This window comes from Streptomyces flavofungini (assembly GCF_030388665.1).
In the GTDB taxonomy this organism is placed as follows: Bacteria; Actinomycetota; Actinomycetes; order Streptomycetales; family Streptomycetaceae; genus Streptomyces; species Streptomyces flavofungini_A.
The window spans coordinates 5,863,527-6,324,899 of record NZ_CP128846.1; the positions used below are offsets into that span (position 1 = coordinate 5,863,527).

Here is a 461,373-nt window from a genome sequence, read left to right on the forward strand (position 1 = left end):
CCGTCGACTGCGTCAAGACGGCCGACGCGATCCACGACAGCGTCGAGGAGATGCAGGAGGCCGCCCAGGACGCCGCGCTGAACCCCAGCAAGGCCGATGAGGCGCTCGACGACGTCGAGGACAGCCTCGGCGACATCCGCGACAAGTCCGACGACGCCGACGTGGACAAGGCCCTCGACCACCTGGAGAAGGCCGTCGACAACATCCGCGACGCCTCCAAGGACGGCGGCGACAAGTCGCCCGACCTCAGCCCGGCCGTCGACGCGGCCAAGGAGCTGACGAAGGTCTGCACCGACTGACCGAGGCCGACGGCGCGCCCCTTTCCTGAAGACACGGCGAGCGGCGCGCCGAGAGGCTCCGCGCGTGTCACGCCGACGGGACGGGGCGGCCCGCCACGCGCCGGTCACGGGGTCGCGATACTGGTCCCATGACCCGCCTCATCCTCGCCACCCGCAACGCCGGCAAGCTCACCGAACTCACGGCGATCCTCGCCGCCGCCGGGCTCGACCACGAGCTGGTCGGCGCCGACGCCTACCCGGACGTCCCCGACGTCAAGGAGACCGGCGTCACCTTCGCCGAGAACGCGCTCCTGAAGGCGCACGCCCTGGCCGATGCCACCGGCCTGCCCGCCGTCGCCGACGACTCGGGCCTGTGCGTCGACGTGCTCGGCGGCGCCCCGGGCATCTTCTCCGCGCGCTGGGCGGGCCGCCACGGCGACGACCGCGCCAACCTGGACCTGCTGCTCGCCCAGCTCGGCGACATCGACGACCCGCACCGCGGCGCCCACTTCGCGTGCGCGGCCGCCCTCGCGCTGCCGGACGGCAGGGAGCGGGTGGTGGAGGGGCAGCTGCTCGGCACCCTGCGGCACACCCCGGCGGGCACCGGCGGCTTCGGCTACGACCCGGTGCTCCAGCCGGAGGGCGAGACGCGCACCTGCGCCGAGCTGACGGCGGACGAGAAGAACGCGATCAGCCACCGCGGCAAGGCGTTCCGCGCGCTCGTGCCGGCGGTGCGCGAACTGCTCGGTTGACCCGGACAGAACTCGGCTGACCCGGACAGAACCTGTCCTGGACTCGGCCGGACCCGGACCGGACACGGCGAAGGGCGCCTCCTCGGAGGCGCCCTTCGTGTCGCGTGCGGCCGGAGGGACTCGAACCCTCACGGGTGTTACCCCACTGGGACCTAAACCCAGCGTGACTGCCAGTTCCACCACGGCCGCGTGCCGCGACCATCGTAATCGCCGCCCCCTGGCGACGGCCGGGGGAGTCAGAACTTCGGCGCCGTGGCCTGCGCCTCGACCAGTTCGGCGGCCTCCTCCTTGCTCTCCACCGACGGCGGCGAGCCGCTGAGGGGCCGCTGCGCGGTCTCCTTCATGCAGGCCACCGCGACGATGCCGACGACGGCGGCGGCCATCGCGTAGTACGCGGGCATCATGTCCGTACCCGTGACGCTGATCAGCGCGGTGATCACCAGCGGCGCGGTGCCGCCGAACAGCGAGGCGGACAGGTTGTAGCCCACCGACAGGGAGCCGTAGCGCACGGGGGTGGGGAACAGCGCGGGGAGCGTCGCCGACATCGTGCCGAGCAGGCACACCAGGGACAGGCCGAGCATCAGCATGCCCGCCGAGACGGCGACCAGGGCGCCCTGCTTGATCAGCAGGAAGGCCGGGACCGACAGGACGAGGAAGCCCACCATGCCCGTCATCAGGAGCGGCTTGCGGCCGTAGCGGTCCGACAGGACGCCGATCCGGTTGATCACCAGCATCAGGACCACCATCGTGGCGATGAGGATCAGCAGCCCGTGCGTGTCGTCGTAGCCCATCTCGTCGGTCAGGTACGTCGGCATGTACGACAGGAGCATGTAGTCGGTGATGTTGTACGCGCCGACCAGGGCGATGCAGAGGATCAGCGTCGGCCAGTACTGGCGGAAGATCTTCGCGAGGTCGCCCTTGGCGGAGGTCTCGACGGTGGAGGCCGCCTCGGTCGCCGAGTGGTACGTCCGGTCCTCCAGCTTCTGGAACGCCGGAGTCTCGTCAAGACGCAGTCGCAGATACAGGCCGACCAGGCCGAGCGGGCCCGCGACCAGGAACGGGATCCGCCAGCCCCACGCCTCCATGGCGCCGTCGTCCAGGGTCGTGGTCAGGATGGTGACCAGGCCCGCCGCGCCCACGTACCCGGCGAGGGTGCCGAACTCCAGGAAGCTGCCGAAGTAGCCGCGCCGCTTGTCCGGCGCGTACTCGGCGATGAACGTGGAGGCGCCGCCGTACTCGCCGCCCGTGGAGAAGCCCTGCACCAGGCGGAAGACGATCAGGAGGACCGGGGCCCAGAAGCCGATGGCGGCGTAGCTCGGGATCAGGCCGATGGCGAAGGTGCCGACCGCCATCAGGATCATCGTCAGGGCGAGCACCTTCTTGCGGCCGATCTTGTCGCCCATCGGGCCGAACACCATGCCGCCGAGGGGCCGCACCAGGAACGACACCGCGAAGGTGGCGAACGACGAGATCAGCTGGGCGGTGTCGTTCCCGGACGGGAAGAAGACATGCCCGATGGTGACGGCCAGATAGCTGTAGATGCCGAAGTCGAACCACTCCATCGCGTTGCCCAGCGAGGCCGCCTTCACCGCGCGGCGCACGGCCGCCTCATCGGTGACCGTGATGTCGGTGCGCCGCAGGGGCGGGTTCCGGCGCCGTCTGATGGCCCGGAACAGGGTGCGGTGACGTTTCAGCGCCGCCGGGTCGGTGCCGGGCAGGACATCGGCCTCGGGGTCGGCCGGGTGCTGGCTGGCCGCCATGAAGTTGATCCTTTCGCTGACGGTGGTCCACGGGGTCACTTGCTCGCACTCCGCGATCGCAAACGAAAGCCCCCCGTGAGGGGGGCTTTGTCACATGCGGGGGCGGCGGGTGGACCGGCGCGGGAAAGGGGAGGTCAGACGCCCAGATCCCGGATGATCTTGGCCACGTGGCCGGTCGCCTTCACGTTGTAGAAGGCGTGCTCGACCTTGCCCGCCTCGTCCACGACGACCGTGGAGCGGATCACGCCGGTCACCGTCTTGCCGTACAGCTTCTTCTCGCCGAAGGCCCCGTACGCCTCCAGGGTCTCCTTGGACGGGTCGCCGACCAGCGTGACCTTCAGGTTCTCCTTCTCGCGGAACTTGGCGAGCTTCTCCGGCTTGTCGGGAGAGACGCCGATGACGTCGTAGCCCGCGGCCGCCAGCACGTCCAGGTTGTCGGTGAAGTCGCAGGCCTGCTTGGTGCAGCCGGGGGTCAGGGCGGCGGGGTAGAAGTACACGATGACCTTGCGGCCCTTGTGGTCCGCGAGGGAGACGTCCTTGCCGTCGGCGTCGGGCAGGGTGAAGGCGGGGGCGGTGTCCCCGGGCTGAAGTCGCTCGCTCATTTCCGGTCTCCTCGCAACTGCGCGCGCGGGCGCGCACGCATCAGGGTGTCGTGACGGAGTCGAGCGTAATAGGGGTGCCATGGGGTGCGACGGGGGCGAAGCTGACAGACTGTGGAACGACCAGTACCCAGTACACGGAACACACCCACGGAGGCAGCGCGGTGTCGGATGCGGATGCCAGGACCCCTGCGCAGATCGAGGCGGACATCAAGCGCCGGCGCGACCAGCTCGCCGAGACACTCGACGAGATCGGGGTGCGGGTCCACCCGAAGACGATCGTCGGGGACGCCAAGGCCAAGATCTCTTCGAGCGTCGACCAGTCCCTCGGTCGGGCCTACGTCAGCGCGAATCGCCTCGTCTCCGAGGTGAAGGCCCAGTTCGTCGCGGAGGACGGGGCGCCCCGCGTGGAGCGGATCGTGCCGGTGGCCCTGGTCGTGGTGGGCCTGGTGGGACTCCTCGCGGCGGGCTCCAAGCGCCGCAAGGGCTGACCCGGAGGCGTACAGGACGTGCGGGGGCAGGTAGGTTCGGGGCGTGAGCGCCAAGACATCTGAACCACGCACCCACGACGACAAGCTGCCGATCCGGATGCTGCACGACCGCGTGCTCGTGCGTCAGGACACCGCGGAGGGCGAGCGCCGCTCCGGCGGCGGCATCCTGATTCCCGCGACCGCGGCCGTCGGCAAGCGCCTGGCCTGGGCCGAGGTCGTCGCCGTGGGGCAGAACGTGCGCACGGTGGAGCCGGGCGACCGGGTCCTGTTCGACCCCGAGGACCGCGCCGAGGTCGAGGTGCGGGGCGTGGCGTACGTCCTGATGCGTGAGCGCGATCTGCACGCCGTGGCCGCGGACCGCTTCGAGGGTTCCGAGGACTCCACCGGGCTCTACCTGTAGCACCGGGAAGGGGCTGGTGACCATCGTCACCAGCCCCTTTTGTATGGCCTTTGCTACCTTGGAAGGACCCCGACGAGACGCGCCGTACCGGGATCCGCAAAGACGACGCACCCCTGAAGTCCCACTTTTCGGAGGTGCCGTCATGGCCTGGGTCCTGCTCGTCGTCGCCGGTCTGCTCGAGGTCGGCTGGTCGATCGGCATGAAGTTCACCGAGGGTTTCACCCGCCTGTGGCCGAGCGTGTTCACCGGCGCGGGCATCGTCGCCAGCATGCTGCTGCTGTCCCACGCCGCCAGGACCCTGCCCATCGGCACGGCCTACGGCGTGTGGGTGGGCATCGGGGCCGCCGGAGCCGCGGTCGTCGGCATGGTCGCGCTCGGCGAGCCCGCCACCGCCGCCCGGATCTTCTTCGTCTGCCTGCTGCTCGTCGCTGTCGTCGGCCTGAAGGCCACGAGCGGCCACTGAGGCCAGGACGCGGTGGCGGCCCGCCGGGACGAGCCGCCCGGCGGGCCCGCCCGCGTCAGTCGTCCCCGCGGCCGCGCGGCCCCGTGGCCGTCCCCTGAGTGAGCCCGCCCAGGGCGCCCTGCTGGCCGCCCTGGGCCGCGCCGCCGTCCGCGGCACCGCCGTCGGCGCCGCCTCCGGTCGGTCCCTGGGTCTGCCCCTGCGTCTGGCCCTGGTCCTGGCCCTGGCTCTGGCCGCCCTGGTCCTGGCCCCCGGTCGGGCCCTGGCTCTGGCCGCCCTGGTCCTGACCGCCGGTGGGCCCCTGGTTCTGGCCCTGGTTCTGCCCCTGGTTCTGGCCGCCCTGGTCGCCGCCGGTCGCGCCGCCGTCGGCAGCGCCGCCCGTGTCCTCTTCGCCGCCGGTGGCGCCGCCCGTGTTCTCGTCCGGGTCCGGCTCCTCGGCGCCCTCCGACGGATCGGGCTGCACCGGCACGTCCGCGCCCTCCTCCAGCTCCAGGTCGAACTCCTTCACCGGCTTGCCCTCAAGGGCCTCCTTGGTGAACTGGGCCCAGATCCGCGCCGGATAGCCGCCGCCGTTGATGCGCCGCTCGCCGAGCGCGCCGTACAGCGGCGTCTGCACGGCCGTCTTCGGGTCCTGGCCCATCACGGCCACGACCGTCGCCAGGTCCGGCGTGTAGCCCGCGAACCAGGCCGCCTTGTCCTCCTCGGCCGTACCCGTCTTGCCCGCCGCCGGGCGGCCCGCGGCGAGCGCCGCCGTGCCCGTGCCGGAGTCGACGACGCTGCGCAGGATCGACGTGGTGGTGTCCGCGGCCTCGCGGCTCACCGCCGTCTTCTCGCCCCGCTCCGGCAGCGCGACGTCCGCGCCGTCCTTGGTGATCTTCTCGACGAGCGTGTACGAGCCGTGCTGGCCGTGGTTCGCGAGCGTCGCGTACGCCTCCGTCATGTCGAGCACCGACGCCGTGGACGGGCCGAGCGCGATGGACGGGGACGCCGTGAGGTCGGGGGTCTTCTCCGGCACGCCGAGCGCGACCGCGGTGTCCTTGACCCGGTCGGAGCCCACGTCGACGGCCATCTGCGCGTACACCGAGTTCACGGACTTGTCCGTGGCCTCGCGCACGGTGATGTCGCCGTACTGGCCGTCGTCCTCGTTGGCGGGCGCGTACTGGCCGCCGTCCCAGCCCTGCACCGGACGCCGGTTGTTGCCGTCGTAGATCGTGTTCGGCGTGATCGGGGTGCCGGACTGCGTGGTCGAGCCGTTCTGCACGGCCGAGGTGAACACGAACGGCTTGAAGGTCGAGCCGACCTGGTAGTCCCGCCGGGTGGCGTTGTTGACGAACTGCTTGGTGTAGTCGATGCCGCCGTACATCGCGACGACCTTGCCGGTCTTCGGGTCCACGGACGCGCCGCCCACCCGCACGTTCCGGTCGATCTTGCGGGCCTTCTTGTCGAGCTTCGACATCACCTGGTCGTCGACGGCCTTCACGAACGCGTCCTGCCGGGGCTTCTGCAGGGTCGTCGTGATGCGGTAGCCGCCCCGGTGCAGGGCGTCCTCCTCGATGACCTTGTTCTCGATGAGGTAGTCCTCGACGGCCTTGACCACATAGCCGCGCTGCCCGGACAGGTCCTGGTTGCCCCTGGCCTGCTCCGGCTCCGGGAACTTCTGCTTCTTGCGGTCGGCGGAGGGCAGCCAGCCCTCCTTGACCATGCCGTTCAGGACGTAGTTCCAGCGGCCCACCGCGTTGGCCTTGTTCTCCGGGTGCGCCGCCACGTCGTAGGCGTTCGGGGCGTTCACGAGCGTCGCGAGGTACGCGCCCTGGCCGACGGTCAGGTCCTCGACGTCCTTGCCGTAGTACGCCTGGGCGGCGGCCTGCACGCCGTAGGCGTTGCGGCCGAAGTAGCTGGTGTTCAGATAGCCCTGCAGGATGTCGTCCTTGCTCACCTCGCGGTCCAGCTTGATCGAGATGAAGAACTCCTTCACCTTGCGGGTGACCGTCTGCTCCTGGCCCAGGTAGTAGTTCTTCACGTACTGCTGGGTGATCGTCGAGCCGGACTGCTTGCCCTTGCCGGTGACGGTGTTCCAGGCGGCGCGGAGCATCGCCTTCGGGTCGACGGCGGACTCGCCGTAGAAGTCCCGGTCCTCCGCCGCGAGCACGGCGTGCTGCACATGCTTGGGGACCTTGGACAGCGGGACGTTCTCGCGGTTCATGCCCCTGCTGTCGTCGCGGGCCAGCTCGGTGCCGTCGGCGTACAGGTAGACGTTGGCCTGCTTGGTGGCCGTGGCGTTCGCGGGCGGGATGTCGATCAGCAGATAGCCCGCGGTGAAGCCGCCCACGCACAGCAGGACCACGAAGATGAACCCGGCGAGCACCATCCGCCAGGTCGGGAAGAGGCGCCGCCAGCCCTTGCGCTTGGGGCGCTTCTTCTTGCCCGCCTTGGCTGCCTTGCCGGTGCCGCCGTCACCGGGCGCGTCGGCGGCGGCCACGGAAGCGGCGGCGCCCTCGGCCCCGGCCGCTCCCTGCTCGGGCTCGCGCGGGGCCCAGCCCTGGTGCTGCTGCCCCTGGCTCTTGCCAGGACCCTGCCCCGCTCCCTGAGGGCCGGCGGGCACGGGCCGCAGCTGCTGGGTGGAGGGGTCGGGGGCGCCCTGAGGCGAGCCCTTGGGTGCGCCCTTGGGCGCGGAGCCCTGGGGACGGCCGAGCGGGCGGAGCTGCTGCGTGGAGGGGCCGCCGTCGGGAACGCTGGGTGTGCCAGGGGCGCCCTTCGGCGGTGTCGGTCCCTCGGCGGGCCCGTCCTTCCGGGCAGCGGGTTCGCTCGGCCGGGCGGTGGGCTCCTCCTGCCCCTCGCCCGGCTGCCGCTGTGGCTCGTCGCTGCTCATGTCTCGCGGAACTCCCGGTTCGCGTCGTACATCTCGTACGCCTCATACATCCTGTACGCCTCGTACGACCCATTGCACACTGTCGCCGCATGCCTTTCCGGCCAGGCACGCTCCGCGGAGCGAAAATGCCTGGCACGGTCGGCCCCGACCGCACTACGCTCCTGCGCTTTGGCCCGGGCACGGGCCCGGGCGCGGTGGCCTGGAGCGGTACGAGGCTCTCTGAAAGGGATGTGCGTGAGATCAGGACGGTTCCGCCTGTACGCGGCCGTCGCCGCCGGCAGCTTCCGGCGATTCGCCACGTACCGGATCGCGACCATGGCCGGTGTGTTCACCAACACGGTCTTCGGAGTGATCCTGACCTACACCTATATTGCCCTGTGGGACGAGAAGCCTGGACTTGGAGGATACGACCAGGCGCAGGCTCTCACGTACGTGTGGCTCGGGCAGGCGCTCCTGACGACCGTCGCGGTGATGGGCGGCGGCTTCGAGGACGAGCTGATGCGGCGCATCCGCACGGGCGACATCGCCATCGACCTGTACCGCCCGGCCGACCTCCAGACGTGGTGGCTCGCCGGGGACCTGGGCCGGGCGCTGTTCCAGTTGCTCGCGCGCGGTGTGGCGCCGATGCTGTTCGGCGCGGTCATCTTTCAACTCGCTCTTCCGGGGGACGTGTTGACGTGGCTGGCCACGGCGCTCGCCGTGCTGCTCGGGGTGGTCGTCAGCTTCGCGCTGCGCTTCCTGGTGGCGCTCAGCGCCTTCTGGCTCCTCGACGGCACCGGAGTCGCCCAGATCGCGTGGCTCGCGAGCACCTTCTTCTCCGGGATGCTGCTGCCCCTGAACGTCTTCCCCGGCGCCCTCGGTGAGGTCGCCCGCGCGCTGCCCTGGTCGGCGCTGATCCAGGTGCCCGCCGACGTGCTGCTCGGCGAGCGCTCGGGCGCGGAGCTGGCGGCGGCGTACGCCTTCCAGGCCGGGTGGGCGGCCGTGCTGCTCGCGGCGGGGCGGCTGCTGCAGGCCGTGGCGACACGGCGGGTGGTGGTGCAGGGTGGCTGAGGGGGCCTGGCAGGGGCGGACGCGGGGGCCGGAGGGGGAGCAGGAGCTGGAGGCGAAGCAGGGACAGGGGCAGGGGCAGGGACAGGGGCAAGGGCAGGGACAGGGACAGGAGCGGGAGCAGGAGCAGGAGTGGGGCGGGCGGCCGTCCGGACTGCGGGCGGGCAGCGCCGACGGGCCGCTGGAGCGGGCCCGGGACGGGCTGCGCGCCTACCGGATGATCACCGCGATGTGGATCCGCTCCACCCTCGCCTACCGCGCGTCCTTCGCCATGACGGCCCTCGGCAACCTCACGGCGACCGCCCTCGACTTCGTCGCGATCCTGCTGATGTTCTCCCAGGTCGACGTGCTCGGCGGCTACCGGCTCCCCGAGGTCGCCTTCCTCTACGGCGCGGCCTCCAGCGCCTTCGGCCTCGCCGACCTCGCCATCGGCTCCATGGACCGGCTCGGCCGACGGGTGCGCGACGGCACCCTCGACACCCTCCTGGTGCGGCCCGCTCCGGTGCTCGCTCAGGTCGCGGCGGACCAGTTCGCGCTGCGCAGGCTGGGGCGGGTGGTGCAGGGGCTCTTGATCCTCGGGTACGCCTGCGCCGCCCTCGACATTGCCTGGACGCCCCTGAAGGTGCTGCTCGTCCCGCTGATGCTGGTCAGCGGCGCGGGGATCTTCATGGCCGTGTTCGTGGCGGGCGCGGCCTTCCAGTTCGTCGCGCAGGACGCCTCGGAGGTGCAGAACGCCTTCACCTACGGCGGCAACACGCTCCTGCAGTACCCGCCGTCCGTCTTCGGCAAGGACCTGGTGCGCGGCGCCACCTTCCTGGTGCCCATCGCCTTCGTGAACTGGCTGCCCGGCCTGTACGTGCTCGGCCGCCCCTATCCGCTCGGCCTGCCCTCGTGGGCCGCCTTCACGCCGCCCCTGGTGGCCGCGGGGTGCTGCGCGCTCGCGGGCCTCGCGTGGCGCGCGGGACTCCGTTCGTACCGCAGCACAGGGAGCTGATACGTCATGGACACGGTCCTGGACCCCGGCCCGGACGCCGACTTCATCGCGCTCGACGGGATCGAGAAGATCTTCGACGTACGCCGGAGGACCGGCTTCCTGCGCCGCGAGCGGCACCAGGTGCGGGCCGTCGACGGCATCACCTTCCGGGTGCCGCGCGGTGAGATGGTCGGCTACATCGGGCCCAACGGCGCGGGCAAGTCCACCACCATCAAGATGCTGACCGGCATCCTCACGCCCAGCGGCGGCCGGCTGCGGGTCGCGGGCATCGACCCGGCCCGTGAGCGCACCCGGCTCGCCCGCCGCATCGGGGTGGTCTTCGGCCAGCGCACCACCCTGTGGTGGGACCTGCCGCTCATCGACTCGTACCGCCTGATGCACCGCATGTACCGCATCCCCGACCGGCGCTACGCCGAGAACCTGGACCGGTGCGTGGAACTCCTCGACCTGGGCGACCTGTTGGACGTGCCGGTGCGTCAGCTCTCCCTCGGCCAGCGGATGCGCGGTGACATCGCGGCGGCGCTCCTGCACGACCCCGAGGTGCTCTACCTCGACGAGCCGACGATCGGCCTCGACGTCGTCAGCAAGGCGAAGGTCCGCGGCTTCCTGCGCGACCTGAACGCCGAGTCCGGCACGACCGTGCTCCTGACCACCCACGACCTCACCGACATCGAGCAGCTGTGCAAGCGCGTCATGGTCATCGACCACGGGCGGCTGATGTACGACGGGCCGCTGGCCGGGCTGCACGAGGTGGGCGCGAGCGAACGCACCCTCGTGGTCGACCTGGAACACGAACTTCCGCCCCTGGAGGTCGAGTCGGCCCGGGTCGTGAAGGTCGACGGGCCCCGGCAGTGGCTGGCGTTCCCGGCCGCCGCGTCCGCCGCGCCGCTGGTCGCCGCGGTCGCGGAGCGCTATCCCCTCGTCGACCTGTCCGTGCGCGAGCCCGACATCGAGGCCGTCATTGCCAAGATGTACGCGGACCGGGGGACCTCGTAGGCTGCGGGTGCCGCGTACTTCCAGGGACGCCCCCGGGCCCGCGGCAGGAGAAGCAGGTCGGCCGGATTCACCGGCACGGACATCACGAGGTGAACCTCAGCATGACGGACGCCGAGCCCACGCCGCCGAAGAAGCTGCCCGAAGCCGCCGGGCGGGACTCCGCGCAGCCGCCCGCCGCCGAGGTCAGCCCTGCCGAGGTCAGCCCCGCCGAGGTCAGCCCCGCCGAGGTCAGCCCCACCGAGCTGCGGGCCTCCGACGCCGACCGCGAGAAGGTCGCCGACGCGCTGCGCGAGGCGCTGGCCGAGGGGCGCCTCGACATGGAGGAGTTCGGCGAACGCCTCGACGCGGCCTACCGCGCCCGCACCTACGGCGAACTCGCTCCCCTCACCCGGGACCTGCCGTCCGCCGTCACCCCCGGACCCAAGGTGTCCATGGTCAAGCGCTCCGGCGGCGCGGACAGCGACGAGATCGACTGGGACGAGCGGATCGTCGGGGGCGAGCCCTCGTCCAGCGGGGGCTTCGCGATCTGGGGCGGGTTCAACCGCAAGGGCGGCTGGACGATCGGGCGGCTCTTCACGTCCTTCGTGATGTGGGGCGGCGGCGAGATCGACCTGCGCGAGGCGCGGTTCGCCGAGCGGGACGTCGTCATCCGGTGCTTCGCCCTCATGGGCGGCATCCAGGTCACCGTGCCGCCCGAGCTGAACGTCACCGTCAAGGGCTTCGGGATCATGGGCGGCTTCGGGGACGACGCCACGGGGCCCGGCACGCCGGGCTCGCCGCGCGTCGTCGTCACCGGGTTCGCCCTCATGGGCGGGGTCGCCGTCGAACGCAAGCTCCGCAAGCAGGTGCGGGCTCGCCTCAAGGCGGAGCGGCGGGAGCTGCAGGCGCGGAGGCGGGAGGAACGGCATGCGCTGCATGAGCGCCGCAGGGAGGAACGCCGGCGGGACTGACCCTCGCGGGGCGCCCCAGTCCCACCCCTTCTCCGATCCCGGGGCTGCGCCCCGGACCCCGTTATCGGCGCTCCGCGCCTCGTCCTCAAACGCCGGACGGGCTGAAACTTCCCCGGGGCGGGCCGGAGAGGTACCGCAGGGCTGATGGTGCCGGGCTGTTGCTCAGCAGGGTGCGGGTTTGGGCGGGTGGGTGAGAGAGCCCGTCGTGGGGGTCCCCCCTGCTCCTTAAGAGCTTGGGGGAGATTGAGGACGAGGCGCGGAGCGCCGATGCGGGGGCGGGCCGGCCCACCCGCACGGTGACCCGGCGCGCGCCCCGGCGGGCTAGAGCTCCGCGTCCGACGAGCCCTTCAGGTCGGCCGGGTCGAAGGCCTGGCCCATCCGCCGGAACCCCTCGTCGCTGGGGTGCAGATTGTCCCCGGAGTCGTACCGGTCGAGCAGGGCCCGGGGATCGTAGGGATCGCGCAGCGCCTTGTCGAAGTCGACGACCGCGTCGAAGACCTTGCCGGAGCGGATCTCCTTGTTGACGGCCTGCCGCACGCCCTCAAGGGCGGGCGTGTACCCGCGGTGCCCGCCGAAGGGCATCAGCGTCGCCCCCACGACCCGCAGCCCGCGGGTATGCGCCTGCCGGGTCAGCTCCCGCAGCCCGTCGGTGATGCGCCGAGGGTCGGTTTCCTGCGGATTGCGCAGGATGTCGTTGATGCCGAGGGCGATGACGACGGCCTTGACGCCGGTGCGGCCGAGGACGTCGCGCCCGAAGCGGGCGAGCCCGCTCGGGTTGGCGCCGGGCCCGCCCCGCGCGCCGGGCCTCCCGTCGGACAGGACACGGTTGCCGCTGATGCCCTGGTTCACGACGCTGTAGCGCGGCGCCCCGGACTCCTGGCGCAGCCGGTCGGCGAGGACGTCGGTCCAGCGGCGGTTGGCGCCCATGGTGGAGGTGATGCCGTCGGTGATGGAGTCACCGATGACGACGACGGTGCCGTCGGCCTCGCTGCTGAGCACGTCGACGGCGGAGAGGTAGCGCCAGTACGGGCTCTGCTCGTGGTACGCCGACCCGCTCGGGTCCTCGGTGTGGTCACCGTCGGCGACGTACGAGATCTGACGCGCGTGCGGGTGGTACGTCACCGGACCGGACGTGGTCGGCGAGAACGTCGTGACGAGCAGGTCCGAGTCGTGCGGCACCCGCAGCCTGACGGCGTCGCTGACGATCTGCTGTCCGGGCTGGATCACCACGGAGGTGTCGCCGCGGAAGGTGAGCCGCCGCAGCGTGCCCGCGGCCGCGGTCGGGTTGTTCGAGGCGGTGGCCACGGCGACGGAGGCGTGCGTGACGGTGAGCGGCTGGGTGCCGTACAGGTTCGTGAGGGTGATGCGGGCGCTCTCGCCGCCGACGCTGGTGTGGACGACGTTGCGTACGGAACGCCCCGCCATACCACGCGCCTCGGTGCCGGGTTCGGCGCCCGCGGGAGAGGCGGACCAGGTGCCGACCCAGGTGCCCGCCGACGCCGGGGCCGCGGAGTTGCGCGGCCCCCGCGGAGAGGCGCTGAGCTGGTCCAACGCGTCGTCGTCGGCGCCGGTGACGCCGATGTATATGGCCGCTGAGACGACCACGACGACCGCGAGCACGGCGGCCAGCAGTGCATAACCGTGACGCTTGGTCATGCGGGCTGTTTCTCCTCGGGCAGGGGGAGCCCGAGGCTCCGGTGTGAACACCCCATGATGCGTCATGGGTCGCGAGGGGGCCGACACTGCCCCCCTCCGCTCACTCAGACGCCGGGAACTTGTGGTTCGTTCCAGGAGTCGGACTGGAAGGGACAATGCGAACGGGTACGAAGACGGCGTACGACACTCGAAGACGGGCGTACGACACTCGAAGGCGGCGTACGACAGGCGTGCGCGTCCCCAGGGACGCGCAGGACGCAGGAACAGCGACGCGAAAACGGGGCTCCAGGAATGCAAGGTACGAACACGGAGGAAGCGGCCGAGGCGGGCAGGGAGCAGCATGCCCGTGACGGCCGCTCCCCAAGCACGGGTGGCGGACCCGCGGCGGGACCGGGCGGGTCCGGCGGCCTCGGCGGACCCGGCGCCTTCAGCGAGGCCGACGCGGAGAAGCAGCGCGGCGTGCGCCGGATGAAGCTGACCGCGACGGGCCTGCTGCTGTTCGTCGCGGTCGTGTACGTGCTCGCGAAGTGGGCGCAGAACACGGGCGCCGGGACCTGGGCCGGATATGTCGCGGCGGCCGCCGAGGCGGGCATGGTCGGCGCGCTCGCCGACTGGTTCGCGGTGACGGCCCTGTTCCGGCACCCCCTCGGCATCCCCATCCCGCACACGGCGATCATCCCGAAGAAGAAGGACCAGCTCGGCGTCTCCCTCGGGGACTTCGTCGGCGAGAACTTCCTCTCCCGCACGGTCGTGCGCCAGCGCCTGCGCTCCGTCGGCATCGGCAGCCGCCTCGGCGCCTGGCTCGCCGAGCCGGAGCACGCCGACCGCGTCACCGCCGAGCTGGCCACCGCGCTGCGCGGCGCCCTCACCGTCCTGCGCGACTCGGACGTGCAGGCCGTCGTCGGCGAGGCCATCACGCGCCGCGCCGACGCCCAGGAGGTCGCGCCCGGCATCGGCAAGATGCTGGAGAAGGTCGTCACGGACGGCGGCCACAAGCGGGTCGTGGACCTGGTGTGCGTGCGCGCCCACGACTGGCTGGTGGAGCACGCCGACTCGGTGATGGACGCCGTCGAGGGCGGCGCCCCCGGCTGGACCCCGCGCTTCGTCGACAAGAAGGTCGGCGAGCGGGTCTACAAGGAACTCCTGCGCTTCGTCACCGAGATGCGCGACATGCCAGGACACCCGGCCCGCGGCGCCCTCGACCGCTTCCTCACCGACTTCGCCGCCGACCTCCAGTCCGACACCGACACCCGCGCCCGCGTCGAGCACCTCAAGCGCGAGGTCCTCGCCCGCGGGGAGGTCCAGGACCTGATCGCCTCCGCCTGGTCCGCGGTCCGCCGGATGATCGTGGCCGCCGCCGAGGACGAGCGCAGCGAACTGCGCCTGCGCGTCCGCGCCTCCCTGCTCTCCCTCGGCCGGCGCATGGCCACCGACGCCCGCCTCCAGGAGAAGGTCGACGGCTGGGTCGAGGGCGCGGCGGTGTACGTCGTGACGACGTACCGCGACGAGATCACCTCCCTCATCACCGACACCGTCGCGAGCTGGGACGCCGAGCACACCTCGAAGAAGATCGAGGCCCACATCGGCCGCGACCTGCAGTTCATCAGGATCAACGGCACGGTGGTGGGGTCGTTGGCGGGGCTCTTGATCTATACGGTCTCGCGGGCACTGGGCGGCTGAGGCGGTCCGGCCCGGGGGCCAGGGCCGGGGTCAGGGCCGGGGGTCAGGGCCGGACCGCCCGGGGGCTCGCCAGCGACAGCAGCGCCGCCGTCGCGCACAGTGCCGCCGTCCCCACCCACACCAGGTCGTACGACCCGAACGCGTCCCTGGCCGCCCCGCCGAGGAACGCGACGGTGCCCGCGCCCACCTGGTGCGCGGAGTTGACCCAGCCGAACACGACGGCCGCGTCGGGGCCGAAGTGCGCGCGGCACAGCGCGATCGTCGGCGGCACCGTCGCCACGTCGAGGAGCCCGAAGACGACCACGAAGGCGACGAGCGGCGGCTGGACGGTCGCGGTGAGCAGCAGCGGCAGCGCGAGCAGGGCGAGGCCGCGCACGGCGAAGTACGCCGCGAGCAGCCGCCGCGCGTCCCGGCGGTCGGTGAGCCAGCCGGAGACCACCGTGCCCGCCACGTTGAAGATCCCGATCAGCGCGAGCAGCGAGGCGGCGGCCGTCATCGGCATGCCGTGGTCGTGCGCGGCGGGCGCGAAGTGCGTCCACATCACGCCGTTCGTCGACGCCCCGCAGATCGCGAAGGTCCCGGCGAGCAGCCAGAAGGGGCCGGTGCGGGCCGAGCGGAGCAGGACGCCCGTGGCGCGCCGTGCCGCTCCCCGGACCGGCGCGGGCCTCGGCACGAAATCGGCCGCCCCGTAAGGGCACCGCCCCACGTCCGCCGGATGGTCCCGCAGCGTCAGCCACACCAGCGGCGCCGCCACCACGGCCGCACCCGCGAGTGCGAGAGCCGCCGCCCGCCACCCGTACCGCCCCACCACCTCCGAGAGCACCGGCAGGAACACGAACTGCCCCACGACGCTCGCCGCCGTGAGCAGCCCCGTGACGAGCCCGCGCCGCGCCACGAACCACCGCTCGGTGACGGTCGCCGCGAACGCCATAGCCGTGGCGCCGGTGCCGAGCCCCACCAGCACGCCCCAGTAGAGCGCGAATTGCCAGGCCGCCGTCATCGCCGTGGCGGTGAGCACGGCTCCGGCGCCGACGAGGCCGAGGGCGCCCGTCGTCACGTACCGCATCCCGAACCGGTCCATCAGCGCGGCCGCGAACGGCGCGGTGGCCCCGTACACGACCATGTTCACCGCGCCGCCCACCTCGATCGCACCGCGTGACCAGCCGAGTTCGGCGTGCAGCGGCCCGACGAGCAGGCCCGCGAGGGTGGTGAAGGCGCCTGCCGTGACGATGGCGAGGGCCGCGGTGGCGGCGACGGTCCAGGGGGTGAGGGGGAGGCGGGGCCTGCTCGGGACGGCGGGCGGCTTGCTCAGGGGTTTACGTGGTGTTCGTGGTGTTCGTGGCGCACGCGACGCACGCGACGCACCTGGTGACGTACTCGGCGACCTGCTCATGAACCGAGCGTCCGTCCGGCGGGGTGATCGCGACGAGTGGCCAGATGGCCAGGATGTGCAAGGATCTGGCCGTGGCGGCATCAGGGACCACGGAACCCCGTACGGCGGCGCGAGCAGGGCGTCGCACCGTCGCCGTCCTCGTCCGGGACGGCGTCCTGCCCATGGAACTCGGCCTGGTCCACCAGCTGTTCGGCAGCGCGCGCGACGCTGCGGGCGCCCCCCTCTACACGCCCCTGACCTGCGCCCTGCGCCCCGGCATGGTCGACACGGACGCCGACTTCCCCATCCGCGCGCCGCACGGCCCCGAGGCCCTGGCGGGCGCGGACACGGTGATCGTGCCCGCCTCGCACCGCGAGGACGAGTCGCTGCGCCCCGGGGAGCTGCCGGGCCGCCTGGCCGATGCCCTGGCCCTGGCCTCCTCCGCTCGCCGCGTCGCGTCGATCTGCACGGGCGCGTTCGTCCTGGCCGCCGCGGGCCTCCTGGACGGCCGCAGGGCGACGACGCACTGGCTGTCGACGGACCTCTTCGCGCGCGCGTTCCCCGCCGTCACGGTCGACCCGGATGTCCTGTACGTGGACGAGGGCGCCGTGCTGACGTCGGCGGGGGAGGCGGCCGGGGTGGACCTGTGCCTGCACCTGATCCGGCAGGACCACGGGGCGGCGGTGGCGGCGGCCGTGGCGCGCCGCACAGTGGTGCCGCCACACCGGGAGGGGGGCCAGGCCCAGTACATCCAACGCCCGGTCACGGAGCCCGAATCGACGTCGACGGGCGCGGCGCGGGCCTGGGCCCTGACCCGTCTCGCCGAGCCCCTGTCCCTCGCCGAACTGGCCGCCCGTGCCTCGATGAGCGTCCGCACCTTCAGCCGCCGCTTCCGCGACGAGACGGGCCTCACCCCGGTCCAGTGGCTCACCCAGCGCCGCGTGGACCACGCCCGCCAACTCCTGGAGGAGACCGACCACACGGTCGACCGCATCGCGGCGGAGTGCGGCTTCGGGACGGGGGCGTCGCTGCGGGCGCACTTCCAGGCGGGGGTGGGGGTGTCGCCGGGGGCTTATCGGGCGACGTTCAGGGGGCGGAAGTAGGGGCGGGGGGGCAGGTGGGGCCCGTGGGCCGGGGCCGGCGCACGGCTGCGGCTCGTGGGCCGGGGCCCGGCTGCGGCCCTGGACCGAGGGCGGGGCATGGCATGCGGCCCGAGGTCGGGCGGACAGTTGAGTACCCGTACTCAGGCGCCCCCGCCCCCGCGGGCGCGATCGTCGTACACATGAACGCACTGAGCCCCCTCAGCGGCCGCCCCGCCGCCGAACGCCTGGCGACGCGCCTGCTCGGCGCGGGCCTGGCGGCCGCCGCGTACCTCCTCTTCCTGCCCTGGGACCTGCGCAACCGCGCCGAGACGCCCGGCGCGATCAACGAGACCTCGCCGGTGTCGGACGCGGACATCGCGTTCCTGGTGGCGACGGTCCTCGCCCTGGCGGCCTACTTCGGCCTCCGCGACCGCCTGCGCTGGACTCTCCCCGTGGTCGCCGCCCCACCCGCCGCCCTCCTCTTCACGTCCTTCGCCACGCACGAGCCCCCGGACGCGTCGATCTGGCCGGTGGCGTGGGCGGTCTTCGTGATGGCCGGGTGCGCGGTGGTGCTCGCGGTGGCGGGGTTCGCGCGGCAGTTCAGGGCGGAGCCGGCGTCTGCGCGGGGTGCGCGGGGCGCGCGGGGCGCGCGGGGCTGGTCGCGGTCGGCGTAGGCCCGCGTGGGGTGGCCGTCGGGTGGGCGTGCGGGCGGGTGCGCGCCGCACCCGCCGCCGGACTCATCCGCGGCGGTCGACGACCACCCAGGACGCGAGCGCCACGCTCCCCGCGACCCCGAAGACGGCAGGCCAGGCGCCGACCTTCTTCGCCAGCGGATGCGACCCGGCGAACCCGGCGACGTACGCGGCGCTGAGCGCGGCGGCAGCCTTCCCGCCGGCCTGCCGCCGCCACTGCTGCGCGGCGGCGGCCCCGGCCACGGCGAGGACGGCTCCGCCGAGAGGACGCTTCTTGGTGAACCGGGCTACGGCGTACCCGCCGACGAGGCCGGTGGCGGCCACTGCTGCCGCTGGAATCTTCGCCATGAGTTGGTTCGCCTCTCGGTGATGCGCCCTCGATGCTCCTTGGCCCGAGGTTAAGGCAGGGGGCGTGATGCGCCAGGCACCGGGATCAGAGCTTTGGCTCCACCGGTTACGGCTGTGTGGTTCTCCCCTGGATGAGGGCGCCGACCGCGGCCCCTCGTGGCTCACCCTCGACGGGCAGCCGTGGCCAGCGCAGACCTGTGGAACATGACGAAGTCCCGGACTCACGGCCTGTCGAGCTGATGAACGTGTCGCTTCAGCCCGTGAGCCCTGTGAACGGCCACCCGGAACAGAGCTTCTGGCGTACGTTGTTCGACACACGTACCTACGGAGGAGTTCGATGCCCGCGGCAACCCCTTTCAGTTCTTTAGAAGTTTGTGCGGGAGCCGGCGGCCTCGCGCTCGGCCTGGAGTCGGCAGGGTTCTCCCCCGTGGCGTTGGTGGATACCGACGAAACGGCTTTGACGACACTGTTCGGGAATCGTCCCTCGTGGTCTCTGATCGAGGAGGACTTGAGGAGTTTCGATCCACAGGACCACCCGGAAGCCTTCGACGTGGACCTGCTCTCGGCGGGAACCCCGAGAGTGAAGTCGATCGCGACGATCAATCGGCCGGGTGATCAGGCCGAGCGGGAGCTGGTGACTGCCGCCCTCTATCTCGTGGGCACGGTCAAGCCGCGCGCTGTTCTCTTCGAGAACGTGCCCGGTCTCGTTGACGGCGATGAATTCGGCGACGTGCGGGCAGAGATTGAGGCAGAGCTCACCCATCACGGATACCGCCTCTTCAAGAGCGTGCTGAATGCGATGGATTTCGGAGTTGCGCAGGATCGCAAACACGGGTTCTTCGTCGCCTTGAGGGAATCGGATGCCGCCGGCTTCAGATGGCCGACGCCGCTCCCCGGACCTGCACCCGTGGTCGGTGATGTATTGCATGCGTCCATGGCCGCTGCGGGCTGGCCCCACGCGGACGCCTGGGCCGCCCACGCGCGCCGCGTCGCGCCCACCCTCGTAGGCGGATCCGACCGGCGGGGCGGACCGGACCTCGGGCCCGAGCGGGCGAAGGCGATCTGGGAGCGCATGGGTATCAACGGCGGAACCGTTGCGGACGACGTACCCGGACCGTCGGACGGCTGGGCTTTGGGTGGTGAGCGCCGCGGGCTGCCCGCGCTCACTGTGGCGCAGGCGGCCCTGCTCCAGGGCTTTCCTCCCACCTGGCAGATCGCAGGCCGGAAGACCCGGAAGTACAGGCAGGTCGGACAGGCTGTGCCGCCGCCTCTTGCATCGGCGCTCGGCCGACAGATCGCCGCTGCGCTCACTGGCTCCTCAGGTGACTCGTCGCCTGCACCGTGAGCCGTCTAGGATCTCGGCATGAACGCTGCCCCCCACATCACTCCTGTCAACATCGTTGACCTGTTCGCGGGCTGCGGCGGCCTTACGCAGGGGTTCCACGAGTTCCGGCCGGGGGCAGTCGAGCATCCAGTCTTCCGTACGGTTGCCGCGGTCGAGCACGATGTCGCTGCGGCCTCGACCTACGCCTTGAACTTTGCTGACGAAGCAGGAGGGTCAGGGCACATTCACGCCGGTGATATTGAGGACTGGGAGCCGGACGCACACGCGGGGCAGGCTGAGGTGATTCTCGGCGGTCCCCCCTGCCAGGGCTTTTCCGGATTGGGCAAGGAAGACAAGAACGACCCGCGGAACAAGCTCTGGCGAGAGTATGCACGAGTAGTGAACGCAATCAAGCCGAAGATGTTCATCGTTGAGAACGTCGATCGGTTTCTGCGTTCGCCCGAGTTCGCACTCCTGCATGCCGCCACGGAGAAGCCGGACGGGATGTTGCGGGACTACGAGCTGGTTCAGCAATCGGTTCTGAACTCTGCTGACTTCGGTGTTCCGCAAGCCCGGCGGCGCGTTATCGTTGTCGCCGTTCGGCGAGATCTCAAGCACTTGCAGAATCTTGAGTACCCCCGGCAGACCCACGCCAAGAACGGTGGCGACTTCCTCCCCGGCGCGGGTCAGGAGAAGTGGATGGCTGTGGGGCCGGCTGTCTTCTCCCGTACGCCGGACGAGACACGCACGACCGAGCTTCCCGAGAGGGAGTGTGCACCCCTGGGAGTCACGCTGCCCGGCGTGTTCGCGACCACTGATCTGCACTTCGGCCGTAACCCCACGGAGCTTTCCCGGCAGCGGTACAGGGCGATCCCTGAGGGCGGCAACCGGCACGACCTCCCTCCGGAGCTCTCGACCGCCAAATGGATTGCTCACAAGAATGGTTCGCACGATGTCATGGGGCGCATGTACTGGGATCGCCCATCCGTGACCATCAGGACCGAATTCTACAAGCCGGAGAAAGGGCGCTACCTGCACCCGCGTGCGCATCGTCCCATCACTCACTATGAAGCGGCCCTGATCCAGGGGTTCCCCGCTGACTTCAAGTGGAGTGGGAGCAAGATTCAGATCGGCAGGCAGATCGGCAACGCGGTACCTGTCGGTCTGTCCCGGGCGCTGGCCGGGATGGTGTACGGCGCACTCAGGGACTGACGGCTTTCCCCTCGTCTTCGTCGTCTTTTGCTCGTTTGCCGCGTACCGGCGCAGTCTCGAAGAGGCTGCGGAAGCAGTCGGTCAAGCGTTCCACCGAACGATGGGGCACACTTCCGTCCACCGGGCCTTGCGGCAACTGATCCCGGCTGTAGGTCGGATCCGTTGCGACGGCTCTGATCCAGTCCTGCAAAGCTTCGTAGTCCCTCGGTTCGTCCGGGCCGATGGCCTCGTACACCAGGGTGCCTGCTGCCGCGTTGGCTGCGATCACCAAGCCGTTCACATCGCGACCTGTTCTGATGAGATTCCTCTCCAGAAGTTCGACGATGGCTTGAGCGGTTGGCCGATGATTGATCAAATCTAGGCGAATCGCAGTATTGAGAATATCTTGGTTCGAGCAGGCCTTGGCTACGGGCCTGTAGTCTTCGCCATCGCGGAACAGTTCGGCCGCCCACCACAGTCGGGAAAAGCACTGAACGTCCCAACGTCCACTGAATCGAGCCGCCTGGCCGACTGTAATTCGACCTCCTCTTTCCCTTCCCCAGCGCCACCTAACAAAGTCCGGTGCCAGGCACAGGGCGATGAAGTTCCACAGTCCGGAGTCCGTCGCCTCTGCGCGAGTGAGTCGGAGCGTGTAATGAAGTCGCGGGGCCAGCCAGGAGTCCGAGGTCGCAGGCCGCGCCCCATCAAAGCGTTCCATCGTGTCTTCGAGGAGGTGCCGAAATTCTGAGGCATCCCAACGGGGAGTGTCGTCAATGGGGCTGTCGGCGTTCTTCATCAGAAGGGTTTGGGGCAGCGAAGCACCGTCATTCACCACGCTTGGTGTCAACACTTTGGTCGCCACGGAGTCGGAGATTCGCCCCAATATTTCGGGAAGCTCAGGCTTCCTTGCTGAGGTCACACGATCTCCTTCTTGTTCGCCATCCTTCGCAAGTCACGCAGGACAGTTGAAATCTTCCTGGGCTTCCGTGACTGCACACCTGAAGCGTGAATCAGCCTACGCTGCAGATCGCTGCCGTTCTCGCCTTCCCTGCGCGCCTCGATCAGTTCAGCCAAAGCCTGGTCGGGGGGGAGGTTCGGGTACAGGTCCGGGAGCATCCTGCGCAGGACGTCCTCGTGCCAACCTCCGGGCCATTGGGCTTCAGTGCCTTCCATCTGACATGCGTACACAGAGGCGTTGAAGAGCGCGCTCCATGCTTCCGCCGCCACTTGGGAGGAGAGAATCTCCCGCACGAGCTTCTGCTCGGTCCCGGTGGCCTGTTCCAGTACTCCCCTCAAGCCGTCCACCGCGGAGTTGAGGTAGAGGATGGGTTCCCCGGCCTCGGTGTCGAGAAGCCATGGGTCGTCCCGGTACTCCTTGAGGTGGTCGTGCTCCGTGAAGTCGATCCAGCGCATTCGCAGCGATCGTTCCGGCGTCGGTCGTTTCGCCTCGAAGTTGATGTCCCAGGGTTGTTGCGACTCCCCGATCAGGCGACCCTCGATCCCATCCACCGTTGCCACGATGCGTGCGTCGAGCCGGCTTCGTCCGATGTGTTCCTCACGGCGGAGTTCCGCTACTCCGATCCACCTCCCCGGTCCGTCGGGTGAGAGGGAGAAGGCGTGGTAGACATTGCCTTTGCGATTCTTCACCACGACGATGCAGGACAGGTCATGCCACGGCCCCGTGGCGAGTTCGTCCTTCTCGGCCGTCACTGAGACCCTGAGACGGAGTTCGGACCAGCGCTCATTGGTCTCCTTCAGGTCATGGAGGGCCACGACCTGGTCCTGGTCGTTGATCCTGTCCATGATCCCGATCGCTCGGTTGTCGATGAAGACTTGGTGAACCTGCAGACGGACGTCTCCGCTGAGAACTCTGTAAGGGAAAGCCGTCTTCACCCCTGCTCCTCCTTGGCCCGCCGTATCTCGACCATCACCTGGGCCATGTTCGCCGACACCGGGTGACTGGCGACGGCTGTGATGCCCCGGAACCTTCCGCGGGTCGCGCCCTCACGGAAGACCAGGTTGCCGCGAGGGGTCAATGAGCAACTGTCCACGGGAATCACCTCACTCCAATCAACGCTGACCGGGCCCGTCGAGCGTGCAACGAATCTTGGCACGGGCGTCAGTACCCAGGGCTCATCCTGTTTGGGCAGCTGCACCGTCACCTCGACGTCCCATGCGCCGGCGCCGTCCACCTCACCGGAGATGGCCTTGACCGTCGGAAAGCCCTGAGCGCGACCCTCCTTGGGGGGATCCAACCGCAGCAGCTCACGAAGCACCGCCGGCCCTTCGTCCTGGTCCGTCTGTTCCTCCGCGCCACGGAGCAATTCCCGGACCTTCTGTTCCGCAGCCCTCTTGAAGTCCACGATCCTCTGCCGGGCCCCCCGCTCGTACGTCGCAGTGAGGTCCTCCGTGCCCACCCAGTCGTTGTGGTCCGGCGGCTCGGCGGTACGCAGCATCTGCTCTGCCGCTTCCGCGTCAGGCGTACTCTTCATCGTCGCCGAGCCGGCCAACAGCACTGCCTGGAAGGGGCGGTGGCCCAGCGGAAGGTCACCGACACGCTTGCTCCTCACGACCATTCGCGTCGCACGCATGAAGGCGATCTGATCGGGTCCTGCATCCTCGTCACCGGCCGGAGTAAGGAGGAGTACGGCCTCGTGCACCCCGGGATCGCCGGTGGCCGGATCGTTCTTCCGGCGACGCAGCTCAAGCGGCACGGAAGCCTCCAACACCTGAGTACGGTCAGTCAGTTCGGTGACCGTCTCGCCGTCGAGAAAGGCTTGGACCGCCCTGGACCGGGCGGGTTCGTGCTTGTGCGGGTCGATGAAATTCTCGGGCCGCACGGCTATGCCATTGCGGAACGCGGACACCGCGACCCGCAGCTTTGCTCCCTCACGTCTGCCGCCCACCATGGAAGCCCAGAAGTTGCGGGACAGGCTCTGTACCAGCCGGTCGTGCAACTCCTCGATGTCTTCGGACTCGCCCGAGCCGTCGTAGGCACCGACCACGAGGAACGACGTGCCGGGAGAGGAATCGACCCTCTCGAGATGCAGACGCTCGGCCATCTCCTTGGTGCCCCACCAGGAGCGGGCGGTGTTCTGCCGTTCGTGGTCCGGCACGCCGAACCAGCCGGGCCCCGCGTACTCCTTGCCGTCCAGAGAGTGCCAGGGAAGCTCCAGACGTCCCGCCATGCGACGCTCGCTGCGTCCGCCTTCGGGCTCCGAGAGCGTGCTGTTCACCAGGACCAGCCCGAACCGACTGGCCGCCCACAACGCCGCTTTGCCCAGCCCGTACGAGCCGCCCTGGGTGCCCGCCTTTCCGCTGTCCAGCGTGCGCCTGACCACGCGTGAGAAGCGGCCGTCGGCGTACTCCGGACCGGTAAGGCCCGTCGCGTTGTGGTCGTCGACCCTGAGCAGGACGAGCCGCTGCGTCCTCTCCAACTCCTGGAGACCGTCCCGGAGGACGCGGCCGACCTTCTGCTGGGCATCCGCTGCTGACGAGATGTGCTTCTCGATCGAGGCCCACCCCAGGGCGTCCATGAAATCCTGTAGGTGATGCCCAGTCAGCTCATGCAGCACGTAGCGTGCGACGACCGGGGCCTCTCCGGGCAGTTGCTCGTCCAATGAGTTCTGCGTGGCTTCTCTTGCGAGGACATCGAGGCTCGCCGAGAACGCGAAGTTGGCGGCGTTGCCCCCCTCGCGACCGCCGTCGTCCGGTGCCAACCGGAAGATCCACTCCAACTCGTTCGGTGCGGAGGCGGGGATGCGCCGGCTCACCGCGTCCTCGATCTCGACACCGAGTGCTGTGGCGATTGCCGCGATCTTCTCGTAACGGGGAACGGACCGGCCGTTGACCCATCCGTTGACGGCCGCCCCCGTGACGCCTGTCAGTTCGGCAAGTTGCTTCTGCGTCATGCCCCTGGACGCCAACAGCCTGGCCAGCCAGGTCCCGAACTCCTCGGTCACATCCGTTCCCTTTCGCGCTCGATCAGTTAATCGATCATGCTCAGATAAAGTTTCCTAAATCCGAGTGGGGTGAAAGTGGACATATCGACCACTTCGGTTGTCCTTCTCGGTCAATCCCTGCCTTCATCATAGGGTGCCCACTCTTTCGAGTGACGGAGTCGCACAGGATGTCGTAGGGTAACTGCTCCAAGTGGGAGCGGAGTTGTCCGGGCTCGGCGGCCGCTCGACGTAAGCCTCTGCAGGGGCAAAACGGACTATCTGTCACTAATCATCGCTTTTCTCTGTGTCCTAGAGAGGACTTCCTACGTGTCCAGCGAGCGCATCGAGTACGTCTTCGAGGTCCCCAAGGAGAGTTCCGTCTCGGTACAGGTGCTCCACAGTCCGGACGGGCACCTCGTCAGGATCGAGCCGCAGGGGGTGGAAGGGGGGTACCTCTTCGGCCGCCACGATGTCGATCAGCCTTCGGGTGGCGGGGAGGGGGGTGTGGTGCCGGAGGGGGGTGCTCCTTCGCGGGAGGGTGTCGAAGCCGAAGGTGATTGACTGTCAAGTGCCTTTGAGGCGCTGTGAGGAACGAGCTGAAGGGGGCGCGTGTCGCCCGCCGCCTCGCGCCGGTCGGCTTCGACGGTGGCAAGAGCCCCTCAGGGCGCATTGATCGATTTGATCAGAACCGCTCGGCCGCGGTGGCTGTGCGTCGCAGCGGGTGCGGCGGAGTGGACGGCTGCCACGTCCCTGCTCGGGGCTGGAGCTGCAGAGTGGCCGAGCGTGTCGATGCGGGCCGCCACTTGTGTGGCTGGCGTGTCGGCGCACGTCAGCCACGCCTGAGTCGGCGTCACCTGGCCGCATTGGCGCCTTGGTTCCATGCTGGGGGGCAGTGGCAGCGGTGACTTGATGTCTTCGGCCGTGAACTTGCGGGCGGGATTCTGTCCGGCTGTGGCTACGGATGAGAAACTCTGTCGTGTCGCGCGCGGACGACCGCTGCGGCGACGTCCTCCGGTCGCTCGTGTTCCCAGAAGCGCAGCACAATCCAGCCTTCCGCCTCCAGATGTCGTGACGTGTCACGGTCACGAGTCATGTTCTTGTCGAGCTTGGTGCGCCACCATTCGGCGTTCGCCTTGGGGTTCGTGGCGTGGTCAGGACAGCCGTGCCAGAAGCAGCCGTCCATGAACACCGCGATCTTGGCCTTGCCGAAGGCGATGTCGATCGTGCGCCGAGGTATTCCGGGCACCGGCACGTTGACCCGGTAACGGAGCCCGGCTGCGTGCAGGAGGCGCCGGACGGCGATCTCGGGGGCTGTGTCGCGAGAGCCCTGAAGGCTCATGCGCGCCGAGACAGAGGGCGAGGACGGGGCTGCGTCGGGCACGGGAGCATTGTGCCGGCGGCGCGGCTTGGGGTGGGGGCGGTCGTGCCGGACGATGGAGTCACCCGCCCCCGTGACACTCCCCATAAGCCCTCCCCGACCCACACCAACACCCAGCCCCCGCCTCCGGCGGCCACCCTGCCGCCCGCCCCCGCGCAGCCAGCGTCGTCGCGTACTGCGGGAGCAGGGACGGGTCGTCCGCGGAGGCGCCCTCCGAGGCGGCGAAGGCCTCGTACGACGGGACCGTCCCGGTCACGATGCCCAGGTTGGCGGTGCCCGAGGCGGAGAGTTCGCGGAGGGAGGACTCTATGGTCGACAAGTGGGCCTCGTGGGACGGGTATTCCGTGGCGAGGGTCGGGTACGCCGTGAGGAGTTCGGTGAGTTCCGTGGCCGGCCAGTGCAGGACCGCCACCGGGAAGGGGCGGGACAGGGCCTCGCGGTAGGAGCCCAACTCCGACTGGAGGCGGGTGATTTCGGCTCGCAGGTCCTCGGGGTTCTCCGAGCCGAGGGCCCAGACCCGCTTCGGGTCGTGGAGCTCGTCCAGCGGCACCGGCGCCCGGCCCGACGCCGCCGCGCGCGAGCGGTGCACCCGGTCCGCCAGGCCGTCCCACGCGTCGTGCTCCGCGCCGAGCAGGCGGCGTACCCGGTGGCGGCCGAAGAGGAGGGGGTGGGTCGGGTAGGGGGGCTCGGCGGGGGCGGCCGTGTCCGGGGCCGCGGGCAGCAGACGCGTCAGTGCCTGCGTGAACGTCTCGTGCGCCTGGTCCAGCTCGTCGTGCGCCTCCAGCGCCTCCGCCACGATCACCCACGGCGCCGCGTCCGCCGGCGCCGTGCCGCGGACGCCGTCGATGATGGCCCTCGCCTCCGCCTCGTGGCCGTACTCCCAGAGGTTCGCCGCCTTCAGCGCGCGGATCAGGGTCGGGTTCTCCGGCGGGTGCGCCGCCGACGGCGAGAGCAGGTTGTCGTAGAGCGTCGTCGCGCGGTCGCGGGCGTCGGCCAGCTCCAGGTGGGCCGCGGCCTGCAGCAGCAGGTGTTCCGCGTCCTCCGGGTAGAGGCCCGCGGTGCGCTCCAGGCGCTCCGCTTCGGCGATGTGGTCGACGTGGTCGGCAGGCGTGTCGGGGCGCATGGGTGACACCGTACTGCCGTTCCCGGGGTGGGGTGTATGGGGTGCGGCGCGGTGGCGACATCGCGGGTCCGGTCGCGCGTGGGTCTGGTCTGTTGGCGGCGCTGCCCCTATCTTGCGGCTGCCCGGTCAGGAGGGAGGTGCGCCCGTGGTGCGTCCGGCCAGGACCCGCGTGCCGGTGGTGCGTCCGGCCAGGACCCGCGTGCTGGTGGTGCGTCCGGCCAGGACCCGCGTGTCCGTGGTCGTCCACGGGCAGGGCTCCGCCCGCCGCCACCCCCTCGCCCGCCTCCTCTGGTACGCCGCCGAAGCCACCCTCACCCTCGGCCTCGTCCTGCTCCTCCTCGTCGTCCACCAGCTCTGGTGGACCAACCGCCAGGCCCGCGCCGCCGCCGAGAGCAAAGTCGATTCCCTGGAGCGGGGGTGGGGAGCGGGGGTGGGGCAAGGGGAAGGGCAAGGGGGAGGGGAGGGCGGTGGTCCAGGGGGGTCCCGCGAGCTCGGGGGCGGTGGCGTCGGCGATCGCGGGGATCAGGGCGCACCCGGCGGTGACCCCGGCGCGCCCCCGGCCAGGAACGGCCCCGCCCGAGGCGCCCCCGCCGGACCCGCCCCCGACCGCGCCTACGCCGTCCTCCGCATCCCCCGCCTGGGCCTCCGCGTCCCCGTCGCCGCGGGCGTCAGCAAGGGCGGTGTGCTCAACAAGGGCTACGTCGGCCACTACCCCCGCACCGCCCAGCCGGGCCGCCCCGGGAACTTCGCGCTCGCCGGGCACCGGAACACCCACGGCGAGCCCTTCCGGCACCTCGACCGGCTGCGCCCCGGTGACCGGATGACCGTCGGGACGCGGGACGCCGTCTTCACGTACACCGTCGACAAGACCCTCGACCGGACGAGCCCGCGCGACGGCGGGGTCATCGCGCCCGTGCCGCGCAGCGCGGTCCGGCCGGGGCAGGGGTACGACCGGGCCGGGTACTACGTCACGCTCACCACCTGCACCCCGGTGTACACCTCCAAGTACCGGCTCGTGGTGTGGGGGAAGCTGACGGCCGTGCGACCCCGCTGAGCGGCCGACGGACCCCGGGCCGGCGCCCCGCCCGGCCGCCCCCGCCCGGGCCGGGCGGCCCGATTAAGCTGCTGCCCCGTGATCAAGCGCCGCCCCCACCTCCTGTGGCTCCTCGTGCCCTTCGTGCTGTACGTGGGGGCGTTGCCCTTCGTCAATCGCGTACGGCCCCTCGTGCTCGGCCTGCCGTTCCTGTTCGCGTGGCTGCTCGCGGCCACCCTCGTCACGCCGGTCGCCGTCTGGCTCGCCTACCGCGGGGACAAGAACATGCGGCGGAGGGCCTCGTGAACGGGGACGCCGCCACCGCCACCGCCATCTTCGGCGCCTTCATGGTCGCCACCGTCGCCCTCGGGCTGCTCGCCGTGCGGGGACGGAAGTCGGGCGCCGGTGAGCGCTCCCCGAAGGGCGCGCTCGCCGAGTGGTCCGTGGGCGGGCGCTCCCTCGGGACCGTGCTCATCTGGGTGCTCATGGCGGGGGAGGGCTACACCAGCTTCAGCTATCTGGGCGCCGCGGGCTGGGGGTACAACTACGGCGCGCCCGTCCTCTACGTCGTCGCCTACATGTCCTGCGGGTACGCGGTGGGGTACGTCGTGGGGCCGATGCTCTGGGCGTACGCGCGCCGCCACGGGCTCGTCGGCATCACCGACATGGTGGCGCACCGCTACGGGAAGCCCTGGCTCGGTGCCGCCGTCGCCGTCATGGTGACGGTCTTCCTGCTGCCGTACATCCAGTTGCAGATCACGGGCATGGGCGTCGTCGTCTCGACGATCTCGTACGGCGCCATCAGCCTCAACTGGGCCTACTTCATCGGGTTCGCCGTCACCACGGGATTCGTGGTCGTGAGCGGGCTGCGCGGCAGCGCGTGGGTGTCGGTGCTCAAGGACGTGCTCGTCATCGGCACGCTCGCGTTCCTGGTCGTGTACGTGCCGCTGCACTACTTCGACGGGTACGGGGACTTCCTCGACCGGGTCGTGCGGGAGAAGGGGGAGTGGCTGACGCTGCCCGGAAGCGGGAACAGCCCGTACGGACAGGCGTGGTTCGCCACGACCACCTTCCTGAACGCCCTCACCGTCGTCATCTTCCCCACCACCGTCGCGGGCTACCTGGGCGCCCGCAGCGCCGACGGCCTGCGCCGCAACGCCGTGCTGCTGCCCGCGTACAACGTCCTCCTCTTCGTGCCGATGCTGCTCGGCATGGCCGCCCTGTTCGTGGTGCCGGGGCTCACCGGGGCCGGGTCGAACCTGGCGCTCTTCAAGCTGGTCGTGGACTCGCTGCCCGCGTGGGTGGTGGGGCTCGTCGGGGTCGCGGCGGCGCTCTCGTCCATCGTGCCGATGGCCGTGTTCATGCTGGTCATCGGGACGATGTGGGGGCGCAGCGTGCTGTCCCTGCTGCCCTTCCTGCGGGCGCCCGCGCGGCAGAAGCGCGCCTCGCAGACCGTGGTCGTGGTCGCGGGCGCGCTCGCCCTCGTCATGACGTACACGGCACCCAACACCCTCGTACGGCTCTCGCTCATCTCGTACGAGGGGATGGCGCAGCTCCTGCCGATGCTGCTGCTCGGCCTGGTCTGGCGGCGGCTGACGCTGGTGGGGGCCGTGAGCGGGCTCGTCGTGGGGGTGGCGATCGTGTGCGGGCTCGTCTTCACCGAGCACGACCCGGTGTTCGGCGTGAACGCGGGGATCGTCGCGCTCGCGGCGAACCTGGCGGTGGCGCTGGCCGTGTCGTACGCCGGTCCTGTCGACCAGGACAGCCGGCCGGACGGGGAGGTGCTCGCCCGGGACCCGATCGAGGGCGAAGGCGGAGGGGACGGCAGAAGGGGCGGGGGCGGGGACGGGGGCGGGGGCGGCGGGCCTGTGGGCTCCTTCAGTTCGTCCGGACCGATCCTGTATAAAAAGCAGGAGTACAGGTGAGCGAATCGCGAAGCGGACGACGAGGGGAGGTGGCGACGTGGTCAAGGATCTGACCAGGCGCGTGGCCGACAAGTGGCTCGCCGCGCTGCGCCCCGCCGCCCTGTTCCTCTTCCTCATCGTCGAGACCGTCCTCGCCGACACCGGCAGCCTCTCCGCCGCCGTCGCGCTCGCCGCGACCGCCGCCGCGGGCTCCGCGCTCGCCCTGTGCTCGCTGCTCGCCGCACGCTGCGCGCCCGCCGTGCCGCGCACCAGGGTGCGCACCGCCATCCGCGACCGGGAGCAACGCACCGCGTTCCTGCCGCAGCGCGACCCCGACGCCCGTGGCCGCACCCGGCCGCGAGCGCCCGGCCGTGCCCTCCTGACGGCCGCGTAGGGGACTTCCGGGCGCTCCCCGGAAGCGTACGAGCCGGACTTTCACGAGTCCGGCTTCCTGACCCCGCGCGGGTCGTCATGCCGACGCACACACGCCTCCACCTGAGGCGATCCGGCACGACGAGACCCCCGGAGGGCTCACCCCCATGTCTTTCTTCGCCGATCTGGTCGCCGACCTGGCCGACCTGTTCGCCCCGCTGTTCCACGGCTCGGCGATGGCCGCCGCCATCGTCGCCGTCACCATCTGCGTACGCCTGCTCGTCCACCCCCTGTCCCGGGCCGCCGCCCGCGGCCAGAAGGCGCGCGCCAAGCTCTCGCCGCAGATCGCCGCGCTGCGCCAGAAGCACGGCAAGAACCCGGAGAAGTTCCAGAAGGCGGTCATGGAGCTGCACCGCAAGGAGCAGGTGTCGCCGCTGGCCGGATGCCTGCCCGGCCTCTTCCAGCTCCCCGCGTTCTTCCTGCTCTACCACCTGTTCTCCAGCTCGGACATCGGCGGCGAGGCCAACGAACTCCTCGACCACAAGCTGTTCGCGGCCCCGCTCGGCGGCCGCTTCGCGGACGCCCTCGGCGACGGCGGCCTCTTCGGCGCCTCCGGCCTGCTCTACCTCGCGCTCTTCGCCCTCGTCGCCGCCGTCGCGACCTTCAACTACCGCCGTACGAAGCGACAGCTCGCCGCGAACCCGCCGGCCGCGCCCGGCGGCGAGCAGGCGCCCGGCGCCGGTGCCATGGCCGCCATGACCAAGTTCATGCCGCTGATGTCCTTCATGACCCTGTTCACCGTGGCCGTGGTGCCCCTCGCGGCGGCCCTGTACGTCGTGACCAGCACGACGTGGAGCGCCGTCGAGCGGGCCGTGCTGTACCGGGACATGCCGACCGGGGCCGGTGCGATGGGGGCCGCCGCTGTGATGTGAGCGCCCCCGCGCACGGGAAGTGACGGTCCAGTACGTGAACGGGGTCTTGCGGAGCGGACAATCAGCTTGGAGGATCGACCAACCTCCGATGCCGCATCCATCGGCCGGGCCCAGCGCGACCAGAGGGAGTCAGACCATGAAGCTGCTGCGAGTCGGTACGGCGGGCGCCGAGCGCCCGGCGCTGCTCGACGCCGGAGGCACCCTGCGCGACCTGTCCGGCACGGTCGCCGACATCGACGGCGCGCTGCTCGCCGACGACGCCGCGCTCGCCCGCGTCCGCGCCGCCGCCGACGCGGGCACCCTGCCCGCCCTCGACCCGGCCGGACTGCGGATCGGGCCGCCGCTCGCCCGCATCGGCAAGGTCGTGTGCATCGGCCTGAACTACCACGACCACGCGGCCGAGACCGGCGCCGAGCCGCCCGCCGAGCCCGTGGTGTTCTTCAAGGCCGCGGACACCGTCGTCGGCCCCGACGACACCGTGCTCGTACCGCGCGGCTCGGTGAAGACCGACTGGGAGGTCGAGCTGGCCGTCGTCATCGGGCGCACCGCGCGCTATCTGGAGTCGCACGAGGAGGCCCTCGCGCACGTCGCCGGGTACGCGGTCGCGCACGACGTGTCCGAACGCGAGTTCCAGATCGAGCGCGGCGGCACCTGGGACAAGGGAAAGAACTGCGAGACCTTCAACCCGCTCGGCCCCTGGCTCGTCACCGCCGACGAGGTGGCGGACCCGCAGGACCTCGGCCTTCGCCTGTGGGTCAACGGCGAGCTGAAGCAGGACGGGACGACGGCCCAGCAGATCTTCCCGGTCGCGGAAGTGGTGCGTTACGTCAGCCAGTTCATGACGCTCTACCCGGGCGACGTGATCAACACCGGTACGCCGGCCGGGGTCGCCCTCGGCCGGCCCGAACCGAAGCCGTATCTGCGGGCCGGTGACGTGGTCGAACTGGAGATCGACGGACTGGGGCGGCAGCGGCAGGAGCTGAAGGGGGCCTGACGTCCGGTCGGGTGGCCCGTGGGTGCCGGTGGCGTCCGCCGGACGTAGGCCAATGGGGGAAGCGGCGAGCGTGTCTCCCCTTACTTTTGTCTTAATTACGCATATTTCCGAGTATGCGAAGAAAACGTTCTGCTTATGTGGCGGCGGCAGTCACCGTCGCGGCCGCCGCCATGGTCGGCGGCCTCGCCGGACTCGGGGTCGCCGACCCCCTGCCCGGCGGCCTCGGCCCCTGCAAGGGCTCGGCCTGCCCGGAGGAGTACCCGGAGGTGAACAACGGCCCGATCGCGGGCCGGGACGAGAACATCAACGTCTTCGTCGGCGAGAACATGCTGGTGCGCGAGGCGGCCGCCGAGGCCGAGGGCAAGGTCGTCGTCCTCGGCGAGTTCGACCAGAACAAGCGCGCCGGAGCCTCGCAGGTCTACAACGTCGGCGTCGCCGGTGTGGGCTCCCGGGTGCCGCCCCCCAACGGCTCGGACTTCCTGACGGTCGGCGGTGACCTGAGGGTCGCCACGGGCCAGCGGCTGCTCGCCGAGGAGGGCAGCGTCTCCGGAGTGGTGCGGTACGGCGGGGCCGTCCTCAGCGGCCAGGTCATCCCCAGACCGGTGTACGACGCCAACGCGGCCGACAAGTACGCGATGCTGCCCGGCCAGCTGACGGAGGCCAGCCAGTGCTACGCGTACGAGAACGGCTCGCCCCGCGAGACCACCGGCACGGCGGTCAACAACGGCAGCGAGACCGTCTTCACCGGTGACGGCACGTCCGAGATCCAGGTCTTCAACGTCGACTTCGACATGGTCAGCCGCACCGGCGGCGACCAGGGCATCTCGTTCCGGAACATCCCGGACGGCGCCACCGTGCTCGTCAACCTCTTCGGCGACGCCCGCACGGTGCGCACCTACAGCGGCCTGCTGTCCGGCGTCAGCCGCGAGAAGCTGCTGTGGAACGTGCCGGACGCCTCGTCGGTGCGGTTCGGGGGCAGCGGGCAGTTCCAGGGGAGCGTGCTCGTGGGGCAGTCCGGCAGCTCCACGACGGTGACGCTGCCCGGCATGAACGGACGCTTCTTCACGGTGGGTTCGCTGACCCACACCTCGCTGGCCGGGGGCGGCCAGGAGATCCACGCGTACCCGTTCACGGGCGACCTGCCGTCGTGCAAGGCACCGTCGCCTTCGCCGTCGGACAGTGACGGCCCGAGTCCGTCGCCTTCGCCGTCGGACAGTGACGGTCCGTCCCCGTCGCCTTCGCCGTCGGACAGTGACGGCCCGTCCCCGTCCCCGTCGCCGTCGGACAGTGACGGTCCGAGTCCGTCGCCTTCGCCGTCGGACAGCGATGGCCCGAGTCCGTCCCCGTCGCCGTCGGACAGCGATGGTCCGAGTCCGTCGCCTTCGCCGTCGGACAGTGACGGCCCGTCCCCGTCTCCCTCGGACAGTGACGGTCCGAGCCCGTCTCCCTCGGACAGCGACGGTCCCAGCCCGTCGCCGTCGGACAGTGACGGTCCCAGCCCGTCCCCGTCCGACTCGCCCACGCATCCGCACCCGCAGCCCAGCCCCAGCAAGAGCGACGAGATGGCCCACACCGGCACCTCGTCCGGTGAGCTGGCGCTCGTGGGCGCGATCGCCGCGGCCCTCGTCGGCACCGGTGTCGGGTTCGTGGTGATGATGCGCCGCCGCGCCGAGGACCAGGTGGACTGACCCCGAGCGCTCGTCGGTCCGGGCGGACCGTCCCGCGTCTTGAGCGCGCGGGGCGGTCCGCCCGGCCGTTGGGCGGACGGGCCGTCAGGAAGCGGGCGGGCCGTCAGGAAGCGGTGAAGCGCTCCAGGGCCGCCACCACGAGCGCGTGATCCGCGACCTGGGGCAGGCCCGAGACGACCACCGTGCCGATGACGCCCGCGCCCTCGACCGCGATGGGGAAGGCGCCGCCGTGCGCCGCGTACCGGTCGGGGTCGAGGCGCGAGGACTCCTCGAACGTCGTGCCCTTGGCGCGGAACCTGCTGCCCACCAGGTACGAGGAGCAGCCGTACCGCTCGACGACGCGGCGCTTGCGGTCGATCCACGCGTCGTTGTCGGGCGTCGACCCCGGCAGCGCGGCGTGGAACAGCTGCTGGCCGCCGCGCCGGATGTCGATGGCGACGGGCGCCTCGCGCTCGCGCGCCATCTCCACGAGCAGGGAGCCGAGCGCCCAGGCGTCGTCGTACGTGAAGTGGCGGAGCGTCAGGCGGCGCTCCTGCTCCTCCAGTTCGGCGACGGTGGGGGCGGCGGGGGCCGCCGGTGTCGTGGGCCGCGTCGTCACAGCGTCACCGCCACGCCCTCGCGGGCCGAGCGGCGCGCGGCCTCAAGGACGTCGAGCGTCGCGGCGGCCTCCCGCGCGGTGACCGGGTTGGCGCCCTCGCCGCGCAGCGCGGCGGCCACGGCGGCGTAGTACGCGGGGTAGTCGCCCGGCAGCGTGGGCTCGGGGCGGCCGCCGCCGGTCAGCGGGGACTCGCCCGAGCCGACCTTGCCCCACAGGGCCTCCGGCTCCACGCCCCACGGGTCCGCGTCCGTGGGCCGCCTGCCGTCGCGGAGCGCGGCCTCCTGCGGGTCCAGGCCGTACTTCACATAGCCGGCCGCCGAGCCGAGCACCCGGAAGCGCGGGCCGAGCTGGGCCGTCGTCGCGCTCACGTACAGGTGCGAGCGGACGCCGCCCGCGTGCGTCACGGCGATGAACGTGTCGTCGTCGGCCTGCGCGCCGGGCCGGCGCACGTCCGCCTCCGCGTACACCGCCGCCGCCGGGCCGAACAGGACCAGGGCCTGGTCGACCACATGGCTCCCCAGGTCGTACAGGAGGCCGCCGATCTCCTCGGGGTCGCCGGACTCGCGCCAGCCGCCCTTGGGCTGCGGGCGCCAGCGCTCGAAGCGGGACTCGAAGCGCTGGACGTCGCCGAGGGTGCCGTCGGCGAGCAGCTTGCGCAGCGTACGGAAGTCGTTGTCCCAGCGGCGGTTCTGGAACACCGAGAGCAGCAGGCCGCGCTCGTCGGCGAGGGCCGCCAGGTCGCGGGCCTCGGCCGCGGTGCCCGCGAGGGGCTTGTCCACGACCACCGGCAGGCCCGCCTTGAGCGCGGCGGTCGCGAGCGGTACGTGCGTCTTGTTCGGTGACGCCACGACGATCAGGTCAAGGTCGTCCGCCCGGTCCCACAGCTCGTCGGCGTCGGCCGCGCAGCGCAGGTCCGCGCCGAACTCGGCGCGCGCCTGCTGCTGCCGCTCGGCGTTCGACGTGACGACCGTGTCCAGGGTCAGGCCCTCGGTCGCGGCGATCAGGGGGGCGTGGAAGACGGAGCCCGCGAGGCCGTAGCCGATCAGGCCGACGCGGAGGTCGTTCGTGCCTTGAGTCATGCGTCCCACTTTGGCAACGGTGTTGCCGAAGTGCAAGCGCGGGCGACAATGGGGGCGTGGACAGCGAGAAGAGGCCGGGGGTCGCCGGCGGGGCCGGCGTGAATCTGCGGGCGTTGCGGGGGCACAACGCGGCGCTCGTGCTCGATCTGCTGCGGCGGGCCGGGGGCGAGGGAGTGGGGCGGCTCGAACTGGCGTCGCTGACCGGGCTCACCCCGCAGGCCGTCAGCAAGATCATCGCGCGGCTGCGGGAGGAGGGCCTGGTGGCCGACGCGGGCCGCCGGGCCTCCACCGGCGGCAAGCCCCAGACCCTGCTGCGGCTCGTCCCCGGCGCGGGGTACGCCGTGGGCCTGCACCTGGACCGCGACGCGCTGCTCGCCGTCCTCGTCGACCTGACCGGGGTCGTCGTCGCCGAGCGGCGGGTCCCGCTGGACTTCGGCGCCGGCTGCGAGGTCGTCGTGGCGGCCGCGGCGGCCGAGGTCGAGGTGCTGCTCGGCGGGGGGCCGGGCGGCGCGGGGGCGCCCGCGACGGCATCCGGCGTGCTCGGCGTCGGTGTCGCCCTGCCGGGGCCGCTCGACCACTCCGCCGGGGTGCTGCAGCGCGTCACCGGGTTCCCGGAGTGGGACGGGTATCCGCTGCGCGACGCGCTGGCCGGGCGGCTCGGCCTCGCGGTCGAGGTGGACAAGGACACCAACGCCGCCGCGCTCGGGCTCGCGCTCGGCGGGGCCGCCGAGTCGTTCGCGTATCTGCACCTGGGCACCGGACTCGGGGCCGGACTCGTCCTCGGCGGCGGGCTGCACCGGGGGGCGCGGACCGGGGCCGGTGAGTTCGGGCACCAGGTGGTGCAGCTGGACGGGCCGCCCTGCGAGTGCGGTGACCGCGGATGCGTCGAGGCGCTGTGCCTGGCCGCCGTCGCACGCGGGGACCTGGACGAGGCGGCGCGTGTGCTCGGCACCGCCGCGGGCAACCTGGTCGCGCTGCTCGACATCGACCTCGTGCTGCTCGGCGGGCGGACCGTCGGCGCCGCCGAGGAGTTGTTCGTACGCGGTGTCGGCGCCGTCGTCGCCGAGCGGGCCCGGCGCGAGGGTGCCCGGGAGCCCGCCGGGGTGCGGGTCGCGCCCGGCGGTGACCGGGGCGTCGCGGAAGGCGCCGCGCAACTCGTGCTCGCCCCGCTCTTCGGCCGGGCCGGTGCCGCCTTTCCCGCCAATCGGACTTGACGAAGAATCGGCTGTTAGGGGGGAATCGGCCAGCCGAACGGGTCGCCGACGGCGGTGGGGCGGGTGCGGGGTCGCGCGCGCGTGGCAGGGTCTGGGCCGCGACCCGTTGCCGTCCGGCCGCTCTCCGGGCAGCTCAACGGACGCTATTCCGCCGTCAGTTCGGCCGTCCCCCGGCGCTCCCCGCGCCCCGGCCGCCAGCAAGGGCTCCCCATGCGACTTCGCAGTTCTCTCGCGGCAGGCGTCGCCGTCGCCGCCGTCACCCTCGTGCCCGCCGGGGCCGAGGTGGCGGCGGCCGCCGGTGATCCGGCGGGCGAGGGCGGCCCCGGCGCACTGCGGCCCAGCTGCGCGAAGGGGGTCGGGGGCGCATTCCCGATCGGCACCCGCATCAGCGGCGGCCCCGCCACGTACGAGCGCGGCGGCGGCTTCCGTGACTGGTCCCTGGAGCTGACCAACACCACGGACGAGACCTGCGGAAACGTCCATCCCGTCATCGTGTTCGCCGACGGGGGCAGGTCTCTGAAGCCGCGTCAGATCCAGTTGGAGTTCGACGACGGGGTGCGGCGGCGTCCGGTGCGGTTCGAACGGACGGACCGGGACGAGACGATCGGCGTCCTCGGCGGCGCCGGACCCGACGCGGGCCCCGGCCTCACCCTCGCCCCCGGCGACACCCGCACCGTCGGCCTCCGGCTCGCCTTCACGTCGGACGCCGCGCTCGGCGGCGTCGTGGCGAGCGCCGCCGTGGTGCGGCGCCGCGACGACGACGGGGACTGGGTGGGCGCCTCCAACGACTACGCGTTCGACATCGTCGGGGCGGGCGGTCCGGCCGCCGCGTCCCCCGGCGAACTCGCAAGGACCGGCCCGGGACACCTGCCCGGGCTCGGGGTCACCGCCGCCGCCTTCCTCCTCGGCGGCGTGGCCCTTGTGGTGGGATCTCGGCGCCTTCGGGCCAGAGGGAGCTGACACAGCCGTCCCACCGCCTCCGAGAAGGCCGTGCCCGTCGCCGCCCCAGCCGAAGCACCACCCGGCGGCACGGGCCCGGCCTTCTCCGTGTCCCGGCCCCCTCCACGCCCCCGCCCGCCCGCACGCCCACGACGTGCGAACATCGGCCCGTGGACAAGCCCAACGCCGCCCCGCCCGACCACCTGCGCGACCAGGCTCCCGGAGCCCCGATCCGCTCGGGCATCCCCGAGCACGGCCGCATCCCGAAGTACTACGCCGTCAAGGCCCGCATCGCGGAGCTGATCGACGAACTCGGCGACGGGCGGACCCTGCCCACGGAGCGGGACCTCGCCGAGCGGTACGAGGTCGCGCGCGAGACGGTCCGCCAGGCCCTGCGCGAACTGCTCCTGGAGGGCCGCCTGCGCCGCCAGGGCCGGGGCACCGTCGTCGCCGGGCCCAAGCTGGAACAGCCCCTGTCGCTCGCCAGCTACACCGAGGGCGTCCGCCGCCAGGGCCGCACCCCCGGACGTACCCTCATCTCGCTCGACCGCTTCCCCTGCCCGGCCGCGCTCGCCGCCGACATAGGGGTCCCGGTCGGCGAGCCCGTGTGGCACATGGAGCGGGTGCTGCTCGCGGACGAGGAACGGGTGGGCCTGGAGTCCACGTACGTGTCGGTGGCGCGGGTGCCGCGTCTGGACCTGGACTTCGAACCCGACTCGTCGTTCTACGCCTACCTGCGCGAACGCCTCGGCATCCGCTTCGGCGACGCGGACGAGCGCATCGAGACGGTGCTCGCGACGCCCCGCGAGGCCCTGCTCATCGGGACGCCGCCCGCGCTGCCCATGCTCCTGATTCACCGCGTCTCGCGCGACACCGAGGGACAGCCCCTGGAGCGCGTGCGCACTCTCTACCGGGGCGACCGCTTCTCCTTCACGGCGCGTCTGGCCGGCGAGGGCTGACCCCTCTCCTGCAAACCGGTCGCCCTCCTCGTCCCGCTTCCCGCGCGCCCGTCGACGCCTCACGATTACGGAATGGTAACGGGTCTGGTCCAAGCTTGATGGGCCGTTCACCGTCCCGTCGCCGACCGGCCCCCGCCGGGTCACCCGTCGACAGGAGCGTTGCCGTCGTGAGAGTCATCGTCGTAGGAGCCGGCGTGGTGGGAACCATGCACGCCTGGCACGCAGTGGAGCGCGGCCACGAGGTCGTACAGATCGAGCGCGAGAGCGAGGCCCGCGGGGCGTCGCTCCGCAACTTCGGGCAGATATGGGTGAGCGGCCGCGCGGGCGGCGAGGAGCTCGACACCGCCCTGCGCGCCCGCGAGCTGTGGGAGGAGATCGGCGCCCGCGTCCCGGGCCTCGGCTTCCGCGCCATCGGCTCGCTGACCCTCGTACGCAACGAGCGCGAGCGCGCTGTCGCCGAGGCCGCCCTCGCCCGCCCCGACGCGGCCGCCCGCGGCTACGAGCTGCTCGGCGCCGACGAGGCCCGCGCCCTCAACCCGGCCCTGCGCGGCGAGTTCACCGCCGCCCTGTGGTGCGAGCGGGACGCCGCCGTCGAGCCGCGCACCGCCCAGCTGCACCTGCGCGAAGAACTCCTGAAGTCGCCCCGGTACACCTTCCTGCCCGGCCGCGAGGTCCGCGAGGTCGTGGGTGCGGGCGCCGTCCGCGACGACCACGGCGACACGCACCGCGGCGACGTCGTGCTGCTGTGCACCGGCGCCTGGCTCGGCGGACTCGTGCGCGAGCTCGCGCCGGAGCTGCCGGTGCGCCGCGTCCGCCTCCAGATGATGCAGACCGCCCCGCTCGGCGAGCCGCTCACCACGTCCGTCGCCGACGCCGACAGCTTCCGCTACTACCCGGCGTACCGGTCGCCCGAGCTGGACGCCCTCAACGCCGGGCAGGCCCAGACGCCGACCGCCGCCGCCCACAAGATGCAGCTGCTCATGGTGCAGCGCGCCGACGGCGGCCTGACCATCGGCGACACCCACGAGTACGAACACCCCTTCGCCTTCGACACCCTCGAAGACCCCTACGACCACCTCACCGAGGTCGTCGAGGGCTTCCTGGGGCGCCCGCTGCCGAGGATCGGGCGGCGCTGGGCGGGGGTGTACGCGCAGTGCGTCGACACCGGCCGGGTCGTGCACCGCGAACAGGTGCGCGACGGCGTCGTGCTGGTCACCGGGCCCGGCGGGCGCGGCATGACCTGCTCGCCCGCCATCGCCGAGAAGACCGCCGACGAACTGGGATGGTGAGGAAGTTGACCGACGTCAAGGGACCGGGCGACCGCGTACGACTCGTGGTCCTCGACATGGCAGGCACCACCGTCGCCGACGGGGGCCTCGTCGAGCAGGCCTTCGCCGCCGCCGCGCGCGAACTCGGCGTCGAGGAGGGCTCCGCCGACCACGCCGCGAAACTGGAGTACGTCCGCGCCACCATGGGCGAGTCGAAGATCTCCGTCTTCCGGCACCTGTTCGGCGACGAGGCGCTCGCGCGGCGGGCGAACGCGGCCTTCGAGGAGGCGTACGGGCAGTTGGTCGACGGCGGGCGCGTCGCCCCGGTCCCCGGGGCCCGCGAGGCCGTCGAGGAGCTGAAGGCCGACGGCCTGACCGTCGTCCTGAGCACCGGCTTCGCCCGCGTCACCCAGGACGCCATCCTGGCCGCCCTCGGCTGGCGCGACCTCGTCGACCTCACCCTGTGCCCCGCCGACGCGGGCGGCCGCGGCCGCCCCCACCCCGACATGGTGCTCGCCGCGTTCCTGCGCACCGGCGCCGCCGACGACGTCCGCGAGGTCGCCGTCGCCGGGGACACCGCGTACGACATGCGCAGCGGGACGCGGTCCGGGGCAGGCGTCGTCGCCGGAGTGCTCACCGGCGCCCATGACGCGGCCGCGCTCACCGGTGCCGGGGCCACCCACGTCCTCGGCTCCGTCGCCGAACTGCCCGCGCTGCTCCGGAGCCTCGGCCGATGAGCAACGGCATACGCTTCGACTCCGTGTCGGTCGCGTACGGCGGCAACGTCGTGCTCGACGGCCTCGATCTCACCGTCGGGCCCGGTGAGGTCATGGCGCTCCTCGGGCCCTCCGGATCCGGGAAGACCACCGCGCTGCGGGCCGTCGCCGGGTTCGTGCGGCCCGTCTGCGGGCGGGTGTTCATCGGCGACCGCGACGTCACCGCGCTGCCGCCGCACCGGCGCGGCATCGGCATGGTCGTCCAGCAGTACGCCCTGTTCCCGCACCTGCGGGTCGAGGACAACGTGGCCTTCGGCCTCAAGGCGCAGAAGGTTTCCCGGGCCGAGATTCCCGGGCGGGTCGCCGACGCCCTCGAACTGACCGGCATGGCCGCGTACGCCAAGCGGTTTCCGCGCGAGCTGTCCGGCGGACAGCAGCAGCGCGTCGCCATCGCGCGGGCGCTCGCCATCCGGCCGGGGGTGCTGCTGCTCGACGAGCCGCTGTCCGCGCTCGACGCGCGGCTGCGCTCCGGGATGCTGGCCGAACTCGCCAGACTGCACCGGGAGTTGCCCGACGTATCCATCCTGTACGTCACCCATGACCAGGTCGAGGCGCTCACTCTCGCCGATCGGATCGCCGTCATGGACCGGGCCCGGTTGCAGGACTGCGGGACTCCGCAGGAGCTCTACCGTCGGCCGCGGAACGAGTTCACGGCTTCGTTCGTGGGCAACGCGAATCTCCTGCCGGTTTCCGTGGGGGTGGGGTCGGTCTCCCTGGGCGGGGCCGAGTTGAAGGTGGACACCGGGGAGGTGGCCGCCGGGGTTTCCGCGACCTTGTGCGTGCGGCCGCATCTGGTCGGGCTCGGGCCGGGGCCCAACTCCCTCGACGGGAAGGTCACCGAGGTGCAGTGGCGTGGGGCCACGCATCGGGTGTACGTCGATGTGGCGGGGCACTCCGTGAAGGCCGACGTCCGGGAGCTCCGGGAGCCGCCCGCGCTGGGCGGCGACGTCACGTTGCACTTCGCGCCGGAGGACGCGGTGCTGCTGGCCGCGGGGGTGACCGATGGCTAGGCCTGCCGTGCGTGTGCTTGAACGTGACCCGGCACCGAGGGCTGTGCCCAATCATCCCGCCCTGCGGGACGATTGCCCACAGCGGCGGACACGGCAAGTGCCGCGCCTTGTCTGGGCGTTGCCCCCGGTCGCCCTGCTCGGGCTCGTCTTCCTCTACCCCCTCGCCCTCGTCGTACAGCAGTCCGTGCGGCCCGACACCGGGGGGACCTCGCTGGAGCCGTACGCCGATGTGTTCGCCTCCGAGTCGTTCCGGGAGGCGCTCGGGACCACGGTGTGGCTGGCCGTGGGGGCCACCGTCGGGTGTCTGGTGCTGGGGTTCGCGCTCGCGTCGGTGATCGCGTTCGTGCCGTTCCCCGGTGGGAAGGCCGTCGCGAAGTTCATCGACGTGTTCCTGTCGTTCCCGTCGTTCCTGATCACGCTCGCGCTGCTGTTCATCTACGGCACCAAGGGCATGGCCAACGGGTTGTGGACGGACGCGACGGGGGCCGCGGGGGACGGGCCCTTCCAGTTCCTGACCACGCCGTGGGGCGTGCTCCTCGCCGAGATCACCTACTTCACGCCGTTCGTGATGCGGCCGCTGCTCGCCGCGTTCTCGGCGATCGACACGGCCCAGCTGGAGGTGGCCTCCTCGCTGGGGGCGCGGCCGCTCAGGGTCGTGCGGCAGGTCATCCTGCCCGAGGCGCTGCCCGCGCTCGCCGCCGGCGGGAGCCTCGTCCTGGTGATGTGTCTGAACGAGTTCGGCATCGTGCTGTTCACCGGGGCCAAGGACGTCACGACGCTGCCGATGCTCGTGTACAGCAAGGCGATGCTGGAGTCCGACTACCCGGCGGCCTGCGTCGTCGCCGTCGTCAACATCGCGATCTCCGTGGGCCTCTACGGCCTGTACCGGGTGGTGAGCCGTCGTGCTGGTGCATAGCCGCAAGGGCGAGTGGGCGGCCTGGGTCCTCTTCTTCGTGCTGTTCCTGCCGTTGTTCGCGCTGCCGCTCCTCGTGATCGTCGCGGCGTCGTTCGCCGGGCACTGGTCGGGGGCGTTCCCGTCCGGCCTCACCGGCGAACACTACGCGGCCGCCACCCGCGGCGAATCCCTCCAGGCCCTCACCACCAGCCTGCTCACCGCCCTCGGCGCCAGCGTCGTCGCGCTCGCCGCGGGCACCTGGGCCGCGCTCGCCGCCGCCGCGCTGAAGGGGCGCGGGGAGGGCACGACCCGGTTGGCCCGGCTGTGCGGGCGGACCCTCGACACCCTGTTCATGCTGCCCGTCGCCGTGCCCTCGGTGGTCGTGGGCCTCGCGGTCCTCGTCGCCTTCAGCAAGCCGCCGATGATCCTCAACGGCACGTCCACGATCGTCGTCCTCGCGCACGCCGTTCTTGTCACGGCGTTCGCCCACCAGTCGGTCGCGGCCGCCCTCGTGCGTCTCGACCCGGCGTACGAGCAGGCCGCGGCGTCCCTGGGCGCCCGGCCCGCGTACGTCCTGTGGCGGGTGAAGCTGCCCCTGCTGCTGCCGTCCCTGACCGCCGCCGCCGGGCTCTGCTTCGCCCTGTCCATGGGCGAGCTGAGCGCCACGATGATGCTCTACCCGCCGGACTGGACCCCGCTGCCCGTGCGGATCTACGCCGCCACCGACCGCGGCGCCACCTTCACCGGCGCCGCCCTGGCCGTGGTCCTCATGACGGCGACGCTGCTCGTCCTGTTCGCCGTGTCGAGGATCCGCACCAAGGCCTCCTACCGCTGACCTCCCCGCCCCCCCCGCTTCCGTGTCCCGTAGCGACCCGTCAGGAGTACGACACGTCATGTCCCAGAACCCTCGCGTCCCCGTCCCCGTCCGCGCGCTCGCCGCCCTCTCCGGCTGCCTCGTCCTCGCCGGCACCCTCACCGCCTGCGGCGGGAACTCCGCCGCGTCCGACGCCAAGGTCGTCACCGTCTACAGCGCCGACGGCCTCAAGGGCGAGAACGGCGACGGCTGGTACGACAAGGTCTTCAAGGACTTCGAGAAGAAGACCGGCATCAAGGTCAAGTACGTCGAGGGCGGCTCCGGCGAGATGGTGCAGCGCGCCGTCCGCGAGAAGTCCAACACCCAGGCCGACGTCATCGTCACGCTCCCGCCGTTCATCCAGCAGGCGGACGAGAAGGGCCTGCTCCAGACGTACGAGCCGAAGGGGTCCGAGCACGTCGACGGCGCGAACAAGTCGCCCGACGGCAAGTGGACCTCCGTCGTGAACAACTACTTCGGGTTCATCCACAACAAGAAGGAACTGGGCGGTGCCAAGGCGCCCAGGACCTGGGACGAGCTGACGGACTCCGCGTACAAGAACAAGCTCCAGTACTCCACGCCCGGCGTCGCGGGCGACGGGACCGCCGTCCTCATCAAGGCGATGCACGACTTCGGCGGCAAGGAGCCCGCCATGAAGTACCTGGAGAAGCTCCAGTCCAACAACGTCGGCCCGTCCGCCTCCACCGGCAAGCTCGCCCCCAAGGTCGACAAGGGCGAACTGCTCGTCGCCAACGGCGATGTGCAGATGAACTACGCGCAGTCCAAGGACATGCCGAACCTCGGCATCTGGTTCCCGGCGAAGAAGGGCAAGAAGCCCACGACCTTCGCGCTGCCCTACGCCGCCGGGCTCGTGAACAAGGCGCCGCACAGCGCCAACGCCAAGAAGTTCCTCGACCACCTGCTCGGCCGCACGGCGCAGGCGCAGGTCAGCGAGATCGGCGGCGGCTTCGCCGCGCGCAAGGACATCAAGGCCACCGACGCCAACGCCATCGCCCTCGACAAGCTCATGGACGGCGTCGAGGTCTTCGAGCCGGACTGGGACGACATCTCCGAGAACCTCAAGTCGTACGTGGAGGACTGGAAGTCGGCCACCGGCAGCTGAGCGCCCGCGCTGTCGCTTCTCGACGGCAACGAGTCCGGACCAACGCCCCTGCACGGCCGGGGGCGCTGGCATGCCCACCCCCGCCCGCACGCCACCCACTTCCCCGGAGGAACCGTGTCCCACGGTCCGTCCCGCCGCTCGCCCCTCGTCTCCGCCGGGCTCCGGCTGGTCCGCGTTCCTCACCGGCACCACCGCGCGAGCCGCCGCCACTCTCACGTATACGACGCTCCACCGCCACGAGGCGCCGCAGCAGGGGCAGGTGCTCGTCGTCCTACGACGGCGGGCCGCCGGTCGTCGTGAAGACGTACGCCGCCGACACCCCCTCCGTCGTCGAGTCGCTCCGGCTCCAGGTACCGGCGGGCGCGCGGAGCGCGCAGGTCCGCTTCCGCTGCACCGGAGGCAACAACTGGTTCTGGGTGATCGACGGGGTGAAGATCAGCGCATCGTGATTAGGCTGGGGGCGTCGGCACACTGTCGTCCCGGCGCCCCCAGCAGCATCAGTTCGCGCAGACCGCAGGAGTGCACCCCATGGCAGAGCGCAAGCCCATCGAATCGTGGCTCACCGACATGGACGGCGTGCTCATCCACGAAGGCGTCCCGATCCCCGGCGCCGACGCGTTCATCAAGAAGCTGCGCGACTCGGGCAAGCCGTTCCTGGTCCTCACCAACAACTCCATCTACACCGCCCGCGACCTCCAGGCCCGCCTCAACCGCATGGGCCTCGACGTCCCCGTGGGCAACATCTGGACCTCCGCGCTCGCCACCGCCAAGTTCCTCGACGACCAGCGGCCCGGCGGCACCGCGTACGTCATCGGCGAGGCCGGACTCACCACCGCCCTGCACGACATCGGGTACGTCCTCACCGACCACGCCCCCGACTACGTCGTCCTCGGCGAGACCCGCACCTACAGCTTCGAGGCCATGACCAAGGCCGTCCGGCTCATCAACGGCGGCGCCCGCTTCATCTGCACCAACCCGGACGAGACCGGTCCCTCCACGGAGGGGCCGCTGCCCGCCACCGGTGCCGTCGCCGCCCTCATCACCAAGGCGACCGGCAAGCAGCCGTACTTCGCGGGCAAGCCGAATCCGCTGATGATGCGGACGGGCCTGAACGCGATCGGGGCGCATTCGGAGACGAGCGCGATGATCGGGGACCGCATGGACACGGATGTCCTCGCCGGACTGGAAGCCGGAATGGAGACCTTCCTGGTCCTCACCGGGCTCACGACCCGCGCCGACATCGACCGGCACCCGTTCCGCCCGTCGAACGTGGTCGACTCCATCGCCGACCTCGTCGACCGCGTCTGACCGAGCCCCGTCAGGGGGGCTCCTTTCGGCGCGGACCGGGCAAAGCGCCCCGTCAGGGGCGCGGGGAACTGCGCGACCAGCCACGTCAGAGCCGCAGACGCGGCTGCCGAGCACTGAGCAGACGCGTCTGCGGCTTCTCCCGCGCTGAGCGCGCAGTTCCCCGCGCCCCTGACGGGGCGCACCACCTCGCCCCCGCGCCGCCCCCTGCCCGGACGGGCGTGTCGGGGATGCGCGGGCCCCCGGAGGGCGGGAACCTGCTGGTACAGGAGGTTCACGATGGGTATATGTTCGCTCGCCGTGCGTGGCGTCGGCGCCGCCGTCCTCATCGCCGTAGGGGCGCCCCCGCCAGCGACCGCCCATGACCAGGACGAGGTGAAAGCCCAGGTCACCCCGGCGATCGCCGCCCTGGGCGCCCGGGTGGACGTGCGGGTGAAGGGGTGCGACGGCACCACGGGCGCGGCGGGCTCCGGGGCGTTCACCCGGGACGCCCAGCTGACCGGCCGGGACGGCAAGGGGAACACACTGTCCGGGACGACCCGCATCCGCCAGGGCGTCTCCGGTACGTACGAGATCACCGTCACCTGTGACGGACACCCGCACCAGGGCGTCGGCACGGTCCAGGTCAAGGGCGCGGGGGCGGGTACGGGGCAGGCCCCGACCGCCCCGGTCCGCGCCGGCGGCGGCGGCGCCGCCCCCCTGACCTCGGCCGCCGCCGAGGCCGACGAGGCGGGACCCGGCACCCGGCACGCGGTCGTCGGCCTGGTCCTCGCGGGTGTGGCGGCGATCGCCGTGGCGCTGCGCAGCGTCCGTCGCCGCCGCCCGGAGTGACGCCGTGACGGGCCCGGATCCGGACGCAGGCCCGCACCCGCCCGGGACGAGCCGTCTCGTCATGGGCGTGGCCTGGGCGTTCCTGCTCGTCGGCCTGTGGCTGTGGGGCAACGAGATCACCGATGTGCGCGGCGGCCTCTCCGACCCGACGACGGGCGACGTCGCCGCCGTCGGCCGCCCCGCCGGGGTCGACCTGCCGCCCGCGCACGAGCCGCTCGCCGCGGCCCGCCCGCAGCGCGTCGACGTACCGGGCCTCGGCGTCCGCGCCCCCGTCGTCGCGCGCGGTCTGGACGCGGAGGGCGCCATCGATCCGCCGCCGTTCGCGCAGCCGGGTGTCGTGGGCTGGTACGGGGGCGGGGTGCGGCCCGGCGCGCGCGGCACCTCCCTGTTCGTCGGGCACGTCGACACTGAGTCCAAGCCCGCCGTGTTCTACCACCTCAGCGCCTTGCGCCCCGGCGAGAAGGTGCGCGTGACCAGGGACGACGGTTCGGTCGCCGAGTTCACGGTGGACGACGTGCAGGTCCTCGGCCGCGACGACTTCAGCGCGCGCACGGCCTACGGCCCCCGTGAGGAGGGTCGGGCCGAACTGCGCCTGATCACCTGCGGCGGCACCTTCGACCGCGCGAGCCGCACCTACTCGGCCAACGTGGTCGTGTCCGCCTACCTCACCGGGGCCAAGGGGGCATAGCCGCCGGCCCGCCGGAGCCGCGCGGCCGTGGCCGCTGACCCGCGGGAGCCGCGCGGCCCCAGCCCTAACTCGCCGGCGCCGCCGAGCCGTAGCCCGACGCATCGGCCGTGACCGGCTCCTTCGTCCGCAGGGCGCGCAGCCCGAGGCCGCCGAACACGACCGCGAACACCGCCCACATCAGCACGTGCGACGCCAGGGACAGCATCCTGAAGTCCCACAGCAGGGTCGCGCTGACCGGGACCGGGTCGGGGTTGTCGGGCAGCGCCCACAGGAGCGCGAGGACCGCCACCGCCGTCACGGCAGCCGCGCACTGCCGCACCGGTACGGGGCGCGTGGCGAGGCGCACGTACACCTGCCACACCAGGAACATGCCGAGCACGCCGAGGGCGACCGCGCCGAGCCACATCTCCTGCCGGTCGCCCACGGTGCCCGCGTCCCCGACCCCGGGCGGGGCCGCCGGATAGCGCAGCGCGGGGAACAGCGAGACGGCGCAGAACGCGGCCGCGCAGAACGCGAGGGCGCGCGGCCACGGGTTGCCGCGCGGATCACGCCGGTGCACGAGCGCGTACGCGACGGCGAACAGCACGCCGATCGCGATGCCCGCCACGACCAGGGCGATCACCAGGCCCGCGTGCTGGGTGGAGCGCGAGAACAGCTCCTCGTGGTGCTGGACGGCGCCACCCGCGGGCTCGTGCTCGTGCGAGCGGGCCTCCTCGGCGCGGATCGCCTTGTCCATCAGGGGTTCGGCGAGCAGCAGCGAGAACAGCCCGGCGACCAGGCCGCCGAGCGCTCCGGCGACCATCCCGCGACCGAGCAGCGGCAGCACGGGGGAGCGCCCGGACTCGCGGGACGCGGATGTATCAGTGGTTTCGGGCGACTTGGGGGGTTCGCCGGTGGGGTCGGGGGAAGTGCGGGGAGCGGTGGGAGAGTTCGGGGACTTCGGGGACGTCGGCATGGTGCGCGCGGCCCCGATCAGTGGCAGGGAGCACCGAAGAGGTGCCGGCCGTCGTGAGCGAACTCGTGCAGGTAGTCGCCGGTCGCCGAGATCAGCGAGCCGTTGTCCATGAAGACGGCGTAGAGAGCGATCAGCGCGACGATCGCGGCGGCCGCCGCGATGAGCCAGTCACGGGTCTCGATCGTCGCGGACTGTATCGCCGCGGTGTCGGTGTGTGCCGGGCCGTGGGCAGGCGTAGCAGTGGACATAGGTGCTCTCCTTATGGGGTTTCCACGCCCCATGACAGGAGGACGACGGGTCAGTTCCTGACTTCCGCGCGCGGGTGAGCGGTGACTCGCGCGGGGTAACAGTGGCGGGACCGTCCCGGAGTCGCACCGGGTTCCTGGCAACCGTCGCCTCGATGTATGGACTTGTCGCCCGGAGAGTCCCAGGTGGTCATGGACACTGTCAACCAGCCCGCGCGCCCCTGACATGGGGGCTTGTGCGCACGGCGCGCACCCCGGCGCGCGGTGGGCGCGGGCACAACCCGGCCCGGCCAACGACCCGCTCCCCCCGGAGTCGTCGACCGGGCTGGTCCTCGACCGCGCGCGCTCGAGCTGCGGGAGGAACCCGGCGTCGGCACGGGAGGCCTTGGTTGGTCCCAACGGTTCTGATGGGTCCAGGCGGTGCGAAAAGGCAACTCCGACCGGGGGCTTGGGCCGTTAGGACTGACTCTAGAGCGGAAGGCGGCCCCGGCCTAGAGGGCTTTTGGCGCCAAGTGCTCGGCGAGTTCTGGCGGCTTACGAGCCCTCTCCGCGCAACGTCGCGTCGTCCAGGGCGCCTTCGATCACCATTCCCGCGACGACGTCCAGCACCAGGCGCTCCCGGCGCGCGTGCCGCCGCAGCGCCTCGAAGGCCACGTCCAGACCGGTCCGCCAGCGCTCGGCCAGGATCCCCTTGGCCTGCTCGATGCGGATCCTGCTGGTCAGGGCGACCTGTAGCTGCTGGGAGAGGTCGCGGTACGTGGCGTACGCGCGGTGGTTGCGCAACCCGACCCCGGCGGCGTCGGCGAGCGCCTGCGCGAGCACCAACGCGCTGTCCTCTTCGCCCTCTTGCGGACGGCCGTCGGGCCGGTTCCCGTTCGGCGACCGGGCGGCGAAGACGTTGAGCGCGCCGAGCACCCGCTCGCGGGCCCGCAGCGGCACCGCGAACGTGGCCTCCACGCCCCGCGCGCGGGCCCGCTTCGTGAAGTCCGGCCAGCGGGCGAGCGCGTCGGCGGAGGCGAGCAGGACGGGCGGCACGGGGGTGCCGGTGCCGTACGACTCCAGGCAGGGGCCCTCTGCCGCCTGGGCTTCGAGGAGGTCCCTGGCCAGCTCACCGCCCTTGTCGCTGACGGCGAGGCCGACGGCGCCGCCGCCGTCGGCGTACACCACGCCCACGGCCAGGGCTCCGAGGAGTTCGGCGCAGTGCTGGCTGACGCGGCGCAGGTGGCGCTCCACGTCGAAGTCGTCGGCGGCGGTGTCGGCGGCTTCGATGAGGATCTGTGCCAGCCTGCGCGCTGGGGTGCGGTCCAGCATGAGTCTCCTTCGGGCCCGCCCCCCACGGCCCCTCGCCTACCCAGCTTCGGCGGGCTGTAACAGGTCACCAACAGGTGTGTCGCCGGGCCTGCCGGGCCTCGTGGGCCGCACCCGGTTATGTCAGGATTGAGCACCGGACAGTGCACCCGAGGGGGAGTGGATGTACCGCAAAAACACAGGTCGCGCGCGGGGCTACGCGGCCAGGGGGGTGTCCGTGACGGTGGCGCTCGCGGGGGCCGCGCTGCTGCTTTCCGGGTGTTCGTCGGACGGTGACGGCAAGGAGGAGGAGGGCTCCGGCAACGGCGTCAGCCAACAGCCCAAGGGCAAGGACCCGTTCTGGGTCAACCCCGAGGGGAACGCCGCCAAGCAGGTCGCCGCGTACGAGAAGGACGGCAAGAAGGACGAGGCCGAGCAGATCCGCAAGATCGCCGAGCAGCCCGTCGGCGAGTGGATCGGCCCGGAGAAGCCCGAGGAGGAGGTCCGCGGGTACACGGAGGCCGCCGAGAAGGCCGACCGGGACGCCCTCCTCGTCCTCTACAACATCCCGCACCGCGACTGCGGCCAGTTCTCCAAGGGCGGCGCCGCCGACGGCAACGCCTACCGCGCCTGGATCGACGCCGTGGCCAAGGGCATCGGCGAGCGGCACGCCACGGTCGTCCTGGAGCCGGACGCGGTCCTGCACATGGTCGACAGGTGCACGCCCGAGCAGTTCCACGAGGAGCGCTACGACCTCCTCAAGGGCGCCGTCGCCAAGCTCAAGTCCCTGAAGAACACGAAGGTCTACCTCGACGCGGGCAACGCGGGGTGGTCTCAGCCCGACTCGCTGTACGAGCCCTTGAAGCGCTCCGGCGTCGAGCTGGCCGACGGGTTCTCCGTGAACGTCTCCAACTTCCAGACCACGGAGGCCAGCAAGGCCTACGGCAAGACGCTGTCCTCCAAGGTCGGCGGCAAGCCGTTCATCATCGACACGAGCCGCAATGGGCGCGGGCCCTATACGGGCAAGGGCAAGGACCCTTGGTGCAACCCGCCCGGGCGGGCCCTGGGCGAGGCTCCCACCGTCGACACCGGCGATGACCTCGTCGACGCGTATGTGTGGGTCAAGCGGCCCGGTGAGTCCGACGGGACGTGTCGCGGTGGCCCGCAGGCCGGCCAGTGGTTCCCCGAGTACGCGCTCGCGCTGGCGAAGGCCAGTGAGCAGGGCGCCCCGTAAGGGCGCGGGGAACTGCGCGACCAGCCACAGCGAAAGCCGCAGTCGCGTCTGCCGAGTGACCTGGCAGACGCGACTGCGGCTTTTCTCGCGCTGAGCGCGCAGTTACCCGCGCTTACGGGGCTCGCCTCACGGGACGTGTACCCACTGGGCCTTGCTGGGCGTGCCCTCCTCGTTCGTCACGAAGAGCATGTACCAGCCGGACTCGACCAGGCTGCGGTTCTTCGGGACGGTGACCGTGATCCCCTTCGCGGTCTTCTTCATGTCGAGGGCGATGGACGTCTGGTCGATGTCCGTCACATGGGTCGTGGCGCTGGGCCGGATCAGCCGGGCCTTCTTGATCGACGAGGCGTCGGACGTCGGGAACGTCCCGGACCCGCCGCGCGCGATCTTCTTCGGGCCCGCGCCCAGGGCGGGCCGGGACCCGTGGTACAGGTACGGCGGCGTGTAGATCTCCACGCGCTGCTCGAAGACGCCCGGCTTCGTGTTGCCCTTGTCGGAGTACAGGGAGTCCGAGCCGAAGAACATCACGCGGCCGTCGGGCAGCAGGATCGAGCCCGAGTGGTAGTTGCGGCCCACGAGCGGGTCGGCGACCTTGTCGAAGGTGTTGGACCTCGGGTCGTAGATCCGGGCCTGCTTGATGTTGGAGGCACTGCGGCCGCGGTAGTCCTCGGAGCCGCCGGAGACGAGGACGGAGTCGTCGGGGAGCACGGACGCCTGCGGGTAGCGGGTGCCCTTCTCCAGCTCCGGGCCGTCCCGGAAGCGCGGGGCGTCCTCCCGCAGGTCCACGATCCGGGTCTTCGACGAGGCCTCCTTGGACTCGCCGACGCCACCGCCGCCGACCACCATGTACCGCTGGTCCTGCGCGGGCGGCAGCTCCACCGTGTTGGAGGTCTCCAGGAGGTCCGGGTCGCTCATGCCGGGGATCTTCTTGAACTTGTTCGTCTTCAGGTCCCAGATGCCCGGGTCACGGCCGACGTCGTCGGGGCCGTAACCGGCGTTGGAGCCGGAGTAGAAGAGCTTGCCGTCGGCCATCTGGAAGATCGCCGGATAGGTCGGGAACTGCCGGACGCCCTTGGTGTACGTCCACTTCTTGGTCTTCGGGTCGTACACCTCGTTCTTGCCCGGTACCAGCTGGCCGATCTCGTCGAGGCCGGAGAGGGAGAGCACCTTGCCGTCGGTGAGCGTGGTCAGCGTGGGATACCAGCGGGCCTCGTTCATCGGGTCGACCTTGATGTACTTCTCGGCGATCGGGTCGAACTCGAAGGTGTCCTTAATGCCCTGGAAGTCCTTCTTGTCCAGGGCGAGTTTCTGCGCGATGCCGTACGTGTTGCGGGTGTCGGCGCCGCTGAGGCCCTGCACGCGGTAGTTGTCCTGGGTGCCGGTCTCGTACTTCGCGCCGCTCTGCTGCGCCTCGACGTAGATCCGGCCGAGGCCGGGGTCGTTGCGCAGGAACTTGCCGGTCTGCTTGTCGAAGACCTTCTTCGCGCGCTCGACGACGACCGGGTCCTTCGACACGAACGTCTTGCCGTTCTTCTTGCCGGTGAACTTGGTGCCCGCGGGCAGCGTGATCGGCTTGTCCGGGTTCTCGTTGTGCACGATCATCAGGCCGCCGGCCTTGGTGACGTCGCCCTTGAGCTTCTCGTAGCGCTTGGTGCCGCCCGCGATCAGCAGCTTGCCGTCGGCGAGCTGGGTGTGGCCGGTGCAGAACAGGTCGACGGGCGTCGGGATCTTCTTGATGGTGTTCTTGACCGGGTCCCAGAGACGGGTGTCGAACTTCTTGTCGTCGAAGTTCTTCTGGTTGTTGCCGGACCCGGCCACCATCAGGATCTTGCCGGTGTGCAGGAGCGACGCGTGGATCGTGTTCTGCCGGTACTCCTCCGGGAAGTCGATCACCTTCCAGTGGCCGTTGTCGGCCTTGTACTCCGGCTGGTTGATCTTGTAGTTGTGGTACTTCTCGGAGCCCACGCGCCACAGCCAGGGGCCGTTCATTCCGGCCAGGGCCAGTACCACCGCCGTACCTATCGCGATCCGGCGGGCGCGGCGGCGGCTGGACGGGTCTTTCATTGTTCGTGGCTCCCGAGGGCGATCTGCTTGGTCTCGTCATTCGAGGCCCAACTGGGCTTCTGCTGCGGCCCGTGCGGTGCGGGGCGCGCGTGCGGTGGCGCGGAGTGCGGCGCGTACTGCTGGTGCGGGTACGGCTGCTGGTTCTGACCGGAGTACGCGGCCTGCTGCGGGAAGGGCTGCGGGGCGGGCACGGTCGGGGCGGCGTGCCGGGGCTCGGCCCGGCCCGCGGCGGGAGCGGCGGACTTCTTCTTCTCCTGGCGCATGCCGTGCCGCCAGGCGAAGATCGGCGCGGCCGTGATGAGCAGCGCGAACGTGGCCCAGATGATCATCGCGGGATGCGCGTGGTCGTACACGTACGCCGCCGCTATGGACCCGGCGAAGACCAGGATGAAGAACAAGTGGATGCGGAACGTGCCGAACAGCGTGTCCGGGCTCGCCGAGTCGCCCTTGGGCGTGACGACGAACTTGGACTTGCGGCGCAGCGCGGCGTCCATCAGGGAGCGCGCGTAGATCGGCGCTGACAGCGCCGACATCACCATGCCCGCGACACCGCCGGAGCCCTCGGGCTCGTGCGGGGAGACGTTGTGGCGGCGGTTCCAGACGTACAGGCCGATCTGCAGCGCCGACGCGTTGCCGTACAGCATCAGCCAGATGGTCGGGTCGATGTTCACGCCGGAGGCGCCGAGGCCGAGGAACAGGGCGCAGCTGAGGGCCGCGAGGATCCAGTTCAGCGCGGACATCGGGTAGAAGATGACCATCATCGTGTAGTTGAAGAACCGTCCCGGCGGGAGCGTGAACGGTGCCTTCCAGAACTGCTTGAGGATGGTCTCGTAGGTGCCGCGCGACCAGCGGAGCTGCTGGGTGAAGAAGTCCGTCCAGGCGTTGGGGCCCTCGCCGACGGCGAGCACGTCCGGGGTGTAGACCGACTTCCACTTCTTGCCCGTCGCCGGGTTCTTGTGGCGGTGGATCTCGAAGCCCGTCGCCATGTCCTCGGTGATCGAGTCGTACAGACCGCCGATCTGCTTCAGGGCGCTGATGCGCACCGCGTTGGACGTGCCGACGAACATCGGGGAGCCGTAGGCGTTGCCCGCGCGCTGGATCAGGGCGTGAAAGAGGAACTGCTGGGACTCGGCTGCCTTGGTGACGAACGTGTCGTAGTTGCCGTACACCTGCGGGCCGATGACGAAGCCGACGTCCGGGTCGCGGAAGAAGCCGAGCATCCGCTCCAGGTAGTTGGGCATCGGGACGTGGTCGGTGTCCACGGAGGCGAAGTAGTCGTAGTCGTCGCCGTGCGCGTCCAGCCAGGCGTTGTAGTTGCCGTGCTTGGTCTTGGCGCGGTGCGGGCCCTTGGCCTGGTTCCACTTGGCGATGCCCTTGCGGGAGAAGTGGTGCACGCCGAGGCGCGCGCAGACCGCCTTCACCTCCGGGTCGTCGCCCTCGTCGAGCAGCCAGATGTGCAGGAGCCCCCGGTGGCGCAATTTCACCGCCGCTTCCAGGGTCTTCGTCACCATTTCGATCGGCTCCTTGCCGGGCACGAACGAGGTGAGGAAGGCCACGCGGGTGCCGTTCTCGGGCACCACGGGGATCGGGTCGCGGGCGACGAGGGTGGCGTGCGCATTCGACAAGACGTTCATGCAGCGGAAGAACTCGATCAGGCCGATCGAGACGAGCATGACAACGTCGAGCACGGGCAGCCAGTCGTGCGCGACGTAGTCGCGCTCCGTCCAGTGCTCGGGCTGCAGCAGCCAGGCGAGCAGGACGAGGGAGAGCAGCGGGGCCGCGCCGAGCATCAGCGCGGCGCGCAGGCGGTGCGGCTCCTGGGACAGCAGCGAGCGGTACTGGACCTTGTACGGCTTCGCCGGGTCCGGCTGGGTGAGGGGCCCGGCGAGTCGGCTGTAGTGCTCGTAGTCGTACCGTGGCAGCGATTTCTTGATGCGTCTGAAGCCGCCCGTGCGGTTCGAGAGGACCCGCAGCTGGGTCGTCTGGGACGGGTCGTTGCTGCCCTGCCCCGTCGGCGTCGACGTCATCAGTCATCCCCCCGCACGCGATCGCCCGCGTGTTCGTCGGTCCTGTGTCCGCCCGGTCCCCCTCGACCTTCGCGGACGCATCAGTGGCAGGCCACCTTCCCGTAGGACAGCGAAAGGCGACCTTCCGGTTGCATGATGCCCCCCTCGGCATCCGTTCATGAACGCGGGGACCCCCGTCCAGGCGTTCACGCGGGTTCTCTCAGCGCCGGCGTGCGAGCCCCCCAACTGCCCTGTACCGCACGCCTCATGAGAGCCGGGCCGTGCCCGAGCCTCCCGTCAGGGTTCTACGCGCCTAATCATGATCGCAAGAGCGAAACAAGCAGTTTACCGGTCATAACTGGGAAGAGGGAGGGCTGTTGAGGCAGGTGCGCTCAGCCGGGAGCGAATGTTACCGAAGTGTTCCCGTATCGCCCGCTCGGCGCGGAGCACGTCCGAGGAGCGCACCGCGTCCAGGATCTCCCGGTGCTGCCGGCAGGTGACCTTCGGGTCCTGGGGAATGTCCACCAAATCCGTACGAACCCGGTGGAAAGCGTCCCAGAACGCTTCCATGACCTCGCTGAGCAGGCGGTTTCCCAGGCACCTGTAGAGCGCGGCGTGGAAGGCGCGGTCGGTCTCGGCGCGCACGGTGCCGTCGGGGCCCGCGGCCTCGGCGTCCATGCGGTCCACGAGGGCGTCGAGCTCGGCGAGGTCGGCGGCGGGTATGGAACCGGCCAGGCGCGCGATCAGGCCGGCCTCCACTGCCTCGCGCAGTTCGAGGAGCTGGAGCAGGCTGTCCTCGCCCCGGTAGTGGCCCGCGACCGTGCGGAAGGTCAGGCCCTCGATCATCGGGGCCATCGACATCGGTCCGACGTAGGTGCCGAAGCCGTGCCGGATCTCGACGATGCCCATCGCCTGGAGCGCCTTCAGGGCCTCGCGCACCGAGTTCCTGCTGGCGCCGAGCCGCTCCATGAGCTCGGGCTCGGTCGGCAGCACCGCCCCCGAGGGCAGCCGCTGGTCGATGATGAGCTTCTTGATCCGCTCCTGGAGGTCGCGTGGCATGGCGCAACCGTAGCGGTCGGGCCCGCCGGGACCCAGGGGCGTGCGGGGGCGCCGGCGGCACGGCCCCGTGGTGTGAGCAGCACGAAGGGCTCCCGCCGGGCTGGAAGGGTTGCGTCAGCTCCGGCCGACCTGAGGGGGTGTGGGTGGCGGAGCCCCCGCCAGGGACTCGAACCCCGGACCCGCTGATGCTGCGTTTCCCGGGGGATGACCCCGGACCCCCAGCCGGTTTCGCTGGTCGCTGCCGGGCCTGGTCCAACAGCGAAGGCCCCCCGTGTGCACGGAGGGCCTTGCTTGTCTGTGCGCCGCCAGGGACTCGAACCCCGGACCCGCTGATTAAGAGTCAGCTGCTCTAACCAACTGAGCTAGCGGCGCCTGCTGACCTGGACAACTCTACCGGACGGTGAGGGGTGCTTCTGACCACCCCGGGAGTGGGGCCCGGCCTTCAGCGGGGGACGGCGGGGTGTTCCTGGGGGGTGGCGGGAGCGGGCGCTGCATCATTCGGACCGTCAACATGCGCCATGCCCGGACAGTTGAGAAGCTGACGCATGTGCAGACGCGCGGAGAGACTTTCCCGGGCCCGTTCCCCGATCTCGTCGGGAATGCGCCGGAGTGTGAGGGGAATCGCATGGAGGCTGCTCCCGTATTCGAGGAATTCGAGCCCGCGAACGACTGCGACTGCCCGGGCTGTGTGCACTGGCGGCGTTCCGGAGCACACGCCCTGCCGCCCCGGCTCGGCGGCCACCCGGCCGCTCACGGCGCCCGCCGCGCCCTCGTCCTCGCGGCCGCGGCCGGCTCCGTCCTCGGCTCCGCCCACACCCTGCCCGCGGTGGCGTCCGAGCAGCTGGGAGGGGTGGGGGAGCGCCCCGCGCAGCCGGGCGAGCCGCATCGCGCGGCCCCGGCGGGAGCCCTCGCGGGCCTGCCCGGAGCGGACGGCCCCGACACCCCCCAGCGCGGCCCGAGCGCCCTGCACGGAGCGCCCGGCAAGAGCGCCGCGGCCCGCACGACCAGCCGCGCCGAGATCATCACCCGGGCCAAGCGGTGGGTCGCCGCGAAGGTGCCGTACAGCATGCAGAGGTTCTCGGCCGACGGTTACCGGCAGGACTGCTCGGGCTTTGTCTCGATGGCCTGGAATCTCGGCGGAAACGAATGGACGGGCAGCCTCGGACGTTATGCGACCCGTATCTCCAAGGAAGAACTGAAGCCCGGCGACATTCTCCTCTTCCACAATCCGGCGAACCCGGAGAGAGGTTCGCACGTGACCATTTTCGGCGGCTGGACCGACTACACCCGCGGCCATTACCTCGCCTACGAACAGGCCCGCCCGCACGCCCGCAGGCAGGCCACCCCGTACGCGTACTGGAACAACGGCGACCGCTATCTGGCGTATCGCTACAACGGGCTGCGGCCGACCGGCCAGGCGGGCTCGGGGCCGGGGTCGGCGCGGTTCCCGGGGGCCGGGCGGTTCGGGCCCGGCGCCGACAACGACCACGTCACGCGGCTCGGCGAGATGCTGGTGGCCCGTGGTGGCGCCCGCTTCTACCGCACCGGGCCCGGGCCGCGCTGGAGCGAGGCCGACCGGGCGGCGACCCGGGCCTTCCAGCGGGCACAGGGCTGGACCGGCGCCGACGCGGACGGCCTTCCGGGGCCGACGACGTGGGCGTACCTGGTGGACGGGAAGGGCAAGGACATTCCTGCCCGCAAGGGCGCTCCCGGTGCCCCCGGCGCCCCGGCCGCGCCCGCCTTCCCGGGCAAGGCGTACTTCCGGCCGGGGCAGAACAACGACCACGTGACCCGGCTCGGCAGACAGCTCGTGCGCGCGGGGTTCGGGAGGTACTACGCGCACGGGCCCGGGCCGCGCTGGGGCGAGGCGGACCGGCGCGCGGTCGAGGCGTTCCAGCGGGCGCAGGGGTGGCGGGGCGGCGCGGCCGACGGGATGCCGGGGCCGGAGACGTGGCGGCGGCTCTTCGCGTGAGGCGCACGCGCGGTACGGACTCGGACGGAGGCACGGGACTCATGACGGAGGCACGGATGAGACGGAGGCACGGATGAGTACGACGACGCAGCGGCCGCCGGAATCCGGTGAGGGGCCCGGACCGGCAGGACGCTCGCCGCGCCTGATCCACAGCGAGGCCACCACGGAGATCCCCGTCCACCTGCTCTTCCGCGACGACCCCCAGGACATGGCGGCGGCGTCCGGCACGACGGGCGTACCGCTCGGTCCCGCGGTGGTGCGGCGCGGGGCCGTGCTCTCCGGTGGGACGCGGGGCGCGGGGCGGGCTGGTGGGGCCGGGCGCGCGGGTGGCGCGGGCGATGCCGGGCAGCAGGGGCAGCCGGGACGTGCGGGGAGCGCAGGCCGTGCGGGGCAGGCGGCGCGGACGGGGCAAGGGGGGCGGGCGGCGGTGGCGCCGGTGCCGCCCGCGCCCTGCGTGCCGCAGTTCGACGCCGGGCTCGCCGAGCGCCGGGGCCGGGTGCTGCCCGGGGCGGTCGGCGTGTTCGGCGGGGGCGTCGGCGCGGCCGGGTGCGCGCTCGCGCTGTGGTGGGCGGGGGTGCTGCCGGAGCCGGTGGTGGACCTGGTGGCACCGGCCGGTGACCTCCGGGGCGGTGGCGCGGCCGGGATCTCCGTCGGGCAGTGGGCCGCGCTCGCCGGGTCGGGGGCGCTGGCGCTCTTCGGGTTCGGCGGGCTCGCGCGGGGGCGGGTCGGCGGGGCGTGGGTGCTCTCGCTGTTCGGCAGGTACCGGGGGAGCGTGCGGCGCACCGGGCTGCTGTGGGTGAACCCGCTGCTGTTGCGCCGCCGCGTCGACGTACGGCTGCGGCACTGGCGCAGCGAGCCGATGGCGGCCGTGGACCGCTCCGGGGTCGCGCTGCGCGTGGTGGTGCTCGTGGTGTGGCGGGTCAAGGACACCGCACGGGCCACGCTCGCTGTCGCCGACCACCAGGAGTACCTGCGGGAGTGCGTGGAGGCGACCACCGCGCGGGTGCTCTCGAAGCTGCCCGCCGACGCCTTCCACGACGACGCGCCGACCCTGCGGGACGCGGAGGCGGTCGGCGAGGCCCTGACGGCGGCGCTCGCCGCGCAGGCGGAGCCGGTGGGCGTGGAGATCTTCTCGGTGCAGCCGACGCGCATCGAGTACGCGCCCGAGGTCGCCGCCGCCATGCACCGCCACCGGATCGCCGCACTCGACGCCCGGCACCGCGACAGTCTGCTCACGTCGGTGGTGGACTCCGTGGAGGACACGGTGACCCGGCTGACCACGCGGGGCCTGGTCGAGCTCGACGACTACGAGCGCAGGGCGCTGGTGAAGGACCTGACGGTGGCGTTCTGCACGGGGCGCGGCGACAGCGCCTGACGGGGCCGGGGGCGCCTGCCCGACTTCGGGTACGCCTGTCCGGGTCCGGGAGCGCCCTTCTCGGCTCCGGGCACGCCCGTCCGGATCCGCGGGCGCCCTCCTGGCTCCGGGCACGCCCGACCAGGGGCCCCGGCCCCCCCGCGGGCACGATCGCCGTATCGTCCCCGCCCATGAACTCCACGACGAGCCTGACGACCCTCGCGGCGGACGCCTGGAAGCTGACCGAGCGCGGACCGCGCGTCGTGCTCGGCCTCGCCGGGCCGCCCGGCGCCGGGAAGTCCACGCTGGCCCGCGCGCTGGTCGCGGAGATCGGCGCGGGCGCCGCCTATCTGCCCCTCGACGGCTTCCACCTGTCGAACGTCCAGCTGGAGCGCCTCGGCCTGACCTCCCGCAAGGGCTCGGAGCCGAGCTTCGACGCGCGCGGGTACGTCGCCCTGCTCCGCCGGGTCCTCGACGACACCGCCGCCGACGTCTACGTACCCGATTACGACCGCACCCTGCACGAGCCCGTCGCCGCCCGGCACCGGGTCGCGCCCGCAGCCCGGCTCGTCGTCACCGAGGGCAACTACCTGGCCTGCGACCTGCCGGACTGGCGGGCGGCGCGGGAGCTGATGGGGGCGTGCTGGTACGTCGACGCCCCTGCGGACGTGCGCCAGGAGCGTCTGGTGGAGCGGCAGTTGACGGGCGGGCGGGAGCCGGGCGCGGCGCGCGCGTGGGTGGCGGAGAACGACGTTCCGAACGGTGAACTCGTGGCTGCCTCGCGCGGTCGGTGCGACCGGATCCTCTCCACGATTGGTATGGACATGTTCAACTACTCGCAATAATCTGAGGCTTGGTCTAGACCGCAGAACACATCGCGGAACACGCGGTTCCGCACGGCACGCACCACCAGCAGTACGCACGAACCGCACGTCACGCACCACATGCAGGTCCTGCACTTCCCCAACAACGCCCCCAGAGGTACGCAGCAGTCTCGGGAACCGACGGTGCCTCGACGGGCGACGCACGACCGTTAGCGCGCGCACGGCTCATGGAACACCCCCACGTTCTTCAGGAGCGGCAGCATGCGAAAGAAGATTTCCGCGGCCATGCTCGGGATGGCGACGGTGGGAGCGTTCGTGCTCTCGACCGGCGGCGCCAGCAGCCATGGCTACACCGACCTGCCAGCAAGCCGTCAGATCAACTGCGCGAAGGGCGTAGTGACCGGCTGTGGCGCCATCCAGTACGAGCCGCAGAGCGTCGAGGGCCCCAAGGGCTTCCCGGCGGCCGGTCCCGCCGACGGGAAGATATGCTCCGCCGGCATCGCGGGCTTCAGCTCGCTGGACAAGGCGACCAAGCCCGGCGGCGGCGCCTGGCCCACCACGAAGGTATCGGCCGGTCAGAACTACAGCTTCCGCTGGCAGTTCACGGCCCGGCACCGCACCACCGACTTCAAGTACTACATCACCAAGCAGGGCTGGAACGAGGGCCAGCCGGTGACGCGGGCGGCGCTCGACACCCAGCCGTTCCTCAACGTCCCCTACGGCGGTCAGCAGCCGCCCGCGACCCTGTCGCACAGCGGCACGATCCCCGGCGGCCGCAGCGGCCACCACGTGATCGTGGCCGTGTGGACCGTCCACGACACGGGGAACGCGTTCTACGCCTGCTCGGACGTCCAGTTCTGACCTGACCTGACCTTCCTCCGGGCAGAACTGCCGCCCCCCACGGGTGAGTTCTGTGCACGCCGTCCGCGGACGGACGCGACGGCGTGCACAGGACGGCTCCGTCCTGCCGCGCCCCTCCACTTCTGACGGTGCGTCAATTATGGTGCGCCGCCATGACGTCCGAACCCGAAACGGTCGCGGAACTCGTCCTCGCCCGCTGGGGCGACCACCGCCCCGGGCTCCGCTTCGAGGACCGGGAGCTCAGCCACCACCAGGTGGCCGCGGCCGCGGCGGCGCGGGCCGCGCTGCTGCGGGACCTCCTGGACGGGTGCGCGGCCCGGCACGTCGGCGTCCTGCTCGACAACACCCCCGAGTACCCGCTGTGGCTGAGCGCCGCCGCGCTCGCCGGCGCGGCCGTCGCCGGGATCAACCCGACCCGGCGCGGCGCCGAACTCGCCCGCGACATCCTGCACACCGACTGCCGACTGCTCGTGACCGAGCGGGCCCACCTGCCCCTGCTCACCGGACTCGACCTGCCCGGCGTACGCGTCCTGGTCACGGACACACCCGACTACGACGCACTCCTCGCGCCCTACCGCGGCGCCGCACCCGAGCCCTCCCCGGACGCCACCCCCGCCGCCCGACTGCTCCTCTACTTCACCTCCGGGTCGACCGGCGCCCCGAAGGCGGCCGTGTGCAGCCAGCGGCGCCTCGCGGCCGCAGGGCACTCCCTCGTCCGGCACTTCGGCGTGCGGCCCGACGACGTCCACTACGTCTGCATGCCCATGTTCCACGGCAACGCCGTCATCGCCGACTGGGCGCCCGCGCTCGCCGCGGGCGCCGGGGTCGCGCTGCGGCGGCGCTTCTCCGCGTCCGGGTTCCTGCCGGACGTACGGCGGTTCGGCGCCACCTACTTCACCTACGTGGGCCGTGCCGTGCAGTACCTCCTCGCCACCCCCGCTCGCCCCGACGACCGCGACCACTCACTGCGCCTCGGCTTCGGCACCGAGGCCGGGGCGGTGGACGCGCGGCGCTTCGAGGAGCGGTTCGGGGCACGGCTCGTCGAGGGCTACGGGTCGTCGGAGGGCGGGGCCGCGATCCAGCGCTCGCCCGGCACCCCCGACGGGGCCATCGGGCGGGCCGCGCCCGGCGACGACCTCGCCGTCCTCGACCCCGGCACCGGCGAGGAGTGCGCGGCGGCCGAGTTCGGGCCCGGCGGTCGGCTGCTCAACGGGGACGCGGCGATCGGTGAGTTGGTCAACCGGGGGCGCAGTGCCTTCGAGGGCTACTGGCGCAACGCCGAGGCCGACGCGGAGCGGGTCCGGGAGAAGGGCTGGTACTGGACCGGGGACCTCTTCTACCGCGACGCGGCCGGGTACCTCTACTTCGCCGGGCGCGCGGACGACCGGCTGCGGGTCGACAGCGAGAACCTGGCGGCCGCGGTGATCGAGGCGATCCTCGCCCGGTGGGAGCCGGTGGTGGCCGTCGCCGTGTACGCCGTGCCGGACCCCGTCGCCGGAGACCAGGTCATGGCCGCGCTCGCCCTGCGGGAAGGGGTGTCCTTCGATCCGCTCGCCTTCTCCGAGTTCCTGCTGGCGCAAGGGGATCTGGGGACGAAGATGGCGCCTCGTTTCGTGCGGGTGCTGTCACGGTTGCCCGTGACCGCCACGCACAAGGTGGCGCGGGCGGCTTTGCGCGGGGAGGGGTTCCGTCGCGCGGGGCCGGGGGAGTTGTGGTGGCGGCCCCGGGGGAGCGGGGCCTATCGGGAGTTCACGGTGGGGGATGCGGAAGGGGTGGTGGGGGAGTTTCGGGAGAGGGGGAGGGAGGGGTTGTTGGGTGAGGGGTGAGGGGGGGAGGGGGGAAGGGGGGATACGGCGGGGCACCGGTACCGTGCGGCCATGCGACGGGAGAGTGTGTGGGCCGACCTGAGGAACGCCCGACAGTACCCGCGGTCCACCGCGCCCTGGCGGGCGGCCGCCTACGTGACCGGCGGCGCCCTCCTCGGCGCCCCCTTGCTGGTGGCACTCGCGACGACCCTGGCCACAGGCCTCGTCCTGAGCGTGGCCCTCGTGGGCCTCCCCCTCCTCGCCGCCCTGGCCTTCGTGGGCCTCCCCGTCGCCGCCCTGGAACGCCGCAGGCTCCGCCTCGTCGACCCGGCGCTCGCGCCGAGCCCGCACCGCGCCCCGGACGCCCCCGGCCTCACCGCCTGGATCCGGCTGCGCGCCCGCGAACAAGCCACGTGGCGCGAGCTCGCGTACGCCGCCCTGATGGCGTTCGTCCTGTGGCCCCTCGACCTCCTGGTCGCCGCCTGCGCCCTCGCCCTGCCGCTCCTCCTCGCCGGAGCCCCCGCCCACCTCGCCCTCACCGGAGGGCCCGCCGACGGCGGCGTACGACCCGCCAAGCTCTGGCTGGTCGAGAGCTACCCGGCGGCCTGCGGCACCGCCGCCCTCGGCCTCGTCCTGCTCGTCGTCCTGCTGTACCCCCTCGGCGCGTACGCCGCCGCCCGCGCCGCCCTCGCCCGGCTCCTGCTCGCCCCGCGCGAGGCGGAGACCCGGGCCCGGCTCGCCGAGGTGACCCGCTCCCGGGCCCGTCTCGTCACCGCCTTCGAGGCCGAACGCCGCCGCGTCGAGCGGGACCTGCACGACGGCGCGCAGCAGCGCCTGGTCGCCCTCAGCATGACCCTCGGCCTCGCCCGCCTCGACGCCGAGCCGGACAGCCCGCTCGCCGCCCGCCTCGCCACCGCCCACAGCGAGGCCGACGCCGTCCTCGCCGAACTGCGCGAACTCATCCGCGGCATCCACCCGCAGGTCCTCGCCGACTACGGCCTGTCCGCCGCGATCGAGGACGCCGCCGATCGCTCACCCGTCCCCGTGGACGTGGACACGGGCGCAGGCACCGACACCGGCACCCGGCTGCCCCGGCTCCCCGAACCCGTCGAGTCCGCCGCCTACTTCGCCGTCCGCGAAGCCCTCACCAACGTCGCCAAGCACAGCGGCGCCACCCGCGCCTCCGTCCAAGCCCGTCACGCCCGCGGCGCCCTGCGCCTGACCGTGCGCGACGACGGCACCGGCGGCGCCGACCCCGCCCTGGGCTCCGGCCTCACCGGGCTCGCCGACCGCCTCGCCGTCCTCGATGGCACACTGACGGTCACCAGCCCGCCCGGTGGCCCCACCGTCCTGACCCTGGAGATCCCGTGCACCCCGCGCCCACCGAGCGCCCCCGTACCCACCGAGTAGTCCTCGCCGAGGACAGCGTGCTGCTGCGCGAGGGCCTGGTGGGCGTGCTCGGCCGGTTCGGGCACGAGGTGGTCGCCGCGGTCGGCGACGCGGACGCGCTGCGGGCGGCCGTGGCCACGTACGAACCGGACGTCGTCGTCACCGACGTGCGGATGCCGCCGGGCTTCCAGGACGAGGGGCTGCGCGCCGCGATCGACCTGCGCGCCGGGCGTCCCGGCCTGCCGGTGCTCGTCCTCAGCCAGTACGTCCAGCGGTCGTACGCCGCCGAGTTGCTGGACACCGGGGACGGCGGCGGCGTCGGCTACCTCCTCAAGGACCGGGTGGGGCAGGTCGAGCAGTTCGTCGACGCGTTCACGCGGGTCGCCGCGGGCGGCACCGTCGTGGACCCCGAGGTCGTACGCCAGTTGCTGCGGCGCAGACGCGATCCGCTGGAGCGGCTCACCCCGCGCGAGCGCGAGGTGCTCGGCCTCGTCGCCGAGGGCCGCTCCAACGCGGCCATCGCCGCCGAACTCGTCGTCACGGAGGCGGCGGTGGGCAAGCACGTCGGCAACATCCTCGCCAAGCTCGACCTGCCCGTCACCGACGCCACCCACCGCCGGGTGCTCGCCGTCCTCGCCTACCTGCGGGCGTGACGGCCCCGGCCGACCCGGCCCTTTTGACGTGTACGTCTCGACTACGCTGCCCGTCATGAGCGTCCCCGACCGAGCGCCCTCCGGCCAACTGCCCGCCGACGAGACGCCCCTCGACGGAACGCCCCTCGACGACGTGTCCGACGGCGTGACGTCCGGCGGCGGCGCGGCGCCGGAACGCCTCGGGCTCACCCCGCGCCAGGCCCGGAGGCTGCGCATCGCCGCGGCCTCGCTGCTCATGGCCACCGCGGCCGTGCTGCTCGCCGTCCGGCTCGCGAGCCGGTCGTCCGTGCTCGTCGTGGGCGTGTACGGGCTGCTGCTCATCCTCTGCGGCCTCGTCATCGAGCTCAGCAGGCGCGGCCGGACCAGGCTCGGCAGCTATCTGCTGGCCACCGGCCTGGTCGCGGCCCTGCTCATGGACGTGGTGGTGCTGTCCTAGGGCCCGCCCCAGCGGGCTTCCCGCGTCACCCGGTACGCCGCGACCGCCACGTCCGCCGGCGCGACCGGGTACGCCCACCCCCGGAACGTCACCTGTCGCGGGGGCGGGAGGGGGCGGTGGGGCGCCGCTCAGCACCGCCGGAACACGTGGCCCTTCTCCCCGGCGGGGAGCACGTCCCGGTCCCGCAGGGTGATCGAGAGATCCTTGCCCCAGCGGCGGCACGCGGCGTCGTACCCCTTCGTCTCGTACTCGATGTCGAAGACCCTCCCGTCGTACGCGGACGAGAACGGCTCGCACTCGTCGTACTGCCCGCACTCCTCGACCACCGCGAAGTCGAACCCGATGCCCTTGCCGAGGAGTTCGGCGGTGTTCTTCTGCGCGATGGCGAGCCCCCGGTCGTGCGCCCGGCGGACGAGGAGCCGGGCGAACGCCGTCGCGTCGGCCGGGTCGAGCCGGTCGTCGGAGCGGGCGTAGGAGTCGAGGTTGTCCGGCTCGACCGCGTCGAAGCCGGAGCGCGCGCAGCCGTCGATCCACTCGCCGACGATGCCGAGCAGCCGCTCCCGCTTGGCGGCGGTGGAGATGTCGAGCAGCGGTTCGTCCCAGTCCTCGTCGATCACCGGGTCGCCGTCGTCGTCGCGCAGGATCAGGTCGGGGTGCTCCTCGTCCCACCAGGCGGCGGCCTTCTTGCCGGGCTGGGCCTGGAAGGCGTTGACGTAGCAGATGTTGTAGCGGCCGGGGGCGGGGTTCGCGGAGCGGTCGCGGGAGACGGCGCGGACGCCGTCCGGGGGTGTGTAGGGGCCGCCCAGTTGGTAGTCGAAGGGGGCGTCGGCCCGGGGCGGGCGGGGGGTCTTCCCGGTGGTGCCCGTGGAGCGGTCGGCGGGCCGGTCCGTGTCGCGGTCGGTGTTCCTGTCGGTGGTGGAGCAGCCGGTGAGCAGCGCGAGGGCGGCGGTCAGGGCGAGGGCCAGGTGGGTGGGGCGGGGCGTGCGGGGCATCTGGCCGTCCTGTATTCCGTGCGGGTCGTCCGGGCGTGAGGTGTGCTCTCAGCTGGTGAGGTGCGCTTCAAGTGTGCGCCTGATGATGCTGCTTGGGGAATTTCCGCTGGTCAGGCTCGTCACAGGGAATCGTCGAGGCCGACCGCACGCCCGTGCGCGACCGCCGGGAACGCGGTGTGTCGTGTACAAGCGCAGATCCCCTCCGTCTGCCCCCGTCTGCCCGCGTCTGCCCCCGTCTGCCTCCGCCTGCGAGGAAGGGGTCTGCTGTGAACGGCCGGTCCGTCGCTCCGTCCTATGGGCAGATACTCCAGCGCGACGAACTCCCACAGAGCGCGCGTGCACGACGACGGTGTGGCCAGCGTCCTGTTCCGGGCCACGCACCAGTCGTACGAGATCTGCTTCGCCGTGATGCTGCGGCATCCGCGGGCGCGGCGGGAGTTGACGCGGGTCCACCGCGCCAGGCCGCGAGGGGCCGCCCGGGGCTCAGCTCGCGCGCAGGGCGTCCTCGATGATCCCCAGCGGCGGCTCGTCCGTCAGATAGAAGTGCCCGCCGGTGAGGGTGTGCAGCGCGAACGGGCCCCGGGTCTGCTCCCGCCAGGCGGCGGCCTCCGCGGGGCTCACCCGGGTGTCCGCCTCGCCGCGGAGCACCGTGACGGGGCAGTCGAGGAGCGCTTCGGGGCTGCCCGCGTACCCCGCGACCATCCGGAAGTCCGCGCCCACGTAGGGCATCACGAGCTCCAGGAACACCGGGTTCTCCAGGAGCTCCGCGTCCGTGCCGCCCAGCTGGGCGAGGGTGCGCAGGACCGCCGCGTCGTCCACCTCGGCGGCGCGCTGCGGGGTGCCGGTCGCCGTGTGCGGGGCGCGGGCCGCCGACGCGAAGAAGTGGCTCACCTCCGCGCCGTCGGCCTGCCAGATCCTGGCCACCTCGTACGCCACGAACGCGCCCATGCTGTGCCCGAAGAACGCCGTGGGCCGCCCGTCGGGCAGCGGGCGCAGCTCCTCGGCGAGGTCGCGGGCCATGGCCTTCAGATCCGTGGCGGGCGGTTCGGCGATGCGGTCGGCACGGCCCGGATAGCAGACCGTGTGGACCTCCACGTCCGTGAGCGCCTTGCCCCACGAGCGGTAGAAGTACGGCGAGCCCCCGGCGTGCGGGAAGCACACCAGGCGGCCCGCCGCGAAGGGCCGCGCCTCGACTGCTTGCGTCCACACCATTGCCGTCCCCCAGTCAGCCGGTCGTCCACCGGCGTGCGAGGGCACACCGGACGGCCTCCATGATTCCATCGCGCGCTGACGGCCACCTGACCGCGGAACGTGAGCTGCGGCACCCCGGCCCGCCCCGGATCCGGGCACCCGCCCGCCCGACTACATGGCGCCCGCCTACGTCCACCAGCTCGACCGGCTGCCCCGCACCGCCCACGGCACGGCCCTCGGCACCCTCCTGGACACCGCGGCCCCCGACTGTCGCACCAAGCTGACCGCGGTGGCCCAGCGCTGCCAGGAACTGGCGGGGAACGTGACGGTGTCCCGGACGCTGAGCTTCGACTGAGGCGTGCGGCGGATCGGACGACGTGTATGGCGCGACAGCGAAGGCCCCCCGTGTGCACGGAGGGCCTTGCTTGTCTGTGCGCCGCCAGGGACTCGAACCCCGGACCCGCTGATTAAGAGTCAGCTGCTCTAACCAACTGAGCTAGCGGCGCCTGCTGACTCGAAAATAATACCTGGTCCCGAGGGGTGCTCAGGACCACCGTGGACCACCGGGGGCGGACGGGGGCGTGACCCGGACAGGACCTGTCCTGGACTCGGCCGAAGTGGCCTAGCTGTATCGATCACGGGCGTTGTTGACGCGGGGCGGACTCATCGACCGCTCCAGCCGGCCCCGTACAACACCGCATCGCACCACGGCCGCCGCATCGCACTCGGCGGCTACCCACCCATCACCCGCGTCAGCGACCCTCCGGGGCGATACACCTAGATCGCGAGGGACAGCAGGACCGGGGCGGCCTTGCGGTTCAGGGTTTCCGCGGCTTCGCGGAGGCGGTGGGCGTGCTCGACGGGCAGGGAGAGGGCGAGGGAGCCGACCGTGGCGCCCGCGGTGATGGGGACGGCGGCGCACACCGTGCCGACCGCGTACTCCTGGAGGTCGAGGACGGGGACCGTGGCGGCCTGGGCGTCGAGGTTGTTGAGCAGGACGCGCTCGCTGGTGATGGTGCGCGAGGTCAGGCGGGCCATCTTGTGCCGGGACAGGTGGTCCCTGCGGGCGTCCAGGTCGAGCTGGCCGAGCAGGCTCTTGCCGACGGCGCTGGCGTGCGCGGAGACCCGGAAGTCCACCCACTCGTTGACCTTCGGCGTGCGCGGGCCGTCGGCGAAGTCGGTGACCCGGATCTCGCCGTCCACGTACCGGCTGACGTAGACCGCGGCGCCGATGGAGTCGCGCAGGCCGCCGAGGGTGTGCCGGAGCTTGTCGTGCAGCGCGAGGCTGCGGTCGTGGGCGGAGCCGAGGCGGGTGAGCGAGACGCCCGTGACGTACGCCCCGTCGGTGATCTGCTCGACGTATCCCTCGCGGCGCAGCATGCGCAGGAGGGCGGCGAGCTGCGCGGCGGGCACGGTGGTGCGCCGGGCCAGCTCGTCCTCGGTGACACCGGTGCCCCGGCGCGCGACGATCTCGAGCACCCGCAGGGCGTTCTGCACCAACTGGTGGGCCGTCGTCGACTCGCGCTGCACCGCCACGGCTTCTCCCTGATCCCTGAGCCTGAGATGGAACGGTTCCGGACAGCTGGACACTGTCCACGATAACTGCCAAATACCCCATGGGGAGAGGGTGTTGGCCACAAGAGTGGCGCGTTTCCGGCTCGCTGAGCAGGAACGCGCCACCCTGGCATATGCCAAGTGAATACACCGGCGCCATGGCCTCACGCGTTGCGCGCCGTGCTCACGGCGCCGGCCGGTGTGCCGCCGGTGCGTCGGCCGTGCTCAGAGGACCGCCGACAGGAATCCCCGCGTCCGCTCGTGCTCGGGCTCGGTGAAGATCTTCTCCGGCGGCCCGGACTCGATCACCCGGCCCGCGTCGAACATCAGGACCTGGTCGGAGATGTCCCGGGCGAAGTTCATCTCGTGGGTCACGCACAGCATCGTGATGTCGGTGGTGTGCGCGATGTCGCGCAGGACGTCGAGGACGCCCGCCACCAGCTCCGGGTCGAGCGCGGACGTCACCTCGTCCAGGAGGAGCACCTGCGGCCGCATCGCGAGGGCGCGGGCGATCGCGACGCGCTGCTGCTGGCCGCCGGAGAGCTGCGTGGGGTAGGCGTCGCAGCGGTCGCCGAGGCCGACCATGTCGAGCAGGTCGCGGGCCCGCTGCTCCGCCTCGTCCTTGGACAGGCCGAGCACGGTGACGGGCGCCTCGGTGATGTTGCGGAGCACCTTCATGTTCGGGAACAGGTTGAACTGCTGGAAGACCATGCCGATGTTCTTGCGGACCTCGCGCACGTGCTTCTCGCCGGCCGGAACGAGCTTGCCGTTCTTCTCCTCGTGCGTCAGGTACTCCCCGCCGACCTTGATCGTGCCCTCGTCCGGCTTGAGCAGGGTCATCAGGAGGCGCAGGATCGTCGTCTTGCCGGAGCCGGACGGGCCGATCAGCGTGACGTGCTTGCCGGAGGCGACGGAGAAGTCCAGCTCGTCCAGGACCGTGTGGGACCCGAAGCGCTTGACGACCTTGTCGAAGCGGATCAGCTCGCTGCCGTCCACCGCCGGGTTCGGCTGGTCTTTGGTGAGGTTGGTGTCAGCGGACAAGACGGCGCTCCAGGGCTCGCAGGAGGAGGGAGGACGGGTAGGCGATGAGGATGAAGGCGACACCGACGACGGTCAGTGCCTCGGTGTACTGGAAGGTCTGCGCGGCCTCGAGGCGCGAGCGCTGCAGGAGCTCCAGGACGCCGATGCTGGCGAGCAGCGGGGTGTCCTTGAGCATCGCGATGACGTAGTTGCCGAGCGCGGGGATCACGCGCCGGATCGCCTGCGGCAGGATCACCGCGGTCCAGGTGCGCGTGTACGACAGGCTGAGCGCCTTGGCCGCCTCCCACTGGCCGACGGGCACGGCCTCGATGCCCGCGCGGTAGACCTGCGCGGTGTACGTCGAGTAGTGCAGGCCGATCGCGATGGTGCCGGTGGTCATCGCGGAGTACTGGATGTCCCACTCCGGCAGCACGAAGTACAGGAAGAAGAGCTGCACCAGGAGCGGGGTGTTGCGGATGAACTCGGTGACGATCCCGACCGGCCAGCGGATGAACCGCGTCGGCGCCCGGAACGCGAGCGCCCAGACGAGACCGACCCCGAAGGAGATCAGCGAGCCGAGGGCGAGCACCTGGAGGGTGACGAGCAGCCCGTCCCAGAAGTGCGGCATGAAATCGGAGACGGCGCCCCAGTCCCACTTGTCCGTACCGTCGTTCATGAGGCGCCCCCGTTCTGCTTCACCGTGCTGGTCAGCTCGCCCGTCGACTGGCGAAGGCCCAGCCTGCGCATGATGCCGACGCCCGGCTCGGGCCGCTGCCCGATCCCGGCCTTGGCCCGGCGCTCCAGGACCCGCATCCCGCGGGTCAGCAGGAACGCGAGCACGAAGTAGATGACGAGCGTGATCGAGTAGATCTCCGCGCTCTCGGTGGTGGCGAGCCGCACCAGATAGGCGGCGAAGGACACGTCACCGATGCCGAGCAGCGACACCAGGGCGGTGCCCTTGAGCAGCTCGATCAGCAGGTTGGAGAACGGCGGGATCATCTCCGGCACGGCCTGCGGCAGCAGGATGAGCCGCATCCGCTGCCACGGCGTGAAGCTCAGCGCGACCCCCGCCTCGCGCTGCGCGGGCGCCACCGCGTTCAGGGCGCCCCGGACGACCTCGGCGCCGTAGGCACCGTACGAGAGCCCGAGGGCGAGCACCGCCGCCCACATCGGGACCAGCGCCCAGCCCGCGAGCTGCGGCAGGACGAAGAAGATCCAGAACATCAGCACGAGCGCCGAGGTGCCGCGGAAGACCTCGGTGTAGAACCCGGCGAAGAAGCGCACCACCCGCAGATGGTGCGTGCGCGCGATGCCGACGGCGAAGGCCACGACCGTCGCGAGCGCCGCGCTGTAGAGCGTGAGCTGGATGGTGATCCAGATGCCCGGGAGGACCCAGTGTTCCCACAGTCCCGCTGTCATTTGCACAGCTCCTCTGCGGTCAGCTCGGTCATCTCGTCCTTGGTGAAGCCGAACCGCTTGAGCACCCGGAAGAGCTCGCCGCTCTTCTTCATCTTGTGGATCTCCACGTTGAAGGCGTCGCGGAGCTCGGTGTCGGTGGGGCGGAAGGTGAAGCCGCCGCCGTCGACGTGCTTCTTGCCGTCGACGATGGGGGCGAACGGCTCGGTGGCCTCGGCCTTGCGGCTCTTCTTCACGACGCCGCGCGTGGTCAGCGCGGTGCCGCCGAAGACGTCGATGCGTCCGGCCTCGACGGCGTTGAGCCCCGCCACCGGGTCCTGGAGGATCACGATGTCGCTCTCCTTGTACCCGGCGTCGACGGCGTACGCGATCTCGGCGTAGCCCGTCCCGGTCCCGAACTTGGCCTTCTTCTTCACGACGTCGGCGTACGTGTGCAGCCCCTTCGGGTTGCCCTTGCGCACGATGAAGGAGTCCAGCATCTGGTACTCGGGATCGGAGAAGATCACCTGCTGGCAGCGCTCTTTGTTGATGTACATCCCCGCCGAGACGACATCGAACTGCTGCGTCTTGAGCCCCGGGATCAGCGAGCTGAAGTCGGTGGCGACGGGCTGCACACTGTCCACGCCGAGCCGCTTGAAGATGATCTTCGCAAGCTCCACCGCCTCACCGGTGAAGTCGCCCTCGTCGTCGATGTAGCCGTACGGGGCCTCGCCCGCGATGCCGAGCCGCACCGTGCCCTGCGACTTCAGACGGGCCAGCGTGTCGCCCGTCGGCACCCGGCTGCACGCCGTCGCGCCGAGCGCGCCCGCGCCCAGGACGGCGGCGGAGGCGAGCACGGATCTGCGGCGCACGCCGGACGCGCGCTCTGTCTTGTTTGGGTTCCTCGATGGTGGAGCCATGGCCGCGCGGCTACCCGAGTCGACACGAGGTATGCCGTTGAATTTCGGCCCCTGATGCGATCGTTGTCCACTTGACGCGGGCGCCGACCCGGGGTGGACCATGGCCCCATGGCAGACCGATACATCGAAGTCTCCCTCGCCAAGCGGGGAGTTCAGGCCACGGCGAAGCTCCTCGACGACCGGGCCCCGGTGACCTGCGCGGCGGTCTGGGACGCGCTCCCTCTGGGCGGGGAAGTGTTCCATGCGAAGTACGCCCGGAACGAGATCTATGCCCTGTTCCCGGCCTTCGCCCCCGAGGAGCCGCCCCTGGAGAACCCCACCATCACCCCCATCCCCGGCGACCTGTGCTATTTCACCTTCACCGGTACGGAACTGGGCACCAAGTCCTACGGCTACGAACAGGACCACCGCGGCACGATCGTCGACCTGGCCCTCTTCTACGAGCGCAACAACCTCCTGATCAACGGCGACGTGGGCTGGGTCCCCGGAATCGTCTGGGGCCAGATCGTCGAGGGCCTGGAGGAGATGGCGGAGGCGTGCAACGACCTGTGGAGGTCGGGGGCGCTGGGGGAGAGCCTGAACTTCCGGAGGAAGTCCTAGCCCGTCCGGCGCCGGGGTCCAGGGGCGCACCGCCCCTGGTCACGGGAAGGGGCGGGGCCGGGGAACGCTCCGCGCGGCGCCCCCGCCGTACAACGCCTGAGCAGCCCGAAGGACCACCGCGTCCGCGTGCCGCGAGGCGACGATCTGCACCCCCACGGGCAACCCGTCCCCATCCACCCCGCAGGGCACCGTCGCGGCAGGCTGCTGCGTCAGGTTGAACGGATACGTGAACGGAGTCCACCCCGTCCACCGCCGGAGCCCCGACCTCCCCGGCACCTCGGCCCCCGCCTCGAACGCGGTGACCGGCAACGCGGGCGTCACCAGCAGGTCGTACGTCTCGTGGAAGAGCCCCATCCGCCGTCCCAGAGCCATCCGCACGTCCACGGCCGCCAGATAGTCGAGCGCGCTGAACCGGGCCCCCTGCGCGCAGATCTTCCGAAGCCCGGGGTCGAGCAACTCCCGCCGCTCGGGCGCCAGATGCTGCACCACGCGCGCGGCCCCGCTGAACCACAGCGTGTGGAAGGCCTCGACGGGGTCGGCGAAGTCGGGATCGGCCTCCTCGACGTACGCGCCGAGCGAGGCCAGCGTCTGCACCGCGTCCCGCACGCCCGCCGCGACCGGCGCCCGCACCGCGACCTGCCCGCCGAGCGTGGGCGAGTAGGCGACCCGAAGCCCCCGCACCCCGCTGTCGAGCCCGTCCCTGAAGCTCCCCGGCACCGGCCCGAGCTGCGACCAGTCCCGCGCGTCCGGAGCGGAGATCACGTCCAGCATCAGCGCCGCGTCCGCCGCGTCCCGCGTCATCGGCCCGACGTGCGCGAGCGTGCCGAACGCCGACGCCGGATACAGCGGCACCCTGCCGTACGTCGGCTTGAACCCGAAGATCCCGCAGAAGGCCGCCGGGATGCGCACCGAGCCGCCGCCGTCCGTGCCGAGCGACAGCGGACCCGCGCCGAGCGCCACGGCGGCCGCGCTGCCGCCGCTGGAGCCGCCCGCGGTGCGCGAGGGGTCGTACGGGTTGCGGGTGACGCCGTGCCGGGGGCTGTCCGTGACGCCCTTCCAGCCGAACTCCGGCGTCGTCGTCTTGCCCACGAACACGGCGCCGTGCTCGCGCAGCCGCGCCACCGACGGCGCGTCCTCGTCCCAACGGCCCGCCTCCGAGACCGTCTTGGAGCCGCGGAAGGTCGGCGCGCCGCGCTGCAGCAGGATGTCCTTCACCGTCACCGGCACCCCGTCGACGAGCCCGGCGGGCTCACCGCGCCGCCAGCGCTCCGCGCTCTCCTCGGCCCCCGCGAGCGCCCCTTCCGGGTCCAGGCGTACGAACGCGTTGACGACCGGCTGGATCTCCTCGGCCCTGCGCAGCACCGCACGGGTGACATCCACGGGGCTGAATTCGCCCTTGCGGTAGCCATCGACGAGTTGTACGGCGGTGAGGTCCGTGAGCTCGGTCATGCGTGCTCCTCAGGGAGACGGGGGCGGGGCGGGCGCCGACGACGGTCGGGTACCGACGACGGCCGGGCGCCGACGACGGCCGGGCGTCGGTCCGGTGCCCGGCGCGGATGCCGGACGATCAGTGCCCAGGGACATACCCACGTTTCTTGTCGACCACGTTCGGCAGCGGCCGACCCGCCACCCACTGGCCGAACAACGTCACGAACTGCGCGCCGAGTTCGTCCCGCCAGCCCACCGTGTCACCGCTCATGTGGGGCGAGACGATCAGGCCCGGGGCGGTCCACAGCGGGCTGTCCGCGGGCAGCGGCTCCCGCTCGAAGACATCGAGGGCGGCACCCGAGATCCACCGCTTCGACAGCGCCGCGGCGAGGTCGTCCTCGACGACGAGCTGGCCCCGGCCCACGTTGATGAAGTGCGCGGAGGGCTGCATGACGCCGAAGCGGCGCTCGTCGAACATGCCCCGGGTGTCGTCCGTCAGGGGCGCCGCGCACACCACCCAGTCGGCGCGAGCCAGCAGCCGGTCGAGGTCCTCCGGACCGTGCACGCCGGCGCGCGGGGTCCGCCCGACGAGCGCCGAAGTGATGCCGAGCGCCTTCAGGGTGCGGGCGATGGCACGGCCGATCGGGCCCGAACCCACCACGCACGCGCGCGTGCCCGCGATCCGCCGGCTCTCGCGGTGCAGCCAGGTCCGCTCCCGCTGGAGGTCGAGGGTGCGCGGCAGGTCCTTGGCCATGGCGAGGACGAGGGCGGCCACGTACTCGGCGATCGGCTCGTCGAAGACACCCCGCGCGTTGGTCACCACCGCGTCGGACGCGGCGAGTTCGGGGCACATCAGATGGTCGACGCCCGCGCTCGCGGTGTGCACCCAGGCGGGCCGCGGCCCCTTGCCGGGCCAGGCGCGCCGCACCGCGTGCGAGAGGAAGTCCCACACCAGGAGCACATCGGCTTGAGCGAGCCGGTCCGCGAGCGTGTCCTCGTCGGCGTGCAGCACCCGGGCGCGCCCGGTCAGGGAGCCGAGGCGGGGCGGGGGCGCGGGGGCGGGGGCGTCGAGCACCAGGACGGTGGGGGTGGTGGGGACGGTGCGGGCGGTGGGGGCAGGGGCGTGGGTGGATGCGGAGGTGGTGGCGGGGGGCGCGAGGGGTTCGGCGGGCCCTGCCGCCCGCGCCCCGGTGCTCCGGGGCGCGCCCTCACCGGGTGCCGTGCTTCCGGAAGCCCCGCCCTCGAAGCCTCCGTTTCCGGCACGCGCGGCGCTTTCGGAGCCACCGCTTTCGGACATGGCAGAGAAACCGTTTCGCAACGAGAGCCCGCTTCCCTGGGAGTGCGTCAGGACGACACCGCAGTGCCCCGGCGGCCGACGTTCTCGGCCGTCTGAGATGTGCGGATTGACCACGCTGGCACCCCAACCTACCTTCGTCAACAGAAGCAGTTCAGCTCCGGCACCACAGGGACGAGCACGCTGCGTGCCTCCTCCCTCGCGCACGGTGTGCTCGCCGCACACGCACCCCCGTCCCGACGTCCCGGCGCGTCGAGCGCCGCCAAGCTCCACTTCCGGCCCCCGGCCGGCCCTGTCCCTGCACGCACGATTCTTAGGGCCTGCTCATGGACGTCACTTCCTTTTCCACCCTCGGCGGACCACACCCTCAGCGCGGTGTCGGTGTCGTCGCACCCTTCGACTTCGCCCTGGACCGGGAGCTGTGGCGCTGGGTCCCGGACGAGGTCTCCCTGCATCTGACGCGCACGCCGTACGTGCCCGTCGAAGTCAGCCTCGACCTGGCCCGCCTGGTCAGCGAGCACGAGACCCTCGCCGAGGCGGTGCGCGCGCTCACCGCCGCCGAACCCGAAGTCCTCGCGTACGCCTGCACCTCGGGCAGTTTCGTCGGCGGCATCGCGGGCGAGCGGGCGATGTGCGAGGCCATGACGCGGGAGGGCTCGGTCGCCTCGGTGACGACGTCCGGCGCCCTCCTCGACGCGCTCGACGAGCTGGACGCGCGGCGGATCGCCCTGGTCACGCCCTACACCTGGTCGGTGACCCAGTCCCTGGAGGAGTATCTGGCCGAGGCGGGCGTCTCGGTCGTGGGCCGCGCCTATCTGGGCCTCACCCGGCACATCTGGAAGGTGCCCTACCGCGACGTGGCCGACATGGCGCGGCAGGCGGCGTCAGGACCCGTCGACGCGCTGTTCATCAGCTGTACGAACCTGCCCACGTACGACGTCATCCCGCAGCTGGAAGCGGAGCTGCGGGTGCCGGTGATCTCGGCGAACCAGGTCACGATGTGGTCGTCCCTGCGCAGGCTGGGTACACGAGCCGTGGGGCCCTACCAGGCGCTGATCAACGCGGGCGCGCGGCCGGGCACCGCGGACTTCGGTGCCCTCGACGCGCTCGCCCAGCCACCGGTGTCACCCGCGGTGCCGCCGGCCGCGGCGCCCTCGGACGGACTGCCCGACCCGCCCGGAGGCCCGGCAGGGCCCGCGGAACCCACCGGGCCCGCAGGACCGACCGCCGAAGGAGGCTGGACTTGACCGCACTCGGATTCCTCTATCCCGGACACTCGGCCGAGGACGACTACCCCCGCATGGAACAGCTCCTCGACTCCGACATCCGCCTGCACGTCGTGCACACGGACATCGGCGAGGACGCGCACCGCGTGGACGCGCTCCTGGAGATGGGCGCGGCGGCGCGGCTCACCGCCGGGGTCGAGGAACTGCGCCTGACCGGCGCGGAGGCCGTCGTCTGGGCCTGCACCAGCGGAAGCTTCGTCTTCGGCTGGGAGGGGGCGCACGACCAGGTCCGCACGCTCGCCCGCAGTGCCGGGATGCCCGCCTCCTCCACCTCCTTCGCCTTCGCCCACGCGGTGCGTGAGCTGGGCGTCGAGCGGGTCGCCGTCGCCGCCACCTATCCCGAGGACGTGGCCCTCCACTTCTCCGCCTTCCTCAAGGCGGCGGGCGCGGAGGTCGTGGGTGTGCGGGGCAGCGGGATCATCACCGCCGCGGAGGTCGGCACCTGGGGCCGGGACGAGGTCCTCGCCCTCGCCCGCGCGGGCGATCACCCCGACGCGGAGGCCGTCCTCCTCCCCGACACCGCCCTCCACACGGCCGCCCACATCCAGGCCCTCGAATCCGACCTGGGCAAACCCGTCCTCACCGCCAACCAGGCAACCCTCTGGGAAGCCCTCCGCCTCACCTCCCGCCGAGTGAACGCCCCGCGCCTGGGCGCCCTGTTCACGAAGGAACCCATCGCCCAGGCCCGCGACGACTAGCCCCGCCGGGGGCGCTCCGCCCCCGGACCCCCCTCCTCAATCCCCGGAGGGGCTCTCTCCCACCCACCCGCCCCCTCTGCCCACAGCCCCCCAACAGCCCGGGCACCACCTCAGCCCGCCCGGGCACCACCTCAGCCTGCCCGGCACCACCTCAGCCCGCCCCGGCAAGACCTCAACCCGCCCCGGCACCACCCCAGCCCGCCCCGGCAACATCTCAGCCCGTCCGGCGTTTGAGGACGAGGCGCGGAGCGCCGATCCGGCGGCACCCCGTCTGACCCGAAGGGAGCACCGACCCATTTCCAGCCCGTCCGGCGCTTGAGGACGAGGCCGCAGGCCGATCGGCGTGGGCTGCCCGACCCGGAGGGGACGTCGGGGATGGCTGGGGTCCAGGGGGCGCAGCGCCCCGGTTTCGGAGAAGGGGCGGGACTGGGGCGCCCCGCGGGAATAAGCGGAGCCACCCTCCCGTTCGACCCTGCGTACCGCGAAGACGCGAGGCGAAGACGGCGAGAACCAGGAGGCCCCGGTGACGGTGGAGCAGAGCGGCGGCGGCGACGACGAGGGAATCCGAGCCCCGAGGCACGGCGACGCGCCGACCCCCCTGTCCGTACTGGACCTGGTGACCGTGGGCGCGGGCCGCACCGCGACCGACGCCCTGCACACCAGCGTCGCCCTGGCCAAGCTGGCCGAGTCCCGCGGCTACCACCGCCACTGGGTGGCCGAGCACCACTCGATGCCGGGAGTGGCCTCCTCCTCCCCGGCGGTGATCCTCGCCCACCTGGCAGCCCACACGACCCGCATCCGCCTCGGCTCGGGCGGCGTCATGCTGCCCAACCACGCCCCCCTGGTCATCGCGGAACAGTTCGGCACCCTGGAAGCACTGGCCCCGGGCCGCGTCGACCTGGGCCTCGGCCGCGCCCCGGGCACGGACGGCGCCACCGCCGCGGCCCTGCGCCGCACGGACCTCCACCAAGTTCCCGGCCACGCTCGGACAGGGGGGACCCCCACGAACGAGGGCGCCGACGACTTCCCCCAGCAACTCGCGGAGCTGACCCGCTTCCTCGACGACGACTTCCCCGACGGCCACCCCTACGCCCGCATCCACGCGGTCCCCGGACCCGTCCAGGCCACGTCCCCCGGCGGCGTGCAGTCCCCGCACCGCCCGCCCATCTGGCTGCTCGGCTCGTCCGGCTTCAGCGCCCGCCTCGCGGGCATGCTCGGCCTGCCCTTCGCCTTCGCGCACCACTTCTCCGCGCGGAACACGATCCCGGCCCTCGACCTGTACCGGGACTCGTTCCGCCCGTCCGCCGTCCTCGACGCCCCGTACGCCCTGATCGGCGTCTCGGCGCTCGCGACGGACGACGAGAAGGAGGCCCGCCGCCAGGTGATGGCCGCCGCCCTGAACATGATCCGGCTCCGCACCGGCCGCCCCGGCCTGGTGCCGACGCCGGAGGAGGCCGAGGCGCACCGGTTCACGGACATGGAGCGGGACTTCATCACGAGCTGGAACTCCGACGTCGTCCACGGCACCGCCGACCAGGTCCGCGCGGGCCTCGACGACCTCGCCAAGCGCACCGGCGCCGACGAGCTGATGCTCACGGCCAACGCGCACAGCGGCGACGTACGCCTGCGCAGCTACGAACTCATCGCGGACGCCTACGGATTGCCGAACTCCGCCTGAGAGCACGGCCGTACCCCCCGCCCCCCGTGTCCCACCCGCTTCCCTAACCTGTCGCCATGGACATGGACACCCGACTGCTGCGCAGCTTCACCGCCGTCGCCCAGGAGGGCGACCTCAGGCGTGCCGCCGACCGGCTCCTCCTCCCGGTGGCGACGCTGACCCGGCAGCTCAGGCGCCTGGAGACGCAGTTGGGGACGGAGCTGTTCACGCGGTCGCGCGCCGGGATGGCCCTGACGGACGCGGGTGCGGCACTCGCGGCCGCCGCGCCCGCGGTGCTTGACGCCTGGGACGCGGCGCTGCGTTCCACGCGGGGCGCGGCGGCGCGCGCGGACCGGGTCCTGCGCGTGGGCTTCGTGACCGACGGGGCGCAGGGGCTCGCGCGGCACGGCATCGCCGAGTTCGCGCGCCGCAGACCCGGCTGGCGGGTGCGCCTGACGCAGGCCGCCGCCGACGACCCGACGGCGGGCCTGGCCGCGGGCACCGTCGACGCGGCGCTGCTGCGCCTGCCGTTCCCCGGCCAGGAGGCCCTGGACGTAGAGGTGTTGCTCACCGAGCCGCGCCGCGTCGCGCTCCCCGCCGGGCACCGCCTGGCCGTGCGCGAGGACGTCGACTTCGCCGAACTCCTCGACGAGCCCTTCGTCGCCGCCCCGCCGGAGTCCGGCTGGTGGCGCGACCACTGGCTGGCGACGGACGAACGCGAGGGCCGCCCGGCGAAGATCGGCGCCGTGGCCCGCACGTTCGAGGAGTGGCTGACCGCCATAGCGGACGGCGAGGGCGTGTCCCTCGCCTCGGCGGCCACGGCCCGCGCCTGCCGACGCCCCGGCGTGGTCTACCGCGCGGTGCGCGGCATCCGCCCGGCCCAGGTCGGCGTGGCCCACGCCCGGGGCACTCAAGTCCCGCAGGTGGTGCGGGACTTCGTACAGTCATGCGTCACCGCGCGCGACGCGCGGGACCCCGAGGTGTGACCGCGGGCGTCACGCGTCCTGCGCGACCACCTGTCGCTTGCCGCGCGACCCGAGCAGTACGGAGATACGATCCGCCGCCACCGGCCGTGAGTACAGCCACCCCTGCCCGGTGTCGCACCCGATCCGGCGCAGCCGCTCCGCCTGCCCGGACGTCTCCACGCACTCCGCGGTGACGGTGAGCCCGAGGCGGTGGGCGAGTTGCACCAGGGCCTCGACGATCACCTCGTCGGCGGGGTTGATGTGCGCGGACGCCGTGCCGTACTCGCCCTCGTCGTACTGGAAGCCGCGCACGAAGGAGCCGTCCAGCTTCAGGACGGACACCGGGAGGCGGCTGAGGTAGGCGAGGTTGGAGTAGCCGGTGCCGAAGTCGTCGATGGCGATGCGGACGCCCATGTCGCTGAGCGCCTGCAGGGCTTGCAGGGGCCGGCCCGCGGAGCCCATGACGGCGGACTCGGTCAGCTCCAGTTGCAGCAGCCCCGGCGCGAGGCCGGTCTCCGCCAGGATCTCGGCCACGTCCGCCACCAGGTCGGAGTCCCACACCTGGCGCACGGCGACGTTGACGCTCACGAACAGCGGCTCCCTGCCGGGGTTCTCGAGCTGCCACCGCCGGGCCTGCCGACACGCGGTCCGCAGCACCCAGCGCCCGAGCTGCACGATCGAGCCGTCTTCTTCAGCAAGTCCGATGAACCGATTCGGCGTGAGCAAACCGAACTGCGGATGATTCCACCGTACGAGTGCTTCGACACCGCGCACGTCACCGCCCTCCAGACACACCAACGGCTGGTAGTCCAGGACGAATTCGTCGCGCTCGACGGCGGGGCGCAGCGAACTGGCGAGCGCCTGCCGGGTCATGCGGTGGGCGTTGCGCTCGGGGTCGAACAGGGTCCAGCGGGCCTTGCCGTCGGCCTTCGCCCAGTACAGCGTGGTGTCGGCGGCCTGCATCAGACCGGTGGTCGTGGTGCCCGCGGCGCGTCGCTCGACGACGCCGATGGAGGCCGAGACCGAGAGCCGCTGCCCGGACAGGTCGAAGGGTTCCTGGAGCGTTCTGAGGACTGTCTCGGCGAGTTCGGTGAGCTGGTCGGTGCCGGTGGAGTCCTCCACGAGCAGCGCGAACTCGTCCCCGCCGAGCCGGGCGACCAGCGGCGCCGACGCCCTGCCGTATCCGGCGCGGTCGGCGAGGGCGGTGAGCCGCTCGGCGACGGCGGCGAGGAGCCGGTCGCCGACGCGGTGGCCGAGCGTGTCGTTGACCGCCTTGAACCCGTCGAGGTCCAGATAGCAGAGCCCGATCCGGCCGGTGCTCGTGTCGTCGTACGCCCCCGCTTCGAGGGCCGTGGCCAGGCGCTCGAAGAACAGCGCGCGGTTGGGCAGCCGGGTCACCGGGTCGTGCATCTGCAGATGCCGCAGCCGGGCCTGCAGGTCGCGGCGCGCGCTGATGTCGGCGGCGGCGAGCAGGACGCTGCCCGCGCCGCGCCGCTCGGGCCCGCCGGGCAGCGGGGACGCGGTGATCTGGGTCCACAGCGAGTGCCCGTCGGGGTGTTTGAGTCGGCGGGTGCAGCGGAGCTTGGCCTGCCGGCCGCGGAGCACCTCGCGGTACGCGTGCCAGGTGCGGGCGTCGGAGGCGAGATCCACCAGGTCGGCGGCGATCCGCCCGGTGAGGTCGGCGGCATCGGCGCCGAGCAGTTCGGCCAGCGCTTCGTTGGCGCTGACGACCAGGCCCTCGCGGTCCACGACGGCGAGGGCCAGGGGGGCCGCCGCGAAGGCGGCGCGGTAGTCGGCGGCGTACTGGGCGAGGGGGCCGGTCGGGCCCGTTTGGTGACGCTCTGTGACGGCAGGCCGGGCACGGCCGGGGTCTGCGACCGCTGTGGCGGTCGGCCCTTGTGAGGTTCCGTTCACCGCTTGCTCCCGCAGTGCAATTGATGTCGAGCAGGTCGATGGGCCCCGAATCCTGGCGGGTCTGGGGAGGCGGTCGGCCGTTTGGGGGGCGGCCGACGGGGCCGTGAAAGTCTGCCGATCATAGAGGCAGGCCGACGGCCCGTTCCAGCCGTAGCACGCCCCGCGAGGGCCATCGAGGCGACCGACAGATCGTTTCTGCTCGGCCCTGTGCAGGCTTCTTCGCTGCTCGACCGCTTGTGACAGCCCGTGAGCGGTCGGAGTGTCGCAACCTGGCCGATCCTCACTCGACCGGGTCAGACAAACAGGGCGAACTTGGGAAAACCCCCACAGGGTGGGTGAGGTGTCTCGCATTCCGCACCCGGAGGTCGACGTGGGGCGTCAGCTCCCCCCTTGGATGCTCACCCGTGGAGGGGAGAGGCCGCGGCTGCGCACCGTGGGCGTCCTCTTCACCTGCCTGACCGCTCTCGCCGCCACCTCGCTGGTCGCGGGGCCCGCGATCGCCCATGGCGAGGCGGGTCCGTGTGCCCTGCGGCGCACGCCCGCGCACCACTCGGAAGGCCTCGACACCTGGAACGGCGCCTATCCGCGCCCGTCCCGCGCCCTCGACGCCGTCATGGTCTTCCTCTCCTTCCCGGACTCCCCGCCGCTGACGACGCCGCAGGAGCTGGCGGCCGACTACTTCCCGGCCACGAGTGACTTCTTCGACCAAGCCTCCTACGGGAGGTTCCGGCTGCGCGCCCACCCGCAACACGAATGGGTGGAAATGCCGGAAGATTCCACGATGTACGCCATAGAGCGGGACTGGGATCCGCAGCACCGCGCGTCCTACCTCCGGGACGCGGTGGCCGTCGCCGACGCGCGCGTGGACTTCTCCGCGTACGACATCGTGTACTTCGTCGCCGACCCGGACGCGCCCGGGGTCAACTCGGACGCCACGAAGGTCGTCAACTTCGACCGTCCGATGCGGGCCGATGGCACCAGCATCCGCCGCATCGTCACCGTCTTCGAACGCCATCCGCCCGACCGCAATGTCCTCGCCCACGAGACCGGTCACGTCTTCGACCTCCCCGACCTCTACCACCGGCCCACCGACGGCAAGGGCGACTGGGACACCCACGTCGGCGACTGGGACGTCATGGGCAGCCAGTTCGGCCTCGCCCCTGAGCTGTTCGGCTGGCACAAGTGGAAGCTCGGCTGGCTGGGGCCCCGCCAGGTGGTCTGCGTCGACGGCGGCCCGCGGCGCCTCACTCTCGACCCGCTCGCCGCCCAGCCCGTTCCCGGCGGGGGCGGCGCCACCAAGCTGGCCGTCGTCCGCACGGGCCGGGGCAGCGCCGTCGCCATCGAGGCGCGTGGTGCCGTGGGCAACGACCGGAGTACGTGCCGTGAGGGCGTCCTCGTCTATCGCGTCCGCAACGAGACGGCGTCGGGCCGGGGCCCCGTCGAGGTCATCGACGCCCATCCGGACTCGGAGGCCTGCGACACCGAATCCGTCTACCCGCCTCTCGCGGACGCGCCGGTGCGGGTCGGCGAGGCCTTCACGGTGCCCGGGGAACGCATCCGCATCGAGGTCGAGAACCGCACCCCGTCCGGCGCCTGGACCGTCACGATCAGTCCCACGTGATCCTTCCGGGGGGCGTGCGGAGACGCCCAGGGCGCGATGGGGTGCGCGGGGGAGCCCCAGGGTGCCCCGGGGGGGCTCCGAGGGGGCACTCCATTGTTCCGTCCCCCCGGCCGACCTGAAGGGGGGTGTGGGTGGCGAAGCCCCCACACCGCGCGGCGAAGCCGCGCAAAAAAACGACAGCGCCTGATGTCCACGCTTTCTGTGGACATCAGACGCTGTCGATGTCGTGCGCCGCCAGGGACTCGAACCCCGGACCCGCTGATTAAGAGTCAGCTGCTCTAACCAACTGAGCTAGCGGCGCCTGCTGACGTCGTAGACCTTAGCATCCTGATCGCCGCCAGGAAAAATCGATATACGCACTGCGGAGCTGGTGGCGGCGCGGGCCGCGCGGACGCACGCCCAGAGCAGCACGTCGGGTCCGGGGAGCCAGGGCTGGCGGGTGTCGGGGGCGACCAGCCAGCGGGATCCGCGCCGGTCGTCGGGGTCTGTGCCGTGGCCGGCGGTGAGCGGGGGCACGGTCACCGCGTCGCCCGTGCCGTGGCAGAGCAGGGCGGGGACGGCGGGGCCCCATTCCTCCCACTCCAGGAGCGAGGGGAGGCGGCGGGCCGTTCCTGGAGCCGCGAAGAGCAGCATCCGGCCGCGGTAGGTGGCCACCGGGCCCGAGCCGGGGCCGTCGTGCCATAACCGGTCGACCATGCGCCGCCCGAAGACGGCGGGCACGCTGACCACGTCGAAGACGGTGCCGCAGGACAGGACCGCGGGGGTGGTGGGGCGGGCGCGCCAGTCCGCGAGCGCTCTGTGCGGATACGTTTCGGCGGAGGTGAGCCAGGTGGCGCCCGCGGGGGTGACGTCGCAGGCGTTGGTGGGGGTGGCGGGGGTGCTGCGGGCGCCGGGTGCAGCGGGCGCAGTGGGGGTGTGGGGGGTGCGGGGGGTGAGGGTGAGGGAGGAGCTGCTCATGTCGATACATCTACCGGGTGTGAGCGGGTCCTCTCGCTGAGTTGCGGGAAACCGGGACAGTGGCCGGGGGTGTGAGGTACCTTGCCCCACCGGCATATGCCAAGGGATCTTGTGGGTCAGTGGGGGCCGGGTTCCGTTGTCGGATCCGATGAGTCCGACGACTCTGGCGTTTCTGTTGGCCCTGCCGCTTCCGTCGGGCCCGCCGCGCCCGACGCCTCGGGGTCGCCTCGCAGGAGTTCGCGGCCGAACTCGATCATCTTCTTCGCGTAGTCCTCGGTCCACTCGGCGCGTTCCGCGATGTCGGCCGGGGTGAGGCGGTCGAAGCGCCGCGGGTCGGCCAGTTGGGCGGCGGCCAGGGCCTGGAACTCGACGGAGCGGTCGGTCGCGGCGCGGAAGGCCAGGGTCAACTCGGTGGACCTGGCGAGGAGTTCGCGCGGGTCCTCGATGGACTCCAGGTCGAAGAAGTGCTCGGGGTCGGAGGTGGCTTCCGCGGGCTCGAAGAGGAGCGGTGCGGGGCGCATGCGCTGGCTGGACCGGGGCCGCGAGGGCTCCGCCATGTCGTTTTCCTCTCGTCGTACGCCACGTGGCCGCATCCATTGTCCCCCGCCCCGCAAGAGGCCCGCGCGGAGTCGTGTCCCGCGCGGGTGCTGGCGGTGCCCCTCTGCTCGGGTTCCGGCACGGCCCCTCCGGTCCGGAGGTGGGGTTTCCCCTTCGGCCGGCCGTCCGGTGGGGGTGGTGTGGTCAGGGCCAGGGGACCCGGTGGGACGTCAGGCGCGAGAGGATTGCGTGGTTGGCTTCCCAGCCGTCGGGGAACTTGACCGTGACGCCCAGTTGGACGGGCTCCGTGGAGGGATGGTCGTCCAGGAGGGTGTCGACTCCCGCGCGGCACACCACGATGCACGCGTGCCGGTGCCGGGACGTGAGGACGCACAGCCGTCCCGTCTCCAGGTGGAAGGCCGTGGCGTCCGGCCGCCCGGACAGGGGGTGGAGGACCACGGTCACGTCGAACTCCCGGCCCTGGAGGCGATTGGCCGTGTCCACGGTCACGTTCGTGACCCCGAGGGCGGAGAGCGCGCCGCGTACGGCTGCTGCCTGGTCCCGGTGCGCCGTCCCGACGGCGATCCGGTCGGCCGTGAGGGGGACGGGATCGGGCGCCCGCTCGGACGTGGCCGCCCCGCCCCGGTCGAGCAGCCGCCGCACCACGAGAGCGACGGCCCGGACGGCCTCGGGGTCCGTACGCGGCGTGTTGCGGGCGGGCAGTTCGAGGAGACCCCACCCGGAGTGGGCCGCTTCGTCGATGACCCGGTCGGGACCCGAACCGTCGGAGGGGACGGCGAAGCCGAGCGCCCGGTCGGCGTGGGAGGTGCCGCTGCGGAAGGGCGTGTAGGGATAGAACGCGTCGGAGACCAGCGGCGCGGCCGACGCGGGCAGCCGCCACGACACGGGCAGCCGGTGCTGCGGCAGCCCGGGGTTGTGGGCGAGGAGCGTGGTCACCGCGGACGCCGACGGATCGTACGCGAGCCCCGCCCACTGCTCGGCCTCGGCGATGGCGAAGGGGTCCAACTGCCCCGGGTCGCCCACGAACAGGGCCCGCTCGAAGAGCCCGGCGACAGCGAGGAGCGCGTCGGACCGCATCTGGTACGCCTCGTCGACGATGGCGTGCCGCCAGGGCTCGACGTCCTTGACGTGCCCCCACTTCGCGGCGGTGGACACGACGACGTCGAGCCCCGCGAGGTCGCCGGCCTTCGCGGACTTGCGTACGTTCGCGAGGGCGTCGAGCGCCTTGTCGTACGGGTCGGGGTCGCTGCTGTGCAGTCGGCCGACGGGCAGTTCGGGGTTCTTCTCGGCGAGGCGCAGGACGAGGTCGTCGACCTGGGCGTTGGTCTGGGCGACGACCATCAGGGGGCGCCCCGCCGCGGCCAGTTCGAGGGCGGCGCGGACCACGAGGGTCGACTTCCCGGCGCCGGGAGGGGAGTCGACGACGACTCCGCGGTGCGCGCCGTCGAGCGTGTCGCGCAGGATCGCGTCGGTGGCCCGGGCGGCTTCCGCCCCGGGGTCGAAGGGGGCTGTGCTCGCTTCGAGGGGTGCCGGGCTCACAGGATGTCCTCCGCTGTCACGGGGTCGGGCCGTTCACCGACGGGGGGCGCCGCCCGCGGGGGACCGCCGTGCGTCCACGGGGTGTCCTCCGGGTCCGGGAGGCGCGGCCCGCCCCGCTGCTCGTGCTCGAAGAGCGTCCAGCACAGGCGGTCGCCCACCTCCGGGACGGAGCCCGGCTCGGGCTCCTTGCCCCGGCCCATCTTGTCCAGGAGGCGCAGGACGAGCCCGCCGTCGGGGGCGTGGGCGACGAACTGGAAGGACTGGGGCTTGCCCGCGAGCGAGCGGTAGGCCTTGACGCCCTCGTCGAGCTGGGGGCGGTCGGCGGTGTCGACGGTGACGAGGGGGCGGGGGCGGGGCGAGCGGCCTTCGCCGTACGCCATGACGACGTCGGTCACCTCCCCGGCGAAGGCCTCGCCCGCGAGCCGCCGCCCGGCCATGACCAGCGGGTCGTCCAGGGCCTCCTGGGCGTCGAGGCGGGCCTGCTCGCGCTCGCGGGTGGCGAGCTTGTTCGCGGCGGTGACCGCGTCGTCGACGCGGGGCTGCGGCGGCTCACCGGCGGCGACGCGGTCGCGGTGCCCGGTGAACGACCAGCGGTCCCCGCGCCACCGGTCGAGGGCGCTCGGCGCCTCGGGCAGGGTGCACAGGATGTCCAGGCCGCGCCACACCGCGTCCCAGGTGGGCCGGGTGCGGCTGGCCACGAGGGCGTCGATCTCGCGCTCGGCGGCGCCGAGCGAGGCGAGCAGCGCGTCCGCCTCGACGCCGTCCGCGGCCGCGGCCAGGGCGGTGCGGGCCCGGTCGTGGCGCTCGATGGCCGGGGCGAGGAGCTGGTTGTCGAACGCCGGGTCCGTGGCGGGGCCCGCGGGCGGACACAGCAACTGCCCGTCGGCGTCCCTGGCCAGCTCCGCGCGGAGCGCCGCTGCCGCGCCGGACGTCCCCTCGGGCGCCTCGATCCACGCGAGCAGCGCGCCCAGGTGCTGCTCCTCCAGGGAGGACTGGCCGGTGGCCCAGTGCCGGGACAGCAGGTCGGTCATGGCGAGGAGCAGCGACGAGCCGGGCACGCGGGAGCGCTCGCCGTAGTGCGTGAGCCAGCGCCCGAGCAGCGGCACGCGCGGGGGCGCGGGATACGGCGCGTCCGGATCCTGCTCGGCCGTGCGCCGGAACCGCATGGAGCGGCCGAGCAGCCGTACGAACTCGATGCCCGCGCGGCTCGGCACGATCAGCTGCGGGGCGTCCGCGCACAGCTCGGCCTCGACCTTGACGCGCTTGCCGGTCTCCGGGTCGGTCTCGGTGCGCTCGGCGGCCTCGACGTCGTCCGCGTACGACTCGACGTACGGCAGCAGGATCTCGGCGAGCCGGGACAGGAACGCGAAGCGCAGGTCGCGGTCGCGGGGCTGGGCCACCGTGAGCAGGCGGGGGGCCGTGCGCTCGGTGCCGATCAGGGCGCCGAGCGGGGCGCCCGTCTCACCGGCGGTGGTGAGCGGCACGAAGACCAAGGGGCGCTGGGAGAGGTGCCGGTGGCGGACGGTGGCCCGCGGCTGGGCGCGTCCCGTGGTCGCGGCGTCGAGCCGGGCCAGGTTGTCGATCAGGGACAACGCGCACCTCCGGCGAGCGCCTCGGCGCGCAGCGCGCCCGCGCGGCGCAGCGCCGCCACCGCCGGGTCGTCGGCGTCGCCCGCCTCGCCCCGGGCCGCGGCCAGGGCCTCGTCGATGGTGGCGAGCGTGCCGAGGTCGGCGCGCAGGGAGCGGCCGAGCGAGGCCGGTTCGCCCGCCGCGCGGGCCCGGTCGCGGCAGTGGAAGGCCAGCTCGCAGGCGGCCAGGCACTCGGGGGCGTACGTCGCGGGGACCGCGTCGACCGCGGCGGCGAGCTCGGCGGCGGGCCGCGTCACGTCGAACGTCGTGCCGGGCGGGAGCGTGGCCGCGATGTCCTCGACGCGGGTCAGGCGGGACAGCTGGCGGCGGGTGACGGCGAGCTGCTTGCGGACGTCCACGGGGGACGCGGTCGGCAGGTTCGAGAAGTCCTTGGGGCAGACGAGGAGCGCGCGGTGGCGCACCTCGGGCGCGGGGTCGAGGCGGTGCGCGACCCGCTCCAGGGCGAGGACGTACACCGCGGCCTGCCGGGCCGCCGCGCCCACCTTCGCGGCGTCCGCCGACCCGTCGATCATGGGGAAGGACTTGATCTCGACGACCGTCCAGGTCCCGTCCGGCGCGACGACCACGGCGTCCGGCTCCAGGAAGGCGGGCGTGCCCGCGACGTCGAGGGCCAGCATCGGGTGGTCGAGCAGCGCCCAGGTGCCGGTGGCCGAGGCCTCCTCCAGGGCGAGCTCCGTGCGGGCCGCGCGGCCCTCGGGCCCGGCCGCCGTGAGGTCCGGCACACTCGCCGCCCCGGGCTCCGGCTCAGGTCCGCCGCCCAGGCACGCGTGCGTGAGGCGCAGCAGCTCCGTGCCGCCGTCGGCCTTCACACGGGCCTCGAAGGCGTGCCCCCGCATGAACGCGAACTGCGACTGCCCGAAGCCCGAGGGCGAGCCCAGCGCCTCGGCGAGCGCCGCCTTGGGCACGCCCGCGCCGTCCAGCAGCGCGCGCCGCCCGCAGCCCGGGTTCGCCGCGAGCGCCGCCAGGGCGCGGGCGTCCAGGGGCTGCGGCGGTACGTCAGGTCCGCGCAGCTCCGCGAGCCGGTGTCTGAGCGCTGTCCCCGGTGTCCGAGGCGCGGCCCGCGGGCCTGGCGCCCTTGTTCCCGCAGGGCTTGCCGCCCGGCTTGGCGGCGGGCTTGCCGCCCGGATCGGTCCCGAGCTTGCGCTGATGGGGAATTCGCTCACCCGCCGAAGTCTGGCATCCGGCACTGACAATCGAGGAGTCAGTGGCGGCCGGGGCGGGGGTGGCGTCAGCGGGGCCCTCGGCGCGCCTCGCGGCGAGGGCGGTCGTGACGATCGGCCGCAGCCGGGCCCTGACCCGGGCCGCGGCGCCCTGCACCGGCCGGACGAGCAGCAGGCCGATGCCCATCACGACGGCGCCCGCGACCGCGTCGAGGAAGTAGTGGTTGGCGGTGCCCATGACGACGACGGTGGTGAGCAGCGGGTAGGCGATGGCGAGGGTCTTCATCAGGGGCGTGCGGCCGTACCGCCAGAGCACCACACCGCACCACAGCGACCAGCCGACGTGCAGGCTGGGCATCGCCGCGTACTGGTTGGTCATGCCGCCGAGTCCGCGCGGGGCGCTGGCCTGGCCGCCCCACCAGCCCCAGTCGCTGTACTGCGCCATCGTGTCGACGAAGCCGTGCTTGGCGTCGAGGAGGCGCGGCGGGCAGGTCGGCATCAGGGTGAAGCCGACCAGGCCGATGAGCGTGGAGACCATCAGCCAGGTGCGGGCGGCCGCGTAGTGCACGGCCCTGCTGCGGAACAGCCAGACCAGCACCAGTGGCGTGACCAGGTAGTGCAGCGAGGCGTACCAGAAGTCCGCAGGAACGCCGATGGAGGTGTGGGCCGTGAAGAGCCGGTTGAGCGGATGCTCCAGGTTCAGGTTCAGGGCCTTCTCGACGCGGAGGAGGTCGAGGCCGTGGTCCACGGCCGTCGTGACGTCCCCGCGCGCGAGCAGCCGCCCGGCGGAGTAGGCCCCGTACACCAGGAGGATCAGCGGTAGCTCCGTCCACCAGCGCGGGCGGATCGGGGACGTCAGGCTCTCCGATATGCCGCGGCTGCCGGCGCCCTTTGCCTCGGTCTGCGGCATCCGGTGGGTCCCCCATCTCATTCGCGCTGTTCCCGCTCTGTTCTCGCGGCGTACGGCCGCTGGGTCACTTTACGGCGTACGCGAAGGCCGATGAGTCAACCCCCTGTGCCTCAAAGACGCAGAGATCGCCGCCCGGGTTGCGCCTTCCCGGTGTGAGTGATGATGGAAGGAACGGACAGGTCGCTGTCCCTTTTTGTCCTTGCATGTCCTTGTAGAAAGGCTCCTCATGGCACCGCGCATCCTGCTGGCCCGGCACGGACAGACCGAGTGGTCGCTGTCCGGAAAGCACACCGGCAGGACGGACATCCCGCTCCTCGAAGAGGGCAGGCGGGGCGCGAAGCTCCTGGGCCAGCGGCTGCACCGGGCGCCCTACGACGGCCTCCCCGGCGTCGAGGTGCGCACCAGCCCGCTCTCCCGCGCGCGGGAGACGTGCGAGCTCGCCGGGTTCGGCGACCGGGCCGCCGAGTGGGACGCCCTGATGGAGTTCGACTACGGGGCGTACGACGGACTGACCCCCGCCGACATCCAGGCCCTGCGCCCCGGGTGGTTCATCTGGCGGGACGGGGTTCCGGACGGCGAGACGCTGGCGCAGGTGTCCGCGCGCGCGGACGAGGTCGTCGCCTGGGCCCGCGAGGCCGACCGGGACGTCCTCGTCTTCGCCCACGGCCACATCCTGCGGGCCATCGGCGCCCGCTGGCTCGGCTACGACATCGACTTCGCGTCCCGCATCCGCCTCAACCCGACGTCCCTGTCGGTCCTGGGCTGGGCCTACGGAGAGCCCGCCCTGGAGTCCTGGAACGAGACGGGCCACCTCGCCGGATAACCGTCACCCCCGCGCGCGGGCCCGTCGGGCGAGCGTCACCCCCGCGCGCGTGCCGCGTGCTGTTCCAGGAAGCCCGTCACCTCGTCGGCACGCCGGTGCGGCAGCAGCAGCCGGGCGGTGGTCGCGAGCATGCACGCGATCCGCGACGACTGGACCTCGTCCAGAAGGGCGAGGACCCGCAGGCCCGCCGCCGCGGCCTCGTCCGGGCGGCCCGCGCGGGCCAAGTCGTCGGCGAGCTCCGCCGTGTACAGCGCGATGTTCCGCGTGAACTCGGGCGTCTGCTCCGCCGCCACGTCCGCCGCGCGCTGCGCGTGCCGGGCCGCGCGCTCCCACTGGCCGAGCGCCGACCAGCACTGCGCCTCCAGGCCCGCGAGCTCCGCGGCGCCGTAGAAGGTCATCCACTCCGGGTCGCCCTCGGCGGGGCCGCGGTCGAACAGGGCGTGCGCGCGGGTGAGCGCTTGGCGGCAGCCCGCGCGGTCGCCGAGCCCGGCCCAGCCGCCCGCCTCGCGCAGCGCGAGCAGGGACAGGAACCGGGGCGAGTCCAGGTGCCGGGCGGCCCGCGCCGCGGCCTGCGCCGCCCGCACCGCCTCCCGGGGCCTGCCCGCGTCCCTGGCCAGGAAAGCCGTGTTGCAGAACGCGTGCGCCTCCAGGGCGGGATCCCCGGCCATCCGTGCCGTCGCGAGCGCCTCCGCGTAGTGCGAGCGGGCGTCGTCGAAGCGGCCGGAGTCGTGCGCGAGCCAGCCGACGGAGATCGCGAGCTCGCCCGCGCCCGCGTAGAGCCGGGCGGCCACCGCCTGCCCGGCCTGCCGGGTGGTGCCCGCGTCGAGCAGGGCGTAGGCGGTGCGCAGCGGGGCGGCCGCCCGCCGGTAGAGGCCGTCGGCGCCGTGCCGGTCGTCGAGCAGGCGGATCTCGCGGACGGCCTCCTCGACGGCGTGCACCTCGTGCTTGTCCGCCGGGCGGTACCGGCGCGACTCGTGGGCGCGCGCCTCGGCGGCGCCGCCCAGCGGGAGCCCGGCGGCCCCCAGGGAGGCGACGGCCACGGTGGCCGTGCCGCTGGTCATGAATGCGCGACGCCGCACGTCGCTCTCCTCGGTGCTGAAGGTGTTGTCGCTGTCACTGGCGCGCGGGTACCTCGGGTCGTGGCCGTCATGCGCGCGGTCGGTGGCCGCCCCGCGCGCGTCGCCCGCGGCCCGTGCCCCCCGGCCCCGGACGGCCGCGCGTGGCGCGAAGCCCAGGTCCGTCAGCGTCCGGCCGGGGAACATGTGCAGGAACACCCGTTCGTACGCGTAGTTGGGGCAGCGGATCTCGCCCGCCTCCACGCGGCCGACGTACCGCGCGTCACAGCTGACCCGCTCGCCGATCTCGCGCGCGGCCCGTCGCACCGCGGCCGCGAACTCGCCCGGGGAGCGCTGCCCGCGCAGCTGCCGGAACGCGACATTCGGACGCGGAGGCGGAGTTGACGATGCCGATGACGACGACACCATGCCGGATCCTCTCGCTGGCGACCGGGCGGCCCCCGGGAGCCGTGCTGGACCGTGGGGGCCGTGCTGGACCGTGGCACGCCGTTTCCGCACGTTCGGTCCGGTGCGCCGGCCGGAGCCGACCGTGCCGACCGGTGCGGACTTGTTCCGGCGGAGCATGCAACGTACCCGCTGTGAACCGGTCACCACGCGGAGTTTGGCTACAAACCGGATATCTCACCCGTGATCTGCCATGAACTGCCATCCTTTGCGGCGGCGTGGCGCCGTAGCTGTTGACGCCCCGGCGCGTTGAACCATGCGGAGAGGGAGCGACGCCGCTTCCGCCCTGGCGAGGAGGTTCCCTTGTTGGAGTTCGGCATGGAGAACAGCGAATCCGGGGGCGCGCTGACGACGGCCCGGCATCGGCCGAGCCAGGACCGCAGCGCGGGACCCGGCCGCGACGGCCTCGACGGTTACGAGGACCCGGACGGTCACGAGGAGTGCGACCTCGTGACCGTACCCGCGCGGCAAGGGCTCGAGGCCGTCGACATTCTGCGCCGGGGGGGCGGTGAGGAGGCCGTGGGGCCCGTGCTGCACGACGGTGGGTGCGACACCCTCGGGTTCCTCGTGCCGCCCGGCACGGCGGACGGGTGGGATCTGCCCGGCAGCGCCTGTACCCAGACCTTCGGGCGGGGTGTCGCCGTGGCCCGGGACCCCGATCCGGTGCCCGCGCCGCCCGTCGCCGGGACGGGGTGGCTCCTGCCGCCCGGGGAGACGGACCCCGTGACCGACCCCGCTGTGCTGCGGGCCGCGCTGGGGGAGGCCGCCCGCATGATCGAGGCCGCGGACAACTGCCGGTGAGGGGGTAGCGGGGGCTGCGCCCCTCGCCCCGCCCCTCGCCGCTTCGCGGCTCGTCCTCGCGCCGGACGGGCCGATATCGGGCGGGTGTTCGGTACAGCGTTGATAATGGGTGTGTGGCACGGAATCGGCGGGGACGGTCGGCGCGGGAAGCACTCGTCGAGGAGGTGGACGGAGGGCTTGCCGAGCTGATACCCGACCGGGAGCGGCCCCGCGGGTGGACGCTGCTCGTCGACGGCGCGCCGCAGTCGCACGTCGACCTGGACGACCCCGCCCACCTCGGGTTCGAGTACCAGCGCCGGATCGGTCACATCGTCGACCTCGTCGCGCCGCCCGGGCGGCCCGTGCACGTGCTGCACCTCGGCGGTGGTGCCCTCACCCTCGCCCGGTACGTCGCCGCGACCCGGCCCCGCTCCACCCAGCAGGTCGTCGAACGCGACACCGCCCTCGTCCAACTCGTCCGCCGCGCCCTGCCCCTCGACCCCGGCGCCCGCATCCGCATACGCGGCACCGACGCGCGCGAAGGGCTCGCCAAGACCCCCGACGGCTGGGCCGACCTCGTCATAGCCGATGTGTTCAGCGGCGCCCGCACCCCCGCCCACCTCACCACCGCGGAATTCCTCGGCGACGTCCGCAGGGCCCTGAAGCCCACCGGCTGGTACGCCGCCAACCTCGCCGACGGCCCGCCGCTCGCCTATCTGCGCGGCCAACTCGCCACCGCCGCCACCGTCTTCCCCGAACTCGCCCTCGTCGCCGATCCGGCGGTCCTGCGCGGCAAACGCTTCGGCAACGCCGTGCTCCTCGGCGCCGGACACCCCCTGCCCATCGCCGAACTCACCCGGCGCAGCGCCGGGGACCCGCACCCGGCCCGGGTCGAACACGGGCCCGCGCTCGGCGCGTTCAGCGGCGGCGCCGCAGCCGTCACCGACGCCAGCGCGGTGGCCTCGCCCGCGCCGCCGCCGTCGGTGTTCCGCTGACGGCCGTACCTCAGTACGTGGTGACGTCGACCCTCGGCGCGTGGTCGTGCCACGTGCAGAACACCGAGACGCGGTCCGCTCCCGAGGTGTACTCCACGCGGATCCACGTAGGGGCCTTCCACACCTGCATCGACCAGCCCGCCGCCGGTGCCGCCGACACCAGCGTCGCGGAGGCCTCGCCCAGGTCGAAGACGACGCGCCCGCCCTCGGTGTGGTAGCCCTTGACGCTGCTCGACCGGGACGGCGACGGGTGCGGTCCCGGGCGTTCCGGGGCCGGGCGCCGCGGGGTCTTCGCGGGCTTCGGGGTCTTCGTCGGGCGGGGGCGCTCGGACCCGGACGGCTTGCCGGACTCCTTCGGCTTCGAGGGGCCCGCGGTCGGCTCCGGGCGGTGCGTGGACGACGACTGCGGCAGCGCCGACCGGTCGCCGGACATCAGGGGCAGCGCGCGCGGCGGATCGTACGCCGTGCCCGCCATCACCGTGCGCACACCCCACCACGACAACGTGACCGCCGCGCCCGTGGCGAGCGACCACGCGATGGTGTGTACGAGACCTCTGCGCATCGCGGGCCATAGTGCACCACCCGCCGCGCCCAGGACCAGGAGTCGAGGCTTCCGCTCGGCTCCGGCACACACCCCGGCACCGGACATCGGCCCCAAGTCCGGGCCAAAAGTCCCGCCCGGCACCCGTGTCCCCCGAATGGCGTACGGTGCCGCCCATGGCAAGTGTGCTCGTCGTCGAGGACGACCAGTTCGTACGCTCGGCCCTCATCCGGCACCTCACCGACGCCTCCCACACGGTACGGAGCGTCGGCACCGCCCTGGAGGCGCTGCGCGAGGTCGCCCATTTCCGGTTCGACCTGGTCATCCTGGACCTCGGGCTGCCCGACCTCGACGGGGCCGAGGCGCTGAAGATGCTGCGCGGCATCACCGACGTACCCGTGATCATCGCGACCGCGCGCGACGACGAGGCGGAGATCGTGCGGCTCCTCAACGACGGCGCCGACGACTACCTGACCAAGCCGTTCTCCGTCGAGCACCTGTCCGCGCGCATGACCGCCGTGCTCCGGCGCTCGCGCGGCTCCGGATCGGGCAACGGCGACGCGTCGCCCCGGCCCGTGCTCCAGGTCGGCGGCCTCACCGTCGACCCGCTGCGCCGCCAGGCCCAGTTGGACGGCGCCCGGCTCGACCTGACCCGGCGCGAGTTCGACCTGCTCGCCTTCCTCGCCGGGCGGCCCGGCGTCGTCGTACCGCGCAAGGAACTGCTAGCCGAGGTCTGGCAGCAGAGCTACGGCGACGACCAGACCATCGACGTCCATCTGTCCTGGCTGCGCAGGAAACTGGGCGAGACCGCCGCCAACCCCCGCTATCTGCACACCTTGCGGGGCGTCGGCGTGAAGCTGGAGCCACCGCAGTGACCCGCGCCCGGCGGGCGGGAGCCGCGCCGTGAGGTGGGCGCTCGTGCGGGTGTGCCTGGCCGTCACCACGATGGTCGTGGCCGCGTTCGCCATCCCGCTGGGCCTCGTCATCCAGGAGATGGCCCGCGACCGCGCCTTCTCGGCCGCCGAACGGCACGCCGCCGGCATGGGCCCGACCCTCTCCATCACCACCGACCGCGCCCAGCTCACCCGGGCCGTCGCCACCTCCGAGGCGGGCGGCGACGGGCGGATGGCCGTGTACGTGCCGGCCGTCGGCGAGCAGCCGGCGCTGCGGATCGGTGACCGTCGCGCCGCCGCCCGCGACGTGGCCGCGACCCGGGCGGAGGGGCGGGCGCGGACCGCGGGCGTGCCCGGCGGCTTCGCGCTGCTGCAGCCCTTCGGGCTGAGCTCCGGCGAGATCGCCGTCGTCGAGATCTTCGTGCCGGAGAGCGAGGTCAGCAACGGCGTGACCACGGCGTGGCTGGTGCTCGCGGGCGTCGGCGTGGCGCTCGTCATCGGGTCCGTCGCGGTCGCCGACCGCCTCGGCGTGCGCATGGTCCAGCCCGCCCGGCGGCTCGTGGGCGCCGCGCACGACCTCGGCGAGGGCAAGCTCGGCGCGCGGGTTCCGGAGGACGGGCCGACCGAACTGCGGCTCGCCGCCGTCGCGTTCAACTCCATGGCCGACCAGGTCGTCCAGCTCCTCGCCAACGAGCGGGAACTCGCGGCCGACCTGTCGCACCGGCTGCGTACCCCGCTGACGGTCCTGCGCCTGAACGCCGCCTCGCTCGGCGACGGCGCCGCCGCCGAACAGACCCGGACCGCCGTCGAACGCCTCGAACGCGAGGTCGACACCATCATCCGTACGGCACGGGACGCGAAGCCGCAGACGGCGGCCGGTGTGCACACCGGGCCCGGCGCCGGGTGCGACGCCGCCGAGGTGATCCGCGAACGGATGGAGTTCTGGTCGGCGCTCGCCGAGGACGAGGGGCGCGAGGCGCGGGTCGCCGGGGTGGAGCAGCCGGTGTGGATCCCGGTGGCACGGGCGGACCTGGTCGCCGCGGTGGACGCCCTCCTCGGCAACGTTTTCCGGCACACGCGGGAGGGCGCAGCCTTCGCCGTGGACGTGCACAGCGGCGAGGACGCGGTGATCGTGCTCGTCTCCGACGCCGGGGGCGGGATCGCCGACCCCGGGGCCGCACTCGCCCGCGGCACCTCCGGGGCCGCGACCGGCACGACGGGGTCCACCGGCCTCGGCCTCGACATCGTCCGCCGCCTCGCGGAGTCCACCGGCGGCGATGTGCGCATCGGCCGCTCGGTCCTCGGGGGTACGGAGGTGCGCCTCTGGATCCAGCGGGACCCGCGGCGGCCCGCGGCCGGGGGGCGGGGGCGGCGGGGGGCCGTGCGGCGGCGCAGGCGGGTGCGGGCGGAGCAGGGGGCGAAGTCCCGCGCGGACTAACCTTTCCCGACCCCGATCCCACTCTTAAGCCAACCCTAAGATCGTCAACTGGAGCCCGCTAAGCCCCTTTTGTCGTCTGCGGCCGGGCTAACGTGCGAGCGGTCCCACCCCCGCACCCCCCGAAGAGGCAGGCTCCATGAGCACCCACCGTCGCAGGATCACAGGCAGGCAGAAGGCCGTGGGCGCCGTCGTCACGGCGGCCGTCGTCGGTGGCGGTGCCTTCCTGCTGTCCGGCACGGCCCAGGCGGCCTCCGTCGGCGCCGCGTACACGAAGACCAGCGACTGGTCGGGCGGATACACCGCGCAGTACGTCGTCAAGAACAGCTCCGACCGGGCCAAGGCCGACTGGACCCTGGAGTTCGAGCTGCCCGCGGGCACGAAGCTCAGCTCGCTGTGGAACGCCGAGCACAAGGTCGAGGGGCGCCGGGTCACCGTCACCCCGCCCAAGTGGGACAAGGAGCTGGCCCCCGGCGAGTCGGTGACGGTCGGGTTCGTCGTGTCCGGCGCCGCCGACCCGGTCACGTGCCTGATCGACGGCGCCAAGTGCGCGACCGACGACGACGCGGCCCCCGAGCCCTCCGGCCGCCCCACCGAGAAGCCCACCCAGGACCCGACCGGCGAGCCGACGGGCAAGCCCACCGGCAAGCCGACCCAGAAGCCCACCCCGACCTCCACCCCGACCCCCACCAGGATTCCCGGCGCTCCCGGCGAGGGCACCGGCAGCAAGGGCGCCGCCAAGTTCGCCCCCTTCGTCGACACCTCCCTCGCCCCGGCCTACGACCTCGTGGGCACCGCCGCGAAGACCGGCGTGAAGGAGTTCAACCTGGCCTTCGTCACCTCCGGCGGCGGCTGCGAACCCCTGTGGGGCGGCAGCACCGCGCTCGGCGACGACAAGGTGGCCGCCCAGATCGGCGACCTGCGCGCCAAGGGCGGTGACGTCCGGGTGTCCTTCGGCGGCGCGGCGGGCTCCGAACTGGGTCTGCGCTGCGACAGCGCGGGCGCCCTCGCCAAGGCGTACGGCAAGGTCATCGACGCGTACAAGCTGACCAAGGTCGACTTCGACATCGAGGGCGCGGCCCTGCCGGACACCGCCGCCAACTCCCGCCGCGCTCAGGCCGTCGCCGCCCTCCAGAAGGACCACCCGGGGCTCGACGTCTCCTTCACGCTGCCGGTGATGCCCGAAGGCCTGACCCAGCCGGGCGTCGACCTGCTCGCCGACGCGAAGAAGAACGGCGTGAGGATCTCCGCCGTGAACATCATGGCCATGGACTACGGGCCGGCCTACAGCGACGACATGGGGACCTACGCCACCCAGGCGGCGACCGCGACCCAGGCGCAGATCAAGGGCGTACTCGGCCTGTCGGACGCGCAGGCCTGGAAGACCGTCGCGGTCACTCCCATGATCGGCGTCAACGACGTCACCACGGAGATCTTCAAGGTCGACGACGCCACCCAGCTGGTGAAGTTCGCCAAGGACAAGGGGATCGGCTGGCTGTCGATGTGGTCGTCGACGCGCGACAAGGCCTGCCCGGGCGGCTCCGGCGGCGTCCAGCCGACGTGCTCGTCGATCGAGCAGGACCCGCTGGCGTTCACGAAGGCGTTCGCCGCGTACCAGTAGCCGATCCCACGGCCGCTTCCCCCCGGTAGCCACCGCATCCCCCCAGTAGCCACTGCATCCCCCCACACGCGCCCCGGCCGGCACCTTCCCCCACCCGGCCGGGGCGCACCTCTCTCACTCCTCGGCCGCGCGCAGCTCCCCGCTCGCCGCCAACTTCCCGTACCAGTGGGCGCTCGACTTCGGCGTCCGCGCCTGGGTCTCGTAGTCGACGTACACCGCCCCGAACCGCTTGCTGTAGCCGTACGCCCACTCGAAGTTGTCCATCAGCGACCAGAGGAAGTAGCCGCGTACGTCGGCGCCCGCGAGGATCGCCTCGTGCACGGCGGCGAGGTGGCCGTGCAGATAGCGGATTCGGTCGGGGTCGTGGACCCGGCCGCCCGCGCCCGGCTTGTCGTCGTAGGCCGCGCCGTTCTCCGTCACGAAAAGGGGAACCCCGGGGGCCTGAGCGGTGTACTCAAGGAGAAGGTCCTTCAGGCCGGTGGGGTCCACCGGCCAGTCCATGGCGGTGAGTTCACCGGGCGCCCGGTGGAAGGAGACGCAGTCGGCGCCCGGCCAGGGGGAGTGGTCGGCGGCGCCGTGCCCGTCGAGGCGGGGTCCGGGCGCGGGCGGGGCGGCCGACACGACAGCGGGGGAGTAGTAGTTGATGCCGAGGAAGTCCAGCGGCTGCCGGGCGGTGGCCAGGTCGCGGTCGCGCACGAAGGACCAGTCCGTGATCCGCGCGGTGTCGGCGAGCAGATCGTCGTCGTACGTCCCGCGGAGCATCGGCCCGGTGAAGACGCGGTTGGCGAGCGCGTCGATGCGGCGCCGCGCGTCGAGATCCGCGGCGGACGGGGTCAGCGGGCGCACGGCGCTCGGGTTGAGGCAGACGCCGACCCGGGCGCGGGTCGGCAGCGCCGCGCGCAGCGCCCGGACGCCCAGGCCGTGGGCGAGGTTGAGGTGATGCGCCGCGCGCAGGGCGGCCGCGGGGTCGGTGCGGCCGGGCGCGTGCACGCCCGATCCATAGCCGAGGAACGCGCTGCACCATGGCTCGTTGAGGGTCGCCCACAGCTCCACGCGGTCGCCGAGCGCCCCGGCGACGAGGCCCGCGTACTCCTCGAAGCGGTAGGCCGTGTCCCGCTCCGGCCAGCCGCCGCCCGCCGGGGAGCCGCTGGGGAAGGCCGACTCCAGGTCCTGGGGCAGGTCCCAGTGGTAGAGCGTCACCATCGGCGTGATGCCGTGCGCGAGCAGCTCGTCGACGAGGGCGCGGTAGAAGTCGAGACCGCGCTGCACCGCGGGCCCGCGCCCGGTGGGCTGCACCCGGGGCCACGACACGGAGAAGCGGTACGCACCGATCCCGAGGTCGGCCATCAGCCGCACGTCCTCGCGCCACCGGTGGAAGTGGTCGCAGGCCACGTCCCCGGTGTCAGCGCCGAGCACCTTCCCCGGCGTATGGCTGAAGGTGTCCCAGATCGACGGCGTCCTGCCGTCCTCCCGCACCGCCCCCTCGATCTGGTACGCGGCGGTGGCGGCGCCCCACAGAAAGGAGGGCGGAAACCGCAGGCCGTCGCGGGACTCGGCGGGGGACGTCGCGTCGGACTTCACATCGGGCATGGAAGCGCTCCCATGGGTCGTACGGAAAGGACGAGAGGGGGTGGGGCACACGGGACGTGGCGGTCAGCCCTTGACGGCGCCCTGCATGATGCCGCCCACGATCTGCTTGCCGAACAGGACGAAGGCGATGAGCAGCGGCAGCGTGCCGAGCAGCGCGCCCGCCATGATCACGGACTGGTCGGGGATCTGGCCGCGGCCGAGTCCGGCGAGGGCCACCTGCACGGTCGGTTCGCCGCCCTGCGTCAGCGCGATGATGGGCCAGAAGAAGTCGTTCCAGGCCATGACGAAGGTCAGCATGCCGAGGACGGCCATCGCGGGCCGGGCCGCGGGGAACACCACGTGCCAGATCAGCCGCAGACTGCTGGCGCCGTCGACGCGGGCGGCCTCGATCACCTCGGTGGGCAGCGCCTCGATGAGGTACTGCCGCATGAAGAACACCCCGAAGGCGCTCACCAGCGTCGGCAGGATCACCGACTGCAGCTGATCGGTCCAGCCGAACTCCGCCACCATCATGAACAGCGGTACGACACTGAGCTGCGGCGGCACCATCATCGTGCCGACCACGAGCAGCAGGAGCAGCCCCCGGAAGCGGAACCGCAGCTTGGCGAAGGCGAAGCCCGCGAGGGTGGAGAAGAGCACGGTGCCCACGGTGATGGTGCCCGCCACCACCAGGGTGTTGAGCAGGGCCGTGCCCATGTTGGCGTCGGTCCAGGCGATCTCCAGGTTCTTGAAGAGGTTCCCGCCGAACCAGAAGGGCGGGGGCGTCTCGGCGAGCCGCGTGTTGTTGCGGGACGCGGCGATGGCGGTCCACACCAGGGGGAAGAGGGAGCCGATGGTGAACAGGATCAGTACGGCGTAGGCCAGCTTGCCGCCGTGCAGTTGGCGTCCGGCGCCGCGTTTCTTGAGGCTTGCCACGTCATCCCCTCACGCGCTTCTGCGGATCCAGCGGCTGATCGCCCAGTTGAGCAGGCCGATCAGGACGAGAATGAGGAACATGGTCCAGGCGATCGCCGAGGACCGGCCCAGGTGCTGGTTGAACCAGCCCTGTTCGTACAGATAGAGACCCAGCGTCTGGAACTGGTGGTCGGAGCCGCCGGTGGGGCTCGCGCCCTGGCTGAACAGGAGCGGCTCGCCGAAGAGCTGGGTCGCCCCGATCGTCGAGACCACGCAGGTGAACAGGATCGTCGGCCGCAGCGAGGGAATCGTGACGTGCCGGAACTGCTGCCAGCGGCTCGCGCCGTCCAGCGCCGCCGACTCGTACAGATCGTTGGGGATGGCCTGCATCGCGGCGAGGTAGATCAGCGCGTTGTAGCCCGTCCACCGCCAGATGACGATCGAGGAGACGGCGATCTGGGCGGTCCAGTCGCCGTTCTGCCAGTCCACGGCGTCGACCCCGACGAGGCCGAGCGCCCAGTTGATCATGCCGTGGTCGGTGCGGCTGAACATGAGCACGAAGACGAGCGTCGCCGCGGCCACGGAGGTGGCGTAGGGGGTGAGGATCGCGACGCGGAAGAACATCGAGCCGCGCAGCCGGTAGTGCAGGAGGTGGGCGAGGCCGAGCGCCATCAACAGCTGCGGCACGGTCGAGATGAGGCCGATGGTGAAGGTGTTGCGCAGCGCGTTCCAGAAGAATTCGTCCTCCAGGAGCCGCGAGAAGTTGCGCAGCCCCACCCACTCCATGTCCGTGGGCGTCCCCAGCTCGACGCGGTGCAGCGAGGCCCACCCCGTGTAGAGCAGCGGGAAGAGCCCGAAGGCGATGAAGAAGAGGAAGAAGGGCGCGATGAGGGCGTAGGGACTCCACTTCATGTCCCAGCGGTAGCGGCGGCTGCGCCGGGCGCGGCGGCGTTCGGCCGCCGGGTCGGCGAGCGGCGCCCCGGCCCGTGCGCGGGGCGCCGCGCCCTCCTCCCCCGTGGAGGGCGCGGCGGTACGGGTGTCGCTCGGGATGTCGGTCACCGGATGATCACTGGTCCAGTGCGTTGTCGATCGTCTTCATCGCCTTGTCCCAGGCCTTGTCGGGAGACGTGCCCTTCTGGTCGACGCCGAGCATCCCGGTGTCGGCCAGGTACTGGGAGATGATCCCGTCCTTGGGGCCGATGGGCTGGACCGGTACGCCCTCGGCGGCCTTGGCGAAGATCTGTCCGACCGGGGCGTCGCCGAAGTAGGGGTTCTTGGCGTCCTTCACCTCGGGCAGGTCGTAGGCGGCCTCGGCGCTCGGGAAGCTGGCCCGCTTGTCGAACAGCTTGGCCTGCTGCTTCGGGGCGGTCAGCCAGGCGACGAGCTTGGCGGCCTCCTCCTTGTTCTTGCCGGCCTCGGGCACGGTCAGGAAGGAGCCGCCCCAGTTGCTGGGCTTCGGCGCGGCGGCGACGTCCCACTGGTCCTCGCCCTTGTCGCCCGCCTTGTCCTTGATGTAGCCGAGCATCCAGGGCGGGCAGGTCACGGTGGCGAAGGACGCGTTGGAGAAGGCCTGGTCCCAACTGGGCTGGAACTGCTGGAGCTTGGCGGTGAGCCCGGACTCGGCGAACTCGGCCGCGAGGTCCCAGCCCGCCTTGACGCCCGCGCTGTCCTTGTAGATCAGCTCGCCTTCGGCGTCGTAGAACTTCTCCTTGCCGGAGCCGTGCACGGCGGCCATCACACCGGTGGCGCCGTCGACGAAGGCGGTGCCCTCGGGCGCCTTCTCCTTGAACCGCTTGCCCGCCTCCAGGTACTTGTTCCAGTCGCCCGCCCACAGCTTGCCGACCGCTTCGCGGTCCGTCGGCAGCCCGGCCTTCTTGAACAGGTCCTTGCGGTAGCAGATGCCGGTCGGCCCGATGTCGGTGCCGAGGGCGATGGTCTTGCCGTCGTCGGTGGTGCCCTGCTGCCACTTCCAGTCGAGGTAGGCGCCCTTGTCCACGCCCTGGGTCTTGCCGAGGTCCATCAGCTTGCCGGAGTGGGTGCCGGTCAGCTCGGCGATGTTGCCGACCTCGACGGCCTGGATGTCGGAGAGGCCGCTGCCGCTGCTGAGGTGGGTGAGCAGGGCGGGCCAGTAGTTCTCGTTGCGCTGTACGGAGTTCTGCTTGATGTCGATGTCCGGGTTGAGCTTCTCGTACTCCTCGTACAGCCCGGCCTCCTGCAGGCCGAAGGCGCCGAACACCCCGACGGTCAGGGTCGTCCTGCCCTTGCCGCCCCCGCCGTCCCCGCCGCCCCCCGAGGAGCCGCCCGGCTCGTCGGAGTCCTCCGCGCAGCCGGCGAGCAGTCCGGCGGCGAGAGCGGTGGCGGCCGCGAGGACCACGGCCGTGCGGGACGTTCGAGTCCTGTAGCGCATTGCGTCCTCCTGGTCCCAGACGTACCGACAGCCGGTCAACTCTCGTATGAAATGGGCGAGTTGGTGGGGAATGGCGCGTACGGGACGTGCGGGTCATGTAAGAGCCGAGTAGGGTGGGAGCGCTCCCATGTGTGATGCCTTGAAGGGTCGCGGCTCGCCCGGGGGGTGTCAAGGCACCGGACGTCGGGAGTTGCGGGCCGTCGGCGCCGTCGCTGGTGGTCGTGGCCCTGCTGTTAGATTCGCGTCGTGGGGAGGCACTGATGGGGAGTGGTCAGCCCAGGGGGCGCGGCGGGGCTCGGCCCACGCTGGAGGAGGTCGCCGCGCGGGCGGGGGTCGGGCGCGGCACGGTGTCCCGGGTGATCAACGGTTCGCCCCGGGTGAGCGAGCAGACGCGCGCGGCCGTCGAGGAGGCGGTGGCGGAGCTCGGCTATGTCCCGAACACGGCGGCCCGGGCGCTCGCCGCGAACCGCACGGACTCGATCGCCGTGGTCGTCCCGGAGCCGGAGTCCCGGTTCTTCGCCGAGCCGTACTTCTCGGACATCATCCACGGCGTGGGCAGCGCGCTCGCGGAGACGGACATGCAGCTCCTGCTGACCTTCGCGGGCGGCGACCGGGAGCGCCGCAGCCTCGCCCAGTACCTGTCCGCGCACCGCGTGGACGGCGTCCTCCTCGTCTCCGTCCACGCCGACGACCCGCTGCCCGACCTGCTGCAGCAGCTCGGCATCCCGGCCGTGATCAGCGGCCGCCGCTCGGCCGATGAGCCCCTCGCCTCGGTGGACTCCGACAACTTCGCGGGCGCCCGCGCGGCCGTCGGCCACCTCCTCGACCGGGGCCGGCGCACGATAGCCACGATCACGGGGCGCCTGGACGTGTACGGCGCCCAGCGCCGCCTCGACGGCTACCGCGACGCCCTCACCGAGGCGGGCCACGCCGTCGAGGAGGCCCTGATAGCCCGCGGCGACTTCACCGAGGACGGCGGTCGCCGCGCCATGACCGAGCTCCTGGCCCGCCGCCCCGACCTGGACGCGGTCTTCGCCGGTTCGGACGTCATGGCCGCGGGCGCCCGCCAGATCCTCCGCGAGGCCGGCCGCCGCATACCGGACGACGTGGCCCTGGTCGGCTTCGACGACTCCGCCATCGCCCGCCACATGGACCCGCCCCTGACCAGCGTCCGCCAGCCCATCACGGAGATGGGCCGCACCATGACGGACGTCCTCCTCGCAGAGATCGCCGACACCCGCCCGGCAGCGGCCCGCCACCTCACCCGCCAGCAGATCGTGCTGCCTACGGAGCTGGTGTGCAGGGCGTCGTCGTGAGGGCCCTCCGGCGCCGTGCGCGGGCGGGCTCGGGCGGCACGGCCTGGCGTGCACCTTTCACGTTGCGGAGAGATGCTTGAGGTATTAGCCCCGCGCGCCACCTGGGGGCGTCATGCCAGCTCAGCGACCTCCTGCCGGACCACCGCCGAGTGGGTGGGGGCGGCGGCCGCCGAGTGGGCCGCCGAGTGGGCCACTGAGCGGGCCGTCCCGAGGGCAGCGTCCTCCGCCGCACGGGAAGCGGCTCGGGCGGGTGATTCTGTACGTGGCCTTGATCGCTGTCGTCCTGGTGGCGATCGTGGTGGCGCTGGTGCTCGCCGGTGGCGGTGGCGAGGAGAAGCCGCCTGACCAGGGCCCTGCCCAGGAGCAGACCGCCCCGTCGGAGCCGGATGCGCGTGCCGACGCGCGGCTCACCAAGTGCTCGGTGGATCCGAGCACCCGCTGGCCCACCGCTGAGTTGCGTATTACCAACCACAGCTCGAAGACGTCCGACTACTCGGTCGAGGTGGAGTTCGTCGGTGCCGACGGCGTGCGTATCGCCGAGGGGGTCGCTGTCACGAGCAATTTGGCGCCGGACCGGGCGGCGAACGAGTCCGCGGTCGGGATTCGGCAGACGTCGGGAAAGGTCGTCTGCCGGATCACGGATGTGACGCGGTTTGCGTCGCCCTAGGCCGTGCCGAGCGCGAGCGGGAAACGCATCGGCCCCCGACTCGTTTTCACGAATCAGGGGCCGATCCTTCAGGGTGAGTGACGGGACTTGAACCCGCGGCCACCTGGACCACAACCAGGTGCTCTACCAACTGAGCTACACCCACCACGGGCCGGTCTTTGTCGTTCTTCCGACCGGCCGAGAAAAAGTGTACAGGGTCCGAAGGGGTGCTCGCGCACGCCTTTCACGGACCCCGTACACGGGGTGCCTGGGAGGGCTAATCCGCAGGCAGGACGTGCTTCGCGGCGATCGACTTGGCGGTGTCCGAGTCGGGCCCGGGCTGCGGGACGAAGATCGCCTCGCGGTAGTAGCGCAGCTCCGCGATGGACTCGCGGATGTCGGCGAGGGCGCGGTGGTTGCCGTTCTTGTCCGGGCTGTTGAAGTACGCCCGCGGGTACCAGCGCCGGGCCAGCTCCTTGATGGAGGAGACGTCCACGATGCGGTAGTGCAGGAAGTCCTCGAGGGTCGGCATGTCCCGCAGCAGGAAGCCGCGGTCCGTGCCGACCGAGTTGCCGCACAGCGGGGCCTTGCGGGGCTCCTTCACGTGCTGCCGGATGTAGGCGAGGACCTGCTCCTCGGCGTCGGCCAGCGTGGTGCCGCCGGCCAGCACGTCGAGGAGTCCCGAGGTGGTGTGCATCTGCCGCACCACCTCGGGCATGGTCTCCAGGGCCGCGTCCGGCGGGCGGATCACGATGTCCACACCTTCGCCGAGCACGTTCAGTTCCGAGTCGGTGACCAGCGCGGCCACCTCGATAAGTGCGTCATCCGTCAGCGAGAGCCCGGTCATCTCGCAGTCGATCCACACCATGCGATCGTTCATGCGCCCAACCCTACGGCGCGCTCCTCTGACCGGGCAGGGGAGCGCGACCCGGCGCGTACGCGTCGGAGTGGAGCTTGCCCGAATCCATCGGCAGGGACGCCGTGGCCCCGAGCGAGCTCGCGGCGGCCGTGCGCCGGGTCTGGGACGGGACGGGGCCCGGTGTCAGCCCCGGGGACCCGCCCGGACCTGGCCCCGGCCCGTCCGTGGCGACCACCGAGGAGCCGGCGGAGACGGCGGCCGCGGCCGTGGGCGCGGCCGACGGTGCCGACGCCCCTGCCGCCGCTGACTCCAGGGACCGCTCGTTCTGCGGCCGCCGCGCCCGGTACGCCGCGCGGTACGCTGCGGGCGAGGAGCCGAGCTGGCGCCGGAAGTGGCCGCGCAGGGCGACGGGCGAGCGGAACCCGCAGCGCCCGGCGACCTCGTCCACGGAGTAGTCGGAGGTCTCCAGGAGCCGCTGTGCCTGCAGCACCCGCTGAGTGATCAGCCACTGCAGGGGAGCGCTCCCGGTCAGCGAGCGGAACCGCCGGTCGAAGGTGCGCCTGCTCATGTAGGCGCGGGCGGCCAGCGTCTCCACGTCGAACTGCTCGTGAAGGTGTTCGAGCGCCCAGGCGACGACCTCGGCGAGCGGGTCGGCGCCGATCTCCTCCGGCAGCGACCGGTCCAGATAGCGTTCCTGGCCGCCGGCCCGGCGCGGTGGCACGACCAGCCTGCGGGCGAGCGCGCCCGCCGCCTCATTGCCGTGATCCGTGCGCACGATGTGCAGACAGAGATCAATTCCGGCCGCGGTGCCGGCCGACGTCAGCACATCGCCGTCGTCGACGAACAGCTCGCGCGGATCGACGTGCACGGACGGATAGCGCTTGGCCAGCGTCGGCGCGTACATCCAGTGCGTCGTCGCCGGTCGGCCGTCCAGTAAACCGGCCGCGGCCAGGACGAACGCGCCGGTGCACAGTCCTACGATGCGCGCGCCCTCCTCGTGCGCGCGGCGCAGCGCGTCGAGTGCCTCCAACGGGGGCGGCGATGTGATCGAGCGCCAGGCCGGCACCACGACGGTGCCCGCCCGCGAGATCGCCTCCAGCCCGTGGGGCGCGGTCAGTTCGAGTCCGCCGGTGGTCCGCAGCGGCCCCTCTTCACCGGCGCACACGAGCAGCCGGTACCGGGGTACTCCCGCGTCCTGCCGGTCAATGCCGAACACGGAGAGAGGTATGGAACTCTCGAAAATGGGACCACCGCTGAAGAGCAGCACCGCGACGATCTCCCGACGTCGCCGCCCGGAGAGCTTCCGCGCCGCGGCTTCCTGCACGGCAGTGGAGTCGTGGCTCATGGTGCTAAGCCCCCCTTGGTCGTCGCGGCTCCCTGTTCTTGACGTGCTTTCTGGGCCTGTCGCTCCTGCACGTTTCCCCTCGGTCCTCCACCAGTCCCCCGCCGTACTACAGTCAAGATCGAATCTACTGCGTCACGTGACGCCGCTGTGACCAGTTCAGCACCCGGCGCATTGTCGACATGGCAACTTGGCGTGAAGCATTCGATCACGAAGCGTCGCACTCACGGGCCGCGCAGGGAAGTGCGCCTTGTGCCAGTGGCCGGTCAACGTAGGGTGCAGAGGCCTTCCGCGCTCCTTTCACCCCTGGTGAGACGTGGGTTGACCCCCCGTTCCGCCAGGGAATGCCGACGGCCGGGAAGTTGGCTGAAAACGTTCGGAGGAGTGCGTGGGAATCAGTCAGTCCACCGGCGCATCGGCACCCGGACGGCGGCCGCCCCGATGCGCCCCCGGCGCCTGCCGCTGACGCCGTCCGCGCGCGGCCGCGCCCCGCTGCGCACGGGCTCGCGCCGCCCCGCGCTCGGACTGCTGCAGAAGCACCCGGCACACCCCGGTCACGGCGGCGAGCCCCAGGGCCGCCCCGCCCGCGCCGGCCAGCGAGGTCCCGTACCCGACCAGGACCACCGGAACCAGGACGCAGGAGAAGGCCGCCCAGCGCACCACGTCGCTCGCCGACTCCTGCGGGGCGGGCACCGGAGCCCGCGCGGGGCGGGGTGCGGGGACCGAGGGGGCCCGGCGCTCGCGCGCCCCCTCGGATGCACGGCGGCGGGTGGTGGCTGCGGTGACCGGGGCGGCGGTGGACGGTCCTGGCACGGCGTGCTCCCTGCGGCAGTGGTTTCGCACGGTGTGGCGGTGGCGGCGGATGTCTCCGAAAGAGTGGTTTCACGGGTTCAACGCGCGGCCGACCGGCCGGTCACTGGCCTGAAGGGGCCGCGCGCGCGAACCGGGCGCAAACCGCCTGTACGGGGCAGCCGCCATTGCCATCCGAGCCGGGCTCATGCATGCTCCGGTGAACGCCGTGAGGCCTCAGGGAGGCCTTGTGCGGGCCTTGTGCCGGCCCGCGGCGGCGCCCCGGGGCCGGCACCGGGCGGGTCCCGGCGGGGGCCTGGACGAGGCTCGTCGAGAGCTGGGCAGGAGAGGAGTGCGGCCGTACCCTTGGGGGTAAGGGGTTGGGAAGGTGATTCCCGGACACACGTCCGGTGAAGTGCACGGTCACGGTGCCCGACCTGCGGTGACCCGCACACATCCGAACCCGCCCGTACCTGCTTCTACCTGCTTCGTACCTGTTTCTCTCTGCTCGTACCGCCCTGTTCCCTACCGCGCACCCAGATCGCGCATCCGAAAAAAGCCGACCCTCCCACAGAGGACTCCTTCGCCGAGACACCGATGGCCGGTCACGAATTCTCCGAACCCGCGAACCGCAAGCGGCAGGTCGCCGATCCGAGCGCGACCCCCCAAGCGGCGGAAGAACCACGTCACTCCTGCGATCCCGCCTTCCGGCACGGTGTCGTCGTCGGCTTCGACGGCTCGACATCCAGCGAGCGGGCCCTCGCCTACGCGATCGGGATGGCACATCGATCCGGCTCCGGCCTGATCATCGTCCACGTCGCCAACCGGCTGCCCACCACGGTCTGGGCGGGCTGTGAGCCACCGGTCTTCGTCGACGTCCCGGACCACCGCACCGAAGTCCTCGGGCTCGAACTGGCCTGCGCCGAGTATCTGTCGGAAGTGCCCTGGATCCTGGTCGAGCGCGGCGGCGACATCTGCCACGAACTCGAAGAGGTCGGCAGGGAGTACTCCGCGGACGCCATCGTCGTCGGCTCGACACATGGGATCGTGGGGCGCATCTTCGGCTCGGTCGCGGGCCGGCTCGCGCGCCGTGCGCAACGGCCCGTCGTCGTCATCCCCTAGCTTCGCAACTCCCTTTCGTCCCAGGCGGGATGAGTGGTGCGGGGGGAGTCGGACGCTCTTCGGCGGCGCATAAATCTACTCGCGCGTAGAGGTGGTTTGTTCCCTTGTGAAGGGTACATACCGCTTGGTGGGGCAGAACCACGGCCCAGTGCCCGTGCGGCGGCGTCCGACGGTTCCACGTCGGCGCGCGCGGCGTATGCCCTGCAGGTCGGGGGTGACGGCCACCGGCAGCAGGCGCGGGCCGGGGGAATGGGCGACCCCGGTCCCTCGAGGAACGGTCCCCTGTGCGCTTGGTGGCACACACAGGGGACCGTTCATGGGCGCGGACTACTCCACGGTGACCGACTTCGCCAGGTTGCGCGGCTTGTCGATGTCCCGGCCGAGGGCCAGCGCCGTGTGGTACGCGAGCAGCTGGAGCGGGATGCCCATCAGGATCGGGTCGAGCTCGTCCTCGTTCTTCGGGACGACGATCGTGTGGTCGGCCTTCTCCTGCTCCCGGTGGGCGACCGCGAGGATCTTGCCGCTGCGGGCCTTGATCTCCTCCAGGGCCGCGCGGTTCTTCTCCAGGAGGTCGTCGTCGGGGACGATCGCGACGGTCGGCAGGGCGGGCTCGATCAGGGCGAGCGGGCCGTGCTTCAGCTCGGACGCGGGGTAGGCCTCCGCGTGGATGTAGGAGACCTCCTTGAGCTTCAGGGAGGCCTCGCGGGCCACCGGGTAGCCCCGCACCCGGCCGATGAACAGCATCGACTTGGCCTCGGCGAACTCCTGCGCGAGCTTCTTGATCTCGTCCTCGCGCTCCAGCATCTGCTCGATCTGCGCGGGCAGTTGGCGCAGGCCCGCGATGATCCGCTTGCCGTCGGAGACCGACAGGTCACGGATGCGGCCCAAGTGCAGGGCGAGCAGCGCGAAGGCGACGGTGGTGTTGGTGAAGCACTTCGTCGAGACGACGCAGACCTCCGGGCCCGCGTGCACGTACACGCCCGCGTCCGCCTCACGCGCGATCGCGGAGCCGACGACGTTGACGATGCCGAAGACCCGGGCGCCCTTGCGCTTCAGCTCCTGCACGGCCGCGAGCACGTCGTAGGTCTCGCCGGACTGGGAGACGGCGACGTACAGGGTGTCGGGGTCCACGACCGCGTTGCGGTAGCGGAACTCGGAGGCGGGCTCGGCGTCCGCGGGGATGCGGGCCAGCTCCTCGATCATCTGGGCGCCGATCATGCCCGCGTGGTACGAGGTGCCGCAGCCGAGGATCTTGACGCGGCGCACCTTGCGGGCGTCGTGCGCGTCCAGGTTCAGGCCGCCGAGGTGCACGGTGGAGAAGCGGTCGTCGATGCGGCCGCGCAGGACGCGGTCCACGGCGTCGGCCTGCTCGAAGATCTCCTTGTGCATGTACGTGTCGTGGCCGCCCATGTCGTACGACTCGGCCTCCCACTCCACGGTGGTCGGCTCGGCCGAGGTGCGCGAGCCCTCGGTGGTGTACGTGCGGTAGTCGTCGGCCTTGATGGTGGCCATCTCGCCGTCGTCGAGGGTGACGACCTGGCGGGTGTGCGAGACGAGGGCGGCGACGTCGGAGGCGACGAACATCTCCTTCTCGCCGATGCCGAGGACGACGGGCGAGCCGTTGCGGGCGACCACGATGCGGTCGTTGAAGTCGGAGTGCAGGACGGCGATGCCGTACGTGCCCTCGATGTGCCGCAGCGCCTCGCGGACCCGGTCCTCCAGCTTCTCGGCCTCGGAGCGGGCGATGAGGTGGGTGATCACCTCGGTGTCGGTCTCGGAGCGGAACTCGACGCCGTCGGCGATCAGCTTGGCGCGCAGCTCGGAGGCGTTGTCGATGATGCCGTTGTGGACGACGGCGACCTTGTTCTCGCCGTCCAGGTGGGGGTGGGCGTTCTCGTCGGAGGGAGCGCCGTGGGTGGCCCAGCGGGTGTGGGCGATGCCGGTGGTGCCGGTGAAGCGCTTGGGGACGCGGGCCTCCAGGTCGCGGACGCGGCCCTTGGCCTTGACCATCTTCAGGCCGGTGGCCTTCGGGCTGGTGATCACGACGCCCGCGGAGTCGTATCCGCGGTACTCCAGGCGCTGCAGGCCCTCCAGGAGGAGCGGGGCGACGTCACGCTTGCCGATATATCCGACGATTCCGCACATAAGGGTCCCTCGGGTTGGGGTGGACAGGGGTCAGCCGTAGACGATGCGGCGCAGCTGCCTGAGCGAGAGCTCGGGCGGCGCGACCGCGCGATAACGCAGGTCCGCCGCGATCCGCTCGAAGATCTCCGTGTTCACCAGGCCCTGACCCTGGAGCTCACGGTGGCGGCGGCGGACGAACGCCTCGGTCGTCTCGTCGAAGTACGCGAGCACGTCCTGGATCACCCGCAGCGCCTCGCCGCGGTGCAGCTGGGTGGAGCGCGTCAGGTGATCGACAAGTTCTTCGTGCACTCGATGATCCTGGGGTACGAGGGGAGCTTTCGCAAGAATCCTGCCCGATATCGGGCAGGAACGGCTTGGTCCGTACTTATGCAGGACCCTGGGCCCTGCGCACGCGCCCTCCTGCCCCTACTGCACGCCCCCGCGCGGGCCCTGCGCGCGCCCGGGTGCGCCCCTTTCACATCCGCTTCAGCACCGCCTGCTTGGCCGCCGTGAACTCCTCGTCCGTCAGGACCCCGCTCCGGTGCAGCTCGCCCAGCTCCCGCAGGCGCCGCAGGAGCGCGTCATGGCCGTCCTCGGCCGGGGCGGCGGGCAGGGCGGGCGCCGCGTCGGCGGGCGCGGCCTCCTGGGTGAGCGCCGCCTTCGTGGCGGCCGGGTGCGGCAGGCGGGCCTGTACGGCCGCCGCGACGAGCGCCATCAGCGGGTCCTTCTTGAAGCCCCACAGCTCCACCGAGTTCGGGTCGTACTTCGGCGGGGCCTTGGTGGGCGAGTTCTTCACCGTGAACCGCAGATAGCCGTTCTCCAGGCCTATGGCGGGCTGCCACTCCACGGCGGCCACGTCGGCGAGAGCGATCGAGCGGGTGCCGGATGCCGCCTTGGCCTCCTCCGTCTTCCAGTTCCACTCCAGGCGGATGTTCTCCCCGTCGAAGCTCACCGTCGCGTCGCCCGCGGCCACCTGCAGCGGCACCGAGGGGCCCGGCAGCAGATAGCTCTCGCAGCCCTTGGCGGGGACCTGCTCCAGGAGCAGCGCGTTGCGCACCTCGTCGACCACGTACTCCGCGACGCCGTACCGGTCCGACTCCACGGTCAGCTGGTACGGATCGGAGGCGTCGGCGAGCTTGCCGCCCGTCGCCTGGAGCAGCGGGTCCGCGCCGTCGCGCAGGCGCAGCCGCAACCGGCCGTTCTTCTTGCCCTGTTCGAAGGCGATGCCCGCCAAGGCCGCCACGGGCAGGGTGAGTTCACCGAGGGTCTTGCGCAGCAACGAGACGGCTTTGTCGCGGCCGGGCACGAGCCGCAGCGTCTCTCCGTCGAAGGTCCAGGTCCCGTCGCGCTGGATGATTTCCGCCATGAGCCGATTCTCGCACCGCAGGCCAGGGCGGGTGGTCTACACCTTGACCCGGTCTGGGGTGCGCGGTACGCATGGTGACGGTTCGACTGCGTCACATCCGCGTTGCCCGGCGAAGGGACCCGCTTGTGAGACAGCACCACAGAACTGCCTGCGTCATCGCCTCGCTCCTGCTGATCGCCGCCGCCGGCACGTCCTCGTCGGCGGCCGCCCCCACCAAGGCCCCGGACCGCGCCGGGCCCACGCCGCTCGGCCAGATCGTGCCCGCGCCGATGAAGGTCGAGCCGGGCGGCGCCGGGTTCGAGATCACCGCCAAGACCCTCATCCGCGTCGGCGGCGATCCCGACGAGCGCCGCATCGCCGAGTACTTGGCGGGCATCCTGCGCCCCTCGACCGGATACCGGCTCCCCGTCACCGACCGCGAGGGCGAGGGCGGCATCCGGCTGCGCATCAGCGCCGAGCCGGAGAACAAGGTCCTCGGCGGTACGGGCTACCGCGTGATCTCCACGCGCGGCTCCCTCACCATCACCTCCTGGTCGGCCACCGGTCTGCGCCACGGCGTGCAGACCGTGCGGCAGCAGCTGCCCGCCGCCGTCGAGAAGAAGACCCCGCAGCGCGGCCCGTGGCGCATCGCGGGCGGCACCATCAAGGACATGCCGCGCTACGCCTACCGCGGCGCGATGCTGGACGTGTCCCGGCACTTCTTCCCCGTCGAGCACGTCAAGCGCTACATCGACCAGCTGGCGCTCTACAAGATGAACAAGCTGCACCTGCACCTGAGCGACGACCAGGGCTGGCGCATCGCGATCGACTCCTGGCCGCGCCTGGCCACCTACGGCGGCTCCACGCAGGTCGGCGGCGGGCCCGGCGGCTACTACACCAAGGACCAGTACAAGGACATCGTCGCCTACGCGTCGTCCCGCGGCCTCCAGGTGATCCCGGAGATCGACATGCCGGGCCACACCAACGCGGCCCTCGCCTCGTACGCCGAACTGAACTGCAACGGCGTCGCGCCCCCGCTCTACACGGGCACGAACGTCGGCTTCAGCTCGCTGTGCGTCAACAAGGACGTGACGTACGAGTTCGTGGACGACGTCGTGCGGGAGCTGGCCGCCCTCACGCCCGGCGGGAGCGTCCACATCGGTGGTGACGAGGCGCACTCCACCAGCGACGAGGACTTCGTGACGTTCATGGGCAAGGTCCAGCCCGTCGTCGCCAAGTACGGCAAGACCGTGATGGGCTGGCACCAGCTGGCCGGGGCGAATCCGGCCAAGGACGCCGTCGTCCAGTACTGGGGCTACGACCGCACCGGCCAGGCCGAGCGCGACCAGGTCGTGAACGCGGCGAAGAAGGGCACCAAGCTGGTGCTCTCCCCGGCCGACCGCGCCTACCTCGACATGAAGTACGACAAGGACACCCCGCTCGGCCTGACCTGGGCGGGCTATGTCGAGGTGCAGCGGGCCTACGACTGGGATCCGGGCACGTATCTGCAAGGGGCCCCGGCCGACGCGGTCCTCGGCGTCGAGGCACCGCTGTGGACGGAGACCCTGTCCACGCCCGCGCACCTGGACTACATGGCGTTCCCGCGGCTTCCCGGGATCGCCGAACTCGGCTGGTCGCCCGCGGCCACGCACGACTGGGGCGCGTACAAGGGCCGGCTCGCGGGGCAGGCGCCGCGCTGGGACGCGCTCGGCATCAACTACTACAAGTCGCCGCAGGTTCCCTGGCCCGCCGAGCGGTAGCCACGGCACGAACGGCTGAGCGGGGCTCCGCGGGACCGTCCGCGGAGCCCCGCCCGGTCCAGGCGGCCCGGTCTAGGCGATCGGGTTCTTGAGGGTCCCCACCAGCTGCAGGGCGCCCGCCGGGTCGGCGAGGTCCAGCATCTGCTCGTTGTCGCGCAGCTGGAGCCGGTTCAGGCAGGACAGCGCGAACTCGGGCGCGAACATGTCGTACTGCCGGAACTTGTCGGCCAGTTCGGGCACGGAGTGCTGGTAGTCGCGGACGCACTCGGCGACCGTGCGCCAGAAGACGTCCTCGTCGACGCGGCCCTCGGTGACGAGGGTCGCGGACAGGAAGCGGAAGAAGCAGTCGAAGACGTCCGTGAGGATCGACAGGAGCTTGCGGTCCTCGGGCACCTCCACGCGGATCCGCTCGACCTCGGGCGGAAGCACGGCCGTCGGGTCCATCACGGCGATCTCCTCGGCGATGTCCTTGAACAGGACCCGGTCGACGACACCGTCCTTCAACACCATGATCACGTTCTCGCCGTGCGGCATGAACACCAGGTCGTAGGCGTAGAAGCAGTGCAGCAGCGGCGTCAGGTAGGCGCGCAGATAGCGGCGCAGCCACTCGGCCGGCGCCAGGCCCGAGCGCTCCATCAGGGCACCCGCGAAGGACGCGCCGTCGCGGTCGGTGTGCAGGAGCGAGGCCATGGTGGCGAGCCGCTCGCCCGCGCCCAGGGCGGGCACCGGGCTCTCGCGCCACAGCGCGGCGAGCATCTTGCGGTACGGCGAGTGGCGGTCGGTCGCCGCCTCGTACTCCAGGTGCCGGTAGCCGACGGCGGCGCGCTCGCGGATGATGCCGAGGCCGGTGGCTTTGAGGACCTGGTCGGAGCGGACGAGGCCGTACAGCCAGTCGTTGATCGCCGGGGTCGCCTTCATGTACGCGGCCGAGAGTCCGCGCATGAAGCCCATGTTGAGGACGGACAGGGCCGTCTTCACATAGTGCTTGGTCGGGGCGGAGGCGTTGAAGAACGTCCGGATCGACTGCTGGGCCAGATACTCGTCGTCGCCCTCGCCCAGGCACACCAGGCGCCGGTCGGCGACCTCGGCGGCGAAGGTCACGGAGAGCTTGTTCCACCACTGCCAGGGGTGGGCCGGGATGAGGAGGTAGTCGGCCGGGTCGAGGTCCTGGGCGCGCAGCACCGCGTCGAACCGGTCCAGGGTCTGCCGGCCCAGCTCGGCCCGCAGGAACGACTCGTACTCCAGGCCCTCGCCCGCGGTGAACGCGGCCCGGTCGCGCCGCGCCGCCAGCCAGATCAGCCGGACGGGGCTCGCGGTCTCGGGAGCGTACGAGAGGTACTCGTGCACGCCGAAGCCGAGCCGTCCGTTGTTGGCGACGAAGCAGGGGTGGCCCTCGGTCATGCCGGTCTCGATCTCCTGGAAGCCGGAGGCGGCGAGCTCGGCGGCCGAGAGGTGCGGCTTGCTGAGTTTGAAGCAGGTGCCGGAGAGGGTGGAGGAGATCTCCTCCAGGTACACCGGCAGGACCTTGTCGCTCAGGCCGAGGGCTCCGCGCAGCTCGGTGAAGAACTCCAGGGCGTTCAGGGGGAGTTCGACGCCGTCGCGGTGGCGGGTGAGGGAGGCCGCGTCGACGGCCCAGTGGTCGAGGGCGAAGACGCGGGCGGCGAAGCGGTAGCGGGTCAGGCCGTCGTCGCTGCGTACGACGTAGCGGCCCGCGCCCAGGTCGTCCGGGACCAGCAGCCGCTCGTGCGCGAACTCGGCAAGAGCTTTGCGGATGAGGAGGCGGTTGGCCTCGGCCCAGCGCTCGGGGTTCAGATGGGCCACGGCCTCGGCCTGGGGGGAGAGGCGCGCGAGGGGTGCGGCGGGCGTCAGGGTCATGTCCGTGCTCCAGAGACTGCGGTGGGGCGTGCTGCTACGGCGTGGCGCACCACGGCCGCCTCGTAACTCTCGCGGGTGCAGAAGCTGAGCAGGGCCCGCTTCTCCGGCTTGTCGATCTCGCGCTCCGGTACGAAGCCGACCTCCTCGTTGAGGCGGTGCACGGCCGTGTTCGTGACGTCGGGTTCGACGACGACGCGGTGGGTGCGCGGGTCGGCGAACAGGTGCTCCATCACCGTGGCGATGACGGCGCGGGTGAAGCCGTGCACCGGCCGGTCGGTGGGGGCGACCAGGAAGTGCATGCCGACGTCGCCGGGCTCGGGCTCGTACAGGCCGACCAGCTCGACGTGGCGGGGGTCGTAGCGCTCCATCAGGAACGCGGGCTCCCCGTCGTGCAGGCCGACGAACGCGTCGTGGTGCTCGGAGGCGGCGATGGCCATGTACTCGCGCTCGATGTCGTGCAGCTTCGCGCCCTGGAGCAGCCAGAAGGCCGCCTTGGGGTGGGTGACCCAGGCGTGTACCAGCTCGGCGTCCGAAATGGGGCCTCCCCTGCTCGAACGGAGTTGAGAGCTTGGGGAAGGGTCGAGGGGGCGCAGGGTGAGGGTGCCGACACCGCGGTCCAGGCTCGGCCTGCGTCTCATGCCGCTCGTGCCGCTCGTCCTGCCCGTCCCTTTCATCCAGCTCATACGGCGAACTCCTGGAAGGCGATGGACTTCTCGACCGGGTAGACCTCGCGGCCGAGCAGCTCACGGATGATGTACGCGTTGCGGTACGGGCCCATGCCGAGGTCGGGGCTGGTCATGGAGTGGGTGTGGACGGCGGCGTTCTGCAGGAAGACGCCCCGGCCGCTGGTGTCCACGGAGTAGTTGCGGGCCACGTCGAAGCGGCCGCGGCCGTCGAATCGCAGGTGCGCGCGCAGCGGCTCCAGGAAGGCGGGGACGGCGTACCGGTAGCCGGTGGCGAGGATCAGGCCCTCCGTCGTCATCTCGAAGTCCTTGCCCTGCTCCTCCTGGCGCAGGCCGAGCGTGTAGACGCCGTTGGTGTACCGGGCCTTCCGCAAGCTCGCGTTGGTGAGCAGCCGGGTGGGCACGGGCCCGTCCAGGTTCTTCTGGTAGAGCAGGTCGAAGATGGCGTCGATCAGCTCCCCGTCGATGCCCTTGAACAGGTTCTTCTGCTCGCTCTCCAGGCGGTAGCGGGTGTCCTCGGGCAGCGAGTGGAAGTAGTCGACGTACTCCGGAGAGGTCATCTCCAGGGTCAGTTTCGTGTACTCCAGGGGGAAGAAGCGCGGCGAGCGGGTCACCCAGTTGAGGCGGTAGCCGTGGGTGTCCATGTCGGCGAGCAGGTCGTAGTAGATCTCCGCGGCGCTCTGGCCGCTGCCGACGATGGTGAGGGAGTTCTTCTTCTGCAGCTCCTCCTTGTGCTCCAGGTAGCGGGAGTTGTGCAGGAAGTCGCCGCCGAGGCCCTCGCAGGCCGCCGGGATGTGGGGCGGGGTGCCGGTGCCGAGGACGAGGTGGCGGGCGCGCAGGGTGTCGCCGGAGTCCGTCGTCACCTCGTACACGCCGTCCGCGTGCGTCACCCGGGTCACGGTCGTGCCGAAGCGGACGGAGGAGAGTTTCCCGGCGGCCCAGCGGCAGTAGTCGTTGTACTCGCGGCGCAGCGGATAGAAGTTCTCGCGGATGTAGAAGGAGTACAGGCGGCCCGACTCCTTCAGGTAGTTCAGGAAGGAGTACGGGGACGTGGGGTCGGCGAGCGTCACCAGGTCCGACATGAACGGCGTCTGCAGGTGGGCGCCGTCCAGGAACATGCCCGCGTGCCACTCGAAGTCCGGCTTGGACTCCAGGAACAGGCCGTTCAGGTCGTCGAGGGGCTCGGTGAGACAGGCCAGGCCGAGGTTGAAGGGCCCGAGGCCGATGCCGATGAAGTCGTGCGTCGGCTGCGCTGCGCGGGGGTCAGCTGGCGCGGTCAAGGTTCTCTCCCAGGTACTGCTCGGCGTGGCCGGCTATCAGATCGAGGACGGCGGCGATGTCGGCGGCCGTGGTCTCGGGGTTGAGCAGGGTGAACTTCAGGTACTGGCGGTCGCCCACCTCGGTGCCCGCGACCACGGCGGCGCCGGAGGCGAACAGGGCCTTGCGGGCGTACAGGTTGGCGCGGTCGATGGCGGCCGGGTCGCAGATCGCCTCCGGGATGTAGCGGAAGACGAGGGTGGACAGGCTCGGCTGGACGACGACGTCGAAGCGCGGGTCGGCGGCGAGCAGGTCGAAGCCCTCGGCGGCCAGGTCGCAGACCTCGTCGAAGAGGTCACCGATGGCGTCGGCGCCCATCACGCGCAGCGTCATCCACAGTTTCAGCGCGTCGAAGCGGCGGGTCGTCTGCAGGGACTTGTCGACCTGGTTGGGGATGCGTTCCTGGACCGCGCGCCGCGGGTTCAGGTACTCGGCGTGGTACGTGGCGTGCCGCAGCGTCGCCGCGTCCCGGACGAGCAGCGCCGACGAACTGACGGGCTGGAAGAACGACTTGTGGTAGTCGACCGTGACGGAGTCGGCGCGCTCGATGCCGTCGAGCAGGTCGCGGCGGGTGCGCGAGGCGAGCAGGCCGCAGCCGTAGGCGGCGTCGACGTGCAGCCACGTCCCGTAGCGCGCGCAGAGGTCGGCGATCTGCGGCAGCGGGTCGATGGAGCCGAAGTCGGTGGTGCCCGCGGTCGCGACGACGGCCATGGGGACGAGGCCCTCGCGGTCGAGACGGGCCAGCTCGCGGGCGAGCGCCACGGTCTGCATGCGCTTGTCGCGGTCGGTGGGGATCGCGATGACGGCGTCCTGGCCGAGGCCCAGCAGTTTCGCGGCCTTCTGGACGCTGAAGTGGCCGACCTCGGAGGCGAGGACGCGCAGCCGGGCGGGGGAGTCCGTCTTGGCCTCCTCGCGGGCGAGCAGCAGGGCCTGCAGGTTGGACTGGGTGCCGCCGGAGGTGAACACGCCGTCGGCGGCGGGTCCGAGGCCGACGCGCTCGGCGGTCCAGTCGATCAGGCGGCGCTCGATGAGGGTGCCGCCCGCGGACTGGTCCCAGGTGTCCAGGGAGGAGTTCACGGCGGTCAGGACGGCCTCGCCGAGCACGGCCGGGATGACGACCGGGCAGTTGAGGTGGGCCAGGTAGCGGGGGTGGTGGAAGTAGACGGCGTCGCGCAGGTACAGCTCGTCCAGCTCGTCGAGGGCGGCGCCGGTGTCGTGCAGCGGGGTGTCGAGGTCGACGGCCTCGACGCGGGGGGAGAGGGCGTCCGCGCAGACGCCGGTGAACGGACGGGAGGTGGTGGCGATTCTGGCCGCCACCCGCTCGACTCCTTCCGTCACGGAGGTGCGGTATCGCTCCGTGGTGGTGTCATTGAGCAGGTGCGAGCGCATGAACTGTCCTCCAGGTGAGGGGACTTGGTCGCGCCCCCGGGACAGGGCACAGCAGGGAGGGCCGAGGGCGCGACATGGAACTTAGGTTAGCCTAACCTAAGTTTATCGCGACAGGGGTCTGGGCCCCCTTCTGTCCCACAGGTCACCCGGAAACTCACGAGCCATCCACAAACCCACAGGTCACAAACGCACGGCTCGAACAACACAGCGCCGCCCGGCTGCGAAGAGCAGCCGGGCGGCGCTGGGGATATTTGAGCCTGTCCGGCGATTGAGGACGAGCCGGGCCGCAGGCCGCGATTCAGCGGCGCGCCAAGGCCGACGTGCACCGCCCCGACGGTCAGGAGACCTTCTTCGCCTTCTCGATGGCCTCCGCCAGGTCCTGAAGGATCGGCGCGCACTTGGCGTACGAGAAGATCGGCTCCGTCACGCGCGGGATGACCTGCCCGGCCTTGACGGCGGGCAGCTTGCCCCAGGTCGGCTTCTGCTTCGCGAGGTCCGCGGGCTGCAAGGCCGACGTGCGGTTGTCCATCATGATCACGTCGGCCTCGTACTGGTCGACGTTCTCCCAGGACAGGTTCTCGAACCAGCCCCCGCTCTCCTTCTTGGCCTTCTCCGGCGGCTCGACGATGTTCACGCCGAGCGCCTTGAAGTACTCCAGGTCGGCGGAGAGGTCGGAGCCGGAGACGTAGAAGATCTCCGCGCTCGCCGAGCCGACCAGGACCTTGATCTCCGGGCGGGACTTCGCGGCCTTGCGCAGCCGCTCCGCCGCGGCCTCGAAGCGCTTCTTCGCCGTGACGACCTTGTCGGACTTCACGTCAGCGCCGAGCGACTCGGCGAGGTCGAGGATGCGCTCCAGGGGCTTGGTCATCTGCCGGTCGTAGACGGAGATCCCGACGCTCGGGGCGAGCTTCAGGATCTTGTCCTTGGACTGCTCGGGGACGTACCAGAGGGTGCCCTTGTCGTCGAACATCGTGGAGATCAGGACGTCCGGCTGGAGGCCCACGTACTTCTCGATGTTGAACTGGTCCCAGGCGTTGCCGAGGACGGTCACCTTGCTGATGTCCATGTCGCCGGCCTGGACGTCCGCCTTGCCGTCCTTGGTCTTCGTCGGGCCGAAAACCCCCTTGACCTCGATGCCGTAGTCGTACAGCGCCGCCGCGACGCCGGTGAACGCCACGATGTTCGCGGGCGTCGAGTCGGTCTCGGCGGTCTTGCCGCGGTCGTCCTTGAAGGACCAGGGGCCGCCGTCCTTCGTGCCGCTGCCCGAGCCGCCGCTCTTGTCCTTCTTCTCGTCACCGCAGGCGGCGAGGACGGCGGTGAGCCCGAGGGCGCCGCCCGCGGCGAGGATGCCGCGGCGCGAGGGCGTGCGGAGGCTGTGGGACATGAGGTCTCTGCTTTCGTACGGGGCACTGGCCGGAAGTGGTGCTTAGGTTAACCTAACCTTGCTTCCGGTCCAGTGGGCCCCCGCTCCGGCCGGTGACCCCGCCTCGGTCGGCGGCCTCCCGCACCCTCAGCGGGGGAGGCCCGGCTCCCGGGTGGCCTCCCGCACCCTCAGCGGGATAGGCCCGGATCCCGGGTGGCCCCCCGCACCCTCAGCCGGTGAGGCCCAGCTCCCGGGCGATCAGCATGCGCTGCACCTCGCTCGTGCCCTCGCCGATCTCCAGGATCTTGGAGTCCCGCCACATCCGCGCCACCGGGTACTCGTTCATGAAGCCGTACCCGCCGTGGATCTGCGTGGCCTCGCGCGCGTTGTCGACGGCGACCGTCGAGGAGTACAGCTTCGCGAGCGCCGCCTCCTTCTTGAACGACTCGCCGGAGACGAGCCGCGAGGCCGCGTCGCGCCAGGCGAGGCGGGCCGTGTGCGCCTTCATCTCCATGTCGGCGATCTTGAACTGGATGGCCTGGTTGCTGCCGATCGGCCGCCCGAACGCGTGCCGCTCCTTGGCGTACTTCACCGACTCGTCCACACAGCCCTGCGCGAGCCCCGTGCCGAGCGCCGCGATCGCGATCCGGCCCTCGTCCAGGATCCGCAGGAACTGCGCGTACCCGCGCCCGATCTCACCGAGCAGGTTCGCCTTCGGCACCCGCACGTCGGCGAACGACAGCTCCCGGGTGTCCGAGGCGTTCCAGCCGACCTTCGAGTACGGCGCCGCGACCGTGAAGCCCGGCGTGCCGGACGGCACGATGATCGAGGAGATCAGCGGCTTGCCCGCGTCCGTGCGCCCCGTGACGGCCGTGACCGTGACCAGGCCCGTGATGTCGGTCCCGGAGTTGGTGATGAAGCACTTCGTGCCGTTGATGACCCACTCGTCGGTCGCCTCGTCCAGGCGCGCCGTCGTGCGCGTACCGCCCGCGTCGGAGCCGCCGTCCGGCTCGGTCAGGCCGAAGGCGCCCAGGATCTCGCCGGAGCACAGGCGCGGCAGCCACTCCCGCTTCTGCTCCTCGGTGCCGAACAGGTGCAGCGGCATCGCGCCGAGCGAGACGCCCGCCTCCAGCGTGATCGCCACGGACGAGTCGACGCGCGCCAGCTCCTCCAGGGCGATGCCGAGCGCCAGGTAGTCGCCGCCCATGCCGCCGTACTCCTCGGGGAAGGGCAGTCCGAACAGCCCCATGCGGCCCATCTCGCGCACGATCTCGTACGGGAACTCGTGCCGCTCGTAGAGGTCGCCGATCTTCGGGGCGACCACGTCGTGGGCGAACGCCTCGACGGTGCGCCGGAGTTCCTCGTGTTCGGGGGAGAGGTGGTGGTCCATCGTTCTCACTGCTCCTGGTGGGAGAGGGCACGCACGGTGCGGGACGGGCTCGGTCGGCCCAGCTGGCCGGCCATCCACACGCTGGTGGCGGTGAGACGGCCGAGGTCGACCCCGGTCTCGATGCCGAGGCCGTGAAGCATCCACACGAGGTCTTCGGTGGCGAGGTTTCCGGTGGCGCTCTTGGCGAACGGGCAGCCGCCGAGGCCGCCCGCGGAGGCGTCCACGGTGGTCACTCCGTGCTGCAGGGCCGCCAGGGTGTTGGCGAGCGCCTGGCCGTAGGTGTCGTGGAAGTGCACGCCGACGCGGTCCGTGGGCACGCCCTGTTCGTTGAGCGTGGCGAGCAGTTCCTGTACGTGTCCCGGGGTGGCCACGCCGATGGTGTCGCCGAGGCTCAGCTCGTCGCAGCCCATGTCGAGCAGCGCCTTGCAGACCCTGACGACCTGCGCGATCGGGACGGCGCCCTCCCAGGGGTCGCCGAAGCACATCGACAGATAGCCGCGCACGTGCACCCGGTCGTGCGCGCTCTCCGCCTCCTTCGCCCGCGCCACCACGGGCTCGAACATGGCGAGCGCCTCGTCCACCGTGCGGTTCAGGTTGGCCTTGGCGAAGGACTCGGTGGCGCTCGCGAACACGGCCACGCGGCGGGCGCCGAGCGCGAGGGCGCGGTCCAGGCCGCGGGCGTTCGGGACCAGGACGGGCAGGTGCACGCCCTTGGTCCGCGCGAGGTCGTCGAGGAGCGGGAACAGGTCCTCCGCGTCGGCCAGTTGGGGCACCCACTTGGGGTGCACGAAGCTGGTCGCCTCGATGGTGGTGAGGCCCGCGTCGGCGAGACGGTGGACGAACTCCGCCTTCACCTCGGTGGGCACGGTCGCCTTCTCGTTCTGCAGGCCGTCGCGCGCGCCCACCTCGTGGATGCGGACGCGGGGCGGCAGGTCCTCGGCCGGGACGACCATCGGCAGGGCGCCGGGTGCTCGTGCGGTCATGACGCGTCCTCCTCCGCGGGGGCCACCACGGCCAGGACCTGGTCCATGGCGACCGTGGTGCCCGGGGTGACGTCCAGTTCGGTGACGGTGCCGGCGTGCGGCGCGGAGATGACGTGCTCCATCTTCATGGCCTCCACCACCAGCAGGCTCTGGCCCGCCGTCACCTCGTCGCCCGGGGCCACCTTGACGACCGTCACGGTGCCGGGCATCGGGGCCGTGAGCGCGTCCACGCCCGCGTGGGCGGCGCCGCTGAGCGCGGCCTCCACGGGGTCGTGGTCCCGCACGTCCCAGGCGTCGCCGTCACGGCCGAGCCAGGTGCCGGTGCGGTGGAAGGTGTGGGTGCGGCCGTCGAGGTGGAGGGTGACGGTGGTCGGCCCTGCCGGGGGCTCCCCGAGCCCACCCCTTCCCGAAACCGGGGGCAGGCCCCCGGGCCCCTGGGCCGTCTCCCCCGAGGGGAGCTGGATCTCGGTGCCCTCGGCACCGGGGCGGGTGCGGACGACGACCGGTTCGTGCCCCGGCACGCGCAGGTGGTGCACCGTCCACGCGGCTTCGCCGCCGAGCCGCCACCCGCTGGGTACGGAGAAAGGGTCCTGCCATTCGTTCGCGGTCGTGCCCACCCGGCCCGCGGGGCGGGACGGTTGAGCCCACCCGGCCCGCACCAACGCCGCCGCCCCGTACACCTCCACCGGAACGTCCGCGTCGACCAGGCCCTCGGCCTCCCGCTCCACGAGCCCCGTGTCCAGCTCCCCGGCCACCACCGCCGGGTGCGCCAACAGCCGCCGCAGGAACCCCGCGTTCGTCGGCACCCCCAGGGTCACCGTCTCCGCGAGCGCGGCCCGCAACTTCCGCAGGGCCGTCGCCCGGTCGGGCCCGTACGCGATGACCTTCGACAGCATCGGGTCGTACAGGCTCCCGACCTCCGTGCCCTCGCTGAGCCCGGAGTCGGTGCGCACCCCGTCGCCGGACGGCTCGTGCAGGGCGAGGACGGTCCCGCCGGACGGCAGGAAGCCCCGCGCGCCCTTCTTGAAGGACACCGTCTCGGCGCAGACGCGGGCCTCGACCGCGTGACCGGTCAGCGTGATGTCGTCCTGCGCGAAGGCGAGGCGCTCGCCGGAGGCGACCCGCAGCTGCCACTCGACCAGGTCGAGGCCGGTGATCAGCTCCGTGACGGGGTGCTCGACCTGGAGACGGGTGTTCATCTCCATGAAGTAGTACGAGGCGGGGTCGTCACCGGGGACGATGAACTCGACGGTGCCCGCGCCGACGTACCCGCAGGAGCGCGCGGCCTCCACGGCGGCGGCGCCCATCGCGGCGCGCGTCGCCTCGTCGAGCAGGACGCTGGGCGCCTCCTCGATGATCTTCTGGTGGCGCCGCTGCAGGGAGCACTCGCGCTCGCCGAGGTGGACGACGTTGCCGTGCGCGTCGGCGAGCACCTGGATCTCGATGTGCCGGGGCCGGTCCACCCACCGCTCCACGAGGAGGGTGTCGTCGCCGAAGGAGGAGCGGGCCTCGCGCCGGGCGGCGGCGATCTCGTCGCCGAGGAGGGCGGCGTCCCGGACCAGGCGCATGCCCTTGCCGCCGCCGCCCGCGGAGGGCTTCAGGAGCACGGGGGTGCCGATCTCGCGGGCGGCGTCGACGAGTTGGGCGTCGGTGAGGCCGCTGCCCGAGGAGCCGGGGACGACGGGGACGCCGGCCTCGCGCACGGTCTCCTTGGCGCGGATCTTGTCGCCCATCAGGTCGATCGCGGCGGCGGGCGGTCCGATGAACGCGAGGCCGGCGTCCGCGCAGGCCGCCGCGAAGGCGGCGTTCTCGGCCAGGAAGCCGTAGCCGGGGTGGACGGCCTGGGCGCCGGACGCGGCGGCGGCAGCCAGGAGCCGCTCGGCCGACAGATAGCTCTCGGCGGCCGGGGCGGGCCCGAGCCGCACCGCCGTGTCGGCCTCGCGGACGTGCCGGGCGTCGGCGTCGGCGTCGGAGAAGACGGCCACCGAACGGACGCCGAGCGCCCGCAGCGTACGGATGACGCGGACGGCGATCTCGCCCCGGTTGGCCACAAGGACTGTGTCGAACATGCTCATGGGGTCTGGTCCCTCACATCCGGAAGACGCCGAAGCCGCGTTCGCCCAAGGGCGCCCCGGCACACGCGGTCAGAGCCAGGCCGAGCACCTGGCGGGTCTCCAACGGGTCGATGACCCCGTCGTCCCACAGCCGTGCCGTGGCGTAATAGGCGTTGCCCTGCTGTTCGTACTGCGCGCGGACCGGGGCCTTGAAGGCGTCCTCGTCCTCGGCCGACCACTGTTCGCCGCGTCCTTCGAGCTGGTCGCGCTTGACGGTGGCGAGGACGGACGCCGCCTGCTCGCCGCCCATCACGGAGATCTTGGCGTTGGGCCACATCCACAGGAAGCGCGGCGAATAGGCCCGGCCGCACATCGAGTAGTTGCCCGCTCCGTAGCTGCCGCCAACCACCACCGTCAGCTTCGGGACCCGGGTGCAGGCCACGGCCGTGACCATCTTCGCGCCGTGCTTGGCGATGCCCCCGGCCTCGTAGTCACGGCCGACCATGAAGCCGGAGATGTTCTGCAGGAAGACCAGCGGGATGCCGCGCTGGTCGCACAGCTCGATGAAGTGGGCGCCCTTCTGGGCGGACTCGGAGAACAGGATGCCGTTGTTCGCGACGATGCCGACGGGGTGGCCGTGGATGTGCGCGAAGCCCGTCACCAGGGTCTGGCCGTACTCGGACTTGAACTCGGCGAAGCGCGAGCCGTCCACGACGCGGGCGATGACCTCGCGGACGTCGTAGGGGGTGCGGGAGTCCGTCGGCACCGCGCCGTACAGACCGAGCGGGTCGACCTTCGGCTCCTCGACCGGGCGGACCTCCCAGGGGAGGGCCCCGCGCGCGGGGAGCGTGGAGACGATCGTGCGGACGATGCGCAGGGCGTGCGGGTCGTCCTCGGCGAGGTGGTCGGTGACGCCCGACACCCGGGAGTGGACCTCGCCGCCGCCCAGCTCCTCGGCCGTGACGACCTCGCCGGTGGCGGCCTTCACCAGGGGCGGGCCGCCGAGGAAGATCGTGCCCTGGTTGCGGACGATCACGGCCTCGTCGCTCATCGCGGGGACGTACGCGCCGCCCGCCGTGCAGGAGCCGAGGACCGCCGCGATCTGCGGGATGCCCGCGCCGGACATCCGCGCCTGGTTGTAGAAGATCCGCCCGAAGTGCTCGCGGTCGGGGAACACCTCGTCCTGCATCGGCAGGAAGGCGCCGCCCGAGTCGACCAGGTAGAGGCAGGGGAGGCGGTTCTCCAGGGCGACCTCCTGCGCCCGCAGGTGCTTCTTGACCGTCATCGGGTAGTACGTCCCGCCCTTGACGGTCGCGTCGTTGGCGACGATCACGCAGTCGCGCCCGCTGACCCGGCCGACGCCCGCGATGACACCGGCGGCCGGGGCGGCGCCGTCGTACATGCCGTCGGCCGCGAGCGGGGCCAGTTCGAGGAACGGCGAGCCGGGGTCGAGGAGGGCGTCCACGCGGTCGCGCGGCAGCAGCTTGCCGCGTGCCACGTGCCGCTGCCGGGCGCGCTCGCCGCCGCCGAGCCGGGCCGCCGCGAGTTTGCCGCGCAGCTCCTCGGCCAGGGCGCGGTGCGCCGCCTCGTTCGACCGCCAGGCTTCCGAGGCGGGGTCCGCCGCGCTCGCGAGGACTGGTGCCTGTTGCATCCGCTGTGCTCCCACTGTTAGTGAGCGTTAACGTATGGCGCCAAGGTTAACGACCGCTAACCGTGCTGTCTAGAATTGCTTCCATGGCCACCAGGACCGACGCCCCCACCCGCCGTGAGCAGATCCTCAAGGAAGCCGCCAGGCTCTTCGCCGAGCGCGGCTTCCACGGCGTCGGCGTGGACGAGATAGGGGCCGCCGTCGGGATCAGCGGGCCCGGCCTCTACCGCCACTTCGCGGGCAAGGACGCGATGCTGGCCGAGCTGCTCGTGGGGATCAGTGAGCAGTTGCTGCGGGGCGGTGAGCGCCGGGCCGCGGAGGCCGCGGGGTCGCCCGGCGCCGTGCTCGACTCGCTCATCGAGGGCCACATCGACTTCGCCCTCGACGACCGCCCGTTGATCACTCTCCACGACCGGGAGCTGGACCGCCTGCGGGACAGCGACCGCAAGCTGGTGCGCTCGCTCCAGCGGCGGTACGTGGAGCTGTGGGTGACCGCGGTGCGGGAGGTGTACCCGGGTCTCGCCGAGGCGGAGGCGCGGGCGTCCGTGCACGCGGTGTTCGGCCTCCTCAACTCGACCCCGCACCTGGGCCGCCCGGGGTCGCTGCCGGACCGGGAGGGGACGGCGGGGCTGTTGCGCCGGTTGGCGCACGGGGCGCTGGCGGCGGCGGTGGCGGAGCGCTGAGCGACGGCGGTCACTGAATTCGCCCTGGACGGTCACCGCGACCCGCGGGTAACCTCACCCTGAGCAAGCGCTTAGTAAACTGCGCCGTCGCCAGAGGGAGCCAAGCCGTGCGCCGTACTGTCTTCAACGAGGACCACGAGGCATTCCGGGAGACCGTCCGGGCCTTCATCGAGGCCGAGGTCGTGCCCGTGTACGACGAGTGGTTCGCGGCGGGCCAGGCGCCGAGGGACTTCTACTACAAGCTCGCCGACCTCGGCGTCTTCGGCATCCGCGTCCCCGAGGAGTTCGGCGGCGCGGGCATCGACTCGCACAAGTTCGAAGCCGTCATGTACGAGGAGACGGCCCGCGCGGGCGTCTCCTTCGGCGGCTCCGGCGTGCACGTCCTGCTCGGTCTGCCCTACATCGAGATGCTCGCCACCGACGAGCAGAAGAAGCGCTTCCTGCCCAAGTTCGTCTCCGGCGAGGAGATGTGGGCGCTCGCCATGACCGAGCCCGGCACCGGCTCCGACGTCGCGGGCATGAAGACCACCGCGAAGCTCTCCGAGGACGGCACGCACTACGTCCTCAACGGCGCCAAGACCTTCATCACCGGCGGCGTGCACGCCGACCGCGTCATCGTCTGCGCCCGCACCTCCGCCCCTCGTGAGGACGACCGCCGCTTCGGCATCTCCCTCTTCGCCGTCGACACCAAGTCCGAGGGCTACTCGGTGGGCCGCAAGCTCGACAAGCTCGGCCTGAAGGTCTCCGACACCGCCGAGCTGGCCTTCGTCGACGTCAAGGTCCCGGTCGAGGACCTGCTCGGCGAGGAGAACAAGGGCTTCGGCTACCTCGGCCACAACCTCGCCTCCGAGCGCTGGGGCATCGCCTTCGGCGCCTACGCGCAGGCCAAGGCCGCCGTGCGGTTCGCCAAGGAGTACGTCCAGGAGCGTGCCGTCTTCGGCAAGTCCGTCGCCTCCTTCCAGAACACCAAGTTCGAACTGGCCGCCTGCCAGGCCGAGGTGGACGCGGCCGAGGCCGTCGCCGACCGCGCCCTGGAGGCCCTGGACGCGGGCGAGCTGACCCCCGCCGAGGCCGCGAGCGCCAAGCTGTTCTGCACCGAGGTCGCCCACCGCGTCATCGACCGCTGCCTCCAGCTCCACGGCGGCTACGGCTTCATGAACGAGTACCCGATCGCCCGCCTGTACGCGGACAACCGCGTCAACCGCATCTACGGCGGCACCAGCGAGGTCATGAAGATGATCATCGCGAAGTCGATGGGCCTGTAACTCGCCGATGAGCGAGGAACTCGAAAGACTGCTCGGCCTCCTCGACCTGGAACGGGTCGAGGAGGACATCTTCCGCGGCGTCAGCCGGACGTCGCTCGTGCCGCGCGTCTTCGGCGGCCAGGTCGCCGCGCAGGCCCTGGTCGCCGCCGGGCGCACCGTCCCCGGCGAGCGTTCCCCGGACTCTCGGCTTCGCGCGAGCGGGGGAGGCCGCAACGCGCACTCCCTGCACGCCTATTTCCTGCGCCCCGGCGACCCCGGCGCGTCCATCGTCTACACCGTCGACCGCATCCGCGACGGGCGCTCCTTCACCACGCGCCGCGTCGTCGCCGTGCAGCACGGCCAGCCGATCTTCCACCTCTCGGCCTCGTTCCAGGAGTACGAGGAGGGGCTCGACCACCAGGACGGGATGCCGCCCGCGCCCGACCCCGAGACGCTGCCCACGGCCGCCGAGTCGCTGCCCGGGTACGAGGACGTCCTCGGGCCCGACGTCGTGCGGCGGCTCCTCGAAGCGCGGGCCGCCGTCGACCTGCGCTACGTGGACGAACCGCCGTTCGCCAGCGTGGGCGCGCCCCGGCAGGCGCGGTCCCAGGTGTGGTTCCGCACCAACGGCAAGCTCGGCGCGGAGCCCGCGGGCTCGCTCCTGCACCTGTGCCTCGCCACGTACGTCTCCGACATGACGCTCCTCGACTCCGTGCTGCTCGCCCACGGGCGCGGCGGCTGGGCCGTCGGGGACGTCGTCGGCGCGTCCCTCGACCACGCCATGTGGTTCCACCGGCCCTTCCGGGCGGACGAGTGGCTCCTCTACGACCAGGAGTCTCCGTCGTCCGGCGGCGGGCGCGGCCTCGGGCAGGGGCGGATCTGGACGAGGGACGGGAAGCTGGCGGTGACCGTGATCCAGGAGGGCGTGGTCCGGGTACCCCGGGGCTAGGGCGTTTCCGGCCGCCCCGCTCTCCCGATTCCGGCCCACTGCCCCAACGTGGGCGAAACCGCAGCCGAAAGCACCTTCACCGTCCTCGTCGCCGCCCTCGCGGGCCTCGGCATCGCCGTCGCCAAAGCCGTCGCGGGAGTCGTGCTCGCCCGGGCGGACTCCTCGGCGGCCCGCTCACCGGCTCCGGCGCGTGGGACGGCGTCGCGTCGCTGTGCATCGGCGTGCTGCTCGTGTACGTGGCCCGGGTGCTCGGGCACGCCACCGCGGAGCTGTTGATCGGGCGGCCGTTGCCCGCGCCCGGCCGGGCGGTGGTGCGGGCCGAACTCCTCGCGGATCCGCACGTGGTGTCCGTCCTGGAGCCGACCACGCTGCTCCAGGGGCTAGAGAGGCTCTGGTCGCCGCGAAGGCGAACGTCCGGGACGGGTCCACGGCCGCCGACATCGAGGTGGCCCGCGACCGGATGGCGCGGCGGATCAAGGACCGCTTCCCCGCGGTGAGCCGGGTGTACTTGGACCCGACGCCGGGGCGCCGTCGTTGAACGTGGGACGGTCTTACGCGGCCAGCCCGGCCGCGTCCAGGAGGTAGGCCGTCATCGGGTCGTAGAACCGCGGGCTCGTCACGTGGTCGTCCAGCGGCACCGTGACCTGGACGGTGCCCTCGGCCTCGCCGATGAACAGGGCGGGGTCGTTGCAGTCCGCGTACCCGACGGAGTCGATCCCGCGCTGGCCCGCGCGGCCCGCCCAGCCGTGGTCGGCGACCACGAGGTCCGGCAGCGGCCGCTCCTCGCGAAGGAGCCCGTCCAGGATCGCGTTCATCGGCTCCGGCGAGTGCGTGTGCCACAGCGTCGCGCCGCGCTCCAGGACGGCGACGTCCGCGAACTGGAAGACGAAGCCCTCGTCGGCGGTGAGCCCCTCCGGGATGACGACGATCTCGCAGCCCGCGGCGCGCAGCGCGGCCGCCGTCGCGCGGTGCACGTCGAGCAGACCGCCGGGGTGACCGGTCGCGAACAGCACGCGCTCCTTGGCGGACGCGGCCTTGCGCAGCCGTCCCGCCATCCGCTCCAGGGCGTCGACGGTCAGCTCCGGGTCGATCGTGTCCTGACCCTGGCGGTACTCGGGGTCGTCGTTCACGCCGCAGCGCTCGGCCATCACCGCGAGCACGTCCTGCTCGTCGCTCCAGCGGTCGCCCAGTTCCAGGCCCAGCCAGTAGTGGCGGTCGCCGTTCGCGAGCTTGCGGTAGTGGGAGAGGTTGTTGTCGCGGGGCGTCGCGACATCGCCCGCGATGCGGGTGCGGACGAGATGATCGACGAGCGCGGCGCGGCTGGGTATCGGCATGCGTCCCATTGTGCCGTCGTCAACGACCCCGGCGCGGGCCGTCCCGCAGGCCGGACCTGTGCGGCGACTCACGTCCGAGGCGGCGAGGACCCGGGCGGTGCGGCGGAGGGAGACGTTCCGTCCGTGCGCCCCAACGCGAACCACAGCTCCATGCGGACGTCCGGGTCGTCCAGGTCCGCGTCGAGCAGCGTCGCGCAGCGGGTGACGCGCTGGCGGACGGTGTTGCGGTGCACGGCGAGGGCGGCGGCCGTGCGGTCCCAGCTGCCGTGCAGGGACAGCCAGGTGCGCAGCGTCTCGGCCAGCGGGCCGTGGTCGCCGAGCGGGGCGAGCAGGGTCCGCGCGTGCGCGTCGGCCTCTTCGGGCGCGACGAGTCCGGCGAGGCCGGTCTCGCGGTGCCGCACCAACGGCACCCGGGTCGCCTCGGCCCGGCGCAGGGCCCGCGCGGCCTGCGCGTCGGCGGCGGGCAGCGCCCCGGCCCCGGCGGGCGCGGACACCCCGAGCGTCCAGCCGGTCTGCGGAGCGGGCTCCCGGTCGGCGGGCAGGAGGAGGCGTACGGGGCGGGCGGGGCTGTCGTCCCGGGCGCCGCTGCGGGGCTGTTTGCGGCCGTCGGCCGTCGTGCCGCTGTGGTGGGTCTGCTTGTGGCCGTCGGTCGTCGTGCCGCCGTCGTGGGGCTCCTCCTGGCCCTCGGTCGCCGTTCCGCCACGACCGCCCCGGCCGCCGCCGTCGCCCGCCCCGCCCCCGCCGGCCCCCCTCCCGTCGTCCGCGAGCACGCTGCCGAGGGCCGCCGCCAGGGACGCCGGGGTGGCCGGTGTCCGCTCGTGGTCGCCGCCGCGCACGCGGGCGTGGACGACGGTCCACCGCTCCGCGCCGAGCAGCGGCGCCACGTCCTCGGGGGCCGCGCCGACCAGCAGCCGGACCAGCGCCGCCGACCGGGCCGACTCGGCCGCGCCCTGGTGCGGGGCGGTCAGGAGCGACAGGAGCACGGCGGCGACCCCGGCCAGCGTGTGGTCGCCCGGCTCCCGCTGCCGCGTGGCGACCCCGAGGGCGAGGCCGTGCGCCCCGGCGAGGGCGTACGCGGCGAGGTGGATCCCGGCGACCGTGTCGGTGGCGGAGGCGGGCGCGGGGCGCGGGGCGCGCTGGGACTGTTCCAGCGCCGCGCCCGAGCCCGTGCCGCCCGAGCCCGTGCCCCCGCCCGGGTTCACCACCCCCACCAGCCGTCCCAGGGCCGCCCCCGCCTCCGGCTCCGGTGGTGTGCCCGCGCTCTGCGTGGGGGTGCCGTCGGCCCCGTACAGCGCCGCGTACCCGCCGAGGCGTGCCGCGAGTTGGCGGAGCAGGGCCGGGACCGGGTCCGGGCGGGACGCCGCTGCCGCCAGGCCCTGCTGGGCCTGGGTGACACGGCGGAGTTCGGCGTGCCTGGCCTCGGCCATGAGCTGCCACACCGCGCGGGCGATGCCGCTGAAGGTCGTGCGCGGGGGGACCTCCAGGAGCGGGAGGCCGTGGCGTTCGCAGGCGTCGACCAGGGCCCGCGGCACCGTGTCGTGCACCGGAGCCACCCCGAAGCCGAGCGCGGCCCCGCCCGCGGCCACGATGCGCTCCGCGTAGGCGTCGAGGTGGTCCGTCGCGCCGTCGGCGTCCGCCGCCGGGACGTGCACCCCGGCTGTGAGCAGCAGCTCGCCGCCCAGCAGGTACGGGTAGGGGTCGGCCATCTCCGAGGTGTGCACCCAGTGCACGACGGCGCCGGTGCGCGCCGCGTCCGGGCCCGCGATCTGGCGCAGACCCAGCTCCTCGTGGGCGAGCAGGGCGGTCAGGGGCACGGGCGGGGTGGGTGGTGCGGCCGCGAGGGTGTCCGGGGCGTCGGCCATGGATGGTTCCTCCATAAACGGCTCGGAGAGTGTAGGAAACGTACACTTCAGCGTCGCTTTCCGGCCACCTAGGGTCGTGCCGACCGAGGCCTCGGGTACGGGCGGATGTCCCCGCGGCCGGTCACCGCGGCGTCAGCGCCGCACTCCACCCGCACGACACGCCACCGACCGAGCGCGCAAGGAGGCCCCATGGCCGTCGACTACACAGTGATCGTCGTCTACCTCGCCGGGATGCTGGCCATGGGCTGGTGGGGCATGCGCCGCGCCAAGTCCAAAGCCGAGTTCCTCGTGGCGGGGCGGCGCCTCGGGCCGTGGATGTACTCCGGCACGATGGCCGCGATCGTCCTCGGTGGCGCCTCCACCATCGGCGGCGTCGGCCTCGGCTACACCCACGGCCTGTCCGGCGCGTGGATGGTGTTCACCATCGGCCTCGGCCTGCTCGCGCTGTCGATCTTCTTCTCGGCCCGCATCGCCCGGCTGCGCGTCTACACCGTCTCCGAGATGCTCGACCTGCGCTACGGCGGCCGCGCGGGCGTCCTCTCCGGCGTCGTCATGTGGGCGTACACGCTGATGCTCGCGGTCACCTCGACCATCGCGTACGCCACCATCTTCGACGTCCTCTTCGACATGAACCGCACGCTCGCCATCGTCATCGGCGGCTCCATCGTCGTCGCGTACTCCACCCTCGGCGGCATGTGGTCCATCACGCTGACCGACATGGTGCAGTTCGTCGTCAAGACGGTGGGTGTCCTGCTGCTGCTCCTGCCCATCGCCGTCGTCAAGGCCGGCGGCTTCGGGGAGATGCGCGACAAGCTGCCCGACGCGTACTTCGCGCCGCTCGGCGTCGGCGCCGAGACGATCTTCACGTACGTCCTGATCTACACGTTCGGCATGCTCATCGGGCAGGACATCTGGCAGCGCGTCTTCACCGCGCGCAGCGACAAGGTCGCCCGGTACGGGGGGACCGTCGCCGGGACGTACTGCCTCGTGTACGCCCTCGCCGGGGCCGTCATCGGGACCGCCGCGAAGGTCATGTACCCGAAGCTGCCCAGCGCCGACGCTGCCTTCGCCACCATCGTCAAGGACGAACTGCCCATGGGTGTACGGGGGTTGGTGCTCGCCGCCGCCCTCGCCGCCGTCATGTCCACCTCGTCCGGGGCGCTCATCGCCTGCGCGACCGTCGCCAACAACGACATCTGGGCGCGGGTGCGGGGCGTGGTGCGCGCGGACGCCGGTGCGGGGGAGCCGCACGACGAGGTGAAGGGCAACCGGCTCTTCATCCTCGTCATGGGCGTCGCCGTCATCTGCGTCTCCATCGCCCTCAACGACGTCGTCCAGGCGCTCACCGTCGCCTACAACCTGCTGGTGGGCGGGCTGCTCGTGCCCATCCTCGGCGGGTTGCTGTGGCGGCGCGGGACCGGGGCGGGGGCGCTGGCCGCCGTCGTCGCCGGCGGGGTCTCGGTCATCGGCCTCATGTGGCACTACGGCATCCTCGCCAACGAGCCCATCTACTACGGGCTGCTCACCTCGCTCGTCGTGTACGTGGGCGTGTCCCTTGCCACGCCGCCGACGGATCCGGTCGTGCTTGCGGCTTGGCGTGAGCGGGTCGCTGGGCGCGGGGCCGAACCGGTGGCGGCGGAGGCGTCGGTGACCGCATGAGAAGTCCCCGAACCACCCCTTCCCAGAAACCGGGGGCTGCCGCCCCCTGGACCCCCGCTGATCGGCGCTTCGCGCCTCGTCCTCAATCGCCGGACGGGCTAGAACATGTGCGGCTGAGTTCTTAGCCCCTCCGGCGATTGAGGAGCGGGGTCTGGGGCGGAGCCCCGGTCTCGGGAAAGGGGCGGGACTGGGGCGCACCCGCGAGGACCACGACCGCGCGACACTTGACCACGTACAACCAGCCATACCAGGAGGAACCCGACCATGAGCAGCAGCGTGACGAACGAACCCCGTGGCCCTGTCGACTCCTCGCGCGTCCCGCGCTACGCGGGCCCCGCGACGTTCGCCAGGCTGCCCCGCCTCGACGAGGTCGGCACGACGGACATCGCGGTCGTCGGCGTCCCCTTCGACACGGGCGTGTCGTACCGCCCGGGCGCCCGCTTCGGCGGGAACGCGATCCGGGAGGCGTCCCGCCTCCTGCGGCCCTACAACCCGGCCCAGGACGCGTCCCCCTTCGCGCTCGCCCAGGTCGCCGACGCGGGCGACATCGCGGCGAACCCGTTCAACATCAACGAGGCCGTGGAGACGATCGAGGCGGCCGCCGACGACCTCCTCGCGACCGGCGCGCGCATGATGACGCTCGGCGGCGACCACACCATCGCGCTGCCGCTGCTGCGGTCCATGGCGAAGAAGCACGGCCCGGTCGCGCTCCTTCACTTCGACGCGCACCTGGACACGTGGGACACGTACTTCGGCGCGGAGTACACGCACGGCACCCCGTTCCGCCGGGCCGTGGAGGAGGGCATCCTCGACACCTCGGCGCTCAGCCACGTCGGCACCCGCGGCCCGCTGTACGGCCGCAAGGACCTCACCGACGACGAGAAGATGGGCTTCGGCATCGTCACCTCGTCGGACATCTACCGCCGCGGCGCCGACGAGGTCGCCGACCAGCTGCGCCAGCGCATCGGCGACCGGCCGCTGTACATCTCCATCGACATCGACTGCCTGGACCCGGCGCACGCCCCGGGCACGGGCACACCGGAGGCCGGCGGCATGACCTCCCGCGAGCTCCTGGAGATCCTGCGCGGCCTGTCCTCCTGCAACCTCGTCTCCGCCGACGTCGTGGAGGTCGCGCCCGCCTACGACCACGCCGAGATCACGGCCGTGGCCGCCTCCCACACCGCGTACGAGCTGACGACGATCATGTCCCGGCAGATCGCCGGTGCCCGCGACGCCGCCATGATCCAGGAGATCGCCGCCCAGGGCACCGTGGAGGCCGCCCGGTGACCCACGACCACGACCTGGTCCTGCGCCCCACCGAGGCGCAGACCCGGGCCGCGCTGAACGCTCCCCCCGGCCGCAACGGCGGTGACCTCGTCGTCGAGACCCTCCAGGGCCTCGGCGCCACCACCGTCTTCGGCCTGCCGGGGCAGCACGCGCTCGGCATGTTCGACGCGCTGCGCCGCTCCTCCCTGCGGTACGTGGGGCTGCGGGTGGAGAACAACACCGGCTTCGCCGCCGACGCGTACGGCCGGATCACCGGCGAGGCCGCCCCGCTGCTCCTGTCGACCGGGCCCGGCGCGCTCACCTCGCTGGCCGCGCTCCAGGAGGCCGCCGCCGGGTCGTCGCCGGTGCTCGCCATCGGCAGCCAGATCCCGGTCGCCGGGCTCGGCGGCGGACGCCACGGCTATCTGCACGAACTGCGGGACCAGCAGGCCTCGTTCCGGGACGTGGTGAAGTCCGTGCACACCGTGCGGACCGCCTCGCAGATCCCCTCCGCCGTCGCCGCCGCCTGGCAGTCCGCGCTCACCGCGCCGCACGGTCCCGTGTGGGTGGAGATCCCCCAGGACGTGCTCCTCGCCGAGACCACGGTGCCGGTCGTCACGGCCGTCGACGCCACCCCGCACGAGCTCGTGCCCCGGCCCGAGCTCACCGCCGTGGCCGCCGACCTGCTCACCCGCGCCGAGCGGCCCGCGATCATCGCGGGCGGCGGTGTCGTGCGCGCCGACGCCTCCGGCAAGCTGCGCGCGCTCGCGGAGCGGCTGAACGCGCCCGTCGTCACGACCTTCGGCGGCAAGGGCGCCTTCCCCTGGGAGCACCCCCTCTCGCTCCAGTCGTGGCTGGAGGACCGGCACACCACCGACTTCCTGGAGGACGCCGACGTGCTCCTCGTCGTCGGCTCGGGTCTCGGTGAACTCTCCTCCAACTACCACACGTTCAAGCCCCGCGGCCGGGTCGTCCAGATCGAGGCCGACCTCGGCAAGCTGGAGTCCAACCACCCGGCGCTCGGCATCCACGCGGACGCCAGGATCGCCCTGTCGGCGCTCCTGGAGACCGTCGGGGAGCGGCCCGACCCGGCCGCCCCCGAGCGGGTGCGGCGCGTCCTCGCCGCCGTCCGGGAGCGGATCGACAGCCAGGAGCTGACCCTGGAGCAGGACGTCCTCGCCGCCGTGCGGGCCGCCCTGCCCGACGGGTCCCCGTCCTTCTGGGACATGACGATCCTGGCCTACTGGGCCTGGTCCGCCTTCGACGCGCGGCAGCCGGGCACCATGCACTCCGCGCAGGGCGCGGGCGGCCTCGGCTACGGCTTCCCCGCCGCGCTCGGCGCCGCCGCGGCCGACCCGACCCGGCCCGTCCTCGCGGTCTCCGGCGACGGCGGCGCGATGTACTCGATCGCGGAGCTGGCCTCGGCCAGGCAGCACGGCCTCGACGTGACCTGGCTGATCGTCGACGACGGCGGCTACGGCATCCTGCGCGAGTACATGGCGGACGCCTTCGGCGAGGCGACCGGCACGGAGCTGGCCCGGCCGGACTTCGTGGCGCTCGCCGAGTCCTTCGGGGTACCGGGCGTGCGGACCTCGCCGGAGCGGCTGCGGGACGACCTGGCGAAGGCGCTTGCCGAGCCGGGGCCGAGCGTGGTCGTGCTGCCGGCGGTGCTGCGGATGTTCGCGCCCACGCACCTGGACGCGAACTGATCACCCGTGGCGGCCGTCGGGAGGTGACACGCGGCGCAAGCGGGTCGTCCACATCTTCACCGAGCGGAAGGTGACCGAACCCTTGAACATCGACATCCTCAAGGAGGAGGGCATGCCGGCCAACTCGTTCTGGAGGTCGAGGCGCACGCCACAACCGAAAGGACCGTGACTCGGTCCGCACACCTGTGGACATGGCGTGCGCGCTCAATCAGTGCCGAGAGCGTGTTGTGCGGGGACGTGGGCGGCGACGGCGGTGTAGGCGACTTCGGCCCTGCGGGCCGGTGACGTGTCGGCCGGTGCATGGGCCAGGAAGTCGCGGGTGGTGCCGGTGAAGTGGATGCGCCCGTCGGTGAGTACGGTGACGTGCTGGGCCTCTTCGGCGAGGTCGCCGACGTCGTGTGTGGACATCAGCACGCGCACGTCGTCGGTCGCCAGGTCCCGGATGAGGTCACGGAAGACGCGGCGCTGGGTGGGGTCCAGTCCGGCGGTGGGCTCGTCCAGGAGCAGGACCGTGGCGTCGTGGACGAGGGCGGAGGCGACACCGACGCGGCGCAGCTGGCCGCCGGAGAGGTGCTTCGTCTTGATGTCCGCGCGGTCGGCGAGTTCGACCCGGGTGAGGGCCTGGAGGGCGGCGGTCCAGGCGTCGGTGCGGTTCATGCCTTTGAGCCAGCCGGTGTAGGCGACCTGTTCGCGGGCGGTGAGGCCGGTCATGGCGGTGATGGCCTGCGGCATCCAGGCCACGCGCTGCCGGTACTCCCGGGTGTGGGAGCCGAGGCGACCCAGGCGCACATGGCCCGTCGTGGGGAGGGTGACTCCGGCGGCCAGCTTGAGCAGGGTCGACTTTCCGGCGCCGTTGGGGCCGAGGAGGACGGTGAAGCCGTCCGGGACGGTGTAAGTCAGCTGGCTGAGCACAGGCGGCTTCCTGCGCGCGTAGGCGAAGGTGCACGCTTCGAGCTGGATCGGCATGTCCGGGGGATTCCTTACGGGCGGGGCCGGTGGCGGGCGTGCGCGACCAGGCCGGCGGTGAAGGCGACGAGTGCGGCGGTGAAGGCCGGCAGGTCCGAGGGAGACCGGGGCAGAACTGTCCATGGGTAGGGACGGTGGAACTGGTCGAAGCCGACGAAGACGACGGTGAAGATCCACCCGACCGGGACCGCAACCGCGCCTTGGGGGGCGACGGTGTGGACCAGGAGCATCAGGCCGGTCAGGAACAGCGTGTTGCGGCCGGTCGACCATGCGTCGTCACTGCCGGACGACTGGCCGACTGCACAGCCCACCGCCACAGCGAAGGCGCCTGCGGCGACGATCAGTACGGTGTCGTAGCGGGACACCGGCCGCCATGCGACCGCTTCTCCTTCCTCAAGGCGGGAGCTGAGACACAGCAGGAGGCCGGAGGTCACCAGCACAGGGGCGAGCAGCATGAGCAAGAAGTCGTTGGACCCGCCGACCAGCAGCGAGGGGAACTCCACCGCGACGCCGTGGAACCCCGCGACCACAAGAGCGAAGGCGACCAGGCACGGCACGAGCACGGACCAGATGCGGCGAGCCTTGAACCACCACGTCACGACCGGGTGTCCTTGCCCGCGTTCTGGCACGCCTTGACCAGTTCCCGCTCGTACCAGGCGGCTTGCCCGGCCGGGGTCAGCGTGCGCGCTTTGGAGACACGGCGCTTCATCACGGCCATCACCTCCTCCGGATTCTGGAACTGCTGCAATTCCTGGCGTTGCCAGGCCAGATAGCGCCGTTCGGCGCCGATGGCCGTGGCGGCCCACAGGACAGCCGAGCGGGAGTTGACCTCATCGGTGCGGGAGCAAGGGAACCGGACGGATTTCAGCGCGACATGGAAACGTACCGTCTCGGGGCGTGCCGCCTTCGACAGGGGAAGCCACCACTCCCTGTCATCGGATCGTGTACCGGAACGCCCCGCAGCCAACGTGTCGTTGATGGCAGGCGGCGTGGCCACCGCTACGCCTGCGTCCTTCAAGACACCCAGGGTGTGCGTGACTTCGCTGCGCAGAGCGGCCACGTCGGCGTGGGCGGCCTGCGGCACGCAGACACGGGGGCGGCTGCCGACGCAGTCCAGGGGGGCGTTGTTCGTCGACAGCGGGCTGACCGCTCCCCAGGAGTGCACATGGGCAACACAGACCGCCATGACCGCGAGCGTCGTTCCGCCCGCGGTCACGCGCAGCGCGATGCGTGCCCACCGGGACCGAAGCGTCGTCCAGGCCAGGACGCAGAAGGCCGCGACGGCCCCGGCGAACAGCAGGTGCGGCCAGATGCTCGTGAAGGGGACTAGTTCGCCGAACAAGAGCCCTCCGGGGTATTGCCCCGAGATGTGCCGCGGCCACATCCGCTCGCCGTCGGAGGCGGACCAGCCAACCAGGTAGAGCACCGCCGCACCCAGAAGAGGGGCGGAGATCGCCCGGTGCACCCACAGCCCGATGGTGAAGCCGATCGTGGTGTGCGCACAGACCAGGAACCAGCCCATGCCCAGCAGGGGCAGGGAGTTCAGCGTGGGCCATATCCGTGCTTCGGCCAGGGCCATGACGACGGGTAGGAGCAGCATCATCCAGCCGACCAGCACTCCGGGCAGCAGGGTCTCGGCCGCCACACGGTACCGGGACCGGGCCGGTGCCAGCAGCCACACCTGGTCCTTCTTCAGCCGCCCCGCTTCCCAGGCCCCCAGCGCGGCGGCGACGGCGTAGGCGAACCAGAAGTAGGGGTCCAGTGCCGTGGCCATGAGAGCCGGTGCCCACTTCGGGCCGTCGAGGAGTTCGGTGTAGCCGGGGTCCTCATGCAGGGACTTGAAGAAGTACAGCAGGACGATGGCCAGGCATACAGGCGACAGCCACAGGGCGCCGCTGGTGCGCAGACGTGCGAGAGGTTTCACGAAACCGGCTCCGGAGGGCGGATGGGGCCATGCCACCCTTAGCCAGGGGTGGCATGGCGGTCATGGTGCGGGGTCAGCCGGCGTCGGCCTTCGAGGTGTCCACGTACAGCTTCTTCACGTTCAGCTTGATCTGCAGGCTGCCGCTGTGGCCGCCGATCTCAGCGATCTGGAAGTTCAGCGCCTCGGCCGGGGCCGCTGACGGATCGTCGACCGGAAGCGACTCCGCGCCCTCGTCAGGCGTGGCAGGAGCGGCGTCATCGGGCGAGTCCTCCACCGCGGCGGGCGCCGAGGGCGTGGTGTCGTCCTCGGGCAGTTCCTCGGCCGCCACCGCCTGAACGCTCCCCATCAGGGATGCGGCAACTACCGCCGCGAGAACACCACAGCGGGTCTTGCTTGCTTGCGTGCCTGCGCACAAATCCTCCCCACTCACAGAAAACTGGTCGCCCGCCAAGAAGGATGTGCGACAGCTGAGAGTGGGGCGCGCGCATCCCCGTAACCAGTTGTCCCGTGCGCATCATGAGGCCTGGGGTGGCGTGTGCCCTCCCCGTCATGCCCGCGTCCCCCTCGGCGAGATGCGTCCGACGGGCGGTCTGAGGGATTGCGTGGTGCGCGCGCTTTTCGCCACTGTCCAAAGCCTCGCTCCGCCGACTCGGTTCACATGTGCCACTGGTGTGAACCTTTGGACGTGGGCGCAACGGTAACCATGCATGATCGACCAGGAGCAACCTCCTTCACCCACATGGCCAAGAAGTGCTCGAACCCCGGAAGCCCTCACCTCCGAGCTGGTCTTGTGAAGGGTACGTGGCTATGTGTATACAACTCGGCGAAATGGAAGGGGACTTGAGTATTCCCTCACGAAGAGGAATGGCTGATTCTGTGCGGTCCGACTTTGTCGCACTCGCCGAGTCCTTCGGGTGCCCGGCGTTCGGAGCTCGTCGGAGCGGCTGCGGGACGACTTGGCGAAGGCCTTGGTCGAGCCCGGTCCTTCGGTGGTCGCGCTCTTTGCCGTCCTGCGGATGCTCGCCCGGCACACGTCGACGCGAGCTGATCACGGGAGGCTCAGGGGCCGAGCGTCCCGTCCTTGACAGCCGAGACGAATGCCGTCCAACTGGCCGCCGGGAAGACCGGAGCGGGGCCGTGCGGGTTCTTGGAGTCGCGGACGGGGACGCCGGTGGGGTGGTCGTCCTGGACTTCGATGCAGCTACCGGCTTCGCTTCCGCTGTACGACGACTTGCGCCAACCGCTCCGTACGCCGGCGTGGGGAAGTATGTGCTCAGTCATGGTGGCCGTAGTCCTTCGCTGTTGCCGTCAGTAGAGTCAGTGACTCCTTCAGTGGCAGTGCGTCGCTCAGTGCAAGATCGTAGCGACTCTGCAACTCGTGGACCACGGAAGGGGAGTCGTGCAGCCTTCCCATGCGGAGGCCCTCGCTGTACGCCAAAGGTGGTTGGTCCTCGAACCACATGAGCGTGAGCATGCTCTCCAGCAGTGGATGAAATCCCTGAGACAACGGCATCACGTGCGCACGGATGCGTCCGGACTCGGCAAGGCGGACGATGTGCATGATCTGCTCCCCCATGGTCGTGTCATCGCCGATGGGGCGCCGCAGCGACCTCGTCCAGCAGTGCCCAGACGATGGGTGTCACCGGATCTTCGAGGATCTTCCCGCGCTCAAGACGTCCGGCGAGTCGCCTGCCGAGTTCTTCTTCGCTCACAGGCGGAAACGCCTCACTCAAGACCGCACTCGCATACCGGTCTGTTTGGAGGATTCCAGGGATGAACGACAAGGCGAACTCCCTGATCTCCACCGCCTGCTGTTCGAGCGGCCGTACCTCCTCGAAGTAGTCAGCGACCATGACCTCCCCTTTGGGGAGGAAGGTGCTCAGCACGTCCTTCGTGCCGAGTGCCCGGTCAAGGCGTCCCGCGTCCTCCGGGGACGGAACGCGCCGCCCCGCCTCGATGTGCGCGATGTGCGTACGCGTCATGATCGCCGCTTCGGCCAACTGCTCCTGCGTCATCCCGGCCGCCGTGCGCTGCGCCTTCAGCCAGTCTCCGTAGGTCGTCCCCATGGCCAACTCCCCTGCGGCAGAAGTCGGATGGCCCGCTCTCCTCGTTGAGCGCAGCCCTCATGGTTGCACTGTGTGCGTCATTCATCACGCAACGAATGTGCGTTCTTCATGCAACCTCCGTTCGCACTGGTGAGTCATGTGAGGCGAGTGCGCTGGGGCGCACATGTACGACTTTCGAGGGGGAACCTCCATGACTCACCGCATATCCCGGCGTGCCCGCGTGCTCAGCGCGGGGGCGGCCGCCGCCGTCCTCGTGCCGGTTGCCGGAGTGGCCGCCGCCACCCCGGCCGCCGCCGCGACGGCCCAGGTCAAGTGCACCTCGTCGGCGCAGCCCGCGCTCGCGAAGAAGCTGACGAAGGACATCACGGCCGCCCTGAAGAACCGCAAGGGCACCATCGCCGTCGGCTTCCACGACAAGGCCACGAAGACCACCTGCACCCTGCGCGGGTCCACGGCCTTCGACTCCGCCAGCGTCGTCAAGGTGACCGTCCTCGCGACCCTCCTGTGGGACGCGAAGAAGACGAACCGGTATCTGACGGACCGGGAGGCCAGGCTGGCCACCGCCATGATCACCAAGTCGGACAACGACGCCACCAGCGCGCTGTGGCGCCAGCTCGGCGTGACCAAGGTCAAGAAGTTCCTCAAGGCCGCCAAGATGACCAGGACCGTGCCCGGCTCCGGCGGCTACTGGGGTCTCACCCGCATCAACGTCACCGACGAGCAGAAGCTGCTCGCCCTGGTCACCGGCAAGAACAACGTCCTCAGCGACAACGCTCGCGCGTACATCCTGAAGCTGATGGGCAAGGTCGTCCGCGACCAGCGCTGGGGCACCCCGGCGGGGGCGCCGTCCGGCACCTCCATCGCCGTCAAGAACGGCTGGCTGCCGCGGGCCACGCACGGCTGGCGCGTACACTCCATCGGCGCCTTCAAGGGCCGTGGCCACGACTACACGATCTCTGTCCTCACCCACGGCAACAGCAGCATGAACTACGGCGTGGACACCATCCAGAAGGTCTCCAAGGCCATCCACAAGGACCTGACCCCCCTCACCCAGGCCCCCACCCGCTTCGCCCCGACGGACACCCCCAAGGAAGCGATGGTCCCGGCCCCGCAGTAGCCCTGGAACGCCGGGCGGGCGATTTCAGCCCGTCCGGCGTTTGAGGACGAGGCGCGGAGCGCCGAAAAGGCAGGGGGAACGGGGGCGCAGCCCCCAGCTGTTTTGTTGCGGCGGGATGAAATCGGTAGACCTCCGCGTTGGGCCTCTCGGCAGGTCAGGTCGACGGGAGGCGGACAGTGGCGAAGCAGCCGGGGACACCGGGGCAGCCGGAGAGCCCAGCGCAGGGGTGGGCCAAGCGGCTGTGGGGGTATGCCTGGCGGCACCCCCTGGACGTCGTGCTCGCGCTCGGCTCCTCGCTCGGCGGCATGGCCGTCATGGCCCTCGTACCGCTGTTCACCAAGATCGTCATCGATGACGTGATCGGCGACCACAGCCGGTCCATGGGCCCGTGGGCCGCCGCGCTGATCGGCGCCGCCGTCCTCGTCTACGTGTTCACCTACATCCGGCGCTACTACGGCGGCCGCCTCGCCCTCGACGTACAGCACGACCTGCGGACCGAGATGTACGACACGGTCACGCGGCTCGACGGGCGGCGGCAGGACGAGCTGTCCACGGGGCAGGTCGTCGGCCGCGCGACCAGCGACCTCCAGCTCATCCAGGGCCTGCTCTTCATGTTGCCGATGACCATCGGGAACGTCCTGCTGTTCGTGATGTCGCTGGTGATCATGGCGTGGCTGTCCCTGCCGCTGACCCTGGTCGCCCTCGCCGTCGCCCCCGCCCTGCTCTGGATCGCCCGCCGCAGCCGCGCCAAGCTGCACCCCGCCACCTGGTACGCGCAGGCCCAGGCCGCCGCCGTCGCGGGCGTCGTCGACGGGGCCGTCGGCGGTGTCCGCGTGGTGAAGGGCTTCGGGCAGGAGGAGCAGGAGACGGGGAAGCTCAGGGAGGTCGGGCGGCGCCTGTTCGCGGGCCGCCTGCGCACCATCCGGCTGAACTCCCGCTACACCCCGGCCCTGCAGTCCGTGCCCATGCTCGGGCAGGTCGCGATGCTGGCGCTCGGCGGCTGGCTCGCCGTCGAGGGCGAGATCACGCTCGGCACGTTCGTGGCGTTCTCCACCTACCTCGCCCAGCTCGTCGGCCCGGTCCGCATGCTCGCGATGGTCCTGACCGTCGCCCAGCAGGCCCGCGCGGGCGTCGAGCGCGTCCTTGAGCTGATCGACACCGAGCCGACCATGACGGACGGCACGAAGGAGCTGCCCGCGAACGCCCCGGCGACCGTGGAGTTCGACGACGTGTCGTTCGCGTACGAGGACGGCCGCCCGGTCCTCGACGGCCTGAGCTTCGCGATACGCCCCGGCGAGACCCTCGCCGTCGTCGGCTCCTCCGGCAGCGGCAAGTCGACCGTGTCCCTGCTCCTGCCCCGCTTCTACGACGTCTCGCGCGGCGCCGTCCTCATCGGCGGCCACGACGTGCGCGAGCTGACGCACGACTCGCTGCGCGCCGCCATCGGCCTGGTCCCCGAGGACTCCTTCCTCTTCTCCGACACCGTCCGCGCCAACATCGCCTACGGCCACCCCGGCGCCACCGACGAGGAGGTCGAGGCCGCCGCCCGCGCCGCCCAGGCCGACCGCTTCATCGCCGAGCTGCCCGAGGGCTACGACACCAAGGTCGGCGAGCACGGCCTGACCCTCTCCGGCGGCCAGCGCCAGCGCGTCGCCCTGGCCCGCGCCATCCTCACCGACCCCCGCCTGCTCGTCCTCGACGACGCCACCTCGGCGGTGGACGCCCGCGTCGAGCACGAGATCCACGAGGCATTGAAGGCGGTCATGCGGGGCCGCACGACCCTCCTCATCGCGCACCGCCGCTCCACCCTCAACCTCGCCGACCGCATCGCGGTCCTCGACGGCGGCCGCCTCGCCGACATCGGCACCCACGAGGAGCTGGAGCGCCGCTCGCCGCTGTACCGGCGCCTGCTCACCGACCCCGACGAGCTGGGCGGCGTCTCGCCGGGACACATCGCCGCCGCGGCGCCCGCCGAGGCCGTCGAGGACACCTCCGTGCGGGCGGAGCTCGACGCCGAGTTCGACGCCGAGCGGGGCATCACCCCGCGCCTGTGGACCGGCGACCGCGAGCCCCGCGACACCGACGCCGGGGCGCTCGCCGGGACGCCCGCGACCCCCGAACTCCTCGCCCAGGTCGACGCCCTGCCGCCCGCGAACGACACCCCGGCGATCGACGAGGCGCGGGCCGTCGCCGCCGAGGAGTCGTACGGACTGCGCAGGCTCCTGCGCGGCTTCGGCGCGCCGCTCGCCCTGAGCCTGCTGCTCGTCGCCGTCGACGCCGGGGTGGGCCTGCTCCTGCCCGTGCTGATCCGGCACGGCATCGACGAGGGCGTCACCCAGCTCGCCCTCGGCGCCGTGTGGACCGCGTCCGCGCTCGCGCTCGTCGCCGTCGTCGTGCAGTGGGCGGCGCAGACCGGCGAGATCCGGATGACGGGCCGCACCGGCGAGCGGGTCCTGTACGCGCTGCGCCTGAAGATCTTCGCGCAGCTCCAGCGGCTCGGCCTCGACTACTACGAGCGGGAGCTGACCGGGCGCATCATGACCCGGATGACCACGGACGTGGACGCGCTCTCCACGTTCCTGCAGACGGGCCTGGTCACCGCGTTCGTCTCGGTCGTCACCTTCTTCGGGATCATGGTCGCGCTCCTCGTCATCGACGTACAGCTCGCCCTGGTCGTCTTCGCGACGCTGCCGCTCCTGGTCGTCGGCACGTTCTTCTTCCGCCGCGCCAGCGTCAAGGCGTACGAGCTGGCACGCGAGCGGGTCTCGGTCGTCAACGCCGACCTCCAGGAGATGGTGTCGGGGCTGCGGATCGTGCAGGCCTTCCGGCGCGAGCGCGCCGGCAGCGAGTCGTTCGCCGCGCGCAGCGCCGAGTACCGCGCGGCCCGCATCCGCGGCCAGTGGCTGATCTCGGTGTACTTCCCCTTCGTGCAGCTCCTGTCGTCCGTGGCCGTCGTCGCGGTCCTGATCGTGGGCGCGCACCGGGTCGACGCGGGCACGCTCACCACCGGCGCCCTGGTCGCCTACCTCCTCTACATCGACCTGTTCTTCGCGCCCGTGCAGCAGCTGTCCCAGGTCTTCGACGGCTACCAGCAGGCCACGGTCTCCCTCGGCCGCATCCAGGAACTGCTCCAGGAACCCTCCTCCACCGAGTCCGCCGACGAGCCCCTCGACGTGCTCTCCCTGCGCGGCGAGATCGCGTTCGAGGACGTCGACTTCGGCTACGGCTCGGCCGACGAGCCGGAGGCCGCGCTCAGCGGGATCCGGCTGCGCATCCCGGCCGGGCAGACCGTCGCCTTCGTCGGCGAGACCGGCGCGGGCAAGTCCACGCTGGTCAAGCTGGTCGCGCGGTTCTACGACCCGACGTCGGGCCGGGTCACGGTCGACGGCACCGACCTGCGCTCCCTGGACCTCACCTCGTACCGGCACCGGCTCGGCGTCGTGCCGCAGGAGGCCTATCTGTTCGCGGGCACGATCCGCGACGCCATCGCCTACGGCCGCCCCGACGCCACCGACGCGCGGGTCGAGGCGGCGGCGCGGGCCGTCGGCGCGCACGACATGATCGCCACGCTCGACGGCGGCTATCTGCACGAGGTCTTCGAACGCGGCCGCAACCTCTCGGCAGGACAGCGCCAGCTGATCGCGCTGGCCCGCGCCGAACTCGTCGACCCCGACATCCTGCTCCTCGACGAGGCCACCGCCGCCCTCGACCTCGCGACCGAGGCCCAGGTCAACCAGGCCACCGACCGGATCGCGGGCAGGAGAACGACCCTGGTCGTGGCCCACCGCCTGACCACGGCCGCCCGCGCGGACCGCGTGATCGTGATGGACCACGGCCGGGTCGCCGAGGACGGCACGCACGACGAGCTGCTCGCGCGGGACGGCCGGTACGCGCAGCTGTGGCGGACGTTCCTGGGGGAGCCGGTGGGCGCCTGATCGGCCCGTTCCCCCGCGGTCCGGGGGCGACAAAAGTGATAGATCAGGTTCCGCAACCATCCGCCGCGGGTTCGGCGTCCGTACGTCAGTACGCTGATACGGGGGTGTCAGGAGGGGCAGACGTGAAGAGTGGTCGGATACGGCGGAGCCTGGCCACAGGTGCCGCCGCGCTCGTGGCCGCCGTCCTGGTGATGCTCGTGGGACCGGGCGCGGGCACGGCCGCGGCCGCGGGGCCCTGCCCCGGACACAAGGCCCGCACCCTGACCTTCAGCACCGGCAAGGTCGTGCTCTACAAGAAGCGCGGCTACGTCTGCGCCGTGACCTACGCCAGGAACCCCGGCGCCCGCCAGAAGATGTCGATCAGCGTGCAGGCCCGCGGCAGCCGCCCCGTGCGGGACACCGGCCGCTTCACCCGCCTCGCGGGCCCCGTGAAGGTGCACGCCGGACACCGCTGCGTCTGGGTCAAGGGCTCGGTGGGCCGGGCCAAGGTCAGCTCGGGCTGGATCCTCTGCTGACCCCGGGGCGGCGCCTCCGGGCCGCGCCCGAGATGTCCGCTCACCGGACACCCTCGTTCTCTCAGTGAATTTCCCTGAGTCCTGAATGTCCTCAATGTGCCCTGGTGTGCGGCGAGTTGCTCGGTTAGGTTCCGGTCATTCGCTGCGCCGACAGGGGAGGATGCATGCGCAAGACCCTCAGATGGGTGCTCTCGCTCGTGGTGCTCATAGGCACCGTGGGCTTCACCGGCGTCACGGCCACGGCGGCCACCGACGCCGGACAGGGCGCGCCCGCCGCCCGGAAGGACATCAAGGACCGGCTCCTCGCCATCAAGGGGATGAGCCTGATCGAGGAGAAGCCGTACGACGGCTACCGCTTCTTCGTCCTCAACTACACCCAGCCGGTCGACCACCGGCGCCCCTCCAAGGGCACGTTCCAGCAGCGCATCACCGTGCTGCACAAGGACACCGCCCGGCCCACCGTCTTCTCGACCTCGGGCTACGGACTCAACACCAACCCGAGCCGCGCGGAACCCACCCGCGTGATCGACGGCAACCAGGTCTCCATGGAGTACCGCTTCTTCACGCCGTCCCGCCCCGCGCCCGCCGACTGGTCCAAGCTGAACATCTGGCAGGCCGCCACCGACCAGCACCGCATCTTCAAGGCCCTCAAGCCGATCTACGGCAAGAAGTGGCTGTCCACGGGCGCCTCCAAGGGCGGCATGACCGCCACCTACTTCGAGCGCTTCTACCCGCGTGACATGGACGGCGTCGTCGCCTACGTCGCCCCGAACGACGTCAACAACCGCGAGGACTCCGCGTACGACCGCTTCTTCGACACCGTCGGCACCAAGGAGTGCCGCTCGAAGATCGAGGCCGTGCAGCACGAGTCGCTGGTGCGGCGCGCGCCCATGAAGAAGCTGTACGCCGACTTCGCCGCCGCCAACAACCACACCTTCAAGACCATCGGCGGCATCGACAAGGCCTTCGAGGCCGTCGTGCTCGACGTCAACTGGGGCTTCTGGCAGTACCAGCAGTCGGCCACCGCCTGCGCCGACGTGCCCGTCGCCAAGACCGCGAGCGACGCCACGCTGTTCGGCTGGATCGACGAGGTCGGCGGCTGGGCCTCCTACACCGACCAGGGCCTGGAGTACTACACGCCGTACTACTACCAGGCCGGTACGCAGCTCGGTTCGCCCGACATCAAGCAGCCCTGGCTCAAGGGCCTCAGCCGCTACGGGTACCAGCCGCCGCGGAACTTCGTGCCCCGCGAGATCCCGATGAAGTTCCAGAAGAACGCCATGAAGGACATCGACCGCTGGGTGCGGCACCACTCGCACCGCATGCTGTTCGTGTACGGCGAGAACGACCCGTGGGGCGCCGAGCCGTTCAAGCCCGCGCGCGGGGCCAAGCACGACTCGTACGTCATGACCGCGCCCGGCGCCAACCACGGTGCCAACGTGGCCGGGCTCGCCGCCGCGGACAAGGCCAAGGCCACCGAGCGGATCCTCGCCTGGGCCGGGGTGCCCGCCGCGCAGGCCGCCGAGGCGAAGCCGCTCGCTCCGTACGACACGAAGCTCGACCGTCGGGACCGTGACCGGCAGCAGACGCTGAGGCCGTAGGCCTCGCGGGGGCGCCCCGGTCCCACCCCTCCCCCCGAAACCGGGGGCTGCCGCCCCCGGACCCCCGCTGTCGGCGCTTCGCGCCTCGTCCTCAAGCGCCGGACGGGCTGGATACAGCCCCTCCGGCGCTTGAGGAGCGGGGTCCGGGGCGGAGCCTCGGTTTCGGGAAGGGGCGGGACCGGGGAAAGCCCCGCAGGGCCTACACCCGCACCGCACACCCCACCGGCCGCCCCCCACCCAGAGCCACGTACAACTGCGTGCCCACGGGACACAGGTCCCGCGAGCGGACGGCCGCGGCCACGCGGTACTCGGGCGCCCGCCGCCCCGACCCGTCACAGGCGGTCTCCCGCACCCGCCCCCGCCCGTCCCCGTACACACAGTCCCCGACGACGGTCCGAGGCCCACCCCCGGCCCCGGGATCCCCGGGGTGCGGGAACTCCAGATTGCGCATGCAGGCATAGCCCTGAGGCACCGCCCCGTCGCCGTCCTCGTCGACGGACGGACGGTTCGCGCTGATGTGGAGGACGAAGTCGGTGCGCCCGGGGCAGAGGGGCCCGTCGGAGGCGCGCCCGCCGTGCCGGGCGATGACGCGCGCGGCGGCCCGCTCACTGCCGCAGGGCACCTCGGTGAAGGACTTCAGGCCACGGGAACTGCACTCGTCGGCGCCGAGGAAGACGGCGCCGTACCCGGACCCGGCGGACCCGGCGGGCGAGTTGTCACCGGGCGGCCGGGCGCTGGACCGCTCGGTGCCGGGGGACTTCTGACAGCCGGCCAGGGCGAGGGCGAGGGCGAGGGCGAGCGCGGCGGCGAGCAGCGCCCCGCCGCGCGCCGCCGCCGCTCCTGACACCCGCATGGCCGGAACCCCCCGACACGTCCACCATGTGCACCCAGCGTGACCCCGCGCGGCGGGCGCACGCCAGACGCGCGGGGGGCTTTGCGCACGTTGGCCCCGGTGCCGGGGGCGGGCTGCGTACGCCCGCTACGTCTGCGGGCCGGGGGCGGCGTAGGGCTCGTACGAGAGGCCGTAGCCGATGGGGTACAGCACCTGCCCGGGCTCGTCCGGCCTGGGCACCGGCACGGGCAGGCGGCCGGCGGGATGGACACGGCCCGCGATGACGCGGGCGGCGGCGCGCAGTTCGACGTCCGTCCAGGAGTAGGCGGCGAGCGCGGCCCGGACGCCGGGCAGCCGGGTCAGGTCGTGCGGGGTGCGGACGGAGACGGTGATGACGGGGGGTCCCTCGGGGGCGGCTGCGAGGGCGGTCACGAGGGCGTGCTGGCGGTCGCCGTCCGTGACGTCGTACGTCGTGACGATCACGGCGTCGTGGCCGGAAGCCGCCTCGGCGAGCGCCTTGTCGACGGCCTCGGGGGAGGGTTCGGTGCCGGTGCTCAACGACGTGGCGGTGAAGCCGAGTTCGGTGAGGGCGGCGGCGAGGACCGTGGTGGGCGGACCGGTGGTGCCCGAGGGGGAGACCGGGTCGGCGCCGAGGACCAGGAGGCGGCCGCGGGTGGCGGGGGACAGCGGGAGCAGGCCGTCCTCGTTGCGCAGCAGCGTCGTCGTGCGCTCGGCGATGCGGTCGGCGGCGGCGAGATGGGCGGCGCTGCCGACGGTGGCGTCCACGTCGTCCAGGGTCGTGTACGCCTGCTCGAACAGGCCCAGTTTCCGCTTGAGGCGCAGGATGCGCAGGACCGACTCGTCGATGCGGGCCTCGGTCAGCTCGCCGTCGCGGACGGCCTGGAGGACGGCGTTCCAGGCGAGTTCGGGCTGCGGCGGGTGCAGCAGCTGGTCGACGCCCGCCTTGAGGGCGAGGACGGCGACGCGGTCGTCGCCGTACTTGGTGCGCACCCCCTGCATGGAGAGCGAGTCGGTCACGATCACGCCCTGGTGGCCGAGTCGCTCGCGCAGGATGCCGGTGACGATGGGGTACGAGAGGGTCGCCGGGTCCAGGGCCGGGTCGAGGGCGGGGACCACGATGTGGGCGGTCATCACGACGTCGACGCCGATGGCGAGCGCGGCCCGGAACGGCGGGGCGTCCAGCTCCTCCCACTGCTCGCGGGTGTGGTGGATGTGCGGCAGCGCGGAGTGGCTGTCGGTCTCGGTGTCGCCGTGGCCGGGGAAGTGCTTCACGGCCGGGGCGACGCCCGCCTGCCGGTAGCCCTCGATCTGCGCGGTCACGGCCGCGGCCACGGCGTCCGGGCCCGCGCCGAAGGACCGTACGCCGATGACGGGGTTGGCCGGGTTCACGTTGACGTCGGCGGACGGCGCGTAGTTCTGCAGGATGCCGAGCGCGCGCAGCTCGGCGCCCGCGATCCGGGCGGCCTCGCGGATGTCGTCGGCCGTGCCGCCCGCGCCGAGCGCCATCGCGCCGGGAAGGAGCGTCGCGGGCGCGCCGATGCGGGCGACGACGCCGTGCTCCTGGTCCACGGAGAGCAGCAGCGGGATGCCCGGTGAGGTGGCGTGCGCCGCCCGCTGCACGTCGTTGGAGAGTGTGGCGAGCTGCCGCGGGTCGCGGGTGTTGTGGGCCCAGCCGAAGTAGATGAGCCCGCCCGGGCGGTACTTGGCGACGGCTTCGGCGGCGGTGCCGACGCCGAGCTCCCGCTCGTTCAGCTCGATGTCGGCCTGGTCCGGGGCGCTCGCGTGGTGCCCGTACACATGCAGGACGAAGAGCTGTCCGACCTTCTCTTCGAGCGTCATGCGGGAGAGCAGGGCGCGCGCGTGGGCTTCGTGGTCGTCGGGGATGTCCGGGCTGCTGGGGGTGGAGCGGGAGTCGTGAGGCACCCGCCACGGATATCCCGTGGGGTTCGGCGGGTCAAGGGCGGTGCCGTCGCGGGAGCGGGGGAGGGGCCGCCACCGGTGCAAGGGAGGGGGCGCACCGGTGGCGGCGCGCTGCCGGCCACGGGCGGCGGAGAGGGTGGTCAGCGTTCGCAGCCAGCAGCGATGCCGACACCGCCTCGCGGAGACTCTCCGACAGCGTGCCCATTGGACGACGGGGCGCGCGTCAGGGTTCCCCAACTGCCTCCGATCGCCCGAAGTTGGTGCGGCTGGGGGTGCGGTGTCACCCGGTGCCGTCGGGCCGTCCCTCGGCGGCGGGCACCCACTGCTCCCGCAACACCCGTACCGCCTCCTCGATCGCCGGGCGCCGGGCCGCCCCCGTCCGCCACACCGCGTACAGCCTGCGCGTCGGAAGCGGGTCGAGCCGCACCGCCGTGACGCCCGCCGGGAGCGGGCCGCGGCCGAGGCGCGGGATCAGCGCGATGCCCAGACCGGCCGCGACGAGCGCGATCAAGGTGGGGTTCTCCTCGGCGCGGTGCACGATGTCCGGCTCGCAGCCCGCCGCCCGCATCGTCCGCACCAGCCAGTCGTGACACACCCGCCCCGGCGGCTGCGAGATCCACCGCTCGCCCCGCAGCTCCTCGCGCCGCACCGCGCTCCGCCCGGCGAGGCGGTGCCCCTCCGGCACCAGGAGGTCGCACAAGTCGTCGCCGATCACGGCCTGTTCGACGCCCGGCGGCGCGGGCAGCGGCGCGATGTCCCAGTCGTGCGCGATCGCCAGGTCCGCCGCGCCCTTCGCGACGAGGTCCACCGACAGGTGCGGCTCGGTCTCCGAGAGGCGGGCGTCGAGCGCCGGATGGCGGCGCGCGAGCTCGGCGAGCACCCCGGGCAGCAGGCCGCGCGCCGCCGACGCGAACGCGAGGACCGTCAGGCGTCCGGCCGGTACGCCCCTGCGCTCCTCCAGGTCCGTCTCCGCGCGCTCGACGATCGCAAGGAGCTCCTGTGCCGCGTCGGCGAGCCGCACCGCCTCCTCGGTCAGGGCCACGCCACGCCCCCGCCGCTCCAGGAGCGTCGTACGGGTCTCCCGCTCCAGCTTGGCGATCTGCTGGGACACGGCGGACGCCGTGTAGCCGAGCGCTTCGGCGGCGGCGCCGACGGTGCCGTGGACGGACACGGCGTGCAGCGCGCGCAGGCGGGCGAGATCCAGCACGGCGGTCACCTCGTCTCTCTGCGTCTCTCTGCGGTTCTCTGCGTTTCACCGCGTCTCTCTGCGTCGCTGGGTGTCTCTGGGCGTCCGTGCACGGCACTGGGTGCCTCCGTGCGGACGGGGCCGCCGCACGGGACGCCGGGGCACCACTCCTAAGCAACGCTTCAGACAATCATGAAGAAATTCGCGCTGGTGCTGAACACTCGGGTCGCGTGATCCTCGACGCATGCGCCCCGCTCACATCCTCCTCGCCGTCCTGGTCGCCGCCGTCTGGGGCGTGAACTTCGTCGTCATCGAGATAGGCCTCGGCCACTTCCCGCCCCTGCTCTTCTCCGCCCTGCGCTTCCTCGTCGCGGCGCTGCCCGCCGTGTTCTTCGTCGGCCGCCCCAAGGTCGCCTGGAAGTGGCTGGTGGGCGTGGGCCTCGTGCTCGGCGTGGCCAAGTTCGGGCTGCTGTTCATCGGCATGGACGCGGGGATGCCGGCCGGGCTCTCCTCGCTCGTCCTCCAGATCCAGGCCGTGTTCACCGCCCTCATCGCCTTCGCCGTCCTCGGCGAACGCCCCGCCGGGGTCCGGGTGGTGGGCATGGCGGTGGCCCTCGCGGGCATCGCCGTCGCGGCCGTCCACGAGGGCGCGTCCGGGCCGCTCACGGCCTTCGGCCTGACCGTCGCCGCGGCGGCCTGCTGGGGCGTCTCGAACGTCCTCACCCGCAAGGCCGCGCCGCCCGACGCCCTGAACTTCATGGTGTGGGTGAGCACCGTCCCGGTCCTGCCGCTGCTCGGCCTCTCGCTGCTCTTCGAGGGCCCCTCGCGCGACCTCGACGCGCTGCGCTCCCTCGACTGGCAGGGCGTGGGGATCATCGTGTACGTCGCGTGGATCACGACCGTGTTCGGCTTCGGCGTCTGGGGGTACCTGCTGCGCCGCCACCCGGCGTCGACGGTCGCCCCGTTCTCGCTGCTCGTACCGGTCTTCGGGATGTCGTCGGCCGCCCTGTTCCTCGACGAGTCGGTGGGCGCGCTCCAGTGGTGCGCGGCGGCGCTCCTCGTGGGCGGGGTCGCCCTCGCCTCGCTGTCGCCCCGGCGCCGCACGCCGACCCCGCTGTCGCCCCGGCGCCGCACGCCCACCTCACCGACAGCCCCGGCGACGTACGCTGACGAAGTGATCCCGGAACCCTCGTCCCGCGCATGACCCCGCGCCCCGCGCGGCCCCTGCCCAAGGCCCTGCGCCCCGTCGACCTGGCCCGGATGGCCGGGGTCTCCACCCAGCTCGTACGCGACTACGCCGACGCGGGCATCCTGCCCCCCACCCCCCGAACCCCCTCCGGCTACCGCCGCTTCGCCCCCGTCCACGGCCGCGCCCTGCTCACCTACCGCGCCCTGGCGAAGGGCTTCGGCCCCGAGACGGCCCGGGCGGTGATGCGGGCGGTGCACGCGGACGACCTGCCGCTCGCGCTGGCCCTGCTGGACGCGGCCCACGCGGAACTGCACGCGAGCAGGGAGGCGCTGCGGGCCACGGGGGCGGCGCTGGAGGCGGTGGCGCGGGAGGGGGCGCTTGGCGGGGGTGCGCCTGCCGGGGCCGGTGCGTCTGCCGGGGCCGGTACGCCTGCCGGGGCCGGTACGCCTGCCGGGTCCGGTACGCCTGCCGGGTCCGGCCCCCGCTCCGGGACCGCCGTGCCCGCGTCGTCGCCGTCCCGCCGCGTGGACCTGACCGTCGGCGAGGTCGCCGCCCGCGTCGGGGTGCGGACGTCGGCGCTGCGGGTCTGGGAGTCGGCGGGGCTGCTCGCGCCCGCGCGGGAGCGGGGCACGGGGTACCGCCGCTACGACGCCGCGGACGTCCGCGACGCCCGCATGATCACCATGCTGCGCCAGGCCGGTTACGCCCTGCCCGCGATCCGCCCCGTCCTGGACGGGCTGCGCGAGACGGGCGGCAGCGAGGCGCTGCGCGCGGCCCTGGCCCGCCGCGAGGAGGAGCTGACACGCAGGTCACGGGCGATGCTGGCGGGGGCGGCACTGCTGGACGGGTATGTGGACGGGGGCCAGGGAGAGGGCGAAGAGACCTGAGCCGACCCGCGCCGACGGGCGCGGGTGCCTCCCTCAGGCCGACTCCGTCAGGAGCCGGGCCAGCAACTCCCGCCCCGGCCCCAGCAGTTCGGCCAGCGGCGCCGCGCCCTCGTACCACCGCTTCTCGTACTCCCAGCACAGCCAGCCGTCCCAGCCCTTGCGGGTGAGGAGTTCCACGCACTCGGCGAGGGGCAGGACGCCCGCGCCGAGGGGGAGCGGGGTGGTGTCGTCGGTGCTCGCGATGTCCTTGACCTGGACGTAGCCGAGGAACGGGGACAGCGTGGCGTAGGTGTCGGCGACCTGTTCGCCGCCGAGCCAGGTGTGCATCAGGTCCCACAGGGCGCCGGCGTTCCGGTGGCCGACGGTGCCGAGGACGCGGGCGGCGGCGGCGCCGGTGCGGTGGGAGTCGTGGGTCTCCAGGAGGATGCGGACCCCGGCGTCGGCGGCGTGCTCGGCGGCGGTGCCGAGCCGTCGCGCGGCTCTCGCGTCGGCCTCGTCCAGCTGCTCCTGGGGCGGCTCGGCGCCGTCGGCCGGGGGGCCGTCGGGGAAGCCGCCGGGGAACACGCGGACATAGGGCGCGCCGAGGTCGCGGGCGAGGGCGAGCAGCGCCTGGATCTCGTCCAGGACGGGCTCGTCGTCACCGGGCGCCGCGACGCGCGCGTACCCGGCGAGGCCGAGGACGTCGACGCCCGCGTCCTTGAACGCGGCGGCCACGTCGGCCCGTTCGGTGAGGCCGAGGCCCGGGTGGACGGGTTCCTCGGGGTGCGCGCGCAGCTCGACGCCGTGATAGCCGTGGGTGACGGCGAGGCGCAGTACGTCCGGGACGGGCAGGCCGGGTACGCCGAGCGTGGAGAAGGCGAGTCTCATGGCCGGACTTCTTTCCCGAGGAGGGCTACGGAAACGCCCCCCGGCAGGGGCGAGACGGCGAGGGCCGGGGCGCCGAGGGCCCCGTAAGGGGCGCGGGGACGTGGCGAGGGGCGCGACACCGAGGGCCCCGTAAGGGGCGCGGGGAGCTGCGCGACAAGCCACAGCGAACCCGCACCCGCGCGAAGGGCGTGACCGGGCAGCCGCGACGGCGACGACCCGCACCCCGTCCGGGGGCGCCCACCCCGTCCGGGTGCGCCCACCCCGGCCAGGGGCACCCCCCACCGACCCCCACCGCTAAAGGGCCCCGCTCTGAACCTGCAACCGCCAGTCCTGCCCCACCAGATCCGCCCCGAACGACCGGTGCGGCTTCTCCGCGACGAGGACGAACCCGTGCCGCTGATAGATGGGCCGGGCCGAGCTGAGGACGTCGTTGGTCCACAGCACCAGCTCCCGGTAGCCGACGCTCCGGGCGAACTCCACGACCGCGCCGACCAGCCGGTCCCCGATGCCGAGCCCCCGCGCCTCCGGCTCGACGAGCAGCAGCCGCAGCCGCGCCGTGCCCGGCGCCTCGTCGCGTACGCACATCACGCACCCGACGGGACGCCCGTCCAGCTCGGCGATCCACACCCGTTCCAGGTACGGGTCGTGGTCCTCGGCGAAGTCGGCGACGATGCGGGCGACCAGGCCTTCGTAGTCGGCGTTCCACCCGTACTCGGCCGCGTACAGCGCGCCGTTGCGCTGCACGATCCAGCCGAGCTCGCCCGCGCCGGGCTCGCGCAGGAGCACGTCGTCGGCGCGGGGCGGGCGGCGGGTGCTCTCGGACAGGATGGCGCGGACGGTGGCCATGGCGTCGGTGAGCCGCTCCCGCTCGGCGGCCGGGACCGTCGCGAGCAGCGAGCCGACCGCCTCCCGCGACCGCTCGTCGAGCAGCTCGGCGGCGGTGCGCCCGCGCGGGGTGAGCGTGACGCGCCGCCGCCGCGGATCCCGCTCCGAGGGCGCCCGCTCGACGAGCCCGTCCTCCTCGAACTTGGCCAGGATGCGGCTCAAGTACCCTGCGTCGAGGGAGAGTTCACCGCGCAGGTCGGCGACGTCGGTGCGCGGTGAGTGGGCCAGTTCGTACAGCACCCGGGACTCGGTGAGGGTGTAGGGCGCGTACAGGTGGCGGCTGTAGTCGAGCGCGCCGATGAGATTGGTGTAGAAGCGGTTGAAGGAGCGGATCTCTTGAACGCTCATACGTCGCCACCTCGCCCGACCGGGAAGACCGGTGCCCCGGATGCTTGACTCAGTCAGAGATGCTCCCCGAGCATACGACGGGAACCGGCCAGGAGCCATGCCTCGACGTCACTTGTCCGCGCCCGCGCCTCCTGGCAGCGGCACGGAGACGACGTCGTACGTGGTGTCGGGGGTGGGCGGGGTGGTAAAGCGGGCGTTGACGAGATAGAGCCGGTCGCCGAAGCGCGCGGCGGTCGCGGGGATGTCGAAGCGGGGGTCGGTGAGGCGGTGGCGCAGGGCGGCGGTGCGGGCGTCGGCGCCGAGACGGAACCCGGTGACGAGGTTGAACCGGTTCTGCACCACGAACAACGTGCGCCCGACCCGCACCAGACCGTCACCGTTCGGCACGCCGTCCGCGCCCTTCAGGCGGATCTCGTCGGCGTGACCGGTGCGCGGGTCGACCCGGTAGAGGCGGCCGACGGGCTGGCTGTTGACGATGATCAGCGCGCGGCCGTCGGGCGTGGACGTGATGCCGTTGGCGTTGAAGACTCCGGGCTCCTGCTGCCAGTCCCCGCCGAGCCGCACCCGCCGGACGTCCCCCTGGCCCCCGCGCCCGAGCGGCACGCCGTACAGCACCCGGTCACTGGAATCCGTGAACCAGGCACGATCCGCGTCAAGGTGCACGTCATTGATGAAGTGGCCGGTTTCCGCCGCCAGTTGATACGTGGCCACGATCGCGCCGGTGCGCAGATCGAGCACGCGCGCGCTACCGCTGGCGCCCCCGGCGACGTACAGCAGCCCGTCCCGCCCGACCTTCATCCCGACGGCGGGCACCCCGGGCACGCCCGGGTGCAGCAACTCCCCTCGCCCGGTGCGCAGATCGGCCCGGTACACGGCCCCGGTGCCGAGCGAGCCCAGATAGGCGTACGGCGCTCTCCCGATGGCGATGCCCTCGGGGCGGAACCCGTTGGGCAGCGGGAAGGTGGCGGGCCAGCCGCCGCCCCCGGACGCGGCGCGCGCGGAGGCGGTGCCCGTACCCGCGGCGAGGGCGGCCGCGGAGGCGACCGCGCCGACGAGCACGGCGCGACGGCGCGGACCGGACTGCTCGGCCCCACGGGTCGAAGGGGTCTGTGGGATCTGTGGGCTCATGGCTCAACTCTCCGTATCAACTGCAAGGAAGGAGACGAACTCCCCTTCAGCTTCGGTGAGCAGAGCCCACTTGGGTACCCGGAGTTCCCGCCGGTATCGCGGGTTCACCGGGCGAACGGAATCAGGCGCCGGACGGCTTGATCTCCCCCGCGAACACGATGACCTGGTCGATGAGGCTCCGCCGCAGATGCACCACATCCGTACCCGCGAGCCGCGGCCCCCCGTCCGGCGTGGTGAACACCCACTGATACCGGGCCCACTCGTCCGGCATGTCCACCGCGGAACACCGCACCATGGTCCCGGCCCCCGCCGGATGCCGCCGAAGATCCAGCACGAACCGCTCGACCTCCTCGATCCCCTCCCGCCGCCCGAGCGGCCCCCAGAAGACCACGTCCGAAGTCAGGGCCTGCGAGAGCAGAGTCGTCACCCGACTGTCGTCCGGAGCGTTGAAGGCGGAGATGAACATGTCGATCGCGGACTGCGCGGCCTCTTCCTGCATGCATCAGTAGTACCAGCATTCGTCGGCGAACTCGCCCCCACCGCCGCGTTCCCCGGCCTGGTTGAAGCCTGGTGGGCCGGGAGTCCCGACAACTCAGCAGGCTGGCTCAGCCCATCGTTTTCCTCAGTCGTGCGCGCAACACGCATCGTCTCGGATCTCCGTGGCGTGCCTCGCCGCTCGGGCGATGGCGCCCCGGACGACGCCAACGCGTAAACGATCAGTAAGTGAGAACCACCTGGCTGTGCTGCTTGTTGATGACGTGACCTGTGGGAAGGCTGGTGTCTGGTGCCGTGATGGGGTGCAGGCTCAGGTGCGGAATTGTGGTGCGGTCGGCTCCCCAGGCGGTGACCTGGGCAGTGAGCCGGTGGGCGAGTTCGGGGCCGTTGGGGCCGTAGCTGGCCGCGCCGAGGCGGGACGGCCGCTCGGCGTCCTGGTCATCACGTTCGGTGCGGTAGCGCACGAACCAGCAGCCCGGCTCGTCGAGTTCACGCAGCAGAGCGGGCAAGCGCCGGGTGAGGATCTGGTCCATGGCGTGCGGGTGGATGAACAGCTTGGCCTGGATCCAAAGCTGCTGTGTGTCGCCGGGGTTGGGCAGCATCTGGTTGGTCACGACGGGGGCGGAGGTGAGATCGGGGTGGGGTTGGGGTGGCCGCGTGGAGGTGAGGGGCACGGTGAACTCGTGGGCGTGGCCGATCCAGTTCAGTGCGGCATCGGTCGCTGCTTCCGCCAGTTCGGCGTTCGGGTGCCGCTGGCGGTGGCGGTGCAGTAGTCGCGCGAGCAGCGCCGCGCGCAGGTCCAGGCGCAAGGTGCGGTCGTCGTCACGCAGGTCGACCACTGGCGGGCACTTCCAGGCCCGCATCCATTCCGCCAGGGCCTCGCGCCATTCCGGCCGGTAGGGGCCGGGGGGAAGGCCCGACCGCTATGTCCACCGGGCGCATATCTGCCACGCCCACTCGCGGTGCGATGGCGGCGGCGACCTTGCTCGACGCCGCTTCTGCGGGCGGGACTGTCAGGGCGGCCGGGGCCAACACAGAGAACGGGTCGAGTTCGGCCAGCCTGGGAACAGCCATGAATACCGTCTTGCTGTCGCTCAACTCCCCGTACCCGTACGGGGAGTTGAGCCTTGTCCGGTGCGGCTTTCGTCCTCGGCCCCGCGTCAGGCGGATAGCGTCGCCAGCCGGCCCGCCGCTTGGGAAGACCCCTTGAAGTTCGGGATCCGGCCGTGGGCGGAGCCGTCGTGCACCGCCCCCGCGGAGTCGAGCAGGTCCCAGACCCGCTCGCGTATCAGTTGCTTGTCCCGATCCACAGTCGTGGGCATGGCGCTGCTTCCCTTCACGCCGTTTCCATCAGGGCCGGTAAGTGGTCCTGTGCTTCCTGGACCGCCGGTTCATCCCGCCAGTTACGCAATTCTCGGGCGGTGCGGACGACGTTCTGGCCTGGAACCCCGAAAGGGCTCGACCCCTATGCCGAACGACTCAAGCGCATCGCTGCCTCAGTCGTGCGCGCCGCCCGCTTGATCCCGGATCTCCGTGTTGACGGTCACGACGGGGGCGCAGAAGCAGTAGGTGCCGGTGGTGGGGGACTTGTGATAAACGTGGTTCCGGATGAACTGCTGCGTGTCGTCGGCGTCGCCCTCGCAGTGGCGGCGGTACGCCTCATTCTTCGGACCCTGCTCGGCGATGGCCATGTCGACGGCCTTGATGGACCGTTTGCTGGCGGCGAGAACGGCGTCCTTGTCTGCCTCGCCGGGTTTCAGCCAATCGAAGGTGTATGCGAGGTCCGTCGGCAGCGCGGCTTCCGGCCGCCCGTATGCGGTCGTCACGGCAGCGCAAGGGTCGCACGATGGCGCTTTACGATCGGCTCGCGGTGAGGCGAAGCGTCCGTGGAGCGAACCAAACTGGCCATTGAGGGGAGAGGTGGGGCTAAACCTGGGTTGACCGGTACGAAAGCGCTCCGGTTTGATCATTCGCACCCGCTACTGACCAAGGCGGGTGTGGAAGCGGCCGCATCCGTCCAAAGATCACGGCCGCTCCACCCGTGTGAAACACACATCGGGAGAATACGTGAGACGCAACATCCTGCGCGCGAGCGCTGCCACTGCTATGGCTGCGGTCGCCTTCGGTATCGCCGCCCCGGCGGCTTCGGCCGTCGAGCACCAGCGCGCCGAGTCCCGCGTCGCCGCCACGGCGCCGGCAGGGCCCGTCCTGACCGCCGCAGAGGCCCGCACCCTGCTGGCCGCGCCCGAGTTCCGTGCCGAACTCACCCCGGCCGCCCTGGCCAGCCTCACGGCCGTAGCCGAGGGCACCGCCGCCGAAAAGCAGCAGCGGGCGGCCCAGGCAAGCGCAGCCGGGGCGCTGTGAAAACTGATCAAGAGGGCCGGCCCGGGGACCGTCAAGGCGGCGAAGAAGGCCGCCAAGAAGTACAACAAGTTCCGGGACTGGGTGAACGACCTCAAGTGGTGGAACCCGATCAAGCTCGCCTGGAAGGCTGCGGGTGCTGAGCTTCAGTACCGGATGTGGAAGTACATCCACGACCAGGTCGGCTGACACGCGCGAATAGCGGGGCCGGACGCGCACACTCGTGTCCGGCCCCCACGGCCACCTCCTGCAAGGACCCCACCATGACTTCCTCCTCGCCCCCTCCCCCTGGCGAGACGGCCGGACCGTCGCCCGGGAACCGCACTGAGACCGTCTTCAGCGCCTTCCTCTTCGTCGCCTTCGCCGGTTTCCTGTGTCTCTTCGTCGCCGACGCTCGGCACAACGACGCTCTTGCCGACATCGGCCGGGTCCTCCACTGGGCATCCGGAGTCGGCATCCTCGCCACCATCGCCCTCACACGCACCGCGCTGCGCTCCTGGAGGTCCGGCTTCGACTGGATATTCGCCGCCGTGTGGATTGCCCTCACAGTCCTCACGTGGGTCAACGGCGACCTGTAGCCCCAGGGCCGACGCTGTCGGCCCAGCCGCTGGCAGACCAAGCCGGACCTGCCGCAGTACGAGTATGAGAAGGCGACAGTTCCCCATGCCCGAGGCGCCCCGCAGCGAGCCGCATCCCTTTCCTCGGCCGACGCGACAGGACCGGACACCGGTGCCACCAGTTCCTGCGCACAGGCCAGGGCTGGTGCGTGCCCCCTCCGGCTCCCTCTACCACGAACAGGGCAGGACTCCCCGCGTCGGCAAGCGCACCTGGTGGACGGAATTCCTGCTGGTCCCGGGCCTGATCGTGGCAGCCCTGCTGGCCACAACGGGAATCGAAATCGCCATCGCGTCCGTGGCGGAGGCCAATCCTCCAGCAGCGGACAGCGATGACATCTTCACCAACCCGCTGGCCAACGTGACGGCACTGCTGATCGGACTCGCTGCCTGCATCCCCGCCGTCTGGTTCGGCGTGCGCTGGGCCAGCCACCGTCTGCCCGGCACCCTCTCCTCTGTCACCGGCGGACTGCGCTGGGGCTGGCTGAGCCGCTGCTCCGCCGTGGCCTTCGCCCTGATGGCCGTGCAACTGGGGCTGCTCCTTGCCTGGACGTGGGACACCGACACCGGGGCCACTCTGGAACGGGACTTCCCCGGCTGGCCCGCCCTCTTGCTGAGCCTGGCCGTCCTGTGCGCGGTCGTTCCCTTCCAGGCCGCCGCCGAGGAGTACGTGTTTCGGGGCTGGGTGGTCCAACTGATCGGCCAGCTCATGCGTTCCCGATGGCCCGGCATCGTGCTCGCCTCACTGCTGTTCGCGCTGGCCCACGGCCTGGGCGAACGCTCCGGCTTCGCCCTGCTGTTCTACTCCGCGCTGTGGTGGGGATGGCTGGTGATCCGCACCGGCGGCCTGGAAGCGGTCATCGCGCTCCACACCGCCAACAACGTGCTGAGCCTCGTGCTGGCAGCCGCCTTCGGTGAACTCGCTGACAGCAGCACCGCAGCCGACGCCCCCTGGCAAGCCCTAGCACTCGAACTCGTCTTCGCCCCGCTGTACTGCCTGATCGCCGCACGCCTCTCCGACCGTCACGGAATGGCCCGCCAGACCCCATGACACCCGCGCGCCCGGCGACACCGCTCGTGCCGTCTGGGGCTTCGACTTGACCGAGATCACCCTCGTCTTGGAGCTTCGACGCCGTCTGGGAGACGGCCGAACCCGTGGAGGGCGCCTGATGGCACGGACCGAGTACGACGACGACCCCGACGCCCCCGAACCCAACAGCCTCGTCGTGGCTGCCTCCGCCGTCGTGGTCGACGGCCAGGGGCGGGTGCTGCTGCAGCGGCGCTCGGACAGTGGGCTGTGGGCCCTGCCGGGAGGCGGCATGGAGATGACCGACAGCCTGCCCGGCGCGGCCGTCCGCGAGGTCAAGGAGGAGACCGGTCTCGACGTGGAGATCACTGGTCTGGTCGGCACGTACACCGACCCGAAGCACGTCTCGCGTACAGCGACGGCGAGGTGCGCCGCCAGTTCAACGTCTGCTTCCGGGCCAGGCTCGTCGGCGGGACGCTGCGTGTCTCCGACGAGTCGCTGGAGGTGCGCTGGGTCGCCGCTGCGGACCTCGGGTCCCTGGACATGCACCACACGCAGCGGCTCAGGCTGCTGCACGCGCTGGAGGAGCGCCGGGCACCTCATCTCGGGTGAGGCGCCCTGCGCTTTCGCTGTTTGAGACTTTTTCCCCTTTGGGCCTTGCTGGCCAGGCATGATCCGGGAAAAGTCCCCAGAGCAACTTCAATGAAATGCTGGAACCCACGAGTGGGCGACGGCAGCGGCCTCGCCCCGACCGTGCTCCTGGGAGGCCCTCGTGAAGTTTCTGCTCGAAGTTGAAGTCGATGTCGACGACGCCGCGTCGGCGGAGGACGCCACCCGGGAGCTGGGGCGCATCCTCCGCTACTGGGCGGGGAGCCTGAAGTACTACGCCCTGGAGCCCGGGGTCGGTGAGGCCGTGCTCGACTCGGGGCACCGGGAGGTCGGGCGGTGGACGATCGTGGGGAGTTGAGGGGCCGTCCCGCCCTGCCCGTGCCCCGGGGTGGGGGTGTCAGGTCCGGCGGGGCGCGCCCGTGGAGCCGCGCACCATCAGTTCGCCGTGCACCGTCGCGATGCCGCCGGGCGGCTCCTCCTCGCGGCCCATGGCGATGCGGCCGGCCCGCGCCCCCGCCTCGTACAGCGGAAGGCGGACCGTCGTCAGAGCGGGCACCGCGTCGATGCTGAAGGGGAGGTCGTCGAAGCCCGCCACCGAGACGTCCCCCGGGATGGAGAGGCCGCGGTCGCGCAGGGCGGCGCAGGCGCCCAGGGCCACCGTGTCGTTGGCGGCGACGACGGCCGTCAACTCGGGTGCGCGGCGCAGGAGTTCGAGGGTGGCGTCGTAGCCGGAGCGGCGGTCGTAGGGGCCGTGCAGGGTCAGGCGGGGGTCGTCGGGGACGCCCGCCGCGGCGAGGGCCTCCTGGTGGCCCTCCAGGCGGTGCCGGGTCGTGGTGCGCTCCGTGGGGCCCGCGATGTAGCCGATGCGGCGGTGGCCGAGGCCGATGAGGTGGTCGGTGAGGCGCCGCCCGCCGCCCCGGTTGTCGAAGGTCAGGGCCACCGCGTCCGGGGCCTCCTCGGCGGGCGGCCGCCCGCACAGCACCACCTGTGAGCCCGCCTCGCCGAGCCGCCGCAGCTTGCCGCCGATCGCCGCCGCGTGCGGGGCGCTCTCGATGGCGCCGCCCGTCACCACGACGGCCGCGGCCCGCTGGCGCTGGAGCAGGGTCAGGTACGTCAGCTCGCGCTCGGGGGAGCCGCCGGTGTTGCAGACCACCGCCATGCGCTCGCCTCCGGCCCGCCCGCCCGGTCCTGTGATCTCCGACTGCACCGCGCTCGCCATGATCCCGAAGAACGGGTCGGCGATGTCGTTGACCAGGATGCCCACCAGGTCCGACGTCGCGGCGGCCAGTGAGCTCGCGGGGCCGTTGAGCACGTAGTCCAGGTCGTCCACCGCGCGCAGCACGCGCTCCCGCGTCGCCGCGGCGACGGGGTAGTTGCCGTTCAGTACGCGGGACACGGTGGCGGGGGACACCTGGGCGCGAGCCGCCACGTCCGCCAGGGTCACGGTCATCTGTTGGCCTCCGGTCTTGTACGAACCTTGTCCGGCAGGCTAGCTTCTCCCCAATAGAAAGCGCTTGCTACGCAGGGAGTGCCGTACGGGACGCAAGAACCCCGCCGTCCTCACTGCCCTCACTGTCATCACTCCCATCAACGCCACCACTGCCTCCAGCCCCGCCCCTCGGCTCACCGCCCCCGCCCACCGGCCGCGCGCCCAGCGCCCCGCGCCTACGGAGGAATCCACGTGACACGCGAGACGGTCCGCATCGCCATGAACGGCGTGACGGGACGCATGGGTCACCGCCAGCACCTGGTCCGCTCGATCCTCGCCCTGCGCGAGCAGGGCGGCCTCGACCTGGGCGACGGCACCCGGCTGTGGCCGGAGCCGGTCCTCGTGGGCCGCAGGGAGCACGCGCTGCGCGAGCTCGCCGAGCGGCACGGCCTCACCCACTGGTCGACCGACCTGGACGCCGTCCTCGCCGACCCCGCGGTCGACATCTACTTCGACGCGCAGGTCACCTCGGCCCGCGAGGAGGCGATCCTGAAGGCGCTCGCCGCGGGCAAGCACGTCTACACCGAGAAGCCCTCCGCCACGTCCTTCGCCGCCGCCCTCGACCTCGCCCGGCGCGCCCGGGACGCGGGCGTCAAGCACGGCGTCGTTCAGGACAAGCTCTTCCTGCCGGGCCTGCGCAAGCTGAAGCGTCTGGTGGACGGCGGCTTCTTCGGGCAGATCCTGTCCGTGCGCGGCGAGTTCGGCTACTGGGTCTTCGAGGGCGACTGGCAGGAGGCGCAGCGCCCGTCGTGGAACTACCGCAGCGAGGACGGCGGCGGCATCGTCGTCGACATGTTCCCGCACTGGGAGTACGTCCTGCACGAGCTGTTCGGCCGGGTGCGCTCCGTGCAGGCGCTCGCCGTCACCCATGTGCCGCAGCGCTGGGACGAGCGCGGCAAGCCGTACGACGCGACGGCGGACGACGCCGCGTACGGCGTCTTCGAGCTGGACGGGGGCGCCGTCGCGCAGATCAACTCGTCCTGGACGGTGCGGGTGCACCGCGACGAGCTGGTGGAGTTCCAGGTCGACGGCACCGAGGGCTCGGCCGTCGCGGGCCTGCGCGGCTGCCGCTTCCAGCACCGCGCGGCCACGCCCAAGCCGGTGTGGAACCCCGACCTGCCCGCCGCGCACTCCTTCCGCGACCAGTGGCAGGAGGTCCCCGACAACGAGGAGTTCGACAACGGCTTCAAGGCCCAGTGGGAGCTGTTCCTGCGGCACGTGTACGCCGACGCGCCCTACCGCTGGGACCTGTTCGCGGGCGCGCGGGGCGTGCAGCTGGCGGAGCTGGGGCTGCGGTCGTCGGCGGAGGGGCGCCGGATCGACGTACCGGAGGTGGTCCTGTGAACCCGGCGAGCGTACCCCCCGAGCCCCCCTCGCCCGCCGAGCCGTCCCCGGCCCCCGCGCCCTCCCCGGCCCCCCTGCGCTCCCGCGTCGTCTACGCCGCCGCCCACGTCGTCGCCGACCCGCGCGCCGACGTGTCCCCCGACCACCCCGCAGCCGTCGACTGGGACGCCACCCTCGCCTTCCGCCGCCACCTGTGGGCGCACGGCCTCGGTGTCGCCGAGGCCATGGACACCGCGCAGCGCGGCATGGGCCTGGACTGGGCGGGCGCGGCCGAGCTGATCCGGCGGTCGGCGGCGGAGGCCGCGGCGGTCGGCGGCCGGATCGCGTGCGGCGTCGGCACGGACCAGCTGACCTCGCCCACGGCGACCCTCACCGACGTACGGCACGCGTACGAGGAGCAGCTGGCGCTGGTGGAGGGGGTGGGCGCGCGGGCGATCCTGATGGCGTCGCGGGCCCTGGCGGCGACGGCCGAAGGACCGGACGACTACCTGGCGACGTACGACGGACTGCTCCGCCAGGCCACCGCCCCGGTGATCCTGCACTGGCTCGGCCCGATGTTCGACCCGGCACTCGCGGGCTACTGGGGCTCGGCCGACCTGGACGCGGCCACGGACACGTTCCTGGAGGTGATCGCCGCGCACCCCGGCAAGGTGGACGGCGTGAAGATCTCGCTCCTGGACGCGGACCGCGAGGTCGCCCTGCGCCGCCGCCTCCCGGCCGGGGTGCGCTGCTACACGGGCGACGACTTCCACTACCCCGACCTGATCGCGGGCGACGACCAGGGCCACAGCGACGCCCTCCTCGGCGTCTTCGACCCGCTGGCCCCCCTCGCGGCCCGAGCGGTACGCGCCCTCGACGCCGACGACCCCAAGGCCTTCCACGAACTCCTCGACCCCACCGTCGAGCTGGCCCGCCACCTCTTCGCGCCGCCCACCCGCTTCTACAAGACGGGCGTGGTCCTCCTCGCCTGGCTCGCCGGACACCAGAACCACTTCACGATGGTCGGTGGCTGGCAGTCGGCCCGCTCCCTGCCGCACCTCACCCGCGCCCACGAACTCGCCGCGACCCTCTCCCTCTTCCCCGACCCGGACCTGGCCGCGCACCGCATGCGCACGCTCCAGGAGATCCACGGAGTCACCCCATGACACCACCCCCGCCCCGCGCCCCGGCCGACTTCAGCATCAACCAGATGACGGTCAAGCAGCTCTCCCTGCCCGAACTCGTCACCGCCTGCGCCGACTTGGGCGTACGGAGCGTCGGTCTGTGGCGCGAGCCGGTCCAGGAGTACGGGGTGGAGGCGGCCGCGAAGCTGGTGCGGGGCGCCGGACTGACCGTCACCACCCTCTGCCGGGGCGGCTTCTTCACCGCCCACGACCCCGCCGAACGGGCCCGCGCCCTCGCCGACAACCGCGCCGCCATCGACGAGGCCGCGACCCTCGGCACCGACACCCTGGTCCTCGTCTCCGGCGGCCTCCCCGCCGGCGACCGGGACCGCGACCTGCCCGCCGCCCGCGAACGCGTCGCCGACGCCCTCGCCGAGCTCGCCCCGCACGCCGCCACCCGCGGCGTCCGCCTCGCCGTCGAACCCCTCCACCCCATGTACGCCGCCGACCGCTGCGTCGTCTCCACCCTCACCCAGGCCCTCGACCTGGCCGAACGCTTCCCCGCCGACCAGGTCGGCGTCTGCGCCGACACGTACCACATCTGGTGGGACGACCAGGCCCCCACCGCCCTCACCCGCGCCGCCGCCACCGGCCGCCTGCACGCCCTCCAACTCGCCGACTGGACCACGCCCCTGCCCCACGGCGTCCTCACCGGCCGCGGCCAACTCGGCGACGGCACCATCGACTTCCCCCACTGGCGCCACCTCGCCGAGACCTCCGGCTACACCGGCCCGATCGAGGTCGAACTCTTCAACGACGCCCTGTGGGCGGCGGACGGCAGGGAGGTGCTGGGGGAGACGGTGCGGAGGTATCTGGAGCACGCCTGCTGACGGCCGGGGCGGGCGGGTCCCGGCGGGGTGCTACTTCCTCCCGCCGCCCAGGATGTTCCCCAGCAGGTCCCCCAGATCGAACCCGTCGCCCCGGCCCCCGGCCGGGCCCGCGCCCGGCGCCGCGCCGGGGGGAGTCGGTGCCGACGCCCCGGGCGACCTGGTCTTCTGCGCACGCTTCGTGAGCACCGCGAGGACCACCGGGATCAGGAGTTCCACCGCGCGCGTCACCGTCGCCACGGGGAGGCCGGTCTTCTTCGCCACCGCGTTCGCGACGGGGCGGCTCAGCTTGCCGAGCATGCCCGCCATGACGCCGCCGCCGAGCAGGCCGCCGAGGCCGCCGCCCAGGGTGGCCACGCCCTGGAGCGGGGCCTCCTCCGTGAAGGCCTGGCGCACCTCGGCCGCCTCCGCCGGGTCGGCCGCCCGGGCCTTGTCCTGGAGGGTGCCCGAGAGCGTCGAGACCGTCTGGCCCACGACTGCCTGCGCGCCGGCCGGGTCCGTGCCGAGCACGTCGGCGATCTCCTGGAGCCTGTCGTCGCCCAGCTCGGCCAGCACGTCCTGCTCGAATGAGGTGTCGTCGCCCATGGGTGAAACGCTACGTCCGTGGGGGTTTGTCGGCACGCCGAAATCTTCCGGGGGAACTTGCCGAAGCCGTGCAACCCTTCCGCCACCATGCGTGTCGTACTGGGTGTCAGAAGCTCTGGAGGGGGGATCTGGGGGGATCCGGGGAGCATCTGACAAGGGGAGGGAAACCGAGGGGGCCCAGTCGACGGACAGGGCCCCCTCGAAACGTTCCCGGGGCGGTCTCCGCCTCCCAGGCGGTCAGCTCCGGCTCAGGCGGCCAGTCGCCTCCCAGGTGGTCAGCCCCGGCTCAGGCGGCCAGCCGCCCCCCCGGCGGTCAGCCCCGGATCAGAAGAAGACCCCGCACGTCAGCAGCGCGTTCGCGTACGGACTCGCCTCCCCGGTCCGCACCACGAGCCGCGCCCCCGCCGACCGCTCCTTCAGCTCCTGATGCGGGACCAGCCCGAGCGCCGCCCCCGGAAACCGCCGCTCCAACAACGCCGCCGTCCCCGGATTCGCCTCCCGCACCTCCCGCGCCGCCACCGCGCCCTCCACCACGAGCTCCGCGAGCAGCCCGTCCAGGACCTGCGCGAACGACGGCACCCCGGCGACGAACGCCAGATCCACCACCCGCGGCCCCGCCGGAACCGGCATCCCCGCGTCGCACACCAGGACCAGATCGCCGTGCCCCAGCTCGGCCAGCGCGCCCGACAGATGGCGGTTGAGTACCCCGGCCTTCCTCACAGCGCGGCCACCTCGGCACCCGACGGATACGACACCTGAGCACCCGCCCGCGTCACCGCGAGCGCCCCCACCCTCGCCGCGTACCGCGCCGCCGCCTCCAGGCCCTCACCCGCGCCGAGCCGCCACGCGAGCGCCGCCGTGAACGCGTCCCCGGCCCCCGTCGTGTCCACGGCCTCCACCTTCACCGAAGGCACCCGCGCCACCCCGTCAGGGCCCGCCACCAGCGCGCCCGCACCGCCGAGGGTCACCACCACCGACCTCGGGCCGAGCGCGAGGAGCCCCTTCGCCCACTCCTCGGGCGAATCCGGCACGTCCGCCCCGGCGCCCCCGAGGATCACCCGCGCCTCGTGCTCGTTCACGACCAGGGGATCGCAGGCCGCGAGGACCTCGTCCGGCAGCGGCGCGGGCGGCGACGGATTCAGGACCAGGCGCGTGCCCCCGGGCAGCACGCGCACCACCTCCGCGACCGTGTCCAGAGGGATCTCCAACTGCACCGACACCACCCGGGCCGCCTGCAAGAGGCTCCCGGCCGCGCGCACGTCCTCCGGTGTCAGACGCGAGTTGGCGCCCGGCGCCACCACGATGCTGTTGTCGCCCGACGGATCCACCGTGATCAGCGCGACCCCGGTCGGCGCGCCGCCCACCAGGACCCCCACCGTGTCCACGCCCGCCGACCGCTGCGAGTCGAGGAGCAGCCGGCCGTACGCGTCGTCGCCGACCCGGGCGAGCAGCGCCGTCCGCGCCCTGAGACGGGCCGCCGCCACCGCCTGGTTCGCGCCCTTGCCGCCCGGATGGACGGCCAGGTCCGAGCCGAGGACCGTCTCACCGGCGCCCGGCCGCCGCTCGACTGCCGTCACCAGGTCGGCGTTCGCCGAGCCCACGACCAGCAGGTCGTAGTCATGCATCGTGGTTCTGCCTTTCCCGAGTTCCCCGTGCTGTGTCGACACACCCGTACGCGCACGGCATCCGTACGCGTACGAGGCCTCACTTGAACCGTGCCACGTTCTTCTCCGTGACCACCTTCACCGGCACCTTCACCACGGCGGCGGGCTCGTTGTCGTCCTTGTCGTCCGCCGCGCGGATCGCGTTGCGCACCGCGATCCGGCCCAGCTCCGCGGGCTGCTGCGCCACCGACGCGTACAACGTCCCCGCCTCCACCGCCTTCAGGCCGTCGGGCGTGCCGTCGAAGCCGACCACCGACACCGACCTGCCCGCCTTGTCGCCGAGCGCCTTCACCGCGCCGAGCGCCATCTCGTCGTTCTCCGCGAAGACGCCGTCGACACCCGGATTGCCCTGCAGCAGGTTCGTCATCACGTCCAGGCCCTTGGTGCGGTCGAAGTCCGCGGGCTGCTTGGCCACGACCTTGATGCCGGGGAACTCCTTGATGCCCTCGGCGAAGCCCTGCCCGCGCTCCCGGCTCGCGGAGGTGCCCGCGGTGCCCTGGAGGACGACGACCTCGCCCTTGCCGCCGAGCTTGTCGGCGAGGGCCTTCGCGGCCTGCCTGCCGCCCGCGACGTTGTCGGAGGCCACGAGGGTGGCGACGTCCGCCTTGTTCACGCCGCGGTCGGCGGCGACGACGGGGATGTCCGCCTTGTTCGCGGCCCGGACGGCCGGGCCCACGGCGTCGGAGTCGACCGGGTTGACGATGACGGCCTTCATGCTCTCGCTGGTGAAGTTCTGGAGCTGGTTGGCCTGTTGGGACGCGTCGTTCTGGGCGTCCGTGACGGTCAGGTCGACGCCCGCCTTCTCGGCCTCCGCCTGCGCGCCCTCCTTCATCTGGACGAAGAAGGGGTTGTTGAGGGTGGACAGGGACAGGCCGATCTTCGTCGACGTACCGGACGAGCCGGAGTTGAAGAGGGACACCGCGGCGATCACGGCGGCCGCGACCACGGCCGCGAGCGTGTACTTCAGGGCCTGGGGGCCCTTGCGGCCGGATCCGGACGAGGTGCTGCCGACGGCGCCGCCGCCGCCCGCGCCCGCCCCGGCCTTCCTGCGCAGCGTGTCCAGGAGCACCGCCAGCGCGATCACGACACCGATGACGACCTGCTGCCAGAACGCCGACACGGAAAGGAGGTTGAGGCCGTTGCGCAGCACCGCGAGGATCAGCGCGCCGATGAGCGTCCCCGACGCCTTGCCGACACCGCCCGCGAGGCTCGCGCCGCCGATGACGACCGCGGCGATCGCGTCCAGCTCGTAGCCCTGCGCGGCCTGCGGCTGCGCGGACACCAGGCGGGAGGCGAGCACGATGCCCGCGACGGCCGCGAACAGGCCGGACAGGGCGTAGATGATGATCTTCTGGCGCTTGACGCGGAGACCCGAGAGGCGCGCCGCCTCCTCGTTGCCGCCGATCGCGTACATCGAGCGGCCGATGTACGTACGCGTCAGGATCAGGGCCGTGATCAGCCCCATCGCCACCATCACGAGCACCGGCACCGGCAGCCAGCCGCCGAGGGTGTCACCGACCTTGGAGACCGACTCCGGGAACGCGATGGGGGAGCCCTGCGAGATCACCAGGGACAGGCCGCGGCCGATCGACAGCATCGCGAGCGTCGCGATGAAGGGCGGCAGCTTCCCGTACGAGACGAGCACGCCGTTGACCAGACCGCACGCGATGCCCGTGGCGACCGCGAGGAGCACCGCGATCCAGACGGGCACCCCCTCCTTCGTCGCCGACCAGGCGAGGACCGTCGCCGAGAGCGCCGCCACCGAGCCGACCGACAGGTCGATGCCCGCCGCGACGATGACGAAGGTGACACCGAACGCGAGGATCGCCGTCACGGCCGCCTGCACGCCGACGTTGAGGAGGTTCTGCGTGGTCAGGAAGTCGCCGGAGAGCAGCGACATCGCGACCACCAGGACCACGAGGGCGCTGAGCGCGCCGTTGTCGAGCAGGACGCGGCGCAGGTCGAGGCCGCCGCCCGCGCCGCCGGTGCCCGTCTTGTCGGGGCGGGTGTCAGTGGTTGCCACGGGAGTCCTCCTTCGCGTCCCCCGCAGGGGTGTTGTCGTGCTGCGTGTGCTGCTCGTCCTGCTCGTGCCGTCCGTGGGACGCGCCGACGGCCAGCGCCATCACCGCGTCCTGCGTCGCCTCGTCCGCGTCGAGTTCGCCCGCGATCCGGCCCTGCGCCATGACCAGGACCCGGTCGCTCATCCCGAGGACCTCCGGCAGGTCGCTGGAGATCATCAGGACGGCGTGCCCGGCGGCCGTGAGTTCGTTGATGAGCTGGTAGATCTCGACCTTCGCGCCGACGTCGATGCCGCGCGTCGGCTCGTCGAGGATGAGGACCCTGGCCTCGGCGAGCAGCCACTTGCCGATGACGACCTTCTGCTGGTTGCCGCCGGAGAGGGTGCGCACGTGCTGGTGGAGCCCCGCCATCCGTACGCCCAGCTGTCCCGCGATCCGCTCGGCTGCGGCGCGCTGCGCGCCCCGGTCGACGAGGCCCGCACGGGTCGCCGCCCGCAGCGTCACCAGGCCCAGGTTCTCCTCCACGGACGCGTCGAGGACCAGCCCCTGGCCCTTGCGGTCCTCCGGTACGAGCCCGACCCCGGCGGTCATCGCCGCGTACACGTCGTGCCGGGGCAGCGCACGGCCACCGACCTCCACCGTGCCCGCGTCGTAGGGATCCGCGCCGAACACGGCCCGCGCGACCTCCGTGCGCCCCGCGCCGACCAGACCCGCCACGCCGACGACCTCACCGGCGCGCACCTCGAAACCGACGTCGTGGAAGACCCCGCCGCGCGTGAGCCCGCGGACACGCAGCAACGGCGCTTCCCCGTCCGCCTGTTGGGGCGCATCGCTCCGCTCGCGCGGATACTGCTGCTCGATGGACCGGCCCACCATGAGGCGTACGAGTTCGTCCTCCGGCGTCGACGCGGGCACCTGGCCCACGCTGCGGCCGTCCCGCAGCACGCTCACGCGGTCGCCGAGCGCGGCGATCTCCTCCAGGTGGTGGGTGATGAAGACGACGCCGACGCCGTCGGCGCGCAGCCCGCGCACGATGGCGAAGAGCTTCTCCACCTCCTCGGAGGTGAGCACGGCCGTCGGCTCGTCCATGACGAGCACGCGCGCGTGCAGGCTGAGCGCCTTGGCGATCTCCACCATCTGGAGCCGGGCGATGCCCAGTTCACGGCAGCGGGCGCGCGGCGAGACGTCCACGCCCACGCGCGCCAGGAGCTCGGCCGCGTCCGCCTCCATCTTCTTGCGGTCGATCAGGCCGAAGCGGCGCGGCTGGCGGCCCAGGAAGATGTTCTCGGCGACCGTCAGGTCCGGGACGAGGTTGAACTCCTGGTAGATGGTGGCGATCCCGAGCCGCTCGGCGTCCTGCGCGCCGTGGATGCGGACCTCCTCGCCGCCGACGAGGATCCGGCCCGCGTCGGGCTGGTTGGCGCCCGAGAACATCTTGATGAGCGTGCTCTTGCCCGCCCCGTTCTCACCGAGGAGTACGTGCACCTCCCCGCCGCGCAGGTCGAAGTCCACGCCGTCGAGGGCGACGACGCCGGGGAAGGCCTTGCGGATGCCCTCGACGCGCAGCAGTTCCGGTGCGTCCTGCACGGCGTCGCGCACCGGTGCGGGGCCAGTCATGCGTCACTCCTTCGAGTCGTGCCGGTTCCTGTCCTTGAAGTGGTGCCGGTCCTTGAGGTCGTGCCGGTCTCCGGGGCCGGGCCGGCCCCGGGGTCCTCGCCGCACGAACGGCGGACGACCAGGCGGGCCGGCAGCGTCACGGACTCCGGCGTCCGGCCCTCGATCAGGTCGGTGAGCGCCCGCACGGCGGCCCGGCCCAACTCGTCCGTGGGCTGGGCGATCGCCGTGATCGGCGGATCGGTGTGCACGAACCAGGGGATGTCGTCGAACGCGGCGAGCGCGATGTCGTGCGGCACCCGCAGGCCCCGCGCGCGGATCGCGTCGAGCGCGCCGAGCGCCATCAAGTTGTCGGCGGCGAAGACGACTTCGGGCGGCTCGGGCAGCGCGAGGAAACGCTCGGTGGCGCGCCGCCCGCTCGCGGCCTGGAAGTCGCCCTGGCCGATGTAGGCGTCCGGCAGTTCGAGGCCGTACTCGGCGAGCGCGTCCCGGAAGGCCGTCACGCGCTCGCTGCCGGTGGTCGTGGCCGCGGGACCGGCGATGATGGCGAGCCTGCGGTGGCCGAGCCGGTGCAGATGCGCGACCAGGTCCCGCACGGCGGAGCCGCCGTCGGCCCGCACCACGGGCACGTCGAGGCCGGGGATCCAGCGGTCCACGAAGACCATCGGCGTGCCCGCCCGCGCGGCGTCCAGGACGAGCGGGGAGCCGCCGTCGGCGGGGGAGACGAGGAGGCCGTCGATGCGGCGGTCCAGGAGCGTGCGGACGTGGTGGTCCTGGAGCTCGGGCCGCTCGTCGGCGTTGCCGAAGATGATGCTGTAGCCGAGCGCCCTGGCCTCCTCCTCGACGGAGCGTGCCAGCGCGGTGAAGTAGGGGTTCAGGACGTCGCTGATGACCAGGCCGAGCGTGCGCGTCTGGTCCGTCCTCAGGGACCGGGCCAGCGCGTTGGGCCGGTAGCCGAGCGCGTCCACCGCGGCGAGCACGCGCTCCCGGGCGGCCGGACTCACGGACGCGTGCGCGTTCAGGACGCGCGAGACCGTGGCCACGGAGACGCCCGCGCGGGCCGCGACGTCCTTGATGCCGACGCTTGCCACTGCCGATGCCACCTCCTCGTGGAATCGATTACACGAGGGATTGGAATCGATTACAGGGCGGCTGGCAAGGGGGGTGGGCTGGCTGAAACTCGATCGTGATTTTCGCTGGCGGGGGCGCCTTGACCAGGGGGCGCCCGTGGGGCCGACGTCCGCCCCGTCAGGGGGCGCGGGGAACTGCGCGTTCAGCGCGCGAAAAGCCGCAGACGCGTCTGCCGGGATCTCGGCAGACGCGTCCGCGGCTTTTGTTGTGGCTGGGCGCGCAGTTCCCCGCGCCCCTGACGGGGCGCAGGCATCCCGCCGGGGCGGCGGGGGCCAGGTGTACGTGCCCCTGGGGGGCTGTCAGTGGGTGGGGGTAGCTTCGGGGCATGTCCAGTGCTGCACAGCGAGGCCCCGCCGGGGTCCCCGCGCCACGCATGGCCGTCGTCGAGGGTGTTCTGGAGCGGGTGACGTACGCCAACGAGGAGAACGGCTACACGGTCGCGCGCGTGGACACCGGGCGCGGCGGCGGCGATCTGCTGACCGTCGTCGGCGCGCTGCTCGGCGCGCAGGTCGGCGAGTCGCTGCGGATGGAGGGGCGTTGGGGCTCCCACCCGCAGTACGGCAAGCAGTTCACCGTCGAGAACTACACGACGGTCCTGCCGGCCACGATCCAGGGCATCCGGCGCTATCTCGGCTCCGGCCTCATCAAGGGCATCGGCCCGGTGATGGCCGACCGCATCACCACGCACTTCGGCGTGGACACCCTCGACGTCATCGAGACCGAGCCGAAGCGCCTCATCGAGGTCCCGGGCCTCGGCCCCAAGCGCACGAAGAAGATCGCCGCCGCGTGGGAGGAGCAGAAGGCCATCAAGGAAGTGATGGTCTTCCTCCAGGGCGTCGGCGTCTCCACGTCCATCGCCGTGCGGATCTACAAGAAGTACGAGGACGCCTCCATCTCGGTGGTCCGGAACCAGCCGTACCGCCTGGCCGCCGACGTGTGGGGCATCGGCTTCCTCACCGCCGACCGCATCGCGCAGTCCGTCGGCATCCCGCACGACAGCCCGGAGCGCGTCAAGGCCGGTCTCCAGTACGCCCTTTCGCAATCCACCGACCAGGGCAACTGCTTCCTGCCCGAGGAGCGCCTGATCGCCGACGCGGTCAAGCTCCTCCAGGTCGACACGGGCCTCGTCATCGACTGCCTGGCCGAGCTGGCGGCGGACCCGGAGGGAGTGGTCCGCGAGACCGTTCCGGGACCGGACGGCGGCGACGACGTCACGGCCGTCTATCTGATCCCCTTCCACCGCGCCGAGCTGTCCCTCGCGGGCCAGGTCCTGCGGCTCCTGCGCGCGCCGGAGGACCGGATGCCGGGCTTCGCGGACGTCGCCTGGGACAAGGCGCTCGGCTGGCTCAGGGGGCGCACGGGAGCCGACCTGGCCCCCGAGCAGGAGGAGGCCGTCAAGCTCGCCCTGACCAGCAAGGTCGCCGTCCTCACCGGCGGGCCCGGCTGCGGCAAGTCCTTCACGGTCCGCTCGATCGTGGAGCTGGCCCGCGCCAAGAGGGCGAAGGTCCTGCTCGCCGCGCCCACGGGCCGCGCCGCCAAGCGCCTCGCCGAACTGACCGGCGCCGAGGCCTCCACCGTCCACCGCCTCCTGGAGCTGAAGCCGGGCGGTGACGCCGCGTACGACAAGGACCGGCCCCTGGACGCCGACCTGGTGGTCGTCGACGAGGCCTCCATGCTCGACCTGCTCCTGGCCAACAAGCTGGTGAAGGCCGTCCCGCCGGGCGCCCACCTGCTCTTCGTGGGCGATGTGGACCAGTTGCCCAGCGTCGGCGCGGGCGAGGTCCTGCGGGACCTGCTCAGCGAGGACGGGCCCGTGCCCGCGGTCCGCCTCACCCGGGTCTTCCGCCAGGCGCAGCAGTCCGGCGTCGTCACCAACGCCCACCGCATCAACGCCGGGCAGTCGCCCCTCACCCAGGGCCTGGACGACTTCTTCCTCTTCGTCGAGGACGACACCGAAGAGGCCGGGCGGCTCACCGTCGACGTGGCCGCCCGCAGGCTGCCCGCGAAGTTCGGCCTCGACCCGCGCCGGGACGTGCAGGTCCTCGCCCCCATGCACCGCGGCCCGGCGGGCGCGGGCCACCTGAACGGCCTGCTCCAGCAGGCCATCACCCCCGCCCGCCCGGATCTGCCGGAGAAGCGCTTCGGCGGCCGCGTCTTCCGCGTCGGCGACAAGGTCACCCAGATCCGCAACAACTACGAGAAGGGCGCCAACGGCGTCTTCAACGGCACGGTGGGCGTGGTCACCGCCCTGGACGCCGACGAGCAGCGCCTGACGGTCCGCACGGACGAGGACGAGGAGGTCGGGTACGACTTCGACGAACTCGACGAACTCGCCCACGCCTACGCGGTGACGATCCACCGCTCCCAGGGAAGTGAGTACCCAGCGGTGGTGATCCCGGTCACCACCGGCGCCTGGATGATGCTCCAGCGGAATCTGCTCTACACGGCCGTGACCCGTGCCAGGAAGCTGGTCGTCCTGGTCGGTTCGCGCAAGGCTCTGGGGCAGGCGGTCCGCACGGTCTCCGCGGGCCGCAGATGGACGGCGCTGGACCATCGGCTGGCGGTTCGACGCGGCGGCTGAGGGTAGGCGTCAACGCGTCGCCGACCTTTGATCGATCAAACGAGTCGGAAACGTCACACAGCACTTTCGGAACTGGGGCGAAGGGGGCAGGATGAGCAGGTTGGCGGCACTGAGTGCCGCCAATAGGCCCAATGGTCGACCCCGAGTGCACTCTCCAGGGCCAAATGGGGGATGGTAGAGACAGTCAGGGCACCTCGAAGAAGAGGCACAACGTCGGTGAGGGATGACGTGAGCGAGAACGCTAACAAGGCTGTAGTACTGCGGTACGGCGATGGCGAGTACACCTACCCGGTGATCGAGTCCACTGTCGGTGACAAGGGCTTCGATATCGGCAAGCTCCGCGCCCAGACCGGTCTGGTGACCCTGGACAGCGGTTATGGCAACACGGCCGCCTATAAATCCGCCATCACCTACCTCGACGGCGAGCAGGGCATCCTGCGCTACCGCGGCTACCCGATCGAGCAGCTCGCGGAGCGCTCCACCTTCACCGAGGTGGCGTACCTGCTGATCAACGGTGAGCTGCCGAAGGTCGACGAGCTCGCCACCTTCAAGAACGAGATCACCCAGCACACCCTGCTGCACGAGGACGTCAAGCGGTTCTACGACGGCTTCCCGCGCGACGCGCACCCGATGGCGATGCTGTCCTCCGTGGTCAGCGCCCTGTCCACGTTCTACCAGGACAGCCACAACCCGTTCGACGAGAAGCAGCGGCACCTCTCGACGATCCGCCTGCTCGCCAAGCTTCCGACGATCGCGGCGTACGCGTACAAGAAGTCGGTCGGCCACCCGGTCGTCTACCCGCGCAACGACCTCGGCTACGTCGAGAACTTCCTGCGCATGACGTTCTCGGTGCCCGCCGCCGAGTACGACCTGGACCCGGTCGTCGTCTCCGCGCTCGACAAGCTCCTGATCCTGCACGCGGACCACGAGCAGAACTGCTCGACGTCCACGGTCCGTCTGGTGGGCTCCTCGCAGGCGAACATGTTCGCCTCGATCTCCGCCGGCATCTCGGCCCTGTGGGGGCCGCTGCACGGCGGTGCCAACCAGTCCGTCCTGGAGATGCTGGAAGGCATCCAGGCGACCGGCGGCGACGTCGACACCTTCATCCGCAAGGTGAAGAACAAGGAAGACGGCGTGAAGCTCATGGGCTTCGGGCACCGCGTCTACAAGAACTTCGACCCCCGGGCGAAGATCATCAAGGCGGCGGCGCACGACGTCCTCTCGGCGCTCGGCAAGTCCGACGAGCTCCTGGACATCGCCCTCAAGCTGGAGGAGCACGCGCTGGCCGACGACTACTTCGTCGAGCGCAAGCTCTACCCCAACGTGGACTTCTACACCGGCCTGATCTACCGCGCCATGGGCTTCCCGACCGAGATGTTCACGGTCCTCTTCGCCCTCGGCCGCCTGCCGGGCTGGATCGCCCAGTGGCACGAAATGATCAAGGAGCCCGGCTCGCGCATCGGGCGTCCCCGCCAGATCTACACCGGCGAGGTCATCCGCGACTTCGTCCCGGTGGAGTCCCGCTAGCCTGCGGCCGCGACTGACCTGAGCCCCGCCTGCGCGGCGGGGTGGTGCGCCCCGTAAGGGGCGCGGGGAACTGCGCGCTCAGCGCGCGAAAAGCCGCAGTCGCGTCTGCCGGGATCTCGGCAGACGCGACTGCGGCTTTGTTGTGGCTGCTCGCGCAGTTCCCCGCGCCCCTTACGGGGCGAACGTCGGCCTGGCGGGCGCCCACTGGTCAAGGCGCCCCGGCCTATGAAAAGCACCCCGCCGTCGATCCCCCCACGGGTCGACGGTCGGGGTGCTTTCCTGTGCCCCGGTGCGGATTCCCCCCACGGGATCCGGCCGGGAGTCTGTGGTGCGGTCTGCCGGGACGCGTACGGGATCGGGAGGGCCGCTCAAAGCTCCCCGGTGCACGTGCCCCGGCCAACGCTCCCCCGAACTCGCCAGGAGCTGGGGGTACCCCCTTGGGACATCCCCCAAGATGTCCCGCGACGCCCGATGGATCCCCCAAGATCCCTCTGGTGTCGCCCTCTTAGACTCGCGAGCCCTCCTGATGGTTACGTTGCGATCGCTGTGATCTACGTCTCTTGCATATGCCATCGAGTGCACGCAAGAGGGCCCATATGCGGATATCTCGCCTGAGGTGAGAGTCCCGCGAAGACAGTGTGAAGGATCGCGAGGCTATGTGAAAGACCGCAAGCGGAGGCTGTTGGTGACGACGAACACGGAGGAGAACGCCATGGCCGCTCCGGCGATCATCGGATTGAGCAGTCCGGCCGCCGCGAGGGGCAGCGCGGCGACGTTGTAGCCGAAGGCCCAGCAGAGGTTGCCCTTGATGGTGGCGAGGGTCCTGCGGGCGAGCCGGATCGCGTCGGCGGCCACCCGCAGGTCGCCCCGGACGAGGGTGAGATCGCCCGCCTCGATGGCCGCGTCGGTGCCCGTGCCCATGGCGAGCCCCAGGTCGGCCGTCGCCAGGGCCGCCGCGTCGTTCACGCCGTCGCCGACCATGGCCACGACCCGCCCCTCGTCCTGGAGGCGGCGCACCACGTCGGCCTTGTCCTCGGGCAGCACCTCGGCGTGCACGGCGTCCGGGGCGATGCCGACGGCCGCCGCGACCGACTCGGCCACGCTCCGGTTGTCGCCGGTCAGGAGCACCGGTTCCAGTCCCAGCTCCCGCAGTCGGCGTACGGCCTCCGCGCTGGAGTCCTTGACCGTGTCGGCGACCGCGAGCAGCCCGCAGGCCACCCCGTCCAGGGCGACGAGGACGGCGGTGCGGCCCTCGGCCTCGGCCCGCTCCCGGGCGGCGGCGAGCCCCGCCAGGCCGGTGACGCCCGCGTCGGCGAGCAGCCGTTCGCGCCCGGCGAGCACCTCGCGCCCGTCCACCGTGCCGCGCACCCCGGCCCCGGGGACGTTCTCGAAGCGCGTCGGCACCGGCAGGGCGCCCGCGTCGAGGCCGAGCCGCTGGGCGGCGCCCGCGGCCACAGCCCGAGCCACGGGGTGCTCGGAGGCGTGCTCCAGGGCGCCCGCGAGCCGCAGCAGCTCCTTCTCGTCGGTCGACTCGGCCGCGTACACGTCCTGAAGGGCCATGCGGCCCGTCGTCACCGTGCCGGTCTTGTCGAGGACGACCGTGTCGACGCGACGGGTGGACTCCAGGACCTCGGGGCCCTTGATGAGGATGCCGAGCTGGGCGCCGCGGCCGGTGCCCACCAGCAGGGCGGTGGGCGTGGCGAGGCCGAGCGCGCAGGGGCAGGCGATGATCAGCACGGCGACGGCGGCCGTGAACGCGGCGGCCGCGCCCACGCCGTTGCCCAGCCAGAAGCCGAGCGTGGCCACAGCCAGTGCGATGACGACGGGCACGAAGACCGCGGCGACCCGGTCGGCGAGCCGCTGCACCTCCGCCTTGCCGCTCTGCGCGTCCTCGACGAGCCGCGCCATGCGGGCCAGTTGGGTGTCGGCGCCGACGCGTGTCGCCGTGACGACCAGGCGCCCGCCCGCGTTCACGGTCGCGCCGGTCACCGCGTCCCCGACCGTGACATCGGCGGGCACGGACTCGCCGGTCAGCATCGACACGTCGACGGCGGACGCGCCCTCGACGACGGTGCCGTCGGTGGCGACGGTCTCCCCGGGCCGGACGACGAAGCGGTCCCCGACGGCGAGCCGCCCCACCGGGACCCGTGTCTCGGCGCCGTCGGGGCCGAGCACGGACACGTCCTTGGCGCCGAGTTCGAGCAGGGCCCGCAGCGCCGCGCCCGCCTTCCGCTTGGAGCGGGCCTCCAGATAGCGGCCGAGCAGGATGAACGTGACGACGCCCGCGGCCACTTCGAGGTAGAGCGCCGACGAGCTGTCGCCGCGCGCGATGGTGAACTCGAAGCCGTGCCGCATGCCCGGCTCGCCCGCCGTGCCGAGGAACAGCGCCCACACCGACCAGCCGAACGCGGCGAGCGTGCCGAGCGACACCAGCGTGTCCATGGTCGCCGCGCCGTGCCGGGCGTTGGTGAGCGCCGCCTTGTGGAAGGGCAGCCCGCCCCACACGACGACGGGCGCGGCAAGCGTCAGGGACAGCCACTGCCAGTACTCGAACTGGAGCGAGGGCACCATCGCGAGCACCACGACGGGCAGCGCGAGGGCGGCGGACACGAGCAGGCGCTGCAGGAGCCGGTCGGCCTCGGTGAGGTCGGTGCTGACGGGCCGGTCGGCGGCGTCGTCGCCCGGCCCGGCGTCCGGCGGGGGCGGGACGATCTCGCGCGCCGAATAGCCGAGCTTCTCGACGGTGGCGACGAGTTGGCCGACCTCCACCCCGTCCGCGTAGGCGACCTTCGCCTTCTCGGTGGCGAGGTTGACCGACGCGGTCACGCCCTCGATCCGGTTCAGCTTCTTCTCGATGCGGGCCGAGCAGGAGGCGCAGGTCATTCCGCCGATGGCGAGTTCGACCTCGGTGGTGTTCATGGCGGCTCTTTCGGGGGAAAGGCGCCGGGCCCCGCGGCCGTGGGTGGCGTGCCGCGGGGCCCGGAGGAGGGGTGGTGCGGCGGTCAGGCCTTGCCGACGAGCTCGTAGCCGGCCTCGTCGACGGCGGCGCGGACCGCCTCGTCCTCCAGCGCGGCGGCGGAGACCACGGTCACCTTTCCGCTGGCGGCGTCGGCCTTGACCGACTGCACGCCCGCCAGCTCGCCGATCTCCTCGGCCACGGCGCCCTCGCAGTGGCCGCACGTCATGCCCTTCACGTCGAACACCGTGGTGACGGAGCCGGTCTGCGAGGTCGGGGCGTTGGCGGTCATGTCGTTCTCCTCGATGAAGGGGTGTGGACGTGTCGGACGTCTGCGCACGTGTGGGGTCCCGCTGGTTCCAGGGAACCCCTGACGTGCTTCACACTATACCCCTAGGGGGTACTCATCCAAGAGGGGTGCCGGTCCTGTCTCAGCTGTCCTTGCGGGTGCGGTTGCCGGGCCGGGACGCGACCCAGGCGCGGATGGTGTCGGCGTACCAGTAGGGCTTGCCGCCCTCGACGTGGTCCGGCTCGGGCAGTAGGCCGTGCTTGCGGTAGGAGCGCACGGTGTCGGGCTGGACCCGGATGTGCGCTGCGATGTCCTTGTACGACCAGAGCCTTCGGTCGGTCATGGGTGGCTCCTCCCTGCGCGCGCCCAGGGCGGCCGGTACGGCCGACGGGGGAGCTGGGCGCGGCACTGGCGATCACTCAGCCTGTGCCCCGTGAACGACGCAGAGTGACCGCGTGGGGGCGTCTGTCGACTGGCTGTGACGCAAGACCCGCGTACATGCGACATGTGTGACAGGAAAGGGGTGTTTATGACGGAAGCGTCGCAGGCGAAGGGCGTGGGCGCGGGGCGTGTACGGGGCGCGTGATTACGCGTCGTGGTATCGGCGTGCGTGGGCTGGGCGGGTGTGCTGGGTGCGTGGGCGGGGCGTGTGGGCGGCGCGCGTGGGGGCGTGCGTGGGCTGGGTGCGTGAGCCGGTGTCCGTGGGTCGAGGGGTGTGGGCCCGTGGCCGTGGCCCGGTGGTCCGGCCCCGGCGGGCTGAGTGCCGCCGGCCCTCAGCGGCGGCGGCCCGCCTTCGCGAACACCGCCCGCTGCCCCGGCGCGCCCGGCGCGAGCACCAGGCTCGTCTGCTCGCCCGCGAGCCGCTCGGCCGACGGCGGCCCGCTGCGCGCCGGGAGCGGAGCGGCCCCGGCGAGCGCGAACCGGCGCGGGGTGCAGCCCGTCATCGCCTTGAACTCGCCGCTGAGGTGCGCCTGGTCGTAGAAGCCGCAGAGCGCCGCCGTCTCCGCCTGGCTGCGGCCCGCGGCAAGCAGCCGGCGGGCGTGCTGGAGGCGCAGGATCCGGGCCGCCGCCTTCGGGCCCACGCCGATCTGCTCGCGGAACCGGTTCTCCAACTGCCGTACGCTCCAGCCGACCTCCTCCGCGATCCGGGCCACGGACGCCCGGCCGCCGCTGCGCACCAGCTCGTCCCAGGCCCGCACGATCCGCGCGGAGCACGGCGGCCCGTCCTTCGACCAGTGCGTGAGGACGTCGTCGAGGAGGCCGAAGCGGTCGCTCCAGCGGGGCAGCGCGCCGAGCGCCGCCGCCAGCTCCCCGACCCCGCCCCCGCCGCCCCGGCCGGGACGCACGCCCAGCACGTCCGGGTCCAGGGTGCGCTCGGCCAGCTCGTGCTGCTCCGTGGCCAGGAGCGTGAACGCGGCCCACGGCGTGAGCAGCACCTCGACGCCCGCGAGCCGCCCGTCGTGCTCGCCGAGCACCGGCCGCGTACTGAGCCCGGAGACCACCGAGACCAGGGACACCGGCGGGCGCGGGGAGCCCGCGAGGCCCCGGATGCGCAGCTGGTCGCCGAAGCCGAGCAGCAACGTGACGGCGCCGATGGGGACTTCGAGCCGCCGCCGGGGCGCGCCGAGGGCGAGCCGGAAGCCGCGGTAGCTGATGACGCCCGGCCGCAGGCGGGGGTGCGGCCGGGCCAGGGCGACCTCCCAGAGGCCGTCGGGGCCGTGCAGGGAACGCACCGCGGTGCGCGTGCGTGCGTCGTACCGGCGGCCCGCGTCCATCCGGCCTCCCGCTCGTCCTCGGCCCGGCCTCGCCCCTCGTGCGACAAGGGTGCCGTACGAGGGTGCCGCGCAGGAGCCCCGGCGCGGCACCGGATGCCCCCTGGGGAGGCGGAACCTCGGCGTCAGGCGCCGCAGGAGCGCAGGAAGGACCGCGTCCGGCGGGCGATCGGCAGCGGCTTGTCCGGCTCGCACGGATACATGTCCTGCTCGACGATGGCGAACAGGTCGACGTCCAGCTTCCGGGCGGCATCCAGGACGGGGCCGAGCGCGGGCACCCCGGCCGGGGGCTCGCACATCACGCCGCGCGCCACGGCGGGCCCGAACGGCATGTCCTGCGCGCGCACTTCGGCGAGCACGGCCGGGTCGACCTGCTTCAGGTGCAGATAGCCGATGCGCTCGCCGTACGTCTCGATGAGCTTGACGCTGTCGCCGCCGCAGTAGGCGTAGTGCCCGGTGTCGAGGCACAGCGACACCAGGTCGGAGTCCGTGCCGTCCAGGAAGCGGACGACGTTCTCCTCGGTGTCGATGTGGGTGTCGGCGTGCGGGTGGACGACGATCGTGAGGCCGTAGCGCTCGCGCACCTCGCGGCCCAGGCGCTCGGTCTGGGTGGTCAGCTGCCGCCACTGCTCCGGGGTGAGCGTGGCGTCCTCCAGGACCTCGCCGGTCTTGTCGTCCCGCCAGAAGGACGGGATGACGACGAGATGGCGCGCGCCCATGGCCCGGGTCAGCTCCGCGATGGCGGAGACGTGGTCCCAGGTCCGGTCCCAGACGTCCGGGCCGTGGTGCAGGCCCGTGAAGACCGTCCCCGCGGACACCTTGAGACCGCGGCGCTCCGTCTCGGCGGTCAGCCGCGCCGGGTCGGTCGGCAGATAGCCGTACGGGCCCAGCTCGATCCACTCGTAACCGGAGTCGGCGACCTCGTCCAGGAAGCGCGTCCAGGGCACCTGCTGGGGATCCTCGGGGAACCACACGCCCCACGAGTCGGGGGCCGAGCCGACGCGGATGCGGGACAAAGCCGACGATGGGGTCAAGGAGGTCGTGGTCGCCATGGGCGTCAGCCTCCACGGCGGCCGAGAAGAGTGTCAAGGAGTAGTCCGAATGTAAGGACAAAATGTTGACAGGGTTCCTGGGACGGGATTAGACCTGGGGGAGGCGACAGGCTGCCTCCAGGAAGGGATGTGCAGGGTGAGCGATCCGAACACCGATCCGTACGACCCGTACGACGTCATCACCATGGGCCGGATCGGGGTGGACCTCTACCCCCTGCAGACCGGGGTGCCGCTCTCGGAGGTCTCGACCTTCGGGAAGTTCCTCGGCGGCTCGGCCACGAACGTGGCGGTCGCGGCGGCGCGGCTCGGGCGGCGTGTGGGCGTTGTCACGCGGACGGGACAGGACCCCTTCGGCACGTATCTGCGGCAGCAGTTGCGGGAGTTCGGGGTCGACGACCGGTGGGTCGGCGAGGTCCCCGGCCTGCCCACGCCCGTGACGTTCTGCGAGATCTTCCCGCCCGACGACTTCCCGCTGTACTTCTACCGGCAGCCGAAGGCGCCCGACCTGGAGCTCGCGGCGGCCGACCTCGACCTCGACGCGATCGCCGAGGCCCGCATCTTCTGGATGACCGGGACCGGGCTGTGCGCCGAGCCCAGCCGGACGGCGACCATCGCCGCGCTCGGTGCCCGCTCCGGCGGCATCACCGTCTTCGACCTCGACTGGCGGCCGATGTTCTGGACCGATCCGGACGAGGCGCGGCCGCACTACGCCGCCGCGCTGCGCCACGCCAGTGTCGCCGTCGGCAACCTGGACGAGGTCGAGATCGCCACCGGGGTGCGGGAGCCACGGGCCGCCGCGGGGGCCCTGCTCGCGGCCGGGGTCGAGCTCGCCGTCGTCAAGCAGGGACCCGAGGGGGTGCTCGCCATGAACCGCGAGGGGGCCGTCGCCGAGGTGCCGCCGCTGCCCGTGACCGTTCTCAACGGGCTCGGGGCGGGCGACGCGTTCGGCGGGGCGCTGTGTCATGGGCTGCTCGCCGGGTGGGAGTTGGAGCGGGTGATCCGGTACGCCAACGCGGCGGGGGCGATCGTCGCCTCCCGGCTGGAGTGCTCGTCCGCCATGCCGTACGCCGACGAGGTCGAAGCCGCGCTAGAGGCGGGGGCCGTCACGTGACCGCTGTCGACGTCGCTCGGCTCGTGCGGACCCGGGTGCGGGAGCCCGAGGCCATCGCCGAGGCCGCTGCCCGGCGCAAGCGCCGGGAGTTGGTCGGGGACTCCGGGCGGCTCATGATCATCGCGGCCGACCACCCCGCCCGGGGCGCCCTCGGCGTCGGGAAGGACCCGATGGCGATGGCCGACCGCGCCGACCTCCTGGAACGGCTGTGCCTCGCGCTGTCGCGCCCCGGCGTGGACGGCGTGCTCGCCACCGCCGACATCCTCGACGACCTGCTGCTGCTCGGGGCCCTGGAGGGCAAGGTCGTCATGGGCTCCATGAACCGGGGCGGCCTCGCGGGCGCCGCGTTCGAGCTGGACGACCGGTTCACCGGCTACCGCCCCCAGGACCTGCGGCGCCTCGGCTTCGACGCGGGCAAGCTGCTCCTGCGCGTCGACTACGCCGACCCCGGCTCCCTCACCACCCTGGAGGCCACCGCCCGCGCCGTGGACGCCATGGCCGCGCGCCGCCTGCCCGTGTTCGTCGAGCCGTTCCTGTGCCGCAGGTCCGACGACGGCGTGCTGCGCAACGACCTGAGCGCGGCGGCCGTCACCCGGTCCATCGCCATCGCCGCCGGACTCGGCGGCACCTCGGCGTACACCTGGCTGAAGGTCCCCGTCACCGAGAACCCCGACGACATGGCCCGCGTCATGGAGACCTCGACGCTGCCCGCCGTGCTGCTCGGCGGCGACATCGCGGGCGACGCGGACGCCGCGTACGAGAAGTGGCGCGGCGCCCTGCGCCTGCCCACGGTGCAGGGCCTGGTCGCGGGCCGGACGCTGCTCTACCCGGCGGACGGCGATGTCGCGGGCGCCGTCGACACCGCGGTCGGCCTGCTGTAGCCGTGAGGTACGCAATCAGGAGGAGCCCCGCATGACGTACGTACCAAAAGGAAGTGCGGCCGACGGGACGTACGCCGTCGCCATCGACCCGAAAACCGCAGCGTGGACGTATGCCGGGCTGCGTGTCGTCGAGATCCCGGCCGGTGGATCGCACTCCTTCGCCACCGGTGAGAGTGAATGGATCGTGCTCCCGCTGACCGGCGGCTGTACGGTGCACGCGGAGGGCGAGATCATCGAACTCCTGGGCCGCGAGAGCGTGTTCAGCGGAGTCACCGACTTCGCTTACGTTCCCCGTGACGCCCACATCCAGATCGCCTCCGGCGTGGGAGGCCGCTTCGCCCTGGCAGGAGCGAAGTGCGAGCGCCGACTCCCCGCCCGCTACGGCCCCGCGCCGGAGGTCCCCGTCGAAGCGCGCGGCAGCGGAAGCTGCGCGCGCCAGGTCCGCAACTTCGCGTCCGCGGACGCCTTCGACTGCGACCGGCTCATCGCCGTGGAGGTGATCACGCCGGGCGGCAACTGGTCCTCGTACCCGCCGCACAAGCACGACGAGCACCGGCCCGGCGTCGAGTCGGTCCTCGAGGAGATCTACTACTTCGAGATCGAGGGTGAGCACGGCTTCGGCTACCAGCGGGTCTCTCCCTCGCGGGAGGGCGGCACGGACACGCTCGCCGAGGTGCGCTCCGGCGACGCGGTGCTCGTGCCCGACGGCTGGCACGGGCCGTCCATCGCCCAGCCGGGGCACACCATGTACTACCTGAACGTCATGGCGGGACCGGGCGACGAACGGGAGTGGAAGATCTGCTTCCACCCCGACCACACGGAGGGTTACCGATGAGCGGTACGCAGGGGGGCACGCGCGGCGCGCCCGGCACGATCCGGCTCACGACGGCCCAGGCCCTGGTGCGCTTCCTGGCCCGGCAGTTCACCGAGCGGGACGGCGAGCGGCGCCGCCTCATCGGCGCGACCTGGGGCATCTTCGGACACGGAAACGTGGCGGGACTCGGCCAGGCGCTCGTGGAGTACGGCGAGCAGATGCCGTTCCACCAGGGCCGCAACGAACAGTCCATGGTGCACGCCGCCGTGGGGTACGCCCGCCAGTGCGGGCGGCTCTCCACCCACGCCGTGACGACGTCCATCGGGCCCGGCGCCACCAACCTCGTCACCGGCGCCGCCCTCGCCACCATCAACCACCTGCCGGTCCTGCTGCTGCCCGGCGACACCTTCGCGACCCGCCCCGCCGACCCGGTCCTCCAGCAGCTCGAAGTGCCCTACGCGGGCGACGTGTCCGTGAACGACTGCCTGCGGCCCGTCTCGAAGTACTTCGACCGGATCACCCGCCCCGATGCCCTGATCCCGGCCGCGCTCCAGGCGATGCGCGTGCTCACCGACCCCGTCGACACCGGCGCGGTGACCCTCGCGCTGCCGCAGGACGTGCAGGCGGAGGCCTTCGACTGGCCGGAGGAGTTCTTCGTCGAGCGGGTGTGGTCCGTGCGCCGCCAGGCCCCCGACCCCGTCGAACTCGCCGCCGCCGCCGGCCTGGTGCGGGGCAGCGACCGGCCGCTGATCGTCGCGGGCGGCGGCGTCCACCACAGCGCCGCCGAGCGGGCCCTCGCCGACCTCGCCGACGCCACCGGCATCCCCGTCGCCTCGACCCAGGCCGGCAAGGGCTCCCTGCGCCACGACCACCCCGCCGACGTGGGCGGCATCGGCCACACGGGCACCGCGACCGCCGACGAACTGGCCCGCACCGCCGACCTCGTGATCGGCGTCGGCACCCGCTACACCGACTTCACCACCGCGTCCGGCACCCTCTTCGCCGCGCCCGGCGTGCGCTTCCTCAACATCAATGTGGCCGCGTTCGACGCGCACAAGATGGCGGGCGCCACCGTCGTCGCCGACGCGCGCGCCGCCCTCGAAGGGCTGCGGGACATGCTGTCGGGCCACCACGTCGACGCCGCGTACAGGAGGGAGTACTCGGACGACAAGGAGCGCTGGGAGCACCGCGTCGATGCCGCCTTCGAGGCGGACGAGCCCGATGTGCGGCCCACCCAGGCGCAGGTGCTCGGCCTGCTCGACGAGTTGGTCACCGACGCCGACGTGCTCATCAACGCGGCCGGTTCGCTCCCCGGCGACCTGCACAAGCTGTGGCGGGCGCGCTCGCCGCGGCAGTACCACGTGGAGTACGGCTACTCCTGCATGGGCTACGAGATCCCGGCCGCGATCGGGGTGTCCCTGGCCTCGCCCGAGCGGCCCGTGTGGGCGCTCGTCGGCGACGGGACGTATCTGATGATGCCCACCGAGATCGTCACCGCCGTCCAGGAGAACGTCCCGATCAAGGTCGTGATCCTGCAGAACCACGGGTACGCCTCCATCGGGGGCCTCTCGGAGTCCGTGGGCGGCGAGCGCTTCGGCACCGCCTACCGCCACCGGGCGTCCGACGGCACCTTCACGGGCGCACCGCTGCCGGTGGACCTGGCCGCCAACGCGGCCTCGCTCGGGCTGCCGGTGCGGCGCGCGAAGACCGTGCGCGACCTGCGTGAGGCCCTGCGCGAAGCACGCGAAGCGGACGGCCCCACATGTGTCTACGTGGAGACGGAAACGGCAGACACAGTGTCGGGCCCGCCCCCCGCACAGGCGTGGTGGGATGTGCCCGTGGCCGAGACCGCGGCCCGCCCGTCGGCGGTCAAGGCACGCGAGGAGTACGACCGGCACGTCTCAGCCCGTCGCCGCCAGCTGTGAAGGGATTTCTTGGCATGAGCAGCATGACGAAGACCGTCGACCACTGGATCGGTGGCAAGATCGTCGAGGGTGCGTCCGGTACGTACGGCCCCGTCACCGACCCGGCGACCGGTGCCGTGACGACCCGCGTGGCCTTCGCGTCCGTGGACGAGGTGGACGCGGCCGTGGCCGCCGCGAAGGCCGCGTACGCGACCTGGGGCCAGTCCTCGCTCGCCCAGCGCACCTCGGTCCTGTTCAAGTTCCGCGCGCTGCTCGACGCGCACCGCGACGAGATCGCCGAGCTGATCACCGCCGAGCACGGCAAGGTGCACTCCGACGCCCTCGGCGAGGTCGCCCGCGGCCTGGAGGTCGTCGACCTGGCGTGCGGCATCAACGTGCAGCTCAAGGGCGAGCTGTCCACGCAGGTCGCGAGCCGCGTGGACGTCTCCTCGATCCGCCAGCCGCTCGGTGTCGTCGCGGGCATCACGCCCTTCAACTTCCCGGCCATGGTGCCGATGTGGATGTTCCCGATCGCCATCGCGTGCGGCAACACCTTCGTGCTCAAGCCCAGCGAGAAGGACCCGTCGGCGTCGATGCGCGTCGCGGAGCTGCTCGCCGAGGCGGGCCTGCCGGACGGCGTGTTCAACGTCGTGCACGGCGACAAGGTGGCCGTGGACCGCCTCCTGGAGCACCCGGACGTCGCGGCCGTGTCCTTCGTGGGCTCGACCCCGATCGCCCGCTACATCCACACCACCGCCTCCGCCAACGGCAAGCGCGTGCAGGCACTCGGCGGCGCCAAGAACCACATGCTGGTCCTGCCGGACGCCGACCTGGACGCGGCCGCCGACGCCGCCGTGTCGGCCGCGTACGGCTCGGCGGGCGAGCGCTGCATGGCGATCTCCGCGGTCGTGGCCGTCGGTTCGGTCGGCGACGAGCTGGTCGCGAAGATCAAGGAGCGCGCCGAGAAGATCAAGATCGGCCCCGGCAACGACCCGTCCTCGGAGATGGGCCCGCTCATCACGGCCGCGCACCGCGACAAGGTGGCGTCGTACGTGACGGGCGCGGCGGCCCAGGGCAGCGAGGTCGTCCTGGACGGCACCGGTTACACCGTCGAGGGCCACCCCGAATGCGCTGACGGCCACTGGATCGGCCTCTCGCTGCTCGACCGGGTGCCGGTGACGGCGGACGCCTACAAGGACGAGATCTTCGGCCCGGTGCTGTGCGTGCTGCGCGTGGAGACGTACGAGGAGGGGCTCGCCCTCATCAACGCCTCGCCGTTCGGCAACGGCACCGCGATCTTCACCCGGGACGGCGGCGCGGCGCGCCGCTTCCAGCTGGAGGTCGAGGCGGGCATGGTCGGTGTGAACGTGCCGATCCCGGTGCCGGTGGGCTACCACTCCTTCGGCGGCTGGAAGGACTCGCTCTTCGGCGACCACCACATCTACGGCAACGACGGCACGCACTTCTACACCCGCGGCAAGGTCGTCACGACCCGCTGGCCGGACCCGTCGGACGCCCCGGCGGGGGTCGACCTGGGCTTCCCGCGCAACCACTGAGCGCCTGAGCGCACCGAGCGAGACCGTCCGCACTGCGGACGGTCTCGTTTATTTTTCGGTGTGCGGCTGCGGTTCCCGTACTGATCGCTTAAATCGGGCGAGGAAGGTGAAGTTCATATTTGACCTTGCTATCTAAGGTTTGGTGGTGGAGTGGCTGGCTAGTGTCACCTACTTGTCGCCAACGTCTGCGATTCGATGGCGAGTTGATGAGCTCCCGAACTGCGGATTCCGTAGGTAATCGGCCATTGACGTTCTCCTTACGCCGGGGTTTCCATGACGGCTCCGCCTCCCCTCTTTGGTACGAGCCGATCGGAAACGCCGTATGACCGAAACGCTTCACACGCCGCCGCCCGGGTCCGACGTCCTCGGGCCGGTCACCGCGCCCGCGCGGGAACCGGACCAGGCGCCGCGCGAGCTGAAGCGTTCCATCGGCGTCGTCGGCGGCACCCTGCTCACGCTGTCCTGCGTCACGCCCGCCTCCACGCTCTTCGTGGTCGTGCCCGACCTGTTCTCCACGCTCGGCACCGCCACCGCCCTCACCATCGCCATCGGCGCGCTGCTGTGCGTGGGCGTCGCGTTCTGCTACTCGGAGCTGGGCACCCTCATCCCCAGCGCGGGCGGCGAGTACGCGATGGTGTCGACCATGGCCGGCCGGCTCGCGGGCTGGCTCGTCTTCGTCCTCTCCCTGCTCGTCGTGATGATCGTGCCGCCCGTCATCGCCATGGGCACCGCCGACTACCTCGCGCCCGTCGTCCACCTCGACCCGTCGTATGCGGGCGCCGCCGTGATGCTCCTCGCCACCCTCGCCGGCCTGCTCGACCTGCGCGCCAACGCGTGGATCACCGGGATCTTCCTCGTCCTCGAAGTGATCGCCGCGGGCGTGGTGGCCGTACTCGGGTTCGCGCACTCCGAGCGGGGCGCGGGCAGCCTCGTCGACCTCAGCGTGGCCGCGGGGTCCGGCTCCGGCGACGGCACGAAGACCGTCACCGCCATGCTGATCGTCTCCGGGCTCGCCATCGCCCTCTTCGTCACCCAGGGCTTCTCCACGGCCGTGTACCTCTCCGAGGAGATGGAGAACCCGCGCAAGAACGTCGCCCGCACCGTGCTGCTCACCCTCGCCATCTCGGCGGTCGTGCTCCTCGTGCCGGTCGCCGCGATCACCATGGGCGCGCCCGACCTCGCCGCGCTCACCAGCGGCGACATCGGCGGCATGGTCACCGCCTGGTCCAGCTCCGGCGTCGGCACCTTCATCAGCCTGTGCGTGGCCCTCGCCATCATCAACGCGGGCATCGTGATGGTCATCCAGAACTCGCGGGTCCTGTTCGCCTCCGCCCGGGACCAGGCGTGGCCCGCGCCGGTGAACAAGGTCCTCTCGCGGCTCGGCGGGCGCTTCGGCTCGCCCTGGGTCGCCACGCTCCTGGTGGGCGTGCCGGGCGCCGCGCTGTGCTTCGTGAACCTCGACACCCTCTACGGCGTGACCGGCGTGTCCGTGACGGGCATGTACCTGTTGGTCGCCGTGGCGGCGCTGCTCGCCCGGCGCGGTACGCGCCGGCACGCGCCCGCCTGGCGGATGCCGCTGTGGCCCGCCGTGCCGGTGGTGCTCGTCGCGGTGCTCGCGTACGTGCTGAGCCGGCAGGAGGCGACGTACCTGCTGTGGACCGGCGGGATCGTGGGCGCGGCGACGCTGTACTGGCTGTTCTACCTGCGGCCGCGCAGGGACAGCCGGTGGCTGGTGACGATTCCGCAGGACGCGCGGGAGTAGGTCGGGCCGGGTCCGCTGACGCCGGGCGCGCTACGGCTGGGGCGTGCTGCCGGTCCGGGCGTCGAGGCGGGCCTGGAGGCCGTCGAGGATCGTCTCGACGCCGAAGGCGATCTTCGCGGTGCTCGGTGCGGCCCTGGGGGCGGCGTCCTCGGGGGCGGTGTCCGGCTCCGGCGCGTCCGGGGTCTCCGTGACGCGCGCCCGCGCCCCCGCCTCGATGCGGGCGCGCAGCCGGGGGAACTCCATCGCGACGCCGTTCGCCCACTCGACGACCTCCTTGACCCCCTGCTCCACGTCGCCGCCCTCGCGGCGGATCCGCGCCCGCATGGTGGCCGCTGCCGCGTCCTCCAGGGCCGTGCCGGTCACGAACGTCAGGAGCGTGGTCACGGCCCCGTCGAGCTCCTCGCCGGTCAGTCCGGCGGCTTCGAAGATCCGGTAGCAGTGGTCCTGGCGGCGTGCCGTCTCCGGGCCGTAGATCACGTGGGAGCCGCTGGCCGGCATCAGCCACTGGTGCCGGGTGAGCATCGCGTACCACTCGTGCGCGAAGGCGGTGGCCGCCGCCCGCCAGCCGATCGCGTCCGGGTCGGGCAGGCCCACCTCGCCCCACACGTGGTCGCCCGCCAGCGCGATGAGCTTGTCCTTGCTGCCGACGTGCCAGTACATCGCCGTGGCGGCCGAGCCCAGGTGGCGGCCCAGGCGCCGCATGCTCAGACCGTCGACGCCCTCCGCGTCGAGCAGCTCGATCGCGGCCTTGACGATCTGGTCACGGGTCAACGTCTCGCGTGGCATGCGGCCAGGATAGCCGACCACTTGCACAGTGTTCAGGAAGCTCGGAGAAGTTCTTGCACGGCGTGCAAGTCGTCTTTTACAGTGTTCGAGCGCGGGGCTTGAACGCCGTGCAAGTTCGACTTGAACGCCGTACGAGTCTGGAGTGATCGGGCATGACCAGGAGCAGGAACATCCCGCGGGACGCCATGAGCGCGTCGGCGATCGAAGCCTCAGGGCTCGCCAAGTCCTACGGCGACAAGGTGGTGCTCGACGGGGTCGACCTAGACGTCCCCCGGGGCACGGTCTTCTCGCTGCTCGGACCGAACGGCGCGGGCAAGACCACCACCGTGCAGATCCTGTCGACGCTGATCACCGCGGACGCGGGCCGGGCACGCGTGGCGGGCCACGACGTCGCCGCCGACCCCGACGCCGTACGCCGCGCGATCGGCGTCACCGGTCAGTACGCGGCGGTGGACGCGCTCCTCACCGCCGAGGAGAACATGCTGATGATGGCCGACCTGCTGCACCTGCCCCGGAGCGAGGGCAGGCGGCGCGCGGCCGAACTGCTCGGCCGCTTCGGCCTCGCGGACGCCGCGAAGCAACTGCCCGGCACTTTCTCCGGAGGCATGCGGCGCAAGCTCGACCTCGCGATGACACTGGTCGGCGACCCGAGCGTCATCTTCCTCGACGAGCCGACGACGGGCCTCGACCCGCGCAGCCGCCGCACCATGTGGGACAGCGTCCGCGAACTCGTGGCGGACGGCACCACCATCTTCCTCACCACGCAGTACCTGGAGGAGGCCGATCAGCTCGCCGACCGCGTCGCCGTCCTCGACGGCGGCCGGATCGTCGCCCAGGGCACGCCGGACGAGCTGAAGAGGCGCATCCCCGGCGGCCACATCCGCCTGGCGTTCGCCGACGCGGCGAGCATGGACGCCACCGCCGACCGCCTCGCCCTGGACACCGTCGTCCGCGACGCGGAGGCGCTGACCCTCCAGATCCCCAGTGACGGCGGCATCCCCGCCGTGCGCGCCGTGCTCGACGTCCTCGATGCCACGGGCGTCCCCGCCGAGCACCTGACCGTGCACACGCCCGCCCTCGACGACGTGTTCCTGATGCTGACGGGCGACACGTCCACCGACTCCCCGAAGGAGAGCGCCCGATGAGCGCCACCTCGTACACCCCGGCCACCCCCGGCTCGCACGCGCTGCGCGACTCCCTGACGATGCTGCGCCGCAACCTCAAGCGCGCCCGACGCTATCCGTCCATGACGCTCTCGGTCGTCGCCATGCCGATCCTGATGCTGCTCCTGTTCGTGTACGTCTTCGGCGGCGCGATCGGCGACGGCATGGGGCTGCCGGGCGGCGGCGCGGGCGGCCGTGGTGAGTACACCAACTACGTCACCCCGGGGATCGTCCTCATGGCGGTGACCGCGGGGGCGATCTCGACGGCCGTGTCGGTGTGCGGCGACATGACCGAAGGCATCGTCAACCGCTTCCGCACGATGGCGATCTCCCGCAGTTCCGTCCTGACCGGGCACGTCGTCGGCAACGTCGTCCAGACCCTGGTCAGCCTGACGCTGGTGATCGGTGTGGCGCTCGCCGTGGGGTTCCGGCCGAACGCAGGACCGGTGGAGTGGGCCGCCGCCCTCGGCATCCTGGTGCTGCTCGCCTTCGCGCTGAGCTGGGTGTCGGCCGCCATGGGCCTGGGCGCCAGGACCGTCGAGGCGGCGAGCAACGCACCCGCGCCGCTGACCTTCCTGCCCTTCCTCGGCTCCGCCGTGGTCACCCCCGAGTCGATGCCGACGGGCCTGCGCTGGTTCGCCGAGTACCAGCCCTTCACGCCGATCAACGAGACGCTGCGCGGGCTGCTGCTCGGCACGGAGATCGGCGCCAGCGGCGCCCAGGCCCTGGCCTGGATCGCGGGCCTGACCCTGGTCGGCTTCCTCTGGGCCCGCGCGGTCTTCGGCCGGGCGGTCAAGCACTGAGAGCTCCCCGCCCCCGCCCGGCCGCGCGCCCTCACCCCCGGCGCAGCCGCCGCTCCACCGCGTCCCAGTCATCGGGGTCGACCACCGCGGAAGGACCGGCGGTCAGGAGGCCCTGGTCCTTGAAGCCGCTGGACGTGGACACGCACACCACGGGGCCGTCCTCCCGGGCGCCGAGCCGCCGGAGCCCGGCGAGGCCCGCGGCGGCCGACAGCTCCGCCCAGATCCCGTTCCGTGCCAGCTCCGCGCGGGCCGCGGCCATCTCCTCGTCCGTGACGAGCAGGGCGGCCCCGTCGCTCTCGCGCAGGGCGACGACGCCGCGATACCCGCCGACGGGGCAGGCGATGGCGTACGCGGCGGTGGGCCCGAGCGGGACGTGCGCCGCGGGCACCCCGTCCCGCACGGCCGCGGCGAGCGGCCCTCCGGCGGCGGGCTCGCACCCGTAGAGCCGGGGCACCCGCTCCGCGTGCCCGAGCCGCACCAGCTCGGCGAACCCCTTCCAGATGCCGAACAGCATCTCTCCGTAGCCGGTGGGCACGAACACCGCGCGCGGGACGACGCCGAGGTCGGTGAAGATCTCGTAGGCGAGGGTCTTGTAGCCCTCGGGCCCGAAGCCGTGCCCGGTGTGCGCGGCGGGCGTGAGGTTGCTGACGGGGTGGTAGCCGGTCCGCTCGACGATCCGGCGCAGCAGCGGCCACCGCGCCTCCGTGGGCACCGGCAGGACGGCGGCCCCGTACCCGCGCAGGAAGGCGTCGACGGCGGGCGGCACCTCCGCCGAGGTCACGACGGCGCACCGCAGCCCGGCCCGCGCCGCGTACGCCGCCGCCGACGCGCCGTGGTTGCCGGACGAGGCGACGACGACGCCCGGCGCGCCCGCGCCGACGGCCGCGCTCACCGTGACCCGGTTCAGCCGGTCCTTGTGGCTCCAGGTCGGATTGCGGGACTCGTCCTTGACCCACACGCCGTCCCCGAGCGGGACGAGGGGCGTGCCGCCCTCGGCGAGGCCCGGCGCGTGCAGCGGGGGCAGCAGCTCCGCCCAGCGCTCGTGGCCGCGCGGCCGGTCCGCCGCCGTGGCCAGGTAGTCGGCGGGCACCTTGTCGTAGGCGTAGTCGACCTCTACGGGGTACGCGACGGACTCCGTGCTCGTGACCGGGCAGCCCTCGGTGAGCGGCGGCCACAGCGGGTACCGGACGTCGGGGTCGCCGAGCGAGCGCTGGCCGAGGGCGAGGGAATCCGCGGGGGCGGCGGGCGTCCCGGAGGGCACGGGCGGAGGTGTCATGGGTCAACAGGGTAGGCGCCCCTGACAGTTGGACGGCAGGGGCCGCGCCCTACCGCGTCGGCGGTACGCCGGTGCCCCGCCGTACTTCCCGGGGAGGCGCCCGGGTTCCGACCAGCGGGGGCATTGGTTGTCGGCGGGCCCCCGTACGGTTGACGCCATGGATCTACGACGGCCCAAGGCCGGAGCCTGGAAGGCCGCGCTGCGCGGGCCGCGGCGGCTGTTCGCCGCCGCGGCCGCCGTGGTGCTGCTCGCCGGAGCGGGAACGTGGACTGCGCTGGCGTCGGACGAGGAACCGGGCGTGCGGCGCTCGGACCGGATGCTCGCCATGGGCAGGGCGGCCGACGGCCAGGAGGTGCGGATCGACACGTCGTACTTCACGGCGGGCGACCCCGGCACCAAGCGGCCCGCCGTCCTGATCGGGCACGGCTTCGGCGGCAGCAAGAGCGACGTGCGCGACCAGGCCGAGAAGCTGGCCCGCGAGGGCTACGCGGTCCTGACGTGGTCCGCGCGCGGCTTCGGCAGGTCCACCGGACGGATCGGCCTGAACGACCCCGAGGGCGAGGTCGCCGACGTCTCCCGCCTCATCGACTGGCTGGCCAAGCGCCCCGAGGTGCGCCTCGACAAGGCGGGCGACCCGCGCGTCGGTGTCACCGGCGCGTCGTACGGCGGCGCGGCCGCCCTGCTCGCCGCCGGACACGACCAGCGGGTCGACGCCATCGCCCCGGTCATCACGTACTGGAACCTGGCGGACGCGCTGTTCCCCCGCGGCGTCTTCAAGAAGCTCTGGGCCGGGATGTTCCTCAGCGCGGGCGGCGGCTGCGACCGGTTCGAGAAGCGGCTGTGCGAGATGTACGACCGCGTGGCGGTGGCCGGGAAGCCGGACGCGAAGGCCCGTGAGCTGCTGTCCGAGCGCAGCCCCTCCGCCGTCGGCGATCGCATCAAGGTGCCCGCCCTGATCGTGCAGGGCCAGACCGACTCGCTGTTCACCCTCGACCAGTCCGACGCCATGGCCCGGGCGATCCGCGGCAACCACGCCCCCGTGTCGGTCGACTGGATCGCGGGCGGGCACGACGGCGGCGACATGGAGACCGACCGGGTCGCGTCCCGCGTCGGGACCTGGTTCGACCGCTATCTCAAGGACGACAAGAGCGTCGACACCGGGCCCGCCTTCCGCGTCACGCGCACCGGAGGCATCGACTCCACCGACGGCGCGGCCACCCTGCGCGGCGCGAGCGGCGACCGCTACCCGGGCCTGGCGAGCGGCGTGCGCGAAGTGCCCCTCGCCGGACGCCCGCAGACCTTCGACAACCCCGCGGGCGCCTCGCCGCCCGCCGTGTCCTCCCTGCCCGGCATCGGCTCGGCGGCCGGTGGCGGCGGCAGGGGCGGCGGTCTCGCCCAGCTCTCCTCGCTCGGCATCGGCGTCTCCCTCGACTTCCCCGGCCAGTACGCGGCCTTCGAGTCGAAGCCGGTCTCCGGCGACCTGCGCGTCACCGGCACCCCCACCGTGCGGGCGCACGTGAAGTCCGACAGCGAGGACACGGTCCTGTTCGGGAAGGTGTACGACGTCGGGCCCGGCGGCGACCAGCGCGTCCTGCCCGCCCAACTCGTCGCCCCCGTGCGCGTGGAGGGCGCCGTGGACGGCGTGGACGTCGACCTGACGCTGCCCGCCGTCGACCACGAGCTGAAGAAGGGCCACCGGCTGCGCCTCGTGCTCGCCTCGACCGACCTCGGCTACGCCTCACCGGCCCGCCCGGCCGCGTACACGGTGTCGTTGAAGAGCGGCCTGAAGGTCCCGACCGCCCCCGGCGTGGAGACCGCCGCCGCGCCGCTGCCCGCCTGGGTGTGGTGGCTGCCGATCACCGGCGCCGCGCTCGCGGTGGCCCTGCTCGTCCTCGGCCGCAGGCGCACCACGGCGCCCGCGCCCGACCCGGCGCTCGCCGAAGTCCCCCTGCAGATCACGGACCTGAGCAAGCGGTACGCGAAGTCCACCGACCGGTACGCGGTCAAGGACCTCTCCTTCCGCGTCGAGAAGGGCCAGGTCCTCGGCCTCCTCGGGCCGAACGGCGCGGGCAAGACGACGACCCTGCGCATGCTCATGGGCCTCATCCGCCCCGACGCGGGCGAGATCCGCGTCTTCGGCCGCGCGATCCGGCCCGGCGCGCCCGTCCTGTCCCGGGTCGGCGCGTTCGTCGAGGGCGCCGGCTTCCTGCCGCACCTCTCGGGCCGGGAGAACCTGGAGCTGTACTGGGCGGCCACCGGCCGCCCCGCCGCCGACGCCCACCTCGACGAGGCCCTGGAGATCGCCGGGCTCGGCGACGCCCTGGCCCGCGCCGTGCGTACGTACTCCCAGGGCATGCGCCAGCGCCTCGCCATCGCCCAGGCCATGCTCGGCCTGCCGGACCTGCTCATCCTCGACGAGCCGACCAACGGCCTCGACCCGCCCCAGATCCGCGAGATGCGCGAGGTGATGATCCGGTACGCCGAGGGCGGGCGCACCGTCATCGTCTCCAGCCACCTCCTCGCCGAGGTCGAGCAGTCCTGCACGCACCTGGTCGTCATGGACCGCGGCCGCCTCGTCCAGGCGGGCCCCGTCGACGAGATCGTCGGCTCCGGGGACACCCTCCTGGTCGGCCTCGCCGCCGACATCGCGGACCCGCTGGTGGAGAAGGTGGCGTCGCTGCCGGGCGTGGCGTCGGCGACGCGTGCCGAGGGCGGGCTCCTGGTCCGCCTCGAAGGACCGGGCACCGGGGACGGCTCCCCGGCGTCCCGGCTGCTCGTCGAACTCGTCCGCCTCGAAGTCCCCGTCGAGTCCGTCGGACCGCACCGTCGCCTGGAGGACGCGTTCCTGACCCTGATCGGAGGCACCGCATGACGGCGACCGAGAGCACCCCGGACGCGCCGGACGCGGGCGTGGTGACCGCGCTCGACCCGGCGGCCGCCGCCCCCGGGGACGGCCCCGCCGAGCGCGCCACCGCGCCCGGGTACCGCGCCGGGCGCACCCTGCCCCTGCGCGTCGAGGCGATCCGCCAGCTCAAGCGGCGGCGCACCCTGGTGATGGGCGGCATCCTCGCCCTGCTGCCGTTCGTGCTGTGGATCGCCTTCACCGTCGCCGGATCACCGGGCGGCCGGAACGACCAGGTCACCCTCATGGACACGGCCACGGCGTCCGGCGTGAACTTCGCCGCGACCTGCCTGTTCGTGTCCGCCGGGTTCCTGCTCGTGATCCCCGTGGCGCTGTTCTGCGGGGACACCGTCGCCTCCGAGGCGGGCTGGTCGAGCCTGCGCTATCTGCTCGCGGCGCCCGTGCCGCGCGCCCGGCTGCTGTGGTCCAAGCTCGCCGTGGCGCTCGGCCTGAGCGCCGCCGCGATGCTGCTGCTCCCGGTGGTCGCGCTCGCGGTCGGCGCGGCGGCGTACGGCTGGGGGCCGCTGGAGATCCCGACCGGCGGCACGCTCGACGCGGGCACGGCCGTCCAGCGCCTCGCGATCGTCGTGGCGTACGTCTTCGTGTCCCAACTGGTCACGGCGGGCCTCGCCTTCTGGCTCTCGACCAAGACCGACGCCCCGCTCGGCGCGGTCGGCGGCGCCGTCGGCCTCACCATCGCCGGGAACGTCCTGGACGCCGTGACGGCCCTCGGCAGCTGGCGCGACTTCCTGCCCGCGCACTGGCAGTTCGCCTGGGCGGACGTGTTCCAGCCGACACCGGAGTGGGGCGGCATGATCCAGGGCTCGGCGATCTCGGTGACGTACGCCCTGGTGCTGTTCGCGCTCGCGTTCCGGGGGTTCTCGCGGAAGGACGTGGTGTCGTAGGGGGGGGCAGCCGGGCCACGGTGGCGGAGCCCCGACTTCCGCTCACCGTGGCCGACTTGAGACCCTTCCGCAACGTACGGGACCGATCGTCCTCGGCCCCCCGGCCGTCACAGGCATGAACGCCGACGAGACGAACCGGGGGGCCGACCCGTGCGACACACCCTGTCCACCCGCAACGCCGACCGCACCCGATCCAGCACCCGCGCCCGCGACCACATCCGAGCCCGCACCCGGGCCCGCGACCGCGCCCGCGCCCGCCCGCGTGACCGCCGCACCGCCCTCGCCGCCGCCCTCCTCGCGGGCGGCCTGCTCCTCGCGGGCTGCAGCGGCGGCGGGGACGACAACGGCGACAAGCGCGCGTCGGGCAAGGAACGCGGGTCGAACGCCCTCCCCGCGCCCGCCCCGCCGCCCGACGGGGCGCAGGACTCGCGGCAGCGGGAGAACAGCTCGCACCGCGACATCGCCCCGAGCCCCGGCCACGGCCCCTCTGACATGCGCTCCACCTTCGCCCTGGACGTGGACACCGCCTCGTACGGCTTCGCCCGCCGCACCCTGGACCGGGGCCGCCTCCCCGACCCGGCGACGGTGCGCCCCGAGGAGTTCGTGAACAGCTTCCGGCAGGACTACCCGAAGCCCGCGGGCGACGGCTTCTCCGTGAGCGTGGACGGCGCCCGCACCGGCGCCGACGGCTGGTCCCTGATGCGCGTCGGCCTCGCGACGCGCCCGGACGACGAGGAGCGCCGACGCCCGCCCGCCGCGCTCACCTTCGTGATCGACATCTCCGGCTCCATGGCCGAGCCGGGCCGCCTCGACCTGGTCAGGAAGTCCCTCGGCGTGATGACCGACCGGCTGCGCGACGACGACTCGGTCGCCCTCGTGACCTTCAGCGACCGCGCCGAGACCGTGCTGCCCCTGACCCGTCTCGGCGACAGCCGCGACGAGGTGCACGCCGCCGTCGACGCACTGCGCCCCACCGCCTCCACGAACGTCGAGGCGGGCATCACCACCGGCTACGACACCGCCTCACGCGGCCTGCGCGAGGGCGCCACCAACCGCGTCGTGCTGCTCTCCGACGCCCTCGCCAACACCGGTGACACCAGCGCCGACGGCATCCTGCGGCGCGTCGAGGACGCCCGCCGCGCCCACGGCATCACGCTGTTCGGCGTCGGCGTCGGCAGCGACTACGGGGACGCCCTGATGGAACGGCTCGCCGACCGAGGCGACGGCCACACCACGTACGTGGCGGACGAGGACGACGCCCGCGAGGTGTTCTGCGAGCGGCTGCCCGCGAACATCGACCTGCGCGCCCGCGACGCCAAGTCCCAGGTGTCCTTCGACCCGGAGACGGTCGAGCGGTTCCGGCTCATCGGGTACGACAACCGGCGTGTCGCCGACGACGACTTCCGCGACGACCGCGTGGACGGTGGTGAGGTCGGGCCCGGGCACACGGTGACGGCCCTGTACGCGGTGCGCACCCGGCCCGGCGCGAGCGGCCCCGTGGCGACCGCCCGCGTCCGCTGGCTCGACCCCGAGAGCCGCGCCCCGCGCGAGGCGTCGGCGGACCTGCGCACCGGCGACCTGGACGGCACGCTGGACAAGGCGGAGCCGGGCCTCCAAGTGGCCGCCACCGCCGCGTACTTCGCCGACGGGCTGCGGGCGTACGACCGCGCCGCCGACGCCGAACCGCCCGGGGAGGGCGGCCCGGACGGCTACGGCGGACAGGGCGGTCAGGGCGGCCAGGGCGGTCAGGTCGGTCAGGGCGGTCAGGGCGAGGACCACAGCACGGCCCCGCTGCCGGGCGCCCCGGCGCCGGACCGCCTGGAGGAGTGGGCGCGCGGCCTCGCACACACGACGGGCGACAAGGACGTGAGCGAGCTGGCGGAGAGCATCAGCGAGGCGAACGACCTGCGGGGCAGCGCCCGGTAGGGGGCGCGGGGAACTGTGCGGGGCAGCGCCCCGTAGGGGCGCGGGGAACTGCGCGACCAGCCACGACAAAGCCGCAGACGGGTCTGCCGGATCACCGAGCAGACGCGTCCGCGGCTTTCCCCTCCCCCGCCCCGGCAGCCCCCACGCGGCGGAGCCGCACGCCGAAACAACCCCCGCGCCCCCTAGGGGGCGCGGGTACCGCACAACTCCCGCTCCGCCCGCACCGGGTCGTTCGGGAAGCGGAAGGACGTCCGCTCCAGGGCGCCGGCGGCGTTGCGCAGGAAACGACCCGGTGTGAGGGGGGCGCGCGTGGCGGCGCGCAGTTCGGCGAGCGGCCCGCAGGCGAGCGCGCGCCGGGCGGCGGCCACCCGCGCCGGGTCGAGCCCGGACGGCAGGTCGGCGGTGCCGCGGTCGGCGACGACCCACTCGTCGGGCAGCCACTTGTCGTGACCCACGCGCGCGTGGGCGATGCGCTGGGAGTGGGCGGCCAGGGGATAGGCGAGGCCGATGGGGTCGAGGGCGGCGCCGTCGAGGGGGACGACGGTGCCGTTGAGGCCGAGGGTGGCGTAGAAGCCGGTCACGGCGGGGGTGGCGGCGGCCACGCGGGTGCGGGAGATGAACAGGGCGCCCGCGTCGCCCCGCCCGGCCGCGCGCACCTCGCGCGCGTACGCGGCGTTCTCGCGGTAGCCGCCGAACGTGTGGTGCACGGGGTGGGCGGCGGCGTTCTGCCGGACGTACACGCCGCGTTCGTCCGCGATGCCACCGGGGCCGATCCGCCCCTCGTATCCGATCCGCAGCGCCGCCGCGCACACCACGGCCCACACGCAGACCCCCGCGGCGGCCAGTGCCCACGCGCGCGTGGCGGGCACCAGGAACACCGGCAGGACCAGCAGGAACAGCCCCGGCAGGAACATCCGCGCGTGCATGAAGTCGCCGCCGACCTTGATGACGTACGCCCAGCAGAGCGCCCCGGCGATGACGGGCGCGAGGGCGGGAGTGAGCGCCGGGGCGAGGGGCACGCGCGCTCCGGCGCCCCCAGGCAGCCGGGTGCGCCCCGACGGCAGCACGGCCGCGACCACGAACAGGGCGGGCACCCACAGCAGATAGGGCCCGGCGAAGTCACCGAGGTAGCCCAGACCGCGCCCCCACAGGCTCTGCGAGGCCTCCTTGGTGACGCCGGGCAGCGGCACCAGATGCCCGTAGTACCCGATCCGGAAGATCTCGTACGCGACGGGCAGCGCCCCCGCGACACCCGCACCGGCGAGAGCGGCGCGCCGGGAGGGGCGCGCGCTCAGCCACTGCGCGCCCAGGAACACGGCGGAGACCAGCGCCAGATCGGGGCGTACGAGCGGGCCGAGCCCGAGGACGAAGGCGGTGGCGAGGGAACGGGGCCGCGCGACGAGCAGCAGCCAGGCACCGCCGAGCCAGCAGGTGGCGAGCCCCGTCTCCAGGCCGGAGGTGGCGAAGTCCCAGACGGGCGGCAGGGCGAGCGGCACCAGGACGCCGAGGGGGAGCAGCGCCCGGCCGCCCCGCGCACCGTCACCCGGGCCGCCCGCACCGTCACCCGGGCCGCCCCGCCCGTCCCCGTCGTGCAGCCGGACCGCCCCCCACGCGGCGAGCGCGAACCCGGCCGCCGTGAGCAGCAGCCCGCCGTACACGGCGGCGGTGGCGATGTCCGCGCCCGGCAGCCCCGCGAGCACGAGCAGCCACTGCCACAGCGTCCCCGTGGACGACTCGGCGCGCTCGCCCGGGTTGAACACGGGCCCGTGCCCGGCGAGGATCTGCCGGACCGTGCGGACGTAGATGTGCCCGTCGTCGGACATCCAGCGCCGCTGGTAGCCGGCGACGAGGATCACCAGGGCGGGCGCCAGACAGAGCGCGGCCCGCAGATACGGCCGGGCGGCGGCGAGTTGGCCGCCCGGCCGCGCGGTGGCCGTCCCGGTCAGGGCGATGAGGGCGCCCAGCGTGCCGCGGCTGCGGACTGGGGTGCGTGTAGAGGTCATGCAGCGTACTTCGGCGCAGGTCAGCCGGGTCTTGAGGCGCGGGGGCCGGTGCGGCGGCCGCTCGTCGGGGTGGGTGCGTCCTTGGGGGCGGCGTCCGGAGTTCTTCTGCGCGAACCATTGAATTTCCCTTACGCGTCGGTAAGTTGACTCTTGAGTAAGCGCGGGGATCCGCCACACAGGCGTCACGTCGCGCCCCCCCACCGCACCCCGCCCCCCACCGCACCCCGCACCCCGCACCCCCGTCCCTTCGGGGCACCTCGCACCTCGCACAGCCCTCACCCCCCGCACCGCCGCACCGCCGCACCGCACCGCCGCACCCGCGCCGAGCGAACGAACGGGAGCCGTCATGGGCGTACGCAAGGACCTGAAACAGGCGCGCCGCCGCACGGACCTGGCGGATCGCGCCAAGGTCGAGACCGTCAGGGACGAACACGGTGTCGTACGGGAGGCCCGCACCCCCGCCCTCGCGGCGGCGGCCACCCGGGGCAGCGCCGCCGACATCCCCTTCACCAACGCCGCCGAGGCCCCCGACGCCGTCGTCCTGCGCCGCAAGGAGGCGGGCCGGTGGCGCCCCGTCACGGCCGCGGCCTTCGCCCGCGAGGTCACCGCGGCCGCGAAGGGCCTGATCGCGTCAGGCCTCGAACCGGGCGGCCGGGTCGCCCTGATGTCCCGTACGCGCTACGAGTGGGCGGTACTCGACTTCGCGATCTGGGCGGCCGGCGGCCAGACCGTGCCTGTCTACCCGACGTCGTCCGCCGATCAGATCGAGTGGATCGTGCGCGACTCCGGTGCCACTCTCCTCATCGCCGAGACCGCTGAGAACGCGGAGACGGCGCGCCGCGCGGTCGCGGGACACCCCGTGCCCCCGGCCGTGTCGGTCCTCGACGACGGCGCGGTGCTCGAACTGGCCGAGCGCGGCCACGCGGTGGCCGACGAGGAGGTCACCGCCCGCCGCTCGGCCCTGACACCCGACTCCGTAGCGACCCTCTGCTACACCTCCGGTACCACCGGCAGACCCAAGGGCTGCGTCCTCACGCACGGCAATCTGCACGCCGAGGCCGCCAACACCGTCGAACTCATGCACCCGGTCTTCAAGGAGGTCACGGGCCAGACCGCGTCGACTCTCCTCTTCCTGCCGCTCGCCCACATCCTGGGCCGCTCCCTCCAGATCGCCTGCATGCTCGCGCGCATCGAACTGGGCCACTTCCCGAGCGTCAAACCGGACGAGCTCCGCCCCGAACTGCGCGCCTTCAGGCCGACGTTCGTCGTCGGCGTCCCGTACCTCTTCGAGCGGATCCACGACACCGGGCGCGCGATCGCCGAACGGATGGGCCGCGGCGCCTCGTTCGAGCGCGCGGACCGCGTCGCGGTGCGCTTCGCCGAGGCCTACCTGGCGAAGTTCCAGGGCCGGGGCCGCGGCCCGTCCCCGGGCCTCTACCTCGGCTGGGCGCTGTACGAACTCCTCGTCTACCGCCGCGTCCGCAAAGAGGTCGGCGGCCGCCTCCGCTACGCGATCAGCGGCGGCTCCCCGCTCGACAAGCGCCTCAACCTCTTCTTCTACGCCGCCGGAATCCTCATCTACGAGGGGTACGGCCTGACGGAGACCACCGCGGCCGCGACCATCGTGCCGCCGCTCGGCCCCCGCCCGGGCACCGTCGGCACGCCCGTGCCCGGCACGGCGATCCGCATCGCGGACGACGGCGAGGTCCTCATCAAGGGCGGCATCGTCTTCGACGCGTACTGGAACAACAAGGAAGCCACCGACGCCGTCCTCGCTGACGACTGGCTGGCGACCGGCGACCTCGGGTCCCTCGACGACGACGGCTATCTCACCATCACCGGCCGCAAGAAGGACCTCATCGTCACCTCCGGAGGCAAGAACGTCTCACCCGCCGTCCTGGAGGACCGCCTGCGCGGCCGCCCCCTGGTCGGCCAGTGCCTCGTCGTCGGCGACAACCGCCCCTACGTGGCCGCGCTCATCACCCTCGACCCGGAAGCCGTCGCCCACTGGCTCTCCGTGCGCAAGCGCCCCAAGGACACGCCCCTGTCCGAACTGTGCCACGACCCACACCTTCTCGCGGACCTGCAGAAGGCGGTGGACTACACCAACGAGGCGGTCTCACGCGCGGAGTCCATCCGCCGCTTCGTGGTCGCCGAGGGCGAGTTCACCGAGGCGAACGGCCTGCTCACACCGTCCCTGAAGCTCAAACGATCGGCGGTGGCCGCGGCGTACGCGAAGGAGATCGAGAGGCTGTACGACTAGCCGGCGGCCTGGTCCGCCGCCTGGCCCGCTGCCTGGTCCGCCGCCTGGTCCGCTGTCTCGCCCGCCGCCTGGCCCGACGGCCGGCCGTGGTAGCGCGCCGCCGCCTCCGACTCCTGGGCGAGGTGGCGGAGCGCCAGCAGGGCCGGTTCGAGGAGGTAGGCCTGGAATCAGGTCCGGTAGGCCTGGAAACAGATCCGCACCGCACCGGGGGCCCTCGCCGCGGCGCCTGAGGGAAAGAGCGACAACGGCACAGAGCAGCCCCTGACGCGCCCCGGCCTTACCTCACGGGTAATTGCCGCACTCCACCCGCCGAACGAGTCTGGAACCGCCCTGAACAGGGCGGAAAACCGAGCGGGAGGAACCGAAAGATGACATCGGCGAACTACTCCGGACCCCTCACGACGACCGGCGCGGCGCGGTCGGGCGACGGCGCGGCGCGGTCGAGCCACGGCGCGGCGCGGTCGAGCCACGGCGCGGCGCAGGGGGGCCGCGACGACTCCCTGGCCCGTCTGACCCTGAAACTGGACGCGGCCGTCACGGGCCCCAACGGCCTCGCCTACCTGGCCCTGGCCCAGTTCCTCGACTCCTTCCTCGGCCTCGACGCGGCACTCCTCTACCCCGTGGGTGCCTTCCTCCTGCTCTACGCGGCAGCCGTCCAGTTCACGGCAACCCGCCCCCGAGTGGCCCGCCCCGCCCTCGCGGCCATCATCACCGCGAACCTCCTCTGGACCGTCCTCAGCCTCACCCTCGCCGCCACGGACGCCCTGTCGGCCACGACGGCGGGGACGGTGTGGGTCGTCCTGCAGGGGCTGGTGGTGGCGGGATTCGCGGGGGTGCAGTGGGTGGCTCTGGGGAGGCTGCGGCACACCGGCTCGGGGAGCGCGGGCTGAGTACGGACTGAGCCCGTACTCAAACACCGGCTTTACCAGCGGAAACTGCGGCAAGTCGATCGCGGCGCTGGTGCACGGAAGCCACCGCGGCCACTGCCTCACTGCCTGTACTCGCTACACCCTGATGTTCGGCGAACAGGCCGCCCCGGACTGCACTGGGAGGCACGCCGGGTCTGTGTGCCGCAGGCCGTCCGCGCCGACGTGGCGGCTCTGCGCGGGGAAGTCATCCGCACTCTCGGCGTGCTGCGGGACACGGGTGTGGCGGTGCGCACCCCGTGGACGGTCCACGACACGCTGGCCTCCGGGCGTTCGGGCACACGGTCGAACGACACGGAGTGGTGGCTGCCGCTTGCGAAGTCCACGCGCCCCGAGGCGGTCCGTCTCGGCGTCGCGCTGAAGTCCGTTCGCTTCCCGTGCTCGCGTACCGATGAAGTCAGTTCCCGGTCAGCGGGTTTGTGGGCGGCCACGGTCGCCGCTGCCGACAGACGGTATCTGGCGTGGCAGCGGCAGGAGGAGCAGCAGCTCGACAACCCCGGAGAGGTGATGGCCGCGATGAAGCGCAGGGTCGCCGCGGCCCGCGAACTTCCCAAGGAGCGGCAAGCGGCTCGGTACGCGAGCGAGTTGGTCAGGGCGTGCGCGGACACCGACCAGCACACCCCGTCATGAACTGGTGGTTCGAGGCCCGGCGGGTCTGGCCCGTGCTGGTGCCGTGCCTGGCGGCCCCTGCCGTTCTCGTCGCCGGATTGCACGGTGTCGTGGTGGAGTTCCCCTCACCCCTGACCGGCGGGTCCAACGACTTCCTGGTCGTGCTGCTCGCCCCGCTGCTCGAAGAAGCCCTCCAAGGAATCCCTCCGAGGAAGCCCTCCGAGGAAGCCCTCGTCAGGAAGTCCTCTGCAGGAAGTCCTCGCCAGCAAAGACGTTCCGTCATGCCGATCCAGCTCGAAGCCTGCACGTTCGCCTACGGCCGCAGGAAGCCACCGGTCCTCGGCCGGCTGACCCACACCGTCCCTGACGGCTTCACGGTCCTTCTCGGCCCCACCGGCGCCGGGCAGCCGACTCTGCTCAAGCTGGCCGCCGGGGTGACCCGCCCCTCGGCGGGCCGGGTGCGCTTGGGCGGCCGAGGATCCCACACGCGGGATACCGGCAGCGGGTCGCCTGGATGCCGCAGGCCATCACTGCCATGACCGGCCTCACCGCCCGCGAACAAGTCGCCTGCACGGGCTGGCTCAAGGGCATGAGACGCACCGACGCCTGGACCGCCGCCCACCCCGCCATGTCCGGCCAGGCCGTGTGGCGCACTTCACGGGAGGGTGGGGGAGGGGAGGAGCCGGGAGCGAGGCCGGAAACGCGCGGGAGCGGTGGACGAATCCGCCGCCCACATGCTGTGTGGCGCCCCCGGCAGGACTCGAACCTGCGGCCAAGTGCTTAGAAGGCACCTGCTCTATCCACTGAGCTACGGGGGCCGGGTGGTGGCCGGTGGCCTGGAGCCCGGTGTGGGGTGGTCCGTGGCCTTGCCGGGGGCCGTGGACCATGGACCGGGGACAAGGATAGGGCTCCTGGTGGCTTGTCCCTGGTGCTTCACCTCCGCCACGCGATGTGGAGGTTCGGTGAAGCGGTCCTGATAATCGCAGGCAGGTGCGAATCTCGCATCGCTTTTGGCGTCTGGCGCCCCGGGTGTTGTGCACTCGTTATGCCTGCGCCCCAGCCGTCCCTTCCGTCGCGGGTGTCCGATCGGCGCGCAGGGGTGCCCATATGCTTCAGAAAGGCGCCAAAATTGGGCATTCTTCGCATGTGGTGACCTTGGACGTACGGCCTCAACTGCTTGACGCACTCTCCGCCCTGCGTGAGCGTGTCGCCGCCGCACGCTTTCCGCTCCCCCTCGCGGGGGCGCCACGCGCGCGGGCCAACCGGGACGAGCTCCTCGCACAGCTCGACGACTATCTGGTGCCCCGGCTACGCGCCCCCGAAGCGCCCTTGCTGGCCGTTGTGGGCGGCTCCACCGGCGCGGGCAAGTCCACCCTCGTGAACTCTCTGGTGGGCCGTCAGGTCAGCGAGGCAGGCGTCCTGCGGCCCACGACCCGCACGCCCGTCCTGGTGTGCCACCCCGAGGACCAGCACTGGTTCGCCGGAATGCGCGTCCTGCCGCACCTCACGCGCGCGTGGGCACCCCGGCGGGGCGGCACGGGTGAGGACAGGGCGAGAGGGGTGGGTGAGGTGAGTGGAGCTGGTGGGACGGCCAAGGCCGCCGCCGGGGCGCGGCGGGAGAGCCGGGGGAGCCTCGCGGCGGGCGGCGAGAGCGAGCGTGTCCTGCGCGTCGAGACCGCCGACACCCTGCCCTGCGGCCTCGCCCTCCTCGACGCCCCCGACATCGACTCCCTCGTCGCCGACAACCGCGTCCTCGCCGCCGAGCTGATCTGCGCGGCCGACGTGTGGGTCATGGTCACCACCGCCTCCCGGTACGCCGACGCCGTGCCCTGGCACCTGCTGCGTACCGCCAAGGAACAGGACGCCACCCTCGTCACCGTCCTCGACCGCGTCCCCCACCAGGTCGTCGGCGAGGTGTCACGCCAGTACGGCGCCCTCCTCGCCAAGGCCGGCCTCGGCGACGTGCCCCGCTTCACCGTCCCCGAACTGCCCGAGTCCGCGGGCGGCGGCGGACTCCTCCCCGCCACCGCCGTGGAGCCCCTGCGCACCTGGCTCGCCCACCGCGCGCAGGAACCCGCCTCCCGTAGACAAGCCATCGAACGCACCGCCTACGGAGTCCTCGGTTCGCTGAACTCCCGCATGCCGGAGCTCGCCGGTGCCGTCGCCGCCCAGTACGCCGCCGCCCTGCGCCTCACGTCCGCCGTCGACGAGGCCTACGAGAGCGAGCACGCGCGCGTACGCGCCCGCCTCCAGGCCGGTGCCGCACTCGCCGGTGACGCCCTGAAGCGCTGGCGCGCCTACCCGCTCGACTGCGGCCCCGGAGAGCTCCTGGACGCCATCGCGGAAAGCCTCGAAGCGCTCCTGCTGTGCGCGGTCACCGCAGCCGACGAACACATCGACGACGCGTGGCGGCGCGAGCCCGCCGCCCAGGCCCCCGCACTCGCCCGCAGCGGCGGCCGGTACGAAAGGGCCCCCTACGAAGACGGCGACAGCCCCGAACACCGCATCGGCATGGCCGTACGGCGCTGGCGGCGCGAACTCGAGGAGTACGCCGAGGAAGAGGTCCGCGCCCTCGACCGCGCCGACAAGAGCGCCCTGCCCGACGCCGACGTCGTCGCCGCGCTGCTCGCCACCGCCCTGCTCGGCGGCCGCCGGGCACGCACCGCCGGAGAGACCCTGGCCGAACGCATCGGCGCACACGGGGCGCTGCGGCTGCGCGACCGCGGCGGCCGGCTGCTCACCGACTACCTGGACAAGGTCCTCGGCGCGGAGCGCGAGCGACGCCTCGCCCCCCTCGACGCCCTCGACGTCAACCCGGAGCCCCAGGCCGAACTCATCGCCGCGCTGTCCGTACTGCAGAAGGAGAGGTGACCGCGGTGACCGCCGTCACGGGCCACACCGAACACACCGAGCACCCCGGCGATCTGGAACGCGCGGAGAGCGCAGGCAGTGCAGGCAGCACCGACAGCACCGACAGCACCGACAGCACCGACAGCACCGACAGCGCAGACGGTGCGGATGCCGCGGCAAGCCGCGTCGAGAGCGCCCCGGGCGCGGAGCCTTCCGATCGCGCCGCGTCGGGCGACGAGAACGGCCACCACGCGCGCGAGGCCGTCGGCGTCTGGGACGACGGGCTCATCGCGCGGCGCGTGGTGCCCGGCGTGTCCCCGGGGAAGGGGGACGCCAGGACCGTGGCCGAGGCGCTCGCCGGACCGGTGCCCTCCGGTTCCCCCTCGGCGGCGTCTACGGGGAGGCCGTCCTCGTACACGGACTCCACCGCGTACGACCCCTGCGCCCCGTACGAGAAGAGCGCCCCCGCGCAGGACACGACCGTCGTCTACGAAGGACCCCTGCGAGGGCGTCTCGACGCGCTGCGCGAGCTGATCGGGCTTTCCCGTACGCGACTCGACAGCGAGACGCTCGCCGAGGCCGGGCGCGTGCTCGACGAGGCCGCGGCGCGGCGGCGGCTGTCGGACCGGCACACCGTCGTCGCCCTCGCGGGCGCCACGGGCAGCGGCAAGTCGACCCTCTTCAACGCCCTGGCGGGCGTGATGATCTCGGAGACGGGCGTACGCAGACCGACCACCGCCGCGCCCATCGGATGCAGCTGGACGGACGGCGCCGCCGGGCTGCTCGACCGCCTGGGCATCCCGGGGAGGCTGCGCCGCCGGCCGCTCCAGGGGGCCGACGCACAGGCACTCCAGGGGCTCGTCCTCGTCGACCTGCCCGACCACGACTCGGCCGCAGGGGACCACCGCGAACACGTCGACCGGATCCTCGGACTCGTCGACGCGGTCATCTGGGTCGTCGACCCCGAGAAGTACGCGGACGCGATGCTGCACGAGCGCTATCTCCGGCCGCTCGCCGGACACGCGGAGGTCATGTTCGTCGTGCTCAACCAGGTGGACCGGCTCCCCGGAGACGCCGCCGACCAGGTGCTCGACGATCTGCGGCGGCTCCTCGACGAGGACGGCATCGCACTCGGCGAGCACGGCGAACCGGGCGCCACGGTGCTCGCGCTCTCCGCCCTCACCGGGGAGGGCGTCGGCGACCTGCGGGAAGCGCTCGGCCAGTTCACCCGTGAACGGGGGGCCGCGGCGCGGCGCATCGAGGCGGACCTGGACGCGGCGGCCGCGCACCTGCGGCCGGTGTACGCGGCCGGGGTGGGGTCGGCGTCGGCGCGGGGCGCGATCGGGCTCAGCGAGGAAGCGCGTGAGGAGTTCTCCGAACGGCTCGGGGAGGCCGTCGGCGCGGCCGCGGCCGGCCAGGCCGCCGAGCGGGCCTGGCGCAGACACGCGGGCCGGGCCTGCTCCTCGCCCTGGCTGCGGCTGTGGCGCTGGTACGAGGCGCAGCGCTTCCCGCACAGCACGGGCAGGCACGTCGTGGCGCCGCCCGCGGACGAGGAGGCGACGGCACGCGCGCGCGTGGAGCACGCCGTGCGCACCGTCGCCGACGAGGCGGCCACCGGGCTGCCCACGCCCTGGGGGCAGGCCGTGCGGGAGGCGGCCGCACGCGGCGCCCAGGGTCTGCCCGAGGCGCTCGACGAGCTAGCGCTGCGGGCGGCGCTGCCGGACGGACGGCCGCCGCGGCCCGGCTGGTGGCCCGTGGCGGTCCTCGCGCAGGCGGCCATGACGCTGCTTCAAGTCGTCGGCGGGCTGTGGCTGGTGGGGCAGATCGTCGGGGTCGCGGAGCCCAACCTGGGCGTGCCGGTGCTCCTGATGGCCCTGGGGATCGTCGGCGGACCCTGCGTGGAGTGGGCCAGCGGGATGGCGGCGCGCGGCCCTGCCAGGCGGTACGGCTTCGAGGCCGAGCGGCGGCTGCGGGAGGCGGCCGCGGGGTGCGGGCGGGCGCGGGTGCTCGATCCGGTGGCGGCCGAGCTGCTGCGGTACCGGGAGGTGCGGGAGCAGTACGTGCGGGTGGCTCAGCGGGGGTGAGGGGGAGGGGGAGGCGGAGGGGCGGACGGGGCGGGCGGGGCGAGGTGCGGGGCGAGGCCGGGGGCGGGTCGGGCCCGGGTGTGTTCGGCTCGGGTGTGTTCGGCCCCGACCCGGGGCGGGACCTGGGCCGAGGCCGGGCCCGGGCCGGGGTGGGCAAGCGGAAGGGCTCCGTCGGGTGACGGAGTTGTCCACAACCGGCCGGTAGAACACAGGGCTCAGCGGGCTCGGCCCGGCCGGTGCAATCTGAGATCGCGGCAGCCCGCCGATCACCGACGCCGGAGTGCGAAGGGGAGAAGGAGGCGAGCGGCCGCGGACTCAGACGTGGGCGTGCGGGACGGGCCCGCACGTGTGTGGACGCAAGGGAGGGGTCGGCATGAACGACACGGTGGTGACGGTGGTGGGGAACGTGGCGACGACGCCGGTGTTCAGGGAGCTGCCGTCCGGACCGGTGACACGCTTTCGGATCGCGGTCACGGCACGGCACTTCGACCGCTCGCGCAACGCGTGGGCGGACGGGCACACCAACTTCTTCACGGTGTGGGCCTGGCGGGCGCTCGGCGTCAATGTGCAGGGCTCGCTCGCGATCGGCGAACCGGTCATCGTGCAGGGCAGGTTGAGGGTGCGGGACGAGGAGCGGGGCGGGCAGCACTTCCGGTCGGTGGACATCGACGCCCAGTCCATCGGGCACGACCTCGCCCGGGGAACGTCCGCGTTCCGGCGCACGCGCAGGACGATGGACTCCGCCGCGGGGGAGCGAAGTACCGTGCGCGGGACGGGGGATGAGCCGGAGTTCGAGTTCCCCACCGAGCCCGGGGACCGGGACCGGGCGCACGCCAAGGCCCAGCAGGAGGCACGGGCGCGGATGGGGCCGGGCGCGGAGCCACGGGCCAAGTCGCAGACGGATCCGCAAGGTGGGCCGGGCGGTGGGCCGGAGGTCGCGGCGGAAGGCGCCCAGGGCGTCGAGTTGGAGCGGGACCCGGCCCCCGTCGGCTGACCCGCGTCGCGCGGCCGGACAGCAGCCGACCCGCTAACCGGAACCATGGATTTGTCGATATGCCCAGCTCAGAAGGGCGTTGTCGATAACAATTCCGATTCGGATCGGTTGCCTGACGGCGCTACTGGGAACGGCGATGCGTCGCTTCCTTAGGATGCCGGGCGTGGCTCCGTGAGGCGGTTGAGGCCTGAGCGGGGCGGTCGGCAGGTGAGTCTGCTCGGTTGAATCTGCTGGCGGGGCCAGTCCCCCCATGTGAATTGGGTCCCGCTCGGAGGGGATTTCTGTGTTTTCTGCGTTGTCAGGCCGGCGGGCACTCAAGGCGTTCGCGATATCGCCCCGGCGTCGCCGCGGCGCGGCCCGCATCGCCGCCGCGACGGTGGCGTCCGGCCTCGTCGTGGCCGGTGCGACGGCCACCGCGACCGCGGCCGCCGCGGTCGAGGCCCCGCAGCACCGGGGCGGGGCGAGCGCGACCCTCGGCGGCCTCAAGACGTACGGCCAGGCGGTCGTCCGTGAGGGCGGCGAGAGCCAGAGAATCCCCGCGGGCCTCTTCGAGATGTCCGTGGACAACGGCGGCACGCTGCAGACGTACTGCATCGACCTGTACAACCCCACGCAGAAGGACGCGAAGTACCAGGAGACCCCCTGGAGCGGCACGTCCCTGAACGGCAACCCGCACGCGGGCAAGATCCGCTGGATCCTCCAGCACTCCTACCCCCGCGTGAACAACCTCGCCCAGCTCGCCCGGCAGTCGGGCGCGGGCACGCTCACCGAGAAGTCGGCCGCGGCGGGCACGCAGGTGGCGATCTGGCGGTACTCGGAGAGCCTGGGCAAGGGGAAGTCCCCGCGTGCGTCGAGCGCGCCCGGTGAGCCGAGCGGGTCGGGCGGGTCCGGCGGGTCGAGCAGGGCAGACGGTTCGGGGGCGGCGAGCAAGTCGAGTGGGCCCGGCGCGGCGGGCGAAGCGGCGAAGCCCCGCACCATCAAGGTCGAGGCCGTCGACCCCCGGGCGGAGAAGCTCGCGGACTATCTGGAGCGCAGCGCGCGCACCAGCCCCGAGCCGAAGGCGTCACTGACCCTGGAGCCCGCGGCCGTCTCCGGGAACGCCGGAAAGCGCCTCGGCCCGGTGACCGTGCGGACCGACGCGGAGAGCGTGACCGTCACGCCGCCCGCGGACTCGGCGAGCGGGGTGAAGGTCGTCGGCAAGGACGGCAAGCAGGTCAAGACGGCCCGCGACGGCAGCCGGCTGTTCTTCGACGTGCCGAAGGGCGCGCCGGACGGCACGGCCGCGCTGGAGGTGCAGGCGGCGACGACGGTGCCGGTCGGAAGGGCCTTCACCTCCGACACCCGCAGCCAGACGCAGATACTCGCGGGCTCCAGCGAGTCCACGGTCTCCGCCGCGGCGACGGCGCACTGGGCGGAGAAGGGCGCGATACCCGCGCTGTCCGCGGAGAAGAACTGCGCCAAGAACGGCGTCGACATCACGGCGAGCAACAAGGGGGACGCGGCGTTCACCTTCAGCCTGATGCGGTTCAAGCACACCATCAAGGCCGGTGAGCGCCGGACGGTGACGATACCGCTCCAGGAGGACCAGCCCTACGACTTCACGATCATGGGGCCTGGCGGGTTCGAGAAGCGGTTCAAGGGAGTGCTCGACTGCCGGACCGAGGGCAGCGCGGTCACCGTCGACGGCAAGGCGCAGCCCGCGTCGAACCCGAGCCCGGCGTCGGCGGGCGGCACGAGCGGCGGCGGCGACCTCGCCGAGACCGGCGGGTCGAACGCGACACCGCTGATAGCCGCCATCGCGGTCGTCCTGGTCGTCGTCGGCGGCGGCGCGGTCTTCCTCCTGCGCAGGAAGAAGGACCCGGCGGAGCCCGCGAAGGCGGCGCCGTCCGAGGAGTGAGGCAGCCGTAGACACGGTCGGTGACGGATCGACTACGCAGGTGGGGCGCGGAAGGGCCAGGTCACGGGGGCCTCGTGATACTGGTTTCTTCCGGGGGGTGGCTGTACGGCAAGATGGGGTGTATCTGCCCACACACTGATTGCCGGACGGTTTCTCTTGGCTGAGTACATCTACACCATGCGCAAGACGCGCAAGGCGCACGGCGACAAGGTGATCCTCGATGACGTCACCTTGAACTTCCTGCCCGGCGCGAAGATCGGTGTCGTGGGTCCGAACGGTGCCGGTAAGTCCACGGTGCTCAAGATCATGGCGGGGCTCGAGCAGCCGTCGAACGGTGACGCGTTCCTGTCGCCCGGCTACACGGTCGGGATGCTCCTGCAGGAGCCGCCGCTCGACGAGTCCAAGACGGTCCTGGAGAACGTCCAGGACGGCGCCGCCGAGGTCATGGGCAAGCTCAAGCGGTTCAACGAGGTCGCCGAGCTGATGGCGACCGACTACTCGGACGCGCTGATGGAGGAGATGGGCAAGCTCCAGGAGGACCTGGACCACGCAGGCGCGTGGGACCTGGACACCCAGCTGGAGCAGGCCATGGACGCCCTCGGCTGCCCGCCCGGCGACTGGCCGGTCACCAACCTCTCCGGTGGTGAGCGCCGCCGCGTCGCGCTGTGCAAGCTGCTGCTCGAGGCGCCCGACCTGCTGCTGCTCGACGAGCCCACCAACCACCTGGACGCCGAGTCCGTGCAGTGGCTGGAGCAGCACCTCGCGAAGTACCCCGGCACCGTCGTCGCCGTCACCCACGACCGGTACTTCCTCGACAACGTCGCCGAGTGGATCCTCGAGCTGGACCGCGGCCGCGCGCACCCCTACGAGGGCAACTACTCGACGTACCTCGACAAGAAGGCCACCCGCCTCAAGGTCGAGGGCCAGAAGGACGCCAAGCGTGCGAAGCGTCTGAAGGAAGAGCTCGAGTGGGTGCGGTCGAACGCCAAGGGGCGCCAGGCCAAGTCCAAGGCGCGCCTTTCGCGTTACGAGGAGATGGCCGCCGAGGCCGACAAGATGCGGAAGCTGGACTTCGAGGAGATCCAGATCCCGCCGGGCCCGCGCCTGGGCAACATCGTCGTCGAGGTGGAGAACCTCTCGAAGGCCTTCGGCGACAAGGTCCTGATCGACGACCTGAGCTTCACGCTGCCGCGCAACGGCATCGTCGGCATCATCGGCCCGAACGGCGCCGGCAAGACCACGCTGTTCAAGATGATCCAGGGCCTGGAGACGCCGGACTCGGGCAACATCAAGGTCGGCGACACCGTCAAGATCTCCTACGTCGACCAGGGCCGCGCCAACATCGACCCGAAGAAGACGCTGTGGGCGGTCGTCTCGGACGAGCTGGACTACATCAACGTGGGCCAGGTCGAGATGCCCTCGCGGGCGTACGTGTCCGCGTTCGGTTTCAAGGGCCCGGACCAGCAGAAGCCCGCGGGCGTGCTCTCCGGCGGTGAGCGCAACCGGCTGAACCTGGCGCTGACCCTCAAGCAGGGCGGCAACCTGCTGCTCCTCGACGAGCCCACCAACGACCTCGACGTCGAGACGCTGTCGTCCCTGGAGAACGCGCTCCTTGAGTTCCCGGGCTGCGCCGTGGTCGTCTCCCACGACCGGTGGTTCCTGGACCGGGTCGCCACGCACATCCTCGCCTACGAGGGCGAGTCCAAGTGGTTCTGGTTCGAGGGCAACTTCGAGTCGTACGAGAAGAACAAGATCGAGCGGCTCGGTCCGGACGCGGCCCGTCCGCACCGCGCCACGTACAAGAAGCTCACGCGGGGCTGACATGGCGCGCCACATCTACAGCTGCCCGCTGCGGTGGTCGGACATGGATGCCTTCGGGCACGTCAACAACGCCGTCTTCCTGCGGTACTTGGAAGAGGCGCGGATCGACTTCATGTTCCGGCTCTCGTCCGACGACGGCGGTCCTTCGTTCTCGGGCGGCTCCGTGGTGGCGCGCCACGAGATCGACTATCTGCGGCCGTTGGTGCACCGGCACGAGCCGGTCACCATCGAGTCGTGGGTCACGAAGATCGGGGCCGCGTCGCTGACGATCTCGTACGAGATAAAGGAGCCCGAGGAGGGCGGGCAGGTGTACGTGCGGGCGTCGACGATCGTCGTCCCGTTCGACCTGCGGGCCCAGCGGCCGCGGCGGATCACCGCCGAGGAGCGGGCCGTCCTCGAGGAGTACCGCCCCGAGGACACGGCGAGCGCGGCGGGCGGCCGGCGCGCGGGCGGTGCGGGGGCGCTTGTCGCATGACCGTGCGACTGGACTTCGCCGACGCCGGGGAGGCGGTGGATCTCACCGCCTTCCTGGCGCGGCTCGTCCACTACGACAAGGCCGCCGCGGTGCGGCTGCAGGCCGCCGGGGACACCCTGGCGGTGTTCGGACGGCCGCCGTCGTTCGAGGTGCTCGCCATTCGTACGGCGCGCCTCGCGAAGCCGTACGAGCACGGGCTCGACACCGCGCTCGACGTGACCGTCTCCGCGGGGGAGTTCCTGGAGTCCGTGGCGGAGGCGGGCGAGGTCGTGGAGACCGCCGGTACGGCTGTGGTGCCGGACGCGGTCACCGGGCCGCCGTGGGCCGGGGTGCTGCCGCCTCGCGGGGGGTGGCGGCAGGAGCCCGGGTTGCCTTCGGCGGAGGACGTGCGGGCGCTCGTGCGCGACGCCGTCGCCGAATTCCGGGGACGGGTGGAGGAGTTGGCGCCCGAGCGGCGGGTCCGGGCCGAGCTGGACCTCGTGGGGCGGGAGATCTGGTCCCGGGCGGTGCCGGGGACCGAGTTGCCCGTGCGGGCCGCGCACGCGGCGCAGTCGCTCGGGTTCTTGCGGGGCGACGCGGTCGACTTGCTGTCGGCGGGGCCGTGGCTGCGGTTGCGGACGCCCTATGGGTCTGTTGCCGTGCGCCGGGCCGGCGTTGGGGCGCTCAGCGTTACGCCGACCTGACAGGCGCCGTTGGACGGGGCTGTGCCCGCCCTTCCCCGAGCTCTCGACTCCGCTGGAGCGGCGCAGACCCCTGTCGCCCTGCGGAACGATGGCCCACAGCGGTGGTGGAGTGGTTGCCCACAGCGGCTCAGGCCGCTGTGGGCGTTTTCGTCAGCCGGGGGTGTTGACCATGGAGGCCGCCGCGTACGTCAGGTAGTTCCAGAGGGTGCGGTCGTGCTCCTCGGAGAGGCCGAGGGCGTCGACGGCTGCGCGCATGTGCTTGAGCCAGGCGTCGTGGGCTTCCCTGTTGACCGTGAACGGGGCGTGGCGCATGCGCAGGCGGGGGTGGCCGCGGTTGTCGCTGTAGGTGCGGGGGCCGCCCCAGTACTGCATCAGGAACAGGGCGAGGCGCTCCTCGGCCGGGCCCAGGTCCTCCTCCGGGTACATCGGCCGGAGCAGCGGGTCCTGTGCGACTCCTTGGTAGAAGTGGTGCACCAGGCGCCTGAAGGTCTCCTCGCCGCCGACCTGTTCGTAGAAGGTCTGCTCCTGAAGCGTGCCGCGCGGGATCTCATTCACCCTTCCATGGTCTCAGACGCGAGGGACGAGGACGGAAGGCTTAGGACCACTCGCATCGAGCGGCCCGGGGCAGCACAGTGGGGGTATGGGTGCGCACGCTCCACTTCCTGACGAACCCGGGCCCGACCCCGTGCGGGCGGCCGAGGCGCGGGCCGGGCTGGTGCGGGAGATCGAGGTCGGCGGGGCCTGGGACGACGACCCCGCCTGGCGGGAGGCGTTCCAGGCGGTGCCGCGGCACCTGTTCGTGCCGTACTACTACGTGAGCACGGGCGGCGGCTACGAACGGATGTGGGGCGAGGACCCCGACCCGGTGCGGCGGGGGCGATGGCTGCGCGGGGCGTACGCGGACGCGCCGCTCGCCACCCGGGTACGGGACGGGGAACTGGTCTCGTCCAGCAGCCAGCCCTCGCTGATGGCCAAGATGCTCGTCGAGCTGCAGGTCGGGGACGGGGCGCGGCACGACGTCCTGGAGATCGGGGCCGGTACGGGCTACAACGCGGCGCTGCTCGCGCACCGACTCGGGGACGAGCACGTCACGACCGTCGACCTCGACCCGGAGATCACCGAGTCGGCGCGGCGGCATCTGGCGGCCGCCGGGTACCGGCCGGTCGTCGTGACCGGCGACGGCGCCGCGGGCTGTCCGCGCCGGGCGCCCTTCGACCGGATCATCGCCACGTGCACGCTCAGCTCGGTGCCGCGGGCCTGGCTCGCGCAGTGCCGACCCGGCGCGCGGATCCTCGCACCGCTCGCGACCGGCCTGATCGCGCTGCGGGTCGCGGACGCCGAGCACGCCGAGGGGCGGTTCCTGCACACCCCGGCGTACTTCGTGCCGCTGCGCGGCGGGAGCGCGCCGCAGCGGCCCGAGCAGCACATCGGCGGGCTGCCGCGCCGGGCCCTGCAGAGCGAGCTGTTCCGGTTCCTGCTCGAACTCACCGCGGGCAGCCTCGACCCGCACGAGGCGCTCGCGCTGTGGCAGCGGGAGCGGCGGCCCGTGCGGGAGCGGTTCGGGGTGACGGTCAGCGGGCCGTACGCGTGGGCGTGGCTCGACGACCCGGAAGGGCCGTACGCCTGGCCGCTGTGACGGCGGCGGGCGTACGGCCCTTCGGTGGTGCGGGTGGTGCGGGTGATCCCGGCGGCCGGGGTCAGTCCCGGCGGACGGTGATCGTCGTCCAGGCGCCGACATGCACCTGGTCGCCGTCCTGGAGCGGGATCGGGACGAAGGGCTGGATGGGCTCCTCGCCGTTGTTGACCGTGGTGCCGTTGGTCGAGTTCTGGTCGACGACCGCCCAGCCGCCGTCCGGCTGCTGGACCAGGACCGCGTGCTGGTGCGATACGCCCGGGTCCTCCGGCGGCACCGACAGGTCGATGTCGGGGGTGTCGCCGGTGGAGTGGCGGCGGCGGCCGATCGTGATCTGGTTGCCGACCAGCGGACGCTGCTGCTCCGGGGAGTACGCGGGCAGGTTCAGGCCCGCGGCCTCGGGGCCGCTGCGCTGCATCATCGCCATGAAGTAGTCACGGTCGGGGCCGATGGTCGCGGTCCAGGACCCGGGGCCGGTCGGCTGGGGCGGACCGGCCTGGCCCGGGTAGCCCTGCGGGGGCTGCTGGGCCGGGGCGCCGGGGCCGCCCGGAGCTCCGGGACCGCCCGGGCCGCCGGGGTGCCCCTGGCCGGGCGCCGAGGTCGAGGGCGGGGAGAGGACCCAGTCGTCTCCGCCGCCGCCGAAGGAGGGCGCGCCGGGGCCGCCCGGTCCGCCGGGTCCACCAGGACCGCCCTGGCCGGGCGGGGGCGGCGGGCCCTGCGGGGTGCCCGTCTCCTGGGGGAACGCGGGCGGGGCGGGGGGACCCTGCCGCTGGAACGCCTGCGGGGCGCCCGGTCCGTCCGGTCCGTCCGGTCCGCCCGGTCCGTCTGGTCCAGGCCCGGTGCCCGGGCCGCCGGGAGCGCCGCCGTTGCCGCCGCCGTTGCCGAACGGCGGGATCGGCTCGGCGGGACGGTTCACCTGCGAGGGCCGCGAGCCCTGGTAGCCGAACGGGTCCTGGCCGGGGCCGGGGGACTGCTGGCCGGTCGGGGAGGTGGTGCCGGGGCCGTTGGGACCACCGGGGCCGCCCGGGCCGCCGGGAGCACTGGGAGCACCGGGACCGCCGCCCGGGCCACCGGGGCCCGGCGGGGGCGGGGGAGGACCCTGCTGGAACTGCTGGGAAGCGTTGGGGGCGCCAGGAGCACCCGGGCCACCGGGACCGCCGGGACCGCTCGGGCCAGGCCCACCGGGGCCGTCGTACCCACCAGGGCCACCAGGGCCACCAGGGCCACCGGGACCGCTCGGGCCGTTGGGACCACCGGGCCGGCTGGGACCCTGATGCGGGTAGCCGTACCCACCGGGCCCGTTGGGGCCACCGGCACCCGGACCGCCGGGCTGACCAGGGCCACCGGGCTGACCGGGACCGCCGGGACCACTGGGCCCACCAGACTGGCCAGGCCCCTGAGGCGGGTACCCGTACCCACCAGGACCGGAACCGGGACCACCGGCACCGGGCCCGCCGGGCTGACCGGGACCACCAGGGCCGCCGGGCCCACCAGACTGACCGGGCCCCTGAGGCGGGTACCCGTACCCACCAGGACCGGAACCAGGGCCACCGGCACCGGGCCCACGCCCACCAAAGCCAGGACCACCAGGTCCACCGGCACCGGGCCCACCAGGCTGACCAGGACCACCCGGCCCAGGCATCCCCGGAGCACCGGGCCCACCGGGCCCGTCCGGACCACCGGGCCTACCAGGCCCACCGGGCCCGCCCGGACCACCGGGCCGCCCCGTCCCGCTATGGGGCAGCGGCGGATTGGGCGCGGCAGGCGTGTACGACGTCGCCGTACCCGTCAGGAAGTTCCACCGGCACTCCTCGCAGAAGGGCGCGTTGGCCTCGCGGGGCGTGCGGCACTGCGGGCAGAGCTCGGGCTCGGGGCCGAGGTCCGGCACCGCGGAAAGGTGCGCACGGCCGGGCTGGCCGGGGCCGCCCGGGCCGCCGGGCTGACCGGGGCCGCCGGGCTGGCCGGGACCCTGCGGCTGCTGGCCGTAGCCCGCGGCCGGGGGCGGTGGCGGAGGCGGCGGTGGTACGGCACCGGCCATGCGGTGACCGCAGACCTCGCACCAGTCGTCGGAACCCGACTGGTGTCCGTTCGGGCAGGTCGGCATGTCGGCGCTTCCCCCTCTCCTTCTCCGGCCCGTGGGCCGCGTGCACTGGCGTTCTTCCGGTACTGACAGGGCGTACGCGGGGCGTACCCGGCGTACGGGACGCCGTGGGACGCCCCGCTACTTCTTCACGCGGACCGTCTTCGTCGAGCGCGTCTCGAGTGTCATCTCGTCCGCCTCGGCGACCCGCGCCTTCAATCGAACAGTACCTGTCGCGGCGTCGACCACGTCCACCACCTTGGAAAGGAGCTTGGCGGTGTCCGCGTTGCCGGACGCGCTCGCGAGCTGAACGGCCCGGCCCAGTTTGGCCGTTGCTCCGTCGTAATCGCCCGATTTGCGGGCGTCGAGGCCCTGCTGGATGACCTGAGCCAGTTCCGCCTGGCCCGTGTAGTGCGCGACCTGCGGATTGATGGACGTGGACGCCGCCATGTCGTCCGTCCAGACGGCCCGCACGAGGCCCTGGGACAGGGTCTGCACGGTGCCGTCGGCCGCCGGGACGACGAGCGAGACGCGGGCCGCGAGCATCTCCTGGCCCAGCTCGGCGCCGGGAACCCGTACACAGATGTGGTAGTCGCGGGACTCGTCGCCCCAGGAGCCGGTGGGGTAGTCACCCGCACGGGGTCCCGCCTCGGTGCGGCGGTCGGTCAACTCCTCGACCGTGGGTGCCACTTGCTTCACGAACATGATCTCCACGCCCATGGGCGTCCACAGGCGCAGGCTGACGTCGGCGACCTCCTTGCCCATCGCCGACTCCATCATCTGCGTGAAGTCGGCGGCGAGGCCCGCGGGGTCGGCCACGATGTCGGCGGTGCCGAGCAGCGCCGAGGCGATTCCTGTGACCTCTTTCACTTCCCAGTCGGTGCCGACGCCGCGCGCGTCGCAGGTGTACCGGCCCGCGCAGGCGTCGAGGGAGGCGCGCAGGTCCTCCGCCGACTCGTGTTCGTTGCGGCCGTCGGTGAGCAGGATGCCGTGTCTGATGGAGACGTCGGCGGAGGCGAGGAGGCGGTCGGCGAGGCGCAGCCAGGTGCCGATGGCGGTGCCGCCGCCCGCGCTGAGCTTGCGCAGGGCCTCCTTGGCCTGGGTGCGGGTCTGCGGGCCCGCGACGGCGAGGCGGCCGCCGCCGGGGTAGACCTCCGTGGCGACGTGGGTGCCGCCGATGACCGCGAAGTGCACGCCGTCGCGCAGGGCGTCGATCGCGGCGGCGGTGGCGTCGCGGGCGCCGCGCATCTTCGTCGGTGGGTAGTCCATGGAGCCCGAACAGTCGACCATGATCGCGACCGCCGCGTCGGGGCCGTCCCCCACCGCGTACAGATGGGGCGCGCCGACCGCGGAGCCGATGGTTCCGCCGCCCGTCGAGGTGACCGTGGCGATCGCGCTGACTTCGCGGCCGCCCTCGGGCAGGTACTCGTTCTGGTAGACGTCGACGGTGAACTGCGGGACGTTCGACTTGGAGAAATTGGCCATGGTTGGTGCTCCCCCCTAGGACTTCATTCCACAGAGCTCGGATCTGCTGCCCGCCGCGGTGCCCGCGCGTGCGGGTGGTGCCGGTGCGCGCGTGGGGCGAAGGCCACCGGGACAGCCGATCGGCCGCGTGGCGCGGCTCCCGCCCGCGCTAGGCCGATCCTGCCCCCTGCGGAGGGGCGGGGAACGGCAGGACCGCCACTGTTACGTTGTCGTGGCCCCCGCCGTCGAGCGCGTGGCCGACGAGGACCTGGGCGCTGTGCAACGGCCTTCGGGCGGCGTCGAGGGGGACGGCGCGGGCCATCTCCTCGGCTGCCTCCGCGTAGTTCCACAGGCCGTCCGTGCACACCACCACTACACCCGGGCGGTCCGGCTTGAAGGAAGCGGTGTGCGGCTCCAGTTCGTACGCGTCGGCGCCGAGCCAGCCCGTGATGGCGTGCGCGCGCTCGTCCGCGTACGCCTCGGCCTCGTTCATCAGGCCCGCGGCGACCATCTGGGCGGCCCAGGAGTCGTCCTCGGTGAGGCGGGCGGCGGGGCCCGAGCGGTCGACCGGCACCCAGTAGACCCGGCTGTCGCCGACCCAGCCGATGACGAGCAGGCCGCCCGCGACGACGGCGCCGACGAGGGTGCAGGCGGGCGCGTTCTGGTGCGGGCTGTGCTCGCGGGCGCCGGTGGGTTCGTCGGCGAGGGCGTTCACGGCCTCGGCGGCGGCGAGGATCGCCTCGTGCATGGCCTGCTGCGGGTGGGCGCCGCGCGGCAGGGCGGCCCGGAGGGTGGCGTCGGCGGCGCGGGAGGCGGCCATGGAGGCCTCGTCGGGGCGGGTCGCCGAGGAGACGCCGTCGCAGACGACGGCGATGACGGCGGGCGAGCCGTCGGGCAGCGCCGCCGCGGAGATCGCGAACGCGTCCTCGTTGCGGTGGTGGCGCAGGCCCCGGTCGCTGACGGCGGCGACCGCGTCGAGCTCCTGCTCCATGTGGTCGCGCTCGCGCGGCTGGGCGTGCCCGCAGTTCTCGCAGTAGCCGTCGGGGGCGACGTGCCCGGAGCGGCAGGCGACACACAGTTTGGTTCCTGCGGACGGGGTGGGGGCGACGGGTGCCGGGGCCTGGGGCGCCGGAGGGGCGGAAGGGGCCTGGGGCGCCGGAGAAGCCGACTGGTCGGGCGTGGGCGTGCCGGTGCGCGGGTCGGCGGCCGGGGCGGCGCCGGGCGTGGGGGCCGCGAGGGGGTAGCCGTCGGGCTCGGCGGCCGTGGCGGCCGGTCGGCCGGGGGCCCCGGGCCCGGTGGCCGAGGAGGCGCCAGGAACGCCCGCACCGCCGGAGTCCCCGAGCTCGGCGCCGGAGGAGTCCGTGCCGGGCAGGTCGGAGGAGCGGTGCGTCGGGACCGGGGTGTCGGAGCTGTCGACCTCAGGGGCCACGGGCCATTGGCCGGAGCCGGGAGCACGTCCCGCGGCCGCCGTGTCGGAGGCGCCGGGAGCCGGGCCGGAACCGGAGCCCGGCGCGCCCTGAGGCGCGGAGCCCGGCAGCGGCGGCAGGCCGTTGATCGCGAGCGTGGGCCGGTCCTCCGGCGGCGCCGGGACCGCCGAGAGGTCGTAGCCGCACGCGCCGCAGAACAAGTCGCCCGTATCCAGGGGCTCCTCGCAGCTCGGACACGTGGACAAGGCCGCCGGTTGGTGCATTTGCGCCATCTTCACACCCACGTCCGGGGGCGGAAACGGTTGGCCCGCTCCACCAGTTCGATCCTTTCCTCGCCACCCTGTGCGAGCCGGGCCAGGGTTCGGTACGAACGTTCCAGACCGAACCGGAGGCCCCGCTCGTCCAACTCGCTGCCGAGCAGTACGGTTCCCGCACGCCCGTCGCTCGCGGTCGCCGAGGGCCCTGAGGGCGCCGGGGCGGTACCGGAGTGGTGGCTACCGGAGAGTACCCAGTCGAGCGCCGTGCCGAGGACTTCCGTCGAGAGGCGCTCTCTGCGCACCGCGTCGAGGCCGAAGCCCGCGAGTGCCTCGACCTGCCCGGCGGCGGCCGTCAGGTCGTCCAGGAACCGGGCTCCGGGCCCGGCCGCCGTGTCGAACGTCATACGCCGCCGCAGCCGCGCCCGCACCGCGGCGACGCGGGCCGCCGTGTAGTGGATGGACGACTCCGGCACGGACTCCAGCGTACGCACCGCGCCGCTCCGGTCGCCCGTGGCGAGCTGCACCCGGGCGAGCCCGAAGGCGGCGCTGACGTAGCTCGGGTCGGTCGCCCACACCAGGCGGTAGTACTCGGCGGCGTTGTCGAGCTGGCCGAGCACCTCCGCGCAGACGCCGAGGGCGAGCTTGGGCGCGGGCTCGCCCGGGAACGCGTCGTACACCGCGTCGAAGGAGAGCGCGGCGATCTCGTGGTCGCCGTTGGTGAGCGAGGCGACCCCGCGGTACCAGATCACCCGCCAGTCGTCCGGGTGGTCGATCTCCAGGGACTCCAGGGCCTTGCCGGCGGCGACGGAGTCGCCCAGGGTGAGCAGCGCCCGCAGCTCGCGCAGCCGCAGCTCGGTGGAGGTCGCCGGGGCGGCCCCGAGCGCGGCGATCAGCTCGGCGCCCGACGAGTCCACGAGCCCGGCGAGGAAACCGGCGTTGGCGTCGCCGGGGTCGACCCGGGGCACGGGCAGGGCGAGCGACGTCGCGGGGGCGTCAAGGGCACGCACCAGCGAGGCGGACGCGGTGCCTTCCCCGGTGCCCGCACCTGCGCTCGCGTTCGCCCCGGCGCCACCATCGCCGGCCTCCCCGAACGCCTCCAGCCCCAGCGCGCCGGCGACCCCACCCCCGAGGCTCCCGTCGTCCCCGGCGCCACCGGAGGCCCGCCCCGCAGGCCCCCGGGCCCCGAGCACCGACACCTCCCCGGCCGGCTCCGCGAACAACTCCGTGTCCGTGACCTTCACTTCGGGCCCGAACAGCGTGGAGAGCGCGGGCCGGGGCCGCCCGCTCTGCACCGCCACGACCTCCCGCAGCACGCCGGTCAGCTGCTCGGCCATCTCCTGGGCGGAGCCGAAGCGGCGCGCCGGGTCGGGGTCGGTGGCCCGCACGAGCAGCCGGTAGAACGACTCGTACGTCCGGAAGACCTCGATGTTGTCCGGGTCGGGCAGCGAGTCCACGAAGACGTTCGTGTAGCCCTGGAAGTCGAAGGTGAGCACGGCCAGCGTGCGCGCGACCGTGTACAGGTCGGACGCCACCGAGGGGCCGACCTCCGCGACCTCCGGGGCCTGGTAGCCCACGGTGCCGTAGATCGCCGACTCGTCGTCGTCCATGCGGCGGACCGCGCCCATGTCGATGAGCTTGAGCTGGTCCTCGGTCTGGATGGCGTTGTCGACCTTGAAGTCGCAGTACAGCAGGTTGCGGCTGTGCAGGTGGCCGAGCGCCTCCAGGGCCTCGATGCCGTACGCGCAGGCCTGCTCCACCGGCAGCGGATCGCGCTTGCCGGTGGGCGTGCGGCGGCTGTTGGCGATCTCCTTGAGGGACTTGCCGCCGACGTACTCCATGACGATGTAGCCGTCCATGGAGCCGGTGCGCTGGTCCAGGTGCTCGACGAAGTTGTAGATCCGCACGATGTTGGCGTGCTCGATCTCGGCGAGGAAGCGGCGCTCGGAGATCGCCGCGGCCATCGCGTCCTGGTCACCGGTGTCGAGCAGGCCCTTGAGGACCACCCAGCGGTCGGACACCGCGCGGTCCACGGCGAGATACACCCAGCCGAGGCCGCCGTGCGCGAGACACCCCACGACCTCGTACTGGCCGTGCACGATGTCGCCCTCGTTCAGCTTCGGCACGAACGAGTACGGGTGGCCGCACTTGGTGCAGAAGCCCTCCGTGCGCCCGGGGCGCTCCCCGCGGGCGCGGCCCACCGGCGCGCCGCAGTCGGAACGCGAGCAGAACCGCTTCCTCTCGGGCACCTCGGGGTTCTGCTGCACCGCGCCGCGCGGGTCGGGGCGCGGCACCTGCGGCACCGAGACCAGGCCGACGCCGAGCCTGCTGCGGGCGGAGGACGCCGTCGACGAGCCGGAGCTGCGCACCGACACCGACCGCGCCGACGTACCGCTCGACGTGGCGCGCGAGAGCCGGCCCGAGACCGAGCGGCGCGAGGAGGACGACCGGGAGGAGCGCGTGCTGCCGCGGGTGCCGCGCGAGCCGACGCTGGAGGAGGCCCGCGAGCCCCGCCCGCTGCGCCCGCCGACCGTGATGCCTGTGGCCGGGGAGCCCACCATGCCGCTCGCCGACACGACCGGGGCGAGGCCGCATGTGTCGCAGTACAGCTCGCCGCCGCCCACGTCCTCGTACGAACCCGTGCACTTGGGCCGCTGGCACGGCTGCTGCCCGCCGTTCTCCTCGCTCATGCTTCCCCCCTCCGATCGGTGGGCCCGCTCTGGTGCGGGACCCTCGGCGCCAGCGCGTCGGCCGCCGCCTGCTGATAGCGCAGCACCGCCTGCTCGGCCACGCGCAGGTCGCAGGGCGCGCTCCAGAGCATGCGGCGCGCCGCGTCGTACCGCTCGATGAGGACCGGGTCCTCCGCGAGGCCGTGCCGGGCGACCTTCGCCTTGTACGCGTCGAGGCGGCCGCGCAGCTCCGCGCGGACCGCGAGCGGCGCGGTGACGGCCGTCAACGACTCGCGGGCGCGCAGCAGTTCGTCCTCGGCCTTCTCCTCCAGGGACTCCAGGAGCGGCGAGAGGCGGTGCCACTGGGCGTTCCTGCGGTAGTCCGCGGCCATCGCCAGCTGCTCCTGGAGCGCCGTGGGCGGCCCGGACACCGCGGGCACCTCGGACGCGGCGATCTTCGCCAGCACCTCCCCGCGCGCGGAGCGGGCCTCGGCCAGGGTGCGGTCCGCGCGGGAGAGCACGTCGCGCAGCTTGCCGAGGCGGGCCTCGGCGTCCTGGCGGACCGTGAGCACGGCGTCGATCTCGCGGCGCACGTCCTCCAGGGCGCGGGCCGCGTGGTCGTAGCGGTCGGTGTGCGGGCGGCCACCGCCGGGGGCCGAACTGCCGCGCGTGGGCTGCCAGAAGGCGAGCGGGTCGGACACCACCTGCTCGCGCAGCGCCGTGAGCTCCTGGGTGATGCGCTCCAGGTCGTCGCCCGAGGGGTGCTCGCCGGGGCGGACGCCCACGGAGTGCGCGAGCTGACGGGTGCGCTGGAGTTCGGCGGCGAGCAGGTCGATGCGGGCGGGCAGCGCGGACCAGACGGCGTCGGCGGCGACGACCACGTCCAAGGAGTGCGCGTACAGGTCGTTCATGCGCGCGACCAGCTCTTCGAGGGTGAACTGCTCGGTGAGCTTCGCGGGCCCCGTGATCGACGGCGCGGCGCCGGAGGCGGAGCCGCCCGCGACGGTGACGCTCCGGCCGCGCAGCAGCCGGGTCAGTTCGAGCAGGTCGTCGCGGTTGGGCCAGCGCCTGCGCTCGCGCACCTCGCGGGCGGTGTTCAGGGCGCCCGCGTACGCGTCGAAGTACGTCCAGAGCAGCGTGATCCGGGCTTCCGTGCCGAGCCAGCGTTCGTGCGTGGTGCCGGTGAGCCGCGCGCCTTCGAGGAGGCGGCGGCCCGCGTGGTCCTGGAGGGCGAGGAGCGACGTCTCGATCGCCTCGTGCTCGGCGTCGAGCCGCACCAGCGCACGGTCCACCTCGTCCCGGTCCATGACGGGTCCGGGGGGTCCCGCGACGCTCATCGATCACTCTCCGCTCTGCGTGTCGCGTGTGCTTCGGATCCTGCGCGTTCAGTCCTTGTACTTCGGCTTCGGCGGCCCCGCCGAGTCGCCGAGGTCGTCGGCGAGCCACTTGTCGTACGAGGCGCGCCAGCCGTCCTTGTCCTTGCGGAAGTCGTCCAGTACGTCGTTCACGCGCCGCACCAGGTCGTCCGCGTCCTTCTTCATCGCCACGCCGTAGTACTCGGTGGTGAACGGCTCGGCCCCCTTCAGCTCCACCGTCGGGTCCTGCGCGGCCTGGCCCGCGGCGAGCGCGCTGTCGGTGACCACCGCGTCCACCTCGCCGAGCTGGAGCCTTACCAGGCAGTCGAGTTGGTTCGGCACCGTGGTCCTGATGTCGGCACCGAAGCTGTTCTCCTTGAGCGCCGTCTCCGCCGTGGAGCCCGCGGCGGAGCAGACCTTCTTGCCCTTCAGCGTGTCGTTGTAGCCCGTGATGTCGGAGGTCTTCGGGGCGAGGACCTGCTGGCCGGTCTCGAAGTACGCCGTGGAGAAGGCGACGTCCTTGATGCGGTCGCAGTTGATGGTCATCGTGCGCACGATCATGTCGACCTGGCCGCTCTGGATCGCGGGGACGCGCTGGTTGGTGGGGATCGCGCGGAACACCACGGCGTCGCGGTCGCCGAGCAGCCGCTCCGCGATCTCGTGCGCCAGGTCGATGTCGAAGCCCTCCAGTTTGCCGACGCCCTTGTTGGGGTCGCGATAGCCCCAGCGGTAGCTGTTCTGGTCGACGCCGACGACGAGCTTCTTGACCTTGCGCTGCTTGATCTTCTCCAGCGTCGGCCCGTCCTTGGTGTCGGGCCGCAGGCTGCGCTCGGGCGCTTCGCACTCGTCGGCGCGCGCGGGCGCGGCCTGCGTCAGCCGGTCCGCGTCGGCCGAACCGCCGCCGCTGCCCGCGCCGTTGCCGCCGCGCAGCTGCGGCAGTGCGAGGACCAGGGCGATCGCGAGCAGACAGGCGAGGGCCATCGAGGCGACCCCGCCCCAGCCGCGCAGGACCGCGAGGCCGCGGCGCGGGCGCCGTGCGTACCGGGTCGCCGCGGCCACGTGCTGTTCCTTCTCGCCAGGTCGCGTACGCATCGTCCGCGCGCCCCCCATCACCGGTACTCCGAAAGCCTGCGGCCGATGCCGAGCACGGCGGCCGCCGCGCCGACGACCGCGAGCACGGCCGCGCCGATCGGCAGGCCCGTCATGGCGCCCTTGCCGTCCTCGGCGGCCTGCTTGAACTCCCGCTGCTCGTGCGCGAGTGCCGCGTCGAGGGCCGCGTCCACATTGTCGAAGGACTCGCCGGTCGGCTCGTCGCTCCTGGTGCCGATGACCTTGTCGAGCGCGCCCTCGTAGTCACCCGAGTCGTCGCTCGCGCGGGCCGACTTGTGGCGTTCCTTCCACTCGGCCACGTTCGCCGCGGCGGCCGCCACGGGACGCTTGCCCGACTCGTCGTCGGCCAGCTCGGCAGCCTTGCCGAGCAGTCCCTTCTCGCCCGCCTTCGCGCCCGCGAGGCGCGCCATCTGCCGCTGGTAGGCCACGTCGAACTTGTCCTTCGTGGCGTCGTCCACGGTGACGGTCTCGGCGCCCCGGCTGACCAGGGTCAGGTTCTCGTTGCCCCGGGCCTTCAGGGAGCTGATGCGGGCGTCGTTGAGGACGTTCAGGGACTTCACGCCGCGGTCGTAGGACTCGTTCAGGCCGGAGCGGGCGAAGGTGTGCCCGCCGAGCAGCCACAGCAGCGCCACGGACGCGGCGACCGTGGCCGCCAGCAGGCCCGTGTTGAACACCCTGTTCGTCCGCCGGTAGTTGCGGTGCTGGGCCCAGCCGAGGGCGGCCAGGGTCACCACCCCGAGGGCGATCGCGGGCCAGGGGTACGGCTTCGCGTCGGCGTAGTCGTCGGTCAGGCGCTCGTTCTCCGCCTTGTAGAGCTTCTCGGCGGCCGGGAGCATCCGGGTCTGCATCGTGTCGTTCGCGTACCGCAGATAGGCGCCGCCGAGCGGCAGGCCCTGGCGGTTGTTGGCGCGGGCCCGCTCGATCAGGGCCGTGTACTGGGGGAGGAGCTTGTTCAACCGGCTCACCGACGCCGCCGACGAGGAGTCGGAGCCCGCGTTCGACGCGGCCGTCGCGAGCTTCTCGCCGGCCCGGTCGATGTCCCGCTGATACCGCTCGCGGACCTTCGCGGGCTCCTGGCCGCCCGCCAGGAAGCCGCTGGACGCGGCCGTGTTGGCGTCCGCGAGGGAGCGGTAGATCGCGGCGGCGTCGTTGCTCAGCGGCTGGCTGCGGTTCAGGACGCGGTCCGCCGCGTCCGCCCGGGAGGTCGTCTGCCAGGCCGTGACCGCGCCGAACGCCAGGACCAGGGCCGCGAGGACCGCGCCGATGGCGCGCAGCCTGCCCGGCTCCGTCGTCGCCGCCGCGCGCAGGCGGTCCACTCCTTCCGCCCACGCCGTGCTTCTTCCTGGCGCGGGCGCCTGGTGCGGTGGGCTCGCTGTCTGCTGCTTCGGCAGTGGTGGACTCGTGGGTGCGGGCGCGTGCGGTGGTGCCTGTGGTGGGTGTGTCACCTGACCTCGACCTCCCCCTTGGTCGTCGGACTGCCCTTCCTTCCGGGCCTTGGTGGCTGCGGAAGCAGTGCACGGCCGCAAGTATCGCCGCAGGGGGCGACATCCGCACAGGGCTTGACTCGATCTTGTGCGGATTGGTGGGCCACCGGGTGCCTTTGAACACGCGTCGGGGGCGTGTTCGGTTCCCGTACGGGCGCTGGCCGGGGGCCTTGGGGGGGCTTGGAGGGCTTGGGAGCTGTTCTCGCCGGTGTCCCCTTCGGGTGGGACAGCCTCCGCCGATCGGCGCTTCGCGCCTCGTCCTCAAGCGCCGGACGGGCTGATACTGCCTGGGCCAGGCCGGAATGCCCCCTCCGGCCAGCCCGGAATGCCCCCTCCGGTCGGGCTGAGATGTCCTCCGGCAGGTAGCTCGCTCCGCCCCCCGGCCGGAGGACGTCTCAGCCCGGCCGGGGAGCGGAGCGCGGGCTACCCGTCGGAGCTGTAGTGCGCCCGTGCCCGTGCGTGCGCCCCCGCTGGTGCGCCCAGTTCGTCCAGGCCCAGGAGGATCGCGCCCAGGACCGGGCTCTCCGTCACCACGCGGGGGGTCGCCTTGGGGGCGCGTTCGGCGAGGAGGGTGCGGATGGTGTCGTCGAGGCGGGGGTGGCGGGCCGCCAGGACGCTGCCGCCGAGGAGGACGGGGGCCGCCTCGTCGAGGAGGTCGAGGCGGGTGAGGGCCACGGTGGACATCGCCACGACCTCCTCGGCCATGCGGTCGACCAGGGAGCAGGCGATCCGGTCGCCGGTGGCCGCCGTGGCGAACAGGACGGGGGTCAGCTCGTGCTGGCGGGCGGGCTTGATGTGGCCGAGGTGCAGGGCCTCGATGAGGGCGTACATGGACGGCAGGCCGAAGTGCGCGGGCAGGGCGGTCATGAGGGCCGTGGGGCCGCCCCTGCCGTCCTCCGCGCGGGCCGCGTGCCACAGCGCCTCCTGGGCGAGGTGGCCGCCGCCGCCCCAGTCGCCGGAGATCTTGCCGATCGCGGGGAAGCGGGCCGTGCGGCCGTCCGGCAGCATGCCCACGCAGTTGATGCCCGCCCCGCACACCACCGCGACCCCGCGCGGCTCGGCGTCCTCGACCAGGCCCGCCCTGAGGATCGCGAAGGTGTCGTTGCGGACGTCCACGCTGGTGCTCCAGCCGCGCCGCCGCAGCGCGGCCGCCAACTCCCGTTCCTCCACCGGGAGATCGGCGTTGGCCAGACACGCGGAGACGTGCCCGACCGAGGTGGGACCGGCCGCGCCGAGGGCGGCGGTGACCGCCTCGGCGAGGGTGTCCACGGCGGTCTCCACGCCGACCAGCGGGGGCTGGAAGCCGCCCCCGCGGGCCGCGCCGACGACCTCGCCGGCCGCCGTGACCACCGCGACGTCGGTCTTGCTGTTGCCCGCGTCGATGGCGAGCAGGGACGCGGACGCCGAAGGGTCCGCGCCGTGCGGTCTGCTCAGGCCCACGCCAGGTGCTCCCGGTTGTGTGCGAGGAGGTCGTCCGTGAGCTTCTCCGCGTACTCGTACTGACCCACCAGCGGGTGGGCGAGCAGCGCCTTGAAGACGCGGTCGCGGCCGCCGTGCAGGGCGGCGTGCAGCGCCAGGTCCTCGTAGGCGGTGACGTTCGCGATCAGGCCGGAGAAGAGCGGGTCGAGGGTCGGGACGGGCAGGGGCTTCGCGCCGGATCCGTCCACGGACGCCTGGACCTCGATGACCGCGTCGTCGGGGAGGAAGGGCAGGGTGCCGTTGTTGTGGGTGTTGACCACCTGGTACGGGCTGCCGCTACCGCTGAGGAGAGAGGCGGCGAGGTCGACCGCCGCCTCCGAGTAGAAGGCGCCGCCGCGCTTGGCCAGCAGCTCCGGCTTCTCGTCGAGCGCCGGGTCGCCGTACATCTTCAGCAACTGCTCCTCCATCGCGGCCACTTCGGCGGCGCGCGAGGGCTTGGTGCGCAGCTCCCGTACGACCGCGTCGTGCTGGTAGTAGTAGCGCAGGTAGTACGACGGGACGACGCCGAGGCGGTCGACGAGGGACTGCGGCATGTGCAGGTCCTCGGCGACGGCCTCGCCGTGCTCGGCGAGCAGCTTCGGCAGCACGTTCTCGCCGCCGGGGCCGCCGAGGCGCACGCCCAGCTCCCAGGTGAGGTGGTTGAGGCCGACGTGGTCCAGGTGCACCTGGCCGGGGTCGACGCCCAGGTGCGCGGCGAACTTCCGCTGGAAGCCGATGGCGACGTTGCACAGGCCGACGGCCTTGTGCCCGGCCTGGAGCAGGGCGCGGGTGACGATGCCGACGGGGTTGGTGAAGTCGATGATCCACGCGTTCGGGTTGGTGCGGCGGACGCGTTCGGCGATGTCGAGGACGACGGGGACCGTGCGCAGCGCCTTGGCGAGGCCGCCCGCGCCGGTGGTCTCCTGGCCGACGCAGCCGCAGTCGAGGGGCCACGTCTCGTCCTGCTGCCGGGCCGCCTGGCCGCCGACGCGCAGCTGGAGCAGGACCGCGTCGGCGTCGGCGACGCCCGCGTCCACGTCGGACGTGGTGACGATGCGGCCCGGGTGGTCCTGCTTGGCGAAGATGCGGCGGGCGAGGCCGCCGACCAGCTCCAGGCGGTCGGCCGCCGGGTCGACGAGGACGAGCTCCTCGATCGGCAGGGTGTCCCTCAGCCGCGCGAATCCGTCGATGAGTTCGGGTGTGTAGGTCGAGCCTCCGCCGACCACTGCGAGCTTCATGTGCTGAATCAGCCCTTTACTCCGGTGAGGGTGACGCCTTCGACGAAGGCTTTCTGTGCGAAGAAGAAGATGACGATGACCGGAGCCATGACCAGGAGGGTTGCCGCCATGGTCATGTTCCAGTTCACCATGTGGGCGCTCTTGAAGGATTCGAGGCCGTAGCTGAGGGTCCAGGAGCCCGGGTCCTGCGCGGCGTAGATCTGCGGGCCGAAGTAGTCGTTCCAGCAGTAGAAGAACTGGAACAGGGCGATGGCCGCGATGCCGGGCTTGGCCATCGGCACGATGATCCTCAGCAGGGTCCTGACCTCGCCGCAGCCGTCGACGCGCGCCGACTCGATGTACTCCTTGGGAATCGTCAGGAGGAACTGGCGGAGCAGGAAGATCGAGTACGCGTCACCGAACGCCATCGGGATGATCAGCGGCCACAGCGTGCCCGACAGGTGGAACTGCTGGGCCCACACCAGGTACATCGGGATCACGATGACCTGCGGCGGCAGCATCATCGTCGAGATGACCAGGAGCATCGCGGTGCGGCGGCCGCGGAAGCGGAACTTGGCGAGGGCGTACGCCACGGGGATCGCCGAGCAGACCGTGAAGAGGGTGCCGAGCCCCGCGTACATCAGGGAGTTGCGCCACCAGGTGAGGAAGCCGTCCGTCTCGAAGACGGCCTTGTAGTTCTCCCAGTGCCAGGAGGACGGCCACAGGTCGCCGCTCATCGCCTGCGAGTCGCTCATCACGGACGTCAGGAAGACGAACACGAAGGGCAGGATGAAGAGCAGGGCCACGGCGATGGCGACGCTGTGCACGGCGATCCAGTGCAGGACGCGCTTGCGGCGGGCGCGGGCGGCCTCGGGGCCGCGCGAGCGCACGGGGGTGTCGGTGGCCTTCGGAGCGGGCGCGCTGAGTGTCGTGGAAGTCATCGGTGATCAGTCCTCCGCCGAGAGCAGGCCGGAGCGCTTGCGCATCAGCAGCATCGTCACGGCCATGGCGATGGCGAAGAGCACGAGCGAGAGCACGCACGCCGCACCGGTGTTGAAGTTCTGGAAGCCCATCTGGTACACGAGCTGGGGGACCGTGAGGGTCGAGTGGTCGGGATAGCCGGGCTGGACCACCGAGCCGGGTCCGATGTTGACGCCGGAGGCGACCTTTCCGGCGACCAGGGCCTGGGTGTAGTACTGCATGGTCTGGACGACCCCGGTGACCACCGCGAACATCACGATCGGTGTGATGCTCGGCCAGGTCACGTACCGGAACTTCGCCCAGGGGCCCGCGCCGTCCAGCTCGGCCGCCTCGTACTGCTCCTTGGGGACGTCGAGCAGTGCCGCCATGAAGATCACCATCAGGTCGCCGATGCCCCACAGGGAGAGCATCACGAGCGACGGTTTGGCCCAGTTCGGGTCGTTGAACCAGGTCGGCGCGGAGATGCCGACCTTGGAGAGGATCTCGTTGACCGGGCCCGAGCCGGGGTTGAGGAGGAAGACGAAGGCGACCGTGGCCGCCACCGGCGGGGCCAGGTAGGGGATGTAGAAGGCGGTACGGAAGAAGCCGACGCCGCTCTTCAGCTTCGTCACGAGCAGCCCCAGCGAGAGCCCGAAGACCACCCGCAGCGCCACCATCACCACGACCAGCCACAGCGTGTTCCACAGCGCGGGGCCGAACAGCGGCATCTGTTCGAACACGTACCGCCAGTTCTTCAGGCCCACGAACGTGGGCTCCTTGATCTGGTTGTAGTGCATGAACGAGAAGTAGACGGTGGCGATCAGCGGATACAGGAAGAAGACGCTGAAGCCGATCAGCCAGGGGGAGAGGAAGCCGAGCACGCGCAGTCTGTGGCGCGCCGGGGGTGAGAGTGTGGCCATGGCGGGGCCCTCCTCAGTTCTCTGACTGGAGGTTGTCGGCGTCGATCTGGTCGTCGAGTTTCTTCAGGCCCTCGCGCAGGTTCTTCTCGTGCCCGGCCTCGACGGAGTACCCGAAGTCCCCGAACGAGACGATGTAGGCGCCGCCGTTGGTGGACGGGGGCATGGCCTGGCTGTACTTGCTCTGCAGGATCCGGAAGAAGGTGCGGAACTTCGGATCGGCGTCCAGCTTCGGGGACTTGAGGGCCGCGAAGGTCGAAGGGACGTTGTGGATGGCGTTGGCGAAGTTCACGACCTGGTCGGTGTCGGCGGTCAGGAACCGCACCAGCTCCCACGCCGCGTTCTGGTGCCTGCTGCTGTGCGCGATGCCTGCGACGGTGCCGGTGATGAAGCCCCGGCCGTACGCCTCCGCCTGGTCGTCCGGCACCGGCAGCGGCGCCACGCCCCAGTCGAACTTCGCCTTCGCGTCCTTCAGCATCAGCCCGCGCCACTCGCCGTCCAGGAGCATGGCGACCTTCTGGGTGAGGAAGGCGTTCTGGCTGGACATCTCGTCGCCGAAGGTCGAGCGGAACTTCTCCAGGTCCTTGAACCCGCCCTGGGCGTCGAGCAGTTCGTTCGTCGTCTTGAAGTAGTCGTAGGAGGCGGGTTCCTTCGCGAGCCGGGACTTGCCGTCGGCGTCGAAGTACCGCGGGCCCCACTGCGCGAAGAGGCGGTCGGCGGTGCCCTGGTAGAGCCGGAAGTTGGGCATGTAGCCGACCCGCTCGTACGAGTCCTTGCCGCTGCGCACGGTCAGCTTCTTCGCCGCCGCCTTCAGCTCCGACATGGTGCGCGGCGGGCGGGCGATGCCCGCCTCCTTGAAGGCGTCCTTGTTGTAGTACATGCCGTACGCGTCCGCGAGGAGCGGGAGCGCGCACTGGGTGCCCTCGTAACTCGTGTAGTCGAGGAGGGTCTTGGGGAACGTCTTCTTCTTGTCGAGTCCGGTCTTCTTCATGAAGGGGTCGAGGTCGACCCACATGCCGGAGTCGCAGTACTGGCCGACGTTGTTGGTGGTGAAGGAGACCACCACGTCGGGGGATTCGCCGCCGCCCGCCCTGAGGGCCTGGTTGATGGTGGAGTCGGGGACGTTGCCGGTCGCCTTGACGTCGATGTTCGGGTGCAGCTTCTCGAATCGCTCGATGCTCTTGTTGATCGCCTCGACCTCGCCGGGCGCCGACCAGCCGTGCCAGAACTTCAGCGTCACGGGCTTGGTCGGATCGTCGTCGGCGCTGCCGGTGCTCGGGTTGGCACATCCGGCCAAGAGCAGTCCGGCCGCGGTCAGGGCGGCGGGCACGCGGGTGCGTATGCGCCATCGCGGCATGGCGGACGTCCTTTGTGAGAGGCGGTGTCGGGGAAGGGAAGGGACGGGACGGGACGGGAGGCGAAGGGGAGGGGAGGCGAAGGGGAGGGGCGAAGGGGAGCGAGCCAGAGGGTGACGAAGGAGGTGACGGAGGGGGCGTGCCGTGGCTCAGGCGGTGTGCCGGGGCTCAGGCGGTGTCGAAGAGCGTGTCGCGGGCCTGGGTGAGGGCGGTGCGCAGGGCGCCGGTGAGGATCGGGTCGCCGTCCAGCTCGCTGATCCGCAGGAGCGGGCGCGGCAGGGCGAGGCCGGTCATCTCCTCCTCGACGCGCAGGAGCAGCTCCTCGCCGCCCGACTTGGCCACCTGGCCGGACAGGACGACGAGTTCGGGGTCGACCACCGCGACGACCGCGGCGAGACCGGTGGCGATGTGCCCGGCGAGCTCGTCGCGCATTACGGGGTCGGCGAGCGCCTCGTCGAGCGGCCTGCCGCCCGCGCGCTCGCGGACCACGGCGCCGGAGACGAGGCTCTCGAAGCCGCCCCGGTACGCGTCGGGCGTCGCCTCCGGGCCGCCGCGCAGCAGCGGGGCGCCCGGCACCGGCATGTAGCCGATCTCGCCCGCGCCGCCGGTCGCGCCGCGCAGCAGCACGCCGCCGAGCACGATCGCCGCGCCCACGCCCTCGTCCAGCCAGGCGAGCACGAAGTTGTCGTTGTCCTGCGCCGCGCCCTCGTACTGCTCGGCGATGGCGGCGAGGTTCACGTCGTTCTCGATGGTCACCGGGGTGCCGAGGACCTCGGCGAGCTCGGCGCGCAGGGTGCGCGAGTGCCAGCCGGGCAGGTGCGGGGCGTAGCGCAGCCGGCCGTCGTGCGGGTCGATGGCGCCGGGGGTGCCGATGACGGTGGCGCGCAGGTCGTGGTGGCCGAGCCCGGCCTTGGCGAGGGCGCCGTCCACGGCCTCCACGACCAGCTGGGCGGTGCGGTGGCGGATGTCCTCGGCTACGGCTGCGGCCTCGATGCGCTGCCTGCCCACCTCGCGCCCGGTGACGTCGGCGACCAGGGCGGTGATGCCGGTGGGGTCGGCGGACAGGGCGGCGACGTGGCCGACGGCCGGGTCGATCTCGTACAGGACGGCGTTGGGGCCCGGGCGGCCGCTCTGGCGGCCGGTGGTGCGCACCAGGCCCGCGCTCTCCAGACGGCTCAGGAGCTGGGAGGTGGTGGGCTTGGACAGGCCCGTCAGCTCGCCGATGCGGGTGCGGGTGAGGGGGCCGTGGGCGGCGAGCAGGTCGAGCGCGGCGCGGTCGTTCATGGCGCGGAGCACGCGGGGCGTGCCCGGCACGCCGGGAGAACCATTGGATGGGGTGGTTCCAGCCATCGCTGACGACACCTGCCCTTCGGCGACCCGCCTCCCCGAGTTCACTGTTAGGAAGGCTTCCTATTTGATGCGAGGAACGTAAAGGCCCGTGAAGGGGTCGTCAAGACCGAGCGCCCCCGAGGCAACCAACTCGTTACCTACGGGGGCGCGGTCGTGCGCGGGGTGGTGAGGGGTGGTGAGGGGTGGTGAGGGGTGGTGAGGGGTGGTTACTTCGACAGATTCGGCGGCGGGGCGATGGGCGACGCCGCCAGGGACTGCGGGGACGTCGACGACGCGTACGCGGACGGGGCCGCCATGCCCGCCGTCGGGTCCGGGGCCTGGGCCACGCCGCCGTCCGGGAGCATCGGCAGGCCGCCCACCAGGCGGATGTCCTCCGCGTCGAAGGCCCGCTTGATGCGCCAGCGCAGCTCCCGCTCCACGCCGAGCGACTTGCCCGGCATGGTCTTGGCGGAGACCCGCACCACCATCTGGTCGAGCAGCACGCTGTCCAGGCCGAGCACCTCGACCGGGCCCCACAGCTGCTCGTTCCACGGCTCTTCCTTGCCGAGCCGTTCGCCGACCTCGCCGAGCACCCGCTTGATCTTGTCCAGGTCCTCGTCCGGGCGCACCGTCACATCGACACCGGCCGTCGACCAGCCCTGGGAGAGGTTGCCGATGCGCTTGACCTCGCCGTTGCGGACGTACCAGATCTCGCCGTCGTCGCCGCGCAGCTTGGTCACGCGCAGGCCCACCTCGATGACCTCGCCGGAGGCCACCCCGGCGTCGATGGAGTCACCGACCCCGTACTGGTCCTCCAGGATCATGAAGACGCCGGACAGGAAGTCCGTGACCAGGTTGCGGGCGCCGAAGCCGATCGCGACACCGGCGACACCCGCGGACGCGAGCAGCGGCGCCAGATTGATCTGGAACGTGCCGAGGATCATCAGCGCGGCCGTGCCGAGGATCAGGAACGACGCCACCGACCGCAGCACGGACCCGATGGCCTGCGAACGCTGCCGCCGCCGCTCCACATTGACGAGCAGCCCGCCGAGCGCGGTGCCGTCCACGGCCTGCGCCGTGCGGTTCATCCGCTCTATCAGCTTGGTGATGGAGCGCCGCACGATCACGCGCAGCACCATCGCGATCACGACGATCAGCAGGATGCGCAGACCGATGGCGAGCCAGGTCGACCAGTTCTCCTCCACCCAGCTGGCGGCGTTCGTCGCGCTCTCCTGGGCGTCGTCGAGCGTCACCGGCTTGCGCGTCGGCGTCGGTGTCGGGTCCGGGTCCGTTCCGGCGGCCGAAAGGACGGACAGGAACACGGCTGGTACCTCCAGGCATAGCGGCCTGCCCAGGAGATGCGCCGGGCAGACTCACCACACTAACGGGGCATTGTGTGGGGATCGTTGTCATGTTCGAAGGAGAGGCGGTGCTCACCAGCGCCGAAACGTGCCGCCACCGGAACTGTGGTCGAAAACACTTCAGGGCCGTTACCGGCACATGCTGGCGCTACGACCAGGCATGAGGGGAGACTGGCTACAGATCGTCCCGGCGCGAGCCACGCGCCGCCGGCGTACAAGGAGGCATCCGTGCCGCATGTCCTGGTCCTCAACGCGTCGTACGAGCCGCTCGGCGTCGTACCGCTCCGCCGCGCGCTCGTCCTCGTCCTCGAGAACAAGGCACTCTGTCTCGAGGAGTCCGGCGCCTTCATGCACAGCGCGACCCGCACCATCCCCGCACCCAGCGTGGTCCGGCTCAAGCGCTTCGTGCGGGTCCCCTACAGGGGGCCCGTTCCACTGACCCGCCGTGCCCTGTTCGCCCGCGACGGCGGCCGGTGCATGTACTGCGGTGGCGTCGCAACCAGCGTCGACCACGTCATTCCGCGCAGCCGGGGCGGCCAGCACGCCTGGGACAACGTGGTGGCCTCGTGCCGCCGCTGCAATCACGTCAAAGCCGACCGGCACCTGTTGGAGCTCGGCTGGCGCCTGCGGCACAAGCCCGCACCGCCCACGGGCCTCGCCTGGCGCATCATCGGCACCGGACATAGGGATCCGCGCTGGCTGCCGTACTTGCAGCCGTTCGGCGCGGACGACGCGATGGCCCGGATCGACGGCATTTCCGCCTAGGAATCGATCCGGGCCTTGTCGTACGTACGTGGTGCAGAGGGCCTTTCGTACGCGGTGCGGTGGACCTCCGTGCGCGGTGCGGGGGGCCTCAGTCCTCCGCCACCGCGTAGGCCGCGACCGACCACAGCGAGTAGCCGAAGCGGGTCGCCCGGCGCTCGCCGGACACCCGCACGAAGCGGGTGTCCGGGGCGTCCATGCGCACGGACTCGCGGCCGCCCGCGCCGTCGCGCACGACGGCGGCGGTCCGCCAGGTCCTGCCGTCGGCCGACGTCTGGATCCGGTACGCGGCGGCGTACGCGTCCTGCCAGCGCAGCACCACCTGTCCCAGGCGCACCGGCTCGGCCAGCTCGGCCTGCCACCACGCGTCGTCCTCGGCGGGCGATGACCAGCGGGTCGTGGCGTCGCCGTCGGTCGCGGCCGACGCGGGGAAGTCCGCCGTCTCGTCGCCCGAGGACGTGGCCCGCGCGCCGCGCGCGAGATCGGGCCCGCCGGAGCGCGGGAACGCCCGCACCGACACGGTCCGCGTCTCGCCCGCGAACGTGACGGACACCTCGTACGTCCCGGCCGGCGTGCCCCTGGGCACGGTCACGTCGAGCGGCACCCCGACCCGCGTGCCGCGCGGCAGCGTCACCGCCCGCGGGGCCCGCACCTCCACACCCCCCGGCGCCCGCACCGTCACCGCGCCGCGCACGTCACCGGGCCGCCCGGACAGCAGCTCCGCCGTGACCCGGCGCGGCCCGCCGCCGATCTCCAGGTCCGCCCCCGCCGGGGCCCGCCCGAAGCGCGCGACGGCCGTGTCCGCGAACCACGGCACGAGATGCCGCACCGCGCCGTGGTCGAGGACGACGCGGAGGGCGTCGGCGCGCAGCCCTTCCGGCAGCACCGGGCCGCCCGCGCGCGGGGCCCCGGGGCGCGTCAGCTCCGTGCAGCCCGACGCGAACAGGGACGTGAGGCGGCGCCAGCCCGCGCCGGGGACGTGGGCCTCCAGGGTGCCGCGGGTGCCGGGGTCGGCCAGGACCGTCACCCCGGCGAGCGGCCGGGCTCCCCGCCAGCGGGCGCCAGGGCCCGACCCGACGTGCTCCCCGGCGAGACCCGCCCACGCCTCGTACGCCTCCCGGGCACGCTCCACGAACGGACCGAGAACGCCCTCCCCGACCGTGACCCGGCCGCCTTCCTCTCCGCTCTCCTCCGCTCGCCGATCAGCACGTTGCGCGTGCAGGGCGCGCGCGGCACGCCACGCGCCCTCGCCGTCCCCGTGCGCCGCCGCGGTCAGCATGCGCACGGCCGTCCCGCCCGCCTCCCCGTAGCGTGCCAACCGCTCCGTCCACGGCCGCACTTCCGCCGCGAGGTCGCCGACGTCCGCCACCTCGCTCGCGGCCAGCCGCCCGGGCGTCTCCCGCATCACCCGGAAGGCGTCGCCCAGAGCGCGCGCGGCGGCGTCGAGGCGGCCCCGGTCGGCCGTCGTGCGCGCGTGCGCGAACTCCCGCAGCAGCGGCCGGAGATACGCCGACTCCCGCGCGCCGAGGACGGACGACGCCTCGTTCCCGGCGAGCGCCGCCAGCGCGGCACGCGCCTTCGGATCACCGCCCGCCAGATCGTCGATCGCGGCGTTCCAGGACTTCCGGGGACGGTAACCCCGGGGATTCCAGGCGAAGTCGGCGACCGTGAACAGCGGGATCCGGGACGCCGTCGGCTGCGCCATCGCATTGCCGAGCAGTGCGGCCGACCCCTGCGCCACGGCGGGCTCACGGCCCCGGTAGGGGCCGAGGAAGACACGGTCCTGCGCGAAGTCGTTCACGGGGTAGTTGTCCGCCGTGACCAGCGGATGCTCCCCGAACGCCCGCCGCGCGCCCGCCAGTTCGCGGCCCGTGATGGTGCGCGGTACGACGCCGACTCCCGTCCACGTCACCTCGACGGAGTCGTGGAGCGCCTCGGACAGGGCCGCGCGGTAGTCCGTGGCGCCGTCCTGGAAGTACTCGGTGGGCATGAGGGACAACGGCGGCGCGCCCGGGTGGCGTGCCGCGAGGCGCCGCGCCACGGCGGTGGCGACCCGCGCCTGCGCCCGGGCCGCCGCGCGCGGCCCCGAGCCGAACGCGTCCGCGTCCCGCTCGCAGTGCCACTCGCTGTAACTCACGTCCTGGAACTGCAGTTGGAACGCCCGCACGCCCAGCGCCCACATCGCCTCGACCTTCCGCGTCAGGGCCCGCACGTCGGCGTCCGACGCCAGACACATCGCCTGGCCGGGGGCCACGGCCCAGGCGAGCGTCACGTGGTTGCGGGCCGCCCGCGCGGCGAGCGCGCGGAACTCGGCCCGCCGCGCCGCCGGGTACGGCTCGCGCCAGCGGGCCTGGCGGAACGGGTCGTCGCCCGGCGCGTACAGATAGCGGTTCTGTTTCGTGCGGCCCATGAAGTCGAGGTGCGCCAGGCGTTGGCGGTGCGTCCACGGGGTGCCGTAGAAGCCCTCGGTCACGCCGCGTACCGCCGTCGTCGGCCAGTCGCGGATGCGGACACCCGGGATCGTGCGGGTGCGCGGGTCGGTGAGCCCGCGCAGGGTCTGGACGGCGTGGAACAGGCCGTCCTCGCCCACGCCGTCCAGCGCCACCGCGTCCCGTCCTTCGACGCGGCCGACGGCGAGGCGGTAGCCGCCCGGGGGGAGGTCGGCGCGGGGCCGCGCGCCGAGCGCGCGCAGCGCCTTTCCGGCGCCTGCGCCTCCTGCGTGCACCACGAGGTGGGGGGTCGGGGGGGAGGGGACTGCCCTCGGGGACCTCGGTGATGCGGCGGGTGCCGGTCGTCCGGAGGAGGGCGCGCAGCGCCTCCGTGGCGTGCGGGTCGGTGGTCTCGCCCGGTGCTCCCGTGACGAGGACCACGTCGTCGCCGACCGTGGCCGTGTTCCCCCGGCCTGTGGCCTCCTGGGTCTGCGGCCTCGGCCAGACCTCGGGCACAGGGGGTGACCGGTGGTCGTCCGGAGCCGTCGTCGGGGGCGCGGGGGTCGCCGCGGCGTGGGGTGCGGGGGCGAAGGCGCCTGCCAGGGCCGCCAGGGCGAGGGTGGCTGCGCCTCTTCCGCGTCGCCGGTGCACGTGCCTCTCCCTTGCCGCTCGGCAGTGGTCCGGCGGGGGTCGCCTCGCCGCTTTCGTCACTGTGGCCACTCGCGTGATCACACAGGGTGCGGGAAGCCCATCACCGGGGTGGGGAGGGTGTCAATGCGGGGCGTCAACGCCGGGGCCCTGCGGGGGCGTTCCCCGATCCCGCCCCTTCCCGGAACCAGAGGCGCCGCGCCCCCTGGACCCCAGCCCTCGCCGATGCCCCTGCGGGTGGGACGGTCCGGCCCCGATCGGCCTTGCGGCCTCGCCCTCGAACGCCGGGCAGGCTGGGAACTTCGCCGGAGGCGCGGAGCCCCGATTCGGTGGAGGCCCGTCCCGCCCGAAGGTGCCGGGTGTGACCAGCGCCACGTTCCCGGACCGTATACGGATGCCCCTCACGGCAGTGGGTAGGGCTTCGGAACCGGCATCCGCGACCAAGGGAGCACCATTCCATGCCCGCCTCCGCGAACCTCCTCCTCTCCGCCCTGTCCAAACAGGTCTCGCACCCCGACTCCGGCCTCGACGGCTCCTGCTCCTGCGGCTGCCTGGAGCCGCCCCTGACCAGCGAGCCCCCGCTGGCCGACGCCGCCCCCCTGACCAGCGAGCCGCCCCTGACGGACGCCGCCCCGCTGACGAGCGAGCCCACCTCGACGGGCACGGCCGCGGGCCTGGACCCCATGGGCGTATAGATGACCCTTGCCCGGCTGGCCGCCCTGCACGGCGTGGCCACCTCCTACACACCGTCCCCGGACCGCACGGTCCAGGCCTCGGAGGCCGCGGTCGTCGCGGCCCTCGCCGCGCTCGACGTCGACGCGAGCACGCCGGAGGCGGTACGGGACGCGGTGGCAGCGCGCGAACGGGAGTTACGGGAGAGGCTGTTACCGCCCACGGTGGTGCTGTGGACGGACGAACGGCCCGAAGCCGAGGACGCGGCCCGTCGGCGTGATCCGGCAGTCGAGGACGCGGCCCACCCGCGTGCGGGCGACGCCAACGCCACCCCTGGAGAGCCCCCGCGCCCCCCGCGCCCTCCGCACCTCCCAGAAGCCCTCTCCTCCCTCCCCCCAGGCACCCGCCTCGTCGTGGAGACGGAGCCGGACGGCGACCTCATCGAGCTCGACGGCCCACCCGCGGCCCCCGCCGAACCTGTCGCCCTCACCACCCCCACGGCCCCCACACCCCTCACGGCCCCCACACCCCCCGCAGCACCCGAAACTCGCACAGCCGCCTCAGCCGCCTCAGCCGCCTCAGCCGCCTCAGCCACCTCAGCCACCCCCACCCCCCGCCTCCCCCCAGGCATCCACCGCCTCACCGCCACCACCCCCGACGGCCGAACCGCCGAGGCCCACCTCATCGTCGCCCCGCGTCACGCCCCCGCGCCGTCGGCCCGCACCTATGGCTTCCTCGTGCAGCTGTACTCGCTGCTGAGCCGGCACTCGTGGGGCATGGGGGACCTGGGGGACCTCGCGGAGCTCGCGGCGTGGGCGGGGCGGGCGCTGGGGGCGGGGTTCGTACAGGTGAATCCGTTGCACGCGGCCGTGCCGAGGGCGCCGGGCGGTGCCGGGGACCCCTCGCCGTACCGCCCCTCCTCCCGTCGCTTCCCGGACCCCGTGCACCTGCGGGTCGAGCACGTACCGGAGTTCGTCCATCTGCGGGGCGAGGCGCGCGAGAGGGCGGGCGTCTTCGCGGAGCGGGGGGAGGAGCTGCGCAGGGCGGTGGTGAGCGAGGGCGCCCTGATCGACCGGGACGCCGTGTGGGAACTCAAGGCGGCCGCGCTCGAGTTGATCCGGGACGTGCCGCTGGGGCCTGGCCGGTGCGCCGCCTACAGCGACTTCCTCGCCGAGCAGGGCGAGGACCTGGAGGACCACGCGACCTGGTGCGCGCTCGCCGAGCGGCACGGGCCGAACTGGCGCGCCTGGCCGGAGCCGCTGCGGGACCCGTCCTCGCCCGAGACCGCCCGCGCCCGCACCGAGTTGATGGACCGCGTCGACTTCCACGAACGCCTCGCCTGGCTCACGCACGAGCAGCTCGCCGCCGCGCAGCGGGCCGCACGCGACGCCGGGATGGCCGTCGGCCTCGTCCACGACCTGGCCGTCGGCGTGCATCCGGACGGCGCCGACGCCTGGGCCCGGCAGCGGTACTTCGCCGCGGGCATGTCGGTGGGCGCGCCCCCGGACGCCTTCAACGCGCGCGGCCAGGACTGGGGCCTGCCGCCGTGGCGCCCGGACCGGCTCGCCGAGTCCGGCTACGCCCCGTTCCGCGCCCTGCTGCGCGCGACGCTGCGGCACGCGGGCGCCGTCCGCGTCGACCACGTCATGGGCCTCTTCCGGCTCTGGTGGGTACCGGACGGAGGGACCCCCGCCGACGGGACGTACGTGCGGTACGACGCCGAGGCCATGCTCGCCGTCCTCGTCCTGGAGGCGCACCGCGCGGGCGCCCTCGTCATCGGCGAGGACCTCGGCACGGTGGAGCCGGGCGTGCGTGAGGCGCTGCGCGCGCACGGGGTACTCGGCACGTCCGTGCTGTGGTTCGAGCGGGACTGGGACGGCACCGGCCAGCCGCTCCCGCCCGCAGACTGGCGCGCCGACTGCCTGGCCACCGCCACCACCCACGACCTGCCGTCCACGGCCGCCCGCGTCACCGGCGCGCACGTGCGCCTGCGGCACGACCTGGGCCTGCTCACCCGGCCGCTGGCCGCCGAGCGCGCCGAGGCCGCCGCCGACGTCCGCGACTGGCTCGGCCTGCTGGCCCGGCTCGGCCTGCTGCCGGGCGGCGCCGGGAACGAGGAGGACGAGGTCCGCGCCGTGCACCGGTTCCTGCTCGCGACCCCCGCCCGCATGGTCGGCGTCTGGCTGCCCGACACCGTCGGCGACCGCCGCCCGCAGAACCTGCCCGGCACCTGGGACCAGTACCCGAACTGGCGCCTGCCGATCGCCGACGCCGCGGGCCGCCCCGTCACCCTGGAGGACCTGGCCGCCGCACCCCGCCTGCACGCTCTCGTCGAGGTGTTCCGCGCGCTCCGGGCGCCGTGACCGCGCCCGCGCGCGCACCGGGCGGGGCGCCCGTACGGCACCCCGGGCGCGCGGGCCGCGCGGCGGTTCGCTACGTTGGCACCGTGGACAAGAAGAACGCCCTGCGCGCCGGTGCACTGACGGCCGGTACGACGCTGATGATGCTGCTCATGTCGTCCCCCGCGCTCGCGCTCAACCGCGACGACGGCGACGACCCGGGCCCGGGCCTGAGCGTGATGGAGACGCTCGGCCTCTATGTCGCCGCGCCGATCGTGCTGTTCCTGGTGATCGCCGGTCTGGTGATGGTCGGCGACAAGTCCCGCAAGCAGCAGAAGCAGAGCTGACGACGCGGGTGGGCCCCACGGCTGTTCCGGCAGCCGTCCGGCTTCCCCTTTCTGCGCCGAGGGCGCCCTCGGCCCCGTACACGGACGCCTGTTGACGTCTTCGTACGAGGCCCGAGGGCGCCCTTGGTGTTTCACGCGCTCCCGGAGCCCGCGGACCTCCGGTGGTGTCACGCACTCCCGGAGGCGCCCGCCGTCATGAGCCGTCGCCGGGCTGCGAGCCCGCGAGCAGCTTGCGCAGCAGGGCCGAGAGCTGCGCCGTCTCCGCCTCGTCGAGCCCGGCGGCCCTGAGCGCCGCGCGCTGCACCTCGACGCCCGCCACCACGGCCCGGTCGACCAGTTCCCTGCCCTCCTCGGTCAGCGTCACCCGGAGCCCCCGCCGGTCGTGCGGGTCGGGGGAGCGGCGCAGCAGCCCGGCCCGCTCCAGCTTGTCCAGACGCCCCGTCATGCCGCCCGTCGTCAGCATCAGCGCCGAGGAGAGCTGGCGCGGCGAGAGCGTGTACGGCTCGCCGTGCCGGCGCAGCGTCGCGAGCACGTCGAACTCGCCGCGCGTGGTGCCGAGGCGGCGGTACGCCTTCTCGATGCGGTCGCCCATGGCCTGCGTGGTGCGGTAGACGCGGCCGAAGACCTCCATGGGCGTGGTCTCCAGATCCGGCCGGACGACGGCCCACTGCTCGATGATCGCGTCGACGCCGTCGGGCGCGACGGCGGCCGCCGCGTCGTCGGAGGGCGCCGCGTTCTGGGAGGACCTCACGTTGCTCGCGTTCATGGGGGAAGTATCCACGAGACATGGAAGCTTGCAAGTAAGTAGGTTGACGGTAAGTGGCTTACGGCTAAGCTACTTATGGCTCAGCTTCCTCCGTGAGTCGTTGCGCCCCCTTGAGCCCCGAGTACGTGGGAGACGTCCGCCATGAAGCGCGCCGCCGCCATCCTCCTCACCGCCTACGCCCCCTTCGTCTGGGGCTCCACCTACGCCGTCACCACCGAGTTCCTGCCCGCGGACCGTCCCCTGTTCACGGCCTTGACGCGTGCCCTGCCCGCCGGGCTGCTGCTGCTCCTGCTCGCCAGACGCCTGCCCAAGGGGGAGTGGTGGTGGAAGTCGGCGGTCCTCGGCGCGCTCAACATCGGCGCCTTCTTCCCGCTGCTCTTCCTGTCCGCCTACCGCCTGCCCGGCGGCATGGCCGCGGTCGTCGGCTCCGTCGGCCCGCTCTTCGTCGCCGGACTCGCGGCCCTGCTCCTCGCCGACCGGCCGACCCCGCGCACCCTGCTCACCGGGGCCGCCGCGGCCCTCGGCGTCAGCCTGGTGGTCCTGAAGGCCACCGGGGCCCTGGACGCGGTCGGGCTGCTCGCCGCCGTGGGGTCGACGGCCTCGATGTCGACGGGCACGGTGCTCACCAAGCGCTGGGGGCGCCCGGACGGCGTCGGTCCGCTCGCGCTCACGGCCTGGCAGCTGACGGTCGGCGGTCTGCTCATCGCCCCCGTCGCGTTCCTGGTCGAGGGCGCGCCGCCCGCGCTCGACGGGCGGAACATCGCGGGCTACCTCTACCTCTCGCTCGCCGGTACGGCCGTCGCGTACTGGCTGTGGTTCCGCGGCATCGGCCGCCTCAGCGCCACCCAGGCCGGCCTTCTCGGCCCGCTCTCGCCGCTGACCGCGGCGGTCATCGGCTGGGCGGCGCTCGGCCAGTCGCTGACGGCGGTGCAGGTGGCGGGGATGGCGATCGCGTTCGGGGCGACGGTGTTCGGCCAGCTGCGCCCGAAGCCGCGACCGCAGGTGCTCACCACCGAATCGTTCAGCTCAGCTTCAAAGATCGGTCGAAAAGATTCGATGGACCTGAGCGGTCCCGGACTGCGACGGTAGCTCGGCCGACCCCGGGAGCGGGGCCGCGCGAGCGCCCCGTACCGGGGAGAGAGGCAGGGAGATACCAGTGGCGAGCGTCCTGGACCTGGACCGGAGCGACGGCGGCGGCGACACGAGCGTGCGGGCGCGGGGCGCGGGCGGCGGGCGTGGCGCCGCCGCGGGACTCGGCGTCGGACTCGCCCTCGCGGCGCTCGCCACCGTCGTCTGGTCGGGAAGCTTCGTCACCTCCCGCGCCCTCGCCGACAGCGTCCCGCCGATCCAGCACGCGTTCTGGCGCTGGGTCATCGCCATCGCGGCCGTCGCGCCGTTCGCGGTCCGCCAGACCTGGCGCCAACGGGCCCTGCTCCGCCGCCACTTCCGCTTCCTGCTCGCCGCGTCCCTGCTGGGCGTCACCGTCTACAACACCCTCGTCAACCAGGCCGGAGTGACCACCACCGCGGGCAACATGGGCATGATCATGGCCGCCTCGCCGGTCCTGATGGCGGTGTACGAACGCCTCGGCGGGGCCCGGCTCGGCGCCCGGCGCGTCACGGGCATGCTCGTCGCCTGCGTCGGCGTGCTGCTCCTGGTCAGCGGCGGCTCCCTCGCCATGGACCTGGCGGCGGGCGACCTGTGGGTGATCGGCGGCGCCGTCGCCTTCGGCTCGTACAGCGCGCTGCTTCGCCGCAGGCCCGCCGAGATCTCCCAACTGCCCTTCCTCTTCAGCACCTTCGTCCTGGGCGCGCTGATGCTGCTGCCCGTGTTCCTCGTCAGCCTCGCCGTGCAGGGCGGCTTCGAACCGACGGCCGCGACGGTCTCCCCGCTCCTGTACGTGGGCGTCGTCTCCTCCGCGGTCGCCTTCCTCGCCTGGAACAAGGCGATCTCCGCCATCGGCGCGGCCCGCGCGGGCGTCGTCTACTACCTCCAGCCGGTCTGCGTGGCCCTGCTGTCCTTCGCCGTGCTCGGCGAGGGCATGGGATGGCTCCAGGTGCTGTGCATGGGTCTGATCCTCGGCGGCGTGGTGCTCGGGTCGGCGGGCGGGAGGTAGCGGCCGGTGCGCGGGTACGTTGACGCCATGACCGAGTGGGACGTCAAGAAGCTGCAGATCCTGCGCACGCTGGCCGAGCGCGGGACCGTCACCGCGACCGCGCGGGCCCTCCTGATGACCCCGTCCGCCGTGTCGCAGCAGCTCTCCAACCTCGCCAAGCAGGTCGGCGTGCCGCTCCTGGAGGCCCACGGCCGCCGGGTGCGGCTCACCGGCGCCGCCCGGCTCCTGCTCGTCCACGCCGACGCCGTCCTCGCCCAACTGGAGCGGGCCGACGCGGAGTTGGCCGCGTACGCCGAGGGGGAGGCCGGGGAGGTGCGGGTCGGGGCCTTCTCCACCGCCGTGCCCGCGCTCGTGGTGCCCGCCGTACGGGCCCTGCGGGTCGCCCACCCGGGGATCTCGGTGCGGGTGCGGGAGGCCGAGGCGGGCGCGGCCTACGAACTCCTCGCCGCCGGGGACGTCGACCTCGCCCTGTCCCTCGCCGCGCAGGCCCCGCGGGGGCGGGACGGACGCTTCACCCGCGTCACCCTCCTCGCCGACCCCCTCGACGTCGCCCTCGCCCTCGACCACCCGTACGCCCGCGCGGACGCCCTGCGCCTCGCCGACCTCGCCGACGAGCCGTGGATCTTCGGCGGCTCCGGGCCCTGGTCGGAGATCACGCGGGCCGCGTGCGAGGCCGCCGGGTTCGTGCCCGAGCAGGCGCACAGCGCGGCGGGCTGGGAGGCGATCCTCGCGATGGTGGAGGCGGGGATGGGGGTGGCTCTGGTGCCGCGGATGGCCGGGGCGGGGGCCTCCGGCCGGGGCGGGGTGGCGATGCGGGAGCCGGCGGACCGCCCGCACCGTCATGTGGTCGCCGCGGTACGCCGCGGGGCGGAGGCGTCCCTGACGGTGGGCCATGTCCTGGCGGCGCTGCGTGAGGCTGCCTCGCCCTGACGCCGGACGGGCTCGGCCGCAGCGGCGGCCACGGGGTGGGTGGGCCGCCGCCCGGTGCGGTCGCATCCGTGGGGCGCAACAGGCGGGCGGGTGGGTGAAAAAGTGGGTGAAAAAGGTGGGTGAAAAAGACGGGGCCCGGTGCCGGGGGCGGGCGCGACCAGCCCGCCCCCGGCGTCCGTGAACCGCCCGGCCAGGGCTACGCGTCGGCGGCCTGCGCGCGCAGCGCCCGTTCGACGCCCGCACGGGACTCCGTGATCAGCCGGTGCAGCGCCGCCGTGGGCTCCGCGGAGGCGATCCACGCGTCCGTCGCGTCCAGCGTCTCCTGGGACACCTGGACGGCCGGGTACAGGCCGACCACGACCTGCTGGGCCATCTCGTGGGAGCGGGACTCCCAGACGGTCTTCACGGCGTCGAAGTACTTCTGGGTGTAGGGCGCGAGCAACTCCCGCTGCTCGGTCTGGACGAAGCCGGAGATCACCGCCTCCTGCACGGCGTTGGGCAGCTTGTCGGACTCGACGACGGACGCCCACGCCTCGGCCTTGGCGGCGGCGGTCGGCCGCGCGGCCCGCGCAGCGGCGGCGTGCCGCTCACCCGCGGCGGTCTTGTCGCGCTCGAACTCCGCGGCGATCCCCGCCTCGTCGAGCCGCCCGGTCGCGGCGAGCCGCGCCACGAACGCCCACCGCAGCTCGGTGTCGACGGCCAGGCCCTCGATGGACTCCGAGCCGTCGAGCAGGCCCTCCAGGAGCGCCAGGTCGGACTCCGTGCGGGCGGTCGCCGCGAACGCGCGCGCCCACGCCAGCTGGTGGTCCCCGCCGGGCTCGGCCGCCCGCAGGTGCTCCAGGGTCGCCTCGGTCCACCGCGTGAGCGCGGCCTCGCGGCCCGCCGGGGCGGCGTACAGGTCGAGCGCCAGCTTCACCTGCCGGTGCAGCGACTGCACGACGCCGATGTCGGACTCCTTGCCGATGCCGGACAGGACGAGGGAGAGGTAGTCGCGCGTCGGCAGCTCCGCGTCGCGCGTCATGTCCCACGCCGAGGCCCAGCACAGCGCCCGCGGCAGCGAGGCCTCGAAGTCGCCCAGGTGCTCGGTGACGAAGGCCAGGGAGTCGGCGTCGAGCCGGACCTTGGCGTACGACAGGTCGTCGTCGTTGAGCAGGATCACGTCCGGCCGGGCCCGGCCCACCAGGGCCTCCACCGCCGTCAGCTCGCCGTCCACGTCCAGCTCGACGCGGTCGGTGCGCACCAGCTTGCCGGAGCCGCCCGCCGAGTCGTCCAGGTCGTACAGGCCGATCGCGATGCGGTGCGGGCGCAGCGTCGGCTCGCCCTTGGCGCCCTCGGGCAGCGCCGGGGCCTCCTGCTTGATGGCGAAGGAGGTGATGTTCCCGGCGGAGTCGACGTCCACGACGGGGCGCAGCACGTTGATGCCGGCCGTCTCCAGCCACTTCTTCGACCAGGTCTTCAGGTCGCGCCCGCTGGTCTCCTCCAGGGCGCCGAGCAGGTCGCTCAGGCGCGTGTTGCCGAACGCGTGCTGCTTGAAGTACGCCTGCACGCCGCTGAAGAACTCGTCCATGCCGACGTAGGCGACGAGCTGCTTGAGCACGCTCGCGCCCTTGGCGTACGTGATGCCGTCGAAGTTGACGAGCACGTCGTCCAGGTCACGGATGTCCGCCATGATCGGGTGCGTGGACGGCAGCTGGTCCTGCCGGTACGCCCAGGTCTTCATGGAGTTCGCGAACGTGGTCCAGGAGTGCGGCCATTTCGACCCGGGCGCGTACGCCTGGCAGGCCGCCTCGGCGAACGTCGCGAACGACTCGTTCAGCCACAGGTCGTTCCACCACTCCATGGTCACGAGGTCGCCGAACCACATGTGCGCCAGCTCGTGCAGGATCGTCGCGGCCCGCACCTCGTACGCCGCGTCCGTCACCTTGGAGCGGAACACGTACTGGTCGCGGATCGTCACCGCGCCCGCGTTCTCCATCGCGCCCGCGTTGAACTCCGGCACGAACAACTGGTCGTACTTGGCGAAGGGGTAGGCGTAGTCGAACTTCTCCTGGAACCAGTCGAAGCCCTGCCGGGTGACGTCGAAGATCGCGTCCGCGTCCAGGAACTCGGCGAGCGAGGGGCGGCAGTAGATGCCGAGCGGGACCGACTGCCCGTCCTTCTCGTACACGCTGTGCACCGAGTGGTACGGACCGGCGATGAGCGCCGTGACGTACGTGGACAGGCGGGGCGTCGGCGCGAACGTCCAGACGTCGTCCTTGGGCTCCGGCGTCGGCGAGTTCGAGATGACACTCCAGCCGGAGGGTGCCTTCACGGTGAACTGGAAGGTGGCCTTCAGGTCGGGCTGCTCGAAGGAGGCGAACACGCGGCGCGCGTCCGGGACCTCGAACTGGGTGTACAGGTAGGCCTGCTGGTCGACCGGGTCGACGAAGCGGTGCAGGCCCTCGCCGGTGTTGGTGTATTCGCAGTCCGCGACGACCTTCAGCTCGTTCGCGCCCTGCGGCAGGTGCCGCAGCGCGATGCGGGAGTCCCGGAAGACCGCGCCGATCTCGAGCGCGTGCCCGTTCAGGACGACCTCGTGGACGGCCGGGGCGATCAGATCGATGAAGGTCTCGGCGTTCGCCTCGGAGCAGTCGAAACGCACCGTGGTCACCGACCGGTACGTCCCGCCCTCCTGCGCTCCGGAGAGGTCGAGATCGATCTCGTACGAGTCAACGGTGAGCAGCTTCGCGCGCTGCTGCGCCTCTTCGCGGGTCAGATTGGTGCCGGGCACGCGGTCATCTCCTCGGTACGACTTGCGAACTTTCTGCGATGTTTCCCGCCATCCTTCCATGTGCGGTCGCCGCCCGCTCCGGGCCATTGTTCTCAGGTCGCGCGGCCGTTAGCATCCGCGCGTCGGCTCAGGTCAAGGAGCGGCCCGAAGCGGGCTGAAGCGGGCCGAAGCGGGCTCGGACAGTCGGGAGCAGATGCGTATGGCAAGGGGTGCACGCGGTGCGCAAGGGCCGCGCGGGCCGCGGCGGTCACGGAGCAGGGCACGGTTACGCGGCGCGCCCGCTCTCACCCTGCTCCTGCTGGCCGCCACCGCGGGCTGCGGCTCGTCCGGCGGCTCGGGCGACTCCGGCGGCGCCGACGGCAAGGGCCCGGAGAAGGGGCGGATCACCGTCGGCACCATGCCGGTCGCCGACACCGCGCCCCTGGAGATGGCCCAGCGCAAGGGCTTCTTCAAGGCGGAGGGGCTGACCGTGCGCACCTCCACGCTCAGCGGCGGCGCCGAGTCCGTCAGCCGGCTGCGCGCGGGCGCCCTCGACATCTCCTTCGGCAACTACGTCTCGTACTTCCTCGCGCACGCCAACAGGGCCATCGACGTCCGCATCGTCTCCGACGCCTTCCAGTCCGCGCCCCGCACGCACGCGGTCCTGGTCCCCAAGGACTCGCCGGTCAAGTCCCTGAAGGACCTCCAGGACAAGAAGATCGGCGTCAACACCAAGCGGAACATCAGCGCCCTGCTCGTCAAGAAGGCCGGCAAGGCGGAGGGCGCCGCCTTCGACGACGACAAGAACTTCGCCGAGGTCGACATGCCGAACATGGAGACCGCCCTGAAGTCCGGCAGCGTCGACGCCGTGCAGGCCGTCGAGCCGTTCGTCTCCGCGATCGAGCGGTCCGGCTCCGGCCGGGTCGTCGCCGACCTCGGCAAGCCGCCGACCGGGGGCTTCCCCATCGCCGGGTACGCGACCACGGCGTCCTTCGCCGAGGACAACCCGAAGACGGTCGCCGCCTTCCAGCGGGCCATGGCCCGCGCCCAGCGCCAGGCCGCCAACCGTTCGGCCGTCGTCGACACGCTCCCGGAGTACACGAAGATCACCGCCGACCAGGCCGCCCAGCTGAACCTCGGCGGCTACCCCGCGGCACTCGACCCGGCCCGCCTCGGCCGGGTGGTCACCCTGATGAGGGAATTCGGCTACCTGAAGCGGGACCTCGACGTGGCACCGCTGCTCGTGCGCGCGGGGCCATGAGGGTGGCGACGGGGTGAGGCGGGCGATGCGATGAAGGGGGACGCGCGCTCCGGACCGGGCCTCGGCCCGGGATTCGGGGCGCGCGCTCGCATACGAGCCGGTGCGCGCTCCGGGGGCCTTGTCGAGCGCAGGTCGGTGCGGGTCCTGCTGGGGGCGCTCGGCCTCTGCGGCGCCTTCCTGGTCGTCGAACTCGTCGCCCGCAGCGGGGTGTTCGACGACCAGGCCCTGCCGCCCGCCTCCGCCGTCCTCGCCCGCGCCGCCGAGATGGCCGTCGACGACGGCTTCCTCGACGACCTCCGCACCACCGTCTCCGCCTGGCTCGGCGGCCTCGCCCTCGCCGTCGCCCTCGCCGTGCCCGCCGGGCTCCTGCTCGGCTCGCTGCCCCGGCTGCGCGCCGCCGCCCTCGCCGTCGTCGAGCTGGCCCGCCCCATCCCCTCCGTCGCCCTCATCCCCCTCGCGATCCTCGTCTTCGTCGAGCCCGACCGGGTGGAGCGGTCCCTCGTCTGCTACGCCGCGCTGTGGCCCGTCCTCCTCAACACCCTGTACGGGCTCCGCGACGTCGACCCCGTGGCCAAGGAGACCCTGCGGTCCTTCGGGTTCGGGCCGCTCGCCGTGATGTGGCGGGTGTCGCTGCCGAGCGCGGGGCCCTTCGTCGTCACGGGGGTGCGGATCGCGGCGTCCGTGGGCCTGATCGTGGCCGTCAGCGCGGAGTTGCGGGCGGGCGGGGACGGCGGGCTCGGCGTCTACCTGCTCGACTCGCAGTCCGGGGGCGGGCGGCCCGATCTGATGGTGGCGGGGGCGTGTTGGGCGGGGGTGCTGGGGGTCGCGGCCAACGCGGGGCTTGTGGGGGTGGGCAGGCTGTTGTTTCCCCACAGTGTTCGATCCGCGCGCTCCGGGCGCGGGCGTCCCTTCCCGGGGACGGGCGGCTCCGCCACCCGTCCCCCCAGGGGTGCGCCGCGCGCTCGTCCTCACACGCCGGACGGGCTCAACAGGTCCGGAGCGGGGCGATGAGCGGGGGCGGGGAGCGGCCGCGGGCGGAGGGCGCGGTGGACCCGGTGGACCCGGTGGACCCGGTGGACCCGGTGGACCCGGTGGACGCTGTCGGCGGGCGGGTCCGGCGGGCCGTCGTCGGAGTGCTCGCCCGCGGCTGGCTGCTCGTCCTCCTCGTCGTCCTCTGGGAGTCGGCCGCCCGGCGGGCCGAGGATCTGTATTTTCCGCCGCCCACGCGGATCGTCGGGACCATGCGGGAGCTGTGGTGGTCGGGGCCGCCGTCCCGGCTGTGGCTGAGTGACCTCGCGGTCGACGACTTCGTGCCGAGCCTGAGTCATCTGCTGCTCGGCTGGGCCGTCGCGGGTGCCGTCGGGGTCGCCGTGGGGGTCGGGATCGGGCTCTCCCGGGTGGCCTTCCACGTGCTCGATCCGGTGCTGCAGTTCGGGCGTGCCGTGCCGCCGCCCACGCTCATCCCGTTCTTCATGGTCGCCTTCGGGCTCGGCACGTCCATGCAACTGGCGGCCATCGTCTTCGGCGTCGTCTGGCCGGTGCTGCTCAACACCGCCGACGGCGTGCGCTCCGTGGAGCCGCTCCAGCTCGACACCGCCCGCGTGCTCGGGCTCGGCCGCCTCGCACGGCTCCGGTACGTCGTCCTGCCGGGGGCCGCGCCGAAGATCTTCGCGGGGCTGCGGGTGGCGCTCGGGTTCGCGCTGATCCTCATGGTCGTCGCCGAGCTGATGGGGTCGGGCGAGGGCATCGGGTCCCGGCTCAACGCCGCCGAGCGGGAGTTCAGGCCGGACCGGCTGTGGGCGGGGATCGTGCTGCTGGGTGCCGTCGGCTGCGTACTGAACGGACTGTTCCTGCTCGTCGAGCGAAAAGTCCTGGCCTGGCACCGGGGAGCGCGGCGGGCGGACACCTAGACCACCCGGCCCCACGGGGCGGCGGACCGGCCGCGATCCACGGGGCGCACGGGGAACGCGAGGGCCCTACGGACCCTCACCTCACTTAGACCGCAAGGCAGTTGGCAGCAGGGGTACAGGGGGAACAGGGGATGCTGGAGATCGCTGGGCTCAGTCATCGCTACGCCGACGGGCACCGAGCCGTCGAAGAGGTCGAACTGCACGTCGCGCGCGGCGAGTTGGTGAGCATCGTCGGGCCGTCCGGCTGCGGCAAGTCCACGCTCCTCCGGTGCGTGGCGGGACTGCAGCGGCCGAGCGAGGGCCGCGTCGCCGTCGACGGCCGGGACGTCGACGGCGTACCCGACGACATCGCCGTCGTCTTCCAGGACTACACCCGCTCGCTCTTCCCGTGGCTGACCGTCCGCGACAACGTCGCCCTGCCGCTGCGCCGCCGCGGCCTCGCCCGCGCCGAGCGCCGCGCCCGCGCGGAGGAAGCCCTCGCACAGGTCGGCCTCCACGGCACCGCGGGCAGATACCCGTGGCAGCTCTCCGGCGGCATGCAGCAGCGCGTCGCCATCGCCCGCGCGCTCGCCTACCGGCCCGCGCTGCTCCTGATGGACGAGCCGTTCGGCTCCGTGGACGCGCAGACCAGGGAGGACCTGGAGGACCTGCTGCTCGCGGTGCGCGGGGGCGGGGGCGGAGGATCGGGCGGGGGGACGGGCGGCGATCACGACGGCGACGGCATGACGATTCTGCTGGTCACCCACGACATCGACGAGAGCGTGTACGTCGGTGACCGCGTCGTCGTCCTCACCGGCGCCCCCGGCCGCGTCCACAGCGAACTGCGCGTCGAACTGCCCGCGCCCCGCGACCAGATCGGCACCCGCGGCCTGCCGGAGTTCGTGAAGCTGCGCGCCGAGGTCGGGCGGGCGGTGCGGCGGCCGTGAGCGCCATGAACGCCGCGAACGCCGATGTGCTCGTCGCGGGCGCGGGCATCGGTGGGCTCACGGCGGCCCTGAGCCTGCACGCGGCGGGCATCGGCGTGCGGGTCGTCGACCCCGTGCCGGTGCTGCGGCCCGTCGGCGTCGGCATCAACCTGCTGCCGCACGCCGTCCGCGAACTCACCGAGCTCGGCCTCGGCGAGCAGCTCGCCGCGACCGGCGTGGCGACCGCCGAGATGGTCCACTACGACCGGCACGGCAACCGCATCTGGGGCGAGCCGCGCGGGCACGCCCTCGGCTACCACTGGCCGCAGTACTCCATCCACCGCGGCGCCCTCCAGATGATCCTGCTCGACGCCGTGCGCGAACGCCTCGGCGAGCGGGCCGTCGTCACCGGAACCTCGTTCGTGCGGTGCGCCGAGACGGAGGGGCAGCTCCTTCGGGTCATCCTGCGGGACATGGCGCGCGGGCGTGAGCACGCCGTGCGGGTGCGGGCGCTGGTCGGGGCCGACGGGCTCTACTCGACCGTGCGCGCGCGGCTGCACCCCGGGGAGGGGCCGCCGCTGTGGAACGGCATCCGGATGTGGCGCGGCGTCACCGAGTGGGAGCCCGTGCTCGGCGGGCGCACCGTCGCCATCGCGGGCAGCAACGCGCACGCCAAGCTCGTCGTCTACCCCATCTCCGGCGAGGCCGAGCGGCGGGGGCGGGCGCTGCTCAACTGGGTCGCGGAGGTGCGCTTCCCCGTCGAGCACGGGGCCATCTCCGGGGCCGCCGACTGGAACCGCAGCGGGCGGCTCTCCGACGTCCTGCCGTACTTCGCCGGGTGGCGGATCGGGGATCTGGACGTGCCCGCGCTGTTCGCCGCGACCCGGCGCATCCTGGAGTACCCGATGGTCGACCGGGAGCCGCTGCCCCGCTGGGGGCGCGGGCCCGTCACCCTCCTCGGCGACGCCGCCCACCCGATGTACCCCGTCGGCTCCAACGGCGGCTCCCAGGCCGTCCTCGACGCCCGGGTCCTCGCGCGCAGCCTCGCCGTCAACGACCCCGACCGGGTCGCCGGGCTGCGGGCGTACGAGGAGGTGCGGCGGGAGGCCACGGCCGCGCTCGTCCTCGCCAACCGGCGCATGCCCGCCGACCGGCTCCTCCAGGTCGTCGCCGAGCGCGCGCCCGACGGGTTCGACCGGGTCGAGGACGTGCTCACCTCGGAGGAGCTGGCCGAGCTGGACGCGGCGTATCGGTGGACGACGGGCACGGATGTGGCGGAGCTGAACGGAAGGGGGAGCTGGGGGGTGGGGTAGGGCGCCCCAGGGGGCTCCGCCGGGCTCCCCTTTGCGGCCGTAGCCGGGCCACGCGTGGTGGGTGCGCTGGACTTCGTGGAGCAGCTGGAAGCCCTCGGGTGAGCGAGCGTGTTCCTTTGCGCTGAGCGCGCTCAGCCCTCGGTGGTGCGGAGGTGGTGGAGGAGGCGGGCGAGGGAGGCCGGGGTGGTGGTGAGTTGTATGGAGGGGTCGTCGCTTTCGCGGAGGTGGATGGTGCCGGGGGATGTGGCCACCTCGACGCAGTGATCGCCGTCGCTGCCGTCGGAGAAGGTGGACTTCTGCCAGTGCGTTACCTGAGCCATGCGGGGTGCCTCACAGTTCCTTCGTCATCCGGTGAATCAAGTCCCGTGACTGCGCGGGGGAGAGTGACGCTTCCTTCACCTTATGGAGCAGGGTGCGAAGCCGTTGCAGTTGAGCCTCCGCGTCGATGGGCCCCTTGTTGATGGGCGCATCCCTCCGCCGCGCATCCCCGACTCCTCACATCCCCATGGGGGTTCACCCATGCCCAACGACGCTGCCCAGCCCTGGGAGTACGTCGTCCACATCCCGCACGACCCGCGCGCGGTCACCGTGTGTCGCCACACGCTCCGAGTGGTGCTCACCCTGCATGGCCTGGCCCGTGTCACGGACATCGCCGAACTCCTGGCGACGGAGCTGGTCGCCAACGCCGTACGCCACACGAAGGGCCCCGTCGCCTTCCGCCTCCTCTGGGCCGACGGGGTGCTGCGGATCGGGACATGGGACGCGGACCCCACCCCGCCCGCACCCCCGCTGCGTCCGGCCCTGGACCTGGAGGAGCAGGGGCGCGGGCTCGACCTCGTCCGGGCGTGCGCGGACACCTGGGGCTGGCACCCGCTGCCCGGGTGCGGCGACGCCGGGAAATACGTCTGGTGCGAACTCGGTGCCGCCTAGCTCGTTGTGCACCCCGACAGAAAGGAGAACCGATGGTCGGCTCGTCACATGAGGCGCAACACCGGATCTTCCAGAAGGACACGGAGCTCATGCTCCGCAACTTCCAGCGCCTCTTCCACGTCCCGTTCCCCGAGGCGCGGGACATCGCGGTCCTGAACGCGGACCTCACGGAGATCGAACCCATCGAGCGCCGGGTGGACACCCTGTTACGGGTCGACACCGATGATGGGAGCTACCTGCTGGTCCTGGAAGCGCAGGGTAAGAAGGACGAGGCCAAGCGCAGCAGTTGGCCGTACTACCTCTCGTACTTGCACGCGAAGTACCGCTGCGAGCCGGTGCTGATCGTCATGACGCAGAGCAAGTCCACCGCCGACTGGGCGGCGCGGCGCATCACGCTCGGCGTTCCGGGCCGCCCCTCGCTCATTGTCCAGCCCTTCGTCCTCGGTCCGGAGAACGTACCGGTGGTCTCGGACGAGAAGGAGGCCGCGAGGGATGTCTCCCTCGCCGTCTTCTCGGCGATTACGCATGGTAGGGGGCGGGGTGCCGCTGCGATACTGAAACCGCTGGCGTCCGTCCTGGAGACAGTCGAACCCGAGAGCGCGGCGATGTTCGCGCAGCTCGTCGAGGCAGGCCTGGTCGATCCCCAGGCGAAGGAGATCTGGAGGGACTTGATGGCACCGGTGAACTACTTCTTCCGCCACTCCGTGGCCGAGAAGGTGCGTGAGGAAGGCCGCGAGGAAGGCCGCGAGGAAGGCCGCGAGGAAGGCCGGGCGGAGAGTGCCCGAGCCATGGTGTTGCGCATGCTGCGCTGGCGCGACATCGAGGTGCCGGAGTCGGTGCGGGAACGCGTACTGGCCTGTACAGACCTTGAGCAGCTGAACGTGTGGGCCGAGCGTGCGATGCACGTGTCCGACGCGGAGAGTCTGTTCCAGGGCGACAAGGGCTGAGCCCTCGGTCTCGGGACGGGTGGGGTTGGTGGGGTCCACGTCCGGAATCCGCCAGCCCGGGGTGGGGTGGGCAGGTCAAGGTGGGGCCATGAGTACAGCCTTCGCCCCGCGTGCCCTCGGCCCCGACACCCTCGCGCGGCTCCGCGTCACGGAACGCGGGCACCTCCGCCGCTGAGGGGTTACCCGGGTGCGCGGTGGAGGACTTCGGTCACCCGCAGGCCGACAAGATCCAGATGGAGAAGGGCATTCTCCTCAAGCACGGCGCCGGGCGCATCGTGCTGGCCGGGTGCGGTAGCCGGGACGGACTGCTGGAGGTCTGGGTCCGCGGCAAAGGCAAGGTCTGCTTGCGTGTCACCGGCAACAGCGGCTACCTGAGCCTGGAGATTCCCGCGGTCTCCGGCATCAAGGGCAACGACTACGGCACCGACGTGACGATGACCGTGGGCGACGAGGAGAAGAACGTCTCCGACGCCGCCGACGCAGGACGGGCCGTCACCGTGCGCACCACCGCCAGCGGCGCCATGACCCAACTCGCCGATATCCACCAAGGGCCCCGAACGTGACCGGCGTCCTCGAAGCCGGTGACAACTTCGGCGCGCAGGTTCCGGCTGCCAACGCCGCCCCCGGCGCGGTGTCCTCCGCCAACAACACCCTGGTGGTCATCGGTATCCCCGGCGAGGGTATTGGTACCGCCGCTGACGCCGGCTCCGTGGAGGTCTTCTCCCTGCTCGGCGCCCCCGGTGACGGCGCCGTCGTGGTCGAACCGGGCAAGGTCGGTCTCCCCGGGACCTCCGGCGCGAAGCAGAAGCCGGGTGCCAGCATGTACGCAGCGGGTGCGCACCTGTACCTGGGCCGACCCGGCGGCCCCGCACCGTACGGCTCCGTGCACACCGTGCCGTGGGGCAACATCGCCGATGCCGCCAACGGTTCCGTGGCCACGTACGAACCCGGCAAGGGCGGGCTGCCCGCAGCCGGCGCCACCTTCGGTGCTGTCATCCGCTAGCGCAGAGGCGCAGTCGCGTCAGTGGTTCACCGGCGCGTGACGGATCTGGTCCCGGAGCGTCTTCCGCGACGCTCCGAGACGAGAGGGCGAGGCGCCGTACCGGGCGCAGGACCTCGACGCTCTCGTGCGGCAAGGCCGCGAGGCGCCGACCGCACGTAATCCGTGCATGTGGCACGTAGGTAGAGTGTGCTTGGTCTAGACCTTCTCTCTCTGGTCTTGACACTCTCACGCAAGACGGACAGCGCGCCCCTCTGACCAGGGTGGCCGCGCGGGGGAAATGAGTAATGAAGATCGCGTTTCTGATCAACAACGCCTACGGCATCGGCGGCACGATCCGCTCGACGGCGAACCTCTCGCGGGCGTTCGCGGCCCGGCACGACGTCGAGGTGGTCAGCGTCCACCAGGTGAAGGACGCACCCGAGTTGCCCTTCGACGAGCGGGTGGGACTGTCCTCGCTCATCGATATGCGCGAGGACAGCTCCACCTACGAAGGCGACCACCCGCTGACCCGCCAGCCGTGCACGATGTTCCCCGACACAGGCGCCGCGGCGAACTCCGCACGGCTGCCCTACTCGGCACTTCAGGACGAACGTATCGGCCGGTGGCTGAGCGAGACGAACGCCGACGTGGTGATCGCCACGCGCCCCGACCTCAACGGCTACCTCGCCCGTGACGGTCAGGCGCGCCATCTGCGCATCGGCCAGGAACACTTGAGCCTGGACGCTCACAATCCCACCTTGCGCGGGCACCAGAACAAGGCGGTCGCCGGACTGGACGCGTTCGTGACCGTGTCCGAGGCTGACGCCGTGCAGTACCGCCGAGCCCTGCCGAACGTGGCGGCCCGGATCCTGTGCATCCCCAACAGTGTGCCCGCGCCCGCCGTCGAGCCCTCCGACCACCACTCCCAGATCATCATCGCCGCGGGCCGCCTCGCCACCGTCAAGCGGTACGACCGGCTGATCGACGCCTTCGCGAAGCTGGCCGACGCCCATCCCGCCTGGACATTGCGCCTCTACGGGCGCGGCCCCGAGCGGCCGAACCTGCGCCGCCAGATCGACGAACTCGGCCTGTACGACCGCATATCCCTCATGGGGCCGGTCTCTCCCATCGAGACCGAATGGGCCAAGGGCGCCATCGCCGCCGTCTCCTCCGACATGGAGTCCTTCGGCATGACCATCGTCGAGGCCATGCACTGCGGTGTCCCCGTCGTTTCCACCGACTGCCCCCACGGCCCCGCGGAGATCATCGACGAGACCAACGGCATGCTGGTGCCCCTGGAAGCCGGGGTGGACGGATACGCCGCGGCCCTTGACCGCCTCATGGCCGACGCGCAACTCCGCGCCCGGCTGGGCGCCACCGCCCGCGAGCGCGCCCGCGCCTACACGCCGTCGGTCATCGCCCGCCGCTACGAGGCCCTCTTCGAGGAACTGTCCGCCCCGCGCAACCGCCGCCGCCCCGCAGGCGCCCGAGGCGCGCTGTGGACCCGACTGCGATCCGCACTGCCGACAAGACTCACCCCGCGGGCCGACCCGTCCCCCGCGCCGGCACCGCGCCCCGCCACCCCGGAGCCCATCGCCCGCCCGGTCGCCTTCGCCCAGGCCACCGCCGACGGCGGCATCAGCATCCGCCTCGACGCGGCGTCCCTGCCACCCGGCCCTCTCGACTTCCTGGCCCGCCTGCGCCGCGACCCCAAGAAGCGGCACATCCGTGTCCCTCTACCCCCCGTGGCCACCACACCGGACCCGGACGACCCCCGCATCACCCTCGACCCGACCGAGCACACACTGGCCGAGGGCCGCTGGGACTGCTATGTCGTCCCTCAGCACACCGCCGACGACAAGGCACGCCTCCTCTGCGCCTTGGCGGAACAGGTCCACAGCGTCGGCCGGGCACCGAACCTCGCCGACGGCAACGTATCCGCGTGGCTCCCCTACACCACCACCGACGGATACCTCGCACTGCGCACCTGGCAGCGCCCCGCACACGCCGAAGTCACAGCCATCGCCATCGGCGACCACCACGCCACCGTCACCGCCCAGCTCTACGCGACCGATGCCCCCCGCATTCCACACACCGCCACGATCGTCGCCGTCTCACGCCAGGGAGAGCCGTACGACTTCACGCTCCCCCTCACCCAACCAGCCACCGCGCCAGGGCACTTCACCTTCACGCTGCCCTACTCCCGTGCGCTGTCCCTGCGATGCAGTGCGCACGACATATGGGACCTGCGCCTCCGCCTGGAGCACACCAGCGCTCCCATCCCTCTCGGCCGCATCGGCGGCGACATCGTCGACCGCAAGAAGACCGACGCCGTCCCGGCCGTGGACCTGAGACATGAGGCACGCGGCGAGACACGCGCCAAGCCTTTCTTCACCGTCACCAACGACTTGGCGTTGAGCCTGCGAGACACGGAAGATCAAGCCCAGAGGACCGCAACGTGACCTCCACGACGCAGAGCAAGCCCACCGCCGACTGGGCGGCGCGGCGCAGCACGCTCGGACTTCCGAGCCGATTCTCGCTCATGGCGCGGTCCTTCGTCCTCGGCCCGGAGAGCGCACCGGCGAAGCGCGGACGAGAAGGAGGTGGCGCGGGATGTCTCCGTCGCGGTGTTCTCGACGATTGCGTCTGGTGAGGGCCGGGGCGGGGCGCCCCGCCCCTCAGCGCAGTGGCGTTCGCCCCTGGACGCAGCAGGGAAGTCCACGTCCGGAAACCGCCAGCCGGAACCCCCGCGCCCGCGTGAACCTGGCCCCATGAGCACCGCATTCACTCCACGAGCCATCACCCCCGACGCCCTCAAACAGCTCCGCGACACCGACGACGCGGGCCGCCCCTGCGTACCGTTCACCGACCCGGAGGGCGGCGACCCGCTGCGCTGCTGTCTGCGCCCCGCCCGCGCGGGCGAACGCATCGCCCTGGTCTCGTACGCCCCCCTGCGCCGCTGGGCGGCCGAGACCGGCGCCGAGCCGGGGGCGTACGACGAGCAGGGCCCCGTCTTCATCCACGCGGACCCGTGCGAAGGCCCGGAACTGGCGGCAACGCGCACGGAGTACCCGTACGCCAGAGCGGGCGCCCTGCGCGCGTTCCGCCGTTACGACGCGGGCGGCACCATCGTCGGCGGCCGACTCCTGGAGGTCCCCGAGGACACCACGGCGGGCTTCGACGAGGCCCTCACCGAGGCGTTCGCCGACCCGCGGGTCGCCCTCGTGCACGTCCGCGCCGTGGAGTACGGCTGCTTCCACTTCGAGGTCCGCCGCCCGACGGCCTGAGCCACAGGCAGCCGGACGGTCAGGCGGCCGGCGCCTCGTCGACCGCCCCCGCCTCGGCCACCGCCCGCGCGAACGCCCGCACCCGCGCCGTCTCCCCGTCCCGGTGCCACACCAGGCCGAGCACCGAGTCCGGCACCCCCTCCACCGGCACGAACACCACGTCCCGCCGCCCGTGGTACTCCGCCGTCGGACGGCAGAGCAGCATCGCGCCCCGGTCGGCCGCCACCAGCGTCAGCCCCTCCTGGAGCGTGCGCACGGCGGGCGCGGGCACGGCGGAGGGGGCCTGCGCCTCGCGCCAGTACGCGGGCGCGGGCGCCGCCGCCGAGATCAGCGGGACGTCCGCGAGCTCGGCCGCGGCGAGGGACGTACGGGACGCGAACGGATGCCGTACCGACACCGCCACCGTCTGCTGCTGGCGCGAGAACAGCGGACCGAGCACCAGCTCGGGCTCCGCCACCGGAAGCAGCACGATCGCCGCGTCCACGTCCCCCTGCCGCACCGCCCCGAACGGGTCCGCGAACGGCACCTCCACGATCTCCGTCACACACCCCGGATGCCGCTTCTGGAACGTCGTGATCGCCTCCATCAGACGCGCGTCCGCCGTCCCCTGGAACCCGAGCCTGATCCGGCCCGCCACGCCCCGCGCCGACTCCCGCGCCCGCCCCACCACATCCGCCAACTCCGCGTACGCGGGCCGCAGTTCCGCGTGGAACCGCTCGCCGAGCGGGGTCAGCCGCACCCGTCGGCTAGTACGCTCCACGAGGCGCGCGCCGATGCGCTGTTCCAGCGCGGCGAGCAGCTGGCTGACCCGGCTCTGCGAGATGTAGAGCCGCTCACCCGCGCGACCGAAATGCAGTTCCTCGGCCAGTGCGAGGAAACACTCCAGCTCCCGGACCTCGAGCCCACTCATACGCGTTCGCCCCGTCCCTCGATCGATGAGCCTCGCTCATTCAAGGATGAGAGGTTCGACGTTGTTCCCGGTGTCCGCTCGGGCGTTGGCTTGAGCCCATGAAAACCGTGACCGAAACCGCGCCGGCCCCCACCCGACGGCGGTCCCTGCCGCTGTCCGTCGTCGCCGTCGCGGCCGCCACCTTCTCCGTCGTCACCACGGAAATGCTGCCCGTGGGACTGCTCACCTCCCTGTCCGGCGGGCTGCACGTCAGCGACGGCACCGCCGGGCTCACCGTCACCCTGCCCGGCCTCGTCGCGGCCCTCGCCGCGCTCCTGCTCCCTGTCGCCGTCCGGCGCGCGGACCGCCGCGCCGTGCTGTGCGGCCTGATGCTGCTGCTCGGCGCCGTGAACCTGCTGTCCGCGCTCGCGCCGTCCTTCGCGGTGCTCCTCGGCGCCCGCATCGTCGTCGGCCTGTGCATCGGCGGCGTCTGGGCCGTCGCCGCCTCCCTCGCGGTCCGCCTGGTGCGGACCGAGTCCGTCGGGCGGGCCACCGCCGTGATCTTCAGCGGCATAGCCGTGGCGTCGGTGCTCGGCGTGCCCGCGGGCACGTTCCTCGGCGAACTCGCCGGCTGGCGCTGGGCGTTCGCGGCCGTCGCCGTGCTCGGCGTCGGCGTCGCCGTGCTGCTCGCCGCCGTCCTGCCCCCGCTCCCGCCCACCGAGCCGGTGCGGCTCGGCGTCTTCCCCGAGCTGCTGCGCGTGCCCCGGCTGCGGGTCGGCCTGATCGCCGTGGCGCTGCTCGTCGTCGGCCACTTCACCGCGTACACCTATGTGCGCCCCGTCCTGGAGCGGGTGCCCGACCTCGGCGCGGGCCTCGTCAGCGGGCTGCTCCTCGTCTACGGCGTCGCCGGGATCGCCGGCAACTTCCTCGGCGGCTCCCTCGCCGCCCGTGACCCGCGCCGCGCGCTCCTGCTGATCTCGGCGGCGCTCGGCGGCGTGATGCTCCTGCTGGTCCCGGCCGGGGGTTCGCTCGCCGTCTCGGTGCTGCTCCTGATCGCGTGGGGCCTGTCCTACGGCGGCGTGTCCGTGTCCTCGCAGAACTGGGTGATGGCGGCCGCGCCGGGCGCGAAGGAGGCGGCGTCCGCGCTGTTCGCGGGGGTGTTCAACGTGGCCATCGCGGTGGGCGCGCTGGCCGGGGGCCGGGTCGCCGACGGGATCGGCGTGACCGAGGTCCTGCTGGTCGGCGGCGGGCTCGCGGTGGTGGCGCTGGGGGTGGTGGCGGTGGCCCGGAGCGGCGAGGAGTGACGCGATAGCGAGGAGTCACGTCGCAGCGGGCGTGGCGCGACGACACCGCGCCCGTACGGACCTGGTCGGGGTCCGTACGGGCGCGGTGGTGTCCCGGGCCTGAGATCGTCAGGTCACGGGGCCAGGCAACCCGTGGCGGGGACCTCGGCGGGCACGCCGGGGCTGGCGACGTCGACGAGGCCGGTGACCTCCTGGACGGCGCAGTCGACGGTGGCTACGGGGTCCGGTACGGCGCTCGCCGGGGCGGCGAGCGCTCCGGCGAGGGCGAGGGTTCCGACGGCCATGGCGGCCACGGCGGTGATACGGCGCATGAACTTCCCTTGTGTGGTGCGGTTTGGTGCACCGGGGTACTGCCCGGACCCGCCCGGGCGGCATGCGCCGTTTCACTCATCCGTGGGCGATGAAACGATCCCCCGTGACCAGCGGGTTTCCCCGCAGTGGCCGTAACCGCGGCCGTGGCCGCGACGGAGGGCCGGGCCTCAGGAGCCCGACAGCTCCGCCGCCACCAGCTCCGCGATCTGCACCGCGTTCAGCGCGGCGCCCTTGCGGAGGTTGTCGTCGGAGATGAAGAACGCGAGGCCGTTCTCCACGGTCTCGTCGCCGCGGATGCGGCCCACGAAGGACTCGTCGCGGCCCGCCGCGACCAGCGGGGTCGGCACGTCGGTGAGGACGACGCCCTCCGCGGCGGCCAGGATCTCGGTGGCGCGCTCGGGGGACAGCGGCCGCGCGAAGCGGGCGTTGACCTGGAGGGAGTGGCCGGTGAAGACGGGCACGCGGACACACGTGCCGGAGACCTTGAGCTCCGGGATCTCCAGGATCTTGCGGGACTCGTGGCGGAGCTTCTGCTCCTCGTCGGTCTCGTTCAGACCGTCGTCGACGATCGAGCCCGCCATCGGGAGGACGTTGTACGCGATCGGCGCGACGTACTTGTCGGGCTCGGGGAACTCGGCCCGGTCGCCGCCGTGGGTCAGCTTCGGCGCGTCGTCGCCGACCTTCTTGACCTGCTGGAACAGCTCGTCGACGCCCGCGAGCCCGGAGCCGGACACGGCCTGGTAGGTGGCGACGACCAGCGAGGTCAGCTCCGCCTCCCGGTGCAGCGGCTTCAGGACCGGCATCGCGGCCATCGTCGTGCAGTTCGGGTTTGCGATGATGCCCTTGGGGCGGTCCGCGATGGCGTGCGGGTTCACCTCGGAGACGACCAGCGGCACCTCGGGGTCGCGGCGCCAGGCCGAGGAGTTGTCGATCACGACGGCGCCCTGCGAGGCGACCTTCTCGGCGAGCGCCTTGGACGTGGCGCCGCCCGCGGAGAACAGGACGATGTCCAGGCCCGTGTAGTCGGCCGTCGAGGCGTCCTCGACCGTCACCCCGTCCAGGACCGAGCCCGCCGAGCGGGCCGAGGCGAACAGGCGCAGCTCGTCGAGCGGGAACTTGCGCTCGGCGAGGATCTTGCGCATGACCGTGCCGACCTGACCGGTGGCTCCGACGATTCCGACCTTCACAGGGGTCCCTCCGTAGTTACGTGCCTGGCGTGCGGCAGTCTCCTGCCCGGGCGTGCGGACGTCCGGCCAGGGGCGCTGCCGCCGCCGCTCCATGATGCGTCTGTCCACGGCCGCTTTGTCCAATCCATTGTCCGAGGTGCGGGACGCCACATTCATGCGAACGTTTCGGCCCGCCGCGGCGTCCTAGGGGAAACGCGGGAACGCGCGGGAGGACGGGGAGGGCCATTGCTGCGCAGAATCACGCGCCGCGGACCACGCGGACCACGCGGTCAGGGGGGACCGGGGGGTCAGGAAGGACCTGAGGCCGCCGACCCGCTCGACCCGGCCCAGGAGGACCGGGTGCGGGCCGTCCTGTCCCTGGGCGGGGTGCCGCACGGGGAGCTGCAGGACGGCGTGCAGCAGGTCAGGCTGCGGCTCCTGGAGCGGGCCGCGAAGGGGGAGGGGGCGCCGCGGGACGTGTCCGCGTGGGCCGCGGTGGTCGCGTCGAACTGGGCGATGGACTTCCACCGCGCCCGCCGCCGCCAGGAGCGGCTCGGCGAACGGCTCGCCGCGCTGCGTCCCGCGGAGGCCGGTGCGGACGGCGCCGAGTCGCGGGTCCTCGCGCTGGCCGTGGCGCAGGGGCTCGACGCGCTGCCGGACAGCCAGCGCCAGGTCGTCGTGCTGCGCTTCTACGCCGACCTGCCGGTCCGGGACATCGCCGCCGAGCTGGGCATCCCGGAGGGCACGGTCAAGAGCAGGCTGCACGCGGCCGTACGGATGCTGCGGACGCGGCTGCACGAAGGAGAGGTGGTGTGACCGTGGCGCACGAGGAGAGTTACGACGCCGTCGACGCGCTGACGCTGGCGGTCACGGACACACCGGTGCCCGAGGGCGTGCGCGCCGACGAGCGGTTCATGGCCGAGCACGCGGCGGCGGTCGCCGATGTCGCGGTGCTGCGCGAACAGTTGCGGATCGTGGGGGAGACCCTGGCCCGGGGGCCGGGGACGCCGGGGACGCCGGGGACGCCGGGGGAGACGCTGGCGCGGGGGCCGGGGGAGACGCGAGCCCGTCCGGCCGCCCTCCCGTCGTCCGGCCCGCCCCCGGCCGCCCCCTTCCGCGAGCCCGGCGCCGCCCGCCGCCGCGCCGTGCTCGCCCTGGCCGCCGCGCTCGCCGCCGGAATGCTCGGCGGCCTCGTCTGGCTCGGGGCGAACGCCGGGACGGGGGACGGCGACATGGCCGGCGGCGACGGCGCGAAGCACGCGGCGCCGCACCTCTCCGAGGGGCCGGAGTCGGCCCCGGACGCCTCGAAGGCCCCGGACGAGGCTCAGGACGACTCGCACGGCAGCGGGGACAGCCGGTCGCGCGAGGGCTACGTCGCCTGCGCGCGGCTCATCGTCGAGGGCACCGTGCGCCGCGTCGACGCGCTGCCCGGCGGCACCCAGGACCGGATCACGCTCGACGTGTCCCGCTACCACAAGCCCGCCGAGGGCGAGCCGAGGATCACCTTCGTGATGGACGTGGACGTGGAGCCGCGGCTGCGGGCGGGTGACCGCGTGCTGATCGGGATCCCCAAGGGCGAGGCCATGCCCGACCTCTGGACGACGGGCGAGCGCATCGCCGAGGACCGGGCGTGGATCGAGAAGGCGCTGCCCGGAGCGCGCGGCACGAAGTGCTGAGCGACACGTTCCGGTGACGGAGCGGGCTGCCGGGGCGGAGGCCGGGGGGAGGAGGGAGGGCGGAAAGCCGTATTCCGGGTGGCCGTATCTGGAGTACTGAGTTCCGGTGACAACTGCGTGAAGGCGCGGTTGCGAACCCGGCGAATCCCCTGAACTGCGGTTTCGCCGGGCTAACGTCCTTCCACCGCTCGCCGTTGATCACCGCGGCACGCGGGCCGCGTACCCGACCAGTACCGCTCGCGTGCCCGACCACGGAGGTCACCGGCGCCGAATCGACCACGCAAGGAAGGACCTCCGTGCGCGCACCCCGCAGCCGGACCACGGCCGCTCTCGTCTCCGCGGCCGTCGCCGCCCCCCTCCTGCTCGCCGCCGCCCCGGCGGGAGCCCAGGACGCGCCCCGCGCCGCCGGGCACCACTCGACGCAGTCCGCGCAGGCGAAGAAGCTCGCCAAGAAGCTGGTGAAGAAGTCCACCGGCAAGGGCGCCTACCGCCACCTGGAGAAGTTCCAGGAGATAGCCGACGCCAACGGCGGCAACCGCGCCGCGGGCACCAAGGGCCACAAGGCGTCCACGAAGTACGTCCACGACCGCCTGAAGAAGGCCGGGTACAAGGTCTCGTACCAGGACTTCACGTTCTACGAGTCGAAGACGCTGCGCGAGAGCGCCGCGGTGCTCACGCCCGACGCGCGCAAGCTCGACGCCCTGGCGTTCGACTTCAGCAAGTCCACGCCCGAGGGCGGCATCCAGGCCCCCCTCGCCGCCGCCCGCGTCGACGACACCCCCGGCTGCGAGGCCGACGACTACACGTCCGACACCTTCACCGGCAAGATCGCTCTGGTGAAGCGCGGCACCTGCACCTTCGCCGAGAAGGAGGCCGCCGCGGCCAAGGCGGGCGCCATCGGCCTCGTCCTGTACAACCACTCCGGCGACCAGCCCGTGAAGGGCAACCTGGAGGTCCCGGCGAACGCGCACATCCCGGCCGTCGGCATCACCAAGGCCGAGGGCGAGAAGCTGGCCGCCGACCTCGCCAAGGGCGAGGTCAAGGTCTCCGTGGACGTCGCCACCCAGGCCGTACCGCACAAGACCCGCAACGTCATCGCCGAGACCCGCGGCGGCCGCGCCGACCGCGTCGTCGGCCTCGGCGCGCACCTGGACTCCGTGCACGAGGGCCCCGGCATCAACGACAACGGCTCCGGCTCGGCCGGTCTCATCGAGGTCGCCGAGAAGCTCGCCAAGGAGACCAAGGGCGGCAAGAAGCTGACCAACAAGGTCCGCTTCGCCTGGTGGTCGGCCGAGGAGCTGGGCCTGCTCGGCTCGGACCACTACGTCAAGTCGCTGTCGGCGAAGCAGAAGAAGAACATCAAGCTGTACCTGAACTTCGACATGATCGCCTCGCCGAACGGGGCGGAGCTCGTCTACGACGGCGACGACTCCGACAAGGTCGGCGAGGGCGCGGGCCCGGCCGGATCCGCCCAGATCGAGAAGCTGATCAACGACTTCCTCGACAAGAAGAAGGTCCCGCACTGGGGCACCGACTTCGACGGCCGCTCCGACTACGGGGCGTTCATCGCGAACGGCATCCCGGCCGGCGGCACCTTCACCGGCGCCGAGGGCCTCAAGACCGAGGAGCAGGCGGCGAAGGCGGGCGGCAAGGCCGGCCAGCCGTACGACCCGAACTACCACGGCGCGGGCGACACGCTGAAGAACATCGACCGCAAGATCTTCGCGACGAACATCGACGTCATCGCGCACGCGGTGGGCACCTACGCCCACGACCTCAGCTCCCTGAAGAAGTGAACCCGGCTTCTTGAAGGCCTGAGCGCGGGCCGGAACGACCGAACGGGGGCGGGCACCGAGTGCCCGCCCCCGTCCTCATGCCCTGACAGCGCGCCGGCGCCGTCAGGGCATCGGTGTCACGGCGTGACCTTCTCCACCGTCACGCTGCCCGTGCCGGCCACGGTCCCGCGCGCGTTCAGGAGGTTGACCTCGCCGAACAGGACGCGGCCCGCGGCGGCGGGCCCGCTCGCGACGACCTCCGCGGAGACGTCCGCGGACGCCCCGTGCGCGAGCTTGACCGTCTTCGACTCGTCGACCTTGATCTGGCCGAGCGAGTCGGAGAAGAACACGTCGCGGTAGTCGTACGCGGTCGACCCGGACGGGATCGAGTAGCCCACGACCTCGATGGTGTACTTGCCCGCGGCGGGCTTGGGCAGGCTCACCGACTCCTCGGAGTCGCCGTCCGCCGAACTGCCCACGGGCACGCCGTCCTTGAGGACCGTCAGGTCCAGGTCGGCGGCGGCGTCGGCGGTGGCGCCGATCGCCACGTCGAGCCGCTCGGTGCCCGCGGGCACGTCGACCGTCGTGGTCTGCTTCTCACCCTGCTTGATGGTGGGACGCGCGGTCGCGGCCGAGCCCAGCGTGCCGCCCTTCAGCTTGCCGTCGACGGCGGCGTAGTTGTTCGTCGCCTTCCAGGTGACGGGCGCGGCCTGGCCGGACTTGGCCTCCGCGAGCTTCTGCGGCGCCGGCGCGAAGGACACGCCGAGCGCGGCGACCTGAAGCTTGTACGGGTTGTCGAGCAGCGGCGACGTACGGCGCGACTCGACCTCGATCTCCCAGACGCCCGGCGTCGGGTTCGCGTACGAACGCAGGTCGGGGCGGCAGGTGTTGTCCGGGTTCGGGAAGTTCGGGTAGCAGACGAGCGAGGACGTCGACTCGGCCGGGACGCCGTACGGGTGGACGGAGATGAACCGCGTCTGGCTCTTGTCCTTCAGACCGCCGAGCGCGACCTCCAGGGTCTTCGCGCCCTTCGGCACCGTCACGAAGAGGGACTTGGTGCCGTTGCGCTGCACCGAACTGGTCGACGAGGTGGTGAAGGACGGCTTGGCGAGGTCCTTGGCCACGACGACCGTCGTCATGATCTGGTGGTCGATGCCGCGGGTGCGCTTGTCGTTCACGGTGAGCACGGCGCTGGAGACGCCGTAGGACTTCGGCTTGGCCTGCACCTTCACCGTCACGGCCGTGTTCAGGGGCAGCAGCACGTCGTCGTCGCCGACCAGGCGGAAGGTCTTGCCGTGGTTGCCCGCGAAGGCGAGCTTGTGCATGACCGGACGGGCCGGGCCCGTGGTCCGCTTGATGGTGACCTTGTAGGTCTTCTTCTGGCCCTTCTTCAGGCCGCCCTCACGGTCGTACAGGCCGGTGCCGGGCTTCTTCAGCTCCTGCTCCAGGGCCGTGTCGACGGGCGCCTTGACCGTGTACTGGTGGGCCTTGGCGCCGCCCTTGATGGCGCGCCAGGCGTCCACGACGTCGATCAGGCCGGTGCCCTGCGCGTAGGCCTGCACGCCCGGGATGCGGTGGGCGGTCGAGGTGAGCGCGGTGCGCAGCTTCGCCGGGGTGAGGTCGACGCGCTGCTGCTTGGCGGCGCTGAGCAGGAGCGCGGAGGCGCCCGCGGCCTGCGGCGACGACATCGACGTGCCGTTCAGCATCGAGTAGCCGGCCGGGAGCTGGTAGCCCGCCTCGGCGACCGGGGAGCCCGGCAGCCAGGTCTGCGTGGTGTTGATGGCCGAGCCCGGTGCGGTCACCAGGGGCTGGAAGCCGCCGTCCTCACGCGGGCCGCGCGAGGAGAAGTTGAACATGTCGTACTTCTTCTTCACCGCGGAGCCGTAGTTGGCGGCCCAGGTCTCCTTGGAGACCGAGGCGCCCACGGAGACGACGTGGTCGGCGAGGGAGGGGTCACCGATGGTGTTGGCGCCGGGGCCGGAGTTGCCCGCGGAGATCACCAGCTGCACGCCGTAGGTGTCGATGAGGCGCTTGTACAGCTCGGCGCGCGCGTTGTTGCCGTCGTTGAGCGCGGGCAGGCCGCCGATCGACATGTTGACGATGTCGACGCCGCGCTTCGTCACGAGGTCGATCATGCCCTCGGTGAGCGCGACGTTGGTGCAGCCGCCGGTCCAGGTGCAGGCGCGCGAGGACACCAGCTTGGCGCCGGGGGCGGCGCCGTTCATCCTGCCGCCGAACAGCTTGTTGGCGGCCGTGATGCCCGCGACGTGCGTGCCGTGCTCGGACTCGATGAGGCCGATGTTCACGAAGTCGGCCTTCTTGCCGACCCAGTCGCCGCCGTACGGGTCCGTCGGCACGTCCTTGCGGATCTCCACGACGAACGGCACGCGCTCGGCGACGTCGGTCGCCGGGTCGTCCTTGCCGAAGTAGCCGACCTGGTGGTTCTTGCCGTAGGGCTTCATCGGCTTGTCGTCCGAGAAGTCCTTGTTGTCGTTCAGGTCGACGCGGACGGTCCCGGCGGCCGGGTCGTACAGGACGCCCCAGGTGTCGGTGGTGTCGCCGTCCCGGTTGAGGTCGCCCTTGGCGTCGCCGCCGGTCGTGGCGGCTTCGCGGAAGCGGCTGATCTGGTACGAGCCCGCGGGGGCCTTCCAGGAGTCGCCGTCGAACGTGAACGTGGGCCCGGACACCGGATTCGTCATCCGGCGCCAGGTCGCGTCCGCGTCCACGATCGGGTCGGTCGCCGTCACCCAGTCGGTGATCTTGCGCTCGCCGGTGGTGGTCTTCTGCAGCGCCGGGTGGCCGAGGTCGACGCCCGAGTCGAGGATGCCGATGGTGATGCCGCGGCCGTCCGCCTTCGGGTTCTTCTTCACGAAGTCGACGGCGCCCGTCTCGAAGGACGGGTTGTACGGGTTCTTGGCGGGCGTTTTCTTGTCCGGCGCCGGGTAGGCGGCCCGGCCCGCTGCGGACTTGGCGCCCTTGGGGCTCTGCGGCTTCGGGTCGTCGAGCTCGATCTCGTGCCGCAGGTCGATGGCGTGCACGGAGCTGAGCTTCGCCGCGGCCTTGATCGCGGCGTCGGCGCGCGCGGTCGGGACGGTGGCGCGGACGTAGCCGAGCTTGTCGTAGGTGCGGCCGACGGAGCCGCCCTTGACGGCGTCCAGCTCCTTGGCGGCCTGCTCGGTCGCGCCGGGCGCGGTGGCGACCATCATCGTGACGGTCTTCTCGCCCTCCGCCTTGGCGTCGGCGAGCAGTTCGGCGTCCTGGGCGCCGAGCTTCGCGGCGGCGTCCTTGGGCGCGGGGGCGGCCGGGACGGGGGAGGGGCCGTCGGCGGCGAAGGCGAGCGGGAGCGGGGCCGCCGCGCAGAGAGCGGCGGCCACGCCTATCGCGGTGGCGAGGCGGGCGGTCCGTCTGGCGCGGTCGCCGCGTCTCGCGCCCTGGGGCGCGTGGTGTGGATCGAGGGTCATCAGCATCCCTGTACGTGAAGATCGGCTGGTCGAGCCGATGCAGCTATGGCGTCTCCCCAGCTCGAACGAAGTCGCGAGCTCGGAGAGGGTCCGGAATACGGGGCCGGATGACCGCTCAGCCTTACGTAAGGGGTGCCTGTTTGGGGAGAGTTGCCCGGGGCCGGAATGGCCCGGTGGCGTACTTCCGCCATACGCCATCGGGAACAAGGTGCACCATAACGGGACTTGACGCCCCGCGCCGCGCCCGGCTGCCCCGTGACTAGCTGTCCCGCGACCGCGCGTAGTGACGGGACGCCTTCGCGCGGTTGCCGCACACGGCCATCGAGCACCAGCGCCGGGTGCCGTTCCGCGAGGTGTCGAAGAAGTGCAGGACGCACGCCTCGTGGGCGCAGCCGCGGATCCGGTCGGGGGCCGTGGTGAGCAGCTCCAGGTAGTTGCGCGCGGCCAGCCACGCCGGCCCCCACGAGGGATCCGCGAACTCGGCCTCCTCGCCCGGCCCCTCCGGCGTCAGCGTCGCCCGGACCCTGCCGTGCGCGAGGACCGCGTCGACGCGGGCCACGGCGTCCGGGGCGCCGCCCGGCTTCCCCGGCAGGTCGACGAGCCCGGCGAGGGCGTCGCGGGCCCGCAGCAGCCGCTCCAGGGTGCGCCCGTCGGCGGTGAACCGCCCGTCGAGTCCGTTCGCCCCGAGCCAGACGGCGAGCCCTTCGCTGTCCGTGAGCAGGTCGGCGCGCACTCCGTCCTGGACCCAGCGGGTGTTGAGGAGGTCCAGGGAGAGGGGTTCGCCGGTGAGGGGGCGGGGGTCGGGCGGGGTGGTGGCGGGCATGGGGGCTCCCTTCAGCGCTAACCAGTCAAGAGTAAGTGACCGGTTGACCTCTCTGATCTATAACCTCTAACCTGAATTTAGAAGGTTAGCCCCCACGGGTGGGCCACCCCTGTCGAAAGGCGGCACGATGCCTCCGCACGCCCCGCGCACGGGCCACATCGGCCTGAGCGTCACCGACCTCGACCGCTCCCTCGCCTTCTACCGCGATGTGATCGGCCTCGAAGTGATCACCGAAGGCAAGGAGGAGGGCCGCCGATTCGCCTTCCTCGGCCACGCAGGGGCGATCGCCTTCACGCTCTGGCAGCAGGCGCAAGCCCCCTTCGAGCGCGGCCCCGCGGGCCTGCACCACCTCGCCTTCGAGGTCGACACGATCGACCGGGTCCGGGCGTGCGAGGCGGAGCTGCGGGCGTACGGAGTGGAGTTCGCCTACGACGGCGTCGTGCCGCACGGCGAGGGCGCCGGATCCGGCGGGATCTTCTTCCACGACCCGGACGGCATCCGCCTGGAGATCTACGCTCCGACCGGCGCCGAGTCCGCGCAGGCGCCCGTGGCGGCGGCGCCGACCTGCGGCTTCTTCTAGACCGACCCGCTAGACCGACCCGCGGCTTCTTCGAGGAGGACGGCCCTGTGGACACCACGTACACCCCGCCCGATCCCTACCACCCGGGCTCGCGCGCCGTGCAGGACCGCGTCGGCGTCCGCGAACTCGCCGACCACGTCGGCAGATCCATCGGCCCCGGCATCCGTCCGGTGGCCGCCGCGTTCCTCGAACTCCAGCCGATGCTGGTGATCGGCGCGGCGGATCCGGTGACCGGGCGGGTGTGGGCGTCGCTGCTCACCGGCGAGCCCGGATTCCTGCGGGCCACGGGGCCGCGTCAGCTGTCGGTGGCGGGCGGCCCCGTGCCGGGGGACCCGCTCGCCGCCGCCCTGGCGGTGCCCGCCACCCCCGTCGGCACCCTCGCCCTCGACCCGCGCACCCGGCGCCGGATGCGGCTCAACGGCCGGTCCCGGCCGACCCCGCGCGGCCTGGCCGTCGAGGCCGACCAGGTCTTCTCGAACTGCCCCAAGTACCTGGTGCAGCGCAGCCTCCTGGGCGCCGCCCGCCCTCCCGCGACCCGCCCCCGCACCACCCGGGGCACCGCGCTCACCCCCGCGCAGCAGGACGCGGTCGCGGCCGCCGACACCTTCTTCCTCGCCACCGTCCACGAGCGCGGCGCCGACGCGAGCCACCGGGGCGGCAACCCCGGCTTCGTGCGCGTCCTCTCCGCCCACGAGCTGGAATGGCCCGACTACCCGGGCAACGCGATGTTCCTGACGCTCGGCAACCTCGCCCGGGACCCCCGCGCGGGCCTGCTCTTCCTGAACTGGACGACGGGCACCGCGCTCCACCTCACGGGCACCGCCCGCACCCACTACGCCCCCGACGGCCCCCGCACCGTCCGCCTCACCCTCACCGAAACCCACGAGACCACCGCCGCCTCCCCGTGGACCTGGTCCGCCCCTGTTCCCTCACCCGCCAACCCACCACTCCGGTAACAGGACGTGCCTAACCCCTGAACGCGGTCTAACGTCGGCCCGTGCACAAGGAACTGCGGGTGGCGGCCTACGCCGTATGCGTACGCGACGGGTCCGTGCTGCTCGCCCGCTGGATCGCGGGCGACGGCAGCAAACGCTGGACGCTGCCCGGGGGCGGCATGGACCACGGCGAGGATCCGTACGACACGGTGATCAGAGAGGCCGACGAGGAGACCGGCTACACCGTCGAACCCGTCGCGCTCCTCGGCGTGGACTCGCTGCGCCGCCGCTACCCGAGACGCCTCGGCGCGGTGGCGGACTTCCACGGCGTGCGCATCGTGTACGAGGCCCGGATCACCGGCGGCGCCCTCCGCCACGAGACGTCGGGCTCGACGGACCTGGCGGCGTGGCACCCACTCGACGCCGTCGCCGCGCTGGACCGCGTGAGCCTGGTCGACGTCGGCCTCACGCTCTGGCGGGACCGCCCGGTTGCCGGGCACGTGTCGTAGCGCCACGGACCCCACTTCCTTCCGCGGTGGCGCTCCGTGCCCCGGTGCCGCCGTCGCGGGGGTGGTGAGTGCAGGCGCAGCGGCGAACGAGCGGAATCCCGCCGCCGTGCGGCAGTGACGCGCCCTTGGTCCGGCGGCACTCGCGAGGGAGGTCCCTGTAGCCCGGACGCCGGGCGAGCGCGCATGCAGCGGACATGGTCGATACCGGCCTGGACGCAAGCTGCATGCGCTCCTGTGGGAACCCTCCTTGCGATCGCTGATCCGCCCGCCATCCGTGCTGGTCGCCCGGCTCGACCGCCTCACGGGCATGCTCGGTACGGACACGGTCGAGCTGGGCGTCGTCCCCTTCACCGCGTCCGTGAAGATCGTGCCCGCCCATGCTCCGGGGCCTTGCTGCCCGCCCCCTTCCCCGGCAGGTGAACGCAGAGCAACCACCACCCCACCCCCCAACGAGCACCGCGTGCACACGCAAAGTGGGCCCAGATCCACTTACGGTGATCGGCGCCACCCGTTGTGGCGACGTTAACGCGCAGGCCACCCCCGCTGCCAACGATCCAGTACGAGCGGGAAGTCCGCGGGCGAAGCACCGCCCGGACCCCCGCGACCACTGCCGACGCGTTCGCACTCGGGGAGACCGCGCCATGTCGCGCATACGCTCTGTCGCCACCACGGCCGCCACCGCCACCACGTCCGTCGTCTCCACAGTGAACCGCCGCGCGTTCCTCGCGGCGACCGGCGCCGTCTCCCTGTCCGCGGGCGTCGGATACGCCCTGGGCCCGGGAGCGGGCTCGGGCAAGGCCGCCCCCGCGGCGGCGGCCGCACCGGTCCCGATGTCCCGCAGGGCCCCCTCCGCCCCGCTGGCCCCGTACCGCTCGGGCACCACCCTGGCCACGGTGTCCGCGCCCCGGGGCACCTCCGGGTACCGCCGCCTCGGCGACGGCCCGGCCTGGGACCGCGTGGTCCGCTCGGACCTGGCCCCGGCCGAGCCGGGCCGGGAGTCCCGCCGCACCCCGCTTGCCGCGTTCGTCCAGTTCACCGACCTGCACCTGGTGGACGTACAGCACCCGCTGCGCTACGAGTACCTGCGCGCCCGGACCGCCAGCGCCTGGCGCCCGCAGGAGTCGCTGTCCGTCGCCGGGGCCGTCTCGCTGGTCGAGCAGGTCAACGGCCTGCGCGGGGCGCCCGCGACCGGCGCGCCGCTGCACTTCGTGATGACGACGGGCGACAACACGGACAACAACTCCCGCAACGAGCTCGACTGGTTCCTGAAGGTGATGAGCGGGGGCCGCGTCACCCCGAACTCCGGCGACCCGCGCCGCTACGAGGGCGTACAGGACAGCGGCCTCAAGCTCTACTGGCACCCGGACACCGCCCTGCGCGACGCCGACAAGGGCGCCGGCTTCCCCCGCCTGCACGGCTTCCTGGACGCCGCGATCCGCGAGGTCAACAGCCCGGGCCTGAACCTGCCGTGGTACTCCACGGTCGGCAACCACGACGGCCTGCCCGGCGGCTGCTACGCCCCCGGCGACGCGTACTTCACCGAGTTCGCCGTCGGCGGCAAGAAGCTGATGTCCCTCGACGAGGCGCGCGGCGCGGCCCTGTGGAAGAACGTCAGGAAGGGCAACGACCCCAAGGGCGCCGTCTTCAAGGAAGTCATGAAGTCCGAGGCCCGACGCATGCGTTCGGTCACCCCGGACGAGGCCCGCGCCCCCTTCACCCCCGCCGAGTACGTCAAGGCCCACCTGGACCCCGCGCACGCGGGCCGCGGCCCCGTCGGCCACGGCTACACCCAGCGGAACCTGGCGGAGCGCACCCAGTACTACACCTTCCGCATCACCGACGACGTCCTCGGCATCAGCCTGGACACCACCGACCCCGGCGGTCACTACGAGGGCTCCCTCGGCACCACCCAACTGCGATGGCTGGAGCGGCAGCTGAAGGAGGTGGAGAAGAGCGGCGACGCCTCGTACGTCATCGTCTTCAGCCACCACACCAGCAAGTCCATGCGGAACCTGCGCACCGACCCGGGCCGCCCGCGCGAGTCCCGGCACGGCGGTGACGAGGTCGCGGCGCTGCTCGGGCGGCACCGCTCGGTCCTCGCCTGGGTGAACGGCCACAGCCACAAGAACGCCATCACCCCGCACCACTCGGAGCACGGCTCGTTCTGGGAGGTGTCGACGGCCTCGCACATCGACTTCCCGCAGCTCGCCCGGGTGATCGAGCTGGTCGACAACCACGACGGGACGCTCTCGCTGTTCACCACCCTCATCGAGTCCGCCGCCCCGCACCGCACCGACTTCGCCGACCTCTCGCAGACGGGCCTCGCCGCCCTGTACCGGGAGCTCGCGTTCAACGCCCCCGGCGCCAGGCCCACGCTCGGCGGCGACCCCGGCGACCGCAACACGGAACTCGTCCTGCGCAAGGGCTGACCCCCGCGGGCGCCGGGCCCGCGCCTTCTCGGTCCGAAGACCGCGCCTTCGGCGGCACGCGCCACGCCCCCGCTGCGCTACGGTCTCCGCCTGGAGAAGGGACGACGCATGCCAGTACGCGAGCGGCTGTTGGGGCTGGCCGCGGTGATGACGGCTGCGGGCGTCCTCGCGGCCCCCGCCGCGTCCGCCGCACCCGTCGGGTCCCCGCGGCCCGGCGCGGACCACGGCCACCGCGCCACCCAGCGCGCCATGGACCGCGCCGTCGAGGCGGGCGTCCCGGGCGTCACCGGCCAGGCCGTCGACCCGCACGGGACGTGGACCGGCACCGCGGGCCTCGGCGACCTGCGCACGCGGGCCCCGCGCGGCGCGCAGGACCACTTCCGCGTCGGCAGCATCACGAAGACGTTCACCGCCGTGGTGCTGCTCCAGCTCGCGGCGGAGGGCGGGGTCGACCTCGACGACACCGTGGGGGAGTGGCTGCCGGGCCTGGTCGAGGGCAACGGCCACGACGGCGACGCAATCACCGTGCGCCGACTCCTCAACCACACGAGCGGAATCCACGACTACGTCGCCGACCCCCGCTTCCGGCGTCTCCGCTTCACCCCGGAGTTCATGAAGCACCGCTTCGAGACCCGGTCCGCCGAGGCCTGGGTACGGATGGCGATGAGCCACCGGCCGCAGTTCCGCCCCGGCACGGGCTGGGGCTACTCCAACACCAACTACCTGCTCGCCGGAATGATCGTCGAGCGGGCGACGGGCCGCCCCTACGGCGAGGAGATCCGCGCCCGCGTCATCGACCCCCTCGGCCTGCGCCACACCGTCGTACCCGGCACCAGGACGACCCTGCCCCGGCCCAGCTCCCGGGCGTACTCCAAGCTGTCCGTCGAGTCGCGCGCACCGTCCACGACGTACGACGTGACCGAGCTGAACCCGTCCGAGGCGGGCGCCGCGGGCGAGATGATCTCCAGCTCGGCGGACCTCAACCGCTTCTACCGTGCGCTCCTCGGCGGCCGGCTCCTGCCGGACGAGCAGCTCGCCCAGATGAAGGAGACGGTCCCGGCCAAGGAGCTCGGCCCCGACGTCGGCTACGGCCTGGGCCTGATGCGCGTGCGCCTTCCGTGCGGGACGGCCGTGTGGGGGCACGGCGGCGGCATCCAGGGCTCGCAGTCCGAGGCGATGGCCACCGGCGACGGGCGCCGTGCGCTCGCGGTCAACTTCAACGGCGACTGGACGGGCGGCCTGAGGCCGATCGTCGCGGCGGAGTTCTGTCGCCGGTAGGCGGCGGAGTTCCACGCCGGGCACGTGTACGGGGGCGATCCCCCGCACGTCGAATCGCGCGTCACGCAGGGGCGTCGGGCACGCGTACGGGGGCGAAACCCCGCCGTCCAGGATTCCGCCCCCGCACTCCCCTCCTGCGGGCACGCCGTGGCGCGCTCTGCCGGGCCCTATCTGGGCAGCACCACGACATAGGCCGCAGGATCCCGGTCGGCCGCCGCCATCAGCGCCGTGCGCACGACCGTGGCCTGCTGCTCCGCCGTGTCCCGCAGCTTCTTCGGGGTGACGTGGACGACGGTGATGCCGAGGCGCTCCAAGTGCTCGCGCTTTTGCGCGTACTCGGACCACTCCCCGGCCTCCCGGCTCCGGTCCGCCTGGCCGAGGCCGTCCTCGCCCTGGCGGGGCGCCCGGGTGTCCAGCTCCACGGCGACGGAGTGCTCGGGCCAGTAGGCGTCGACACCGCCCAGATGGGGGCCGCCCGGCAGTCGCAGGTCGACGTTCCACAGCGGCTCGGGCAGGGCGAAGTCCCGTACCAGCGCGTACAGGCGGTCCTCCGCGATGGCCCGGCCCTCGGCGAGGAGCGAGTCCACCGCGTCCACCACGTGCGGTCGGGTGAGCAGCCGCGCGTTGTTCAACTCCCGTACCACCGCCGCCGGTTCGCAGTGCCCGCCGCGCACCGCCTCGGTGAGCAGGCGCCGCACCGCGCCCGCCTCGGCGAGCTGCGCCACGGCGTCGGCGAGCGCGCGCGGCACGGGGGCGACGGGAAGTCCGGTGATCTGCTGGGGAGTCGGCAGGCTGTTGCTGCGGACCAGGCGGGCGCAGCCGGTGGAGCGCAGGCGCCGGGTGCGGGGCACGAGGACGTCGATGCGGTCCAGGGAGAGCAGCGGCGGCGCGGAGGAGAAGCGGTGCAGGGCGAGCGCGGCGAGGCCGGTGATCATCGCGTCCGCGTACGCGGCGTGCGGCTCGCCCGCGCCGGGCTGCGCGGGCACGGACCTGGCCTCCTTGGCCGGCGGGCGGCCGCAGTACAGGAGCACGCCGTGCAGCCGCTCCTCGCTGGTGGGCGGTCCGGGGTGGAGCAGGAAGACGCCGGGCAGGAACTGCTGCCAGGGGCCGCCGGGGCGGCAGTGCGCGCTGGTGTCGGCGCCGGAGACGCCGTGCTCGCGCAGTTGCGCGCTGCTCATGACGCGGCGCTGGACGGCGGTGAGGTGGCGCAGGGGGCGGGGGGAGAGCGGGGTGTTGTGGTTCATGACGGGGCCTTTCCCGTGCCCGGAGGGCCCGCTAACCGCTGTTACAGTCCCGTCGACAAAACCGGACAACCCCGTCCTAAAGTACGGGCGTTCGAGAGCCGAAAAGGCCTGGTTCGAGGTGGGCGCCGGTGAATCGGGGGTGTCCTGGGCGGGGTGAGGCCCTCTTGTGGGCGGCGGACACCGTTGTCATACTCGGCGCGATGTTTGGCATGGACGCGACGTAATCCGGGCGAACCCCGAGGCGCGCCCGCGCCAGGCACCGGTAACTCCCGATGACCGCCCCCCACTTGAGCGGTCCATCCCCCCATGGAGGTACTGCGTGAACACCCAACGAGCGAGCAGGCGACGCCTGACCATCACCGGAGTCGGGGTCGCCGCGCTGGTCGCCGGCACCCTGACGATGGCGAACACCAGCGCCGCGGCGCCCGCCCCCACCCCGGACACCCTGACCGCGACCGCGGCGGGCAAGCTCGCGAACTCCCTCTCCGCCGACCTGAAGGGCGACCTGGCGGGCACCCACTACGACGCCGCCGCCAAGAAGCTCGTCGCCGGCGTGCTCGACGGCGCGGCCGCCGACAAGGCCCGCGCGGCCGGCGCCGAGGCCCGGATCGTCAAGAACTCCCGGGCCGAGCTGAACTCCGTGCAGCAGACCCTGGGCGAGCGCGCCGTCCCCGGCACGTCCCGCGCCGTCGACCCGGTCGCCAACAAGGTCGTCGTCACCGCCGACAGCACGGTCAAGGGCGCGGCCCTGGCCAAGCTCCGCGCGGACGTCGCCGCCCAGGACGGCAAGGCCGTGCTCAAGCGCACCGCGGGCACGTTCCAGCCCCTCATCCGCGGTGGCGACGCCATCTACAGCTCCAGCGGTCGCTGCTCGCTCGGCTTCAACGTGGTGAAGGACGGCCAGCCGTACTTCCTCACCGCCGGGCACTGCGCCGCGCTCGCCGGCACCACCTGGTCGCAGACCCAGGGCGGCTCGGCCATCGGCACCGTCGAGGACTACGGCTTCCCCGGCCGTGACGACGCCATCGTCAAGTACACCGCCAACACGGCGCACCCGAGCGAGGTCAACCTCTACAACGGCAGCGCCCAGCAGATCACCGGCGCCCGCACGGCCGTCGTCGGCGAGCAGGTGCAGCGCAGCGGCAGCACGACCAGGCTGCACGGCGGCACGGTCCGGGCCCTGAACGTCTCCGTCACCTACCCGCAGGGCACCGTCAACGGCCTCATCCAGACCAACGTCTGCGCGGAGCCCGGCGACAGCGGCGGCGCCATGTTCGCCGGCACCAGCGCCCTCGGTCTGACCTCGGGCGGCAGCGGCAACTGCTCCAGCGGCGGTCAGACGTTCTTCGCCCCGGTCACCGACGCGCTCTCCCGCTACGGCGCGCAGATCGGCTGACGCACCCGCCCCGCGGGGCCAGGGCCCGGCCCGCGCGGGGACCTGACGCACAGCGCGACCTTCCCGGGGTGCCGGGGCACGCGACACACGTGCCCCGGCACTTTCCGTCGGACCCCCTAGCCCGCCGACGGGGCGAAGCCTTGGCCCACCGGCCGGGCGGCGCCTTGGCCCGCCGGTTGGGCGATGCCTTGGCCCACCGGCCGGGGTGCCGGTCGGATCAGCCCGTCGCCACGGCCCCGTCGCACGCCTGGGCCCGCAGCGAGCGCGCCAGGTCGTCCGTGGCCTCCAGGACCAGACGGCGCAGCGCGGGCGGCGCCTGCTCGTGTCCGGTGAGCCACGCGTCCGCCGCGTCCAGCGTCTCCTGACGGTCCTGGAAGTGCGGGAACAGGCCCCGCACCACGTCCATGCCGATCTGGATGGACCGCTCGGCCCACACGCGCTCGATCACCTCGAAGTACTTCGGGGCGTACGCGGCGGTCAGCTCGCGCTGCGAGGGCTGCTGGAAGCCCGCGATGGTGGCCTCCACCAGGGCGTTGGACAGCGCGTCCGACTCGACCACGGCGGCCCACGCCTGTGCCTTCACGGCCGCCGAGGGCCGCGCGGCCAGACAGCGGACCTGGTGCCGCTTGCCGGACGCCGTGTCGTCGCGGGCCAGCTCGTCCGCGATCGCCTGCTCGTCCGCCGCGCCGCTCGCCGCGAGCGCACCGAGGAACGCCCAGCGCAGCTCCTGGTCCACATCGAGCCCGTCGATCTTGCCCGTGCCGTCCAACAGGCCCTGGAGCAGCTGCAGATCGGCCGCGGACGACGCCACCGACGCGAAGAACCGCGCCCATGTCAGCTGGTGCTGGCTGCCCGGCGCGGCCACCCGCAGCTCCCGCAGGGCGCCCTCGGCGAGCGCCCGGCCGCCCTCCTCGCGCCAGTCGGGCGCGCAGTAGTGCGTGCGGGCGGTGTTGGCCCAGGCGTGCAGCATCTGCAGGACGCCGATGTCCGACTCCTGCCCGGCGAAGCGGAGCACAAGACCGATGAAGTCCCGCGCGGGCATGAGCCCGTCCCGCGTGAGGCTCCACAGCGCCGACCAGCACAGCGCGCGGGCCAGCGGGTCGGTGATGTCCCCGAGGTGGCCGCGGAGCGTGGCCAGCGACGTCTCGTCGAAGCGGATCTTGCAGTACGTCAGGTCGTCGTCGTTGACCAGGACCAGCTCCGGCGCCTCGGCACCGGCCAGCTCGGCGACCGTGGTCCGCGGGCCCTCGACGTCCACCTCCGCGCGGGCGTACCGCACGAGTTCGCCGGCCTCGCGGCGGTACAGGCCGACGGCCACGCGGTGCGGGCGCAGCTCCGGGTGCGACTCCGCGGCCTCCTGGACCACGGCGAGCTCCGTGATGCGACCCTGTGCGCTCAAGGTGACCTGCGGGGTCAGGGAGTTGACGCCCGCCGTCTGCAGCCACGCCCGCGACCAGGCCGTCATGTCCCGGCCGCTGGTCTCCTCCAGGACGGAGAGCAGGTCGCCGAGGCGGGTGTTGCCGTACGCGTGCCGCTTGAAGTAGCGGCGGGCGCCCTCCAGGAAGGCGTCACGCCCGGCGTAGGCCACGAGCTGCTTGAGCACCGAGGCGCCCTTGGCGTACGTGATCCCGTCGAAGTTGAGCTTGGCGTCCTCCAGGTCGCGGATGTCGGCCGTGACGGGGTGGGTGGAGGGGAGCTGGTCCGCGCGGTACGCCCAGGCCTTGCGGTTGTTGGCGAAGGTGATCCAGCCGCTGGTGAAGCGCGTCGCCTCGACCATGGAGAAGGAGCCCATGAAGTCGGCGAAGGACTCCTTGAGCCACAGGTCGTCCCACCACCGCATGGTGACGAGGTCGCCGAACCACATGTGCGCCATCTCGTGCAGGATGACGTTGGCCCGGCGCTCGTAGGACGCCTGGGTCACCTTGCCGCGGAAGATGAACTCTTCGCGGAACGTGACACAGCCCGGGTTCTCCATCGCCCCGAGGTTGTACTCGGGGACGAAGGCCTGGTCGTACTTCCCGAAGGGGTACGGGTAGTCGAAGTGGTCGTGGAAGAAGTCCAGGCCCTGCTTGGTGACGAGGAAGACGTCGTCCGCGTCGAAGTGCTTGGCGAGGCCCTTGCGGCACATCGCGCCGAGCGGGATCTCCAGGCGCGTGCCGTCGTCGAGGACGCGCTCGTAGGAGTCGGTCACGTAGTGGTACGGGCCCGCGACGATCGCGGTGATGTACGTCGAGATCGGCTTGGTCTCGGCGAACTGCCAGACGCCGTCGACCTGCTCTCCCGCTCCGTTGCTCCACACCGTCCAGCCCTCGGGCGCCTGCGCGGAGAAGCGGAACGGGGCCTTCAGGTCGGGCTGTTCGAAGTTGGCGAAGACGCGGCGGGAGTCCGCGGGCTCGTACTGCGTGTAGAGATAGACCTCGCCGTCCTCGGGGTCGACGAAGCGGTGCATGCCCTCGCCGGTGCGGCTGTAGGCGCACTGGGCGTCCACCACCAGCTCGTTCTCCTCGCGCAGGTCCTCGAGCGCGATGCGGGAGCCGTCGAAGACCTCCGAGGGGTCCAGGTCCTTGCCGTTGAGGGACACGGCCGTCACGCTCGGGGCGATCAGGTCCGCGAAGCTCGCGGCACCCGGCTCGGCGCACCGGAAGCGCAGCGTCGTCACCGACCGGAACGTGCGCGGCGCCCCTGCGTCGCCGTTGCTGTCGCCCACCGCCGAGCGCAGGTCGAGGAAGACCTCGTACCCCTCGACGGACAACAGCGCGGCCCTCTCCTGGGCCTCGTCGCGGGACAGATTCTCACCGGGCACGGGCTGCACTCCCTTGTGGCTCGCGTATGGCTCGCATGACTCGTCCGAACGTCTCCGATCCTCGCATGCGCCCAGTTCGGCGGACATCGGGGAATGCCCTGGCGCAGCCCTGATGTTCCCCGGCCAGACCCCCGAACGGATTCCTTAGGGAGAGACATGGCTGTGAACGCTGGGAACGTTGCGAGCGGCAGGACCCCGGTCGACTTCTGGTTCGACCCGTCGTGCCCCTGGGCCTGGATGACCTCGCGCTGGGTCCTCGAAGTGGAGAAGGTCCGCGACATCGAGGTCCGCTGGCATCTGATGAGCCTCGGCGTCCTCAACGAGGACAAGCTGGACGAGCTGCCCGAGGAGTACCGCGACTTCCTGACGCATCACGCCTGGGGCCCGGTCCGCGTCGTCATCGCGGCCCAGGAGGAGCACGGCGCCGACGTCCTCGGCGACCTCTACACCGCCCTCGGCACCCACATCCACAACCAGGGCGAGGGCCCCACCAGAGAGGCCGTCGCGGGCGCCCTGAAGGACGTGGACCTGCCCGATTCGCTCCTCGACCACTGGGACTCCACCCCCTACGAGGCCGCCCTGCGCGCCTCCCACAAGGAGGGCATCGACAAGGTCGGCCAGGAGGTCGGCACCCCCGTCATCGCCGTCCCCGGCACCGACGGCGAGCAGGTCGCCTTCTTCGGCCCGGTCGTCACCCCCGCCCCCAAGGGCGAGGCGGCGGCCCGCCTCTGGGACGGCACGCTCCTGGTGGCGTCCACGCCGGGCTTCTACGAGATCAAGCGCACGAGGACGCAAGGCCCGATCTTCGACTGATCCTCAGCTGGGTTTCGGGAGCCGGATCGCATCGGGAAAGGGCTTCTTGTTCGATCCCGTGCGCAGGTTGCGGCAGTCCGGCGCGAGGCACACGAGGAACTCGTTCACGCTCGCGCGCCCCAGCCGGTGCTTGAGCCAGGCCCGCTCGGCGTCGCTCAGCTTCCGGTGCGGTTCGTACGCGTCACATGTCCAGCAGTACTCGGGCTTCGACATGGACCTACTGTGGGCCGGAACCCGGCGTACCGAAAGGCCCCTCGCGAGTCACGTCCTCGCGAGGGGCCTTTCGTCCATCCGCCTGCCCGCATGAAGGTTGAGAAGACGATCACGAGGCAGGACGTGTCACCGGGCGCGGGGCCCGGAGTGGGTCAGGGGGCCAGCAGCAGGCTGTTGACGCGCTGCTTGGCGGCCTCGTAGCGCTTGGCCACGTCCTGCCAGTTCACGACCTGCCACATGGCCTCGATGAAGTCCACCTTCTGGTTCTTGTACTGCAGGTAGAAGGCGTGCTCCCAGGCGTCGAAGACCAGGATCGGGGTCGAGCCCTGGCCGACGTTGCCCTGGTGGTCGTAGATCTGCTCGACGATCAGGCGGTTGCTGAGCGGCTCGTAGGCGAGCACGCCCCAGCCCGAACCCTGGGTCGTCGCGGAGGCCTTCGTCAGCTGGGCCTTGAACTTGGCGAAGGAGCCGAAGGACTCGGTGATGGCGTCCGCGAGCTCGCCCACGCCGTCCGCGGCCGTGGGCTCACCGCCGCCGCCGTCCTTCGGGCTGTTCATGTTGTGCCAGTAGATGCTGTGCAGGATGTGCCCGGAGAGGTGGAAGGCCAGGTTCTTCTCCAGGCCGTTGATGGCGCCCCACGACTCCTTGTCGCGGGCCTCCGCCAGCTGCTCCAGGGTGTCGTTCGCGCCCTTCACGTACGCGGCGTGGTGCTTGTCGTGGTGCAGCTCGATGATCTGCGGGTTGATCACCGGCTCCAGCGCCGCGTAGTCGTACGGAAGTTCAGGAAGCGTGTAAATGGCCATGAGAGAGCCCTCCGACGTGCTCTGCGTGCTTGCCGCGCCGTGTCGCGCGGCGCCGCCTCGCACCTCTTTATTGCGACCTATGTGCAAGTGCAGGCTAGCAGCAGGAGTGCCGAGAAGTTGATCAGCCCTTCGTCCTAGGCCGGGGGACCCACCGGTCCGCGCCACGGACGGCCGAAGGCCCCGCTCCACCGGGGGAGCGGGGCCTTCGGGCGCGGCGGGGCCTCAGGGGCGCGGCGCGTCGGTGCCGCGGCTCTCCATCGCCTTCTGGCGGGCGTAGCCGATCACCATGAGGATCAGGGTCAGTCCGCCCGAGTAGAAGAGCTGGGTACGGGTCTCGGACTCGCGGGCCATCAGGACGAACACCGTCGCCATGCCGGCGAGCGCCACATAGGTGAGCCACGGGAAGAGCCACATCTTCACGACCAGCTTCTCCGGCGCCTCGCGCTCCAGCTTCTTGCGCAGCCTCAGCTGTGCGGTCGCGATGAAGAACCACACCACGAGGATGATCGCGCCGATGGTGTTGAGGAGCCACTGGAAGATGTCATCGGGCCGCCAGTAGCTGAGCAGGACGCACAGGAAGCCGAAGGCCGAGGAGGTCAGGACGGCGATGCGGGGCACGCCGCCGTAGAGCTGACCGAGGGCCTTGGGGCCCTGGCCGCGCTCCACCAGGGAGTTGGCCATGCGGGACGCGCCGTAGATGTTGGCGTTCATCGCGGAGAGCAGGGCGATGAGGACGACGACGTTCATGATCTGTCCGGCGCCGTCGATGCCGAGGTGGTCGAGCGTGGCGACGTAGGGGCCCTTCGCCGCGACCTCCTCCTTCGTCCACGGCAGCAGCGTCACGACGACGGCCATCGAGCCGATGTAGAAGAGGGCGATCCGCCACATCGCCGTGCGGACGGCCTTGGCCACGCCCTGCACGGGGTGCTCGGACTCGGCCGCCGCGATGGTGACGGTCTCCAGGCCTCCGTACGCGAACACGGAGGCGAGCAGTCCGACGATCAGGCCGTCCACGCCGTTGGGCATGAACCCGCCGTGTCCGGTGAGGTTGGTCATGCCGGGCGCCTCGGTGTCGGGGAGCCAGCCGAGGATGGCGAGCACGCCGATGCCGAGGAAGAGGACGATCGCGCCGACCTTCAGGGCGGCGAACCAGAACTCGAACTCGCCGAAGTTCTTCACGGCCGCGAGGTTGGTGGCGCAGAACATCAGCATGAACAGGGCGACCCAGGCCCACTCGGGGACCCCCGGCACCCAGCCGTGCACGATCTTCGCGGCGCCGATGCCCTCCAGGCCGACCGCCACGCACAGCAGGAACCAGAACGACCAGCCCGCGGTGAACCCGGCCCACGGGCCCATCGCCCGCTCGGCGTGCACGGAGAAGGAGCCGGACGCCGGGTTGGCCGCGGCCATCTCGCCCAGCATGCGCATGACGAGCATGACCAGGGCGCCGGATATCGCGTACGCCAGGATGATCGAGGGCCCGGCCGCGGCGATGGCGGTGCCGGAGCCCACGAAGAGCCCGGCGCCGATCACGCCGCCGAGGGCGATCATCGACAGATGGCGCTGCTTGAGTCCGTGACCGAGCGGCGAGTCGGCTTTGGGTGGTGCGTCCTGCAAGGACGTCCGAGACATGGGCGTGCCCTGTTCAGTAGCAGAGACGGGGAGTGGGCGAGCGAAGTGGGCCACAGTCTGAGCGTGCGTACCGCTCACAGGGAACAGGTGACCGGTATACGGACACGACGCTCACACATGGTGAAGATTTGTTCACATAATGAACACATAAGTGTCATGAGTGTGGGCGCTGCCGCCACTCCCGCACCCACGCCACCGCGATCACCAGAGCCGTCGCGCCCGCCGACCACAGGAGCTGCGGCCGCGCCCCGTCGTCCCGGAGCATCAGCAGGATCACCACGGCCATCGCCGCGAGCGCGGCCCAGGTCAGCCAGGGGAAGAACCACATGCGCAGGGTCAGGCGCTCGGGAGCCTCGCGTTCGATCCGCCGCCGCAGCCGCAACTGCGAGAGCGCGATCAGCGCCCAGACGAAGAGGAGCGCCGCGCCGACCGAGTTGAGCATGTAGAGGAAGACGGACTCGGGCCACTTCAGATTCAGCAGGACCGACACGAAGCCGAAGGTCACCGAGGCCAGCACGGCCCGGCGCGGCACCCCGCCGCCCGACACCCGAAGGAGCGCCCTCGGTGCCTCACCGCGCTCGGCCAGCGAGAAGATCATGCGCGAGGAGCCGTACAGATTGGCGTTCAGGGACGACAGGAGCGCCACGAACACCACGATGTTCATGAGGGTCCCGGCCGACGGGACGCCGATGGAGTCCAGGACCGTGACATACGGGCTGAAACCCGCCCGCTGCGCCGTCCACGGCAGCACGGTCACGATGACCAGCATCGAGCCGACATAGAAGAAGAGGATGCGGTACACCGCGCTGCGCACCGCGCGCGCCACCGAACGCACCGGGTCGTCGGACTCCGCCGCCGCGATCGTCACGATCTCCAGACCGCCGAAGGCGAACAGCACCACGACCACCCCGGAGACCACCCCGTCCCAGCCGTGCGGCAGGAAGCCGCCGGCGCCGGTCAGATGCGTGAGGCCCACCGGGTCGGTGTCGGGAAGCACCCCGAGGATCGCGAGCAGTCCGAGCACCAGGAACGCGCCGATCGCGAAGACCTTCAGGGCGGCGAACCAGAACTCGAACTCGCCGAAGTTCTTCACGGCCGCGAGGTTGGCGCCGGTGAAGAACACCATGAAGACGAGCACCCACGCCCACTGCGGGACTCCCGGCACCCATCCGTTGGCGATCCGGGCCGCCCCCGTCGCCTCCACCGCGAGCACCACGACGAGCAGGAACCAGTACAGCCACCCGACCGAGAACCCGGCCCACCGCCCGAGCGCGCGCTCCGCGTGCACGGAGAACGCGCCGGACGCCGGCATCGCGGCGGACATCTCGCCGAGCATCCGCATCACGCACATCGCGAGCGCGCCCGCGATCAGATAGGAGAGGACGATCCCCGGCCCCGCGACCTCGATCCCGGCTCCCGACCCCACGAAGAGACCGGCGCCGATCACGCCGCCGAGGCCGAGCATGGTGAGGTGGCGCTGCTTGAGGCCGCCGCCGAGGGGTTCGGGCCCCGCGTCCGTGGCGGCGGGCGCGTCGACCGCCGTCGCTCCCCTGGGGGGCACCGCCGACGGGGACGGCAAGGAGTCGTGCTTCACGTGTCGTCGGCTCTCGTGCTCAGGGAGTCCAGCAGGGATCTGGATTGGTGGGAATCCACAGTGTCGCCGCTGGGCGTCCCGGGAGGCAACCGGGGCCCTTGCGGCACTGACCTCAGTGACGAGCGTCACGCTGAACCAGGTGTGCCCCGGCGCCTTTGTGCGAAGCCCACCAACGCCGGGCCGCTGCCTTTGTCACCGGCACCCCCTGATGAGCGGCCCCCGCCGGGGATAGGGTCACAGCGTCCGCCGCTCGCCCGCCCCTGGCCCTTGAGAATCACGGAGTCCCGATGAGCACTGCCGCCCTATCCCGTCCGGGTCAGGTCCTGGCTGACCTGATCCCCGCCACCCGCCTGCGCGACGTGACCCTGGTCCTCGGCGGCGCCGCCCTCACCGGCATCGCGGCCCAGATCGCCGTCCCGGTCCCCGGCTCCCCGGTCCCGGTCACGGGCCAGACCTTCGCGGCCCTGCTCGTCGGCACCTCGCTCGGCGCCTACCGCGGCGCGGCCTCGCTCGCGGTGTACGCGCTCGTCGGCATGGCGGGCATGCCCTGGTTCGCACAGGGCAAGGCGGGCATCGGCATGCCGAGCCTCGGCTATGTCTTCGGCATGCTCCTCGCCGCGATGGTCGTGGGCGCCCTCGCCCGCCGCGGCGCCGACCGGAGCGTGGCGCGCATGGCGGGGACGATGGTCCTCGGCTCCGCGATCATCTACGCCGTCGGCGTGCCGTACCTGGCCGCTTCGACCGGCATGTCGCTCACCGAGGCGGTCGCGGCCGGACTGACGCCGTTCCTGATCGGCGACGCGCTCAAGGCGGCGCTCGCGATGGGCGCGGTGCCGCTGGCGTGGAAGTTCCTCGACGACAAGCGCTGACGCACCGCAGCCGCGGCCGCGTCGGCATCAGCCGGCACATCAGCCGGCATCAGTCGGCATCAACGGACGCTGTAGTTCCGCCTGAAGAGGTTCGCCGGGTCGTACGTGGCCTTCAGCCCGGCGAGCCTCTTCTGTGTCTCGGCGTCGTAGAGCCCCTCGGGCCGGTCGCCACCGGCGAAGGTGAAGTTCAGGGACCGCCCGATGACGTGGGGCGCCACCTCGCCGAACGCGCCCGCGTACAGCTCCCGCAGGCTCGCGCGGTCGGCCCCGTCCGTGTCCTCGGTGCCCCCGGCGCCGTTCACGGGCGAGAGGATCCGCAGCAACCAGCGCGCGTCCCGGTGCGGCACGGCGTTCGCGGCGGGCCGGGCCAGGGCGCCGCCCAGGTGGTTGAGCTGCACGACGTACATGCGGTCCGCGGCGGGACCGGTGAGCGCGAGGATCCGCTCCAGGCCGTCGGTGTCCAGGCCGTCCAGCATGCGGCTCTCCCCGTAGTAGGCGTGCGGGAAGTCGGGGTCGCTGTGGATGGTGTGGCTCTCGGTGTACGGCAGTTCGCGCAGGGAGTCCTCGTGCGCGGGCCCGAGCGCGCGCAGGGGCGCCACGAGCCGTTCGCCCTCCGCCGCGCTGCCGGTGTACGCGACGCGCACCGTCAGCAGATAGCGGCCCCGCAGCGCCTCCGGGAGCATCGGCAGATCCGGGTAGACCAGCGCCGCGAGGGACGAGGTGACCTCGTCCGGGACCGTCTCCGTCCAGGCCGTGTAGGCGCGCAGGACCACCGCCGGGTCGACCTCGCGCCCGTCGAAGGCCAGCGCGCCCCCGTACAGCCGAGCCACCGGCACCAGACCGATCTCCAGGGCCGTCACCACGCCGAGGTTCGCACCGCCGCCGAGCAGCCCCCAGAACAGCTCGGCATCGCCCTCCGCCGTCACGTGCCGCACCGCGCTGTCGGCCGTGACCACGTCCAGGGACCGCACGTGGTCGGCCGCGTACCCGAACTCCCGCGCCAGGACGCCGAGCCCGCCGCCCAGCGTGTACGACACGGCGCCCACGGACGGCGCCGAACCGTTCAGGGGCGCCAGGCCGTGCTCCGCCGCGGCCGCGACGACCTGCCCCCAGCGGACCCCCGCCCCGACCCGCACGGTGCGCGCCACGGGGTCCACGACGACCTCGTCCAGGCGCCGGGTGCTGATCAGGACGCCGCCCACCGACGCGTCCGGCAGGCCGTGCCCGGTCGCCTGCACCCCGACCGGCAGGCCCGCTTCGGCGGCGTACGTCACGGCGGCGACGACGTCATCGGTGCTCGTGGCCGCGACGACGACGTCGGGGCGCTGGGCGTATCCGGTCTGGAACCCGGCGAGTTCGTCGTCGTACCCGGCGTCGCCGGGGCGGAGGACGATTCGCCGGTCGCTGAGGGTGCTGAGGGCACTGAGGGCGCTGACGTCCACGGGTCTCTCCCTGTTCGATCTCTGCTGTCGAGGACACCCTGGACGAAAAACTTGACAGCTTCCGTCAAGTTTTCCGGCGGCAGGATCGGACAGCGAGAAGCGGGGCGCCCGCCGGGGGGGCGGCGGCAGTGACTGCCGCGCCCGGCGGACGCCCCGCTCAGGGGGTCGGGCTGGGTACCGGGCCTGTCAGGCCTCGGTGAGTTCCTCGTCCGAGCGGGGCCGCACCTTCTCGCGCACCAGGGAGAAGCCCAGCACGAGGGCCGCCACGAGCAGCGAGAGCACCATCTGCTTGCGCCCGGCGTCGTCGTACAGCATGTAGACGATCACGAACGAGATCATGCCGATGGTGACCCAGGTCAGATACGGGAACAGCCACATCTTCACGACGAGCTTCTCCGGCTGCTCGCGCAGGATGATGCCGCGCATCTTCAGCTGCGTGAAGCAGATGACGAGCCAGACGAACAGGGCGACGGCACCGGAGGAGTTCAGCAGGAAGTCGAAGACGGTGTCCGGCCACTGGTAGTTGAACCAGACGGCGGCGAAGCCGAAGACGACCGAGCCGAGGATGGCGGCGCGCGGCACGCCGTTGGAGTCGGTGCGCGCGAAGGCCTTCGGCGCGTCCCCGCGCTGGCCGAGCGAGAACGCCATGCGGGAGGCCGTGTAGAGGCCGGAGTTGAGGCAGGAGAGCACCGCGGTGAGCACGATCACGTTCATCACCTGACCGGCGTGCGGGATGCCGATCGAGTTCAGCGCGGCGACGTACGAACCGTCCTTCTCGATGGACTTGTCGTTCCAGGGCAGCAGCGTCACGACCACGAAGATCGAACCGAGGTAGAAGACGCCGATGCGCCAGATGACGCTGTTCGTGGCCTTGGTGACGGCGCGCTGCGGGTCCTCCGACTCACCGGCGGCGAGCGTGACGATCTCCGAGCCCATGAAGGAGAAGACCACCATCAGGACACCCGTGAGGATGGCGCCCGCGCCGTTGGGCATGAAGCCGCCCGCGTCCGTCAGATGCGCGAAGCCGTCACCCGGGTTGTCCGACCCCGGCAGCACGCCGAAGACGGCGAGCAGACCGATCAGCACGAACGCGCCGATCGCGACGACCTTGATGCCGGCGAACCAGAACTCGAACTCGCCGTAGGAGCCGACCGAGACCAGGTTCGTGGCGGTGAGCACCACCATCACGATGAGCGCCCAGCCCCACTGCGGGATCGCGGGTATCCACCCCTCCAGGATCACCGCGCCGGCGGTCGCCTCCACCGCGAGCACGACGACCCAGAAGAACCAGTACAGCCAGCCGATGGAGAAGCCCGCCCAGCGGCCGAGCGCCTGATCGGCGTACGCGGAGAAGGAGCCGGAGGTCGGCCGGGCCGCGGCCATCTCACCGAGCATCCGCATCACGAGCACGACCATCGCGCCGACGAGGGCGTACGACACGAGGATCGCCGGGCCCGCGGCCTTGATGCCGGAGGCGGAACCGACGAACAGGCCCGCGCCGATCACACCACCGATGGCGATCATGGACAGATGGCGGTTCTTGAGTCCGGCCTGGAGGCCGTTGCCACCCCCGTTTCCACCGCCCGGCTGCGAATTGCTGGGTCCTTCGTCGGTGCTGTCTTCCTTCGCAAGGGACGGTAGCGAGGTCATAGGCAGATCCTTTGGTTCGCGGGGACAAGCTCCCGCATTAAAAGCGCAGGGTCGTACGGGACGAAAGACCCGTCTCCGGATCGTTGTATTCCGCGGAATCCTGAGTGAACGAGCGCTTACGCTCGATGACCGGACAGGGGCATTGGCCTGCACCAATCGGTGGTCGGGCGGGGTGACAGGCCGCCCCGCGGCGGCTGTCCGCGGCCGTGCGTGCCAGACTTCGCCCATGCGCGTGTACCTCGGCTCGGATCATGCCGGCTACGAACTCAAGAACCACCTCGTCGAATGGCTCAAGGCCGCAGGGCACGAGCCCGTCGACTGCGGACCCCACATCTACGACGCTCAGGACGACTACCCGCCGTTCTGCCTGCGTGCGGCCGAGCGGACCGCCGCGGACCCCGATTCCCTCGGCATCGTCATCGGCGGCTCCGGGAACGGCGAGCAGATCGCGGCGAACAAGGTCAAGGGGGTGCGGGCGGCTCTCGCCTGGAGCGAGCAGACCGCCGCGCTCGGGCGTGAGCACAACGACGCCAACGTCATCTCCATCGGTGGGCGGATGCACACCCAGGACGAGGCCACGAAGTTCGTCGAGATCTTCCTCGCCACGCCGTACTCCGGTGAGTCCCGTCATACCCGCCGCATCGAGATGCTCTCCCGCTACGAGACGACCGGCGAGCTCCCGGCCATCCCGGCCCACCACCCCCAGGGCTGAGGCGGATCCCTGCGGGACCCCGGTCCCGCCCCTTCCCGAAACCGGGCGCCGCGCCCCCGGACCCCCGCTGATCGGCGCTCCGCGCCTCGTCCGCCAACGCCGGACGGGCTGTGGACAGCCCCTCCGGCGTTCGAGAAGCGGGGTCCGGGGCGGAGCCGCAGTTTCGGGTAAGTGGCGGAACTGGGGAGCCCCGGCAGGGCCCACCCCCCATCTCCCCCCGCCTCCCGCAATAAGGAGAACCCGTGCCGGAAGGGCACACGATCCACCGGCTCGCGGCCGATCACCGGGACCGGTTCCAGGGCCGGAAGACGACCGCCAGCAGCCCGCAGGGCAAGTTCTCCGACGCGGCGGCCCTGGTGACGGGCAGGACACTGGAGACGGCGGAGGCCCACGGCAAGCACCTCTTCCTCGGCTTTCCCGACGCCACCTGGATCCACATCCACCTGGGCCTCTTCGGCAAGGTCACCTTCGGCGGAGCCCCCGCGCCCCCACCCACGGACACCGTCCGCCTCCGCCTGACGAACGGCGCCGCGTACATGGACCTGCGCGGCCCGACGACGTGCGCCCTGATCACGGACGAGGAGAAGCAGGCGATACACGCCCGCCTGGGCCCGGACCCGCTGCGCCCGCAGGGCGAGGGGAACGACCCGGAGACGGCCTGGCGCCGCGTCTCCCGCAGCCGCACCACGATCGCCGCGCTCCTCCTCGACCAGAAGGTCGTCGCGGGCGTGGGCAACGTCTACCGCGCCGAGGTCCTGTTCCGCCACGGCATCGACCCGTACACACCGGGCAAGGACCTCACGCACGCCCAATGGACCGCGATCTGGGCGGACTTGGTGGACCTGATGCGCGAGGGCGTCCGGCACAATCGCATCGACACGGTCCGGCCCGAGCACACGCCGGAGGCGATGGGCCGCCCGCCGCGCGTGGATGACCACGGCGGCGAGGTGTACGTGTACCGCAGGGCCCGCCAGGCCTGCCACATCTGTGGCGGCGAGATCCGCACCGCCGATCTCGCCGCCCGCAACCTCTTCTGGTGCCCGACCTGCCAGCCGCAGAAGCACCGCCCGTAGAGGGCCTCGCCTTCTGGCGGGACGCCGAGAACCGCTGGCTGGTCCTGGTCGGCAACGTCCTCTTCGGCGCCAGCGGCCTCGGCTGGTTCTTCGCCCTGTACCTGGCGACCCGCAAGCCCAAGGAGCCCCGTGGGACGCGGGCGGGCGACCCGGGGGCCGCCCGAAACCCGGAGCCCGTCTAGAAGCCGTGGGGCAGCCACGGGGCGACGGGTGAGCCGAAGGCCAGGCCCGCCTCCGCCGCCGCGCCCTCGCGCAGCTCGCGGACACGGCCCGCCCCGGTGAGCTGGGTGAGCGGGACGCCGCCCAGGTAGAGCGCGCCCAACTCCCGTGCGGTGAGGGCGAGGTCGGCGGGGACGCCGTCGTCGACGCGCTCGCAGGAGGCGCGCTTGGAGTCGCCCGTGAGGCGCCAACGGCCCTGGTTCCAGGGGCAGAAGGAGTCCTCGACGTCGAGGACGACGTCCACCGGAGTCTGGTACGTACGGGCTTCGAGGGCGGCGCCGACGTCCACCAGGCGCACGTACAGCGACTCCCGGGTCCGCAGGTCGCAGCGGCGCACATTGGTGACGAGCTGCGCCACCGGGTCGTCCACCGGGCGGTTCAGGGCCAGGACCGTCGACGTCAGGTCGATGTCGAAGAGGAAGCGCCACAGCGCGGCGTACGCAGCCGGGTCCAGCGCCTCCACGTCCTGCACCTTGACCGTGCCTTTGGGGCCCTGGGCGTCCCACTCGGGCTTGACCGCGTAGAGCGCGAACCCGACGACCTCGCCGTCGCGCTCGGCGAGCACGCACTGCTGCGGCGACGCGCCGTTGCGGTCGGCCGGCGGGTCCAGGGTGACCAGGCGCTCCCAGCCGGGCCGCCGCGCCATCATGCCGGGGCGTCCTGGCACCCGCCGCGCGTACACCGCCTCACAGGCGGGCAGCGCCTTCGCGGGCGTCTCGTAGCGCAGGCGTACGTCGTCGGCGCCCGGCGGGACGGTCAGGCCCACCCGGGTCGTGTCGATCTCCATGCGGTGGTGGAACGAAGCGGCCCCGTACCCGAACCGGCCGTAGATCTCCGGCTCCGACGCGGTCAGGACCGCCACCGCCTCGCCGCGCTCCCGCACGTCGTCCAGCTGGCGCCGCATCATCGCCGTGAGCAGACCGCGCCGCCGGTGCGTGGCGGCCACGCTCACCATCGTCACGCCCGCCGTGTCCACCACGGCGCCGCCCGGCACGGACATGCGGAAGCTGAACGCGCCCGCCGTGCCCACGCAGGTCTCGCCGTCCCAGGCGCCGAACGAGCGCTCGCACTCGGTGAGGTCCCGCCACAGCTCGCGCTCCTCGGGCGCCTCGGCCACGCCCCCGAAGGCCACGTCCAGCGTTTTGTACCACTGCTCCCAGTCGCCCTGGCTCAACTCCCGCAAGTCTGCTGTCATATGCCATGCCTACCAGGGCTCCAAGGGCGCGGCGAATTGTTTTCCGCGTACCGGAACGCGCGTGTGGACGCTGGGCGTGGAGATACGGGCGAGGTGCCCCTGAAGGGGGACAAGAGGTACCTCCCGTGCGAAGCGCCTGGCCCGGTGGATAGGGTCCACGAGCAATGGCGGTACGACGAGAAGGGCGCGAGCGACGCGAGCAGCGTGCGCGGCGCGCCGAAGCCGAGACGTTCCCGGCCCGCATGAAGAAGCGGCTGCACCGGGCGCGCATAGGGCTGCGCAAATCCGGTGTCGACTATTTCCGGGGCGACGGCTCCGACTGGGTGGCGCTCGCCGCACTCCTCTTGACCGTCCCTGTCATCACCGCGTGCACGATCGTCAACCCGGTGTGGTTCGCGCCCGCCGCGCTCGTGCTGCCCATCGTCGCCGGCGGGCTGCTCCTGCGCCCCTCCAGCCTCCTCGGCCTGTACGCCGCCTCCGCGGCCGCCCTCATCGTGGAGTCCGTGCAGCTCGGCCCCTACACGGAAGGGCCCGCCCGGGTCACCCCCGGCACCGTCCTCACCGTCGCCGCCTGCGGTTTCTTCGGGCTCCTCATCGCCCAGTTCCGCAGCCGCGTCGGCGTGCCCTGGCGGGGCGGCGGCACCATGCTCTTCGACCTGCGCGAGCGGATCCGGGTGCAGAGCAAGCTCCCCAAGCTGCCGCGCGGCTGGCACCGGGAGATGGCCCTGCGGCCCGCCGGGGGCCAGTCCTTCTCCGGCGACTTCGTCGTCGCCGCCCGCACCAACGGGGGGCGCACCCTCGAAGTCGTCCTCACCGACGTCTCCGGCAAGGGCATGGACGCCGGGTCGCGGGCGCTGCTCCTGTCCGGCGCCTTCGGCGGCCTCCTCGGGTCGCTGCCGCCGCACGCCTTCCTGCCCGCCGCCAACGGGTACCTGCTCCGGCAGGACTGGGACGAGGGCTTCGCCACCTCCATCCACCTCGTCCTCGACCTGGAGACCGGCGACTACGAACTCCTCTCCGCCGGGCATCTGCCCGCCCTCCAGCTCAGCGCCGGGACCGGCCGCTGGGAGGAGAAGTCCGGCGAGGGCCCCCTCCTCGGCGTCTACGACGGCGCCCAGTTCGACCCCGTCAAGGGGTCCCTGCGCCCCGGCGACGTCCTCATGCTCTTCACCGACGGCATCGTCGAAGCCGCCGACCGCGACATCGCCGAAGGCATCGACCGCCTCACCGGCGAGGCCGACCGCTACGTCCCCGGCGGCTTCCACGGCGCCGCGTGGCACCTCATCGAGGCGGTCGCCAAGGACGTCAACGACGATCGGGCGCTGCTGCTGATCTGCCGCGACGCGTGAGCTGGCCGGGGGCCTCGGGCAGGTCCCCGGTGCGGGCGGGCCGGGGGCGCCCCCGAATCGGCGCTCCGCGCCTCGTCCTCAAGCGCCGGACGGGCTCTCTCCCACCCGCCCGCCCCGACTCGTCGTTCGACCGGGCAGTCGGCACTGCCTGCCTGGCCGGTCGGCCTGCCGGGTCGGCGCTTTGCGCCTCGTCCTCAAGCGCCGGACGGGCTTTCCCCCACCCGCCCGCCCCGACTCGTCGTTCGACCGGGCAGTCGGCACTGCCTGCCTGGCCGGTCGGCCTGCCGGGTCGGCGCTTCGCGCCTCGTCCTCAAGCGCCGGACGGGCTCTCTCCCACCCGCCCGCCCCCACCAGTCGTTCGACCGGAGTCGTCGGCACCGTCCTGCCTGCCTGCCTTCCTGCCCGTCTGCTCGGCCCGTCTGCCCAGCGCGCCTGCCCGGGGCGCTCGGGGCGCGCCTTTCAGTCCGCCTCGGCGAAGTTCTCAGCCCGTCCGGCGATTGAGGACGAGGCGCGGAGCGCCGATACGGGGTCCGGGGCGGAGCCCCGGTTTCGGGAAGGGGCGGGACTGGGGAAAGCCCCGCAGGGCCCCCACCAGCCACGACACCCCAAGGTGGGGGAAACCCCACCCCGCATTCGCCGGGCCACCTCATGGTCGCGGACACCCCGCACTCCGTACGTTCGATGCATCGACCACGCAGGAACGACGGAAGGCCACACGCCATGGGGCTGCGCAAGAAGAAGCGGCAGCAGCGAGACGAGTCCGCCACGGACCAGCACGCGGGCACGACCGCGACGGCGTCCGACTGGGCCGTGGAGCTGCGCGCCGTGCGCCGCCAGTACGGCCGCGGCTCCGGCGCCGTGCACGCCCTGCGGGGCATAGACCTGGCCCTGCCGCGGGGCAGCTTCACCGCGGTGATGGGCCCCTCCGGCTCGGGCAAGTCCACGTTCCTGCAGTGCGCGGCGGGCCTGGACCGCCCGACGGACGGCAGCGTCCGCCTCGGCGGCACGGAGATCACGGGGATGAGCGAGAACAAGCTGACGGCCCTGCGCCGCACCCGCCTGGGCTTCGTGTTCCAGGCGTTCAACCTGCTCCCGTCGCTCACGGTCGAGCAGAACGTCCTGCTCCCGATGCGCCTCGCGGGCCACCGCCCGGACCGCCGCAAGGCCGCCGAGATGCTGTCCCGGGTGGGCCTGGGCGACAAGGGCGGGCGCCGCCCCGGCCAGCTCTCCGGCGGCCAGCAGCAGCGCGTGGCCATCGCCCGCGCCCTGGTGACCGCGCCGGACGTGATCTTCGCGGACGAGCCGACCGGCGCCCTGGACACGACCACGGCGGGCGAGATCCTGAACCTGCTGCGCTCGGCCGTGAACGGCATGGGCGCCACGGTCGTCATGGTCACGCACGACCCGGCCGCGGCGGCGCACGCCGACCGCACCCTGTTCCTCGCCGACGGCGCCATCGTCGACCACCTGCAGGGCGCGTCGGCCGCCCTGATCGCCGACCGGATGACGACGCTGACGAGGGCCGCGGCCCCCGCGTACGCGGGAGCGGCGGCATGAGCTTCGTACCCAACGGACTGGCCCGCGCGGCCGTCCGCTTCAAGCCCGCCGCCTTCGTGGGGACGTTCGTCGCCCTCGCGATGGCCGCCTTCATCGTGTCCGCGTGCGGCATCCTCCTGGAGACCGGCCTGCGCGCCTCCGTACCACCGGTGCGCTACTCCGGCGCCCCCGTGGTGGCCGCCGCCGACCAGAAGTCCCACTACGAGGCCGGCAGCGGCGACGACCGCAGCGACAACGGCGCGCCGGTCCCCGACCGCGCCCGCCTCGCCGACTCCCTGGTGGCGAAGGCGGCCTCGGCGCCCGGCGCGCGTACCGCCGTCGCCGACGTCACCTTCCCCGTCAAGCAGGGCAAGGACGCACTGACCGCGCACGGCTGGGGCTCCACCGCCTTCACCGGCGAGAAGCTGACGGCGGGCCGCGCGCCCGGCGCCGGGGACGTGGTGCTCGCGGGCACCGGGGCCCGCGTCGGCGAGCGCGTCACGCTCACCACGGCGGACGGTCCGCGGGACTTCCGGGTCTCCGGCGTCTCGGGCGGCAAGGCCCCCACGGCGTGGTTCGCGGACTCCGAGGCGGTCCGGTTCTCCGGGCACCCCGGCCGCGTCGACGCCATCGCCGTGCTGCCCAAGGACGGCGTCACCGACGACGTGCTCAAGTCCCAGGTCGCCAAGGCCCTCGGCGACAAGGCCGAGGTGCACACCGGCGACGGCCGCGGCGGCGCCGAGGACCCGGGCCTCACCGAGGCCGAGGAGCTCCTCACCGGCCTCGGCGGCTCCTTCGGCGGCATCGCCGCGATGGTCGCCGTGTTCACCGCCGCCGGCACCGTCGCCCTCTCCGTGGGGCAGCGGGCCCGTGAGTTCGCGCTGCTGCGCGCCATCGGGACGACGCCGCGCCAGATCCGCCGCACCGTCGCCACGGAGACGCTCCTGGTGGCCCCGCTCGCGGGCGCCCTGGGCTGCCTGCCGGGCATCGCCCTGGCGAACTGGTGGTTCGGGCAGCTGAAGGACAAGGGCGCGGTCCCGGAGGCCGTCGACCTGTCCGTGTCGTTCATCCCGTTCGCCGCCGCCGTCGGCACGGCCGTCGTCACCGCCCTGTTCGCCGGGATGATGGCCGCGCGCCGCCCGGCCCGCATCAAGCCGGGCCAGGCCCTGAGCGAGGCCTCCGTGGAGCGGCTGCGGCCCGGCTGGATCCGTACGCCCCTCGGTGCCGCCGCGGCCGTCGGCGGTGTGGTCCTCGCGGGCGTCGCCGCCAACACCAGCGGCGACGACGCGGCGAACGCGGCCCTCGGCGTCGTCATGCTCTTCATGCTCGCCGTGGCGCTGCTCGGGCCGCTGGTGGCGCGGGCCTGCGCGGGCCTGTTCGGCCTGCCGATGCGCGGCGCGGGCGCCCCCGCGGCGCTCGCCGCGGCCAACTCCCGCAGCAACGCCCGCCGGATGGCGTCCGCGATCACGCCCATCGTGCTCGCGATGGCGTTCGCCTCCACGCTCGTCTTCATGCACACCTCCGAGAACAAGGTGGCTCAGAACCAGCAGCGCGACGGCATCACGGCGGACCACATCGTGGCGTCGAGGACGGGCTTCGACGCGACGGCGGTACGCGAGGCCACCGGGCCCGGCAGCGGCTCGGCCGTCGGCCTCCTGAAGACCTCCGTGCTGCTGCCCATGGGCTCGGGCGGCGACCGCTACCTGCAGTCGGCGAGCACGCAGGCCGTCACCGGCACGGCCGCGGACCTAGCCAAGGTGCAGGACCTGGGCGTCGAGTCCGGCCGGATCGACCTCGGCAAGGGGAAGGTCGCCCTGGACGCGAACCTCGCCCGCAACGCCCACCTGAAGGTCGGCGACCGCGTCGAACTGCGGCTGCCCGACGGCACGAAGGCCCGGCCCGAGGTCTCCGCGACGTACGAGCGCGGGCTCGGCCTGTCCCAAGTGACCCTGGGCGGCGCCGAGATGAAGCGGCACGTCACGTCGGCGTTCGACACGGAGATCTGGGCGAAGGGCTCCTCCGCCGCGGCGCTGAAGCACCTGGCGTCCCAGGGCACGGTCCTCGACCGCGACGACTACACCACCGCCCAGTCCAAGGACCGCGCGGTGCAGGCCTGGGCGAACACCACCATGGCGGCCGTCCTCGGCGGCTTCGCGGCCGTCGCCGCCGCCAACACCCTGGTGATGACGGTCCTGGACCGGCGGCGCGAGCTGGGCACGCTGCGCCTGATCGGCTCCACCCGGCGCCAGGTCCTGCGGATGGTGCGCTGGGAGGCGCTGCTCGTGACCTGCGCGGGCGTCGTCATCGGCACCGCCATCGCGCTGGCCACGCTGGTCCCGATGGTGAGGGGCCTCACCGGCGAGAGTCCCTACATCCCGCCGCTGCTCTACGCGGCCTTCGCGGGGTCGGCCGTGGTGCTCGGCCTGGTGGCCACGACGGTGCCCGCGCGGGCGGCGCTGGGGTCGTCGGCCTGACGCGCGCGGGGGTCGCGTCGTGCGGCTCGCTAGGGTCATCGGCATGACGCTGATGACCCTAGCTGAGGTGGAGGCGGTGGCCCGGCGGGCGCACGCCGGGCGGACGGACAAGGCGGGGCGGCCCTACGCCGAGCATCTGGCGGCGGTCGCCGAGGGGACGCGGGCGCGGGGCGGCTCACCGGAGCAGATCGCGGCGGCGTGGCTGCACGACGCGATCGAGGACGACGCGCTGACGCCGGACTGGCTGGCGGCGGCTGCCCTCGCCCCGGCCACGAAGGCCATCGTCCTCGCCCTCAGCAAGCGGCCCGGCGAGGCCCCGGAGGCGTACGCCGCCCGGATCCGCGCGACCCCCGGCGCTGTCCTCGTCAAGGAGGCCGACCTGGCCCACAACGCGGATCCGGGCCGCCTCGCCGTACTGGACGAGACGACCCGGACCCGCCTGGCGGCGAAGTACGCGCACATGCGCGCGCTGCTGTCAGAGGCCTGACCGCGCGGAGGGGCTCAGCGCGACGCACCCCGCTCGCGGGCCAGCGCGGCCGCGTCGCGACGGAAGGCCCACTCCATCTTGGGCTCCATGGCGAAGCGGAACACGCGCCGCACCGGTGGCGTGCACAGGAGCGTGACCACGGCGGCCGCGATCACCGTCACGATCACCTCACCGGCGGGCTCGTACAGCCAGGGGTTGGCGTCGAACCAGTCCCAGAACCGGGATCCCTTGGCGAGGAAGCCGTGCAGCAGATAGCCGTACAGCGTGCCGGCGCCGAGGACCGTGAACCACATCCTCCGGCGCGGCACCCAGGCGAAGAAGCACGCCGTGAGCAGCACCGAGCAGCCGAACAGGGCGAGCGTCATGACCACGCCGACCCACCACGGGACGCCGAGTTCCTGGGCGCTGTCGCGCCGGTAGAACCACACGGACGTCATCTTCGGGGCGGCCCAGTAGGCGAGCGCCACCGCGCACGCGAAGATCGGCACCGACAGGACGCGCACCTCGCGGCGGCGCACCAGCTGGAAGTGCTCGGGCTTGATGAACAGGCCGAGCACGAAGAACGGCATGAACTGCAGGACGCGCTGGAGATCCAGGTCGTCGCCGATGTCGGGCGAGACCACGGCGAGCACGGCGATGGCCAGGGCGAGCGGCACCGGCCAGCGCACGACCTTCCACAGCGGAGTGGTCAGCCGCCACACGAACAGGGCGATCAGGAACCACGTCAGGTACCAGGGGTCGAGCAGGCTGATCGGCTGCGTCGGATCGTCGTCGGCCCACCGCTTGAAGAAGGTGTACGCCACCTCGAAGATCACGTACGGCACGGCGACACCGGTCACGAGCCGCTTGAGCCGGTCGGGGCGCATGTCGAAGCTGCGCGAGAAGTAGCCGGAGATCAGGATGAACGCCGGCATGTGGAAGGTGTAGACGGTCATGTACAGCGCTTCGGCGGTGCGGCTGTGATCCGTCAGCGGCTCCCACGCGTGCGCCATCGCGACGAGCACGATCGCCAGGTACTTGGCGTTGTCGAAGAACGCGTCGCGCTGTTTGGCGGGCTCGGCCGCGCCGTCGGCGGGGCGGGCGGCGGTGGGTACCGCGGGCGCGGGGGAGGGGTGGGGGCTCTGGTGCGCGCGGGCCGTGGGGGGAACGGTCGGGGCGGAGTGGCGGCCGGTCTGGCGGGGGGTGGTGGCCGTGGCCGCGGCAGACTGGGGGACGCGGGGGCTCGGCATTCCGGGGACCGGCTCCTGCCCGGCGGACTGCAGGGGAGGCAGTGGCGCCCGGTGCCGCCCGTGTGGCTGAGCGGAGTTCGTCACAGGCCCTCCCACCAGGAGCTCGGTGAGACGATCCGGGACCGCACTGCGCCTGCGGGGGTCATGGCAGCGTGGAACATCTGAGGCACCCTAGCGTCGCCCCGGTGTTCCCGTAAAACCCTCAACTCATTCATCCCGTTCATCGCTCCGTGTTCCTGCCGTGTTCCCGTCGCGCCTTCTGTCTCGATTCCGGCGGTGCGTCAGCCGGTTGTTCATCAACACCGTTCATCCCATCCATCGGAACGCCGTCCGGGCGCCATCTGGACTTTCGTTATTCCGTGGCGCGGATACCCCCGTTACGGGATGGCTAACTGTCCGATAGGTCAGCATTCGCACCGCTTGAATCGTGCATAACGCCCACGGGCGACTCTGGTGAAATGTCCGGTTGATCGGTGCGTGGCGGGTTATGGCACCTCGCTCGATGTGCTCTCGGCAACAATTCGAATTCCTGTGAACCGCTTGTGCGTACGCGGCCGGGCGCGCGGCGCCGGAAGGCCCCGCGCCGATGTCCCCGCGTTCACCGGCCATGGAAACGATCAAGTCTAAATTCGCCGTCCGGTGGACCCGTCGAATTCCCGTACGCATGTCCCCGGTTGGCGCCCGCCGCGAGCGCCCGGGGGCACTCCCGGCTCGCGCGTCACACCCGCACCACAGGTCAAGGCTTGGCCGACGATATGTCACCGGCCGCATAGCGGCGTGCTGTTGGTGGCACGATGGTTCTGGCGGGGGAGTACGGGGTCGTACCCCCTCGGGCGGGAGAGCGACCGACCTAGGGTGTGATCTGTGTGGCCATTTCGCTGTCAGTGGTGCTGCTGTTGGCGATCGTCCTTGTCATGATGGTGCGTCAGGGAAACATCAAGGTGTGGCCCGCCATCGTCGCGGCGCTCTTCGGCTTCGTGCTCGCCTCGACGGGAATGGCCGACGACATCCAGGAACTCCTCGACTCGCTGGCCGAGACCATCGGGGACATACAGTTCTGACGGTGCGCGGCGGCGGACGGGGGTCCTGATCGGATGGCGCTACGGGAAACCGATCCACGACGGATCGGCGGCTGTCCGATCGAGGACCGACTGGGCTCCGGCGGAATGGGGGTCGTCTACCTCGCCCGCTCCGCCTCCGGCCGCCGCCTCGCGGTCAAGGTCGTCCATGGGCAGTACGCCGACGACCCCGAGTTCCGCGCCCGCTTCCGCCGCGAGGTGGCGGCCGCCCGGCAGGTCAGCGGCGCGTTCACGGCTCCCGTCGTGGACGCCGACGCCGACGCCGCGAGCCCCTGGATGGCCACGCTCTACATCCCCGGCGAGGACCTGGGCACCCACGTCCGCCGCGCGGGCCCGCTGCCCCCGGACCGCCTCCTGGAACTCGCCGCCGGGCTCACCGAGGCCCTGCGCGACATCCACCGCGTAGGCGTCGTCCACCGCGACCTCAAGCCGGCCAACGTCATGCTGGCCGAGGACGGCCCCCGCGTCATCGACTTCGGCGTCTCCCGCGCCGCCGAGGCCCTCGCGGGCGACGCCCTCACCCAGACCGGCCGCGTCATGGGCACCCCGCCGTACATGTCGCCGGAACAGCTCACGTCCCCCCGCGACGTGGGCCCCGCCTCCGACATCTTCTCCCTCGGCTCCGTCCTCACCTACGCGGCGACGGGGCGGGGACCTTTCGACGCGGTGTCGCCCTACGAGACGGCGACGGGGGTCGTCGAGTCGACCCCCGAACTCGACCGCGTCCCCGTCGAGTTGCGCCCCTTCGTCACCCAGTGCCTGGCCAAGCACCCGAAGGAACGCCCCACACCGGACGAGCTGTTGGCGTTGCTGCGGGGGGAGCCGGTTCCGCCCCGACCGCCGCAGACACCGGAAGCGGCCCTCGCGACCCGCCCCCGAAAGCGCCGAAGACTCCTGCTCGCGGCATCGGTGGGCGGTCTGTTGCTCGCGGTGCTCGGGGCCTGGACGGGCATCCGCCTGCTCGACGGGGATACGCCGTCCAGCGACCTTCCGCCCGGGTGGCAGTCCTGGCAGGCCAGGGTCAAGCTGGCGCCGGAGAGCACGGCCTCCGCGTCCTTCACGCGCTGCGTCGCCGCACGCGGAGGGCTGGTGTGCGCGGGTGACGACGTCCAGGCCGCGCGCTTCTCGCTGACCACCGGGAAGGTGGGGTGGAAGCAGCCCGTCAACGGCACGGAACCGGAAGGAATGTGGAGCGGCCTCGGCAACATCATCGGCACGTCGGCCGACCGCCGACAGGTGTACGTCTACCGGAGCCACGAGACCAAGAAGTCCGCGGACACCGTCGTCGCCCGGTACGAGATCCAGGCCCGCGACGTGCGCACCGGCAAGCTGCGGTGGAAGCACACCACCACGCACGGCGAGAGCGCCCTGGCCCCGGATCCGGCTCCTGACATCGGGGGCGCGGTGGCCACGAAGCACGGCATCCTCACGCTCACCGGTGCCGAGAACAGCGCCTACGCCCTCCTCGTCCCCGGCCGCGACAAGCCTGTCTGGCAGCGCAAGCTGCCCGCTGACCAGGGCTGCAACGTGCGCGCGGTCGGCGGGCGGGGCTATCTGGTCTGCGTGCCCCCGGGGCCGGACGGCGCCGCCGTCACGACCCGCGTCTCACTCGTCGATCCGCGCGACGGCAGGCCGCTGTGGACCGCCGAGGCCCGCGGCGAGCTGTACTTCGTCGGCCGGGCGGGCGACGGCCTCGTGTTCGTCCGCGAACCCCAGGGGAAGAAGCGGCAGCACCACTCCGTCGTCGTGGTCGAGCCGTCCTCCCGCCGTGCCCACACCGTGCGCCTGTCCCACCCCCAGGGCGCGGACACGCGCCTCCACCTCGCGGGCGGCACGCTCTACTTCGTCTCCGACAACGGCAGCGTCGGCGCCTTCGACCCGGGCACGGGCCGCAGGCTGTGGAGCCGCACGTCCTCCGTGGACTTCCCCGGCCCGCCCCTGGCCGCCGGCTCCCGCCTCTACATCGCCTCCCCGACCGGTCGGCTCGCGGCCCTGGACCGCTCCAGCGGCGAGGAGATCTGGGCCCGCTCCGGCCGCCGCCTGCCCCCGGGAGAGTTCGACCACGACCCCAAGGGGGGCGGGGCGCCCCTGACCCTCGTGGGCGACGCCCTCTACGTCCCCTACGGCGTCCGCTCCGTCTACAGCGTCGACGTACGAAACCCCTGACCGAAGCGCCCCGGCGCACGAAAAAGCCTCCGGCCCGGACACAGGAGAGAACCTGCGCACCGGGCCGGAGGCCACAGAGCGGGCGACGGGAATCGAACCCGCGTAGCTAGTTTGGAAGACTAGGGCTCTACCATTGAGCTACGCCCGCACAGCTCGCGCAGCGACCCCTCGCAGGTCAGCGTGCGCGGCACAGGCAGCATCGTAGCGGGTCCCGGCGGTGCGCCGCACACCCCCATTCACTCCCGTTCACGCGGGCGCCGCACTGCCTGCGGGCATGTACCCTACGTGTCGCACCGACGGGGTGTGGCGCAGCTTGGTAGCGCGTCCGCTTTGGGAGCGGAAGGCCGTGGGTTCAAATCCCGCCACCCCGACCAGCTGGTTCCCCCGCGCCCGGTGGCCTGTTGCCCGGCGGGGACCGGACTCCGCACGGCCCCGGCGGTCCGTTGCCCAAGATCGCATTGTGGGTCGGCTCCCGCATGCCGTTACTATGCAAGCTGCGTGCCCGTGTGTCTCTCAACCGGGCAGAATCCAAGAAGTCAGCCCACAAGGAGACCGAACCGTGAAGAGCGCCGTGGAGACCCTGAACCCGACCCGGGTTCGGCTCACTGTCGAGGTGCCCTTCGAGGAGCTCAAGGACAGCCTCGACGCGGCGTACAAGAAGATCAACCAGCAGGTCACGGTGAAGGGCTTCCGTAAGGGCAAGATCCCGGCCCGCGTCATCGACCAGCGGTTCGGCCGCGGTGCGGTGCTGGAGGAGGCCGTCAACGACGCCCTCCCGAAGTTCTACACCGAGGCGGTCAACGAGGCCGAGCTCAACGTCCTGGGCCAGCCCGAGGTGGACATCACCGAGCTGAAGGACAACGAGACCCTCAACTTCACCGCCGAGGTCGACATCCGTCCGGCCATCGAGATCCCGGACTACTCCGGCATCGAGGTCGAGGTCGACGCCGTCGAGATCTCCGACGAGGACGTCGACAAGGCCGTCGAGGAGCTGCGTGAGCGCTTCGCCTCCACGTCCCCGGTCGAGCGTGCCGCCGAGGACGGCGACGTTGTGACGATCGACCTGGAGGCCAAGGTCGAGGGCAAGGTCCTGGAGGACGGCGTCGCGTCCGGCGTCTCCTACACCATCGGCTCCGGCGAGCTGCTCGAAGGCATCGACGACGCCGTGAAGGGCCTGGAGGCCGGGGCTGAGGCCACCTTCACCTCCGAGCTCAAGGGCGGCTCGGCCGCCGGCAAGGAGTCCGAGGTCACCGTCAAGGTCACCCAGGTCGCCAAGCGTGAACTGCCGGAGCTGGACGACGACTTCGCGCAGCTGGCGTCGGAGTTCGACACCCTCGACGAGCTGAAGGCCGACAGCCGCAAGCGCCTGGAGACGGCCCGCCAGTTCGACCAGGCCACCCAGGCCCAGGAGCGCGTCCTGGAGAAGCTCCTCGAGCTGGTCGAGGTGCCCGTCCCCGAGAAGCTGCTCGAGGACGAGATCCGCACCCGCAAGCACAACCTGGAGCACCACCAGCTCGGTCAGATGGGCCTCGACCTCGCCAAGTACCTGGAGATCCAGGGCAAGACCGAGGAAGAGTTCGACGCCGAGACCCGTGAGCAGGCGGTCAAGGGCATCAAGACGCAGTTCGTCCTCGACGAGCTCGTCAACAAGGAGAAGCTGAACGTGAACCAGGAGGAGCTCACCGAGCACCTCATGCGTCGCGCGCAGTCCTCCGGCATGAGCCCCGACCAGTTCGCCCAGGCCGTCGTCGAGGGCGGCCAGGTGCCGATGCTCGTCGGCGAGGTCGCCCGCGGCAAGGCCCTCGCGGTCGTGGTCGAGGCCGCGACGGTCAAGGACACCAACGGCGAGGTCGTCGACCTCGACGACGAGGACGACGCCGTCGAGGGTGAGCAGGCGGACGCCGCCGAGGCCGACGCCGCCGCCGAGTCGGCCAAGGCCGACGCGGAGAAGTCGGAAGCCTGATCTTCCACTGCCGTACCGCTGGGCCCCCGGGACACTCGTCCCGGGGGCCCAGCGGCCTTTCCGGGGCGGGGGCGCCCCGTAGGGGCGCGGGGAACTGCGCGACCAGCCCCAGCGGGCCCGCGGCCGCCGACGGCGCCGTATGGGGCAGACGCGTCTGCCGGACCGCGCCGTCGGCCCCTGCGGGACGGCGGGGGTTGCTCGCGCAGTTCCCCGCGCCCCTGACGGGGCACGTCCACCGCACCCCGAGGGGGCCCGCGCCCCCTCCGGGGGCGCAACCTGCGCTCACAGCGAACAGTCGCCCATGCGGGATTCCCCGAAGGGACCTGCGCGTTAGGGTCCATGAATACGGGGGCAGTGGAGTCCTTGCCCCCGGGACGAAGATGCGAGACGGCCGGAGCCGTCAGAGACGAGCAGGTGGATACGTGACGAATCTGATGCCTTACGCAGCCGGTGAGCCGTCCATCGGTGGTGGCCTCGGCGACCATGTGTACAACCGGCTGCTCGGCGAGCGCATCGTCTTCCTCGGCCAGCAGGTCGACGACGACATCGCGAACAAGATCACGGCGCAGATGCTCCTCCTCGCGGCCGACCCGTCGAAGGACATCTACCTCTACATCAACAGCCCCGGCGGCTCGGTGACCGCCGGCATGGCGATCTACGACACCATGCAGTACATCCCGAACGACGTGGTGACCATCGGCATGGGCATGGCCGCCTCCATGGGCCAGTTCCTGCTCACCGGCGGCACCGCGGGCAAGCGCTTCGCCCTGCCGCACACGGACATCCTGATGCACCAGGGCTCCGCCGGCATCGGCGGCACCGCCTCGGACGTCAAGATCCAGGCCGAGTACCTGCTGCGCACCAAGCAGCGCATGGCCGAGATCACCGCCCGCCACTCCGGCCAGACGGTCGAGACGATCATCCGCGACGGTGACCGCGACCGCTGGTTCACCACCGAGGAGGCCAAGGAGTACGGCCTCATCGACGAGATCATCAGCGCCGCTTCGGGTGTTCCGGGCGGCGGCGGCACGGGGGCCTGACCAGGCACCCCCGGGCCCCCGGCAGCGGCCTCCGCGAAGCGGTGGCCGCCGGGAGCGGCCCCAGCCGACCAAGCCCACGCTCACACCAGGACGGAACGCCTCAGATGAACACCTTCCCCGTCAGCGGCCAGGCCGCGGGTCTGCACACCGGCCCGCAGGTGGACAACCGCTATGTGATCCCGCGCTTCGTCGAGCGCACCTCGCAGGGCGTGCGCGAGTACGACCCGTACGCGAAGCTCTTCGAAGAGCGCGTGATCTTCCTCGGCGTCCAGATCGACGACGCCTCCGCCAACGACGTCATGGCGCAGCTCCTGTGCCTGGAGTCGATGGACCCCGACCGGGACATCTCGGTCTACATCAACAGCCCCGGCGGCTCCTTCACGGCGCTCACCGCGATCTACGACACGATGCAGTTCGTGAAGCCCGACATCCAGACGGTCTGCATGGGCCAGGCGTCCTCCGCGGCCGCCGTGCTCCTCGCCGCCGGCACGCCGGGCAAGCGCATGGCCCTGCCGAACGCCCGCGTGCTCATCCACCAGCCGTCCGGCGGCACCGGCCGCGAGCAGCTCTCCGACCTGGAGATCGCGGCCAACGAGATCCTCCGGATGCGTTCGCAGCTCGAGGAGATGCTGGCCAAGCACTCCACGACGCCGATCGAGAAGATCCGCGACGACATCGAGCGCGACAAGATCCTCACCGCCGAGGACGCCCTCGCGTACGGTCTGATCGACCAGATCATCTCCACCCGGAAGATGAACAACTCCTCGGTTCTCTAGAGCCCCGTCCGAGCCCCGGGCGAGCCCACCTGCCGGCCTCGCCCGGGGCGTCGCAGCACCATCCGCCCACCCCTCGACGCGGCCCATGCGGAAGCGAACCGCGCCAAGGGGGGCCCGAACGGGGGGCCAGGCAAGGTACCGTCGGATACAAGGCACCAGGAGCCGCTGGACCAACGGCGTCTCCCAGGCGAAGGGGAAGCACACCGTGGCACGCATCGGTGACGGCGGCGATCTGCTCAAGTGCTCGTTCTGCGGAAAGAGTCAGAAGCAGGTCAAGAAGCTCATCGCAGGCCCCGGCGTGTACATCTGCGATGAGTGCATCGATCTCTGTAACGAGATCATCGAGGAAGAACTCGCCGAGACGAGCGAGGTCCGCTGGGAGGAACTGCCCAAGCCCCGCGAGATCTACGAGTTCCTCGAGGGGTACGTGGTCGGTCAGGAGCCCGCCAAGAAGGCGCTCTCCGTCGCCGTCTACAACCACTACAAGCGCGTCCAGGCCGGGGAGAACGGCGGCGCGCAGGGCCGCGAGGACGCCATCGAGCTCGCGAAGTCCAACATCCTGCTGCTCGGCCCCACCGGCTCCGGCAAGACGCTGCTCGCGCAGACGCTCGCCCGCATGCTGAACGTCCCCTTCGCCATCGCGGACGCGACGGCGCTCACGGAGGCGGGCTATGTCGGCGAGGACGTCGAGAACATCCTCCTGAAGCTCATCCAGGCCGCCGACTACGACGTCAAGAAGGCCGAGACGGGCATCATCTACATCGACGAGATCGACAAGGTCGCCCGGAAGAGCGAAAACCCGTCGATCACGCGCGACGTATCGGGTGAAGGCGTCCAGCAGGCCCTGCTGAAGATCCTGGAGGGCACGACGGCCTCCGTCCCGCCGCAGGGCGGCCGCAAGCACCCGCACCAGGAGTTCATCCAGATCGACACGACGAACGTGCTGTTCATCGTGGGCGGTGCGTTCGCGGGCCTGGAGAAGATCATCGAGTCGCGGGCGGGCGCCAAGGGCATCGGCTTCGGCGCGACCATCCGCTCCAAGCGGGAGCTTGAGGAGAAGGACCAGTTCGAGGACATCATGCCGGAGGACCTGGTGAAGTTCGGGATGATCCCCGAGTTCATCGGCCGCCTCCCGGTCATCACGTCCGTGCACAACCTGGACCGTGAAGCGCTTCTCCAGATCCTGGTCGAGCCGCGCAACGCCCTCGTCAAGCAGTACCAGCGCCTCTTCGAACTCGACGGCGTGGAGCTGGACTTCGAGCGCGAGGCCCTGGAGGCCATCGCCGACCAGGCCATCCTGCGCCAGACCGGCGCGCGCGGCCTGCGCGCCATCATGGAGGAGGTCCTCCAGTCGGTGATGTACGAGGTGCCGTCCCGCAAGGATGTCGCCCGCGTCGTCATCACGGCGGACGTCGTCCACTCGAACGTGAACCCGACGCTGGTGCCGCGCGATGCGCGGGGCTCCGGGGCGGGCGAGCAGAAGTCCGCGTAAGCGCACGCGGCACCACCTGAACCACCAAGGGCGCCCGGCGAGTTGACCTCGCCGGGCGCCCTCGTGCTTGCCCTGGATCAGAGCTTGACGCGCGTGTCCTTGCGGAGCTTCGCGGTCTTCTCCGCGGCGTCCTCCAGGTCGGCGGTCTTGCCCGCCATGGCGTTCGCCACGTCCACGGTCACGGTGAAGCCGATCGTGCTCTTGTCGCCCCAGATGCAGACGGCCGCGGACACCTCCTTGGGCGCCGAGGCGTCGCTCGACCCGCTGGTGTCGGCCTTCATCTCCTGGCACTTCATGATCGCGCCGTCGAGGTCGGACGGGTTGTACGACTTCGGGTCGCCGACGACCTTCGCCTTCGACGTGCCGCTGCCCTGTTCCTTCTTGGCATTGGCGAACATCTTGTCCACGACGCTCTCGGGGTCGTCGATCTCGCCGTACACACCGCCGAAGTTCATGGACTTGAGCGCCAGCGGGTTATTCGTGTCCCCGGACTGGTAGTCCGCCCCGACGTCCTTGGCGTTCTTGACCCCGGCCTTCTCGGCCTTGTCGGTGTTGATGCCGCCGAAGCCGCCGCCGGAGCCCGCCTTCTTCTTGAACGCGCCGTCGATGACGGTCTCGGGCGTGGTCAGCTTGTGCGGGCCGTCGTCCTTGACTGTGCCGGAGCTGCCGTTGTCGCTGCCGCCGAGGACGAAGTAGGCGCCGACGCCGATGGCCGCGACGACCGCGACCGCGCCGATGATCAGGCCCGTCTTCTTGCCGCCGCCACCGCCCGGCGGGGGCGGCGGGACCTGGCCGTACGGGGCCTGCGGCTGCTGCCCGTAGGGTCCGGGCTGCTGCGGCTGGCCGTAGGGCGGCTGCTGGGGCGGGACGCCCTGCGGGGCCTGCTGGGGGTAGCCGTAGCCGGGCTGCTGGGGCTGCTGCTGCGGGTAGCCGTAGCCAGGGCCCTGGGGCGGCTGCTGGCCGTAGGGTCCGGGCTGCTGCGGCTGGCCGCCGCCGTAGGGACCGGGCTGCTGTCCGCCGTACGGACCCGGCTGGTTGTGGCTCATGTGTGGGGTTCCCCCTTCGTGATGCGGTGCTGCGCGCACCATCGTGACGGAAGCGGGCCCCGGCCGTGGAGGCCGGGGCCCTGGCCGGTGCGCGAAGCGCGCCTCGGCGTCAGCGCTTGACGCGGACTTCCTTGCGGAACTTGGCCGTCTTCTCCGCGGCCTCGTCCAGGTCGGCTGCCTTGCCGCCCATGGCGCTCGCCACGTCCGCGGTGACCACGACGCCGATCGTGCTGTTGTCGCCCCAGATGCAGGTCGCCATCGACATCTCCTTGGGCGCCCCGGTGCTGCCGGTCGACGCGCCCGATCCCATGGCGTACTTCATCTCCTGGCACTTCATCATCGCGCCGTCGAGGTCGGACGGGTTGTACGACTTCGGGTCGCCGATGATCGTGACCTTGCGGCCGGTGGTGCCGCTGTCGCTCTTCTCGGACTTCTCCTTCGCCGAGGAGAACATCTTGTCGACGACCGCCTCGGGGTCCTCGATGTCTCCGTAGACGCCGTTCAGCTGGAGGATCTTCTGCCCCAGGGGGTTCTCCCGGGTGCCCGCCATGTACTGGGCCTTGACCTCGGTGGGGTTCTTCACCCCGTACTCCTCGGCCTTGGCGATCTCGCTGGACGACATGTCGCTGGCGGAGTCGCTGTTCGGCTTCTTGTTGTAGTCCGAGAGGACCGTCTCGGGCGTGGTCAGCTTGTGCGGGCCGTCGTCCTTGACCGTGCCGGAGCCGCTAGCGCTGCCGCCGAAGACGAAGTAGGCGCCGACGCCGATGGCCGCGACGACCGCGACGGCGCCGATGATCAGGCCCGTCTTCTTGCCGCCGCCACCGCCGGGCGGGGGCGGGACCTGGCCGTACGGGGCCTGCGGCTGCTGCCCGTACGGGCCGGGCTGCTGCGGCTGGCCGTACGGGGCGCCCGGCGGCTGCTGCGGGTAGCCGTACCCGGGCGGCTGCTGCGGCGGGACGCCCTGGGGCGCCTGCTGGGGGTAGCCGTAGCCGGGCTGCGGGGCCTGCGGCGGCTGGCCGTAGGGGCCAGGCTGCTGAGGCTGGCCGCCGTACGGCCCGGGCTGCTGCGGCTGCTGCCCGCCGTACGGGCCCGGCTGGTTGTAGCTCATTACTGGGGTTCCCCTCGAACGCCTGAGCGCGACTACGTTTTCCCGCGCGCTTATGTGTTCCCAACATCCTCACCGACGCGAGGACCCCCGTGGGCCCCGGAGAGTCAACCGTTACTGAAGATTCTGGTTTCGGGACCAGTCTGTGACACCCCTAAACTGGGCGCGTGACCGAGAACGCTCAGCAGCAGCCCCCAGCGACCGTCCCCGAACTCCCGACGCAGTACGCGCCGTCCGAGGTAGAGGGGACGCTGTACGAGCGCTGGGTGGAGCGCGGTTACTTCGACGCGGACGCCAGCAGCGACAAGCCGCCGTACACCATCGTCATCCCGCCGCCGAACGTGACCGGCAGCCTGCACCTGGGCCACGCCTTCGAGCACACCCTCATCGACGCCCTCACCCGCCGCAAGCGCATGCAGGGCTACGAGGTCCTGTGGCAGCCGGGCATGGACCACGCGGGCATCGCCACCCAGAACGTCGTCGAGCGCGAGCTCGGCAAGGAGGGCAAGTCCCGCCACGACCTCGGCCGCGAGGCCTTCGTCGAGCGCGTCTGGCAGTGGAAGGGCGAGTCCGGCGGCCAGATCAGCGGGCAGATGCGCCGCCTCGGCGACGGCGTCGCCTGGTCCCGCGAGCGCTTCACCATGGACGAGGGCCTGTCCAAGGCCGTCCAGACGATCTTCAAGCGGCTCTACGACGACGAGCTGATCTACCGCGCCGAGCGCATCATCAACTGGTGCCCCCGCTGTCTGACGGCGATCTCCGACATCGAGGTCGAGTACCAGGACGACGACGGCGAGCTCGTCTCGATGACGTACGGCGAGGGCGACGAGACCATCGTCGTCGCCACCACCCGCGCCGAGACCATGCTCGGTGACACCGCCGTCGCCGTGCACCCCGACGACGAGCGGTACAAGCACCTCGTCGGCAAGCTCATCAAGCTCCCGCTCACCGACCGCTCCATCCCCGTCGTCGCGGACGAGCACGTCGACCCCGAGTTCGGCACCGGCGCCGTCAAGGTGACGCCCGCCCACGACCCGAACGACTTCGAGATCGGCCAGCGCCACTCGCTGCCCAACATCGCGGTCATGGACGAGCACGCCGTCATCACCGTCCCCGGCCCCTTCCAGGGCCTGGACCGCCTTGAGGCCCGCTCCGCCATCGTCGGCGCGCTGCGCGCCGAGGGCCGCATCGTCGCCGAGAAGCGGCCCTACTCCCACTCCGTCGGACACTGCTCGCGCTGCAAGACCACCGTCGAGCCGCGCCTGTCCATGCAGTGGTGGGTCAAGGTCGGCCCGCTCGCCAAGGCCGCCGGTGACGCGGTCCGCGACGGCCAGGTCAAGATCCACCCGCAGGAGATGGAGAAGCGCTACTTCGACTGGGTCGACAACCTCCACGACTGGTGCATCTCGCGCCAGCTCTGGTGGGGCCACCGCATCCCCGTCTGGTACGGCCCGAACGGCGAGATCGTCTGCGTCGGCCCCGACGAGGAGCCGCCCACCGGCGAGGGCTGGACGCAGGACACCGACGTCCTCGACACCTGGTTCTCCTCCGGCCTGTGGCCGTTCTCCACGCTCGGCTGGCCCGAGAAGACCGACAGCCTCGCGAAGTTCTACCCGAACTCCGTCCTGGTCACCGGCTACGACATCCTCTTCTTCTGGGTCGCCCGGATGATGATGTTCGGCCTGTACGCGATGGACGGCACCCCGCCGTTCCACACCATCGCCCTGCACGGCATGGTCCGCGACCAGTTCGGCAAGAAGATGTCGAAGTCCTTCGGCAACGCGGTCAACCCGCTGGACTGGATGGACAAGTACGGCTCCGACGCGCTCCGCTTCACCCTCGCCCGCGGCGCCAACCCGGGCGTGGACGTGCCGATCGGCGAGGACTGGGTGCAGGGCTCCCGGAACTTCGCCAACAAGATCTGGAACGCCACCCGCTTCGCCCTCATGAACGGCGCCACCGTCGAGGGCCCGCTGCCGGACGCCGCCGAGATGTCGGCCACCGACCGCTGGATCCTCTCCCGCCTGAACACGGTGGTCGCCGAGGTCGACGGCCTGTACGAGGACTACCAGTTCGCGAAGCTCTCCGACGCCCTGTTCCACTTCGCGTGGGACGAGGTCTTCGACTGGTACGTGGAGCTGTCCAAGACCACGTTCATGGCGGGCGGCCCGGCCGCCGAGGTCAGCAAGCGCGTCCTCGGCGAGGTCCTCGACGTCACGCTGCGCCTGCTGCACCCGGTCGTGCCGTTCGTGACGGAGACCCTGTGGACGACGCTCACCGGCGGTGAGTCCGTGGTCGTCGCCGACTGGCCCAAGGACAGTGGCTTCCGGGACGAGGCCGCCGAGAAGGAGATCCTCTCCCTCCAGGACCTGGTCACCGAGGTCCGCAGGTTCCGCGCCGACCAGGGCCTCCAGCCCGGCCAGAAGGTCCCGGCCCGCCTCACCCTGGACGGAACGCCGTTCGCCCCGCACGAGGCCGCGGTCCGTCAGCTGCTTCGCCTCCAGCCCGAGGGCGAGTCCTTCGCGGCGACGGCGACGCTGCCGGTGGCGGGCGCGAGCGTCGCCCTCGACCTGTCCGGCACGATCGACGTGGCGGCGGAGCGCAAGCGCCTCGCCAAGGACCTGGCGGCCGCCGAGAAGGAGAAGGCGCAGGCCACGGCCAAGCTCGGCAACGAGGCGTTCCTCGCCAAGGCGCCCGACAACGTCGTGGACAAGATCCGCGGCCGCCTCGCCAAGGCCGAGGAGGACATCGCGCGCCTCCAGACGCAGCTGGACAACCTCCCGGCCGCGTAAGGCACCTCAGACAGGAACGAGGGCGCCCGGAACCGAACGGTTCCGGGCGCCCTCGTGTCCGTACACCGGCCGGTCAGGCCTCCGTCGCCACCGGCCCCGTCCCCACGACCTCCGCGTTGCGCCGCGTCTTCGCCCAGCCGTTGCGGCCCCGCAGCAGGCGCAGGAACCCGCGCGCCGACACGATGAACACGTGGTACGCGTACAGCCACAGGGCGAGCCCCCACAGCAGCCCTGTGAGGCGGGAGCGGTCCGGGGCGAAGTCCCTGCGGTAGAGCGGGCCCCAGGCCACGAACGGCAGCACCGACAGAGCGCACAGGATCAGGATCAGCGGCCAGTTGCCGAGGAACGCGTCCCGCATCGAGCCGCCGGCGACGACGGCGGCGAGCAGGATCACGCTCAGGACGAGCGTCGCCACGTGCGCCAGGGGCTGCATGAACGTGTACAGGGTCTCCAGGACACCGCGGCCCGAGTAGTGCCGGGAGCCCACGATGCGGGGCGCGTAACGCACGCACTGCAGGTTGCCCTGGGCCCAGCGGGTGCGCTGGGTGAGGAAGCGCCGGGCGCGCGGCAGGCCCTCCTGCGAGACGTGGGTGTCGGCGATGTGGGCGACGCGGTAGCCGCCGAGGATCATGTGCAGGCCCAGCTCGTAGTCCTCCAGGAGCGCGTCGCGCTGCCACGGGCGGCGCTCGGCGGCGGCGATCCGGTCGAGCGCGGTGAGCCGCGTGAACTGGCCGTTGCCGCCGAGACCGACGGAACCGGTGCGGCCGCGCAGGAGCTGCATGCCCGCGTTGGACACCGCGAACTCCATGTCCTGCATCCGCACGAGCAGCCGCGCGACGGCGTTGGCGACCCGCCCGCGCTCGGGCAGCGGACGCCGCTCGGTGACATTGCGCATCCGCACGCTGACCTGCACCCCGCCCATCTCCGGGTCACCGAAGCCGGTGCCGCCGCTGACCCGCGCGAGCGCGTCGGGCGCGAGGCGGCCGTCGGCGTCGACGACGCACACGACGGCGCGGGAGCGGTCGGCCCCCGCGGGCAGGAAGTCGTTCAGGGCCGCGTACGCCGAGTTCAGGGCCGCGCCCTTGCCGATACGGGCGTCGGGGCGGCGGCGCGAGACCAGGTGGACGTGGTCGTCACCGTCGGCGAGCGCGGTCACGACGGCCGCCGTGGTGTCGTCGCTGTCGTCGTCGACCACCCACACGTGCGCGGCCGGGAAGTCGGCGCGCAGCTGGGTGACGGTCGCGCCGATCACGGTCTCCTCGTCCCGGCACGGCACGAAGAAGTGCCAGTCGAAGGCCGCGGGGTCGCCGTCCGGGGTGGGCTCGCGACGCGTGTAGGCGTGCCGGGCACCGGCCCAGTAGAGCAGGAAGCAGGCGAGGAGGAAGAAGGGCAGGGCGTAGAGGAGGTGGTGGGGGGTGAGCACGGGGTCCTCGGGGGGTTTGTGTGTGTGGGGGGTGTACGGCGAGGGGGATCCTTGAGCCCGTCCGGCGGACATCTGAGCCCGTCCGGCGAGCGGGGGACATGTGAGCCCGTCCGGCGATTGAGGACGAGGCCCGGAGGGCCGAAAGGCAGGGGGAGAGGGGGAGCAGCCCCCATAGGGAGGGGTCAGGCGGCGAAGGAGAGCTGCTCGGGCCGCCGCCCCGAGGCGACCGCGCCCAGGAGGGCCACGATGCGCTGGGAGGCGAGCCCGTCCCCGAACGGCGAGGGCGCGGCCGTCAGCCGCCGCAGTCCCGCCTCGCCCTCGGCGAGACGCCGCCGGACGGCCCGGCCGATCGCCCGCCCGGGGCCGACCAGCTCGGCGAAGCCGGAGTCCATGGCCTCGGGCCGCTCCGTGGAACGGCGCACGACGACGAGCGGCCGTCCGAGGACGGTGGTCTCCTCCTGCACGCCCCCCGAGTCGGAGACGAGCACCGCGGCGTGCCGGGCGAGCGCGAGGAACTCCCCGTACCCGAGCGGCGGAAGGACCGTGAGCGAGGCCAGCAGGTGCCCGAGCCCGGCGGCTTCGAGGCGCGCCTTGGTGCGGGGGTGGACGGCGAAGAGCACCGGCAGGTCGGCGGCGAGGGCCGCCAGTTCGCTGAGGATGGCGCGCAGGGCGGCCGGGTCGTCGGTGTTCTCCGGGCGGTGCACGGTGGCGAGGAGGTAGCGGTCGGCGGTGACGCCGTGCGTGGCGAGCAGCGCGGCGCGCTCCGCCTCGGCGGGCAGGTGCTCCTGTACGGCCTCGACGACGGTGTTGCCCGTGACGGCGACGCGTCCGGCCGGGACGCCCTCGGCGCGCAGCAGGTCCCGGTTGTCCTCGGTCGCCGCGCACAGGACGTCCGCGAGCTGGTCGATGACGACGCGGTTGTGCTCCTCGGGCATCGCGCGGTCGTGGCTGCGCAGGCCCGCCTCGACGTGCACCAGGGGAATGCCGCGCGAGTTCGCCGCGAGCGCCCCGGCCAGGGAGGCGTTGGTGTCGCCCTGCACCACCACGGCCAGCGGGGGCTCGGCCGCGAACAGGCCGTCGAGCTGGGTCAGGGCGGCGGAGATCTGGACGGCGCGGGGCTGGCCGCCGACGCCGTCGAGGAGGGTCGGCTCGGGCAGGCCCAGCTCGGTCAGGAAGCGGCCCGAGAGGTCGGCGTCGTAGTGCTGGCCGGTGTGGATCAGGTGCGCGGCGGGGCCGAGGAGGCGGACCAGGTGGGCGAGCTTGACGAGTTCGGGGCGGGTGCCGAGGACGATGGCCACGGAGCGGTGGGGCAGCGGGGGCGTGGGGATCCGGGTCACCGGGGCGGCGGGCGTCACGGGGTGGGCTCCTGGCGGGTGGGGGGGGTGTGGACTTCAGGAGCGTGGGGGGTGTGGGTTGCCGGGGCAGGGGGTCTTCGGTTGCTGCTCGGTTGCGAGCCTTCGGCCGAGGCTGGTTCGGGGCGAAGGCCCTGGCCCATGGGCCCCGAGCGGCTGGGACTTATGGCCCTCCGACCCCTCATGGGCTGCGCCCCTTACCCCGCTACCCCGCTACCCCGCCTGTCGGCCCTTCGGGCCTCGTCCTCAATCGCCGGACGGGCTCGCATCCCGGTACCGGTAGCCCATGCCCCTGACCGACTCCAAGGGGTCCTCGCCGTCCCCGACGGCGAGTTTCCTGCGCAGGCGCAGCACCGCGAACTTCACGCGTTCGCGGCCCGTCGCGTCGGGGTCGTCCCAGACGAGGTCGAGGAGCTGCTCGGTGGTGACCACGCGGCCGCGGTTGCGGACGAGGACTTCGAGGAGGCGGTACTCGATGGCGCTCAGGCGGGTCTCGTGGCCCTGCCAGACGGCCGAACGGCGTTCGGGGACCAGACGGAGGCCCGCTTCGACGTAGTCGCCGCGCCACTGCTCGGGGTTGCTGCGGCGCAGGAGCGCCTCGACGCGGGCCAGGAGCTCCAGGTGGTCGAAGGGCTTGCACAGGTAGTCGTCGGCGCCGGAGCGCAGGCCGCGGACGCGTTCGGCGGGGCTGGTGCGGCCGGACAGGATGAGGACGGGCAGGTCGGTGAGGTCGCGGGTGCGGTCGAGGACCTCCCAGCCGTCGAGGCCCGGCAGGACCAGGTCGAGGACCATCAGGGCGGGTCGTCGGGCGAAGAGGAGCCGCAGCGCCGCCTGGCCGTCGTCGGCGGCCACGACCTCGTATCCGGCGCGGGTGAAGAGGACCCGCAGCGCGAGCCCGAGGTCGGGGTCGTCCTCGACGAGCAGCAGGCAGGTCATGCCGGGCCGCTCCCGGGCGGCCCGGCGGCGGGCAGCCGCACCTCGACGCTGGTGCCGTGGCCCTCGGCGCTGTGCAGGGTGACGCTGCCCGCGTGCTGCCGCACCGCGTCGCGCACGACGCTGAGGCCGAGCCCGGTGCCGGGGTAGGGGCCGCGGCGGGCGTTGGGGGCCCGCACGAACTCGGTGAAGACCTCCTCGTGGAACTCCTTGGGGATGCCGATGCCGTCGTCGCGCACGGTGAACTCCCAGCCGGGGGAGCCGGGAGGGCCGGCAGAGCCGGGGGAGCCGTTCTCGTACGGGCGCGCCGTGACCGTGACGCCGCCGCCCGCCGGGGTGAACTTCACGGCGTTGTCGAGCAGCGCGGCGAGCGCCCGCTCCAGCTGGTCGGCGTCGGCGACGAGTGGCGGGCGGGCGGCGGGCAGGTCGAGGCTGACGAAGACGCCGCCCCGGGTGGCCAGGGGAGTGGTGTCGGCGACGAGCCGGGCCAGGAGGGGGCCGGGGTCGAGCGGGGCGTAGGCGGGCGGGGCGGCGCCGGCGGCCTGGGCGTAGCGGTGCAGGAGGCCGTCGGCCATGTCGTGCATGCGCTGGGCGCCGCGCCGGATGGTGTCGACGTATTCGCGCTGGGCGGCGGTGAGGGGGCCCGCGGCCGGGTCGGCGAGGAGTTCGCAGAAGGTGAGCACGGTGGCCAGCGGGGTGCGCAGCTCGTGGGAGGTGCGGGCGGCGAACTCGGCGCGGTCGCGGGCCAGTTCGCCGAGGGTGTCGATGTGCCGGTGCAGGTCGTCCTCGTACCGGAGCTGGTCGGTGATGTCCTCGACCAGCCACAGGACGCCGAGGCGGGTGTCGCCCGCGTCGATCGGCTGGCGGCTGCGGCGCAGGGTGCGGCCGTCGACCAGGCGCAGCTCCGCCTTGCGCACGAACTGGCTGCGCAGCGAGCCCGCCGACGCGAGGTCCACGTCCGGGAGGAGCCGCGTCATCGCCTCGGCGATGGGCTCGGCCGACGCACCCGTCGACAGGTCGACGCCCTCGATGCCGCACACCGTCGCGAACTGCGGATTGGCCGCGACCACCCGGCCGTCCTCGCCGACGAGCAGCGCGCCGAGCGGGATGGCGCGCAGCACCGCGTCGCTGTACGGGGCGTGCAGGCCCCGCGGCTCAGCCGTCATACGGCGGGCTCGGCCACCGCCGGCCCCGCCGGTGCCGTGCCCGGTCCCGGTGCGAGGCCCAGGCGCTCCAGCTCGGCGTTCGCGAGCGCGTCGAGCACGCGCGGGTCGGCGCCGCGCCAGCCCTCGGCGAGGCTGCCGGGGGTGGCGTCGGGCAGGCCGGGGGTGCCGGCGAGGGCGGCGGCGGTCGCGGCGACCTCGTCGAGGGGGCGGAGCAGGGAGCGCAGGGCGAGGAGTTCGCGGCCGTCGTCGGACTCGGCGAGTTCCCGGGCGGCGGCGGCCTGCCGGACCCAGCGCAGGCGGCGCGGCAGCCAGCGGGCGAGGACGAGGCCGACCGGCACCAGGAGCAGGGCGACCGCGCTCACCACGAGCCCGGCGCGCATCGTCACCGGGTCGACGTCGTCCACGACGCCCACCACGGAGCGCAGCGCGGCGCCGACGTCGTCGCCGACGAGGGGCAGGCGCGCGGCGGGCGAGCCGGAGGAGGCGACGCCGGAGTCCGGCCCCGGGCGGGTGAGGAGGACGGCGAGGCGGTACGCGACGACCGCGGCGGCGGTCCAGGCCGCGGTCCACAGCAGGACCGCGGCGTCACCGGCGAGCTGACGGGTCCGTCGACCCGGATTCTGGGCATACCACATGGTCCGATTGGAACTCCGGTCCTCCCGGGGGCGCGTCAGCCGCGCCGTGGGTACACCCGATTCGCCGGGTGCCCCCGGGCCCGGGCCCCATTCGGCGGCCCCGCGGCCGTGGTGCGGGGCGCAGCCCAGGTCATCGCTCCGGCTCATCGCTCCGGGGCACCGCCCGGCGGACATCAAGGCCAAAAGTCCGATGTGTCGCGGACGAGAGTCCAGGGATGATGGGAGGGCCATGTACGACCTGCCCGCCGCCGAGGCGCTACGCAAGGCGGCGGCCGCGGCCCGTCGCCTCGCTCAGCGGTGCGCACGCGAACCGCGGGCCCTGGACGTGCTCACCGCTCTGGCCTGCCTCGCCCTGATGGCCCTCGACGTCCCGGGGCTCGCGGCCGGCGACAACTCCCTCAACGGCGTCATGGCCGCCCTCGTCCTCACGGCGGGCGCGTCGTCGCTGCTCGTGCGGCGGGTCGCGCCGTGGGTGCCGTTCGTCGTCGCGCTGGTGCTGCTCGGCTGGCTGCACGAGCTGACGCTCGCGCAGTTCGCGCTGTACTCGCTGGGGCGCTACCGGGGGCGGCTCGCCGGGGCGGTGGGGGTCGCCGGATACGTCTCGTTCGCGTACGTGATGTTCACCCTGCCCGGCTGGCCGGTGCACCGCGGGGAGACCCTCAGCGAGTTCCTGAGCCTGGTCGTGCCGATCGGGGTGCTCGCGGCGGGTGTCGGGGTCGCGGCCAACCGGCAGGACCTGGTGCGGGAGCTTCAGGCCCAGCGGGCCGCGACGCAGGCCCTCGAAGCCGTCCAGCAGGAGCGGCTGCGGATCGCGCGGGACGTGCACGACTTCGTCGGACGCGAGCTGACGCTGCTGAGCGTGCGCTCGCAGGTCCTCGCCCGGCGTGCCGGGTCGACGCCGTACGCGACCGGGTTCGACGAGCTGTCGCAGACCGCGCGGTCGGCGCACCGGATGCTCAACGAGATCATCGTCCAGCGCGGGGTGGACGGAACGCCTACTCCCGGCCTGGAGGCCTTGCCCGAACTGGCCGCCGCGAGCGGGCGGGCGGGCAGTCCCGTGGAGCTGCTCGTCGACGGCGCCGCCTACCGGCTCTCGCCGCTGCGCCAGGCCGCGGTGCACCGGGTGGTGCAGGAGTGCCTCACGAACGCGGCGAAGCACGCGCCGGGGGAGGTCGTCGAGGTCCGGGTGCGGGTGGCCGGGGGGCGGCTTCGGGTGACAGTGCGCAACGCCTTGCCGGTGGGGGCGGTGGGGGCGGTGGGGGCGGCCGGGTCCGCGCCGGGTCCGGCGGGAGCCGGGTTCGCGGGTGCCGGGCGCTCGGGTGTCGGGCTCTCGGGCGCCGGGGCCGCGAGGGTCGCGCCTGTGTCGGCCGGGATCGGGACGGCCGGGATGGCGGAGCGGGTCCACGCGGTGGGCGGTACCTTCACGGCGGGCCCCCATGCGGGCGCGTACGTCGTGGAGGCCGACCTCCCCACCGGCGACCTCACCTGACCCCGTCCGGGGCGGGCCCCATCGCGCTCCGCGCTCGTCCTCGAACGCCGGACGGGCCGGGGACTCGCGCTCGGCGTCGGCGAGCGCGCAGCGATCGGCGGCCACCCCGGCCCACGGGGCACCCCCGTCCCCCACCCGGCCGGACGGCCTACGCCGCGGACAGCATCCGCTCCAGCCCGTCGAAGTCCTCCACGCACTTCCCGCAGCCGAGCGCCACGCTGTCCAGCGGGTCGTCGGCGACGAAGACGGGGATGCCGGTGGCGGAGGCGAGGCGGAGGTCCAGGCCGGGCAGGAGCGCACCGCCGCCGGTGAGGACGATGCCGTGCTCCATGACGTCGCCGGACAGCTCGGGCGGGCACTCCTCCAGGGTGGTGCGCACCGCGGCGATGATGGCCTCGACGGGCTCGTCGAGCGCGGCCCGCACCTCCCGCACGGTCAGCTCCACCGTCTTGGGCAGCCCCCCGACCTTCTCCCGCCCCCGCACGGTGAACGTCCGCTGCTCGAAGTCCTCCTCGCCGGGCACGGGCCACGCCGACCCGATGGCGACCTTGACGTCCTCGGCGGTCCGCTCGCCGACGAGGAGCGAGTGCTCCCGGCGTACGTAGTCCGTGATGGCCGTGTCGAGCCGGTCCCCGCCGACCCGCAGGGACTGCGCCGTCACGATCCCGCCGAGGGAGATGACGGCCACCTCGGACGTGCCCCCGCCGATGTCCACGATCATCGACCCGCGCGGCTCGGCCACCGGGAGCCCCGCCCCGATCGCCGCCGCCATCGGCTCCTCGACGAGGTGGACGGCCCGCGCCCCGGCCCGCTGCGAGGCGTGCACGATGGCGCGCCGCTCGACCTGCGTGACGCCGCTGGGGACACAGATCACCATGCGCGTACGCGGCCTGCGCCCGGGCACGGCCTTGCGCACGAAGTGCCGGATCATCTCCTCGGCGGCCTCGAAGTCGCTGATCACGCCGTCCTTGAGGGGCCGGATCGCGGTGATGGAGCCCGGGGTGCGCCCGATGGTCTCCTTGGCCTCCGTCCCGACGGCCAGCGCGTGGCGCGCGCCCGCCTTGACGGCGACCACGGACGGCTCGTTGAGCACGATGCCCTGACCGCGTACGTAGAGAAGGGTGTTGGCGGTGCCGAGGTCGATGCCTATGTCCATGATCGCCAAGTTTGCCCGGCGGAAACGGGGCGCGGAGGGGCCAAGGTCCCGAATCGGACGGGTCCAAGGTCCTGAGGGGCCCGCAGGGCCTCGCGGACCCCGCGACGGGCCGGTCCCCAGGGCCGCTGTCAGCACTCCTCCGTAGACTGGCGTACGTGAGCGACCTCCCTCCGAACGACAGCCAGCGCGACGACGACGAGCGCGGACCCGCCGACGAGATCCACGAGCTCGGCGAGAACGACAAGATCGGCACGGCCGGTGACACCGGCGCGGCCGACGGGCTCGACGAGTTCGACCGACTCGTCGGGGCCGAGACCGAGCGCGATCCCGACCTCGCCGTCATCGAAGCGGGCAGCCGCACCCTGCGCGCCCAGTCGGGCCCGCCCGAGGCCGACGTCCCGTCGCGCCCGGCCGACCCGGAGGTCGACCGCGCGCTGCGCGTGGTCGAGGCGGAGCTCGCCGACCGCTGGGGCGAGACCAAGCTGGAGCCGTCGGTCACCCGCATCGCGTCCCTGATGGACGTCCTGGGCGAGCCCCAGCGGGCGTACCCCTCGATCCACATCACGGGGACGAACGGCAAGACGTCCACGGCCCGCATGGTCGAGGCCCTCCTCGGCGCCTTCGAGCTGCGCACCGGCAGGTACACCTCCCCGCACGTTCAGTCGATCACCGAGCGCATCAGCCTGGACGGCGCCCCCATCAGCGCCGAGCGCTTCATCGAGGCGTACGAGGACATCAAGCCGTACGTGGAGATGGTCGACGCCAAGGAGGAGTTCCGGCTCTCCTTCTTCGAGGTCATGACCGGCATGGCGTACGCCGCCTTCGCGGACGCCCCCGTGGACGTCGCCGTCGTCGAGGTCGGCATGGGGGGCACCTGGGACGCGACGAACGTCATCGACGCCTCCGTCGCCGTCGTCACGCCCATAGACCTGGACCACACCGACCGCCTCGGCACCACCACCGCCGAGATCGCCGCCGAGAAGTCCGGCATCATCAAGCCGGACGCCACGGTCATCCTGGCCCAGCAGCCCGTCGAGGCCGCCCAGGTGCTCCTGAAGAAGGCCGTCGAGGTGGACGCGACGGTCGCCCGCGCGGGCCTGGAGTTCGGCGTCGCCGCCCGCCAGATCGCCGTCGGCGGCCAGCTGCTCACCCTGCGCGGCCTCGGCGGGGAGTACGAAGAGGTGTTCCTGCCCCTGCACGGCGAGCACCAGGCGCACAACGCCGCGGTCGCCCTCGCCGCCGTGGAGGCGTTCTTCGGCATCGGCGCCCAGCACGCCCGCCCGCTGGACATCGAGACCGTCCGCAAGGCCTTCGCCACGGTCTCCTCGCCCGGCCGCCTCGAAGTCGTCCGGCGCTCGCCCACCGTCGTCCTGGACGCCGCGCACAACCCCGCGGGCGCCCGCGCCGCGGCCGGGGCCATCGGCGAGGTCTTCGACTTCAGCCGCCTCGTCGGCGTGGTCGGCGTCAGCGACGGCAAGAACGCCCGCGGCATCCTGGAGGCCTTCGAGCCGATCTTCGCCGAGGTCGTCATCACGCAGAACTCCAGCCACCGCGCCCAGGACGTCGACGAGCTCGCCGCGCTTGCCGTCGAGGTCTTCGGCGAGGACCGCGTGCAGGTCGAGCCGCGCCTCCCGGACGCCCTGGAGGCCGCGATCACCCTGGCCGAGGAGGAGGGGGAGTTCGCCGGCGGCGGCGTCCTCGTCACCGGCTCCGTCATCACCGTCGGCGAGGCCCGACTGCTCCTGGGGAGGGGCTGACCGCTGTGCGTACGCTCTGTTCGTCGACGCTGATCGGCGAGTTCTTCGTCATCGGCTTCGCCGGTCTCGTCGCCATGAAGGACCCGGACCTGGAGATGAGTACGGTCTGGACGGTCTGCGGCATCGCCATGGCGCTGTCCGTCCTGCTGTGCGGCATGGTCACCCGGCCCGGTGGTGTCCAGCTCGGCTGGGCGCTGCAGATCGCGCTGATCGCCAGCGGCGTCGTGGTCCCGATGATGTTCTTCATGGGCGCGATGTTCGCCGCCCTGTGGTGGGCGTCGGTGCACTTCGGCCGGAAGATCGACGAGGCCAAGGCGCGGTTCGCCGCGGCGGCCGAGCAGGGCGAGGTCGCCGGGGGCTGACCGGGCCCCGGCGCCCCCCTGATCGCGCTGCGCGCTCGTCCTCAATCTCCCCCAAGCTCTCAAGGAGCAGGGGGACCCCACGACGGGCTTTTCCCACCCCTCGCGCACCCGATGGCCACCCTCTGTAGCCGCCCCGGTATCGTGCGGGCCATCCCACGTGACGTCATGAACACCTCTTGGAGCCGCACACCATGAGCGAGCGCACTCTCGTCCTCCTCAAGCCCGACGCCGTCCGCCGAGGACTGGTGGGCGAGATCATCGGCCGCATCGAGCGCAAGGCGGGCTGGACCATCACCGCGCTCGAACTGCGCTCGCTCGACCAGGCGACGCTGGAGCAGCACTACGGCGAGCACCAGGGCAAGCCGTTCTACGAGCCGCTGGTGGCCTTCATGTCCTCCGGCCCCGTCGTCGCCCTCGTGGTCGAGGGCGAGCGGGTCATCGAGGGCGTGCGCGCCCTCGCCGGGCCGACCGACCCGATCGCCGCCGCGCCCGGCTCCATCCGCGGCGACTTCGGCGTGATCGTGCGCGAGAACCTGATCCACGCCTCCGACTCCGCGGAGTCCGCCGAGCGCGAGCTGAAGATCTTCTTCCCGGCCGCCGTCTGAGCGGTGGCCGAAGGCGCCGCGCGAGCGGCCGCCGAGGCGTCAGGAATCCCGCCGTACTCCATCAGGATTCCTTGACGCGCGTCCGTGGACACACGGTCGGCAAAGAAGCCCGTGAGGGGCCTCGCACAAGGCCGGGACGGCCGGAGGGATCCGGCCGTCCCTTGGCATATGCGGCCCGATTGGGGGAACCCGTGCCCCTGATGGCACGTCTCCAGAAGCGGGGCGGCTCATCATCTGCTGACAATGGCGCAGACCCTCGCGCCGTGTCCGTGCGGGCGAGACTACGATGGAAGCCTCCACGCCACTCAGCACCCACCTCGCCTACCTAACAAGCCATCACACGCTCCACTAGGGAAGGCCAGACGCATCCTCATGGGGAACAACATGTCGTTCATCGGCCGTGACATGGCTGTCGACCTCGGGACCGCCAACACGCTGGTGTACGTCAGGGGTCGGGGGATCGTGCTCAACGAACCGTCCGTCGTCGCGATCAACACCAACACCGGCGGCATCCTCGCGGTCGGCGCCGAAGCGAAGAAGATGATCGGGCGCACGCCCGGCAACATCGTCGCCGTGCGCCCGCTGAAGGACGGCGTCATCGCCGACTTCGAGATCACCGAGCGGATGCTGCGCTACTTCATCCTGAAGATCCACAAGCGTCGCTATCTGGCCCGCCCGCGCGTCGTGGTCTGCGTGCCCTCCGGCATCACCGGCGTCGAGCGCCGCGCGGTCATCGAGGCCTCCTCGCAGGCCGGTGCCCGTCAGGTGCACATCATCGAGGAGCCCATGGCCGCCGCGATCGGCTCGGGCCTGCCGGTCCACGAGGCCACCGGCAACATGGTGGTGGACATCGGCGGCGGCACCACCGAGGTCGCCGTCATCAGCCTCGGCGGAATCGTCACGGCACAGTCCATCCGGGTGGCCGGGGACGAGCTGGACAACGCGATCATCCAGCACATCAAGAAGGAGTACTCCCTCCTCCTCGGCGAGCGCACCGCCGAGCAGATCAAGATCACCATCGGCTCCGCGTACGACATGGACGCCGACGAGCACACCGAGATCCGCGGCCGCGACCTGGTCTCCGGTCTGCCCAAGACCGTCGTGATCTCCGCCGCCGAGGTCCGCAAGGCCATCGAGGAGCCCGTCAACGCCATCGTCGACGCGGTCAAGACGACCCTCGACAAGTGCCCGCCCGAGCTCTCCGGCGACGTCATGGACCGCGGCATCGTCCTGACCGGCGGCGGCGCCCTGCTCCGCGGCCTGGACGAGCGCCTGCGCCGCGAGACCGGCATGCCGATCCACATCGCCGAGGACCCGCTGGACAGCGTGGCGCTCGGCTCCGGCAAGTGCGTCGAGGAGTTCGAGGCCCTCCAGCAGGTGCTGGACGCCCAGCCGCGCAGATGATGTGACACGACGATGTCCGCCGTACGAGTGCCTGCCATCTCGTGCGGCGGATCGTTGATATAGACGCAACACTGAGAGAACCCACAATTCCGCGAGCACTCGCCTGCTCGCGGTTTCATAGATTTCTGTTCAGTGGATCTCCATGTCTGTTCGGGAGATCTCCGACGATTCCGACTTGAGGAAGGCACGGCCGCCGCACGTGAGGGACACACGAGAGAGCCGGCTGCTCCTGGTGCTGCTGATCGCCATCGCGTTCGCTCTGATCACGGTGGACATCCGCGGCGGCGAGGACTCGCCGGTCGACGGTGCCCGCCAGGCCGCCGCCACGGTTTTCGGCCCGGTCGAGGACGGCATGTCGTCCGCCGTCGACCCGATCGGCAACGCCATCGGCGCGGTCCGCGACTCCGGCGACCGGCACGACCGCATCGCCGAACTGGAGCGCCAGAACGCCGCGTTGAAAGCCAAACTCGGCAGCGACGACCGCAACCGCAGCCGCGTCGCCCAGCTCGACTCGATGCTGAAGAAGGCCGGCGCCGGACAGTACGGCATCAAGGGCGCGGAGGTCATCGGCATAGGAGCGGCCCAGGGCTTCTCCTGGACGGTCACCATCGACGCCGGCGCGAACGACGGCCTGAAGCGCGACATGACGGTGCTCAACGGCGACGGCCTGGTCGGCCGCGTCACCACCGTCGGCCCCTCCACCGCCACCGTACTGCTCGCCAACGACCCCGACTTCACCGTCGGCACCCGCATGGAGAAGACCGACGAGCTCGGCTTCGCCTCCGGCCAGGGCGACCGCCCGCTGCGCGTCCAACTGCTCAACGGCAAGGCCAAGGTCAAGAAGGGCGACCGCCTGGTGACCTTCGGCTCCCAGGCCGACAAGCCGTTCGTGCCGGGCGTCCCCGTCGGCGAGGTCGTCCGCGTCGACCCCTCCGGCGGCGACCTCACCCGCAACGTCTTCGTCCGCCCCTACGTCGGCTTCACCAAGCTCGACGTCGTCGGCGTCGTCGTCGAGGCCCCCCGCGAGGACCCCCGCGACACGGTCCTGCCGCCCAAGCCCGCCAAGCCGAAACCCGCGCCCACGGTCACGGTCACGGCCACGCCGCCCGGGCAGCCCCCGGCCGACGGCGCAGCCAACGGCAACGAGCAGTAGGAGCACTGACACCCCATGCGCTTCAACCGGATCCTGCTCTCCAGCACCCTCGTCGTCGTCGCCCTCGTCATCCAGGTCAGCGTCCTCGCCCGGCTCCAGCTGCCCGGCGCCGTCCCCGACCTGGTGCTGCTCACCGTCCTCGCCCTGGCCCTCGTCTACGGCCACACCGGCGGCGCCCTCATCGGCTTCGGCGCGGGCCTGCTCACCGACCTCGCCCCGCCCGCCGACCACGCCGCCGGGCGCTACGCCCTGGTCCTGTGCGTCATCGGCTACCTGGCCGGCCTGGCCAAGCCCGAGACCGGCCGGCTGCGCTCGGCCAGCGGCCCGCTCGTCGTCGTGGTCAGCGCCGCCGTCGGCTCCACGCTCCTGTACGCGGGCGTCGGCGCCCTCGTCGGCGACGACGCGGCCCGCCACGTGGGCCTCGGCGGCCTGCTCTTCACGGCCGCCCTGTACGACCTGCTGCTCGCGCCGTTCACCATCCCGCTGATCATCGCCCTCGCCCGGCGTGCCGAGAACGACCCGCTCGGGGAGACCGGCGCCAACGCCAAGGCCGCCGACGTCTCCTCCGGCTGGCTCTCCTCCGGCACCGGCCTGAGCATCGGCAGCCAGCGCGGCAGCGGACTGCGCATGAAGGCGGCCAAGGCCCGGGTGGCCCGCGCCGGACGCATCAAGGGGGTCAAGCGCCTGTGAGCGCAAGCACACCGACGTACGGAAGGGACGGAAGGGACGGAAGGGGAGGGGCGCGGCAGTGACCAACATTCCGGAGACCGGACGCACCCCGCGCGTCCAGGTCCGCCTCGTGATCATCCAGATCCTCGTCGTCTCGCTGCTCCTCACCCTCGGCGGCCGCCTGTGGTACCTCCAGGTCCGCAACGGCGCCGAGTACGCCGAGGAGGCCTCGGGCAACCACGTCCAGCAGGTCGTCCAGCCCGCCGTGCGCGGCGCGATCCTCGACGCCCGCGGCGTGCCCATCGCCGACAACCAGACCCGGCTCGTCGTCTCCGCGTCCCGCACGGACCTGATGAAGATGAAGGACGACGGCAAGGCCGTCCTCGACAAGCTCGCCGGGGTCCTCGACATGACCCCCAAGGACGTCGCCGACAAGGTCCGCCTCTGCGACTCCAAGACGCCCCAGCCCTGCTGGAACGGCTCGCCCTACCAGCCCATCCCGATCACCGACGAGGCCACGCCCAAGCAGGCCCTGCAGATCCGGGAGCGCTCCGAGGACTTCCCCGGCATCACCGCCGAGCCCACCGCCGTGCGCCGCTACCCCGCGCCCGGCAAGTCCAACACCGCGCAGGTCCTCGGCTACCTCTCGCCCGTCACCGACGACGAGATCAACAAGGCCAAGGACTCCGACTCGCCCTACCTGCGCTCCGACCAGGTCGGCCGCTCCGGCCTCGAGCGCACCTACGACAAGCAGCTGCGCGGCAAGGCCGGTGTCACCCGCTACGAGGTCGACAACCTCGGCCGGGTGATAGGGAAGGCCGACTCCGACCGGGCCAAGCCCGGCTCGAACGTCGTCACCAGCATCGACGCCCGTGTCCAGGCCGTGTCCGAGTACTGGCTGAACGACGCGATGAAGAAGGCCCGCGACGAGTTCGACGACAACACGGGCGAGAACTACAAGGCCGACGCGGGCGCCGTCGTCGTCATGGAGAACAAGACCGGCCGCATCGTCTCCATGGCCTCCAACCCCACCTACGACCCGAACGCCTGGGTCGGCGGCATCTCCGGCAAGGACTACGCCCGCCTGACCGGGAAGAAGTCCAACTACCCGCTGCTCAACCGCGCCATCCAGGGCCAGGCAGCCCCCGGCTCGATCTTCAAGGTCATCCCGACCACCGCCGCCGTCAACGCGGGCTACGAGTTCAACGGCCGCTACCCGTGCCCCAGCTCGTACTCGATCGGCGGCCAGGTCTTCAAGAACTTCGAGTCCCAGGGCCACGGCTCCATCACCCTCGGCCAGGCCCTGGAGGTGTCCTGCGACACCGTCTACTACAAGCTGGCGCACGACGAGTGGCGCAAGGACGGCGGCAACAAGCCGAAGAAGGACGCCAAGGACTGGTTCTACAAGACCGCCCACCAGTTCGGCCTCGGCAAGGAGACCGGTGTCGACCTGCCCAACGAGGTCAGCGGCCGCGTCCCCGACCGGCAGTGGAAGAAGGACTACTGGGGCGCCAACAAGGACGCCTGGTGCAAGCAGGGCAAGAAGGGCGGCGAGTACGCCGAGCGCATCGCCTACGAGAACTGTCTCGAAGGCATGAAGATGCGCGCGGGTGACTCCGTCAACTACTCCATCGGCCAGGGCGACACCCTCGTCACGCCGATCCAGATGGCCACCATCTATGCGGCCATCGCCAACGGCGGCACCCTCTACAACCCCACCGTCGGCAAGGCGATCATCAGCGGCGACGGCAAGCACGTCGAGGAGATCAAGCCCAAGGCCCACGGCAAGCTCCCCATGGACGCGGCGCTGCGCAAGGACATAGACGGTGCCCTCGCGGACGTCGCGACCAAGGGCACCGCCGCCTGGCGCTTCGGCGGCTGGCCCCAGGACAAGATCCCGATGCACGCCAAGACGGGTACGGCCGAGGTCTACGGCAAGCAGACGACGTCGTGGTTCGCGACGTACACCAAGGACTACTCGATCGTGATGACGATCTCCCAGGGCGGTACGGGCTCCGGTGCCTCCGGGCCCGCCGTCCGCAAGATCTACGACGCGATCTACGGCCTGGACGAGGAGGGCAACCAGGACCTGAAGAAGGCCCTGCTGCCCGAGCCCCAGAAGTCCCTGCCCAAGATCGAGGCCGACGGCTCCATCGACGCCCCGAAGATCAAGCCGTACAAGCCCGGGAAGCCGAAGCCGCCGAACGAGCAGACCCAACTGGCCGGGCCCCCGGCCGCCGGGAGGCGTGACTAGTCCGTGACCGGCACCGGTGGTTTCTCCGTCTCGGGCTACGGCCCCGAGCGCTCCACGCTCTCCCGCCTGTTCGCCCGCGACTCGATACTGCGCAGGCTCGACTGGGTGATGCTGCTCGCCGCCCTCGCGCTCTCCGTGATCGGCTCCGCGCTCGTCTACTCGGCGACCCGCAACCGCACGGAACTCGTCGGCGACGACCCGTACGCCTTCCTGATCAAGCACGTCGTGAACATCGGCATCGGGCTTGCCCTGATGACCGCCACGGTCTGGCTCGGCCACCGCAACCTGCGCACGGCCGTGCCGATCCTCTACGGCGTCTCGGTCTTCATGGTGCTGCTCGTGCTCACCCCGCTCGGCGCGACCATCAACGGCGCGCACGCCTGGATCGTGATCGCCGGGTTCTCGCTGCAGCCCTCCGAGTTCGTCAAGATCACCATCATCCTGGGCATGGCGATGCTCCTCGCGGCCCGCGTCGACGCGGGCGACAAGGACCGCCCCGACCACCGCACGGTGGTCCAGGCGCTCGGCCTCGCCACCGTCCCGATACTGATCGTCCTGCTGATGCCGGACCTCGGCTCGGTCATGGTCATGGTGATGATCGTGCTCGGCGTGCTGCTCGCCTCCGGCGCCTCCAACCGCTGGGTCTTCGGCCTGCTCGGCGCCGGCGCGCTCGGCGGCGTCGCCATATGGCAGCTCGGCGTCCTCGACGACTACCAGATCGCCCGATTCGCGGCCTTCGCCAACCCCGCCCTCGACCCGGCGGGCGTCGGCTACAACACCAACCAGGCCCGCATCGCGATCGGCTCCGGCGGCCTCACCGGCACCGGCCTCACCAAGGGCTCCCAGACCACCGGCCAGTTCGTCCCCGAACAGCAGACGGACTTCGTCTTCACGGTCGCCGGTGAGGAACTGGGCTTCGTCGGCGCGGGCGCCATCCTGCTGCTGCTCGGCGTCGTCCTCTGGCGCGCCTGCCGCATCGCCCGCGAGACGACCGAGCTGTACGGCACGGTCGTCGCCGCCGGGATCATCGCCTGGTTCGCCTTCCAGGCCTTCGAGAACATCGGCATGACGCTCGGCATCATGCCGGTCGCGGGCCTGCCCCTGCCGTTCGTGTCGTACGGAGGCACATCCATGTTCGCGGTCTGGCTGGCCGTGGGCCTCCTCCAGTCGATCAAGGTGGAAAGACCGCTGTCGGCGTAGCGGCCGGGGTCTGCCCAAGTCGGCCGATCGCGTCTAGATTCGGTTCATGGCGGACACGAAGCGCGAACGCGAGATCGAGCGGAAGTACGACGCCGACGCCGCCGGCGACCTCCCCGACCTCAGGGGGGTCGCCGGGGTGGCCGACGTCATCGACAAAGGCGTCGCCGACCTGGACGCGGTGTACTACGACACCGCCGACCAGCGCCTCGCCACGGCCTCCATCACGCTGCGCCGCCGCACCGGCGGAAACGACGCGGGCTGGCACCTGAAACTGCCCGTGCCCGAGATCGAGGGCGCCCGCGACGAGCTGCACGCCCCCCTGTCCGACGGCGTGCCGCGCGCCCTGATCGGCCTGGTCCGCTCCCGCGTCCGCGACGCCGACCTCACCCCCGTCGTCCGCCTCCGCTCCGCCCGCGACCTGCGCCACCTGGTCGACGCCGACGGCACCCTCCTCGCCGAGGTCAGCGTCGACGGCGTCCGCGCCGACCGCCTCGACGGCGCCACGGCCACCGCCTCCTGGACGGAGATCGAGGTCGAACTGGCCCCGAACGGCGACCCCCGCCTCCTGGACAAGGTGGAGAAGAGACTCCGCAAGGCGGGGGTGCGGAGGTCGACATCCAAGTCGAAGCTGGCACGGGCCCTGGCCGACACGGGGACCCCGCCGGAAGCAGCCGCCGTGCCCGAGCTGAGGCCCGACACCGCGGGCGCCCAAGTCCTCGCGTACCTCCGCGAGCAGCGCGACGCCCTGCTGGAGCTGGACCCCGCGGTCCGCCAGGACCTCCCCGACTCCGTCCACCAGATGCGGGTGGCGACCCGCCGCACCCGCAGCGCCTTCAAGACGTACGCAAAGATCCTCGACCGCACGGTCACGGACCCGATCGGCGAGGAGCTGAAGTGGCTGGCCGCCGAGCTGGGTGTGGACCGCGACCGCGAGGTCCTCACCGAACGCCTGACGGCCGCCCTGACGGACGTCCCGCGCACGCTCCTGCTCGGCCCGGTCCGCGGCAGGCTGCGCCGGTGGGCGGTGGCGGGCCGCGCGGGCTCGCGCCGCAAGACGGTCGCCGTCCTGGACAGCAAGCGCTACCTCGCGCTGCTCGACAGCCTGGACGCCCTCCTGGCCGACCCTCCGCTCCGCAAGGCCGCGGGCGCCGCCGTGGCCGAGGCCCTGCCGAAGGCGGTCCTGAAGGACTACGACCGCCTCGCGACCCGGGTCGGCCACGCGCTCGCCCTGGACCCCGGCACCGACCGGGACCTGGCGATGCACGAGGCCCGCAAGGCCGCGAAGCGCGCCCGGTACGCGGGCGAGGCGGCGACCCCGGCCCTCGGCAAGCCCGCGGCCCGCTTCGCCAAGCGGATGAAGGCCGTGCAGAAGGTGCTCGGCGACCACCAGGACTCGGTCGTGGCCCGTGGGACCCTGCGTGACCTGGCGATCCAGGCGCACGCGGCGGGGGAGAGCGCGTTCGTGTGGGGCCTGCTGTACGGCCGTGAGGAGGCGGTCGCGGCGACCCGGGAGCGGGAGCTGGTGGGCGTGTGGGAGCGCGCGTCGCGGCCGAAGGCACGGGCGGCGCTCGGCGGCTAGGGGGTCGGCCGATCGAGGTACGGGGTGGGGCCCGGGTCACGTTAGGCTTGAGGGTCACCCCTGTCAGCTCACGAAGGTCCAGCGATGTCTGTCGAGTCGGTTTTCCCGCAGCTCGAAGCCCTGCTCCCGCATGTGCAGAAGCCGATCCAGTACGTGGGCGGTGAGCTCAACTCCACGGTCAAGGAGTGGGACGCCTGCGACGTCCGCTGGGCGCTCATGTACCCGGACGCGTACGAGGTCGGTCTGCCCAATCAGGGCGTCATGATCCTTTACGAGGTCCTGAACGAGCGGGACGGCGTCCTCGCCGAGCGCACGTACAGCGTCTGGCCGGACCTCGAGGAGCTGATGCGCGAGCACAAGGTCCCGCAGTTCACCGTGGACTCGCACCGGCCCGTGGGCGCCTTCGACGTGTTCGGCCTGTCCTTCTCCACGGAGCTCGGCTACACGAACATGCTGACCGCCCTCGACCTCGCGGGCATCCCGCTGGAGTCCAAGGACCGCGGCATCGACGACCCGATCGTGCTCGCGGGCGGCCACGCCGCCTTCAACCCCGAGCCGATCGCCGAGTTCATCGACGCGGCGGTCATCGGTGACGGCGAGCAGGCCGTGCTCGACATGACGGAGATCATCCGCGCCTGGAAGGCCGAGGGCCGCCCCGGTGGCCGCGAGGAGGTCCTGTTCCGCCTCGCGAGGACCGGCGGCGTGTACATCCCGGCGTTCTACGACGTGGAGTACCTGCCGGACGGCCGCATCGGCCGCGTCGTACCGAACAGGTCCGGTGTCCCGTGGCGCGTGTCCAAGCACACGGTCATGGACCTCGACGAGTGGCCCTACCCGAAGCAGCCGCTGGTGCCGCTCGCCGAGACGGTGCACGAGCGCATGTCGGTGGAGATCTTCCGCGGCTGCACGCGCGGCTGCCGCTTCTGCCAGGCGGGCATGATCACCCGCCCGGTGCGCGAGCGCTCCATCACGGGCATCGGCGAGATGGTCGAGAAGGGGCTGAAGGCGACCGGCTTCGAGGAGGTCGGCCTGCTGTCGCTGTCCTCCGCGGACCACACGGAGATCGCGGACGTCGCCAAGGGCCTCGCCGACCGGTACGAGGAGGACAAGATCGGCCTGTCCCTCCCCTCCACCCGCGTGGACGCCTTCAACGTCGACCTGGCCAACGAGCTGACCCGCAACGGCCGCCGCTCCGGCCTCACCTTCGCCCCCGAGGGCGGCAGCGAGCGCATGCGCAAGGTCATCAACAAGATGGTCAGCGAAGAGGACCTGATCCGCACCGTCGCCACCGCCTACGGCAACGGCTGGCGCCAGGTGAAGCTGTACTTCATGTGCGGTCTGCCCACCGAGACCGACGAGGACGTCCTGCAGATCGCCGACATGGCGATGAACGTCATCCAGAAGGGCCGCGAGGTCTCCGGCTCCAACGACATCCGCTGCACGGTCTCCATCGGCGGCTTCGTGCCCAAGCCGCACACGCCCTTCCAGTGGGCCCCGCAGCTCTCCGCCGCGGAGACCGACGCCCGCCTGGAGAAGCTCCGCGACAAGATCCGCGGCGACAAGAAGTACGGCCGCTCCATCGGCTTCCGGTACCACGACGGCAAGCCCGGCATCGTCGAGGGCCTGCTCTCCCGCGGCGACCGCCGCCTCGGCGCCGTGATCCGCGCCGTCTACGAGGACGGCGGCCGCTTCGACGGCTGGCGCGAGCACTTCAGCTACGAACGCTGGATGCGGTGTGCCGACAAGACGCTGCCCGAGGTCGGTCTCGACGTCGACTGGTACACCACCCGTGAGCGCACCTACGAAGAGGTGCTGCCCTGGGACCACCTGGACTCCGGCCTCGACAAGGACTGGCTCTGGGAGGACTGGCAGGACGCGCTCGACGAGACCGAGGTCGACGACTGCCGCTGGACCCCGTGCTTCGACTGCGGGGTGTGCCCCGCCATGCAGACGGAGATCCAAGTGGGGCCGACGGGCAAGAAGTTGCTGCCGCTGTCGGTGAAGACGCCCGCCACGAAGTGAGACCCCCCGGCGCCGTGGGCGCGGCGCGGGATGCTGGCTAAAGTCATCTCATAACCGCTGGTTGGAGGGCCGATCGGCGGTTGTGGGAGAGGTCGGCGTCCTGGGGAGGGCCTGCACGCATGAGTCGTCGCTCGAGTGGTCTTGTCGGTGTCTGGGCCGAGGTCCAGCGGCAGCAGCAACGCCAGCTGGAGGCCGAGGCCCGCAGCCGCCGGGAGCAGGAGCGGCGGGCCCGTGCCGAACAGCGCCGGATGGAGCGGGACTACCGCGAGTACCGCCAGGCGGAGGCCCGCCGCCGGACCCAGGAACTCGACGCGCGCGTGGCGGCCCTGCAGGGGCTGTTAGCGGCCGGCTGCCGCGCCCCCGCCTTCCGGGCGGCGGCCCTGACGCGGGCCGAGGACGTGCAGCCGTTCTCGGCCGGACAGCTCGGGGTGCCGGTGGCCATGCCGGACCCGAACCTCTATCAGGCGCACGGCGGTTGGACGCCGGGCCGCCGCGCCCAGGCGCAGGCGCAGGCGCGTGCCCGCTTCGAGTACGACTGGAACGCGGCGCAGGCCGCCGAGACCCGGCGGCAGCAGCAACTGGCGGACCTGCGGCGCCAGTACGACGCCTGGGTGACCGGCCACCTCGCGGAGGTGCGCCGCCACAACGCGGGCATCGCCGAGGTCGTCGCGGGCGTCAGGAGCGGCGACGCGGAGGCCGTCGTCGAGTACTTCACCGCCGCCCTGTACGCCTCGACGGCCTGGCCCGAGGGCTTCCCGCGGCAGGTCGCCGCGGCCTACGACCCGGCGTCGCGCCAGCTGGTGCTCGACTGGGAACTCCCGGGCCACGACGTCGTTCCCGAGGCGAAGTCGGTGCGCTACGTGGTCAGCGCCGACGAGGACAAGGAAGCGGCGCGCCCGGTGACCCAGCGCCGGGCGCTCTACCGCGGCGTCGTCGCCCAGTGCGTGCTCCTCGTCCTGCACGACCTGTTCGCGGCGGACGAGCACGGCGCCCTCGCATCCGTGGCGCTGAACGGGTTCGTCGACGACCACGATCCGGCGACGGGAGTACGGACGCACATCGTCCTGGCCTCGGTCATGGCCGAGCGCGCCACCTTCGCCGACCTCCGCCTGGAGCAGGTGGACCCGGTCAGCTGTCTGACCGAGGGCCTCAGGGGCCAGTTGGCGGCGCGGCCCGACCAGCTCTCGCCGGTGCGGCCCGTGCGCAGACCGGACGACGTGGGCCAGCACATCGCGAGCCACGGCGGCGCGGGCGAGGAGCCGGATCTGCGGGAGATGGACCCGATCGTGTTCGAGTCCCTGGTCGCCGAGCTGTTCCGGGCCATGGGCATGCAGGCGGTGATGACGCAGCGCTCGAACGACGGCGGCGTGGACGTCGACGCCCTCGACCCCACCCCGATCCGCGGCGGCAAGATCGTCGTCCAGGTGAAGCGCTACCGCAACACCGTCCCGCCGACGGCCGTCCGCGATCTGTACGGCACCGTGCAGGACCGCGGCGCCAACAAGGGCGTCCTCGTCACCACGTCGGGCTTCGGCCCCGGCTCGTACACCTTCGCCAACGGCAAGCCCCTTGAGCTGATATCGGGTCCCGAACTGGTCGACCTGCTGCACCGCCACGGACTCTCCGGCCGCCTCGGCGAGCGCGCGCCCGCGACCCCCGCGCCGCCCCCGGCGCCCGCGCCCCGGCGGGACGACGTCGGCGACTACAACGTCCTCGGCATGTCCTGGTCCGGCACGGTCGCCGTGGACGTCTGCGCCCTCGTCTGCGCGGGCAACCGCGTCCTGAGCGACGACCACTTCGTGTTCTTCAACAACGAGCGGACCCCGGACGGTTCGGTGCGCGCGGAGCCCGCGAGCCCGCCGGACAAGGCCGCGGTGCGCGTCGCCTTCGAGTCGCTGCCCGCCGCCGCCGACCGGCTCGCCCTCGTCGCCGCCGTCGACCCCGAGGCCAACCCGCACGCGGATCTGTCGGGCTTCACCGACGCCCGCATCCGGCTCCTCGACCCCTCCCTGACCGAGCTCGGCACGCTCGACGTCTCCGAGGGCAGGGCGGGAGAGACCGCCCTGGTCCTCGGCTCGTTCCGGCGCAGGGCGGGCGGCGACTGGGACTTCGTGCTCGGCGGCAAGGGTTACACCGGCGGCCTGGAGCAGCTCCTGCCGGACTACGGCATCGCCGTCGAGTAGGCCGAGCGGGCCGCGTGGGCCGAGTGTGAGGCGGTTGCCGAAATCGGGAGCCGGGACGGCCCCGCGCGCGTCTAGCACCACATGGACCTGGAGAAACGGCCCGCGACACCTCCGGTGGAGCAGGCCGCGCAGCACCCGGCGGCCCCCGCGCCGCAGCCCGCACCGAGACAGGCCCCCGCGCAGGCGGAGGGCTGTCTCGTGGTCGCCGTCCGGCTGCCGGTGCGGATCGTCGCCCTGGTGGTCGTGCTGCCGGTGCGCCTGGTCTGGGACGCGCTCGTGGTGGCCGGGCGCTTCCTGCTCGACACCGCGCTGCGGCCCGCAGGCCGCGCGCTGGCCTGGCTGGGGCGCACCCTCGTGCTGCGGCCCCTCGGCGCGCTGTGGACGTACGTCCTCGCCCCGGTGGGCCGGGGGCTCGCGGCGGCCGGTCTGTTCCTCGGCAAGTGTCTGTTCGTCTGGCCCTGGGTGGGTCTGTGGCGGTATGTGGTCGTACCGGTCGGCCTCGGTCTCGGCCGGCTCCTGCACGTGCTGCTCGTCGTGCCCGCGGTCTGGCTGTACCGGTACGTCCTGACGCCCGTGGGGCGCGCGCTCGCCTGGGCCGCGCGGGGGGTCGGCGCGGGGGCCTCGGCGGTCGGGCGCGGTGTGCGGTGGCTGCTGCGGATGCTGTTCGTGGTGCCCGCCGTATGGACGTACACCCGTGTGCTCACGCCGATCGGGCACGCCGTCGCCTGGGCGGCGCTCGGTGTCGCCGCCGGGTTCCTGTGGCTGCTCCGGGGCATCGGGCTCGTCCTCTGGACGCTGCTGCGGTGGATCTTCGTGGTGCCCGCCGTGGCGGTGTGGCGGTGGGTGCTCGCGCCGATCGGGCGAGGTGTCGCTGTCGTGGGGCGCGAGATCGGGGACGCGCTCGGGCACGCGTGGCGGGTCGCCGGGCATCTGTCGCGGGCCGTGTGGCGGTTCTTCGGGCAGCTCCTTCGGTGGATCTTCGTGAGCCCCGCGCGCTGGCTGTACCGGACCGTCCTCACCCCGGCCGGGCACGCCGTCCGCGATCTGGTGTGGCGGCCCGGCGCCGCGGCGGCGCGGGCGGTGGGGCGCGCGACGAGGCAGGCGCTGGGATCCGTCCGTGACAGCGTGCGCGCGGCCCGCGCCGACGTCCGGCGGCTGCTCTTCGGCCCGCCGCGCGAGAAGGTGCCCGTCACACGGGGCCACGAGGCCGACGGAAACCTGCGGCCGTGAAGCGCGTATTCTGAGGCGAGGGTCCGGCGTGAAATGTTCTTGCGGCCGCAGGGACGATCCGGACCACGACACACGGCAAGCGCCAGCCCGGACGCACTCCCCACCGAAGCGGGGACGGCGGCACGGGCCGCGTACACGAGGAGAAGTTCCCCTGGGCAAGCGACAGCCCGAAGGCCCGCCGCCCGCACCCGCGGTGCAGCGCATCCGACTGCGCTACACCAAGCGCGGCCGCCTCCGGTTCACCAGCCACCGTGACTTCCAGCGCGCCTTCGAGCGGGCGCTGCGCCGCGCCGAGGTGCCCATGGCGTACTCGGCGGGCTTCACCCCGCACCCGAAGGTGTCGTACGCCAATGCCGCACCCACCGGCACGGGCAGCGAGGCCGAGTATCTGGAGATCGCCCTCACCGAGCCCCGCGACCCGCGCACCCTGTGGGCGCTGCTCGACGAGTCACTGCCCGAAGGCCTCGACATCACCGACGCCGTCGAGGCCCGCACCTCGGGTCTCGCCGACCGGCTCACCGCCTCCGTGTGGGAGCTGCGTCTGGACGGCGTGGAGCCCGAGGCGGCCGACCGTGCCGCCGCCGCCTTCCGCGCCGCCGAGACCGTCGAGGTCCAGCGCCGCACGAAGAACGGCATGCGGACCTTCGACGCCCGCGCGGCCGTCGTCAGCCTCGACACGCTCGGCCCGGAGGCACTCGCCTCCCGCGCCGATAGGCCGACCGACAAGCCCTGTGCGATACTGCGGCTGGTTGTGCGGCACGTGACACCTGCCGTCCGACCCGACGACGTCCTGTCCGGTCTCCGAGCTGTGGCCGACCTGGCGCCGCCGGTCCCCGCAGCGGTGACCAGGCTGGCGCAGGGGCTTTTCGATGAAGAGACCGGCACGGTGACCGACCCGCTCGCGCCCGACCGCGAGGCAGACATGGCCGCCCCGGCCGATCGTCCCGATCGTTCAGGGGACGCCGCACCTGCCGCCGCGACGGCGCCGGAGTAGGGACGGCCCCGCGCAGGGGCGTTCGCCGAGAACACCGCAGCGCCGCCCTCGTACTCGGGAGCCACCTGGGTCGGGCGGCGCACTGACCAGAAGACTTTCGCCAGGCCGTCCGCACCAAGGGGCGTACGGAACCGGCGAGACAAGACACAGAGAGCTCCCGTGCGGCGCCCACGCCCCCCGGATGGCGGCCCCGCGCAGCAAGCGAGAGCCGCGGACATGTCCGGTACAGGCGCGGCGCCCGGGAGCGTGACGGGAGAACCGCCCGCATGCTTGAGCCGAACGACCCCACTGAGGGTTCGAACAACAACAGCACACCCAGCGACACCCTGCCCCCGCGCCGCCGGCGCCGGGCCGCGTCGCGTCCCGCGGGACCGCCCGCGGGCACCACCACGGACGCCGGGCCGGCCATACCGGCCACCCCCGCCACCGCCGTGGACACCGCTCCGGCCGCCGCGACCGACGTCGACGAAGAGGCCGAGGCCCTGGAGACGGACGAGCAGGCCCAGCCCGCGGAGAGCGCGGAGAACACCGAGGCCGCCGCGCCCGCCGCCGAGGCCACCGCGCCTGCCGCCGCCGAGGAGTCGGCTGTGGCAGAGGCCGCGCCCGCTCGCACGCGGCGTCGCGCCACCCGCCGCGCCTCCGCGCCCGCCGGTGCCCCGCAGTCCGCCGCGTCGGCCGACGCCACGACCGAGGCCGCCGCGCCCGCCGCCGAGGCCACCGCGCCTGCCGCCGCCGAGGAGTCGGCCGTGGCAGAGGCCGCGCCCGCTCGCACGCGGCGCCGTGCCACCCGCCGCGCCTCCGCGCCCGCCGGTGCCCCGCAGACGGCCGAGGCGGAGCAGCCGTCAGCCGTCACCGAGAGCCCGGCCGCGCCCGCCGCCGAGTCCTCCGAGGCCGCCGCGCCCGAGGCCGACGCCGCGCCGCGCCGCACCCGTCGCCGGGCCACCCGCAGCGTGTCCGCGCCCACCGCCGACGCGCAGGCCGCCCCGGCCGCAGAGTCCGCCCCGGCCACAGAGTCCGCCACCACCACGGAGGCCGTCGCGTCCACCGAGACCGCCGAGTCCTCCGAGGCCGCCGCGCCCGAGGCCGACGCCGCGCCGCGCCGCACCCGTCGCCGGGCCACCCGCAGCGTGTCCGCGCCCACCGCCGACGCGCAGGCCGCCCCGGCCGCAGAGTCCGCCACCACCACGGAGGCCGTCGCGTCCACCGAGACCGCCGAAGCCGCAGCGCCGAAGGCCGCCGAGGTCGCCGAGACTCCGGCCGCCGAGGACGCCGCGCCGCGCCGTGGCCGCCGCCGTGCCACCCGCGCCGCCGCGTCCGCCGCTGAGGCGCAGCCCGCCGAGGCCCCGGCCGAGGCGCCGGAGCAGGCCGACGCCCCGCGCGGCCGTGCCGCCCGCGAGGCCGAGGCCGCCGAGCAGGCCGAAGCGGACGCCCCGCGCGGTCGTACCCGCCGCCGTGCCACCCGCAAGGCCGCCGCCGGATTCACCTCGCCGGCCGCCGCGAGCGCGCGTTCCGACGACGACAGCGAGCGCCGCCCGGCGCGGCCCGCCGTGGCCGTGTTCCAGGCGCCCGTGTTCGCCGAGCCGATGTTCCAGACCCCGGAGCGCGCCGCCGCCGCTGCCGCCGCCGAGGCGGCCGAGCAGACCGCCGAGCCCGAGCCCGAGCCCGCGCCCGTCGCCGAGGAGGAGACGGGCCCGCGCCGCCGTCGCCGCCGCCGCGCCGCGGACGAGCAGCCCGCCGCCGCGCCGGTCGCCGCGGAGCCCGAGCAGACCGTCGAGGCCGAGCCCGCCGAGGCGGAGACCGACGTCGACACCGAAGGCGCCGACGAGGCCGCCGACGGCGAGGACGCCGGTGAGCGCCACGGCCGGCGCCGCCGCCGCGGTGGCCGTCGCCGCCGTCGTGGCGAGTCCGCCGACGCCGACGGCGCCGAGCAGTCGGACGACGCCGCCGAGCGGTCCGACGAGGCCGCCGCCGACTCGTCCGACGCCGACGAGGCCGCGGCCGACGGCGCCGACGAGGACACCGACGACGCCGAGGCCGCCGGTGGCTCCGGCTCCAGCAGCAGCCGTCGCCGCCGTCGCCGGCGCCGCCGCGCCGGTGACTCCGCCGAGACCGAGCCGGGCGACGGCGACCCGGAGCGCACGGTCGTCAAGGTCCGCGAGCCCCGCAAGAAGGGCGACGACTCGCCCTCGGATGAGGTGCAGTCCATCAAGGGCTCGACCCGTCTCGAGGCCAAGAAGCAGCGCCGCCGCGAGGGCCGCGAGCAGGGCCGCCGCCGGGTGCCGATCATCACCGAGGCCGAGTTCCTGGCCCGCCGTGAGGCGGTCAACCGGGAGATGATCGTCCGTCAGAACGGTGACCGCACCCAGATCGGCGTCCTCGAGGACAACATCCTCGTCGAGCACTACGTCAACAAGGAGCAGTCGACCTCGTACGTCGGCAACGTCTACCTGGGCAAGGTCCAGAACGTGCTCCCCTCGATGGAGGCCGCCTTCATCGACATCGGCAAGGGCCGCAACGCCGTCCTGTACGCCGGTGAGGTCAACTTCGAGGCGCTCGGCATGGCCAACGGGCCGCGCCGCATCGAGTCCGCCCTGAAGTCGGGCCAGTCCGTGCTCGTGCAGGTCACCAAGGACCCGATCGGCCACAAGGGCGCCCGCCTGACCAGCCAGGTCTCGCTGCCCGGCCGCTACCTGGTCTACGTGCCCGAAGGCTCCATGACGGGCATCAGCCGCAAGCTGCCCGACACCGAGCGCGCGCGTCTGAAGACCATCCTCAAGAAGATCGTCCCCGAGGACGCGGGCGTCATCGTGCGCACCGCCGCCGAGGGCGCGAGCGAGGACGAGCTGCGCCGTGACGTGGAGCGGCTGCAGGCGCAGTGGGAGGACATCCTCAAGAAGTCGAAGATGACCACCACCAGCTCGCCGAGCCTGCTCTACGGCGAGCCGGACATGACCGTCCGCGTGGTCCGCGACATCTTCAACGAGGACTTCTCGAAGGTCATCATCAGCGGCGACGAGGCCTGGGAGACCATCCACGGCTACGTCTCGCACGTCGCGCCCGACCTGGCGGACCGCCTCCAGCGGTGGACGTCGGAGGTCGACGTCTTCGCGACGTACCGGATCGACGAGCAGCTCGCCAAGGCGCTCGACCGCAAGGTGTGGCTGCCCTCGGGCGGCTCCCTCGTGATCGACAAGACCGAGGCCATGGTCGTGATCGACGTCAACACCGGCAAGTTCACCGGTCAGGGCGGCAACCTCGAAGAGACCGTGACGAGGAACAACATCGAGGCGGCCGAGGAGATCGTGCGCCAGCTGCGGCTGCGCGACCTCGGCGGCATCGTCGTCATCGACTTCATCGACATGGTCCTGGAGTCCAACCGGGACCTGGTCCTGCGCCGGATGCTGGAGTGCCTGGGCCGGGACCGGACCAAGCACCAGGTCGCCGAGGTCACCTCGCTGGGTCTCGTGCAGATGACCCGCAAGCGCGTCGGTCAGGGGCTCCTGGAGTCCTTCTCCGAGACCTGTGTGCACTGCAACGGCCGCGGCCTCATCGTGCACATGGACCAGGCGACGACCGCCGGTGGCGGCGGCAAGCGCAAGAAGCGCGGCCGTGGCGGCGCCGAGCAGGGCGCGGGCCACGACCACACGCACGAGGCCGCGGAGTCGGGTGCCGAGGCCGTCGAGACGGCGGCCGAGGTCGCCGCCGAGATCGCCGAGCCCCTGGCGCTGCCCGAGCCCGCGTTCGTGCCCGACGAGGAGCTGTACAGCAGCCCGGCCGAGGCCGAGGCCGCCGCTTCCCGTGGCCGTTCGCGGCGTCGGGCCACGCGGCGGGCGTCGGCTCCGGCGGGCGCGCCGAAGGCGGAGACGGCCGAGGCCGAGGCGCCGGAGAGCGTGGAGCGGGCCGAGCAGCCCGAGCCCGTCGAGAAGGCCGAGAAGCCGGAGAAGGCCGAGAAGCCGGAGAGGGCCGAGAAGAGCGGGCGTGCGGCCAAGGCCGCGCGTGCCGAGAAGAAGGCCAAGTCGCGGGCGGGCAAGGCCAAGGCGGAGCCGGTCGAGGAGGCCGCCGAGGTGCCCGCGGTGGAGGTCCCGGTCGAGGAGGCCCCGGCGGCCGCTCCGGTCGCCGAGCCCGTCGAGGCCCCCGCGGTGGAGGTCCCGGTCGAGGACGACGCGGCTCCCAAGGGGCGTACGCGGCGTCGGGCGACCCGCAAGGCGACGGCTCCGGCCGGTTCGCCGAAGGCGGCCGCCGACGGCGCTGAGGTGATCATCGCGGAGGCCGCCAAGCCCGAGCCGGTCGCCGAGGCCCCGGCCACCGAGCCGGTCGCCGCGGCCGAGCCGGTCGCGGGGGCGGCCCCGGAGCCCCCGGCGCGCCCGCGTCGCCGTGCCGTGCGCAAGGCCACCGCGCCGACCGCGTCCGAGGAGGCGGCCGTCCTGGTCGTCCCCGCGGCGGACAAGCCGGCCGAGGCGGCCGCGGACCAGGCGCCCGAGGCGCCCGCCGCCGACGCCGAGGAAGCCGCTCCGGCCGCCAAGAAGGCGGCGCGCAAGACGGCCAAGAAGGCCACCGCCAAGAAGGCCGCGACGAAGAAGACCGCGGCCAAGAAGACGACGGCGAAGAAGACGGCCGCCAAGAAGACGACGGCCAAGAAGGCGGCGAAGACCACCAAGAAGGCCGCGGCCGCCGAGCAGTCGGGCACCGCGGTCGCCGCCCCGGCCGACGCGGGCTGAGGCCGGTGCGGGGCGTCCGGTCGCGAACGTGACCGGACGCCCCGGCTGACCTTCGCGGGAAGTCACCGCAGCAACGGTGCCCCCGGCACGGCGAGTTCGCCGTGCCGGGGGCACCGGCATGTCCGGGGCCGTGCCGGGCGACGCCGCGGCTTCGGTGCGCATGATGCCGGTCCGGCGCGCTCAATGTGCTGTTTTCGCCCTCCACTTGGACCGTCGAGGGTTTACCTGTAAGACTCATACGGTTTGTTGTCGTGAAGAGTTGAAGAGTCGACCGTGAGGGCAGGGCACCGGCGTGCCGTGGGGAGACCGCGCGCCGGAGTCAGGGGAGGGATGCACCATGGCGCAGCTGCGCCTCAGAGGCACGGGACGCCACCGCGCCGTGAAACAGGTCAAGGGCGGACGGCAGGCGGCGGCACTCGCCACGGTGCTCTCGGCGGCGAGCCTGCAGGCGACGGGCATCGCCGGGGCCGCCCCCGCCGAAGGACCCACCGGTACGACACCCACCTGGACCGAGGGTCCCGTCTTCAACGACCCGCTCGGCACGGAAGAGGCGCAGCACGCGATCCGCACCCGCCTGATCCAGCTCACCGACGCGGCCGTGCCCGGCTCGACCATCAAGGTCGCCGTCTACCACGTGTGGGAGGCCCCGATCGTCGACGCGCTCCTGAAAGCCCGCGAGCGCGGCGTCCACGTACAGATCCTGCTCGACTCGACGAGCCGTACGGACCGCCCGGGCAACCCCTCGTACCCCAGACTCGCGTCGTCGCTCGGCACCGACCGGACCCAGAAGTCCTTCGTCTCGCTGTGCCCGGCGGACAAGTCCTGCCTGGGCGACCCGCGCCACGGCAAGTCGATCATGCACAACAAGTTCTGGCTGTTCTCCGAGGTCAAGGGCGCCCGTGACGTCGTCGTGCAGACCACGTCGAACTCCACGCCGTCGGCGCACACCAAGTTCTTCAACGACGCGCTGCTGCTCCCCGACAACCCGACGATGTACGACGCGTTCGCCGACTACTTCGACGACATGGTCCGCAAGGACTGGCGGCACTGGGACTACCGCACGGTCAGCAACGGCCTCTACAAGGCGTACTTCTTCCCGCGCGAGGGCACGGTCAACGAGACCGACACCATGTACTCGGTCCTCAACAACGTCGCGTGCACCTACAAGGACGCGAACGGCGTGAAGCGGCAGACCAAGGTCCGTGCCTCCATCTTCAAGATCACACGCAAGCAGATCGCCGAGAAGCTGGTCTCCCTGAAGAAGGCGGGCTGCGCGGTGGACCTGGTGTACGCCGAGACGGACAGCGCCAAGAGCCAGGGCGGCACCCCCGGCACCTGGGAGGCCCTGCACAGGCCCGGCGGCCCCTCGCTGCGTTGCTACAACGACGACCGGGACCCGCTCGTGCCCGGCCGGAAGCTGACCACGCCGTACATCATCCACAGCAAGTACGTCCTCATCGACGGCGTGTACGACGGCAAGCGGAACAAGGTCTCCTTCACCGGCTCGCAGAACTACACGGCGCCCGCGCTGCGCGAGAACGACGAGGTGATCGTGAAGGTCGACGACGACTCGGTGCACGACACCTACCGCAGGCACTTCGACCGGGTGAAGAAGGTGGCCTGGCCGGGGACCAGCGACAAGACGGATCTGTGCCGGGGCGTGAAGCCGCTGCCGCCGGACGGCGAGAAGCCGACCCGGTAGGGCGGCGGGGGCCGGTTTGACCCGTCCGGGCGAGCCCCGTAACCTTGACCGTCGGCGTGTTCCTATGCACGCCCAACCCCTGTAAACCTCATTCCTCCCGGACGTCACACGGAATTCCGCGTGACATCGGGGAGAGGCCGCTCGCGCCATCGGCGCGGGGCGGCTGGACTGCGGGGGTCCCGTTCCGAGCGAGAGAGAGATCCGCGTGTACGCCATCGTGCGCAGCGGTGGTCGCCAGCACAAGGTTGCTGTCGACGACATCGTTGAGGTTGACAAGATTTCCACTGCCAAGGTTGGCGACACGGTCGAGCTCTCGACCCTGCTCGTTGTCGACGGCGACGCCGTGACCAGCGACCCGTGGGTCCTGGCCGGCATCAAGGTCACCGCCGAGGTCGTGGACCACCACAAGGGTGCCAAGATCGACATCCTTCGGTACAAGAACAAGACCGGCTACCGCCGTCGTCAGGGTCACCGTCAGCAGTACACGGCGATCAAGATCACCGGCATCCCCACGGCTGCGAAGTAAGGGACTGAGACAAGATGGCACACAAGAAGGGCGCATCGTCCACCCGGAACGGGCGCGATTCCAATGCTCAGCGGCTCGGCGTGAAGCGCTTCGGCGGTCAGACCGTCAACGCCGGTGAGATCCTGGTCCGCCAGCGCGGCACCCACTTCCACCCGGGCACGGGCGTCGGCCGCGGCAAGGACGACACCCTGTTCGCGCTGGACGCCGGTGCGGTGGAGTTCGGTACCCACCGCGGCCGCAAGGTCGTGAACATCGTTCCGGTCGCCTGATCACTCAGGCTCCGTAGAACAAGTTCTTCGCTGAGGGCGGACCTCGACTTCTCGTGCTCCTGAGAGTGCGGGAAGCGGGTCCGCCCTTCGCGTGTTAGACGTAAGACATCCCCGTACTCCCCCACCTTCGGCCGGGGGACCCCCAGGAGGCACTGAACCATGACCACCTTCGTGGACCGCGTCGAGCTGCATGTCGCCGCGGGTAGCGGAGGCCACGGCTGTGCCTCCGTCCACCGTGAGAAGTTCAAGCCGCTCGGCGGCCCCGACGGCGGCAACGGCGGCCGGGGCGGCGACGTCATCCTGGTCGTCGACCAGTCCGTGACCACGCTGCTCGACTACCACCACAGCCCGCACCGCAAGGCCACCAACGGCAAGCCCGGCGAGGGCGGCAACCGCTCCGGCAAGGACGGCCAGGACCTGGTCCTGCCCGTGCCCGACGGCACCGTCGTCCTCGACAAGCAGGGCAACGTCCTCGCGGACCTCGTCGGCCACGGCACCACGTACGTCGCCGCGCAGGGCGGCCGCGGCGGGCTCGGCAACGCGGCGCTCGCCTCCGCCCGCCGCAAGGCGCCCGGCTTCGCCCTGCTCGGCGAGCCCGGTACGGGCGGCGACGTCGTCCTGGAGCTCAAGACCGTCGCCGACGTCGCGCTCGTCGGCTACCCGAGCGCGGGCAAGTCCTCGCTGATCTCGGTGCTCAGCGCCGCCAAGCCGAAGATCGCGGACTACCCGTTCACGACGCTCGTGCCCAACCTCGGCGTCGTCACCGCGGGCTCCACCGTCTACACCATCGCCGACGTGCCCGGCCTCATCCCCGGCGCCAGCCAGGGCCGCGGCCTCGGCCTTGAGTTCCTGCGCCACGTGGAGCGCTGCTCCGTGCTCGTGCACGTCCTGGACACCGCCACCCTGGAGTCCGACCGCGACCCCGTCTCCGACCTCGACGTGATCGAGGCGGAGCTGCGGGAGTACGGCGCGGGCCTGGAGAACCGGCCGCGCCTCGTGGTCCTCAACAAGGTCGACATCCCCGACGGCCAGGACCTGGCCGACCTGGTGCGGCCCGACCTGGAGGAGCGCGGCTACCGCGTCTTCGAGGTGTCCGCCGTCGCCCACAAGGGCCTCAAGGAGCTGTCCTTCGCGCTCGCCGAGCTCGTCGCCGAGGCGCGGGCCGCGAAGCCCAAGGAGGAGGCCACGCGCATCGTCATCCGGCCCAAGGCCGTCGACGACGCCGGCTTCACCGTCACCCGCGAGGAGGACGAGGGCGAGGCCGTGTTCCGCGTGCGCGGCGAGAAGCCGGAGCGCTGGGTGCGCCAGACCGACTTCAACAACGACGAGGCCGTCGGCTACCTCGCGGACCGGCTCAACCGCCTCGGCGTCGAGGACGAGCTGATGAAGGCCGGTGCCCGCGCGGGCGACGGCGTGGCCATCGGCCCCGAGGACAACGCGGTCGTCTTCGACTGGGAGCCCTCGGTGTCCGCGGGCGCGGAGATGCTCGGACGGCGCGGCGAGGACCACCGCTTCGAGGCGCCCCGCCCGGCCGCGCAGCGCCGCAGGGACCGGGACGCGGAGCGGGACGAGGCGGAGCGGGCGTACGACGACTTCGACCCGTTCTAGGCCGTGGGCCCTGGGCGGGCGGCAGCCCTCGCCCCCTGCGGGGGCTTCTCCCACCCGCCCGCTCGTGACGGTCGGACCCGGCTCACCGCCGGGGGCCGTGCGGGGCGGCGGTAGTCCGTCGGCTGGCCGTCGGAGAGCACCCGCCCGTGACGGTCGGACCCGCCTCACCGCCAGGGGCCGTGTCGGAGCCCCGTAGCCGTCGGCTCGCCGTCAGGGGACACGGCGAAGGGCCCCGGAGCGAATCATCGCTCCGGGGCCCTTCGCTATCAGCCGAGGTCGGACTTCGGTGGGGCCTGCGGTTGCCGCCCGGCCGAGGCCCCCGGCCCGACTACGCCGACTCCAGCTCCTCCGTCGGGTCCGCGTCCATCGCGGCCTCCGCGGCGTCCACCGTCTCCGTGGACTCCTCCCGCTGGGCGGGGATCTCCGCGTCCTGGCGAGCCGCCGCACGGGCGCGGCGGGCGTCGGACTTGGCGGACAGGGCCAGGACCGCCGCGTTGAAGCGGACGATGGAGGGCGGGTCGGACGGGCCGAGGAGGTGCTCCTTCAGCTCGGCGCGGGCCTCCACGAACGCGTCCTTCTCCGGATTGCGCACGGCCTCCAGGAGGGCGGGCACGCCGTCCGCATCGGGCGTGAGGACCGTAGCGGCGCGCACCGTCGGGAAGCCGGAGCGGAAGTCCGCCTCGCTCATCCCGGAGGTGTTGGCCACCGCGTACGGCTTCTCGCTGCTCAGCCAGTCCGAGACGACCGAGGAGACATCGCTGATCAGCAGGTCGGCCTGGTTGAAGCAGGAGAAGATCGCCGGGCGGGACTCGGTGACGATCTGGTGCTCCCACTCGGGCAGCGAGGCCCAGTACGCCGACTCCCACGCCGCGGTCGCCTCGGCGATCGCGGCCCGGCTGTCGCCGTCGGGCGCGCCCTGGAGCATCATCCGCTCCTGCTCGTCCACGCTCTTGCGGAACTTCTTGGCGGTGAGCAGGTTCAACGCGTCCGCGCGGGCGAGGAGTTCGGCCGCGGCCTCGGGGCCGGGGCGGGGGCCGGAGCGCTTCGCGGCGGCCTCGCGGATCATGGCCTTGATGCGCTCGTTGGCGGCGCCCGCGGCGGGGTTCTGCGAGCCGGTCATCGGGTGCGGCTTGTAGATGAGGCGCACGGCCGGGTCGGCGAGCAGCTGCCGGACGATGTTCTCGCCCGCGAGCACGACCGAGGTGTTGCCGGGGTTGCCGTCCCAGCCCTCCCAGGTCGGGGCGTAGAGCACGGTCGTGTACGCGCCCGTGGGCGGGCCCGCGTACGGCCGGATCGGCGAGAGCTGGGGGCGGCCGACCTCGACCACGTCCTTGTCCTCGACGCCGATGTCGGCGAGCTGGTAGCGGTCGCGGGCGGCGGGGCCGGCGACCCACACCTCGTCGTAGGCCTTCGCGTACGGGTTGCAGGACGACAGCTTGTCGCTCTCGCCGTGGTTGATGAAGGCGTGCTTGAGCGAGGGGATGCGCAGGACCTGCGAGGTCTTCGCGGCGTTCGCCGGGTGCAGCATCATCTTCAGCGTCGACGTCTCCAGGGAGAACATCGTGGCGACCTTCGGGAAGCAGATGATCGGCACGTCCGTGGAGTCGATCTTCTGCACCATGAAGCGCTCGCGCAGCACGATCAGCGGCTTGCCGTCGAGCTGGGAGAGCGTGGAGAGCCACATGTTCGCCTGGTACGCGGACGTGGTGCCGCCGGAGAAGTACATGGCGACCGTCGGCCGGTACTCGGCCAGCCACTGGTCGAGCCACTCCATGACGGCCTGGTCGCCCTTCGCCCGCTTCTTCGGCAGCATCCAGGTCGCCAGGTACGCGGCGCCGCCGCCCATCAGGACGAGGGAGACGCCGAGTCCGATGCCGCCCCAGTACGCGTCGGCGGTGGCCGCGGTGAGCAGCAGGCCGACCGTGGCGGGCACCGAGAACGTGAGCAGGCGGCGCGCCTGCTGGCGGGCCAGGATGCGCGGCGGGGCGGCGCTCAGGTGCAGCGCGGAGGCGTCGATGTTGCGCGTGACGATCGGCAGCGTACGGGCGCGGCGGACCATGATGGCGACGGCCTGGCAGAAGAAGTGCAGAGCGTAGAACGCGAGCAGCGCCACGGTCAGCGGCGACTGCTCGGCCAGCGGCTCGATGCCGTCGATGCGCAGCAGGCCGACGAGGACCAGCATGTCGCGCAGGAGCTGCCGGACGGTGACATCGAAGCGGATCTTGCCCAGGAGGGAGAGCAGACCGGGCTGCTTGTACTGCAGATAGATGTCGAGCGCGAGGTTCGCGGCCGCCGCGGCGACGAACACCGGGACGTACGGGACGAGCGCGGAAACGAGCTGTGCCGTGAAGAGCGCGATCATCGACAGCAGGGCGGTGAGCTGTTCGACGCGGCGGCGGGGGGCGAGTCCGGCGGAGGGCACGGGCTTGGGCTCCTGGCGGGGGGCGTTTCGGACGGGGGGCATTGCGGGGGGTGTGCGGGGTGGTGCGGGGCCCGGCTGCGCGGACCGACCCATCCGGATAAGTGGTCGACACTCATCCGGATTAGTGGAAGACCCCTGACCGTATGACGCTCGGTGCCTCCGGAGCAATCTTCCGTGACGCTAATCACCGTATAAAGGGGCAAAGGTAATGGAACTCGGAGGCCGAAATTCGGCCTCTTGACGACTTAGGGCCCGTCGGGCAGGACCAAGGGCCTCCCGCGGTGCCCGGGGGCTCCGGTACCGGCCCGCCGCTCGCCCGTCCGGCCGTGCCCGTCCGGTCGGCGAAACGCGCGGGCGCTGCCGCCGCGTCCTCACGTACATTGCTGGTCCACAGCACATGGGGACCATTGGGGAAGTACGTGACAAGGGCCGTGACAGGGGCAAAGGGACGGACGGACGTCGCGGGGGCCCACCGGGTCGTCGTGAAGGTGGGCTCTTCGTCCCTGACCACCGCGTCGGGCGGGCTCGACGCGGACCGCGTGGACGCGCTCGTCGACGTACTCGCGAAGAGCAGGATCGTGGGGGCGGACCGAAGGTCCTCGGTTGCGGGCGGTGGCGGGAGACGGGCGGGCGGGGGAGAGCGCGAGATCGTGCTCGTCTCCTCCGGCGCGATCGCCGCCGGGCTCGCCCCCCTCGGACTGCGCCGCCGTCCCAAGGACCTGGCCCGCCAGCAGGCCGCCGCCAGCGTCGGCCAGGGCCTCCTCGTCGCCCGCTACACCGCGTCCTTCGCGCGCTACGGCGTCCGCGTCGGCCAGGTCCTGCTCACCACCGACGACACCAGCCGCCGCGCTCACCACCGCAACGCCTCGCGCACCCTCGACAAGCTCCTCGCCATGGGCGCCCTGCCCGTCGTCAACGAGAACGACACGGTCGCCACCGACGAGATCCGCTTCGGCGACAACGACCGCCTCGCCGCCCTCGTCGCCCACCTCGTCCGAGCCGACCTGCTCGTGCTCCTCTCGGACGTGGACGGCCTGTACGACGGCGACCCGTCCGTGCCCGGCACCGCGCGGATCGCCGAGGTCACGGGGCCCGCCGACATCGCCCACGTCAAGATCGGCAGCGCGGGCCGGGCGGGCGTCGGCACCGGCGGCATGGTCACCAAGGTCGAGGCCGCCCGGATCGCCGCGGCCGCCGGCATCCCCGTCGTCCTCACCTCCGCGAGCCAGGCCGCCGACGCGCTCGCAGGCCGCGACACCGGCACGTACTTCCACCCCACCGGGCGCCGCTCCGCCGACCGCCTGCTGTGGCTCCAGCACGCCTCCGCGCCGCGCGGCTCCCTCACCCTCGACGACGGGGCGGTACGGGCGGTCGTCGAGGGCCGCAAGTCGCTGCTGCCCGCGGGCATCGCCGCGGTCGAGGGCGAGTTCATCGCGGGCGACCCGGTCGAGCTGCGGGACACCGCGGGCCGCGCCGTCGCCCGCGGCCTGGTGAACTTCGACGCCAAGGAACTACCGCGCCTCTTCGGTCGCTCCACCCGCGAGCTCGCCCGCGAGCTCGGCCCCGCCTACGAGCGCGAAGTGGTGCACCGCGACGACCTGGTGGTCCTGCACCCCTGACCCACCCGGGGCCCTGCACCAGCACCCCGCGAGGCAGTGCACCATCCACCCCGCCCGAAGGTGCACCTCTAGTCCCGCCCGCCTCGCGGACACCAGCGCAAATCAGGCCGAAAACAGGCGCGAACGCCGTGTCACGGCTGGCTCGCCCGAGGTGAAACTCCGCAAAACCGCCCCGCGAGACCGCTTGTCCTGCTCAACTTTGTTGCAGGGCAGTTCCACACGACCGTTGCATATCCGCACCACCACTGGTTGAAGGAGGCCGTCGTGAGACGAGTGCGCCCAGGGGCGGCGTCCCGCGGGTCGGCCGAGCGTGCGCTGACGAGCGTCGCCGCGGGGGCGGCGTACGGCAGCGACGCGGCCGACGGCCACGACCAGGAGGCACGCGAGAACAAGGCGCGGGACGGCGGCGAGACGGCCGACGCGCCCCGTCTGTGGCACGTCACGCTGAGCGTCTCCGGCGCCAAAGCGCCGCTCCAGGAGGTCCGGCGAGGCCTGGAACAGCTCGCCCACGACCACCCCTTCCTGCTCACCAGCCGCTACGCCCACGACCACGCGGAGATCCGCTACTGGGAAGAGGCCCGTGACCTGCACGACGCCGCCGCGGTCGCGCTGCGCCTGTGGGGCGAGCACCGGCAGAGCGCGCAGCTGCCGCCGTGGGAGATCGTCGGCCTCGAAGTGATCGACCGCGACACGTATCACCACCGGATCGCGGAGGGGTACGGGCCGCTGCCCGCGACGCCCGTCGGCGTGCATCCGTTTTAGCGCGCTTGAACCGGCACGTTCCCGTGCGCTTGAACCGGCACGTTCCCGTGCGCTTGAACCGGCACGTTCCCGTGCGCCTGAACCGGCACGTTTCCATGCGCCTGAACCGGCGCAGCTCTCGCGGAGCTGGTTGATCGCCGTTGTGGTTGCTCAATTGGTGAGTGCTGTTCGGGGGTGCTGTTCGGGGGTGCTGTTCGTGAGCGGGGAAGACACGGGGGACTGGGAAGCGCGTGTCAATTCCAGCCATCTCCGTGCTGCGGCGCCCTGTCCCGCAGGCGGGCGCCCGGCTGGCCCTCCGGCGCGGCCCCCGGCGCGGCCCCCGGCACGGCCCGCGAGGCGTCTCGCTGGGCGGAACAGCGTCTGGACGCCCTCCGGCGCGCCGTTACGCTGCCCTCATGACCGCGCTCTCGCCCTACGACAACATGTCCCCGGTCGCCCAGGCCGCCTACCGGTCCCGCGCCGCCGCGGCCACCCTCGCGCCGCTGCCGCGCGCCGAGAAGGACGACGCGCTGCTCGCCATCGCCGACGCCCTCGAAGTGCGTACCGCGGAGATCGTGGCGGCCAACGCCAAGGACATCGCGAAGGCCCGCGAGGCCGGCACCAGCGAGGCGATCGTCGACCGCCTCACCCTCACCCCCGAACGCGTCCGCGCCATCGCCGCCGACGTGCGCCACGTCGTCGCCCTGCCCGACCCCGTCGGCGAGGTCGTCCGCGGCTCCACGCTGCCCAACGGCATCGACCTGCGCCAGGTCCGCGTCCCCCTCGGCGTCGTCGGCATCATCTACGAGGCCCGCCCGAACGTCACCGTCGACGCCGCCGCCCTCTGCCTGAAGTCGGGCAACGCGGTGCTGCTCCGCGGCTCCTCCTCCGCGTACGAGTCCAACACCGCGCTCGTGCGGGTCCTGCGCGACGCCGTGCACGGCGCCGGTCTGCCCGCCGACGCCGTACAGCTCGTCCCCGGCGAGAGCCGCGAGTCCGTCCGCGAACTGATGCGCGCCCGCGGCCTCGTCGACGTCCTCATCCCGCGCGGCGGCGCCTCCCTGATCAGGACCGTCGTCGAGGAGTCCACGGTCCCCGTCATCGAGACCGGCACCGGCAACTGCCATGTCTACGTCGACGCGCACGCCGACCTCGACATGGCCGTCGACATCCTGATCAACTCCAAGGCCCAGCGCGTCAGCGTCTGCAACGCCGCCGAGACCCTCCTCGTGCACGCCGACATCGCCGACGCCTTCCTGCCCCGCGCCCTCGACGCCCTCGCCGACGCCGGCGTCACCGTGCACGCCGACGAACGCGTCCAGGCGTACGCCCCCGGCTCCAAGGCCACCGTCGTACCGGCCACCACCGAGGACTGGGAGACCGAGTACCTCTCGTACGACATCGCCGCCGCCGTCGTCGACTCCCTCGAACAGGCCGTCGAGCACATCCGCCTGTGGACCTCCGGGCACACCGAGGCCATCGTCACCACCTCGCAGCAGGCCGCGCGCCGCTTCACCCAGCTCGTGGACTCCACCACCGTCGCCGTGAACGCCTCCACGCGGTTCACCGACGGCGGCCAGTTCGGCTTCGGCGCCGAGATCGGCATCTCCACCCAGAAGCTGCACGCCCGCGGCCCCATGGGGCTGCCGGAGCTCACCTCCACGAAGTACATCGTGACGGGCGACGGCCACGTCCGGTGACGGTCGCGCGCGGCGCGCGACACGTCGCGTGACCGCCGCGGGGTAGTGGGGCGTTGAGGGTCACAACCCCCGAATTGCCTCTGCGTCTGCCCAAATTGCCCCGTCCAGGTCTACGCTGGACGGGTGCCGGAGGACGTGGGGGGTTCGCCGTTTCCCGACGGCTGGGAACCCGACGACGACCGCGACCACGGGGGTGCGGACGAAGAGTTCGCCTCCGTGGTCTTCGACGAGGATTTCGTGCGCGCCGCCGAGATCCATGAGCCCACCGCGGTGGAGCGGCTGCTCGCCGCCGCCGAGGCACGCGCCGAGGCCTCCGAGGCCGAGGCCCGCAGGGGCCGCGCCCGCCGCCGCGGCCCGCACGGCGCCGACGGCTCGGGCCCGGACGACGACTACCCCTACGAGGGCTACGGCACCGGCGAGTTCGGCCGCGACGGCGACCTCGACGACTACGACGACCTCGGCGACCCCGAGTTCCTGGAAGACGGCCGCGGACGCTACGGCCGCCGCGGCGCCAAGGTCCGCTGGCACCGCCCGGTGGCCTGGATGCTCGCCCTCCTCCTCGGCATAGGCATGGTCGCCCTGGCCTTCGCCGCGGTCTACCGAGGGGCGTCGTCCGGCCGCCAGGACCGGATACCCCCGCCCGCCACCACCGAGATCGAACAGAACGCGGGCCCCGGCGACTCCCCGAGGCCCTCCGCGTCGGCGGAGTTCGGCCAGTCCCCGGTCCCCGCCGAGCCCCGCACCCCCTGACCGCCGGGCGCATCCGCCCAGGCAGCGGCCACCACGAGCCACCACGACCGCCCGCGCACGCCGGCGCCGCCAACTGGGCGGCGTGCGTGTGGAGTTGTCAGAAGTTGTCGTGTATCAGGGCGTTTACCTGACCGCCCGGAGACCTACCCTGAAGGTATGGGCGGGCCTGGAGAACCACCTGCGGGGACACCCGAGGGCGCTCCCGGTGGTGAGGACGAGTACCGATCCGTCGTCTTCGACGAGTCGTTCGTACGCGCTGCGCGGCTGCAGGAGTTCTCCGCGCGGGAACGGATGGGCGACCACGCGCGCGCCGTACGCCGCAGGCCCACCGCCCACCGCCGCCTCTCCCGGCAGGTCGTCGTCCTCGTCGTCCTCATCGCCGTCGCCTTCGGCACGGCGATCTACATGGGCGTACGACACCCGTACGGCACCCCGGCCGCCAAACGCCCCGACCCGCTGCGGATGACCGTCATCCCACTCGCCCCCCAGGGCCGCGTGCCCGGCTCCGCGAAGGTCGCCGACCTGTTCGCGAAGAGCCCCGCCGCGCAGTTCCGCATCGGCGCCGGCGGCATCAACCTGCCCGCGGCCCGCCGCACCGCCCACTTCTCCGAGGGCCAGGTCGTCTCCGCGCTCGCCACCGCCAAGGACTACCTGGTGCAGTCCGCACTCGACCCCGAGGTCCTGATGGGGCGTGCCGTGCGCCCCGCCCGCGTCCTGCTCGACCCCGGCCAGCTCGACCAGTTCGACCGCAGCTTCAGGCACCCCGCGGCCGACGGGCGGCACGCCCCCACCGGCTGGCTGGTCCGCTTCGACCGGGAGCGGACGGCGCTCGCCGACCCCGGGGTGCGCGTCCAGGGCAGCCTGCGCGCCTCCGAGACCGACAAGGACACCCTCGAGGTCGCCTCGGACCACACCTTCGTGTACGCGCTGCGTCCGGCCCGGGCCGACGCCCGCGCGCGGGCCTCCCTGTTCACCGTCCGGCGCGAGCTGCACTTCCGCTTCGACCGCGACGACCTGCGCATGCACCAGGCCGAACTGCTCGCCTCCTACGTCCAGGCCGGGCCGCTGGCCTGCGCCGCCGACACCACCCGGCAGCTGCGGCCGCTGCTCGCGGGCGAGAAGGCGAAGGCGGGCGGCCCCGCGGGCACCGACCCGTACGCGACGGGGGATGCCACGGCGCTGTGCGGGACGCTCGCGGGGTCCGCCCAGCCTTCGCTGTGAGCGCTGCTCGTTCCCGGACGGGGAGCGCTTGTCGCCCGACGACTAGGTGTCGGACGGGCGGTCCGACGAGCCGTTGGACGCTGAGCCGCCGCCGCTGCCCTGCCCGGTGAACTTCCCGCGCAGCTTGCCGCCCAGGTCGCCCGCGCCGCCCGCGATGTCGTTGACCAGCTTCATCAGCGGGTCCTTGCTGGTGCGGACGTTGTCCGCGTACGACGACGCGGACTGGCGGAAGGAGTCGGTGACCGACGTGTCCTTGTCGTCCTCGCGGCGCGGGTAGTGACCGTCCATGATCCGCTGGTAGTCGCGGGTCTCGGCCCACTTCTTCAGCTCGGCGGCGCGCACGGTGGTGAAGGGGTGCGAACGCGGCAGCACGTTCAGGATCTTCAGGACGGAGTCGCGCAGGTCGCCGCCCGCCTCGTACTCCTCGGCCTGCTCCAGGAACGCGTCCACGTTCATCTCGTGCAGGTGATTGCCGCCCGCGATCTTCATCAGGCCGCGCATGGAGGCCTGCAGATCTTGGCCGACGAGCAGGCCCGCGCGGTCCGCGGAGAGCTCGGACTTGCGGAACCACTCGCGCAGCGCCGTCACGATCGCCATGATCGCGACGTTGCCCAGGGGGATCCACGCGACCTTGAGGGCGAGGTTGGTGAGGAACAGCAGGATCGTGCGGTACACCGAGTGGCCGGAGAGGGCGTGGCCCACCTCGTGGCCCACCACCGCGCGCATCTCCTCCTCGTCGAGGAGCTCGACCAGGCCGGTCGTCACGACGATGATCGGCTCGTCGAGGCCGATGCACATGGCGTTCGGCTTCGGGTCCTGCTGGACGTACATCGCGGGGACCTTCTCCAGGTCCAGGATGTAACAGGCGTCCCGCAGCATCGTGTGCAGGTGCGCGAACTGGGCGTCGGAGACCCGCACCGAGTCCGAGAGGAAGAGCAGCCGCAGGCTGCGCTCCGGCAGCAGCCCGCTGAGGGCCTTGAAGACCGTGTCGAAGCCGCTGAGCTTGCGCAGGGCCACCAGGGCCGAGCGGTCCGCGGGGTGTTCGTACGCCCGCGAGGAGATGCCGGGGAAGCGCCTGCGCTGCCGGCTCGGCACGTTCCCCTGTCCGTCCCCCGTGCCGTCGTGATTGCCGTCGTACTTGCCGTTGGTCATGCCGCATCCCCCATGTCGTGTCCTCGTTCCTGCCCCCGAGACGGAACCCAGCCTAGGCGGAGATACCGTGACAGGGCAGCACACAGAAGGAGTCATCCGCCATGGAGCACCTCTCCGCAGCTCACGCCCTCGCCCTGGCCGCCGGGGCACAGGACGAGCCAGGCCTCGGCAACCTGCTGCGCGTCGTACTGATCGTGATGGTGGTGGGCTGCGTCCTGGTGGGGTGGCTGCTGCTGCGCGGGTACCGGAAGGACTGAGGGCGGTCGGCGGCCCTTGGCCCCGGGTGCCCCGGGGTGACCTCCGAGGCCCTCGGGGAGCCCTCGGCAGGGCGCCGTGGCCGCACCCCGGGGGCCCGCATACGATGTGCCCAAGTCTTTACCCCGATCCCACACCGGATAGGTCCTGCTGACGATGAGCTTCCACAGCACCGCCGCCCAGTTGGTCACTCTCGCCTCCGAGGGCGGCGAGCACACCGACGAGCACGCGAGCATCAGCCCCTACGTGACCGGCGGCGGCGCCCTCGTCGTGCTGCTCCTGCTGCTCTGGATCACCACCCGCTTCAACCGCGACCGCTGAGCCGTCGCGGCCCGGCCCCGGACGGCTGAGACCGGGGCCTGTCGGCGAGGCCGGTAGTGTCTGCACGCATGGGAGAGCAGGACATGCCTACCGGCCCGCAGGGCGGCCCGGGCTCGGGCCCGGCCAGCGCCGCCAAGCGCCGACTCGGCGTCATGGGCGGAACGTTCGACCCGATCCACCACGGACACCTGGTGGCGGCCAGTGAGGTCGCCGCGCAGTTCCACCTCGACGAGGTCGTGTTCGTGCCGACCGGGCAGCCGTGGCAGAAGAGCGACAAGAAGGTCTCGCCGGCCGAGGACCGCTATCTGATGACGGTCATCGCGACCGCCGAGAACCCGCAGTTCTCGGTCAGCCGCATCGACATCGACCGCGGCGGACCCACGTACACCACGGACACCCTGCGCGACCTGCGCCGCCTCAACCCCGAGACCGACCTCTTCTTCATCACGGGCGCCGACGCGCTCGGCCAGATCCTCACCTGGCGCGACACCGAAGAGCTGTTCTCGCTGGCGCACTTCATCGGCGTCACCCGGCCCGGCCACACCCTGGCCGACCCCGGCCTGCCCGAGGGCGGCGTCTCCTTCGTGGAGGTACCGGCCCTGGCGATCTCGTCCACGGACTGCCGCACACGAGTCGCCAAAGGGGACCCCGTCTGGTACCTGGTGCCGGACGGTGTGGTGCGTTATATCGACAAGCGCGAGCTGTACCGCGGCGAGTGAGCCGAGAGGGGCACCGGTGAACGACCGACAGTACGACCCCTACGCGGGCCAGGACCCGTATGCGGGTCAGTACGCGGGTGACGCGGCGGACCAGTACGAGGTCGTCGGGTACGACGAGTACGGGCGTCCTGTGTACCAACTGGTGCAGCAGCCCCAGGTGCCCCCGCAGGCGGCGCCCGGCTACGACACGTACGCCGCGCAGCAGCAGTCGCAGGGATACGGCTACGACCCGTACGCGGCGGAGGGCTCGACCGGGCAGCAGGCGGCGGTGCCGCCGTCGGCGTACGACACCCGCGAGCAGACCGGGTGGGTGCCGCAGCAGCAGTCGTACCAGGCGCAGACGTCACAGCAGTCGGCGTACCAGGCGCAGACGTCGCAGCAGCCTTCGTATCAGCCACAGACGTCGCAGCAGCCGTCGCGTCAAGAGCCGTCGCATCAACAGCCGTCCCCGGAGCCGGAAGCCGGGCCTGAGCGGTCGCACGAGGGCGACGGGGCGCCCGAGTACCGCACCGAGCAGTTCTCGTTCATAGAGGAACCGGACGAGGAATCCGAAGACGTCATCGACTGGCTCAAGTTCACCGAGAGCCGCACCGAGCGGCGGGAGGAGGCCAAGCGGCGCGGGCGCTCGCGCGTCGTCGCCCTGGCCGTCGTGCTCGCCCTCGCCGTCGTCGGCGGCGTCGGCTATCTGTGGTCCGCGGGCAAGCTGCCCGGCGGCTCGGACGAGAAGTCCGGTGAGCAGGCCGCCGCCGGGCCCCAGAAGCGCGACGTGATCGTCGTCCACCTGCACAACACCAAGGGCGGCGGCACCTCCACGGCGCTGCTCGTGAACAACACCACCACCCAGCGCGGCAGCACCGTCCTGCTCCCCGACTCCCTCGCTCTGACCAGCGAGGACGGCAGTGCGACGACGCTCGCCAAGTCCGTCGAGGACGACGGCTCCACCGGCACGCGCGAGGAGATCGACACGGCCCTCGGCACCCACGTCGAGGGCACCTGGCGCCTGGACACCCCCTATCTCAACAACCTCGTCGAACTCGTCGGCAACATCGACATCGACACCAACACCGACGTCCCCGACCCGAAGGCGAAGAAGAAGGGCGAGGCGCCGCTCGTCAAGAAGGGCGAGCAGCAGACCCTCAGCGGGCCGATGGCCGTCGCGTACGCCACCTACCGCGCATCCGGCGAGGCCGAGACCGCGCAGCTCACCCGCTTCGGCCAGGTCATGCAGGGCGTGCTGCGCAAGCTGTCGTCCGACCCGCAGGCCGCGACCGTCACCGTGCAGTCGCTCGCGCAGATCCTCGACCCGTCCCTGAAGGAGAAGGATCTCGGCACCTTCCTCGCGAAGCTCGCCGACCGCGCCAAGGGCGGCGACTACGCCACCGCGCTCCTTCCGGTCCAGGACGACGGGACGCTGACCGAGAAGGCCAGCACGAGCGTGGTCAAGGACGTCCTCGGCGGCGCCGTGAAGAGCCCCGAGCAGGGCGCGGCCGTCCGGGTCGGCGTGCGCAACGCCACCGGCGACAAGGACTCCACGGAGAAGGCCCGCATCGCGCTGGTCAACGGCGGCTACACCTTCGTCGACGGCGGCTCCGGCACGTCCGCGGCGTCGTCGCAGGTCACCTACGCCGACGCCGGCAAGAAGGCGGAGGCGCAGGAGGTCGCCAAGACCCTCGGCCTGCCCGCGGGCACGGTCCGCAAGGGCAAGACGGCACCGAACGCGGATGTGTCGGTGGTCCTCGGCGGGGACTACTAGGTCGCGGAACCGGGGCCGGGGCGGCCTCGGAGCGGTGCCGGGAGTGGTCCCCGGGGCGGTTGCGGGGCGGGGCGGGGGCGCTCCGGGAGTGGTTGCGGGGCGGGCCGGGGGTGCTCCGGGAGTGGTTGCGGAGCGGATCCGGCGTGGTCCTGGCACGGTCCTGGCACGGTCCTGGCGTGGTCGAAACAATCTTCTGGGGACCCGCGGGCGGTCCGTGAGACCCTTGACGGGTATTGCCCATCTGAAGGAAAGCTCTCTAGTGACCGCCACGGACCGCTCCACCGAGCTCATCACCGTCGCCGCGCAGGCGGCCGCCGACAAGCTCGCGCACGACATCATCGCGTACGACGTCAGCGACGTGCTGTCGATCACGGACGCCTTCCTGCTCGCATCCGCGCCCAACGACCGCCAGGTCAAGTCGATCGTCGACGAGATCGAGGAGCGCCTCAACAAGGAACTCGGCGCCAAGCCGGTGCGCCGCGAGGGCGACCGCGAGGCCCGCTGGGTCCTCCTCGACTACGTCGACATCGTGGTGCACGTCCAGCACAGCGAGGAGCGTGTCTTCTACGCCCTCGAGCGCCTGTGGAAGGACTGCCCCGAGATCGAGCTGCCCGCCGAGGCCAAGGCCACCCGCGGCAAGGCCGCCGAGTACGCCGACCGGCAGCAGGCCGCCGAGGAGGCCGGAGCCCTGCGCGAGCTGGGCGGTGAGCTGCGGTGAGCAGCCGCGGCTGCCGGATCATCCTGTGGCGGCACGGCCAGACCGCCTGGAACCTGGAGCGCCGCTTCCAGGGCACCACGGACATCGAGCTGACCGAAGTCGGCCTCGGCCAGGCCCGGCGCGCCGCCCGGCTGCTCGCCTCCCTGAAGCCGGACGCGATCATCGCGTCCGACCTCAGCCGGGCCGCGGCCACCGCCGCCGAGCTTGCCGCCGTCACGGGCCTCGACGTCACCCACGACGAGGCCCTGCGGGAGACCTACGCCGGGGCCTGGCAGGGCCTGACCCACGACGAGATCATCGCCCGGCACGGCGAGCAGTACGCCGCGTGGAAGCGCGGCGAGCCGGTGCGCCGCGGCGGCGGTGAGCTGGAGACCGAGGTGGCCGACCGCGCCGCCCCGGTCGTGCTGCGGCACGCGGAGAAGCTGCCCGACAACGGCACGCTGGTCGTCGCCAGCCACGGCGGCACCATCCGCACCACCATCGGACGCCTCCTCGGCCTGGAGCCGCACCACTGGGAGAGCCTGGGCGGTCTCTCCAACTGCTGCTGGTCGGTCCTCGGCCAGGGCGCGCGCGGCTGGCGCCTGCTCGAGCACAACGCGGGCACGCTGCCCGAGCCGGTGCTCGGCGACGACGACTAGGGCCGGTCGGGCAGCCGATCGGACAGCCGGTCGGACGGCCCGCGTGTCCCCGCGGAAGCCCAGGTCACCGGTGCCGGGGAGCGGATTTCGCATTCGGGCAGGTCGCAGGCTAAAGTTCTTCTTGTTCGCCCCGCCGAGCGGGGCGAAACACCATGCGGCTCCGCCGCGTGGCGCAAGGGGCTATAGCTCAGTTGGTAGAGCGCCTGCATGGCATGCAGGAGGTCAGGAGTTCAATTCTCCTTAGCTCCACTCACACGAGAAGCGGCGTGGGCTCACAAAAGATGTGAGCCGCGTCGCTTTCGTCATTCCCGGCGCCTCTCCGCATTCCCGGCGTCCCTCCCACGTGGATCGCGCGGGTCGTGCGGATCGCGGGCGCCGGTCCGGATCACCCGTGCTCGTCGTCGCGGCGCAGAGCGCGCAGCCGGGCCATCCGGTCGACTGTCTCCTCGTCGTCCGGCGTGTACGCCACGATGCGGCAGTCCGGCATGCCGTTGATCGACAGCGACACCGACGTCATCCGCAGCTCACCGACGGCCTTGTGCCAGAACGTCTTCACCCGCGGCCCCGGCGGCACCACATAGCCGCTCGCCCACATCCGTGCGAACTCCGGGCTCGCCGCGGACAGTTCCCGGATGAAGTGCTCCCAGGCGGGCTCGCCCACATGCCGGCCGTACTCCCCGCGCAGCGTCGCCACCATCACCGGCAGCTCCGAGTCCCTGAACACCAGCGGACAGTGCTTCTCCGGCACGACGAACAGCGTCCACAGCACGTTCTTCACGCCTATCGCCTCGATGGGCGGGATGAGGAAGAGGTCTCTGTAGGCGGGATTGGTGGCGAGGATGTCGTACCGCGCGTTGTACACGACCGCCGGGTGCGGGTCCAAGGCGTCGATGATGCCCTGGATCTCCGTGCCCACCGTCTGCGCGGCCGCCTCGTGCCGCGCGGCGTACGGCACTTCCGCCAGGTGGTACAGATGCTCGCGCTCCGCGCTGTCCAGGCGCAGCGTGCGTGCGACGGCGTCCAGGACCTGGGCGGAGGCGTTGATGGGGCGGCCCTGCTCCAGCCACGTGTACCACGTCACACCGACGCCGGAGAGCTGGGCGACCTCCTCGCGGCGCAGGCCCGGCGTGCGGCGCCGGGGGCCGGGCGGCATGCCCACGTCGGCGGGGGTGACGCGGGCCCTGCGCCCCCGCAGGAACGCGGCCAGCTCGGGGCGGCGACGGGCGGGCGTGGTGGCGGGAGCTGGAGCGGGCGTGGTGGCGGGCGTGGTGGGCGGCCCCGGGTGGGTGGGCGGCACCGTAGGCACCGTGCGTGCGCGCGGCTCCGTGTGTGCCGGGGGCGCTGTGCGTGCGGGCGGCGCCGTGCGTGCCGGCGATGCCGTGCGTGGTGTCCCCGTCATGTCCATCGTCGTCACGTCCCCCATCGTCCGTCCCCGCCCCCGGCCTTGCCAGGTGCTGCCAGTACCAGCATCAGCGGGCTCTCACTACCTGTACTCGCCCGCGACCACGCTCGGGGCATGACGACTACGACCCCAGCCGCGGCGACCTCCGCCCCAACTCCTCGATCCAGTAAAGCCCCCGGCACTGACATCCGCCCCGGACGGCTGCTCGCGGCCGTGCTCACCGCCCAGTTCATGGCGCTGCTCGACGTGTTCATCGTCAACGTCGCCGCGCCCACGATCCGCGAGGAGCTGCACGCGTCCGGCGCCGGACTGCAACTCGTCATCGCCGGCTACACCATCACGTACGCCGTCCTGCTGATCACCGGCGCGCGCCTCGGCGAGCGGCTCGGCCACCGCCGCGTCTACCTCATCGGGCTCGCCGTCTTCACGGCCGCCTCCCTCGCCTGCGGGCTGAGCCAGAGCACCGGCCAGCTGATCGCGTTCCGGCTCCTGCAGGGCGCGGGCTCCGCCGTCCTCATCCCGCAGGTGCTCAGCCTCATCCAGCGGAACTTCACCGGCGAGGCCCGGATGAAGGCCCTCGGCGCGTACTCGGCGGTCCTCGCCACCGGTGCCGCCGCGGGACAGGTCGTCGGCGGTCTCCTCGTCAGCGCCGACCTCTTCGGCACCGGCTGGCGGCCGGTGTTCCTGGTGAACGTGCCGGTCGGCGTGGTGCTGCTGTTCGTCGCCGCCCGCGTGCTGCCCCGTGACGACCGCGCGGACGCGGGCCGGGCGCGCGGGCTCGACCTGCCCGGGCTCGTGCTGCTCGGCGCCGCCGTATCGGCGTTCACGGTGCCGCTGGTCCTCGGTGAGCAGGAGGGCTGGCCGCTGTGGACCTGGGTGTCCCTCGGGGCCGCCGCCGTGCTCGCCGTCCTGTTCGGCGGGTACGAGGCGCGGCTCGCCCGGCGCGGCGGGGCGCCGCTGATCTCGCCGCGGGTCCTGCGGGTGCCGGGCATGGGGCTCGCCGTGTTCCGGCTCGCCGCGGTGATGGCGGTCAACTCCGGGTTCCTGTTCGTGCTGTCCCTGCACGTGCAGGGCGGACTCGGCTACAGCGCGCTGCGCGCGGGCCTGACGTTCGCCCCGTCCGCGATCGTCTTCGGAGTGGTCGGTCTGACCTGGCGCAAGTGGCCCGCGGCCCTGCAACGGGCGCTGATCCCGGGCGGGTTCGCGCTCTCGGCCCTGTCGTTCGTCGCCACGGGCCTGCTGCTGCGGGACGGCGGCGACGGCGGGCTGTGGCTGTACGTGCCGTTCGTCGTCGGCGGAATCGGCCTCTCGCTCGGGTTCAGCCCGACCCTCACGCGCGCGCTCGCGACGGTGCGGCCCGAGGACGCGGCGGACGCCAGTGGCTTCCTCGCCACCGTCACCCAGCTCGGACAGCTCACCGGCGTCGCGGCCTTCGGCGCGGTTTTCCTCGCCCGGATTGAGTCACAGGGGGCTCCTGGGGCGTATTCATCGGCGGACGCGCTCCTGGTGAGCTTCTACGCGCTCGCCGCGGCGGCCGCCCTGGGGGCCGTGTCCGGACTGGTACGCATGCGTCGCTGACCGTCTCGCCGAGGTCGTGGCAGAATCGACCGGGCCGGAAGGGGAATGCACCAAAGCGCCGACGGTGACCCGACGGGAGGGAGAGCGCGATGCCTGCGAGCATCCTCGAAGAGGCCGGGGGCCTCTTCGACGTGGCGGACATACAGCTCGGCGATGCCACGCTCCTCCACTGCCCTTCCTGCGGTTCGGCCCACGTGGCTCAAGTCCTCGGTGACAACGGCGGAGTCAGTTACGTGTGCACCGCCTGCGGCCACAGCTGGAGCTGATCGATGGGTGCACACAGGCGTAAATGCGACTGGTGCGGCAGCGGTACGCCGATCGTCCGCGACATGGAACCGGTCAACCCTGACTACCAGTACTGGTGCGAGGAGTGCGCGCGGGCGCTGATCATAAAGGGCGACCCCATCGAGACGTACCGCGAACTCGAAGGGGAGCCGATCTACGGCCGCCTGCTCGACGAGCACTGCACCCTCAAGCGCTTCTACTCGTTCGCCACCGCCTGAGCCGTCCGCTCCCGCCTCAGGCGCCCGAGAGGGCCCTTGTGCGGCCGTCCCGCCCGCTCGCGCGGTCGGCCCGATCCCGTCGCGGACGTCCCAGAGCGACGGCCGCGGCGACGGCGAGAAAGCCGAAAGCGGCCAGCGGATAGACCGCTGACAGCGTCATCTCGCCAAAGTTCTGGTCGAGTTCAGGCCGCCCATGGCGGTGGGGCACCCACCACAGCGCGTACGAGCAGAACGCAAGGCCGAGGCCGCCCGCCGCCACCCACCGCCCCCGCCCGCCCCACCGCTCCGCACGCGTCCACAGCAGCAGCGCCATCGGCACGCACCACACCCAGTGGTGCGACCACGACACCGGGCTGACGAGCAGCGCGGTCGCCGCACAGGCGACCGCGCCCCAGGCCCGCTCCCCGCGCGCCGCCGCCACCACCGCCACGGCGAGCCCGGCCACGCACACCCCCGCCGCCCCGACCGCCCACCAGGCACCCGGCTCCGGGGTGTGCAGCAGCCGCGCGAGCACCCCGCGCACCGACTGGTTCGCGGTGTTCTCCACCCGCCCGGCCCGGTCGGCCTCGAAGATCACCCGGGTCCAGAAGTTCCGGGAGTCCTCCGGCAGCACCACGGTCGCCGCCAGCGTCGCCCCCAGGAACGCGGCGGCGGCCACGCACGCGTGCCGCACGGCGGGCCGCCACGCACTCCCTCGCGCCCCCGCCACGGCACCCACCAGAAGCAGGAAGAGCGCGAAGAGACCGGGCGTCAGCTTGATCGCAGCGGCGACCCCGATGCCCACCCCCGCCCACCGGTGGTCCGGACGCCGCGTGAGGCCCCACAGCACCAGCACGGCGAGCAGCAGATTCACCTGCCCGTAGCGCAGCGTCGTCCACACCGGCTCCGCCCAGACAGCCGCCGCCGACACCCACAGAGCCGTCTCCACGCGCGCGTGGCGCTCGGCTCCCACCAGCCTCAGGGAGAGCCGTACGAACACGAACAGGAGCAGCAGGTTCCCGAGCGTGACGATCGGGCGCAGCTCCGCCAGGTCGAGCAGCGTCAGCGGCGTGAACAGCAACGCCGCGAACGGCGGGTACGTCATGGGCAGGTCGTACTCGGTGGCACGCAGCGCGTAGAGGTCGACGCCCGCGCGCGCGGCCATGCCCTCCGCGCGGTAGACCGACAGGTCGATCATCGAGACCTGGGCCGTGCGCTGAGCGGCCCAGAAGAGGACGAAAGAGAGCACGCAGACCCCGGCGGCCAGGGGCACACGGCGGCGGACGACAGCGGTGGCGATCGCGGACACGTGGCCGGACCGTAGTGACCTCGGGTGTCCGGGACGGAAACGATTTGGTGGACCACGGGGGTGACCGTGTAATGTTTGCGGAGTCGCCGGGGAAACCGGGCGGAACAGCAGCAAGGGGCTATAGCTCAGTTGGTAGAGCGCCTGCATGGCATGCAGGAGGTCAGGAGTTCAATTCTCCTTAGCTCCACAGTAGATGAGCGGGCCACCCGGATCGGGTGGCCCGCTTTTTCGTGTTCCCCGGGGCCCGCTCTTTGCGCGCCCCGGGCGTGTACGAGGTGACCTGAGGCACGCACCCCAGGTCCCTCCGTACAGGGCGTTCAGCTACTTCTCGCCGCGCTCACAGCCCTCACTGCCTCTCGCCGCCCTCACCGGCCGCTGCCGAGCGCCCTGCGCCCGCGGCCCCGCGGCAGCATCGGCAGACCCGCCGACGGCGGCTGCGCCGGGATCGCCGCCGGAGCCTCCTCGATGCGCAGGGCCAGCGCTGGACAGCGGCGCACCGCGCGCTGGGCGCGCGCTTCGGAGTAGCGCGGCACCGCGGCCTCCGCGACCGCAGGGAAGCCGTCCGGGCCCAGCTGGATCAGCTCGGGCACGATGTCCGCGCACAGGCCGTGGCCCTGGCACAGCGTCCAGTCGACGGCGAGCTTGCGGCCGCTCGACGCCTCCCCCTGGGGACTGTCGTCCTGGAGCGGCAGGACGCCCTCCACGGGACGCCCGCAGCCGTCGCCCAGGACGTGCGCGGCGAGATCGTCCGTGAACGCCGCGATCGTCGACTCCAGGAACGCCGCCGAGCCGTCCGGATGCTTGCACGCGCCCCGCCGCTTCACCGCCCGCGTCACCTCGCGCAGCGCCTCCAGAGCGGTGGGCCCGCCACCGTCGAGGACATCGGCGAGCCCCCGCGCGGCGGCGGGGAGACCCAGATAGCAGGGCCCGCACTGGCCCGCGCTCTCCGCCGCCAGCCAGTTCGCCACGTGCAGGGCCTCACCCAGCGGACACGTGCCCGGGCCGAGCGGCAGGATCGCGCCCGCGCCGAGCGCGCCCCCACAGGCATCCAGGGCCGCCCGGGACACGACCGCGTCGTGCGCGGTGACCGCGTCCAGCCACTTGCCGTGATAGCCGCCCGTGAGGACGCCCTGCGGCAGCGGGGGAGCGCCGGCGAGCTGCAGAACGTACCGGAGGGGCACGCCCGTTGGGACCTCCAGGACCATCGGCCGGGCGACGGCTCCGGAGAGGGTCAGCAGTACGGTGCCCGGCTCGTCGCGCAAGCCCGTGCGCCGGTAGCGCTCCGCGCCGATGCGGGCGGCGACGGCCAGCTGCGCGAAGGTCTCCGCGTTCGACAGGAGCGTCGGCGCGCCGCCCACCCCGGAGTCGGACGTACGCGCCTTGCGCCCCGGAGGCAGCGGCGGCCCGCCGTCCGCGGAGCGCACCAGGGCCGAGGACTCACCGGTGACCATGCGCACGGGATTGCGCTGCACGCGCGCGCGGAGCACCGATCCGCGCCGGTTGCTCAGGCCGCGCTCGGCGAGCGCCGCCTGCATCGAGGCCTCCGTGGAGTCCCGTGTCACGCCGACGACGAGCGTGCGCGCGCCCAGCGCCTCCGCGGCGAGCAACGCGCCGTCCAGGATCAGGTGCGGGGCACGGTTGATCAGCACGGTGTCCTTGCGGCACGCGGGCTCGTCCTCGCTGCCGTTGATGACGACCACGGGCCGCACACCCCGCCGGATCGCGGCCTCCGCGACGGCCCGCAGCTTCTTGGCGAACGGGAAGCCCGCGCCGCCGCGGCCACGCAGCGAGATCTGCTCCGCCAGCGTGGCGAGCTGCTCGCCGGCGACGGGCTCCAGCGGGCCGTGCACCTTCAGGTGCATCGCCAGGTCGAGCCGCTCGACCAGGTCGAAGCCCGAAGTCAGCAGCGGAAGCCCGACCACACGGACTTCGGGGACATCGGGCAGGGACGCGTTCACTTGCCTCCTCCGGTGGGGGCGTGCCAGGGCTCGCCGGTGCTGGGCGCCTGGAAGGGGCCGGGCAGCTGTTGGGTGGCGGGGCCGTCGTCGTACACGGGGTCGTGGACGGGCGGGTGGTAGGCGGGCAGGGGATCGTGCACGGGCGGGTGGTAGGCGGGCTGGGGTCCGGTGTCGTACGAGGTGCCGTACGGGTCGGTGTCCCCGGAGCCGAAACCCCTGTCTCCGTAGTCGTGCTGTGTGTCCAGGGGGTCGTGTCCGCTCGCTACGGAGTCGTGGCCGTCGTCCGGGGAGGCGTGCGGGAACGCGGCCGTGGGGGCCTCGGCAGGAGGGGGCGGGGAGGGGGCGGGCCAGCGGGGGGCCACGGTGGGCAGGACCTCGGTCGGCTGGAGGTCCAGGGGCAGCGACGCGTCGGGGTCGGAAGGGGCGGCCAGCGCGCGGTAGGCGGCGGCGATGCCGACGACCGGGGGCTGGTCGGGCGAGGTGGCGGCGCGGCCCGACGCGGTGCCGGGCAGCGGTGCCGACGCGGTGTCCCGGGTGGGTGTCGGGGCCTCGCGGCGGCGGGAGCGGTCGGGCGTCGGCCGGTCGTCGGGTTCCAGGAGGGCGAAGATCCGGGCGGCCACCTTGCGCTTGACCGGACGCGGCGCCGCGCGCAGTGCCACCGCTCCGGCGACCGCGACCAGACACAGGCAGTACAGGGCCATCACCCACGGCTTCGGCGGGCGGCCCGCGTACAGGCCGTGGAGCAGGGCCGCGCACCAGGCCGGGTAGGCCAGCATGTGCAGCGCGCGCCACCGGGACGCGACCTGGACCGGTGAGGCGAAGGCGCTGCGCAGGGCGCCGGTGACACTGGTGGTGATCATCAGGAGCCCGGCGAGGGAGCCCAGGCCGATGAGCCCGTCCCCACCCGTGAAGCCGAGGCCGAAGGGCACCAGGGCGCCCACTACGGAGACATGGTCCAGGGCGAGCTTCACGGTGGCGTGCAGCAGCAGGAAGCCCACGGACGCGATTGCCGTGGCCCGGTGCACGGCCTGGGCGAGCAGCCGCTGGCGCGAGCGCAGGAAGAGCCGGTCGGAGGCGACCAGGCCCCACATCACCGACGCCGTCAGGGCGACCAGGGACAGGACGCCGGTGGTGAAGTCGAGGGCGGCGCGGAAGTCGTCACCGCCCGCGAACACGAGCAGGGGTATCAGCAGCAGCGCGGCCGTGGTGACGATGCCGCGGGCCGCTCTGCTCGGCGCGCGGACCCTGGGGAACGCGGGCGGTGCGGGCGGCGGGAAGGGCGGCGGAGCGGGGGAGGAACGCTGCGGCGAGGGGGAGCGTCGCGGCGGTGTCGCGGAGGGTGTGGGACTTCCGCGGCTCTTGCGGTGCGGGTTCAGAGGGTTCATGGGGGCGACTCCGAAATGGTCCGGTCGCCGCATGCTAAGTCGAGCCATACCGATGGGTACGTGGTTTGAGTTATTGCGTTGTTATCAAAGCGCGACTCGATCTTGGTGTTGCCCCGATAGTGGGTGGTACGCGGAGTAACCCTTGGCCATGGGTGGGTTCTTCGGGGCCGCCCGGGATACGGACAAAGCGCGTCGCCCGGCTCCGGAGCGCTGCGGTACCCTGACGCCATGCGTGCCGTACGCCTTCTGCTTAGCGGGCCGCGCTGATCAGTCCCGACCGCCCAGTGAGCGCGGTCGGAATCGGCGCGGCGTCCCCTCCTGTGCGAGGGGCATTTTTATTTGGCCGTCCGGCCATTTCCGCAGGCAGAGACGATCGATGGAGCTTTGAGGACCATGAGCGAGACGAATTCCTCCGCCACTGCTGAAGGCGCGGCGGGCGCGGGAGGCGCCACCGCCGCCGAGGCGGCGGCCCCGCACCGCTACACGGCCGCCCTGGCGGCCGAGATCGAGGCGCGCTGGCAGGACTTCTGGGACGCGAACGGCACGTACGAGGCACCCAACCCGAGCGGCGACCTGGCCGGCGACCCGGCCCTGGTCGAGCGCCCCAAGAAGTTCATCATGGACATGTTCCCGTACCCCTCGGGTGCGGGCCTGCACGTCGGCCACCCCCTGGGCTACATCGCCACCGACGTCTTCGCCCGCTTCCAGCGCATGACGGGCCACAACGTCCTGCACTCCCTGGGCTTCGACGCCTTCGGCCTGCCCGCCGAGCAGTACGCCGTGCAGACCGGCACGCACCCGCGCGTGTCCACGGAAGCCAACATCGAGAACATGAAGGCCCAGCTGCGCGCCCTGGGCCTGGGCCACGACAAGCGCCGCTCCTTCGCGACGATCGACCCGGACTACTACAAGTGGACCCAGTGGATCTTCCTGCAGATCTTCAACTCCTGGTACGACGACGAGGCGAAGAAGGCCCGCCCGATCGCCGACCTGATCGCGCAGTTCGAGAGCGGTGAGCGCGCCGTACCGGGCTCCACGCGCGCGTGGAGCGCCCTGGACGCCAAGGAGCGCGCCGACGTCCTGAGCGGCTTCCGCCTGGCGTACGCCTCCGACGCCCCCGTCAACTGGTGCCCGGGCCTGGGCACCGTCCTGGCGAACGAGGAGGTCACCGCCGACGGCCGCTCCGAGCGCGGCAACTTCCCCGTCTTCAAGGCCAAGCTGCGCCAGTGGAACATGCGCATCACGGCCTACGCCGACCGCCTGCTGGACGACCTGGACGCGCTGGACTGGCCCGAGGCCATCAAGCTGCAGCAGCGCAACTGGATCGGCCGCTCCGAAGGCGCCCGCGTCGACTTCCCCGTCGGCTCCGAAGGCGACGCCATCACCGTCTTCACCACCCGTCAGGACACCCTGTTCGGCGCCACCTACATGGTCCTGGCGCCCGAGCACGAGCTGGTCGACACCATCGTCCCGGCCGCCTGGCCCGAAGGCACCCACGACGTGTGGACGGGCGGCCACGCCACCCCCGCCGAGGCCGTCGCCAAGTACCGCGCCTTCGCCGCCGCCAAGTCCGACGTCGAGCGCCAGGCCGACGCCAAGGAGAAGACCGGCGTCTTCACCGGCGCGTACGCGACGAACCCCGTCAGCGGCGAGCAGGTCCCGGTCTTCATCGCCGACTACGTCCTGATGGGCTACGGCACCGGCGCCATCATGGCCGTCCCCGCGCACGACTCCCGCGACTTCGCCTTCGCCCGCGCCTTCGAGCTGCCGATGCGCTGCGTGGTCGAGCCCTCCGACGACCGCGGCACCGACCCGTCCACGTGGGACGACTCCTTCGACTCCTACGAAGCGAAGATCATCGGCTCCTCCGGGGACGAGGTCAGCCTGGACGGCCTGGTGGTCGTCGAGGCCAAGGCCCGCATCACCGAGTGGCTGGAGCGCAAGGGCATCGGCCGGGGCACCGTCAACTTCCGCCTGCGCGACTGGCTGTTCAGCCGCCAGCGCTACTGGGGCGAGCCCTTCCCGATCGTCTACGACGAGGACGGCGTGGCCCACGCGCTGCCCGAGTCCATGCTGCCCCTGGAACTGCCCGAGGTCGACGACTACAGCCCGCGCACCTTCGAGCCGGACGACGCCGACACCCAGCCGGAGACCCCGCTGTCCCGCAACGAGGACTGGGTCAACGTCACCCTGGACCTGGGCGACGGCTCCGGTCCGCGCCGCTACCGCCGCGAGACCAACACGATGCCCAACTGGGCCGGTTCGTGCTGGTACGAACTGCGCTACCTGGACCCGCACAACGACCAGCAGCTGGTCGCCCCCGACGCCGAGCGCTACTGGATGGGGCCGCGCGAAGGTCAGCCCACCGGCGGCGTCGACCTGTACGTCGGCGGCGCCGAGCACGCCGTACTGCACCTGCTGTACGCCCGCTTCTGGTCCAAGGTCCTGTTCGACCTGGGCCACATCTCGTCCGCCGAGCCGTTCCACAAGCTGTTCAACCAGGGCATGATCCAGGCGTACGTCTACCGGGACAGCCGCGGCTTCCCGGTCCCCGCCACCGAGGTCGAGGAGCGCGACGGGAAGTTCTTCTTCGCGGGCGAGCCGGTCAAGCGCGAGCTGGGCAAGATGGGCAAGTCCCTGAAGAACGCCGTCACTCCGGACGAGATCTGCGAGGAGTACGGCGCCGACACGCTGCGCCTGTACGAGATGGCGATGGGCCCCCTGGACGTCTCGCGCCCCTGGGACACCCGAGCGGTCGTCGGCCAGTACCGGCTGCTGCAGCGCATGTGGCGCCTGATCGTCGACGAGGCCACCGGCGAGGTGACCGTCTCCGACGCCGAGCCCGACGAGGGCACCCTGCGGGCGCTGCACAAGGCGATCGACGGCGTGCGCCAGGACCTGGACGGCATGCGGTTCAACACCGCCATCGCCAAGATCACCGAGCTGAACAACCACCTGACCAAGGCCGCGGGCCCCGTGTCGCGCTCTGTCGCCGAACGCCTGGTGCTGCTGGTCGCGCCGCTGGCCCCGCACATCGCCGAGGAGCTGTGGCGCAAGCTGGGCCACACCGACACGGTCGTCCACCAGGACTTCCCGGTCGCCGACCCCGCGTACGTCGTGGACGAGACCGTGACCTGCGTCGTGCAGATCAAGGGCAAGGTCAAGGCCCGCCTGGAGGTCCCACCGGCCATCTCCGACGAGGAGCTGGAGAAGGCGGCCCTGGGCGACGAGCGCGTGGTCGCCGCGCTGGCGGGCGCGGGCATCCGCAAGGTCATCGTGCGGGCGCCGAAGCTGGTGAACATCGTTCCGGCGTGAGGGGCGATGCGGTCCGACCGGGGGTGGTGCGGTCGGGCCTGGGTGATCGGTCCGGTGTGATCGGTCCGGTGTGATCGTTCCTGGGGCCGGTCCTGTGTGATCGGTGAGCGGCGGGTCCTCGAGGGGGCCCGCCGCTTCTGTGCGTGGCGGTCGGCTGGTGGTGGTCGGTGGTCGGTGGGCGGTGGTCGATGGGGGGCGGCTGTGTGCCTGGCCGGTCGGTGGCGTACCTGGGCCGGGCGCCAACTGCGGGTCGGGTGACGCGCATCGGGGTAGTCCCCTACGGGCAGCTTGGGGGTTCCGCTGGAACCCTCGGAAGGCTTGCTGCGTTTACCGTGGAGAGGACGGCGGGAACAGCGCCGTCGGCAGCACTTCGCGCCGCCCCGCCCCGTACCGCCGTGGACCGACAACCGCCGCAGGCCGATTCGCCAGACGGATTCGCCAGGCTGAAGGAGAAGCATCGTGGAAGCCGTGATCGCAGTGGTCGCGCTGCTCTTCGTGCTGTTCCTGGCGCTGGGGGCGTATGCGGTGGTCAAGGCGGTCGGAGCGGCCCGACGCGGCATGGACCGCACGATCACGCAGGCCCGCCGCACGGTGGAGGACACCACCCTGCGCGCGCGTACCTTCGCCCAGCCCGGCGCCGTCGGCGAGCTGGCCCAGCTGCGGCTGCGCCTGCGCACCTCCATGAGGGCCACCCAGGACTCGCTGCGCGCGGGCGTCGCCGAGGACTCCTCGCTGCACGAGTCCCTGGCGCTCTTCCAGCGCCTCAGCGCCCACGGCCACGAGCTGGACGACGACCTCAAGCGCCTGGAGCGGGAGCCCGACCGGATCGAGCTCAGCCAGCGCCTGCCCGCCCTCAAGGAGCGCACCGAGCAGATCGTCAAGGCTGCCGACTCACTCCGCTGGGCGGCCCGCGACCGCGCCCACAAGTTCGCGGACGACGACCTGGACCTGCTCAGCGAGCAGATCGACATGGAGGCGGGCGCGCTGCGGCACTGGACGGCCGGACCGTCCGACGACCAGCCCCTCACCTCCTGGTCCGACCCCGCGACGCCCCAGCGGACCGACGAGGCGAAGACCGCGTCCGGCAGCACGGCCGACCTGAACAAGCCGTCCCGGCCGCAGGCGTCCGCCCGCGCGGCCGAAGGGGACCACGCCGACCGCTCCTCCCAGGAGCCGACCAGGCCCGCCATCACCCCGCCGAAGCAGCAGCCGACGTACCCCTGGCAGAAGAAGCCCAAGCCCGAGAGCACCACCTGACCCGCGGAGTCCGCCACCGAGGCCACGGCGCGGGCCTGCTCCCTCGGCCTGCCCGAAGCCCCGTCGGAAGCACGTCGCCCCCGCCGCCCGCGTGCAGGGGTCGGACTGCCGCACCCGGGTTCCTGCGGGTAATCTCCAGCTCATGTCCCGCCATGTCGCGATCGTCACCGATTCAACGGCCTACTTGCCGCAGCGGACGATGGAGCGGCACGGCATCACCGCGGTGCCGCTGACGGTCGTACTCGGCCATCGGGCGCTCGAAGAGGGCACCGAGATCTCCGCCCGCTCCCTCGCGCTGGCCCTGCAGAAACGCCACCCCGTGACCACCTCGCGCCCCAGCCCCGAGGTCTTCGCCCAGACCTACCGCAAGGTCGCGGAGGCGGGCGCCACCGGCATCGTCTCGCTCCACCTGTCGGCCGAGTTCTCCGGTACGTACGACGCCGCCGTCCTCGCCGCCCGTGAGGCACCTGTGCCGGTCCGCGTCGTCGACACCGGCATGGTCGCGATGGCCCTCGGCTTCTGCGCCCTCGCCGCGGCCGAGACCGCCGACGCGGGCGGCACCATGGACGAGGCGGTGTCGGCCGCGGAGAAGCGGGCCGCGGCGACGTCCGCGTACTTCTACGTCGACACCCTCGACTACCTGCGCCGCGGTGGCCGCATCGGCGCGGCCCAGGCGCTTCTGGGCTCCGCACTCGCCGTGAAACCGCTGCTCGCGCTGGACGACGGCCGCATCGAGATGCTGGAGAAGGTCCGCACGGCGTCGAAGGCGATCGCCCGTCTCGAGGAGATCGTGATCGAGCGGGCCGGGGCGCACGACGTGGACATCGCCGTGCACCACCTCGCGGCGCCCGAGCGCGCGGCGACCCTCGCGGACCGCCTCCACGACCGCGTCCCCGGCCTCGTCGACCTGCACGTCAGCGAGGTGGGCGCGGTGATCGGGGCGCACACCGGGCCCGGGCTGCTCGGGGCCGTGGTCTCGCCTCGGTGAGGCGGTCTCGTCGGGGTGGGGTGCTCTTGTCGGGGTGGGGTGCTCTTGTCTCGGTGAGGCGGTCTTGTCTGGGTGAGATGGTCTTGTCTGGGTGAGGCGGTCTTGTCTGGGTGAGGTGATCCCGCCTTGGTGGGGTGATCTCGCTGTGGTGGGGCTGATCTCACTTCTGCGCGGGCGAGGTTCACTCGTGCGAGTGACGGAGTTATCCACAACTGCTGGGTAATCCCCGGGAATTGAGCAAGATCAACAAGTTTCCGTGGCGGTGCCTAGCGTTTTCGGCATGGGACTTCGATCAGCTTCAGAGGCGGTAGGCGGCGGCCCGGCGGGGTCGCTGGAGGACGGTTCGGAAGGCTCGCCGCGCGGCGGCCCGGGGCGGGTGCCGGGCTCGGAGGACGGGCCGACGCAGGAACACCGCGTGGCTGTGGGGCACGTGACGCGGCGCCACGCTCGCCGCCGCGCCCGACGCAGGCGCGCGGCGGCGGAGGCCGTGCGGCTGCGAGCTGAGGCGCTCTTCGCCGAGCCGGGCGTGAGGGGAGGAGGGCGAGGGCGGGCTCCGACGCTGCCTGTGGGGTCTGGGCGGGGGAGGGGGGTAACTCCTGCTTGGGGTGGGAGAGTCGGTGAGGCTGGTGCTGGTGCTGGTGCTGGTGCGGCTGACCGTGGCAGTGGTGGGGGTGTTGGGGGTCCGGTGGACCCGGTTCGCCCGGTGGGGCGGGTGGGCGCCGTCGACCCCATCGACCCCATCGGTCCCGCCGACCCCATCGGCCCCGTGGGCTCCGTGGAGTTGGTGGACTCGGGCCGGGTTGGCCCGGCGAAGTCTGCGGGTGGGCCGGATGGCCTGGGTGGGACGGGTGAGGGTTCCGGGGCCGATGCCCGAGTGGAGTCGTCGTGGCGGGTGCGGGCCGGGCTCGCCGTGCGGGAGAGGCTGCCGCTCTGGCTGCGGTTGCGGTGCGGCATGGAGCGGCGGAGCGTCGTCGCCCTCGGCTTGGTCCTGATCGTGACCGCGGTCTTCGCGGCACAGCACTTCTGGACGGGGCGGACACAGCCCGTCCGGGCGCCGGACGTGGTGGGCGAGGCGGCGGGACCCGGCGAAGGGCCGGGACCCTCGCCATCGCCCGGGGCACCGCCCGCACCCGACGGGGAACTCCCGCAGGGCGCGCCGGGCGACGCCACCGGTGCGGGGAGCGGTGCGGGCGCGACGGCGGGCGTCGTCGTGGACGTCAGGGGCAAGGTCCGCAGCCCTGGGGTGCAACGACTGCCGGGAGGCTCCCGCGTGGCCGACGCGTTGCGGGCGGCGGGCGGGGTTCGCCCCGGCACGAAGACGGACGGGCTCAATCGCGCCCGGCTCCTCATCGACGGCGAGCAGATCGTGGTGGGCGGCCCCCTGCCACCGGTGCCGGGTTCGGGGCAGGCCGCCCCGCCGGGCTCCGGCCCGGGACCGACAGCCGGAGGCGCGGCGGCCGGACCGGCAGGGGGCGCCGGCACGGTGACAGGACCCGTGGGGCTCAACACCGCCACCGCCGAGCAATTGGACACCTTGCCCGGGGTGGGCCCGGTCCTGGCGCAGCACATCATCGACTACCGCACGGAGCACGGGGGATTCCGCTCGGTGGACGAGCTCCGGGAAGTGAACGGCATCGGCGAGAAGCGGTTCGCGGATCTGCAGAACCTTGTGCGGCCATGAGGCGCGACCTGCATCAGGGCGGCCCTGGCGCCCTGCACTGGCGTGGCCCTGCTGCCCCACATCGGAGTGGCCCCGTTGGTCGACGTCGGCCTGGCTCTGCCAGCCCGCGCCGGGACGGCTCCGCCGGACCGAGTCAGGGCTGTTCTGCCGAGCCGGGCCAGGGCGGTTCTGCCGAGCCGGGCCAGGGCAGCCGTACCGGCTCACGCCCGGACGGTCCGGCCGACCCGCGCCAGGAGGGTCCGGCCGACCTCCGCCTGGTGCCTCCCGCCCTCGCGGCCTGGGCAGCGGCGGCCCTCGCGCTGGACGCTCCACCCCGCGTGGTCGTGGGCGCCGTCGTGGTCTGCGTGGTGGTGGCCGGGGTGCTTCTGGTGACGTGGACCGCGTGGGCATGCCGGGACGGGCAGACCCGCGCCGGGGGTGTCCACACCCGGACGGGAGCGAGAGCGCCCGCGCAAGCAGCGGAAGGCCGCGCCGCCGCCAGGGGAGGGGGTGTCCGGCCCCTGGGTCTCCGGAGGCGGGGCCGCTTCGCGTGGGGCCGGGTGAGTGTGGCCGCGATCCTGCTGTGCGCGGCGGCGTCGGCTGCCTCGGCCGGGCTGCACGGGGCGGACCTGCACCGAGGCCCGGTGCCCGAGCTGGCTGAGCGGTACGCCGAGGTGACGGCGGAGGTGGAGGTGACGTCGGACCCGCGCCGTACGCGGCCCCGGGTGACGGGAGACCGGGCGGCTCCGCCGTCCATCGTGCTGAACGGGGAGGTCGTCCGCGTGCAGGAGGCCGACGGCACGACGAGCGGGACGCGGGCGCCGGTGCTGGTCATTGTGCGCGAGGACAGGAGGGGCACGAAGGGGGCGCGTGAGCAGCGTGAGCAGGGAGCGAGCGGCAGGCCGGTCGAGCAGAACGAGCCGGGAGGGAGGGGCGAGCCGGGAGAGAGGGGCGACACGGGTTCGCGGTACGGGTTCTGGCGGCCGGAAGGCGGACGCGGCTCAGACGATGCCGAGGGCGCCGAGGACGCCGAGGGCGCTGCCGGAGCCGGAGCCGGAGCCGGAGCCGGAGCCGGGGGCGGGGCCCGGGTCGGGGGCGCTGAGGGTGCTGCCCGTGGTGTCGGTGCTGCCGGTGGCGTCGGCCCCGTCGGAGTCGGCGGCTCGCCGGAAGGTGTAGGCGCCGAGGGTGCGGATGTGCGGCAGCGAGGGTCGCCGTGGCTGGACCTGTTGCCGTCCACGCGGCTGCGGGTGCGGGGGAGCCTGGCGGTGCCGTGGTCGGACGGCGAGCGGATCGCGGCCGTGCTGCGGGTGCCCGAGGGGCAGGCGCCGCAGGTGGTGGGGGCGCCGTCGATGGCGCAGCGGTTCGCGGGGGACCTGCGGGCGGGGCTGCGGGAGGCGACGGACGGGCTGCCGGAGGATGCCCGCGCGCTGTTGCCGGGGCTGGTGAGCGGGGACACCTCGCGGGTGCCGCCGGAACTGGACGAGGCATTCCGGGCGACCGACCTCACGCACCTTCTCGCGGTCAGCGGGGCGAACCTCACCATCGTGCTCGCGCTGCTCATCGGGCCGCCCGGCACGGCCCACCGTGCGGAACGGCGCGGGCTCGCGCCGAGGCTGGGCATCCCGCTGCGCACGACGGCGCTGATCGGCGGCGGCCTGACGCTCGGATTCGTCATCGTGTGCAGACCGGAGCCGAGTGTGCTGCGGGCGGCGGCCTGCGGACTGATCGTGCTGCTGGCCATCGGGACGGGGCGGCGCAGATCGCTGCTGCCCGCGCTGGCAGCGGCGGTACTGCTGCTGGTGCTGTACGACCCTTGGCTGTCGCGGAGTTACGGCTTCCTGCTGTCCGTCCTGGCGACGGGGGCGTTGTTGACGCTGGCGCCGAGGTGGAGTGCGGCGATGCGGCGGCGCGGGGTGCCGGGGCGAGCGGCCGAGGCGCTGGCGGCCGCGGCGGCGGCGCAGGCGGTGTGCGCGCCGGTCGTGGCGGTGCTCGCGGCACGGGTGAGCCTGGTCGCGGTGCCGTGCAACCTGCTCGCGGAGTTCGCGGTCGCGCCGGCCACGGTGCTGGGGTTCGCGGCGCTCGCGGTGGCGCCGGTGGCGATGCCGGTGGCCAAGGTGCTCACGTGGTGCGCGAGTTGGCCGGTGGGCTGGATCGCGGGGATCGCCCGGACGGGGGCGGCGCTGCCGGGGAACGGGATCGACTGGCCGGGCAGTTGGGGCGGTGCACTGCTGCTCGCGGTCGTCACCGCCGTCGTGGTCCTGGCCTGCCGCGGGCTCGCCCGGCATCCGTGGCTGAGCGCGGGCTGCGCGCTGCTGTTCCTGCTGGCGGTCGTCCAACCTCCGCCCCTCACCCGGGTCATCGCGGGCTGGCCACCGCAAGGGTGGCGGCTTGTGATGTGCGATGTGGGGCAGGGGGACGCGACGGTGCTCGCGGCGGGCGAGGGTGCCGGGGTCGTCGTCGACGCGGGGCCCGATCCTGTGCTCGTCGACCGGTGCCTGCGTTCGCTCGGTGTGACGCGGGTGCCGTTGGTGCTCCTGACGCACTTTCACGCGGACCATGTGGCCGGGCTGCCCGGGGTCCTGCGGGGGCGGTCGGTGGGGGCGATCCAGACGACGGGGTTCCAGGAGCCGCCGGGGCAGGCCGAGTTCGTGCGCGGGCAGGCCGCCGGGCGGGGGATCCCCCTGACCCGGGCCGTCGCCGGGGAGCGCAGGCGTGCCGGGCCGCTGGAGTGGCAGGTGCTCTGGCCGCGGCCCGATCCTGGGCCACGGCCGGATGGGCCGAACGACGCCAGCGTCACCCTCCTGGCGCGGATCGCGGGGCTCACCCTGCTCCTGCTCGGCGACCTGGAACCACCGGCCCAGCGGGCCCTGTTGCGCACCCCGGCGGGCGCCGCGCTGCCGCGGGTCGATGTGCTGAAGGTCGCGCATCACGGGTCGGCGTACCAGGATCCGTTGCTGTTGCGACGGGCGGGACCGCGTCTCGCGCTGGTCTCGTGCGGCGCGGACAACCCGTACGGGCACCCGTCACCCCGGACGGTCGCGGCGCTGCGGGCCGGCGGCGCGCAGGTGCTGCGGACGGACACGAGCGGCGCCATCGCGGTGACCGGAGGGCGGGCCGGGGCGCGGACGGAGCCCTCGGAGAGGGGCCGGGGTGCGGGCGAGGACGCCGGCGAGGGCGGGGAGGGGGTGGCCGAGCTGGGGGTGGCGACGCGCAGGTGAGCGGCGGGGAACACACGACACAGGCGCACCCGTTGCCCGGTGCTCGGGGCGGTGCTCGGGGCGGTGCTCGCCAGGCGTAGGCCTGGGTTTGGGCCCGGCTGGGCCGCGCCACCGGGGCACGGGGAGGAGCGCCTGAGAGGGGATGGTTGGCTGTGTATTAGGTGGATGGGCGTGCTGGTCGCGGGGGTAGAGGTGGAGCGGATCACTGAGGAGCAGTTCACGCGGCTGGTTGGGTTCGTGTGGGCGCGGGTGTCCGATGTGGCTCCGCTTCAGGGCGAAGCGCGGCGCGCGGCCGTGGCCCTGCGTCTGGCCGCGCAGAAGCAGATCGCGGCGGTGGTCTTCCACCGGAGCGGTCCGGCTGAGCAGGCCGGTGAGACGGAGCTGCACGCGACTGCTTCGTGGAACCTGCTGGTCGAGTTCGCGCGGGTCTGGGGCGATCATTCGGAGTTCCCGGCCGACGCCGCCGTGGAGACCTTCGACTTCGACTCCGCGTCGCCTCTCTCGGCGGCCCCGGACCGCGAAGCGTCGTGTGAGGGGGCGCGGGCCGCTGCGCCGATGGCCGCGCCAATCGTCCCGGTCGTGCCGGAGGGGAGAGGAGAGAGGGGAGACGGAGTGGGGCTGAGCGGTTAATCGGGTTCATGGGGACAGTGCGGGTGCTTCGGTCAATTCCACAACGTTCTTGCTGAAGTGGTTGCGTTTGCATCGAATGCCGCAACGGTGATCGAATGCCTTTTCGTTGCAGGTGTTGTCAAGGTGTGCGGGGTGTGTCGCAGTGTTCGGCCGTTGGCTGGGAAACCGTTGGGGCCGGGGCGGGCGGTCCGGGCCGCTGTCGGCGATGACGGTGCCGACCGGCGCGGGAGTGCTCAGCTGCCGGGTGCTCGACCCCGTCAACGAGGTGGTGCGGCACGCGGAGCTGTCGGTCAGCGACGCCATGGGCCGCAAGATCGTCAGTGGTGGGACGGACCCGTTCGGGTCGTTCGTCGCGACGGTGCCCGCGGGGGAGTACCGGCTCGCGGTGTCGGCGGAGGGGTTCACGCCGTACCGGGCGAACATCACGGTGGGCGAGGGCGCGCACGCGTCGATGGGGGATGTGACGCTGCAGATCGCGCAGCTTCCCGGGCTGCCGGAGTCCGGGGACTGGGACATCGACCCGCTGCACTCCTCGATCGCGTTCACGGCGCGGCACATCGGGCTCGCGCGGATCCACGGCCGGTTCAACACGTTCGCGGGGGCGATCCGTCTTGCCGAGCGGATGGAGGACTCCGCGATGCACGTCGTGATCGACGCGTCCTCCATCGACACGGCCGTCAAGATGCGCGACGACCATCTGCGGTCGGGTGACTTCCTGGACGTGGCGCGGTTTCCGACGATGGAGTTCTACAGCGACAAGTTCGTGCACAAGGGCGGCGCGCGCTGGGCGATCACGGGAGCGCTGTCGCTGCACGGTGTGACGCGGACGGTCACCCTCGACACGGAGTACCTGGGGGTCGGGCACGGCCTCGAGGGCGAGACGCGGGCCGCGTGCCGGGCGACGACCGAGCTGCACCGCGACGACTTCACGATCACGTGGCAGACGATGCTCGCCCGGGGGATCGCGGCGGTCGGCGCCAGCATCACCATCGAGCTGGACATCCAGGTCCTGCCCAAGGCCTGAGCCTCGGCTAGGGCGCCTCCAGCCAGCCCTCGAACTCGGCTGCCAGCGCGTCCAGTTCCGCCGGGTCCAGGCGGCGCTCGGGGTCCTCGACGACCACCAGCCACTGGGCGTCCTCGGCGTCGTCCTCGCCGGCCAGCGCGTCCCGGACGAGCTGGGGTTCGTCGGGGACGCCGAAGCGGTCGGGGAGTTCTTCGGCGAGCTGCTCGGCGGCGTCGCGGTCGGGCAGCACCAGGACATGTCGTACGTCGGTCACCTGCCCATTCTCCGATACGGCGACGTCGGGCCGTGCCCCGCGTCCGGCTCGGCGGCCCCGGGCCCGGCCCCTCGCTCCCTTCCCGGCCGCGCCCGCCGGACGCCGCTTCGGCCTGAGCTGTCAGTGCTGCGTGGGATGCTTGACCGCGATGGCCAGGAAGAACGCAAACGACAATCCGCTCGCTCCTGTCACGGTCGCCGTGGGGCAGGAGGACCTGCTGCTCGACCGCGCCGTGCAGGAGGTCGTCGCCGCCGCGCGGGCCGCGGACGCCGACACCGATGTCCGTGACCTCACGCCCGACCAGCTGGCGCCCGGCACCCTCGCCGAGCTGACCAGCCCGTCGCTGTTCGCCGAGCGCAAGGTCGTCGTCGTACGCAATGCGCAGGACCTGTCGGCGGACACGGTCAAGGACGTGAAGGGGTATCTGGGGGCGCCTGTCGAGGAGATCACCCTGGTGCTGCTGCACGCGGGCGGGGCCAAGGGCAAGGGGCTGCTCGACGCCGCGCGCAAGGCGGGGGCGCGGGAGGTGGCCTGCCCGAAGATGACCAAGCCCGCGGATCGGCTGTCCTTCGTGCGGGGTGAGTTCCGGGCCCTCGGGCGGTCGGCGACGCCCGAGGCGTGCCAGGCCCTGGTCGACTCCATCGGCAGTGACCTGCGGGAGCTGGCGTCCGCCGCGGCGCAGCTCGTCGCGGACATCGAGGGCACGATCGACGAGGCGGTCGTCGGGCGGTACTACACGGGGCGGGCGGAGGCGTCCAGCTTCACCGTGGCCGACCGGGCCGTGGAGGGGAGGGCGGCGGAGGCCCTGGAGGCGCTGCGGTGGTCCCTGGCGACCGGCGTCGCGCCCGTGATGATCACCTCGGCGTTGGCGCAGGGGGTGCGGGCCATCGGGAAGCTGTCGTCCGCGCGGGGTGGGCGGCCCGCTGATCTCGCGCGCGAGCTGGGGATGCCGCCGTGGAAGATCGATCGGGTGCGGCAGCAGATGCGGGGGTGGACGCCGGAGGGGGTTGCTGTGGCGCTTCGGGCCTGTGCGGAGGCTGACGCGGGCGTCAAGGGGGGTGGGGACGACCCGGCGTATGCCCTGGAGAAGGCTGTCGTCGCCGTTGCTCGGGCGGCTCGGCTTCGGCGGGGGTAGGTCCCCCCTCCGGGGGGCGGGGGTAGGTCTCTCTTCTCCGGGGGCGGGGGTGTCTCTCCCCTCAGGGGCGGGGGTGGGTCGGCACCGCCGGGGTGGTTTGTTCGGGGTTGAGCGCCGTTGCGGCGGGATTTTCTTTCCCCGATCCCGCCCCTTCCCGAAACCGGGGCTCCGCCCCGGACCCCAGGCTCCCCAGGCCCCGGCCCCAGGCTCCAGACCTCAGCCCCCAGGCCTCGCAGACCTCAGGCCCCGGACCCAGCCCAAGACCTTCAGGCCCCGAGACCTTCAGGCCCTGAAACCCTCACACCCCCGAACCCTCACACCCCCGAACCCTCACACCCCCGAACCCTCACACCCCCGAACCCTCACACCCCCGAAACCTCAGACCCCCCAAGACCCTCACACCCCCAAAACCCGAAAAGCCCCGCACGCAGTCCTGGGGAAGGACGGTGTGCGGGGCCTTCGGTCAAGCTCAAGCTCTTCAAGATCCACACCCGCGTGGCGAACGCAGGCCGCGTGTGGATCGGGGTGCCGGTCGGGAGCGGATGAGAGAGGGCCCGCTCTGGTCCTCCCGGCGGTTACATCACTGGTCGGCCTTAGAGGGACGCGGCCTTCGAAGCAAGCGCCGACTTCTTGTTGGCGGCCTGGTTCTTGTGGATGACGCCCTTGGAGACGGCCTTGTCGAGCTGGCGCGTGGCCTCACGGGTCAGCTCGGTCGCCTTCTGGGTGTCACCGGAGGCAACGGCCTCGCGGGCCTTGCGGATCGCGGTCTTCAGCGAGGACTTGACGGCCTTGTTGCGCTGGCGCGCCTTCTCGTTGGTCTTGTTCCGCTTGATCTGGGACTTGATGTTCGCCACGAAAGAGCCTTCTCAGGTTCAGGTACTGCTGATTTCTCTGACATGTGCCACCCGGCGAGAGGGCTGAGAGACACAGCTGCCCACGTTACCAGCCGCCCTGCGACCGGCCCAAACCGATCCTCGCGGCCCACCCGTGGGACGATGGAGGCTACGTATCGATCCGACCCGAGGCATAAGGCGCCTCAAGAGACAGGACCCTGCGTGCCCGCGACCCCTAAGAATGTGCCCGCGCCGAGCCGTACCGACCCGGCTCTGATCCGCAATTTCTGCATCATCGCGCACATCGACCACGGCAAGTCCACGCTCGCCGACCGCATGCTGCAGCTGACCGGCGTGGTCGAGCAGCGGCAGATGCGCGCCCAGTACCTCGACCGTATGGACATCGAGCGCGAGCGCGGCATCACGATCAAGTCCCAAGCCGTGCGTCTGCCCTGGGCCCCGACCGAGGGCCCCGACGAGGGCACGACGCACATCCTGAACATGATCGATACCCCGGGCCACGTGGACTTCACCTATGAAGTCTCCCGTTCGCTCGCGGCCTGCGAGGGCACGATCCTCCTGGTCGACGCGGCTCAGGGCATCGAGGCGCAGACCCTCGCCAACCTGTATCTGGCGATGGAGAACGACCTCAAGATCGTTCCGGTGCTCAACAAGATCGACCTGCCGGCGGCCCAGCCCGAGAAGTTCTCCGAGGAGCTCGCCAACCTCATCGGCTGCGACCCGGACGACGTGCTCAAGGTCTCCGCGAAGACCGGGCTCGGCGTGGAGGCGCTGCTCGACAAGGTCGTCGCCGAGGTCCCGCCGCCGGTCGGCGTCAAGGACGCGCCCGCCCGCGCGATGATCTTCGACTCGGTGTACGACTCGTACCGGGGCGTGGTCACGTACGTACGAGTCGTCGACGGCCAGCTCAACAAGCGTGAGCGGATCCGGATGATGTCGACGGGCGCGACCCACGAGCTCCTGGAGATCGGGACGAACTCGCCCGAGATGCTCGCCGCCGACGGGCTCGGCGTGGGCGAGGTGGGCTACCTCATCACCGGCGTGAAGGACGTCCGCCAGTCCAAGGTCGGTGACACGATCACCTCCCTGCACAAGGGCGCCACGGAGCCGCTCGGCGGCTACAAGGACCCCAAGCCCATGGTCTTCTCGGGGCTCTATCCGCTGGACGGCTCGGACTACCCGGAGCTGCGCGACGCCCTGGACAAGCTGCAGCTCAACGACGCCGCGCTGGTGTACGAGCCGGAGACCTCCGCCGCGCTCGGCTTCGGCTTCCGCGTCGGCTTCCTCGGCCTGCTGCACCTGGACGTGATCCGGGAGCGCCTGGAGCGCGAGTTCGGGCTCGACCTGATCGCCACCGCCCCCAACGTGGTCTACCGCGTGATCATGGAGGACGGCACCGAGCACGTCGTCACCAACCCGAGCGAGTTCCCCGAGGGCAAGATCGACGAGGTGTACGAGCCCGTCGTGCGGGCGACCATCCTCGCCCCGTCCGAGTTCATCGGCTCGATCATGGAGCTGTGCCAGAACCGGCGCGGCACCCTGCTCGGCATGGACTACCTGTCCGAGGACCGCGTCGAGATCCGGTACACCCTGCCGCTCGCGGAGATCGTCTTCGACTTCTTCGACCAGCTGAAGTCCAAGACGCGCGGGTACGCCTCGCTGGACTACGAGCCCACGGGCGAGCAGTCCGCGCAGCTCGTCAAGGTCGACATCCTGCTGCACGGCGACAAGGTCGACGCGTTCTCGGCGATCACGCACAAGGACGCGGCGTACGCGTACGGCGTGCGGCTCGTGGCCAAGCTGCGCGAGCTGATCCCGCGGCAGGCCTTCGAGGTGCCCGTGCAGGCGGCCATCGGCTCCCGGGTCATCGCCCGCGAGACCATCCGCGCCATCCGCAAGGACGTCCTCGCCAAGTGCTACGGCGGTGACATCTCGCGCAAGCGCAAGCTGCTCGAGAAGCAGAAGGAAGGCAAGAAGCGGATGAAGATGGTCGGCTCCGTGGAGGTCCCGCAGGAGGCCTTCATCGCGGTGCTGTCCAGCGACGAGGGCTCCGGCAAGAAGAAGTAGCGGAAGCGGCCCTCGCGCCGCGTACGCCAAGCGGCCCTCGCGCCGCGTGCGCCAAGCGGCCCTCGCGCCGCGTGCGCCAAGCGGCCCTCGCGCCGCGTGTGCCACGAGCCCGCGACGGGAGACCGCCACGAGCCCGCGCCACGAGACCGCGACGCGAACAGAGCGCCCGCCCGGCTTCCGGGTGGGCGCTCTGTCCGTACGGCGTCCGTGCCAGGCCCCGGGGCACCCCCGCCGTGGCCTCACCGGACGCACCGGGCCGACGTGAGGAGGAACCCGCGGGAAGTGACAGGCGGCAGACCCTTACGCACATGGCGTCCGGCCTTTACTCTGATCTCTGCTCGTAGGTTACTCGCAAGTTAAACAAGTGCCCGGAGAGGCGCGAGAGCGCAGGACACAGCCAAGCAGAACACCAGTCAGTAGCACGCACCGTCGCGGGCCCGGAGGATGTCGTGAGCGACACACAGACCTTGATCGAGAACCGTCCGCCGTCCGTGGCGCACCTCTTCCTGGAACGGGTCGCGGCCACACCCGACGCCGAGGCCTACCGCTATCCCGTCCCGGCGGCGTCGGGCGAGGGCCCCGACGACTGGCGGGCACTGAGCTGGGCTCAGGCCGCCGAGCGGGTCTTCGCCATCGCGGCCGGCCTCGTCGAACTGGGCCTGAACCCCGAGGACCGGGTGGCGCTGGCCTCCGCGACCCGCGTCGAGTGGATCCTCGCCGACCTGGGCATCCTGTGCGCCGGAGCGGCCACGACGACGGTGTATCCGCAGACCAACGCCGAGGAGTCCGCGTTCATCCTCGGTGACTCCGGCAGCCGCGTCCTGATCGCGGACAACGCCGAGCAGCTGGCGAAGGCGCGGGAGCAGCGGGCGAACCTGCCCGAGCTCAAGCACGTCGTGGTGTTCGACGCCGACGGCGTGGCACCTGCGGCGGACGACCCCGAGGGCTGGGTGCTCACGCTCGCCGACCTCGAAACCCGCGGTGCCGCCTACCTGGAGAAGAACCCCCAGGCGGTCAAGGAGCGGATCGACGCGATCAGGCCCGATCACCTCGCGACCATCATCTATACGTCGGGGACCACGGGCCGTCCGAAGGGCGTGCGGCTGCCGCACGACAACTGGTCGTACATGGCCAAGGCCATCGCGGCGACGGGGCTGCTCACGCCCGACGACGTGCAGTACCTGTGGCTGCCGCTCGCGCACGTCTTCGGCAAGGTGCTGACCAGCGGACAGATCGAGCTCGGACACGTCACGGCCGTCGACGGCCGCGTGGACAAGATCATCGAGAATCTGCCGGTGGTGCAGCCCACGTACATGGCCGCCGTGCCGCGCATCTTCGAGAAGGTCTACAACGGCGTCGCGGCCAAGGCGCGGGCCGGTGGCGGCGCGAAGTACAAGATCTTCCAGTGGGCGGCGGAGGTCGCCAGGGAGTACGCGAAGACCAGCCAGGACAACTTCCGCAGGACCGGGGTGGCCTCGGTGCCGTTCGGGCTCGGCGCCAAGCACACGGTCGCCGACAAGCTCGTCTACGGCAAGCTGCGGGAGGCCTTCGGCGGGCGGCTGCGGGCCGCGGTGTCCGGGTCGGCGGCGCTCGCGCCCGAGATCGGATACTTCTTCGCGGGCGCCGGCATCCACATCCTGGAGGGCTACGGCCTCACCGAGACCTCCGCCGCGTCCTTCGTGAACCCCGGTGAGGCCTACCGCACCGGCACCGTCGGCAAGCCGCTGCCCGGCACCGAGGTCCGGATCGCCGACGACGGCGAGATCCTGCTGCGCAGCCCCGGCGTGATGGAGGGCTACCACGGCCAGCCCGAGAAGACGGCCGAGGTCCTTGAGTCCGACGGCTGGTTCCACACCGGCGACATCGGGGAGCTGTCCCCCGACGGCTATCTGCGGATCACCGACCGCAAGAAGGACCTGATCAAGACCTCCGGCGGCAAGTACATCGCGCCCGCCGAGGTCGAGGGCCAGTTCAAGGCCGTGTGCCCGTACGTCTCCAACATCCTCGTGCACGGCGCCGACCGGAACTTCTGCACCGCGCTCATCGCCCTCGACGAGCCGTCCCTGATGGGCTGGGCCGAGGAGAACGGACTCGGCGGCAAGTCCTACGCCGAGGTGATCGCGGCCCCGGCGACGGTCACCCTCATCGAGGGCTATGTGAAGCAGCTCAACGACGGGCTGCAGCGCTGGCAGACCGTCAAGAAGTTCAGGCTGCTTCCCCGCGACCTCGACGTCGAGCACGGCGAGCTGACGCCCAGCCTGAAGCTCAAGCGGCCGGTCGTGGAGCGCGAGTACAAGGAGCTGATCGAGGAGATGTACGCGGGCTCGCGCGAGGCCTGAGCCCGCGCGTGCGTGCGGTGGTGAGCGCGCGCGGGGGCGGGCGGGGCCCCGGAGCCCGGGGCCCCGCACCGCTCAGGTGGCCCGCCCGCGCCGCATCTCCCGTACCAGTTCCTCCATGTGCGCCACGTGGTGGCGCAGTTCGAGCACGTCGGTCAGGCTGCTCGCCGCCATATGTCGCTCGATCGCGGACAGCCGTTCGGACAGTTCGTCGAACTGCACCTGCTCGCGCGCCAGCATGCGTTCCAATTGCTGGTTCTTGCGGTGCAGTTCGAGGAAGACGGTGACCTTGGCGCGCAGCACCCAGGGGTCGAAGGGCTTGGTGAGGTAGTCCGCGGCGCCTGTCGCGTAGCCGCGGAAGGCGTAGCCCGCGTCGTTGTCCGTGCCGGTCAGGAAGATGATCGGCACGTCCTTCGTCTGGTCGAGGCGCTTGATGTTGGACGCGGTCTCGAAGCCGTCCATGCCCGGCATCCGCACGTCCAGGAGGATCACGGCGAACCGCTGCCGCAGCAGCGCCTTCATCGCCTCCTCCCCGGAACGGGCCCGTACGAGCGGCTCGTTGAGGGAGCCCAGGACCGCCTCCAGGGCCATCAGGTTGTCCTCCATGTCGTCGACCAGGAGGATGCTGGCGCGGTTGTCGGTCGGCGCCTCTGTGCTCATGGTGACAGGTGCCTCACTCAGTCATGGGCGGCGCGACAGGCTCCCCCTGCGTGTCGCGGCGCTCCGAGTCAACGGGTTCAGAGGGTTCGACGAGGTCGGCCTGGCCGATGGGGGCGACGGGGCCGACGAGACCGGTGGGGCCGACAGGGGTGGTCAGGTCGGCGGGGCCGGACTCCCGGCGGTCGGCGGCCGGCGGCACCGGCTGCTCCGGGTCGGCGGCAACTTCGAGGGCCGCGTTGGACTGCTTGTAGAACGAGGCGCCCTCCGGGTCCAGGAGAGAGCAGACGGCCACGAGCAGTTGGTCCACGTCCACCGGCTTCGGTACGTAGTCGGTGGCCCCCTGCGAGATGGCCTTCTCGCGGTCGCCGGGCATCGCCTTCGCGGTGAGGGCGATGATCGGCAGGCCGGTCCAGCGGGGGGCGCGGCGGATGGCGGCGATGGTCTCGTACCCGTCCATCTCCGGCATCATGATGTCCATCAGGATCAGGTCGATGTCGGGGTTGCGCTCCAGGGTCTCGACGCCCTCGCGGCCGTTCTCGGCGTAGAGCACCACCAGGCCGACGCGGCTGAGGACGTGGGTGAGGGCGAAGACGTTGCGGATGTCGTCGTCGACGATGAGCACCCGGCGGCCCGGCAGTATCCGCCCCGCGCGCCCCTCCTTCCACACCTCGAGCTTGGTCGGCGCCGGCCAGTTGTCGTCGGTCTCCGGCAGCGTGTGGGTGGTCGTGGTGGTCTCGTCGTGCGGGACCGGGACGGGCGCGGTGCGCGCGGAGGCGTACGCCGCGGCCGCCGCGCCGTGGCCGGGGTGCACCACGGGCACGTACAGCGTGAAGGTGGAGCCCTCGCCGGGCCTGCTCTCGGCGGTGATGCGGCCGCCGAGCAGACCGGCGATCTCGCGGCTGATGGACAGGCCGAGTCCGGTGCCGCCGTACTTGCGGTTGGTGGTGCCGTCGACCTGCTGGAACGCCTCGAAGATCACGGGGAGCTGTTCGGGCGGGATGCCGATGCCGGTGTCCCGCACGGCGAAGCTGATCAGGTCGCCGCGCTCGCTGAGCAGCGGGTCGGGGCACTGCGTGACGTGCTGCACGCGCAGCTCCACGCGGCCGTTCGCGGTGAACTTGACCGCGTTCGAGAGCAGGTTGCGCAGGATCTGCTGGAGCCGCTGCTCGTCGGAGAACATCTCCCTCGGCACGTTGTGGCCCACCGTCACGTCGAAGGAGAGGCCGCGGTCGATGGTGAGCGGCCGGAACGTGGCGTGCACATAGTCAAGGACCTTGATCAGCGGGAGCTTCTTCGGGCGTACGTCCATCCGCCCGGCCTCGATCTTCGACAGGTCGAGGATGTCGTTGATGAGCTGGAGCAGGTCGGAGCCCGAGCGGTGGATGGTGGTCGCGAACTGGACCTCCTGGTCGGAGAGGTTGTTGTCGGGGTTGTCGGAGAGCAGCCTGGCCAGGATCAGCAGGGAGTTCAGCGGGGTGCGCAGCTCGTGCGACATGTTCGCGAGGAACTCCGACTTGTACTGCGAGGAGGTGGCGAGCAGGGCCGCCTTCTCCTCCAGCTCGGCGTTGGAACGGCGCAGCTCGGCCTGCTGGCGCTGGAGCTCGTCCGAGCGCTCCTGGAGCTCGATGGCGAGCCGCTGGGACTCGCTGAGCAGCGACTCCGTACGGGAGTTGGCGATGATGGTGTTGATGGCGACGCCGATGGTGTTCACGAACTGGTCGAAGAACGCCAGGTGGACGTCGGAGAAGCGGGAGAACGTGGCCAGCTCGATGACGCCGAGCAGCTTGTCCTCGAACAGGATCGGGATGATGACGACACTGGCGGGCGAGGCGTCCCCGAGCCCTGAGTGGATCTTGATGTAGTCGGGCGGCACCTCGTCCAGGAGGATCCGCTTCTTCTCCAGGGCCGCCTGCCGCACCAGGCCGTGCGCGGGCATGCCGCCGGTGTCGACGAGGAACCCTTCCTCCTCGGTGGCGCTGCCCTGCGCGGAGCCGTACCCGGCGATGAAGGCGAGGCCCTTGGCGGGCGAGGCCTGCGGCGGCGCGGTGCCGTCCGCGTCCGGGTCGGCCAGGAAGAACGCGCCGTACCCGGCGTTCACCAGCGGGGTCAGCTCGCGCAGGATGAGGTCGGCGACCTCCATCAGGTCCCGGTGGCCCTGCATCAGGCCGGCGAGGCGGGCGAGGTTGGACTCCAGCCAGTCCTTGGCGCGGGTGGTCTCACGGAGGTTGGACACCATCAGGTTGATGTTGTCCTTCAGCTCGGCGACCTCGCCGCGCGTCTCGACGGTGATGGAGCGGGACATGTCGCCCTGTGCCACCGCGGAGGCGACCTCGGCGATCGCGCGGACCTGCGTGGTCAGGTTCAGGGCGAGTTCGTTCACGTTCGTGGTCAGGCGCTTCCACGTGCCGTACACGCCCTCGACCCGGGCCTGACCGCCGAGCTGCCCCTCCGAGCCGACCTCGCGGGCCACGCGGGTGACCTCCGAGGAGAACGACGACAGCGTGTCCACCATCGTGTTGATGGTGGTCTTCAGCTCCAGGATCTCGCCGCGCGCGTCCACGTCGATCTTCTTCGACAGGTCGCCCTGCGCCACGGCGGTGGCGACCTGTGCGATGTTGCGGACCTGGCCGGTGAGGTTGTCCGCCATGTAGTTGACGTTGTCGGTGAGGTCCTTCCACACCCCGGACACGCCGAGGACCTGCGCCCGGCCGCCGAGGCGCCCGTCCGTGCCCACCTCGCGGGCCACCCGCGTGACTTCGTCCGCGAAGGCACGCAACTGCTCCACCATCGTGTTGACGGTGTCCTTCAGCTCCAGGATCTCGCCGCGCGCCGTCACCGTGATCATCTTCGACAGGTCGCCGTTGGCGACGGCGGTGGTGACCTGGGCGATGTTGCGGACCTGGGAGGTGAGGTTCGAGGCCATGAAGTTGACGTTGTCCGTCAGCTCCTTCCAGACGCCGCTGACGCCGCGCACCTGCGCCTGACCGCCGAGGTTGCCCTCGGTGCCGACCTCGCGGGCGACGCGGGTGACCTCGTCGGCGAACGCGGAGAGCTGGTCGACCATCGTGTTGATCGTCGACTTCAGCTCCAGGATCTCGCCCTTGGCCTCCACCGTGATCTTCTTCGACAGATCGCCCTGCGCGACGGCCGTCGACACCAGGGCGATGTTGCGGACCTGCGAAGTGAGGTTGTCCGCCATGAAGTTGACGTTGTCGGTGAGGTCCTTCCAGACGCCCGACACGCCCCGCACGTGGGCGCGGCCGCCGAGGTTGCCCTCGGTGCCGACCTCGCGGGCGACGCGGGTGACCTCGTCGGCGAACGCGGAGAGCTGGTCGACCATCGTGTTGACGGTGTCCTTCAGCTCCAGGATCTCGCCGCGCGCGTCCACGGTGATCTTCTGGCTCAGGTCGCCGTTGGCGACGGCCGTGGTGACCTGGGCGATGTTGCGGACCTGGGAGGTGAGGTTCGACGCCATGAAGTTGACGTTGTCGGTGAGGTCCTTCCACACCCCGGACACACCACGGGCCTGCGCCCGCCCGCCGAGCCGCCCCTCCGTGCCCACCTCACGGGCGACACGCGTCACCTCCGCCGCGAACGCGGAGAGCTGCTCGACCATCGTGTTCACGGTGAGCTTCAGTTCCAGCAGCTCACCGGTCGCCTCGACGGTTACCGTGCGGGTCAGATCGCCCTGTGCCACGGCCGTGGTGACGAGCGCGATGTCGCGGACCTGCGCGGTCAGCCGGGAGGCCATCGTGTTCACGGCCTCCGTCACGTCCCGCCAGCTCCCGGAAAGGCCGCGGACCTTGGCGCGCCCGCCGAGCCGCCCCTCCGTGCCGACCTCGCGGGCCACCCGCGTGACCTCGCCCGTGAAGAGTGACAGCTGGTCGACCATCGTGTTGACGGCACGCCCCAGGCGCCGCAGGTCGCCGCGCAGCTCCCGGGAGCCGTCGTGCAGGTCGACGCGCTGGGTGAGGTCACCGCCCGCGACGGCGTTCAGGACGCGGGTCGCGTTCGTGGCGGGTGCGACCAGCGAGTCCAGGAGCGAGTTCACCTCGATGATCCGGGTGGCCCAGCTGCCCTGCCCCGGGCTCGCCGTGAACCGCGTGTCCAGGCGGCCGTGCCGGACCATCTCCCGGCGTACGCGCAGGAGTTCGCCGTCGAAGTGCGTGGAGCGGTCCACCAGTTCGTTGAACACCGTGACCAGCTCGGCGACCAGGCCCGAGCTGGTGTGCGGGGCCTTGGTGAACTTGCCGTCGCGGGCGGCCCGCATGGCGGCGAGCAGGGCGCGCAGATCGGCGGCGGACGTGTCCGACGGGTCGCCGAGGATCGTCTCGGGGGTGAAGGCGGGGCCCGGATCCGGCGTGCGGGTGGGCCTGGGCCGGCGTTTGGGCGAGCGCCTGGCCGGGGCCGCGGGCGGTGCTGCGGCCGGAGCGGGGGCCTTGTGGGCCTCCGCGTCCTTGGGGCGGGGGGCCTCGCCGGACGGGGGTGTCCGGCCGGGCAAGGGCGCGTGGCCGGACGGGGGTGTCCGGCCGGACGGGGGCGCGTCGCTGAACGGGGGCGGCTCCCCGGCCGGGGACGGGATCTTGGCGCGGACGGAGCGCCCGGGGCGCTGCTCGGCCGCGGAAACCGAGTGGGCGCACTCCGGTGCCGAGGGTGTGGGCGAGGCGTCGAGCGCCGGTCGCGCGGACGCGCGCGGGCTGCCCGGAGCCACCGCTCCGGGCCCCTTCTGTGTCTCAAGTCCCGGTATGTCAGCGGAAGTTGACGGTGACAGAGGGTCAGGGGGCGTGGGCTGCGACGGCGATGAGGCGCAGTCCACGCCGCCCGCGTCGGCTGGCCGGATCTCGCCGGGCGCCACCGCCGAGGTCCGGGGCCGGCACCGGCCGCCCGGATCCGCGATGGCCGGTGGGGGCGTCGCCCCGGGAGCCGCAGGGGCGCCCGGCGCCGAAATCCGCACAGGAACGCCCGTATCGGCGGATGACGGAATCTGACCGCGTCCGAGCGCGGGCGTAGCGCTGTTCTCACTCATGGTGGCCCACTTCGGTAACTCGGTGCTTATGGGCCCAGTCAGTCTGTCACTCTGTTCGTGTCGCCTGAGGCGTATTCGTCCGAACTGCTCAGGAGCCGCACTGTGGGGGCCATTCCGATGCAACGGGAGACTACTTTTCGTGCTTCCGCCCAGCCCGCGGCGCGCCCCGGAACACGGGCCGTGGTGCGCACGTCCCTGCCCGGAAACCCCCTGGCTCCCGCCGCGGCCCGCCGGTTCGTCCGCGCGGCGCTCGCCGACTGGACCGAGCTCGGCGCGCCCGCCGTGACCGGCGTCACCGACCGGCTCGCCGACGACTCGGTGCTGCTCGTCAGCGAGTTGGTGACGAACGCCGTCGTGCACGCGGGCACCGCTGTCGACGTCCTGTTCCGCTTCGACGAAGGCGCCCCCGGGGAGAACACCGACGCCCTGGTCGTCGAGGTGTCCGACCATCACCCGGCGCGCGCCGTGCGCAGCGAGCCCCGCGCCCCGCAGCCCGGCACCCCCGAGTACGGCCGCGGCCTGCAACTCGTCGCCACCCTCTCCGAGTCCTGGGGCATCACCTACCGCTCCGGCACCAAGACGGTCTGGGCCCGCCTGCCCGTCGAAGGGCTCCCCGTCGCCGAGGAGTTCGAGACGTACGCCGGTCAACAGGCCCCGCACCGCGGCCTGCGCGCCGCCGAGATCCTCGCGCCGATGCCCAAGACCACCACCCACGACACCGACTGGATCAACCGCGGCGCCCTCACCTTCCTCGCCGAGGCCTCCGACCTGCTCGCCGGACAGTTCGACGAGAACCTGGTCGCGGCCCTCGCCGGCCAGCTGCTCGTGCCGCGCCTCGCGGACTGGTGCGCGGTCTGGCTCGACGACGAGGCCGAGGGCCCGGGGCGCGCCCCCGGCGGCCGCGCTCCCGGCACGCGCCTCGCGCGCGTCTGGCACACCAGCGAACACCGCATAGAGGAGCTGCGGAGGCTCCTGGAGAAGGAGCCGCCGCGGCTGACTGACGCGGTGGGCTCCGGCGCGGTGGCCGCGCTGTGGCCCGGGGACGCCCTTGGCGGCGGCGAAACGGGCGGTGCGGCCCTCGCGTACCGCCTGGTGGCGGGCGGCAGGCAGCTCGGCACCCTGGTCATCGGGCGGGCCGGGCTCATGCGCTTCCCCGACGAGGTCGCCGGGCTCGTCGAGGACTTCAGCCGCCGCGTCGCCCTCGCCATCAGCGCCGCCCGCCGCTACCAGCGCCAGGCCACCATCAGCCAGGTCCTCCAGCGCGGCCTGCTGCCGAGCGCCGTCGCGGAGATCCCCGGCGTGGAGAGCGGCATCGTGTACGAGCCCCGGGAGCAGGGCGGGCCCGGCGGCGACTTCTACGACGTGTTCCCCGCCGGGCAGGGCCGCTGGTGCTTCGCCCTCGGCGACGTCCAGGGCAAGGGGCCGGAGGCGGCCGTCGTCATCGGGCTCGCCCGGCCCTGGCTGCGGCTGCTCGCCCGCGAGGGCTACCAGGTCGCGGAGGTCCTCGACCGCCTCAACCAGCTCCTCCTCGACGACGCCACGGAGGCCGCCGACGCCGCCGCGGCCGTCCTCGCCGTCGCCGGCGGCCAGGACGAGCCCACCGACGGCCCCACCTCGCGCTTCCTGTCCCTCCTCTACGGCGAGCTGGTGCCCTTCGACGGCGGCGTGCGGTGCACCGTGGCGTGCGCCGGGCATCCGCTGCCGCTGGTCCTCGGTGCCGACGGGCAGGTGCGGCCCGTGGCGGCGCCGCAGATGCTGCTCGGTGTCGTCGACGACGAGTCGTACACCAGCACCACCTTCGAGCTGCGCACCGGTGACACGCTGCTGTGCGTCACCGACGGGGTCACGGAGCGGCGCTCGGGACTGCACCTCTTCGACGACGGGGACGGGCTCGCCAAGGCCCTCGCGGGGTGCGCGGGCCTGGACGCGGGGCTCGTCGCCGAGCGCATCCGGCGGCTCGTCCACGAGTTCTCGCAGCGGCCGCCGGACGATGATCTGGCGCTCCTCGTGCTCAGGGCGAAGTGATCGGTGGGGTGCCTTCGCGGAGCGCCCCGGGAACGCGGGGACCGGCAACCCCGGCGCGTCCGGGACAATGGCAGACATGCCTTCCGTACTGCCCGATGGTGAGCCCATGCCCGAGGACGGGGCGCTACCCGCTTCCGCCCTGGTCGGAGCGGGTGAGCGGCCGCTCGGGTGCTATCTGCACGTGCCGTACTGCGCGACCCGCTGCGGCTACTGCGACTTCAACACCTACACCGCCACCGAGCTGCGCGGCAGCGGCGGCGTCCTCGCCTCCCGCGACAACTACGCCGACACCCTGATCGACGAGATCCGTCTCGCCCGCAAGGTCCTCGGCGACGACCCGCGCCCCGTACGGACCGTGTTCGTGGGCGGTGGCACGCCCACGCTGCTCGCCGCCGACGACCTCGTACGGATGCTCGCCGCCGTACGCGACGAGTTCGGGCTCGCCGACGACGCGGAGATCACGACCGAGGCGAACCCGGAATCCGTCGACCCCGCCTATCTGAGCGCCCTGCGCGAGGGCGGCTTCAACCGTGTCTCCTTCGGCATGCAGAGCGCCAAGCAGCACGTCCTGAAGATCCTCGACCGTACGCACACGCCCGGGCGGCCCGAGGCCTGCGTCGCCGAGGCGCGTGCGGCGGGGTTCGAGCACGTCAACCTCGACCTCATCTACGGCACCCCCGGCGAGACCGACGACGACTGGCGGGCCTCCCTGGACGCCGCCATCGGGGCCGGGCCCGATCACGTATCCGCGTACGCGCTGATCGTCGAGGAGGGGACGCAGCTCGCCCGGCGGATCCGGCGCGGTGAGGTGCCCATGACCGACGACGACGTGCACGCCGACCGGTATCTGATCGCCGAGGAGCGGCTCTCCGATGCCGGGTTCCACTGGTACGAGGTGTCCAACTGGGCCACCTCCGAGGCAGGGCGGTGTCTGCACAACGAGTTGTACTGGCGGGGCGCCGACTGGTGGGGGGCCGGGCCGGGGGCCCACAGCCATGTGGGGGGTGTGCGGTGGTGGAACGTGAAGCACCCCGGCGCGTACGCTGCCGCGCTCGCGGGGGGTCGGTCGCCCGGGGCCGGGCGGGAGGTCCTGTCGGACGAGGATCGGCGGGTCGAGCGGGTGCTGCTTGAGCTGCGGCTGCTTGAGGGGTGTCCGTTGTCCCTCCTGAAGGAGGCGGGGCTTGCCTCCGCGCGGCGGGCGTTGGCTGATGGGTTGCTGGAGGGTGGGCCCTTCGTGCAGGGGCGGGCCGTGCTCACCCTGCGGGGGCGGTTGCTTGCCGACGCCGTCGTGCGGGACCTTGTCGACTGAGCGTTCCATATGGGGCTGCGCCCCTTGCCCCCTTTCGGCGCTTCGCGCCTCGTCCTCAAGCGCCGGACGGGCTGACATGGCCTCGTCCTCAAGCTGCGGGTGGGCGGAGACGGCCTCGTCCGGTGCCTGACACGAGGGTGGGCTACGGCGCCGTCACGAAATCGATCAGTTCCTCGACCCTCCCCAGCAGCGCCGGCTCCAGGTCCTTGTACGTGTGGACCCTGCCCAGGATGTGCTGCCAGGCCGCGCCCGTGTTCTCCGGCCAGCCCAGGGCGCGGCACACCCCCGTCTTCCAGTCCTGGCCGCGGGGGACCCGGGGCCAGGCCGTGATGCCCACCGAGGACGGCTTCACCGCTTCCCACACGTCGATGTAGGGGTGGCCGACGACCAGGGCGTGGTCGCTGCTGACGGCCGCGGCGATGCGGGACTCCTTGGAGCCGGGGACCAGGTGGTCGACGAGGATGCCGAGGCGGGCGTCGGCGTCGGGGGCGAACGCGTCGACGATGGCGGGCAGGTCGTCGATGCCTTCCAGGTACTCGACGACGACCCCCTCGATGCGCAGGTCGTCGCCCCAGACCTTCTCGACCAGCTCGGCGTCGTGCCGCCCCTCCACGTAGATGCGTCCCGCGCGGGCCACCCGCGCCCGCGCGCCGGGAACGGCGAGGGAGCCGGACGCGGTGCGCGCGGGCTGCCTGGGTGCGGCGGCCGCCGCGGGGCGTACCAGGGTGATCACCCTGCCCTCCAGGAGGAAGCCGCGCGGCGCCATCGGGAACACGCGGTGCTTGCCGAAGCGGTCCTCCAGGGTCACCGTCGGCCCCTCGGCGGTCTTCTCGCAGCGGATCACCGCGCCGCAGAAACCCGTGGTGACCTCCTCCACGACCAGGTCGGCCTCGGCGGGCACCTCGGGGACGGCGGCCGGCTTCTTCCAGGGCGGGGTCAGGTCCGGGTGGTAGCTGCGCATGGGCCAGACGTTATGGCATGGCGTCAGGCGACACCGAACCGCCGGGCCAGCTCGTCGCGTTGGCGGCGTACGAAAGCGGCGTCGACGACGGCCCCGTGCCCGGGCACGTACAGCGCGTCCGGGCCGCCCAGGTCGAGGAGCCGGTCGAGGGCGGCGGGCCAGTGCCGGGGCGCCGCGTCCGGACCTGCCTGCGGTTCGCCGGACTCCTCGACCAGGTCGCCGCAGAAGACGACCTCGGGTTCGCCCGGGCCGCCGGGCACGAGGACGGCGAGGTCGTGGCCGGTGTGCCCGGGGCCGACGTTGGCGAGCAGCACCTGGAGGCCGCCGAGGTCCAGGGTCCGCTCCCCGCACACCAGGTGGTGGGGCCGGACCAGGAGGTCGGCGGCCTCGGCCGCGGCGGCCGGGTCGACTCCCTGGGCGACGGCGTCGGCGCGCAGGCCCTCGCGGTCGTGGTCGAGGACGGTGTCGAGGCCGACGGCGCCGAACACCTCGACGCCCGCGAACGCGGCGGCGCCGAGCACGTGGTCGAAGTGGGGGTGGGTGAGGGCGAGATGGGTCACGCGCCGGTCGCCGCCGAGCAGCCGCCGGGCGTCGGCGCGCAGCCGGGAGCCCTCGCGCAGGCTGGACCCGGCCTCGATCATGAGGGCGGCGCCGGTGCCGACGACGAGCCCGGCGGTGCAGTCCCACACCGGCAGCCTGCACCGGCCCACGCGCGCGGCGAGCCGTTCCCAGCCCGCCTCCTGCCAGGCCGGGGCGGGAGCGGGGGAGGGCGTGGTCGTGTCCATGGGGTGACGCTAACGCCGACGAGGCGGGGAGGGCAGGACGGGGGCGGGGCGACGGCGGGACGGCGGCATCCCGCGGCACGACGCGGGAGGGACGGCGAGGGACCGCGAGGCAGCACGGGGAGGGCCCCCGTCAGCATGACAAGGCAGGACAAGGGCGGCACCCGTCGGCATGACAAAGAGGTCGGCCCTTGCCGGGCCTGTACCCACCGGCCGTACACTGACTCGGTGAAGGCTGGCACTCGCCCGGGGTGAGTGCCAGGGAGAGGGGCCACCACCGGGGGGCTCGGGGCGAAGACGGCAGCTGGAGGTGCGCGATGCTCAGTGAACGCAGGCTGGAAGTGCTGCGCGCCATCGTCCACGACTACGTGGGCACGGAGGAGCCGGTCGGCTCCAAGGCGCTCACCGAGCGGCACCACCTCGGCGTCTCCCCGGCCACGGTCCGCAACGACATGGCCGCGCTGGAGGAGGAAGGGTTCATCGCCCAGCCGCACACCAGCGCCGGGCGCATCCCGACCGACAAGGGGTACCGCCTGTTCGTGGACCGGCTCGCGGGCGTCAAGCCGATGACGGCGCCGGAGCGGCGCGCGATCCAGAACTTCCTGGACGGCGCGGTCGACCTGGACGACGTCGTCGGGCGCACGGTGCGGCTGCTCGCGCAGCTGACCCGGCAGGTCGCGGTGGTGCAGTATCCCTCGCTGACCCGCTCCACGGTGCGGCACGTGGAACTGCTCGCGCTGGCCCCGGCCCGCCTGATGCTGGTCCTCATCACCGACACCGGACGGGTCGAGCAGCGCATGATCGACTGCCCGGCGCCGTTCGGCGAGACGTCGCTCGCGGACCTGCGGGCACGGCTCAACAGCCGGGTCGCGGGCCGCCGCTTCACAGACGTGCCGCAGCTGGTGCAGGACCTGGCCGAGTCCTTCGACAAGGACGACCGGGGGACGGTGACCACGGTCCTCTCCACCCTTCTCGAAACGCTCGTGGAGGAGACCGAGGAGCGGCTGATGATCGGCGGCACCGCCAATCTCACCCGCTTCGGACATGACTTTCCCCTCACCATCAGGCCGGTCCTGGAGGCACTGGAGGAGCAGGTCGTCCTCCTCAAGTTGCTTGGTGAGGCGACGGATTCGGGCATGACCGTCAAGATCGGGCACGAGAACGCCCATGAGGGGCTCAGCTCCACGTCGGTGGTCTCCGTCGGCTACGGTTCGGGGAGCGAGGCAGTGGCCAAGCTGGGCGTGGTCGGACCGACCCGCATGGACTATCCGGGAACGATGGGAGCAGTACGCGCAGTGGCACGTTACGTCGGACAGATCCTGGCGGAGTCGTAAGTGGCCACGGACTACTACGCCGTACTAGGCGTGCGCCGCGACGCTTCCCAGGACGACATCAAGAAGGCCTTCCGGCGGCTCGCTCGCGAGCTGCACCCGGACGTCAACCCCGATCCGAAGACGCAAGAGCGCTTCAAGGAGATCAACGCCGCGTACGAGGTGTTGTCGGACCCGCAGAAGAAGCAGGTCTACGACCTCGGTGGCGACCCGCTGTCCCAGGCCGGCGGCGCCGGTGGCGCGGGCGGCTTCGGAGCGGGTGGCTTCGGCAACTTCTCCGACATCATGGACGCGTTCTTCGGCACGGCGTCGCAGCGCGGGCCGCGCTCGCGCACCCGGCGCGGGCAGGACGCCATGATCCGCCTGGAGATCGACCTCGAAGAGGCGGCCTTCGGCACCACGAAGGACATCCAGGTCGACACGGCCGTCGTCTGTACGACGTGTTCCGGCGAGGGGGCCGCGCCCGGCACCTCCGCGCAGACCTGTGACATGTGCCGCGGCCGCGGCGAGGTGTCCCAGGTCACCCGGTCCTTCCTCGGCCAGGTCATGACCTCGCGGCCCTGCCCGCAGTGCCAGGGCTTCGGGACCGTCGTGCCGACGCCGTGCCCCGAGTGCGCGGGCGACGGGCGGATCCGGTCCCGGCGCACGCTCACCGTGAAGATCCCCGCCGGTGTCGACAACGGCACCCGGATCCAGCTCGCCGGTGAGGGCGAGGTCGGCCCCGGCGGCGGCCCCGCCGGTGACCTCTACGTCGAGATCCACGAGCTGCCCCACTCCGTCTTCCAGCGGCGCGGGGACGATCTGCACTGCACCGTCACGCTGCCGATGACGGCGGCCGCGCTCGGCACGAAGGTGCCGCTGGAGACGCTGGACGGCATGGAGGAGGTCGACATCCGGCCCGGTACGCAGTCCGGGCAGTCGATCCCCCTGCACGGGCGTGGTGTCACCCACCTGCGCGGCGGGGGGCGCGGTGACCTCATCGTGCACGTCGAGGTGCTCACGCCGTCCAAGCTCGACCCCGAGCAGGAACGATTGCTGCGGGAGCTCGCGCAGCTGCGGGGCGAGGAGCGGCCCACGGGGCAGTTCCAGCCGGGGCAGCAGGGCCTGTTCTCCCGCCTGAAGGACGCGTTCAACGGGCGTTAGCTGTAGGGGGCTCGACGAGCGGCCCGGGGTGAGCGTGGGATCCACGTTCACCCCGGGCCGTTTCGCGTGGTGGACCTGGGCGGACCAGCTGCCCACAGCGAGGGACGTCCCCGCCCGCCCCGGTGCGGGATGACGGGTGGGCGGGTGGAGGGCATCCGCCGCGGAGCGGCGGGACAGGGCGGAGGACGAGCCCCAGGCGGACCCTGGACGAGGCGCCCCCGCCAGACGTGGCACGATGCCGGTATGTCCTCCGCGTTCACCGATCTCTGTCGCTATCCGATCGTGCAGGCCCCGATGGCGGGTGGTGGCTCGACGCCGCAGCTCGTGGCCGCGGTCGCCGAGGCCGGAGGGCTGGGCTGCCTGGCCGCCGGGTACAAGACCGCCGACGGGATGTACCAGGAGATCAAGCAGGTCAGGGGCCTGACGGCGCGGCCGTTCGGGGTGAACCTGTTCATGCCGCAGCCGGAGTACGCCGACCCCGCCGCCGTAGAGGTGTACCGCAATCAGCTCGCGGGCGAGGCCACCTGGTACGAGACGCAGCTCGGCGACACCGAGGGCAAGCGCGACGACGGCTACGACGCGAAGCTCGCGATCCTGCTCGACGACCCGGTGCCGCTGGTGTCGTTCACGTTCGGCTGCCCGACCCGGGAGGTCGTCCAGGCCTTCGACCGCGTCGGCACCCGCACGGTCGTCACCGTCACCACCCCCGAGGAGGCCCGGGCGGCCCAGCGGGCGGGCGCCGACGCCGTCTGCGTCCAGGGCATCGAGGCGGGCGGCCACCAGGGCACGCACCGTGACAACCCGGAGGCGGACGGCTCCGGCATCGGCCTGCTCAGCCTGATCGCGCAGGTCAGGGAGACGGTGCGGCTGCCTGTGATCGCCGCGGGCGGCCTGATGCGCGGCGGTCAGATCGCCGCGGTCCTCGCCGCGGGCGCCGACTTCGCCCAGCTCGGCACGGCGTTCCTGGTCACGCCGGAGTCGGGCGCGCAGCCGCTGCACAAGCAGGCCATGACGAACCCGCTGTTCGGGCACACCGAGCTGACCCGGGCGTTCTCGGGACGCCCCGCGCGCGGCCTGGTCAACCGCTTCATGCGCGAGCACGGCCCGTACGCCCCGGCCGCGTACCCACAGGTCCACTATCTGACGGCCGGGCTCCGCAAGGCCGCGGCGAAGGCCGGTGACCCGCAGGCCATGGCGCTGTGGGCGGGCCAGGGCCACCGCCTGGCGCGGGCGCTGCCCGCCGGGGAGCTGATGGAGGTCCTGGTCGCCGAACTCGACGAGGCGAAGGCGGCGTTCACCGCGCGGGGTGCGGTGTGACGGCGCCGGTCTTCGTCGTCGAGGACTTCCGGGGCGCGGCCCCGGGCAGCGCGTACGTCCTGGACGGCCCCGAGGGGCGGCACGCCGTGTCCGTGAAGCGGCTGCGCGCGGGCGAGGACGTCGTCCTCACCGACGGCGCCGGACGCTGGGCGCACGGCGTCGTCGCGGACGCCGAGGGCAAGGACCGCCTGACGGTGTCCCTGGACGCCGACGGCGTACGCGAGGAGGGCGTGGAGACGCCCCGGATCACCGTCGTGCAGGCGCTGCCCAAGGGCGACCGGGGCGAGCTGGCCGTGGAGACCATGACGGAGACCGGCGTGGACGCCGTCGTGCCCTGGGCCGCGTCCCGCTGCATCACGCAGTGGAAGGGCGAGCGCGGCCAGAAGGCGCTCGGCAAGTGGCGGGCGACGGCGCGCGAGGCGGGCAAGCAGTCGCGCCGGGTGCGCTTCCCACAGGTCGCGGAGCTCGCCACGACCAAGCAGGTCGCGGCGCTCCTGGCCGACGCGGACCTCGCCGCCGTCCTGCACGAGGAGGGCAGCGAGCCGCTGGCCACCGCCGCACTGCCCGTCGGCGGCCACATCGTCCTCGTCGTCGGCCCCGAGGGCGGCGTCGCCCCCGACGAGCTGGCGGCGTTCGCGCAGGCGGGTGCCAAGCCCTACCGGCTCGGGCGCAGCGTGTTGCGCACGTCGACCGCGGGCACCGCCGCGACGGCCCTCCTCCTCGGCCGCACCGGACGCTGGTCCTGATCGCCCCCCGAAAGGCATTCCCGTGGAACTCGCCCAGGTACGCCTGCTCGTCACCGACTTCCCCGCCTGCTACCGCTTCTACGCCGACGTGCTCGGCCTGAAGCCCCAGTCGGGCGCCGCGAGCGGACCGTACGAGAAGTTCAGCCCCACGACCGGATCCGCGGGCATCGCCTTGCAGGACCGCAGGGTGATGGCCGAACTCCTCGGCGAGCTGGCCGAGTCGGCGACCGGGCACCGCTCCCTGGTGGTGCTGCGCGTCGACGACCTGGACGCGTACTGCGAGCGGATCAGCGAGCGCGGCGCCGAGCTGACGCACGGGCCCGCGCCCATGACGGACCGGATGCGCGTCGCCCACCTCAAGGATCCCGAGGGGAACCTGGTGGAGCTCCAGGAGTGGCTGCTGCTGCGCACGGACCGCGCCTGACCGGACCCGAAAGGTCTGGGGCAGGGGCGGTCACTGGCCAGTTGGCCGCAAGCGGTCTACCGCCGTGCCGTCTGCGGTGGCACCCTGCCGCTCATGGGGGTATTGAGGCGAACACCGCGAACACCGTTACCGCGTTCCCGGTGGGCACGGCGGACACGGCGGACACGGCGGGTCCTCGTCGCCGTGACGGCCGCCGCGGCCACCGGTGCGGGACTCGCCGCGTGCGACCCCGTCGAGGGCAACATGAGCACGTCCGCCGTCGCGATCACCACCGACAAGATGGGCACGCTGGAGCTGGAGCGGCAGCACGCCGAGGTGGACTGGCTGACCTGCACGGCCTCGTTCGTCGGCAAGGACAGGAAGGCATCGGACTCCGACGAGCAGCGGGAAGCGGACGTCGACTGCCGGGGCCAGTCCGACGACGACAAGGTCATCACCATCAAGGGCCGGGTCACGGAGGTGCGCAACGGCGCCTGCGTCCGCGGGAACCTGACCGCCAGGGTCGGCCGCGAGGAGTGGTTCCGCGTCGACGCCCTGGGCAACTGCGACCACACGCCCGACGATGACGACAACGGCGATCAGGCCGATCACGACGGCGGCGACGACGGCCACGAGAACGACGGCGACACCGGGCACGAGAAGCCCGCCCCCGAGCCCACCGCCACCGTCACCGTGACCGAACAACCCCACGAGGAACCGGGCAAGTGATCCAAAACGACCCCGCCCCGCGCGGCGCCTGCCTAGGCTGACCGTGTGACTCAGCCTGCCTACCTCCGGTTTCCGCACCTGCGTGGCGAGTTGATCGCCTTCACCGCAGAGGACGACGTCTGGCTCGCCCCGCTCGACGGGGGCCGCGCCTGGCGGGTCAGCGCCGACAACGTACCCGTGACCCAGCCACGGATCTCCCCGGACGGGACCACCGTCGCGTGGACGTCCACGCGTGAGGGCGCCCCCGAGGTGTACGTCGCGCCCGTGGCCGGCGGCCCCACCCGGCGCCTGACGTACTGGGGCAGCGGGAAGACGTCCGTGCGCGGCTGGACCGCCGACGGACGGGTCCTCGCCGTCAGCACGCAGGGCGAGGCCTCGCTGCGCCGCACCCGGGCGCGCGCCGTGCCGCTCGACGGCGGGCCCGCCGAGGTGCTGCCGTACGGGATCGTCGGGGACGTCGCGTACGGCCCCGACGGACAAGTCCTGCTGCTCTCCGCGCCGATGGGGCGCGAGGCCGCCTGGTGGAAGCGGTACCGGGGCGGCACGGCGGGCAAGCTGTGGATCCGGCTCGGCACCGACGAGGCCGGACCCGAGCCCGGCTTCGCCCGGCTGCACGCCGACCTCGACGGGAACATCGAGTACCCGCTGTGGGTCGGCGACCGCGTCGCCTTCCTCAGCGACCACGAGGGCGTCGGCGCCGTGTACTCCTCGCTGCCCGACGGCACCGACCTGCGCCGCCACACGCCCGTCGGGGACGGCTTCTACGCCCGGCACGCCGCCACCGACGGCACCCGCGTGACCTACACCGCCGCCGGTGAGCTCTGGCTCCTCGACGACCTCTCCGACCGCGCGGACGCCGAGCCGCGCCGCCTGGACATCGTCCTCGGCGGGCAGCGCAACGACCTCCAGCCGCACCCGGTGAGCGCCGCCCGCTGGTTCGGGGCCGCCGCCCCCGACCACACCGGGCGCGGCAGCGCCGTCGCCGTGCGCGGCGCCGTGCACTGGGTCACGCACCGCGAGGGGCCCGCCCGCGCGCTCGCCGCCGAGCCGGGGGTGCGGGCCCGCCTTCCGCGCACCTTCCGGGTGGACGGCGAGGAGCACGTGGTGTGGGTGACGGACGCCGAGGGCGACGACGCCCTGGAGTTCGCGCCCGCGACCGGCCTCACGCCCGGCGCGACACCGCGGCGGCTCGCCGCCGGACAGCTCGGCCGGGTCCTCGCGCTCGCCATGGCGCCCGACGGCAGCCGGGCGGCGGTCGCCGCGCACGACGGGCGGGTGCTGATCGTGGAGCGCGAGAGCGGCGAGGTGCGCGAGGTGGACCGCGCCGAGCACGGCGAGGCCACCGGGCTCGTGTTCTCGCCCGACTCCGCGTGGCTCGCCTGGTCGCACCCCGGGCCGCGGCCGCTGCGCCAGCTCAAGCTCGCCAACACCGCCGACCTGTCGGTGTCGGAGGCCACCCAGCTCAGGTTCCGGGACTACAGCCCGGCGTTCACCCTCGACGGCAAGCACCTCGCGTTCCTGTCCGCGCGGTCCTTCGACCCCGTCTACGACGACCACGTCTTCGACCTCGCGTTCGTCGGCGGCGCCCGCCCGCACCTGATCACCCTCGCCGCCACGACGCCCTCGCCGTTCGGGCCGCAGCGGCACGGCCGTGCCTTCGACGCCCCGGACACCCCGCACGCCGAGACCCCCGACAGCGAGGGCACGCCCTCCACCCGAGTCGACCTCGACGGGCTCGCCGAGCGTGTGGTGCCGTTCCCCGTGGAGGCCGCCCGCTACTCCACGCTGCGCGCCGCCAAGGACGGCCTGCTGTGGCTGCGCCACCCCGTGCACGGCGTGCTCGGCGCCTCGCGTGCCACGCCGACCGACCCGGACCCCAGCTCCGAGCTCGAGCGGTACGACCTCACGCAGCACCGCGTGGAGGAACTCGCCGGTGTCGCCGAGCACTTCACGGTCACCGGCGACGGCAAGCGGGTGCTGCTGTGGGCCGACGGCAAGCTCAAGGTCGTGCCCAGCGACCGGCGGGCGTCCGGCGACGAGGACAGCGACACGAACATCACCGTCGACCTCGGCCGCGTGCGCCAGTACGTCGACCCGGCCGCCGAGTGGCGCCAGATGTACGACGAGGCGGGGCGCCTCATGCGGGACAACTTCTGGCGGCCCGACATGGGCGGCGTCGACTGGGACGCCGTCCTGGAGCGCTACCGCCCCGTCCTCGCCCGCGTCGCCACCCACGACGACCTCGTGGACCTGCTGTGGGAGGTGCAGGGCGAACTCGGCACCTCGCACGCCTATGTGACGCCGCGCGGCGGCTGGGGCGGCGCCGGTGCCCAGGGGATGCTCGGCGCGGACCTGTCGCGGGGCGCGGACGGGGCGTGGCGCGTCGACCGCGTGCTGCCGTCCGAGACGTCCGACCCGCACGCGCGCTCGCCGCTGGCCGCGCCCGGCGTCGCGGTGCGCGCGGGCGACGCGATCCTCGCCGTCGGGGGACGGCCCGTCGACCCGGTGACCGGGCCGGGGCCCCTGCTCGTCGGCACCGCGGGCAAGCCCGTCGAGCTGACCGTGTCGCCCGCGGGCGGCGGCGATCCCCGGCACGCCGTCGTCATCCCCGTCGACGACGAGGAGCCGCTGCGCTACCACGCGTGGGTCGCCGACCGGCGGGCCTACGTCCACGAGCGCTCCGGCGGCCGGCTCGGCTATCTGCACGTGCCCGACATGCAGGCGCCCGGCTGGGCCCAGATCCACCGGGACCTCAGGGTCGAGGTCGCCCGCGAGGGCCTGGTCGTGGACGTGCGCGAGAACCGCGGTGGGCACACCTCGCAGCTCGTCGTGGAGAAGCTGGCGCGGCGGGTCGTCGGCTGGGACCTGCCGCGCGACTCGGGGCCGTTCAGCTATCCCGGGGACGCGCCGCGCGGGCCCGTCGTCGCCGTCGCCAACGAGTTCTCCGGCTCCGACGGCGACATCGTGAGCGCCGCGATCAAGGCCCTCGGCATCGGTCCCGTCGTGGGTACGCGCACGTGGGGCGGTGTCGTCGGCATAGACAGCCGGTACCACCTCGTCGACGGCACGCTGGTCACGCAGCCCAAGTACGCCTTCTGGATGGAGGGGTACGAGTGGGGGGTCGAGAACTACGGCGTCGACCCGGACATCGAAGTCGTGGTCACGCCCGAGGACTCCGCCGCCGGGCGGGACCCGCAGCTGGACGAGGCGGTACGCGTCGCGCTGGCGGCGTTGGACGAGACCCCGGCGAAGGCTGCGCCCGCCTTGCCCGGGACCGGGGCGCCCTCGTCCTGAGGGGTGCCCCCCGCGGCCCCGGGGCCTCGTGCCCTGGGGTCGGCCCCGGCTCCGCCCCCGGCCGGGCCCCCTGCCGGGATTTCCCACCCGCCCACCCGTCTCGGCCGGACTCCCAGTCGCCCAGCGGCCCAGCGCCCCGTGCCCTCGACCCGCCCCCGGCCTCGCCCGCCTCCACCGCCCCCGCCCTCGACCTGCCGCCCCGTCACCCCCGCACCCCACCCCGATACCATGCGACGAAAGCGAACCCAGTGACCCGGGAGGGTGCCCCCATGGCGGGAGAACCGCAGGCCGACTGCCTGTTCTGCAAGATCGTCGCGGGTGACGTGCCGGCGACCGTCGTGCGGGAGACCGAGACGACCGTCGCCTTCCGCGACATCAACCCGCAGGCGCCCACGCACGTCCTGGTCATCCCCAAGGCGCACTACCCGGACGCCGCGTCGCTCGCCGCCGCCGAGCCGGGCATCGCCGGTGACGTGCTGCGCGAGGCCGGCGAGGTCGCCGCGGAGGAGAAGGCCGAGAGCTACCGCATCGTCTTCAACACCGGCTCCGGCGCCGGGCAGACCGTCTTCCACGCGCACGCCCACGTCCTCGGCGGTCGCGGCCTGCAGTGGCCGCCCGGCTAGCCGACGACAGCACCAGCAGAGCCAACAGCACCAGCAGCACCAACAGAGCCAGCAGAGCCAACAGCACCAACAGAACCGACGGGCACCGCCCTCCCCCGCGCCCGCCCCGAACAGCTGGGACAACCTCCTGTGTCCGCACGTGAATTGGTGGTCCTCGGCACCGCGAGCCAGGTACCGACCCGCCAGCGCAATCACAACGGCTACGTCCTGCTCTGGGACGGCGAGGGCATCCTCTTCGACCCCGGCGAGGGCACGCAGCGCCAGATGCTGCGTGCCTCCGTCGCCGCGCACGACCTGAACCGCCTCTGCGTCACGCACTTCCACGGCGACCACAGCCTCGGCCTCGCCGGCGTGATCCAGCGCATCAACCTGGACCGCGTGCCGCACCCCGTCACCGCCCACTACCCGGCGTCCGGACAGCGCTTCTTCGACCGCCTCCGGTACTCGACCGCCTACCGCGAGACGGTCGCCCTCACCGAGGCGCCGGTCGCCGCCGACGGCGTCGTCGCGAGCACCCCCTCGTACCGCCTGGAGACCGCGAAGCTCTCCCACCCCGTGGAGGCGTACGGCTACCGCGTCGTCGAGCCCGACGGGCGCCGCATCCTGCCCGCCCTGCTCGCCGAACACGGCATCAAGGGCGCCGACGTCGGCGTGCTGCAGCGTGAGGGCAGCCTGCGCGGAGTGACCCTCGAAGAGGTCAGCGAGGCGCGCCGGGGGCAGCGGTTCGCCTTCGTGATGGACACCCGGCTGTGCGACGGCGTGCACGCCCTCGCCGAGGGCTGCGACATGCTCGTCATCGAGTCGACGTTCCTCGACGAGGACCACCGGCTCGCCGCCGACCACGGCCATCTGACCGCGGGCCAGGCCGCGGGCGTGGCCCGGGACGCCGGGGTGCGCCATCTCGTCCTCACCCACTTCAGCCAGCGCTACGCCGACCCCGCGCTCTTCGAACAGCAGGCGCGGGCCGCCGGGTTCGAGGGCGAGCTGACGGTCGCGCGGGACCTGATGCGGGTGCCGCTGCCCAAGCGCAGGCCCTGACACCCTCAGCCCAGCCCCGAACCACCGAAGAGAAAAGCACCACCATGCCCCTCCCCAAGGCCGAACTGCACCTGCACATCGAAGGCACCCTCGAACCCGAACTCGCCTTCGCGCTCGCCGAGCGCAACGGCGTCGCGCTGCCGTACGCCGACACCGAAGAGCTCCGCAAGGCCTACCTCTTCGACGACCTCCAGTCCTTCCTGGACCTGTACTACGGCCTGATGGCCGTCCTGCGCACCGAGGCCGACTTCGAGGACCTTGCGGACGCCTACCTCGCGCGGGCCGCCGCGCAGGGCGTGCGGCACGCCGAGATCTTCTTCGACCCGCAGGCGCACACCGCGCGCGGCGTCCCCTTCGCCACGGTCGTCGAGGGCCTCGGCCGCGCGCTCGACCGCAGCGAGGAGCGGCACGGCGTCTCCACCCGCCTCATCATGTGCTTCCTGCGCGACCAGTCCGCCGAGTCGGCCCTCGCGACCCTGGCGGAGGCCAAGCCCCATCTGCACCGCATCACCGGCGTGGGCCTGGACTCCGCCGAGGTCGGCCACCCGCCGAGCAAGTTCGCCGCCGTGTACGAGGCCGCGGGCGCGCTCGGCCTGCGCAAGGTGGCGCACGCGGGGGAGGAGGGCCCGGCCGCCTATGTGCGCGAGGCGCTCGACGTGCTCGGCGTGGAGCGGATCGACCACGGCCTGCGCTGCATGGAGGACCCGGACCTGGTGGAGCGCCTGGTGCGGGAGCGGGTGCCGCTGACGCTGTGCCCGCTGTCCAACGTGCGGTTGCGGGCCGTCGACATCCTGGAGGAGCACCCGCTGCCGCGGATGATGGCGGCCGGACTGCTGTGCACCGTCAACTCCGACGACCCCGCCTACTTCGGCGGTTACGTCGACGACACCTTCCACGCCGTCCACGAGGCCCTGGGCATCGACCAGGAGGGGCTGCGCGAGCTGGCCCGCAACTCCTTCGAGGCCGCGTTCCTGGACGGGAGCCCCGAGGAGGAGGCGCTGCGCGCGCGGTACCTCGCGGAGGTCGCGGCCCACACGTTCGACTGACGGCCAACGGGAGTCCCGGCGGGGCGCGCGGGCCGTCGCGGCGGCGTGCGAGGGCGGGTTGTCGGGGGCCTGGGTTACGTTGCCCTCATGGCCGTACCACCCGCCGTACCACCTGGCGTATCGCAGCAGACACCCGCCGCGGCTGCGGAGACCGTCGTCGACCCCCTCAAGTCGGCGCGCAGAGCGGGCGATCCGCCCTGCGACGTGTACCTGACCGGGACCGTCTTCCTCGACATCATCTTCACCGGCCTCGACTCCGCGCCCGTGCGCGGCACCGAGTCGTGGGCGCGCGGCATGGGGTCGAGCCCCGGCGGCGTCGCCAACATGGCGAGCGCCCTCGCCCGGCTCGGCCTGCGCACCTCCCTGGCCGCCGCCTTCGGCGACGACCACTACGGCGAGTACTGCTGGGACGCCCTGGAGCGCGGCGAGGGCATCGACCTGTCGTCGTCACGGACCGTTCCCGGCTGGCACTCGCCGGTGACGGTCTCGATGGCGTACGAGGGCGAGCGGACCATGGTCAGCCACGGCCACGAGCCGCCGCCCGACGCGGACTCCCCGGACGGCGGCGCCCCGAAGTGCCCGCCGCGGGCGCGGGCCGCCATCGCCTCCCTGGTGCCCGGGGCGCGGGCGCCCTGGATCGCCGCGGCGGCCCGGCGCGGCACCCGGATCTTCGCGGACGTCGGCTGGGACGACACCGGGGCCTGGGACCTGGCCGCGCTGCCCGACCTGGCGCACTGCGAGGCGTTCCTGCCGAACGCCCAGGAGGCCATGCGGTACACGCGCACCACCTGCCCCCGCGCCGCCGCGCACGCCCTCACCGAGCACGTGCCGCTCGCCGTGGTCACCCTCGGTGCCGAGGGGGCGTACGCGGTCGACGGGCGCACCGGCGAGACCGCGTCCGTGCCCGCCATCGAGGTGGAGGCCCTCGACCCGACCGGGGCGGGCGACGTGTTCGTGGCGGGCTTCGTCACCGGCACCCTGGCCGGATGGCCGCTCGCCGACCGGCTCGCCTTCGCCGGGCTCACCGCGGCGCTCTCGGTGCAGGAGTTCGGGGGGTCCCTCTCGGCGCCCGGGTGGGCCGAGGTGGCGGCCTGGTGGCGGCGCGTCGGCGAGTTCGACGAGCAGGACCCGGTGGCCCTGCGGCGGTACGCCTTCCTGGAGGACCTGCTGCCCGCGGGCGGCGGCCGGGCCTGGCCGCTGCGGCGCGCGGTCCCGACGATCGGCTTCGGGCGCTCCCTGTAGGCCGCTGTCGGCGGGCCCCGCCCGTTCCCGCTCGTTCCCTCCTGTTCCTGCCAGTCCTCGCCTGTCCCGGAAAACGGCTTAGGCCTTGTCAGTGGCACGCCGTACGCTTGGCAGTGCAGAAGTCGCCGCGCGGCGAGTCCCTGACGAGGAGGTTGTGCAGGCCTTGAGGGCCGGCCCATGACGCAGACACCGACAGCTCAGACCCCTGCGCGGCCGCAGGACGCGGCCCAGGACACGGCACGGACGCGGGCGCCCGGGAAGGGCACCGGCAAGGCACATTTCTCCGTCCCGGCCAAGCACCCCATGGTGATGGTCCTGGGCTCCGGAGACGCGCTGCTGCGAGTGATCGAGAAGGCCTTCCCGGCGGCCGACATCCACGTCCGGGGCAATGAGATCAGCGCGGTCGGTGACGCCCACGAAGTCGCCCTCATCCAGCGCCTGTTCGACGAGATGATGCTGGTGCTCCGCACCGGACAGCCGATGACGGAGGACGCAGTGGAACGCTCGATCGCCATGCTCAGGGCGGACGACAGCGGCGAGGCGGACGGCGAGGAGACCCCGGCCGAGGTCCTGACCCAGAACATCCTCTCCTCCCGCGGCCGCACCATCCGCCCCAAGACGCTCAACCAGAAGCGGTACGTCGACGCGATCGACAAGCACACGATCGTGTTCGGCATCGGCCCCGCGGGCACCGGCAAGACCTATCTGGCCATGGCCAAGGCGGTCCAGGCCCTGCAGTCCAAGCAGGTCAGCAGGATCATCCTGACCCGCCCCGCGGTGGAGGCGGGCGAGCGCCTCGGCTTCCTGCCCGGCACGCTCTACGAGAAGATCGACCCGTATCTGCGCCCGTTGTACGACGCGCTGCACGACATGCTGGACCCGGACTCGATCCCGCGCCTGATGGCCGCGGGCACCATCGAGGTCGCCCCGCTGGCGTACATGAGGGGCAGGACCCTGAACGACGCGTTCATCATCCTGGACGAGGCGCAGAACACGAACCCCGAGCAGATGAAGATGTTCCTCACCCGCCTCGGCTTCGACTCGAAGATCGTGATCACGGGCGACGTGACGCAGATCGACCTGCCGAACGGCACGAAGTCCGGTCTGCGCCAGGTCCAGGACATCCTCGACGGCGTGGACGACGTGCACTTCTCGCGGCTCACGTCCTCCGACGTCGTACGGCACAAGCTCGTCGGCCGTATCGTCGACGCGTACGAGAAGTACGACAACGAGAACGGCACGGAGAACGGCTCGCACGCCAGCCGCGGCCGGTCCAGAGGGAAGTAGCGGAACAGCACCATGTCGATCGACGTCAACAACGAATCCGGAACCGAGGTCGACGAGCAGGCGATCCTCGACATCGCCCGCTACGCGCTCGCGCGGATGCGCATCCACCCGCTCTCCGAGCTCTCGGTGATCGTCGTGGACGCCGACGCCATGGAGCAGCTGCACGTCCAGTGGATGGACCTGCCCGGGCCCACGGACGTCATGTCCTTCCCCATGGACGAGCTGCGCCCGCCCATGAAGGACGACGACGAGCCCCCGCAGGGCCTCCTCGGCGACATCGTGCTCTGCCCCGAGGTCGCGCTCAAGCAGGGCCAGGAGGCGCCGACGCAGCACTCCATGAACGAGGAGCTCCAGCTCCTGACCGTCCATGGAGTGCTGCACCTCCTCGGGTACGACCACGAGGAGCCGGACGAGAAGGCCGAGATGTTCGGCCTGCAGGCGGCCATCGTCGACGGCTGGCGCGCGGAGCAGGGCCTGACCGGTCCGTCCCCGGCGCCCACCGTCTCCTGACGCCGTGTCCGTCCAGCTGATCGCCGGTGCGATCGCCCTGGTCGTAGTGGCCTGGCTCGCCGCCTGCGCCGAGGCGGGACTCGCCCGCGTCTCCAGCTTCCGCGCCGAGGAGGCCGTGCGGTCCGGGCGGCGCGGCAGCGCGAAGCTCGCGCAGGTCGCCGCCGACCCCGTCCGCTACCTGAACGTGGCCCTGCTGGTGCGGGTGACCTGCGAGATGGCGGCCGCCGCCCTCGTCACGTACGCCTGTCTGCAGGCCGTCGACGCCACCTGGGAGGCGCTCGCCATCGCCATCGGCGTGATGGTGCTCGTCAGCTACGTCGCCGTCGGCGTGTCCCCGCGCACCATCGGCCGCCAGCACCCGCTGAACACCGCCACCGCCGCGGCGTACGTCCTGCTGCCGCTCGCCCGCGTCATGGGCCCCGTCCCGGCGCTCCTCATCCTCATCGGCAACGCCCTCACCCCCGGCAAGGGCTTCCGGCGCGGCCCGTTCGCCTCCGAGGCCGAGCTGCGGGCCATGGTGGACCTCGCCGAGAAGGAGTCCCTGATCGAGGACGACGAGCGCCGCATGGTGCACTCCGTCTTCGAGCTCGGCGACACCCTCGTGCGCGAAGTCATGGTCCCGCGCACCGACTTGATCTCCATCGAGCGCTACAAGACCGTCCGGCAGGCGCTGACGCTCGCGCTCCGCTCGGGCTTCTCGCGCATCCCCGTGACCGGCGAGAGCGAGGACGACGTCGTCGGGATCGTGTACTTGAAGGACCTCGTCCGCAAGACGCACATCAACCGCGACGCCGAGAACGACCTCGTCTCCACGGCCATGCGGCCCGCGACGTTCGTGCCCGACACGAAGAACGCCGGGGACCTGCTGCGCGAGATGCAGCAGGAGCGCAACCACGTCGCCGTCGTCATCGACGAGTACGGCGGCACCGCGGGGATCGTCACCATCGAGGACATCCTGGAGGAGATCGTCGGCGAGATCACCGACGAGTACGACCGCGAGCTGCCGCCCGTGGAGGGGCTGGACGGCGACCGCTACCGCGTCACCGCCCGCCTCGACATCGGCGACCTCGGCGAGCTGTACGGCCTGGAGTCCTACGACGACGAGGACGTCGAGACCGTCGGCGGGCTGCTCGCCAAGGCCCTCGGGCGGGTGCCGATCGCCGGGGCCTCGGCCGTCGTGGACCTCCCCGACGGGCGGGCCCTGAAGCTCACCGCCGAGGCGGCGGCCGGGCGGCGCAACAAGATCATCACGGTCCTGGTGGAGCCGGTGACCCCGCAGGACCCCGACTCCGGTGAGGGCGGCACGCGATGACCCCCTCCGAGCTCCGGGCGTTCTGCCTGTCCTTCAACGACGCCGTCGAGGAGTTCCCCTTCCGGCCCGAGACGTCGGTGTTCAAGGTCGCGGGGAAGATGTTCGCGCTGTCCTCGCTGGACGCGGAGCCGCTGACCGTGAACCTCAAGTGCGAGCCGGAGATCGCCCTCCGGCTGCGGGCCGCCCACCCCGAGATCGTGCCGGGCTGGCACATGAACAAACGCCACTGGAACACGGTGTCCCTGTCCGGGGACCTCCCCGACCGCCAGGTCCGCGAACTCATCGAGGACTCCTACGACCTGGTGGTGGCGGGGCTGCCCCGGGCGGTACGGCTGCGGCTCGACCGGCCCTAGCGGGCCGGACGGGCCGGGGTCACGGGCGGCGTCGGCGCAGGCCCACGGCCACCAGGGCCGCCGTGGCCAGGACGATCAGGGCGTCGAGGGTCAGGACGGTCCGGGTGCCCGCGAGGACGTCCGACGAGGTCGTGGCGAGGACGCCGAGGAGCGGGATGCCGATCGTGATGCCCACCTGCTGGGTGGAGGTGACGAGCCCGCCGAGGTTGCCCCAGGCGACGGTGCGGCGCCGCAGCATCGGCAGCGAGACCAGCGGCGCGGCGGCGCGCGACTCGACGTACCCGAAGAGGGCGAGCAGGCCGACGCCCGCGATCAGCGTGACGATCACGTCGGTGCCGCCGAAGCCGCGCTCGGCGGCGGTGGAGAGCGCGTAGATGAGGGCGAGCAGCCCGCCGGTGACCGTGACGGCGCCGGGGACGTCCAGGCGCGGCCGGTCCGGGGTGCGGGACTCCGGGAGCAGGCCGGGGGCCAGCGGCAGCACGATCAGGGCGAACAGCGTGAGCAGGCCCATCGTGGAGCGCCAGCCGAGGGTGTCGGTGAGGACGCCGCCGAGGACCATGCCGACGGTGAAGCCCAGGGAGAGCAGCGTGCCGGAGATGCCGAGCGCGCGGTCCCGCTGCGGGCCCTCGGGGAACGTCGTGGTGAGCAGCGACATGCCGGTCGGCACGATCGCCGCCGCGCCCACGCCCTGCAGCGCCCGCCCCGCGAGGAACGACGCCGGGTCCCACGCGAGCGTCGCGAGCAGTGAGGCCGCGCCGAACAGCGCGAGGCCGCCGAGGAACAGCCTGCGCCGCCCGAAGAGGTCACCGAACCGCCCGAAGAGCAGCAGGAAGCCGCCGGACGGCAGCGCGAAGGCGGTGACGGCCCACTGGAGCGCGGCATGGCTCATGCCGAGGTCCGAGCCGAGGGCGGGCAGCGCCACGTTCAGGACGGAGAAGTCGAGGGCGACCATGAACTGCGCGGCGCACAGCACGAAGAGGATGAGCCGGTCGCGGCGGGAGAGCCGGGGCGGTGGCCCGGCGGGAGCGGCGGCCCGCGCGGCGGCGGACTTCGGGCCCGCGCCGGTGGCCATCCGCTCGTCGGCACCCTGCACGTGGAGTCCACCGCCCTGAGGGTGCCCGCGCGGCCCGACCTCACGATCGTGCTGCACACGCCGCTGCCGCTGGCCGACACCGCGGCGAAGCTCGCCTGGCTGGCCTCCCCGGAGGCGTGGCGCGGGGCGATGTACCGGGTGGCCGGTTAGGCGGGCCCGCGGCCTCCTTATGCTCGTGCCATGACTGAGCGCACCGACCTCGGCCCCGAGGACCAGAAGATCGTCACCCTCGCCCGCTCGGCCCGCGCCCGCAACGGCGTGCCGGAGGGCGCGGCGGTGCGGGACGAGACGGGGCGTACGTACGTCGCCGGGACGGTGTCCCTCGCCTCCCTGGAGCTGTCCGCCCTGCGCACGGCCGTGGCCATGGCCGTGGCGTCCGGCGCGGAGTCCCTGGAGGCGGCCGCGGTCGTCTCCGCCGCGGAGGCCCTGTCCGCGGAGGATCTGGCCGCGGTACGGGATCTGGGCGGGCCCGGGACGCCGGTGTTCCTGGCGGGCCCGGACGGGGCGGTCCGGCTGACGGCGGAGACGGCCTGAAACCGGGGGATCAGCCCGCCCGGCGCTTGAGGGCGAGGCGCGAAGCGCCAAAAGGCGGGGAAAGGGGCGCAGCCCCATACGATGGAGAACCGCCCAAGGCGCCCCCGCCCGAAAAGATCAGGGACAATGGGCGCCATGAGCGTGCGTACCCAGTCACCCGAGCCGTCCGAGCAGGCCGCCCACCGCGCCGGTTTCGCCTGCTTCGTCGGCCGCCCCAACGCGGGCAAGTCCACCCTCACGAACGCTCTGGTCGGCAAGAAGGTGGCGATCACCTCGAACCGGCCGCAGACGACGCGGCACACCGTGCGCGGCATCGTGCACCGCCCCGAGGCCCAGCTGATCCTGGTCGACACCCCCGGCCTGCACAAGCCCCGCACGCTGCTCGGCGAGCGGCTCAACGACGTGGTGCGTGCCACCTGGGCCGAGGTCGACGTCATCGGGTTCTGCCTGCCCGCCAACGAGAAGCTCGGGCCCGGTGACCGGTTCATCGCCAAGGAGCTGGCGTCGATCAAGAAGACGCCGAAGATCGCCATCGTCACGAAGACCGACCTCGTCGACAGCAAGGCCCTCGCCGAGCAGCTCATCGCCATCGACCGGCTCGGCAAGGAGCTCGGCTTCGAGTGGGCCGAGATCGTGCCCGTCTCGGCGGTCGGCGAGCAGCAGGTCGACCTGCTCGCCGACCTGCTGGTCCCGCTGCTCCCCGAAGGGCCCGCGCTCTACCCCGAAGGGGACCTCACCGACGAGCCCGAGCAGGTCATGGTCGCCGAGCTGATCCGTGAGGCGGCCCTCGAAGGCGTGCGGGACGAGCTGCCGCACTCCATCGCCGTGGTCGTCGAGGAGATGCTGCCCCGGGAGGACCGGCCCGCCGACAAGCCGCTCCTCGACATCCACGCCTTCGTGTACATCGAGCGGCCCAGCCAGAAGGGGATCATCATCGGCCCCAAGGGCAAGCGGCTCAAGGACGTCGGGATCAAGTCCCGCAAGCAGATCGAGGCGCTCCTCGGTACGCCGGTCTACCTCGACCTGCACGTCAAGGTCGCCAAGGACTGGCAGCGCGACCCGCGCCAGCTGCGCAAGCTGGGCTTCTGACCTCGCGGGGGCGCCCCGGTCCCACCCCTTCCCGAAACCGGGGCTCCGCCCCTGGACCCCGGGGGTTGGTGTCCCGTGCGGGTGGGACAGTCCGCCGCCGATCGCGCTGCGCGCTCGTCCTCAAGCGCCGGACGGGCTGTTCCTAGCCCGTCCGGCGCTTGAGGACGAGGCCGTTCAGGCCGATCGGGGGTCCAGGGGGCGGAGCCCCTTGGTTTCAGGAAGGGGCGGGACCGGGGCGTTCTGCGCGAGCAGCTCCTGCCGCAGCCACCCGTAGGACGCCTTCGGCGTCCGCTTCTGCGTGGCGTGGTCCACGTGGACCAGGCCGAACCGCTGGGCGTACCCCTCGGCCCACTCGAAGTTGTCGAGGAGGGACCAGACGAAGTAGCCGCGAACGTCGACGCCGGCCTCCAGGGCGCGGTGGAGGGCGCGCAGATGGCCGTCGAGGTAGCTGATGCGCTCCTGGTCGTCCAGGCCGTCGTAGGAGCAGCCGTTCTCGGTGATGACGAGGGGCGGGAGGCGGTCGGCGTAGCGGTCGCGGAGGGCGAGGAGGAGTTCGGTGAGGGCTTCGGGGACCACGGGCCAGCCGAAGGACGTGGTGGGGTAGCCGGAGATCGGCCTGGGGGAGAAGGGGAGTTCGGGGGGCAGGGTGAGGCCCGAGAACTCGGTGGGGGCGGCCTCGGCCAGAGGCGCGCCCACCTTCGTGGGCTGGTAGAAGTTGATGCCGTACCAGTCGATCGGCTCCGCGACGACCGCCAAGTCGCCGTCCAGGTCGGGCACTTCGGCGCCGAGCAGCTCGCCGATCGGTTCGGGGTAGCGGCCGGTGATCAGCGGGTCGGAGAACAGCCGGTTGAGGAGCACGTCGTAGAGGTCCGCGGCCTCGCGGTCCGCGGCGGCGTCGGAGGCGGCCCAGGTCGGCCCGTGGGAGTTCGCCACGCCGATGTCACCGGCCCCGGCCGCCCGCAGCGCCCGCACCGCGAGCCCGTGGCCGAGGAGCTGGTGGTGGGCGGCGGGCAGGGCGTCGAAGAGGAGCTGCTGACCGGGGGCGTGCTGCCCGAGGGCGTGGCCGAGGAGGGTGTGCTCGGCGGGCTCGTTCAGGGTGATCCACTTCGGTACGCGGTCCCCGATGCGGGCGGCCACCACGGCGGCGTACTCCGCGAACCGGTGCGCGGTGTCCCGCGCCAGCCAGCCCCCGGCCTCCGCCACGGCGAGCGGCGTGTCCCAGTGGAAGAGGGTCGGCACGGGGCGCACGCCCGCCGCGCACAGCTCGTCCACGAGGCGGTCGTAGAAGTCCAGGCCCCGCTCGCTGACCTCGCCGCTGCCCCGCGGCAGCACCCGCGGCCAGGAGACGGAGAAGCGGTACGCGCCCACGCCGAGGTCGCGGATCAGGGCCACGTCCTCGCGGTAGCGGCGGACGTGGTCGCAGGCCACGGCGGCCGTGGTGCCGTCCTTGACGGTGCCGGGCAGGGCGGTGAAGGCGTCCCACACCGAGGGGCCGCGCTCGTCGGCGGCGCCCTCGATCTGGTGGGCCGATGTGGACACCCCCCACAGGAAGTCGCGGGGGAAGCGGGGCAGCGGTGCGCGCGTCGTCGCCATGCGCGCGATCATCCGTACCGGCCGGTACGGAAGTCAACGCCCGTGCGGCAAGCGGTTCCCGGCGCCCGCGGGAGCTACGAGCCCTCCTTGAGCACCCGCGTGATCAGCGTCCGCTGGTCCTCCGTGAGCCGGGGGTCCGAGCAGTACACGGTCCGCTCGTCGATGGTGATCTGGTAACTGAAGCCGTCGGGCACCCCGACGGGGGGTGTGCCCCGGCCGTCGGCCGCCGCCCGCTCGGCCAGGGCGTGCCACTCCTGGGCGTCGGGGCGCGCGGTGGTGTCCACCTCCGCGTACCGGTCGATGCCCGCGAAACCTCCGGTGCGCTTCACCTGGATACGCATGGGTCCTGTCTACTCCAGGTGCCCGCGCCCCGCCAGGCGGCCCCGTCAGGACCGTCGTTCATCGGCCGGGTCAGGCGTCGGGCGCCCGTCAGGTGGCGGGCACCTTGACCTGCGACCAGGCGTCCAGGACCGCCTTGAGCTCCTCGCCGTCGCCGTACTTGGCGCGGGCCGCCGCCACCGTCAGCTTCGCGAAGTCCGTGAAGGAGGCGTCCTGGGCCAGCTCGCCGCCGGTCAGGACGGCGTACCAGATCTGTCCGGCCCGCTCCCAGGCGTGCCCGCCGAGCGCCTCGGCGACGAGGTGGAAGGCGCGGTTGGGGATGCCGGAGTTGATGTGCACGCCGCCGTTGTCGCGGCCGGTGCGGACGTAGTGGTCCATGTCGGCGGGCTGCGGGTCCTTGCCGAGCACGTCGTCGTCGTACGCCGTGCCGGGCTCCTTCATGGAGCGCAGCGCCTTGCCGGTGACGCGCTCGGCGAGCAGGCCCGCACCGATCAGCCAGTCGGCCTGGTCGGCGGTCTGGCCGAGGGTGTACTGCTTGATCAGCGAGCCGAAGACGTCCGCCATGGATTCGTTGAGGGCGCCGGGCTGGCCGAAGTAGGTGAGGTTCGCCGTGTACTGCACGACGCCGTGGGTCAGCTCGTGGCCGATGACGTCCACGGGGATGGTGAAGTCGAGGAAGATCTCCCGGTCCCCGTCGCCGAACACCATCTGCTCGCCGTTCCAGAAGGCGTTCCCGTAGTCCTCGCCGTAGTGGACGGTGGCGTTCAGGGGCAGCCCGGAGCCGTCGATGGAGTCCCGCTCGAAGTGCTTGAAGAACACCTCGAAGGTCGCGCCGAGACCGTCGTACGCGCGGTTGACGGTGGCGTCCTTGCCGGCCTTCTCGCCCTCGCCGCGCACCTTGCGTCCGGGCAGGTCCGTGCGGTGCTTGGCGTCGTGGACGGTGCGGTGCGGCTTGCCCTCCTCGGCGCCCTTGGGCGCGGCGACGGAGGGGGCGCCGACGACCGTGGTCAGGCGGCGCTGGGTGCGCTCGTAGGCGTCGCGCTGGAGGGTGCGGCGGGCGGCTCGGGCGAGCGCGGGGTCCGAGGACTGGGCGAGCCTGTCCAGGACCACGGGTGGCACGATCGTGCAGAAAACGGGCTCGAATCCCGTCGGGTTGGCGGTCATGTGCGGCAATGTGGCACTGGGTCATGCCGCTGTCACTAGCTGCCACCATGATTGGTGAAATAGCCGCATACGGACCTACGGCATCCTCTTCAGGTGATATGCGGCACCTTTTGTCCGTTACGTGCCCGCGGTCCCGCATACTGATACACGCCCGCGCATTCCGCGGACCTCGGCTAGGCTGCCCCGCATCATGCGTTTCGGGCTGCTTCTCCTTAGCTGCCGCGGCGAGGGCCTGTAGCAGAGGCCGACCCCCTCCCCGCGGAGTTCGGTGCTGTGCTAGACCGTCGGCCGTCCTTCCGGACCTTCCGAGGAGCCCCGCACACCATGCCGAACTTCCAACGCCCCAGCTCCATGCCGATCCACAAGTACGGCACGTACGAGCAGGTGGACATCCCCGACCGGACCTGGCCCGACCAGCGCATCACGGTCGCCCCCCGCTGGCTGTCCACCGACCTGCGCGACGGCAACCAGGCACTCATCGACCCGATGTCGCCCGCCCGCAAGCGCGCCATGTTCGACCTGCTGGTACGCATGGGCTACAAGGAGATCGAGGTCGGCTTCCCGTCCTCGGGGCAGACCGACTTCGACTTCGTGCGCTCCATCATCGAGGACGAGGACGCCATCCCCGACGACGTGACGATCTCGGTCCTCACGCAGGCGCGCGAAGAGCTGATCGAGCGCACCGTGGAGTCCCTGAAGGGCGCCAAGCGCGCCACCGTCCACCTGTACAACGCCACCGCGCCGGTCTGGCGCGAGGTGGTCTTCCGCGGCTCCCGCGACCAGGTCAAGCAGATCGCCGTCGACGGCACGCGCCTGGTCATGGAGTACGCGGACAAGATCCTCGACCCGGACACCGTGTTCGGCTACCAGTACAGCCCGGAGATCTTCACCGACACCGAGCTGGACTTCGCCCTGGAGGTCTGCGAGGGCGTCATGGACGTCTGGCAGCCCGACGCCGACCGCGAGATCATCCTCAACCTGCCCGCCACCGTGGAGCGTTCGACGCCCTCCACGCACGCGGACCGCTTCGAGTGGATGTCCCGGAACCTGTCCCGTCGCCGTGACGTCTGCCTGTCCATCCACCCCCACAACGACCGCGGCACCGCCATCGCCGCCGCCGAACTCGCCGTGATGGCGGGCGGCGACCGCGTCGAGGGCTGCCTGTTCGGCCAGGGCGAGCGCACCGGCAACGTCGACCTGGTCGCGCTGGGCATGAACCTGTTCAGCCAGGGCGTGGACCCGCAGATCGACTTCTCCGACATCGACGAGGTCCGTCGCGTGTACGAGTACTGCACGCGCATGGAGGTCCACCCGCGCCACCCCTACGCGGGCGACCTGGTCTACACCGCCTTCTCCGGCTCCCACCAGGACGCCATCAAGAAGGGTTTCGACTCGATGGAGGCCCGTGCCACGGCGGCGGGCAAGACGGTCGACGACATCGAGTGGGCCGTGCCGTACCTGCCCATCGACCCCAAGGACGTCGGCCGCTCCTACGAGGCCGTCATCCGCGTGAACTCCCAGTCCGGCAAGGGCGGCGTCGCGTACGTCCTGAAGAACGACCACAAGCTGGACCTGCCGCGGCGCATGCAGATCGAGTTCTCGAAGATCATCCAGACGAAGACCGACAGCGAGGGCGGCGAGGTCACGCCGGACGCGATCTGGAGCGTCTTCCAGGACGAGTACCTGCCCAACCCCGACAAGCCCTGGGGCCGCATCCAGGTCAAGAACGGCCAGACGATCACGGACGTCGACGGCACCGACACCCTCACCGTCGAGGCCACCGTCGACGGCGCCGACATCACCCTGACCGGCTCCGGCAACGGCCCGATCTCCGCGTTCTTCAACGCCCTGCAGTCCGTCGTCGGCATCGACCTGCGCCTGCTCGACTACCAGGAGCACACGATGAGCGAGGGCGCCTCCGCGCAGGCCGCCTCCTACATCGAGTGCGCCATCGGCGACCGCGTCCTGTGGGGCGTGGGCATCGACGCGAATACGACACGTGCCTCCATGAAGGCCGTCGTCTCCGCCGTCAACCGCGCGGCCCGCTGATCCCGCCGGACTCCCGTTCGACCGGGCGCTTTCCCGGCCCCGTCCGCCCTCGTGGCGGGCGGGGCCGGCGCGTGTCCGGGGGCTGGTCCAGGCCAGCAACCGGCCATCTCCCGTACGGGGTACTGACGCGGCATCATGGATGTGGCTAACATCACGCCAACGCGGCAGGGCTGCCGCGGCGTCATGGAGGTGCGTGGTGCTGCCAGATCGGGGACGTAAAGGCCGGGAATCCCGCATCTTCGGCAGAACCGCACCACTTGGTGACCCGGACGCCCGGGCGCCCGGGCCCTTCGCGCGGCTCCTGCACCGCGGCCGCGGCCCCCGCCTGATCGGCACCCGCACCGCGTGGACCACCGTCTGCGACGGCGAGTTCTTCTGCCCCGGCTGCGGCGGCGACCGCAACTACCAGCGTCGCACCGGCCGCCGTCGCTTCGTGTTCCTCGGCGTGCCGCTGCTCTCCCGCGGCGACGCCGGGCCCGTCGTCGAATGCGCCGCCTGCCAGGACCACTTCGGCGTCGACGCGCTCGACCACCCCACCACCGTCCGCCTCTCCGCGATGCTCCGCGACGCCGTGCACACCGTCGTCCTCGCCGTCCTCACCAGCGGCGGCAGCACCTCCCGCAGGGCCCTCGACGCGGCCGTCACCGCCCTGCGCGGCGCCGGCTTCGACGACTGCACCGAGGAGCGCCTGGCCGCCCTCGTCGACGCGCTCGCCGCCGACACCGGCCGCGTCGGCGACCCCGACTGCGTGCCCGGCCTCGCCATCGAACTCCACGAGGCGCTCGGCCCGCTCGCCCCGCACCTCGCGCCCGCCGGACGGGAGGCGCTGCTCCTGCAGGGCGCCCGGATCGCGCTCGCCGACGGCCCGTACACGCCCGCCGAACGCGATGTGCTCGCCACCGCGGGGTGCGCGCTGACCATCGACTCCGACGACGTGGCACGGCTGTTGGTGGCGGCGACGCGGACGCCGTCCTGACCCTCGTACCGCCGCGGGCCCGCCTCCCCGCCGATACTCCCCGGGGAGTACTCCCCGCCCCCGGCCACCCCTGGATGTAAGCGCCAACTCGCACTCTGGCGCGACGATCCGCCCCCCGCACGGCGGAAGTCTGGAAGCCGTAAGCCTTCAGACACCGCCACGGAGGGAGGCCCACCGATGGGGGCCGCATCAACGACGAAGCGCCGACGGCCACGTGCCGTGCCCTGGGTGCTGCTCGGCCTGTGGGTCGCGGTGCTCGCGTTCGCGAGTCCGTTCGCCGGGAAGCTCGGGGACGTCCAGCGCGACCGGGCCGTGGACTATCTGCCCGCGAGCGCCGACTCCACGCAGGTCGCCAGGATCCAGGAGCGGCTGCCCGGCGGCGAGAGCACCGAACTGGTGCTCGTCTACCACCGCGACGGCGGCCTCAGCGCGGCGGACCGGAAGACGGCGGCCGACCAAGTTGCCGCCGTGGAGCGTGAGTTCAAGCTCGTCGCGACGCCCACGGGGGTGGCGTCGAAGGACGGCTCGACACTCATGTACCCGGTCGCGAGCACCGCGCCCGGCACGGACGAGGAGAAGCGGGACACCTTCGTCAACGACGTGCGGGACGTGGTGAAGGCGCCCAGCGGGGCCGACGGCCTGAAGGTCGACGTCGGCGGGTCCGGCGCGCTCGCCACCGACGCCGGCGAGGTCTACGGCTCCCTGGACGGCCCGCTGCTCTACACCACCGTCGCCGTCGTCGCGATCCTGCTCGTTCTGATCTACCGCAGCCCGCTCCTGTGGCTGGTGCCGCTCGTGGTCGCCGGAGCCGCCAACTACCTCTCCATGGGCGTCGCCTACGGCCTCAACCAGGCCTTCGACACCTCGGTCAGCGGCCAGAGCTCGGGCATCATGACGATCCTCGTCTTCGGCGCGGGCACCGACTACGCCCTGCTCATCGTCTCCCGCTACCGCGAGGAACTGCGCCGGATCGAGCGGCCGTACGACGCCATGCGCACCGCCCTGCGCGGCTGCGGGCCCGCCGTCATCGCCTCGTCGGGCACCGTCGCCGCGGGCCTGGTCTGCCTGCTCGCCGCCGACCTCAACAGCAGCCGGGGCATGGGGCCGCTGGGCGCCGTCGGCGTCCTGTGCGCGCTCGTCGCCATGCTGACGCTGCTGCCCGCGCTGCTCGTGCTCTTCGGGCGGCGCGTGTTCTGGCCGCTGGTGCCCGCGTTCGGCAGCGAGCCGAAGAAGCGGAAGTCTCTCTTCCAGTCGATGGGTTCGTCCGCCGGACGCCGTCCCGTCACCGTGCTCGTGTCCGGCGGCATCCTGCTCGGAGCCCTGGCCCTCGGCGCGTTCGCCCTGCCCGGCAACCTCAAGCAGGAGGACACCTTCACCAGCAAGCCCGACTCCATCAGCGCGATGGAGACCCTCGCCGCCGCCTACCCCGAACGCGGCACCCAGCCCATCAGCGTCATCGCGCCCACCGAGCGCGCCGACCGCGTGCTCGCCGACGCGCGGAGCGTGCCGGGCGTCGACAGCGCGGAGCGGGGCCGGAGTTCGAAGCAGTGGACCGAGATCTCCGTCGTCGCCAAGGCCCCGCCGCAGTCGGCGGCGGAGACCGGGACCATCGAGAAGCTCCGCGACGAACTGGACCCCGGCGGCGCCTACGTCGGCGGGCCGAGCGCCGAACAGATCGACCTGGAGGACACCAACCGGCGTGACATGTGGGTGGTCGTGCCGATCGTCCTCGCCGCGGTCCTGCTGATCCTCGTCGTCCTGCTGCGCGCCCTGGTCGCCCCGCTCCTGCTCCTCCTCGCGGTCGTCGCGGTGTGGGGTGCCTCGCTCGGCATCGCGGGACTCGTCTTCGGCCCCGTCTTCGGCTTCGAGGGCACGGACCCGGGCCTCGGCCTGCTGTCCTTCTGCTTCCTCGTCGCACTCGGCGTCGACTACGGCATCTTCCTCATGCACCGCATGCGGGAGGAGTGCCTGGCCGGGGCGGAGACGGGACCGGCCGCGCTCACCGCGCTGCGCACCACCGGCGGCGTGATCGCCTCCGCGGGCCTGGTCCTCGCCGCCACCTTCGCCGTCCTCACCAGCATGCCGATGGTCCAGCTCGTCGAACTGGGCTTCGTCATCGCGGTCGGTGTCCTCCTGGACACCTTCCTGGTGCGGACCTACCTGGTGACGTCCGCGAGCCTCGCGCTCGGCCGGAAGGTGTGGTGGCCGGGACCGCTGTCGAAGCCGCGGCCCCCGGCGCCGGAGGCCAGCGCTCCGGAACTGGTCCGGGTGCCCTGAACCCCATCCCGCGGCGCCCCTCCCTGCCGGAGGGGCGCCGCCGTACAGGAAGATGAGGGCCACGCATGGCCGCACCCGCGACCCGCGTACCGGAAGGGGGAGCCGACGACGTGCCGTACCCGCCGTCCGACTCGCGCCCGTGGTGGCCGTTCGCCGGAGCCGTGCCCGGCACCCGGCGCGCCCTGCGGGAGGACGCGCTCCTCGCGGGCGCGCTCGCCGCCCTCGCCGTCGTCCTCGCCCACCTGATCAAGGACGGCAGGACGCCGGACGCGCTCGGCTGGACGCTCCTCGTGGGCGCCCACGTCCCCATGATCTGGCGCCGCAGCAGGCCGATGACGGCGATGCTCGCCACCATGGCCCTCGTCGGGCCGTACCACGCCCTCGACTACACGCACGCCGCCGCGACCCACGTCGGCATGGTCGCCCTCTACTCCGTCGCCGTCTCCGGACGCCCCCGCCGCGCCCTCCTGACCGGCGTGCACATCATCGCGATCATGTTCATCGTCAACTCGGGCGTCGGCGGGGACCCGGCCACGGAGGTCGTGCGGATCGCGGGCTGGATCGTCGCCGTACTGATCTTCGGTACGTACGTCCGCGTCCACCGGCAGTACGTCGCCTCCGTCGTCGAACGCGCCGAGCGCGCGGAGCGCACCCGCGAGGAGGAGGCACGGCGGCGCGTCGCCGAGGAGCGCCTGCGGGTCGCCCGCGATCTGCACGACCTGCTCGCGCACAGCATCACCCTGGTCGGCGTGCAGACCTCGGTCGCCGCGCACGTCCTCGCCGCCGACCCCGACCGCCTCGACCGCGCCGCCATCGCGAGCGCACTCGACGACATCGCCGAGACCTGCCGCACCGCTCGCGGCGAACTCCGGGCCACCCTGGAGGTCCTGCGCACCGCGGGCCCCGGACCCGCCGACGCCCCCGACGAGTCCCGCGGCCCCCTGCCCGGCCTCGACGGCCTCGTCGACCTGGCCGACGCGGCCCGCACGGCGGGCGCGAAGGTCGACCTCGCCGTCACCCTCCCCGACCCGCCGGTGCCGCCCGCGGTGGGCGCGGCCGCGTACCGCATCGTCCAGGAGGCCCTGACCAACGCGGTCCGCCACGGCGGCCCCGGGCCGAGCGTGGCGGTGGGGATACGGGAGCAGGACGGGGAGCTGAGGGTGACGGTGAGGGACGACGGGGGGCGGCTCGTGACGGGGGGACCAGGGGTGCCTTCGGGGGTGGCCGGGCGGGCTGGGGACGGGGGCGGTACGCCTGTCCCGGCCGTCTCGGCCGCTGGTGGTTCGGCGGGTGGCGGGGGCGCGGCCTCTGCCGGGGCCGCGCGGGTGGCGGGGAACGGGGGACCGCCGCCCGCGACCTGGGGCGTCGTCCCCCGCGACGGGGAGGCGGCCCCGGGGCGGGGAGGGACCGCGGCCGGAGCCGCGGCCCGGAGCGGGACCGGCGCCCCGGACGCGCCCGGGTTCGGGCTCATCGGGATGCGGGAGCGGGCCCGGAGCGTGGGCGGGACGCTGGAGGCGGGGCCGCGGACGGGCGCGGACCGGGGGTTCGAGGTGGTGGCCGTGCTGCCACTGGGTGAGGAGAGATGAGCCGAGTGATCCGGGTACTGCTCGCCGACGACCAGGCGCTGGTGCGGGCGGCCTTCGCCATGCTCGTGGAGTCCGCACGGGACATGGAGGTCGTGGCGCAGGCCGGGTCCGGGCGTGAGGCCGTCGACCTGGCCCGCGCCGAGCGGGCCGACCTCGTCGTCATGGACGTGCGCATGCCCGACCTCGACGGCATCGAGGCCACCCGCCTGATCGCCGCCGACGAGGACCTGGCGGGCGTGAAGGTCCTCATGCTCACCACGTACGACACCGATGAGCACGTGGTCGAGGCGCTGCGCGCGGGGGCGTCCGGCTTCCTGGTCAAGGACACCAAGCCCGCCGAGCTGCTCGACGCCATCCGTATCGTCTCCGCGGGGGAGTCGCTCCTGTCCCCGGGCCCCACAGGCCGCCTCATCGCCCGGGTGCTGCGCCAGCCGCAGGCCCCGCACGCCGAGGCACCGGTACCCGCCGCGCTCGGCGCGCTCTCCGACCGCGAACGGCAGGTCCTGACGCTGGTCGCGCGCGGCCTGAACAACACCGAGGTGGCGGAGGCGCTGGGGCTCAGCCCGCTGACGGCGAAGACCCACGTCAGCCGCATCATGGGGAAGCTGGGGGCGCGGGACAGGGCGCAGCTGGTGATCGTGGGGTACGAGTCGGGGCTCGTGACACCGGGGTCGGCGGGCTGAGGGCTCGGGGCCGGGGGCCTCGGCGGGGTGGCGGCCGGCGGCCTCGCGTGCCGACCCGTGCGCGGGCCCCGGCCGGGGCCCGGAGCCCCGGTGGTGCGACGCCCTCCCGCAAGCCGCGGGCACCCGCCTGGAGACACCTCCGTCACTCCCCTGCGTCAACACAGCGTCAACTCCGTCGATGCGCAGGGGTATTGTCGTACCGCCCGGGGCGCATTAGCTTCACGCGCGACGTCCTACGTCCCACGTCCTGTCGTGAGGAGCCGTATGAGCCGTACGAGCCGCGTGATCCAGAGACGACGTACACCCGTGCGGAGCAGTCCGCGCGACCGGGGCGGCGAGGGACACGAAGGCCTCGGGGGCTCGCGGGGCTTCAGAAGTCTCCGGGGTCTCCGGGGCCTCAGGGCCCTCAGGAGCCGCCGTCACCTCTCCGCCGCCGCTCTCACCCTCTCGGCCGCCCTCGCGCTCACCGCCTTCACGAGCCCGGGCGCCGCCCCCGCCCCCCTCCTCCCCGGCTGCTCCACCTCCGTGCCGTACACCGCCGACACCAACGGCTACGACACCTTCCGCATCCCCGCCGTCGTCCGCACCGACCGCGGCACCCTGCTCGCCTTCGCCGAGGGGCGGCGTGCCAGCGCCTCCGACACCGGCAACATCGACGTCGTCCTGCGGCGCTCCACCGACGGCGGCTGCACCTGGGGCCCCCTCGCCGTCGTCGCCGCGGGGCGGGGCGACACCCGCGGCAACCCGGCGCCCGTCGTCGACCCCGTCACCGGGCGCGTCGTGCTGCTCACCTCCTACAACAGCGGTGCCGTCACCGAGGGCCAGATCATGCGCGGCGAGGTCACGGCCGCGCAGAGCCGCCGCGCCTTCGTCCAGACCAGCGCGGACGACGGCCGTACGTTCTCCTCGCCGCGCGAGATCACGGCCGCCGTGAAGCGGGCCGACTGGCGGTGGTACGCGACGGGACCCGGGCACGCCGTCGCGCTGACCCGGGGGCCGTACGCCGGGCGGCTCGTCGTACCCGCCAACCACTCCGCCGCGCCCGCGCCCGGCTCCTCCGACACCGGGCAGGAGCCCAAGTACTACGGCGGGCACGCCCTCTACAGCGACGACCACGGGCTCAGCTGGCGCATCGGGTTCGTCGACGACACCTACGACGGTGAGCACAACTCCAACGAGTCCGCCTTCGCGCAGCTGCCCGACGGGCGGTTGTACCTCAGCTCTCGGGATCAGCACGGGGTGGCCGTGGGCAATCGGCTCGACAGCTACTCCAGCGACGGCGGGCGCAGCCTCGACCGGCCCTACGCCGTTCAGCCCACCCTCGACGACGTGCCCGTCGTGCAGGGCGGGCTCCTTCAGCTCCGGGGGTGGGGGGATCCGCTGCTCTTCTCCGGGCCCTCCGTGCCCACCGCCCGGCAGGCGATGGCGCTGTGGCGGAGCCGGGACGGGGGGCGGTCCTTCGTCAAGGCGGTGACCCTGTCCCAGGACCGGGCCGGGTACTCGGACTTGGTGCAGGTGGGGCCCGGGGTGGTCGGGGTTCTGTACGAGACGGGTGTGGCGGGGACGTACGAGCGGATCGCTTGGCGGCGGCTGGCGGTGTAGGTGCCCTGCGGGGCGTTCCCCGGTCCCGCCCCTTCCCGAAACCGGGGCTCCGCCCCTGGACCCCGGGGTGGGTGTCCCCTCCGGGTGGGCCGGGGGCGCCCCCGAAGTCGGCGCTTCGCGCCTCGTCCTCAATCGCCGGACGGGCTGAAAACTTCCCCGGGGCGGGCTGAAGGTGCCGGGCTGTTGCTCGGCCCCGGGGATGTCTGGGCGGGTGGGTGGGAGAGAGCCCGTCCGGCGTTTGAGGACGAGGCGCGGAGCGCCGATGCGGGGGCGCGGTGGGCTACAGGAGGCCGGCGGCGGCCAGGTGTTTGCCGACCTGTTCCGTCTCCGCCCCGGACAAGGGCACCTGCGGCGCCGCCGTCAGGGGGCAGTCGATGATGCCGCGCAGGTGCAGCGCGGCCTTGAACGCACCGAGCGCCGCGGAGCTGGCACCCATCCGGAGGGGATCGCCGACCCCCACCATGCGGTACAGCGCGCACAACCGTTCCTGCTCCGCCCGGGCCCGCTCCCAGTCGCCCGCGCGGGCGTAGCGGTAGAGGCGTACGTAGCCGTGCGGGTCGACGTTCCCGAGCCCGGGGACGACACCGTCGGCGCCCATGGCGAGGGCGGAGTCGACGGTGAGCTCGGAGCCGGTGAGGACGGCGAAGGAGGCCAGGCCGGCCCGGGCGCGGGAGCCGAGGACGACGCGCCGCAGACCGCCGTCGTCGCCGCTGGAGTCCTTGAGCCCGGCCAGCGCGCCGTCCGCGGCGAGTTCCAGCACCAGGTCGGCGTCGAGCTTGGTGTGGACGGAGACGGGGAGGTCGTAGGCGAAGACGGGCAGCGCTCCGCGCTCGGCGACGAGCCGGAAGTGCCGGGTGATCTCGGCGGGGTGGGTGCGGGTGTAGAAGGGGGCGGTGACGACGACCCCGTCGGCCCCGGCGTCGGCGGCGGCCCGGACGTGGTCGAGGACGCGCAGGGTGGCCATGTCGATGGCCCCGGCGAGGACGGGCAACTGGCCGCCGACGTACCGCACGACGCGGTCCACGACGGTCCTGCGCTGCCCGTCCGGCAGATACGCGGCCTCGGAGGACGAGCCGAGCACGAAGAGACCGTCGACGCCGCCGTCGATCAGATGGTCGACGAGGCGTTCCAGCGAGGCCACGTCCACCTCGTTGTCCGGGGTCAGGGGGGTGCAGACGGGAGGGACGACACCGGTCAACGGGGAGGGCAGGTGCGGCAGGGTCACGGAGTCTCCTTGGGCGTGGCCGTGGCGGCGGCCGTCGCTGCGGACGACTGGCTGACGAGGTCCCGCGTGGACTCGCCCGCCAGTACGGGGTGGTGGCACCGGTACCGATGCTCGGCACCGGCGTCCGCGACGTCCGGCATGGCCGTCGCGCACACCTCGTCGGCCTTCCAGCACCGGGTGCGGAAGGGGCACCCGCTGGGCGGCCGGGTGGCCGACGGTACCGGGCCGACGAGCGGAATCGGGTCGATCGGGTCGAGCAGGCCGGGTGTGGCCGAGAACAGCGCCCGGGTGTACGGGTGCCGGGCGTTGTCGAGGATCTCGGCGGCGGGCGACTCCTCGACGATCCGGCCGAGGTACATGGTGATGACGCGGTCGCTCATCCTGCGGACCGTCTGGATGTCGTGGGAGACGAAGACCAGGGAGAGGCCCAGGCGTTCCTTCAGGTCCAGGAGCAGGTTGAGGATCTGGGCGCGTACGGAGACGTCGAGGGCGCTGGTCGGCTCGTCGGCGACGACGAGCTCCGGTTCGAGGGCGAGCGCGCGGGCGATGGCGACGCGCTGGCGCTGGCCGCCGGAGAGCTGTCCGGGCAGGGCCTCGGCGAGGACGGTGGGCAGGCCGACGAGGCTCATCAGCTCGCGCACCCGGTCGGTGCGCTCGGCGGGGGTGCCGCGGCGGTGCACGTCGAGGGGGTCGCGCAGGATCTGCCGGATCGGCAGGCGGCGGTTGAGGGCCGTCGACGGGTCCTGGAAGATCATGGCGGTGCCGGTGCCGATGGTGGTGCGGCGCTCGGCGGCGCCCATCTGCCACAGGTCCCGGCCGCGGAACGCGACGACCCCGGACGTCGGCCGCTGGATGCCGAGGAGGACCTTGGCGAGGGTCGACTTGCCGCAGCCGGACTCGCCGACGACGCCGACGGTCTCGCCGGGGGCGATGGTGAGGTCGGCGCCGGTGAGGGCGTACACCCGGTCGCGGGAGAACAGGCCGCCGGTGCGGGCCTTGTGGACGACGTGCGCGTCGCGCAGCGTGACCAGGGCGGCGGGGTCGTCGGCGGGCAGGTCGCCGGGGGGAACAGCCTCAGCCACGGTCACGGACCGCCTCGCTTCCTGGGAGCCGCGGCTCCGCGCTCTCGACGACGGGTGCGGGATGGTGACAGGCCGTCCGGTGCCGGTCCTCGCCGAGGAGTTCGGGGGCGGTGGTGTGGCACAGGCCGTCGGCGAGGGGGCACCGGTCGGCGAAGCGGCAGCCCGCGGGGAAGTCGGCCGGTGAGGGGACGACGCCCTTGATCTGGGTGAGCCTTCCCCGAGCTCTCGACTTCGCTCGACCAGGGGATGCCCCACTGGCGGCGGACTCCAGGGAGAGCACGGAGCCGAGCAGGCCGCGCGTGTAGTGGTGGGTGGGGGCCTCGACGAGGTCGGCGGTCACGCCGGTCTCGACGATCTGCCCGCCGTACATGACCGCGACCCGGTCGGTGACGTCGGCGACGAGCGCCAGGTCGTGCGAGACGAGGATCAGGGCGAAGCCCAGCTCGGCCCGCAGCCGCAGCAGGAGCTGGATGACCTGGGCCTGCACGGTCACGTCGAGCGCGGTGGTGGGCTCGTCGGCGACGATCAGCTTGGGGTCGCGGGACAGGGCCATGGCGATGAGGACGCGCTGGCGCTGGCCGCCGGACAGCTCATGCGGATAGCTGCGCAGGGTGCGGTCGGGGTCGAGGCCGACGAGGGTGAGGAGTTCGGCGGGGGAGCGGTGGCCGCCGCGCCGGACGACCTGCTTGAGCTGGGCGCGTACCGTCATCGCCGGGTTCAGGGAGGACAGGGCGTCCTGGTAGATCATCGCCATGTCGTGGCCGAGGAGCCGCCGCCTGGCCCGCATGGGCAGGCCGATCAGCTCCCGCCCGGCGAAGGTGACATGCCCGCGCACCCGGGCGCCCTTGGGCTGAAGGCCCATGACGGTGAGCGCGGTCAGGGACTTGCCGCAGCCGGACTCGCCGACGAGGCCGAGGACTTCGCCGGGCCGGACCTCGAAGCTGATGCCGTCCACGATGTCGACGCCGAAGTGCCGGTCGTCGAAGCCGATGGCGAGGTCCCGCACGCTGAGCACGGGCGGCCCCTCGGGCAGCGGCCGGGCCCGTGAGCGCAGCCGCGCCGCCGCCTCGGTCAGGCCGGGCAGCTCAAGGACCTCGCCGCTGCCCGGCTCGGGCGCCTCGACCGGGTCGTCCTTGCGCCCGGGGCCGGTGACGTCACGGCCGGACGGCGCGGCCCAGGCGTCGGAGACTCCTTCGGAGAGCACGTTCAGGGAGAGCACCGTCAGGAGCATCAGCAGGCCGGGGAAGACCGTCGCCCACCAGCCGCCGATGAGCACCATGTTCTTGCCGTCGGCGATGACGCTGCCCCAGGACGGGTCGGGGGGCCGCACGCCCGCGCCGATGAACGACAGGGACGCCTCGAACACGATCGCCTCGGCGACCTGGACGGTGCAGAACACCAGGACGGGGGCGGCGCAGTTGATGGCGACGTGCTTGATGACGATGTGCGGGGTGCGCGCGCCGATGACGCGTTCGGCGACCACATAGTCCTCGCCGTACTGGTCGAGGACGTTGGCGCGTACGACACGGGCGATGGGCGGGGTGAACAGGAAGGCGATGGCGCAGATCAGGACGGTGATGCCGCCGCCGAAGACGGCGACGAGGACGGCGGCGAGCGCGATGCCGGGGAACGCCATGACGACGTCCAGGCAGCGCATCAGCGTCTCGTCGACCGCCTTGCGGGAGGTCGCGGCGACGGCGCCGATGATCGCGCCGACGATCAGCGCGAGCGTCGTCGCGCCCAGGCCGATGGCGAGCGACCAGCGCGCCCCGTACATCAGCCGGCTGAGGATGTCGCGGCCCAGGCTGTCCTGGCCCATCCAGTGCTCCGCGGAGGGGTGGCCGGTGCCGTCGACGAGGGTCTGCTGGTCGAGCGGGTCGTGCGGGGCGATGAGCGGGGCGAACAGGGCGACGAGGACGACGACGGCGACCACGCCGAGACAGATGCGGGAGAGCACCGGGAGCTTCGCGAGGGCCCGCAGCCGGATGCCGGGCACGGCGAGGCGCTCGGTGAGTTTCTTGCGCGACTGGAGCATCAGGAGGTTCCCCTCAGGCGCGGGTTCACCAGCAGGTAGAGGATGTCGATCACCAGGTTCACCACGACGAAGCCGACGGCCGTGGTGATGACGACGCCCTGCACGACGGCCGGGTCACCGTTCTTCACCGCGTCGATCATGAGCTTGCCCATGCCGGGCAGCGAGAAGATCGTCTCGATGACGACCGCGCCGCCGAGGAGGTAGCCGACGCGCAGGCCGAGCACGGTCAGCGGATTGATGAGGGCGTTGCGCAGGACGTTGCGGCCGACCACCACGACCGGCGGCAGGCCGCTGCCGACGGCCGTGCGGACGTAGTCCTTGTCCAGCTCCTCCACCACGGCGGTGCGCACGATGCGGGTCATCTGCGCGGCCACCGGCAGCGACAGGGCGAGGGCGGGCAGCGTCATCGTCTTCAGCCAGCCGGTGAAGGAGTCGGCCGGGTTGACGTAGCCGCCGGTCGGGAACCAGCCCAGGTCGACCGCCAGGTACTGGATCATGAGCAGGGCCAGCCAGAAGCCGGGCGCCGCGACGCCGGTCAGCGAGACCACGCGGATGATCTGGTCGGGAAGCCGGTCGCGGTAGATCGCGGCGAGCACGCCGAGGGGCAGGGAGAGCAGCACCGCGATGCCGAGGCCGAGGAAGGTCAGCTGCATCGTCAGGGGCAGCGCGGTGGTGATCTGGTCGATGACGGGGGACCTGGTCAGGACGCTGATGCCCATGTCGCCGCCGACGAGGTCGCCCACGAAGGCGACGTAGCGCACCGGCAGCGGGTCGAGCAGGCCGTTGTCCTCGCGGAACTGGTGCAGCTGCTCCTGGGTGGGGTTCGCGCCCTGGTAGAACGCCGACGCCGGGTCGATGTCGGAGAACCGCATCACGAGGAACACGAAGAGCACGATGCCGAGCAGCAGCGGCACGAGCAGGGCGATACGGCGGGCCAGGATGCGCAGGATCGCGGTCACTGCTCAACGCTCCTCTGGTTGCTCACGGCGTACGGGCTCCTCATGGGCGTACCGGCTCCTCACGGGCGTACGGGCTGGTCACGTCGGTCAGGCCCACTTGGCCTGGAGCAGGTTGATCCCGGGGTAGGGCTGGGCGCGGACGCCGGTGAGCTGCCTTGGGTCCCACGCCGTCATCAGCTCGTTGTGCACCACGGGGTACAGCACGGCCTCCTCGGCGACGATGTCGATGTAGTCCTGCACCATCGTCTTCTTCTTGGTGGCGTCCGGCTCGCGTGTCGCCCGGTCCATGAGGCGGAACAACTCCTTGGCGCGGGCGTTCTTCGCCCAGCGGGCGTAACCCATCCACAGGTTGTCGGGCCCGTAGTTGTAATGCATGATCAGGTCGGCCTCGACGCCGAACTGGTTGGGGTTCGAGGCGGCGGCGACGACCTGGTAGTCCTTCTTCTGGTCCAGCTTGGTGAAGACGGCCGTGGTCTCCTGCGGGTCGAGCGTGGTCCGCACGCCGATCGCGTCCCAGGACGCCTTGATGGTGGGCAGGCAGTCGACGATCCAGCTGACGTTGACCGCCATGATGTTGATCTTGAGGTTGTCGACCCCGGCCTCCTTCAGGAGCGCCTTGGCCTTCTTCGGGTCGTAGCCGTAGACGGTCTTCGCCGGGCGGTAGGTCGGGTTGCCCTCGTTGAGGAAGGACGAGGCGGCCTTGCCGTGCCCCTTCAGGGCGACCTCGATCATCTTCTCCCGGTCGATGGCGTAGTGCAGCGCCTGGCGCACCCGCACGTCGTCGAACGGCTTGTGCGCGGTGTTGAACATCAGGAAGAGGTTGTTCATGCCGGCCCCGCCCTCGACCGTCATGCCGCCCTTCTTCAGCTGCTCGATGTTGGCGTACGGGATGTTGTCGGAGATCTCGGCGTCCGCGCCGGCGCCGGAGATCTTCGCGACGCGCGGCGCCGCGTCGACGATCGTCAGCCAGTTCATCTTCTTGAAGGCGGCCTCGCGCGGACCGTTGTAGTCGGCGAAGGCCTCGAAGGTCGTGTTCGACTTCGGGTGGTGGGCGGTCTGCCGGTACGGGCCCGAGCCGATGGCCTTGCCCTTGGTGGCGTCGTCCCAGGCGCCCGGCCGGGAGTACACGTGCTTCGGCATGATCTTGGCGAGGGTGAGCCGGGCCGCGCCGTCGGGGAAGGGGAACTTCAGGACCAGCTCCACGTTCCGCGCGTCGACCTTCCTGACCTCCTTCAGCCAGCTCGCGAAGAAGCCCTTGGCGAGGGTCTGCGTCTTCGGGTCGAGGATCCGGTCGAACACGAACACCACGTCGTCGGCGGTGACGGGCTTGCCGTCGTGCCACTTGGCGCCCGCGCGCAGCTCGAACTTCCACGTCGTCGCCTTCAGGTCGGTGGGCACCGCCGTGGCGAGCTGGGCGTAGGGCTCCCTGCTGATCGGGTCGGTGCCGAGCAGCGCCTCGTAGATGTGCTCGTTGCCCGCCATCGCGAACGCCGACGCCGTCTGTGTGGGGTCCCAACTGCCGTCGTTGCCATAGCCGATGACGGCGGTCAGGGTGCCGCCGCTCTTGCCGCCGCCACCGGTGTCGTTCGTCGACTCAGGTCCCGAGCAGGCCGCGAGCGTGCCGGTGAGACCCGCCGCCGCGCCCAGGGCGCCGGTGTACTTGAGGAAGGACCGGCGGTCGGGGCCGTGCCCGCCGTCGCGCGTCACGGGGATCAGGTGGCTCACAGTGCCTCCATGAAGGAGTGGGGAGGCCTGCTCCCCAAGTGCCGGGTGAGAGGGAGGTGCAGTGCTTCCGGTGGGAGATCCCACGTCCTACGTCGTGCTGGCGTGGCGACCATAAGAGGGCCGCGAGTGCCGGTCAAGAGAACGCGCACGGATCAGAACCCGCTGTTCCCGGATCGGAATTGAGTGGCCCTCAGCCCAGGTCGGCCGCGGCGCGCGCAGAAGTCTCGTCCGGAGGTGGGACGTGGGATGTCATCCGTGCCTACGATGTGGCGCATGCCTCAGGAGCCCATCCGTGAACGGCCCGGGCCCGCCCCAAGGCGGTCCGGTGAACGGCGTGTGAGCGGCCAGGTGCAGCGCGAGGTGACGCAGCTGATCCTGGACCGGCGGCTGCGCCCCGGCGCCCTGCTGCCCACCGAGGCCGAGCTGATGGAGGAGCTCGGCGTCAGCCGCAACTCCGTGCGCGAGGCCCTCAAGGCGCTGCAGGCCCTCGACATCGTGGAGATCAGGCACGGCTACGGCACCTACGTCGGCCAGGCCTCCCTGACCCCCCTCGCCGACGGCCTGACCTTCCGCACCCTGGTCCAGCTCGCCGACGACACGCACGCGCTCGCCGAGATCCTCCAGGTCCGGGCGGTCCTGGAGGAAGGTCTTGTGCGTGCGGTCGCGACCGTGCTCACCGACGCCGAGCTGAGCGGCCTGGAGGACCTGGTGCGGCGGATGGAGGAGGCCGCGGCGGCCGGCGACGCCTTCCCCGATTTGGACCGCGAGTTCCACGAGGCGCTGTACAGGCCGCTCGGCAACACCCTGGTGACCCAGCTGCTCGGCGCGTTCTGGCACGTCTTCCACCGGGTCGCGGGCGTGCGCGGCTGGTCGCGGGACCCGGCGCCCGACGTCACCGTACGCAGGCACCGCGACATAGTGGCGGCGCTGCGCGCGGGTGACGTGGGCGCCGCGCAGCGGGCGATGGCGGACCACTTCCGCGGCATCGAGGCGCGGGCGGGACAGGAATCGAGAGGCGTGGGATGACCCCCGACGGCACTGGCGGCACCGACGGCGGCAGCGAGAGGAGTGATAGCGGCGGCGACCTGGACCGCTTCTACGACAGGCTGACCTCCCTCGCGTACGGCGGCGACTACAACCCCGAGCAGTGGGGCCCCGACGTGCACGCCGAGGACATCGAGCTGATGCGCGCGGCGGGCGTGAACCTGGTGACGCTCGGCATCTTCGGCTGGGCCACCACCGAACCGACCCCCGGCGCCTACGACTTCACCTGGCTGGACGCCCACATGGACCGCCTCGCGGACGCGGGCGTCGCCGTCTGCCTGGCCACGATGACGGCGTCCCCGCCCCCCTGGCTGGCCCGCCTGCACCCCGAGACCCTGCCCGTCATGGCGGACGGCACCCGCCTGCACCCCGGCTCCCGCCAGCACTGGTGCCCCTCCAGCCCCGTCTTCCGCGGCCACGCGGTGCGCCTGACGGAACGCCTCGCCACCCGGTACGCGGACCATCCGGCGCTCGCCCTGTGGCACATCGGCAACGAGTACGGCTGCCACATCTCGCGGCACTGCCACTGCGAGGTCTCCACGGCGGCGTTCCGCGCCTGGCTGCGCGAGCGGTACGGGACGGTCGACGCGCTGAACGACGCCTGGTCGACGACGTTCTGGTCGCAGCGCTACAGCACCTGGGAGGAGATCCACACCCCGCGCGCGGCCCCCTCCTTCCGCAACCCGGCCCAGCGCGCGGACTTCCTCCGCTTCTCCTCCGACGAACTCCTCGCCTGCTACCTGGCCGAGAAGGACGTCCTCGCCCGCGTCACCCCGCGCACCCCCGTCACCACCAACTTCGTCCCCGTCGCCAAGACCCTCGACCTCTTCCGCTGGGCCCCGCACCTGGACGTCGTCTCGTACGACTCCTATCCCGACCCGCACGACCCGGACGCCGCCCAGCGCACCGCCTTCAGCTACGACGTGATGCGCGGCCTGAAGGCAGGGCAGCCCTGGCTGCTCCTCGAACAGGCCCCCTCCGCCGTCAACTGGCGCGCCCACAACGGCCGCAAGCCGCCCGGACGGATGCGCCTGGACAGCTGGCAGGCCGTGGCGCACGGCGCGGACGCGGTGCTGTTCTTCCAGTGGCGCCAGTCGCGCGGCGGCGCCGAGAAGTTCCACTCGGCGATGGTGCCGCACGCGGGCCCGCAGACCCGCACGTTCCGCGAGGTGACGGCGCTGGGCGCCGAACTCGCCGCGCAGCCCGACCTGTTGAGGTCACGGCCGGAGCGGGCGGACGCGGCGCTCGTCCTGGACTGGCCCAACTGGTGGGCCCTGGAGACGGACGCGCACCCGAGCGAGGTGGACTACCTGGACGGGGCGCTCGCCCTCCACAAGCCGCTGTACGACGCGTCGGTGGCGTGCGACGTGGTGCCGGTCGACGGGGACCTCGCGGCGTACCGGCTGCTGCTCGTGCCGCACCTGTACTCCCTGTCGCCGGACACGGCCGCGCGCCTCACCGCCTACGTGCGCGACGGCGGCACGCTCGTCGTGTCGTACTTCTCCGGCATCACCGACGAGCACGACCGCGTGCACCTCGGCGGCTATCCGGGGCCGCTGCGCGAGGTCCTCGGCCTGACCGTCGAGGAGTTCGACCCGCGCCCCGACGGCGGCTGGGCGGAGGAGATCCGCCTGGAGGGTGCCGAGCGGATCCTCGCGTACGAGGACGGGGGCGGCCCCGCCGTCACCCGGCACGACTACGGCGGGGGCACCGCCTGGTACCTGGGCCTGCGCCCCGACGCCGAGACGATGCGCGAACTGCTCGACCGGGTGCGGGCGGAGGCCGGGGTGGAGCCCGTGGTGGCGGGGCTCCCGGAGGGCGTGCAGGTGCGGACGCGGGTGACGGCGGCGGGGGAGAGGGCCCTGGTGCGCCTCGATCACCGGGACGGTTCGGTGACGGTCGAGCGCGACCAGGCCTCCCGGCAGTAGTCCGCGAAGGCGCGCGGCGCCCGGCCGGTGAGGCGGGCCACGGTGTCCGTGACGCGGTCCTCGGCCCCGTGGCGGATGGCCTCGTCCAGGGCGGCGAGGACGGGGGCGAACCCGGCGGGGACGCCGCGTTCCGTGAGCCGTTCGGTGAGTTCGTCGGCCGACACGGCGTGGTGGGTCACCGCCCGCCCCGTGACGTCGGTGAGCGTCGCCGCCACCTCGTCGTACGTCAGCGCCTGTGGTCCGGTGATCACCAGGTCGTGCTCGGGAGGGGGAGAGGCGGTGAGGGCGTGCGCGGCCACCGCGGCGATGTCGTCGGCGTCGACGAAGGCCACCCGGCCCGTGCCGGTGGCGGTCGTCAGGACGCCGTCGGTGCGGACGCTCTCGGCGTGCAGGTGGTCGCCGGTGAAGTTCTGCATGAACCAGGACGGCCGGAGCGCGGCCCACTCCTCGAACAGCCCTTCCTCGGCGAGGAGTCGGTGCACCTGACCGAGGGCGGGGCCGCCCGCCTCGATGGCCGACGAACTCAGCAGGACCGCACGGGTGACGCCCGCCGCGCGCGCCCTGCGCAGGAACGGCAGCACGACGGCGACCGGGTCGGGGTCGCCGACCGGCGCCACCAGGTAGACGCGGTCGGCGCCGTGGAGGGCGGGCGCGTGCGTCGCCTCGTCGTACCAGTCGAAGCGGGCCGCGTCGGCCCCCGGGTGCGGGGCGCGGGCCGAGCGGCTCGCGGCGCGCACGGTGTGGCCGAGGGCGGCCAGGCGGGCGGTGACGCGGCTGCCGGTGGTGCCGGTCGCGCCCGTCACCAGGACGGTGTGTCGATCAGACACCGACGGCCTCCTTGAGGGCGCCGGGGATGCCGAGCGGGTTCCAGTAGTCGCGGTAGTGCGTGAAGTGACCGTCCCTGACGGTGACCACGGCGACGTACGTCATGTCGAAGGGGTCGCCCGTCGTGGTGACACGGCCTGTCGCGCGCATCTCGACGACGATCCTCTCCGGGGAGGTCGTCTCGTGGATGTCGACGTACGGGAAGTCCTCGTACGCGATCTGGCCGCCGAGGCCACGCAGGTAGGCGCCGATGGCGTCCCGGCCCTCGATCCGGCGCGGGTAGCCCTCCGGCGCGAAGGGGAACTCGGCGACGCCGTCCTCGGCGAACAGGTCGACCCAGCCCGCCACGTCGTCGGCGAGGAGCAGGCGGACGCCCTCGCGGAACAGGTCGGAGGGGGTGGTGGGTGCGGCCGGTGTGGTGGGCATGCTGGTGTCCCGTCCTCTACGATGTGGACTGTCGGTCCGTTTGACGATACGGACCGCCGGTCCGCTTTGTAAAGGTGTCCCGCGTGAAAGGGCCGTGCGAGATGACGGTGCCCCCATGACCGAACGCAAGGCGCGCGCCGACGCCGCGCGCAACCGCGAGGCCGTACTGGCCGCCGCCGACGAGCTGTTCGCGCGCAGCGACAGCCCGCGCGGCGTGTCCATGGACCAGGTCGCCGCCGCCGCGGGCGTCGGCAAGGGCACCCTCTTCCGCCGCTTCGGCGACCGCACCGGCCTGATCCGCGCGGTGTTCGCCGCCCGCAGCGAGGCCCTGAGCGCCGCCGTCACCTCCGGCCCGCCACCGCTCGGCCCCGGCGGCCCCGCCCGCGACCGCGTGCCCGCGCTCCTGGACGCCCTGCTCGTCCTCAAGCTCGACAACCGCCATCTGTCCCTCGCCCTGGAGGAGTCGGGCGGCGGCAGCCCGTACGAGGCGGAGCACTACGGCTGGTGGCACGGCGTCCTGCGGGACGCCCTCGCGGAGACGGAGGCGGTGCCCGACGCCGACTACGCCTCCCACGCGCTGCTCGCGGCCGTGCGGGCGGACCTGGTCGAGCACTTGGTGACGGCGGAGGGGATGTCGGGGGAGGAGATCCGGGGGCGGCTCGGGGAGTACGTGGGGAAGGTGCTGGGTCACTCCGTGCCCGCCCGCTGAGCCGGGCCGGGGTGTCAGGGAGCGAGCGGCACCCGGTCGTACAGCGGGATCCCGGCGTACAGCGCCGACGCGGCTTCCGCCTCCGCGCGAGCGGCGTCCGGCCGCCCGGCGTCCCTCAGCAGCGCGGCCAGTTCCGTACGAGTCTCGGCCTCGCCGTGCCGGTCCTGGATGCGGCGGCGGAGGGCGAGCGCCGCACGGAAGTGCCGTTCCGCCTCCGGTGAGCGTTCCAGGCGCGCGGCGGCGCGGCCCAGCTCGTGTCGGGCCATGGACGCGGTGTGGGGTTCACGGACGCGCTCGGCGACGGCGGCGGCCCGCCGGAACCACTCCGCACCCGCCTCCTGACCGCCGCCGATGCGGTCGGCGCCGATGTCGTCGACGCCGCCCCCTGACCGACCGTCGGCCTCGCCGCCCCCACCCCCGTGCGCCAGCGCGAGCCCCACGCCGATCATCGCCCAGGCCTCCCCGTGCGGGTTGGCGATCGCCCGGGCGAGGGTGAGCGAGTCGCGGGCGTGGCGTTCGCAGGCGGCCGGGTCGCCCTGGTTCAGGGCGGTCAGGGCGAGGCCGAGCAGTCCGCTGGACTCGCAGTGCCGGTCGCCGAGGCTGCGGGACAGGGCGAGGCCGTCGCGCAGCAGGCCCGTCGCCTCGTCGTCGCGGCGCAGCCGCAGGCACAGATGGCCGAGTGAAGTCAGCGTCCACGCCTCGGTGTTGCGGTTGCCGGTTCCCGCGCACAGCGCGAGCGCGTCGCGCAGCTCGGCCTCGCCCCGGCCGTACCGGCCCGTCACCCAGTGCACGTACCCGAGCCGCTGCAGCACCATGGCCTCGCCCTGTCGGTCGCAGGTGTCACGGAAGGCGGCCAGCGCGCGCTGGTAGTGCGCGTCGGCCTCGTCCGGCCGCCCCAGATGCCACGCGGCGAGGGCGAGCCCACTGCGCGCGACGGCCTGCCCGCGCCGGTCGCCCGCCTCCTCGAACAGGGCGAGGGCGCGGCGGTGGTGGGCGGCGCACTCCTCGTAGTCGCCGAAGACCCAGTGCGCCATGCCCAGCCTGCTGGTCTCAAGAGCGTGCCCGCGTACGTCCCCGACCTCCTGGAACAGCGCGAACGCGCGCCGGTGCCGGTCCGCGCTGCGGTGGTGGGTGCCGCGCGTGAACCAGTCGGCGAGGCCGAGCCCCGCGAGGGAGCGCGCCTCGCCGTGCCGGTCGCCCGTCTCCCGGAACACGGCGAGCGCGAGGCGGTGCTGCTCCCCGCTCTCCCTGTACCGCCCGCGTGCCGCGTGGGCCCGGCCCAGCCCGCTCCGCGCCTCGGCCACGCCGTGCGCGTCCCCGGCTTCCTCGGACAGGGCGAGGGCGCGCAGCTGGTGCTCGGCCGCCTCGTCGTGTTGGCCGAGGCCGTCGTGGACGAGGCCGATGTCCCGTACGGCGCGCGCCTGTTGGGTGAGGTCGCCGGACCTGCGGGCCGCGTCGAGGCCGAGGCGCAGGCCCGCGAGGCTGTCGGTGCCGTACGCGTGCAGGCCGAGGAAGGAGTGGGCCGCGGCGGCGAGCCGCCGGGTGCAGTCGTACCGGCCGAGGCGCGCGGTCTCCTCGGTCACGGCCGCCAGGTTGGCGCGCTCGCGCTCCAGCCACTCCAGGGCCGCCGCGGACGACGCCGACGCCGACGGCGCCGGTCCCGGGGCGGACGCCGAGCGCGGCCCGCGGTCCGGTGTCCGCCAGGGTTCGAGCCGGCGCCGCGCGTCCTCGGCGGCGTCGCAGTACCAGTGGACGAGCCGCAGGACGGCGGCCGTACGCACCTCCTCGGCGTCCTCGGCGTGCGTGCGGCCGTGCGCGTACAGGCGCAGCAGGTCGTGGTGGCGGTAGCGGCCGTGCGCGAAGCTCTGCAGCAGGTGCTCGTCGAGCAGGGCTTCCAGGAGGTCCTCGGCCGTGTCGCGGTCCGTGCCGAGCAGGGCGGCGGCCGACTCCGGGGTGCAGTCGGTGCCGGGGTGCAGGGCGAGGAGGCGGAAGGCCCGGCGCCGGGGCTCGGGCAGCGACTCGTACGACAGCGCGAAGGCGGCGTCCACCGTCCGCCTGCCGACGGCGAGTTGGCGCAGCCTGCCCTCGTCCGCCTCCAGGCGCCGGGCCAGGTCGGCCAGGGACCAGGAGGGGCGGGCGCGCAGGCGGCGTCCCGCAAGCGCCACGGCGAGCGGCAGGTGGCCGCAGAGCTCGGCGATGCGCAGGAGCGCGTCGTCGGACCCCGGGCCGGCCCTGCGGCGGTCCGGTGGGGCTGCCCCGGGCCGCTCCCGCTCCGTGACGCGGTCGATGAGCGCGGCGGCCTCCTTCGGGCTGAAGGGGGCGAGGCGGGTGGTGCGGGCCCCGTCGAGCCCGCCGAGGACACGGCGGCTGGTGATCAGGAGCAGGCACGATCCGGTGCCGGGCAGCAGGGGCCGCACCTGCTCCTCGTCGGCGGCGTCGTCGAGGACCACCAGGGCCCGTCGGCTCGCGAGCCGGTCGCGGTACAGGGCGGCGCGGGCTTCCAGCTGGTCGGGCACGAGGTCGCCCGGTACGCCGAGCAGGCGCAGGAAGTCCTCGAGGACGTGGGCGGGGTCGGCGGGGGGCCGGTCCGGGGAGAAGCCCTTCAGGTCGGCCCACAGCTGGACGTCCGTGAAGTGGCCCTGGGCGACGAGCTGGTGGGCGGCGCGGACGGCGAGGCGGGTCTTGCCGACGCCCGCCATGCCTTCGATGACGGCGACGATGACGCCGGTGCCGGTGCCGGTGCCGGTGCCGGTGCCGGTGCCGATGGCGGTGCTGCTGCCGGTGCCCATGGCGGTGGTTTCCCCTACGAGCTCCCGCAGTTCGGTCTCCCGCCCCGTGAACTCCGGTATGTCCATGGGAAGTTGATGCAGTCCCTCGATGGCTCGCGCGGCGGAGGGCGGCGACGGCCCGTCGCCGTCCGGCACCCCCGCTTCCGGCACCCCCGCTTCCGGCACCCCCGCTTCCGGCCCGTGCGCGGAGCCCGTCACGCCCGGCCGGTCCAGCGACGGCGCGGACGCCAGGATCCGCCCGTGCAGCTCCTGCACCTCCGCCCCCGGGTCCACCCCCAGCTCCTCGCGCAGCCCGCGCCGCGTCCGCCGGTACACCCCGAGGGCGTCGCCCTGCCGCCCGCACCGGTACAGGGCCAGCATCAGCAGCGCCGCGAACCGCTCGCGCAGCGGGAAGTCGCCGACCAGGCGCATCAGTTCGGGTACGACCTCCTGGTGGCGCCCGAGGTCGAGGTCGGCCTGGACGCGTTCCTCCAGGGCGGTGGCCCGCAGCTCGGCGAGCCGGTCGCGTTCCGTGTCCAGGAAGCCGCTCGTCACGTCGGAGAGGGCGGGGGCGTCCGGTCCGTGCCACAGGGCGAGGGCCGCGCGCAGCTCCTCGGCCGCCCCTTCCGCGTCCCCGCGGGCCCGCGCGGCGCGGCCCCGGCCGACCCCGCGCTCGAAGGCGGCCGCGTCGACGTCGTCCGGGCCGACGTCGAGGACGTATCCGCCGCCGGACCAGTTCAGGACGCCCGAGGGCGCCCTGGGGCCCCGCTCGGGCTCCAGGGTGCGCCGCAGCGCGGAGACGTACTTCTGCAGCTGCGGGACCGCGTAGGCGGGGGCGGGCTCGCCCCAGACCGCCCGGACGAGCTGGTCGCGGGCGACGGGCCGCCCCCTGCCGAGGAGCAGCACGGCGGCGACGGAACGCTGCCGCGGCGCCCCGAGGTCAAGGGCCCGCTCGCCCCGCCAGGCCCGCACGGGCCCGAGCAGCGCGAACCGTAACGGCCCCGCGGCCGCCCCGCTGTCGTCCGGTCCCAACAGAACACCTTCCGCCGCGCGTTCACGCCACCGTCACCTCACCGTGTACGAGCAACTGCCCGTGCATCGCCCAATGATTCACCCAGTGGTGCGCCCAACCGTCCCGCGAACACTGGTGAGCCACGGGGGAACCAGACGAAAGGAAGTCGATGAGGTACGCACGGAAGCCGCTGCGAGCAGTCGCTGTCTGCGCTGTCGCCACGGCGATGCTCACGGTCCCGGCGGGGTCGGCACTCGCGGACAACCACCAGACGTCGGCGCCCCAGCGTACGGCGTCGGCGTCGGCGCCCGGGGCCGGGGGCGAGGCGGCGGCCCCGGCGTTCCGGTGCCGGGACGTGGGCAGCAAGTCCGGGAAGACCAAGCGGAAGGCGCCCATCCGGGCGGGGATGTCGAAGCATGCCCGTATCAAGGTGAAGGTCCCCAAGGGGAAGTACGTGCGCTACACCAAGCGGTGTGTGAGCTCCAAGGGGACGCACTGGGTGAAGACGGCGACGTGGGCGCGGGGGTATCTGTACGCCGCCCACATCTAGGGCCTGTCCGCTGGGCCGGCCCCAGGTCACCGGGGGAGCCCGGGGCCTCCAGGACCGGTCGGCGATCCGCGCCGGGGGGAGTCATCAGCGGATCGCCGGCCTCGACCCCGCGGGGGTGGGGCAGGGCTCGGGGCCCTGCCCCAGGGGGCGGGGTCGGAGCGGGGGCGGGAGTGGCACGATCGGGGCATGACCCGCCTGCTGACCCACAGCGACCTCATCGCCCTCCTCGACCCCGCCGCGTGTCTCGACGTGCTCGCGGACGGGTTCCGCACGGCGGACGAGGTGTCCGTCGCCGGGCAGCGTGTGCGGACGGAGCTGCCGTTCCCGGGGACGGCGACGGCGTTGATCCCCGGGCTTCTGCCGGGTGTGGACGCGTACACCGTGAAGGTCAACGCCAAGTTCCCGGGCGCACGCCCGGCGTTGCGCGGGGTGATCTGTCTGCACGGCGGCGCCGACGGCGAACTGCTCGCCCTCCTCGACTCGGCCACGGTCACCGCCTGGCGCACGGGCCTCGCCGCCGCCCTCGGCACGCACGCCCTCGCCGCCCCCGACCCCTCGGGCACCGCCGTGCTCGGCGTGATCGGCGCGGGCGCGCAGGCCGAGCTGATGGTGCGCGGGCTGCGGGCGCTGCGCCGCTTCAGTGCCCTTGCTGTGTACGACACGGACGCGGGCCGCGCCGCCGACTTCGCCGCCCGCCACGACGGCGAGGTGTCCGCGTCCGCCGCCGACGTCGCCGCCCGCGCCGACGTGGTCCTCCTCGCCACCTGGTCCCGCACCCCCCTCCTCGGCCTCGCGGACACCCGCCCCGGCCAGCACCTCACCACCCTCGGCGCCGACGAACCCGGCAAGCGGGAGCTGGCCGCCGACCTCCTGCGGGACGCCCTCCTCGTCGTGGACGACCGTGAACTCGCCGCCACCATGGGTGCGCTGGCCGCCGTAGGGCTCCCGGCGTCCGCCGCCGACGCCACCCTCGGCGAGGTCCTGCGCGGCGAGCACCCCGGACGCCTGGACCCGAGCGCCTTGTCCGTGTACGCGCCCGTGGGTCTGCCTTGGCAGGACCTCGCCTTGTCGTGGCTCGCCCACCGGGAGGCGGAGCGGCGCGGCCTCGGCGGCACCGTCGACCTCCTGGGCTGACCCGGGGTCCGCCGCGCGGCGGAGCGGCTTCGTCCCGGTGGGCGATCCGGGCAGCGGGGCGTGATCGCCAGGCTGGTCCCATGACGACCGACACCCGCACCGAACTCCCGCCCCCGACCGGCCGGTTGCGGGCCTGCTGGGCCGCCGCCCACGCCCGCGCCGACGGCGTCCCCCAGTGGGCGTGGCTGGCCGCGCTCGCCGTACCGCTGACCGTGCTGCCTTCGGGCGTCTGGCGCATCGCCGGATGGTTCCTCGACGAGAGCAGCCACGGGAAGCGGGGTGACCTCCCGGTGTGGGTGCCGGGATGGTCCTACATGCTGTTCCTGTCCCTCGTCTCCGAGCTGCTCGCCTTCACGGCGGTGGGGCTCGTCGCGCGCTGGGGCGAGGTGTTCCCGCGCTGGGTGCCGTTCCTGCGGGGGCGCGCGGTGCCGACGATGGCGGCCGTCGTCCCGGCGGCGATCGGCGCCGTGCTCGTCACGGTGCTGTGGACGGGCGCGTTCGTGGCGGAGGCGGCCGGGGTCACGATCACGGGGGAGCCCCTCGCCGACGACTACCCGACCAAGCAGGGCCCGTGGCAGGCCGCTGCCCTGTACGTGACTTACGCTCCGCTGCTGTTGTGGGGGCCCTTGCTGGGGGCGGTCACCTGGGCGTACTGGCGCCGCCGCATATCGCGTTGAGGAACGCGGACCAGGCGGGGGCGCCTATGAGGGCGACGGGGCCGCCGTCGGGGTCGGCTTTGCTGTCCCGGACGGGGACGACGCCGGGGAGCCCGGCGGCGACTTCGACGCAGTTCTCACCGCCGTCGCCGCTGCTGTAGGTGCTCTTGCGCCACTGGGCGTTGCTCAGGTCGGCTTCACGCATCGTCTGTGGTCCTCCGCCGCCGACTTGAGCAGTATCAGGGACGCCTCCGGCGGCAACGCGGCAGCCCTGAGGAGATCGTAGGATCCCTGCACCCGCTTCACCACTGCTGGTTCGTCCAGCAGATTCCCCCAATGCACGCCTTCTGTATAGACGGCGGGCGGCGCGTCCTCGAACTCCATGAGCCGCATCGTCTTGCCCATCCTCGTGTGCGCTCCCGCCACGAAGGGGATCACCTGGATCAGCACCTTGTGCTCGCTGACCATCTCCCTGAGCCGGTCGAGCTGCGAGGCCATGGTGGCGGGGTCGCCGACCGGAACGCGCAGCGCGGCCTCGTGCAGGATCACCCAGTACTCGGGCCGCGTGGCGTCCTTGAGGATGTGGGCGCGGTCCATGCGTGCCTGGATCTGCTCCTCGATGTACTCCGGTTCGGCGAACGGGTGGCTCGCCTCGTACAGAGCCCGGGTGTACTCCGGGGTCTGCAGCAGCCCGGGAACCAGCATCGGCTCGAACTCGCAGATTTTCGTCGCCAGTCGCTCCAGCTCCGCTACATGCGCGAAGTAGGCCTCAAACGGCTGGTCCTTGATGAGCTTGCGCCACATTCGCTCGAAAAGGCCATCAG

Annotated in this window: 377 protein-coding genes, 10 tRNA genes, 8 pseudogenes and 2 riboswitches (2 of these 397 running past the window's edge); of the genes and pseudogenes, 231 read left to right on the top strand and 164 right to left on the bottom strand. The window is 72.4% G+C overall.

The window, feature by feature from the left end:
• Window positions 1-299: the 3' portion of a hypothetical protein gene (locus tag QUY26_RS24850; protein WP_289950353.1), read on the top strand. The gene continues 100 nt to the left of window position 1, outside the view; the window shows 299 of its 399 coding nt (coding positions 101-399); its start codon lies off the left edge, out of view; its stop codon occupies window positions 297-299.
• A gap of 128 nt (window positions 300-427) precedes the next feature.
• On the top strand, window positions 428-1,030 hold the full coding sequence (gene rdgB, locus QUY26_RS24855; protein WP_289950355.1) for an RdgB/HAM1 family non-canonical purine NTP pyrophosphatase: 603 nt from the start codon (window positions 428-430) through the stop codon (window positions 1,028-1,030).
• Window positions 1,031-1,135: 105 nt separating this feature from the next.
• Here the strand turns inward: rdgB and QUY26_RS24860 are convergent.
• The 3 genes from QUY26_RS24860 to bcp all read right to left on the bottom strand — a co-directional run bounded on the left by QUY26_RS24860 (window position 1,136) and on the right by bcp (window position 3,392).
• Window positions 1,136-1,219 (bottom strand) — tRNA-Leu (locus QUY26_RS24860).
• A gap of 47 nt (window positions 1,220-1,266) precedes the next feature.
• On the bottom strand, window positions 1,267-2,790 hold the full coding sequence (gene proP, locus QUY26_RS24865) for a glycine betaine/L-proline transporter ProP (protein ID WP_289950357.1): 1,524 nt from the start codon (window positions 2,788-2,790) through the stop codon (window positions 1,267-1,269).
• A gap of 134 nt (window positions 2,791-2,924) precedes the next feature.
• Window positions 2,925-3,392, bottom strand: a complete 468-nt coding sequence (bcp, locus tag QUY26_RS24870) for a thioredoxin-dependent thiol peroxidase (RefSeq protein WP_289950358.1) — start codon at window positions 3,390-3,392, stop codon at window positions 2,925-2,927.
• 161 nt (window positions 3,393-3,553) lie between these two features.
• Here bcp and QUY26_RS24875 point away from each other — a divergent pair, with 161 nt between their 5' ends.
• The 3 genes from QUY26_RS24875 (at window position 3,554) to QUY26_RS24885 (ending at window position 4,743) form a co-directional block, all read left to right on the top strand.
• Window positions 3,554-3,880, top strand: coding sequence for a DUF3618 domain-containing protein (locus QUY26_RS24875; protein ID WP_289950360.1), 327 nt, complete (start codon window positions 3,554-3,556; stop codon window positions 3,878-3,880).
• Between the two features lie 97 nt (window positions 3,881-3,977).
• On the top strand, window positions 3,978-4,280 hold the full coding sequence (locus tag QUY26_RS24880) for a GroES family chaperonin (protein ID WP_436840526.1): 303 nt from the start codon (window positions 3,978-3,980) through the stop codon (window positions 4,278-4,280).
• Window positions 4,281-4,322: 42 nt separating this feature from the next.
• Window positions 4,323-4,392: riboswitch (guanidine-III (ykkC-III) riboswitch) on the top strand.
• 30 nt (window positions 4,393-4,422) lie between these two features.
• Entirely contained in the window at window positions 4,423-4,743 is a 321-nt protein-coding gene (locus QUY26_RS24885) for a DMT family transporter (protein ID WP_289950365.1), read from the top strand.
• Window positions 4,744-4,798: 55 nt separating this feature from the next.
• Here the strand turns inward: QUY26_RS24885 and QUY26_RS24890 are convergent, their stop codons facing one another.
• Window positions 4,799-7,609 (bottom strand): transglycosylase domain-containing protein, encoded by a 2,811-nt coding sequence (locus QUY26_RS24890; RefSeq protein ID WP_436840397.1) that lies wholly within the window; start codon window positions 7,607-7,609, stop codon window positions 4,799-4,801.
• A gap of 228 nt (window positions 7,610-7,837) precedes the next feature.
• Between QUY26_RS24890 and QUY26_RS24895 the strand changes: the two genes are divergently transcribed.
• The 4 genes from QUY26_RS24895 to QUY26_RS24910 all read left to right on the top strand — a co-directional run bounded on the left by QUY26_RS24895 (window position 7,838) and on the right by QUY26_RS24910 (window position 11,596).
• The gene (locus QUY26_RS24895) at window positions 7,838-8,659 is read left to right on the top strand and encodes an ABC transporter permease (RefSeq protein WP_289950367.1); all 822 of its coding nucleotides are present in this window, start codon (window positions 7,838-7,840) and stop codon (window positions 8,657-8,659) included.
• 151 nt (window positions 8,660-8,810) lie between these two features.
• Window positions 8,811-9,650, top strand: a complete 840-nt coding sequence (locus QUY26_RS24900) for an ABC transporter permease (RefSeq protein ID WP_289955991.1) — start codon at window positions 8,811-8,813, stop codon at window positions 9,648-9,650.
• A 6-nt stretch (window positions 9,651-9,656) separates the two neighbouring features.
• A complete protein-coding gene (locus tag QUY26_RS24905) occupies window positions 9,657-10,646 on the top strand; it encodes an ABC transporter ATP-binding protein (protein WP_289950369.1) in 990 nt (329 codons plus the stop codon).
• A gap of 101 nt (window positions 10,647-10,747) precedes the next feature.
• A complete protein-coding gene (locus QUY26_RS24910; RefSeq protein WP_289950370.1) occupies window positions 10,748-11,596 on the top strand; it encodes a DUF1707 SHOCT-like domain-containing protein in 849 nt (282 codons plus the stop codon).
• Between the two features lie 321 nt (window positions 11,597-11,917).
• On the opposite strand, the gene QUY26_RS24915 is transcribed toward QUY26_RS24910, so the two are convergent.
• Window positions 11,918-13,252 carry an SGNH/GDSL hydrolase family protein gene (locus QUY26_RS24915; protein ID WP_289950371.1) on the bottom strand — a complete coding sequence of 445 codons (1,335 nt, stop codon included), beginning with the start codon at window positions 13,250-13,252 and terminating at the stop codon, window positions 11,918-11,920.
• 291 nt (window positions 13,253-13,543) lie between these two features.
• Between QUY26_RS24915 and QUY26_RS24920 the strand changes: the two genes are divergently transcribed.
• Window positions 13,544-14,932, top strand: a complete 1,389-nt coding sequence (locus QUY26_RS24920) for a DUF445 domain-containing protein (RefSeq protein WP_289950372.1) — start codon at window positions 13,544-13,546, stop codon at window positions 14,930-14,932.
• 43 nt (window positions 14,933-14,975) lie between these two features.
• On the opposite strand, the gene QUY26_RS24925 is transcribed toward QUY26_RS24920, so the two are convergent.
• Entirely contained in the window at window positions 14,976-16,325 is a 1,350-nt protein-coding gene (locus QUY26_RS24925; protein ID WP_289950373.1) for an MFS transporter, read from the bottom strand.
• A gap of 44 nt (window positions 16,326-16,369) precedes the next feature.
• On the opposite strand from QUY26_RS24925, the gene QUY26_RS24930 reads away from it, so the two are divergent.
• Both QUY26_RS24930 and QUY26_RS24935 read left to right on the top strand, forming a co-directional pair.
• Complete coding sequence (locus tag QUY26_RS24930) at window positions 16,370-17,407, top strand: GlxA family transcriptional regulator (protein WP_436840398.1); 1,038 nt, start codon at window positions 16,370-16,372, stop codon at window positions 17,405-17,407.
• A 179-nt stretch (window positions 17,408-17,586) separates the two neighbouring features.
• Window positions 17,587-18,060, top strand: coding sequence for a hypothetical protein (locus QUY26_RS24935; RefSeq protein ID WP_289950375.1), 474 nt, complete (start codon window positions 17,587-17,589; stop codon window positions 18,058-18,060).
• 63 nt (window positions 18,061-18,123) lie between these two features.
• Here QUY26_RS24935 and QUY26_RS24940 read toward each other — a convergent pair whose 3' ends face one another.
• On the bottom strand, window positions 18,124-18,426 hold the full coding sequence (locus QUY26_RS24940; protein WP_289950377.1) for a hypothetical protein: 303 nt from the start codon (window positions 18,424-18,426) through the stop codon (window positions 18,124-18,126).
• A 337-nt stretch (window positions 18,427-18,763) separates the two neighbouring features.
• Between QUY26_RS24940 and QUY26_RS24945 the strand changes: the two genes are divergently transcribed.
• Both QUY26_RS24945 and QUY26_RS24950 read left to right on the top strand, forming a co-directional pair.
• Entirely contained in the window at window positions 18,764-19,771 is a 1,008-nt protein-coding gene (locus tag QUY26_RS24945; RefSeq protein WP_289950379.1) for a DNA cytosine methyltransferase, read from the top strand.
• An 18-nt stretch (window positions 19,772-19,789) separates the two neighbouring features.
• Window positions 19,790-20,962 carry a DNA cytosine methyltransferase gene (locus tag QUY26_RS24950; RefSeq protein ID WP_289950380.1) on the top strand — a complete coding sequence of 391 codons (1,173 nt, stop codon included), beginning with the start codon at window positions 19,790-19,792 and terminating at the stop codon, window positions 20,960-20,962.
• Here the strand turns inward: QUY26_RS24950 and QUY26_RS24955 are convergent.
• Genes QUY26_RS24955 through QUY26_RS24965 form a run of 3 tightly spaced genes read right to left on the bottom strand, consistent with a single transcriptional unit; the run spans window position 20,952 to window position 24,903 of the window.
• Complete coding sequence (locus QUY26_RS24955; protein WP_289950382.1) at window positions 20,952-21,860, bottom strand: DUF6339 family protein; 909 nt, start codon at window positions 21,858-21,860, stop codon at window positions 20,952-20,954. The genes QUY26_RS24950 and QUY26_RS24955 overlap by 11 nt on opposite strands.
• Window positions 21,857-22,834, bottom strand: a complete 978-nt coding sequence (locus QUY26_RS24960) for a hypothetical protein (RefSeq protein WP_289950385.1) — start codon at window positions 22,832-22,834, stop codon at window positions 21,857-21,859. Before QUY26_RS24960 ends, QUY26_RS24955 begins: the two co-directional genes overlap by 4 nt.
• Window positions 22,831-24,903, bottom strand: coding sequence for a helix-turn-helix transcriptional regulator (locus tag QUY26_RS24965; protein ID WP_289950387.1), 2,073 nt, complete (start codon window positions 24,901-24,903; stop codon window positions 22,831-22,833). Before QUY26_RS24965 ends, QUY26_RS24960 begins: the two co-directional genes overlap by 4 nt.
• Before the next feature lie 306 nt (window positions 24,904-25,209).
• Between QUY26_RS24965 and QUY26_RS24970 the strand changes: the two genes are divergently transcribed.
• On the top strand, window positions 25,210-25,443 hold the full coding sequence (locus QUY26_RS24970) for a hypothetical protein (RefSeq protein ID WP_289950390.1): 234 nt from the start codon (window positions 25,210-25,212) through the stop codon (window positions 25,441-25,443).
• 394 nt (window positions 25,444-25,837) lie between these two features.
• Here the strand turns inward: QUY26_RS24970 and QUY26_RS24975 are convergent, their stop codons facing one another.
• Window positions 25,838-26,221: a very short patch repair endonuclease gene (locus QUY26_RS24975; protein ID WP_354670765.1), complete on the bottom strand. Its 384-nt coding sequence runs from the start codon at window positions 26,219-26,221 to the stop codon at window positions 25,838-25,840.
• 100 nt (window positions 26,222-26,321) lie between these two features.
• On the bottom strand, window positions 26,322-27,383 hold the full coding sequence (locus QUY26_RS24980; RefSeq protein ID WP_289950394.1) for an SEC-C domain-containing protein: 1,062 nt from the start codon (window positions 27,381-27,383) through the stop codon (window positions 26,322-26,324).
• Window positions 27,384-27,618: 235 nt separating this feature from the next.
• On the opposite strand from QUY26_RS24980, the gene QUY26_RS24985 reads away from it, so the two are divergent.
• The 7 genes from QUY26_RS24985 to QUY26_RS25015 all read left to right on the top strand — a co-directional run bounded on the left by QUY26_RS24985 (window position 27,619) and on the right by QUY26_RS25015 (window position 34,306).
• A complete protein-coding gene (locus QUY26_RS24985; RefSeq protein ID WP_289955997.1) occupies window positions 27,619-28,437 on the top strand; it encodes a class E sortase in 819 nt (272 codons plus the stop codon).
• 78 nt (window positions 28,438-28,515) lie between these two features.
• Entirely contained in the window at window positions 28,516-28,722 is a 207-nt protein-coding gene (locus QUY26_RS24990; protein ID WP_289950395.1) for a DUF3311 domain-containing protein, read from the top strand.
• Window positions 28,723-28,763: 41 nt separating this feature from the next.
• A complete protein-coding gene (locus tag QUY26_RS24995; RefSeq protein ID WP_289955998.1) occupies window positions 28,764-30,341 on the top strand; it encodes a sodium:solute symporter family protein in 1,578 nt (525 codons plus the stop codon).
• 37 nt (window positions 30,342-30,378) lie between these two features.
• On the top strand, window positions 30,379-30,714 hold the full coding sequence (locus QUY26_RS25000; protein ID WP_289950397.1) for a DUF6412 domain-containing protein: 336 nt from the start codon (window positions 30,379-30,381) through the stop codon (window positions 30,712-30,714).
• Between the two features lie 145 nt (window positions 30,715-30,859).
• Window positions 30,860-31,624: a YidC/Oxa1 family membrane protein insertase gene (locus tag QUY26_RS25005; RefSeq protein ID WP_289950398.1), complete on the top strand. Its 765-nt coding sequence runs from the start codon at window positions 30,860-30,862 to the stop codon at window positions 31,622-31,624.
• Window positions 31,625-31,760: 136 nt separating this feature from the next.
• Complete coding sequence (locus QUY26_RS25010) at window positions 31,761-32,618, top strand: fumarylacetoacetate hydrolase family protein (protein ID WP_289950399.1); 858 nt, start codon at window positions 31,761-31,763, stop codon at window positions 32,616-32,618.
• Window positions 32,619-32,755: 137 nt separating this feature from the next.
• Window positions 32,756-34,306 (top strand): choice-of-anchor A family protein, encoded by a 1,551-nt coding sequence (locus QUY26_RS25015; protein WP_354670705.1) that lies wholly within the window; start codon window positions 32,756-32,758, stop codon window positions 34,304-34,306.
• A gap of 103 nt (window positions 34,307-34,409) precedes the next feature.
• On the opposite strand, the gene QUY26_RS25020 is transcribed toward QUY26_RS25015, so the two are convergent.
• Window positions 34,410-34,904 (bottom strand): heme-degrading domain-containing protein, encoded by a 495-nt coding sequence (locus tag QUY26_RS25020; protein WP_289950401.1) that lies wholly within the window; start codon window positions 34,902-34,904, stop codon window positions 34,410-34,412.
• Entirely contained in the window at window positions 34,901-35,983 is a 1,083-nt protein-coding gene (locus tag QUY26_RS25025; protein WP_289950402.1) for a Gfo/Idh/MocA family protein, read from the bottom strand. The genes QUY26_RS25020 and QUY26_RS25025 overlap by 4 nt, the downstream gene beginning before the upstream one ends.
• Window positions 35,984-36,039: 56 nt before the next feature.
• Between QUY26_RS25025 and QUY26_RS25030 the strand changes: the two genes are divergently transcribed.
• The 13 genes from QUY26_RS25030 (at window position 36,040) to QUY26_RS25090 (ending at window position 47,844) form a co-directional block, all read left to right on the top strand.
• Window positions 36,040-37,197, top strand: coding sequence for an ROK family transcriptional regulator (locus tag QUY26_RS25030; RefSeq protein WP_289950404.1), 1,158 nt, complete (start codon window positions 36,040-36,042; stop codon window positions 37,195-37,197).
• Between the two features lie 210 nt (window positions 37,198-37,407).
• Window positions 37,408-38,157, top strand: a complete 750-nt coding sequence (locus tag QUY26_RS25035) for a hypothetical protein (RefSeq protein ID WP_289950405.1) — start codon at window positions 37,408-37,410, stop codon at window positions 38,155-38,157.
• A gap of 149 nt (window positions 38,158-38,306) precedes the next feature.
• Window positions 38,307-39,095, top strand: a complete 789-nt coding sequence (locus QUY26_RS25040) for a GntR family transcriptional regulator (protein WP_289950407.1) — start codon at window positions 38,307-38,309, stop codon at window positions 39,093-39,095.
• 167 nt (window positions 39,096-39,262) lie between these two features.
• The gene (locus tag QUY26_RS25045) at window positions 39,263-40,384 is read left to right on the top strand and encodes a TIGR03364 family FAD-dependent oxidoreductase (protein ID WP_289950409.1); all 1,122 of its coding nucleotides are present in this window, start codon (window positions 39,263-39,265) and stop codon (window positions 40,382-40,384) included.
• 5 nt (window positions 40,385-40,389) lie between these two features.
• Window positions 40,390-41,100 (top strand): phosphonatase-like hydrolase, encoded by a 711-nt coding sequence (locus QUY26_RS25050; RefSeq protein ID WP_289950410.1) that lies wholly within the window; start codon window positions 40,390-40,392, stop codon window positions 41,098-41,100.
• Window positions 41,097-42,149, top strand: a complete 1,053-nt coding sequence (locus QUY26_RS25055; protein WP_289950411.1) for an ABC transporter ATP-binding protein — start codon at window positions 41,097-41,099, stop codon at window positions 42,147-42,149. The genes QUY26_RS25050 and QUY26_RS25055 overlap by 4 nt, the downstream gene beginning before the upstream one ends.
• Complete coding sequence (locus QUY26_RS25060) at window positions 42,142-43,065, top strand: 2-aminoethylphosphonate ABC transporter permease subunit (protein WP_289950412.1); 924 nt, start codon at window positions 42,142-42,144, stop codon at window positions 43,063-43,065. Before QUY26_RS25055 ends, QUY26_RS25060 begins: the two co-directional genes overlap by 8 nt.
• Window positions 43,052-43,879, top strand: coding sequence for an ABC transporter permease (locus tag QUY26_RS25065; RefSeq protein WP_289950413.1), 828 nt, complete (start codon window positions 43,052-43,054; stop codon window positions 43,877-43,879). Before QUY26_RS25060 ends, QUY26_RS25065 begins: the two co-directional genes overlap by 14 nt.
• 58 nt (window positions 43,880-43,937) lie before the next feature.
• Window positions 43,938-45,020, top strand: coding sequence for a 2-aminoethylphosphonate ABC transporter substrate-binding protein (locus tag QUY26_RS25070; RefSeq protein WP_289950414.1), 1,083 nt, complete (start codon window positions 43,938-43,940; stop codon window positions 45,018-45,020).
• Between the two features lie 296 nt (window positions 45,021-45,316).
• A complete protein-coding gene (locus tag QUY26_RS25075) occupies window positions 45,317-45,469 on the top strand; it encodes a hypothetical protein (RefSeq protein WP_289950416.1) in 153 nt (50 codons plus the stop codon).
• A 79-nt stretch (window positions 45,470-45,548) separates the two neighbouring features.
• The gene (locus QUY26_RS25080; RefSeq protein ID WP_289950422.1) at window positions 45,549-46,328 is read left to right on the top strand and encodes an HAD-IIA family hydrolase; all 780 of its coding nucleotides are present in this window, start codon (window positions 45,549-45,551) and stop codon (window positions 46,326-46,328) included.
• A gap of 276 nt (window positions 46,329-46,604) precedes the next feature.
• Entirely contained in the window at window positions 46,605-47,156 is a 552-nt protein-coding gene (locus tag QUY26_RS25085; RefSeq protein WP_289950424.1) for a hypothetical protein, read from the top strand.
• 61 nt (window positions 47,157-47,217) lie between these two features.
• Complete coding sequence (locus QUY26_RS25090) at window positions 47,218-47,844, top strand: class F sortase (RefSeq protein WP_289956003.1); 627 nt, start codon at window positions 47,218-47,220, stop codon at window positions 47,842-47,844.
• 64 nt (window positions 47,845-47,908) lie between these two features.
• Here the strand turns inward: QUY26_RS25090 and QUY26_RS25095 are convergent, their stop codons facing one another.
• The 3 genes from QUY26_RS25095 to QUY26_RS25105 all read right to left on the bottom strand — a co-directional run bounded on the left by QUY26_RS25095 (window position 47,909) and on the right by QUY26_RS25105 (window position 50,355).
• The gene (locus QUY26_RS25095; protein ID WP_289950425.1) at window positions 47,909-48,799 is read right to left on the bottom strand and encodes a CbtA family protein; all 891 of its coding nucleotides are present in this window, start codon (window positions 48,797-48,799) and stop codon (window positions 47,909-47,911) included.
• Window positions 48,800-48,816: 17 nt separating this feature from the next.
• On the bottom strand, window positions 48,817-49,047 hold the full coding sequence (locus tag QUY26_RS25100; RefSeq protein WP_289950427.1) for a CbtB domain-containing protein: 231 nt from the start codon (window positions 49,045-49,047) through the stop codon (window positions 48,817-48,819).
• A gap of 31 nt (window positions 49,048-49,078) precedes the next feature.
• Window positions 49,079-49,228: riboswitch (cobalamin riboswitch) on the bottom strand.
• A 350-nt stretch (window positions 49,229-49,578) separates the two neighbouring features.
• Complete coding sequence (locus QUY26_RS25105; protein ID WP_289950429.1) at window positions 49,579-50,355, bottom strand: GAF and ANTAR domain-containing protein; 777 nt, start codon at window positions 50,353-50,355, stop codon at window positions 49,579-49,581.
• Window positions 50,356-50,515: 160 nt separating this feature from the next.
• Between QUY26_RS25105 and QUY26_RS25110 the strand changes: the two genes are divergently transcribed.
• Window positions 50,516-51,565 carry a glycoside hydrolase family 6 protein gene (locus QUY26_RS25110; protein WP_289950430.1) on the top strand — a complete coding sequence of 350 codons (1,050 nt, stop codon included), beginning with the start codon at window positions 50,516-50,518 and terminating at the stop codon, window positions 51,563-51,565.
• Window positions 51,566-51,691: 126 nt separating this feature from the next.
• On the opposite strand, the gene QUY26_RS25115 is transcribed toward QUY26_RS25110, so the two are convergent.
• From QUY26_RS25115 to QUY26_RS25130, 4 genes are all read right to left on the bottom strand, one after another.
• A complete protein-coding gene (locus QUY26_RS25115) occupies window positions 51,692-53,629 on the bottom strand; it encodes a kelch motif-containing protein (RefSeq protein ID WP_289950431.1) in 1,938 nt (645 codons plus the stop codon).
• Window positions 53,626-55,656: a glycosyltransferase family 2 protein gene (locus QUY26_RS25120; protein ID WP_289950432.1), complete on the bottom strand. Its 2,031-nt coding sequence runs from the start codon at window positions 55,654-55,656 to the stop codon at window positions 53,626-53,628. Before QUY26_RS25120 ends, QUY26_RS25115 begins: the two co-directional genes overlap by 4 nt.
• A 324-nt stretch (window positions 55,657-55,980) precedes the next feature.
• A complete protein-coding gene (locus QUY26_RS25125) occupies window positions 55,981-56,694 on the bottom strand; it encodes a FadR/GntR family transcriptional regulator (RefSeq protein ID WP_289950433.1) in 714 nt (237 codons plus the stop codon).
• Between the two features lie 298 nt (window positions 56,695-56,992).
• A tRNA-Lys gene (locus QUY26_RS25130) sits at window positions 56,993-57,066 on the bottom strand.
• Window positions 57,067-57,319: 253 nt separating this feature from the next.
• On the opposite strand from QUY26_RS25130, the gene QUY26_RS25135 reads away from it, so the two are divergent.
• The 8 genes from QUY26_RS25135 (at window position 57,320) to QUY26_RS25170 (ending at window position 65,988) form a co-directional block, all read left to right on the top strand.
• Window positions 57,320-58,666 (top strand): peptidoglycan-binding protein, encoded by a 1,347-nt coding sequence (locus QUY26_RS25135; RefSeq protein WP_289950434.1) that lies wholly within the window; start codon window positions 57,320-57,322, stop codon window positions 58,664-58,666.
• A gap of 73 nt (window positions 58,667-58,739) precedes the next feature.
• Window positions 58,740-60,041 (top strand): SPFH domain-containing protein, encoded by a 1,302-nt coding sequence (locus QUY26_RS25140; RefSeq protein WP_289950436.1) that lies wholly within the window; start codon window positions 58,740-58,742, stop codon window positions 60,039-60,041.
• Window positions 60,042-60,211: 170 nt separating this feature from the next.
• The gene (locus tag QUY26_RS25145; protein ID WP_289950437.1) at window positions 60,212-60,865 is read left to right on the top strand and encodes a nucleoside/nucleotide kinase family protein; all 654 of its coding nucleotides are present in this window, start codon (window positions 60,212-60,214) and stop codon (window positions 60,863-60,865) included.
• A gap of 240 nt (window positions 60,866-61,105) precedes the next feature.
• The gene (locus QUY26_RS25150; RefSeq protein ID WP_030358267.1) at window positions 61,106-61,705 is read left to right on the top strand and encodes a lytic polysaccharide monooxygenase auxiliary activity family 9 protein; all 600 of its coding nucleotides are present in this window, start codon (window positions 61,106-61,108) and stop codon (window positions 61,703-61,705) included.
• A 152-nt stretch (window positions 61,706-61,857) separates the two neighbouring features.
• Window positions 61,858-63,531 carry an AMP-binding protein gene (locus QUY26_RS25155; RefSeq protein WP_289950442.1) on the top strand — a complete coding sequence of 558 codons (1,674 nt, stop codon included), beginning with the start codon at window positions 61,858-61,860 and terminating at the stop codon, window positions 63,529-63,531.
• A 51-nt stretch (window positions 63,532-63,582) separates the two neighbouring features.
• Window positions 63,583-64,920, top strand: coding sequence for a sensor histidine kinase (locus QUY26_RS25160; protein ID WP_289950445.1), 1,338 nt, complete (start codon window positions 63,583-63,585; stop codon window positions 64,918-64,920).
• Entirely contained in the window at window positions 64,878-65,552 is a 675-nt protein-coding gene (locus QUY26_RS25165; protein ID WP_289950446.1) for a response regulator, read from the top strand. Before QUY26_RS25160 ends, QUY26_RS25165 begins: the two co-directional genes overlap by 43 nt.
• A 55-nt stretch (window positions 65,553-65,607) precedes the next feature.
• Entirely contained in the window at window positions 65,608-65,988 is a 381-nt protein-coding gene (locus tag QUY26_RS25170; RefSeq protein ID WP_289950447.1) for a hypothetical protein, read from the top strand.
• Window positions 65,989-66,116: 128 nt separating this feature from the next.
• Here QUY26_RS25170 and QUY26_RS25175 read toward each other — a convergent pair whose 3' ends face one another.
• Window positions 66,117-66,980, bottom strand: coding sequence for an endo alpha-1,4 polygalactosaminidase (locus QUY26_RS25175; protein ID WP_289950448.1), 864 nt, complete (start codon window positions 66,978-66,980; stop codon window positions 66,117-66,119).
• A gap of 483 nt (window positions 66,981-67,463) precedes the next feature.
• A complete protein-coding gene (locus QUY26_RS25180; protein WP_289950449.1) occupies window positions 67,464-68,192 on the bottom strand; it encodes a thioesterase II family protein in 729 nt (242 codons plus the stop codon).
• Window positions 68,193-68,346: 154 nt separating this feature from the next.
• On the opposite strand from QUY26_RS25180, the gene QUY26_RS25185 reads away from it, so the two are divergent.
• Window positions 68,347-68,526 carry a hypothetical protein gene (locus QUY26_RS25185; RefSeq protein ID WP_289950452.1) on the top strand — a complete coding sequence of 60 codons (180 nt, stop codon included), beginning with the start codon at window positions 68,347-68,349 and terminating at the stop codon, window positions 68,524-68,526.
• 77 nt (window positions 68,527-68,603) lie between these two features.
• On the opposite strand, the gene QUY26_RS25190 is transcribed toward QUY26_RS25185, so the two are convergent.
• The 6 genes from QUY26_RS25190 to ehuB all read right to left on the bottom strand — a co-directional run bounded on the left by QUY26_RS25190 (window position 68,604) and on the right by ehuB (window position 73,060).
• Window positions 68,604-68,677, bottom strand: a tRNA-Lys gene (locus tag QUY26_RS25190).
• Window positions 68,678-68,948: 271 nt separating this feature from the next.
• Window positions 68,949-69,707 carry an IclR family transcriptional regulator gene (locus QUY26_RS25195; protein ID WP_289950454.1) on the bottom strand — a complete coding sequence of 253 codons (759 nt, stop codon included), beginning with the start codon at window positions 69,705-69,707 and terminating at the stop codon, window positions 68,949-68,951.
• Between the two features lie 243 nt (window positions 69,708-69,950).
• A complete protein-coding gene (gene ehuA, locus QUY26_RS25200; protein WP_289950456.1) occupies window positions 69,951-70,766 on the bottom strand; it encodes an ectoine/hydroxyectoine ABC transporter ATP-binding protein EhuA in 816 nt (271 codons plus the stop codon).
• On the bottom strand, window positions 70,756-71,421 hold the full coding sequence (ehuD, locus tag QUY26_RS25205; protein WP_289950457.1) for an ectoine/hydroxyectoine ABC transporter permease subunit EhuD: 666 nt from the start codon (window positions 71,419-71,421) through the stop codon (window positions 70,756-70,758). The genes ehuA and ehuD overlap by 11 nt, the downstream gene beginning before the upstream one ends.
• On the bottom strand, window positions 71,418-72,164 hold the full coding sequence (gene ehuC, locus QUY26_RS25210; protein ID WP_289950459.1) for an ectoine/hydroxyectoine ABC transporter permease subunit EhuC: 747 nt from the start codon (window positions 72,162-72,164) through the stop codon (window positions 71,418-71,420). The genes ehuD and ehuC overlap by 4 nt, the downstream gene beginning before the upstream one ends.
• Entirely contained in the window at window positions 72,161-73,060 is a 900-nt protein-coding gene (ehuB, locus tag QUY26_RS25215) for an ectoine/hydroxyectoine ABC transporter substrate-binding protein EhuB (protein WP_289950461.1), read from the bottom strand. The genes ehuC and ehuB overlap by 4 nt, the downstream gene beginning before the upstream one ends.
• A gap of 108 nt (window positions 73,061-73,168) precedes the next feature.
• On the opposite strand from ehuB, the gene QUY26_RS25220 reads away from it, so the two are divergent.
• Window positions 73,169-73,660: a DUF3830 family protein gene (locus QUY26_RS25220; protein WP_289950463.1), complete on the top strand. Its 492-nt coding sequence runs from the start codon at window positions 73,169-73,171 to the stop codon at window positions 73,658-73,660.
• Window positions 73,661-73,699: 39 nt separating this feature from the next.
• Here the strand turns inward: QUY26_RS25220 and QUY26_RS25225 are convergent, their stop codons facing one another.
• Together QUY26_RS25225 and QUY26_RS25230 are read right to left on the bottom strand one after the other, a co-directional pair.
• A complete protein-coding gene (locus QUY26_RS25225) occupies window positions 73,700-75,109 on the bottom strand; it encodes an amidase (RefSeq protein WP_289950466.1) in 1,410 nt (469 codons plus the stop codon).
• 118 nt (window positions 75,110-75,227) lie between these two features.
• On the bottom strand, window positions 75,228-76,163 hold the full coding sequence (locus QUY26_RS25230; RefSeq protein WP_289956006.1) for a D-2-hydroxyacid dehydrogenase: 936 nt from the start codon (window positions 76,161-76,163) through the stop codon (window positions 75,228-75,230).
• A 545-nt stretch (window positions 76,164-76,708) separates the two neighbouring features.
• Here QUY26_RS25230 and QUY26_RS25235 point away from each other — a divergent pair.
• The 4 genes from QUY26_RS25235 to QUY26_RS25250 all read left to right on the top strand — a co-directional run bounded on the left by QUY26_RS25235 (window position 76,709) and on the right by QUY26_RS25250 (window position 81,009).
• Window positions 76,709-77,629, top strand: coding sequence for a maleate cis-trans isomerase family protein (locus QUY26_RS25235; RefSeq protein WP_289950467.1), 921 nt, complete (start codon window positions 76,709-76,711; stop codon window positions 77,627-77,629).
• Window positions 77,626-78,366, top strand: coding sequence for a maleate cis-trans isomerase family protein (locus QUY26_RS25240; RefSeq protein WP_289950469.1), 741 nt, complete (start codon window positions 77,626-77,628; stop codon window positions 78,364-78,366). The genes QUY26_RS25235 and QUY26_RS25240 overlap by 4 nt, the downstream gene beginning before the upstream one ends.
• A gap of 523 nt (window positions 78,367-78,889) precedes the next feature.
• Window positions 78,890-80,044, top strand: a complete 1,155-nt coding sequence (locus tag QUY26_RS25245) for an LLM class flavin-dependent oxidoreductase (RefSeq protein WP_436840399.1) — start codon at window positions 78,890-78,892, stop codon at window positions 80,042-80,044.
• A gap of 56 nt (window positions 80,045-80,100) precedes the next feature.
• Window positions 80,101-81,009 carry a LysR family transcriptional regulator gene (locus QUY26_RS25250; RefSeq protein WP_289950471.1) on the top strand — a complete coding sequence of 303 codons (909 nt, stop codon included), beginning with the start codon at window positions 80,101-80,103 and terminating at the stop codon, window positions 81,007-81,009.
• Between the two features lie 9 nt (window positions 81,010-81,018).
• Here the strand turns inward: QUY26_RS25250 and QUY26_RS25255 are convergent, their stop codons facing one another.
• On the bottom strand, window positions 81,019-82,902 hold the full coding sequence (locus QUY26_RS25255) for a putative bifunctional diguanylate cyclase/phosphodiesterase (RefSeq protein ID WP_289950474.1): 1,884 nt from the start codon (window positions 82,900-82,902) through the stop codon (window positions 81,019-81,021).
• 394 nt (window positions 82,903-83,296) lie between these two features.
• Between QUY26_RS25255 and QUY26_RS25260 the strand changes: the two genes are divergently transcribed.
• Window positions 83,297-84,523 carry a M6 family metalloprotease domain-containing protein gene (locus QUY26_RS25260; protein WP_289956009.1) on the top strand — a complete coding sequence of 409 codons (1,227 nt, stop codon included), beginning with the start codon at window positions 83,297-83,299 and terminating at the stop codon, window positions 84,521-84,523.
• Between the two features lie 227 nt (window positions 84,524-84,750).
• On the opposite strand, the gene QUY26_RS25265 is transcribed toward QUY26_RS25260, so the two are convergent.
• The 7 genes and pseudogenes from QUY26_RS25265 to QUY26_RS25295 form a co-directional block, all read right to left on the bottom strand.
• Window positions 84,751-84,824: transfer RNA gene (locus tag QUY26_RS25265), tRNA-Lys, on the bottom strand.
• Window positions 84,815-85,480, bottom strand: a complete 666-nt coding sequence (locus QUY26_RS25270; protein ID WP_289950477.1) for a bifunctional DNA primase/polymerase — start codon at window positions 85,478-85,480, stop codon at window positions 84,815-84,817. The genes QUY26_RS25265 and QUY26_RS25270 overlap by 10 nt, the downstream gene beginning before the upstream one ends.
• A 194-nt stretch (window positions 85,481-85,674) precedes the next feature.
• A pseudogene (locus QUY26_RS25275) lies at window positions 85,675-86,037 on the bottom strand (hypothetical protein); the annotation flags it as partial.
• A gap of 184 nt (window positions 86,038-86,221) precedes the next feature.
• The gene (locus tag QUY26_RS25280; protein ID WP_289950479.1) at window positions 86,222-87,577 is read right to left on the bottom strand and encodes an AAA domain-containing protein; all 1,356 of its coding nucleotides are present in this window, start codon (window positions 87,575-87,577) and stop codon (window positions 86,222-86,224) included.
• Window positions 87,574-89,169, bottom strand: coding sequence for a hypothetical protein (locus QUY26_RS25285; RefSeq protein ID WP_289950481.1), 1,596 nt, complete (start codon window positions 89,167-89,169; stop codon window positions 87,574-87,576). The genes QUY26_RS25280 and QUY26_RS25285 overlap by 4 nt, the downstream gene beginning before the upstream one ends.
• Complete coding sequence (locus QUY26_RS25290; RefSeq protein ID WP_289956011.1) at window positions 89,160-90,236, bottom strand: hypothetical protein; 1,077 nt, start codon at window positions 90,234-90,236, stop codon at window positions 89,160-89,162. Before QUY26_RS25290 ends, QUY26_RS25285 begins: the two co-directional genes overlap by 10 nt.
• Window positions 90,223-91,296, bottom strand: coding sequence for a phosphatase PAP2 family protein (locus tag QUY26_RS25295; RefSeq protein ID WP_289950482.1), 1,074 nt, complete (start codon window positions 91,294-91,296; stop codon window positions 90,223-90,225). The genes QUY26_RS25290 and QUY26_RS25295 overlap by 14 nt, the downstream gene beginning before the upstream one ends.
• A gap of 226 nt (window positions 91,297-91,522) precedes the next feature.
• On the opposite strand from QUY26_RS25295, the gene QUY26_RS25300 reads away from it, so the two are divergent.
• Complete coding sequence (locus QUY26_RS25300; protein WP_289950485.1) at window positions 91,523-92,119, top strand: histidine phosphatase family protein; 597 nt, start codon at window positions 91,523-91,525, stop codon at window positions 92,117-92,119.
• Between the two features lie 35 nt (window positions 92,120-92,154).
• Here QUY26_RS25300 and QUY26_RS25305 read toward each other — a convergent pair whose 3' ends face one another.
• Window positions 92,155-93,603 carry a tetratricopeptide repeat protein gene (locus QUY26_RS25305; protein WP_289950486.1) on the bottom strand — a complete coding sequence of 483 codons (1,449 nt, stop codon included), beginning with the start codon at window positions 93,601-93,603 and terminating at the stop codon, window positions 92,155-92,157.
• A gap of 354 nt (window positions 93,604-93,957) precedes the next feature.
• Here QUY26_RS25305 and QUY26_RS25310 point away from each other — a divergent pair, with 354 nt between their 5' ends.
• The gene (locus tag QUY26_RS25310; RefSeq protein WP_289950489.1) at window positions 93,958-94,440 is read left to right on the top strand and encodes a hypothetical protein; all 483 of its coding nucleotides are present in this window, start codon (window positions 93,958-93,960) and stop codon (window positions 94,438-94,440) included.
• Window positions 94,441-94,553: 113 nt separating this feature from the next.
• Complete coding sequence (locus tag QUY26_RS25315) at window positions 94,554-95,414, top strand: spermidine synthase (protein WP_289950490.1); 861 nt, start codon at window positions 94,554-94,556, stop codon at window positions 95,412-95,414.
• Window positions 95,415-95,424: 10 nt separating this feature from the next.
• On the opposite strand, the gene QUY26_RS25320 is transcribed toward QUY26_RS25315, so the two are convergent.
• Complete coding sequence (locus QUY26_RS25320; protein WP_289950491.1) at window positions 95,425-95,976, bottom strand: hypothetical protein; 552 nt, start codon at window positions 95,974-95,976, stop codon at window positions 95,425-95,427.
• A gap of 155 nt (window positions 95,977-96,131) precedes the next feature.
• Here QUY26_RS25320 and QUY26_RS25325 point away from each other — a divergent pair, with 155 nt between their 5' ends.
• From QUY26_RS25325 to QUY26_RS25335, 3 genes are all read left to right on the top strand, one after another.
• Window positions 96,132-96,830 (top strand): response regulator transcription factor, encoded by a 699-nt coding sequence (locus QUY26_RS25325; protein WP_289950492.1) that lies wholly within the window; start codon window positions 96,132-96,134, stop codon window positions 96,828-96,830.
• Window positions 96,831-96,858: 28 nt separating this feature from the next.
• The gene (locus QUY26_RS25330; RefSeq protein WP_289950494.1) at window positions 96,859-98,286 is read left to right on the top strand and encodes a sensor histidine kinase; all 1,428 of its coding nucleotides are present in this window, start codon (window positions 96,859-96,861) and stop codon (window positions 98,284-98,286) included.
• A 136-nt stretch (window positions 98,287-98,422) separates the two neighbouring features.
• Window positions 98,423-99,904: a cellulose binding domain-containing protein gene (locus QUY26_RS25335; protein WP_289950496.1), complete on the top strand. Its 1,482-nt coding sequence runs from the start codon at window positions 98,423-98,425 to the stop codon at window positions 99,902-99,904.
• A 114-nt stretch (window positions 99,905-100,018) separates the two neighbouring features.
• On the opposite strand, the gene QUY26_RS25340 is transcribed toward QUY26_RS25335, so the two are convergent.
• The 4 genes from QUY26_RS25340 to QUY26_RS25355 form a co-directional block, all read right to left on the bottom strand.
• Window positions 100,019-101,494: a GH1 family beta-glucosidase gene (locus QUY26_RS25340; RefSeq protein WP_289950498.1), complete on the bottom strand. Its 1,476-nt coding sequence runs from the start codon at window positions 101,492-101,494 to the stop codon at window positions 100,019-100,021.
• A gap of 63 nt (window positions 101,495-101,557) precedes the next feature.
• Window positions 101,558-102,409 carry a carbohydrate ABC transporter permease gene (locus tag QUY26_RS25345; protein ID WP_289950501.1) on the bottom strand — a complete coding sequence of 284 codons (852 nt, stop codon included), beginning with the start codon at window positions 102,407-102,409 and terminating at the stop codon, window positions 101,558-101,560.
• Window positions 102,410-102,418: 9 nt separating this feature from the next.
• Window positions 102,419-103,447: a carbohydrate ABC transporter permease gene (locus QUY26_RS25350; RefSeq protein ID WP_289950502.1), complete on the bottom strand. Its 1,029-nt coding sequence runs from the start codon at window positions 103,445-103,447 to the stop codon at window positions 102,419-102,421.
• Window positions 103,448-103,454: 7 nt separating this feature from the next.
• Window positions 103,455-104,795 carry an ABC transporter substrate-binding protein gene (locus QUY26_RS25355; protein ID WP_289950505.1) on the bottom strand — a complete coding sequence of 447 codons (1,341 nt, stop codon included), beginning with the start codon at window positions 104,793-104,795 and terminating at the stop codon, window positions 103,455-103,457.
• A gap of 260 nt (window positions 104,796-105,055) precedes the next feature.
• On the opposite strand from QUY26_RS25355, the gene QUY26_RS25360 reads away from it, so the two are divergent.
• The gene (locus QUY26_RS25360; RefSeq protein ID WP_289950507.1) at window positions 105,056-106,111 is read left to right on the top strand and encodes a LacI family DNA-binding transcriptional regulator; all 1,056 of its coding nucleotides are present in this window, start codon (window positions 105,056-105,058) and stop codon (window positions 106,109-106,111) included.
• Between the two features lie 250 nt (window positions 106,112-106,361).
• Window positions 106,362-106,778: a hypothetical protein gene (locus QUY26_RS25365; protein ID WP_289950508.1), complete on the top strand. Its 417-nt coding sequence runs from the start codon at window positions 106,362-106,364 to the stop codon at window positions 106,776-106,778.
• 72 nt (window positions 106,779-106,850) lie between these two features.
• Here QUY26_RS25365 and QUY26_RS25370 read toward each other — a convergent pair.
• The 4 genes from QUY26_RS25370 to QUY26_RS25385 form a co-directional block, all read right to left on the bottom strand.
• Window positions 106,851-106,923: transfer RNA gene (locus QUY26_RS25370), tRNA-His, on the bottom strand.
• Window positions 106,924-107,034: 111 nt separating this feature from the next.
• Entirely contained in the window at window positions 107,035-107,637 is a 603-nt protein-coding gene (orn, locus tag QUY26_RS25375; protein WP_289950509.1) for an oligoribonuclease, read from the bottom strand.
• A 10-nt stretch (window positions 107,638-107,647) separates the two neighbouring features.
• The gene (locus tag QUY26_RS25380) at window positions 107,648-108,961 is read right to left on the bottom strand and encodes a helix-turn-helix domain-containing protein (RefSeq protein ID WP_289950511.1); all 1,314 of its coding nucleotides are present in this window, start codon (window positions 108,959-108,961) and stop codon (window positions 107,648-107,650) included.
• Window positions 108,962-109,357: 396 nt separating this feature from the next.
• Entirely contained in the window at window positions 109,358-109,771 is a 414-nt protein-coding gene (locus tag QUY26_RS25385; protein WP_436840400.1) for a hypothetical protein, read from the bottom strand.
• 573 nt (window positions 109,772-110,344) lie between these two features.
• Here QUY26_RS25385 and QUY26_RS25390 point away from each other — a divergent pair.
• Window positions 110,345-110,869, top strand: a complete 525-nt coding sequence (locus QUY26_RS25390) for a universal stress protein (RefSeq protein ID WP_030360002.1) — start codon at window positions 110,345-110,347, stop codon at window positions 110,867-110,869.
• A gap of 327 nt (window positions 110,870-111,196) precedes the next feature.
• Here QUY26_RS25390 and glmS read toward each other — a convergent pair whose 3' ends face one another.
• The 3 genes from glmS to QUY26_RS25405 form a co-directional block, all read right to left on the bottom strand.
• Window positions 111,197-113,014: a glutamine--fructose-6-phosphate transaminase (isomerizing) gene (glmS, locus tag QUY26_RS25395; RefSeq protein WP_289950519.1), complete on the bottom strand. Its 1,818-nt coding sequence runs from the start codon at window positions 113,012-113,014 to the stop codon at window positions 111,197-111,199.
• Window positions 113,015-113,044: 30 nt separating this feature from the next.
• A complete protein-coding gene (locus tag QUY26_RS25400; RefSeq protein WP_289950522.1) occupies window positions 113,045-113,302 on the bottom strand; it encodes a hypothetical protein in 258 nt (85 codons plus the stop codon).
• A gap of 166 nt (window positions 113,303-113,468) precedes the next feature.
• The gene (locus tag QUY26_RS25405) at window positions 113,469-114,359 is read right to left on the bottom strand and encodes a DUF4429 domain-containing protein (RefSeq protein ID WP_289950523.1); all 891 of its coding nucleotides are present in this window, start codon (window positions 114,357-114,359) and stop codon (window positions 113,469-113,471) included.
• 125 nt (window positions 114,360-114,484) lie between these two features.
• On the opposite strand from QUY26_RS25405, the gene QUY26_RS25410 reads away from it, so the two are divergent.
• Entirely contained in the window at window positions 114,485-116,098 is a 1,614-nt protein-coding gene (locus QUY26_RS25410) for a beta-N-acetylhexosaminidase (RefSeq protein WP_289950525.1), read from the top strand.
• Window positions 116,099-116,170: 72 nt separating this feature from the next.
• Here the strand turns inward: QUY26_RS25410 and QUY26_RS25415 are convergent, their stop codons facing one another.
• From QUY26_RS25415 to QUY26_RS25455, 9 genes are all read right to left on the bottom strand, one after another.
• Window positions 116,171-117,973, bottom strand: a complete 1,803-nt coding sequence (locus QUY26_RS25415; RefSeq protein WP_289950527.1) for an IucA/IucC family protein — start codon at window positions 117,971-117,973, stop codon at window positions 116,171-116,173.
• Window positions 117,970-118,611, bottom strand: a complete 642-nt coding sequence (locus tag QUY26_RS25420; protein ID WP_436840527.1) for a GNAT family N-acetyltransferase — start codon at window positions 118,609-118,611, stop codon at window positions 117,970-117,972. The genes QUY26_RS25415 and QUY26_RS25420 overlap by 4 nt, the downstream gene beginning before the upstream one ends.
• Before the next feature lie 41 nt (window positions 118,612-118,652).
• Window positions 118,653-119,936 (bottom strand): lysine N(6)-hydroxylase/L-ornithine N(5)-oxygenase family protein, encoded by a 1,284-nt coding sequence (locus tag QUY26_RS25425; RefSeq protein WP_289950532.1) that lies wholly within the window; start codon window positions 119,934-119,936, stop codon window positions 118,653-118,655.
• Window positions 119,920-121,362 carry a pyridoxal phosphate-dependent decarboxylase family protein gene (locus QUY26_RS25430; RefSeq protein ID WP_289950533.1) on the bottom strand — a complete coding sequence of 481 codons (1,443 nt, stop codon included), beginning with the start codon at window positions 121,360-121,362 and terminating at the stop codon, window positions 119,920-119,922. The genes QUY26_RS25425 and QUY26_RS25430 overlap by 17 nt, the downstream gene beginning before the upstream one ends.
• A gap of 337 nt (window positions 121,363-121,699) precedes the next feature.
• A complete protein-coding gene (locus tag QUY26_RS25435; protein ID WP_289950535.1) occupies window positions 121,700-122,746 on the bottom strand; it encodes an ABC transporter substrate-binding protein in 1,047 nt (348 codons plus the stop codon).
• A 208-nt stretch (window positions 122,747-122,954) separates the two neighbouring features.
• Window positions 122,955-124,115, bottom strand: a complete 1,161-nt coding sequence (locus QUY26_RS25440) for an acyl-CoA dehydrogenase family protein (protein ID WP_289950537.1) — start codon at window positions 124,113-124,115, stop codon at window positions 122,955-122,957.
• A 5-nt stretch (window positions 124,116-124,120) separates the two neighbouring features.
• Window positions 124,121-125,098 (bottom strand): hydroxymethylglutaryl-CoA lyase, encoded by a 978-nt coding sequence (locus QUY26_RS25445; protein ID WP_289950539.1) that lies wholly within the window; start codon window positions 125,096-125,098, stop codon window positions 124,121-124,123.
• On the bottom strand, window positions 125,095-127,167 hold the full coding sequence (locus QUY26_RS25450; protein ID WP_289956015.1) for a biotin carboxylase N-terminal domain-containing protein: 2,073 nt from the start codon (window positions 127,165-127,167) through the stop codon (window positions 125,095-125,097). The genes QUY26_RS25445 and QUY26_RS25450 overlap by 4 nt, the downstream gene beginning before the upstream one ends.
• 19 nt (window positions 127,168-127,186) lie before the next feature.
• The gene (locus QUY26_RS25455) at window positions 127,187-128,803 is read right to left on the bottom strand and encodes a carboxyl transferase domain-containing protein (protein WP_289950540.1); all 1,617 of its coding nucleotides are present in this window, start codon (window positions 128,801-128,803) and stop codon (window positions 127,187-127,189) included.
• 83 nt (window positions 128,804-128,886) lie between these two features.
• On the opposite strand from QUY26_RS25455, the gene QUY26_RS25460 reads away from it, so the two are divergent.
• The 4 genes and pseudogenes from QUY26_RS25460 to QUY26_RS25475 all read left to right on the top strand — a co-directional run.
• A complete protein-coding gene (locus QUY26_RS25460; RefSeq protein ID WP_289950542.1) occupies window positions 128,887-129,483 on the top strand; it encodes an SACE_7040 family transcriptional regulator in 597 nt (198 codons plus the stop codon).
• A 107-nt stretch (window positions 129,484-129,590) separates the two neighbouring features.
• A complete protein-coding gene (locus QUY26_RS25465; RefSeq protein ID WP_289950545.1) occupies window positions 129,591-130,748 on the top strand; it encodes an acyl-CoA dehydrogenase family protein in 1,158 nt (385 codons plus the stop codon).
• A gap of 7 nt (window positions 130,749-130,755) precedes the next feature.
• Window positions 130,756-131,676 (top strand): acyl-CoA thioesterase, encoded by a 921-nt coding sequence (locus QUY26_RS25470; protein WP_289950547.1) that lies wholly within the window; start codon window positions 130,756-130,758, stop codon window positions 131,674-131,676.
• A 126-nt stretch (window positions 131,677-131,802) separates the two neighbouring features.
• Window positions 131,803-132,214 (top strand): annotated as a pseudogene (locus QUY26_RS25475) (cation transporter); the annotation flags it as partial.
• 13 nt (window positions 132,215-132,227) lie between these two features.
• Here QUY26_RS25475 and QUY26_RS25480 read toward each other — a convergent pair.
• Both QUY26_RS25480 and QUY26_RS25485 read right to left on the bottom strand, forming a co-directional pair.
• Window positions 132,228-133,010 carry a phosphatase gene (locus QUY26_RS25480; RefSeq protein ID WP_289950548.1) on the bottom strand — a complete coding sequence of 261 codons (783 nt, stop codon included), beginning with the start codon at window positions 133,008-133,010 and terminating at the stop codon, window positions 132,228-132,230.
• A gap of 68 nt (window positions 133,011-133,078) precedes the next feature.
• Window positions 133,079-134,872 (bottom strand): PucR family transcriptional regulator, encoded by a 1,794-nt coding sequence (locus QUY26_RS25485; RefSeq protein ID WP_289950549.1) that lies wholly within the window; start codon window positions 134,870-134,872, stop codon window positions 133,079-133,081.
• Between the two features lie 189 nt (window positions 134,873-135,061).
• On the opposite strand from QUY26_RS25485, the gene QUY26_RS25490 reads away from it, so the two are divergent.
• The 3 genes from QUY26_RS25490 (at window position 135,062) to QUY26_RS25500 (ending at window position 139,506) form a co-directional block, all read left to right on the top strand.
• Complete coding sequence (locus QUY26_RS25490) at window positions 135,062-136,531, top strand: sodium:solute symporter (RefSeq protein WP_289950550.1); 1,470 nt, start codon at window positions 135,062-135,064, stop codon at window positions 136,529-136,531.
• 264 nt (window positions 136,532-136,795) lie between these two features.
• On the top strand, window positions 136,796-137,818 hold the full coding sequence (gene speB / locus QUY26_RS25495; RefSeq protein ID WP_289950552.1) for an agmatinase: 1,023 nt from the start codon (window positions 136,796-136,798) through the stop codon (window positions 137,816-137,818).
• Complete coding sequence (locus QUY26_RS25500; protein ID WP_289950554.1) at window positions 137,815-139,506, top strand: thiamine pyrophosphate-binding protein; 1,692 nt, start codon at window positions 137,815-137,817, stop codon at window positions 139,504-139,506. The genes speB and QUY26_RS25500 overlap by 4 nt, the downstream gene beginning before the upstream one ends.
• A 204-nt stretch (window positions 139,507-139,710) precedes the next feature.
• Here the strand turns inward: QUY26_RS25500 and QUY26_RS25505 are convergent, their stop codons facing one another.
• From QUY26_RS25505 to QUY26_RS25520, 4 genes are all read right to left on the bottom strand, one after another.
• On the bottom strand, window positions 139,711-140,472 hold the full coding sequence (locus QUY26_RS25505; protein ID WP_289950555.1) for an ABC transporter ATP-binding protein: 762 nt from the start codon (window positions 140,470-140,472) through the stop codon (window positions 139,711-139,713).
• Window positions 140,473-140,486: 14 nt separating this feature from the next.
• Window positions 140,487-141,071, bottom strand: coding sequence for a hypothetical protein (locus QUY26_RS25510; protein WP_289950556.1), 585 nt, complete (start codon window positions 141,069-141,071; stop codon window positions 140,487-140,489).
• Window positions 141,068-142,396, bottom strand: coding sequence for a hypothetical protein (locus QUY26_RS25515; protein WP_289950557.1), 1,329 nt, complete (start codon window positions 142,394-142,396; stop codon window positions 141,068-141,070). The genes QUY26_RS25510 and QUY26_RS25515 overlap by 4 nt, the downstream gene beginning before the upstream one ends.
• A gap of 73 nt (window positions 142,397-142,469) precedes the next feature.
• The gene (locus QUY26_RS25520) at window positions 142,470-142,742 is read right to left on the bottom strand and encodes a hypothetical protein (RefSeq protein WP_289950559.1); all 273 of its coding nucleotides are present in this window, start codon (window positions 142,740-142,742) and stop codon (window positions 142,470-142,472) included.
• A gap of 533 nt (window positions 142,743-143,275) precedes the next feature.
• On the opposite strand from QUY26_RS25520, the pseudogene QUY26_RS25525 reads away from it, so the two are divergent.
• Window positions 143,276-143,481 (top strand): annotated as a pseudogene (locus tag QUY26_RS25525) (hypothetical protein); the annotation flags it as partial.
• On the opposite strand, the gene QUY26_RS25530 reads toward QUY26_RS25525, so the two are convergent.
• On the bottom strand, window positions 143,456-143,677 hold the full coding sequence (locus QUY26_RS25530) for a DUF397 domain-containing protein (protein WP_289950560.1): 222 nt from the start codon (window positions 143,675-143,677) through the stop codon (window positions 143,456-143,458). The pseudogene QUY26_RS25525 and the gene QUY26_RS25530 overlap by 26 nt on opposite strands.
• Window positions 143,670-144,462, bottom strand: a pseudogene (locus QUY26_RS25535) (helix-turn-helix domain-containing protein). Before QUY26_RS25535 ends, QUY26_RS25530 begins: the two are co-directional and overlap by 8 nt.
• A 190-nt stretch (window positions 144,463-144,652) precedes the next feature.
• On the opposite strand from QUY26_RS25535, the gene QUY26_RS25540 reads away from it, so the two are divergent.
• The 4 genes from QUY26_RS25540 (at window position 144,653) to QUY26_RS25555 (ending at window position 151,630) form a co-directional block, all read left to right on the top strand.
• A complete protein-coding gene (locus tag QUY26_RS25540; protein ID WP_289950561.1) occupies window positions 144,653-145,579 on the top strand; it encodes a serine hydrolase in 927 nt (308 codons plus the stop codon).
• Between the two features lie 176 nt (window positions 145,580-145,755).
• Window positions 145,756-149,514: an ABC transporter ATP-binding protein gene (locus QUY26_RS25545; protein ID WP_289950562.1), complete on the top strand. Its 3,759-nt coding sequence runs from the start codon at window positions 145,756-145,758 to the stop codon at window positions 149,512-149,514.
• A 122-nt stretch (window positions 149,515-149,636) separates the two neighbouring features.
• Window positions 149,637-150,029 carry a hypothetical protein gene (locus QUY26_RS25550; protein ID WP_289950563.1) on the top strand — a complete coding sequence of 131 codons (393 nt, stop codon included), beginning with the start codon at window positions 149,637-149,639 and terminating at the stop codon, window positions 150,027-150,029.
• Window positions 150,030-150,193: 164 nt separating this feature from the next.
• Window positions 150,194-151,630, top strand: a complete 1,437-nt coding sequence (locus QUY26_RS25555; protein ID WP_289950564.1) for a S28 family serine protease — start codon at window positions 150,194-150,196, stop codon at window positions 151,628-151,630.
• Window positions 151,631-151,829: 199 nt separating this feature from the next.
• Here the strand turns inward: QUY26_RS25555 and QUY26_RS25560 are convergent, their stop codons facing one another.
• From QUY26_RS25560 to QUY26_RS25570, 3 genes are all read right to left on the bottom strand, one after another.
• Window positions 151,830-152,483, bottom strand: coding sequence for a hypothetical protein (locus tag QUY26_RS25560; protein WP_289950565.1), 654 nt, complete (start codon window positions 152,481-152,483; stop codon window positions 151,830-151,832).
• A 126-nt stretch (window positions 152,484-152,609) separates the two neighbouring features.
• A complete protein-coding gene (locus QUY26_RS25565; RefSeq protein WP_436840401.1) occupies window positions 152,610-154,406 on the bottom strand; it encodes a glycoside hydrolase family 3 protein in 1,797 nt (598 codons plus the stop codon).
• Window positions 154,407-154,683: 277 nt separating this feature from the next.
• Window positions 154,684-155,610 (bottom strand): LysR family transcriptional regulator, encoded by a 927-nt coding sequence (locus tag QUY26_RS25570; RefSeq protein ID WP_289956018.1) that lies wholly within the window; start codon window positions 155,608-155,610, stop codon window positions 154,684-154,686.
• A 223-nt stretch (window positions 155,611-155,833) separates the two neighbouring features.
• On the opposite strand from QUY26_RS25570, the gene QUY26_RS25575 reads away from it, so the two are divergent.
• Entirely contained in the window at window positions 155,834-156,793 is a 960-nt protein-coding gene (locus QUY26_RS25575; RefSeq protein WP_289950566.1) for an EamA family transporter, read from the top strand.
• Window positions 156,790-157,665 carry a MerR family transcriptional regulator gene (locus QUY26_RS25580; protein WP_289950567.1) on the top strand — a complete coding sequence of 292 codons (876 nt, stop codon included), beginning with the start codon at window positions 156,790-156,792 and terminating at the stop codon, window positions 157,663-157,665. Before QUY26_RS25575 ends, QUY26_RS25580 begins: the two co-directional genes overlap by 4 nt.
• Window positions 157,666-157,698: 33 nt before the next feature.
• On the opposite strand, the gene QUY26_RS25585 is transcribed toward QUY26_RS25580, so the two are convergent.
• From QUY26_RS25585 to QUY26_RS25615, 7 genes are all read right to left on the bottom strand, one after another.
• Window positions 157,699-158,532 carry a sugar phosphate isomerase/epimerase family protein gene (locus QUY26_RS25585; RefSeq protein ID WP_289950568.1) on the bottom strand — a complete coding sequence of 278 codons (834 nt, stop codon included), beginning with the start codon at window positions 158,530-158,532 and terminating at the stop codon, window positions 157,699-157,701.
• A gap of 294 nt (window positions 158,533-158,826) precedes the next feature.
• Window positions 158,827-159,765: a bifunctional helix-turn-helix transcriptional regulator/GNAT family N-acetyltransferase gene (locus QUY26_RS25590; protein WP_289950569.1), complete on the bottom strand. Its 939-nt coding sequence runs from the start codon at window positions 159,763-159,765 to the stop codon at window positions 158,827-158,829.
• Window positions 159,766-159,873: 108 nt separating this feature from the next.
• Window positions 159,874-160,893: an SMP-30/gluconolactonase/LRE family protein gene (locus QUY26_RS25595; protein ID WP_289950571.1), complete on the bottom strand. Its 1,020-nt coding sequence runs from the start codon at window positions 160,891-160,893 to the stop codon at window positions 159,874-159,876.
• Between the two features lie 121 nt (window positions 160,894-161,014).
• Window positions 161,015-161,392 carry a nuclear transport factor 2 family protein gene (locus QUY26_RS25600; RefSeq protein WP_289950573.1) on the bottom strand — a complete coding sequence of 126 codons (378 nt, stop codon included), beginning with the start codon at window positions 161,390-161,392 and terminating at the stop codon, window positions 161,015-161,017.
• Between the two features lie 217 nt (window positions 161,393-161,609).
• Window positions 161,610-162,227, bottom strand: a complete 618-nt coding sequence (locus QUY26_RS25605) for a lantibiotic dehydratase C-terminal domain-containing protein (RefSeq protein WP_289950574.1) — start codon at window positions 162,225-162,227, stop codon at window positions 161,610-161,612.
• 321 nt (window positions 162,228-162,548) lie between these two features.
• On the bottom strand, window positions 162,549-162,710 hold the full coding sequence (locus tag QUY26_RS25610) for a hypothetical protein (protein ID WP_289950576.1): 162 nt from the start codon (window positions 162,708-162,710) through the stop codon (window positions 162,549-162,551).
• A 174-nt stretch (window positions 162,711-162,884) separates the two neighbouring features.
• Window positions 162,885-163,214 carry a hypothetical protein gene (locus QUY26_RS25615; RefSeq protein WP_289950577.1) on the bottom strand — a complete coding sequence of 110 codons (330 nt, stop codon included), beginning with the start codon at window positions 163,212-163,214 and terminating at the stop codon, window positions 162,885-162,887.
• 241 nt (window positions 163,215-163,455) lie between these two features.
• Between QUY26_RS25615 and QUY26_RS25620 the strand changes: the two genes are divergently transcribed.
• The 5 genes and pseudogenes from QUY26_RS25620 to QUY26_RS25640 all read left to right on the top strand — a co-directional run bounded on the left by QUY26_RS25620 (window position 163,456) and on the right by QUY26_RS25640 (window position 166,357).
• A complete protein-coding gene (locus QUY26_RS25620; protein WP_289950578.1) occupies window positions 163,456-163,752 on the top strand; it encodes a hypothetical protein in 297 nt (98 codons plus the stop codon).
• Window positions 163,753-164,012: 260 nt separating this feature from the next.
• Complete coding sequence (locus QUY26_RS25625) at window positions 164,013-164,327, top strand: hypothetical protein (RefSeq protein ID WP_289950579.1); 315 nt, start codon at window positions 164,013-164,015, stop codon at window positions 164,325-164,327.
• A gap of 184 nt (window positions 164,328-164,511) precedes the next feature.
• Complete coding sequence (locus QUY26_RS25630; protein WP_289950581.1) at window positions 164,512-165,414, top strand: CPBP family intramembrane glutamic endopeptidase; 903 nt, start codon at window positions 164,512-164,514, stop codon at window positions 165,412-165,414.
• A gap of 118 nt (window positions 165,415-165,532) precedes the next feature.
• Window positions 165,533-166,002, top strand: a pseudogene (locus QUY26_RS25635) (NUDIX domain-containing protein).
• A gap of 160 nt (window positions 166,003-166,162) precedes the next feature.
• On the top strand, window positions 166,163-166,357 hold the full coding sequence (locus tag QUY26_RS25640) for a hypothetical protein (RefSeq protein ID WP_289950584.1): 195 nt from the start codon (window positions 166,163-166,165) through the stop codon (window positions 166,355-166,357).
• Between the two features lie 39 nt (window positions 166,358-166,396).
• On the opposite strand, the gene QUY26_RS25645 is transcribed toward QUY26_RS25640, so the two are convergent.
• The gene (locus tag QUY26_RS25645; RefSeq protein WP_289950585.1) at window positions 166,397-167,449 is read right to left on the bottom strand and encodes a LacI family DNA-binding transcriptional regulator; all 1,053 of its coding nucleotides are present in this window, start codon (window positions 167,447-167,449) and stop codon (window positions 166,397-166,399) included.
• Window positions 167,450-167,680: 231 nt separating this feature from the next.
• Here QUY26_RS25645 and QUY26_RS25650 point away from each other — a divergent pair, with 231 nt between their 5' ends.
• Genes QUY26_RS25650 through QUY26_RS25660 form a run of 3 tightly spaced genes read left to right on the top strand, consistent with a single transcriptional unit; the run spans window position 167,681 to window position 170,825 of the window.
• Window positions 167,681-168,832 (top strand): Gfo/Idh/MocA family protein, encoded by a 1,152-nt coding sequence (locus tag QUY26_RS25650; protein WP_289950588.1) that lies wholly within the window; start codon window positions 167,681-167,683, stop codon window positions 168,830-168,832.
• Window positions 168,829-169,977 carry a dihydrodipicolinate synthase family protein gene (locus QUY26_RS25655; RefSeq protein WP_436840402.1) on the top strand — a complete coding sequence of 383 codons (1,149 nt, stop codon included), beginning with the start codon at window positions 168,829-168,831 and terminating at the stop codon, window positions 169,975-169,977. The genes QUY26_RS25650 and QUY26_RS25655 overlap by 4 nt, the downstream gene beginning before the upstream one ends.
• Entirely contained in the window at window positions 169,974-170,825 is an 852-nt protein-coding gene (locus QUY26_RS25660; protein ID WP_289950589.1) for a sugar phosphate isomerase/epimerase family protein, read from the top strand. The genes QUY26_RS25655 and QUY26_RS25660 overlap by 4 nt, the downstream gene beginning before the upstream one ends.
• Window positions 170,826-170,855: 30 nt before the next feature.
• On the opposite strand, the gene QUY26_RS25665 is transcribed toward QUY26_RS25660, so the two are convergent.
• The 6 genes from QUY26_RS25665 to QUY26_RS25690 form a co-directional block, all read right to left on the bottom strand.
• The gene (locus tag QUY26_RS25665; protein WP_289950591.1) at window positions 170,856-171,407 is read right to left on the bottom strand and encodes a DUF937 domain-containing protein; all 552 of its coding nucleotides are present in this window, start codon (window positions 171,405-171,407) and stop codon (window positions 170,856-170,858) included.
• Window positions 171,408-171,731: 324 nt separating this feature from the next.
• Window positions 171,732-172,127, bottom strand: coding sequence for a D-ribose pyranase (rbsD, locus tag QUY26_RS25670; RefSeq protein ID WP_289950593.1), 396 nt, complete (start codon window positions 172,125-172,127; stop codon window positions 171,732-171,734).
• On the bottom strand, window positions 172,124-173,032 hold the full coding sequence (locus tag QUY26_RS25675) for a ribokinase (protein WP_289950595.1): 909 nt from the start codon (window positions 173,030-173,032) through the stop codon (window positions 172,124-172,126). The genes rbsD and QUY26_RS25675 overlap by 4 nt, the downstream gene beginning before the upstream one ends.
• Before the next feature lie 79 nt (window positions 173,033-173,111).
• The gene (locus QUY26_RS25680) at window positions 173,112-175,094 is read right to left on the bottom strand and encodes an ABC transporter permease/substrate-binding protein (protein ID WP_436840403.1); all 1,983 of its coding nucleotides are present in this window, start codon (window positions 175,092-175,094) and stop codon (window positions 173,112-173,114) included.
• Window positions 175,081-176,706, bottom strand: coding sequence for a sugar ABC transporter ATP-binding protein (locus QUY26_RS25685; RefSeq protein ID WP_289950597.1), 1,626 nt, complete (start codon window positions 176,704-176,706; stop codon window positions 175,081-175,083). Before QUY26_RS25685 ends, QUY26_RS25680 begins: the two co-directional genes overlap by 14 nt.
• Window positions 176,703-177,794: a LacI family DNA-binding transcriptional regulator gene (locus QUY26_RS25690; RefSeq protein WP_289950600.1), complete on the bottom strand. Its 1,092-nt coding sequence runs from the start codon at window positions 177,792-177,794 to the stop codon at window positions 176,703-176,705. The genes QUY26_RS25685 and QUY26_RS25690 overlap by 4 nt, the downstream gene beginning before the upstream one ends.
• Before the next feature lie 365 nt (window positions 177,795-178,159).
• On the opposite strand from QUY26_RS25690, the gene recD2 reads away from it, so the two are divergent.
• Both recD2 and QUY26_RS25700 read left to right on the top strand, forming a co-directional pair.
• Window positions 178,160-180,415: an SF1B family DNA helicase RecD2 gene (gene recD2, locus QUY26_RS25695; RefSeq protein WP_289950602.1), complete on the top strand. Its 2,256-nt coding sequence runs from the start codon at window positions 178,160-178,162 to the stop codon at window positions 180,413-180,415.
• 228 nt (window positions 180,416-180,643) lie between these two features.
• Entirely contained in the window at window positions 180,644-181,942 is a 1,299-nt protein-coding gene (locus QUY26_RS25700) for a citrate synthase (RefSeq protein ID WP_037658581.1), read from the top strand.
• Window positions 181,943-182,596: 654 nt separating this feature from the next.
• Here the strand turns inward: QUY26_RS25700 and QUY26_RS25705 are convergent.
• The 5 genes from QUY26_RS25705 to QUY26_RS25725 form a co-directional block, all read right to left on the bottom strand.
• The gene (locus QUY26_RS25705; RefSeq protein WP_289950613.1) at window positions 182,597-184,861 is read right to left on the bottom strand and encodes a heavy metal translocating P-type ATPase; all 2,265 of its coding nucleotides are present in this window, start codon (window positions 184,859-184,861) and stop codon (window positions 182,597-182,599) included.
• 83 nt (window positions 184,862-184,944) lie between these two features.
• Window positions 184,945-185,190 (bottom strand): heavy-metal-associated domain-containing protein, encoded by a 246-nt coding sequence (locus QUY26_RS25710; protein WP_289950615.1) that lies wholly within the window; start codon window positions 185,188-185,190, stop codon window positions 184,945-184,947.
• Between the two features lie 139 nt (window positions 185,191-185,329).
• The gene (locus tag QUY26_RS25715) at window positions 185,330-185,530 is read right to left on the bottom strand and encodes a helix-turn-helix transcriptional regulator (RefSeq protein WP_289950621.1); all 201 of its coding nucleotides are present in this window, start codon (window positions 185,528-185,530) and stop codon (window positions 185,330-185,332) included.
• 430 nt (window positions 185,531-185,960) lie between these two features.
• Window positions 185,961-186,962, bottom strand: a complete 1,002-nt coding sequence (locus QUY26_RS25720) for a helix-turn-helix domain-containing protein (RefSeq protein ID WP_289950622.1) — start codon at window positions 186,960-186,962, stop codon at window positions 185,961-185,963.
• Between the two features lie 122 nt (window positions 186,963-187,084).
• Window positions 187,085-188,011: a sugar phosphate isomerase/epimerase family protein gene (locus QUY26_RS25725; RefSeq protein WP_289950624.1), complete on the bottom strand. Its 927-nt coding sequence runs from the start codon at window positions 188,009-188,011 to the stop codon at window positions 187,085-187,087.
• Between the two features lie 127 nt (window positions 188,012-188,138).
• Here QUY26_RS25725 and iolC point away from each other — a divergent pair, with 127 nt between their 5' ends.
• From iolC to QUY26_RS25755, 6 genes are all read left to right on the top strand, one after another.
• Window positions 188,139-189,122 carry a 5-dehydro-2-deoxygluconokinase gene (iolC, locus tag QUY26_RS25730; RefSeq protein WP_436840404.1) on the top strand — a complete coding sequence of 328 codons (984 nt, stop codon included), beginning with the start codon at window positions 188,139-188,141 and terminating at the stop codon, window positions 189,120-189,122.
• Window positions 189,119-190,003: a Cgl0159 family (beta/alpha)8-fold protein gene (locus QUY26_RS25735; protein WP_289950625.1), complete on the top strand. Its 885-nt coding sequence runs from the start codon at window positions 189,119-189,121 to the stop codon at window positions 190,001-190,003. Before iolC ends, QUY26_RS25735 begins: the two co-directional genes overlap by 4 nt.
• 31 nt (window positions 190,004-190,034) lie before the next feature.
• On the top strand, window positions 190,035-190,838 hold the full coding sequence (gene iolB / locus QUY26_RS25740) for a 5-deoxy-glucuronate isomerase (RefSeq protein WP_289950627.1): 804 nt from the start codon (window positions 190,035-190,037) through the stop codon (window positions 190,836-190,838).
• Window positions 190,835-192,742 carry a 3D-(3,5/4)-trihydroxycyclohexane-1,2-dione acylhydrolase (decyclizing) gene (iolD, locus tag QUY26_RS25745; protein ID WP_289950629.1) on the top strand — a complete coding sequence of 636 codons (1,908 nt, stop codon included), beginning with the start codon at window positions 190,835-190,837 and terminating at the stop codon, window positions 192,740-192,742. Before iolB ends, iolD begins: the two co-directional genes overlap by 4 nt.
• A 23-nt stretch (window positions 192,743-192,765) precedes the next feature.
• On the top strand, window positions 192,766-194,277 hold the full coding sequence (gene mmsA / locus QUY26_RS25750; RefSeq protein WP_289956025.1) for a CoA-acylating methylmalonate-semialdehyde dehydrogenase: 1,512 nt from the start codon (window positions 192,766-192,768) through the stop codon (window positions 194,275-194,277).
• A 322-nt stretch (window positions 194,278-194,599) separates the two neighbouring features.
• Window positions 194,600-196,039, top strand: a complete 1,440-nt coding sequence (locus QUY26_RS25755; protein ID WP_289950631.1) for an APC family permease — start codon at window positions 194,600-194,602, stop codon at window positions 196,037-196,039.
• A gap of 30 nt (window positions 196,040-196,069) precedes the next feature.
• Here the strand turns inward: QUY26_RS25755 and QUY26_RS25760 are convergent, their stop codons facing one another.
• Window positions 196,070-196,825: a TetR/AcrR family transcriptional regulator gene (locus QUY26_RS25760; RefSeq protein ID WP_289950634.1), complete on the bottom strand. Its 756-nt coding sequence runs from the start codon at window positions 196,823-196,825 to the stop codon at window positions 196,070-196,072.
• A 152-nt stretch (window positions 196,826-196,977) separates the two neighbouring features.
• Between QUY26_RS25760 and QUY26_RS25765 the strand changes: the two genes are divergently transcribed.
• Both QUY26_RS25765 and QUY26_RS25770 read left to right on the top strand, forming a co-directional pair.
• Entirely contained in the window at window positions 196,978-197,970 is a 993-nt protein-coding gene (locus QUY26_RS25765) for an ATP-binding cassette domain-containing protein (RefSeq protein ID WP_289950635.1), read from the top strand.
• Entirely contained in the window at window positions 197,967-198,791 is an 825-nt protein-coding gene (locus QUY26_RS25770; protein WP_289950636.1) for an ABC transporter permease, read from the top strand. Before QUY26_RS25765 ends, QUY26_RS25770 begins: the two co-directional genes overlap by 4 nt.
• A gap of 31 nt (window positions 198,792-198,822) precedes the next feature.
• Here the strand turns inward: QUY26_RS25770 and QUY26_RS25775 are convergent, their stop codons facing one another.
• The gene (locus QUY26_RS25775; protein WP_289950638.1) at window positions 198,823-200,067 is read right to left on the bottom strand and encodes a threonine synthase; all 1,245 of its coding nucleotides are present in this window, start codon (window positions 200,065-200,067) and stop codon (window positions 198,823-198,825) included.
• Window positions 200,068-200,224: 157 nt separating this feature from the next.
• On the opposite strand from QUY26_RS25775, the gene QUY26_RS25780 reads away from it, so the two are divergent.
• From QUY26_RS25780 to QUY26_RS25790, 3 genes are all read left to right on the top strand, one after another.
• Window positions 200,225-202,939, top strand: coding sequence for an alpha/beta fold hydrolase (locus QUY26_RS25780; protein ID WP_289950641.1), 2,715 nt, complete (start codon window positions 200,225-200,227; stop codon window positions 202,937-202,939).
• The gene (locus QUY26_RS25785; RefSeq protein WP_289950643.1) at window positions 202,936-203,874 is read left to right on the top strand and encodes an ABC transporter permease; all 939 of its coding nucleotides are present in this window, start codon (window positions 202,936-202,938) and stop codon (window positions 203,872-203,874) included. Before QUY26_RS25780 ends, QUY26_RS25785 begins: the two co-directional genes overlap by 4 nt.
• 216 nt (window positions 203,875-204,090) lie before the next feature.
• Complete coding sequence (locus tag QUY26_RS25790; protein WP_436840528.1) at window positions 204,091-205,800, top strand: YfbK domain-containing protein; 1,710 nt, start codon at window positions 204,091-204,093, stop codon at window positions 205,798-205,800.
• Between the two features lie 182 nt (window positions 205,801-205,982).
• On the opposite strand, the gene QUY26_RS25795 is transcribed toward QUY26_RS25790, so the two are convergent.
• On the bottom strand, window positions 205,983-207,803 hold the full coding sequence (locus QUY26_RS25795; protein WP_289950645.1) for a hypothetical protein: 1,821 nt from the start codon (window positions 207,801-207,803) through the stop codon (window positions 205,983-205,985).
• Between the two features lie 346 nt (window positions 207,804-208,149).
• Here QUY26_RS25795 and QUY26_RS25800 point away from each other — a divergent pair, with 346 nt between their 5' ends.
• The 4 genes from QUY26_RS25800 (at window position 208,150) to QUY26_RS25815 (ending at window position 212,140) form a co-directional block, all read left to right on the top strand.
• Complete coding sequence (locus tag QUY26_RS25800) at window positions 208,150-210,066, top strand: AMP-dependent synthetase/ligase (protein ID WP_289950647.1); 1,917 nt, start codon at window positions 208,150-208,152, stop codon at window positions 210,064-210,066.
• 368 nt (window positions 210,067-210,434) lie between these two features.
• Window positions 210,435-210,956, top strand: a complete 522-nt coding sequence (locus QUY26_RS25805; protein WP_289950649.1) for a hypothetical protein — start codon at window positions 210,435-210,437, stop codon at window positions 210,954-210,956.
• 177 nt (window positions 210,957-211,133) lie between these two features.
• Window positions 211,134-211,622: a hypothetical protein gene (locus QUY26_RS25810; RefSeq protein WP_289950652.1), complete on the top strand. Its 489-nt coding sequence runs from the start codon at window positions 211,134-211,136 to the stop codon at window positions 211,620-211,622.
• The gene (locus tag QUY26_RS25815) at window positions 211,619-212,140 is read left to right on the top strand and encodes a hypothetical protein (protein ID WP_289950654.1); all 522 of its coding nucleotides are present in this window, start codon (window positions 211,619-211,621) and stop codon (window positions 212,138-212,140) included. Before QUY26_RS25810 ends, QUY26_RS25815 begins: the two co-directional genes overlap by 4 nt.
• A 203-nt stretch (window positions 212,141-212,343) precedes the next feature.
• Here the strand turns inward: QUY26_RS25815 and QUY26_RS25820 are convergent.
• A tRNA-Arg gene (locus QUY26_RS25820) sits at window positions 212,344-212,419 on the bottom strand.
• 328 nt (window positions 212,420-212,747) lie between these two features.
• Here QUY26_RS25820 and QUY26_RS25825 point away from each other — a divergent pair.
• The 7 genes and pseudogenes from QUY26_RS25825 to QUY26_RS25855 all read left to right on the top strand — a co-directional run bounded on the left by QUY26_RS25825 (window position 212,748) and on the right by QUY26_RS25855 (window position 222,405).
• Entirely contained in the window at window positions 212,748-214,472 is a 1,725-nt protein-coding gene (locus QUY26_RS25825; RefSeq protein WP_289950657.1) for a dynamin family protein, read from the top strand.
• Complete coding sequence (locus tag QUY26_RS25830) at window positions 214,469-216,535, top strand: GTPase (RefSeq protein WP_289950659.1); 2,067 nt, start codon at window positions 214,469-214,471, stop codon at window positions 216,533-216,535. The genes QUY26_RS25825 and QUY26_RS25830 overlap by 4 nt, the downstream gene beginning before the upstream one ends.
• A gap of 373 nt (window positions 216,536-216,908) precedes the next feature.
• A pseudogene (locus tag QUY26_RS40960) lies at window positions 216,909-217,352 on the top strand (single-stranded DNA-binding protein); the annotation flags it as partial.
• Between the two features lie 460 nt (window positions 217,353-217,812).
• Window positions 217,813-219,426: an LAETG motif-containing sortase-dependent surface protein gene (locus tag QUY26_RS25840; RefSeq protein ID WP_289950664.1), complete on the top strand. Its 1,614-nt coding sequence runs from the start codon at window positions 217,813-217,815 to the stop codon at window positions 219,424-219,426.
• A gap of 156 nt (window positions 219,427-219,582) precedes the next feature.
• The gene (ettA, locus tag QUY26_RS25845; protein ID WP_289950666.1) at window positions 219,583-221,247 is read left to right on the top strand and encodes an energy-dependent translational throttle protein EttA; all 1,665 of its coding nucleotides are present in this window, start codon (window positions 219,583-219,585) and stop codon (window positions 221,245-221,247) included.
• A gap of 1 nt (window position 221,248) precedes the next feature.
• Window positions 221,249-221,722: an acyl-CoA thioesterase gene (locus QUY26_RS25850; protein WP_289950667.1), complete on the top strand. Its 474-nt coding sequence runs from the start codon at window positions 221,249-221,251 to the stop codon at window positions 221,720-221,722.
• The gene (locus QUY26_RS25855; RefSeq protein ID WP_289950670.1) at window positions 221,719-222,405 is read left to right on the top strand and encodes a hypothetical protein; all 687 of its coding nucleotides are present in this window, start codon (window positions 221,719-221,721) and stop codon (window positions 222,403-222,405) included. The genes QUY26_RS25850 and QUY26_RS25855 overlap by 4 nt, the downstream gene beginning before the upstream one ends.
• A gap of 150 nt (window positions 222,406-222,555) precedes the next feature.
• Here QUY26_RS25855 and QUY26_RS25860 read toward each other — a convergent pair whose 3' ends face one another.
• Window positions 222,556-222,960, bottom strand: a complete 405-nt coding sequence (locus QUY26_RS25860; protein ID WP_289950673.1) for a globin — start codon at window positions 222,958-222,960, stop codon at window positions 222,556-222,558.
• An 85-nt stretch (window positions 222,961-223,045) separates the two neighbouring features.
• Between QUY26_RS25860 and QUY26_RS25865 the strand changes: the two genes are divergently transcribed.
• Window positions 223,046-224,041, top strand: coding sequence for a methyltransferase domain-containing protein (locus QUY26_RS25865; protein WP_289950675.1), 996 nt, complete (start codon window positions 223,046-223,048; stop codon window positions 224,039-224,041).
• A 61-nt stretch (window positions 224,042-224,102) separates the two neighbouring features.
• Here QUY26_RS25865 and QUY26_RS25870 read toward each other — a convergent pair whose 3' ends face one another.
• From QUY26_RS25870 to QUY26_RS25935, 14 genes are all read right to left on the bottom strand, one after another.
• Window positions 224,103-226,142, bottom strand: coding sequence for an FHA domain-containing protein (locus tag QUY26_RS25870; RefSeq protein WP_289950677.1), 2,040 nt, complete (start codon window positions 226,140-226,142; stop codon window positions 224,103-224,105).
• Between the two features lie 117 nt (window positions 226,143-226,259).
• Window positions 226,260-227,603, bottom strand: a complete 1,344-nt coding sequence (locus QUY26_RS25875; RefSeq protein ID WP_289950678.1) for a vWA domain-containing protein — start codon at window positions 227,601-227,603, stop codon at window positions 226,260-226,262.
• Window positions 227,604-227,751: 148 nt separating this feature from the next.
• Window positions 227,752-229,281 carry a PP2C family serine/threonine-protein phosphatase gene (locus QUY26_RS25880; protein ID WP_289950680.1) on the bottom strand — a complete coding sequence of 510 codons (1,530 nt, stop codon included), beginning with the start codon at window positions 229,279-229,281 and terminating at the stop codon, window positions 227,752-227,754.
• Window positions 229,282-229,283: 2 nt separating this feature from the next.
• A complete protein-coding gene (locus tag QUY26_RS25885; protein ID WP_289950682.1) occupies window positions 229,284-231,953 on the bottom strand; it encodes a serine/threonine-protein kinase in 2,670 nt (889 codons plus the stop codon).
• The gene (locus tag QUY26_RS25890; RefSeq protein ID WP_289950684.1) at window positions 231,950-233,269 is read right to left on the bottom strand and encodes a hypothetical protein; all 1,320 of its coding nucleotides are present in this window, start codon (window positions 233,267-233,269) and stop codon (window positions 231,950-231,952) included. Before QUY26_RS25890 ends, QUY26_RS25885 begins: the two co-directional genes overlap by 4 nt.
• A gap of 48 nt (window positions 233,270-233,317) precedes the next feature.
• Entirely contained in the window at window positions 233,318-234,379 is a 1,062-nt protein-coding gene (locus QUY26_RS25895; RefSeq protein ID WP_289950685.1) for a glutamate ABC transporter substrate-binding protein, read from the bottom strand.
• Between the two features lie 17 nt (window positions 234,380-234,396).
• Window positions 234,397-235,842 (bottom strand): hypothetical protein, encoded by a 1,446-nt coding sequence (locus QUY26_RS25900; RefSeq protein WP_436840405.1) that lies wholly within the window; start codon window positions 235,840-235,842, stop codon window positions 234,397-234,399.
• 462 nt (window positions 235,843-236,304) lie between these two features.
• Window positions 236,305-237,321, bottom strand: coding sequence for an N-acetylglucosamine kinase (locus tag QUY26_RS25905; protein WP_289950687.1), 1,017 nt, complete (start codon window positions 237,319-237,321; stop codon window positions 236,305-236,307).
• Window positions 237,312-238,577 carry a 6-phospho-beta-glucosidase gene (locus QUY26_RS25910; RefSeq protein ID WP_289950689.1) on the bottom strand — a complete coding sequence of 422 codons (1,266 nt, stop codon included), beginning with the start codon at window positions 238,575-238,577 and terminating at the stop codon, window positions 237,312-237,314. The genes QUY26_RS25905 and QUY26_RS25910 overlap by 10 nt, the downstream gene beginning before the upstream one ends.
• Before the next feature lie 8 nt (window positions 238,578-238,585).
• Window positions 238,586-239,497 carry a carbohydrate ABC transporter permease gene (locus tag QUY26_RS25915; protein ID WP_289950690.1) on the bottom strand — a complete coding sequence of 304 codons (912 nt, stop codon included), beginning with the start codon at window positions 239,495-239,497 and terminating at the stop codon, window positions 238,586-238,588.
• Window positions 239,498-239,503: 6 nt separating this feature from the next.
• Window positions 239,504-240,436 (bottom strand): carbohydrate ABC transporter permease, encoded by a 933-nt coding sequence (locus QUY26_RS25920; protein ID WP_289950692.1) that lies wholly within the window; start codon window positions 240,434-240,436, stop codon window positions 239,504-239,506.
• 13 nt (window positions 240,437-240,449) lie between these two features.
• The gene (locus QUY26_RS25925; RefSeq protein WP_289950694.1) at window positions 240,450-241,790 is read right to left on the bottom strand and encodes an ABC transporter substrate-binding protein; all 1,341 of its coding nucleotides are present in this window, start codon (window positions 241,788-241,790) and stop codon (window positions 240,450-240,452) included.
• A gap of 166 nt (window positions 241,791-241,956) precedes the next feature.
• Window positions 241,957-243,138 (bottom strand): ROK family transcriptional regulator, encoded by a 1,182-nt coding sequence (locus tag QUY26_RS25930; protein WP_289950697.1) that lies wholly within the window; start codon window positions 243,136-243,138, stop codon window positions 241,957-241,959.
• 206 nt (window positions 243,139-243,344) lie between these two features.
• Window positions 243,345-244,439, bottom strand: a complete 1,095-nt coding sequence (locus QUY26_RS25935) for a mechanosensitive ion channel family protein (RefSeq protein WP_289950699.1) — start codon at window positions 244,437-244,439, stop codon at window positions 243,345-243,347.
• A 267-nt stretch (window positions 244,440-244,706) separates the two neighbouring features.
• Between QUY26_RS25935 and QUY26_RS25940 the strand changes: the two genes are divergently transcribed.
• Window positions 244,707-245,243, top strand: a complete 537-nt coding sequence (locus QUY26_RS25940) for an HNH endonuclease (protein ID WP_289950701.1) — start codon at window positions 244,707-244,709, stop codon at window positions 245,241-245,243.
• A gap of 88 nt (window positions 245,244-245,331) precedes the next feature.
• Here the strand turns inward: QUY26_RS25940 and QUY26_RS25945 are convergent, their stop codons facing one another.
• Window positions 245,332-247,968 (bottom strand): beta-N-acetylglucosaminidase domain-containing protein, encoded by a 2,637-nt coding sequence (locus tag QUY26_RS25945; protein ID WP_436840406.1) that lies wholly within the window; start codon window positions 247,966-247,968, stop codon window positions 245,332-245,334.
• An 807-nt stretch (window positions 247,969-248,775) separates the two neighbouring features.
• Here QUY26_RS25945 and QUY26_RS25950 point away from each other — a divergent pair.
• The 3 genes from QUY26_RS25950 to QUY26_RS25960 all read left to right on the top strand — a co-directional run bounded on the left by QUY26_RS25950 (window position 248,776) and on the right by QUY26_RS25960 (window position 251,675).
• On the top strand, window positions 248,776-249,012 hold the full coding sequence (locus QUY26_RS25950) for a hypothetical protein (RefSeq protein WP_289950703.1): 237 nt from the start codon (window positions 248,776-248,778) through the stop codon (window positions 249,010-249,012).
• On the top strand, window positions 249,013-251,352 hold the full coding sequence (gene malQ, locus QUY26_RS25955) for a 4-alpha-glucanotransferase (RefSeq protein ID WP_289950704.1): 2,340 nt from the start codon (window positions 249,013-249,015) through the stop codon (window positions 251,350-251,352).
• Between the two features lie 83 nt (window positions 251,353-251,435).
• Entirely contained in the window at window positions 251,436-251,675 is a 240-nt protein-coding gene (locus QUY26_RS25960) for a hypothetical protein (RefSeq protein WP_030363363.1), read from the top strand.
• Between the two features lie 193 nt (window positions 251,676-251,868).
• Here the strand turns inward: QUY26_RS25960 and QUY26_RS25965 are convergent, their stop codons facing one another.
• On the bottom strand, window positions 251,869-252,441 hold the full coding sequence (locus QUY26_RS25965) for a MarR family winged helix-turn-helix transcriptional regulator (RefSeq protein ID WP_289950708.1): 573 nt from the start codon (window positions 252,439-252,441) through the stop codon (window positions 251,869-251,871).
• Window positions 252,442-252,582: 141 nt separating this feature from the next.
• Here QUY26_RS25965 and QUY26_RS25970 point away from each other — a divergent pair, with 141 nt between their 5' ends.
• The 3 genes from QUY26_RS25970 to QUY26_RS25980 all read left to right on the top strand — a co-directional run bounded on the left by QUY26_RS25970 (window position 252,583) and on the right by QUY26_RS25980 (window position 255,487).
• Window positions 252,583-253,530, top strand: a complete 948-nt coding sequence (locus QUY26_RS25970; RefSeq protein WP_289950710.1) for an EamA family transporter — start codon at window positions 252,583-252,585, stop codon at window positions 253,528-253,530.
• Between the two features lie 118 nt (window positions 253,531-253,648).
• The gene (locus QUY26_RS25975) at window positions 253,649-254,557 is read left to right on the top strand and encodes a DMT family transporter (RefSeq protein ID WP_289956031.1); all 909 of its coding nucleotides are present in this window, start codon (window positions 253,649-253,651) and stop codon (window positions 254,555-254,557) included.
• A gap of 27 nt (window positions 254,558-254,584) precedes the next feature.
• Window positions 254,585-255,487 (top strand): LysR family transcriptional regulator, encoded by a 903-nt coding sequence (locus QUY26_RS25980; protein ID WP_289950712.1) that lies wholly within the window; start codon window positions 254,585-254,587, stop codon window positions 255,485-255,487.
• A 196-nt stretch (window positions 255,488-255,683) separates the two neighbouring features.
• Here the strand turns inward: QUY26_RS25980 and pepN (QUY26_RS25985) are convergent, their stop codons facing one another.
• On the bottom strand, window positions 255,684-258,257 hold the full coding sequence (gene pepN / locus QUY26_RS25985) for an aminopeptidase N (protein ID WP_289950714.1): 2,574 nt from the start codon (window positions 258,255-258,257) through the stop codon (window positions 255,684-255,686).
• 199 nt (window positions 258,258-258,456) lie between these two features.
• On the opposite strand from pepN (QUY26_RS25985), the gene QUY26_RS25990 reads away from it, so the two are divergent.
• The 5 genes from QUY26_RS25990 (at window position 258,457) to QUY26_RS26010 (ending at window position 263,625) form a co-directional block, all read left to right on the top strand.
• Window positions 258,457-259,497, top strand: coding sequence for an ABC transporter substrate-binding protein (locus QUY26_RS25990; protein WP_289950716.1), 1,041 nt, complete (start codon window positions 258,457-258,459; stop codon window positions 259,495-259,497).
• Between the two features lie 30 nt (window positions 259,498-259,527).
• On the top strand, window positions 259,528-260,508 hold the full coding sequence (locus QUY26_RS25995) for an ABC transporter permease (RefSeq protein WP_289950718.1): 981 nt from the start codon (window positions 259,528-259,530) through the stop codon (window positions 260,506-260,508).
• Window positions 260,505-261,407 (top strand): ABC transporter permease, encoded by a 903-nt coding sequence (locus tag QUY26_RS26000; RefSeq protein WP_289950719.1) that lies wholly within the window; start codon window positions 260,505-260,507, stop codon window positions 261,405-261,407. Before QUY26_RS25995 ends, QUY26_RS26000 begins: the two co-directional genes overlap by 4 nt.
• A gap of 131 nt (window positions 261,408-261,538) precedes the next feature.
• On the top strand, window positions 261,539-262,333 hold the full coding sequence (locus QUY26_RS26005; protein ID WP_289950722.1) for an ABC transporter ATP-binding protein: 795 nt from the start codon (window positions 261,539-261,541) through the stop codon (window positions 262,331-262,333).
• Between the two features lie 5 nt (window positions 262,334-262,338).
• Window positions 262,339-263,625 (top strand): flavin-dependent oxidoreductase, encoded by a 1,287-nt coding sequence (locus QUY26_RS26010; RefSeq protein ID WP_289956033.1) that lies wholly within the window; start codon window positions 262,339-262,341, stop codon window positions 263,623-263,625.
• 131 nt (window positions 263,626-263,756) lie between these two features.
• Here QUY26_RS26010 and QUY26_RS26015 read toward each other — a convergent pair whose 3' ends face one another.
• Window positions 263,757-263,945, bottom strand: coding sequence for a DUF397 domain-containing protein (locus tag QUY26_RS26015; protein WP_289950725.1), 189 nt, complete (start codon window positions 263,943-263,945; stop codon window positions 263,757-263,759).
• 199 nt (window positions 263,946-264,144) lie between these two features.
• Here QUY26_RS26015 and QUY26_RS26025 point away from each other — a divergent pair, with 199 nt between their 5' ends.
• From QUY26_RS26025 to QUY26_RS26050, 6 genes are all read left to right on the top strand, one after another.
• Complete coding sequence (locus QUY26_RS26025; RefSeq protein ID WP_289950726.1) at window positions 264,145-264,555, top strand: ATP-binding protein; 411 nt, start codon at window positions 264,145-264,147, stop codon at window positions 264,553-264,555.
• A 32-nt stretch (window positions 264,556-264,587) separates the two neighbouring features.
• The gene (locus QUY26_RS26030) at window positions 264,588-265,502 is read left to right on the top strand and encodes a hypothetical protein (protein WP_289950727.1); all 915 of its coding nucleotides are present in this window, start codon (window positions 264,588-264,590) and stop codon (window positions 265,500-265,502) included.
• A 194-nt stretch (window positions 265,503-265,696) separates the two neighbouring features.
• Window positions 265,697-266,065, top strand: a complete 369-nt coding sequence (locus tag QUY26_RS26035) for a hypothetical protein (protein ID WP_289950728.1) — start codon at window positions 265,697-265,699, stop codon at window positions 266,063-266,065.
• Window positions 266,062-266,505 carry a hypothetical protein gene (locus QUY26_RS26040; protein WP_289950729.1) on the top strand — a complete coding sequence of 148 codons (444 nt, stop codon included), beginning with the start codon at window positions 266,062-266,064 and terminating at the stop codon, window positions 266,503-266,505. The genes QUY26_RS26035 and QUY26_RS26040 overlap by 4 nt, the downstream gene beginning before the upstream one ends.
• 284 nt (window positions 266,506-266,789) lie before the next feature.
• On the top strand, window positions 266,790-268,946 hold the full coding sequence (locus tag QUY26_RS26045; RefSeq protein WP_289950730.1) for a glycosyltransferase family 4 protein: 2,157 nt from the start codon (window positions 266,790-266,792) through the stop codon (window positions 268,944-268,946).
• 309 nt (window positions 268,947-269,255) lie between these two features.
• Window positions 269,256-269,771 carry a DUF1203 domain-containing protein gene (locus QUY26_RS26050; RefSeq protein ID WP_289950731.1) on the top strand — a complete coding sequence of 172 codons (516 nt, stop codon included), beginning with the start codon at window positions 269,256-269,258 and terminating at the stop codon, window positions 269,769-269,771.
• Window positions 269,772-269,790: 19 nt separating this feature from the next.
• Here QUY26_RS26050 and QUY26_RS26055 read toward each other — a convergent pair whose 3' ends face one another.
• Complete coding sequence (locus QUY26_RS26055; RefSeq protein ID WP_289950732.1) at window positions 269,791-270,681, bottom strand: LysR family transcriptional regulator; 891 nt, start codon at window positions 270,679-270,681, stop codon at window positions 269,791-269,793.
• Window positions 270,682-270,779: 98 nt separating this feature from the next.
• Here QUY26_RS26055 and QUY26_RS26060 point away from each other — a divergent pair, with 98 nt between their 5' ends.
• Window positions 270,780-271,964, top strand: a complete 1,185-nt coding sequence (locus QUY26_RS26060) for an MFS transporter (RefSeq protein WP_289950733.1) — start codon at window positions 270,780-270,782, stop codon at window positions 271,962-271,964.
• Window positions 271,965-272,077: 113 nt separating this feature from the next.
• On the opposite strand, the gene QUY26_RS26065 is transcribed toward QUY26_RS26060, so the two are convergent.
• Window positions 272,078-272,275, bottom strand: coding sequence for a hypothetical protein (locus QUY26_RS26065; protein ID WP_289950734.1), 198 nt, complete (start codon window positions 272,273-272,275; stop codon window positions 272,078-272,080).
• 168 nt (window positions 272,276-272,443) lie between these two features.
• The gene (locus QUY26_RS26070; protein WP_289956035.1) at window positions 272,444-273,463 is read right to left on the bottom strand and encodes an aspartate-semialdehyde dehydrogenase; all 1,020 of its coding nucleotides are present in this window, start codon (window positions 273,461-273,463) and stop codon (window positions 272,444-272,446) included.
• A gap of 237 nt (window positions 273,464-273,700) precedes the next feature.
• Between QUY26_RS26070 and QUY26_RS26075 the strand changes: the two genes are divergently transcribed.
• From QUY26_RS26075 to QUY26_RS26085, 3 genes are all read left to right on the top strand, one after another.
• Complete coding sequence (locus QUY26_RS26075; RefSeq protein ID WP_289956037.1) at window positions 273,701-274,258, top strand: RNA polymerase sigma factor; 558 nt, start codon at window positions 273,701-273,703, stop codon at window positions 274,256-274,258.
• A complete protein-coding gene (locus QUY26_RS26080; protein WP_289950735.1) occupies window positions 274,255-275,118 on the top strand; it encodes a hypothetical protein in 864 nt (287 codons plus the stop codon). Before QUY26_RS26075 ends, QUY26_RS26080 begins: the two co-directional genes overlap by 4 nt.
• A gap of 296 nt (window positions 275,119-275,414) precedes the next feature.
• Window positions 275,415-276,914, top strand: a complete 1,500-nt coding sequence (locus QUY26_RS26085) for a M28 family metallopeptidase (RefSeq protein ID WP_289950736.1) — start codon at window positions 275,415-275,417, stop codon at window positions 276,912-276,914.
• Window positions 276,915-277,030: 116 nt separating this feature from the next.
• Here QUY26_RS26085 and QUY26_RS26090 read toward each other — a convergent pair whose 3' ends face one another.
• The gene (locus QUY26_RS26090) at window positions 277,031-280,360 is read right to left on the bottom strand and encodes a S8 family serine peptidase (RefSeq protein ID WP_289950738.1); all 3,330 of its coding nucleotides are present in this window, start codon (window positions 280,358-280,360) and stop codon (window positions 277,031-277,033) included.
• 253 nt (window positions 280,361-280,613) lie between these two features.
• On the bottom strand, window positions 280,614-281,177 hold the full coding sequence (locus QUY26_RS26095; RefSeq protein WP_289950739.1) for a CGNR zinc finger domain-containing protein: 564 nt from the start codon (window positions 281,175-281,177) through the stop codon (window positions 280,614-280,616).
• Between the two features lie 127 nt (window positions 281,178-281,304).
• Here QUY26_RS26095 and QUY26_RS26100 point away from each other — a divergent pair, with 127 nt between their 5' ends.
• The 6 genes and pseudogenes from QUY26_RS26100 to QUY26_RS26125 all read left to right on the top strand — a co-directional run bounded on the left by QUY26_RS26100 (window position 281,305) and on the right by QUY26_RS26125 (window position 286,908).
• Window positions 281,305-281,757: a VOC family protein gene (locus QUY26_RS26100; protein WP_289950741.1), complete on the top strand. Its 453-nt coding sequence runs from the start codon at window positions 281,305-281,307 to the stop codon at window positions 281,755-281,757.
• Window positions 281,758-281,804: 47 nt separating this feature from the next.
• Complete coding sequence (locus tag QUY26_RS26105) at window positions 281,805-282,713, top strand: pyridoxamine 5'-phosphate oxidase family protein (protein ID WP_289950742.1); 909 nt, start codon at window positions 281,805-281,807, stop codon at window positions 282,711-282,713.
• A 41-nt stretch (window positions 282,714-282,754) separates the two neighbouring features.
• Window positions 282,755-283,201 (top strand): NUDIX hydrolase, encoded by a 447-nt coding sequence (locus QUY26_RS26110; RefSeq protein WP_289950743.1) that lies wholly within the window; start codon window positions 282,755-282,757, stop codon window positions 283,199-283,201.
• Window positions 283,202-283,403: 202 nt separating this feature from the next.
• Window positions 283,404-283,580 (top strand): annotated as a pseudogene (locus tag QUY26_RS26115) (Scr1 family TA system antitoxin-like transcriptional regulator); the annotation flags it as partial.
• Window positions 283,581-283,842: 262 nt separating this feature from the next.
• Window positions 283,843-285,630: a TIGR03767 family metallophosphoesterase gene (locus QUY26_RS26120; protein ID WP_289950744.1), complete on the top strand. Its 1,788-nt coding sequence runs from the start codon at window positions 283,843-283,845 to the stop codon at window positions 285,628-285,630.
• 108 nt (window positions 285,631-285,738) lie between these two features.
• Window positions 285,739-286,908 carry a serine hydrolase domain-containing protein gene (locus QUY26_RS26125; RefSeq protein ID WP_289950745.1) on the top strand — a complete coding sequence of 390 codons (1,170 nt, stop codon included), beginning with the start codon at window positions 285,739-285,741 and terminating at the stop codon, window positions 286,906-286,908.
• Between the two features lie 167 nt (window positions 286,909-287,075).
• On the opposite strand, the gene QUY26_RS26130 is transcribed toward QUY26_RS26125, so the two are convergent.
• On the bottom strand, window positions 287,076-288,152 hold the full coding sequence (locus tag QUY26_RS26130) for a hypothetical protein (RefSeq protein ID WP_289950746.1): 1,077 nt from the start codon (window positions 288,150-288,152) through the stop codon (window positions 287,076-287,078).
• 319 nt (window positions 288,153-288,471) lie between these two features.
• On the opposite strand from QUY26_RS26130, the gene QUY26_RS26135 reads away from it, so the two are divergent.
• The gene (locus QUY26_RS26135) at window positions 288,472-289,548 is read left to right on the top strand and encodes a S1 family peptidase (protein WP_289950747.1); all 1,077 of its coding nucleotides are present in this window, start codon (window positions 288,472-288,474) and stop codon (window positions 289,546-289,548) included.
• 217 nt (window positions 289,549-289,765) lie between these two features.
• Here the strand turns inward: QUY26_RS26135 and pepN (QUY26_RS26140) are convergent, their stop codons facing one another.
• On the bottom strand, window positions 289,766-292,351 hold the full coding sequence (gene pepN / locus QUY26_RS26140; protein ID WP_289950748.1) for an aminopeptidase N: 2,586 nt from the start codon (window positions 292,349-292,351) through the stop codon (window positions 289,766-289,768).
• Window positions 292,352-292,507: 156 nt separating this feature from the next.
• Between pepN (QUY26_RS26140) and QUY26_RS26145 the strand changes: the two genes are divergently transcribed.
• Window positions 292,508-293,164, top strand: a complete 657-nt coding sequence (locus tag QUY26_RS26145) for a DsbA family protein (protein WP_289950749.1) — start codon at window positions 292,508-292,510, stop codon at window positions 293,162-293,164.
• Between the two features lie 3 nt (window positions 293,165-293,167).
• Here the strand turns inward: QUY26_RS26145 and QUY26_RS26150 are convergent, their stop codons facing one another.
• The 4 genes from QUY26_RS26150 to QUY26_RS26165 all read right to left on the bottom strand — a co-directional run bounded on the left by QUY26_RS26150 (window position 293,168) and on the right by QUY26_RS26165 (window position 297,277).
• Window positions 293,168-293,377 carry a hypothetical protein gene (locus QUY26_RS26150; RefSeq protein WP_289950750.1) on the bottom strand — a complete coding sequence of 70 codons (210 nt, stop codon included), beginning with the start codon at window positions 293,375-293,377 and terminating at the stop codon, window positions 293,168-293,170.
• Window positions 293,378-293,529: 152 nt separating this feature from the next.
• The gene (locus QUY26_RS26155) at window positions 293,530-294,180 is read right to left on the bottom strand and encodes a superoxide dismutase (RefSeq protein ID WP_189729915.1); all 651 of its coding nucleotides are present in this window, start codon (window positions 294,178-294,180) and stop codon (window positions 293,530-293,532) included.
• A gap of 222 nt (window positions 294,181-294,402) precedes the next feature.
• On the bottom strand, window positions 294,403-295,812 hold the full coding sequence (locus QUY26_RS26160; RefSeq protein ID WP_289950751.1) for an amino acid permease: 1,410 nt from the start codon (window positions 295,810-295,812) through the stop codon (window positions 294,403-294,405).
• A gap of 154 nt (window positions 295,813-295,966) precedes the next feature.
• Window positions 295,967-297,277: an amino acid permease gene (locus QUY26_RS26165; RefSeq protein ID WP_289956040.1), complete on the bottom strand. Its 1,311-nt coding sequence runs from the start codon at window positions 297,275-297,277 to the stop codon at window positions 295,967-295,969.
• A gap of 416 nt (window positions 297,278-297,693) precedes the next feature.
• On the opposite strand from QUY26_RS26165, the gene QUY26_RS26170 reads away from it, so the two are divergent.
• Entirely contained in the window at window positions 297,694-298,275 is a 582-nt protein-coding gene (locus tag QUY26_RS26170; protein ID WP_289950752.1) for a biotin transporter BioY, read from the top strand.
• 59 nt (window positions 298,276-298,334) lie between these two features.
• Here the strand turns inward: QUY26_RS26170 and QUY26_RS26175 are convergent, their stop codons facing one another.
• Both QUY26_RS26175 and QUY26_RS26180 read right to left on the bottom strand, forming a co-directional pair.
• Window positions 298,335-299,717: an FAD-binding oxidoreductase gene (locus QUY26_RS26175; protein WP_289950754.1), complete on the bottom strand. Its 1,383-nt coding sequence runs from the start codon at window positions 299,715-299,717 to the stop codon at window positions 298,335-298,337.
• A 186-nt stretch (window positions 299,718-299,903) separates the two neighbouring features.
• Window positions 299,904-301,367: an amino acid permease gene (locus QUY26_RS26180; RefSeq protein WP_289950755.1), complete on the bottom strand. Its 1,464-nt coding sequence runs from the start codon at window positions 301,365-301,367 to the stop codon at window positions 299,904-299,906.
• 226 nt (window positions 301,368-301,593) lie between these two features.
• Here QUY26_RS26180 and QUY26_RS26185 point away from each other — a divergent pair, with 226 nt between their 5' ends.
• From QUY26_RS26185 to QUY26_RS26195, 3 genes are all read left to right on the top strand, one after another.
• Window positions 301,594-302,079 carry a ribose-5-phosphate isomerase gene (locus tag QUY26_RS26185; protein WP_289950756.1) on the top strand — a complete coding sequence of 162 codons (486 nt, stop codon included), beginning with the start codon at window positions 301,594-301,596 and terminating at the stop codon, window positions 302,077-302,079.
• A gap of 242 nt (window positions 302,080-302,321) precedes the next feature.
• A complete protein-coding gene (locus tag QUY26_RS26190; RefSeq protein ID WP_289950758.1) occupies window positions 302,322-303,152 on the top strand; it encodes an Fpg/Nei family DNA glycosylase in 831 nt (276 codons plus the stop codon).
• The gene (locus QUY26_RS26195; RefSeq protein ID WP_289950759.1) at window positions 303,116-303,334 is read left to right on the top strand and encodes a superinfection immunity protein; all 219 of its coding nucleotides are present in this window, start codon (window positions 303,116-303,118) and stop codon (window positions 303,332-303,334) included. Before QUY26_RS26190 ends, QUY26_RS26195 begins: the two co-directional genes overlap by 37 nt.
• Here the strand turns inward: QUY26_RS26195 and QUY26_RS26200 are convergent.
• Window positions 303,331-304,566 (bottom strand): GNAT family N-acetyltransferase, encoded by a 1,236-nt coding sequence (locus QUY26_RS26200; protein ID WP_289950760.1) that lies wholly within the window; start codon window positions 304,564-304,566, stop codon window positions 303,331-303,333. The genes QUY26_RS26195 and QUY26_RS26200 overlap by 4 nt on opposite strands.
• Before the next feature lie 164 nt (window positions 304,567-304,730).
• Between QUY26_RS26200 and QUY26_RS26205 the strand changes: the two genes are divergently transcribed.
• From QUY26_RS26205 to QUY26_RS26220, 4 genes are all read left to right on the top strand, one after another.
• Entirely contained in the window at window positions 304,731-305,915 is a 1,185-nt protein-coding gene (locus tag QUY26_RS26205; protein ID WP_289950761.1) for a PP2C family protein-serine/threonine phosphatase, read from the top strand.
• A gap of 720 nt (window positions 305,916-306,635) precedes the next feature.
• Window positions 306,636-307,472 carry an ABC transporter ATP-binding protein gene (locus QUY26_RS26210; protein ID WP_289950762.1) on the top strand — a complete coding sequence of 279 codons (837 nt, stop codon included), beginning with the start codon at window positions 306,636-306,638 and terminating at the stop codon, window positions 307,470-307,472.
• Window positions 307,469-309,925 (top strand): ABC transporter permease, encoded by a 2,457-nt coding sequence (locus tag QUY26_RS26215; RefSeq protein ID WP_289950764.1) that lies wholly within the window; start codon window positions 307,469-307,471, stop codon window positions 309,923-309,925. The genes QUY26_RS26210 and QUY26_RS26215 overlap by 4 nt, the downstream gene beginning before the upstream one ends.
• Window positions 309,926-309,968: 43 nt before the next feature.
• Window positions 309,969-310,412: an HD domain-containing protein gene (locus QUY26_RS26220; protein ID WP_289950766.1), complete on the top strand. Its 444-nt coding sequence runs from the start codon at window positions 309,969-309,971 to the stop codon at window positions 310,410-310,412.
• 14 nt (window positions 310,413-310,426) lie between these two features.
• On the opposite strand, the gene QUY26_RS26225 is transcribed toward QUY26_RS26220, so the two are convergent.
• Window positions 310,427-311,725: an acyltransferase family protein gene (locus QUY26_RS26225; protein ID WP_289950769.1), complete on the bottom strand. Its 1,299-nt coding sequence runs from the start codon at window positions 311,723-311,725 to the stop codon at window positions 310,427-310,429.
• Window positions 311,726-312,507: 782 nt separating this feature from the next.
• Between QUY26_RS26225 and QUY26_RS26230 the strand changes: the two genes are divergently transcribed.
• Window positions 312,508-312,702, top strand: a complete 195-nt coding sequence (locus tag QUY26_RS26230; protein WP_030362531.1) for a hypothetical protein — start codon at window positions 312,508-312,510, stop codon at window positions 312,700-312,702.
• 33 nt (window positions 312,703-312,735) lie between these two features.
• Complete coding sequence (locus QUY26_RS26235) at window positions 312,736-314,886, top strand: serine/threonine-protein kinase (protein ID WP_289950773.1); 2,151 nt, start codon at window positions 312,736-312,738, stop codon at window positions 314,884-314,886.
• Between the two features lie 77 nt (window positions 314,887-314,963).
• Here QUY26_RS26235 and QUY26_RS26240 read toward each other — a convergent pair.
• Window positions 314,964-315,034, bottom strand: a tRNA-Gly gene (locus tag QUY26_RS26240).
• A 149-nt stretch (window positions 315,035-315,183) separates the two neighbouring features.
• Between QUY26_RS26240 and QUY26_RS26245 the strand changes: the two genes are divergently transcribed.
• From QUY26_RS26245 to clpX, 5 genes are all read left to right on the top strand, one after another.
• Window positions 315,184-315,260: transfer RNA gene (locus QUY26_RS26245), tRNA-Pro, on the top strand.
• 185 nt (window positions 315,261-315,445) lie between these two features.
• Window positions 315,446-316,849 carry a trigger factor gene (gene tig / locus QUY26_RS26250; RefSeq protein ID WP_289950775.1) on the top strand — a complete coding sequence of 468 codons (1,404 nt, stop codon included), beginning with the start codon at window positions 315,446-315,448 and terminating at the stop codon, window positions 316,847-316,849.
• Between the two features lie 434 nt (window positions 316,850-317,283).
• The gene (locus tag QUY26_RS26255; RefSeq protein WP_289956042.1) at window positions 317,284-317,889 is read left to right on the top strand and encodes an ATP-dependent Clp protease proteolytic subunit; all 606 of its coding nucleotides are present in this window, start codon (window positions 317,284-317,286) and stop codon (window positions 317,887-317,889) included.
• A gap of 104 nt (window positions 317,890-317,993) precedes the next feature.
• Entirely contained in the window at window positions 317,994-318,665 is a 672-nt protein-coding gene (locus tag QUY26_RS26260) for an ATP-dependent Clp protease proteolytic subunit (protein WP_289950777.1), read from the top strand.
• A gap of 205 nt (window positions 318,666-318,870) precedes the next feature.
• The gene (clpX, locus tag QUY26_RS26265) at window positions 318,871-320,157 is read left to right on the top strand and encodes an ATP-dependent Clp protease ATP-binding subunit ClpX (RefSeq protein ID WP_289950779.1); all 1,287 of its coding nucleotides are present in this window, start codon (window positions 318,871-318,873) and stop codon (window positions 320,155-320,157) included.
• Window positions 320,158-320,234: 77 nt separating this feature from the next.
• Here the strand turns inward: clpX and QUY26_RS26270 are convergent, their stop codons facing one another.
• Window positions 320,235-321,203, bottom strand: coding sequence for a hypothetical protein (locus QUY26_RS26270; protein WP_289950780.1), 969 nt, complete (start codon window positions 321,201-321,203; stop codon window positions 320,235-320,237).
• A 109-nt stretch (window positions 321,204-321,312) separates the two neighbouring features.
• On the bottom strand, window positions 321,313-322,311 hold the full coding sequence (locus QUY26_RS26275; RefSeq protein WP_289950783.1) for a hypothetical protein: 999 nt from the start codon (window positions 322,309-322,311) through the stop codon (window positions 321,313-321,315).
• Between the two features lie 164 nt (window positions 322,312-322,475).
• Here QUY26_RS26275 and QUY26_RS26280 point away from each other — a divergent pair, with 164 nt between their 5' ends.
• A complete protein-coding gene (locus tag QUY26_RS26280) occupies window positions 322,476-325,100 on the top strand; it encodes a valine--tRNA ligase (protein ID WP_289950788.1) in 2,625 nt (874 codons plus the stop codon).
• A gap of 73 nt (window positions 325,101-325,173) precedes the next feature.
• Here the strand turns inward: QUY26_RS26280 and QUY26_RS26285 are convergent, their stop codons facing one another.
• The 5 genes from QUY26_RS26285 to QUY26_RS26305 all read right to left on the bottom strand — a co-directional run bounded on the left by QUY26_RS26285 (window position 325,174) and on the right by QUY26_RS26305 (window position 330,609).
• A complete protein-coding gene (locus QUY26_RS26285) occupies window positions 325,174-326,523 on the bottom strand; it encodes a glycosyltransferase family 2 protein (RefSeq protein WP_289950789.1) in 1,350 nt (449 codons plus the stop codon).
• Between the two features lie 182 nt (window positions 326,524-326,705).
• Window positions 326,706-327,878: a non-hydrolyzing UDP-N-acetylglucosamine 2-epimerase gene (wecB, locus tag QUY26_RS26290; protein ID WP_289950790.1), complete on the bottom strand. Its 1,173-nt coding sequence runs from the start codon at window positions 327,876-327,878 to the stop codon at window positions 326,706-326,708.
• A gap of 243 nt (window positions 327,879-328,121) precedes the next feature.
• On the bottom strand, window positions 328,122-328,811 hold the full coding sequence (locus QUY26_RS26295; protein ID WP_289950791.1) for a response regulator transcription factor: 690 nt from the start codon (window positions 328,809-328,811) through the stop codon (window positions 328,122-328,124).
• Window positions 328,808-329,974, bottom strand: coding sequence for a PAS domain-containing sensor histidine kinase (locus tag QUY26_RS26300; protein WP_289950793.1), 1,167 nt, complete (start codon window positions 329,972-329,974; stop codon window positions 328,808-328,810). The genes QUY26_RS26295 and QUY26_RS26300 overlap by 4 nt, the downstream gene beginning before the upstream one ends.
• A complete protein-coding gene (locus QUY26_RS26305; RefSeq protein WP_289950795.1) occupies window positions 329,971-330,609 on the bottom strand; it encodes a hypothetical protein in 639 nt (212 codons plus the stop codon). Before QUY26_RS26305 ends, QUY26_RS26300 begins: the two co-directional genes overlap by 4 nt.
• A gap of 229 nt (window positions 330,610-330,838) precedes the next feature.
• Here QUY26_RS26305 and QUY26_RS26310 point away from each other — a divergent pair, with 229 nt between their 5' ends.
• Window positions 330,839-332,098: a sensor histidine kinase gene (locus tag QUY26_RS26310; protein WP_289950796.1), complete on the top strand. Its 1,260-nt coding sequence runs from the start codon at window positions 330,839-330,841 to the stop codon at window positions 332,096-332,098.
• A 148-nt stretch (window positions 332,099-332,246) separates the two neighbouring features.
• Here QUY26_RS26310 and QUY26_RS26315 read toward each other — a convergent pair whose 3' ends face one another.
• The gene (locus tag QUY26_RS26315) at window positions 332,247-333,254 is read right to left on the bottom strand and encodes a rod shape-determining protein (protein WP_289950798.1); all 1,008 of its coding nucleotides are present in this window, start codon (window positions 333,252-333,254) and stop codon (window positions 332,247-332,249) included.
• Between the two features lie 155 nt (window positions 333,255-333,409).
• On the opposite strand from QUY26_RS26315, the gene folC reads away from it, so the two are divergent.
• The 18 genes from folC to obgE all read left to right on the top strand — a co-directional run bounded on the left by folC (window position 333,410) and on the right by obgE (window position 359,489).
• Window positions 333,410-335,011, top strand: coding sequence for a bifunctional tetrahydrofolate synthase/dihydrofolate synthase (folC, locus tag QUY26_RS26320; protein WP_436840407.1), 1,602 nt, complete (start codon window positions 333,410-333,412; stop codon window positions 335,009-335,011).
• Between the two features lie 5 nt (window positions 335,012-335,016).
• A complete protein-coding gene (locus QUY26_RS26325) occupies window positions 335,017-335,373 on the top strand; it encodes a DUF4233 domain-containing protein (RefSeq protein WP_289950801.1) in 357 nt (118 codons plus the stop codon).
• Between the two features lie 191 nt (window positions 335,374-335,564).
• Window positions 335,565-335,978, top strand: a complete 414-nt coding sequence (ndk, locus tag QUY26_RS26330; RefSeq protein ID WP_289950804.1) for a nucleoside-diphosphate kinase — start codon at window positions 335,565-335,567, stop codon at window positions 335,976-335,978.
• Between the two features lie 384 nt (window positions 335,979-336,362).
• On the top strand, window positions 336,363-337,382 hold the full coding sequence (locus QUY26_RS26335; RefSeq protein ID WP_030362602.1) for a rod shape-determining protein: 1,020 nt from the start codon (window positions 336,363-336,365) through the stop codon (window positions 337,380-337,382).
• A gap of 199 nt (window positions 337,383-337,581) precedes the next feature.
• Window positions 337,582-338,535 carry a rod shape-determining protein MreC gene (gene mreC, locus QUY26_RS26340; RefSeq protein WP_289950805.1) on the top strand — a complete coding sequence of 318 codons (954 nt, stop codon included), beginning with the start codon at window positions 337,582-337,584 and terminating at the stop codon, window positions 338,533-338,535.
• Between the two features lie 15 nt (window positions 338,536-338,550).
• The gene (mreD, locus tag QUY26_RS26345) at window positions 338,551-339,225 is read left to right on the top strand and encodes a rod shape-determining protein MreD (protein ID WP_289950806.1); all 675 of its coding nucleotides are present in this window, start codon (window positions 338,551-338,553) and stop codon (window positions 339,223-339,225) included.
• 58 nt (window positions 339,226-339,283) lie between these two features.
• The gene (mrdA, locus tag QUY26_RS26350) at window positions 339,284-341,458 is read left to right on the top strand and encodes a penicillin-binding protein 2 (RefSeq protein WP_289950808.1); all 2,175 of its coding nucleotides are present in this window, start codon (window positions 339,284-339,286) and stop codon (window positions 341,456-341,458) included.
• A gap of 3 nt (window positions 341,459-341,461) precedes the next feature.
• On the top strand, window positions 341,462-342,658 hold the full coding sequence (rodA, locus tag QUY26_RS26355) for a rod shape-determining protein RodA (protein ID WP_289950810.1): 1,197 nt from the start codon (window positions 341,462-341,464) through the stop codon (window positions 342,656-342,658).
• Between the two features lie 46 nt (window positions 342,659-342,704).
• Window positions 342,705-344,237, top strand: a complete 1,533-nt coding sequence (locus QUY26_RS26360; protein ID WP_289950811.1) for a CYTH and CHAD domain-containing protein — start codon at window positions 342,705-342,707, stop codon at window positions 344,235-344,237.
• 84 nt (window positions 344,238-344,321) lie between these two features.
• Window positions 344,322-346,259 carry a TIGR03960 family B12-binding radical SAM protein gene (locus QUY26_RS26365; RefSeq protein ID WP_289950813.1) on the top strand — a complete coding sequence of 646 codons (1,938 nt, stop codon included), beginning with the start codon at window positions 344,322-344,324 and terminating at the stop codon, window positions 346,257-346,259.
• 119 nt (window positions 346,260-346,378) lie between these two features.
• Window positions 346,379-348,442: a restriction endonuclease gene (locus tag QUY26_RS26370; protein ID WP_289950815.1), complete on the top strand. Its 2,064-nt coding sequence runs from the start codon at window positions 346,379-346,381 to the stop codon at window positions 348,440-348,442.
• A gap of 81 nt (window positions 348,443-348,523) precedes the next feature.
• Window positions 348,524-349,672 carry a hypothetical protein gene (locus tag QUY26_RS26375; RefSeq protein WP_289950817.1) on the top strand — a complete coding sequence of 383 codons (1,149 nt, stop codon included), beginning with the start codon at window positions 348,524-348,526 and terminating at the stop codon, window positions 349,670-349,672.
• A 193-nt stretch (window positions 349,673-349,865) separates the two neighbouring features.
• A complete protein-coding gene (locus tag QUY26_RS26380; RefSeq protein ID WP_289950819.1) occupies window positions 349,866-350,666 on the top strand; it encodes a TIGR03936 family radical SAM-associated protein in 801 nt (266 codons plus the stop codon).
• A gap of 266 nt (window positions 350,667-350,932) precedes the next feature.
• Entirely contained in the window at window positions 350,933-355,384 is a 4,452-nt protein-coding gene (locus QUY26_RS26385; RefSeq protein WP_289950821.1) for an Rne/Rng family ribonuclease, read from the top strand.
• Window positions 355,385-355,721: 337 nt separating this feature from the next.
• Window positions 355,722-357,086: a phospholipase D-like domain-containing protein gene (locus QUY26_RS26390; RefSeq protein ID WP_289950822.1), complete on the top strand. Its 1,365-nt coding sequence runs from the start codon at window positions 355,722-355,724 to the stop codon at window positions 357,084-357,086.
• Between the two features lie 205 nt (window positions 357,087-357,291).
• Complete coding sequence (rplU, locus tag QUY26_RS26395) at window positions 357,292-357,612, top strand: 50S ribosomal protein L21 (protein ID WP_030362614.1); 321 nt, start codon at window positions 357,292-357,294, stop codon at window positions 357,610-357,612.
• 14 nt (window positions 357,613-357,626) lie between these two features.
• Window positions 357,627-357,881, top strand: a complete 255-nt coding sequence (gene rpmA / locus QUY26_RS26400) for a 50S ribosomal protein L27 (RefSeq protein WP_030362615.1) — start codon at window positions 357,627-357,629, stop codon at window positions 357,879-357,881.
• A 159-nt stretch (window positions 357,882-358,040) separates the two neighbouring features.
• Window positions 358,041-359,489, top strand: a complete 1,449-nt coding sequence (gene obgE / locus QUY26_RS26405; RefSeq protein WP_289950833.1) for a GTPase ObgE — start codon at window positions 358,041-358,043, stop codon at window positions 359,487-359,489.
• 328 nt (window positions 359,490-359,817) lie between these two features.
• Here the strand turns inward: obgE and QUY26_RS26410 are convergent, their stop codons facing one another.
• Window positions 359,818-361,911 carry a hypothetical protein gene (locus QUY26_RS26410; RefSeq protein ID WP_289956066.1) on the bottom strand — a complete coding sequence of 698 codons (2,094 nt, stop codon included), beginning with the start codon at window positions 361,909-361,911 and terminating at the stop codon, window positions 359,818-359,820.
• A gap of 482 nt (window positions 361,912-362,393) precedes the next feature.
• Here QUY26_RS26410 and proB point away from each other — a divergent pair, with 482 nt between their 5' ends.
• From proB to QUY26_RS26435, 5 genes are all read left to right on the top strand, one after another.
• Entirely contained in the window at window positions 362,394-363,530 is a 1,137-nt protein-coding gene (proB, locus tag QUY26_RS26415) for a glutamate 5-kinase (protein WP_289950835.1), read from the top strand.
• A gap of 273 nt (window positions 363,531-363,803) precedes the next feature.
• Window positions 363,804-364,292, top strand: coding sequence for a hypothetical protein (locus QUY26_RS26420; protein WP_289956067.1), 489 nt, complete (start codon window positions 363,804-363,806; stop codon window positions 364,290-364,292).
• 395 nt (window positions 364,293-364,687) lie between these two features.
• Window positions 364,688-365,971 (top strand): glutamate-5-semialdehyde dehydrogenase, encoded by a 1,284-nt coding sequence (locus QUY26_RS26425; protein WP_289950837.1) that lies wholly within the window; start codon window positions 364,688-364,690, stop codon window positions 365,969-365,971.
• A 123-nt stretch (window positions 365,972-366,094) separates the two neighbouring features.
• On the top strand, window positions 366,095-366,721 hold the full coding sequence (locus tag QUY26_RS26430; protein WP_289950839.1) for a hypothetical protein: 627 nt from the start codon (window positions 366,095-366,097) through the stop codon (window positions 366,719-366,721).
• A gap of 156 nt (window positions 366,722-366,877) precedes the next feature.
• The gene (locus QUY26_RS26435) at window positions 366,878-367,942 is read left to right on the top strand and encodes a hypothetical protein (RefSeq protein ID WP_289950840.1); all 1,065 of its coding nucleotides are present in this window, start codon (window positions 366,878-366,880) and stop codon (window positions 367,940-367,942) included.
• 42 nt (window positions 367,943-367,984) lie between these two features.
• On the opposite strand, the gene QUY26_RS26440 is transcribed toward QUY26_RS26435, so the two are convergent.
• Window positions 367,985-369,094 (bottom strand): M48 family metallopeptidase, encoded by a 1,110-nt coding sequence (locus QUY26_RS26440; protein ID WP_289950841.1) that lies wholly within the window; start codon window positions 369,092-369,094, stop codon window positions 367,985-367,987.
• Between the two features lie 101 nt (window positions 369,095-369,195).
• Here QUY26_RS26440 and QUY26_RS26445 point away from each other — a divergent pair, with 101 nt between their 5' ends.
• The 7 genes from QUY26_RS26445 to QUY26_RS26475 all read left to right on the top strand — a co-directional run bounded on the left by QUY26_RS26445 (window position 369,196) and on the right by QUY26_RS26475 (window position 373,747).
• Window positions 369,196-369,351 (top strand): hypothetical protein, encoded by a 156-nt coding sequence (locus QUY26_RS26445; RefSeq protein ID WP_289950842.1) that lies wholly within the window; start codon window positions 369,196-369,198, stop codon window positions 369,349-369,351.
• A gap of 154 nt (window positions 369,352-369,505) precedes the next feature.
• Window positions 369,506-369,670: a hypothetical protein gene (locus QUY26_RS26450; protein WP_289950843.1), complete on the top strand. Its 165-nt coding sequence runs from the start codon at window positions 369,506-369,508 to the stop codon at window positions 369,668-369,670.
• 68 nt (window positions 369,671-369,738) lie between these two features.
• Complete coding sequence (gene nadD, locus QUY26_RS26455) at window positions 369,739-370,389, top strand: nicotinate-nucleotide adenylyltransferase (RefSeq protein WP_289950845.1); 651 nt, start codon at window positions 369,739-369,741, stop codon at window positions 370,387-370,389.
• Between the two features lie 16 nt (window positions 370,390-370,405).
• Entirely contained in the window at window positions 370,406-372,142 is a 1,737-nt protein-coding gene (locus QUY26_RS26460; protein ID WP_289950848.1) for an LCP family protein, read from the top strand.
• A 259-nt stretch (window positions 372,143-372,401) separates the two neighbouring features.
• Window positions 372,402-372,860, top strand: coding sequence for a ribosome silencing factor (gene rsfS / locus QUY26_RS26465; protein ID WP_030362627.1), 459 nt, complete (start codon window positions 372,402-372,404; stop codon window positions 372,858-372,860).
• Window positions 372,857-373,498, top strand: coding sequence for a histidine phosphatase family protein (locus QUY26_RS26470; protein WP_289950851.1), 642 nt, complete (start codon window positions 372,857-372,859; stop codon window positions 373,496-373,498). Before rsfS ends, QUY26_RS26470 begins: the two co-directional genes overlap by 4 nt.
• Window positions 373,499-373,674: 176 nt before the next feature.
• A tRNA-Ala gene (locus QUY26_RS26475) sits at window positions 373,675-373,747 on the top strand.
• 136 nt (window positions 373,748-373,883) lie between these two features.
• Here QUY26_RS26475 and QUY26_RS26480 read toward each other — a convergent pair.
• Window positions 373,884-374,795 carry a helix-turn-helix transcriptional regulator gene (locus tag QUY26_RS26480; RefSeq protein WP_436840408.1) on the bottom strand — a complete coding sequence of 304 codons (912 nt, stop codon included), beginning with the start codon at window positions 374,793-374,795 and terminating at the stop codon, window positions 373,884-373,886.
• Between the two features lie 219 nt (window positions 374,796-375,014).
• On the opposite strand from QUY26_RS26480, the gene QUY26_RS26485 reads away from it, so the two are divergent.
• The 3 genes from QUY26_RS26485 (at window position 375,015) to QUY26_RS26495 (ending at window position 376,981) form a co-directional block, all read left to right on the top strand.
• A complete protein-coding gene (locus QUY26_RS26485; protein WP_436840409.1) occupies window positions 375,015-376,478 on the top strand; it encodes an MFS transporter in 1,464 nt (487 codons plus the stop codon).
• 89 nt (window positions 376,479-376,567) lie between these two features.
• Window positions 376,568-376,744: a hypothetical protein gene (locus QUY26_RS26490; protein WP_289950853.1), complete on the top strand. Its 177-nt coding sequence runs from the start codon at window positions 376,568-376,570 to the stop codon at window positions 376,742-376,744.
• Between the two features lie 3 nt (window positions 376,745-376,747).
• On the top strand, window positions 376,748-376,981 hold the full coding sequence (locus QUY26_RS26495) for a hypothetical protein (protein WP_016643127.1): 234 nt from the start codon (window positions 376,748-376,750) through the stop codon (window positions 376,979-376,981).
• Window positions 376,982-376,997: 16 nt separating this feature from the next.
• Here the strand turns inward: QUY26_RS26495 and QUY26_RS26500 are convergent, their stop codons facing one another.
• Window positions 376,998-378,269, bottom strand: a complete 1,272-nt coding sequence (locus QUY26_RS26500) for a glycosyltransferase 87 family protein (RefSeq protein ID WP_289950866.1) — start codon at window positions 378,267-378,269, stop codon at window positions 376,998-377,000.
• A 114-nt stretch (window positions 378,270-378,383) separates the two neighbouring features.
• Between QUY26_RS26500 and QUY26_RS26505 the strand changes: the two genes are divergently transcribed.
• A tRNA-Ala gene (locus QUY26_RS26505) sits at window positions 378,384-378,456 on the top strand.
• Between the two features lie 178 nt (window positions 378,457-378,634).
• Here the strand turns inward: QUY26_RS26505 and QUY26_RS26510 are convergent.
• On the bottom strand, window positions 378,635-380,227 hold the full coding sequence (locus tag QUY26_RS26510; RefSeq protein ID WP_289950868.1) for an NADH-quinone oxidoreductase subunit NuoF family protein: 1,593 nt from the start codon (window positions 380,225-380,227) through the stop codon (window positions 378,635-378,637).
• Window positions 380,224-381,612, bottom strand: a complete 1,389-nt coding sequence (locus tag QUY26_RS26515) for a cytochrome b/b6 domain-containing protein (protein WP_289950871.1) — start codon at window positions 381,610-381,612, stop codon at window positions 380,224-380,226. The genes QUY26_RS26510 and QUY26_RS26515 overlap by 4 nt, the downstream gene beginning before the upstream one ends.
• A gap of 393 nt (window positions 381,613-382,005) precedes the next feature.
• Here QUY26_RS26515 and leuS point away from each other — a divergent pair, with 393 nt between their 5' ends.
• From leuS to QUY26_RS26550, 7 genes are all read left to right on the top strand, one after another.
• Entirely contained in the window at window positions 382,006-384,927 is a 2,922-nt protein-coding gene (gene leuS, locus QUY26_RS26520; RefSeq protein ID WP_289950873.1) for a leucine--tRNA ligase, read from the top strand.
• Between the two features lie 459 nt (window positions 384,928-385,386).
• Window positions 385,387-386,184 carry a hypothetical protein gene (locus tag QUY26_RS26525; protein WP_289950875.1) on the top strand — a complete coding sequence of 266 codons (798 nt, stop codon included), beginning with the start codon at window positions 385,387-385,389 and terminating at the stop codon, window positions 386,182-386,184.
• 142 nt (window positions 386,185-386,326) lie between these two features.
• Window positions 386,327-387,172 (top strand): DegV family protein, encoded by an 846-nt coding sequence (locus tag QUY26_RS26530; RefSeq protein WP_289950876.1) that lies wholly within the window; start codon window positions 386,327-386,329, stop codon window positions 387,170-387,172.
• 685 nt (window positions 387,173-387,857) lie between these two features.
• Complete coding sequence (locus QUY26_RS26535; protein ID WP_354670706.1) at window positions 387,858-388,853, top strand: ComEA family DNA-binding protein; 996 nt, start codon at window positions 387,858-387,860, stop codon at window positions 388,851-388,853.
• A gap of 539 nt (window positions 388,854-389,392) precedes the next feature.
• Window positions 389,393-392,050 carry a ComEC/Rec2 family competence protein gene (locus QUY26_RS26540; protein ID WP_289950880.1) on the top strand — a complete coding sequence of 886 codons (2,658 nt, stop codon included), beginning with the start codon at window positions 389,393-389,395 and terminating at the stop codon, window positions 392,048-392,050.
• A 165-nt stretch (window positions 392,051-392,215) separates the two neighbouring features.
• On the top strand, window positions 392,216-392,680 hold the full coding sequence (locus QUY26_RS26545) for a hypothetical protein (RefSeq protein ID WP_289950882.1): 465 nt from the start codon (window positions 392,216-392,218) through the stop codon (window positions 392,678-392,680).
• 142 nt (window positions 392,681-392,822) lie between these two features.
• Window positions 392,823-393,704, top strand: coding sequence for a YceI family protein (locus QUY26_RS26550; protein ID WP_289950883.1), 882 nt, complete (start codon window positions 392,823-392,825; stop codon window positions 393,702-393,704).
• Between the two features lie 7 nt (window positions 393,705-393,711).
• Here QUY26_RS26550 and QUY26_RS26555 read toward each other — a convergent pair whose 3' ends face one another.
• Window positions 393,712-393,957 (bottom strand): hypothetical protein, encoded by a 246-nt coding sequence (locus QUY26_RS26555; RefSeq protein WP_289950884.1) that lies wholly within the window; start codon window positions 393,955-393,957, stop codon window positions 393,712-393,714.
• Window positions 393,958-394,105: 148 nt separating this feature from the next.
• Here QUY26_RS26555 and holA point away from each other — a divergent pair, with 148 nt between their 5' ends.
• Entirely contained in the window at window positions 394,106-395,092 is a 987-nt protein-coding gene (gene holA / locus QUY26_RS26560) for a DNA polymerase III subunit delta (RefSeq protein WP_289950886.1), read from the top strand.
• 593 nt (window positions 395,093-395,685) lie between these two features.
• Here holA and rpsT read toward each other — a convergent pair.
• Window positions 395,686-395,946, bottom strand: coding sequence for a 30S ribosomal protein S20 (gene rpsT / locus QUY26_RS26565; RefSeq protein ID WP_289950888.1), 261 nt, complete (start codon window positions 395,944-395,946; stop codon window positions 395,686-395,688).
• A 201-nt stretch (window positions 395,947-396,147) separates the two neighbouring features.
• Between rpsT and lepA the strand changes: the two genes are divergently transcribed.
• Window positions 396,148-398,013 carry a translation elongation factor 4 gene (gene lepA / locus QUY26_RS26570; protein ID WP_289950890.1) on the top strand — a complete coding sequence of 622 codons (1,866 nt, stop codon included), beginning with the start codon at window positions 396,148-396,150 and terminating at the stop codon, window positions 398,011-398,013.
• 449 nt (window positions 398,014-398,462) lie between these two features.
• Window positions 398,463-400,352, top strand: coding sequence for an AMP-dependent synthetase/ligase (locus tag QUY26_RS26575; protein ID WP_289950892.1), 1,890 nt, complete (start codon window positions 398,463-398,465; stop codon window positions 400,350-400,352).
• A 72-nt stretch (window positions 400,353-400,424) separates the two neighbouring features.
• Here QUY26_RS26575 and QUY26_RS26580 read toward each other — a convergent pair whose 3' ends face one another.
• Together QUY26_RS26580 and QUY26_RS26585 are read right to left on the bottom strand one after the other, a co-directional pair.
• Window positions 400,425-401,009: a response regulator gene (locus tag QUY26_RS26580; protein ID WP_289950894.1), complete on the bottom strand. Its 585-nt coding sequence runs from the start codon at window positions 401,007-401,009 to the stop codon at window positions 400,425-400,427.
• A 13-nt stretch (window positions 401,010-401,022) separates the two neighbouring features.
• Complete coding sequence (locus tag QUY26_RS26585) at window positions 401,023-405,279, bottom strand: HAMP domain-containing protein (RefSeq protein WP_289956073.1); 4,257 nt, start codon at window positions 405,277-405,279, stop codon at window positions 401,023-401,025.
• A gap of 873 nt (window positions 405,280-406,152) precedes the next feature.
• On the opposite strand from QUY26_RS26585, the gene QUY26_RS26590 reads away from it, so the two are divergent.
• Both QUY26_RS26590 and hemW read left to right on the top strand, forming a co-directional pair.
• Window positions 406,153-408,060 carry an ATP-binding SpoIIE family protein phosphatase gene (locus QUY26_RS26590; RefSeq protein ID WP_289950897.1) on the top strand — a complete coding sequence of 636 codons (1,908 nt, stop codon included), beginning with the start codon at window positions 406,153-406,155 and terminating at the stop codon, window positions 408,058-408,060.
• Between the two features lie 76 nt (window positions 408,061-408,136).
• Complete coding sequence (gene hemW, locus QUY26_RS26595) at window positions 408,137-409,369, top strand: radical SAM family heme chaperone HemW (RefSeq protein ID WP_289950898.1); 1,233 nt, start codon at window positions 408,137-408,139, stop codon at window positions 409,367-409,369.
• 142 nt (window positions 409,370-409,511) lie between these two features.
• Here the strand turns inward: hemW and QUY26_RS26600 are convergent, their stop codons facing one another.
• Complete coding sequence (locus tag QUY26_RS26600; RefSeq protein WP_289950899.1) at window positions 409,512-410,330, bottom strand: DUF3097 domain-containing protein; 819 nt, start codon at window positions 410,328-410,330, stop codon at window positions 409,512-409,514.
• Between the two features lie 23 nt (window positions 410,331-410,353).
• Window positions 410,354-411,115, bottom strand: coding sequence for an MBL fold metallo-hydrolase (locus tag QUY26_RS26605; RefSeq protein ID WP_289950900.1), 762 nt, complete (start codon window positions 411,113-411,115; stop codon window positions 410,354-410,356).
• A gap of 314 nt (window positions 411,116-411,429) precedes the next feature.
• Between QUY26_RS26605 and hrcA the strand changes: the two genes are divergently transcribed.
• The 15 genes from hrcA (at window position 411,430) to QUY26_RS26680 (ending at window position 427,486) form a co-directional block, all read left to right on the top strand.
• Window positions 411,430-412,446 carry a heat-inducible transcriptional repressor HrcA gene (gene hrcA / locus QUY26_RS26610; RefSeq protein ID WP_289950901.1) on the top strand — a complete coding sequence of 339 codons (1,017 nt, stop codon included), beginning with the start codon at window positions 411,430-411,432 and terminating at the stop codon, window positions 412,444-412,446.
• Window positions 412,447-413,586: a molecular chaperone DnaJ gene (gene dnaJ / locus QUY26_RS26615; protein ID WP_289950902.1), complete on the top strand. Its 1,140-nt coding sequence runs from the start codon at window positions 412,447-412,449 to the stop codon at window positions 413,584-413,586.
• A 243-nt stretch (window positions 413,587-413,829) separates the two neighbouring features.
• The gene (locus QUY26_RS26620) at window positions 413,830-414,903 is read left to right on the top strand and encodes a nitronate monooxygenase (protein WP_289950904.1); all 1,074 of its coding nucleotides are present in this window, start codon (window positions 413,830-413,832) and stop codon (window positions 414,901-414,903) included.
• Window positions 414,900-415,649: a 16S rRNA (uracil(1498)-N(3))-methyltransferase gene (locus QUY26_RS26625; protein ID WP_289950905.1), complete on the top strand. Its 750-nt coding sequence runs from the start codon at window positions 414,900-414,902 to the stop codon at window positions 415,647-415,649. The genes QUY26_RS26620 and QUY26_RS26625 overlap by 4 nt, the downstream gene beginning before the upstream one ends.
• 22 nt (window positions 415,650-415,671) lie before the next feature.
• A complete protein-coding gene (locus QUY26_RS26630; protein ID WP_289950907.1) occupies window positions 415,672-416,073 on the top strand; it encodes a VOC family protein in 402 nt (133 codons plus the stop codon).
• A gap of 183 nt (window positions 416,074-416,256) precedes the next feature.
• A complete protein-coding gene (locus QUY26_RS26635; RefSeq protein WP_289950908.1) occupies window positions 416,257-416,781 on the top strand; it encodes a hypothetical protein in 525 nt (174 codons plus the stop codon).
• Window positions 416,782-416,826: 45 nt separating this feature from the next.
• A complete protein-coding gene (locus QUY26_RS26640) occupies window positions 416,827-420,075 on the top strand; it encodes a S41 family peptidase (protein WP_289950910.1) in 3,249 nt (1,082 codons plus the stop codon).
• Between the two features lie 269 nt (window positions 420,076-420,344).
• Window positions 420,345-420,698 carry a histidine triad nucleotide-binding protein gene (locus tag QUY26_RS26645; protein ID WP_289950911.1) on the top strand — a complete coding sequence of 118 codons (354 nt, stop codon included), beginning with the start codon at window positions 420,345-420,347 and terminating at the stop codon, window positions 420,696-420,698.
• Window positions 420,699-420,827: 129 nt separating this feature from the next.
• Window positions 420,828-421,736, top strand: coding sequence for a ribonuclease Z (locus QUY26_RS26650; protein ID WP_289950912.1), 909 nt, complete (start codon window positions 420,828-420,830; stop codon window positions 421,734-421,736).
• A gap of 44 nt (window positions 421,737-421,780) precedes the next feature.
• Window positions 421,781-422,782, top strand: coding sequence for an adenosine deaminase (locus QUY26_RS26655; RefSeq protein ID WP_289950913.1), 1,002 nt, complete (start codon window positions 421,781-421,783; stop codon window positions 422,780-422,782).
• 87 nt (window positions 422,783-422,869) lie between these two features.
• Window positions 422,870-424,024, top strand: coding sequence for a carbohydrate kinase family protein (locus QUY26_RS26660; protein WP_289950915.1), 1,155 nt, complete (start codon window positions 422,870-422,872; stop codon window positions 424,022-424,024).
• Between the two features lie 177 nt (window positions 424,025-424,201).
• Window positions 424,202-425,311 (top strand): PhoH family protein, encoded by a 1,110-nt coding sequence (locus QUY26_RS26665; protein WP_289950918.1) that lies wholly within the window; start codon window positions 424,202-424,204, stop codon window positions 425,309-425,311.
• A gap of 12 nt (window positions 425,312-425,323) precedes the next feature.
• Window positions 425,324-425,821: an rRNA maturation RNase YbeY gene (ybeY, locus tag QUY26_RS26670; protein WP_289950919.1), complete on the top strand. Its 498-nt coding sequence runs from the start codon at window positions 425,324-425,326 to the stop codon at window positions 425,819-425,821.
• 4 nt (window positions 425,822-425,825) lie between these two features.
• Window positions 425,826-427,133: a hemolysin family protein gene (locus QUY26_RS26675; protein ID WP_289950921.1), complete on the top strand. Its 1,308-nt coding sequence runs from the start codon at window positions 425,826-425,828 to the stop codon at window positions 427,131-427,133.
• Window positions 427,130-427,486, top strand: a complete 357-nt coding sequence (locus QUY26_RS26680) for an MmcQ/YjbR family DNA-binding protein (RefSeq protein WP_289950923.1) — start codon at window positions 427,130-427,132, stop codon at window positions 427,484-427,486. The genes QUY26_RS26675 and QUY26_RS26680 overlap by 4 nt, the downstream gene beginning before the upstream one ends.
• Window positions 427,487-427,505: 19 nt before the next feature.
• Here QUY26_RS26680 and QUY26_RS26685 read toward each other — a convergent pair whose 3' ends face one another.
• On the bottom strand, window positions 427,506-428,558 hold the full coding sequence (locus tag QUY26_RS26685) for an MFS transporter (protein ID WP_289950925.1): 1,053 nt from the start codon (window positions 428,556-428,558) through the stop codon (window positions 427,506-427,508).
• Between QUY26_RS26685 and QUY26_RS26690 the strand changes: the two are divergent.
• The 3 genes and pseudogenes from QUY26_RS26690 to era all read left to right on the top strand — a co-directional run.
• Window positions 428,556-428,729: pseudogene (locus QUY26_RS26690) on the top strand (MmyB family transcriptional regulator); the annotation flags it as partial. The gene QUY26_RS26685 and the pseudogene QUY26_RS26690 sit on opposite strands and share 3 nt — an antisense overlap.
• A 30-nt stretch (window positions 428,730-428,759) precedes the next feature.
• On the top strand, window positions 428,760-429,113 hold the full coding sequence (locus QUY26_RS26695; RefSeq protein ID WP_289950927.1) for a cytidine deaminase: 354 nt from the start codon (window positions 428,760-428,762) through the stop codon (window positions 429,111-429,113).
• A 126-nt stretch (window positions 429,114-429,239) separates the two neighbouring features.
• Window positions 429,240-430,202 carry a GTPase Era gene (era, locus tag QUY26_RS26700; RefSeq protein WP_289950929.1) on the top strand — a complete coding sequence of 321 codons (963 nt, stop codon included), beginning with the start codon at window positions 429,240-429,242 and terminating at the stop codon, window positions 430,200-430,202.
• Between the two features lie 174 nt (window positions 430,203-430,376).
• On the opposite strand, the gene QUY26_RS26705 is transcribed toward era, so the two are convergent.
• The 3 genes from QUY26_RS26705 to QUY26_RS26715 form a co-directional block, all read right to left on the bottom strand.
• Window positions 430,377-431,807 (bottom strand): GH1 family beta-glucosidase, encoded by a 1,431-nt coding sequence (locus tag QUY26_RS26705; protein ID WP_436840410.1) that lies wholly within the window; start codon window positions 431,805-431,807, stop codon window positions 430,377-430,379.
• 62 nt (window positions 431,808-431,869) lie between these two features.
• Window positions 431,870-432,136, bottom strand: coding sequence for a protealysin inhibitor emfourin (locus QUY26_RS26710; RefSeq protein ID WP_289950934.1), 267 nt, complete (start codon window positions 432,134-432,136; stop codon window positions 431,870-431,872).
• Between the two features lie 88 nt (window positions 432,137-432,224).
• Window positions 432,225-433,298: a M4 family metallopeptidase gene (locus QUY26_RS26715; protein WP_289950936.1), complete on the bottom strand. Its 1,074-nt coding sequence runs from the start codon at window positions 433,296-433,298 to the stop codon at window positions 432,225-432,227.
• Between the two features lie 324 nt (window positions 433,299-433,622).
• Here QUY26_RS26715 and leuA point away from each other — a divergent pair, with 324 nt between their 5' ends.
• The 6 genes from leuA to QUY26_RS26745 all read left to right on the top strand — a co-directional run bounded on the left by leuA (window position 433,623) and on the right by QUY26_RS26745 (window position 442,471).
• Window positions 433,623-435,347 (top strand): 2-isopropylmalate synthase, encoded by a 1,725-nt coding sequence (gene leuA, locus QUY26_RS26720; protein WP_289950938.1) that lies wholly within the window; start codon window positions 433,623-433,625, stop codon window positions 435,345-435,347.
• A gap of 196 nt (window positions 435,348-435,543) precedes the next feature.
• On the top strand, window positions 435,544-436,323 hold the full coding sequence (locus QUY26_RS26725; RefSeq protein ID WP_436840411.1) for a TerB family tellurite resistance protein: 780 nt from the start codon (window positions 435,544-435,546) through the stop codon (window positions 436,321-436,323).
• A gap of 177 nt (window positions 436,324-436,500) precedes the next feature.
• The gene (locus QUY26_RS26730; protein WP_289950940.1) at window positions 436,501-438,600 is read left to right on the top strand and encodes an MMPL family transporter; all 2,100 of its coding nucleotides are present in this window, start codon (window positions 436,501-436,503) and stop codon (window positions 438,598-438,600) included.
• 65 nt (window positions 438,601-438,665) lie between these two features.
• Window positions 438,666-440,186, top strand: a complete 1,521-nt coding sequence (locus QUY26_RS26735) for a sensor histidine kinase (protein WP_289950942.1) — start codon at window positions 438,666-438,668, stop codon at window positions 440,184-440,186.
• Complete coding sequence (locus QUY26_RS26740) at window positions 440,183-440,869, top strand: response regulator transcription factor (protein WP_289950944.1); 687 nt, start codon at window positions 440,183-440,185, stop codon at window positions 440,867-440,869. The genes QUY26_RS26735 and QUY26_RS26740 overlap by 4 nt, the downstream gene beginning before the upstream one ends.
• A 525-nt stretch (window positions 440,870-441,394) precedes the next feature.
• Entirely contained in the window at window positions 441,395-442,471 is a 1,077-nt protein-coding gene (locus QUY26_RS26745) for a sialidase family protein (protein WP_436840412.1), read from the top strand.
• A gap of 280 nt (window positions 442,472-442,751) precedes the next feature.
• Here the strand turns inward: QUY26_RS26745 and QUY26_RS26750 are convergent, their stop codons facing one another.
• The 5 genes from QUY26_RS26750 to QUY26_RS26770 form a co-directional block, all read right to left on the bottom strand.
• Window positions 442,752-443,696, bottom strand: coding sequence for a dihydrodipicolinate synthase family protein (locus QUY26_RS26750; RefSeq protein ID WP_289950947.1), 945 nt, complete (start codon window positions 443,694-443,696; stop codon window positions 442,752-442,754).
• Entirely contained in the window at window positions 443,693-444,778 is a 1,086-nt protein-coding gene (locus tag QUY26_RS26755) for an oligopeptide/dipeptide ABC transporter ATP-binding protein (RefSeq protein ID WP_289950948.1), read from the bottom strand. The genes QUY26_RS26750 and QUY26_RS26755 overlap by 4 nt, the downstream gene beginning before the upstream one ends.
• Complete coding sequence (locus QUY26_RS26760) at window positions 444,771-446,813, bottom strand: dipeptide/oligopeptide/nickel ABC transporter permease/ATP-binding protein (RefSeq protein WP_289950949.1); 2,043 nt, start codon at window positions 446,811-446,813, stop codon at window positions 444,771-444,773. Before QUY26_RS26760 ends, QUY26_RS26755 begins: the two co-directional genes overlap by 8 nt.
• Window positions 446,813-447,772, bottom strand: coding sequence for an ABC transporter permease (locus QUY26_RS26765; RefSeq protein WP_289950950.1), 960 nt, complete (start codon window positions 447,770-447,772; stop codon window positions 446,813-446,815). Before QUY26_RS26765 ends, QUY26_RS26760 begins: the two co-directional genes overlap by 1 nt.
• Before the next feature lie 87 nt (window positions 447,773-447,859).
• Window positions 447,860-449,488: an ABC transporter substrate-binding protein gene (locus QUY26_RS26770; RefSeq protein WP_436840529.1), complete on the bottom strand. Its 1,629-nt coding sequence runs from the start codon at window positions 449,486-449,488 to the stop codon at window positions 447,860-447,862.
• 273 nt (window positions 449,489-449,761) lie between these two features.
• Here QUY26_RS26770 and QUY26_RS26775 point away from each other — a divergent pair, with 273 nt between their 5' ends.
• Window positions 449,762-450,523, top strand: coding sequence for a FadR/GntR family transcriptional regulator (locus QUY26_RS26775; protein WP_289956077.1), 762 nt, complete (start codon window positions 449,762-449,764; stop codon window positions 450,521-450,523).
• Entirely contained in the window at window positions 450,520-452,469 is a 1,950-nt protein-coding gene (locus QUY26_RS26780) for a beta-galactosidase (RefSeq protein WP_289950954.1), read from the top strand. The genes QUY26_RS26775 and QUY26_RS26780 overlap by 4 nt, the downstream gene beginning before the upstream one ends.
• On the opposite strand, the gene QUY26_RS26785 is transcribed toward QUY26_RS26780, so the two are convergent.
• A complete protein-coding gene (locus QUY26_RS26785) occupies window positions 452,418-453,296 on the bottom strand; it encodes an NmrA family NAD(P)-binding protein (RefSeq protein WP_289950956.1) in 879 nt (292 codons plus the stop codon). The genes QUY26_RS26780 and QUY26_RS26785 overlap by 52 nt on opposite strands.
• Complete coding sequence (locus tag QUY26_RS26790) at window positions 453,289-453,720, bottom strand: nuclear transport factor 2 family protein (RefSeq protein WP_289950958.1); 432 nt, start codon at window positions 453,718-453,720, stop codon at window positions 453,289-453,291. Before QUY26_RS26790 ends, QUY26_RS26785 begins: the two co-directional genes overlap by 8 nt.
• Window positions 453,721-453,835: 115 nt before the next feature.
• Between QUY26_RS26790 and QUY26_RS26795 the strand changes: the two genes are divergently transcribed.
• Window positions 453,836-454,429: a TetR/AcrR family transcriptional regulator gene (locus QUY26_RS26795; RefSeq protein WP_289950960.1), complete on the top strand. Its 594-nt coding sequence runs from the start codon at window positions 453,836-453,838 to the stop codon at window positions 454,427-454,429.
• A gap of 14 nt (window positions 454,430-454,443) precedes the next feature.
• Here QUY26_RS26795 and QUY26_RS26800 read toward each other — a convergent pair whose 3' ends face one another.
• Entirely contained in the window at window positions 454,444-458,229 is a 3,786-nt protein-coding gene (locus QUY26_RS26800) for a BTAD domain-containing putative transcriptional regulator (protein WP_289950962.1), read from the bottom strand.
• Between the two features lie 149 nt (window positions 458,230-458,378).
• Between QUY26_RS26800 and QUY26_RS26805 the strand changes: the two genes are divergently transcribed.
• From QUY26_RS26805 to QUY26_RS26815, 3 genes are all read left to right on the top strand, one after another.
• Window positions 458,379-458,759, top strand: a complete 381-nt coding sequence (locus QUY26_RS26805; protein WP_289950964.1) for a hypothetical protein — start codon at window positions 458,379-458,381, stop codon at window positions 458,757-458,759.
• A 186-nt stretch (window positions 458,760-458,945) separates the two neighbouring features.
• Window positions 458,946-459,893 (top strand): ornithine cyclodeaminase family protein, encoded by a 948-nt coding sequence (locus QUY26_RS26810; RefSeq protein ID WP_289950967.1) that lies wholly within the window; start codon window positions 458,946-458,948, stop codon window positions 459,891-459,893.
• Between the two features lie 80 nt (window positions 459,894-459,973).
• Window positions 459,974-460,570 (top strand): hypothetical protein, encoded by a 597-nt coding sequence (locus tag QUY26_RS26815; protein WP_289950969.1) that lies wholly within the window; start codon window positions 459,974-459,976, stop codon window positions 460,568-460,570.
• Here QUY26_RS26815 and QUY26_RS26820 read toward each other — a convergent pair.
• Window positions 460,533-460,754, bottom strand: coding sequence for a DUF397 domain-containing protein (locus QUY26_RS26820; RefSeq protein ID WP_289950973.1), 222 nt, complete (start codon window positions 460,752-460,754; stop codon window positions 460,533-460,535). The two genes, QUY26_RS26815 and QUY26_RS26820, sit on opposite strands and share 38 nt — an antisense overlap.
• On the bottom strand, window positions 460,736-461,373 hold the 3' portion of the coding sequence (locus tag QUY26_RS26825; RefSeq protein ID WP_289950975.1) for a helix-turn-helix domain-containing protein. It continues 205 nt past the right edge of the window; the window shows 638 of its 843 coding nt (coding positions 206-843); its start codon lies beyond the right edge, outside the window — the gene reads right to left on this strand; it ends in the stop codon at window positions 460,736-460,738. The genes QUY26_RS26820 and QUY26_RS26825 overlap by 19 nt, the downstream gene beginning before the upstream one ends.

Excerpts from the sequence above, each read along its gene's own strand:
- hemW (WP_289950898.1), top strand. The coding sequence starts at position 408,137 with ATGCCTTCCGTACTGCCCGATGGTGAGCCCATGCCCGAGGACGGGGCG.
- QUY26_RS25070 (WP_289950414.1), top strand. The coding sequence starts at position 43,938 with ATGTCCCAGAACCCTCGCGTCCCCGTCCCCGTCCGCGCGCTCGCCGCC.
- QUY26_RS25675 (WP_289950595.1), bottom strand. The coding sequence starts at position 173,032 with ATGCATGACTACGACCTGCTGGTCGTGGGCTCGGCGAACGCCGACCTG.
- QUY26_RS26760 (WP_289950949.1), bottom strand. The coding sequence starts at position 446,813 with ATGCTCCAGTCGCGCAAGAAACTCACCGAGCGCCTCGCCGTGCCCGGC.
- QUY26_RS25725 (WP_289950624.1), bottom strand. The coding sequence starts at position 188,011 with ATGGCGACCACGACCTCCTTGACCCCATCGTCGGCTTTGTCCCGCATC.
- QUY26_RS25445 (WP_289950539.1), bottom strand. The coding sequence starts at position 125,098 with ATGACCGCACGAGCACCCGGCGCCCTGCCGATGGTCGTCCCGGCCGAG.
- speB (WP_289950552.1), top strand. The coding sequence starts at position 136,796 with ATGAGCAGCAGCGTGACGAACGAACCCCGTGGCCCTGTCGACTCCTCG.
- QUY26_RS25225 (WP_289950466.1), bottom strand. The coding sequence starts at position 75,109 with ATGACCGAGCTCACGGACCTCACCGCCGTACAACTCGTCGATGGCTAC.
- QUY26_RS26215 (WP_289950764.1), top strand. The coding sequence starts at position 307,469 with ATGAGCTTCGTACCCAACGGACTGGCCCGCGCGGCCGTCCGCTTCAAG.
- QUY26_RS26305 (WP_289950795.1), bottom strand. The coding sequence starts at position 330,609 with ATGTGGTATGCCCAGAATCCGGGTCGACGGACCCGTCAGCTCGCCGGT.
- QUY26_RS25775 (WP_289950638.1), bottom strand. The coding sequence starts at position 200,067 with ATGACACCTCCGCCCGTGCCCTCCGGGACGCCCGCCGCCCCCGCGGAT.
- QUY26_RS24890 (WP_436840397.1), bottom strand. The coding sequence starts at position 7,609 with ATGAGCAGCGACGAGCCACAGCGGCAGCCGGGCGAGGGGCAGGAGGAG.
- QUY26_RS26805 (WP_289950964.1), top strand. The coding sequence starts at position 458,379 with ATGAGGTACGCACGGAAGCCGCTGCGAGCAGTCGCTGTCTGCGCTGTC.
- QUY26_RS26210 (WP_289950762.1), top strand. The coding sequence starts at position 306,636 with ATGGGGCTGCGCAAGAAGAAGCGGCAGCAGCGAGACGAGTCCGCCACG.
- QUY26_RS25405 (WP_289950523.1), bottom strand. The coding sequence starts at position 114,359 with ATGGCGGAAATCATCCAGCGCGACGGGACCTGGACCTTCGACGGAGAG.
- QUY26_RS25170 (WP_289950447.1), top strand. The coding sequence starts at position 65,608 with ATGAGCGTCCCCGACCGAGCGCCCTCCGGCCAACTGCCCGCCGACGAG.
- QUY26_RS26295 (WP_289950791.1), bottom strand. The coding sequence starts at position 328,811 with ATGACCTGCCTGCTGCTCGTCGAGGACGACCCCGACCTCGGGCTCGCG.
- QUY26_RS25145 (WP_289950437.1), top strand. The coding sequence starts at position 60,212 with ATGAACTCCACGACGAGCCTGACGACCCTCGCGGCGGACGCCTGGAAG.
- holA (WP_289950886.1), top strand. The coding sequence starts at position 394,106 with ATGGCCAGGAAGAACGCAAACGACAATCCGCTCGCTCCTGTCACGGTC.
- QUY26_RS26485 (WP_436840409.1), top strand. The coding sequence starts at position 375,015 with ATGACGACTACGACCCCAGCCGCGGCGACCTCCGCCCCAACTCCTCGA.
- QUY26_RS25175 (WP_289950448.1), bottom strand. The coding sequence starts at position 66,980 with ATGCCCCGCACGCCCCGCCCCACCCACCTGGCCCTCGCCCTGACCGCC.
- QUY26_RS26425 (WP_289950837.1), top strand. The coding sequence starts at position 364,688 with ATGACCGCGCTCTCGCCCTACGACAACATGTCCCCGGTCGCCCAGGCC.
- QUY26_RS25870 (WP_289950677.1), bottom strand. The coding sequence starts at position 226,142 with ATGCCGACCTGCCCGAACGGACACCAGTCGGGTTCCGACGACTGGTGC.
- ehuC (WP_289950459.1), bottom strand. The coding sequence starts at position 72,164 with ATGACAGCGGGACTGTGGGAACACTGGGTCCTCCCGGGCATCTGGATC.
- QUY26_RS25430 (WP_289950533.1), bottom strand. The coding sequence starts at position 121,362 with ATGCGCTCGCACCTGCTCAATGACACCACCACGGAGCGATACCGCACC.
- QUY26_RS26810 (WP_289950967.1), top strand. The coding sequence starts at position 458,946 with ATGACCCGCCTGCTGACCCACAGCGACCTCATCGCCCTCCTCGACCCC.
- QUY26_RS26445 (WP_289950842.1), top strand. The coding sequence starts at position 369,196 with ATGGAGCACCTCTCCGCAGCTCACGCCCTCGCCCTGGCCGCCGGGGCA.
- iolC (WP_436840404.1), top strand. The coding sequence starts at position 188,139 with ATGTGCAGGGTGAGCGATCCGAACACCGATCCGTACGACCCGTACGAC.
- QUY26_RS25010 (WP_289950399.1), top strand. The coding sequence starts at position 31,761 with ATGAAGCTGCTGCGAGTCGGTACGGCGGGCGCCGAGCGCCCGGCGCTG.
- QUY26_RS25895 (WP_289950685.1), bottom strand. The coding sequence starts at position 234,379 with ATGCGTACGCGACCTGGCGAGAAGGAACAGCACGTGGCCGCGGCGACC.
- QUY26_RS25795 (WP_289950645.1), bottom strand. The coding sequence starts at position 207,803 with ATGACCTCTACACGCACCCCAGTCCGCAGCCGCGGCACGCTGGGCGCC.
- QUY26_RS26300 (WP_289950793.1), bottom strand. The coding sequence starts at position 329,974 with ATGACGGCTGAGCCGCGGGGCCTGCACGCCCCGTACAGCGACGCGGTG.
- QUY26_RS24930 (WP_436840398.1), top strand. The coding sequence starts at position 16,370 with ATGGCCAGGATGTGCAAGGATCTGGCCGTGGCGGCATCAGGGACCACG.
- QUY26_RS25340 (WP_289950498.1), bottom strand. The coding sequence starts at position 101,494 with ATGCCCGATGTGAAGTCCGACGCGACGTCCCCCGCCGAGTCCCGCGAC.
- QUY26_RS26025 (WP_289950726.1), top strand. The coding sequence starts at position 264,145 with ATGCCCAACGACGCTGCCCAGCCCTGGGAGTACGTCGTCCACATCCCG.
- QUY26_RS25095 (WP_289950425.1), bottom strand. The coding sequence starts at position 48,799 with ATGCCGACGTCCCCGAAGTCCCCGAACTCTCCCACCGCTCCCCGCACT.
- QUY26_RS25180 (WP_289950449.1), bottom strand. The coding sequence starts at position 68,192 with ATGGTGTGGACGCAAGCAGTCGAGGCGCGGCCCTTCGCGGCGGGCCGC.
- QUY26_RS26655 (WP_289950913.1), top strand. The coding sequence starts at position 421,781 with ATGCCCCTCCCCAAGGCCGAACTGCACCTGCACATCGAAGGCACCCTC.
- glmS (WP_289950519.1), bottom strand. The coding sequence starts at position 113,014 with ATGTGCGGAATCGTCGGATATATCGGCAAGCGTGACGTCGCCCCGCTC.
- QUY26_RS26100 (WP_289950741.1), top strand. The coding sequence starts at position 281,305 with ATGCCTCCGCACGCCCCGCGCACGGGCCACATCGGCCTGAGCGTCACC.
- QUY26_RS26010 (WP_289956033.1), top strand. The coding sequence starts at position 262,339 with ATGAACGCCGCGAACGCCGATGTGCTCGTCGCGGGCGCGGGCATCGGT.
- QUY26_RS25155 (WP_289950442.1), top strand. The coding sequence starts at position 61,858 with ATGACGTCCGAACCCGAAACGGTCGCGGAACTCGTCCTCGCCCGCTGG.
- QUY26_RS26130 (WP_289950746.1), bottom strand. The coding sequence starts at position 288,152 with ATGAACCACAACACCCCGCTCTCCCCCCGCCCCCTGCGCCACCTCACC.
- QUY26_RS25035 (WP_289950405.1), top strand. The coding sequence starts at position 37,408 with ATGCGACTTCGCAGTTCTCTCGCGGCAGGCGTCGCCGTCGCCGCCGTC.
- QUY26_RS25780 (WP_289950641.1), top strand. The coding sequence starts at position 200,225 with ATGGATCTACGACGGCCCAAGGCCGGAGCCTGGAAGGCCGCGCTGCGC.
- QUY26_RS26680 (WP_289950923.1), top strand. The coding sequence starts at position 427,130 with ATGACCCCCTCCGAGCTCCGGGCGTTCTGCCTGTCCTTCAACGACGCC.
- QUY26_RS25125 (WP_289950433.1), bottom strand. The coding sequence starts at position 56,694 with ATGCCACGCGACCTCCAGGAGCGGATCAAGAAGCTCATCATCGACCAG.
- QUY26_RS25460 (WP_289950542.1), top strand. The coding sequence starts at position 128,887 with ATGGCCACCAGGACCGACGCCCCCACCCGCCGTGAGCAGATCCTCAAG.
- QUY26_RS25060 (WP_289950412.1), top strand. The coding sequence starts at position 42,142 with ATGGCTAGGCCTGCCGTGCGTGTGCTTGAACGTGACCCGGCACCGAGG.
- orn (WP_289950509.1), bottom strand. The coding sequence starts at position 107,637 with ATGAACGATCGCATGGTGTGGATCGACTGCGAGATGACCGGGCTCTCG.
- hrcA (WP_289950901.1), top strand. The coding sequence starts at position 411,430 with ATGCTCAGTGAACGCAGGCTGGAAGTGCTGCGCGCCATCGTCCACGAC.
- QUY26_RS25470 (WP_289950547.1), top strand. The coding sequence starts at position 130,756 with ATGAGCGAGGAACTCGAAAGACTGCTCGGCCTCCTCGACCTGGAACGG.
- QUY26_RS25705 (WP_289950613.1), bottom strand. The coding sequence starts at position 184,861 with ATGAACACCACCGAGGTCGAACTCGCCATCGGCGGAATGACCTGCGCC.
- iolB (WP_289950627.1), top strand. The coding sequence starts at position 190,035 with ATGACGTACGTACCAAAAGGAAGTGCGGCCGACGGGACGTACGCCGTC.
- QUY26_RS26590 (WP_289950897.1), top strand. The coding sequence starts at position 406,153 with ATGCAACGGGAGACTACTTTTCGTGCTTCCGCCCAGCCCGCGGCGCGC.
- QUY26_RS25970 (WP_289950710.1), top strand. The coding sequence starts at position 252,583 with ATGAAGCGCGCCGCCGCCATCCTCCTCACCGCCTACGCCCCCTTCGTC.
- QUY26_RS25595 (WP_289950571.1), bottom strand. The coding sequence starts at position 160,893 with ATGAGCCCACAGATCCCACAGACCCCTTCGACCCGTGGGGCCGAGCAG.
- QUY26_RS25665 (WP_289950591.1), bottom strand. The coding sequence starts at position 171,407 with ATGGGCGACGACACCTCATTCGAGCAGGACGTGCTGGCCGAGCTGGGC.
- QUY26_RS26165 (WP_289956040.1), bottom strand. The coding sequence starts at position 297,277 with ATGCTCGGCCTCGGCGGCGTGATCGGCGCCGGTCTCTTCGTGGGGTCG.
- QUY26_RS25505 (WP_289950555.1), bottom strand. The coding sequence starts at position 140,472 with ATGCCGATCCAGCTCGAAGCGTGCACCTTCGCCTACGCGCGCAGGAAG.
- QUY26_RS26030 (WP_289950727.1), top strand. The coding sequence starts at position 264,588 with ATGGTCGGCTCGTCACATGAGGCGCAACACCGGATCTTCCAGAAGGAC.
- QUY26_RS25710 (WP_289950615.1), bottom strand. The coding sequence starts at position 185,190 with ATGACCGCCAACGCCCCGACCTCGCAGACCGGCTCCGTCACCACGGTG.
- QUY26_RS25685 (WP_289950597.1), bottom strand. The coding sequence starts at position 176,706 with ATGACTGGCCCCGCACCGGTGCGCGACGCCGTGCAGGACGCACCGGAA.
- QUY26_RS26090 (WP_289950738.1), bottom strand. The coding sequence starts at position 280,360 with ATGCTGATGACCCTCGATCCACACCACGCGCCCCAGGGCGCGAGACGC.
- QUY26_RS26715 (WP_289950936.1), bottom strand. The coding sequence starts at position 433,298 with ATGACCGCCAACCCGACGGGATTCGAGCCCGTTTTCTGCACGATCGTG.
- era (WP_289950929.1), top strand. The coding sequence starts at position 429,240 with ATGGGCGCCATGAGCGTGCGTACCCAGTCACCCGAGCCGTCCGAGCAG.
- QUY26_RS25335 (WP_289950496.1), top strand. The coding sequence starts at position 98,423 with ATGAGCACCCACCGTCGCAGGATCACAGGCAGGCAGAAGGCCGTGGGC.
- QUY26_RS26440 (WP_289950841.1), bottom strand. The coding sequence starts at position 369,094 with ATGACCAACGGCAAGTACGACGGCAATCACGACGGCACGGGGGACGGA.
- QUY26_RS26005 (WP_289950722.1), top strand. The coding sequence starts at position 261,539 with ATGCTGGAGATCGCTGGGCTCAGTCATCGCTACGCCGACGGGCACCGA.
- QUY26_RS26155 (WP_189729915.1), bottom strand. The coding sequence starts at position 294,180 with ATGGCCATTTACACGCTTCCTGAACTTCCGTACGACTACGCGGCGCTG.
- QUY26_RS25235 (WP_289950467.1), top strand. The coding sequence starts at position 76,709 with ATGGACGTCACTTCCTTTTCCACCCTCGGCGGACCACACCCTCAGCGC.
- QUY26_RS25295 (WP_289950482.1), bottom strand. The coding sequence starts at position 91,296 with ATGCCGCAGACCGAGGCAAAGGGCGCCGGCAGCCGCGGCATATCGGAG.
- QUY26_RS25250 (WP_289950471.1), top strand. The coding sequence starts at position 80,101 with ATGGACATGGACACCCGACTGCTGCGCAGCTTCACCGCCGTCGCCCAG.
- QUY26_RS25085 (WP_289950424.1), top strand. The coding sequence starts at position 46,605 with ATGGGTATATGTTCGCTCGCCGTGCGTGGCGTCGGCGCCGCCGTCCTC.
- QUY26_RS26270 (WP_289950780.1), bottom strand. The coding sequence starts at position 321,203 with ATGAGCCACAACCAGCCGGGTCCGTACGGCGGACAGCAGCCCGGTCCC.
- QUY26_RS25925 (WP_289950694.1), bottom strand. The coding sequence starts at position 241,790 with ATGCCGCGATGGCGCATACGCACCCGCGTGCCCGCCGCCCTGACCGCG.
- QUY26_RS25965 (WP_289950708.1), bottom strand. The coding sequence starts at position 252,441 with ATGAACGCGAGCAACGTGAGGTCCTCCCAGAACGCGGCGCCCTCCGAC.
- QUY26_RS26360 (WP_289950811.1), top strand. The coding sequence starts at position 342,705 with ATGGCGGACACGAAGCGCGAACGCGAGATCGAGCGGAAGTACGACGCC.
- QUY26_RS25520 (WP_289950559.1), bottom strand. The coding sequence starts at position 142,742 with ATGGGGAGCGTTCAGGCGGTGGCGGCCGAGGAACTGCCCGAGGACGAC.
- QUY26_RS26660 (WP_289950915.1), top strand. The coding sequence starts at position 422,870 with ATGGCCGTACCACCCGCCGTACCACCTGGCGTATCGCAGCAGACACCC.
- iolD (WP_289950629.1), top strand. The coding sequence starts at position 190,835 with ATGAGCGGTACGCAGGGGGGCACGCGCGGCGCGCCCGGCACGATCCGG.
- QUY26_RS25025 (WP_289950402.1), bottom strand. The coding sequence starts at position 35,983 with ATGACTCAAGGCACGAACGACCTCCGCGTCGGCCTGATCGGCTACGGC.
- proP (WP_289950357.1), bottom strand. The coding sequence starts at position 2,790 with ATGGCGGCCAGCCAGCACCCGGCCGACCCCGAGGCCGATGTCCTGCCC.
- QUY26_RS25080 (WP_289950422.1), top strand. The coding sequence starts at position 45,549 with ATGGCAGAGCGCAAGCCCATCGAATCGTGGCTCACCGACATGGACGGC.
- QUY26_RS25995 (WP_289950718.1), top strand. The coding sequence starts at position 259,528 with ATGAAGGGGGACGCGCGCTCCGGACCGGGCCTCGGCCCGGGATTCGGG.
- QUY26_RS26370 (WP_289950815.1), top strand. The coding sequence starts at position 346,379 with ATGAGTCGTCGCTCGAGTGGTCTTGTCGGTGTCTGGGCCGAGGTCCAG.
- QUY26_RS25765 (WP_289950635.1), top strand. The coding sequence starts at position 196,978 with ATGACCAGGAGCAGGAACATCCCGCGGGACGCCATGAGCGCGTCGGCG.
- ehuB (WP_289950461.1), bottom strand. The coding sequence starts at position 73,060 with ATGGCTCCACCATCGAGGAACCCAAACAAGACAGAGCGCGCGTCCGGC.
- recD2 (WP_289950602.1), top strand. The coding sequence starts at position 178,160 with ATGTCCAGTGCTGCACAGCGAGGCCCCGCCGGGGTCCCCGCGCCACGC.
- QUY26_RS24940 (WP_289950377.1), bottom strand. The coding sequence starts at position 18,426 with ATGGCGAAGATTCCAGCGGCAGCAGTGGCCGCCACCGGCCTCGTCGGC.
- QUY26_RS25575 (WP_289950566.1), top strand. The coding sequence starts at position 155,834 with ATGCGCCCCGCTCACATCCTCCTCGCCGTCCTGGTCGCCGCCGTCTGG.
- QUY26_RS25420 (WP_436840527.1), bottom strand. The coding sequence starts at position 118,611 with ATGAGACGCAGGCCGAGCCTGGACCGCGGTGTCGGCACCCTCACCCTG.
- QUY26_RS24925 (WP_289950373.1), bottom strand. The coding sequence starts at position 16,325 with ATGAGCAGGTCGCCGAGTACGTCACCAGGTGCGTCGCGTGCGTCGCGT.
- QUY26_RS25305 (WP_289950486.1), bottom strand. The coding sequence starts at position 93,603 with ATGGTGTCGTCGTCATCGGCATCGTCAACTCCGCCTCCGCGTCCGAAT.
- QUY26_RS26220 (WP_289950766.1), top strand. The coding sequence starts at position 309,969 with ATGACGCTGATGACCCTAGCTGAGGTGGAGGCGGTGGCCCGGCGGGCG.
- QUY26_RS25435 (WP_289950535.1), bottom strand. The coding sequence starts at position 122,746 with ATGTCCCACAGCCTCCGCACGCCCTCGCGCCGCGGCATCCTCGCCGCG.
- QUY26_RS25490 (WP_289950550.1), top strand. The coding sequence starts at position 135,062 with ATGGCCGTCGACTACACAGTGATCGTCGTCTACCTCGCCGGGATGCTG.
- QUY26_RS25185 (WP_289950452.1), top strand. The coding sequence starts at position 68,347 with ATGGCGCCCGCCTACGTCCACCAGCTCGACCGGCTGCCCCGCACCGCC.
- rdgB (WP_289950355.1), top strand. The coding sequence starts at position 428 with ATGACCCGCCTCATCCTCGCCACCCGCAACGCCGGCAAGCTCACCGAA.
- QUY26_RS25875 (WP_289950678.1), bottom strand. The coding sequence starts at position 227,603 with ATGGCCAATTTCTCCAAGTCGAACGTCCCGCAGTTCACCGTCGACGTC.
- QUY26_RS25920 (WP_289950692.1), bottom strand. The coding sequence starts at position 240,436 with ATGGCCACACTCTCACCCCCGGCGCGCCACAGACTGCGCGTGCTCGGC.
- QUY26_RS26710 (WP_289950934.1), bottom strand. The coding sequence starts at position 432,136 with ATGCGTATCCAGGTGAAGCGCACCGGAGGTTTCGCGGGCATCGACCGG.
- QUY26_RS26665 (WP_289950918.1), top strand. The coding sequence starts at position 424,202 with ATGACGCAGACACCGACAGCTCAGACCCCTGCGCGGCCGCAGGACGCG.
- QUY26_RS25755 (WP_289950631.1), top strand. The coding sequence starts at position 194,600 with ATGACCGAAACGCTTCACACGCCGCCGCCCGGGTCCGACGTCCTCGGG.
- QUY26_RS24915 (WP_289950371.1), bottom strand. The coding sequence starts at position 13,252 with ATGACCAAGCGTCACGGTTATGCACTGCTGGCCGCCGTGCTCGCGGTC.
- QUY26_RS26530 (WP_289950876.1), top strand. The coding sequence starts at position 386,327 with ATGTCCCGCCATGTCGCGATCGTCACCGATTCAACGGCCTACTTGCCG.
- QUY26_RS25485 (WP_289950549.1), bottom strand. The coding sequence starts at position 134,872 with ATGGCCGACGCCCCGGACACCCTCGCGGCCGCACCACCCACCCCGCCC.
- QUY26_RS26180 (WP_289950755.1), bottom strand. The coding sequence starts at position 301,367 with ATGACCTCGCTACCGTCCCTTGCGAAGGAAGACAGCACCGACGAAGGA.
- QUY26_RS26450 (WP_289950843.1), top strand. The coding sequence starts at position 369,506 with ATGAGCTTCCACAGCACCGCCGCCCAGTTGGTCACTCTCGCCTCCGAG.
- QUY26_RS26050 (WP_289950731.1), top strand. The coding sequence starts at position 269,256 with ATGAGCACCGCATTCACTCCACGAGCCATCACCCCCGACGCCCTCAAA.
- QUY26_RS25850 (WP_289950667.1), top strand. The coding sequence starts at position 221,249 with ATGGCGCGCCACATCTACAGCTGCCCGCTGCGGTGGTCGGACATGGAT.
- QUY26_RS25355 (WP_289950505.1), bottom strand. The coding sequence starts at position 104,795 with ATGCGCTACAGGACTCGAACGTCCCGCACGGCCGTGGTCCTCGCGGCC.
- QUY26_RS26200 (WP_289950760.1), bottom strand. The coding sequence starts at position 304,566 with ATGACAGCAGACTTGCGGGAGTTGAGCCAGGGCGACTGGGAGCAGTGG.
- QUY26_RS26645 (WP_289950911.1), top strand. The coding sequence starts at position 420,345 with ATGGCGGGAGAACCGCAGGCCGACTGCCTGTTCTGCAAGATCGTCGCG.
- nadD (WP_289950845.1), top strand. The coding sequence starts at position 369,739 with ATGGGAGAGCAGGACATGCCTACCGGCCCGCAGGGCGGCCCGGGCTCG.
- QUY26_RS25660 (WP_289950589.1), top strand. The coding sequence starts at position 169,974 with ATGACACCACCCCCGCCCCGCGCCCCGGCCGACTTCAGCATCAACCAG.
- QUY26_RS25855 (WP_289950670.1), top strand. The coding sequence starts at position 221,719 with ATGACCGTGCGACTGGACTTCGCCGACGCCGGGGAGGCGGTGGATCTC.
- QUY26_RS26580 (WP_289950894.1), bottom strand. The coding sequence starts at position 401,009 with ATGAGCACAGAGGCGCCGACCGACAACCGCGCCAGCATCCTCCTGGTC.
- QUY26_RS25325 (WP_289950492.1), top strand. The coding sequence starts at position 96,132 with ATGGCAAGTGTGCTCGTCGTCGAGGACGACCAGTTCGTACGCTCGGCC.
- QUY26_RS24995 (WP_289955998.1), top strand. The coding sequence starts at position 28,764 with ATGGTCGCCACCGTCGCCCTCGGGCTGCTCGCCGTGCGGGGACGGAAG.
- QUY26_RS25555 (WP_289950564.1), top strand. The coding sequence starts at position 150,194 with ATGCGCAAGACCCTCAGATGGGTGCTCTCGCTCGTGGTGCTCATAGGC.
- QUY26_RS25770 (WP_289950636.1), top strand. The coding sequence starts at position 197,967 with ATGAGCGCCACCTCGTACACCCCGGCCACCCCCGGCTCGCACGCGCTG.
- QUY26_RS25815 (WP_289950654.1), top strand. The coding sequence starts at position 211,619 with ATGAACTGGTGGTTCGAGGCCCGGCGGGTCTGGCCCGTGCTGGTGCCG.
- QUY26_RS26160 (WP_289950751.1), bottom strand. The coding sequence starts at position 295,812 with ATGTCTCGGACGTCCTTGCAGGACGCACCACCCAAAGCCGACTCGCCG.
- QUY26_RS24975 (WP_354670765.1), bottom strand. The coding sequence starts at position 26,221 with ATGAGCCTTCAGGGCTCTCGCGACACAGCCCCCGAGATCGCCGTCCGG.
- QUY26_RS25610 (WP_289950576.1), bottom strand. The coding sequence starts at position 162,710 with ATGCCCACGACTGTGGATCGGGACAAGCAACTGATACGCGAGCGGGTC.
- QUY26_RS25140 (WP_289950436.1), top strand. The coding sequence starts at position 58,740 with ATGAGTACGACGACGCAGCGGCCGCCGGAATCCGGTGAGGGGCCCGGA.
- QUY26_RS25880 (WP_289950680.1), bottom strand. The coding sequence starts at position 229,281 with ATGGCGCAAATGCACCAACCGGCGGCCTTGTCCACGTGTCCGAGCTGC.
- QUY26_RS26055 (WP_289950732.1), bottom strand. The coding sequence starts at position 270,681 with ATGAGTGGGCTCGAGGTCCGGGAGCTGGAGTGTTTCCTCGCACTGGCC.
- QUY26_RS25530 (WP_289950560.1), bottom strand. The coding sequence starts at position 143,677 with ATGACTGAGCACATACTTCCCCACGCCGGCGTACGGAGCGGTTGGCGC.
- QUY26_RS26255 (WP_289956042.1), top strand. The coding sequence starts at position 317,284 with ATGCCTTACGCAGCCGGTGAGCCGTCCATCGGTGGTGGCCTCGGCGAC.
- QUY26_RS26620 (WP_289950904.1), top strand. The coding sequence starts at position 413,830 with ATGTCCTCCGCGTTCACCGATCTCTGTCGCTATCCGATCGTGCAGGCC.
- malQ (WP_289950704.1), top strand. The coding sequence starts at position 249,013 with ATGACCCTTGCCCGGCTGGCCGCCCTGCACGGCGTGGCCACCTCCTAC.
- QUY26_RS26435 (WP_289950840.1), top strand. The coding sequence starts at position 366,878 with ATGGGCGGGCCTGGAGAACCACCTGCGGGGACACCCGAGGGCGCTCCC.
- QUY26_RS25135 (WP_289950434.1), top strand. The coding sequence starts at position 57,320 with ATGGAGGCTGCTCCCGTATTCGAGGAATTCGAGCCCGCGAACGACTGC.
- QUY26_RS26740 (WP_289950944.1), top strand. The coding sequence starts at position 440,183 with ATGAGCCGAGTGATCCGGGTACTGCTCGCCGACGACCAGGCGCTGGTG.
- QUY26_RS25390 (WP_030360002.1), top strand. The coding sequence starts at position 110,345 with ATGGCCGGTCACGAATTCTCCGAACCCGCGAACCGCAAGCGGCAGGTC.
- QUY26_RS25950 (WP_289950703.1), top strand. The coding sequence starts at position 248,776 with ATGCCCGCCTCCGCGAACCTCCTCCTCTCCGCCCTGTCCAAACAGGTC.
- QUY26_RS26775 (WP_289956077.1), top strand. The coding sequence starts at position 449,762 with ATGTGGCGCATGCCTCAGGAGCCCATCCGTGAACGGCCCGGGCCCGCC.
- QUY26_RS25100 (WP_289950427.1), bottom strand. The coding sequence starts at position 49,047 with ATGTCCACTGCTACGCCTGCCCACGGCCCGGCACACACCGACACCGCG.
- QUY26_RS24950 (WP_289950380.1), top strand. The coding sequence starts at position 19,790 with ATGAACGCTGCCCCCCACATCACTCCTGTCAACATCGTTGACCTGTTC.
- QUY26_RS25590 (WP_289950569.1), bottom strand. The coding sequence starts at position 159,765 with ATGAGCGTTCAAGAGATCCGCTCCTTCAACCGCTTCTACACCAATCTC.
- QUY26_RS26125 (WP_289950745.1), top strand. The coding sequence starts at position 285,739 with ATGCCAGTACGCGAGCGGCTGTTGGGGCTGGCCGCGGTGATGACGGCT.
- QUY26_RS25380 (WP_289950511.1), bottom strand. The coding sequence starts at position 108,961 with ATGAGCCACGACTCCACTGCCGTGCAGGAAGCCGCGGCGCGGAAGCTC.
- ehuD (WP_289950457.1), bottom strand. The coding sequence starts at position 71,421 with ATGAACGACGGTACGGACAAGTGGGACTGGGGCGCCGTCTCCGATTTC.
- QUY26_RS24885 (WP_289950365.1), top strand. The coding sequence starts at position 4,423 with ATGGCCTGGGTCCTGCTCGTCGTCGCCGGTCTGCTCGAGGTCGGCTGG.
- QUY26_RS26390 (WP_289950822.1), top strand. The coding sequence starts at position 355,722 with ATGGCGCAGCTGCGCCTCAGAGGCACGGGACGCCACCGCGCCGTGAAA.
- QUY26_RS25455 (WP_289950540.1), bottom strand. The coding sequence starts at position 128,803 with ATGCAACAGGCACCAGTCCTCGCGAGCGCGGCGGACCCCGCCTCGGAA.
- QUY26_RS26600 (WP_289950899.1), bottom strand. The coding sequence starts at position 410,330 with ATGCGCAGCTACCACCCGGACCTGACCCCGCCCTGGAAGAAGCCGGCC.
- QUY26_RS25805 (WP_289950649.1), top strand. The coding sequence starts at position 210,435 with ATGACATCGGCGAACTACTCCGGACCCCTCACGACGACCGGCGCGGCG.
- QUY26_RS25115 (WP_289950431.1), bottom strand. The coding sequence starts at position 53,629 with ATGAAAGACCCGTCCAGCCGCCGCCGCGCCCGCCGGATCGCGATAGGT.
- QUY26_RS25585 (WP_289950568.1), bottom strand. The coding sequence starts at position 158,532 with ATGAGACTCGCCTTCTCCACGCTCGGCGTACCCGGCCTGCCCGTCCCG.
- QUY26_RS25320 (WP_289950491.1), bottom strand. The coding sequence starts at position 95,976 with ATGCGCAGAGGTCTCGTACACACCATCGCGTGGTCGCTCGCCACGGGC.
- QUY26_RS26260 (WP_289950777.1), top strand. The coding sequence starts at position 317,994 with ATGAACACCTTCCCCGTCAGCGGCCAGGCCGCGGGTCTGCACACCGGC.
- QUY26_RS26185 (WP_289950756.1), top strand. The coding sequence starts at position 301,594 with ATGCGCGTGTACCTCGGCTCGGATCATGCCGGCTACGAACTCAAGAAC.
- QUY26_RS24910 (WP_289950370.1), top strand. The coding sequence starts at position 10,748 with ATGACGGACGCCGAGCCCACGCCGCCGAAGAAGCTGCCCGAAGCCGCC.
- obgE (WP_289950833.1), top strand. The coding sequence starts at position 358,041 with ATGACCACCTTCGTGGACCGCGTCGAGCTGCATGTCGCCGCGGGTAGC.
- QUY26_RS25980 (WP_289950712.1), top strand. The coding sequence starts at position 254,585 with ATGACCGAGTGGGACGTCAAGAAGCTGCAGATCCTGCGCACGCTGGCC.
- QUY26_RS26335 (WP_030362602.1), top strand. The coding sequence starts at position 336,363 with ATGTCGTTCATCGGCCGTGACATGGCTGTCGACCTCGGGACCGCCAAC.
- QUY26_RS25120 (WP_289950432.1), bottom strand. The coding sequence starts at position 55,656 with ATGACGTCGACGCCGACGGGGCAGGGCAGCAACGACCCGTCCCAGACG.
- QUY26_RS25800 (WP_289950647.1), top strand. The coding sequence starts at position 208,150 with ATGGGCGTACGCAAGGACCTGAAACAGGCGCGCCGCCGCACGGACCTG.
- QUY26_RS26795 (WP_289950960.1), top strand. The coding sequence starts at position 453,836 with ATGACCGAACGCAAGGCGCGCGCCGACGCCGCGCGCAACCGCGAGGCC.
- bcp (WP_289950358.1), bottom strand. The coding sequence starts at position 3,392 with ATGAGCGAGCGACTTCAGCCCGGGGACACCGCCCCCGCCTTCACCCTG.
- QUY26_RS25885 (WP_289950682.1), bottom strand. The coding sequence starts at position 231,953 with ATGAGCGAGGAGAACGGCGGGCAGCAGCCGTGCCAGCGGCCCAAGTGC.
- QUY26_RS25480 (WP_289950548.1), bottom strand. The coding sequence starts at position 133,010 with ATGCCGATACCCAGCCGCGCCGCGCTCGTCGATCATCTCGTCCGCACC.
- leuS (WP_289950873.1), top strand. The coding sequence starts at position 382,006 with ATGAGCGAGACGAATTCCTCCGCCACTGCTGAAGGCGCGGCGGGCGCG.
- QUY26_RS25450 (WP_289956015.1), bottom strand. The coding sequence starts at position 127,167 with ATGTTCGACACAGTCCTTGTGGCCAACCGGGGCGAGATCGCCGTCCGC.
- ybeY (WP_289950919.1), top strand. The coding sequence starts at position 425,324 with ATGTCGATCGACGTCAACAACGAATCCGGAACCGAGGTCGACGAGCAG.
- QUY26_RS25600 (WP_289950573.1), bottom strand. The coding sequence starts at position 161,392 with ATGCAGGAAGAGGCCGCGCAGTCCGCGATCGACATGTTCATCTCCGCC.
- QUY26_RS25910 (WP_289950689.1), bottom strand. The coding sequence starts at position 238,577 with ATGAAGCTCGCAGTGGTCGGCGGAGGCTCGACCTACACACCCGAACTC.
- QUY26_RS26375 (WP_289950817.1), top strand. The coding sequence starts at position 348,524 with ATGGACCTGGAGAAACGGCCCGCGACACCTCCGGTGGAGCAGGCCGCG.
- QUY26_RS26095 (WP_289950739.1), bottom strand. The coding sequence starts at position 281,177 with ATGCCCGCCACCACCCCGCCCGACCCCCGCCCCCTCACCGGCGAACCC.
- QUY26_RS26585 (WP_289956073.1), bottom strand. The coding sequence starts at position 405,279 with ATGCGGGCCGCCCGCGACGGCAAGTTCACCAAGGCCCCGCACACCAGC.
- QUY26_RS25715 (WP_289950621.1), bottom strand. The coding sequence starts at position 185,530 with ATGACCGACCGAAGGCTCTGGTCGTACAAGGACATCGCAGCGCACATC.
- QUY26_RS25110 (WP_289950430.1), top strand. The coding sequence starts at position 50,516 with ATGTACCGCAAAAACACAGGTCGCGCGCGGGGCTACGCGGCCAGGGGG.
- QUY26_RS26820 (WP_289950973.1), bottom strand. The coding sequence starts at position 460,754 with ATGCGTGAAGCCGACCTGAGCAACGCCCAGTGGCGCAAGAGCACCTAC.
- QUY26_RS26170 (WP_289950752.1), top strand. The coding sequence starts at position 297,694 with ATGAGCACTGCCGCCCTATCCCGTCCGGGTCAGGTCCTGGCTGACCTG.
- QUY26_RS26120 (WP_289950744.1), top strand. The coding sequence starts at position 283,843 with ATGTCGCGCATACGCTCTGTCGCCACCACGGCCGCCACCGCCACCACG.
- QUY26_RS26705 (WP_436840410.1), bottom strand. The coding sequence starts at position 431,807 with ATGATCGCGCGCATGGCGACGACGCGCGCACCGCTGCCCCGCTTCCCC.
- QUY26_RS25440 (WP_289950537.1), bottom strand. The coding sequence starts at position 124,115 with ATGGACCACCACCTCTCCCCCGAACACGAGGAACTCCGGCGCACCGTC.
- QUY26_RS26385 (WP_289950821.1), top strand. The coding sequence starts at position 350,933 with ATGCTTGAGCCGAACGACCCCACTGAGGGTTCGAACAACAACAGCACA.
- QUY26_RS26685 (WP_289950925.1), bottom strand. The coding sequence starts at position 428,558 with ATGGCCACCGGCGCGGGCCCGAAGTCCGCCGCCGCGCGGGCCGCCGCT.
- QUY26_RS26490 (WP_289950853.1), top strand. The coding sequence starts at position 376,568 with ATGCCTGCGAGCATCCTCGAAGAGGCCGGGGGCCTCTTCGACGTGGCG.
- QUY26_RS26730 (WP_289950940.1), top strand. The coding sequence starts at position 436,501 with ATGGGGGCCGCATCAACGACGAAGCGCCGACGGCCACGTGCCGTGCCC.
- leuA (WP_289950938.1), top strand. The coding sequence starts at position 433,623 with ATGCCGAACTTCCAACGCCCCAGCTCCATGCCGATCCACAAGTACGGC.
- QUY26_RS26790 (WP_289950958.1), bottom strand. The coding sequence starts at position 453,720 with ATGCCCACCACACCGGCCGCACCCACCACCCCCTCCGACCTGTTCCGC.
- QUY26_RS26515 (WP_289950871.1), bottom strand. The coding sequence starts at position 381,612 with ATGAACCCTCTGAACCCGCACCGCAAGAGCCGCGGAAGTCCCACACCC.
- QUY26_RS24945 (WP_289950379.1), top strand. The coding sequence starts at position 18,764 with ATGCCCGCGGCAACCCCTTTCAGTTCTTTAGAAGTTTGTGCGGGAGCC.
- rpmA (WP_030362615.1), top strand. The coding sequence starts at position 357,627 with ATGGCACACAAGAAGGGCGCATCGTCCACCCGGAACGGGCGCGATTCC.
- QUY26_RS25580 (WP_289950567.1), top strand. The coding sequence starts at position 156,790 with ATGACCCCGCGCCCCGCGCGGCCCCTGCCCAAGGCCCTGCGCCCCGTC.
- QUY26_RS25270 (WP_289950477.1), bottom strand. The coding sequence starts at position 85,480 with ATGAGCAGCTCCTCCCTCACCCTCACCCCCCGCACCCCCCACACCCCC.
- QUY26_RS25310 (WP_289950489.1), top strand. The coding sequence starts at position 93,958 with ATGGAGAACAGCGAATCCGGGGGCGCGCTGACGACGGCCCGGCATCGG.
- QUY26_RS26310 (WP_289950796.1), top strand. The coding sequence starts at position 330,839 with ATGTACGACCTGCCCGCCGCCGAGGCGCTACGCAAGGCGGCGGCCGCG.
- QUY26_RS25415 (WP_289950527.1), bottom strand. The coding sequence starts at position 117,973 with ATGACCCTGACGCCCGCCGCACCCCTCGCGCGCCTCTCCCCCCAGGCC.
- QUY26_RS24980 (WP_289950394.1), bottom strand. The coding sequence starts at position 27,383 with ATGCGCCCCGACACGCCTGCCGACCACGTCGACCACATCGCCGAAGCG.
- QUY26_RS25915 (WP_289950690.1), bottom strand. The coding sequence starts at position 239,497 with ATGACTTCCACGACACTCAGCGCGCCCGCTCCGAAGGCCACCGACACC.
- QUY26_RS25645 (WP_289950585.1), bottom strand. The coding sequence starts at position 167,449 with ATGACCGTGACCCTGGCGGACGTGGCGGCTCGCGCCCAGGTGTCCCCC.
- QUY26_RS25005 (WP_289950398.1), top strand. The coding sequence starts at position 30,860 with ATGTCTTTCTTCGCCGATCTGGTCGCCGACCTGGCCGACCTGTTCGCC.
- QUY26_RS25090 (WP_289956003.1), top strand. The coding sequence starts at position 47,218 with ATGGGCGTGGCCTGGGCGTTCCTGCTCGTCGGCCTGTGGCTGTGGGGC.
- QUY26_RS26145 (WP_289950749.1), top strand. The coding sequence starts at position 292,508 with ATGGCTGTGAACGCTGGGAACGTTGCGAGCGGCAGGACCCCGGTCGAC.
- QUY26_RS26045 (WP_289950730.1), top strand. The coding sequence starts at position 266,790 with ATGAAGATCGCGTTTCTGATCAACAACGCCTACGGCATCGGCGGCACG.
- QUY26_RS26015 (WP_289950725.1), bottom strand. The coding sequence starts at position 263,945 with ATGGCTCAGGTAACGCACTGGCAGAAGTCCACCTTCTCCGACGGCAGC.
- QUY26_RS26150 (WP_289950750.1), bottom strand. The coding sequence starts at position 293,377 with ATGTCGAAGCCCGAGTACTGCTGGACATGTGACGCGTACGAACCGCAC.
- QUY26_RS26235 (WP_289950773.1), top strand. The coding sequence starts at position 312,736 with ATGGCGCTACGGGAAACCGATCCACGACGGATCGGCGGCTGTCCGATC.
- QUY26_RS26495 (WP_016643127.1), top strand. The coding sequence starts at position 376,748 with ATGGGTGCACACAGGCGTAAATGCGACTGGTGCGGCAGCGGTACGCCG.
- QUY26_RS26695 (WP_289950927.1), top strand. The coding sequence starts at position 428,760 with ATGACTGAGCGCACCGACCTCGGCCCCGAGGACCAGAAGATCGTCACC.
- QUY26_RS25150 (WP_030358267.1), top strand. The coding sequence starts at position 61,106 with ATGCGAAAGAAGATTTCCGCGGCCATGCTCGGGATGGCGACGGTGGGA.
- QUY26_RS26735 (WP_289950942.1), top strand. The coding sequence starts at position 438,666 with ATGGCCGCACCCGCGACCCGCGTACCGGAAGGGGGAGCCGACGACGTG.
- QUY26_RS25930 (WP_289950697.1), bottom strand. The coding sequence starts at position 243,138 with ATGGCTGGAACCACCCCATCCAATGGTTCTCCCGGCGTGCCGGGCACG.
- mreD (WP_289950806.1), top strand. The coding sequence starts at position 338,551 with ATGCGCTTCAACCGGATCCTGCTCTCCAGCACCCTCGTCGTCGTCGCC.
- QUY26_RS25360 (WP_289950507.1), top strand. The coding sequence starts at position 105,056 with ATGGGGAGTGGTCAGCCCAGGGGGCGCGGCGGGGCTCGGCCCACGCTG.
- QUY26_RS25785 (WP_289950643.1), top strand. The coding sequence starts at position 202,936 with ATGACGGCGACCGAGAGCACCCCGGACGCGCCGGACGCGGGCGTGGTG.
- QUY26_RS26545 (WP_289950882.1), top strand. The coding sequence starts at position 392,216 with ATGGGCGTGCTGGTCGCGGGGGTAGAGGTGGAGCGGATCACTGAGGAG.
- QUY26_RS24895 (WP_289950367.1), top strand. The coding sequence starts at position 7,838 with ATGTGCGTGAGATCAGGACGGTTCCGCCTGTACGCGGCCGTCGCCGCC.
- QUY26_RS25890 (WP_289950684.1), bottom strand. The coding sequence starts at position 233,269 with ATGAGCGTCGCGGGACCCCCCGGACCCGTCATGGACCGGGACGAGGTG.
- QUY26_RS26275 (WP_289950783.1), bottom strand. The coding sequence starts at position 322,311 with ATGAGCTACAACCAGCCGGGCCCGTACGGCGGGCAGCAGCCGCAGCAG.
- QUY26_RS26000 (WP_289950719.1), top strand. The coding sequence starts at position 260,505 with ATGAGCGGGGGCGGGGAGCGGCCGCGGGCGGAGGGCGCGGTGGACCCG.
- QUY26_RS25625 (WP_289950579.1), top strand. The coding sequence starts at position 164,013 with ATGACTTCCTCCTCGCCCCCTCCCCCTGGCGAGACGGCCGGACCGTCG.
- QUY26_RS25160 (WP_289950445.1), top strand. The coding sequence starts at position 63,583 with ATGCGACGGGAGAGTGTGTGGGCCGACCTGAGGAACGCCCGACAGTAC.
- QUY26_RS26205 (WP_289950761.1), top strand. The coding sequence starts at position 304,731 with ATGGCGGTACGACGAGAAGGGCGCGAGCGACGCGAGCAGCGTGCGCGG.
- QUY26_RS26060 (WP_289950733.1), top strand. The coding sequence starts at position 270,780 with ATGAAAACCGTGACCGAAACCGCGCCGGCCCCCACCCGACGGCGGTCC.
- ndk (WP_289950804.1), top strand. The coding sequence starts at position 335,565 with ATGAGCGAGCGCACTCTCGTCCTCCTCAAGCCCGACGCCGTCCGCCGA.
- QUY26_RS24920 (WP_289950372.1), top strand. The coding sequence starts at position 13,544 with ATGCAAGGTACGAACACGGAGGAAGCGGCCGAGGCGGGCAGGGAGCAG.
- QUY26_RS26605 (WP_289950900.1), bottom strand. The coding sequence starts at position 411,115 with ATGGACACGACCACGCCCTCCCCCGCTCCCGCCCCGGCCTGGCAGGAG.
- QUY26_RS26065 (WP_289950734.1), bottom strand. The coding sequence starts at position 272,275 with ATGCGCCGTATCACCGCCGTGGCCGCCATGGCCGTCGGAACCCTCGCC.
- QUY26_RS25540 (WP_289950561.1), top strand. The coding sequence starts at position 144,653 with ATGACTCACCGCATATCCCGGCGTGCCCGCGTGCTCAGCGCGGGGGCG.
- QUY26_RS26815 (WP_289950969.1), top strand. The coding sequence starts at position 459,974 with ATGACGACCGACACCCGCACCGAACTCCCGCCCCCGACCGGCCGGTTG.
- QUY26_RS24880 (WP_436840526.1), top strand. The coding sequence starts at position 3,978 with ATGCTGCACGACCGCGTGCTCGTGCGTCAGGACACCGCGGAGGGCGAG.
- QUY26_RS25260 (WP_289956009.1), top strand. The coding sequence starts at position 83,297 with ATGCTCACCCGTGGAGGGGAGAGGCCGCGGCTGCGCACCGTGGGCGTC.
- QUY26_RS26315 (WP_289950798.1), bottom strand. The coding sequence starts at position 333,254 with ATGGACATAGGCATCGACCTCGGCACCGCCAACACCCTTCTCTACGTA.
- QUY26_RS24935 (WP_289950375.1), top strand. The coding sequence starts at position 17,587 with ATGAACGCACTGAGCCCCCTCAGCGGCCGCCCCGCCGCCGAACGCCTG.
- QUY26_RS25220 (WP_289950463.1), top strand. The coding sequence starts at position 73,169 with ATGGCAGACCGATACATCGAAGTCTCCCTCGCCAAGCGGGGAGTTCAG.
- QUY26_RS25055 (WP_289950411.1), top strand. The coding sequence starts at position 41,097 with ATGAGCAACGGCATACGCTTCGACTCCGTGTCGGTCGCGTACGGCGGC.
- QUY26_RS26365 (WP_289950813.1), top strand. The coding sequence starts at position 344,322 with ATGTCTGTCGAGTCGGTTTTCCCGCAGCTCGAAGCCCTGCTCCCGCAT.
- QUY26_RS25560 (WP_289950565.1), bottom strand. The coding sequence starts at position 152,483 with ATGCGGGTGTCAGGAGCGGCGGCGGCGCGCGGCGGGGCGCTGCTCGCC.
- QUY26_RS25105 (WP_289950429.1), bottom strand. The coding sequence starts at position 50,355 with ATGCTGGACCGCACCCCAGCGCGCAGGCTGGCACAGATCCTCATCGAA.
- QUY26_RS25990 (WP_289950716.1), top strand. The coding sequence starts at position 258,457 with ATGGCAAGGGGTGCACGCGGTGCGCAAGGGCCGCGCGGGCCGCGGCGG.
- QUY26_RS25760 (WP_289950634.1), bottom strand. The coding sequence starts at position 196,825 with ATGCCACGCGAGACGTTGACCCGTGACCAGATCGTCAAGGCCGCGATC.
- mmsA (WP_289956025.1), top strand. The coding sequence starts at position 192,766 with ATGACGAAGACCGTCGACCACTGGATCGGTGGCAAGATCGTCGAGGGT.
- QUY26_RS26780 (WP_289950954.1), top strand. The coding sequence starts at position 450,520 with ATGACCCCCGACGGCACTGGCGGCACCGACGGCGGCAGCGAGAGGAGT.
- QUY26_RS25865 (WP_289950675.1), top strand. The coding sequence starts at position 223,046 with ATGGGTGCGCACGCTCCACTTCCTGACGAACCCGGGCCCGACCCCGTG.
- QUY26_RS24905 (WP_289950369.1), top strand. The coding sequence starts at position 9,657 with ATGGACACGGTCCTGGACCCCGGCCCGGACGCCGACTTCATCGCGCTC.
- QUY26_RS25300 (WP_289950485.1), top strand. The coding sequence starts at position 91,523 with ATGGCACCGCGCATCCTGCTGGCCCGGCACGGACAGACCGAGTGGTCG.
- QUY26_RS25720 (WP_289950622.1), bottom strand. The coding sequence starts at position 186,962 with ATGGACGCGGGCCGCCGGTACGACGCACGCACGCGCACCGCGGTGCGT.